The 455,211-nt window shown below is 65.9% G+C and carries 397 protein-coding genes, 2 tRNA genes, 2 other RNA genes, 2 pseudogenes and 2 riboswitches (1 of these 405 only partly in view); of the genes and pseudogenes, 255 read left to right on the top strand and 148 right to left on the bottom strand.

Annotation, left to right across the window (positions count from 1 at the left end):
* Both DVU99_RS04395 and DVU99_RS04390 read left to right on the top strand, forming a co-directional pair.
* Positions 1-57 carry the final stretch of a haloacid dehalogenase-like hydrolase gene (locus tag DVU99_RS04395; protein ID WP_114238966.1) on the top strand. The gene continues 645 nt to the left of window position 1, outside the view, so only the last 57 of its 702 coding nucleotides appear in the window; its start codon lies off the left edge, out of view; its stop codon occupies positions 55-57.
* Between the two features lie 250 nt (positions 58-307).
* A complete protein-coding gene (locus DVU99_RS04390; protein ID WP_114238965.1) occupies positions 308-1,297 on the top strand; it encodes a helix-turn-helix domain-containing GNAT family N-acetyltransferase in 990 nt (329 codons plus the stop codon).
* Positions 1,298-1,384: 87 nt separating this feature from the next.
* On the opposite strand, the gene crp is transcribed toward DVU99_RS04390, so the two are convergent.
* Entirely contained in the window at positions 1,385-2,080 is a 696-nt protein-coding gene (crp, locus tag DVU99_RS04385; RefSeq protein WP_114238964.1) for a cAMP-activated global transcriptional regulator CRP, read from the bottom strand.
* Between the two features lie 279 nt (positions 2,081-2,359).
* Between crp and speD the strand changes: the two genes are divergently transcribed.
* On the top strand, positions 2,360-3,145 hold the full coding sequence (speD, locus tag DVU99_RS04380) for an adenosylmethionine decarboxylase (RefSeq protein ID WP_019465856.1): 786 nt from the start codon (positions 2,360-2,362) through the stop codon (positions 3,143-3,145).
* A gap of 154 nt (positions 3,146-3,299) precedes the next feature.
* Here speD and coq7 read toward each other — a convergent pair whose 3' ends face one another.
* The gene (gene coq7 / locus DVU99_RS04375) at positions 3,300-3,941 is read right to left on the bottom strand and encodes a 2-polyprenyl-3-methyl-6-methoxy-1,4-benzoquinone monooxygenase (protein WP_114238963.1); all 642 of its coding nucleotides are present in this window, start codon (positions 3,939-3,941) and stop codon (positions 3,300-3,302) included.
* Positions 3,938-5,146: a (Fe-S)-binding protein gene (locus tag DVU99_RS04370; RefSeq protein WP_232823441.1), complete on the bottom strand. Its 1,209-nt coding sequence runs from the start codon at positions 5,144-5,146 to the stop codon at positions 3,938-3,940. Before DVU99_RS04370 ends, coq7 begins: the two co-directional genes overlap by 4 nt.
* Positions 5,147-5,286: 140 nt before the next feature.
* On the opposite strand from DVU99_RS04370, the gene rplM reads away from it, so the two are divergent.
* The 5 genes from rplM to DVU99_RS19665 all read left to right on the top strand — a co-directional run bounded on the left by rplM (position 5,287) and on the right by DVU99_RS19665 (position 7,599).
* Entirely contained in the window at positions 5,287-5,715 is a 429-nt protein-coding gene (gene rplM / locus DVU99_RS04365; protein WP_114238961.1) for a 50S ribosomal protein L13, read from the top strand.
* A gap of 9 nt (positions 5,716-5,724) precedes the next feature.
* Positions 5,725-6,117: a 30S ribosomal protein S9 gene (gene rpsI, locus DVU99_RS04360; protein ID WP_074546260.1), complete on the top strand. Its 393-nt coding sequence runs from the start codon at positions 5,725-5,727 to the stop codon at positions 6,115-6,117.
* Positions 6,118-6,171: 54 nt separating this feature from the next.
* Positions 6,172-6,245: transfer RNA gene (locus tag DVU99_RS04355), tRNA-Gln, on the top strand.
* A gap of 352 nt (positions 6,246-6,597) precedes the next feature.
* Positions 6,598-7,335, top strand: a complete 738-nt coding sequence (locus tag DVU99_RS04350; RefSeq protein WP_114238960.1) for a polysaccharide lyase family 7 protein — start codon at positions 6,598-6,600, stop codon at positions 7,333-7,335.
* Between the two features lie 117 nt (positions 7,336-7,452).
* On the top strand, positions 7,453-7,599 hold the full coding sequence (locus DVU99_RS19665) for a hypothetical protein (protein ID WP_157971346.1): 147 nt from the start codon (positions 7,453-7,455) through the stop codon (positions 7,597-7,599).
* A gap of 81 nt (positions 7,600-7,680) precedes the next feature.
* On the opposite strand, the gene DVU99_RS04345 is transcribed toward DVU99_RS19665, so the two are convergent.
* A complete protein-coding gene (locus DVU99_RS04345) occupies positions 7,681-8,415 on the bottom strand; it encodes a hypothetical protein (protein WP_157971345.1) in 735 nt (244 codons plus the stop codon).
* 178 nt (positions 8,416-8,593) lie between these two features.
* Here DVU99_RS04345 and DVU99_RS04340 point away from each other — a divergent pair, with 178 nt between their 5' ends.
* Positions 8,594-10,255: an MFS transporter gene (locus DVU99_RS04340; protein WP_114238958.1), complete on the top strand. Its 1,662-nt coding sequence runs from the start codon at positions 8,594-8,596 to the stop codon at positions 10,253-10,255.
* A gap of 325 nt (positions 10,256-10,580) precedes the next feature.
* Positions 10,581-12,722, top strand: a complete 2,142-nt coding sequence (locus DVU99_RS04335) for a protease pro-enzyme activation domain-containing protein (protein WP_157971344.1) — start codon at positions 10,581-10,583, stop codon at positions 12,720-12,722.
* Between the two features lie 143 nt (positions 12,723-12,865).
* Here the strand turns inward: DVU99_RS04335 and rpiA are convergent, their stop codons facing one another.
* From rpiA to DVU99_RS04305, 6 genes are all read right to left on the bottom strand, one after another.
* On the bottom strand, positions 12,866-13,507 hold the full coding sequence (rpiA, locus tag DVU99_RS04330) for a ribose-5-phosphate isomerase RpiA (protein ID WP_114238956.1): 642 nt from the start codon (positions 13,505-13,507) through the stop codon (positions 12,866-12,868).
* A gap of 25 nt (positions 13,508-13,532) precedes the next feature.
* The gene (locus DVU99_RS04325; RefSeq protein WP_114238955.1) at positions 13,533-13,991 is read right to left on the bottom strand and encodes an EVE domain-containing protein; all 459 of its coding nucleotides are present in this window, start codon (positions 13,989-13,991) and stop codon (positions 13,533-13,535) included.
* On the bottom strand, positions 13,988-14,608 hold the full coding sequence (locus DVU99_RS04320) for a 5-formyltetrahydrofolate cyclo-ligase (protein WP_114238954.1): 621 nt from the start codon (positions 14,606-14,608) through the stop codon (positions 13,988-13,990). Before DVU99_RS04320 ends, DVU99_RS04325 begins: the two co-directional genes overlap by 4 nt.
* A 94-nt stretch (positions 14,609-14,702) precedes the next feature.
* Positions 14,703-14,889: non-coding RNA, 6S RNA (gene ssrS, locus DVU99_RS04315), on the bottom strand.
* 7 nt (positions 14,890-14,896) lie between these two features.
* A complete protein-coding gene (locus DVU99_RS04310) occupies positions 14,897-15,220 on the bottom strand; it encodes a cell division protein ZapA (protein WP_114238953.1) in 324 nt (107 codons plus the stop codon).
* A complete protein-coding gene (locus tag DVU99_RS04305; protein WP_114238952.1) occupies positions 15,213-15,452 on the bottom strand; it encodes a TIGR02449 family protein in 240 nt (79 codons plus the stop codon). Before DVU99_RS04305 ends, DVU99_RS04310 begins: the two co-directional genes overlap by 8 nt.
* Before the next feature lie 103 nt (positions 15,453-15,555).
* On the opposite strand from DVU99_RS04305, the gene DVU99_RS04300 reads away from it, so the two are divergent.
* Both DVU99_RS04300 and DVU99_RS04295 read left to right on the top strand, forming a co-directional pair.
* Positions 15,556-16,116 carry a UPF0149 family protein gene (locus DVU99_RS04300; RefSeq protein WP_114238951.1) on the top strand — a complete coding sequence of 187 codons (561 nt, stop codon included), beginning with the start codon at positions 15,556-15,558 and terminating at the stop codon, positions 16,114-16,116.
* A complete protein-coding gene (locus DVU99_RS04295) occupies positions 16,074-17,438 on the top strand; it encodes an aminopeptidase P N-terminal domain-containing protein (protein ID WP_114238950.1) in 1,365 nt (454 codons plus the stop codon). The genes DVU99_RS04300 and DVU99_RS04295 overlap by 43 nt, the downstream gene beginning before the upstream one ends.
* Positions 17,439-17,523: 85 nt before the next feature.
* On the opposite strand, the gene cydX is transcribed toward DVU99_RS04295, so the two are convergent.
* The 11 genes from cydX to rph all read right to left on the bottom strand — a co-directional run bounded on the left by cydX (position 17,524) and on the right by rph (position 27,975).
* Positions 17,524-17,658, bottom strand: coding sequence for a cytochrome bd-I oxidase subunit CydX (gene cydX / locus DVU99_RS04290; RefSeq protein ID WP_114238949.1), 135 nt, complete (start codon positions 17,656-17,658; stop codon positions 17,524-17,526).
* Between the two features lie 15 nt (positions 17,659-17,673).
* Positions 17,674-18,804: a cytochrome d ubiquinol oxidase subunit II gene (gene cydB / locus DVU99_RS04285; protein WP_114238948.1), complete on the bottom strand. Its 1,131-nt coding sequence runs from the start codon at positions 18,802-18,804 to the stop codon at positions 17,674-17,676.
* 10 nt (positions 18,805-18,814) lie between these two features.
* Positions 18,815-20,392: a cytochrome ubiquinol oxidase subunit I gene (locus tag DVU99_RS04280; RefSeq protein ID WP_232823451.1), complete on the bottom strand. Its 1,578-nt coding sequence runs from the start codon at positions 20,390-20,392 to the stop codon at positions 18,815-18,817.
* Positions 20,392-20,619 carry a cytochrome oxidase putative small subunit CydP gene (cydP, locus tag DVU99_RS04275; RefSeq protein WP_114238946.1) on the bottom strand — a complete coding sequence of 76 codons (228 nt, stop codon included), beginning with the start codon at positions 20,617-20,619 and terminating at the stop codon, positions 20,392-20,394. The genes DVU99_RS04280 and cydP overlap by 1 nt, the downstream gene beginning before the upstream one ends.
* Positions 20,620-20,809: 190 nt before the next feature.
* The gene (gene pepQ / locus DVU99_RS04270) at positions 20,810-22,132 is read right to left on the bottom strand and encodes a Xaa-Pro dipeptidase (protein WP_114238945.1); all 1,323 of its coding nucleotides are present in this window, start codon (positions 22,130-22,132) and stop codon (positions 20,810-20,812) included.
* Between the two features lie 85 nt (positions 22,133-22,217).
* A complete protein-coding gene (locus DVU99_RS04265) occupies positions 22,218-22,577 on the bottom strand; it encodes a PilZ domain-containing protein (RefSeq protein WP_114238944.1) in 360 nt (119 codons plus the stop codon).
* On the bottom strand, positions 22,574-24,871 hold the full coding sequence (locus tag DVU99_RS04260; RefSeq protein WP_114238943.1) for a DUF1631 family protein: 2,298 nt from the start codon (positions 24,869-24,871) through the stop codon (positions 22,574-22,576). Before DVU99_RS04260 ends, DVU99_RS04265 begins: the two co-directional genes overlap by 4 nt.
* A gap of 81 nt (positions 24,872-24,952) precedes the next feature.
* Complete coding sequence (gene hemW / locus DVU99_RS04255; protein WP_114238942.1) at positions 24,953-26,119, bottom strand: radical SAM family heme chaperone HemW; 1,167 nt, start codon at positions 26,117-26,119, stop codon at positions 24,953-24,955.
* 4 nt (positions 26,120-26,123) lie between these two features.
* Positions 26,124-26,723 carry an RdgB/HAM1 family non-canonical purine NTP pyrophosphatase gene (rdgB, locus tag DVU99_RS04250; RefSeq protein ID WP_114238941.1) on the bottom strand — a complete coding sequence of 200 codons (600 nt, stop codon included), beginning with the start codon at positions 26,721-26,723 and terminating at the stop codon, positions 26,124-26,126.
* A gap of 3 nt (positions 26,724-26,726) precedes the next feature.
* On the bottom strand, positions 26,727-27,239 hold the full coding sequence (locus DVU99_RS04245; protein WP_198670180.1) for a GNAT family N-acetyltransferase: 513 nt from the start codon (positions 27,237-27,239) through the stop codon (positions 26,727-26,729).
* A 4-nt stretch (positions 27,240-27,243) separates the two neighbouring features.
* Positions 27,244-27,975, bottom strand: a complete 732-nt coding sequence (gene rph / locus DVU99_RS04240) for a ribonuclease PH (RefSeq protein WP_114238940.1) — start codon at positions 27,973-27,975, stop codon at positions 27,244-27,246.
* Positions 27,976-28,055: 80 nt separating this feature from the next.
* Between rph and DVU99_RS04235 the strand changes: the two genes are divergently transcribed.
* The 7 genes from DVU99_RS04235 (at position 28,056) to DVU99_RS04205 (ending at position 33,308) form a co-directional block, all read left to right on the top strand.
* A complete protein-coding gene (locus DVU99_RS04235; RefSeq protein ID WP_114238939.1) occupies positions 28,056-28,916 on the top strand; it encodes a YicC/YloC family endoribonuclease in 861 nt (286 codons plus the stop codon).
* Positions 28,913-29,554, top strand: coding sequence for a guanylate kinase (gene gmk, locus DVU99_RS04230; protein ID WP_114238938.1), 642 nt, complete (start codon positions 28,913-28,915; stop codon positions 29,552-29,554). Before DVU99_RS04235 ends, gmk begins: the two co-directional genes overlap by 4 nt.
* A 192-nt stretch (positions 29,555-29,746) precedes the next feature.
* Positions 29,747-30,583 carry an ABC transporter ATP-binding protein gene (locus DVU99_RS04225; protein ID WP_114238937.1) on the top strand — a complete coding sequence of 279 codons (837 nt, stop codon included), beginning with the start codon at positions 29,747-29,749 and terminating at the stop codon, positions 30,581-30,583.
* Entirely contained in the window at positions 30,580-31,353 is a 774-nt protein-coding gene (gene mlaE, locus DVU99_RS04220) for a lipid asymmetry maintenance ABC transporter permease subunit MlaE (protein WP_114238936.1), read from the top strand. The genes DVU99_RS04225 and mlaE overlap by 4 nt, the downstream gene beginning before the upstream one ends.
* A gap of 52 nt (positions 31,354-31,405) precedes the next feature.
* Positions 31,406-32,275, top strand: coding sequence for an outer membrane lipid asymmetry maintenance protein MlaD (gene mlaD, locus DVU99_RS04215; RefSeq protein WP_114238935.1), 870 nt, complete (start codon positions 31,406-31,408; stop codon positions 32,273-32,275).
* A 53-nt stretch (positions 32,276-32,328) separates the two neighbouring features.
* The gene (locus DVU99_RS04210; RefSeq protein WP_114238934.1) at positions 32,329-33,003 is read left to right on the top strand and encodes a phospholipid-binding protein MlaC; all 675 of its coding nucleotides are present in this window, start codon (positions 32,329-32,331) and stop codon (positions 33,001-33,003) included.
* Entirely contained in the window at positions 33,000-33,308 is a 309-nt protein-coding gene (locus tag DVU99_RS04205) for a lipid asymmetry maintenance protein MlaB (RefSeq protein ID WP_114238933.1), read from the top strand. The genes DVU99_RS04210 and DVU99_RS04205 overlap by 4 nt, the downstream gene beginning before the upstream one ends.
* Positions 33,309-33,384: 76 nt before the next feature.
* Here DVU99_RS04205 and DVU99_RS04200 read toward each other — a convergent pair whose 3' ends face one another.
* Entirely contained in the window at positions 33,385-34,248 is an 864-nt protein-coding gene (locus DVU99_RS04200) for a VacJ family lipoprotein (protein ID WP_114238932.1), read from the bottom strand.
* Between the two features lie 198 nt (positions 34,249-34,446).
* Here DVU99_RS04200 and rpoZ point away from each other — a divergent pair, with 198 nt between their 5' ends.
* From rpoZ to DVU99_RS04165, 7 genes are all read left to right on the top strand, one after another.
* Positions 34,447-34,737, top strand: coding sequence for a DNA-directed RNA polymerase subunit omega (rpoZ, locus tag DVU99_RS04195; RefSeq protein WP_114238931.1), 291 nt, complete (start codon positions 34,447-34,449; stop codon positions 34,735-34,737).
* A gap of 130 nt (positions 34,738-34,867) precedes the next feature.
* Positions 34,868-37,033, top strand: coding sequence for a bifunctional (p)ppGpp synthetase/guanosine-3',5'-bis(diphosphate) 3'-pyrophosphohydrolase (locus DVU99_RS04190; protein WP_114238930.1), 2,166 nt, complete (start codon positions 34,868-34,870; stop codon positions 37,031-37,033).
* A gap of 110 nt (positions 37,034-37,143) precedes the next feature.
* The gene (locus tag DVU99_RS04185) at positions 37,144-37,527 is read left to right on the top strand and encodes a RidA family protein (RefSeq protein ID WP_114238929.1); all 384 of its coding nucleotides are present in this window, start codon (positions 37,144-37,146) and stop codon (positions 37,525-37,527) included.
* Between the two features lie 80 nt (positions 37,528-37,607).
* On the top strand, positions 37,608-39,725 hold the full coding sequence (recG, locus tag DVU99_RS04180) for an ATP-dependent DNA helicase RecG (RefSeq protein ID WP_114238928.1): 2,118 nt from the start codon (positions 37,608-37,610) through the stop codon (positions 39,723-39,725).
* A 205-nt stretch (positions 39,726-39,930) separates the two neighbouring features.
* The gene (locus DVU99_RS04175; protein ID WP_114238927.1) at positions 39,931-40,857 is read left to right on the top strand and encodes a nucleoside hydrolase; all 927 of its coding nucleotides are present in this window, start codon (positions 39,931-39,933) and stop codon (positions 40,855-40,857) included.
* 107 nt (positions 40,858-40,964) lie between these two features.
* The gene (locus tag DVU99_RS04170) at positions 40,965-41,210 is read left to right on the top strand and encodes a type B 50S ribosomal protein L31 (protein ID WP_019466242.1); all 246 of its coding nucleotides are present in this window, start codon (positions 40,965-40,967) and stop codon (positions 41,208-41,210) included.
* A gap of 253 nt (positions 41,211-41,463) precedes the next feature.
* Complete coding sequence (locus DVU99_RS04165) at positions 41,464-42,759, top strand: citrate synthase (protein ID WP_114238926.1); 1,296 nt, start codon at positions 41,464-41,466, stop codon at positions 42,757-42,759.
* A gap of 104 nt (positions 42,760-42,863) precedes the next feature.
* Here the strand turns inward: DVU99_RS04165 and DVU99_RS04160 are convergent, their stop codons facing one another.
* Both DVU99_RS04160 and DVU99_RS04155 read right to left on the bottom strand, forming a co-directional pair.
* On the bottom strand, positions 42,864-43,538 hold the full coding sequence (locus tag DVU99_RS04160; RefSeq protein WP_114238925.1) for a hypothetical protein: 675 nt from the start codon (positions 43,536-43,538) through the stop codon (positions 42,864-42,866).
* A 79-nt stretch (positions 43,539-43,617) separates the two neighbouring features.
* Entirely contained in the window at positions 43,618-46,149 is a 2,532-nt protein-coding gene (locus DVU99_RS04155; RefSeq protein ID WP_114238924.1) for a penicillin-binding protein 1A, read from the bottom strand.
* Between the two features lie 250 nt (positions 46,150-46,399).
* Between DVU99_RS04155 and DVU99_RS04150 the strand changes: the two genes are divergently transcribed.
* The 11 genes from DVU99_RS04150 (at position 46,400) to DVU99_RS04100 (ending at position 58,790) form a co-directional block, all read left to right on the top strand.
* On the top strand, positions 46,400-47,458 hold the full coding sequence (locus DVU99_RS04150; protein ID WP_114238923.1) for a pilus assembly protein PilM: 1,059 nt from the start codon (positions 46,400-46,402) through the stop codon (positions 47,456-47,458).
* Entirely contained in the window at positions 47,458-48,210 is a 753-nt protein-coding gene (locus DVU99_RS04145) for a PilN domain-containing protein (protein ID WP_114238922.1), read from the top strand. The genes DVU99_RS04150 and DVU99_RS04145 overlap by 1 nt, the downstream gene beginning before the upstream one ends.
* The gene (locus tag DVU99_RS04140) at positions 48,207-48,911 is read left to right on the top strand and encodes a type 4a pilus biogenesis protein PilO (RefSeq protein ID WP_114238921.1); all 705 of its coding nucleotides are present in this window, start codon (positions 48,207-48,209) and stop codon (positions 48,909-48,911) included. The genes DVU99_RS04145 and DVU99_RS04140 overlap by 4 nt, the downstream gene beginning before the upstream one ends.
* Positions 48,908-49,444: a pilus assembly protein PilP gene (locus DVU99_RS04135; RefSeq protein ID WP_114238920.1), complete on the top strand. Its 537-nt coding sequence runs from the start codon at positions 48,908-48,910 to the stop codon at positions 49,442-49,444. The genes DVU99_RS04140 and DVU99_RS04135 overlap by 4 nt, the downstream gene beginning before the upstream one ends.
* A gap of 54 nt (positions 49,445-49,498) precedes the next feature.
* Complete coding sequence (gene pilQ, locus DVU99_RS04130) at positions 49,499-51,628, top strand: type IV pilus secretin PilQ (protein ID WP_114238919.1); 2,130 nt, start codon at positions 49,499-49,501, stop codon at positions 51,626-51,628.
* A 151-nt stretch (positions 51,629-51,779) separates the two neighbouring features.
* Entirely contained in the window at positions 51,780-52,775 is a 996-nt protein-coding gene (locus DVU99_RS04125; RefSeq protein ID WP_114238918.1) for a MoxR family ATPase, read from the top strand.
* Entirely contained in the window at positions 52,772-53,704 is a 933-nt protein-coding gene (locus tag DVU99_RS04120; protein WP_114238917.1) for a DUF58 domain-containing protein, read from the top strand. Before DVU99_RS04125 ends, DVU99_RS04120 begins: the two co-directional genes overlap by 4 nt.
* Positions 53,701-54,228: a DUF4381 family protein gene (locus DVU99_RS04115; protein WP_114238916.1), complete on the top strand. Its 528-nt coding sequence runs from the start codon at positions 53,701-53,703 to the stop codon at positions 54,226-54,228. Before DVU99_RS04120 ends, DVU99_RS04115 begins: the two co-directional genes overlap by 4 nt.
* Positions 54,221-55,201, top strand: a complete 981-nt coding sequence (locus DVU99_RS04110; RefSeq protein ID WP_114238915.1) for a VWA domain-containing protein — start codon at positions 54,221-54,223, stop codon at positions 55,199-55,201. The genes DVU99_RS04115 and DVU99_RS04110 overlap by 8 nt, the downstream gene beginning before the upstream one ends.
* On the top strand, positions 55,198-57,102 hold the full coding sequence (locus tag DVU99_RS04105) for a tetratricopeptide repeat protein (protein ID WP_114239062.1): 1,905 nt from the start codon (positions 55,198-55,200) through the stop codon (positions 57,100-57,102). Before DVU99_RS04110 ends, DVU99_RS04105 begins: the two co-directional genes overlap by 4 nt.
* A complete protein-coding gene (locus DVU99_RS04100) occupies positions 57,099-58,790 on the top strand; it encodes a BatD family protein (RefSeq protein WP_232823440.1) in 1,692 nt (563 codons plus the stop codon). The genes DVU99_RS04105 and DVU99_RS04100 overlap by 4 nt, the downstream gene beginning before the upstream one ends.
* On the opposite strand, the gene DVU99_RS04095 is transcribed toward DVU99_RS04100, so the two are convergent.
* Positions 58,774-59,298 (bottom strand): O-acetyl-ADP-ribose deacetylase, encoded by a 525-nt coding sequence (locus DVU99_RS04095; RefSeq protein WP_114238914.1) that lies wholly within the window; start codon positions 59,296-59,298, stop codon positions 58,774-58,776. The genes DVU99_RS04100 and DVU99_RS04095 overlap by 17 nt on opposite strands.
* A gap of 73 nt (positions 59,299-59,371) precedes the next feature.
* Here DVU99_RS04095 and DVU99_RS04090 point away from each other — a divergent pair, with 73 nt between their 5' ends.
* The 3 genes from DVU99_RS04090 to DVU99_RS04080 all read left to right on the top strand — a co-directional run bounded on the left by DVU99_RS04090 (position 59,372) and on the right by DVU99_RS04080 (position 64,387).
* A complete protein-coding gene (locus DVU99_RS04090; protein WP_114238913.1) occupies positions 59,372-59,836 on the top strand; it encodes a MarR family winged helix-turn-helix transcriptional regulator in 465 nt (154 codons plus the stop codon).
* Between the two features lie 308 nt (positions 59,837-60,144).
* Positions 60,145-61,281, top strand: a complete 1,137-nt coding sequence (locus tag DVU99_RS04085; protein WP_114238912.1) for an efflux RND transporter periplasmic adaptor subunit — start codon at positions 60,145-60,147, stop codon at positions 61,279-61,281.
* Between the two features lies 1 nt (position 61,282).
* The gene (locus DVU99_RS04080) at positions 61,283-64,387 is read left to right on the top strand and encodes an efflux RND transporter permease subunit (RefSeq protein WP_114238911.1); all 3,105 of its coding nucleotides are present in this window, start codon (positions 61,283-61,285) and stop codon (positions 64,385-64,387) included.
* 123 nt (positions 64,388-64,510) lie between these two features.
* Here the strand turns inward: DVU99_RS04080 and DVU99_RS04075 are convergent, their stop codons facing one another.
* The 3 genes from DVU99_RS04075 to DVU99_RS04065 all read right to left on the bottom strand — a co-directional run bounded on the left by DVU99_RS04075 (position 64,511) and on the right by DVU99_RS04065 (position 67,315).
* Positions 64,511-65,950, bottom strand: a complete 1,440-nt coding sequence (locus DVU99_RS04075) for a M20/M25/M40 family metallo-hydrolase (RefSeq protein WP_114238910.1) — start codon at positions 65,948-65,950, stop codon at positions 64,511-64,513.
* 114 nt (positions 65,951-66,064) lie between these two features.
* Positions 66,065-66,481: a large-conductance mechanosensitive channel protein MscL gene (gene mscL, locus DVU99_RS04070; protein ID WP_114238909.1), complete on the bottom strand. Its 417-nt coding sequence runs from the start codon at positions 66,479-66,481 to the stop codon at positions 66,065-66,067.
* 147 nt (positions 66,482-66,628) lie between these two features.
* Positions 66,629-67,315 (bottom strand): fumarylacetoacetate hydrolase family protein, encoded by a 687-nt coding sequence (locus DVU99_RS04065; RefSeq protein WP_114238908.1) that lies wholly within the window; start codon positions 67,313-67,315, stop codon positions 66,629-66,631.
* Between the two features lie 237 nt (positions 67,316-67,552).
* Between DVU99_RS04065 and DVU99_RS04060 the strand changes: the two genes are divergently transcribed.
* The 4 genes from DVU99_RS04060 (at position 67,553) to DVU99_RS04045 (ending at position 72,068) form a co-directional block, all read left to right on the top strand.
* Positions 67,553-68,800, top strand: coding sequence for an efflux RND transporter periplasmic adaptor subunit (locus DVU99_RS04060; RefSeq protein ID WP_114238907.1), 1,248 nt, complete (start codon positions 67,553-67,555; stop codon positions 68,798-68,800).
* 77 nt (positions 68,801-68,877) lie between these two features.
* On the top strand, positions 68,878-69,564 hold the full coding sequence (locus tag DVU99_RS04055) for an ABC transporter ATP-binding protein (protein ID WP_114238906.1): 687 nt from the start codon (positions 68,878-68,880) through the stop codon (positions 69,562-69,564).
* Between the two features lie 10 nt (positions 69,565-69,574).
* Complete coding sequence (locus DVU99_RS04050; RefSeq protein ID WP_114238905.1) at positions 69,575-70,741, top strand: ABC transporter permease; 1,167 nt, start codon at positions 69,575-69,577, stop codon at positions 70,739-70,741.
* A gap of 10 nt (positions 70,742-70,751) precedes the next feature.
* Positions 70,752-72,068 carry an ABC transporter permease gene (locus DVU99_RS04045; RefSeq protein WP_114239060.1) on the top strand — a complete coding sequence of 439 codons (1,317 nt, stop codon included), beginning with the start codon at positions 70,752-70,754 and terminating at the stop codon, positions 72,066-72,068.
* A gap of 112 nt (positions 72,069-72,180) precedes the next feature.
* Here DVU99_RS04045 and DVU99_RS04040 read toward each other — a convergent pair whose 3' ends face one another.
* The 4 genes from DVU99_RS04040 to DVU99_RS04025 form a co-directional block, all read right to left on the bottom strand.
* Complete coding sequence (locus DVU99_RS04040) at positions 72,181-73,569, bottom strand: short-chain fatty acid transporter (RefSeq protein ID WP_114239059.1); 1,389 nt, start codon at positions 73,567-73,569, stop codon at positions 72,181-72,183.
* A gap of 99 nt (positions 73,570-73,668) precedes the next feature.
* Positions 73,669-74,589 carry a drug/metabolite exporter YedA gene (gene yedA / locus DVU99_RS04035; RefSeq protein ID WP_114239058.1) on the bottom strand — a complete coding sequence of 307 codons (921 nt, stop codon included), beginning with the start codon at positions 74,587-74,589 and terminating at the stop codon, positions 73,669-73,671.
* Between the two features lie 291 nt (positions 74,590-74,880).
* The gene (locus DVU99_RS04030; RefSeq protein WP_114238904.1) at positions 74,881-75,759 is read right to left on the bottom strand and encodes a methylated-DNA--[protein]-cysteine S-methyltransferase; all 879 of its coding nucleotides are present in this window, start codon (positions 75,757-75,759) and stop codon (positions 74,881-74,883) included.
* Between the two features lie 156 nt (positions 75,760-75,915).
* A complete protein-coding gene (locus tag DVU99_RS04025; protein ID WP_114238903.1) occupies positions 75,916-76,188 on the bottom strand; it encodes a hypothetical protein in 273 nt (90 codons plus the stop codon).
* A gap of 78 nt (positions 76,189-76,266) precedes the next feature.
* Between DVU99_RS04025 and DVU99_RS04020 the strand changes: the two genes are divergently transcribed.
* Entirely contained in the window at positions 76,267-76,611 is a 345-nt protein-coding gene (locus tag DVU99_RS04020; RefSeq protein ID WP_114238902.1) for a Rieske (2Fe-2S) protein, read from the top strand.
* 186 nt (positions 76,612-76,797) lie between these two features.
* Here the strand turns inward: DVU99_RS04020 and DVU99_RS04015 are convergent, their stop codons facing one another.
* The 5 genes from DVU99_RS04015 to DVU99_RS19660 form a co-directional block, all read right to left on the bottom strand.
* Positions 76,798-78,960 carry a YjbH domain-containing protein gene (locus DVU99_RS04015; protein WP_232823439.1) on the bottom strand — a complete coding sequence of 721 codons (2,163 nt, stop codon included), beginning with the start codon at positions 78,958-78,960 and terminating at the stop codon, positions 76,798-76,800.
* Positions 78,957-79,730: a capsule biosynthesis GfcC family protein gene (locus DVU99_RS04010; RefSeq protein ID WP_114238901.1), complete on the bottom strand. Its 774-nt coding sequence runs from the start codon at positions 79,728-79,730 to the stop codon at positions 78,957-78,959. Before DVU99_RS04010 ends, DVU99_RS04015 begins: the two co-directional genes overlap by 4 nt.
* Positions 79,727-80,386 carry a YjbF family lipoprotein gene (locus tag DVU99_RS04005; protein WP_114238900.1) on the bottom strand — a complete coding sequence of 220 codons (660 nt, stop codon included), beginning with the start codon at positions 80,384-80,386 and terminating at the stop codon, positions 79,727-79,729. The genes DVU99_RS04010 and DVU99_RS04005 overlap by 4 nt, the downstream gene beginning before the upstream one ends.
* A gap of 97 nt (positions 80,387-80,483) precedes the next feature.
* Entirely contained in the window at positions 80,484-81,584 is a 1,101-nt protein-coding gene (locus DVU99_RS04000; protein ID WP_232823438.1) for a polysaccharide biosynthesis/export family protein, read from the bottom strand.
* Between the two features lie 84 nt (positions 81,585-81,668).
* Positions 81,669-82,046 carry a hypothetical protein gene (locus DVU99_RS19660; protein ID WP_157971343.1) on the bottom strand — a complete coding sequence of 126 codons (378 nt, stop codon included), beginning with the start codon at positions 82,044-82,046 and terminating at the stop codon, positions 81,669-81,671.
* 332 nt (positions 82,047-82,378) lie between these two features.
* Between DVU99_RS19660 and DVU99_RS03990 the strand changes: the two genes are divergently transcribed.
* From DVU99_RS03990 to DVU99_RS03930, 13 genes are all read left to right on the top strand, one after another.
* The gene (locus tag DVU99_RS03990) at positions 82,379-82,828 is read left to right on the top strand and encodes a low molecular weight protein-tyrosine-phosphatase (protein ID WP_114238899.1); all 450 of its coding nucleotides are present in this window, start codon (positions 82,379-82,381) and stop codon (positions 82,826-82,828) included.
* A gap of 100 nt (positions 82,829-82,928) precedes the next feature.
* Positions 82,929-85,130 carry a polysaccharide biosynthesis tyrosine autokinase gene (locus DVU99_RS03985; RefSeq protein WP_114238898.1) on the top strand — a complete coding sequence of 734 codons (2,202 nt, stop codon included), beginning with the start codon at positions 82,929-82,931 and terminating at the stop codon, positions 85,128-85,130.
* A 290-nt stretch (positions 85,131-85,420) separates the two neighbouring features.
* A complete protein-coding gene (locus DVU99_RS03980) occupies positions 85,421-86,842 on the top strand; it encodes an undecaprenyl-phosphate glucose phosphotransferase (protein WP_157971342.1) in 1,422 nt (473 codons plus the stop codon).
* Between the two features lie 230 nt (positions 86,843-87,072).
* On the top strand, positions 87,073-88,224 hold the full coding sequence (locus DVU99_RS03975) for a glycosyltransferase (RefSeq protein ID WP_198670178.1): 1,152 nt from the start codon (positions 87,073-87,075) through the stop codon (positions 88,222-88,224).
* A gap of 180 nt (positions 88,225-88,404) precedes the next feature.
* A complete protein-coding gene (locus DVU99_RS03970) occupies positions 88,405-89,577 on the top strand; it encodes a glycosyltransferase family 4 protein (protein WP_114238895.1) in 1,173 nt (390 codons plus the stop codon).
* Between the two features lies 1 nt (position 89,578).
* Positions 89,579-91,069, top strand: coding sequence for a murein biosynthesis integral membrane protein MurJ (murJ, locus tag DVU99_RS03965; RefSeq protein WP_114238894.1), 1,491 nt, complete (start codon positions 89,579-89,581; stop codon positions 91,067-91,069).
* 155 nt (positions 91,070-91,224) lie between these two features.
* A complete protein-coding gene (locus DVU99_RS03960; protein ID WP_114238893.1) occupies positions 91,225-92,241 on the top strand; it encodes an acyltransferase in 1,017 nt (338 codons plus the stop codon).
* Positions 92,242-92,389: 148 nt separating this feature from the next.
* Complete coding sequence (locus tag DVU99_RS03955; RefSeq protein ID WP_114238892.1) at positions 92,390-93,547, top strand: glycosyltransferase family 4 protein; 1,158 nt, start codon at positions 92,390-92,392, stop codon at positions 93,545-93,547.
* Between the two features lie 43 nt (positions 93,548-93,590).
* Entirely contained in the window at positions 93,591-94,889 is a 1,299-nt protein-coding gene (locus DVU99_RS03950; protein ID WP_114238891.1) for an O-antigen ligase family protein, read from the top strand.
* A gap of 111 nt (positions 94,890-95,000) precedes the next feature.
* Positions 95,001-96,011 carry a cellulase family glycosylhydrolase gene (locus DVU99_RS03945; protein ID WP_157971341.1) on the top strand — a complete coding sequence of 337 codons (1,011 nt, stop codon included), beginning with the start codon at positions 95,001-95,003 and terminating at the stop codon, positions 96,009-96,011.
* 45 nt (positions 96,012-96,056) lie between these two features.
* Positions 96,057-97,253, top strand: a complete 1,197-nt coding sequence (locus DVU99_RS03940) for a glycosyltransferase (protein WP_114238889.1) — start codon at positions 96,057-96,059, stop codon at positions 97,251-97,253.
* A gap of 242 nt (positions 97,254-97,495) precedes the next feature.
* Positions 97,496-98,470: a UDP-glucose 4-epimerase GalE gene (gene galE / locus DVU99_RS03935; protein WP_114238888.1), complete on the top strand. Its 975-nt coding sequence runs from the start codon at positions 97,496-97,498 to the stop codon at positions 98,468-98,470.
* Between the two features lie 52 nt (positions 98,471-98,522).
* Positions 98,523-99,152, top strand: a complete 630-nt coding sequence (locus DVU99_RS03930; RefSeq protein WP_114238887.1) for a phosphatase PAP2 family protein — start codon at positions 98,523-98,525, stop codon at positions 99,150-99,152.
* 24 nt (positions 99,153-99,176) lie between these two features.
* On the opposite strand, the gene DVU99_RS03925 is transcribed toward DVU99_RS03930, so the two are convergent.
* The gene (locus DVU99_RS03925; RefSeq protein ID WP_114238886.1) at positions 99,177-100,994 is read right to left on the bottom strand and encodes an SLC13 family permease; all 1,818 of its coding nucleotides are present in this window, start codon (positions 100,992-100,994) and stop codon (positions 99,177-99,179) included.
* A gap of 474 nt (positions 100,995-101,468) precedes the next feature.
* On the opposite strand from DVU99_RS03925, the gene DVU99_RS03920 reads away from it, so the two are divergent.
* The 7 genes from DVU99_RS03920 (at position 101,469) to DVU99_RS03890 (ending at position 108,790) form a co-directional block, all read left to right on the top strand.
* The gene (locus DVU99_RS03920) at positions 101,469-102,071 is read left to right on the top strand and encodes a fimbrial protein (protein ID WP_114238885.1); all 603 of its coding nucleotides are present in this window, start codon (positions 101,469-101,471) and stop codon (positions 102,069-102,071) included.
* Positions 102,072-102,162: 91 nt separating this feature from the next.
* The gene (locus DVU99_RS03915) at positions 102,163-102,900 is read left to right on the top strand and encodes a molecular chaperone (protein ID WP_232823437.1); all 738 of its coding nucleotides are present in this window, start codon (positions 102,163-102,165) and stop codon (positions 102,898-102,900) included.
* Between the two features lie 197 nt (positions 102,901-103,097).
* Positions 103,098-106,001, top strand: a complete 2,904-nt coding sequence (locus tag DVU99_RS03910; protein WP_114238884.1) for a fimbria/pilus outer membrane usher protein — start codon at positions 103,098-103,100, stop codon at positions 105,999-106,001.
* Positions 106,002-106,568: 567 nt separating this feature from the next.
* On the top strand, positions 106,569-107,279 hold the full coding sequence (locus DVU99_RS19655; protein ID WP_157971340.1) for a fimbrial protein: 711 nt from the start codon (positions 106,569-106,571) through the stop codon (positions 107,277-107,279).
* A gap of 154 nt (positions 107,280-107,433) precedes the next feature.
* On the top strand, positions 107,434-107,586 hold the full coding sequence (locus tag DVU99_RS20225) for a FimD/PapC C-terminal domain-containing protein (RefSeq protein WP_255412905.1): 153 nt from the start codon (positions 107,434-107,436) through the stop codon (positions 107,584-107,586).
* Positions 107,587-107,669: 83 nt separating this feature from the next.
* On the top strand, positions 107,670-108,380 hold the full coding sequence (locus DVU99_RS03895; protein ID WP_114238881.1) for a hypothetical protein: 711 nt from the start codon (positions 107,670-107,672) through the stop codon (positions 108,378-108,380).
* Positions 108,377-108,790: a fimbrial protein gene (locus tag DVU99_RS03890; protein WP_157971339.1), complete on the top strand. Its 414-nt coding sequence runs from the start codon at positions 108,377-108,379 to the stop codon at positions 108,788-108,790. Before DVU99_RS03895 ends, DVU99_RS03890 begins: the two co-directional genes overlap by 4 nt.
* Before the next feature lie 85 nt (positions 108,791-108,875).
* Here the strand turns inward: DVU99_RS03890 and trmB are convergent, their stop codons facing one another.
* From trmB to DVU99_RS03870, 4 genes are all read right to left on the bottom strand, one after another.
* Positions 108,876-109,580, bottom strand: a complete 705-nt coding sequence (gene trmB / locus DVU99_RS03885; RefSeq protein WP_114238879.1) for a tRNA (guanosine(46)-N7)-methyltransferase TrmB — start codon at positions 109,578-109,580, stop codon at positions 108,876-108,878.
* Between the two features lie 190 nt (positions 109,581-109,770).
* Positions 109,771-110,577 carry a thiazole synthase gene (locus DVU99_RS03880; protein WP_114238878.1) on the bottom strand — a complete coding sequence of 269 codons (807 nt, stop codon included), beginning with the start codon at positions 110,575-110,577 and terminating at the stop codon, positions 109,771-109,773.
* A 54-nt stretch (positions 110,578-110,631) separates the two neighbouring features.
* On the bottom strand, positions 110,632-110,832 hold the full coding sequence (thiS, locus tag DVU99_RS03875; RefSeq protein WP_114238877.1) for a sulfur carrier protein ThiS: 201 nt from the start codon (positions 110,830-110,832) through the stop codon (positions 110,632-110,634).
* Positions 110,833-110,921: 89 nt separating this feature from the next.
* Positions 110,922-112,997 (bottom strand): FecR family protein, encoded by a 2,076-nt coding sequence (locus DVU99_RS03870; RefSeq protein WP_232823435.1) that lies wholly within the window; start codon positions 112,995-112,997, stop codon positions 110,922-110,924.
* 303 nt (positions 112,998-113,300) lie between these two features.
* Here DVU99_RS03870 and DVU99_RS03865 point away from each other — a divergent pair.
* The 7 genes from DVU99_RS03865 to DVU99_RS03835 all read left to right on the top strand — a co-directional run bounded on the left by DVU99_RS03865 (position 113,301) and on the right by DVU99_RS03835 (position 118,543).
* Positions 113,301-113,374 (top strand) — tRNA-Gly (locus tag DVU99_RS03865).
* 59 nt (positions 113,375-113,433) lie between these two features.
* Positions 113,434-113,889: a RimK/LysX family protein gene (locus tag DVU99_RS03860; protein WP_114238875.1), complete on the top strand. Its 456-nt coding sequence runs from the start codon at positions 113,434-113,436 to the stop codon at positions 113,887-113,889.
* Entirely contained in the window at positions 113,886-114,806 is a 921-nt protein-coding gene (gene rimK, locus DVU99_RS03855; RefSeq protein ID WP_114238874.1) for a 30S ribosomal protein S6--L-glutamate ligase, read from the top strand. Before DVU99_RS03860 ends, rimK begins: the two co-directional genes overlap by 4 nt.
* A 78-nt stretch (positions 114,807-114,884) precedes the next feature.
* Positions 114,885-115,397, top strand: coding sequence for a hypothetical protein (locus DVU99_RS03850; RefSeq protein ID WP_157971338.1), 513 nt, complete (start codon positions 114,885-114,887; stop codon positions 115,395-115,397).
* Positions 115,398-115,801: 404 nt separating this feature from the next.
* Positions 115,802-116,287 carry a hypothetical protein gene (locus DVU99_RS03845; RefSeq protein ID WP_114238872.1) on the top strand — a complete coding sequence of 162 codons (486 nt, stop codon included), beginning with the start codon at positions 115,802-115,804 and terminating at the stop codon, positions 116,285-116,287.
* A 302-nt stretch (positions 116,288-116,589) separates the two neighbouring features.
* The gene (locus DVU99_RS03840; protein WP_114238871.1) at positions 116,590-117,276 is read left to right on the top strand and encodes a response regulator transcription factor; all 687 of its coding nucleotides are present in this window, start codon (positions 116,590-116,592) and stop codon (positions 117,274-117,276) included.
* On the top strand, positions 117,260-118,543 hold the full coding sequence (locus tag DVU99_RS03835) for a HAMP domain-containing sensor histidine kinase (RefSeq protein WP_114238870.1): 1,284 nt from the start codon (positions 117,260-117,262) through the stop codon (positions 118,541-118,543). The genes DVU99_RS03840 and DVU99_RS03835 overlap by 17 nt, the downstream gene beginning before the upstream one ends.
* A 317-nt stretch (positions 118,544-118,860) precedes the next feature.
* Here the strand turns inward: DVU99_RS03835 and DVU99_RS03830 are convergent, their stop codons facing one another.
* From DVU99_RS03830 to metF, 3 genes are all read right to left on the bottom strand, one after another.
* Positions 118,861-119,778 (bottom strand): branched-chain amino acid transaminase, encoded by a 918-nt coding sequence (locus tag DVU99_RS03830; RefSeq protein ID WP_114238869.1) that lies wholly within the window; start codon positions 119,776-119,778, stop codon positions 118,861-118,863.
* An 81-nt stretch (positions 119,779-119,859) separates the two neighbouring features.
* Entirely contained in the window at positions 119,860-120,432 is a 573-nt protein-coding gene (locus DVU99_RS03825; protein WP_114238868.1) for a DUF4124 domain-containing protein, read from the bottom strand.
* 28 nt (positions 120,433-120,460) lie between these two features.
* On the bottom strand, positions 120,461-121,288 hold the full coding sequence (metF, locus tag DVU99_RS03820) for a methylenetetrahydrofolate reductase [NAD(P)H] (protein WP_114238867.1): 828 nt from the start codon (positions 121,286-121,288) through the stop codon (positions 120,461-120,463).
* A gap of 206 nt (positions 121,289-121,494) precedes the next feature.
* On the opposite strand from metF, the gene ccoN reads away from it, so the two are divergent.
* Genes ccoN through DVU99_RS03770 form a run of 11 tightly spaced genes read left to right on the top strand, consistent with a single transcriptional unit; the run spans position 121,495 to position 130,309 of the window.
* Positions 121,495-122,940, top strand: coding sequence for a cytochrome-c oxidase, cbb3-type subunit I (ccoN, locus tag DVU99_RS03815; protein WP_114238866.1), 1,446 nt, complete (start codon positions 121,495-121,497; stop codon positions 122,938-122,940).
* 10 nt (positions 122,941-122,950) lie between these two features.
* Positions 122,951-123,592 carry a cytochrome-c oxidase, cbb3-type subunit II gene (ccoO, locus tag DVU99_RS03810; RefSeq protein ID WP_114238865.1) on the top strand — a complete coding sequence of 214 codons (642 nt, stop codon included), beginning with the start codon at positions 122,951-122,953 and terminating at the stop codon, positions 123,590-123,592.
* Positions 123,592-123,732 (top strand): cbb3-type cytochrome c oxidase subunit 3, encoded by a 141-nt coding sequence (locus DVU99_RS03805; protein WP_114238864.1) that lies wholly within the window; start codon positions 123,592-123,594, stop codon positions 123,730-123,732. Before ccoO ends, DVU99_RS03805 begins: the two co-directional genes overlap by 1 nt.
* Positions 123,729-124,661, top strand: coding sequence for a cytochrome-c oxidase, cbb3-type subunit III (ccoP, locus tag DVU99_RS03800; RefSeq protein ID WP_114238863.1), 933 nt, complete (start codon positions 123,729-123,731; stop codon positions 124,659-124,661). The genes DVU99_RS03805 and ccoP overlap by 4 nt, the downstream gene beginning before the upstream one ends.
* Entirely contained in the window at positions 124,661-124,969 is a 309-nt protein-coding gene (locus tag DVU99_RS03795; protein WP_114238862.1) for a hypothetical protein, read from the top strand. Before ccoP ends, DVU99_RS03795 begins: the two co-directional genes overlap by 1 nt.
* Positions 124,966-125,109 (top strand): hypothetical protein, encoded by a 144-nt coding sequence (locus tag DVU99_RS20030; RefSeq protein ID WP_232823434.1) that lies wholly within the window; start codon positions 124,966-124,968, stop codon positions 125,107-125,109. Before DVU99_RS03795 ends, DVU99_RS20030 begins: the two co-directional genes overlap by 4 nt.
* A 36-nt stretch (positions 125,110-125,145) precedes the next feature.
* Positions 125,146-126,516: a 4Fe-4S dicluster domain-containing protein gene (locus tag DVU99_RS03790; RefSeq protein ID WP_232823433.1), complete on the top strand. Its 1,371-nt coding sequence runs from the start codon at positions 125,146-125,148 to the stop codon at positions 126,514-126,516.
* Positions 126,513-126,998 (top strand): hypothetical protein, encoded by a 486-nt coding sequence (locus DVU99_RS03785; protein WP_157971337.1) that lies wholly within the window; start codon positions 126,513-126,515, stop codon positions 126,996-126,998. Before DVU99_RS03790 ends, DVU99_RS03785 begins: the two co-directional genes overlap by 4 nt.
* A complete protein-coding gene (locus DVU99_RS03780) occupies positions 126,941-129,409 on the top strand; it encodes a heavy metal translocating P-type ATPase (RefSeq protein ID WP_114238860.1) in 2,469 nt (822 codons plus the stop codon). The genes DVU99_RS03785 and DVU99_RS03780 overlap by 58 nt, the downstream gene beginning before the upstream one ends.
* The gene (gene ccoS / locus DVU99_RS03775; protein ID WP_114238859.1) at positions 129,406-129,594 is read left to right on the top strand and encodes a cbb3-type cytochrome oxidase assembly protein CcoS; all 189 of its coding nucleotides are present in this window, start codon (positions 129,406-129,408) and stop codon (positions 129,592-129,594) included. Before DVU99_RS03780 ends, ccoS begins: the two co-directional genes overlap by 4 nt.
* Complete coding sequence (locus DVU99_RS03770; protein ID WP_114238858.1) at positions 129,587-130,309, top strand: sulfite exporter TauE/SafE family protein; 723 nt, start codon at positions 129,587-129,589, stop codon at positions 130,307-130,309. Before ccoS ends, DVU99_RS03770 begins: the two co-directional genes overlap by 8 nt.
* Before the next feature lie 69 nt (positions 130,310-130,378).
* Here the strand turns inward: DVU99_RS03770 and ahcY are convergent, their stop codons facing one another.
* Positions 130,379-131,812 carry an adenosylhomocysteinase gene (ahcY, locus tag DVU99_RS03765; RefSeq protein ID WP_114238857.1) on the bottom strand — a complete coding sequence of 478 codons (1,434 nt, stop codon included), beginning with the start codon at positions 131,810-131,812 and terminating at the stop codon, positions 130,379-130,381.
* Between the two features lie 39 nt (positions 131,813-131,851).
* A riboswitch (S-adenosyl-L-homocysteine riboswitch) is annotated at positions 131,852-131,939 on the bottom strand.
* A gap of 145 nt (positions 131,940-132,084) precedes the next feature.
* Between ahcY and DVU99_RS03760 the strand changes: the two genes are divergently transcribed.
* The 8 genes from DVU99_RS03760 to DVU99_RS03725 all read left to right on the top strand — a co-directional run bounded on the left by DVU99_RS03760 (position 132,085) and on the right by DVU99_RS03725 (position 147,361).
* A complete protein-coding gene (locus DVU99_RS03760; RefSeq protein WP_114238856.1) occupies positions 132,085-134,577 on the top strand; it encodes a prolyl oligopeptidase family serine peptidase in 2,493 nt (830 codons plus the stop codon).
* 210 nt (positions 134,578-134,787) lie between these two features.
* On the top strand, positions 134,788-137,493 hold the full coding sequence (ppc, locus tag DVU99_RS03755; RefSeq protein WP_114238855.1) for a phosphoenolpyruvate carboxylase: 2,706 nt from the start codon (positions 134,788-134,790) through the stop codon (positions 137,491-137,493).
* 211 nt (positions 137,494-137,704) lie between these two features.
* Positions 137,705-138,958: an efflux RND transporter periplasmic adaptor subunit gene (locus tag DVU99_RS03750; RefSeq protein ID WP_114238854.1), complete on the top strand. Its 1,254-nt coding sequence runs from the start codon at positions 137,705-137,707 to the stop codon at positions 138,956-138,958.
* Positions 138,959-138,978: 20 nt separating this feature from the next.
* A complete protein-coding gene (locus DVU99_RS03745) occupies positions 138,979-139,743 on the top strand; it encodes an ABC transporter ATP-binding protein (RefSeq protein WP_114238853.1) in 765 nt (254 codons plus the stop codon).
* Positions 139,740-142,175, top strand: a complete 2,436-nt coding sequence (locus tag DVU99_RS03740) for an ADOP family duplicated permease (protein ID WP_114238852.1) — start codon at positions 139,740-139,742, stop codon at positions 142,173-142,175. Before DVU99_RS03745 ends, DVU99_RS03740 begins: the two co-directional genes overlap by 4 nt.
* Before the next feature lie 3 nt (positions 142,176-142,178).
* Entirely contained in the window at positions 142,179-144,587 is a 2,409-nt protein-coding gene (locus DVU99_RS03735) for an ABC transporter permease (protein ID WP_114238851.1), read from the top strand.
* A 28-nt stretch (positions 144,588-144,615) separates the two neighbouring features.
* Positions 144,616-146,010, top strand: coding sequence for a sigma-54 dependent transcriptional regulator (locus DVU99_RS03730; protein ID WP_232823432.1), 1,395 nt, complete (start codon positions 144,616-144,618; stop codon positions 146,008-146,010).
* On the top strand, positions 145,991-147,361 hold the full coding sequence (locus DVU99_RS03725) for a PAS domain-containing sensor histidine kinase (RefSeq protein ID WP_114238849.1): 1,371 nt from the start codon (positions 145,991-145,993) through the stop codon (positions 147,359-147,361). Before DVU99_RS03730 ends, DVU99_RS03725 begins: the two co-directional genes overlap by 20 nt.
* Here DVU99_RS03725 and DVU99_RS03720 read toward each other — a convergent pair.
* The gene (locus tag DVU99_RS03720) at positions 147,331-149,199 is read right to left on the bottom strand and encodes an ATP-binding cassette domain-containing protein (protein WP_114238848.1); all 1,869 of its coding nucleotides are present in this window, start codon (positions 149,197-149,199) and stop codon (positions 147,331-147,333) included. The two genes, DVU99_RS03725 and DVU99_RS03720, sit on opposite strands and share 31 nt — an antisense overlap.
* Before the next feature lie 327 nt (positions 149,200-149,526).
* Between DVU99_RS03720 and DVU99_RS03715 the strand changes: the two genes are divergently transcribed.
* Entirely contained in the window at positions 149,527-150,648 is a 1,122-nt protein-coding gene (locus DVU99_RS03715) for a D-alanyl-D-alanine carboxypeptidase family protein (protein WP_114238847.1), read from the top strand.
* Between the two features lie 251 nt (positions 150,649-150,899).
* Here DVU99_RS03715 and metK read toward each other — a convergent pair whose 3' ends face one another.
* Positions 150,900-152,099 carry a methionine adenosyltransferase gene (metK, locus tag DVU99_RS03710; RefSeq protein WP_114238846.1) on the bottom strand — a complete coding sequence of 400 codons (1,200 nt, stop codon included), beginning with the start codon at positions 152,097-152,099 and terminating at the stop codon, positions 150,900-150,902.
* A 244-nt stretch (positions 152,100-152,343) separates the two neighbouring features.
* On the bottom strand, positions 152,344-154,179 hold the full coding sequence (locus DVU99_RS03705; protein ID WP_114238845.1) for an FAD-binding oxidoreductase: 1,836 nt from the start codon (positions 154,177-154,179) through the stop codon (positions 152,344-152,346).
* Positions 154,180-154,386: 207 nt separating this feature from the next.
* On the opposite strand from DVU99_RS03705, the gene DVU99_RS03700 reads away from it, so the two are divergent.
* Positions 154,387-155,088: an SGNH/GDSL hydrolase family protein gene (locus DVU99_RS03700; protein ID WP_114238844.1), complete on the top strand. Its 702-nt coding sequence runs from the start codon at positions 154,387-154,389 to the stop codon at positions 155,086-155,088.
* 12 nt (positions 155,089-155,100) lie between these two features.
* Here DVU99_RS03700 and DVU99_RS03695 read toward each other — a convergent pair whose 3' ends face one another.
* The 3 genes from DVU99_RS03695 to dusB form a co-directional block, all read right to left on the bottom strand.
* Positions 155,101-155,922 (bottom strand): class I SAM-dependent methyltransferase, encoded by an 822-nt coding sequence (locus DVU99_RS03695; protein ID WP_114239054.1) that lies wholly within the window; start codon positions 155,920-155,922, stop codon positions 155,101-155,103.
* Positions 155,923-156,007: 85 nt separating this feature from the next.
* Complete coding sequence (locus DVU99_RS03690) at positions 156,008-156,952, bottom strand: alpha/beta hydrolase (RefSeq protein ID WP_232823431.1); 945 nt, start codon at positions 156,950-156,952, stop codon at positions 156,008-156,010.
* 69 nt (positions 156,953-157,021) lie between these two features.
* The gene (dusB, locus tag DVU99_RS03685; RefSeq protein ID WP_114238843.1) at positions 157,022-158,008 is read right to left on the bottom strand and encodes a tRNA dihydrouridine synthase DusB; all 987 of its coding nucleotides are present in this window, start codon (positions 158,006-158,008) and stop codon (positions 157,022-157,024) included.
* 99 nt (positions 158,009-158,107) lie between these two features.
* Between dusB and DVU99_RS03680 the strand changes: the two genes are divergently transcribed.
* Entirely contained in the window at positions 158,108-158,698 is a 591-nt protein-coding gene (locus DVU99_RS03680) for a flagellar basal body-associated protein FliL (RefSeq protein ID WP_114238842.1), read from the top strand.
* A 2-nt stretch (positions 158,699-158,700) separates the two neighbouring features.
* Here DVU99_RS03680 and DVU99_RS03675 read toward each other — a convergent pair whose 3' ends face one another.
* The gene (locus tag DVU99_RS03675; protein WP_114238841.1) at positions 158,701-159,963 is read right to left on the bottom strand and encodes a nucleoside permease; all 1,263 of its coding nucleotides are present in this window, start codon (positions 159,961-159,963) and stop codon (positions 158,701-158,703) included.
* Between the two features lie 217 nt (positions 159,964-160,180).
* Here DVU99_RS03675 and rhtC point away from each other — a divergent pair, with 217 nt between their 5' ends.
* Positions 160,181-160,810, top strand: a complete 630-nt coding sequence (rhtC, locus tag DVU99_RS03670; RefSeq protein ID WP_232823430.1) for a threonine export protein RhtC — start codon at positions 160,181-160,183, stop codon at positions 160,808-160,810.
* 119 nt (positions 160,811-160,929) lie between these two features.
* Here the strand turns inward: rhtC and DVU99_RS03665 are convergent, their stop codons facing one another.
* From DVU99_RS03665 to DVU99_RS03645, 5 genes are all read right to left on the bottom strand, one after another.
* The gene (locus tag DVU99_RS03665; RefSeq protein WP_114238839.1) at positions 160,930-162,300 is read right to left on the bottom strand and encodes an FAD-binding oxidoreductase; all 1,371 of its coding nucleotides are present in this window, start codon (positions 162,298-162,300) and stop codon (positions 160,930-160,932) included.
* A gap of 44 nt (positions 162,301-162,344) precedes the next feature.
* Positions 162,345-163,829, bottom strand: a complete 1,485-nt coding sequence (locus DVU99_RS03660; RefSeq protein WP_114238838.1) for a carboxylesterase — start codon at positions 163,827-163,829, stop codon at positions 162,345-162,347.
* 252 nt (positions 163,830-164,081) lie between these two features.
* Entirely contained in the window at positions 164,082-166,910 is a 2,829-nt protein-coding gene (locus DVU99_RS03655) for a TonB-dependent siderophore receptor (RefSeq protein ID WP_198670185.1), read from the bottom strand.
* Positions 166,911-167,461: 551 nt separating this feature from the next.
* Positions 167,462-167,818: a YraN family protein gene (locus tag DVU99_RS03650; RefSeq protein WP_114238836.1), complete on the bottom strand. Its 357-nt coding sequence runs from the start codon at positions 167,816-167,818 to the stop codon at positions 167,462-167,464.
* On the bottom strand, positions 167,818-169,671 hold the full coding sequence (locus DVU99_RS03645) for a penicillin-binding protein activator (protein WP_114238835.1): 1,854 nt from the start codon (positions 169,669-169,671) through the stop codon (positions 167,818-167,820). The genes DVU99_RS03650 and DVU99_RS03645 overlap by 1 nt, the downstream gene beginning before the upstream one ends.
* Positions 169,672-169,764: 93 nt before the next feature.
* Here DVU99_RS03645 and rsmI point away from each other — a divergent pair, with 93 nt between their 5' ends.
* From rsmI to lpxC, 17 genes are all read left to right on the top strand, one after another.
* Positions 169,765-170,592, top strand: a complete 828-nt coding sequence (rsmI, locus tag DVU99_RS03640) for a 16S rRNA (cytidine(1402)-2'-O)-methyltransferase (protein ID WP_114238834.1) — start codon at positions 169,765-169,767, stop codon at positions 170,590-170,592.
* Between the two features lie 121 nt (positions 170,593-170,713).
* Positions 170,714-171,080: RNase P RNA component class A (gene rnpB, locus DVU99_RS03635), an RNA gene on the top strand.
* 313 nt (positions 171,081-171,393) lie between these two features.
* Positions 171,394-171,840 (top strand): division/cell wall cluster transcriptional repressor MraZ, encoded by a 447-nt coding sequence (mraZ, locus tag DVU99_RS03630; protein WP_114238833.1) that lies wholly within the window; start codon positions 171,394-171,396, stop codon positions 171,838-171,840.
* Between the two features lie 53 nt (positions 171,841-171,893).
* Complete coding sequence (rsmH, locus tag DVU99_RS03625) at positions 171,894-172,817, top strand: 16S rRNA (cytosine(1402)-N(4))-methyltransferase RsmH (RefSeq protein ID WP_114238832.1); 924 nt, start codon at positions 171,894-171,896, stop codon at positions 172,815-172,817.
* Positions 172,814-173,086, top strand: a complete 273-nt coding sequence (gene ftsL / locus DVU99_RS03620; protein ID WP_114238831.1) for a cell division protein FtsL — start codon at positions 172,814-172,816, stop codon at positions 173,084-173,086. The genes rsmH and ftsL overlap by 4 nt, the downstream gene beginning before the upstream one ends.
* Entirely contained in the window at positions 173,083-174,897 is a 1,815-nt protein-coding gene (locus DVU99_RS03615; protein WP_114238830.1) for a penicillin-binding protein 2, read from the top strand. The genes ftsL and DVU99_RS03615 overlap by 4 nt, the downstream gene beginning before the upstream one ends.
* Positions 174,894-176,366: a UDP-N-acetylmuramoyl-L-alanyl-D-glutamate--2,6-diaminopimelate ligase gene (locus DVU99_RS03610; protein ID WP_114238829.1), complete on the top strand. Its 1,473-nt coding sequence runs from the start codon at positions 174,894-174,896 to the stop codon at positions 176,364-176,366. Before DVU99_RS03615 ends, DVU99_RS03610 begins: the two co-directional genes overlap by 4 nt.
* Positions 176,363-177,736: a UDP-N-acetylmuramoyl-tripeptide--D-alanyl-D-alanine ligase gene (gene murF, locus DVU99_RS03605; protein ID WP_114238828.1), complete on the top strand. Its 1,374-nt coding sequence runs from the start codon at positions 176,363-176,365 to the stop codon at positions 177,734-177,736. The genes DVU99_RS03610 and murF overlap by 4 nt, the downstream gene beginning before the upstream one ends.
* Entirely contained in the window at positions 177,726-178,826 is a 1,101-nt protein-coding gene (gene mraY / locus DVU99_RS03600) for a phospho-N-acetylmuramoyl-pentapeptide-transferase (RefSeq protein ID WP_114238827.1), read from the top strand. Before murF ends, mraY begins: the two co-directional genes overlap by 11 nt.
* A gap of 126 nt (positions 178,827-178,952) precedes the next feature.
* Positions 178,953-180,191: a putative lipid II flippase FtsW gene (gene ftsW / locus DVU99_RS03595; RefSeq protein ID WP_114238826.1), complete on the top strand. Its 1,239-nt coding sequence runs from the start codon at positions 178,953-178,955 to the stop codon at positions 180,189-180,191.
* A complete protein-coding gene (murG, locus tag DVU99_RS03590) occupies positions 180,188-181,261 on the top strand; it encodes an undecaprenyldiphospho-muramoylpentapeptide beta-N-acetylglucosaminyltransferase (RefSeq protein ID WP_114238825.1) in 1,074 nt (357 codons plus the stop codon). The genes ftsW and murG overlap by 4 nt, the downstream gene beginning before the upstream one ends.
* The gene (murC, locus tag DVU99_RS03585) at positions 181,258-182,700 is read left to right on the top strand and encodes a UDP-N-acetylmuramate--L-alanine ligase (protein WP_114238824.1); all 1,443 of its coding nucleotides are present in this window, start codon (positions 181,258-181,260) and stop codon (positions 182,698-182,700) included. Before murG ends, murC begins: the two co-directional genes overlap by 4 nt.
* A complete protein-coding gene (locus DVU99_RS03580) occupies positions 182,697-183,632 on the top strand; it encodes a D-alanine--D-alanine ligase (RefSeq protein ID WP_114238823.1) in 936 nt (311 codons plus the stop codon). The genes murC and DVU99_RS03580 overlap by 4 nt, the downstream gene beginning before the upstream one ends.
* Positions 183,629-184,366: a cell division protein FtsQ/DivIB gene (locus DVU99_RS03575; RefSeq protein WP_114238822.1), complete on the top strand. Its 738-nt coding sequence runs from the start codon at positions 183,629-183,631 to the stop codon at positions 184,364-184,366. Before DVU99_RS03580 ends, DVU99_RS03575 begins: the two co-directional genes overlap by 4 nt.
* On the top strand, positions 184,363-185,595 hold the full coding sequence (ftsA, locus tag DVU99_RS03570; RefSeq protein ID WP_114238821.1) for a cell division protein FtsA: 1,233 nt from the start codon (positions 184,363-184,365) through the stop codon (positions 185,593-185,595). The genes DVU99_RS03575 and ftsA overlap by 4 nt, the downstream gene beginning before the upstream one ends.
* A 119-nt stretch (positions 185,596-185,714) precedes the next feature.
* Positions 185,715-186,893 carry a cell division protein FtsZ gene (gene ftsZ / locus DVU99_RS03565; RefSeq protein WP_114238820.1) on the top strand — a complete coding sequence of 393 codons (1,179 nt, stop codon included), beginning with the start codon at positions 185,715-185,717 and terminating at the stop codon, positions 186,891-186,893.
* 463 nt (positions 186,894-187,356) lie between these two features.
* The gene (lpxC, locus tag DVU99_RS03560; protein WP_114238819.1) at positions 187,357-188,271 is read left to right on the top strand and encodes a UDP-3-O-acyl-N-acetylglucosamine deacetylase; all 915 of its coding nucleotides are present in this window, start codon (positions 187,357-187,359) and stop codon (positions 188,269-188,271) included.
* A gap of 228 nt (positions 188,272-188,499) precedes the next feature.
* Here the strand turns inward: lpxC and DVU99_RS03555 are convergent, their stop codons facing one another.
* Positions 188,500-189,015, bottom strand: coding sequence for a DUF721 domain-containing protein (locus tag DVU99_RS03555; protein WP_232823429.1), 516 nt, complete (start codon positions 189,013-189,015; stop codon positions 188,500-188,502).
* Between DVU99_RS03555 and DVU99_RS03550 the strand changes: the two genes are divergently transcribed.
* Together DVU99_RS03550 and secA are read left to right on the top strand one after the other, a co-directional pair.
* On the top strand, positions 189,014-189,943 hold the full coding sequence (locus DVU99_RS03550) for a M23 family metallopeptidase (protein ID WP_114238818.1): 930 nt from the start codon (positions 189,014-189,016) through the stop codon (positions 189,941-189,943). The two genes, DVU99_RS03555 and DVU99_RS03550, sit on opposite strands and share 2 nt — an antisense overlap.
* A gap of 233 nt (positions 189,944-190,176) precedes the next feature.
* Complete coding sequence (gene secA / locus DVU99_RS03545; protein WP_114238817.1) at positions 190,177-192,912, top strand: preprotein translocase subunit SecA; 2,736 nt, start codon at positions 190,177-190,179, stop codon at positions 192,910-192,912.
* A gap of 185 nt (positions 192,913-193,097) precedes the next feature.
* Here the strand turns inward: secA and DVU99_RS03540 are convergent, their stop codons facing one another.
* The 6 genes from DVU99_RS03540 to DVU99_RS03515 all read right to left on the bottom strand — a co-directional run bounded on the left by DVU99_RS03540 (position 193,098) and on the right by DVU99_RS03515 (position 200,152).
* On the bottom strand, positions 193,098-193,946 hold the full coding sequence (locus DVU99_RS03540; protein ID WP_114238816.1) for a symmetrical bis(5'-nucleosyl)-tetraphosphatase: 849 nt from the start codon (positions 193,944-193,946) through the stop codon (positions 193,098-193,100).
* Positions 193,946-194,329, bottom strand: a complete 384-nt coding sequence (apaG, locus tag DVU99_RS03535) for a Co2+/Mg2+ efflux protein ApaG (RefSeq protein ID WP_114239051.1) — start codon at positions 194,327-194,329, stop codon at positions 193,946-193,948. Before apaG ends, DVU99_RS03540 begins: the two co-directional genes overlap by 1 nt.
* A gap of 90 nt (positions 194,330-194,419) precedes the next feature.
* Positions 194,420-195,205: a 16S rRNA (adenine(1518)-N(6)/adenine(1519)-N(6))-dimethyltransferase RsmA gene (gene rsmA, locus DVU99_RS03530; protein ID WP_114238815.1), complete on the bottom strand. Its 786-nt coding sequence runs from the start codon at positions 195,203-195,205 to the stop codon at positions 194,420-194,422.
* Positions 195,206-195,251: 46 nt separating this feature from the next.
* Entirely contained in the window at positions 195,252-196,262 is a 1,011-nt protein-coding gene (gene pdxA / locus DVU99_RS03525; RefSeq protein ID WP_114238814.1) for a 4-hydroxythreonine-4-phosphate dehydrogenase PdxA, read from the bottom strand.
* Between the two features lie 6 nt (positions 196,263-196,268).
* Positions 196,269-197,618, bottom strand: a complete 1,350-nt coding sequence (locus tag DVU99_RS03520; protein ID WP_114238813.1) for a peptidylprolyl isomerase — start codon at positions 197,616-197,618, stop codon at positions 196,269-196,271.
* A 38-nt stretch (positions 197,619-197,656) separates the two neighbouring features.
* Positions 197,657-200,152 carry an LPS-assembly protein LptD gene (locus DVU99_RS03515; RefSeq protein WP_114238812.1) on the bottom strand — a complete coding sequence of 832 codons (2,496 nt, stop codon included), beginning with the start codon at positions 200,150-200,152 and terminating at the stop codon, positions 197,657-197,659.
* Between the two features lie 90 nt (positions 200,153-200,242).
* Between DVU99_RS03515 and msrB the strand changes: the two genes are divergently transcribed.
* Positions 200,243-200,641: a peptide-methionine (R)-S-oxide reductase MsrB gene (gene msrB / locus DVU99_RS03510; protein ID WP_114238811.1), complete on the top strand. Its 399-nt coding sequence runs from the start codon at positions 200,243-200,245 to the stop codon at positions 200,639-200,641.
* A 4-nt stretch (positions 200,642-200,645) separates the two neighbouring features.
* Here the strand turns inward: msrB and DVU99_RS03505 are convergent, their stop codons facing one another.
* From DVU99_RS03505 to DVU99_RS03495, 3 genes are read right to left on the bottom strand one after another with little or no spacing between them, the layout of a single operon-like run.
* Positions 200,646-201,560 carry a histone deacetylase family protein gene (locus DVU99_RS03505; RefSeq protein WP_198670184.1) on the bottom strand — a complete coding sequence of 305 codons (915 nt, stop codon included), beginning with the start codon at positions 201,558-201,560 and terminating at the stop codon, positions 200,646-200,648.
* A gap of 13 nt (positions 201,561-201,573) precedes the next feature.
* Positions 201,574-202,137, bottom strand: coding sequence for a cob(I)yrinic acid a,c-diamide adenosyltransferase (locus DVU99_RS03500; RefSeq protein WP_114238809.1), 564 nt, complete (start codon positions 202,135-202,137; stop codon positions 201,574-201,576).
* A gap of 8 nt (positions 202,138-202,145) precedes the next feature.
* Positions 202,146-202,751, bottom strand: a complete 606-nt coding sequence (locus DVU99_RS03495) for a hypothetical protein (RefSeq protein WP_114238808.1) — start codon at positions 202,749-202,751, stop codon at positions 202,146-202,148.
* A gap of 93 nt (positions 202,752-202,844) precedes the next feature.
* Here DVU99_RS03495 and ubiH point away from each other — a divergent pair, with 93 nt between their 5' ends.
* Genes ubiH through DVU99_RS03480 form a run of 3 tightly spaced genes read left to right on the top strand, consistent with a single transcriptional unit; the run spans position 202,845 to position 206,117 of the window.
* Positions 202,845-204,080, top strand: a complete 1,236-nt coding sequence (gene ubiH / locus DVU99_RS03490; protein ID WP_232823427.1) for a 2-octaprenyl-6-methoxyphenyl hydroxylase — start codon at positions 202,845-202,847, stop codon at positions 204,078-204,080.
* The gene (locus DVU99_RS03485) at positions 204,077-205,294 is read left to right on the top strand and encodes a UbiH/UbiF/VisC/COQ6 family ubiquinone biosynthesis hydroxylase (protein ID WP_114238807.1); all 1,218 of its coding nucleotides are present in this window, start codon (positions 204,077-204,079) and stop codon (positions 205,292-205,294) included. The genes ubiH and DVU99_RS03485 overlap by 4 nt, the downstream gene beginning before the upstream one ends.
* A gap of 34 nt (positions 205,295-205,328) precedes the next feature.
* A complete protein-coding gene (locus DVU99_RS03480; RefSeq protein WP_114238806.1) occupies positions 205,329-206,117 on the top strand; it encodes a dienelactone hydrolase family protein in 789 nt (262 codons plus the stop codon).
* Positions 206,118-206,211: 94 nt separating this feature from the next.
* Here the strand turns inward: DVU99_RS03480 and DVU99_RS03475 are convergent, their stop codons facing one another.
* A complete protein-coding gene (locus DVU99_RS03475) occupies positions 206,212-207,213 on the bottom strand; it encodes a polyprenyl synthetase family protein (protein WP_114238805.1) in 1,002 nt (333 codons plus the stop codon).
* A 135-nt stretch (positions 207,214-207,348) separates the two neighbouring features.
* Here DVU99_RS03475 and DVU99_RS03470 point away from each other — a divergent pair, with 135 nt between their 5' ends.
* The 16 genes from DVU99_RS03470 (at position 207,349) to DVU99_RS03395 (ending at position 223,936) form a co-directional block, all read left to right on the top strand.
* Positions 207,349-208,563 (top strand): MFS transporter, encoded by a 1,215-nt coding sequence (locus DVU99_RS03470; RefSeq protein WP_114238804.1) that lies wholly within the window; start codon positions 207,349-207,351, stop codon positions 208,561-208,563.
* Positions 208,564-208,641: 78 nt separating this feature from the next.
* Positions 208,642-208,962 carry a gamma-glutamyltransferase gene (locus tag DVU99_RS03465; RefSeq protein WP_114238803.1) on the top strand — a complete coding sequence of 107 codons (321 nt, stop codon included), beginning with the start codon at positions 208,642-208,644 and terminating at the stop codon, positions 208,960-208,962.
* Positions 208,963-209,064: 102 nt separating this feature from the next.
* Positions 209,065-210,036, top strand: coding sequence for a VTT domain-containing protein (locus DVU99_RS03460; RefSeq protein WP_114238802.1), 972 nt, complete (start codon positions 209,065-209,067; stop codon positions 210,034-210,036).
* A gap of 551 nt (positions 210,037-210,587) precedes the next feature.
* Positions 210,588-210,680 (top strand): K(+)-transporting ATPase subunit F, encoded by a 93-nt coding sequence (kdpF, locus tag DVU99_RS03455; protein ID WP_114238801.1) that lies wholly within the window; start codon positions 210,588-210,590, stop codon positions 210,678-210,680.
* Entirely contained in the window at positions 210,677-212,479 is a 1,803-nt protein-coding gene (kdpA, locus tag DVU99_RS03450) for a potassium-transporting ATPase subunit KdpA (protein WP_114238800.1), read from the top strand. Before kdpF ends, kdpA begins: the two co-directional genes overlap by 4 nt.
* A 20-nt stretch (positions 212,480-212,499) precedes the next feature.
* Entirely contained in the window at positions 212,500-214,581 is a 2,082-nt protein-coding gene (gene kdpB, locus DVU99_RS03445) for a potassium-transporting ATPase subunit KdpB (protein ID WP_114238799.1), read from the top strand.
* A gap of 82 nt (positions 214,582-214,663) precedes the next feature.
* Complete coding sequence (locus DVU99_RS03440; protein WP_114238798.1) at positions 214,664-214,864, top strand: hypothetical protein; 201 nt, start codon at positions 214,664-214,666, stop codon at positions 214,862-214,864.
* A gap of 73 nt (positions 214,865-214,937) precedes the next feature.
* A complete protein-coding gene (locus DVU99_RS03435) occupies positions 214,938-216,434 on the top strand; it encodes an outer membrane beta-barrel protein (protein WP_114238797.1) in 1,497 nt (498 codons plus the stop codon).
* A 10-nt stretch (positions 216,435-216,444) separates the two neighbouring features.
* Positions 216,445-217,014: a potassium-transporting ATPase subunit KdpC gene (gene kdpC, locus DVU99_RS03430; protein ID WP_114239049.1), complete on the top strand. Its 570-nt coding sequence runs from the start codon at positions 216,445-216,447 to the stop codon at positions 217,012-217,014.
* A 40-nt stretch (positions 217,015-217,054) separates the two neighbouring features.
* Entirely contained in the window at positions 217,055-219,721 is a 2,667-nt protein-coding gene (locus DVU99_RS03425) for a sensor histidine kinase KdpD (protein WP_114238796.1), read from the top strand.
* Complete coding sequence (locus DVU99_RS03420; protein ID WP_114238795.1) at positions 219,718-220,410, top strand: response regulator; 693 nt, start codon at positions 219,718-219,720, stop codon at positions 220,408-220,410. The genes DVU99_RS03425 and DVU99_RS03420 overlap by 4 nt, the downstream gene beginning before the upstream one ends.
* A gap of 225 nt (positions 220,411-220,635) precedes the next feature.
* Complete coding sequence (gene ssb, locus DVU99_RS03415) at positions 220,636-221,199, top strand: single-stranded DNA-binding protein (protein WP_114238794.1); 564 nt, start codon at positions 220,636-220,638, stop codon at positions 221,197-221,199.
* Positions 221,200-221,429: 230 nt separating this feature from the next.
* Positions 221,430-221,810: a hypothetical protein gene (locus DVU99_RS03410; RefSeq protein WP_114238793.1), complete on the top strand. Its 381-nt coding sequence runs from the start codon at positions 221,430-221,432 to the stop codon at positions 221,808-221,810.
* Positions 221,811-221,896: 86 nt separating this feature from the next.
* Positions 221,897-222,370 carry a hypothetical protein gene (locus tag DVU99_RS03405; protein WP_157971336.1) on the top strand — a complete coding sequence of 158 codons (474 nt, stop codon included), beginning with the start codon at positions 221,897-221,899 and terminating at the stop codon, positions 222,368-222,370.
* 88 nt (positions 222,371-222,458) lie between these two features.
* On the top strand, positions 222,459-222,809 hold the full coding sequence (locus DVU99_RS03400; RefSeq protein ID WP_114238791.1) for a hypothetical protein: 351 nt from the start codon (positions 222,459-222,461) through the stop codon (positions 222,807-222,809).
* 191 nt (positions 222,810-223,000) lie between these two features.
* Entirely contained in the window at positions 223,001-223,936 is a 936-nt protein-coding gene (locus tag DVU99_RS03395) for a PLP-dependent cysteine synthase family protein (RefSeq protein WP_114238790.1), read from the top strand.
* A gap of 236 nt (positions 223,937-224,172) precedes the next feature.
* On the opposite strand, the gene DVU99_RS03390 is transcribed toward DVU99_RS03395, so the two are convergent.
* Both DVU99_RS03390 and DVU99_RS03385 read right to left on the bottom strand, forming a co-directional pair.
* Entirely contained in the window at positions 224,173-225,747 is a 1,575-nt protein-coding gene (locus DVU99_RS03390; RefSeq protein WP_114238789.1) for a M56 family metallopeptidase, read from the bottom strand.
* Positions 225,747-226,121: a BlaI/MecI/CopY family transcriptional regulator gene (locus DVU99_RS03385; RefSeq protein ID WP_114239048.1), complete on the bottom strand. Its 375-nt coding sequence runs from the start codon at positions 226,119-226,121 to the stop codon at positions 225,747-225,749. The genes DVU99_RS03390 and DVU99_RS03385 overlap by 1 nt, the downstream gene beginning before the upstream one ends.
* Before the next feature lie 314 nt (positions 226,122-226,435).
* On the opposite strand from DVU99_RS03385, the gene DVU99_RS03380 reads away from it, so the two are divergent.
* The gene (locus tag DVU99_RS03380) at positions 226,436-227,650 is read left to right on the top strand and encodes a PDZ domain-containing protein (RefSeq protein WP_114238788.1); all 1,215 of its coding nucleotides are present in this window, start codon (positions 226,436-226,438) and stop codon (positions 227,648-227,650) included.
* A 264-nt stretch (positions 227,651-227,914) separates the two neighbouring features.
* Here DVU99_RS03380 and DVU99_RS03375 read toward each other — a convergent pair whose 3' ends face one another.
* The gene (locus DVU99_RS03375) at positions 227,915-228,652 is read right to left on the bottom strand and encodes a 2OG-Fe dioxygenase family protein (protein WP_114238787.1); all 738 of its coding nucleotides are present in this window, start codon (positions 228,650-228,652) and stop codon (positions 227,915-227,917) included.
* A 151-nt stretch (positions 228,653-228,803) separates the two neighbouring features.
* The gene (locus tag DVU99_RS03370) at positions 228,804-229,448 is read right to left on the bottom strand and encodes a TetR family transcriptional regulator (RefSeq protein WP_114238786.1); all 645 of its coding nucleotides are present in this window, start codon (positions 229,446-229,448) and stop codon (positions 228,804-228,806) included.
* A 90-nt stretch (positions 229,449-229,538) separates the two neighbouring features.
* Here DVU99_RS03370 and DVU99_RS03365 point away from each other — a divergent pair, with 90 nt between their 5' ends.
* Positions 229,539-230,630, top strand: coding sequence for a ferredoxin reductase (locus tag DVU99_RS03365; RefSeq protein WP_232823426.1), 1,092 nt, complete (start codon positions 229,539-229,541; stop codon positions 230,628-230,630).
* 5 nt (positions 230,631-230,635) lie between these two features.
* Positions 230,636-231,760 carry an acyl-CoA desaturase gene (locus DVU99_RS03360; protein ID WP_114238784.1) on the top strand — a complete coding sequence of 375 codons (1,125 nt, stop codon included), beginning with the start codon at positions 230,636-230,638 and terminating at the stop codon, positions 231,758-231,760.
* Positions 231,761-232,069: 309 nt separating this feature from the next.
* Here DVU99_RS03360 and DVU99_RS03355 read toward each other — a convergent pair whose 3' ends face one another.
* The 3 genes from DVU99_RS03355 to DVU99_RS03345 form a co-directional block, all read right to left on the bottom strand.
* A complete protein-coding gene (locus tag DVU99_RS03355) occupies positions 232,070-233,014 on the bottom strand; it encodes an AraC family transcriptional regulator (protein ID WP_114238783.1) in 945 nt (314 codons plus the stop codon).
* Between the two features lie 203 nt (positions 233,015-233,217).
* Complete coding sequence (locus DVU99_RS03350; RefSeq protein WP_114238782.1) at positions 233,218-234,147, bottom strand: LysR family transcriptional regulator; 930 nt, start codon at positions 234,145-234,147, stop codon at positions 233,218-233,220.
* Between the two features lie 157 nt (positions 234,148-234,304).
* Positions 234,305-234,616, bottom strand: a complete 312-nt coding sequence (locus tag DVU99_RS03345; RefSeq protein ID WP_114238781.1) for a hypothetical protein — start codon at positions 234,614-234,616, stop codon at positions 234,305-234,307.
* A 224-nt stretch (positions 234,617-234,840) separates the two neighbouring features.
* Here DVU99_RS03345 and DVU99_RS03340 point away from each other — a divergent pair, with 224 nt between their 5' ends.
* The gene (locus DVU99_RS03340) at positions 234,841-235,083 is read left to right on the top strand and encodes a hypothetical protein (protein WP_114238780.1); all 243 of its coding nucleotides are present in this window, start codon (positions 234,841-234,843) and stop codon (positions 235,081-235,083) included.
* A 93-nt stretch (positions 235,084-235,176) separates the two neighbouring features.
* Here the strand turns inward: DVU99_RS03340 and DVU99_RS03335 are convergent, their stop codons facing one another.
* The gene (locus tag DVU99_RS03335) at positions 235,177-235,392 is read right to left on the bottom strand and encodes a rubredoxin (RefSeq protein ID WP_114238779.1); all 216 of its coding nucleotides are present in this window, start codon (positions 235,390-235,392) and stop codon (positions 235,177-235,179) included.
* A 266-nt stretch (positions 235,393-235,658) separates the two neighbouring features.
* On the opposite strand from DVU99_RS03335, the gene DVU99_RS03330 reads away from it, so the two are divergent.
* Together DVU99_RS03330 and DVU99_RS03325 are read left to right on the top strand one after the other, a co-directional pair.
* Positions 235,659-236,660 (top strand): alpha/beta fold hydrolase, encoded by a 1,002-nt coding sequence (locus DVU99_RS03330; RefSeq protein ID WP_157971335.1) that lies wholly within the window; start codon positions 235,659-235,661, stop codon positions 236,658-236,660.
* A 614-nt stretch (positions 236,661-237,274) separates the two neighbouring features.
* Positions 237,275-237,823, top strand: a complete 549-nt coding sequence (locus DVU99_RS03325) for a 4-oxalocrotonate tautomerase (RefSeq protein WP_114238777.1) — start codon at positions 237,275-237,277, stop codon at positions 237,821-237,823.
* A gap of 74 nt (positions 237,824-237,897) precedes the next feature.
* Here DVU99_RS03325 and DVU99_RS03320 read toward each other — a convergent pair whose 3' ends face one another.
* Positions 237,898-238,506 (bottom strand): TetR/AcrR family transcriptional regulator, encoded by a 609-nt coding sequence (locus DVU99_RS03320; RefSeq protein WP_157971334.1) that lies wholly within the window; start codon positions 238,504-238,506, stop codon positions 237,898-237,900.
* A gap of 263 nt (positions 238,507-238,769) precedes the next feature.
* On the opposite strand from DVU99_RS03320, the gene DVU99_RS19900 reads away from it, so the two are divergent.
* The 3 genes from DVU99_RS19900 to DVU99_RS03305 are packed head-to-tail and all read left to right on the top strand — an operon-like array spanning position 238,770 to position 241,469.
* Positions 238,770-239,654, top strand: a complete 885-nt coding sequence (locus DVU99_RS19900) for a helix-turn-helix domain-containing protein (RefSeq protein ID WP_198670177.1) — start codon at positions 238,770-238,772, stop codon at positions 239,652-239,654.
* Positions 239,655-239,702: 48 nt separating this feature from the next.
* Positions 239,703-240,251, top strand: coding sequence for a hypothetical protein (locus DVU99_RS03310; protein ID WP_114238775.1), 549 nt, complete (start codon positions 239,703-239,705; stop codon positions 240,249-240,251).
* Positions 240,252-240,305: 54 nt separating this feature from the next.
* Positions 240,306-241,469 carry an FAD-dependent monooxygenase gene (locus DVU99_RS03305; protein ID WP_114238774.1) on the top strand — a complete coding sequence of 388 codons (1,164 nt, stop codon included), beginning with the start codon at positions 240,306-240,308 and terminating at the stop codon, positions 241,467-241,469.
* Positions 241,470-241,592: 123 nt separating this feature from the next.
* Here the strand turns inward: DVU99_RS03305 and DVU99_RS03300 are convergent, their stop codons facing one another.
* On the bottom strand, positions 241,593-241,877 hold the full coding sequence (locus DVU99_RS03300; RefSeq protein WP_114238773.1) for a hypothetical protein: 285 nt from the start codon (positions 241,875-241,877) through the stop codon (positions 241,593-241,595).
* Between the two features lie 187 nt (positions 241,878-242,064).
* On the bottom strand, positions 242,065-242,469 hold the full coding sequence (locus DVU99_RS03295; protein WP_114238772.1) for a lysozyme inhibitor LprI family protein: 405 nt from the start codon (positions 242,467-242,469) through the stop codon (positions 242,065-242,067).
* A gap of 209 nt (positions 242,470-242,678) precedes the next feature.
* Here DVU99_RS03295 and DVU99_RS03290 point away from each other — a divergent pair, with 209 nt between their 5' ends.
* The 3 genes from DVU99_RS03290 to DVU99_RS03280 all read left to right on the top strand — a co-directional run bounded on the left by DVU99_RS03290 (position 242,679) and on the right by DVU99_RS03280 (position 245,385).
* Entirely contained in the window at positions 242,679-243,335 is a 657-nt protein-coding gene (locus tag DVU99_RS03290) for a MarC family protein (RefSeq protein WP_114239046.1), read from the top strand.
* Positions 243,336-243,442: 107 nt separating this feature from the next.
* Entirely contained in the window at positions 243,443-245,014 is a 1,572-nt protein-coding gene (locus DVU99_RS03285) for an esterase family protein (protein WP_114239045.1), read from the top strand.
* Positions 245,011-245,385 carry an MliC family protein gene (locus DVU99_RS03280; RefSeq protein WP_198670175.1) on the top strand — a complete coding sequence of 125 codons (375 nt, stop codon included), beginning with the start codon at positions 245,011-245,013 and terminating at the stop codon, positions 245,383-245,385. The genes DVU99_RS03285 and DVU99_RS03280 overlap by 4 nt, the downstream gene beginning before the upstream one ends.
* Before the next feature lie 49 nt (positions 245,386-245,434).
* Here DVU99_RS03280 and DVU99_RS03275 read toward each other — a convergent pair whose 3' ends face one another.
* Both DVU99_RS03275 and DVU99_RS03270 read right to left on the bottom strand, forming a co-directional pair.
* Positions 245,435-246,658, bottom strand: a complete 1,224-nt coding sequence (locus DVU99_RS03275; protein WP_198670174.1) for an alpha/beta fold hydrolase — start codon at positions 246,656-246,658, stop codon at positions 245,435-245,437.
* Positions 246,655-247,041 (bottom strand): hypothetical protein, encoded by a 387-nt coding sequence (locus DVU99_RS03270; RefSeq protein WP_232823425.1) that lies wholly within the window; start codon positions 247,039-247,041, stop codon positions 246,655-246,657. Before DVU99_RS03270 ends, DVU99_RS03275 begins: the two co-directional genes overlap by 4 nt.
* A gap of 225 nt (positions 247,042-247,266) precedes the next feature.
* Here DVU99_RS03270 and DVU99_RS03265 point away from each other — a divergent pair, with 225 nt between their 5' ends.
* Positions 247,267-248,658 (top strand): PLP-dependent aminotransferase family protein, encoded by a 1,392-nt coding sequence (locus DVU99_RS03265; RefSeq protein ID WP_114238770.1) that lies wholly within the window; start codon positions 247,267-247,269, stop codon positions 248,656-248,658.
* Positions 248,659-248,662: 4 nt separating this feature from the next.
* On the opposite strand, the gene DVU99_RS03260 is transcribed toward DVU99_RS03265, so the two are convergent.
* The 9 genes from DVU99_RS03260 to DVU99_RS03220 form a co-directional block, all read right to left on the bottom strand.
* The gene (locus DVU99_RS03260) at positions 248,663-249,691 is read right to left on the bottom strand and encodes a helix-turn-helix domain-containing protein (protein ID WP_114238769.1); all 1,029 of its coding nucleotides are present in this window, start codon (positions 249,689-249,691) and stop codon (positions 248,663-248,665) included.
* Positions 249,692-250,050: 359 nt separating this feature from the next.
* Positions 250,051-251,469 (bottom strand): APC family permease, encoded by a 1,419-nt coding sequence (locus DVU99_RS03255; RefSeq protein WP_157971333.1) that lies wholly within the window; start codon positions 251,467-251,469, stop codon positions 250,051-250,053.
* 94 nt (positions 251,470-251,563) lie between these two features.
* Positions 251,564-253,021 (bottom strand): sugar porter family MFS transporter, encoded by a 1,458-nt coding sequence (locus DVU99_RS03250; RefSeq protein ID WP_114238767.1) that lies wholly within the window; start codon positions 253,019-253,021, stop codon positions 251,564-251,566.
* 51 nt (positions 253,022-253,072) lie between these two features.
* A complete protein-coding gene (locus tag DVU99_RS03245) occupies positions 253,073-253,969 on the bottom strand; it encodes an SMP-30/gluconolactonase/LRE family protein (RefSeq protein ID WP_232823424.1) in 897 nt (298 codons plus the stop codon).
* A complete protein-coding gene (locus tag DVU99_RS03240) occupies positions 253,966-254,730 on the bottom strand; it encodes an SDR family NAD(P)-dependent oxidoreductase (RefSeq protein ID WP_114238766.1) in 765 nt (254 codons plus the stop codon). Before DVU99_RS03240 ends, DVU99_RS03245 begins: the two co-directional genes overlap by 4 nt.
* Before the next feature lie 40 nt (positions 254,731-254,770).
* The gene (gene dgoD, locus DVU99_RS03235; protein ID WP_114238765.1) at positions 254,771-255,919 is read right to left on the bottom strand and encodes a galactonate dehydratase; all 1,149 of its coding nucleotides are present in this window, start codon (positions 255,917-255,919) and stop codon (positions 254,771-254,773) included.
* Positions 255,916-256,560, bottom strand: a complete 645-nt coding sequence (locus DVU99_RS03230) for a 2-dehydro-3-deoxy-6-phosphogalactonate aldolase (protein WP_114238764.1) — start codon at positions 256,558-256,560, stop codon at positions 255,916-255,918. The genes dgoD and DVU99_RS03230 overlap by 4 nt, the downstream gene beginning before the upstream one ends.
* On the bottom strand, positions 256,554-257,510 hold the full coding sequence (locus DVU99_RS03225) for a 2-dehydro-3-deoxygalactonokinase (protein WP_198670173.1): 957 nt from the start codon (positions 257,508-257,510) through the stop codon (positions 256,554-256,556). Before DVU99_RS03225 ends, DVU99_RS03230 begins: the two co-directional genes overlap by 7 nt.
* Positions 257,507-259,639, bottom strand: a complete 2,133-nt coding sequence (locus tag DVU99_RS03220) for a beta-galactosidase (protein ID WP_114238763.1) — start codon at positions 259,637-259,639, stop codon at positions 257,507-257,509. Before DVU99_RS03220 ends, DVU99_RS03225 begins: the two co-directional genes overlap by 4 nt.
* 80 nt (positions 259,640-259,719) lie before the next feature.
* Between DVU99_RS03220 and DVU99_RS03215 the strand changes: the two genes are divergently transcribed.
* Entirely contained in the window at positions 259,720-260,739 is a 1,020-nt protein-coding gene (locus DVU99_RS03215; RefSeq protein ID WP_114238762.1) for a phosphotransferase, read from the top strand.
* Entirely contained in the window at positions 260,732-262,063 is a 1,332-nt protein-coding gene (locus DVU99_RS03210) for an aminotransferase class III-fold pyridoxal phosphate-dependent enzyme (RefSeq protein WP_114238761.1), read from the top strand. The genes DVU99_RS03215 and DVU99_RS03210 overlap by 8 nt, the downstream gene beginning before the upstream one ends.
* Before the next feature lie 21 nt (positions 262,064-262,084).
* On the opposite strand, the gene DVU99_RS03205 is transcribed toward DVU99_RS03210, so the two are convergent.
* Positions 262,085-262,804 carry a FadR/GntR family transcriptional regulator gene (locus DVU99_RS03205; RefSeq protein ID WP_114238760.1) on the bottom strand — a complete coding sequence of 240 codons (720 nt, stop codon included), beginning with the start codon at positions 262,802-262,804 and terminating at the stop codon, positions 262,085-262,087.
* 521 nt (positions 262,805-263,325) lie between these two features.
* Here DVU99_RS03205 and DVU99_RS03200 point away from each other — a divergent pair.
* The 5 genes from DVU99_RS03200 (at position 263,326) to DVU99_RS03180 (ending at position 271,164) form a co-directional block, all read left to right on the top strand.
* Positions 263,326-265,887, top strand: coding sequence for a TonB-dependent receptor (locus DVU99_RS03200; protein WP_114238759.1), 2,562 nt, complete (start codon positions 263,326-263,328; stop codon positions 265,885-265,887).
* Between the two features lie 143 nt (positions 265,888-266,030).
* Positions 266,031-268,052 carry a trehalase family glycosidase gene (locus tag DVU99_RS03195; RefSeq protein WP_114238758.1) on the top strand — a complete coding sequence of 674 codons (2,022 nt, stop codon included), beginning with the start codon at positions 266,031-266,033 and terminating at the stop codon, positions 268,050-268,052.
* A 159-nt stretch (positions 268,053-268,211) separates the two neighbouring features.
* Entirely contained in the window at positions 268,212-268,631 is a 420-nt protein-coding gene (locus DVU99_RS03190; protein WP_114238757.1) for a hypothetical protein, read from the top strand.
* Positions 268,632-268,909: 278 nt separating this feature from the next.
* Positions 268,910-270,397: a DUF4118 domain-containing protein gene (locus tag DVU99_RS03185; RefSeq protein ID WP_198670172.1), complete on the top strand. Its 1,488-nt coding sequence runs from the start codon at positions 268,910-268,912 to the stop codon at positions 270,395-270,397.
* Positions 270,394-271,164 (top strand): response regulator, encoded by a 771-nt coding sequence (locus DVU99_RS03180; protein ID WP_114238755.1) that lies wholly within the window; start codon positions 270,394-270,396, stop codon positions 271,162-271,164. Before DVU99_RS03185 ends, DVU99_RS03180 begins: the two co-directional genes overlap by 4 nt.
* On the opposite strand, the gene DVU99_RS03175 is transcribed toward DVU99_RS03180, so the two are convergent.
* The 3 genes from DVU99_RS03175 to DVU99_RS03165 all read right to left on the bottom strand — a co-directional run bounded on the left by DVU99_RS03175 (position 271,129) and on the right by DVU99_RS03165 (position 275,192).
* On the bottom strand, positions 271,129-271,920 hold the full coding sequence (locus DVU99_RS03175; protein ID WP_157971332.1) for a TorF family putative porin: 792 nt from the start codon (positions 271,918-271,920) through the stop codon (positions 271,129-271,131). The genes DVU99_RS03180 and DVU99_RS03175 overlap by 36 nt on opposite strands.
* A 207-nt stretch (positions 271,921-272,127) precedes the next feature.
* Complete coding sequence (locus DVU99_RS03170) at positions 272,128-274,038, bottom strand: glycosyltransferase family 39 protein (protein ID WP_157971331.1); 1,911 nt, start codon at positions 274,036-274,038, stop codon at positions 272,128-272,130.
* A complete protein-coding gene (locus DVU99_RS03165) occupies positions 274,035-275,192 on the bottom strand; it encodes a glycosyltransferase (protein WP_114238752.1) in 1,158 nt (385 codons plus the stop codon). The genes DVU99_RS03170 and DVU99_RS03165 overlap by 4 nt, the downstream gene beginning before the upstream one ends.
* A gap of 1,202 nt (positions 275,193-276,394) precedes the next feature.
* Here DVU99_RS03165 and DVU99_RS03160 point away from each other — a divergent pair.
* From DVU99_RS03160 to DVU99_RS03110, 11 genes are all read left to right on the top strand, one after another.
* Positions 276,395-277,435, top strand: a complete 1,041-nt coding sequence (locus DVU99_RS03160; RefSeq protein WP_232823423.1) for an HAD family phosphatase — start codon at positions 276,395-276,397, stop codon at positions 277,433-277,435.
* 100 nt (positions 277,436-277,535) lie between these two features.
* Positions 277,536-279,206, top strand: coding sequence for an arylsulfatase (locus DVU99_RS03155; protein ID WP_114238751.1), 1,671 nt, complete (start codon positions 277,536-277,538; stop codon positions 279,204-279,206).
* Positions 279,207-279,329: 123 nt separating this feature from the next.
* On the top strand, positions 279,330-281,861 hold the full coding sequence (locus tag DVU99_RS03150; protein WP_114238750.1) for a fused MFS/spermidine synthase: 2,532 nt from the start codon (positions 279,330-279,332) through the stop codon (positions 281,859-281,861).
* Positions 281,862-281,928: 67 nt separating this feature from the next.
* Positions 281,929-282,909, top strand: coding sequence for a MoxR family ATPase (locus DVU99_RS03145; RefSeq protein ID WP_114238749.1), 981 nt, complete (start codon positions 281,929-281,931; stop codon positions 282,907-282,909).
* 10 nt (positions 282,910-282,919) lie between these two features.
* Positions 282,920-283,870 (top strand): DUF58 domain-containing protein, encoded by a 951-nt coding sequence (locus DVU99_RS03140; RefSeq protein WP_114238748.1) that lies wholly within the window; start codon positions 282,920-282,922, stop codon positions 283,868-283,870.
* A gap of 4 nt (positions 283,871-283,874) precedes the next feature.
* On the top strand, positions 283,875-284,378 hold the full coding sequence (locus DVU99_RS03135; RefSeq protein ID WP_114238747.1) for a DUF4381 domain-containing protein: 504 nt from the start codon (positions 283,875-283,877) through the stop codon (positions 284,376-284,378).
* A complete protein-coding gene (locus DVU99_RS03130; RefSeq protein ID WP_114238746.1) occupies positions 284,365-285,387 on the top strand; it encodes a VWA domain-containing protein in 1,023 nt (340 codons plus the stop codon). Before DVU99_RS03135 ends, DVU99_RS03130 begins: the two co-directional genes overlap by 14 nt.
* Positions 285,388-285,390: 3 nt before the next feature.
* Positions 285,391-287,019, top strand: coding sequence for a VWA domain-containing protein (locus DVU99_RS03125; protein ID WP_114238745.1), 1,629 nt, complete (start codon positions 285,391-285,393; stop codon positions 287,017-287,019).
* Positions 287,016-288,368, top strand: a complete 1,353-nt coding sequence (locus DVU99_RS03120) for a BatD family protein (protein WP_157971330.1) — start codon at positions 287,016-287,018, stop codon at positions 288,366-288,368. Before DVU99_RS03125 ends, DVU99_RS03120 begins: the two co-directional genes overlap by 4 nt.
* Before the next feature lie 129 nt (positions 288,369-288,497).
* Positions 288,498-290,975: a tetratricopeptide repeat protein gene (locus DVU99_RS03115; protein WP_198670170.1), complete on the top strand. Its 2,478-nt coding sequence runs from the start codon at positions 288,498-288,500 to the stop codon at positions 290,973-290,975.
* Positions 290,976-291,057: 82 nt separating this feature from the next.
* On the top strand, positions 291,058-291,882 hold the full coding sequence (locus tag DVU99_RS03110; protein ID WP_114238742.1) for an alpha/beta hydrolase: 825 nt from the start codon (positions 291,058-291,060) through the stop codon (positions 291,880-291,882).
* A 12-nt stretch (positions 291,883-291,894) separates the two neighbouring features.
* On the opposite strand, the gene DVU99_RS03105 is transcribed toward DVU99_RS03110, so the two are convergent.
* Together DVU99_RS03105 and DVU99_RS03100 are read right to left on the bottom strand one after the other, a co-directional pair.
* Positions 291,895-292,308 (bottom strand): DoxX family protein, encoded by a 414-nt coding sequence (locus tag DVU99_RS03105; RefSeq protein WP_114238741.1) that lies wholly within the window; start codon positions 292,306-292,308, stop codon positions 291,895-291,897.
* 123 nt (positions 292,309-292,431) lie between these two features.
* The gene (locus DVU99_RS03100) at positions 292,432-293,247 is read right to left on the bottom strand and encodes an SDR family oxidoreductase (protein ID WP_114239039.1); all 816 of its coding nucleotides are present in this window, start codon (positions 293,245-293,247) and stop codon (positions 292,432-292,434) included.
* Between the two features lie 231 nt (positions 293,248-293,478).
* Between DVU99_RS03100 and DVU99_RS03095 the strand changes: the two genes are divergently transcribed.
* A complete protein-coding gene (locus DVU99_RS03095; protein ID WP_114238740.1) occupies positions 293,479-295,161 on the top strand; it encodes a mechanosensitive ion channel family protein in 1,683 nt (560 codons plus the stop codon).
* 52 nt (positions 295,162-295,213) lie between these two features.
* Positions 295,214-295,843: a hypothetical protein gene (locus tag DVU99_RS03090; RefSeq protein ID WP_114238739.1), complete on the top strand. Its 630-nt coding sequence runs from the start codon at positions 295,214-295,216 to the stop codon at positions 295,841-295,843.
* Positions 295,844-295,886: 43 nt separating this feature from the next.
* Here DVU99_RS03090 and DVU99_RS03085 read toward each other — a convergent pair whose 3' ends face one another.
* The 5 genes and pseudogenes from DVU99_RS03085 to DVU99_RS03070 form a co-directional block, all read right to left on the bottom strand.
* Positions 295,887-297,104, bottom strand: a complete 1,218-nt coding sequence (locus DVU99_RS03085; RefSeq protein WP_114238738.1) for an AGE family epimerase/isomerase — start codon at positions 297,102-297,104, stop codon at positions 295,887-295,889.
* Positions 297,101-298,078, bottom strand: a complete 978-nt coding sequence (locus tag DVU99_RS03080) for a carbohydrate kinase (protein ID WP_198670169.1) — start codon at positions 298,076-298,078, stop codon at positions 297,101-297,103. The genes DVU99_RS03085 and DVU99_RS03080 overlap by 4 nt, the downstream gene beginning before the upstream one ends.
* A gap of 10 nt (positions 298,079-298,088) precedes the next feature.
* Positions 298,089-298,838 (bottom strand): annotated as a pseudogene (gene gluP, locus DVU99_RS20320) (glucose/galactose MFS transporter); the annotation flags it as partial.
* A gap of 417 nt (positions 298,839-299,255) precedes the next feature.
* Positions 299,256-299,711: pseudogene (locus DVU99_RS20315) on the bottom strand (MFS transporter); the annotation flags it as partial.
* A 94-nt stretch (positions 299,712-299,805) separates the two neighbouring features.
* A complete protein-coding gene (locus DVU99_RS03070; protein ID WP_114238735.1) occupies positions 299,806-300,858 on the bottom strand; it encodes a LacI family DNA-binding transcriptional regulator in 1,053 nt (350 codons plus the stop codon).
* Between the two features lie 155 nt (positions 300,859-301,013).
* On the opposite strand from DVU99_RS03070, the gene DVU99_RS03065 reads away from it, so the two are divergent.
* From DVU99_RS03065 to DVU99_RS03050, 4 genes are all read left to right on the top strand, one after another.
* Complete coding sequence (locus DVU99_RS03065; protein WP_114238734.1) at positions 301,014-303,362, top strand: GH92 family glycosyl hydrolase; 2,349 nt, start codon at positions 301,014-301,016, stop codon at positions 303,360-303,362.
* Between the two features lie 133 nt (positions 303,363-303,495).
* Complete coding sequence (locus DVU99_RS03060; protein ID WP_114239038.1) at positions 303,496-305,292, top strand: ATP-binding protein; 1,797 nt, start codon at positions 303,496-303,498, stop codon at positions 305,290-305,292.
* Entirely contained in the window at positions 305,289-305,735 is a 447-nt protein-coding gene (locus DVU99_RS03055; protein ID WP_114238733.1) for a response regulator, read from the top strand. Before DVU99_RS03060 ends, DVU99_RS03055 begins: the two co-directional genes overlap by 4 nt.
* A gap of 38 nt (positions 305,736-305,773) precedes the next feature.
* The gene (locus tag DVU99_RS03050) at positions 305,774-307,360 is read left to right on the top strand and encodes a response regulator (RefSeq protein ID WP_114238732.1); all 1,587 of its coding nucleotides are present in this window, start codon (positions 305,774-305,776) and stop codon (positions 307,358-307,360) included.
* A gap of 72 nt (positions 307,361-307,432) precedes the next feature.
* On the opposite strand, the gene DVU99_RS03045 is transcribed toward DVU99_RS03050, so the two are convergent.
* The 3 genes from DVU99_RS03045 to DVU99_RS03035 form a co-directional block, all read right to left on the bottom strand.
* On the bottom strand, positions 307,433-307,936 hold the full coding sequence (locus DVU99_RS03045) for a DUF2127 domain-containing protein (protein ID WP_114238731.1): 504 nt from the start codon (positions 307,934-307,936) through the stop codon (positions 307,433-307,435).
* A gap of 129 nt (positions 307,937-308,065) precedes the next feature.
* The gene (locus tag DVU99_RS03040; RefSeq protein ID WP_114239037.1) at positions 308,066-308,260 is read right to left on the bottom strand and encodes a YbdD/YjiX family protein; all 195 of its coding nucleotides are present in this window, start codon (positions 308,258-308,260) and stop codon (positions 308,066-308,068) included.
* Between the two features lie 16 nt (positions 308,261-308,276).
* Positions 308,277-310,355 (bottom strand): carbon starvation CstA family protein, encoded by a 2,079-nt coding sequence (locus DVU99_RS03035; RefSeq protein ID WP_114238730.1) that lies wholly within the window; start codon positions 310,353-310,355, stop codon positions 308,277-308,279.
* Positions 310,356-310,559: 204 nt separating this feature from the next.
* Between DVU99_RS03035 and def the strand changes: the two genes are divergently transcribed.
* Positions 310,560-311,099, top strand: a complete 540-nt coding sequence (gene def / locus DVU99_RS03030; protein ID WP_114238729.1) for a peptide deformylase — start codon at positions 310,560-310,562, stop codon at positions 311,097-311,099.
* Positions 311,100-311,207: 108 nt separating this feature from the next.
* On the top strand, positions 311,208-312,812 hold the full coding sequence (locus tag DVU99_RS03025; RefSeq protein WP_114238728.1) for a sulfotransferase: 1,605 nt from the start codon (positions 311,208-311,210) through the stop codon (positions 312,810-312,812).
* Positions 312,813-312,904: 92 nt separating this feature from the next.
* On the opposite strand, the gene DVU99_RS03020 is transcribed toward DVU99_RS03025, so the two are convergent.
* Positions 312,905-316,000 carry a TonB-dependent receptor plug domain-containing protein gene (locus tag DVU99_RS03020; protein ID WP_232823422.1) on the bottom strand — a complete coding sequence of 1,032 codons (3,096 nt, stop codon included), beginning with the start codon at positions 315,998-316,000 and terminating at the stop codon, positions 312,905-312,907.
* 674 nt (positions 316,001-316,674) lie between these two features.
* Here DVU99_RS03020 and DVU99_RS03015 point away from each other — a divergent pair.
* The 4 genes from DVU99_RS03015 to DVU99_RS03000 all read left to right on the top strand — a co-directional run bounded on the left by DVU99_RS03015 (position 316,675) and on the right by DVU99_RS03000 (position 323,415).
* Positions 316,675-318,672: an OPT family oligopeptide transporter gene (locus DVU99_RS03015; RefSeq protein ID WP_114238726.1), complete on the top strand. Its 1,998-nt coding sequence runs from the start codon at positions 316,675-316,677 to the stop codon at positions 318,670-318,672.
* A gap of 189 nt (positions 318,673-318,861) precedes the next feature.
* The gene (mprF, locus tag DVU99_RS03010; protein WP_114238725.1) at positions 318,862-321,426 is read left to right on the top strand and encodes a bifunctional lysylphosphatidylglycerol flippase/synthetase MprF; all 2,565 of its coding nucleotides are present in this window, start codon (positions 318,862-318,864) and stop codon (positions 321,424-321,426) included.
* Positions 321,423-322,205: an AcvB/VirJ family lysyl-phosphatidylglycerol hydrolase gene (locus DVU99_RS03005; protein WP_114238724.1), complete on the top strand. Its 783-nt coding sequence runs from the start codon at positions 321,423-321,425 to the stop codon at positions 322,203-322,205. The genes mprF and DVU99_RS03005 overlap by 4 nt, the downstream gene beginning before the upstream one ends.
* Before the next feature lie 40 nt (positions 322,206-322,245).
* On the top strand, positions 322,246-323,415 hold the full coding sequence (locus tag DVU99_RS03000; protein ID WP_114238723.1) for an acyltransferase: 1,170 nt from the start codon (positions 322,246-322,248) through the stop codon (positions 323,413-323,415).
* A gap of 99 nt (positions 323,416-323,514) precedes the next feature.
* Here the strand turns inward: DVU99_RS03000 and pyrF are convergent, their stop codons facing one another.
* The 5 genes from pyrF to DVU99_RS02975 all read right to left on the bottom strand — a co-directional run bounded on the left by pyrF (position 323,515) and on the right by DVU99_RS02975 (position 329,224).
* Positions 323,515-324,327 (bottom strand): orotidine-5'-phosphate decarboxylase, encoded by an 813-nt coding sequence (gene pyrF / locus DVU99_RS02995; protein WP_114238722.1) that lies wholly within the window; start codon positions 324,325-324,327, stop codon positions 323,515-323,517.
* Between the two features lie 174 nt (positions 324,328-324,501).
* Positions 324,502-326,163, bottom strand: coding sequence for an energy-dependent translational throttle protein EttA (ettA, locus tag DVU99_RS02990; RefSeq protein ID WP_114238721.1), 1,662 nt, complete (start codon positions 326,161-326,163; stop codon positions 324,502-324,504).
* Positions 326,164-326,333: 170 nt separating this feature from the next.
* Positions 326,334-327,329, bottom strand: coding sequence for an aldo/keto reductase (locus DVU99_RS02985; protein WP_114238720.1), 996 nt, complete (start codon positions 327,327-327,329; stop codon positions 326,334-326,336).
* A 208-nt stretch (positions 327,330-327,537) separates the two neighbouring features.
* Positions 327,538-328,137: a TetR/AcrR family transcriptional regulator gene (locus DVU99_RS02980; protein ID WP_198670167.1), complete on the bottom strand. Its 600-nt coding sequence runs from the start codon at positions 328,135-328,137 to the stop codon at positions 327,538-327,540.
* A 1-nt stretch (position 328,138) separates the two neighbouring features.
* Positions 328,139-329,224 carry a hypothetical protein gene (locus tag DVU99_RS02975; protein WP_114238718.1) on the bottom strand — a complete coding sequence of 362 codons (1,086 nt, stop codon included), beginning with the start codon at positions 329,222-329,224 and terminating at the stop codon, positions 328,139-328,141.
* A gap of 141 nt (positions 329,225-329,365) precedes the next feature.
* On the opposite strand from DVU99_RS02975, the gene glyA reads away from it, so the two are divergent.
* The 14 genes from glyA to DVU99_RS02905 all read left to right on the top strand — a co-directional run bounded on the left by glyA (position 329,366) and on the right by DVU99_RS02905 (position 341,236).
* Positions 329,366-330,619, top strand: a complete 1,254-nt coding sequence (gene glyA / locus DVU99_RS02970; RefSeq protein ID WP_114238717.1) for a serine hydroxymethyltransferase — start codon at positions 329,366-329,368, stop codon at positions 330,617-330,619.
* Positions 330,620-330,727: 108 nt separating this feature from the next.
* On the top strand, positions 330,728-331,246 hold the full coding sequence (nrdR, locus tag DVU99_RS02965) for a transcriptional regulator NrdR (protein WP_114238716.1): 519 nt from the start codon (positions 330,728-330,730) through the stop codon (positions 331,244-331,246).
* Positions 331,247-331,405: 159 nt separating this feature from the next.
* Positions 331,406-332,506, top strand: coding sequence for a bifunctional diaminohydroxyphosphoribosylaminopyrimidine deaminase/5-amino-6-(5-phosphoribosylamino)uracil reductase RibD (gene ribD / locus DVU99_RS02960; RefSeq protein WP_232823421.1), 1,101 nt, complete (start codon positions 331,406-331,408; stop codon positions 332,504-332,506).
* Positions 332,507-332,542: 36 nt separating this feature from the next.
* On the top strand, positions 332,543-333,409 hold the full coding sequence (locus DVU99_RS02955; RefSeq protein WP_114238715.1) for a phytanoyl-CoA dioxygenase family protein: 867 nt from the start codon (positions 332,543-332,545) through the stop codon (positions 333,407-333,409).
* Complete coding sequence (locus tag DVU99_RS02950) at positions 333,406-334,422, top strand: Gfo/Idh/MocA family protein (protein WP_114238714.1); 1,017 nt, start codon at positions 333,406-333,408, stop codon at positions 334,420-334,422. Before DVU99_RS02955 ends, DVU99_RS02950 begins: the two co-directional genes overlap by 4 nt.
* Positions 334,423-334,573: 151 nt before the next feature.
* A riboswitch (FMN riboswitch) is annotated at positions 334,574-334,740 on the top strand.
* A 133-nt stretch (positions 334,741-334,873) separates the two neighbouring features.
* Complete coding sequence (locus tag DVU99_RS02945; protein WP_114238713.1) at positions 334,874-335,515, top strand: riboflavin synthase; 642 nt, start codon at positions 334,874-334,876, stop codon at positions 335,513-335,515.
* 116 nt (positions 335,516-335,631) lie between these two features.
* A complete protein-coding gene (gene ribBA, locus DVU99_RS02940) occupies positions 335,632-336,723 on the top strand; it encodes a bifunctional 3,4-dihydroxy-2-butanone-4-phosphate synthase/GTP cyclohydrolase II (protein ID WP_114238712.1) in 1,092 nt (363 codons plus the stop codon).
* Positions 336,724-336,821: 98 nt separating this feature from the next.
* On the top strand, positions 336,822-337,253 hold the full coding sequence (locus DVU99_RS02935; RefSeq protein WP_198670166.1) for a GNAT family N-acetyltransferase: 432 nt from the start codon (positions 336,822-336,824) through the stop codon (positions 337,251-337,253).
* A gap of 18 nt (positions 337,254-337,271) precedes the next feature.
* Positions 337,272-338,237 carry a muramoyltetrapeptide carboxypeptidase gene (gene ldcA, locus DVU99_RS02930; protein WP_114238710.1) on the top strand — a complete coding sequence of 322 codons (966 nt, stop codon included), beginning with the start codon at positions 337,272-337,274 and terminating at the stop codon, positions 338,235-338,237.
* Positions 338,238-338,278: 41 nt separating this feature from the next.
* Positions 338,279-338,746 (top strand): 6,7-dimethyl-8-ribityllumazine synthase, encoded by a 468-nt coding sequence (gene ribE, locus DVU99_RS02925; protein ID WP_304529402.1) that lies wholly within the window; start codon positions 338,279-338,281, stop codon positions 338,744-338,746.
* Positions 338,746-339,192, top strand: a complete 447-nt coding sequence (gene nusB, locus DVU99_RS02920; protein WP_114238708.1) for a transcription antitermination factor NusB — start codon at positions 338,746-338,748, stop codon at positions 339,190-339,192. The genes ribE and nusB overlap by 1 nt, the downstream gene beginning before the upstream one ends.
* Positions 339,192-339,731, top strand: coding sequence for a GNAT family N-acetyltransferase (locus DVU99_RS02915; RefSeq protein WP_114238707.1), 540 nt, complete (start codon positions 339,192-339,194; stop codon positions 339,729-339,731). The genes nusB and DVU99_RS02915 overlap by 1 nt, the downstream gene beginning before the upstream one ends.
* 30 nt (positions 339,732-339,761) lie before the next feature.
* The gene (gene thiL, locus DVU99_RS02910) at positions 339,762-340,739 is read left to right on the top strand and encodes a thiamine-phosphate kinase (protein ID WP_114238706.1); all 978 of its coding nucleotides are present in this window, start codon (positions 339,762-339,764) and stop codon (positions 340,737-340,739) included.
* On the top strand, positions 340,736-341,236 hold the full coding sequence (locus tag DVU99_RS02905; RefSeq protein WP_114238705.1) for a phosphatidylglycerophosphatase A: 501 nt from the start codon (positions 340,736-340,738) through the stop codon (positions 341,234-341,236). Before thiL ends, DVU99_RS02905 begins: the two co-directional genes overlap by 4 nt.
* A 39-nt stretch (positions 341,237-341,275) precedes the next feature.
* Here the strand turns inward: DVU99_RS02905 and DVU99_RS02900 are convergent, their stop codons facing one another.
* Positions 341,276-342,025 (bottom strand): dienelactone hydrolase family protein, encoded by a 750-nt coding sequence (locus DVU99_RS02900; RefSeq protein WP_114238704.1) that lies wholly within the window; start codon positions 342,023-342,025, stop codon positions 341,276-341,278.
* A 561-nt stretch (positions 342,026-342,586) separates the two neighbouring features.
* Between DVU99_RS02900 and DVU99_RS02895 the strand changes: the two genes are divergently transcribed.
* The gene (locus DVU99_RS02895) at positions 342,587-343,153 is read left to right on the top strand and encodes a hypothetical protein (RefSeq protein WP_157971328.1); all 567 of its coding nucleotides are present in this window, start codon (positions 342,587-342,589) and stop codon (positions 343,151-343,153) included.
* A gap of 85 nt (positions 343,154-343,238) precedes the next feature.
* On the opposite strand, the gene DVU99_RS02890 is transcribed toward DVU99_RS02895, so the two are convergent.
* On the bottom strand, positions 343,239-344,249 hold the full coding sequence (locus tag DVU99_RS02890) for an NAD(P)-dependent alcohol dehydrogenase (protein ID WP_114238702.1): 1,011 nt from the start codon (positions 344,247-344,249) through the stop codon (positions 343,239-343,241).
* A gap of 155 nt (positions 344,250-344,404) precedes the next feature.
* Between DVU99_RS02890 and DVU99_RS02885 the strand changes: the two genes are divergently transcribed.
* The 22 genes from DVU99_RS02885 to DVU99_RS02780 all read left to right on the top strand — a co-directional run bounded on the left by DVU99_RS02885 (position 344,405) and on the right by DVU99_RS02780 (position 369,067).
* On the top strand, positions 344,405-345,373 hold the full coding sequence (locus DVU99_RS02885) for an aldo/keto reductase (RefSeq protein ID WP_114238701.1): 969 nt from the start codon (positions 344,405-344,407) through the stop codon (positions 345,371-345,373).
* 152 nt (positions 345,374-345,525) lie between these two features.
* Positions 345,526-346,413, top strand: a complete 888-nt coding sequence (gene bla, locus DVU99_RS02880) for a subclass B3 metallo-beta-lactamase (RefSeq protein WP_114238700.1) — start codon at positions 345,526-345,528, stop codon at positions 346,411-346,413.
* A gap of 69 nt (positions 346,414-346,482) precedes the next feature.
* Entirely contained in the window at positions 346,483-346,701 is a 219-nt protein-coding gene (gene hemP, locus DVU99_RS02875; protein WP_114238699.1) for a hemin uptake protein HemP, read from the top strand.
* A gap of 146 nt (positions 346,702-346,847) precedes the next feature.
* The gene (locus tag DVU99_RS02870) at positions 346,848-347,435 is read left to right on the top strand and encodes a hypothetical protein (protein ID WP_114238698.1); all 588 of its coding nucleotides are present in this window, start codon (positions 346,848-346,850) and stop codon (positions 347,433-347,435) included.
* A gap of 173 nt (positions 347,436-347,608) precedes the next feature.
* Positions 347,609-348,880, top strand: a complete 1,272-nt coding sequence (locus DVU99_RS02865; protein ID WP_114238697.1) for an efflux RND transporter periplasmic adaptor subunit — start codon at positions 347,609-347,611, stop codon at positions 348,878-348,880.
* A gap of 113 nt (positions 348,881-348,993) precedes the next feature.
* On the top strand, positions 348,994-349,716 hold the full coding sequence (locus tag DVU99_RS02860; RefSeq protein ID WP_114238696.1) for an ABC transporter ATP-binding protein: 723 nt from the start codon (positions 348,994-348,996) through the stop codon (positions 349,714-349,716).
* A 62-nt stretch (positions 349,717-349,778) separates the two neighbouring features.
* The gene (locus DVU99_RS02855) at positions 349,779-351,092 is read left to right on the top strand and encodes an ABC transporter permease (protein ID WP_114238695.1); all 1,314 of its coding nucleotides are present in this window, start codon (positions 349,779-349,781) and stop codon (positions 351,090-351,092) included.
* 10 nt (positions 351,093-351,102) lie between these two features.
* Complete coding sequence (locus DVU99_RS02850) at positions 351,103-352,335, top strand: ABC transporter permease (protein ID WP_114238694.1); 1,233 nt, start codon at positions 351,103-351,105, stop codon at positions 352,333-352,335.
* A 49-nt stretch (positions 352,336-352,384) separates the two neighbouring features.
* Positions 352,385-353,698 carry an ABC transporter permease gene (locus tag DVU99_RS02845; RefSeq protein ID WP_114239035.1) on the top strand — a complete coding sequence of 438 codons (1,314 nt, stop codon included), beginning with the start codon at positions 352,385-352,387 and terminating at the stop codon, positions 353,696-353,698.
* Between the two features lie 15 nt (positions 353,699-353,713).
* Positions 353,714-354,943 (top strand): ABC transporter permease, encoded by a 1,230-nt coding sequence (locus tag DVU99_RS02840; protein ID WP_232823420.1) that lies wholly within the window; start codon positions 353,714-353,716, stop codon positions 354,941-354,943.
* 33 nt (positions 354,944-354,976) lie between these two features.
* A complete protein-coding gene (locus tag DVU99_RS02835; protein WP_114238693.1) occupies positions 354,977-356,281 on the top strand; it encodes an ABC transporter permease in 1,305 nt (434 codons plus the stop codon).
* 10 nt (positions 356,282-356,291) lie between these two features.
* Positions 356,292-357,515 carry an ABC transporter permease gene (locus DVU99_RS02830; protein ID WP_114238692.1) on the top strand — a complete coding sequence of 408 codons (1,224 nt, stop codon included), beginning with the start codon at positions 356,292-356,294 and terminating at the stop codon, positions 357,513-357,515.
* A gap of 55 nt (positions 357,516-357,570) precedes the next feature.
* The gene (locus DVU99_RS02825; RefSeq protein WP_114238691.1) at positions 357,571-358,893 is read left to right on the top strand and encodes an ABC transporter permease; all 1,323 of its coding nucleotides are present in this window, start codon (positions 357,571-357,573) and stop codon (positions 358,891-358,893) included.
* An 11-nt stretch (positions 358,894-358,904) separates the two neighbouring features.
* Entirely contained in the window at positions 358,905-360,119 is a 1,215-nt protein-coding gene (locus DVU99_RS02820) for an ABC transporter permease (RefSeq protein WP_114238690.1), read from the top strand.
* A gap of 154 nt (positions 360,120-360,273) precedes the next feature.
* Positions 360,274-362,076, top strand: coding sequence for a DUF885 family protein (locus DVU99_RS02815; protein ID WP_114238689.1), 1,803 nt, complete (start codon positions 360,274-360,276; stop codon positions 362,074-362,076).
* Between the two features lie 46 nt (positions 362,077-362,122).
* Entirely contained in the window at positions 362,123-362,890 is a 768-nt protein-coding gene (locus DVU99_RS02810; RefSeq protein WP_114238688.1) for a PDZ domain-containing protein, read from the top strand.
* A gap of 88 nt (positions 362,891-362,978) precedes the next feature.
* Positions 362,979-364,319, top strand: coding sequence for a sigma-54 dependent transcriptional regulator (locus tag DVU99_RS02805; protein WP_114238687.1), 1,341 nt, complete (start codon positions 362,979-362,981; stop codon positions 364,317-364,319).
* An 80-nt stretch (positions 364,320-364,399) separates the two neighbouring features.
* Positions 364,400-364,711, top strand: coding sequence for a hypothetical protein (locus DVU99_RS02800; RefSeq protein ID WP_157971327.1), 312 nt, complete (start codon positions 364,400-364,402; stop codon positions 364,709-364,711).
* Between the two features lie 28 nt (positions 364,712-364,739).
* Entirely contained in the window at positions 364,740-366,122 is a 1,383-nt protein-coding gene (locus DVU99_RS02795) for a PAS domain-containing sensor histidine kinase (RefSeq protein WP_114238685.1), read from the top strand.
* Between the two features lie 67 nt (positions 366,123-366,189).
* Positions 366,190-367,149, top strand: a complete 960-nt coding sequence (locus tag DVU99_RS02790; RefSeq protein WP_114238684.1) for an SPFH domain-containing protein — start codon at positions 366,190-366,192, stop codon at positions 367,147-367,149.
* Positions 367,150-367,160: 11 nt separating this feature from the next.
* Positions 367,161-367,613 (top strand): NfeD family protein, encoded by a 453-nt coding sequence (locus DVU99_RS02785; RefSeq protein WP_114238683.1) that lies wholly within the window; start codon positions 367,161-367,163, stop codon positions 367,611-367,613.
* Between the two features lie 179 nt (positions 367,614-367,792).
* Positions 367,793-369,067 (top strand): threonine/serine exporter ThrE family protein, encoded by a 1,275-nt coding sequence (locus DVU99_RS02780; RefSeq protein ID WP_114238682.1) that lies wholly within the window; start codon positions 367,793-367,795, stop codon positions 369,065-369,067.
* A gap of 70 nt (positions 369,068-369,137) precedes the next feature.
* Here the strand turns inward: DVU99_RS02780 and DVU99_RS02775 are convergent, their stop codons facing one another.
* The 3 genes from DVU99_RS02775 to DVU99_RS02765 form a co-directional block, all read right to left on the bottom strand.
* On the bottom strand, positions 369,138-369,464 hold the full coding sequence (locus tag DVU99_RS02775; RefSeq protein ID WP_114238681.1) for an H-NS family nucleoid-associated regulatory protein: 327 nt from the start codon (positions 369,462-369,464) through the stop codon (positions 369,138-369,140).
* Positions 369,465-369,730: 266 nt separating this feature from the next.
* On the bottom strand, positions 369,731-371,431 hold the full coding sequence (locus tag DVU99_RS02770; protein WP_114238680.1) for a proline--tRNA ligase: 1,701 nt from the start codon (positions 371,429-371,431) through the stop codon (positions 369,731-369,733).
* 106 nt (positions 371,432-371,537) lie between these two features.
* Complete coding sequence (locus tag DVU99_RS02765) at positions 371,538-371,969, bottom strand: DUF4124 domain-containing protein (RefSeq protein ID WP_114238679.1); 432 nt, start codon at positions 371,967-371,969, stop codon at positions 371,538-371,540.
* Between the two features lie 109 nt (positions 371,970-372,078).
* Between DVU99_RS02765 and pssA the strand changes: the two genes are divergently transcribed.
* The 3 genes from pssA to rimI are packed head-to-tail and all read left to right on the top strand — an operon-like array spanning position 372,079 to position 373,801.
* Entirely contained in the window at positions 372,079-372,852 is a 774-nt protein-coding gene (gene pssA / locus DVU99_RS02760) for a CDP-diacylglycerol--serine O-phosphatidyltransferase (protein WP_114238678.1), read from the top strand.
* 2 nt (positions 372,853-372,854) lie between these two features.
* On the top strand, positions 372,855-373,325 hold the full coding sequence (locus tag DVU99_RS02755; RefSeq protein ID WP_114239033.1) for a hypothetical protein: 471 nt from the start codon (positions 372,855-372,857) through the stop codon (positions 373,323-373,325).
* 5 nt (positions 373,326-373,330) lie between these two features.
* Positions 373,331-373,801 (top strand): ribosomal protein S18-alanine N-acetyltransferase, encoded by a 471-nt coding sequence (gene rimI, locus DVU99_RS02750; protein ID WP_114238677.1) that lies wholly within the window; start codon positions 373,331-373,333, stop codon positions 373,799-373,801.
* Positions 373,802-373,947: 146 nt separating this feature from the next.
* On the opposite strand, the gene DVU99_RS02745 is transcribed toward rimI, so the two are convergent.
* From DVU99_RS02745 to DVU99_RS02725, 5 genes are all read right to left on the bottom strand, one after another.
* Positions 373,948-376,755, bottom strand: a complete 2,808-nt coding sequence (locus tag DVU99_RS02745; RefSeq protein ID WP_114238676.1) for a valine--tRNA ligase — start codon at positions 376,753-376,755, stop codon at positions 373,948-373,950.
* 578 nt (positions 376,756-377,333) lie between these two features.
* The gene (gene hemE, locus DVU99_RS02740; protein ID WP_114238675.1) at positions 377,334-378,401 is read right to left on the bottom strand and encodes a uroporphyrinogen decarboxylase; all 1,068 of its coding nucleotides are present in this window, start codon (positions 378,399-378,401) and stop codon (positions 377,334-377,336) included.
* A gap of 1 nt (position 378,402) precedes the next feature.
* Positions 378,403-378,663, bottom strand: coding sequence for a WGR domain-containing protein (locus DVU99_RS02735; RefSeq protein WP_114238674.1), 261 nt, complete (start codon positions 378,661-378,663; stop codon positions 378,403-378,405).
* Between the two features lie 174 nt (positions 378,664-378,837).
* Positions 378,838-379,935, bottom strand: coding sequence for a 3-dehydroquinate synthase (gene aroB / locus DVU99_RS02730; protein ID WP_114238673.1), 1,098 nt, complete (start codon positions 379,933-379,935; stop codon positions 378,838-378,840).
* A complete protein-coding gene (locus DVU99_RS02725) occupies positions 379,932-380,471 on the bottom strand; it encodes a shikimate kinase (protein ID WP_114238672.1) in 540 nt (179 codons plus the stop codon). The genes aroB and DVU99_RS02725 overlap by 4 nt, the downstream gene beginning before the upstream one ends.
* Before the next feature lie 58 nt (positions 380,472-380,529).
* Here DVU99_RS02725 and DVU99_RS02720 point away from each other — a divergent pair, with 58 nt between their 5' ends.
* Positions 380,530-381,369, top strand: a complete 840-nt coding sequence (locus tag DVU99_RS02720) for an NAD-dependent epimerase/dehydratase family protein (protein ID WP_114238671.1) — start codon at positions 380,530-380,532, stop codon at positions 381,367-381,369.
* A 76-nt stretch (positions 381,370-381,445) separates the two neighbouring features.
* Positions 381,446-381,790, top strand: a complete 345-nt coding sequence (locus DVU99_RS02715; RefSeq protein WP_114238670.1) for a YbjQ family protein — start codon at positions 381,446-381,448, stop codon at positions 381,788-381,790.
* Positions 381,791-381,798: 8 nt separating this feature from the next.
* On the opposite strand, the gene DVU99_RS02710 is transcribed toward DVU99_RS02715, so the two are convergent.
* A complete protein-coding gene (locus DVU99_RS02710) occupies positions 381,799-382,629 on the bottom strand; it encodes a kinase (protein WP_114238669.1) in 831 nt (276 codons plus the stop codon).
* A gap of 41 nt (positions 382,630-382,670) precedes the next feature.
* On the opposite strand from DVU99_RS02710, the gene pdxH reads away from it, so the two are divergent.
* The 3 genes from pdxH to DVU99_RS02695 are packed head-to-tail and all read left to right on the top strand — an operon-like array spanning position 382,671 to position 384,557.
* Positions 382,671-383,258, top strand: coding sequence for a pyridoxamine 5'-phosphate oxidase (gene pdxH / locus DVU99_RS02705; protein WP_114238668.1), 588 nt, complete (start codon positions 382,671-382,673; stop codon positions 383,256-383,258).
* Between the two features lie 32 nt (positions 383,259-383,290).
* Complete coding sequence (locus DVU99_RS02700) at positions 383,291-383,728, top strand: secondary thiamine-phosphate synthase enzyme YjbQ (protein WP_114238667.1); 438 nt, start codon at positions 383,291-383,293, stop codon at positions 383,726-383,728.
* A 4-nt stretch (positions 383,729-383,732) separates the two neighbouring features.
* A complete protein-coding gene (locus DVU99_RS02695) occupies positions 383,733-384,557 on the top strand; it encodes a cobalamin-binding protein (protein ID WP_114238666.1) in 825 nt (274 codons plus the stop codon).
* A gap of 114 nt (positions 384,558-384,671) precedes the next feature.
* On the opposite strand, the gene DVU99_RS02690 is transcribed toward DVU99_RS02695, so the two are convergent.
* From DVU99_RS02690 to proC, 3 genes are read right to left on the bottom strand one after another with little or no spacing between them, the layout of a single operon-like run.
* Positions 384,672-386,726, bottom strand: a complete 2,055-nt coding sequence (locus DVU99_RS02690) for a M13 family metallopeptidase (protein WP_114238665.1) — start codon at positions 386,724-386,726, stop codon at positions 384,672-384,674.
* Between the two features lie 31 nt (positions 386,727-386,757).
* Positions 386,758-387,333, bottom strand: a complete 576-nt coding sequence (locus DVU99_RS02685; protein WP_114238664.1) for a YggT family protein — start codon at positions 387,331-387,333, stop codon at positions 386,758-386,760.
* Entirely contained in the window at positions 387,330-388,154 is an 825-nt protein-coding gene (proC, locus tag DVU99_RS02680; RefSeq protein WP_114238663.1) for a pyrroline-5-carboxylate reductase, read from the bottom strand. Before proC ends, DVU99_RS02685 begins: the two co-directional genes overlap by 4 nt.
* A 464-nt stretch (positions 388,155-388,618) precedes the next feature.
* Here proC and DVU99_RS02675 point away from each other — a divergent pair, with 464 nt between their 5' ends.
* The 3 genes from DVU99_RS02675 (at position 388,619) to DVU99_RS02665 (ending at position 394,782) form a co-directional block, all read left to right on the top strand.
* Positions 388,619-389,656, top strand: a complete 1,038-nt coding sequence (locus DVU99_RS02675; protein WP_114238662.1) for a type IV pilus twitching motility protein PilT — start codon at positions 388,619-388,621, stop codon at positions 389,654-389,656.
* 116 nt (positions 389,657-389,772) lie between these two features.
* The gene (locus tag DVU99_RS02670) at positions 389,773-390,942 is read left to right on the top strand and encodes a PilT/PilU family type 4a pilus ATPase (RefSeq protein ID WP_114238661.1); all 1,170 of its coding nucleotides are present in this window, start codon (positions 389,773-389,775) and stop codon (positions 390,940-390,942) included.
* Positions 390,943-391,737: 795 nt separating this feature from the next.
* On the top strand, positions 391,738-394,782 hold the full coding sequence (locus tag DVU99_RS02665; protein WP_114238660.1) for a TonB-dependent receptor: 3,045 nt from the start codon (positions 391,738-391,740) through the stop codon (positions 394,780-394,782).
* Between the two features lie 251 nt (positions 394,783-395,033).
* On the opposite strand, the gene DVU99_RS02660 is transcribed toward DVU99_RS02665, so the two are convergent.
* Positions 395,034-395,399 (bottom strand): BON domain-containing protein, encoded by a 366-nt coding sequence (locus DVU99_RS02660; RefSeq protein WP_114238659.1) that lies wholly within the window; start codon positions 395,397-395,399, stop codon positions 395,034-395,036.
* Between the two features lie 408 nt (positions 395,400-395,807).
* Here DVU99_RS02660 and DVU99_RS02655 point away from each other — a divergent pair, with 408 nt between their 5' ends.
* Complete coding sequence (locus DVU99_RS02655) at positions 395,808-396,566, top strand: hypothetical protein (protein WP_114238658.1); 759 nt, start codon at positions 395,808-395,810, stop codon at positions 396,564-396,566.
* Positions 396,567-396,630: 64 nt separating this feature from the next.
* Entirely contained in the window at positions 396,631-397,374 is a 744-nt protein-coding gene (locus DVU99_RS02650; protein ID WP_114238657.1) for an MHYT domain-containing protein, read from the top strand.
* Between the two features lie 154 nt (positions 397,375-397,528).
* On the opposite strand, the gene DVU99_RS02645 is transcribed toward DVU99_RS02650, so the two are convergent.
* The 6 genes from DVU99_RS02645 to gshB all read right to left on the bottom strand — a co-directional run bounded on the left by DVU99_RS02645 (position 397,529) and on the right by gshB (position 403,270).
* Entirely contained in the window at positions 397,529-399,292 is a 1,764-nt protein-coding gene (locus DVU99_RS02645; protein ID WP_114238656.1) for a hypothetical protein, read from the bottom strand.
* Positions 399,293-399,388: 96 nt separating this feature from the next.
* On the bottom strand, positions 399,389-400,315 hold the full coding sequence (locus tag DVU99_RS02640; RefSeq protein WP_114238655.1) for an aspartate carbamoyltransferase catalytic subunit: 927 nt from the start codon (positions 400,313-400,315) through the stop codon (positions 399,389-399,391).
* A gap of 27 nt (positions 400,316-400,342) precedes the next feature.
* The gene (ruvX, locus tag DVU99_RS02635; RefSeq protein ID WP_114238654.1) at positions 400,343-400,774 is read right to left on the bottom strand and encodes a Holliday junction resolvase RuvX; all 432 of its coding nucleotides are present in this window, start codon (positions 400,772-400,774) and stop codon (positions 400,343-400,345) included.
* On the bottom strand, positions 400,771-401,346 hold the full coding sequence (locus tag DVU99_RS02630) for a YqgE/AlgH family protein (protein WP_114238653.1): 576 nt from the start codon (positions 401,344-401,346) through the stop codon (positions 400,771-400,773). The genes ruvX and DVU99_RS02630 overlap by 4 nt, the downstream gene beginning before the upstream one ends.
* Positions 401,347-401,429: 83 nt before the next feature.
* The gene (locus DVU99_RS02625; RefSeq protein WP_232823419.1) at positions 401,430-402,296 is read right to left on the bottom strand and encodes an energy transducer TonB; all 867 of its coding nucleotides are present in this window, start codon (positions 402,294-402,296) and stop codon (positions 401,430-401,432) included.
* Complete coding sequence (gene gshB, locus DVU99_RS02620) at positions 402,293-403,270, bottom strand: glutathione synthase (RefSeq protein ID WP_114238651.1); 978 nt, start codon at positions 403,268-403,270, stop codon at positions 402,293-402,295. Before gshB ends, DVU99_RS02625 begins: the two co-directional genes overlap by 4 nt.
* Positions 403,271-403,666: 396 nt before the next feature.
* Between gshB and DVU99_RS02615 the strand changes: the two genes are divergently transcribed.
* From DVU99_RS02615 to DVU99_RS02585, 7 genes are all read left to right on the top strand, one after another.
* On the top strand, positions 403,667-404,068 hold the full coding sequence (locus DVU99_RS02615; RefSeq protein ID WP_304529040.1) for a PleD family two-component system response regulator: 402 nt from the start codon (positions 403,667-403,669) through the stop codon (positions 404,066-404,068).
* A gap of 31 nt (positions 404,069-404,099) precedes the next feature.
* Positions 404,100-404,471 carry a response regulator gene (locus DVU99_RS02610; RefSeq protein ID WP_114238649.1) on the top strand — a complete coding sequence of 124 codons (372 nt, stop codon included), beginning with the start codon at positions 404,100-404,102 and terminating at the stop codon, positions 404,469-404,471.
* A 7-nt stretch (positions 404,472-404,478) separates the two neighbouring features.
* Positions 404,479-405,018: a chemotaxis protein CheW gene (locus DVU99_RS02605; protein ID WP_114238648.1), complete on the top strand. Its 540-nt coding sequence runs from the start codon at positions 404,479-404,481 to the stop codon at positions 405,016-405,018.
* A 112-nt stretch (positions 405,019-405,130) separates the two neighbouring features.
* Positions 405,131-407,161: a methyl-accepting chemotaxis protein gene (locus tag DVU99_RS02600; RefSeq protein ID WP_114239032.1), complete on the top strand. Its 2,031-nt coding sequence runs from the start codon at positions 405,131-405,133 to the stop codon at positions 407,159-407,161.
* A gap of 74 nt (positions 407,162-407,235) precedes the next feature.
* A complete protein-coding gene (locus DVU99_RS02595; protein WP_114238647.1) occupies positions 407,236-413,322 on the top strand; it encodes an Hpt domain-containing protein in 6,087 nt (2,028 codons plus the stop codon).
* Positions 413,315-415,015, top strand: a complete 1,701-nt coding sequence (locus tag DVU99_RS02590; RefSeq protein ID WP_114238646.1) for a chemotaxis protein CheB — start codon at positions 413,315-413,317, stop codon at positions 415,013-415,015. The genes DVU99_RS02595 and DVU99_RS02590 overlap by 8 nt, the downstream gene beginning before the upstream one ends.
* Positions 415,012-415,488, top strand: coding sequence for a chemotaxis protein CheW (locus tag DVU99_RS02585; RefSeq protein ID WP_114238645.1), 477 nt, complete (start codon positions 415,012-415,014; stop codon positions 415,486-415,488). The genes DVU99_RS02590 and DVU99_RS02585 overlap by 4 nt, the downstream gene beginning before the upstream one ends.
* Before the next feature lie 49 nt (positions 415,489-415,537).
* Here the strand turns inward: DVU99_RS02585 and DVU99_RS02580 are convergent, their stop codons facing one another.
* Positions 415,538-416,272, bottom strand: a complete 735-nt coding sequence (locus DVU99_RS02580; RefSeq protein ID WP_114238644.1) for a 16S rRNA (uracil(1498)-N(3))-methyltransferase — start codon at positions 416,270-416,272, stop codon at positions 415,538-415,540.
* Positions 416,273-416,442: 170 nt separating this feature from the next.
* On the opposite strand from DVU99_RS02580, the gene DVU99_RS02575 reads away from it, so the two are divergent.
* Positions 416,443-416,799 (top strand): hypothetical protein, encoded by a 357-nt coding sequence (locus tag DVU99_RS02575; protein WP_114238643.1) that lies wholly within the window; start codon positions 416,443-416,445, stop codon positions 416,797-416,799.
* 11 nt (positions 416,800-416,810) lie between these two features.
* Here DVU99_RS02575 and DVU99_RS02570 read toward each other — a convergent pair whose 3' ends face one another.
* Complete coding sequence (locus DVU99_RS02570; RefSeq protein ID WP_114238642.1) at positions 416,811-418,172, bottom strand: adenosylmethionine--8-amino-7-oxononanoate transaminase; 1,362 nt, start codon at positions 418,170-418,172, stop codon at positions 416,811-416,813.
* 63 nt (positions 418,173-418,235) lie between these two features.
* Between DVU99_RS02570 and gspN the strand changes: the two genes are divergently transcribed.
* The 5 genes from gspN to mazG are packed head-to-tail and all read left to right on the top strand — an operon-like array spanning position 418,236 to position 422,009.
* Positions 418,236-419,018, top strand: coding sequence for a type II secretion system protein N (gene gspN / locus DVU99_RS02565; protein WP_114238641.1), 783 nt, complete (start codon positions 418,236-418,238; stop codon positions 419,016-419,018).
* Positions 419,018-419,806 carry an inositol monophosphatase family protein gene (locus DVU99_RS02560; protein ID WP_114238640.1) on the top strand — a complete coding sequence of 263 codons (789 nt, stop codon included), beginning with the start codon at positions 419,018-419,020 and terminating at the stop codon, positions 419,804-419,806. The genes gspN and DVU99_RS02560 overlap by 1 nt, the downstream gene beginning before the upstream one ends.
* Positions 419,807-419,815: 9 nt before the next feature.
* A complete protein-coding gene (gene nudE / locus DVU99_RS02555; RefSeq protein ID WP_114238639.1) occupies positions 419,816-420,373 on the top strand; it encodes an ADP compounds hydrolase NudE in 558 nt (185 codons plus the stop codon).
* Positions 420,370-421,197, top strand: a complete 828-nt coding sequence (gene cysQ, locus DVU99_RS02550; protein ID WP_114238638.1) for a 3'(2'),5'-bisphosphate nucleotidase CysQ — start codon at positions 420,370-420,372, stop codon at positions 421,195-421,197. The genes nudE and cysQ overlap by 4 nt, the downstream gene beginning before the upstream one ends.
* Positions 421,194-422,009, top strand: coding sequence for a nucleoside triphosphate pyrophosphohydrolase (gene mazG, locus DVU99_RS02545; RefSeq protein ID WP_114238637.1), 816 nt, complete (start codon positions 421,194-421,196; stop codon positions 422,007-422,009). Before cysQ ends, mazG begins: the two co-directional genes overlap by 4 nt.
* A gap of 80 nt (positions 422,010-422,089) precedes the next feature.
* On the opposite strand, the gene DVU99_RS19650 is transcribed toward mazG, so the two are convergent.
* Positions 422,090-422,647 (bottom strand): hypothetical protein, encoded by a 558-nt coding sequence (locus DVU99_RS19650; RefSeq protein ID WP_157971326.1) that lies wholly within the window; start codon positions 422,645-422,647, stop codon positions 422,090-422,092.
* Positions 422,648-422,792: 145 nt separating this feature from the next.
* Between DVU99_RS19650 and DVU99_RS02530 the strand changes: the two genes are divergently transcribed.
* Positions 422,793-423,572: a DUF4097 family beta strand repeat-containing protein gene (locus DVU99_RS02530; protein WP_114238635.1), complete on the top strand. Its 780-nt coding sequence runs from the start codon at positions 422,793-422,795 to the stop codon at positions 423,570-423,572.
* Between the two features lie 8 nt (positions 423,573-423,580).
* On the opposite strand, the gene DVU99_RS02525 is transcribed toward DVU99_RS02530, so the two are convergent.
* Genes DVU99_RS02525 through DVU99_RS02515 form a run of 3 tightly spaced genes read right to left on the bottom strand, consistent with a single transcriptional unit; the run spans position 423,581 to position 427,940 of the window.
* Positions 423,581-424,693: an SLC13 family permease gene (locus DVU99_RS02525; RefSeq protein ID WP_114238634.1), complete on the bottom strand. Its 1,113-nt coding sequence runs from the start codon at positions 424,691-424,693 to the stop codon at positions 423,581-423,583.
* Between the two features lie 9 nt (positions 424,694-424,702).
* Positions 424,703-427,186 carry an ABC transporter permease gene (locus DVU99_RS02520; RefSeq protein WP_114238633.1) on the bottom strand — a complete coding sequence of 828 codons (2,484 nt, stop codon included), beginning with the start codon at positions 427,184-427,186 and terminating at the stop codon, positions 424,703-424,705.
* A 28-nt stretch (positions 427,187-427,214) separates the two neighbouring features.
* On the bottom strand, positions 427,215-427,940 hold the full coding sequence (locus DVU99_RS02515; protein WP_114238632.1) for an ABC transporter ATP-binding protein: 726 nt from the start codon (positions 427,938-427,940) through the stop codon (positions 427,215-427,217).
* On the opposite strand from DVU99_RS02515, the gene DVU99_RS02510 reads away from it, so the two are divergent.
* The 3 genes from DVU99_RS02510 to DVU99_RS02500 all read left to right on the top strand — a co-directional run bounded on the left by DVU99_RS02510 (position 427,939) and on the right by DVU99_RS02500 (position 430,412).
* A complete protein-coding gene (locus tag DVU99_RS02510) occupies positions 427,939-428,565 on the top strand; it encodes an arylesterase (protein ID WP_114238631.1) in 627 nt (208 codons plus the stop codon). The two genes, DVU99_RS02515 and DVU99_RS02510, sit on opposite strands and share 2 nt — an antisense overlap.
* A gap of 110 nt (positions 428,566-428,675) precedes the next feature.
* Positions 428,676-429,407, top strand: coding sequence for a response regulator transcription factor (locus DVU99_RS02505; protein WP_114238630.1), 732 nt, complete (start codon positions 428,676-428,678; stop codon positions 429,405-429,407).
* Positions 429,408-429,428: 21 nt separating this feature from the next.
* Entirely contained in the window at positions 429,429-430,412 is a 984-nt protein-coding gene (locus DVU99_RS02500) for a HAMP domain-containing sensor histidine kinase (RefSeq protein WP_114238629.1), read from the top strand.
* A gap of 48 nt (positions 430,413-430,460) precedes the next feature.
* Here DVU99_RS02500 and DVU99_RS20270 read toward each other — a convergent pair whose 3' ends face one another.
* Positions 430,461-431,819 carry a 3-oxoacid CoA-transferase gene (locus tag DVU99_RS20270; RefSeq protein WP_114238628.1) on the bottom strand — a complete coding sequence of 453 codons (1,359 nt, stop codon included), beginning with the start codon at positions 431,817-431,819 and terminating at the stop codon, positions 430,461-430,463.
* Positions 431,820-432,025: 206 nt separating this feature from the next.
* Between DVU99_RS20270 and DVU99_RS02490 the strand changes: the two genes are divergently transcribed.
* The 3 genes from DVU99_RS02490 to DVU99_RS02480 all read left to right on the top strand — a co-directional run bounded on the left by DVU99_RS02490 (position 432,026) and on the right by DVU99_RS02480 (position 435,004).
* Positions 432,026-432,397 (top strand): BlaI/MecI/CopY family transcriptional regulator, encoded by a 372-nt coding sequence (locus tag DVU99_RS02490; protein WP_114238627.1) that lies wholly within the window; start codon positions 432,026-432,028, stop codon positions 432,395-432,397.
* A complete protein-coding gene (locus DVU99_RS02485; protein ID WP_114238626.1) occupies positions 432,384-433,922 on the top strand; it encodes a M56 family metallopeptidase in 1,539 nt (512 codons plus the stop codon). The genes DVU99_RS02490 and DVU99_RS02485 overlap by 14 nt, the downstream gene beginning before the upstream one ends.
* Positions 433,923-434,014: 92 nt before the next feature.
* Complete coding sequence (locus tag DVU99_RS02480; RefSeq protein WP_114239031.1) at positions 434,015-435,004, top strand: isoaspartyl peptidase/L-asparaginase family protein; 990 nt, start codon at positions 434,015-434,017, stop codon at positions 435,002-435,004.
* Between the two features lie 72 nt (positions 435,005-435,076).
* On the opposite strand, the gene DVU99_RS02475 is transcribed toward DVU99_RS02480, so the two are convergent.
* From DVU99_RS02475 to DVU99_RS02465, 3 genes are all read right to left on the bottom strand, one after another.
* Complete coding sequence (locus tag DVU99_RS02475) at positions 435,077-435,640, bottom strand: response regulator transcription factor (RefSeq protein ID WP_198670165.1); 564 nt, start codon at positions 435,638-435,640, stop codon at positions 435,077-435,079.
* Between the two features lie 100 nt (positions 435,641-435,740).
* Entirely contained in the window at positions 435,741-437,018 is a 1,278-nt protein-coding gene (locus tag DVU99_RS02470) for an ATP-binding protein (RefSeq protein ID WP_114238624.1), read from the bottom strand.
* 103 nt (positions 437,019-437,121) lie between these two features.
* Positions 437,122-438,654: a peptide MFS transporter gene (locus DVU99_RS02465; protein ID WP_114238623.1), complete on the bottom strand. Its 1,533-nt coding sequence runs from the start codon at positions 438,652-438,654 to the stop codon at positions 437,122-437,124.
* A gap of 228 nt (positions 438,655-438,882) precedes the next feature.
* Here DVU99_RS02465 and DVU99_RS02460 point away from each other — a divergent pair, with 228 nt between their 5' ends.
* The 4 genes from DVU99_RS02460 (at position 438,883) to DVU99_RS02445 (ending at position 441,449) form a co-directional block, all read left to right on the top strand.
* Positions 438,883-439,254, top strand: a complete 372-nt coding sequence (locus DVU99_RS02460) for a diacylglycerol kinase (RefSeq protein ID WP_114238622.1) — start codon at positions 438,883-438,885, stop codon at positions 439,252-439,254.
* A 162-nt stretch (positions 439,255-439,416) separates the two neighbouring features.
* Positions 439,417-440,037, top strand: coding sequence for a LemA family protein (locus DVU99_RS02455; protein WP_114238621.1), 621 nt, complete (start codon positions 439,417-439,419; stop codon positions 440,035-440,037).
* 4 nt (positions 440,038-440,041) lie between these two features.
* Positions 440,042-440,944 (top strand): YgcG family protein, encoded by a 903-nt coding sequence (locus DVU99_RS02450; protein WP_114239030.1) that lies wholly within the window; start codon positions 440,042-440,044, stop codon positions 440,942-440,944.
* Between the two features lies 1 nt (position 440,945).
* Positions 440,946-441,449 carry a TPM domain-containing protein gene (locus DVU99_RS02445; RefSeq protein WP_114238620.1) on the top strand — a complete coding sequence of 168 codons (504 nt, stop codon included), beginning with the start codon at positions 440,946-440,948 and terminating at the stop codon, positions 441,447-441,449.
* 161 nt (positions 441,450-441,610) lie between these two features.
* On the opposite strand, the gene DVU99_RS02440 is transcribed toward DVU99_RS02445, so the two are convergent.
* The gene (locus tag DVU99_RS02440; RefSeq protein WP_114238619.1) at positions 441,611-444,496 is read right to left on the bottom strand and encodes a TonB-dependent siderophore receptor; all 2,886 of its coding nucleotides are present in this window, start codon (positions 444,494-444,496) and stop codon (positions 441,611-441,613) included.
* Between the two features lie 296 nt (positions 444,497-444,792).
* On the bottom strand, positions 444,793-446,766 hold the full coding sequence (locus DVU99_RS02435; RefSeq protein WP_232823418.1) for a S9 family peptidase: 1,974 nt from the start codon (positions 446,764-446,766) through the stop codon (positions 444,793-444,795).
* Between the two features lie 224 nt (positions 446,767-446,990).
* Between DVU99_RS02435 and lgt the strand changes: the two genes are divergently transcribed.
* The 4 genes from lgt (at position 446,991) to DVU99_RS02415 (ending at position 450,254) form a co-directional block, all read left to right on the top strand.
* On the top strand, positions 446,991-447,884 hold the full coding sequence (gene lgt / locus DVU99_RS02430) for a prolipoprotein diacylglyceryl transferase (RefSeq protein WP_114238618.1): 894 nt from the start codon (positions 446,991-446,993) through the stop codon (positions 447,882-447,884).
* Positions 447,885-447,887: 3 nt separating this feature from the next.
* Entirely contained in the window at positions 447,888-448,682 is a 795-nt protein-coding gene (locus DVU99_RS02425) for a thymidylate synthase (RefSeq protein WP_114238617.1), read from the top strand.
* Positions 448,683-448,800: 118 nt separating this feature from the next.
* Complete coding sequence (locus tag DVU99_RS02420; RefSeq protein ID WP_114238616.1) at positions 448,801-449,289, top strand: dihydrofolate reductase; 489 nt, start codon at positions 448,801-448,803, stop codon at positions 449,287-449,289.
* 14 nt (positions 449,290-449,303) lie between these two features.
* Complete coding sequence (locus DVU99_RS02415) at positions 449,304-450,254, top strand: Nudix family hydrolase (RefSeq protein WP_304529401.1); 951 nt, start codon at positions 449,304-449,306, stop codon at positions 450,252-450,254.
* 7 nt (positions 450,255-450,261) lie between these two features.
* Here DVU99_RS02415 and coaE read toward each other — a convergent pair whose 3' ends face one another.
* The 4 genes from coaE to pilB form a co-directional block, all read right to left on the bottom strand.
* Entirely contained in the window at positions 450,262-450,882 is a 621-nt protein-coding gene (gene coaE, locus DVU99_RS02410; protein WP_114238614.1) for a dephospho-CoA kinase, read from the bottom strand.
* Positions 450,879-451,736, bottom strand: a complete 858-nt coding sequence (locus DVU99_RS02405; RefSeq protein WP_114238613.1) for an A24 family peptidase — start codon at positions 451,734-451,736, stop codon at positions 450,879-450,881. The genes coaE and DVU99_RS02405 overlap by 4 nt, the downstream gene beginning before the upstream one ends.
* A gap of 67 nt (positions 451,737-451,803) precedes the next feature.
* Positions 451,804-453,072, bottom strand: coding sequence for a type II secretion system F family protein (locus DVU99_RS02400; protein ID WP_114238612.1), 1,269 nt, complete (start codon positions 453,070-453,072; stop codon positions 451,804-451,806).
* Positions 453,073-453,238: 166 nt separating this feature from the next.
* Positions 453,239-454,960, bottom strand: coding sequence for a type IV-A pilus assembly ATPase PilB (pilB, locus tag DVU99_RS02395; protein ID WP_114238611.1), 1,722 nt, complete (start codon positions 454,958-454,960; stop codon positions 453,239-453,241).
* Positions 454,961-455,211: the final 251 nt, after the last annotated feature.

The following is a 455,211-nucleotide window of genomic DNA, read 5'->3' as shown; positions in this document are numbered from 1 at the left end:
TGCAAGAAGCTGGAGAAGGCGCTGGGGCGCACCATCACCCGCGTCGACTGGTTCTAGCCTGGCCGGGGTGTTGCTGGTCGCCGTCCCTGTCGGGGTGGCGGATCCGGCAAGCACCCGTGCGGTCTCCCGCGCAGCGGACGCGCCTTCGCCCATGGCCGACTGCACCGGCCGGGGCCGTGCTGCGTTATCGAGCCGTGAGCCACCCCGGAGGTAGGCTCGTTGTGCCGTGGCCGATCCGCTCGCCCATCCTGGCGCCCGCGGGTTCCATGGAGTCATCACTCACATCATTGGTTTTGGGGGCTCGTCGATGTACCTCCCTTCACTCGCCCAGCTGGCGCTCGGCAGCCGTCTCAAGTCGCTCAGCGATCATTTCTACGCAGCGGTGGACGAGGTCTATCGGTCCTGTGGCGCGGGCGTCGAGTCGCGCTGGTTTCCGGTGCTGCGATTCCTGTGGGAACACGGCGAAACCACGGTCAGCGACGTCGCCGTGGCCATTGGCCAGACCCACTCGGCGGTGAGCCAGCTGGCCGACAAACTGGTCGATGCCGGCCTGGTCTGCCGCAAGAAGGACGTGCTGGACGGCCGCCGCAGCCTGCTGGTGCTGACCGAGCAGGGACAGGCCGCGTTGTCGGCGTTGGGGCCGATCTGGGTGGCGGTGCGCCGCGGCATCCGCCGCTCGCTGGGCGAGGAGGGGTTGGCGACGCTGCTGGAAGCCCTTGCGGCCACCGAGCAGGCCTTGGAGGATCGCCCGGTGGTCGACGCCATGCTGGCCGAATACGCCGCCCTGACCACTGCAAAGCTGCAGATCGTGCCCTACGAGCCGGCCCTCAGGGAACACTTCTATCGCCTCAATGCGCAGTGGCTGGAGCGTCATTTCCGCATCGAGGACATCGACCGCGAGCTGCTGGGCGACCCCGAGCGGCATGTGTTGGCTCCCGGCGGCGCGATCTTCTTCGCGCGCCTGTCCGATGAGGTGATCGGCACCTGTGCGCTGCTGCAGGAGGCGCCGGGCGTATACGAGCTGTCCAAGATGGGCGTGGACGAAACCTTCCGCGGCATGGGTGCCGGTCGGGCGTTGCTGGCCGCGGCCATCGAGGAATTCCACCGCCGTGGCGGCACCGAGCTGTTCCTGGAGTCCAACAGCCGCCTGAAGACGGCGCTGCGCATGTACGAGCAGTCTGGCTTCGTGCTGCAGCCGGGGCCGCGCACGGGTTCGCACTACGAGCGTGCCGATGTCTACATGATCTACCAGCCCGAGAAGGGCCGGGCGGCATCGGTCAAGGCAGGGCGGGGCTGACGCAGGGTGCCGGGTGCCTGGCCCCGGGGCGCCGGAAGTCCCGGCGCCTGGTGGCAACGTCCCGGCCAGGGCCGGGACGGGAGAGGGTCAGCGGGTGCCGCGCACCACGATGGTCTTGCCGGCCACGTCGATCATGCCCTGTTCCTCGAGCTGCTTGAGCACGCGGCCGACCATTTCACGGGAGCAGCCCACGATGCGACTGACCTCCTGGCGCGAAATGCGGATCTGGGTGCCCTCAGGATGGGTCATCGCATCCGGCTCCTGGCACAGGTCCAGCAGGGTCTTGGAGATGCGGTTGGTGACGTCCATGAAGGCCATGCGGCTGACCTGGCGCGAAGTGCGCAGCAGGCGGTGGGTCAGCTGGGAGCCAATGGCGAACAGGATCTTCGGGCATTCCTCGCGCAGCGGGCCTTCCATCAGCTGGAACAGGCGCTCGTAGCTGATCTCGGCCATTTCGCAGGCCGTGCGGGTGCGCACCATCGACTCACGCTGGGCCTGCTCCACGAACAGGCCCATCTCCCCGATGAACTGGCCGCGGCTCAGGTAGGCCAGGATCAGTTCGCGGCCCTGCTCATCCTCCGTGCACACGGCCAGGGAGCCGTCCACGATGTAATACAAGGTGTTGGCTGGGTCGCCCGGCCGGATGATGGCCGTCTTGCCCGGGTAGCGCCGACGGTGGCAGAGCGCCAGGAAGCGCTCCATCGAGGCCGGGTCCGGGGCGAAGCTGGCTGGCGCCTGGGAACGTTCAAAAGCTTGTTGTAGCTGATATTTGAGTTGCGCCACGATGAGTCCCGTAGATTCAATTCGGGGGACGCAAGCGCCCCCCGACAGTCCAATCCTTCCCCCCTCCGGGCATTATGGCAAACTAACCTGACCTGCCGAAGGTTCAGTTTTCCCTTTTTTTGCCGCATACTTCACGGTCTTTCGGACGCGATCTCTTTGTCGCGCTCCGGTCACAAGGGTCGTGGAAGCTTCCTGCTTTCACGTCGAATTATCTAGCGGGGACCCTTGTAGCTAACCCGCCTCTACTGCTGGCCGCCGATCCGGCCATGGAGAGTCGCTGTGGTGAAACCCCTTCCGCGCCTGCGCCTGCAGGGCTTCAACAACCTGACCAAGGCACTGAGCTTCAACATCTACGACATCTGCTATGCAGTGTCCGAAGAGCAGCGCCAGCGCTACATCGAGTACATCGATGAGCAGTATGACGCCGACCGCCTCACCCAGATCCTGACGGATGTGGCCGAGATCATCGGCGCCAACATCCTCAACATTGCACGCCAGGACTACGATCCGCAAGGCGCCTCCGTCACCATCCTCATTTCCGAGGAGCCGGTGGTGGAGAAGCTCGGCCGCGACACCATCTCCGACGCAGTGGTGGCGCACCTGGACAAGAGCCACATCACCGTCCACACCTATCCGGAAACGCATCCGCACAACGGCATCGCGACCTTCCGTGCGGACATCGACGTGGCCACCTGCGGCGTGATCTCGCCGCTGAAGGCCCTGAACTACCTGATCGACAGCTTCGAGTCGGACATCGTCATCGCCGACTACCGCGTGCGCGGCTTCACCCGCGACGTGAAGGGCAAGAAGCACTTCATCGACCACAAGATCAATTCCGTGCAGGACTACCTGGCCAAGCACATTCGCCAGAAGTACGAGATGTTCGACGTGAACGTCTATCAGGAAAACATGTTCCACACCAAGATGCACATCAAGGACTTCGACCTTGATACCTATCTGTTCGAGGCGCATGCCGACGATCTTTCCTTCAAGGAGCGCCAGCGCATCGAGTCGCTGCTGCGTCGCGAGATCGAGGAGTTGTTCCACGGCCGCAACCTGATGTGATGAAAAAACCCGCCGAAAGGCGGGTTTTTTTTGCCACATCGCCGCCGCTCTCTTTTGTATTTGTAGGAGCGCACAGCGCACCCTGCGCGCGAAAAGACCTACGAAGCCCGACAGCGAACCAGCCGCGAACCCACGGCTGCTGAACCGGCCTCGCTCAAATGCGGTATGCCACCGTCTTCATCACCCATGACGTCAGGTGCATCACACCGGGGATCGGGAACGGCAGGTCCACGCCACCGCGTTCGCGTGCATCGTGGGCGTGGCGGATCTCGTCGGCCTGCATCTGCTGAAGCACGGCACGCGAGCGCTCGTCCTGTGGCGGCAGCTTGTCGAGGTGCTCTTCCAGGTGGGCTTCCACCTGGTGCTCGGTTTCCACCACGAAGCCCAGGCTGATCGGGTCGCCGGCCAGCGCGGCGAGCGCGCCAATGGCATAGCTGCCCGCGTACCACAGCGGGTTGAGCAGGCTGGGGCGACTGTCCAGCTCCTTCAGGCGGTCGGCGCACCAGGCCAGGTGGTCGGTTTCCTCGGCGGCGGCATGCAGCAGGTGCTGGCGGTTCTCTTCGCTGCGCGCGAGCGCGGCCTGGCCGTCGTAAAGCGCCTGTGCGCAGACTTCGCCGGTGTGGTTGATGCGCATGAGGCCCGCGGCGTGACGTCGCTCGGCGTCGTCCATGTCGGCCTCGTCGAAAGCCTCTGCCGGCGTGGTGCGTGCGGCTTCCGGCGCGCCTGCCACAGTCTCCAGTGCGCGTTCGAAGCCGGCCAGCAGGCGGTCGAGCGGCGAGAGCATGCGTACGTTCATGGCGAATTCTCCAGTTGCTGGGCCAGCAGGGTCAGCGGGTGCATGTGCGGCCAGTGCTGGCCGTGTTCGTCCATGCCCGCCGCCAGGTGCAGGCGACAACCGATATTGGACGACAACAGCTGCTGCGGTGCCAACGTGGCGATCTGCCCCAGCGTGGCTTCGCGCAGGCGTGCGGCGCGTTCGGGAAATTCCAGCATGTGCGAGCCGGCCGCTCCGCAACAATAAGGTGCGCGTGGCGCCACCTGCAGGTCGAGCTCCGGCACCTTGCGCAGCAGCGCCTGCAAGGCGGCCTCGCTGCGTGCCACGTTGACCTGCGTGCACGGCAGGTGCAGCGCGACACGGCGGGACAGTGGGCGAAAACGCAGGTGCTCGCTGCGCTCGGCCAGCAGGCTCACCGGGTCGCGCACCGGCACACCGGGCAGGGTACGGCGCAGGGTGCCCAGGCAGCCTGGCGTCACCGAGACCAGTTCGCTGGCGCCCGAGGCCTGCCAGGTGTCTCGCACACGTTCGGCCAGGCGGTCGGCCGTGGCCATCTCGCCACCATGCAGGTCCATGGCGCCGCAACAGAACGCAGGCAATCGCGTGACGTGGTAGCCGGCCGCGTGCAATAGCGTGATCGCGGAGGCTTCGGCCTCGGCGTCTTCCACGCTGGCCACGCAGCCTGGAAACAGCGCCACGCGTGGCGCGGCACCAGCGGGCTCCTCGCGCGCCACAGGCAACGGTTCCGGCAGGGCATCGGGGAGGGTATCCAGTGCTGCCCGCCAGGCCGAACTGGCGGGCAGTCGCGCACCCAGGCGGACCTTCCACCGCGCCAGTCCGGTAGCGCTTGCGACGCGGGCCGCCAGGCGCAGCAGCGTAGGCTGCCGCAGCAAGGCCAGCAATTGACGCGGGCGCCCGGGCAGGGGGCCGACCAGGGCACGGGTTTCCACCAGCAGTTCGTCGTATTTGACGTTGGCGGGGCATACGCGCTGGCAGTTGAGGCAGCCCAGGCAGTGGTCCAGGTGCGTGCGCAGGGCCGCCGTCGGCTCCGCATCACCCCGGGCCAGGGCGGCGGCGATGGCGATGCGGCCGCGCGGCGATTCGGCCTCGCTTCCGTCCAGCCCATAGGTGGGGCAGGTGGGCAGGCACATGCCGCATTGCACGCACTGGTCGGCGAGCGCGGCGATCTTCTGTTTTCGGGTGAGGGGGGGCTTTTCAAGCGCCATGTTGATCATGCTATCATTGCCAACTCGCATCCCACCGGTCGGTGGGCTTGCGCGATTGATGAAAACTCCGTTATCATCTCGCGCCTTTGTTCCACCGATTACGTGTACCGCCCTTGAGGCGGCAGACTAGGTATTCTGAAATGAAAACGTTCAGCGCCAAGCCGGAAAGCGTCAAGCGCGATTGGTTCGTGATTGACGCCACGGACAAGACGCTCGGTCGTCTGTCGACCGAGATCGCCCGCCGTCTGCGTGGCAAGCACAAGCCGGAATTCACCCCGCATGTCGACACCGGCGATTATATCGTCGTCGTCAACGCGCAGAAGGTGGCCGTCACGGGTGCCAAGCTGGACGACAAGATGTACCACCGCTTCACCGGTTACGTCGGCAACCTGAAGACCACCAGTCTGAAGGACCTGCTGGCCACGCACCCGGAGCGCGTCATCGAAATCGCCGTCAAGGGCATGCTGCCGAAGAATCCGCTCGGCCGCGCGATGTACCGCAAGCTCAAGGTGTACGGCGGCGCCGAACATCCGCATACCGCTCAGCAGCCGCAGGCGCTGGAAATCTAAGGAATCATCATGGCGATCCAGCAGAACTACGGCACCGGCCGCCGCAAGACCTCCGCCGCTCGCGTGTTCCTGCGCAAGGGCACCGGCGCGATCACCGTCAATGGCAAGACCCTCGACCAGTTCTTCGGTCGTGAGACCTCGCGCATGATCGTGCGTCAGCCGCTCGAGCTGATCGAGGCGACCGACAAGTTCGACGTCAACGTCACCGTTGCTGGTGGCGGCATCACCGGCCAGGCTGGTGCGATCCGTCTCGGTATCGCCCGTGCCCTGATCGAGTACGACGAAAGCCTGAAGAGCCAGCTCCGCAAGGCTGGTTTCGTGACCCGCGACGCCCGCGAGGTCGAGCGCAAGAAGGTCGGTCTGCACAAGGCCCGCCGCGCTACCCAGTTCTCGAAGCGCTAATCGCGCTTCGACTGGCCGGTGCATCAAGTCAGAGCGCGCCGCCCAGCAGGGTTTTGGGAGATCGTCTAACGGTAGGACAACGGACTCTGACTCCGTTTATCTAGGTTCGAATCCTAGTCTCCCAGCCAAAAACAAAAAGCCCGCCTTCATGGCGGGCTTTTTGTTTTTTGGTCTGGGAAACAGGGGACAAAGCACGTTCGACAAATTCGTCTGGAACGAATTTGGACAGCGCAACGCGCTGGCCCCGTAGCGCGCAGCTCGAGAGTGAGCCCCGTCGAAGAAGCGAACAATCCCGGTTCCGTACGTTGGCGAAATTCGCAATAAGAGCTGATCATCAAGGCGGGCACTTGGTTTACTCCGCAATGCGAACGAAGCTGGCTCCCCGGCAACGGCGAAGTGGCGTCCTGTCATCCACTACCCGCAGGATCGCGTTGCCGCTCGACATGAGTCGGGTTCGCCCATTGAAAAGGATGCCGCAAGATGAGCAAGAGCAAGTTCGCCTCCACCTGGAAGTGCGTCGTGGGCCTGGCCGCGTGCCTGGTTTTGCCCGGTATCGGCTTTGCGGATGACAGCTCCAGTGGCGGTGCGCCCGGCCAGCATTTTGATCTTGCCGCCTACAAGCTGCAGACGCCGCTGGCGAAGGGCGACAGCGTGAAGGAGGTGACGCAGCCGTCGCTGCGCGACTTCAGTTCGCCGTACTTCTATTACGACGCGGCCGCGAAGGCGATGGTGTTCCTCTGTCCCGACAATGGCGCGTCGACGCGTGGCTCGCATTTTCCGCGTTCTGAGCTGCGCGATACGCGGGAATGGACGTTCTCGGGCCGCCACTCCTTGAGTGCATCGTTGGCGGTGACCCGCCAGCCAGGTACCGGCAGCATCATCGTGGGCCAGATCCATGGCGACGGAAAGGGTTCGGAGGCGCTCAAGATCCGCTGGAGCCGGGGTGATGTCGTGGTGGGTATCAAGACCAATCCGGGCAGTACGGAGCAGCGCTCTACCCTGGTGCACGGGCTGAAGCTGGGCGATCGCATCGATTACCGGATCGTGCAGAAGGACAACACCGTGACCGTCACCATCAACGGTGCCACGCAATCGTTCACCTACGATCACGGCTGGGACGGCCAGTCGGTCTACTTCAAGGCGGGCAATTACCTGCAGGACAATTCCGGCTCGGGGTCGGTGGGCGTGGTGAGTTTCTACGCGTTGTCCAACGGTTAGGCACGTATCCTGCGGGCGCCTGTCGGGTGATCGGCCTGCCGTGCGATGGCGGCAGGCCGGTATTGAGGCGCATGACATGGCCGGCGGGCGCTGGCCATATGTCGCCGGGCCAACAGCGTGCTGGGCCTGGCGTATGCCGCCATCATCGTGATCTCGATGCCGGGCGCGTGGGCGTTCTATCTGTTCATGGGCGTAATCGAGGCGCTGCTTTGGGTGCTGATTGCCTGGCAGGCCTGGCGATGGCCGCGAATGGCAAGCGCCTGACTACCCTAGAGGCATCCGGCGCTGCTGTTGCGCGCTCTCCAGTCTGAGCTTGTTGGCGTGAACGAAGAACCTCGACGCCGCTCAGGCCAAGGGGCCAATGCCTCGCGCGATGGTGAGGGCGAAGGCGAGCCACGTTGCGCCGGTGAACAACAGCAACGGCAGGTTTGGACGCACCGCAGCGTCGGTCGCGGGAAGCGCGGGCATGCGCCGGATCACCAGTAGATAGCCGATCGGCGCCAGGCCAAAACTCAGCAGCCCATCGAGTGCCGAACCCAGTCGGTCACCATGCCAGAGCGCACCGAGCACCATGGCTGACATGACGGCGCCGAGATAGGGCAGCAGAAGTCGCCACGGACGACCACCCGCCAACGGGGCGGCGATACGGCCGGCGATGCGCAGAACAAGCACATACACAGCCAGGCCCATCGCGCCGACAATCGCATGCCACACACCGGGCCAGGCAAGGTCAGTGGCGACATGCCCCCAGTCATCGCTGCCGTCGATGGCTTCGGCGATGGTCTGGCCGCAAACCCACAACAGGCCGAGCGTACCCAGGGTAAACAGCCACACCCGCAAGGTGATGAGGCGCGCGGGTACGGCACGCAAGGCCAGCAGTGCCAGGCACCCCATCACGAGCGCGCCGACAGGCCCGCCACCATCAGTAAGGACGCCGGCGCCATCGCAGCGGAAGACCAGGAAGGTCAGCAGGGTGATCCTTCCCCCTTCGATCACGCAGGCCGTACCGTGCCCGAGAAGTTCGTGGGCGAGCGAGGCCATGATGGAAACCAGTACGCCCACGGCCAGCAGCGTCGGCACATCGTCCTTGATGTTCTCGTTCAAAGCATGCTCCCCGGATGGGCCACCCCCATGGCAAGGCCAAGGCTAGCAGTTCCTGGCATGCATGATTGGGTTGGAACCGGACGCGGCTGCATTCACGAACCAAGGACGTCGGTGAGTCGACGCTAGCGCCGGTTCGATGCGCCGGCAACCCAGCATGCTGCAATCCACCTCGCCCCAAGTCGACGCCGGTTCCAAGCCGGATACACCCCGCGAATGCGGCATCCTGGCGCCGATGGGCGTGACGGTGTTCCGTCGCATCTGGATCGCCAACCTGCTTGGCAACCTGGGTACCTGGGCGCAGTCGGTGGCGGTGGCGTGGGTGATCACGGCCGCGCACGCCGGGCCGATCATGGTGGCGATGGTGCAGGTGGCTTCCGCCGCGCCGCTGGTGCTGCTGTCGATCGCCACCGGCGTGCTGGCCGACAACTACGACAAGCGGAAGATCATGCTGGTGGGCCAGGTGGTGGAGATGTCCGGCGCGATCTTTCTCACCGGCCTGGCCTTCCTGGGGCATCTCGATCCCAATGCGCTGATCCTCGCCGTGCTGTGGATATCGCTGGGCAGCGCCATTACCGTGCCTGCGTGGCAATCGGCGGTGGGCGAGCAGGTGCCACATGGCATGGTCAGTTCGGCAGTGCTGCTCAATGGCGTGAACTACAACGTGGCGCGCGCCGTCGGGCCGGCGCTCGGCGGCGTGATGCTGAGCGTGATGGCGCCCAGCTGGGTGTTCCTGCTGAACACGCTGACCTACGTCGCGCTGCTCGCCGCGCTGTGGCAGTGGCAGCACGTATTGCCGGAGCGGCGCCTGCCGCCGGAAGGCATCCGTGAAGGCATGGTGGCGGCGCTGCGCTTTACCTGGAACTCCACGGTGACGCGGCTGGCGATGCTGCGCTCCTTCATGTTCGGGCTGACCGCCAGCGTGATCTGGGCACTGCTGCCGCTGGTGGCGCGCGAGCACCCCGGCGGCGATGCTGCGCTGTATGGCTACATGCTGGGCATGCTTGGGGTGGGTGCCATTCTCGGCAGCGTGCTGGTGCCGCTGTTGCGCAAGCTGCTCGGATCGAGCCGGCTGATCAGCGTGGCGGCCGGTACGCTGGCGGTCATGCTGGTGCTGATCGGTTATGGCCACAGCCTGGCGGTGATGATGCCTGCGCTCGGCGTGGCGGGTGCATGCTGGATCGCCGCGCTCACCGAATACAACGCCAACGTGCAGTTGCTGGTGCCCGACTGGGTGAAGGGCAGGGCGTTGGCGCTGTACCAGACGGCACTCTACGGCGGCCTTGCGATCGGTTCGTTCCTGTGGGGCCACCTGGCCGAGACGATGAGCGTGTCCGGCGCCATCCTGGCAGCCGCCGTCGCCATGGCCGTGTCGACCCTGCTGGCCTATCACTCGCAGTTCCCGCGCCTGGAGGCAGGCGCGATGAAGCTGGTGACGCGCAGTAAGACCATGCCGCCGCAACTGGTATTCAACCATGAGCAGGGTGACGTGGTGATGGCGATCGAGTACGTGATACCCGCCGAACGGGTCGGCGAGTTCGTCTCGCTTGCCGATGCCTTGCGGCATCTGCGGCTTCGCAACGGCGGTCGCTACTGGGGGTTGTTCCGCGACATCCGCAACGAGGAAGTGTGGCGCGAGGTGCTGCTGATCGAGAGCTGGCTGCAGCATCTGCGCATGCTCGATCGCATGACACTGGCCGACAAGGCGCTGATCGATCGCGTGAAGGCCCTGCACAAGGGGGATGATCCTCCCCGCATCACCGTCGGCGTGACCTACCAGTCGATCGACTACACGGCGCCCGTGGATGATGGTGCGTAAAGACGTCCAGACGGCCAAGTCGCGCAACATGCGCACGAACTTGCCATGAAGGAAACGTGAACTTGCGTCGTGACGGGTGTCACATTATGTGATGACTGACGCGTTTTCTTCATCACGCTGACACAGCCATGCTTTTTGAAAGATAGTCGTAAGCCAGGCGGGACTATCGGTGGAAGAGCCGTCCAGTCATGTCATGACTGCGTCGTATGGGGAGGCGGCTGGCAATTTCTTACGTGGGTACACCAGGCCAACCGCTCAGTGCGGAGGTTAGGGCGGCGTGCGTCCTGGTGACCTTTCCGAAACCTCTTTCGTGGGAGGAAGCAACGTGAGATTCAACAAGATGTGCGGTCGGATGACCGCGAAGACCCTGTTGACGCTATTGGCTACCGGTGTAGGCGCTGCCTTCGCCGGTCACGCGGAAGCGGCCACCATCGGCTTGCTGTCCGCACCGCAGGTGACCCATGCGGCCAACGACAGCGATCGCGTGGCCCTGCCGGGCAACGTGTCGCCCTTCGCCACGGCGGAGAACGACCGCGGCGCAGCTGCCGACAACCTGCCGCTGGAGCACATGCAGCTCCTGCTGAAGCGTCCGGCGGATCGCGAGGCGGCGCTGCAGCAGTTCATGCAGGAACAGCAGACCAAGGGATCCCCGAACTACCGCAAGTGGCTTACCGCGGAGCAGTTCGGCCAACAGTACGGCCCCTCGCAGCTGGACATCGATGCGGTGACCAGCTGGCTCAAGTCGCACGGCTTCACCGTCAACCAGGTGTATCCGAGCGGCACGATGATCGATTTCTCGGGTACCGCCGGCCAGGTGCGCAGCGCCTTCGGCACCGAGATCCATCACCTGAGCGTGGCCAATGCCGGTCATATCGCCAACATGACCAACCCGCAGATCCCGGCTGCGTTTGCCGGCGTGGTGCAGGGCGTGGTGTCGCTCAATGACTTCCGTCCGCATACCAACTTCAAGCCGCACGCCGATTACACCTTCACCAGCAGCGGCAGCACCTACCAGGCGGTGGTGCCGGCCGACCTCGCCACGATCTACAACTTCAACCCGCTGTTCAACGCGGGCATCACCGGTACGGGCCAGACCATCGTGCTGATCGAGGACACCAACGTGTACTCGACCTCGGACATCACGACGTTCCGCTCCACCTTCGGCCTGCCGACGGCCACCTTCAGCCAGGTGCATCCGGGTAGCTGCACCAACCCGGGCGTGGTGACGGGCAACGACGGCGAAGCCGAACTCGACGTGGAATGGGCCGGTGCCGCGGCGCCGGGTGCCACGCTCGAGCTGGCGTCGTGTGCGGATACGTCCACCACGTTCGGCGGCCTGATCGCCATCGAGAACCTCATCAACGCCTCCGGTACGCCGCCGGCGATCATGAGCGTGAGCTACGGCGAATGCGAGGCGGAGAATGGCGCCACCGCGAATGCGGCGTACATCTCCACCTACGAGCAGGCAGCCACCGAAGGTGTGTCGGTGTTCGTCTCCTCTGGCGATGAAGGCGCGGCCAGCTGCGACGCCGACGAGAGCAAGTCGACCCACGGCATCGGTGTCAGCGGCTTCGCTTCCACGCCTTACAACGTGGCGGTGGGTGGCACGGACTTCGGCGATACCTACGCCGGGACCAACAGCACGTACTGGAGCTCGACCAACAGCTCCACCTACGGCTCGGCCCTGTCGTACATCAACGAGATCCCGTGGAACGACTCCTGTGCCAGTGCGCTGATCAGCGGCAAGAGTGGCTACAGCACGCCGTATGGCAGCAGTGGCTTCTGCAACAGCGCCACCGGCAAGGAGTACTACCTGACCACGGCGTCGGGCAGTGGTGGTCCCAGCGGCTGTGCCAGCGGCTCGGCGAGCACGAGCGGCGTGGTGAGCGGCACCTGTGCGGGTACGGCCAAGCCTTCGTGGCAGTCGGGCTTCCTGGGCAACCCGGCCGACGGTGTGCGTGACATTCCGGACGTCTCGCTGTTCGCGGCCAATGGCGTGTGGGGCCACTACTACGTCTACTGCTACACCGACACCGCCGGCGGCGGCGTCGCCTGCACCGGTGCCCCGAGTGGCTGGGCTGGCGCGGGCGGCACCTCGTTTGCCTCGCCGATCATGGCTGGCATCCAGGCGCTGGTGAACCAGAAGATCGGTGCCAGCGTGGGCAACCCGAACCCGACCCTGTACTCGCTGGCGGCGACGGAATACGGCAGCAGCGGCAGCACCTCGTGCAACTCCAGCAACGGCAATGCCGTGGGCAGCGGCTGCATCTTCTATGACGTCACCCAGGGCGACATGGACGTGAACTGCACCGGTTCCCACAACTGCTATCGCCCGTCGGGCACCAACGGCGTGCTGTCCACCTCGACCTCCAGCTATGCCAAGGCCTACGGCACCGGCACGGGCTGGGATTTCGCCACCGGCATCGGCACGGTGAATGCGGCGAACCTGGTGAACAACTGGCCATGACGGCCTGACCGTCGAGTACCAGGCTTTGGAACGATGGCGCCTCCCGGGAAACCGGGAGGCGCTTTTCCATCGGGCCTGTCCAAACGAAAACGCCCCGCGCAATCCGCGGGGCGTTCGAGCAGGCAGGGTCGTGCCGCGACGGCTTAGAGCACCTTGTCGCCGACCAGTACCACGTCGGCCGCGCGACGCGCGAACAGGCCTACCGAGACAATGCCCGGGATCTGGTTGAGATCGTTCTCCAGTGCGACCGGGTCGACGATCTGCCAGCCATGCACGTCGATGATCCAGTTGCCGTTGTCGGTGACCACGCCATCGCGCCACACCGGGTTGCCGCCACGCTTGGCGATCTCGCGGCCGACCAGGCTGCGCGCCATCGGGATCACCTCGATCGGCAACGGGAACTTGCCCAGCACGTTCACCAGCTTGCTCGAGTCGATGATGCACACGAACTTTTCGCTGGCCTCGGCCACGATCTTCTCGCGGGTGAGCGCCGCGCCGCCGCCCTTGATCAGGCGCTTGTGGTGGTCGCACTCGTCGGCGCCATCCACGTAGAGGGTGAGCGGGCCGGTCGAGTTGAGGTCGAGTACCGGGATGCCCAGGCGCTTGAGGTGGGCGGTGGACTGCTCGGAGCTGGACACCGCGCCCTGGATGCGATCTTTCAGGCCGCCCAGCGCATCGATGAAGTAGGCCACGGTGGAGCCGGTGCCGACGCCGACGATGGCGCCGTCCTCGACGTAGCGGATGGCGGCTTCGCCGGCCTGGCGTTTTTCGTTGGCGTTGCTCATGGGCGTGTTCCGGTAAGGAGGGAAGTTATTCCAGCGTCAGGATGTGGCGCCACTCGGCGGCACCCACCGGCATCACCGACAGGCGGTTGCCCTTGCGCACCAGCGGCATCTCGACCAGCTTGGGATCGGCCTGCAACTGCTTGAGCGTGATGGTGTGCTCGAGCTTCTTGACGAACTTCACCTCCACCAGCGTCCAGCGCGGGTTGTTGCGCGAACTGGCGGCATCGAAGTACTTGCTCTTGGGGTCGAACTGGCTGGGGTCCGGATAGGCATCGGTGGCCACTTCGGCGATGCCGACGATGCCAGGCTCGTCGCAGTTGGAATGGTAGAAGAACACCTTGTCGCCCACCCGCATGCCGTCGCGCATGAAGTTGCGGGCCTGGTAGTTGCGCACGCCGTCCCAGGGTTCCTGGCCCTTGCGCTTGAGGTCGTCGATGGAGAACGCGTCCGGCTCGGACTTCATCAGCCAGTACTGGGTGCTCATGCGCGTGCTTCTCCATCCTCGCCGGTGGCGTGGCAGTCGATCAGTTCGTGGTCGGTGGCTATGAAGTCCAGCGGCACGTCCCAGGGTTCCTCGTCGATCTGCGGCAGCTCCTGGAAGGCATAGGCGATGCCTACCAACAGCGGCTCGGTGGGGCGCACCTGCTCGTTGAGGAAACTGAAGGCCCGGTCGTAGTAGCCGCCACCGGTGCCCAGCCGGTTGCCGCGGCGGTCGAAGGCCAGCAGCGGCACCAGCACCAGGTCCAGCTGGAACGGTTCCAGCAGCTCGGTGGGGTGGGCCGGCTCGGGAATGCCGTAGCGATTGGGCTCGATGTCCTGGCCAGCCTGCCATGGCGCGAAGCGCAGCCGATGGCCCGGGCCGATCACCGGCAGCAGGAATTGCTGGCCACGGGTGGCCAGTGGCGGGATCACCAGGTTCAGCGGCAGCTCGCCATCGCAGGCCCAGTAGCCGGCGACGCGGGCATCGGTAAGGTATTCAGGTAGTTGCTCGAGGCTGCGCCGCAAGCCCTGGGCCGCGGCAATGCGCTGCGGGGGCGTCAGTGCACGGCGCCGCCCGGCCAGTTGCCGGCGTAGTTCGCGTCGCTGGGCGGTGGCGTCCACGTGCGCGTCTCCTGCAAAGCGGGCCCGCGTACGTGCGGCGAGAGGCCCTGTGCCGCGCGGCGCCAGGAGGCGCCGCGCGGTGGGGAAAGAGGTGGCGTAAACCGCGATGCCGCTGCCCACCAAACGACCTTGATCCACGATGGATCAGGTGGGAGGGCTACATGGCCTCAAGGCTTTCCGCGCGCGGCGGACATGCACAACAGCCGATGAAAAGCCGACCCGGGGCCGTATTTAGGAACAAGGCAAATGTAAGAGTGTGCTGGCGCACACCGCAGAAAACGCCGGTGACTATTTTATGTGGGCGTCCAGTGCGGCTTCAAGCTTGCGACGCAATGCAGCCAGATCTTCAGTCACGTTCTGATCAGAGCCACTGTGCTGCTTGCGCAAGGCGAGGAACTCGTGGGTGACGCTGATGGCGGCCAGCACGGCCAGACGGTCGAAACCCGGCGCCTTGGCGTTGGCACGCAGCTCACGCATCTTGCGATCGAGGTAGGCGGCCGATTCCAGCAGGCCTTCGCGCTCTTCCGGCGCACAGGCGATCAGGAATTCGCGGTCGACCAGGCGCAAGGCGACCGGTTCGTTGGCGGTGGTGCCCACGCTGCTCTCAGCCATTGTTTTCGAGCGCCTTCAGTCGCTGGATCATCGCTTCGACGCGGCTCCGCGCCTGTTCGTTGCGAGCCATCAGCCCGGCGCGCTCATTCGCCAGCTGCTCCTGGCTGTGGCGCAGGCTGCGGTTTTCCTCGGTGAGACGGCGCACGGCGTCGAGCAACCGGTCGATCTGCTCGCCAAGAGCTGCTAGCTCCTGCTTGACGGGGTCTGGCTTGACGGTGTCGGGCGCGCTCATGGGCGGAAACTATAGCAGGAGGCCCGGCCAAAACAGCAGGCTCGGCGGCGTTTCGGGAAGCCCTGCATTAAACTTCAGGCCTGCATAGAAAGGAGTACTGCCCATGGCCGCCAACGAGCCGATTGGCTACGAAGAACTGGACGACACCGTTGTCCAACTGCAGCTGGGCGTGCCCACCAGCGACCTGCACGGATCGCTGTGCGGCTTCCTGGCCGGTGGTGGCCGGATGGGCCGGCAATCGCTGGTCGAGGCGCTGCACCTGGACTCGGACGTGCAACCGGCCGGCCGCGACAAGGCCCTGCTCGAACGCCTGGTGACGCAGACCGAAGCCGAACTGGCCGATCCCGAACTGGGTTTTGAACCGCTGCTGCCCGCCGACGACCGTCCGTTGCCGGAGCGGGCCGAGGCGCTGGTGGACTGGTGCCGGGGTTTCCTCGGCGGCTTTGGCCTGGCCGGCGCCGAGGCGCATGGCAAACTGTCCGAGGAGGCGCAGGAGATCCTGCGTGACCTGGGGACCATCGCGGCTTCCTCGTTCGACTTCGGCGACGAAGGCGAGGACGAGGACGCCCTGATCGAGGTGCACGAATTCGTGCGCATGGGGGCGATGCTGCTGTTTGCCGAATGCTCCCGCCGCGACCCCAGCCAAAGCGATACCGTGCATTGAGCATTTCGTCCGAGGAATACGCCCGTCGACGTCGCCAGCTGATGCGCATGGCGGGCGAGGATGCGGTACTGCTGGTGGCCGCCGCGCCAGAGCGTGTGCGCAACGCCGACGCCAATTGGCCGTATCGCCAGGACTCGGACCTGCACTACCTGTCGGGCTTTCCCGAACCCGATGCCGTGCTCGCTTTGCTGCCCGGCCGCAAGCACGGCGAGGCCGTGTTGTTCTGCCGCGAGCGCGACGAAGAGCACGAGCGCTGGCACGGCGAGTCGATCGGCACCGATCGGGCCGTGAGCGAGCACGGCATGGACGACGCGTTTCCCATCGATGACATCGACGACATCCTGCCCGGCATGATCGAGGGTCGGGGCAGGGTGTACTGCCATTTCGGCCGCGAGCCCGAATTCGACGCCCGCCTGCTCGGCTGGATGCGTCGCCTGCGCCAGTTGCGTGGCGGTGGCGTGGTGCCCAAGGAATTCGTGGCGCTGGGCCACCTGCTGCACGACCTGCGCCTGTACAAGTCGCGCGGCGAACTGAAGTTGATGAAAACCTCGGCATCGATCGCCGCCGATGCGCATCTGGCCGCCATGCATGCCGCCATCGCCGGTCGGCACGAGTACGAGGTGGAGGCGGAAATCCTGCGTGTCATGCGCAGCCGTGGCGCGGTGCCGGCCTTTCCGCCGATCGTCGCCAGCGGCGCCAATGCCTGCGTCATGCACTACACCGCCAACCGGGCCGGCCTGCGCGACGGCGACCTGCTATTGGTGGATGCCGGCGCGGAAATGGACTGCTATGCGTCCGACATCACCCGCACCTTCCCCATCAGCGGGCGCTACAGCCGCGAGCAGCGTGCGCTGTACGAGGTGGTGCACGCCGCGCAGTTGGCGGCGATCGACGAGGTGTTGCCCGGTCGTGCCTTCAGCGGCGCGCATGAGGCGGCCGTGCGGGTGATCAGCGAAGGCCTGTGCGCGCTGGGGCTGATCCGCAGCAGTGCCGATGAGGCGATCGCCGAGGGAAGCTACAAGCGGTTCTTCCCCGCCAAGACCGGCCACTGGCTTGGCCTGGATGTGCACGACGTGGGCGACTATCGCGTCGACGGCGAGCCGCGCCTGCTCGAGCCGGGCATGGTGGTCACGGTCGAGCCGGGCATTTACGTGCCGCCGGGTGACCTGGGCGTGGCCGAGCGCTGGCGCGGCATCGGCATCCGCATCGAGGACGATGTGGCGATTACCCGCGAGGGCAACGAGGTGTTGACCGAGGGCGTACCCAAGGACGCGGACGAGATCGAGAAGTTGTTGCAGGCGCGGGGTCGAAGCTCGACGTAGGAGCGCACCCTGAGCGCGACGGACCGAGGCGGATCGCGGTCGCGCACAGGGTGCGCTCCTACAGCAGTTGAAAGGGCGCCGGCGATCAACGCCCCGCTGGCGACCTGGGCTCCTTGCGCCGATGCGCTTCATCGTCGGCATTCACCTCGTACCACATCGCGTTGAGGATGCCGAAGGCGCAGGCCAGGCCGAGGCCGAGGATCCACGAGAAATACCACATGACGTCGCTCCTCTCTCAGTAGCCGTGGCCGGATTGGCGCACGTGGTCCAGCGTGACGCGACCGCGCACCACGCGGTACACCCAGCTGGTGTAGATGATGATGATCGGCATGAAGATCACCGCCATGGCCAGCATCAGGCCCAGCGTGCCCTGGCTGGAGGAGGCATCCCACACCGTGAGGCTGGAACGCGGATCCAGGCGCGAGGGCAGCAGGAACGGAAACAGCGCGAAGCCGGCCGACAGGATGGTGCCGGCCACCATCAGGCTGCTCCAGATGAAGCAGGCGAGGTTCTTCTTGCCCACGCTGAGCTGCACGCCGATGGCGCCGATGAAGCCGAGTACCGGCGCCGCCCAGAACCACGGGTACTGCATGTAGCTGGCGAACCAGCTGCTGCCGTGGGCCACTTCCTTGTGCAGCGGGTTGGACACGCCGTCGGTGACCACCGGGCCGACGATGGCGAAGCCGGCCACGCCGTAGGCGAGCCAGATGCCGGCCAGCACGTAGAACACCACGTAGGCCAGGGTGGTCCAGCGGGCGACACGCACGGCGCGATCGGCGACCACGTGGTCGGCCTTGTAGGCCGCCCAGCAGGCGCCGTGGGCCAGCAGCATGGACAGCGAGACCAACCCGGCCACCAGCGCGAACGGATGCAGCAATTCAAAGAAGCTGCCATCCCAGGTCATGCGCAGGTCGTCGTCGAACTTGAACGGCACGCCGAGGAACAGGTTGCCGAAGGCCACGCCCGAAATCAGCATCACCACCACGCCGGACGCGATCAGCACGTAATCCCACAGGGCTCGCCAGCGCGGGTCGTGGATCTTGCCGCGGAAGTTGAAGCCCACCGGTCGCAGGATCAGCGCCACCAGCACCAGGAAGATGGCCAGGTACATGCCGGAGAACGACACCGCGTAGAGCTGCGGCCACGCCGCGAAGGTGGCGCCGCCGGCGAGCACGAACCACACCTGGTTGCCCTCCCAGGTGGGCTCGATGGTCTCCAGCATCACCAGTCGTTCGTCCTCGGTACGCCCCAGCACGCGCAGCAGGGCCGCGATGCCGAAGTCGAAGCCATCCATGATGGCGAAGCCGATGAACAGGATGCCCAGCAGGGCCCACCAGATCAGCCGCAACGATTCATAGTCGAACATGGCGATCTCCTCAGGCGTGGGCCGGCACGGTGGTGGAGGCAGGCGCCGGCTCGGCCGGCGGCCACAGGCCAAGGCCATCCGGTCCCTTGCGGGCGTACTTCACCATCAGCACCGCGTCGATGATGGCCAGCGCGCTGTAGAACAGCACGAAGCCGCCGAGCGAGGTCAATACCTGGCCGGCCGTCACGCTGGACACGCCCAGCGCGGTGGGCAGCACGCCTTCGATCGCCCAGGGCTGGCGGCCGTATTCGGCCACCACCCAGCCCAGCTCCGCCGCCAGCCACGGCAGCGGCAGGCTCCATAGCGCGAGCTTGAGCAGCCAGCGGCGCTTTTCGAGCTGGCGCTTGCTGGATTGCCAGAAGATGAAGGCGAACAGCGCGATGAAGTAGAAGCCGCAGGCGACCATGATGCGGAACGACCAGAACAGCACCGGCACGTTCGGGATGGTGCTGTCGGCCGCCTTCTGGATATCGGCCGGCGTGGCGTGGCGCGGGTCGTCCATGAAGCGCTTGAGCAGCAGCGCGTAGCCCATGTCCTTGTCGTGCTCGGCGAGTATCGCCTTGGCCTGCGCGTTGTTCTTGTCCTGGCGCAGCACCAGCATCGCGTCATACGCCTGGATGCCGTTGTTGATGCGGCCCTTGGTGTCCTCCACCAGGTTGGCGATGCCGGGAATCGGCTTGTCGATCGAGCGGGTGCCGATCAGGCCCATCACCCAGGGGATGTGCAGGGCGTAGTGCGTGGTCTTGTTCTCCACGTCGGGGATGCCGAACAGGGTGAACGAGGCCGGCGCCGGCTCGGTTTCCCACATGGCCTCGATGGCAGCCATCTTCATCTTCTGGTTCTCGGAAACGGCATAGCCCGATTCATCGCCCAGCACCACCACCGACAACGCGGCGGCGAGGCCGAAGCTGGCGGCCACCGTCATCGAACGCTTGGCGAAATCGACGTTGCGTCCGCGCAGCAGGTACCAGGCGCTGATCGACAGCACGAACATCGAGCCGACCACGTAACCCGCGCTTACCGTGTGCACGAACTTGGCCTGTGCCACCGGGTTGAACATCACCTCGCTGAACGAGGTCACCTCCATGCGCATGGTCTCGGCATTGAAGGCCGAGCCGACCGGGTTCTGCATCCAGCCGTTGGCGATCAGGATCCACAGCGCGGAAAGGTTGGTGCCCAGCGCGAGGAACCAGGTGGTCAGCAGGTGCGCCACGCGCGACATGCGGTTCCAGCCCATGAAGAACAGGCCCACCAGCGTCGCTTCCAGGAAGAACGCCATCAGGCCCTCGATGGCCAGCGGCGTGCCGAACACGTCACCGACGTAGTGGGCGTAGTAGGCCCAGTTCATGCCGAACTGGAACTCCATGGTGACGCCGGTGGCGACGCCCATAGCGAAGTTGATGCCGAACAGCACGCCCCAGAACTGCACCATGCGCTTCCAGACTTCGCGCCCGGTCATCACATAGACACTCTCCATGATGGCGAGGATCCACACGATGCCCAGCGTGAGCGGTACAAACAGGAAGTGATAGAGCGCAGTCAGCGCGAACTGCAGACGTGAGAGCGTGACGACATCGGGGTCGATGATCATGGGCTTTCCGTTTGCGAGGTGGATGAAGCAGGCGCCGGTGCAAGCAGCTTTTGCATCGCGGCAGGTCGGGTATCGGGGCGTGCGTAGGGCGCCATGGCCACCCACCAGATCAGGGTGAGCAGCACGATCTTGGCGAGCACCAGCAGGATCAGCTCACGAGCCAGCCTGCGCAGGCGTGGCCGCGGCAATTCGACGGGTTCCGGATTGACCGGAGGCATGGACATGCGGAACGCCCCTTGCTGTACCTGGGGGCGAGCATACGCAAGGAATGTGAAGTTGTCGTGCGGAGGGTTGCCGCAGTGGCGCAAGGCCGCAGGGTCTGAAATAAACCGCGCAACCGTCGTTGTTTGTTGTAGGGGTTCACCCTGCGATACAGGGTGAACCTTCGTCGCGGCCGCTGAGGCCCGAGCCGACTCAGCTCACTGCAAAGGCATCGCGCGTGAGGTTCTCCGGTGCACCGTCGGTGCATACCACGTCGTCCTCGATGCGGATGCCGCCATAAGGACGGAAGAAGTCGATCTTCGCCCAGTGGATGTCGCTGGCCAGCGGCTGGTCGCGTAGTTCGTCCAGCAACATGTCGATGAAGTACAGGCCGGGTTCGATCGTCACTACCATGCCTGGTTCCAGCACGCGGGTCATGCGCAGGTAGGGGTGACCCTCCGGGCGAGGGATGGTGCCGCCGCGTTCACTTTGCTGGAAACCCGCCACGTCGTGCACCTGCAGGCCGATCGGATGACCGAGGCCGTGCGGGAAGAACGCGGCGGTGACGCCACCCGCCAGCGCGGCCTCGGCGCTCATGCGGATGATGCCGTGCTCGCGCAGCACGTTGGCGATCACGTGATGGGCGTGGACGTGCAAATCCGGGTAACTCTGGCCGGCACGCACCTTGGCGGCGAAGCCCTGCTGGGCGGCGTCCATGCTGTCGACCAGGGCCTGGAACTCGGTGTGTCCGTAGGCGGCATAGGTGCGGGTGATGTCGCTGGCGTAACCCGCGGCGCTGGCGCCGGCGTCGATCAGGAACGAACGGCTCTGGCCTGGCGGGCGACGGTCGAAGTGGGTGTAGTGCAGCACCGCGCCATGTTCGTTGAGGCAGACGATGTTCGAGTAGGGCAGTTCGGCGTCGTTCTGGCGGGCCGCGTCGAGGTAGGCGAGCTGGATGTCGAATTCGCTCTTGCCCTCGCGGAAGGCCTGCTCGGCGGCGCGGTGCGCGCGGGTGCCGATGCGGCTCGCCTCGCGCATCAGCTCCAGCTCGTAGGGCGTCTTGTAGGAGCGGTACCAATGCAGGAAGTCGAGCACGGCCGGTGGATTGTTGGCCTCGGCGCCGGGCAGCAGCGGGTGCTCGGGGCCGATGATGGCGCGGCGCGAGCCGGCGGCCGGCAGGTGGGCAACCGCATCGGTGGCGTTGCGCACGATGACGATGTCGAAGTGCTCCACCCAGTAGCCGCTGGGGGCGTCCGGCACCACGTGCCAGTAGTCCTTCGGCTGCAGGAACACCAGCTTGGGCTTGTGCCCCGGGGTGTACACGATCCAACTGCCCGGCGCGTCGGTCAGCGGCAGCCAGTGGCGGAAATGCGGGCTGGCGACAAAGGGATAGTCCTGGTCGTCGAGGAACTTGCGCAGCGGCATGCCCGCGGCAATCACCAGGTGGTCGAAGCCGCCCAGGGCAAGCGCCTTGTCCGCACGCTCGCGCAGGGTAGCCAGATGCTGGGGATAGAGCGGGGCGAGACGGTCGTGCATGGCTACTCCTGAGGCTTCGAACAGCGGGGAAGCCTCACATCATCGCGCGGAGGAGCCGGTGCTTCCAGCCTCGGCGGGCCGGGGCTCAGTCGCGGCCCGGCTGCTCCAGCCAGGCGTCCAGCAGCGCAGCGTCGGCCTCATCGATGGCGACGATCCGGTAGCCCGACCACACCTGCCCCGGGCTCGCAGCCTCTTCGTGCCACTGCTCCTGGATACCCACCTCGATGGTCTGCGGGGAGCTGCCCAGGCCCGGCAGGGTGAGGCTGACCTGATAGATGGCCTCGCCGCGTGGGGGATGGGGGCTGATCACCAGCATGCCGTTGGCGGAAAGGTTGCCCAGGTGCCCGATGGCCTGTCCGCTGATCACGTCGGTGACCACGGCGGCGAAGTTGGCGCGTTTGCGCTGGGCGCGACGCTGGTCGATGGAGGTGACGTTCTCGCTCACGCGGGCGTAGCTCCGGAAGAGGGGCCAGGCACGGGCGGGCGGGTCAGCTGGCGCAGATGGCTGGTCAGTGCATGCCAGGCGCGGTCGAGCAGGTTCTCCCGCATGGGGGGCATCTCGCGCACGCGCCCGCAGGCCATCTCGTGGGCCAGTTGCGGCAAGGTCATTTCCTCGCCGCGCAGGCCGCGGCGGGTCACGAACAGGCTGTTGCCCGACACCGGGGAGTACCAGGCCAGCTTGCGTTGGGTCACGCGTCCATTGGACGAGTCGATGAACTCGAACCAGGTCCCGAAGGGCAGCTGCCGCAGGCGCTGGTGAATGCGTCGTTCGGGTGACTCCGGGGCTGGTGCAGGCGGTGCCGGCATGGGCGCAGGGGGCGGCGCGTCCTGGCTGGCGTGTTCGCCCAGCCGCTGGTGCTGCTTGAGCTTGAGCGCCAGTTCGGTGGTGGTGGCCGATTCGCTGGCTGTCGGCGTGCCGGCCGGAATGCCGAGCAGGCGTTGCGCCACCTGCACCGCTTCCTCGGCATGCATGCCGATCTGCTGCAGGCCCGACTCCACTTCGCTTTGCAGCAGGTTGCGGTCGGTGACCGGCTCCTGGCCGAGCAACTGGTCGGTGATGCGCAGTCGCAGTATGAAGGCCTCGCTGTCCTCGCCATGGCGCAGCAGGGTAAGCGCCAACACGTCGGACCAGGCCCGCTCCAGCAGCGTGCGCAGCAGGCCGCGCGGATTGCAAAGCTCGAAGCGCTGGGTCATCAGCTCGTTGGCGCGATGGCGCGCCAGTTCCAGCCGCTCGCGCCCCTGCATGGCCTCGACCTGGCGGCGCTCGGCGATCTGCGCCTTGCGATTGAGCAGGCCCAGGTGATGCTCGATGTCGGCGAGCAGGCTGGTGTAGAGGCCGGTGCTGGGCGGTTCGCGGCGGGCACGGTCCACCAACTGGTTGAGTTTGGCGCCCAGGGATCGGTCGCCCTCGCCCTCGGGGCCGTCGAGCCAGTCGTTGGCGGCCTCCGTCACCATGCCCAGCAGCTTGCGCGCCGGATGCTCGCGCTGGTTGAAGAAGCCCTGGTCGGCCACCGCCATGCGCAGCAGCGGCAGTTGCAGGTCGCCCAGCAACGAGCGGGCATTGCCTTGGCCCTGCAACTGGCCACCCAACTGTTCAAACAGCATGGCCACCAGCTCCACGGTGTCGCCCTGTTCCTCGCTGAGATGGGTCTGGTGGGCGCCATCCGGCTTGCCGGCATTGAGCTGGGTGAGCAATTCATCGCGCAGCGCCTGGGCGCTGAGCAGTTCGCGGCGGGCCTGGTCGGCGACGTCGCTGACATGCAACTGCAGGGCATCCAGTGCCAGCTGCAGTTCCTCCGGCGTCGCGGCGCGACCGCCCGCCTGATAATTCAATGCGCCCTGGCCCGCCCGATGCTGGGCCAGCATCTCGCGCAGGTTGTCGAGCACGGCGATGTTGTCGCTGCGTGCGGGTGTGGCCGTGGCGGGAGCGGGGGGCGTGGCCGCGGGCGGTTCTGTCGGATGACGGGCAACCGCGGGGGCGGGCGGCTCGCCAGGGCCGCGCGACGGGCGGTCCACCTGGGTGCGCGCAGCGGTCGGGAAGGCGCGCAACTGGGGCAGGATGCCGTCGGCGCGAAGGTGTTCGTTGACGGTGTCGTACAGCGAGGCGAGCGAGTGCACCACGGCCGTGTCGAACGATTGCAGCATCAGCAGGCGATGCTCAACCGGCAATTCGAGCGGGGTTCCCGCATCGCGGAAGGCATTCGCCAGGGCCTGCGGCCCCAGCGGCAGCAGCTCGCCCTCCAGCGGCGGCTGGCCGACCAGCACGGCAAAGCGATAGCCCAGCTCGAACAGTGGCGTGCCATGACGCGCTTCGCCCCGGGCCACCAGCTTGTTGAGCGCCACGGTCTGCTCATGCTCGGTCTGGTCGAGCAGCTCCAGTGGCCGCCGCGCCAGGTCGGGTTCCTCGGGGGAAGCCACGGGGTGGCCCAGCTTGCTGAAGTGCTGGCGCACGCCATCCAGGAAGCGCCGTTCGATCGCAGCGCGCTGTTGCTGCACCATTTGCCGGCTGAACAGGCATTGCTGCTGTTCGAGGTGGTTGCGCGAACGTTCGGCCTGCGCATACAGGCGCTGCTCGATGTCACCCAGACACAGCCGCAGGGGCGCCTCCAGCCAGCTGGCGCAGAGTGCGTGCGTTTCCTCGATCAGCCGACGCGCGCGCGGCGGCCAGCCGGCATGGTCGGGACGGCTGTCCCGATCAGGTGCAAACGGCTGGCGTCGACCCTGCTGTTCGACATCCATGACTGGCCTTGTGAGTTTCCCCCCGGAATGACTGAAGTGTAAGTCGGCTCCGTCCGGCCTGCCATCGGCTGAACGGTCGATTCAGTCAAGGAAACCCGAGATCACGTCATTGAGGAAGCGCTGGCCCAGGGCGGTGGTATGTATCCGGGCGGAATCCCCGGTCAGCCAGCCGCGCTGGCGGGCGGCGGCAAGGGCAGGGGCGATGCGCTCGGCCGGAAGGCCGGTGCGCTCGGTGAAGTCGGTCAACGGCACCCCGTCGACCAGGCGCAGGGCGTTGAGCATGTACTCGAAGGGCAGCTCATCGATGGCCACCGGGTTGTCACCACCGATCCGGCCAGGGGCGCCCGGTGAGCCCAGGTAGGCCTTGGGATGGCGGGTCTTCCAGCGGCGCAGGATCTGCCCGGTGCCGGTATCGGTGAGCTTGCCGTGGGCCCCGGCGCCGATGCCCAGGTAGTCGCCGAAGCGCCAGTAGTTGAGGTTGTGCGCGCAGCGGCGCTCCGGCTGCGCGTAGGCAGAGATCTCGTACTGCCGGTAGCCGGCGTCGGCCAGCTGCTGTTCGCAGGCTTCCTGCATGGCCCAGGCGTGGTCGTCATCGGGCAGGGGCGGCGGGTTGGCGGCAAAGGCGGTATTGGGTTCCAGCGTCAGCTGGTAGTGCGAGATGTGCGTGGGTTGCAGCGCGATGGCGCGCTCGACGTCGGCCTGGGCGCCGCCCAGGCTCTGCTCGGGCAGGGCATACATCAGGTCGAGGTTGAGGTTGGCGTAGCCGGCGTCCTGCGCCGACTTCACCGCCGCCTCGGCTTCCCTGGCGGAGTGGATGCGGCCGAGGCGGCGCAGCTTGTCGTCGTCGAAGCTCTGGATGCCGAAGGACAGCCGGTTCACGCCTGCCGCCAGATAGCCGTCGAAACGTCCATGCTCGACCGTGCCCGGATTGGTTTCCAGGGTGATCTCGGTGCCCTCGGGCAGCGGCAGGCGCTCGCGCACGCCATCGAGGAAGCGGTCGATCAGCTCGGGCGCGAACAGGCTGGGCGTGCCGCCGCCAAAGAACACGCTGTGCACGCTGCGGCCTGCCGCCGCCTCGCCGAAATCGCGCAGGTCGGCGTCGAGGTCGGCCAGCAGCACGTCGACATACTCGGCGTACGGCGGCGGCTCGCCCTTGACTCCGTGCGAATTGAAGTCGCAGTAGGGGCACTTCTTCACGCACCACGGCATGTGGACGTACAGCGACAGCGGTGGCGCGATCAGGGACATGGGCTCAGGTGTGGGGTGCGTCCAGGCGGTGGCGCAGTTCTGCCAGTGCGCGGCCGCGGTGGCTGACACGGTTCTTCAGGCCGGGCGCCAGCTCGGCGGCACTGACCGTCTCGCCATCGGGAAGGAACAGGGGGTCGTAGCCGAAGCCATGGTTGCCGCGCGGTGCCTCCAGCACGCGGCCGTACCAGCGGCCTTCGGCAATCAGCGGCGCCGGGTCGTCGGCATGCTGCAGCAGCACCAGCACGCAGATGAAGAACGCGCCGCGCTGTTCAGTGGGCAGGCCATCGAGCGCGTGCAGCAGTTTGGCGTTGTTGGCGCTGCTGTCGCCATGGCCGCCGCTGTAGCGCGCGGAATACAGGCCGGGCGCGCCGCGCAGGTAGTCCACGCACAGGCCCGAGTCATCCGCCAGCGCGGGCAGGCCGCTGATGCGGGAGGCGTGGCGTGCCTTGAGCAGCGCGTTCTCGACAAAGCTCAGGCCGGTCTCGTCGGCATCGGGCACGTCGTAGGCGGACTGCGCCACGAAGCTGCGCCCGCTGTCGGCGAGCAGGTCGTTGAATTCGGCCAGTTTGCCGGGGTTGCTGCTGGCGAGGACGATGCGGGACATGGCTTATTCCGTAAGCGAGGCAAAGGCGGGAGCGTAGTCGACCTGGCCGGCGTAGCTGTCTAGCCCGCCGGGCTGCAGCGCCATCGCCATGAACGCATCGCCGCCGCCGTAGATGTCGTGCAGGCCCGCCTGGGAGGCGGGCGTGAAACCGAAGCGGGCGTAATAGGCCGGTTCGCCCAGTACCACCACAGCGCGCACCTGCTTTTCTGCGCGCAGCGCATCGAGCGATGCGCGGATCAGTGCGCTACCGACGCCACCTCGTTGCCATTCCGGCAGCACCGCCACCGGCGCCAGGCCCAGCACCTTGCCGTCGTCACCTTCGGCAATGCGCACCGGCGAAAAAGCCACGTGTGCGACGACGACACCACCGTCCTCCGCCAGCCGGTCGAAGACAAGATCGCCGTCGGCCTGCAACCGGCGCACCAGCCCGGCCTCGTCCTCGCGACCGAACGCGGCGCGATGCACGGCCAGGATGGCCTGCAGTTCATCGGGACGCGACGGGCGCATCGTGGTCATGCGCTCAGGGCAACCCGAGCGCGGCGCGCTGGGCGGCGACCAGCTCGGCGATGCCCTTTTCGGCGAGGCCAAGCAGCGCGTCCATCTCGTCGCGGCGGAAGGCGTGGCCTTCGGCGGTGCCCTGCACCTCGATGAAGCCGCCGCCGTCGTTCATCACCACGTTCATGTCGGTGTCGCAGCTGGAGTCTTCGGCGTAATCCAGGTCGAGCACCGGCACGCCCTGGTAGATGCCCACCGATACCGCGGCCACCGCGCCCACCACCGGGTTGCGGCGAAGGTTCTCGCGCTTCATCAGCAGGGTCACCGCGTCGACCAGCGCCACATAGGCGCCGGTGATCGCCGCGGTACGGGTGCCGCCGTCGGCCTGGATCACGTCGCAGTCGAGCGTGATCACGCGCTCGCCCAGGGCCTGGCGATCCACGCAGGCGCGCAGGCTGCGGCCGATCAGGCGCTGGATCTCCATGGTGCGGCCACCCTGGCCGCCGCGGGCGGCTTCGCGCTGCATGCGCGTATTGGTGGCGCGCGGCAGCATGCCGTACTCGGCCGTGATCCAGCCTTCACCCTTGCCGCGCAGCCACGGCGGCACGCGGTCCTCGATGCTGGCGGTGCACAGCACCCGGGTATCGCCAAAACTGACCAGTACCGAACCTTCGGCGTGGCGGGTGAAGTGGCGTTCGATGGTGACCGTGCGCAGCTGATCGCTGGCGCGGCCGCGGGGGCGGCTGAAAGAACTCATGGAATGCGGGCCTTAGGCATTGGGCAAGGCAGGGCGGGAAAGTTTACCATTGCGGCCTTTCCCGATACCGCAGGTTTCCGATGATTCGCAGCATGACGGCTTACGCCTCCGCCGAGACGACCGGTCCGGCCGGCACGCTCAGCTGCGAGCTGCGCACGGTCAACCACCGTTACCTGGAGCTCAGTCCGCGCCTGCCGGACGACCTGCGCCTGTTCGAGCCGGCGCTGCGCGAGCGCATCGCGGCCCGCCTGTCGCGCGGCAAGGTGGACGTCACCGTGCGCCTGCGTGGCGAGACCCGTGCCGATTCGCTGCAGGTGAACGCGGCGGCCCTGGGGCGCCTGTCCGAGCTGGCGCTGGACCTGGAGGCGCGCTTCCCGCGCATGAACATCGAATTCACCGAACTGCTGCGCTTCCCGGGCGTGTTGCAGCAGTCGGAGGTGGATCCGGAAGTGTTGCAGGCGGCACTGATCGAGGTGCTCGACCGTGCACTCGATGCGCTCACCGCCACCCGCGAGCGCGAGGGCGCCAAGCTGGCCGAGCTCCTCAAGGAGCGCCTGGACGCGATCGAGCGCATCGTCGCCGACGTGCGCAGCTTCATGCCGCAGATCCGCGAGGGCCTGCGCGCGCGCCTGGAATCACGCCTGGCCGACCTCAAGCAGCCGGCCGATCCGGGTCGCCTGGAACAGGAACTGGTGCTGCAGATCACCCGCAGCGACGTGGACGAAGAGCTCGACCGCCTCAGCACTCATATCGCCGAGACGCGCCGCGTGCTCGGTACCAAGGAACCGGTCGGCCGTCGCCTGGATTTCCTCATGCAGGAATTCAACCGCGAGGCCAACACGCTGGGCTCCAAGGCGGTGGACGTGCGCAGCACGAACGCGGCGGTGGACCTGAAGGTGCTGATCGAGCAGATGCGCGAACAGGTGCAGAACATCGAATGAGTACCGAGACCTCCCTGCTGTCGGATGCCGGGGGCACCCTGTTCGTGGTGGCCGCACCGTCGGGTGCCGGCAAGTCCACGCTGGTGAACGCGCTGCTGGAACGCGAACCGGCCATTTCGCTGTCGATTTCGCACACCACGCGTCCCCCGCGCCCGGGTGAGCAGTACGGGCGGCACTACTATTTCGTCGAGCGTCCCGAGTTCGAGCGTGAGATCGCCGAAGGCATTTTCCTTGAGCATGCCGAAGTGCACGGCAACCTCTACGGCACCTCGCGCAATACGGTGAATACCCTGCTGGAGCAGGGGCGCGACGTGCTGCTGGAAATCGACTGGCAGGGCGCGCGGCAGATCCGCAAGAGCAAGCCCGACTGCGTGAGCGTGTTCATCCTGCCGCCGTCGCGGCCCGAGCTGGAGCGCCGCCTGCGCGGCCGCGGCTCGGACAGTGCCGAGGTTATTGCCCGCCGCCTGCACAACTCGCGCGAGGAAATCGCCCACGCGCACGAGTTCGACTACATCATTGTCAACGACGACTTCGACGTCGCGTTGGGTGACCTGCAGGCCATCGTGCGCGCGGTGCGACAGCGCAGCACCCTGCAGTGGCAGCGGCATGAGGCGCTGATCGCCGAGCTGCTGGCCTGACGTGTTCGCCCCGGGGCTGGGCCGCTCACCCTGACCGGCCATCCGGCGTTTCGCAGGATGGCTGGTGGAGCGATCCGGACCCGTTCGCAAGTCCTTGTTTTGTTAGCGAAGGCTGAGTGGCCCGACGATGGGCGCATGGCCTTCGGTCCCGTCTTCCGTTACTTTGCGCCTTTCCCTCGCCTGACATACGCCATGACCGATCCCGTTAGCGCCAAGCCAGACGACAACGCCCTGGTGCGTGTCCGTGGCTTGACCACGGTGCTCAACGGCAAGAAGGTGTTCGACGCGCTGGACATGGATATCCCCCGCGGCAAGATCACCGCGATCATGGGCCCCAGCGGTACCGGCAAGACCACCTTGCTCAAGCACATCACCGGCCAGATGCGTGGCAACGCCGGCGAAGTATGGGTGGATGGCAACAACGTGCCCGCGTTGTCGCGCGAAAAGCTGTTCGAGCTGCGCGAGCGCATCGGCTACCTGTTCCAGAATTCAGCGTTGCTCACCGACTACGACGTGTTCGAGAACGTGGCGTTTCCGCTGCGCCAGCACACCGACCTGCCGGAAGTACTGATCCGCAACATCGTGCTGACCAAGCTGCAGGCCGTGGGCCTGCGCGGCGCCGCTAGCCTGATGCCGTCGGAGCTTTCTGGCGGCATGGCGCGGCGCGTGGCGCTGGCTCGCGCGATCGTGTTCGACCCGATGCTGATCCTCTACGACGAACCCTTCGTCGGCCTGGATCCGATCGCGCTGAACCAGGTGCTCAAGCTCATCCGTACGCTCAACCAGACGCTGGGCATCACCAGCGTGCTGGTGGCGCACGAGCTGGAGGCGATCAAGCAGGTGGCGGACCACATCTACCTGATCGCCAACGGCAAGGTCGTGGCGCAGGGTGATCCGCGCACCATTGCCGACGATGGCTCACCGTGGACGCGCCAGTTCTTTGGCGGCGAGGCCGACGGTCCCGTGCCGTTCCAGTATCCGGCTGGCGACTATGCCGCCTCGCTCGGCTTTCCAGGGAGTGGCGCATGAGCGCGTCGATGAGTCGTGACAACGTCGTGCTGCGCTCGCTCGAGCAGATCGGCAACTGCGGGCTGTTCCTGCTGCGCATGCTGGCGGCGGTGCCGCGCAGCCTGCGCCATCTCCGCGAGACGGTGCGCCAGCTGTGGTTCGTGGGCGCGATGAGCCTGATCATCGTGATGGTCTGCGGCCTGTTCGTCGGTATGGTGCTCGGTCTGCAGCTGTACGACGTGCTGTCGATCTTCGGCGGCACCTCGGCCACCGGCACGGTGGTGGCCATCGCCATTTACCGTGAGCTGGGGCCGGTGGTCACCGCGCTGCTGTTCGCCGGCCGCGCCGGCACCTCGGTCACCGCCGAGATCGGCCTGATGCGGGCCACCGACCAGATCGCCGCCATGGAGATGATGGCGGTGGACCCCATTGCCTACGTGGCCGTGCCGCGCTTCATCGCCGGCATCATCGCCATGCCGCTGCTGTGCTGCGTGTTCTGCGCCATGGGCATCTTCGGTGGCCACCTGGTCGGCGTGACCTGGCTGGGCATCGACAACGGCACCTTCTGGTCGAACATGACCGCCACCGTCGAGGTGGTGAAGGACGTTATCAACGGCGTGCTGTGGAAGAGCATCGTGTTCGGCACGGTGGTCTCGCTGATCGCCGTGTTCCAGGGCTACACCACGCCGCCGACCAGCGAGGGCGTGGCCTACGCCACCACCCGCACCGTGGTCGCCTCGTCCATCGCCATCCTGGCGCTCGACTTCGTGCTCACTGCCTTCCTGATGTGACCGCGAGCGCCGCCATGAACGTCAACCACCACTTTGCATTGAGGAACGTGCCGTGAGCCAGAGACCGTCCTATGCCGTCGGCACCGGCCTTTTCATCGTGCTCGGCTTTGCCGCGCTCGGTTATCTCGCCACCCAGACCACTTCGGTGGCCAACCGCAGCAGCGGCCCGAGCTACACGGTGGAGGCGCATTTCGCCAACATCGGTCAGCTCAAGGAGCGCGCGCCGGTGAAGGTGGCGGGCGTGCGTATCGGCCAGGTGCAGTCGATCGTGCTCGACCCGGGCAAGGAGACGGCCGACGTGAAGCTGGCCATCGACCAGCGCTACAGCCAGATCCCCGATGACTCGGTGGCTACCATCTTCACCAGCGGCCTGCTGGGCGACCAGTACGTGGGCATCCAGTACGGCACGTCGAAGAACGCGGTTGCCGCGGGCGGCACGCTGGCGCTGACCCGTCCGGCGCAGCAGCTGGAAGAGATGCTCGGCAAGTTCTTCGGCGCCGGCGGCGCGGCCGACAACCTGGCTGGCAGCTACCGGGTCAAGGCGCGCTTCACCAATGTCGGCGCGCTCTCGGTGGGCGCACCCGTGAAGATGGCTGGCGTAGCCATCGGCAGCGTGCAGTCGGTGAAGGCCGATCCGGTGAAGCTCGATGCCGAGGTCACCCTGGCCATCGACAAGAAGTACAACCAGATTCCCGACGATTCGGCTGGCGCAGTGTTCACCAGTGGTTTGATCGGCACGCAGTACGTTGCCATCCAGCCCGGCGGCTCGCCGGACATGCTCAAGGATGGCGACGAGCTGGTGCTGACCCAGTCGGCCATGCAGATCGAGGATCTCATCGGCAAGTTCCTGGTCAGCGGCTCGTCCTCGTCGTCGTCCACCGGCAACAAGGATGCCGGTGACAAGGCCGGCGACAAGCATTGATCCGGCCCGCTGCGACCCGATATTCCATCCAGTTACCGTCCAGGAGTTTCCCCATGTTGCGCAGTCTGGCCATCGCCACCGCCATTGCCTTCGGCAGCGTGATTGCTGCCCCCGCGTTCGCTCAGGCCGCGGCACAGGGCGCAACCACCGGGCAGACCCCGGTGCAGATCGTGCAGTCGATCTCCGATCAGCTCGGCAAGGCCATCGAGGGCCACCAGCAGGAGTTGAAGAACAACCACGACAAGCTGATCGGCGTGATCGACAGCGTGTTCCTGCCGAACTTCGACATCGACTATGCCTCGATCCTGGTGCTCGGCCAGCACGCCCGCGAGGCGACGCCTGAGCAGCGCTCCCGTTTTGCCAAGGCGTTCTACAACTCGATCACCCATCGTTATGCCGAGGGCCTGCTCGACTACACCCGCGGCCGCGTGAAGGTGCTGCCGTTCACCGGCGACCTCAACGACAAGCGCACCATCGTGCGCAGCCAGGTGATGATGGACGACGGCAAGACCGTGGCCGTTGACTACGCCTTCCGCAAGGATCGCGACGGCAACTGGAAGGCCTATGACGTGATCATCGAAGGCATTTCCTACATCACCAACTACCGCAACCAGGTCGATGCGGAGATTCGCAAGGTCGGCATCGACCAGCTGATCACCAACCTGGAAACCCAGGGCGACAAGGCGCTGGAAAGCATGGAAAAGGACACCAAGGCGCCGCAGCAGTGACGAGCCCGGCCGGTACGCCCCCGCAGATCGACGAGGCCACTCCGGGCAGCGTGCGGGTGGCTGGCACGTTGACCTTTGCCAATGCCGCGGTGGCCCTGGATGCCATCGGCAAGGCGGTCGCCCGTGATGGCCGCGGCACGCTGGATCTTTCCGGCATCACCCGCAGCGACAGCGCCGGGCTGGCCTGCGTGCTCGCCGTGCTGGCCCAGGCCGCCGAGCGTGGCCATCGGCTGACCGTGCGCAACATGCCCGAGGGCATGCATCTGCTCGCCAGCGTGTGCGAGGTCGAAGACCTGATGGTCTGAGCCCGGTCCCTGCCGCGCAACAGAAAAGGGGCCTTGCGGCCCCTTTCTTGTTTGTCGCAACCGCCGTGCAGCCGGCTTACTGCTTGTCCTGCGGCGGGTTCTGCGTCGGCTGGGACGGCGGTGCCGGCTGTTGCTGCTTGCTGTTTTCCCACTTCTGCTGCTCGTCCAGCAGCTGGTCGGGATCGAAGTTCTTGTCCTTCAGGCCCTGCATCTGGTCGATCACGTCCGACGGCGGGTTGCCATCGTAGATCTGGTAGATGCGCTGCTGGCGGTAGGCGTCGCGGATGAAGGCATACGGGTCATAGGCCGAGTTGAGGAAGCTCTCGGCGTCGATCGCGCTGGAACGCAGGGTCACGAAATACAGCACTTCGGGCAGGTACTGCTGGCCGTATTCGTAGTGGTTGTTGCGCTCGTAGTAGCCCAGTGGATCGAAGAAGTAGCCATCGACCGGCAGGCGCCACACGTCGCGTCCGGTGGTCGGGCCGAGGAAAGGCAGCATCAGGTACGGGCCGTCCGGCACGCCCCAGCGCGCCAGGGTGATGCCGAAGTCCGTCTCATTGAGCGGGATACCGAGCTGGCTGGCCGGGTCGAAGAACCCGCCGATACCCAGGGTCAGGTTCAGCACGAAGCGACCGGTGCCCTGGATGGCCTGCTTGGGACGGGCCTGCAGCAGGTCGTTGGCGATCGTGATCGGCATGTGGATGTTGGTGAAGAAGTCACTCACGCAACGCCGGATGGTCGGGTTGGTCACCTTGCGGTAACCCACGGCCACCGGGCGGACCACGGCCTTGTCGAGGCTGTTGTTGAAGGCGTAGACCTTGCGGTTCGTCTTCTCGTAGGGATCGTCGGTGCGCGGCTTGGCAATGGCGCAGCCGGCCAGCAGGGCGACGGCGACCACCGGCGCGCAGCGCCTGGCGAAGGAGAGGAGGGAGGACGGCATCGCGGCAACGGTCCTGGGCTGTAGTGAATGCAATATTGTACTTGTTGGTTTTTTATTGTGTACAGAGCCCATTAAGTCTCACGGGTGCGGGCTGCAGGCTGCCTGAACGATGCTCGCGGGCTTGTGCTGCATTGCCAGCAAAGCGCCCGCTGGCTACACTGACACGTGATAAGTCGCTTTATTCCCTAAGGATTTCAGATGGCCCGCATTACCGTCGAAGACTGCCTGCAGGTGGTCGACAACCGCTTCGAACTGGTGCTGATGGCGACCAAGCGCGCCCGCCAGCTCGCCAAGGGTGCCGAGCCGGCAGTCAATCCCGATCACGACAAGCCGACCGTGCTTGCCCTTCGCGAAATCGCCGACCGCCGCATCGACCAGGCCACCATCGACGAGATCGACAAGGCCGAGCGTGAGCGCGCCGAGCGCGAGGCGCTGGAGTGGGCTGCCGCCGAAGTCGACGACGACCTCTCCAAGGGCGGAGACGACTGATGGAAGGCGGCGGCTGTAGTCAGCAGCTCCCTGGCGCCGGCTTGTCCGGCGCTTTGCGCTGCACGCACGCCGCCACTCTCGCCGCCATCAAGCGCTGCGAGGCGGTCGCCTGAGCGGGGACCGAACATCCATGCCGGCCGTCACGGATTCCTCTCCCCTGGATTCGTCGACGCTGCCTCCGTACGTGCTGGCCCTGAAGGAGCGCGTGGCCTACCTGCCCGAGGGGCAGGTGGAACGCGTGGTGCGCGCCTACGAAGTGGGCGCACTGGCGCACCAGGGCCAGGCCCGCAAGAGCGGCGAGCCCTACATCACGCATCCCGTGGCCGTGGCCGGCATCCTGGCCGAGCTGGGGCTGGACGCCGAGACCATCATCGCGGCGATCCTGCACGACACCCTCGAAGACACCGCGTTGAGCCGCACCGAACTGGCCAGCGAGTTTGGCGAGACCGTCGCCGAACTGGTCGACGGTGTCACCAAGCTGGACAAGATGAGCTTCAGCAGCCGCCAGGAGGCGGATGCGGAAAGCTTCCGGAAGATGCTGCTGGCGATGGCGCGCGACTTGCGCGTGATCCTCATCAAGCTGTCCGACCGGCTGCATAACATGCGCACGCTGGGCGCCAAGGACCCGGCCTCGCGGCGCCGCATCGCGCGCGAAACGCTGGAGATCTACGCGCCGATTGCGCAGCGCCTGGGCATGAACAAGTTCAAGGCGGAGTTGCAGGACTTGGGCTTTCGCGCGCTGTATCCCGACCGCTATCGCGTGATCAGCGAGCGCATCCGCGCCGCGCTGGGCAATCGCCGCGAGGCCATGGGCAAGATCGAGGCCGCGCTGTCGCATCGCCTCGGCGCCGAGCACCTGTCCGCACGCGTGGTCGGGCGCATCAAGTCGCCGTGGAGCATCTATTCGAAGATGCGCAACGAGCACAAGACGTTCGCGCAGCTGATGGACGTCTACGGCTTCCGCGTGGTGGTCGACTCGGCGATGAGCTGTTACATGGCGCTGGGCGCCGTGCACAGCCTCTACAAGCCGGTGGATCGCCGCTTCAAGGATTTCATCGCCATCCCAAAGGCCAACGGCTACCAGTCGCTGCACACCGTGCTGCTGGGGCCGTTCGGCGCGCCGATCGAGGTGCAGATCCGCACCGCCGAGATGGACTCGGTGGCCGAGCGCGGCGTGGCCGCGCACTGGGCCTACAAGACCGATTCCGGCCCGGCCAACAGCGCGCAGGCGCGTGCCCGCGAATGGCTGTCCTCGCTGGCCGACAGCCAGGCCAACACGGCCTCGTCGTCGGAGTTCATCGAGAACGTCAAGATCGACCTGTTCCCGGACGAGGTCTACCTGTTCACCCCTCGCGGCGACATCCTTGCATTGCCGCGCAATGCCACGGCGCTCGATTTCGCCTATGCGGTGCATACCGACGTGGGCGACCATGCGGTGGCCGCGCGCGTCGACAAGAAGCTGGTGCCGCTGCGCACGCGGCTGGAGTCGGGCCAGCTGGTGGAAATCATCACGGCACCGTCCGCCCTGCCGAATCCGGCCTGGCTGGAATCGGTGGTCACCGGCAAGGCGCGTACCGCGATCCGCCAATACCTGAAGCACCTGCAGCACGAGGATGCGGTCGACTTCGGCCATCGCATGCTCGACCGCGCGCTGGATGCACTGGGCACCAGCCTGGATGCGATTCCGCCGGCCGTGCTCGACCGCTTCCTTGAAACCTCCAAGCTCAAGCGCCTGGAGGAACTGCTGTCCGACATCGCGCTGGGCAATCGAATGCCGCATCTGGTGGCCAGCCAGCTGGTGGCGGCGCGCGGCAAGAAGTCCACCGACGTGCAGCAGTCGCCGCACGCGGCGGAGAAGATCCGCATCACCGGTGCCGAGCGCGGCGTGCTCAGCTTCGGCAATTGCTGCCATCCGCTGCCGGGCGACGAGATCATCGGTTACCTGTCGTCGGGCAAGGGCATCGTGGTGCATCGCGTGGAATGCCCGAACGTGGTCGAGCTGCGCAAGTCGCCCGAGCGTTGCGTGGCCATCGAATGGGATCGCGATGTGCAGGGCGACTATCGCGCCGAACTGCGCATCGAAGTCATCAACCGTCCGGGCGTGCTCGCCACGGTGGCGGCGGCGATCGCGGCGGCCAATTCCAACATCGAGAACGTGGAATACGTCGAGCGTGATGCCTCCGCGGCCACGCTGCTGTTCGCGCTGGAAGTGAAGAACCGCAAGCACCTGGCCGAAGTGATCCGCCGCGTGCGGCGCACCGGCGTGGTGAGCGGCGCCTACCGCTACCCGCTGTAAGCGCAGCGCGCCCGATGGGTGCGGCGCGGTTTTCGGCGGGGTCCGTCTCTCCTCTTCAAGCGGTTCTCGCTCTAGACTGGTCGCCTGCAACATCACCACGAGGCTCATCCATGTCCCGAGAAATCATCGCCACCGACAAGGCTCCTGCCGCCATCGGCCCGTATTCGCAGGCCGTGCGCGCAGGCAACACCGTGTACTTTTCCGGCCAGATTCCGTTGAATCCGGCCACCGGCATGATGATCGAGGGCGACATCGCCACGCAGACGCGCCGCGTGTTCGACAACCTCAAGGCCGTGGCCGAAGCGGCCGGCGGCTCGCTGGACAAGATCGTGCGCGTGGGCATCTACGTCACCAATCTTGGCCACTTCGCCACTGTCAACGACGTGATGGCCGAGTATTTCCACGCACCGTATCCGGCGCGCTCCACCATCGAGGTGTCGGCGCTGCCCAAGGTGGCCGACGTCGAGGTCGATGCCATCATGGTGCTCGACTGATCGATTGCTCTTCCCTGCGCCGACAGCCTGCGGGCCACCGCCGGCTGCGCGGCCAGCCGGCACCCGGTTAGGCTTCTGCGATGCCGCCCTCCAGCGTACGCCCCGCAACCGTAATGACCGATCCTGGCGCGACGCCGGTATCGGCGCTGCCCGGTGTCGGCCCGGCGCTGGCCGAGGCCCTGGGGCGGCTGGGCCTGGAGCGCGTGCAGGACCTGTGGTTCCATCTGCCGCTGCGCTACGAAGACAAGACCCGCGTTACCGCCATCGCTGACCTGCGGCCAGGGGAGCGGGCCCAAGTCGAGGGCGTGATCGAGGCGGTCGAACGCGGCTTTCGCTACCGGCCACAGCTCAAGGTCGCCATCGGCGACGACTCGCATCAAACCCTGATGCTGCGCTTCTTCCATTTCCACCGGGCGCAGTCGGAACAGCTGCAGCCGGGCGCGCGCCTGCTGTGCTACGGCGAGGTGCGGCAGGGCGCGCAGGGGCTGGAGATGGTGCACCCCCAGTACCAGCGACTGAGCGGCGACGAGCCGGTTACGGTGGACGAGCTGCTCACCCCGGTCTATCCGACCACCGAGGGGCTGGGGCAAAAGCGCCTGGCGGGGGTGATCGCCAAGGCGCTGGCGCTATTGCCGCCAGATGCGCAACTGGAGCTGATCCCGCAGGAGCTGTGCCAGGCGCACGGCCTGACCTCGCTGCGCGAGGCCTTGCTGTACGTGCACCGTCCGCCGCCGGATGCCCATCTTGGCCAGCTCACCACCGGCCGCCATCCATCGCAGCAACGCTTGGCCTTCGAGGAACTGCTCACCCAGCACCTGAGCCTCAAGCGCATGCGCGAGGCCGTGCGCCGCCGCCATGCGCCGCGCCTGGGTGGCAATGGGGAGTTCCGCAAACGCCTGCTGGGTAGCCTGCCGTTCGGCCTCACCGGTGCTCAGCAGCGTGTCAGCGTGGAGATCGCCGGCGACATCGCGCAGCCGCAGCCGATGCTGCGGCTGGTGCAGGGCGACGTCGGCAGCGGCAAGACCATCGTGGCGGCGCTGGCGGCGCTGGCGGCGGTGGAGTCCGGTTACCAGGTGGCGCTGATGGCGCCGACCGAGCTGCTGGCCGAGCAGCACCTCAACCACTTCCGTCATTGGCTGACCCCGCTGGGCCTGGAAGTGGTGTGGCTGGCCGGCAAGGTCACCGGCAAGGCCAGGCAGCAGGCCCTGGCGCGCGTGGCGGCTGGCGCGCAGGTGGTGATCGGCACGCATGCGTTGATGCAGGAAGGCGTGGCATTCGCGCAGCTGGGCCTGGTGATCGTCGACGAGCAGCACCGCTTCGGCGTGCAGCAGCGCCTCTCCCTGCGCGACAAGGGCGCCGATCACGAGAGCGGGCTGGTGCCGCACCAGCTGGTACTCACCGCCACGCCGATTCCGCGCACGCTGGCGATGAGCGCCTACGCCGACCTCGATGTCTCGGCCATCGACGAACTGCCGCCGGGGCGCACGCCGGTGCAGACCATTGCCATCTCCAATGCACGGCGCTTCGACGTGATCGAGCGCATCCACGCCGCCTGCCTCGAGGGGCGCCAGGCTTACTGGGTGTGTACCTTGATCGAGGAATCCGAACAGTTGCGTGCGCAGGCGGCCGAGGTCGCCCACGCCGAGCTGTCCGCGGCGCTCGCCGACTGTCGCATCGGCCTTATCCATGGACGCATGAAGCCCAAGGAAAAGCAGGCGGTGATGGGCGCCTTCAAGGCGGGTGAGCTGTCCGTGCTGGTGGCCACTACGGTGATCGAGGTGGGTGTGGACGTGCCCAATGCCAGCCTGATGGTCATCGAGAACAGCGAGCGCCTCGGCCTGGCCCAGTTGCACCAGTTGCGCGGGCGGGTAGGGCGCGGCGCGATCGCTTCCAATTGCGTGCTGCTGTACCAGCCGCCGCTGGGACAGCTGGCGCGCGAGCGCCTGCAGGTGATGCGCGAGACCAATGACGGCTTCCGCATTGCCGAGAAAGACCTGGAGCTGCGTGGCCCCGGCGAGGTGCTGGGCACGCGCCAGACCGGCCAGCTCAGTTTCCGCATCGCCGATCTCGCACGCGACGCGCATCTGCTGCCGGCCGTGCAGGAGGTGGGTGCGCACCTGCTGGCCCGACACCCGCAGGCAGCGGAGCGTTTGATCACGCGGTGGATCGGCGGCGCGGCGCGGTTCGTGCACGCCTGAAAACCGGACGCTTGCGAGGGTGTTGGCGCCGGCTTTCGTCAATGCGGGAGTGCACCTTGCGCTCTCGCGACCGAGGCGGGGAGCTGTCGCGCACGGGGTGCGCTCCTGCATGAGGCTCGGTGCTGGGGCCAATCCCCATTCAAGGGGTATGCCTGCACCGCACAAACTTCTAAGCTAACCGGTTCAGACACGACGACGACATGCCATGAGCACTCCCCAGCTGCTGATCGATACCGACCCGGGTGTAGACGATGCGCTCGCCATCCTGATGGCGCACGCGCACGCCGATGTCACCGGCCTCACCATTGCGGCCGGCAACGTGGGCCTGGCGCACACCGTGCGCAACGCGCGCACGCTGGTCGATCTGGTGGGGGTGGCCACGCCGGTATACCCCGGTTGCCCGACGCCGCTGGTGCGCTTGCCGGAGGAAGACGCCGTGCACGTGCACGGTGCCGACGGCCTGGGCGACGTGGGTTACCCCGAGCCCAAGGCAGTGGCGCAGGACGAGCATGCGGTGCACGCCATCCTTCGCCTTACCCGCGAGCATCCTGGCCTCACCCTGGTCGCGCTCGGGCCGCTGACCAACCTGGCGCTGGCCGTGCGGCTGGATCCTTCGCTGCCGCAGCGGGTGAAGCGCCTGGTGATCATGGGCGGTGCGGTCACCGGACTGGGCAATACCGGCAAGATTCCCGCCGAATTCAACATCGGCTTCGATCCGGAAGCGGCGCACGTGGTGTTCGAGGCATTCCCTTCGTTCGACCTGGTCGACTGGGAAGTGGTGTTGCGGCATGCCTTCGATGACGAGGAATTCAACCGCTGGATCGCCGCGGGCGACCAGCGTGCGACGTTCTTCGACCAGGTGTTCGGCACCGCGCGCGCATTCAACGCCAAGCGCGGCCGCCACGGCGTGATTGCCGCCGATGCATTGGCGATGGCGGTGGCGATCGATCCAGGCATCGTCACGCGCATGGAAGAGCGTCATGTCGCCGTGGAAATGGATGGCCGCCTTACGCGTGGCGCCACCGTGGTGGACTGGACGGATCGCCATGGCAAGCCGGCCAATGCGCGCATCGTGATGGCTGTGGATCAGGCCCGTTTCGGAGCCATGGTGCGGCGAGCGCTGGGGGCCTGAAAGGGCCTTCGGAACGGCCCGGAAAGTCCAAGTGACTGACCGACTTGCCAAAGGCTCCGATCTGTAGTTAAAATGCCGCTCTTTTCACCCACCGCTTTGAGTCAGTCATGAAGCCCGATATCCATCCGAATTATCGCCCGGTGGTGTTCCAGGACCTGTCGTCCGACTTCGCGTTCCTGACGCGTTCGACGATCGCCACCAAGGAAACCGTCAAGTGGGAAGACGGCAACGAGTACCCGCTGATCAAGGTGGATATCTCCAGCCATTCCCATCCGTTCTACACCGGCAAGCAGAAGACGCTTGATACCGGCGGCCGCGTGGACAAGTTCCGCAAGCGCTACGCGCAGAAGTAATCGCGCGGACAAGCCTGCGCCGACGCCACGGCCACGTGGCGTCCGCATGCATATCGTACGGGGCGGGCCCAGGCTCGCCCCGTGTTTTTTTGCGCGCGCCATCCGACCATCCGCTAGGGCATGTTGACGGGTCGATATGTGATAATGGGCGGCGAGGTGTCGCAGCAGTCCCCCCACGCGACATCAACCCTACCTCGCCGGCCATCGCGAAACGCGGAACGCTGGCGAAGACATTTCGTGAAGGAGGTTTTCCGTGTCCGATTCCAAGATCGTCAAGTTGGTGGATGAGTCGACCAACCGCAGCAGCGAGCTTCCCCTGCTCAGCGGCACCCTCGGTCCCGCATGCATCGACATCGGCACGCTGTACAAGGACACGGGCCACTTCACCTACGACCCGGGTTACGGCAGCACGGCCAGCACCAAGAGCGCCATCACCTACATCGACGGTGACCAGGGCGTCCTGCTGTACCGCGGCTACCCGATCGAACAGCTGGCCGAGAAGTCCAGCTTCCTTGAAACGGCGTACCTGCTGCTCAACGGCGAACTGCCGACCAAGGACCAGTTCGCGACGTTCGAAGACAACATCACGCATCACACGATGATGCACGAGTCCCTGAAGGACTTCTTCAAGGGCTTCCACCACGACGCGCACCCGATGGCCATGCTGGCCGCCTCGGTGGCCTCGCTGTCGGCCTTCTACCACGACGACATCGACGTCGATAACGCCGAAGACCGCAAGCTGGCCGCGATCCGCCTGATCGCCAAGATGCCGACCATCGCCGCTGCCTGCTACCGCTACTCGATCGGCTGGCCGTTCCGCTATCCGCGCAACAACCTCGAGTACGTGGATCGCTTCCTGCACATGATGTTCGAAGTGCCGAGCGAGCCGCTGGAGCTGAGCCCGGTGGCCGCCAAGGCACTGGACCTGCTGTTCATCCTGCATGCCGACCACGAGCAGAACGCCTCCACCTCGACGGTGCGCCTGGTGGGCTCGACCGGTGCCAACCCGTACGCCTCGATCGCCGCGGGCATCACCGCGCTGTGGGGTCCGGCACACGGCGGCGCCAACGAAGCCGTGCTGAAGATGCTCGAAGAGATCGGTACGGCCGACAAGGTCGAGACCGCGGTCAAGCGCGCGAAGGACAAGAACGACAACTTCCGCCTGATGGGCTTCGGCCATCGCGTGTACAAGAACTTCGACCCGCGCGCGAAGATCATCCGCGAGATGACCCACAAGGTCCTCAACGAGCTGGGCATCAACGACCCGCTGCTCGACGTGGCGATGAAGCTGGAAGAGGCGGCGCTGAAGGACGACTACTTCGTCGAGCGCAAGCTGTACCCGAACGTCGACTTCTACTCGGGCATCATCTACAAGGCGCTGAACATCCCGACCGAGATGTTCACCGTGATGTTCGCCATTGCCCGTACCGCCGGCTGGATCGCCCACTGGATCGAGCAGCACGAAACCCCGGGTGCGCGCATCGGCCGTCCGCGCCAGATCTACACCGGCGCCAACGTGCGCGACTACGTGCCGACCGACAAGCGTTGATCGATGCGTTGACCGCATGAACAGAAAAGCCCCGGTTTTGCCGGGGCTTTTTTTTGTGGTGCGATGGTCGGGGCGGGGCGCGCACAGGGTGCGCGATCCCGTTCTCAGCGCAGTGCCGACGACAGCATCCGCTCGAACTCGTCGTCGTTGTCGGCCGTGGCGAGCAATTCCTCCACGGCGGCGAGCGAGGCGCGACGCATGGGCTTTTCGTCGATGCGGTCCAGTGGTGGTTGCTTGAGCGCGTCGCGCGGCATCACGGTGATGTCGAAGGGCAGGCCGTCCGCCGCGAACAGCAGCACCGGGTATTCCGCCTGCTCGTCACGCGTGGTGCGCAGGCGGCGCGTTTGCTGGGTGAGCGGCACGCCGCGCTCCTGCAGGAACAGCACGACGCTTTCCGGGGTGTCGCTGAACACGTGCAGGCAGACCGCCGAATGGGCATCAGCGGTGCCTTCCAGCACGGCACCGACCAGTCGCGGCTCGAAGCGATCGAGGAAGCGCATGGCCTCCACGGCGGCCTCGCGGCGCGCCTGCAGCAGTTGCGGCTGGGAGTCGGCGTGGAAGATGCGCTGGTGTTCCCGCAGGGCGTCTTCGATCTCGTTGTTGCGCGGCAGGGCCTGCGCGTCGAGGATGCCGAGCCGTTCGGCGGCCTTGATCTTGGCGTGGTGGAAATCGCGGATGCCGTGTTCGCTCATCAGGCGCGCCGCCTCCTGGGCGACGCGCAGACGATTGCGCTGAAGGCGATCCTGCGCGTGGATGCGGTGGTGCTGACCTCGTGCCATGCCTCATTCCTCCGGCAATCTGGCGCCCGTGATGGCGGGCGCGGGCGGCATCGCGGCTGGGGACCCGCTCTGCCGGCGACTAAAAGATGTCGTAGGCGTGCTGCTGATCCTGGTCCTCCTGCTGCTGGTTGGCCTGGTTGCGCAACCGGTCCACGTCCTCCACCTTGAAAATCTCGGGCATGCCGTTCGGATCGCCATCCCCGGCGGGCAGTCCGCTGGACCGGTCGATCTGTACCGTAGTGATACCGGGCGGCATCGGCAAGAGCGAGGAAGGCTGGTCCTTCAGGACCGAGCCCATGTAGGACATCCAGATCGGCAGCGCCGCCTTGGCGCCGAATTCGCCCTTGCCCAGCGAGCTGAAGTCGTCGAAGCCCACCCATACGGTGGTGACCAGGCTGCCGTTGAAGCCGGCGAACCAGGCGTCGCGGTGGTCGTTGGTGGAGCCGGTCTTGCCGGCCAGGTCGTCACGGCCCAGGGCCATCGCGGCCGAACCGGTGCCGCGCTTGATCACGTCCTGCATCAGCGAGGTAATCAGGTAGTCGTTGCGTACGTCGATCACCTGCGGTGCCAGCACGGGGACGTGGGTGCCGTCGCCATGGGCATCGGCCGGGAGCACGGCGTCGCCGACGCCGGCCACGCTGCCCGATATCGACGGCGAGCTGCTGCTTGCGGTCGCCACCGAGTTGGCCGGGGCGGCCGCGCTGGCGGCCGGCGGCGGACCCGGCGGGCGGGTGTCGAGCAGTCGTTCGGCGCAGGTGCGGCAGGCGCGGGCCGGATTCGCCACGTAGACCGGCTTGCCGTCGCGGTCATCGATCTCGCTGATGAAGTACGGGGTCACCAGGTAGCCGCCGTTGGCGAACACCGCATAGCCGCGGGCCATGCTCATGGGCGACACCGAGGCCGTGCCCAGGGCCATCGACAGGTTGTTGGGCAGCGAATCGAGGCTGAAGCCGAAGCGGGTCACGTAGTCGCGCGCGTAGCGCACGCCGATCGCGTCCAGCAGACGCACCGAGACCAGGTTCTTGGATTGCACCAGCGCCTCGCGCAGGCGGATCGGGCCATCGAACTTGTCGTCGTCGTTGGACGGCGTCCACAGGCCACCCGGACGTGACGGATCGGGCAGGGCGAGCGGCGCGTCATTGACGATGGAGGCCGGGGTGAAGCCGCGCTCGAAGGCCGCCGAGTAGATGAAGGGCTTGAAGCTCGAGCCCGGCTGGCGGGCCGCCATCACCGCGCGGTTGAACTTGCTGCGCAGGAAGTTGAAGCCGCCGACCAGGGCCTGCAGCGAACCGTCCTCCGGGTTGATCGAAGTTAGCGCCGCCTGTGCCGCCGGGATCTGGGTGAGCTGCCACTGGCCCTTTTCATCTCGTGCCACGCGCACGATGTCACCGCGCTTGAGCACGCTGGCCACGCTCTTGGGGGCGGGGCCGACCCGCGTATCGTCGTTGCGGGGGCGGGCCCAGCTCATGGCATCCAGTCCCAGCTTCACCTGTTCCCGGCTGGCCAGGTAGATGCTGGCCTCGCCGTTGGAGACGTCGGTGACGATGCCCGGCTGCATGCCCGAAATATCCGTATAGCCGGCCAGGGCGCGTTCGAGGTCGTCGGTGCCGGCGTCGGCGGCCAGCTCCTGGTGGGCCTCGGGGCCGCGCCAACCGTGGCGGTGGTCGTAGTCGATCAGGCCGGACCGCACGGACTCCACGGCCGCCTGCTGACGATCGCTCTGCAGCGTGGTCTTGACCACGTAGCCCTCGGTGAGGGCGTCGTTGCCCAGGCGGTCGAGCACCTGCAGGCGGACCATTTCGGCCAGGTACGGCGCGTCCACCTCGATCGCCGGTTCATGCGGTGAGGCGTTGTTGGGCTCGGCGATGGCCTGGTCGTACTCGGCCTGGGTGATGTAGTGGTTCTCCAGCATCTGCCCCAGCACCCAGTTGCGGCGGGCCAGCATGCGGCGGGGGTTGTTGAGCGGGTTCACCACCGAGGGCAGCTGGAAGGTTGAGGCGATGGTGGCGCATTCGGCCACGCTCAGCTGGTCCAGTGTCTTGCCGTAGTAGTACGAGGCGGCGGCGGCTACGCCATAGGAACGGTGGCCCAGGAACATCTTGTTGAGGTAGAGCTCCAGGATCTGGTCCTTGGTCAGCTCGCTCTCCATGCGCAGGGCGATGAAGATCTCAGTCAGCTTGCGCGAATAGAGCTTCTCGGGGCTCAGGAAGAAGTTGCGGGCCACCTGCTGGGTGATGGTGGAGCCGCCCGGGCCCTTGTCGCCGCCCGAGACAATCACGTGCCAGCCGGCGCGGGCAATGCCGTGCCAGTCCACGCCAGGGTGCTTGTAGAAGCTGGCATCCTCCGCCGCGAGCACGGCGTGCTTCAGGCGGTCCGGAACCTGGCCGATGGCGACCGGGATGCGCCGCGTCTCACCAAAGCTTGCGATCAGCTTGCCATCCGCGGAGAGCACCCGCAGCGGCACCTGCATGTGATAGTCCTTCAGCACGGCGACCGAGGGCAGGCGGGGGGAGATCAGCCAGTAGGCCACGCCGACCGCAGCGACGCCCAACAGCAAACCCGTGAAGGCCAGGACCAGGATCCAGCGCAGCAACCGCTTAAGAATTTGCATGGTTTGGGTGTTTGCGAGACGTAAGTCAAAACAACACAGAGTATAGATGTAGCAGTATCCCCGGCATGAACCGAGTGCGTCTCAGCAAAAAACAGGCCACCCGACACATTGGCTCAACCTGTGGATGGCGTCACGCGAAAGTGTCGAGAAAAGACTCGTAGGCCGTTGCCAATACATTAATTTTTGGTTTTAATGCCGACGCGCACCCCTCCCAGACAGGCGGGGGCGCCCAGGGGCAAGGGGGAAAATCGTGGGGCTCTTTACACCCAAGAAGCCGTCGCTTGTTGGCGTCGACATCAGTTCGACTGCCGTCAAGCTGCTGCAGCTCAGCCAAGCCGGCGGTCGCTATCGCGTAGAACATTACGCGGTCGAGCCACTGCCCCCGAATGCAGTGGTCGAAAAGAACATCGTCGAGGTCGAGGCGGTGGGCGAGGCCATCCGTCGCGCACTCGCGCGGTCCGGATCCAAGCTCAAACACGCCGCCGCGGCGGTGGCAGGTTCGGCCGTCATCACGCGCATCATTCCGATGCCGAGCGAGTTGTCCGAGGATGACCTCGAAGGCCAGATCCAGGTCGAGGCCAACCAGTACATCCCGTATCCGATCGAAGAAGTCAGCCTCGATTTCGAGGTGCTCGGTCCGGTGCGCGACAACCCGGAGATGAACAACGTGCTGCTGGCGGCCTCTCGTACCGAGAACGTCGACATGCGCGTTGCCGCGCTGGATCTCGGTGGCCTTGCAGCCAAGGTCGTCGACGTCGAGGCCTTCGCGATGGAGAACGCCTTCGCGATGGTGGCCGACCAGCTCAATGTCGGTCGCGACGCGCTGGTGGCCGTGGTCGACATCGGTGCCACGATGACCACGCTGTCGGTGCTGCGCAACCAGCGCACCATCTATTCGCGCGAACAGGTTTTCGGTGGCAAGCAGCTCACCGATGAGATCATGCGCCGCTATGGCCTTTCCTATGAGGAGGCCGGGCGAGCCAAGCGCAAGGGCGGCCTGCCCGACTCCTACGAGAGCGAGGCGCTGGAGCCGTTCAAGGAGTCGCTGATCCAGCAGATCAGCCGCCTGCTCCAGTTCTTCTTTGCCGGCAGCGAATACAGCAAGGTTGACCAGGTGGTGCTGGCCGGCGGCTGCGCTTCCATCGAAGGCATCGGCCCGATGCTCGAGCAGCAACTTGGCGTGCCCTGCGTGGTGGCCAACCCGCTGGCACGCATGTCGTTGTCGCCGCGCGTGCAGGCCCAGTCGCTGGCCCAGGACGCCCCCGCCTTGATGATTGCGGTGGGCCTCGCGCTGAGGAGCTTCGACTGATGGCACACATCAACCTACTTCCCTGGCGCGCCGAGCGCCGCAAGCAGCGCGAACGCGAGTTCTTCATGCAGCTCGGTGCGTCGTTCGCGGCGGCCGTGCTGGTGTTGATCGTGTGGGCCTTCTGGATGGATGAGCGCATCGACAACCAGAACGGCCGCAACGCGTATCTGCAGGGCGAGATCAAGCAGCTCGACGAACGCATCGCCAAGATCAAGGATCTGGAGAACGTCCGCAGCCGCCTGCTGGCGCGCAAGCAGATCATCGAGCAGCTGCAGGCCAATCGCTCGCAGATGGTCCACCTGTTCGACGAGCTGGTGAAGACCATTCCGGCCAGCGCGCGTCTGGGTGGCCTCAAGCAGAGCGGCGACTCCATGACCCTCGAGGGCGTTGCCCAGTCCAATGCGAGCGTGGCCGAGTACATGCGCAACATCGAAGCCTCGCCGTGGATGGGGCATGCCGACCTGCGCAAGACCGAGAACACCCACGGGGACAGCCGCCTGCCGTACTCGTTTGGCCTCGATGTGGCCTTGAGCCGACCTAAGTCGGATGAGAACGGCGACGGTTCGGATGACGACAGCAAGCCGCTTGTTCCTTCCAGCGCGCCAGCACCCGTCGTGGCGCCGGCAGCCGCTGGCTCGGCCGCCCATCCGGCTGCAGTGACCCCGCCGGCGGACAAGACGGCGCCGGCAGCCACGGCAGCCGCGGGCGACAAGGGCACCAGCCCCGCAGGCAACGGAGGAGCCAAGCAATGAAGTTCCTCAACGACCTGCAGAACCTCGATCGCAACAACATCGGTGGCTGGCCCAAGTCGATCAAGCTGTTCTTCACCGGGCTGGTGTTCGTCGTGGTGCTGCTGCTGGGCTGGTACCTCTACGTGAGTGACCAGCAGGACACGCTTGAGGGCGCCACGGCCAAGGAAGCGCAGCTCAAGACGGAGTTCTCCGAGAAACAGGCCAAGTCGGTCAATCTCGAAGCGCTGCAGCAACAGCTCGACGAAATGCAGGACATGCTGCGCCAGCTGTTGCGCCAGCTGCCCAGCAAGACCGAAATGCCCGAGCTGCTGGTGGATATCTCGCAGACCGCGCTGTCGGCAGGCCTGGAAACCGAGCTGTTCCAGCCGGGTCCGGAGTCGCCGAAGGATTTCTACGCCGAGAAGCCGATCCAGCTGCGCATGGTGGGTACCTACCACCAGTTCGGTACCTTCATCAGTGGCGTGGCCTCGCTACCCCGCGTGGTGATCCTCACCTTGCACGATGTTTCGCTGACGCCCAAGAACAAGGATGCCAAGACCGGTGTTGCCACCGGCGGCCTGCTGGTGCTGCAGGGCACGGTGAAGACCTATCGCTACCTTGAGGATGACGAAAGCCCTGAGGCCAAGGCCGCCAACGCCAAATCGGCCAGCGGCAAGCCCGGCAAGGGCAAGCCTGCGGCGAAGACTGGGGGGCAGAAATGAGCAAGTTGACGGCCTACAGGTCCGCCTACCCGGCCAAGGCGCTGCTGGTGCTGTGTGCCGCGCTCACCCTTGCCGGGTGCAGCGGGCAGGACGACCTCCACCAGTGGGTGGCCCAGGAAAAGCAGAAGAAGGGCGCGCCGATCCCGCCGCTCCCGGTGATCAAGACGTTCGAGACGTTCCAGTACAACGATCAGGACAAGCGCGACCCGTTCAGCCCGAGCACGGCCGAACTGCAGAGCAGCGCCAGCAACGGGCCACGGCCGGACGAGAACCGACCGAAGGAGCCGCTGGAGATGTTCGCGCTGGACAGCCTGAAGATGGTTGGCACGGTGGGTACCGGTGCCGGCATGGAAGTGCTGGTAAAGGATCCGGGTGGCGTCATCCACCGCGTGCATCGCAATGAATACATGGGCCAGAGCTACGGTCGGGTCACGGCGATCGCCGACGACCACATCGACCTGGTGGAACTGGTTTCCAACGGAAATGGTGGCTGGATGGAACGTCCCGCCAGCATCGCGCTCAGCGAGAAATAAGAAACAGGGGCTGATGCAATGACCAACCAAATCACTACTGTCCGGGGCCGAGTCATGCGCCAGGCAAGCCGCTACATGGTCGTGGGCCTGCTGACGCTGGGCGCCGCCTGGTCGAACGCCGCCGCCGCCGCCACCAGCACCCTGAAGGACATCAGCTACGACACGCTGCCGGGTGGCCGCATCGAGCTGCACATGAACTTCGCCCAGGGGCCGGTGCCGGAACCGAAGATCTTCACCACCGGTAATCCACCGCGCATCGCCGTGGATTTTGCCGATACGGACAACGCCGCGCCGCGTCACCTCGACATCGGCAAGGGTTCGGCCACCGGTGTCTCGGCAGTGTCTGCCGGCGGCCGCACCCGCGTGGTGGTCGAGCTGCTGCGTGACTCCACCTATCGCTCCCGCGTGGAAGGCAACAGCTTCGTGCTGGTCGTAAACAACGGCACCGATGCCAATACCACCACCACGGCGGCGACGATTGATCCGTCCAAGGCCCTGCCGTCCATGGCTACGGGCCCCTCGGTCTCCAATATCGATTTCCGACGCGGGCCGAATGGGGAAGGCCGCATCCTGATCGACTTCAGCGGCACCGGCGCCAATGCGGACATGAAGCGCCAGGGCGACAAGGTGCTGGTGGACATCGATCATGCCAACCTGCCGTCCAACCTGGCCCAGCGCCTTGACGTGCTCGACTTCGCCACGCCGGTGCAGTCCATCGTCACCAAGGCCGGCGTGCGTGGCGGCGCCCATATGGAGATCGCGGTCAAGGGCGAGGTGGATACTTCGGCCTACCAAAGCGGAAACCAGTACGTGGTCGAGGTCGCGGCCAAGAAGAAGGATCCGAAGGCGACCGATCCCAAGCTGAGTCGCGGGCAGGATCCGGTCTACAGCGGCAACCGCGTGACCTTCAACTTCCAGGACATTCCGGTGCGCTCGGCGCTGCAGTTGCTGGCCGACATCTCCGGCTTGAACCTGGTGGCGTCCGATACGGTGGGTGGCAGCGTCACGCTGCGCCTGGTCAACGTGCCCTGGGATCAGGCGCTGGACGTGGTGCTGCGGGCCAAGAGCCTGGACAAGCGCCGCAACGGCAACGTGATCTGGATTGCACCGCAGGAAGAGTTGGCCAAGTACGAGCAGAGCATCGCCGACGCCCGCATCAAGGCCGAGGACAATGCCGAGCTGGTGACCGACTACGTGCCGATCAGCTATGGCAAGGCGAAGGACATCGCCAAGCTGCTGACCTCGGGCAGCATGCAGAGCACGGGCGGTGGCCAGAGCGGGCAGCCGGGCTCCCATGGCTTCTTGTCCTCGCGCGGCAGCGTGTCCTTCGACGAGCGCACCAACACCCTGTTGATCAACGACAACCCGCAGAAGATCCATGAGCTGCGTGAGCTGATCTCGGTGCTCGACAAGCCGGTGCAGCAAGTGCTGATCGAATCGCGCATCGTCATCGCCACCGACAACTTCACCCGTGAACTCGGTGCGAAGTTCGGCCTGCAGGGCACCAAGACCAACCCGAGCGGGCAGCAGATCTCCATCGGCGGCACCGACCAGGGCAACGGCACGGCGACCGGTCTCAACGTTGACCTGCCGGCGAGCAGCCCGGCTGGCAGCTTCGGCCTGGGTATCCTTGGCAAGAACTACGCCCTGGACCTGGAGCTGTCCGCTGCACAGACCGAAGGCCGTGGCGAGGTGATCTCCAGCCCGCGTGTCATTACCGCCAACCAGCAGGAAGCGGTGATCCGCCAGGGTCAGGAAATCGGCTACGTGACCTACCAGAACAGCGCCACCGGTTCGGCTGGCAGCGGTACCGCCACCGTGCAGTTCAAGGATGCGGTGCTGGAGCTCAAGGTCACCCCGACCATCACGGCCGACAACCGCGTCTACCTGATGATCAACGTGAAGAAGGATGCGCTGAACCAGTTCATCACCGTGCCGGGCAGTGGCCAGGTACCGGAGATCGACACCCGTGAGATCAACACCTCGGTGCTGGTCGATAACGGTCAGACGGTCGTGCTGGGTGGCATCTATGAAATCACCAAGCAGAACACGGCGACCAAGGTGCCGGGTCTGGGCGATATCCCGGGTATCGGCATCCTGTTCCGCAACACCTCGCGCGAAAGCGACAAAGCGGAGCTGCTGATCTTCGTGACGCCGCGCATCCTCAGCGACAGCCTGCAGTAACCGGCGGTCACCGGCAGTACGGAAAGGGCGGCCCAGGCCGCCCTTTTTCGTGTCCGGACCACGCCGGGCGGACGGGCCAGAAGTCATGGGGAGTAAACTTCCGGCTCGCGTTAAGGTCTGTGGTAGCGCACGAACCTGAGACGGAATACCGATGGACATGCCCGAACCCGCCCCCGCATCCCGCCTGCAGCAGGCATTCCTGCAGGTGCGCAACGAACTGCAGCGCAGCGTGATCGGCCAGCCGCACCTTATCGACTGCCTGCTGGTGGCCCTGCTGGCCGATGGCCACCTGCTGGTGGAGGGCGCCCCGGGTCTGGCCAAGACCACCGTGGTCAAGGCACTCGCCGGCTGCATCGAGGCCGATTTCCACCGCGTGCAGTTCACCCCGGACCTGCTGCCGGCCGATCTCACCGGCACGGACGTGTTCCGTCCGCAGAGCGGCAGCTTTGAATTCGAACGGGGCCCCTTGTTCCACAACATCGTGCTGGCCGACGAGATCAACCGCGCGCCGGCGAAGGTGCAATCGGCGCTGCTGGAGGCGATGGCCGAGCGGCAGATCACCGTGGGGCGCAGCACATGGCGGCTGCCTGAACTGTTCATGGTGATGGCGACCCAGAACCCGATTGAGCAGGAAGGCACGTTTGCGCTGCCGGAGGCCCAGCTGGATCGCTTCGTGATGCACGTGACCATCGGCTATCCCGATGCCGCGGCTGAACTGGCGATCCTCAAGCTGGCCCGCGAGCAGGCACGCCGCAGCCTCCATCCCGTGACAGCATCGCGCCCGACGCTGAGCCAGGCCGACGTGTTCAGCGCGCGCGACGCCGTGCTCAATGTGCACATGGCATCGCCACTGGAGGAATACATCGCGCAGCTAGTGCTGGCGACGCGCGATGCCGGCGCCTACGGTTCCGAGCTGAAGCGCTGGATTTCCTGGGGTGCGAGCCCGCGCGGCACCATCGCGCTGGATCGCTGCTCACGGGCGCATGCCTGGCTGGCCGGGCGTGACTACGTGTTGCCCGAGGATGTCCACGCCATCGCCCATGAGGTGCTGCGTCATCGCGTACTGCTCAGCTACGAGGCGGAGGCCGAGGGCGTGCGAAGCGACCAGGTCATCCGCCGCGTGCTGGATCTCGTGCCGCTGCCGTGAATGCTGTGGTGAATCCTCCGGCCGAGGGTGACGGCCGCACGCAGGTCCGTCTGGCTGAGCTGGTGAGCCTGCGTGGACGGGTGGCCAAGGCAGCCTTGCCGCGGCTGGAAAGTCGGGCGATGCGCTCGGGCCAGCAATCCAGTCGGCTGTTCGGTCGCGGCATGGATTACGCCGAGTCGCGCGTCTACCAGCCCGGCGATGACGTGCGTCGCCTGGATTGGCGCCTCACGGCGCGCAGCGGCCGGCTGCACACCAAGCTCTTCCAGGAGGAGCGCGAGGGTCGCCTGCTGATCCTGCTCGATACGCACGAAAGCATGCGTTTTGGCACCCGCGTGCGCTTCAAGTCGGTGCAGGCGGCGCGTGCAGCTGCCCTTGCGGCCTGGTATGCGGTGCGTGCCGGTGAGCGCGTGGGCCTGATGGAGTTCGGCGGCAACGATCGCCTGCTGCGTCCCCTGGGCGGCGTACGGGGCGCGCTGGCGGTTTGCGGTGCCCTGGCCGAGTGGGATGCGCTGCCGCGCCGTGCGCATGGTGAGCCCTTGTCGGCGGCGCTGCTGCGCGCGGGACGACTCATGCATGGCGCGAACCGGGTGTTGCTGATCAGCGACGGCCTGTCCTGCGACGAGGCCTCGCGCAGTCGCTTGCTCGATCTGGCGCGCAAGGCCGGCGTGCGCGTGCTGGTGGTGGCCGATGCGCTTGAACTGGCCTTGCCGCCACCGGGCCGCTACCCCCTCGAACATGACGGCGAACGGCGTGAAGTGGCTTTGTTCGGCGAACGCCAGCGCCGTGAATTCCAGCGACGCCTCGGGGCGGGCCCTGCGCGTCTCAACGCGATGGCACAGGAACTGGCCTTGGCGCACACGACCATCGATACCTCGACCGATCCGCTCGACGCCGTCATGAAACTGCTGGCCCCTGGAGTACGCCGATGAGCGCGCAGTCCACGACGCCGGCGGCGCCCACGGGACCGGTGTTACGCGACATCCACCTGCCCCCATCGCCGTCGTGGTGGCCGCCAGCGCCCGGATGGTGGATGCTGGCCGGCCTGCTGCTGATCGCCCTCGCCATGCTTGCGTGGTGGTGGTATCGACGCCGACGTCGGCTGGCGCTGGAGCGCGCCTTGCTCGGCGAGCTGGATCGCCTGGTATCGGAGCGAGGCGCGCAGCCACAGCAACTCGTCGCCGGACTGCATCAGTTGTTGCGACGCGCGGCCCTGCGCTACGACGCCGGGGCTGCGCAGCGGCAAGGGGCGGCTTGGCGCGACACGCTGGCGCGGGTTGGCGTTGATGCCAGCACGCTGGACCGGCTGATGACGCTGGAGTACGCCATGTATCGGCCCGATGCGGCGATCGAGATCGCCCCGGTCGTCGACGCCGCTCGCCGCTGGTTGCTGCAGGCGTGGCGCCAGGGCGGATCGACGGCTGTTGCCAGCAAGCGGGAGCCGGCGCATGCCTGAATTGGCCTGGCCCTGGGTGTTTGCCTTGCTGCCGTTGCCGTGGCTGGTTAGGCGCTGGTTGCGCGTGGCGGCACCGGGTGTGGCGCTGCACCTGCCTCATCCTGGATTGCATCTGGACGCTGCCGAGCGCGGCCGGAGCAGTGGCTGGCGATCGTGGTTGCTCGCACTCGCCTGGTTGCTGCTGCTGGTGGCGGCCGCGCGGCCACAGTGGGTCGGGCCGCCCCAGGCCCAGCAGCATAGCGGGCGTGCACTGATGCTTGCGGTGGACTTGTCGGGCAGCATGCGCACGGACGACATGCAGCTGGCCGGTCGCCCGGTGAGCCGCTTCGGGGCGGTCGAAGCGATTGCCGGCGACTTCATTGCGCGCCGCAGTGGCGACGAGATGGGACTGATCCTGTTCGGCAGTCGCGCTTTCCTGGTGACTCCGCTCACCTATGACCTCGATGCCGTGCGAGCGCAGTTGCAGGGTGCATCCGTTGGACTGGCCGGCACCGAGACAGCCATCGGCGACGCCATTGCGGTGGCCGTCAAGCGCCTGGCTGGCTTGCCCGAGCAGGCGCGTGTCGTGGTGTTGCTTACCGATGGCGTGAACAACGCCGGCAGCATCGCGCCGCTGGATGCCGCGCATGCCGCCAAGGCTGCGGGCGTACGCATCTACACCATCGGCATCGGCGCCACCGAGATGCGCATACCCGATCTGTTCGGGTCGCATACGGTCAATCCATCGGCGGATCTCGACGAAGGCATGCTGCGTTCGATTGCCTCGCAGACGGGTGGCCATTACTTCCGCGCTACCGATTCCAGCCAGTTGGCCGATGCCTACCGGGCCATCGATGCGCTGGAGCCGATGCCCCAGCAAGGCCCTGCCTTGCGCCCGCGGCATGAGTTGTTCCGCTGGCCGCTCGCGCTGGCCGCGCTGGCATGGATGGTGGCGATGGTGCCGCGCCCGCGGCGACGGGAAGCATGGGCATGAGCGAGGCGCTGCAGCAGTTCCATTTCCTGCATCCGCAATGGCTGCTGGCCCTGCTGGCGTTGCCGTTGCTGCTGGTGCTTGCCGCGAGGCGCAGCGGCGCGCGCGAGGCACTGGCGTCCCTGGTTGATCCGGAACTGCTGCCGCACCTGCTGCAGGGGCGCGAGCGGCGGCGGCGTGTACCAGCGGGGCTGCTTGCCGTTGGCTGGATCCTGGGCTCGCTGGCCATGGCTGGTCCGACCTGGAGCCGTGTCGCGCAGCCGATGTACAGCCAGCGCGCGGCGCAGGTGGTCGCGCTCTCGCTGTCCCAGCACATGCTGGCGCGCGACGTGGCGCCCAGCCGCATCGACCGGGCGCGCTACAAGGTTCGCGACCTGCTTGCAGCCAACCACGATGGATTGAACGCCTTGGTGGCCTACGCCGGCGAAGCTTTCGTGGTGGCGCCGCTCAGCACGGATGAGGGCAGCCTGCGCGACCTGCTGGATGCGCTGGCGCCGGACACCATGCCGGTCGATGGCGACAACGCGGCACAAGCCATCGAGCGTGGCGTGGAGCTGATCCGCGGCGCCAATGTCGGCGGCGGTTCATTGGTGCTGGTCACCGACGATGCGGATGAGGCCGCCGTCACCGCGGCGCGCAAGGCACAGGCGGCTGGAGTGCGGGTATCGGTGCTGGGCGTGGGAACGCCGCAGGGCGGGCCGGTGCCGATCGCCGACGAGGGCTTCCAGCGCGATGCGCAGGGCGAGCTGAGCATGGCCCGCCGCAATGATGGCGCGTTGCGCACGCTGGCCGAGGCGGGTGGTGGCCGTTACGTGCCGATGAGTGATGGCAGCGGCGACATCGATGCGCTGCGCACGGAACTGCGCAGTGAAGGGGCTGCGCAGCTGGCGGACGGCCTGCACGGCGACGAATGGCAGGATCGCGGTCCCTGGCTGTTGCTGCCCTTGCTGCCGCTGGTCGCATTGTCGTTCCGTCGCGGTTGGTTGGCCCTGCTGCCGCTCGTGTTGCTGCCGTGCCTGGCGCAGCCGGCCCATGCCTCCGGCTGGAACGACCTGTGGCGCCGTCCCGACCAGCAGGCCGCCGCGGCCCTGCGTGACGGCAAGGCCAGGCAGGCCTTGCAACTCGCGCCCGATCCGGCCTGGCGTGGCGCGGCCGCCTATCGCGCCGGCGACTACGCGGCGGCGGCGTCCGCCCTGCGCGGGCAGGCCGGTTCCGATGCGCAATACAACCTGGGCAATGCGCTGGCCCGGCAGCAGGACTACCAGGGGGCCCTCGAAGCCTATGACCGCGCGCTCAAGGCCGATCCAGGCAACGCCGATGCCCTGGCCAACCGGAAGGCGGTCGAGGATTGGCTGAAGCGGCAGCAGCAACAGCCCCAGTCGCAGCAGGGCGCACAGGACAACAAGGGCAAGTCGGGATCGGACAAGACCACCACGCCGCCGGACAACGCGCAGGGCCAGGCCGGTCAGCAGGGCAAGCCGGACGACCAGGATTCACAAGCCGGCAAGCCGTCCAGTGACGGACACGGTGAAGCGCAAGGGGAGGGCAAGGACCGCGAGTCCAGCCAGTCCTCCTCGCAGGACCGCTCCGCCCTTTCTCCTGGCGCGCCCAAGCCCGAGACGGCGGAACAGCAGGCCGAGCAGCGCGCGCGCGAAGCGCAGGCACAGCAGGCGCTGCAAAAACAGATGGATCAGGCCCTTGGCAAGCCGGGCCAGCAAAAGCCAGGACAGCCGCATGAACTCGGCAGGATGGAGGCGGACGATGCGCAGTCGCGCCTGCCGGCCGATGTACGCCAGGCGTTGCAGCGCGTGCCGGACGATCCGGGCGCGCTGCTGCGACGCAAGTTCGATCTCGAATACCGACAGCGCCACGGCGCCGTACCGCCAGAGGATGACTCGCAGTGAAAGCGCGTCCGTTGTTTGCCCTGCTTTGGATGATGCTCGTGCTGTGGCCGCTGGCGTCGCGCGCGGCCGATGTGCAGGCCACGCTGGACCGCAACAGGGTGGAACTGGGCGAAACCGTGACCCTGAACCTCCGCGTGAACGGCGGCGGCATGGTGCCCGCGCCCGACCTCAGTGCGTTGAGCGGTGACTTCGCCGTGCTCGGCACCTCGAGCAATACCAGCATCAGCATCGTCAATGGCGCCCGCTCGGCACAGGTCACCATCGGCGTGGCGCTGCGGCCGCTGCACGTGGGCACGTTGCGCATACCGCCGTTGTCGGTGGCCGGCAGTACCACCCCGCCGGTGCTCCTGGAGGTAGTTCCACCCGATCCGACTGCGGCCAGCTCCGGCCGTAAAGACGTCTTTCTCGAAGCTGGTGTCGATCCCCAGGGCGGCTACGTGGGACAGCAGCTGGTCTACACCGTGCGCCTATTCTTCGCCACCGACCTCACCAGTGGGTCGTTGGAGGATCCGCAACTTACAGGCGTCGATGTGCACCCGCTGGGCAACGAGATCAACTACCAGGCCGAGCGGGGTGGCCGGCGCTACAACGTGATCGAGCGACGCTATGCGCTGACGCCACAGCGTCCTGGCCACCAGGAGATGCCGCCGCTGGCATTCCAGGGCGAGATGGTCGACATGGCCGATCCCAACGCGTTCTTCGGCAATGCCACGCCCGTCACTGCATCGTCCCCGACGGTGGCCTTCGACGTGCGCCCGATACCGGCGCAGGCAGGGCAGACCGCCTGGCTGCCGGCCCATGCGCTGCAATTGAGCCTGGATGGTGCACCCACGCATGGCGAGCTGCGCGTGGGCCAGCCTTTGAACCTGGTGATGAGCGTGCAGGCCACCGGGCTGTCTTACGAGGCGCTGCCGGCGCTCAGCCTGCCGGCGCTGGATGGCGCGACCGTATATCCCGACAAGCCCGTCAATGGCACCCGCACCGAAGGGCCATGGCTGGTGGGACGCCGGCAGCAGGGCTTTGCCGTGGTGCCAAGCCGCCCCGGCACGCTGACCATTCCCGAAACCACGCTGACCTGGTGGAACGTAGCGGAAGACAAGGCGGAAGTAGCGCGCATTCCGGCGCAGACCTACACCGTACTGCCCGCGGCGGGAGCGCCAGCACAACAGCCGCCCGCCACGCCCGTCGCGCCCGCGGAGCCCGTGGTGGCTTCGCAGCCCATGGCCGGCATGGCGGGCCTGCCTTGGCGCTGGATCGCGCTGGGCAGCCTGGGCCTGTGGCTGCTCAGCGTGCTGGCGTGGTGGTGGCTGCGGCGCCGGCCATCGGCGCCGGTCCGTACTCCCCCGACCCAGGGCGCTGCACCGGCGGCCGGTCCGCTTCGGGCAGCCTTCCTCACCGCGGCACGTGGCGACGACAGTGCCAGGCAGGCAGCCAGCCTGCTGGCCTGGGCGCGCGCCGAGCGACCGGCGCTGCACAATCTGGGCGAGCTCGCGCAGGCCTTGGCCTCCGAACCCCAGCGCGCGGCCATCGCCGTGCTCCAGCGCAAGCGTTACGCCGGTGGCGAAGCGCCGGGTCTCGGCGACCAGCTGGCCAAGGTATTCCGGGATGGCTTCGACTGGGGCACCAGCGATGGCAGCGACGGGGCCTCGCCGCTGCCGCCGTTGTACCCGTTCAACCTGCAGCGCTGAGCGCAGCCTGGTACACGGCTGCCATGGCATCACTGAAGCAGCACAGCAGAACGCGTACATTACCCGTCGTGACAAGCGATTCGCGCAGACTGGCCAGCGCCACAGGCGCGGCCTGTTCCGGCGGGTAGCCGTAGACGCCGCAGCTGATCGCGGGGAAGGCGATGGAGGCCAGCTCATGCTCCCGCGCCAGCCTCATGGTTTCGCGGTAGCAACTGGCCAGCTGGGAGGGTTCGCCGTGGTGGCCGCCGTGCCAGACCGGGCCGACGGTATGGATGACGTAGCATGCCTCCAGGTCGAAGCCGGGCGTGATGCGCGCCTCGCCGGTAGGGCAGCGGACACCCGGCCGCACCTCGGCGATGGCCCGGCAGGCTTCCAGCAGGCGCGGGCCTGCGGCGCGATGGATCGCACCGTCCACGCCACCGCCGCCCAAAAGGGTGCTGTTGGCGGCGTTGACGATGGCGTCGACACGCAGCCCGGTGATGTCGGCCGTGATGATCTGGATGGACATGGATGTCATTTCGTGAAATCTTGCGATGTATCCTTGAAACTAAACTTCGCTGGCCCGGACTGACTTCATATCTATGACTAAGGCGGAAGACATCTCTTTTGGCTATCTGCTCAACGATGTCACCTTGCTGATCCGCAAGCACTTCGACAGGCGTGCCGTGAAATTCGGGTTGACCCGTGCGCAATGGCGGGCAACCAAGATGCTGTACCACCGTGAGGGCATGCGCCAGACCGAACTGGCCGAGGCGCTGGAAATGGAGCCCATCGCCGTGGGGCGGGTCATCGATCGCCTGCAGGCGGCGGGCTTCGTGGAGCGGCGTCCCGATCCCAAGGACCGCCGTGCCTGGCGCCTTTATGTCACCGACCAGGCGCGTGGCGTGATTGCCGACATGGAGCTCATCGCGCGCGGCGTGCGCAAGGATGCCGCGCGGGGCATCTCCGTGCCTGAGCTGGAGCAGGCGCTGGGCGTGCTCAGCCGCATGAAGGAAAACCTGCAGGCGCTGGATGGCGGCGCCACCGAGGATGTGGACGAGCTGTAATCGCCGTGCTGTTGCCCGCGCGGCATGCGCCGACGCGCGGGCACGGCCCTCGAATGGGCCATCAGACAGGGTGTACGTCTTTCCGTCGTCATAATATTTTGCGATAGGACACATCGCATGCCGCAAGGCAGTGCGTTTGCCAAGTGCTGACGGTCGTGCAGGTCACGGAGTGCCGCTGCTTCACAATGCCCGCCGCCACGCGCCGGTGGGGAGCAGGTGCGGGCATTCCCCAGTGACACACATCGCAGCCGGTAACGCGGCCCCCCGGCGCATGGCGGGCGTGCCGCCTGCGGTCGGTTGGAGAGATCATGCAGCGTACGTCCCGCAAGAAAGTCGTCGTGCTGACGGTGGTGCTCGTTGCCATCGCGGTGGCCGTTCCGTTTTTTCGTGGCGGCGAACGCGCGGCGGCCAAGGCACCGGCGGTTCCCACCGAGGTGCCGGTGAAGGTGGCACAGGCCCATCGTGGCGACCTGGACCTCACGCTCAAGGTGATCGGTCGCGCCGAGGCCTACTCCACGGTCAACGTGCAGGCGCGCATCAGCGGACAGCTGCAGGAACTGCTGTTCACGCCGGGCGGCCAGGTGAAGTCCGGCGACACCATCATCCGCATCGACCCCAGCCTGCTGCAGGCGCAGCTCGACCAGGCGCTGGGCAACCTCGCCAAGGATCAGGCGCAGCTCGACAACGCCCAGACCGTGCTCAAGCGCTACCAGCCGTTGCTGGGCAAGGGCTATGTGGCCCAGTCCGACTACGACACCTACAAGGCGAATGAAGGCATCTATGCCGCCTCGGTGAAGGCCGACAAGGCGGCGGTGGAGCTGGCGCGCACCCAGCTTGGCTACGCGCGGATCCAGGCACCGTTCGACAGCATTGCCGGTGCGCCGCTGATCTATCCCGGCGCGCAGGTGTCGGCCAACGACACCTCCATCGTGGTGCTGAACCAGATTCGTCCCATCCGCATCACCTTCTCCATTCCGGAGACGGGGCTGGCCGGCATCAAGGAAAGCATGGCGCGCGGCGCCGTTCCGGTGAGTGCCAGCATTCCCGGCACCAAGGCCGCGCCCATGCAGGCGGAGCTGGAGTTCATCAACAACGCGGTGGACACCACCACCAGCACCATCCAGCTCAAGGCGCGCTACGCCAACGACGGTGCCGAGCTTACGCCCGGCCAGTTCGTGCAGGTGGTGCTGCCCACCACGCGCCTCGCCAACGTGGTGACGGTGCCGGTGGTGGCTCTGCAGAACTCGCCGCTGGGCAGCTTCGTGTTCGTGGCCAACGACGACGGCACGGTGCAGCAGCGCGTGGTCACGGCGGGCCCCAGCAGCGGGTCCAGGGTGGTGATCGAGAAGGGCCTCAACGGCAACGAGCGCGTGGTGACCGACGGCCAGCTGCTGCTGGTCGATGGCGCGCGCGTGCGCGTCGTGACCGACAACGGCGGGGCGTAGCATGAACCTGCCCGCACTGTGCATCCAGCGGCCGGTGACGACCACGCTGCTGATGGTCGCGTTGCTCGTGTTCGGCGTGGTCGCCTATCCCAAGCTGCCGGTCAACGAGCTGCCCAACGTCGACTTCCCCACCATCACGGTGAATGCCAGCCTGCCCGGGGCCGCACCGGAGACCATGGCGACCGCGGTGGCCACGCCGCTGGAGAACCAGCTGTCGACCATCGCCGGCATCCAGTCGATGACCTCGACCAGCGCGCTGGGCGCCACCTCGATCACGCTCACCTTCGAACTCGACCGCAACATCGACGGCGCCGCGCAGGACGTGCAGGCGGCCATCTCGGCGGCCCAGCGCCAGCTGCCGACCAACATGCCCACGCCGCCGACCTTCCGCAAGGTCAATCCGGCCGACGCGCCCATCCTGTTCCTCACCCTGCGTTCCAGCACGCAGCCGCTGTCGGTGGTCGACGACTACGCCGAAACCCAGCTGGCCCAGCGCCTGTCCATGATCGACGGCGTGGCGCAGGTGAGCGTGTATGGCTCGCAGAAGTACGCCGTGCGCATCAGCGTCGACCCGCAGAAGCTGGCGGCCAGCGGCATCGGCATCGATACGGTGCAGAACGCCGTGTCCAACGCCAACGTGAATCTCGCCACCGGCTCGCTCAACGGCAATCGCCAGTTGCTGCAGATCCGTTCGGATGGCCAGCTGCAGCGCGCCAATCTCTACAACAACATCATCGTCGCCTACCGCAATGGCGCGCCAGTACGCCTGTCCGACCTCGGCAAGGCGGAGGACAGCGTGCAGAACGACCAGGTCGCCAGCTGGTACAACGGCGAGCGCGCGATCATCCTGGCCATCCAGCGCCAGCCGGGCTCCAACACGGTGGCGACCATCGATCGCATTCGCGCCGTGTTGCCCACGTTCGAAGCCACGTTGCCGCCTTCGATCAAGATGGCGGTGCTGTACGACCGCTCCGAGTCGATCCGCGAATCCGTGTCCGACGTGCAGTTCACCCTGCTGCTGGCCGGCGTGCTGGTGGTGCTGGTGATCTACCTGTTCCTCGGCAATGCCTCGGCCACGCTGATTCCGGGTCTGGCGCTGCCGGTATCCATCGTGGGTACGTTTGGCGCGATGTTCGCGCTGGGCTACAGCCTGGATAATCTCTCGCTGCTGGCACTGACCCTGGTGGTGGGCTTCGTGGTGGACGATGCCATCGTGATGCTCGAGAACATCGTGCGCCACGTCGAAGATGGCATGGATCCGTACGAAGCCTCGCTCAAGGGGGCCAGCGAGATCGGTTTCACCATCTTCTCCATGACGCTCTCGCTGGTGGCGGTGTTCCTGCCGGTGATGTTCATGGGCGGCATCGTGGGCCGCCTGTTCCACGAGTTCGCGGTAACGCTGAGCGTGGCGATCCTGATCTCCGGCTTCGTTTCCATCACGCTCACCCCGATGCTGTGCAGCCGTTTCCTGCGTCATGCCGAGCACGAGAAGAAGGCGCGGGTGGTGCTGTGGTTCGATGCCGGCTTCGAGCGCGTGCGCCGCGCCTACGTGAGCACGCTGGGTTGGGCCGTAGGCCATCCGCGCACCGTCATGGGCGTGTTCCTGGGCAGCCTGTTGCTCACCGGCGTGCTGTTCGTGGTGGTGGACAAGGACTTCATTCCCGCCGGTGACTCGGGCCAGCTCAACGTCAACGTGGAGGGCCCCGACGACACGTCCGTCGCGGGCATGGCTGCGCGCCAGCAGGAGTTGGCGAAGATCGTGGCGGCCGATCCCAATATCGAGGGCTACATGTCTTCGGTGGGCGCCGGCGGCGCCCGTACCACCACCAACAACGGTTCGCTGCTGCTCAAGCTCAAGCCGGCCAGCGAACGCGAGCTCGACCCCAACGGCATCATCCAGGAGCTGCGCAAGAAGTTCGCGCAGGTTCCGGGCGTGCGCGCCTACATCCAGAACCCGCCGTCGATCCAGGTGGGCGGCCGCCAGTCCAAGGCGCAGTACCAGTACACGCTGCAATCGATCGACACCGCGGCGCTGTACGACTGGTCCGGCAAGGTGATCACCGCCTTCAGCAAGCTGCCCGGCTTCCAGGATGTCACCAGCGATCTCGACCTCAATGGCCCGTCCATCGTGGTCAACGTGGATCGCGACAAGCTCTCCACGCTGGGCCTGAGCATGGACCAGGTGCAGTCGGCGCTGGGCTCGGCCTTCGGCGCCAGCCAGATTTCCACCATCTACGGCTCGTCCTCGCAGTATTGGGTGATCCTGCAGGTGTACTACGCGCTGCAGAACGACCCGGAGGTGCTGTCGCAGCTGTACGTCACCTCCGATACCGGGGGGCTGGTGCCGCTCAATGCCGTGGCCACCTTCGAGCGCAAGCCGCAGGCGCTGACGGTGAACCACCAGGGGCAGATTCCCGCGGTCACCGTTTCGTTCAACCTTGCACCGGGCGTGAGCCTCAGCGAGGCGGTGACGCGCATCGACGGCGCCATGCGGCAGATGAACCTGCCGCCGTCGATCACCGGCAGCGTGCAGGGCACGGCGCAGGCCTTCCAGGATTCGATGCAGGGCATGGGCCTGCTGCTGGTGATGGCGCTGTTCGTGATCTACCTGGTGCTGGGTATCCTGTACGAGAGCTTCATCCATCCGCTCACGATTCTCTCGGGCCTGCCATCGGCGGGTGTCGGTGCGCTGCTCACGCTGATGATCTTCCGGGCCCCGTTGGACCTGTTCTCCTTCGTGGGCATCGTGATGCTCATCGGCATCGTGAAGAAGAACGCGATCATGATGATCGACTTTGCGCTGGAGAAGCAGCGCAACGAAGGCATGGCGCCGGCCTTGGCCATCGTCGAGGCCTGCCATGTACGCTTCCGGCCGATCATGATGACCACCATGGCGGCGTTCGCCGGCACCCTGCCCATCGCGCTGGGCCTGGGCGCGGGTGCGGAGACGCGACGTCCGCTGGGCCTGGCCGTGGTGGGTGGACTGCTGGTGTCGCAGGTGCTCACGCTATACCTGACACCGGTGATCTACCTGTACTTGGATCGCCTCAATGCACGTCTCTCGCGCAAGCGCCAGGTTGCGCAAGCCCAGGGAGCCCACCCGTAGGAGCGCATCCTGTGCGCGAAAAACCTGCGGGATGCCGCGCGTCGCGCACTCGGCGCGCTCCCCCGGGAAAAACAAAAGGGGCGGCCCATCGGCCGCCCCTTTTCGTAGCGAAGACGGTGGCGATCAGTCTTCCGCGCCGTCGTTGGCAAACGCACCCGGCGCCGAGCCGAAGTCGCCCTCGGCCTGGGCCGCCATGTACGAGAACGCCGCATACACCGCCACGTTCTGCGCCAGCTCCTTCGGATCGATCTTGTCGAGCGTGTCGTTGGCGGTGTGGTGATAGTCGAAGTAGTCGGTGCCGTCCTGGGTCAGCGACAGTGCCGCCATGCCCTTGGCATGCATCTGCGACAGGTCCGAGCCACCGCCGCCTGGCATCTTGGCGTCGTAGGCTACGCCGATCGGCTCGACCACTTTGGCGATCTGTTCGATCGCGCCGCGCGCTTCGGGCTTCACGCTGGCGCTCATGCGCCAGATCTTGCGCGCACCGAAGTCCGACTCCGTGCCGAGCTGGAACTTGGCCACTTCGGCCGCGTGCTTGTCGGCGTAGGCGCGGCCGCCCCACAGGCCCATCTCTTCGTTGGCGAAGGCGATCACTCGGACCGTGCGGTCCGGACGCTGCGGCAGATCGTGGATCAGCTTGCCGGCGGCCATGGCGATAGCCACGCCGGCGCCGTCGTCGATCGCGCCGGTGCCCGGATCCCACGAGTCGAGGTGGCCGCCGATCACCACCACCTGGTCGGGATGCTTGCGACCGGTGACTTCACCGATCACGTTGGCGCCCTTGTAGGTGCCGACGATGCCGCAGTCGAGGTCGAGCTTGATCGAGACGGGCTTGCCATAGGCCACCACGCGGGACAGCTGGTCGGCGTCCGGGTTGGACAGGGCGGCGGCCGGGATGGCGTCCTTGGGATCCTCGAAGCCGGTGACACCGGTGTGCGGCGTACGGCTGTGCGCGTCGGTGCCGGCCGAGCGCAGCAGGAAGGCCGCGGCGCCCATCTTGGCGGCGATCACCGGACCACGCGTGCGGATGGCGGAACCCATGCCGTAGTCATGACCGTCCTTGTAGCGCTCCATGCGTGCGTCCACGTAGACGATCTTGCCCTTCACGCTGGCCGGATCGGCCTTCTCGAGCGCATCCAGGCTTTCGAAGCGCACCACCTGCGCGGTGAGGCCACCCTTGGGCGTGCCGGCCGAGTAACCCAGCGCAATCAGGTCCAGCGGCTGCGGGAACGGCGCGATGATTTCCGCGTGCTCGCTGCGGCGCTCCCACAGCGGATAGCTCACTTCCTCGGTGTAGACCTTGTCGAAGCCCAGCGCCTTGAACTTGGCGATGGCCCACTCGCGGCCGCGCGCATCCGCCGGGCTGCCGGCCAGGCGCGGCCCCACTTCGGTGGTCAGCGACTCGACGATCTGGTAGCCCGTGTTGTCGCTCATCGCCGTGTCGCGCAGCTGTTCGGCCGTCTTTACGGCTGCAGCGGGGATGGTGGTCGGGGTGGCGGCGCTGGCCGTGCCGATGGCGAGCATCAGGCTGGTGGCAAGCAGGGAAAGAGGCAGACGGCGCATGGCGGGCTCCACAGGGGCAAACCGCGATTATGGCCTGCCCGCCGGCGGCCGCTTAGGCCAGAAGTCATGGGGTGGAAGCGGGAGGGGCGGCGATCCTCTCCCGCTACCCGGGCATTACCTGGAGTTCTGCGCCTTGAGCAGGTCGCGGATTTCGGTGAGCAGCACCACGTCCGGTGCCGGCGGCGCCGGTGCAGCCTCCTGGCGACGGGTGAGCTTGTTGATGGCCTTGACCACGAGGAAGATCGCGAAGGCGATGATGATGAACTGGATGAGCGTGTTGATGAAGGTGCCGTAGCCGATGGCCACCTCGGCGATCTTGTGCGCCGGGTCGCTGTTGTCGGCCGGCTTGAGCACCCACTTCATCTGCGAGAAATCGATGCCGCCAGTGATCAGGCCGATCGGCGGCATGATGATCTGGTCGACCAGCGAGGTGACGATCTTGCCGAACGCACCGCCGATCACCACACCGACCGCCAGGTCGATCACGTTGCCACGCATGGCGAATTCTTTGAACTCTTTGAGCATGCTCATGCTTCTCTCCCGGGGCTGGATGGCAGGGAGACTCTAGCGCAGCACGCTTTGAGACGACAGGGCGGGCCAGGATGAGGGCCCCGCTGCTGCTACCGAACTACGGACGAAAGCCCGTAGTCCGTGGCGCCAGGCGTGCCTGGCCGTGAATCAGACGACGCGGCCTTCCAGCGTGGCGATGCCATGGGCTTCGGCGTGGAAGCGGTCGCCGCGCTGGATCGCGGACACGCCGGCCGGTGTGCCGGTGAAGATCAGGTCGCCGGCCTTCAGTTCGAACAGGGCCGACAGCATCGCGATGATCTCGGGGACGCTGTACACCATGTCGCCCAGCCGGCCGTGCTGGCGCTGCTGGCCGTTGATGCTCAGTGTCAGCGTGGTGTCAGGGCCGAGTTGCACGTCGCCGGCCGGACGCAGGGCCGATACCGGCGCGGAATGATCGAACGCCTTGGCCACATCCCAGGGATGGCTCTTGGCCTTGGCAATGGCCTGGATATCTCGCCGGGTCAGGTCCAGGCCCACGCCGTAACCCCACACCAGGCCGGCCGCGCGCTCCGCCGGGATGTCCCGGCCGCCGGCACCCAGCGCTACCACCAGCTCCACCTCATGGTGAAGATCCTGGGTGGCCTGGGGATAAGGCACGTCGGCACCGTCGGTGACCACGGCATCGGCCGGCTTGCAGAAGAACAGTGGCGTTTCCTTGTCCACCGTGGCGCCCATCTCGCGGGCGTGTTCGGCGTAGTTGCGGCCGATGCAGAAGATGCGGCGGACCGGGAAGCGTTGGTCGCTGCCAATGATCGGCAGGCTGGGAATGGCGGGGGGCGTGATGGCGTAGGACATGGCCGGAAAGGTTAGCACCGGGGTGCGCCTGGCACGAGTCATTGCCATGTCAGCTTTTTTCCGCCACGGCCTGGAGTACAACCGGCGAGCCATCGAGCGGGCCACGTTCGGCGAGGGCGCAGCCTGGGCTGGATGACAGCTGTCATCGTCGATGGCTGATGGGCTGATCTGGTGGCGGGGGACTCCGGAGGGCACCGTAACCAGCATCGGACACGGTGGGGACAACAGGGAGTGACTGTGACCAACGCGGATCTGCTGAAGGAACTGCGCATCGAGAAGCACCAGCGCGAGGCCCATGGCCAGGGACCCGGTCGATGGCCTTGGATCGTAGGCATCGTGCTTGCCGTGCTGCTGCTGGGTGGGCTTGCGGCGTGGTGGCTGGCTGGCTCGCGCGCCATCGAGGTACAGACCGCGCAAGCGCAACCCGCCGCTGCGCAGGGTGCTGCCGGCGCCGTGCTGCAGGCCACCGGCTATGTCACGGCGAGGCGACAGGCTACCGTGTCGGCGCAGATCACCGGCACGCTGACCCAGGTGCTGATCGAGGAGGGTGATCACGTGAAGCAGGGCCAGATCGTGGCGCGCCTCGACGACGCCCAGTACAAGGCAGCATTGGATGCAGCGCGTACTCAGGCAGACGCGGCGCATGCGCTGGTCGCCCAATACCAGGCCCAGCTGGCGCAGAACCTGCGTGACGCGGCGCGTGCGGAAACGCTGGCGGAGAAGGGCCTGTTGTCCACGCAGGATGCCGAACAGGCGCGCACCCTGGCCGATACCACGCGGGCGCAACTCGTTTCACAGCAACGCATTGCGGCGTCGGACGACGCGCAGGTGGTGGAAGCCCAGGTCAACTTCGACTACTGCGTGATCCGCGCGCCCTTCGATGGCGTGATCACCACCAAGGACGCCCAGGTCGGCGAAATCGTTTCGCCGTTCTCCGCCGGTGGCGGCTTCACCCGCACCGGCATCGGCACCGTGGTCGACATGGATTCGCTGGAAGTGGACGTGGACGTCAACGAGGCCTACATCGGCCGCGTGAAGCCGCAGATGCCGGCCGAGGCCGTGCTCGATGCCTACCCGGACTGGCGCATCCCTGCGCATGTGATCGCCATCGTGCCCGCCGCCGATCGTGGCAAGGCCACGGTGAAGGTGCGCGTGGCGCTGGGACAGAAGGACTCGCGCATCGTGCCGGACATGGGCGTGCGCGTGTCCTTTCTCGAGCAACAGCAGGCCCGGCAGGACAGCCCTGCACCCAAGGGCGTGCTGGTGCCGGCCACGGCATTGGCCGAGCGCGACGGGCATCCGGTGGTGTTCGTGGTCGACGACGGCAAGGCACGGCAGCGCACGGTATCGGTAGCGGCGTCGAACCAGGGTGAGCTGCGCCAGGTATTCGCCGGCCTGCAGGCCGGCGAGACGGTGGTGGTGTCGCCGCCGTCGACGCTTGCAGACGGTGCACGGGTGGCGCAGGCCCCCAAGGCAAAGGAATAGGCGGGCGCAGGTCCCGCGACGCGTGATCGGGCGCATCGCTCCAAGCGATGCACGGCAAACGATGAGGGAGCACAGGCATGGGCACGTTGATCGAAACGCGCGACCTTTCCAAGGTCTATGAGCGTGGCAAGCAGAAGGTGGAAGTGCTGCACCACATCAACCTGGATATCGCCGAGGGCGATTTCCTGGCCCTGATGGGGCCGTCGGGTTCCGGCAAGACCACGCTGCTCAACCTCATTGGCGGCCTCGACACGCCCACCGGCGGCAGCATCACCGTGGCGGGACAGCGGCTGGACCAGCTCAGCGGCAGCGCGCTGGCGAAATGGCGCGCGGCGCACGTGGGCTTCGTGTTCCAGTTCTACAACCTGATGCCGATGCTGTCGGCGCAGCGCAACGTGGAACTTCCGCTGCTGCTGACCAAGCTTTCGTCGGCGCAGCGCCACAAGAATGCATCGATTGCGTTGCAGCTGGTCGGGCTGGCGGACCGCGCCTCGCACAAGCCCAGTGAACTGTCCGGCGGTCAGCAGCAGCGCGTGGCCATCGCACGCGCCATCGTGTCCGACCCCACACTGCTGGTCTGCGACGAGCCTACCGGCGACCTGGACCGCCAGTCCGCGGAGGAAGTGCTGGGCTTGCTGCGCGTGCTCAATCGCGAGCACGGCAAGACCATCGTGATGGTGACGCACGATCCCAAGGCGGCCGAGTACGCCAACCACACCCTGCATCTGGACAAGGGCACCCTGGTCGAGCAGGCGCTCGCGTGAGGATGCGGCGATGAAATATCTCCACTTGATATGGGCGGCGCTGTTCCGGCGCAAAGCCCGCACCGTGCTCACCCTGGTGTCGATCATCGCCGCTTTCCTGCTGTTCGGCATGCTCGACGCGGTGCGCACCTCGTTCAACCAGGCAGGGCAGAGCGCCAACGGCGCGCAGCGCCTGCAGACCGGTTCCCGGCTTTCCTTCATCCAGACCCTGCCGCAGTCGCTGGAGGCGCAGATCGCCCAGGTGCCCGGCGTGAAGATGGTGACCTACGCGAACTGGTTCGGCGGTGCCTACCAGGATCCGCACAACGCGGTTTTCAGCTTCGCGGTGGAACCGAACTACATCGACCTCTATCCGGAGATCGAGGTCAGTGCCGCCGAGCGCAAGGCCTTCGACGACACCCGCACGGGTGTGCTGGTGGGCGAGAAGCTGGCCAAGCGCTTCAACTGGAAGGTGGGCGACAAGATTCCGATGCAGTCGACCATCTTCCCCAATCGCCAGGGCGACAAGAACTGGACGTTCGACATCGTCGGCATCATGCACTCCAAGGACCCGAAGGCCGCCGGCTTCTACGACCAGCTGTTGCTGCTGCACTGGAAGTATTTCGACGAGACCACGCCCTTCAACCGGGGCCAGGTCGGCTGGTACGTCACCCGCGTGGCCGACGTGAACCAGGCCGATCGTGTAGCCAAGGCCATCGACGCCATCTCGGCCAACTCGGACCACGAGACGCGCACGCAGACCGAGCAGGCCGCCACCGCCAACTGGATGAAGCAGCTGGCCGACATTGGCCTGATCGTGGGTTCGATCATGGGTGCCGTGTTCTTCACCCTGCTGCTGCTCTCGGGCAACACCATGATGCAGGCCGTGCGTGAACGCACCAGCGAATTGGCGGTGCTCAAGACCATCGGCTTTTCCAACCATGCCGTGCTTGGCATCGTGCTGGCCGAATCCGTGCTGCTGCTGTTGCTGGGCGGCGTGATCGGACTGGGCCTGGCCACGTTGATCATTCCGGTGGTGAGCGCCGGCAGCGGCGGCATGCTCAACCTGCCTGGTGTGGGTACCAACAGCTGGGTGCTGGGCCTGGTGTTGATGGTCGTCATCGGCCTGCTGGTTGGCGCACTGCCAGCCGTGCGCGCCATGCGCCTGAACATCGTCGATGCACTGGCCGGGCGCTGAGGAGACCGACATGAATGTAGTGACAAACATCCTGTTGCTGCTGCTGATCGTGGCGGTGCTGGTGGTGTGGATCGCGTTGCCCTGGTACGGCGTGGTGGCGCTGGTGGTGCTGTTCGCGGGATGGATGCTTCTCACTTGGCGTGGCCGGCAGGCTGCCTCGGTCACCAGCGTGGGCATCAGCACGCTGATGCAGCGACTGGGATCGTCGGCAGTGATCGTCATCGGCATTGCCGGTGTGGTCGGCGTGCTGGTGGCACTGCTGGCCATGGCCGATGGTTACGCCGAAACGCTGCGCAAGACCGGGAGTCCCGATACCGCGATCGTGATGCGTGGCTCGTCGGCATCGGAAGTGATGTCGGTACTGGACCATGAGAGCGTGACGCTGATTCCGCAGGCGCCCGGCATCGCCAGGGACGCCAAGGGCCAGCCCATCGCCTCGCCGGAATTGGTGGTGGCGGCAAACGTGCCGCTCAAGGGCGGCGCCCCGGATGACGAAGGCAGCGTGCAGCTGCGTGGCGTGGGCGAGCAGGCCTGGGCGGTGCGTCCCAACGTGAAGATCATCCAGGGACGCAATTTCCAGCCGGGCATGCGCGAGCTGATCATCGGCAAGGGCGCGGCCAAGGAGTTCGCCGGGCTGGAGCCGGGCCAGACCATTCGCCTGGGCAACCAGCAGTGGAACGTGGTCGGCGTGTTTTCCTCTGGCGATGCGATGGATTCGGAAGTATGGGCCGACGCTGCGGTCGTGGCCGATACCTATCGTCGCGGCAGCAGCCGTGGCTCGGTGGTGGTGCGCCTTACCGATCCCAAGGCCTATGACGCGTTCAAGGCCGAACTCGACGGCAACCCGCAGCTGAAAGTGGATGTCAGTAACACGCTCGACTACTTCAGCAAGCAGTCCGAGGGCATGACCAAAGTGATCCGCATCATGGGTATCACCGTCGGCGTGATCATGGCCATCGGCGCGATGTTCGGCGCGCTCAACACCATGTTTGCGGCGGTGGCGGCCCGTGCCCGCGAAATTGCCACGCTTCGTGCGATCGGTTTTCCCGGGTTGCCGGTGGTGGTGGCGGTGATGCTTGAGCCCATGTTGCTGGCGCTGATCGGCGGCGTGCTGGGTGGTGTGTTGGCCTGGCTGATCTTCAATGGCTACAGCGCATCCACGCTTGCCACGGGTGCGGTGGGCAAGCTCAGCTTCGAATTGAAGGTATCGCCGGAGCTGCTGTGGACCGGCCTTAAGTGGGCACTGGCCATCGGCTTCATCGGTGGCCTGTTTCCCGCGGTGCGCGCCGCACGTTTGCCGGTAACGACTGCGTTGCGCGAACTCTAAACGCCAGGGGCGGGTGGCTGGTGCTGCTCGTGCTCATGCGCAGGGTGGGCTCCTACGTGTTGTTGAATTCTCGTAGGAGCGCACCCAGTTTGCGGCCGATATCATCCCGTCCCTAGGGCATTACCGGCGGTACATAGGTCAACGTGAGGCCTAGCGCCCACAGCAATCCCAGCACCAGCGGCACGTGCACCAGCAGCTGCATGAAGGTGAAGCCGACTACGTCGCGCGCCTTCAATCCCAGCACGCCGAGCAGGGGCAGCATCCAGAATGGGTTGATCAGGTTGGGCAGCGCCTCGGCCGCGTTGTACACCTGCACCGCCCAGCCCAGGTGCACGTGCAGGTCGTTGGCGGCCTGCATCACATAAGGCGCTTCCACCAGCCACTTGCCACCACCGGACGGCACGAAGAAGCCGAGGATCGCCGAGTACACGCCCATCACCAGTGAAAAGGTGTCGGTGGAGGCGATATGCACGAACAGGCCGGAAAGCCGGTGCGCCAGCGTTTCACCGCCCGCGCCCGGTGCATGCGTCAGCAAGGCGGCGATGCCGCCGTACAGCGGAAACTGGATCAGCACGCCGGCCGTGCTGGGCACCGCGCGCGACACCGCATTGAGGAAGCTGCGCGGACGCCAGTGCAGCAAGAGCCCCACGGTAAGGAACAGGAAGTTGTAGGTGTTGAGGTTGGCAATGGCGATGACCACCGGCTTGGTGGCGAACTCGTAGCCCAGCCAGCCCAGCCCGAGCAGTCCGATCAGCACCGATAGCAACGGGCTGTACTCCAGCCATTCGCCCGGCCGCTGGCGCGGCGGCAGGGCAGGCGTGGCCGTGTCGGTGACGCCGAAATCCTCGGCGGTGCGCGCGCTGTGGCCCGAGGGCGCGGTCAGCCAGCAGATCACCAGCGACACCACGATCAGCACGCTGGTCAGCAGGATCGACTGCCACAGGAAGATGGTTTCGCTGAAAGGCAGCACGCCGGTGATGTTGATCAGTCCCGGCGGCATGCTCTTGGGATTGGCCTGCAATTGCGCGGCCGAGGAAGACAGCCCCATCGCCCATACCGCGCCCAGGCCCAGATAGGCGGCGGCACCGGCGGCGCGGTAATCCATGCGCAGGTCGGGCCGGCGAGCCAGCGCACGCACCAGCAGGCCGCCGAACACCAGCGAAAAGCCCCAGGACAGTAGCGAGGCCAGCATGCTGACCAGGCCCACGTAGCAGATCGCGCCGCGTCCGCTGCGCGGTGCACGCGCCAGCCATTCGATGAAGCGAGCCACGATGGGCGCGGTGGCCACCACATAGCCGCCGATCACCACGAACGCCATCTGCATGGTGAAGGGGATCAGGCTCCAGAAACCGTCGCCGAACGCGTTGACGGTGACACCGGGGGTGGCCCCGAACGACAGCGCGGCGATCGCGACGATCACCACGCCCAGGGCCGCGAACACCCAGGCATCGGGAAACCACCGTTCCGACCACGCCGCGCTGCGCAGCGCGGCTCGTGCCATCAGACCTTCGTTCGTCGCGTTCATGGGCGTCCCCGGGCCATGGTCCGGGTCATGGTGAGCGCTGCGTGGCCGGCGAGGCAAGCCGACCTAGGTCGAAACTCAGTGGCTGCGCTTTTGCCGGGCCAGCGTGATGGCGCCGACGCCCAGCAGGATGATGGCCATGCCGGCGAGGTCGAACGGGCCCACCGTCTCGCCGGCCAGCAACACGCCGAACAGCACCGCCACCGGCGGGTTCACGTAAGCGTAGCTGGTGGCCAGCGCGGGACGCGCATGCTTGAGCACGTAGAGATAGGCGCTGAAGGCGATGATCGAACCGAATACGGCCAGGTAGACCAGCGCGGCAGTGGCGCGCACCGTGGGATGGGCCGGGAGCCGCTCGCCGGTAAGCGCGCCCACCAGCAGCATCGCCACGCTGGCACACAGCATCTGCGCGGCGGTGTTCATCGGTCCGGAGGGCATCTCCTGGCGACGGCTCCAGGCCGAGCCGAAGGCCCAGCTCATGGCCGCCACCAGCAGCGCGAAGGCGCCGATGCGCGAACCCGACAGGCTGGTGCCCAGGTTCAGCACCACCACGCCGACGAAACCGATCAGCAGGCCCACGGTCTCGCGGCGCGACGGCCACTCGCCGTACATGCCCGAGAACAGCGCCGCGAACAGCGGCATGCTGGCCACCGCCACGGCGGCAATACCCGAGCTCACGCGCTGCTCGGCAAAACACACCAGTCCGTTGCCAAAGCCCAGCAGCAGGATGCCGGTGATGGCGGCGTTGCGCCATTGGCGCGGCGTCGGCATGGCGGCACCACGGATGCGCAGGAAGGCGAACAGCGCCACGCCAGCCCCGAGAAACCGCACACCCGCAAGCAGGAACGGCGGATAGCTCTCCAGTGCATAACGGATGCCCAGGTAGGTGGAGCCCCAGATGACGTAGAGCGCAAACAGCGCCAGTGGTACCAGCACGCGTGTGTCGGTGGCAGGAGCGGGCGCCGCCGTCGCGGCGGAAGAGGTGGCGGAATCGGTCATGGGCAGGGCGCGGGGAGGCATCGCGGGTTCGATGTCCGGCATAGTTTACAAGGTGAGCTACGTTAGTCCTGCCTGGGCCGGGGCAGTAGCGAGGCTTGTACAAGGCAGTGTTGAGGTGAGCTCAAGCCACCCGAACCACGCCGCCAGGCATCCCGCTCGCCCTGGTTTGATCGTCATCCCCGCGAATGCGGGGATCCAGCAGCGTTGCCACTGGCGAAACCGTCGGGATGGCGAGTCTTCGGCTTTTGCGAAGCGCGCGCCGCTTTCGCGAGGCGGAGGGTTTGGACCGGCCTAGGCCACGCTGCGCTTCGCCCGGCCGGACGCCTCGTGACGTTCACCGGCCAGCAGCTCGCGCTTGCGCTCGACGCCCCAGCGCCAGCCACCCAACGAACCATCCTCACGCACGATGCGATGGCAGGGCACGATCAGCGCCAGGCGATTGCTTCCGCAGGCGCGACCGATCGCGCGCGCAGCCTTGGGCATGCCCAACTCGGCGGCCAGTTCGCCATAGCTCCTGGTGACGCCGCTGGGGATGCGCGTCAGTGCGTCCCATACGCGCCACTGGAACGCTGTCGCAGCCACATCGAGCGGCGGCAGGTCGGGGGCTTCGCCTTCGCTCCAACCCAGGTCATGGGCAATGCGCGCGATCACGGCGTCCAGCCATTCTTCGCGACCGGCGTCGACCCGCTGGCGCGCAGCGAGTGGAAACTCGTCGGCAAGGCGCTGGACCAGCGCTTCGTCACTATCGCCAAGGGTGACCGAGCAGATGCCACGACTGGTCGTCGCCACCAGCAGGCGTCCCAACGGCGTGCCGGTGGTCGTATAGCGGATATCCGCACCGGCGCCGCCAGCGCGGTAACTGGCGGGCGTCATGCCGAGCAGGCGGTCGCTGTGTTCATACACGCGGCTGCCGGAGCCGAACCCGGCGTCGTACACCGCATCGGTGACGGCCGCGCCGTTGCGCAGGGCCGTGCGCAACTGGCCGAAGCGGCGTGCACGGTGATACTCCGCCGGGCTCATGCCGTAGCGGCGGCGGAACGCGCGTTGCAGATACGACGGGCTCAGTCCGGCCGATTCGGCCAAGGCGGGCAGGGTAGGCGGCTCGTCCGCGCGCTCGACCAGCTGGCGAACCTTTTCCAGGGCGGCATCCGTAGCGTTGCGGGCGTTCATGGCGGTGTCCGTGATGCGATGACCACAGCCTATGGCCGGTGCACCTTCCTCACCATCCGGATCTTGCGCATGCCGGGTCGACGTCGGGTGCGGCCTTGCGCACCCAGCACGTGGCCCCGCCCCGTTTCCATGCGGGGTCCGTCATACTAAAGAGGCTTAGCGCGCGGCGTGGCGCGTCTGGTGAAGCACCACGAAATCGCCCTCGATGACTTCGGGCTGATGAGCCTTGTGGCCTGCGGCGGAGGTCGGGGCATGCCGGCGCGACCAATGGCGCAGGCCGAACACCAGCGCACCGCCCACCAGCAGGACGCCGGCCACCACCAGGCCAAACACCATCAGCACGCCCACCACGGCCAGCCCCACAAGCAGGGACAGGGCGCGGACCAACGGGTGGCGGGATCGACGTGGCATGGGCAGCGAAAAGCGCATGTGTTAAAAATCCGTGTGGTAAAATCAACGACTTACGTGCGTAACGATGGGGCCTTTGGGCCAAAGAGGCAAGTGCCGATGGATACAACCACTCCCGACCAGGCGCTGTGCCGGCTGGACGATATTCCCGATGGCGGCGCGATCGCCGTCGATGCCGTGCTTCGCGACGGCGAAGAAAGCGTGATCGTGCTGCGTCGCGACGACGCAGTGCGGGCCTATATGAACATATGTCCCCACGCGGGCCGACGCCTCGATTGGGCGCCAGGCAAGTTCCTGGTCAAGGACAACCTGCTGATCTGCGCCGCGCATGGCGCCTCGTTCCAGGACGAGGACGGCCTCTGCGTGGGCGGCCCGTGCCGTGGCGAGCACCTGCGCTCCGTGGGTATCCGCGTCGCCGATGGCGAGGTGTGGTTGGACGAATAAGGGCCATGCTGATGACACTGTTCGCCACCCCAGCGCATGCTGGGGTCCGGGGCCTCAACGGTCTGGGATTCCGACCGCCGCCGGAAGGGCGAGCTTGAGGCATGGCTGGATTTTGTTGGTATGCCCTGAGTGGGGCTCGCCCTGTGACTACCGACGAAAGATACCCTTGCGACAGAGGGGCATCAGCTACTGGGTGATCTTGTCCAGGTTGTCGTTGAAGTTGTCCAGGTCGCGATCGTTGGTGAGCGAGTACAACGTGTAGCGCCGGCTCAGCGGAGCGCCGCCATCGCGGATCAGCGGATCCCACACGAAGGTGGCACGGCTGGTCGACGAGCGTGGCAGCAACAGATCGAACGGCACCGAGACATAGATGCCCTTGTCGAAGCTGCCTTCGCCAAATTGTTGGGCCGAGACATTGGTCTTGGTCGCATAGGCACCCATGCGCACGCCGTTGCGGAACTCACGCGACACGTCGATGGTGACGCCCCAGTCCCCTGCGAGGTAACGGCCGGCACTGACGGTGAGGGTGAGATCCTTGTAGCCCATGTCGAAATAGCCGGTCAGGTGACCGGTGACCACGTGATAGCCGCGGAAAGAGAAATCCTGATCGAAGCCACGCTGCTTCACCCAGTTCAGGTCCGTACCGACGGCCCACCGTTCACCAAACGGGCGATAGAGCACTTCGCCGCCCACGCCGCCAAACATGCTCTCCAGCATGCCCGCGTAGGCCATGCCGTAGAGGTCGGAGCCCAGCTGCTGCGTGCCCGTCATCTGGAAGATCGGCATGGTGAGCCTCGAGCTGGTCACGTACTCGCGAACGTCCGTGCGGACGCGCGGCAGCTCACTGGGCGCGGTGTAGGTGAATTTGTCGTAGTTGTCGAACAGGTCCGCGGCGAACACGCCGCTCCACCACAGGTTGCGGGTGAAATAGAAATCCACGTTGTAGACCGCCGAGACCTGGTAAAGCAGGAACGCGTCGGGTCCACCCAGGCTTTGTCCGTAGGCCAGCGCGAACGAGGAATCCAGGCGCTTCAGCGGTGCCTGGTACAGCACCTCTTCGTTGCGCGCGGTGGGTGCGTTCTGCTCCACGCTGTTGCGAAACTGGCCCAGGCTGATGTCGTTGTCGAGCAGCTCCCTGTAGCGTTGGCGATCAACGCTGGTCTCGGTCGTGGAAAGCCCCTGCTGCTGCGATACCACGGTGAACCAGTCGACGCCCGGGCCAAGCTGGTTGTCGAGGATGCGCGTGGCCCGCCCCACGGCTTCGGCGGAGTAGAAGTAGTGCTTCTGCGGACCGCTCACCACCACTTCGTTGCCGCGGCGCGTGATGCTGCTGACTTCGATGCCGGCATTGTTGCGCAGGTCACGCGCGACCCCGGCCCAGTCCACCTGTTCGGGCGTCTTGGTCGACGGCGTCGCCACCGGTTTGGCAGGCGGCGGGTCGGCCTGCTTGGCTGGGCCGCTTGCCCCGGCCAGATTGCCGTGCAAGGTAAAGCCGAACATCACGGTGTTGCCGCGCTCAAGCGCGATGCTCAGGTCCAGGTTGTGATTCGGCCGGATCACGGCGCCAAAATTGATGGGCGAATCCTGCCGCTGGTTGTTGTTCTGCGGTTCGTGCTTGTAGTTGTTGCCGTCGTACTCGGCCTTGAGCACCAGCCAGTCCCAGGGCGTCTGGTAGGAAACGCCGCCGAACAGCGCCACCGGGCCACGGAAATAGTGGTTGGAGCTGAACTGGCCCGCGCCATCACTGCCGCTGGGACGCACCTTGAATTTGTCGCTGATGATGGACAGGGGATTGGTTATGTCACCGCGTCCCCCGACATATCCCCAGCCCATGCCGAGGCTGGCATCGAACGAACCAAAGCGCTTGTTCATCACGACGTACTCGCCGGAGAACAAGCCCGTGCCGCCGATGTCGCGTGCGCCGACGCTCAGATCGGGCAGCCAGTGGCTCTCGGTCCATAGCCGCACCTTTACGTCGATCGACTTGTCCTTGTAGCTCTGCGTACCGCTGAGCGACTCGGGGCCATACAGGCGATTGCTGATGGCGGTATAACGAAAAATGCCTTCCAGCCAGGGCAGCGGCTGCAGGGACACGTTATAGCGGTCGTAGGGGTGTACGTCGCTGGCGGTGAAGGCGACTTCGCCCTCGTCCGCCATGCGGGCGGTTGGCGTCTGCCACAGGCCCACGCCGCCAAAATCACTTTGCGTGGGTGCGTTGTCCGCACAGGCCACGCCCGCGAGCAGCAGGCCGGCCAGCGAAAGCACGCAGCCACAGCGCCGACGCAGGCGGCGGGTGGTGCGAAACGACGCGCGCGCGCCCGGAGCGTGGCTCTTCAAGAGCATGGTCATGGCTGGGGCGTTGTCTCGGGGAGCGGCTGTGTCGCCAGGAAATCGGCCAGCTCGGTGTTGAGATCCGGGGCGACTGAGCTCACACGGTGCTCGCTGATCGGCACTACGATGGTCGAGCCGGGCGCCAGCGGCAGCGGGGCGCTGCGATTCCATGGTGCGATGCCCTGGCGGAATACACGGCCATCCGGCTCGACCACAAAGATCCAGTCGGCATCCGCGTAGCGCGAGGCCGGGCAATCGCGCAGATAGCTTCGCGCATCCTGCAGGGCGACATGAGCCACGGTGCAAGTCCGTGCAACCGCGCCGACGATATGGATGGTGTCCGGGCGTCGTGGGTAATACAGCGTGTCACCCTCGGCGACCGGCCAGTTTTCGCTGGCCTTCACCTCGAGCGCGCGCGGATCAAGCAGCGCCACCTGCCGGCCGGTCGCTGGCATGGATTTGACCCAGGAAGAGAGTGTCGAAGCGAGCTGGGCCAGGTCATCGCGCTCCTCCTTGGTGGCCTGCCGCTGCAGGCTGTCGAGGTCGAACAGCAAGCCGGCCTTCTGGCGTTCCTGCGCCACCACCAACGACGGGCGAAGCCAAGCCGCTCCCATGAAATAGGCGTCCAAATGGACATGGGCCGCCAGCGCTGCGTCGCTGAGGCGGGCGCGTGCAGCGAGCTGCCGCGTGCCGGCGGCGTCGACAGCGCCGCGCACTTCAACCTGCGTCGCAAGGCAGGGCAGCGCTGCCCATGCCGCGAGCATGGCAAGGATGAGGCGGCGCGTCACGACCGGGTCTCCCGGTAGGGCCGCAGCTGCACCAGCTTGAGCGTCAGTCCGGGCAGGACGTGCTGTTCGCTCATCCAGATGAAGCCGTCCTGCGGATCCACCCAGTAACGATTGATGGTGCGGAATCCGGCGGCCTGGATGTTCTCCGTGACCAGCAGTACGTGGTGCTGCGTGCCGAGGATGTCGATATCGGCTTCGCCAGACGGAACCAGCTCGCCATGGGTGGCGATGCCGTAGCGGTATCCCGGTGACCAGTCGTCGTGTCGCTCGTAGGACAAGGCGCCGCGAAGGGTGTTCAGGCCGTCTGCAAACGGATCCGCCGCGGATGCCAGGCGGCTGCTGTCGAGGTTGTCGACGAATCCAAGTGTCTGAGTCACCCGCCCGTGTTCTAGTACGATCATCACGCCGCCCAGGCCGTACCAGAGCTGGCGGCTGCCATCGACATTGCCGAGGTTGAGGATGGCGTCACCCTTATCGGTGGTGACACGCATCTGGAAGAACGGCTTGGCCAGCACCTGCTCGGAAGTGATCGACAGCTTGGGCTGTCCGTGCCATGCCATCCGCACCGATTCGAGCGTGCCTCGCGAGACATCGCTGCACGCCGCGAGCAACGCAAGCGCACCGACAAGCAATGCGCGTAGCAGCCCGCGCGTCATGCGCGCGACTTCCGCTGGAGCACGCGCAGCCGCGGCGCGCGCGACGCGATCGCGCACGCCGGCAGTGGCCGGCGGGTAGACAGATGCGGCCGTGACATCAGTGGTCCAGGTTGTACTGGGCGCTGGCCGCGTTGGTGATGATGCTCGAGAGAGGCAGCAATTGCGTCAGGAAGCGGTTCCAGCGCGTGACGCCAGCGGGGCCCACGAACACCACATCGCCGGCCTTGACCTTGAACTGGTCGGCGAGGATGAAAGCGTCGGGTGATCGTGCGTCGAGCTGATAGACCGTGCCCTTCACGGTATCCGAGTCTTTGAGGCCGCGAATAACGTAGACCGATTTACCCTTTGAAGTCGTCGGGTTCAGGCCACCGGCGCGTCCGAGCGCTTGCGTGAGCGTCATGTCGGTGGTCTTGAAACTGAGAACGGACGGGCGATTCACCTCGCCGATCACGTACATCTCGTGGCGATCGTTGTACGGAAGAAACAGGTGATCGTCCGGTTTCAGATAGATGTCTTCACCTATCTTTTGGCCATTGGTCAGCGCGTCGAGGTCGATGTGGTAGTCATGGCCATCGCGGGTCAGCACCAGGCCGGACAGATCGGCGAGCGGCACGTTGACATAAGCCGAGCCCACTGCTTGGGCAAGCGTGGTGGGCACGGCTGTCATGGGTTGGGGGTCAGTCTTGACGAACGCGCCCTGGAAAGTGATGCGCTGGCTGCCATAGCCGACGATATTGACGTCTACTTGTGGCTTCTCGACGTACTTGGCCAGCTTGTCGCTGATGGCCTTGCGCAGCTCTTCGATGGTGAGGCCGGAGACCTTCAGTTCGCCCACATAGGGATAGAACAGGGTGCCGTCAGAGCGCACCAAGCGGCCGTTCGCCTGTGTCTGCTGCTGGGCGCCGGCTGGCGAGGTCAGCTCGGGGTGGTCCCACACCGTGATGTACAGCGTGTCACCCGCGCCGATGCGATAGGGCTCGGGCTTGTACGAAAGCAATTCGGGAGGCAGCGCGGCTGTGGCGGCAGCTGCTTTGTCCATGGCGATCTGCTTGGGCGTGATCGGTACGATATCGACGCGGCTGTTTTCATCGGCGGACCGCATCAGGCTGTTGGTGGACATGTGTTGTCCAGGTGCCCAGATGCATCCGTGCAGCAGAAAGGTCGCGGCGACGAGGGCCACGGCGTTGCGTACGTTCATGACTTCCACTTCGGTGACGTGCAGACGACAACAATCCGCGCTGGCCGAAGCCAGCGCGGATCAAGGACTGGCTAGCTTTTGGGCTTAGTGGGTGCCAGTGGTGCCGGTGGTGCCGGTGGTACCACCGGTGCCACCCGAGCCGCCGGTGCTCGGCGAGGAGTTCTGGTTGCCGCTGCTGCTGCCGCCACCGCTGCTTGCGGCCACGGCCGCTGCTGCGGCGGCTGCGGCGGCACCCACGGCAGCCAGCGTGCCGCCTGCGACACCCGTGCCAGCGGCACCCGCGGCGCCCGCACCTGCCGAAGTGGCCGGAGTCGTGCTGGCCGTACCCGTGCTGCCACCTGCGCCTGTGCCGGTCTGGCCGGCCGGCGACGCCGGCTGCGAGGCCGGGGCCGGGGCCGCGGTCTGTGCGAACGATTGACCGATCATGCTGGCCAGCAAAACAACCGCAATGACTTTCTTCACTAGATTCCCCTGGTTGGTGGATCGCGCCCACGACGGGCGACATGTTGCAGAAAAACGACAGTTCCCTGTCAAGGCTCGTATTCCGTGACGGCGATCGCGGTTGTGGTTATGCTTGTAAGGCAATCGCAAGTCTTGGATGTGGATTCTGTGAAAACTTGGGCTTGACTGGCAAGAGGGGTTTGCCTACTCCGCAGGGAGGGCAAACAGGTCAGGTACCAAAGCAGCTGCATCCTGGCGCGATGTGAAACAGGGGTCTGACGCAGGTCCATGGCTGCCCGGAAGGGCGGCTTTACTGTGGCAGTGGCTGAACCATCGGGAAGACATTGAACGTCGTGTTCAAACGGATATTGATCGTCTGCGTAGGCAACATCTGTCGTAGCCCGACAGCCGAGTTCCTGTTTAGTCATCATCTGGCCGGTACTGGCGCCTCACTTGAAAGCGCCGGTCTGGGCGCGCTCGTCGGCAAGCCGATGGATGCAACCGCGCTGCAAGTGCTTTCAGAACATGGTGTTGACGGCTCCGCGCATGAGGCGCAGCAACTCAATGCGGCCATGTTGCGCGATGCCGACCTGGTGTTGGCCATGGAGCGCGAGCACGTTACGCAGATGATGCGCATGGCGCCCGAAGCCAGCGGCAAAGTGATGCTGCTGGATCGCTGGGGGCAGGGCGCGGACATACCCGATCCCTATCGGCAAAGCCGCGAGGCCTTCGATCACGTCTACGGTTTGATCGATCAGGCTGTGCGCAGCTGGCTGCCACACCTGAGACCTAACCGAAACTGACATTCATGTAGGGAAAGGCCTACACAAGAGCAGGAAAATTGCTCATGCGAAAGGCCCCCTGCTTCCACCAATCTAGCCGACCTTTCTGGATCTACCGAGCATGGCAGCAACACAAACCACCGCGCAGCAGGATGACGAGATCGATCTGCGCGAGCTTCTGGGGACGTTGATCGATCACAAGTGGTTGATTGGCATCGTCACCGGTGTGTTCTTCGTGCTCAGCGTGGGCTACGCGGTGCTCGGTACGCCGGTGTATGAGGCCGATGCGCTGGTGCAGGTGGAGCAGAAGGTGCCGGACCTTCCGGGCCTGAGCGCGATCACCCAGACGCTGGGCGCTTCCAGCTCCGAAGCGACCACGGAAATTGCCCTGATCACGTCGCGCACGGTGATCGGCAAGGCCGTGGACGAGCTCAACATGCAGATCGAAGTGGCTCCGTACCACTTTCCGATTTTCGGCGGCTGGATGTCCCGTCATTTCGTGCCGGACCAGCCGGCCGATGTCGCCTCGCCCTGGCTGGGCCTTAGCCGTTACGACTGGGGCGGCTCGAAGCTCGACATCTTCCAGATGGGCGTGCCGGCGTCGATCGAAGAAAAAAAGCTGGTGCTTACGGCTGGGGAGAACGGCGCCTACACGCTGTACTACAACGGCGATGAAATGCTCAAAGGCCGCGTGGGCCAGGCGGCGAGCGGGCACGGTTTCACCATGCAGGTGCGCGAACTCCGCGCCAATCCGGGAACCCACTTCGCCGTAACGCACCATACGGCGTTGGCTGTGATCAACCAACTTCAGCTGGACATCAATGCGGCCGAGCAGGGCAAGGACTCCGGCATCATCCAGCTCACCTACGATCATGAAGACGCGGATTTGGCCGCGGCGCTTCTCGATCACGTGAGCCAGGCCTACGTCAAACAGAACGTTGAGCGCAATTCGGCAGAAGCCGCCAACAGCCTCAAGTTCGTACGCGAACAGCTGCCGCGCATTCGCCAGGACCTGGACAAGGCCCAGGATGCCCTGAACGCGTTCCAGACCAGGGCGCATTCGGTCGACATCACGCTGCAGACCAAGGGACTGCTTGATCAGACGGTAGCGATTGAAACCAGCATCCAGCAGCTGCGCCTGCAGCAGGCCGACATGGAGCGTCGCTTTACCGCCGAGCATCCCGCCTACAAGGCCCTGCTGGAGCAGATTGCCCAGTTGCAGGCGCAGAAGAATGGCATTGACAAGCAAATCGGCGGTCTGCCGGATACGCAGCAGGAACTGTTGCGCCTGACGCGCGATGCCGAAGTGTTGAATGCCACCTACACGGGATTGCTCAATCAGGCGCAGCAGTTGGATATCGCTCGGGCCGGGACGGTCGGCAACGTGCGCGTCATCGATGCAGCAGCGGTTGATATCTCCAAGCCAGCCAAGCCCAAGAAGGCGCTGGTGGTGCTCGGAGGGACCTTCCTTGGCGGCTTTTTGGCCATTGCGTTTGTCTTGATGCGCCAGATGCTCAGCCGCGGGGTGGAAGACCCTGCGGCGATCGAAGAGCTTGGTCTTCCGGTTTACGCATCCATTCCAAGCAGCGTGGCGGAAAAGCAGAGCTTCCTGCAGGGGCGTCGTGGGCGTGGCGACGGCAAGCAGAAGCTGCTGGCCATCAACGAGCCCGCGGATCTCGCAGTGGAAGCGTTGCGCAGTCTGCGAACCAGCCTGCATTTCGCTCGTATTGAGGCCAAGAACAACATCCTGATGATTTCGGGCGCGAGCCCAGGCGCAGGCAAGACCTTCATTTCGTCGAACCTGGCGGCCGTGATCGCCAAGGGTGGGCAGCGCGTGCTGCTTATCGATGGCGACATGCGCAAGGGCGCGCTACACACCGTCATCGGTGGTCGACCCGACAAGGGGCTGTCCGAACTCATCTCGGGGCAATTGCCGTTGGAAGAAGTGCTTCGGCCGGTCCAGTACGCTGAAGGCCTGACCTTCATCGCCCGCGGCAAGGTGCCGCCGAATCCGTCCGAGCTGCTCATGCACGGACGGTTCGCGGAGTTGCTCGAGCTGCTCCAGCCGCAGTACGACCTGATCATCATTGATACGCCGCCGATTCTGGCTGTGACCGACGCGGCCATCATCGGTCATCACGTAGGCACCAGCCTGTTGGTGGTCCGCTTCGGCCTGAATCAGGCGAAGGAGATCGCCCTCGCGGCGCAGCGATTCGAACAAAACGGTGTGCAGATCAAGGGTGCCGTATTCAACGCTGTTGAGCGAAGGAGTACAGGTTATTACTCCTACGGCTATTACGAGTACGGCAGTAGCACCGCATAAGCTACGAGGTAGCGGCAAGGGTCGTTGCTAACGTAGGTGGAAGGTCAGGGTGATGTTTCGGCATCACCCATGAACAGGTAGGGCTTGAGGTTTGCAGGTTGCTTGAAGTGCCATGCTTGCATGGCTGGCGACTCATTCACAGGAGGGGTGAATGAGGGGCGATGAAAGAAATGGGCAGGCCCCCAGGGACGGGGGGTGGCTGCCTGGCGCGGGGCCTCTGGCTTCAGGTCAGGACTTTCGCGTCGGCTCTAACGAGGCTATTGCGAATTAAGCAAGGACGAGGTGCGCTGATGTTGTCGATTCCAGGAGTTCCGCAGCTCAAACGGGCGGAGTCCCAGTTCCTGTCAAAATATGCAGCTCTTTTGGACGTCGCGCTACGTGTCGGCGATGTTTTTGTGATCGTCTTCACGGCGTTTGTCATTTATCGCCTGAAGTTCGGCAGCTTCCTCATGAGTACGCCATATGCAGGAGGCATGGTGCGAACCGTGCTGCTCGCCTTGGTGGTCTTTCCTGCCCTTGGCCTCTATCGCAGCTGGCGCGGCGAACGCCGCCGGCTGGAGATCGGGCGGGTCTGGCTGGCCTGGTCGGTGGTCATGGTCGTGCTCCTGATGCTCGGCTGGGCGCTCAAGACTACGGACGAATATTCGCGCGTTGGCGCCGCATCCTGGTTCGTGGCCACCGGTATGTTGCTGTCGGCGGATCGCTTGTTGCTTCGATGGCTACTTGGACATATTCGATCGACAGGTGTGGACTCGCGACGCGTGCTACTCATTGGTAGTACGCAAGCTGGGCAGCGCATTGTCGCTGCAGCCCGTAAAAGCGCGTGGGCGGGGTTGGACATCATTGGGTACGTGCGCACACCTTACGATCAAGTGGACATCGAAGGTGTGCCTTGTCTTGGCGACTTTGATGAACTTGATCGAGGCTTTGATGCCTGGTGTCCAGATCAGGTATGGGTGGCGTTGCCCATGCGAGCCGAGGCCATGATCCAGCGAGTACTGCAGGTGACTATCGACAAGCCTTCCACTATTCGTCTAGTGCCGGATTTCTTTGGTTACGAGTTGATCAATCAACACGCCGCTGTGCTTGCGGGAGTTCCTGTCATTACGCTGCGTGCGAGTCGCGTAACCGGTCATGCCCATATATTGAAGGGTGTAGTGGATCGCCTGCTCTCAGTTGCCATTTTGCTCACTATTAGCCCATTGATGTTTGCTTTGGCCGTCGGCGTCAAGATCAGCAGCAAAGGTCCGGTGTTCTATCGCCAGCGTCGCGTGGGGATGGATGGCAAAGAGTTCGATATGTTGAAATTCCGATCCATGCCCGTGGACGTCGAGGCTCAGGGTGTGCAGTGGGGCAACGCCGGAAGCAAGAAGACAACTCGATTCGGGAAATTCATTCGACGTACGAGCCTGGACGAATTGCCGCAGTTCATTAATGTGCTTCGCGGCGAGCTGTCGATTGTCGGGCCGCGGCCTGAGCGACCGATGTTTGTGCAAGAGTTCAAGCGCACCATTCCGGGCTACATGCACAAGCACTTCGTGAAGGGCGGCATCACCGGATGGGCACAGATTCATGGCCTGCGTGGCGATACCGATCTCGCCAAGCGCATCGAATACGACCTGCACTACATCAAGAACTGGTCGCTTTGGCTCGACATCAAGATCATGCTGCGCACGCCTATGGTGCTACTCAAACGCACTAATGCTGTCTAACGGTGCACAGGTGCTGATGCTAACGGTGCGAAGCAACTGTTGGACGGCCCGAAACATCTGCTTACCGTGACGGAAGGTGAGCGGCCGTGAAGGGGCTTTCAACTCAAGGACATGCGTACAGCTCGCGATAACGTTATGGCCATGTCCACAGAATGGAGCGCCAGGCAGCGCAGTCGTTCGACACGTTGGCCAATCAAACGATACCTAGCTTTCGGTTATTCAGGAACACCATGCGGTCTTCTTCTGTAGGCATCTTCCGTTTGCAGCTATTTAAGCCTTCGGAAACCTTTATTACTTCGCAGGCAGACAACTTGTCCCGGTATGAGCCTACTTACATTGGGAGAGCTCTGTTTGGGGGCGCGCTCGGAAGAAAGACGCTGGTACCAGAGAGTGCGCGCAGCAAGCTTGCAAGAGCTGGGCAGCTGGTGCGCACGGTTGGCTTGCGAGACATGTCTGAATACGTGAGTGCGCTGCGAGCTGAAGCGCCTGATTTGATTCACGCACATTTCGGCATCGACGGGGTTTACGCTGCACCGCTGGCCAAGCGACTGGGTATACCGCTCGTTACAACGCTGCACGGCTTCGATGTTACCAGAAGCGATACAGACCTTCTCCGATCTGGCAGGCCGGCATTGATCAACGGTGTGCTTTGCCGTCGCCAGTTGCAGCGCCAGGGCAGTTTATTCATATGTGTTTCCGATTTCATCAAAAGAGCCGCAGTGCAGCGTGGTTATCCCGAACACAAGCTGCGCGTGCATTACATCGGTATTGACACACATGCGCTGCAGCCGCGATACGGTACTGGTGAAGACGGTCTAATCGTGCATGTTGCTCGATTGGTGGAAAAAAAGGGCACTCGTTACCTACTTCGTGCGCTTGCCAAGCTCGTGCCAATGCATCCGATGGTGCGCTTGGTGATTCTCGGCGATGGTCCGTTGCGCGCATCGCTCGAAGCCGAGGCTTTGAGACTGGGTGTCGCAGACCGCGTCCAGTTCCTCGGCATGCGTCCCAATGCCGAAGTGCTGCAATGGGATGCCCGCGCTGCGGTGAAAGCCGTGCCCAGCGTGACCGGAGTGGACGGCGATCGCGAAGGATTGCCAACCGTGATTACTGAGACGAGCGCGCTTGGCGTGCCCGTCGTCGCCTTCGACTCTGGTGGCATCGGAGAAGCAATTGAGCACGGGGACACCGGTTTCCTGTCACCAGAAACCGACGTGGACGGCTTGGCACACCACTTATCGCTGCTGCTATCGGATGCTGAACTACGCGGAAAAATGGGCCGCGCTGCGCGACTGCGTGTGGAGGGCCTATTCGATATTCGCAAGCAAACTTCAGAGTTAGAGCACTTGTACGACGAAGCGAGAGATTTGGCCAAGCAGTAATTGGTACGAAGGGGTGTGCATTTTGAAGATCTCATCAAAGAGCAGGCCTTTTGCAAGGGGCGCCTCGTTCACTCGCCCGCTAGCGCGTTTATCTGTTATGCGCTTGGCGTCTGAGGCAGGCAAGTGCCGGTGAATCGAAATGCGCCCCGGCGTCACTAAACTCGCATCGAGTGTTTGAGCATGAAGTATAAAATTGCCATCGCTGCAAGAGATCCCATCGGAACAGGGGGCGGAACCGTCGCTCTTTCAACTGCACGCGAGATGATGGCGAAGGGGCACGAGGTCGTATTCGTCAGTGACTATACGGCTGCTTCAGAGCTGCCTGGTATCAAAAATATAGCGATGCCAGGTGGGCGGGCTCTTCGCGATTGGCGTCCCAAGAAAAAAGTCCTGGCAGTGATCAGGCACTTTGCGCAGATCGTTTCGTTTTCTGTCTTCGGTCACATCCAGCTCCGAAGGCTGAGGCAGCGCGGCTACATTGGTATCGACCATAATATCGAAGCTTTCGGGAGTGACATAGCTGTCTTGCACAATGTGTTCGTAGAGCAAGAACGAACTGACAAGAGACATTGGATAAGGCGTGTTCCGCATTGGCTCAATCCGATATTTAGCTTTCGTCTTATCCGCGAAAAGATTGTGCTTAATTCCCGTTCTCTGTCTGCGGTTGTAGCAGTCGCACCACAGTTATTGCAGGAGGCTGAGGGTCTCATGCGGCCCGGCACTGATGGTAGTGCAATTCCTAACGGGATCGATCTTGTTCGATTCGCTCCGATCTCAAAGACAGAGCGAGACTCGCTACGCCGGGAATTGAATGGAAGGGATCACTTCATCGTACTTTTTGTCGGGCATGAATACGAAAGAAAGCGATTGGATCTGGTGATGCAAGCGGTCGCCAGATTGGGCGCTCAGGTCCTACTGTGGGTTGTTGGCGGGCGCTGGTCGTCTCAACAGACCTATGAAGATCTGGCCAGAGCCCTCGGCATTCTTGATAGGACCATATTCTGGGGGACCCGCTCTGACACCGAGCGGTTCTTCTGTGCTGCTGATTGCTTCGTTCTTCCGAGCGACTACGAGGCGTGGCCACTGGTTGCTCTTGAAGCAATGGCGTGCGGAACACCAATTGTTATGACCCCCGTGGGCTGCGCGCCCTATGTTATCCGGAATGGAGATACTGGCTTCATAGCTTGCGACGCTGCGGAAATCGCTGATGCAATTAGCAAGCTCGCGGACGATCGCGACTTGTTAGACCGGATGCGTACCAATGCTCGTCGGGAGGCTGAAGAATATGGCTGGTCGTCAGTTGCCGATAAATACCTCGACGTAGTCGCTCGCGTTGCCGTGGGAAGAACCTGATATGGCGCGTGGCATTTCGGCCATTGCGATTGGCAATTTGGCTTCCAAAGGCGCTGGCTTGGTGCGGGAAATTGCCTTTGCAGGGTGGTTCGGCACATCCGGGACTGCAGCGGCTTTTCGTATTGCGCAGACGGCCTACTTGCTGCCGACTCAGGCGTTTGTTGGCGACAGCCTTGGTGCTGGTCTATTGCCGCTCTATAGGAACGTGCAGCAAGAAGGTGTTGAGCCGCCGCGGTTGTTGGTCGCGGTTGCCTCGCTGTACGCACTTGGCTTTTCCGCGGTTGTAACGACATTGCTTTATCTGTATGCGAGTGAGGTCGCAGCATTCATTGCACCGGGCGCACAGGGAAAGGTCCTGGCGCTTGCGGCACGATTGCTTAAGATTTTGTCGTTAGCAACGCCGTTCTACGTGTTGAGTGGCATGCTCAGCTATCTGGAAACGGCCTATGGCCAATACGGGGCGATTGCGTGGCGCCCAATGTTGTTGAATCTTGGCGCCCTCGGCGGCGCGGCGCTGGCCGTTTGGCTTGGCAAGGACTATTGGTTGGCGACCGGCATTTTCATCAGCCACATCGCATTCTTTGTCTGGACGCTGATTCAGTTGCAAAGACTCGGCGGCTTTTGGCTTTCGAAAAAACCCGCGCTATTTGCGCTAAAGCAAGTGTCCGCGCGATTTCTCGCTAACCTAGTTCCGCTTCTAGGGTTGCCGTTGGCGGCGCAAGTCAACGTAGTGGTTGAGCGCATTGTGTCGTCTCATCTCGGTAGTGCAGTGATTCCGAGCGTCGACTATGCGCGCTTCATTTGCGATACCTCTGTGCAGCTTGTCGCGGTACCTCTTGGCATCTTGACAATGTCGACGCACGGCGGGAGGTCAGGCGAAGCAATTCGCGCGCATGTCAGCGGCATCACTCGCGCCTTGTTAGTTCTTTCTTTTCCGATTGCGGCATTCATTGGAAGTAACGCGGAGAATATCGTACGCCTTATCTACAAGCGCGGCGTGTTCGATGCACATTCGGTGGATACGACAGCCTCAGTTTTGGTATGGATGGGGGGCGCGCTGGGGATGACCATCACTGCGTATTACCTTGTGAAGGCACTAAACGCCCAGATGAGAAACAAGGAAGCATTGCTTGCCACCCTGGTCGCTGTCGGGACTAACATGTCGGTCAATTTGTTGCTATGGCGGTGGCTGGGGGCGCCTACCATTGGCTTGGCCGTGGCCGCTTATGCTGCCGTGTTGTTGATTGCGTGCCTGACGCTGCTCAAGTTGTGGCGGGAGATGCGTTCTACATTAGCCTGGCTAATGGTTGGTTGCGCGTTACAAATCATCCCGGCATGGCTTGTCTCTGAGCAATTCGCTTATCCATTTGGTTTGGCCATGAATGTGGCAATTGCCGCACTGGTATGGTTGCCTATGATCTTTTGCGTCCGCACGTTGCGGGAGGCGGTTTTGCCCATCCTTTCGCGCGTTCCAGTGCTAAGGAAGGTCTGATTTTGTTTTCATGTCGAAGCGGAACTGCTTCCGTAGACCTCGAGTTCAGCGTGAAGAGAGATTACGGTAAGGCGACATGGTATTGGGTGCCGTTGCATCGCTGAGGTAATGCATAGAGCACATCTTTAAGAGGGTTTTCAGGGGAAGGGGCTGGCATGGATAGATCTAACGATTTTCGTATCGAGTGGATGGACGCGCTGCGCGGTGTAGCCGCACTCCTGGTTCTAGTTCACCACTATTTTTGTTTGACCTGCCAAGGCCCCCTTGCGGGATTTTTCGATCTTGGAGTGATAGGCGTCGTCGCCTTTTTCTGTATTAGCGGATACGTCATTCCGTGGTCGGTACTGCGCGCGCCAACGACGGTAAAGAAGTTCGTTCTCGCCCGCGCCTTCCGCTTGTACCCCGCCTATTGGCTATCCTTAGCCATCGCCTGCGCAGTTACCCCTGTCACGGCACATGTTCTTCTAGCGAACGTCACAATGGCCCAGCGTTTCGTAGGTATGCCAGACGTAGTTGGCGTTTATTGGACGTTGCAGGTGGAGCTCATGTTCTATGCATTGATCGCAATCTTGATTGCGTTCGGAAAAATTTATCGACCCAAAGTCATCGGATGGACGCTGGCGGGAGCGTGCGTTCTGGCACTGACTGTGTCATTGCCCCGCGCGCTATTGGACATGAAATCGCCTGTCGCGCCGGTATTTGGCCTGGTGGTCATGCTAACCAGCTTCGCTTTCTATTTACACAAGAACGGTGGGTTTCTCACTACCGGACAGATGCGTCATGTGGTTCTTGGTGTCTTCGCTCTTCTCTGTGGGTGCTTCTTCCTGGCTTACGCTAAAGACTGGGGCTACCGAGAGACACCGCTAAGATTTGTTATCAGCTATGCCATTGGGGCGCTGATCTTTTCTGGCTTCATGAAGTTCAACGTTAGCTCTTCGGTTCTTAGGTGGCTTGGTGGCATCAGCTATCCGTTGTATCTAATCCATGTGCCAGTCAGGGAGGCCGTTTCCCGAGCTATTCCAAATGAACTCCTGGCCGGGATGGTTTCGCTGCTTGCTGTGCTTCTCCTATCCGATGTCATCCATCGGACCGTGGAGCTTCCAGCCGTAAAGGCTGGAAAGGCGATAGCGTCCAGGCTACTGCCAGGCAGCCAGTACCCAGCCTCCGCCTGATCCGAATCGGGCGCCAAATCCTCCTTCGCGACGGCGATATAGCCCAGCTGTCTCACCACTTGGCGTAGCAGAGTGAAGCTAGACCCCTTCAAGCCATGTGCGACCAAAGCTACCGCACCGAATAAGTAATGTTTGCCAAGAGCCACTCATGACGCACGAGAAAATTACCGCCAAAATCGCCATCGTGCATGATTGGCTGACGACCTACGCTGGAGCGGAGCGGGTACTCGAACAACTCCTTCTGATGTACCCCGCCGCTGATCTGTACGCGGTATGCGACTTCATGCCAAGCCAGGAGCGCAACTTCCTCCATGGTCGGCCCTGTCAAACCACCTTCATCCAGCACCTACCGGGAGCGCGAAAGCACTATCGGCAATACCTGCCCCTGATGCCACTTGCGATCGAACAATTGGATTTGTCGAGCTACGACATCGTCATTTCCAGTTCTCATGCCGTGGCCAAAGGTGTGCTGACCGGCCCCGATCAGCTGCACGTCAGCTATGTTCACACCCCAATCCGTTATGCCTGGGATCTACAGCACCAGTATCTCAAGGAATCTGATCTGACCCATAACCTCAAGGGTTGGGTCGCCAGATATTTACTGCATCGCATCCGCACGTGGGACTGTCGCACAGCCAACGGCGTGGATAGCTTTGTGGTCAACTCGCAGTATATCGGCCGGCGCGTAAACAAGGTCTATCGTCGTACTGCCAAGGTGGTTTACCCGCCAGTGGATACGGACGCCTTCAAACTGGGAATCGCCAAGGATGATTTCTTCCTGACCGCATCCCGCCTTGTCCCCTATAAGCGTGTAGACCTGATCGCAGAAACATTCACCCAACTACCAGACAAGCGATTAGTCATAATCGGCGATGGTCCGGAACGCAGCAAAATTGAACGGTTTGCCAAGGGGCATGCAAACATTCAGTTTTTGGGCTATCAACCCCGCAACGTATTGATTGACTATATGCGTCGCGCGAAGGCCTTCATCTTCGCGGCCGAGGAGGATTTCGGAATTATTCCGGTGGAGGCCCAAGCCTGCGGAACTCCTGTCATTGCCTTTGGAAGGGGAGGTGCTGTGGAAACGATACGTGACATTGACACCAATCGACCAACGGGCGTGCTATTTCCTCAGCAGTCAATCAGCTCAATCAGTGCCGCCATAGCGCGGCTCGAGAATAGCCAGATTAACCCAATCGACTGCAACTGGAATGCTCAGCACTTTTCCATCCAAAATTTCCGGTCTAGCTTTGCGGAAGCGCTGAAGCAAGCCCATGCGGCACATCAAGTTTTGCACGCACCGTGAATTCCTTAGGCCTTAAATCCATCAGCCTGCTAGACGAAATTCCATGATTAACACCTCCACCTTATCTGCCGGCTCGCGCGGAAGCCGAGGATTGATTTTACTTATCCAGTTCGCGGTGGTGCTCTACTTCATTACGGAAGTGATGTCCGGGCCACTAAAGGTTCTTTTCTACGCTATCAACTTAGCTCCACTCTTTTATCTGCCGAAGGTCCTGCTTCTGTGCATGCCCTTCGCGCACATGATCGTCAATGGGCGGGTCCGAGCCAATTACATGGGATTTCTTCTAATTCTCATTGTTTCGGTAACGACAGATCTACTGATATTCAAGAATCTACAGCAATCAATTTTTGGTCTCTACATCTTTGCCCCATTGATATTTGGTTGCTACTTCGGAGATCAACTCTTCGACAAGCGTTTCGAGTGGCTGATTGAGCGTGTCTGGTGGCTAGCAATCCTCGGCGTATTCATAAATTGCTTCGTCGATTTTCCGTGGGCCACAGCGGAGCTAGACATCGACGGGCAGAAGGTCACTGCGGTTAAGGAATGGTCCACTTTCGGCTTTTCTCGAATTTCGGGCTTTTCAGGCGCATCCTATTCGGCCGCAACCCAGGTGATGATACTTTGCATATTCCTAATCACCCGCACCGAGAAAAAGTACAAAATATTCTACTTCCTTTTGTCGCTGGCAGCAGTTACGGCCACGACTACTAAGGGAGCCATCATTACGTTACTGCTGGCTGGCCTCTTTTATCTTAATCGTAAAAAGGTGCTCTACATGTCAGCCGTGGGCACACTCTGCATATTGAATATTGCGTTACCGCTAAAAGCGCTCCATGACTACAATTCGAACGTGGATATTGGATCACATTTCGAGTCCCTGTCATTCGGTTTCTTTACCGTTGAAACCATGTTTGAACGAATGCAATGGATGTGGCCGATGTCCCTGGACTTCATCAACACCCATATGATCCCGTTACTTGGCGTTGGCGTTGGCGGAATCGGCGCACCGCTGGCCAAGTTTTATGATCCGACTATAGTGTTCTCGTCAACGGACAGCCTATTCATATATATCTATGGATGTTTCGGTTTGGTTGGCGCCCTAGCCCTGATCTACTACGCACTAAAGGCTATCCGCCATGCGCGTACCACGCCCAACGGAATGTATGCCAAGCTGAGCCTTCTAAGCGTCTTTGCCTATGGCCTCACGGGTTCGCCTGTAGAGAGAGGATTGTTTCTGCTGTTCGTCGGCTTCTCGATGGCAATTCCGATTTCGGTGCGCAGCAAACAGAATTCTTCCACAGCACAAATGAATATTTGCGCGCGCCCGGCAAATTGCGAATGATCTTTTCGAAGACTTTTGCGACATACAGGCGGCGGTTCCGTCAATGTATCTAACGCCATCTACTGCATCTCTGAGCACCCTCTGGCACCGCGCGTCCCTATGGAATCCAAAATGAGATTATTCGCGACTGGCTTGCTCTTCTTGCTTTTGAATATCGGAGGCGCTGCTCGCGCAAGCGAAAGAGCCGCCCCAGATCAGGTTATGCCAATCGGTGTATGTGTTCATCTTTGGGCGGCAACCAGAGAAAATGTCGATAAAACACTTGAGGCTGCGTCGGCGGCGCATATCGCATTAATTAGGTGGGATATGCCTTGGAAGGCAGTGGAGAAGAGCCCCAAGGGTTATCAGATTCCACCAATTTGGGATTACGTCATCAATGAATCCGCGAAACGGGGTATCAAATCGCTGGTCATTCTTGACTACGGCAATGCGTTGTACGATGACGGCGACAAGCCAACTTCAGATCGGGCCATCGAAGCCTATGCCGGCTATGCCGAGTTTGTCGCCGATCATTTCAAGGGTCGCGTTCCCTACTACGAAATCTGGAATGAGTACGAACTGGACGGTGGGAATACACACCCGGGTCGTCCCACAAATTACGTGCGAATGGCTCGAGCGACCTACAAGAGGATCAAAGCCGCAGATCCCTCGACGACGGTTCTGGTCGGCGCAGTGACCGGTGGTACTTATTATAACTCCGGCATTTTCGGTAGTTATTTGAGCCAAATGCTAAAGGCCGGGGTGGCGGAATATGGGGACGGCTTTAGCATCCATCCGTATGTCTATCGGCTCAGCGACAATGGCGGCGACGCAGGGGCAAAACTCCTCACGGACATGGTCAATTTGATCCGGTCCTCTGTTGGGATGGCCGGCAAGAAAATCGTCGTTTCGGAAATCGGTTGGCCGACTGTGCCAACTGGCCAGTTCGCACTGTCTGAGCAGCTTCAACGGGACTACCTAATCAACGAAATCCAGGCAGCCAAGCGCCTGAATGTTGATGCACTCTTTATGTACGAGTTGATTGATGGCGCCGGAAACGACTCGGAGGTCGAGCGCCACTTTGGCCTACTGCGGTCTGATTGGAGCGAGAAGCCGATCTATACGTTCTTGAAGACACACTAAGTGCAAGGCGCAGCCCTTTCAATGCAAGATACGAATGCTTCATCAATGGACGTGACCCTGGTCTCCACAGCCGACTGGGACAATCCTTACTGGACTAACAAGCAGCACATGGCATTGCAATTTGCCAAGCGCGGCCAAAAGGTGCTCTACATAGAATCGCAGGGATTGCGTGCGCCAACTGCCACCAGTAAGGATTTGAAACGCATTTGGCGTAGATTGAAGCGCGGCCTGCGACCTCCGCGCAAGGTGCGAGAGAACCTGTGGATCTGGTCGCCGCTCGCGATTCCGTTTCAAAGTAACGCACTGGTGCGCAAGTTTAATCGTATTCTGTTGTCGGGCGGCGTACGCCTTTGGCACCTGGTTTATGGCATACGTCCACAATTGCTTTGGACGTACTCACCTATGACCACTGAGTTTTATGATCTAGACAGGTTTGAGTTGGTGGTCTATCACGCGGTGGACGACATCAAGACTCAGCCAGGCATGCCCTATCGCGCGATCGCGGCGGCGGAAGAAAAACTTTCGCGCCAAGTCGACGCGATCTTCGTGACTGCGCAGAATCTGCTTCAACTGCACTCACCATTCAATTGCGAGACGCATTATTTTTCCAATGTCGCGGATTTCATGCATTTCAACCGCGCGCTCGCGCCCGAAACGGCCGTGCCCGCCGATCTGCAGGTCATTTCCAGTCCACGAATCGGCTTCATTGGCGCGATTTCCAGTTACAAACTCGATTTCCACTTGATTCGAGAACTGGCAGATCGCCGCCCGCAATGGCAATTCGTATTCGTCGGAGAAATCGGTGAGGGCGACCCACTATCTGATCTCGCAATTTTTGAAGGCGCGAGCAATATTCATTTTCTTGGCGGTCGCCGCTATGAGGATTTGCCTGGATATCTAAAAGGCTTGGATGTGGTGCTCCAGCCGAACCGTATTAACGACTACACACGCTCGATGTTCCCGATGAAGTTCTTCGAATATCTTGCCGCTGGTCGACCTGTGGTTAGCGCACGCTTACCAGCGTTGTCTGAATATGATGATGTAGCGTGCTTCTGCGATACCTCCGACGAATTCCTTGCGGCGATCGAACAAGCCAGAAGTGGTGATTGTGCGTCGCTCGAGCTGCGATTGGACGCAGCACGCAAACAAACTTACGACGACCGCACCAGTCGCATGATGGAAATTGTTACTCGCGTAGCTGCGAAAAAACGTGCCACCGAGCGAGACCGAAGAGCGCTTTAGCATGTGACCTGTCCCTGTCGTCTTGGCGCAAACTCAATCCAAGCGTAATTGGTGGCCTGCGGGCAAACTGACCGAACATGGCTTTGGGCGGATTGACGCCAAAACAGCGGTTGGCTACGGCCGCATAGTTTCTACTTCTGAATCCGGGGAAAAACGGGGGGCTACCCCCTGAGTTTGAGACTCAGTCTCTAACTCTGATTGTGCCGGCATGAAGGGTTATCAGGTCTTTCGGATAGAACATAATGAAGATACTTCTTTGCGGTGGTGCGGGATATGTCGGTAGTCACATGGCCAAGTGGCTGGCGGGCCGGGGATTTGAGATCACCGTTTTGGACAACCTGTCTACAGGACACCGCGAGGCCGTTCAGTGGGGGAGCTTCGTAGAGGCGGACCTCCTTGCCACCGACAGTCTCGAAAGGGTGTTTGGCTCCCGGCGATTCGATGCGGTCATGCATTTCTGCGCGCGATCACTCGTGGGCGAGTCGGTCTCGAAGCCCTACGACTACTATCTCAATAACGTAAGCGGCACGCTGAACCTATTGCAGGCCATGCAGCGATACGGCGTCAATCGCTTGGTCTTCTCTTCCACGGCTGCGGTGTTCGGTCATCCCACATCCGCATTAATCGACGAGGGGCACCCGAAGGCTCCGATCAACCCCTACGGCATGAGCAAACTCATGGTCGAGCATATGCTCGCCGATGCTGCAGCGGCTTACGGCTTGAGGTCTGTCGCGCTCCGTTATTTCAATGCAGCTGGCGCCAGCGAGACTGCGGAAATCGGTGAGGCGCATCAACCGGAGACGCATCTGATCCCCAACGTGCTCAAGTCCGTCCTAGGCCAAGGACCGGGCCTCAAGGTTTTTGGCGACGACTACCCGACGCCAGACGGTACCTGTGTACGGGACTACGTCCATGTGGATGACCTAGCACAAGCCCATGAGCTCGCGCTCGCTTACATGGAGCAGCATGAAGGTGCTCATGCCTTCAATCTTGGGAGCGGGCAGGGCTTCTCCGTTCGGGAGGTTATTGCTGCTGCAGAGCAGGTCACCGGTCAGCGGGTGCCTTATGAGATGACACCGCGTCGAGCCGGTGATCCCGCAGTGCTCGTTGCATCCAGCGAGCGTGCCAGACGTGAGCTGGGTTGGCAGCCTAAGTACAACGATCTGCGTTCCATTATCGAAAGCGCCTGGCGATGGCATGCGAACCCGAAGTTCTGACGCGGGCGGTGCGCATGGCTGGCTCGTTCGAGTGGCTTAGTGCTCGCCGACCATGCTGACGATTCAACCCTGGACGTCGATTACTGCCTTTGGTGATTCCGCCGTGCTGCTCCCATGCGCGGCCCTCATGTTGCTGTGGTTGTGGGCGCTACCCGATTCGCGCGGGTTGGCGTGGCGCTGGGCTGCCTTGTTCGTCGCTGTCGCGGGGCTGGTCGCCGGCAGCAAGCTCGTCTTCATGGCGTGGGGATGGGGCATCCGTCGGCTCGATTTCATCGGGCTAAGCGGACATTCGGCGATGGCGGCGTTGGTGTGGCCCTCGTTGTTTGTTCTTGCGTGCGGTAGCGCGCCGCGTTTCTGGCGCGGGATGGCAACGGCAAGTGGCCTGCTTGTCGCGTTGCTCGTGGCCGTTTCACGCCTGGTGCTTCACGTACATTCCACCGCCGAAGTGGTGGCTGGGTTCGTGGTCGGCGCCACGGCGGCGCTGCTGTTCCTCTTGCGGCACGGTGAACGTTGGCAGTTGGGCCGGCAAGGATGGCTACTGGCGATTGCGGTGGCGCTGGTATTGCCTTTTGTCTACGGACATCGCTTCCCGTCGGAACGGTTGTTGCGCTTCGTTGCGCAAGGGCTCAGCCTGGACAACACGGTGTATACGCGCCGTTACTTCCGCGAACACGGCGATTGAGCTCGACTCAACCGGTGCGACCACTCACCGATACATCAAATTAATCACCACCAACGTCAACACCAGGATGATGGCCGTCAGAGGCAAGCCTACGCGCAGGAAGTCCTTCGCGCGGTAGCCACCGGGGCCGGCCACCATCATCAGTGCAGGGTGGCCTGAGCTGAGCAGGAAGGTGTTGGACGAGGAGACGGCCACGATCAGGGCGTAGGCCGAGGGGTTGCCGCCGGTGGCGACGGCTACGCTGATCGCGATGGGCACCATCATCACGGTGGCGCCGACGTTGGACATCACCTGCGAGAACAGCAGGGTGAGGATGGCCAGCGAAAGTTGCAGGATCCAGTGCGAGGTGTGGCCCAGGTGCTGCAGCACTTCCTGTGCGAGCCACGCCGCGGCGCCGGTGGCGTCCATCGACCAGCCCAAGGGAATCAGGCAGGCGGTGACGAAGATCGTTTTCCAATTGATGGCCTTGTAGGCCTCGTCCATGTTCAGCACGCCGGTCAGCAGCATGCCGATGGCGCCCGTCATCATGGCGACCGAAAGGTCGAGGTGGGTGAACAGGGCCAGGCACTTGGCCAGCAGGAAGAAGCCCACCGCCTGCCAGATCTTGCCGGGGCGCTGCTCTTCCTTGGGGATGTCGGTAACGACCACCAGGTCCTTGTCCTCGGTGGCCAGGCCCAGGTCGCGCCAGCTCGAATGCAGCACCAGGGTGTCGCCGGCCCGCAGGCTCACTGAGCGCACGTCGTCGCGGTACACCTGGTCGCCGCGGTTCACCGCCAGCACCGAGATGCCATAGCGCTTGCGTAAGCGCAGGTCACCCACGGTCTGCTTGATGAAGCGCGAACTGGGCGGAATCACCGCCTCGGAAATACCTGCCCGGGTGGGGTTGAACAGCTCGCCCAGCTGGCGCATGCGCGGGCTCAGCTTGCACAGCTGGTTATTGGCGAACTGGCTGAGCTGGTCCCGGGGACCGAGCACCCCCAGCACCGAGCCGACCCAGATCACATGGTCGGCCGGCGGAGCCATGCGGGCATCGTTGCCGCTCTTGATGGCGAGGATCAGTGGCGCACCGTACAGCTGCTCGACTTCGCCAATGCTCATGCCCACCAGCGGGCTCTCCGCGGTGACGGTCAGTTCGGCCGTCTCGCCCACGATGCCGTAGGTGTCGGCAAAGTAGCTCTCGGTACGGCCGGGGGTCACCTTCAGGCGCTCATCCTCCCGCTCGGGCAAGAGCTTCTTGCCGAAGAAGTAGAAGAAGCCCACGCCGGTGAGGGCCAGCACCAGGCCCACCGGGGTCACGCTGAACAGCCCGAACTTCGGGATGGTGTGCGCGCCCGCAGGCAGGTTGGCGTTGGCGCTGGCCACCAGATCGTTCAGCACGATCAGCGGCGAGTTGGCGATCAGCGTGGTGTTGGTGGCGGTGAGGATGCAGAACGCCATCGGCAGCAGCAGCCGGGACAGCGGCACGCCGGTACGGGCGGCAAGGCGACTGGTCACCGGGATCATCAGCGCTGCCAGCGCCTGGCTGGGAATCACCGCGCTGAACAGGCTGGTGACCAGGTTGATCACCACGCCCAACCGGGATTCCACGCCCCGGGCCATCCGCATCACGAAACTGGCCGTGAGCGTCAGTACGCCGGCCCGGTCGAGGCCGGCGCCCATGATCATGATCGCGATGATCGCGATGACGGCGTTACCGGCAAACCCGTTGAAGACCCGGTCCGAGGGGATCAGCCCGGTCAGGCCGATCACCACCACCACCAGCAGGGCCACCATGTCGGCGCGGATCCACTCCAGCACCAGCATCAGCATGGTGAAGCCCACCAGCCCGAGCACCAGGATCATTTCGGGGGTGAGTGCGAGTCCCACTAGCGGGCGTCTCCTTCGCTTGCGCCAGGCATCAGGGCCGCCGTCGGCGGGCCGGGGGGCGGGGAGAGGCGTGATGCATCACTCACGCGGGGCAACGGTTCTTATTGAGGTCTGCCGAGTATAAGCGCGAGCCGCCGCTGGGGGTGAATCTCAGCCGGATGAGGGAGCGGCGGCGGCGCCGGTCTGAGCGGGCTGTAAGAGTTTTCCGAAAAGCCGGGGATTCCAACACGCTTTTCAGATTTGTCCCAAAGATTCGTGCTGCCCCCCTGGGAACAATGGCCCTGTTTCGTGGTAGGCGCCATGAAACGGCGACGCAGCCCGCTCGGGGCCGCGAAGGATGGGAGGCATCTCCCACGTCCAGGACAAGGGCTTTGTTCTCCCGGCCATGTGGCTGGGTGCGTCGTTTGCATCCAGAGAAACACACTCATTGAGTAAAGGACTCATTTCGTTATGAAGAAGACGCTCATTTCCACCGCACTGGTCGCCGTCCTAGGCCTTGCCGGCTTGGCCCCGATGGCCGCCAGCGCCGCCGACGGCACCATCACCTTCAATGGTGAGGTCACCGACACCACCTGCACCATCACCGGCGGCGGCGCGGCCACCGGCTCGGGCAACATCACCGTGACCCTGCCGACCGTCAGTGCCTCCGCGCTGGCCTCCAACGGGCAGACCGCCGGCGATACCAACTTCTCGCTCATCCTGGGCGGTGGCACCAACTGCGCTGACGGCAAGACCGCGGCCCTGTGGATCGAAACCAGCCAGACGCCGGCCCTGGATGTGGCTACCGGCGCACTGAAGAATCAGGCTGCCAGCGGCGCAGGCAACGTGGAAGTTCGCATGGTGAATCCGGCCAACAGCCAGCCGATCAATCTGGGCATCAACGCGCAGGTCACCAGCGGTGAAACGGTCATCGCAGCCAATAACCAGCCGGCCGCGGAGATCAGCGGCAATACCGCCACGCTGAACTACATCGCCCAGTACCTGGCCAATGGTGGTAGTGCCACGCCTGGCGCGGTTACCACCTACCTGACCTACTCCATGCAGTACAACTGATCGCTCTCTGGAGCCTTCGGTGGCAAGGCCGATCCACCGGCCTTGCCCACCGCAGTGGATGAACGACCCTACTAGCTTCGAGAGCACTGTGATGAAAGCCTTCGGCCGCGCCCTGTGCGCCATGACCGCCATTGCCGCAAGCATCGGCTCTGCCTATGCCGGCATCACCATCAATGGAACGCGCGTGATCTATCCCGCCGCCCAGCGTGAGGTATCGCTGAGCATGGTCAACGATGGCAAGGACGCACGTCTCATCCAGGCCTGGGTGGATTCGGGTGACGCCAGTGAACGTGCGGAATCCAGCAAGGCTCCCTTTCTGATTACCCCGCCCATGGCACGGGTTGATCCGGGCAAGGGGCAAACCTTGCGCATCATGTTTACCGGTGCGGCCAATCTTCCACAGGACCGTGAATCGGTCTATTGGCTCAATGTGCTGGAAATTCCGCCCAAGCCCAAGGCGGGTACGGATGTCTCGGAAAACTACATGCAGCTCGCCGTGCGTTCGCGCATGAAGCTGTTCTATCGACCCAAGGGGTTGGTGGGTTCTCCTGACGCCGCACCCGATCAGTTGGTCTGGCATCTCCACGGTGATGGCAAGGGCTATTCGGTGGAGTGCATCAACGACACGCCCTTCAATGTCTCGTTCAGTGACGTGTCCTTCAAGGGGACGGCTCCACGTCAATCCGTCAGCAAGGGAGGGATGTGTCCTGCCAAGGGCAAGGGCAGTTTTCCCATCATTGGCAGCCCCGACGCCAGTGGAAAGCTCGTGGTCACCGTCATCAATGACTACGGTGGTTTCAATCCCCACGAAGCAACGTTTACGCGCTGAAGCCGGTGGCCAGGAACATGGACACCGTCGAAGCAAGGAAACCGCGGGTCTCTAACAGGAAGTGGCGTTTTAGCGGTTAGCGGTCGGTCGCTGAGCCGCCAAAGGCTTCCCTCCATTCCGGACTTCTTCTGATGTCGCCGTTGGATACGCGCGGCGCGGACGGGGGTCATTTGTCCAAAAAAAGAGTAGCGACACTCATGAATGTGAGCAGCAACAAGCGAGGTCATTCCTTGTACGCGACGCGTAGCCGCCTGCTTCATGCGCCGCGTCTGCGGCCGCTCACCTGGTCGGTGATGCTGGCCCTGGGCATGGTGCCGGCAGCGGCATTTGCACTGCCTGCCGCTGCTCCTGCGAGCCCGGTACTCGATCCGGCCGCCTCGTCGCTTGATCCCGTCAGCCCGGCGGCCGCCCCGGTTGCTACCGCCGATCCCAGCGTCGTCGAATTCAGCAGCGCATTCACGGCGTCGAGCCAGGCGGTGGACGTATCCCGTTTCGAAAAAGGCAATCCGGTACTTCCGGGAAACTACAACGTCGATATCTTCGTCAATGAAGGTCGCGTCGCGCGCAAGAACATCCAGTTCCGCGCAGTGGGGGGCAGCCCTGTCGCCCAGCCTTGCTTTGACCGTGCCACGCTGTCGCTGATGGGAGTGGACATCGGCAAGCTGGATGCTCAGGTCGCCGACACACAGAACACTTGCATCGGCATCAAGGAGGTCAGCCCTGATGCCTCGGCTACCATGGATGTGGGTGAACTTCGCCTGGATGTGTCCGTTCCCCAGGATGCCCTGCGTCGCCAGGCCCGTGGCTATGTGAGCCCTGAGCTGTGGGACCAGGGTGAAACCGCCTTCCTGCTCGGCTACAGCTTCAACGCCTACTCACTGGATCAGAGCTACAGCGGGTCGTCCACGCAGGGGGGCACGGCCATCGCCACCGATGGAAGCCCGGTGCAGGTGCAAGGCCCTCAGTACTACATGGTGGGGACGGGCGGTAACTACGTGCCAAGCAGCACGGGCAATTACATGCTTGGCCTCAATGGCCAGTATGTTCCGGTACAGAGGGGCAGCTACGTGCCGGGGCGGGTCGGCGGCTACAGCAGCAACGACGTCAGTGCTTTTCTGGGTCTCAACATGGGCGTCAACATTGCCGGCTGGCGTATCCGCAGCCAGGAAACCGCCCAATGGGACCAGCGCACGGGCCGCACGCTGTGGACCAACATCAACACCACGGCCACCCACGACATCACTCCCTGGAAGGCGCAGTTCACCATCGGTGATGGCTACACGCAGGGCGTGGTTTTCGATACCACGCCTTTCCGCGGCATCACCATGTACAGCGATGACCGCATGCTGCCCAATTCGCAGCAAGGCTATGCGCCGGTGGTTCGGGGTACGGCCAACACGCAGGCGCGTGTCGAAGTGCGACAGAACGGCAATCTGCTGTATCAGACAACGGTGGCGCCAGGTCCGTTCGTGATCGACGATCTCTATGCCACAGGCTACGGTGGCGACCTTACTGTCCTGATCTATGAGGCCGACGGGAGCATGCATAGCTTCGTCGTGCCTTACTCGGCCGTACCCATGCTGCTACGGCCAGGCATCAGTCGTTGGTCCATCACCGATGGCCAGGTCCACAACACCGCGTTGCGTAACGACAAGCCCTATTTCGTGGAGGGCACGTATCAGCGGGGCATCAATAACTGGCTGACCGCCTACGGTGGCGTGCAGTCCACTTACCGGGATCTCTATCACGCCTATCTCGGCGGCGTCGCGGTCAATACGCCGATCGGTGCTTTCGCACTGGACGTGACCAACTCGCATACCACCTTCGAAGGCGCCGACTCGCTGTCCGGTTACAGCACGCGTGTGTCGTACTCGAAGGCGATCCCCACCTCGGGCACCACGTTTGCACTGGCCTCCTACCGCTACTCCAACGGCAACTTCATGTCGTTGTCAGACGCCGTGGTGACTCAGGACCTGATGACCTCGCTGCACACCAGCAGCCCAAGCGTGGCCGGCCTGATGCGTTCGAAGCAGCGCCTCAATGTCACCATCAACCAGGACTTCGGCGGCAAATACGGTCAGCTTTACTTCAATGGGTCGCGTAACACGTACTGGAACGGCATGCCAGATGCCACTACGTATCAGCTCGGCTACAACAACCGATATCGTCGCGTGAACTTCGGCATCACGGCCAGTCGTACCTATACGGCCGGTCCGATGTACAACGGCGCACATTACGACAACCAGTTTGGCATCAACGTATCGATTCCGTTGGGCGGTCCGTCGTCACGCAACACGCCGATGGTGCAGTTCTCTTCCACGCACGACGACGTCATGGGTAGCAGTGACCGGGCCGGCATCACGGGAACCTTTGGCAAAAATAGCGAGTTCAGCTACGGCGCCAACCTCACCTACAGCGATTACAAGAACACCGATTCCACGACCGTGGGAAGTGGAACGCTGAGTTGGCAGGCGCCGTATGCCAGCCTCAATGGCAGCTATTCGTATTCGAACAACTATCAGCAGGCTTCAGTTGGTGCCACGGGTGGCGTGGTGGTTCACGGCGGCGGCATTACGCTCGCTCCCCAGCTGGATCTCAATAGCGCCATCGCCATCGTGGACGCGCCCGACGCCAAGGGTGCCCGCGTATCGAGCAGTGGCCAGACCACCGTCGACGGTCGCGGTTACGCCGTGGCCACCAGCCTGATTCCGTATCGCATGAACGATGTCACGCTCGATCCGTCGGGCACCTCAGACGATGTTGAGCTTCAGACCACGCGCTTGCAAACGGCTCCACGCGCCGGTGCAGTGATCCCACTCAAGTTCGATACGGTCAGCGGTCGCGCCGTGCTGATCAAGGCTACGCAGGCCGACGGTGAGGTCATCCCCTTTGGGGCGGAGGTCCTCGATGCCAGTGGACAGAGCATCGGAGTCGTTGGCCAAGGCGGGCAGGTGTTCGTGCGTGGCGCAGAGAATGGTGGGGTACTCACCGTTCGGTGGGGCGACACGGACAGCCAGCAGTGCCGTGTGCAGTACAGCTTGCCACCACGCGTCAAGGGCGATCAGGCGCGTATGGAATCCGTGACGTCGGTGTGTCGCTAATGAAATTTGAAATCGAGTGCGATGAAGGTGCGCACGAGAGGAGATATGAAGATGGGCTTTGTTAATGTGTTCAACCGGTGTCGCATTCCTTGGTTGCGTAGTTTGAGCTCGCGCTCAGGGTGTTCAGGCGCACGGAGGCGGGCGGTGAGTAAAGCGCGGCCACGTTGTTGTGTCGAAGCCTTGGCGGGCACTTACGCTGGGTCAGGCAGTCATGCTTTTGCGAAGGATCGTGGCGGACGGAAGCGCCTTGGCCTAAGGCTGCTTGTGGCCCTTTTTCTGCTCGTTGGCTTTCAAGCGACCTCCCATGCGGCGACGCTCTGCGCGGCTACAGCAGGACTACCTACGTCATTTTCCTACTCGCCAACCATTTTGGTATCCAGTTCATTGCAGGTGGGGGACACGATACCCGGCACGTCTCGGCCTTTCACGATTGCGGGCACGTGTGTGCTTGGGCAAGGATCGCCAAATATCATCCAGGTGGGTAGCACCATCGTGGCATGCACATTGAATGCGGGGTCGACGGAGATACAACCAGGTATCTATACGACCACGGTATCCGGCGTGGGCATGCGACTGCGCGATAGTGGCGGTAACCCCATTACTGGTGGCTCCGGCCAGGCGTGTAATTCGGTGATCGGGCACGTCGCGGCAGGGGGAGCCTATAGCTTCTCTGGCACGTACGAATTGGTGCGGGCGCCCGGAACCATACCTGCTACTGGCGGGGTGCTGTCAGGTGGCCCTACGGGCACGGGAGCCTGGGCATTCGGCGTTTACAACACCGGTATCGTGCTCAACGAGGACATGGGAAACATCTACACTGGCAGTAGCTCGATCTACCCGACGGGCGACATGGAACTCAAGAGCATTACCTGCAATATCACGTATCCCCAGACAGTAAGCTTGCCGACCGTGTCTGTGAGCAATTTGGGCAGCATCGGTGCGTATGCGGGCACCACGAGCTTCAACATCGCTCTGAACTGTGACAGCAACTCGGTGGTTGGCATCACTCTTGATGCGGCGCCGGGCATCAACCTGATCGACCAGAACAACGGAATACTGGGCCTGCAAAGTGGGGCAAGTAGTGCTTCGGGATTGGGGGTGCAGATTCTCGAGCAGAACCAGAACCCTCTGCCGTTTCGTGTGCGCAACGACTTCGGGACGATCCAGGCGAACATGACGTTCACCCACTCCTACTATGCGCGCTACACCCGTGTGGCAAACCCGTTGTCGCCGGGCGTGGTGACGAGTGCCATGACATTCACGCTGGATTATCAGTAGCCGTCGGTGTCCTTGGTTCAACGCTCGAAGGGAGCATCCGCTCCGCACGGGCTCCTGGGGGTGAGGGCTGTGCCACTCAGCACTTTCGATACAGCAAATCCCACACGGCTCCCTAGGCGCCCCCCCAAAAGGCACGCTGCCCCCTTTTTCTCCGGTGCTGATTCGTGCAACGCATTCCAACCAGGAGCCGCTTCCGTTTGGTGTCGAGGTGTTGGACATGAATGACCAGGTTGTCGGCCTGGTGGGTCAAGGACGGCAATTGTTTGTTCGCGGAGGCGAAGAGGGCGGCGATCTGCTGGTTCGTTGAGGGCGAGGAGGGCAGGACCTGCCGTATCAGTTACCAGTTGCCGGCACGTGCCAACAAGGGCGGTGCGGAGATCGAATCCATTGATGCGCTTTGCCGCTGGTCACGAGATGACGAAATCAGCACTTCAACCGAAGTGCAGCGAGGTTATGGCCATGGAGTTTTTCAGCGCCCCTGTATTGCGACGTGGCGGCATGTTCTTGCAGTTGCTGGTCGTGTTTCTATTGATGTTCACCGGTGGCGAGGTGTTGGCAAATTGCTCCGGCGTGACGTCGACTTCGCCTTTCACCCCGTCCGTTGTAAAGATCAACAAGGCTACGCCGGTGGGGCAGGTCGTCAGTTCCGCCGTCGTTACCTTGACCGTGACCTGTGATGCCACCAACGGCGTAGGCGGTGGCTGGGCCATGAATTACACCCCGCAGTCCCCTATACAGACGGGGCAAATGGTGTTGAATGCCTATGGCACGTCGATGCCCGGCCTTGGTTATCAGATGTTTGGGACGAATGGCCAGCTCATCAAGCCAACAGCCTACGGTACCAACGGCGGCGACAACTTTGGTCCGGGTGGCATGGGGCCCGGCAACATGGCGGCGCTCAGTTCGACCTCAACATATCAATTCACCTTGAACCTGGTTCGCACAAGCACCGCCCTGACCTCGGGAACCTTCTCTGATTCGCTGGTTCGGTTCGGTTATCAATTCGGCAATGCGAGCGGAAACTATTCGTGCTCCAGCGTGCTCACTACGCCACTGGGGGGTGCACTTATCAGTTCGGTGCTGAAGTCACATCGCCGGTGACGTTCGAGTTTGTGGAGCCGGCATGTTCGATCACGACGGGAACGGCCAACCAGACGGTCAATCTGCCCAAGGCTTCGGTCGCTGACTTTGCCGCGACCGGCACCACCGCCAAGCCTACGAACTTCACCATCTCCCTGGAAAATTGTGTCACCCAGACCGCGGTATCGATGCAACTGGACGGGTCAACCGTGGCGCCGACCGTGCTCTCCAGCAGCGGCAGTGCACAAGGTGTCGGCATCCAATTGGTCTGGAATGGTGCGCCGGTGACGTTGGGACAGGGCTTGGACATCGGGAACGTTGGCAGCAATACCACCATGGACATCCCCATGACGGCCCAGTATTACCGTACGGGTGCCATGACGGGCGGGACGGTCGTGTCGACGGCGACCATCACGATGAGCTACGAGTAATCATAGTGACGCTTGATTACGAATGTGGATGGCCTGCACGAGCTAACGTGAGCAAGCTTGCCCGGGTCGCGCATGACGCAGAGATTTAAGCGCGATAAAGCAGGTCCCACACGCCGTGGCCTAGCTTGAGGCCGCGGCGTTCGAAATGGGTTTCGATGCGCCAGTCGGGTTTCTCGGCGTATTGGCCGGGGCCGACGGCGTTGCGCCATGCGGGGGCGGCTTCCATCACCTCCAGCATGTGCTCGGCGTAGGGTTGCCAGTCGGTGGCCAGGTGCAGCAGGCCGTTCGGCGCCATGCGCGAGGCGAGCAAGGCAACGAACTCGGGCTGGATGATGCGGCGCTTGTTGTGGCGCTTCTTGTGCCATGGGTCAGGGAACCAGATGCGCGCTTCGGCCAGCGTTCCCTCGGGAATCTCGTTCTCCAGTACTTCAACGGCATCGTGCTTGTACAGGCGCACGTTCTGCGCGTCGCGCGCTGCCAGCGCGTTCATCAGGCGGCCGACGCCAGGGCCATGCACTTCCACGCCGATGAAGTTGCGCTCCAGGTCGTGTTCGCTGGCCCACGCCAATGCCTCGCCGTTGCCGAAGCCGATTTCCAGCACGAGCGGAGCCGTGCGACCGAAACGCTCGGCGAAGTTCTGCGGTGCGCCTGTGTAGTCGATGCCGAAGCGAGCCCAGTGCTCGTCAAACGCGCGCTGCTGCGCGGGCGTCATGCGTCCTTCGCGCAGCACGAAGCTGCGGATGCGGCGCATGTATTCGGGTTTGCTGGCGTCGTCGTGGTCGTGGGTCATACGCAGTTCGTCAACGTGACGCCCCTCGCCGAGGGGCGTGTGAGGGCAGGGCGGTGGTTCGTTCTCCCCGCGCGTCATTCCTGCGATGGCCTGAGCTGGCGGCCAGACTCGGAAAGTCGCTGGATCCCCGCTTGACCAGCCTGCGGCTGTTGAAAAGCGCCTCGCGGGGATGACGAGCGGATGGTCTTGCTCAGCCGATGGTGCCGTCGATCGGGCTCGACGCCGAGGCAAAGCGCTTGCGCGGGATGCGTCCGGCCTTGAAGGCGGCGCGACCTGCCTGAATGGCCAGCTTCATCGCATGGGCCATCAGCACCGGATCCTTGGCGCCGGCAATCGCCGTATTCATCAGCACGCCATCGCAACCCAGTTCCATCGCGATGGCAGCGTCGGACGCCGTGCCCACGCCGGCGTCGACGATGATCGGCACCTTGGCGTTCTCGATGATCTCCAGCAGGTTGTAGCGGTTCTGGATGCCCAGCCCCGAGCCGATCGGCGCGGCGAGCGGCATCACCGCCACGCAGCCTATGTCTTCCAGGCGCTTGGCCAGGATCGGGTCATCGCTGGTGTAGACCATCACGTCGAAGCCGTCGGCGACCAGCGTTTCGGCGGCCTTGAGGGTTTCCACCACGTCGGGGAAGAGGGTGCGCTGGTCGCCCAGCACTTCCAGCTTCACCAGCTTGTGCCCGTCCAGCAGCTCGCGGGCGAGCTTGCATGTGCGCACCGCGTCCACCGCGTTGTAGCAGCCGGCGGTGTTGGGCAGCAGGGTGAATTCTTCGGGCGGCAACGCATCGAGCAGGTTCGGCTGGCTGGCGTCCTGGCCGATGTTCACGCGGCGGATCGCCAGCGTGACGATCTCGGCGCCGGCGGCCTGGGTCGCGCGGCGGGTTTCGTCGAAGTCCTTGTACTTGCCGGTGCCGGTGAGCAGGCGCGAGCCATAGCTCTTGCCGGCAATGACGAGCGGATCGGCGGTGTCGAACGTCTTGGTGTTCATCGTCATGTCTTGGCTGCGGGCGCCAGCGGGTGATGACGCCGGGGGAGTGGGGGCGTGGCCTTAGCCGCCGCCGATGGCGTGCACGATCTCGACCTGGTCGCCATCGGCCAGCGCGTGGCTGACGTGCAGGCTGCGGGGAACAATCTCGTGGTTCACTTCCACGGCGACGCGGCGGGAGCCGTAACCGGCCTCCTGCAGCAACTGGGCGACGGTCGTGGCGGGGGCGCAGTCCCGTGGGCTGCCGTTGAGCGTGATATGCATCCGCCTATTGTAGCGGCTGTGGCCAAGGATGCCGCCCCGCACGAAAAAAGGCCCGGCATGTGCCGGGCCTCTCGTCATGGAACGGGACGTCAGTTGTGCTGGTCGTCCTTGCGCGGCGGCGGGTGATGCTCGTCGTGGTTGCCTTGCGGTCGACCCTGCTGGCCGTTGTTGCCCTGGGGGTGCGGCGCCTGCTCGACATGGGGCTGTTCGTAGCTGCGCTGAGGCCCCTGGTAGCCACCTTGCGGCCCCTGGTAACCCCCCTGGGGCTGGTTTCGCTGCTGAGGCTGCGCCTCATAACGAGGAGCCTGCGGTTCCTGGCGCGGCTGGTTGAAGCGCTGGGCGTTTTCCTGAGGGGCCGGCTGGGCGCGCTCGAAGTGCTGCTCGGCCGGCAGGGTGCCGGGCTGTGGCTGCATTCGAGCCGCACGGTCCTCCTCGGCACTGGGGATGTAGCTGACCCCCGGGCGCGGTTGGTTGTTGGCCGGTTGCTGGCGGTTGCCCTGGTAGGCGCGCTCTTCCCCTCCTTGCGGACGGGCGAAGCGGGCCGAGGGCAACTCGTCCGGCCGTCCGCCCGCCGCCGGGCTGCCCTGGCTCATGGGCGCACGCATGGCGGGAGCGGCCGCCGCGGCCGGCATGGCTGCGCGGTTTCCGCTTGGCGTGCTGCCCAATACCCGTACCTGGGTGGGCGACGGGGCAGGGCCGCGCGGGGTGCCGGGCGTCGGATTGGGGCGTGCCGCGAAGGCCGCGACCGGTGCATTGCGCGCCACGACCTCGCGCTGGAATCCGCCCGCCGGCAGCGAACGGGCGCTGGCGGTACGCGGCGGCGCAAAGCTGGCCTGGCTCGGCTGCAGGCCGAGGCCGCGGGCCATCACCGGCGCCGCAGCGAAGTGCTGCGGGTCGGCGGCGACCATGTTGCGCTGGACGCTGCGTGCCGCGGCGAAATCCTGGGCCTGCATGGCGGTGAAGGCCCGCGGCGCTTCACGGTTCATGAAGCGCTGGTCCGGCATCGGGCGGCCCGAGGCAAAGTAGTTGTAGTGGTTGTTGATGTTGTTGATCACCACGTTGCGGTCGTTGCGCACGTAGATGTTGGTGACGTTGACGTTGGTGTAGTAGCCGCGGCTCACGTGGTACCACGGGTTGTAGACCTCGCCCGGTCCCAGCGGGAACCAGCCCACCGGGCCACCACCACCGATGCCGATGGACACGTTGAGGCCGGGTCCGCCGACGAACGCGACCAGGGCCGGCGCATATACCGGGCGTACCGCCACCGGGCCGGGTACCCAGCCCCAGCGTCCGCGGATGAAGGCCCAGCGGCCATAGTGATAGGGCGCGAAGCCCCACGGGGCATCATCCACCCAGGTCCAGCCCCAGGGCCCCACATAGGCCCAATGGCCCGTGCGATAGGGCGCCCAGTCCACGCCGACGCTAGCCGGGTACCAGACCTGGCCGTAGTCGGAATCCGGCTGCCAGCTGCCGTATTGGTCCAGGTCCTGGGTACCGACCATGTCGTCGGAAACGTACTGGTCCGAAGCACCCTGCTGCTGGTAACGCTGGTCGCGGCTGCTGCACCAGGCGTCGAAGTCATCGCTGCCGCTGATGTCGCTGATCATCACCTCGTTGAGCGAGGAGTCCGCGAACTCGTAGGTGCGGCCGGAGGCGACCAGGCGTTGCGCGCCGCCTTCGCCATAGACCGTCGCGCGGCCGTTGAAATCGGTGATGCGGGTGGATTTGCCGTCCTCGCTGATGTCCACGCGATAGGTGCCCGGCTCGGTCACCACCAGCGCCACCGTGGGGGTGTCCACCTCGTAGCTCTGGCCTTCGTCCAGATTGCGTACGGCCAGGTTGAGTGTGCCCTGGGTCAATTCCACCTGGGTCAGCTGGGCGTTGAGGGTGAGGAAGCCGAAGTCCGAGTCGTCGGCGATACGCACGGTGCCGCCACCCAGCTCCAGCTCGGCGCGCGCGCCTTCACCCGTGGACAGGCGATCGCCGGTGGTCAGCGGACGGTTGAGGCTGGCATCGCCCCAGTTCTTTTCACCGGCCGGCAACAGGCCAACGTCGCCGGTGCGGTAGGACAGGCGGGCCACGCGGGACGGTGGATCACCCGCCGCGCCGCTGTCGGCCGGAGGTGCCTGGGTCTGGGCCTGTGCCAGGCCAGTGGCACAGATCAACAGGGCCGCCGCCAACCATCGCCAACCCCTTGGCGACGTCAGGGAAGCAGAAAGCAAACGCATCGAATTCTCCGGGGCAGGGCGCGAGTCATCGCGGGCAGGTTTACGCCATCCGTAAAAACGCACAGGCACGGGTGGACGTCGACGGCCGCATTATGCGGATGGTGGATCGGCTGTGGGCAAGAACTTCCCCCATCGGCGCCACACGTTGATTCAGCCGGCCGCCATGTCCGGTTCATCCCGGGTTTGGTCGTGGCGACGGTTCCAAAGTCCGTCGGTCCCGGGTTACCATCGCCCAGCGTTGCGGGTGTAGCTCAATGGTAGAGCTGTAGCTTCCCAAGCTACTGACGAGGGTTCGATTCCCTTCACCCGCTCCACTTGAAGCTCCCGACCCCACCGAGCTCCCTTTCAGGCAACCCTGCGGCGTACGCTGATAATGGCGGATGTGATCACCCTCGGCTGGCGGGAGCGTCTGGCGTTGCCGTTGCTCGGCATTCCCGTTCTCAAGGTCAAGCTCGACACCGGCGCGCGCAGCAGCTCGTTGCACGTGGACACGCTGGAAAGCTTCGAACGCGATGGCGACACCTGGCTGCGCTTCGCCGTGAACATCGGCGGTCGTCATCGCGTGGGCGTCACTTGCGAAACGCCCGCGCTGGACCGCCGGGCGGTCACCGATACGGGCGGGCGCCGCACCCTGCGCTGGTTCATTCGCACTGAAGTGATACTGGCTGGTGAACTTTTCGAGGTCGACATCAATCTGACCGATCGCCGCCATATGCTGTTTCCGATGTTGCTGGGTCGAACTGCGCTGCATAGCCGCTTCGCGGTGGACCCTGCCCTTTCCTACACGCAGCCGCGCCCCCTGGTGGGCAGGCCTACGGGTGTTCCATGAAGATAGCCATTCTTTCCCGCAACACCCGCCTGTACTCGACGCAGCGCCTGGTGGACGTGGCGCGCGAGCGCGGCCACGTGGTGCGTGTGCTCGACCCGTTGCGCTGCTATGTGCGCATTGCACCGGGCAACATGTCCATCCGCTACAAGGGCAAGGCGCTGCACGGTATCGATGCGGTCATCCCGCGCATCGGCGTTACCAGCACCTTCTATGGCACCGCCGTGTTGCGCCAGCTGGAAATGATGGGCGTGTACACGCCCAATTCGTCGGATGCGGTGCTGCGTGCGCGCGACAAGCTGCGTTGCCTGCAGATCCTCGCGGCGAAGGGCTTGGATATGCCGGCCACGGTGTTCGGTGACAACCCCGACGACACGGCTGATGTACTGGGGATGCTGGGTGACCCGCCCCATGTGATCAAGCTGAATGAGGGTAGCCAGGGCACTGGCGTGGTGCTGGCAGAGAAGAAGAGCGCCTCCCAGAGCGTGATCGAGGCCTTCCGCGGCCTCTACGCCAATTTCCTGGTGCAGGAGTTCATCGGCGAGGCCAAGGGCAGCGACCTTCGTTGTTTCGTGGTCGGCAAGAAGGTGGTGGCCGCCATGCAGCGAGATGCCAGCCCAGGTGAATTTCGCGCGAACCTGCATCGCGGTGGCACCGCCAGCCCGGCCACGTTGAGCCCCGAGGAGCGCCGGATTGCCGTGCAGGCCGCGGCGGCCCTGGGCCTGGGTGTGGCGGGCGTGGACATGCTGCGTTCCAAGCGCGGCCCGCTGATTCTGGAAGTGAATGCCTCGCCGGGGCTGGAAGGCATCGAGGCGGCCACCGGGGTGGATGTGGCGGGGGCCATCGTCGGCCTGCTCGAATCGGAGACGGGCAGCGCGGCGGCACCGCCAGCCCGGCGCAAGCCACAGCGCGTCGAATAAGACGGTCGGCACTTCCACCGGGACTTGGGCCGTGCCTAAGATTTGAGCGCGGGGGGCTTCTCGGGAGGTAGGTGTCTCATGCGTGCGCTATTGTGGTCGCTTGCCGCTGCGGTTCTCTTTTCGACCGCATGGGTGCCTACGGCGGGGGCGGTGCAGAACCCGCCGGATTTCGGCGTCAAGGCCGATACCAGGGACGATTTTGATACGGTCGCGGCGCGCGTCCGCGAGCAGATGTCGCCGGGCGGTCGATTCGAATTCGTCACTGTGACCGAGCACCAGACGGTCGAGAGTGACCTGACGCGGATGCAGGCGTCCTTCGATCGCTTCGGCAACGTCAGCGCCATGGATGCGCCAGCCAAAATCCAGCTCTACAACGATCAGTCGGAGATCAACGCGATCCTCACTCGCCGCGATGGCGATCGTGAGGTATGCGAGTCCGCGCTGCCCACGGGATCCAATATCCCCAGAACGACGTGTCGCAAGTACAGCGACATCGAACGCGATCGGCGCGACACGATGAAGATCAAGTACGACATGTATCAGGTGCAAAACACGTCGAACAGCATTCCCAAGCCCGGCGGTGGGCATTAGCCAGGCCTGGTGGACCCTTTCGTGAATGGCACTCGAGGTCGGTGCCTGGTGGTTGGTGCGTGCGATGGACGCCGGCTCCAGCAGGTAGTCGATGATCGTACGGGCTCGGCACGATCCTGGCGTATCGCGATGTTGGGCACGAGGCAGGTAGGCGCGGCGAATGCGAAGTCGGATAGGTTGGTGCTAACGAATCGGTGTCCGCGCACCTGCCCTCGTTCTGCGCAGCGATAGTGCGCCGGGCGATTCATGGCGCTCTCACGAAAGCTGAGATTTCCCCGGATTTGCGCGCGGTTGCCCGGCCGGCGCAAAGTTTTGACCAGAACGAATAGGGGCGCATACCATGCCCCCTGATCCGCAGAATGTGCCCCGAGGGGGGGCGCGGCGGATCTCAGGGAGGAATGGTAATGAAGCGCACGTTCTGGCTGCCCATCTCGGCAGCGATTGTGATGTTGTTGCAGGTGGCGACTGTTTTTGCCAAGGAAGCCGCGCCTGACGTCAAGGCTAATACCAAGGACGAGTTCGCCGCTGTGGCCGATCACGTCCGCCAGCAGATGGCCCCCGGTGGGCGCTTCGACATGCTGGACCAGAACCAGCAGGCGACCGTCAATCGCGACCTCGGCAACATGCAGAACCTGTACGACAAGTTCGGCACGGTCGACGCGATGGACGCTCCGTCCAAGGTCGAGCTTTTCAACAACCAGTCCGAGGTCAACGCAATCCTGACGCGCAACGACGCCGATCGCGTGATCTGCGAGCAGGTGAAGCCGATGGGTTCGAACATTCCCAAGACGATATGCAAGACCAAGCGCGAAATCGACATGGAGAACGACCAATCGCAGCGCGTGATTCAGGACTTGCACAAGGTCCAGAATCCGGTGGGTGGTCATTGATCCCTTAGCGGTTAACGCGGGGCTGAGTAGCGGTTAACCCCCATGTAACCCCACGGCACTTATAAAGCTCCCACTGCAATTTGCTTGGCACTTTCCGCAAGGTCTGGTGACAGCAGATTACGGTATCGGGGCAGTAGCTTGGGCCCAGGCGAACGACGTCAAGTCGACCCGCCTGGGCTTTTTTCTTGCCCGTTCCTGGCCCTTGTTCAGTTTAGTTGGGGGTATGAGTCCCTTTACCCCGGGCAAGCTTGTTAAGCTTGAGGCCTCGGCCGGCCCCTATGCCGGCTGCGTATGGAGGACGCATGCGCGTACTGGTGATCGAAGACAACAGCGATATCGCGACCAATATCGGCGATTATCTGGAAGATCGGGGGCACGTGGTCGACTTCGCCGGCGACGGCGTGACCGGCCTGCATCTGGCCGTGGTCCACGACTTCGACGTGATCGTGCTCGACCTTACCCTGCCGGGCATGGATGGCCTGGACGTCGCACGCAAGCTGCGCCACGAGGCACACAAGCAGACCCCGATCCTCATGCTCACGGCACGCGATGCCCTGGAGCAGAAGCTCACCGGCTTCGAGTCGGGCGCCGACGACTATATGACCAAGCCCTTCGCGCTGCAGGAGCTGTCCGCGCGCCTGGAGGTGCTGGCGCGCCGCGGCAAGGGTCCGCAGAGCCGGGTGCTCAAGGTGGGCGATCTCACCTACAACCTGGACACGCTCACCGTCACCCGCGAAGGCAAGTCGATCCAGCTCAACCCGATCGGCCTCAAGCTGCTGCAGGCACTGATGGAAGCAAGCCCTTCGGTGGTCACCCGCCAGGACCTGGAACAACGCGTGTGGGGCGAGGAGCTCCCCGACAGCGATTCGCTGCGCGTGCACATCCATGGTCTGCGCGCGGCCATCGACAAGCCGTTCGACAAGCCGCTGATCCACACGCGGCACGGCATCGGATATCGGATGGTCGAACCGGATGCGGTCCAGGCGTAAGCTCAGGTTTCGCCTGGTCGTTTCGTTCGCGCTGTTCGGCTTTGGCCTCAGCGCGCTGTTTGCGTTCGCCGCGCTGAACATTCGCAGCCGCGTCGAGGAGCAGCTCATCACGACTAGCTTGCAGGATGAGGTGGATCACCTCAACGAGCAGGTGATCGAGCATCCGGATCGCGCACCTTCGTTCGATATCGTGAAGGCGGCATCGTGGAGTGACCGCACGATCTACAAGGCGCCGCTGGCCTGGCAAACGCTGGATACGGGCGTCCACGATATCTACGAGCCTGGTCCCGATGGGCGCACTCATCATTACAAGCTAGCAGTGCGGCGGAAGGATGGTGTCATCACCTTCATGCAGTTTGACGTGTCGCGCGATGAGCTTGGTAAGCAGCAGCTGTTGTTTAGTGTGATCGGCGCTGTGTTCGTCTTCGGTTTGCTGTCGTTAGTGCTGGGACTGTGGCTCTCGCGCAAGGTGCTCAAGCCCGTCAGCGAGCTGGCGCGTCGCCTGCGTGATTTCCGCAAGACCGGCAAGGCCGAGCCGCTGGCGCCCAATTTCGCCGATGATGAAGTGGGCGAGCTGGCGCTGGCGCTGGACGAGTACTCGCAGCGGCTCACCGCCATGGTGGAGCGCGACCGTGAGTTCAATTCCGACGTGAGCCACGAGCTGCGTACGCCGCTGGCGGTGATTTCGAGCACCACCGAGTTGCTGCAGGGTTCGCCGGACCTCACCGACAAGCTGCGCGAGCGCCTCAAACGCATCGAGCGTGCCTCGCGCCAGGCGACCGAGCTGATCGAAGCCTTGTTGCTGCTTTCGCGCGCCGAACGCCGTGGCCCCACCCGTGGAGAAACCACTGACGTGGCCAAGGTGGCGAACGATGTCATCGAAAGCCAGCGTCCGCAGATGCGCGACAAGCCACTGGGTGTGGAGCTGGTGGTGAAGCAGCCGGTGAGCGTCAACGCGCCCGCCTCGGTGCTTGCGGTGGCCCTCACCAACCTGATCGGCAATGCGATCAAGTACACGCTCGAGGGCATGGTCACCGTGGAAGTGCAGGGCGACCGCATCGAGGTGATCGATACCGGTCCTGGCATCAAGCCCGAGGACGCCGAACGCCTGTTCCAGCGCGGCGTGCGGGGCGAGGGTGCGGGCGGCAGCGGTGCGGGCCTTGGCCTGGCCATCGTGCGCCGGCTGTGCGACCTCTATGGTTGGGACGTCTCGATGCGTCCGCGTACCGATACCAACGGCGCCATCGCCAGCCTCAAGTTCTCCTGAGGGCCTGCGTATCTGTAGGAGCGCACCCTGTGCGCGACCGGATCGAAGCAGGGAGGAGAGGCGAGTCGTGAGGGTGCCAAGCCCGGCAACCTGGGGCCAGCCTCTGGGCTAGGACAGAGGCGGGGGCTTGCGCCCTCGCTGTGCATCCCTCGCCTCTTGGCGTCCCGCTTCGTAGGTCTTTCGCGCACAGGGTGCGCCCCTACACGAGAGTTGCGATGTCCATGCGTCCAACCGTAGCAGCGCACCCTCTGCGCGGCCGGACCTGACGAAGGCGGCCGCGCGCGGGATGCGCCCCTTACAGGGCTGGGTGCTGGAGCTTAGAGCGGCTCCAGCCAACCCCACTGGTCGTTGGTCTTGCCGTTGAACAGGCCGAAGAACAGTTCCTGCAGGCGACGGGTGACACGACCCGCCTTGCCGCTGCCGATCTGCTTGCCATCCACCGCGCGGATCGGAGTGATCTCGGCCGCCGTGCCGCACATCAGCAGTTCATCGCAGAGGTACAGGTACTCGCGCGGAATATCACGCTCGACCACTTCGATGCCGTCCTCGCGCGCCAGGATCTTGAGCGTATCGCGGGTAATGCCGGTGAGGATGGAGGCGCTGGCCGGGGTGGTGTGCAGCACGCCGTCGAACACCAGGAACAGGTTCTCGCCGGCACCTTCGCTGAGCAGGCCGGTGGAGGCCATGGCGATGCCTTCGCCAAAGCCCAGGCGACGTGCTTCGCGCGCGATCAGCTGGCCCGAGAGGTAGTTGCCACCGGCCTTGGCACCGGCAGGAATGGTGTTGGGGGCAAAGCGCTGCCAGCTCGACACGCAGGCATCGATGCCGCTTTCCAGTGCTTCGGGGCCGAGATACGGACCCATCGGCCACGCCGCCACGGCCACGTCGATCGGGGTTTCCGCCGACAGGCCGAAACCACCCAGGCCACGATAGGCGACCGGGCGCAGGTAGGCAGCGCTCAGGCCGTTCTTGCGCACGACTTCACGGCAGGCCGCTGCCAGCTCGTCCTGCGTGTAGGGCAGGGTCATGTCGTAGATCTTGGCGGACTGGTACAGGCGCTTGAGGTGGTCGGTAAGGCGGAAGATCGCCGCACCGTCCGGGGTTGCGTAGCTGCGGATACCCTCGAAGACCGACGAGCCGTAATGCAGCGCATGCGCCATCACGTGGACGGTTGCGTCCTGCCAGGGCTTGATCGTGCCGTTCTGCCAGATCCAGTCGGGATATTGCTGCGCCATGTGGGGGTCTCCGGGGGAAAAAATCGCGCCATGATAACCCGGGCACACCGTTGTCGATTTTTGCGGAGCAACAGGCGCCCTTCAGCCTGAGCCCCGGAGCCACAGGCAGCCGGAGCGCCGGACCACGCTGAAGCGCGTTTCCCGCGGCACGCCACTGCCATCGTCGGAGGCCGTGCGCACCACCAGCTGGGTGTCTCCGTTGGTGCGCGGAGGCCCCGCTGAAGAGGTCGCGGCTGGCTCGTCCTCGTCGGCTTCGCCGATGTCGAGCAGGGGGCGTTGCATCAGCGCGCCCAGTGAGCGGATGTCGGAGACCACGGCCTCCCGGCCGTAGCCGTTCCAGATCATCAAACCGGCCAGCCGGTTCGGATCGCGGGTGGCAAACGCATCGACCATGCTCTGTCGCAGCGCAGCCACGGAGGACGCACACAGCACCGGTGGTGGCGACGCCAGGGCTGCCGCAGGCGCCACGCTCATGGCAGCGGTGCTTGCCGGCGCAGGTGTCGAGGCCACCGGGGTCGCCTGCAGTGCGGCACAGGGCTGGTCGGTGAACACCGGATTGCCGTCGGCGCCGACACAGCGGTGGATGCCGTCCTGCGCCCACGCGCCCCATGGTGACAACAGCAGCAGTAGAAGAAGCAGCCCGTAACGCGTCATCCGGCGAGCTTACGCCCGCCGGCGTGGCCTAACCGTGCAACCGGTCGAGAATCGCCCGCGTCGCGCGTGCACGGTTCAAGGTATAGAAATGCAGGCCCGGTGCGCCGCCTTCCAGCAGGCGTCGGCACAGCTGCGCTACCACGTCCGCGCCGAGTTCACGGACCGATGCCGCGTCGTCGCCATGGGCCTGCATGCGCTTGGTGATCCAGCGCGGGATCTCGGCGCCGCAGGCCTCGGAGAAGCGCCGCAACTGGGAGAAATTGGAGATCGGCATGACACCCGGCACGATCGGAATGTCCACGCCCAGGCGCCGCGCGTCGTCGACGAAGCGGAAGTACGCGTCGGCATTGAAGAAATACTGGGTGATGGCGCCGTTCGCTCCGGCGTCCACCTTGGACTTGAAGTGGCGCAGGTCCGCCAGCGCGTCGTCCGCCTGCGGATGGGTCTCGGGATACGCTGCCACCTCGATGTGGAAGTGGTCGCCGTAGTGCTCGCGGATGAAGCGCACCAGTTCGGCCGCATAACGGAAGTCACCCGGCGTGGCCATGCCGGACGGCAAGTCGCCGCGCAGCGCGACGATGCGGCGATAGCCGGACGCCCGGTAGCTGTCCAGCAACTCGGCCAGTTCCGCCCGGGTGCCGCCTACGCAGGAAAGATGTGGCGCCACGTTGAGCCCGTGCGTGCGATGCAGCCGGTGCACGGTTTCACCGGTGTAGCTGAGCGTGGAACCGCCCGCGCCGAAGGTCACCGACACGTATTCCGGCGACCAGGGCTTGAGCAACTTGGCGGCCTGGTCGAGCTGCGCGCGCTGCTCGTCGGTCTTGGGCGGAAAGAACTCAAAGCTGATGGATGGCATCGCGGCAGGTCCCTGGGAACTGGGTTTGATTATATATATCTCTGTGTCGCGATAAAGAGATATTTTACCCCGAGGTCAATTTTGATGAGGCCCGGGATGGCCGTGCTGCGACAAACCGCGCCCATTTGGGCTTGATCTGGATCAAAAGCGACTAGCTGAACGGCCACCAAACTTCCCCCGTTCAATCCAGCCTAGGAGCGGGCCTCATGGTGGGCGTCGAGGGGAGTTACAACGACAAGGTCGTGCGGCAGTTCGCCGTCATGACCGTGGTCTGGGGCGTGGTCGGCATGCTGGTGGGCGTGATCATCGCCGCCCAGCTGTACTGGCCTGGCCTCGATTTTGATCTGCCGTGGCTCAGCTACGGCCGCCTGCGGCCGCTGCACACCAATGCGGTGATTTTTGCGTTCGGCGGCTCGGCGCTGTTTGCCACCAGCCTCTACACGGTGCAGCGCACCTGCCACGTGCGATTGCTGTCGGACAAGCTGGCCGCCTTCGTGTTCTGGGGCTGGCAACTGGTCATCGTGGCCGCGGCCATCACCCTGCCGCTGGGCATCACCCAGGGCAAGGAATACGCCGAGCTCGAATGGCCGATCGACATCCTGATCACCATCGTGTGGGTGGCGTACGCGGTGCTGTTCTTCGGCACCATCGCCAAGCGCAAGGTGAAGCACATCTACGTCGCCAACTGGTTCTATGGCGCGTACATCATCACCATCGCGCTGCTGCACGTCGTCAACAACCTCGCCATCCCGGCCGGCTGGTGGAAGTCGTACTCGGTCTACTCGGGCTCGGTCGACGCGATGGTGCAGTGGTGGTACGGCCATAACGCCGTGGGCTTCTTCCTGACCACCGCCTTCCTCGGCATGATGTATTACTTCGTGCCCAAGCAGGCTGGTCGCCCGATCTACTCGTATCGCCTGTCGATTGTGCACTTCTGGGCGCTGATCGCCGTCTACATGTGGGCCGGTCCGCACCACCTGCAGTACACCGCGCTGCCGGACTGGGCGCAGTCGCTGGGCATGGTGTTCTCGCTGGTATTGCTGGCGCCGTCGTGGGGCGGCGCGATCAACGGCATCCTTACCTTGTCGGGCGTCTGGTACAAGCTGCGCACCGATCCGATCCTCAAGTTCCTCATCGTCTCGCTCTCGTTCTACATGATGAGCACGTTCGAGGGACCGATGATGTCGATCAAGACGGTCAACTCGCTCAGCCACTACACCGACTGGACCATCGGTCACGTGCACTCCGGTGCGATCGGCTGGGTCGCGATGATCTCGATCGGCTCGATCTACGCGATGCTGCCGCGCCTGCTCGGCCTGCAGAAGATGTACTCCACGCGCCTGATCGATACGCACTTCTGGATGCACACCATCGGCCTGGTCGTCTACATCGCCTCGATGTGGATCGCCGGCGTCACCCAGGGCCTCATGTGGCGCGCCACGGACCCGGAAAACGGCACCCTGGTCTATTCGTTCGTCGAAGCGCTCAACGCGACCAAGCCCTACTACCTGTTCCGCCTCGGCGGTGGCCTGATCGTGCTGGCCGGCATGCTGGTGATGGGCTGGAACGTCTTCAAGACCTTCCGCCTCGCCGGTGCGAGCACGGCGCCACAGGCGGTGCTGCCCCCCGACGTTGCAGACGCCCGTGCCTGAGGGAACAGACATGAGCCAAACACACGCAAAGATTGAAAAGAACATCGGCCTCATGGCCATCCTCGTAGCGGTCGCCGTGTCCTTCGGCGGCCTGGCCGAGATTGTGCCGCTGATGTTCCAGGCCGAGACCATCAAGCCGCTGCCCGGTATCAAGCCGTATCCCGCGCTGGAGCTGGCAGGCCGCGACGTCTACATCCGCGAGGGTTGCTACAACTGCCATTCGCAGATGGTGCGCACGCTGCGCTTTGAAACCGAGCGCTATGGCCACTATTCGCTGGCGGGTGAGTCGGTCTACGACCATCCGTTCCAGTGGGGCAGCAAGCGCACGGGTCCGGACCTTGCCCGTGTCGGCCTGCGTGGCTACTCCGACGATTGGCATCGCGCCCATCTGAACAATCCGCGCGACGTGGTGCCGGAGTCGAACATGCCGGCCTATCCGTGGCTGGCCAAGGCCAAGCTCGACGGTGCCGAGGTGGCGCAGCACATGCGCGCGCTCAAGCGCATCGGCGACCCCTATACCGATGCGGACATCGCAGGTGCCCCGGCCGCCGTGGAGGGCAAGACCGAGCTTGACGCCGTGATCGCCTACCTGCAGTCACTGGGTACCCACGTGTCGCAGGCGGACATGCAGGTTGCAGAGGGGGCCGAGTGATGGTGCCTGGCCTGATTACCGCTGCATTGCTGCTGCTGTTCGTAGGCGGCTGCATCTGGCTATGGCTTCCGGGCCATAAAGCCGCGCTGGATGCCGCAGCCCAGATGCCGCTGGATGACGACAAGGAGGAAACGGCATGACTTCCGCATGGACGTGGTACGTGGTGGCCTTGACCGTGCTGAATCTGCTCGGCTGCATCTGGCTGCTCAGGGGCAACACCCGTCGTGGCCCGAACGACCCCAAGCCGGATGAAACAGGCCATGTGTGGGACGGTGATCTCACCGAGTACAACAAGCCGCTGCCGCGGTGGTGGATCAACCTGTTCTACATCACCATCGTGTTCGCCGTGGGCTACCTGGTGTGGTACGGCGTGGGCAGCCTCAAGGGCTATGGCCATTGGAGCTCCAAGTCCGAATGGGCTATCGAGTCGGCGGCCGAGGATGCGCGCCTGGACGACACGCTGAAGCTCTACGCCGGCAAGCCGATCGACGAACTGGCCAAGGATGCCGCGGCAGTGTCGATCGGTCGCGCCATCTTCATCAACCGCTGTGCCGCCTGTCATGGTTCGAGCGGGCATGGTGCCGTGGGTTATCCCGACCTTACCGACGACATCTGGCATTGGGGTGGTACGCCGCATCGCATCCTGGAAACCATCCAGGAAGGTCGCCAGGCCGTCATGCCGGCGTGGGCCACCACGCTGACCGCCCAGGGTGGACCCACAGCCGTGGACGACACGATCGCGTACGTGCTCTCGCTGTCGCGTCCCGGTCAGCCGGCGGATGCGGTGGAGCGTGGCGGCAAGCTGTTCGCCGGCATCTGCTCGGCCTGTCATGGTCCGCAGGGCAAGGGCAACCAGGTGGTGGGTGCGCCGGACCTGACCGACAGCTACTGGTTGTATGGCAGCAGCCAGGCTTCGCTGCATCACACGCTCAATGAAGGCCGCCAAGGTGTGATGCCGGCATGGAAGCCGGTACTCGGTGATACCCGCACGCGACTGGTCGGTGCCTATGTGTGGACACTGTCGCCCCACAAGGAACCGCCGCCGGTTGGCGCCGTGGTCGCCGAATAATGTCCGGGCATGTTGCCAAACCTCCGGAACCGGTGCCGACGCCTGCTTCGTTGCAGCGCGTCGGCGCCATTTTGTGGCCAAGTTTTTTTGTTGCGGGTGTCGTGACCATGGTGTTCTTCGCCTACGTCGATCCCCAGGCCCTCAACGACATCACCTTCCCCTCGCTGAAGCTCAGCCGGACGCTCGGCTACTCCCTGGGATTCTTCCTGATCTGGTTGGCTACGGCCTGCTCCAGTTTGTTCACCTGGATCCTGCTGCGGCCTCCGGAGCAGGTGAAGCACGGCCCGGGGCACGGTAGCGCATCATGAGTCGTCGCATTCCGCTGCACGTCATTGACGACAGCACCTCCTATTACGTCAGCGAACGCAAGGTCTACCCACGCGAGGTGTCGGGCCAGTTCAACCGGCTGCGCGTAGCCGCGGTGATCTGGTTGCTGGGCATGTTCTAGCTGTTTCCCTGGCTGCGCTGGGGTGGGCGGCAGGCGGTGTTGCTGGATCTGCCGGCGCGACAGTTCCACGTGTTCGGCTGGATGTTCCTGCCCCAGGATTTCCTGTTTCTCTCCACGCTGCTGATCATCGCCGCGCTGGCGCTGTTCTTCTTCACGGCGCTGGCGGGGCGCCTGTTCTGCGGTTACGCCTGCCCGCAGACCGTGTGGACCGAAGTCTCCTTGTGGATCGAGCGCTGGTGCGAGGGTGACCGCAACAGGCGGATGAAGCTCGACGCCGGCCCCTGGAACCGGGAGAAGATCCTGCGCAAGGGCGCGCGCCACCTGCTGTGGGCGCTGTTTGCGTTGTGGACCGGCTTTACCTTTGTCGGCTTCTTCAGCCCCATTGTCGACCTGGCCAGGCGCACACCGTTCGGCTGGGGTGGCTGGGAAACGTTCTGGATCCTGTTCTATGGCTTCGCCACCTGGGGCAACGCGGGCTTCCTGCGCCAGCAGGTATGCAAGTACATGTGTCCTTATGCGCGCTTCCAGAGCGCGATGTTCGATCGCAATACGCTGATCATTGCGTATGACCCCATGCGTGGCGAGCCGCGTGGTCCGCGCAAGCGCGGGCTGCAGAGCGTGCTCGAACGGGCGCGTGGCCTGCTCGACAAGGTCACCGCCTATGACTACGTGTTCCGCGCCAGCCAGCATCCGTCGGCCGCCGACAATCGTGCCCAGGCCGGTGGCACCATCGCGCTCGCCAGCGCAGGTGCCAGTGCCGAGCCGTTGCCGAAGTTCAGCCTGGAGCAACTTGGCGACTGCGTCGACTGCACCATTTGCGTGCAGGTATGCCCCACCGGCATCGACATACGCAATGGACTGCAATACGAATGCATTGCCTGCGGTGCCTGCATCGATGCCTGCAACGGGGTGATGGACAAGGTCGGCTATCCGCGCGGCCTGATCCGTTACACCACGCAGAACCATATCGACGGCAAGCCGGCGCGCGTGTTGCGGCCGCGCATTGTCATCTATGCCTGCCTGCTGCTGGCCTTCATGGGGGGATGGATATACGGCGTGACGCATCGCCAGCCGGTCATCGCCGAGGTCTTGCGCGACCGCAATGCCATGTACAGCCAGGGCCAGGGTGGGCGCATCGAGAACAGCTACACGCTCAAGCTGGTCAACAAGGACCAGAAGGCACACCGCTTTGTCATCGACGTGGTCGCGCCCGAGATGGCGGACGTCAACCTGCGGGATAGCGCCCGGACCATCGAGGCGCAGAGTGGTGAGGTCCTGTCCGTGCCCGTCATGGTGAGCGCCTCCCCGGAAACCACGGGTCGCCATGACCTCACCTTTCAAGTACGCGGCGTCGACGTGGACGCCGCTGTCGATATCCACAGCAGCTTCTTTGGACCCTCGCCATGAACCAACCCCGTAGTGCCTGGCGCGAGCCGATGGTGTGGATGCTGGTGGGCTTGCCCATCGCATCGGTAGCGATCGGTTTTGCGCTGTTGTTCGCCGCGGTCCGCCCGGGCAGGGAGGACATGGATACGGCCATCCATGTCACCCGTGTCGGCAAACTGCTGGTGGCCGCTCGACCCAACGCGGCGGCCGTGGATATCCGGACGGCTGGCCTGGTGCTGCGCACCAAGGGCGACATGATCGAAGCTGTGCCGATGGACGGTGATTTTCCGCGCGGCGGCAAGCTCACCTTGAAGCTGTCGGTGGCCGATGCCTCCGTACCGCCGCGCACCTACGAACTGAGCCCCAGCGAGCTGGGCTGGAGAGGTGTGGGCGGGCTGGATGCTCGGCACGACTGGACCGTCGAGCTGGCACCGGAGAGTGCGGCATGGTTGCTGCACGGGCACTGGGCACGGGACGCGCGATCCATCCGCTTGATGCCTTGATCGTGGGCCGTGCCGTCGACCTCGGCGGTGCCGCCTCCGTGCGGCTCTGCTACCACTGCGGCGAGGCGCTGCCCGCGTCAGCGGTAGCGATGGATGTCGATGGCACGGCGCGTGAGTTCTGCTGCGAGGGTTGTGTCGCGGCGGCGCGATGGATCGGCGAATCCGACCTGGGAGACTACTACCGCCTGCGCAGTGCCAGCGGTGCCAGGGTGGATGCGGAGCTGCCCGACCTCAGTGGCTGGGATCGCGAGGACGTGCTGCACGAGCACGCCTTTGCCGTGCCTGGTGGACTAGAGATCACCGTGCTCACCGACGGCATGCGTTGCGCCGCCTGTGCCTGGTTGATCGACCGCGCCGTGCAACGCCTTCCCGGCGTTTTCGACAGCAGTGCCAATGCGGTCACGGGCCGTATCCGCGTCGGTTGGAATCCGGCCGAGGTGCGCCTGTCACAGGTGCTGCGCCAGTTGGCCTTGCTGGGCTACAAGCCTTATCTGGCGGCGGGAGCGGCGCAGGAGCGCGAGCGATTGTCCGAGCGGCGGCATGGCCTGATGCGGCTGGGCGTGGCCGGGCTTGGCGCCATGCAGACCATGATGCTGTCCGAGGCGTTGTTCCTGGACTTTCATCACCACATGGCCTGGGCCACGCGCGATTTCTTCCGCTGGGTGACCTTCCTGGTCTGCACGCCGGTGGTGTTCTACGCCGGCTGGCCGTTCATCGCCGGCTGTTGGCGCGAGTTGCGCCAGCGCCATCTGGGCATGGACACGCTGGTGGCCAGCTCCACCCTGTTGGCCTATCTGGCCAGCATGGTGGAGACCCTGCGCGGCGGCACCCATGTCTGGTACGACGCGGCGGCGATGTTCGTGTTCCTGCTGCTGGGCGCGCGCATGCTGGAGCAGCGCGCCCGGCGCATCGCCAGCTCACAGGTGGACACGTTGGCGCGGGCGCGACCGACCCTGGCGGTGCGCGAACTCGCGGACGGGCGTCGCGAATCGGTGCCGCTCGCCGATCTGCGGGTGGGAGATGTGGCCTGCGTGGCCGTGGGCGACGCGGTCCCGGCCGATGGCCGGCTGCTGGACGCGCACGCCATGTTCGAGGAGGCGTTGCTGACCGGCGAGTCGCGCCCCGTCGACAAGCAGCAGGGGGCGGATGTCTATGCGGGCACGCTGTGCCGCGAGACACCTGCGCGCATCGAAGTGACCCGGGTGGGGCAGGCCACGCGACTTTCGCAGCTGTCGCGCCTGGTCGAGCAGGCGCAGGCGCATCGACCGCCTTTGGCGCGCATGGCGGATCGGGTCGGCAGCGCGTTCGTGGCGAGCCTGCTGGTGGCGGCGATTGCGGTGTACCTGGGGTGGCGCATGTACGACCCTGCGCGTGCGTTCGAAGTCACCTTGTCGCTGCTGGTGATCAGCTGCCCATGCGCGCTGTCGCTGGCGGTGCCTGCTGCGCTCGCTGCCTCGCATGGCGCGCTGGCGCGTCTTGGCGTGTTGTCGCTGCGAGCGCAGGGGCTGGACAGCCTGGCGCGCGCGACGGACGTGGTGTTCGACAAGACGGGCACGCTGACGCGCGTCCAGCCCGAGCTGGTCGATGTAGAGGTCTTCGGCGGCATCACCCGGGGACAGGCGCTGGCGATCACCGCGGTGCTGGAGCGGGACAGCGGACATCCGATCGCGGCTGCATTCCCGCCGAGCGAGGCCGGCGCCACGGTGACGGCCCTGCGCGTGCATCCTGGCCAGGGCTTGAGTGGCTGCGTGGATGGCAGGACATGGCGCGTGGGGCAGGCCGCGTTTGCAGCGCGGCGGGATGACGATGGGCAGCTGTGGCTCGGCGATGGCCAGACCGCCTTTGCGCGCTTCGTGCTGCGCGAAAGCCTGAGGCCGGACGCCAAGGCGGCGCTGGATAGCCTGCGGCGGCTGGGGTTGCGCATCCATCTTGCCAGCGGCGACGCCGGCGTCGCGGTGCAGCGTCTGGCCGGTGAGCTGGACGTCGATGACGCGCATGCGCGCTGCAGTTCGGAAGACAAGCTGGCGCTGGTGCGCGGCCTGCAGTCGCAAGGACACATCGTCGCCATGGTCGGCGACGGCCTCAACGATGCGCCGGTGCTGGCCGGTGCGGATGTCTCCCTGGCCATGGGCGAGGGCGCCCCGCTGGCGCAGCGCGCCGCCGACATGGTGCTCACCGCGCCGTCGCTGCTGCGACTGCCGGCGGCGGTGTCGCTGGCGCGCCGCACGCGGCAGATCATCCGGCAGAACTTCGCCTGGGCCATCGGCTACAACCTGCTGGCCTTGCCGCTTGCCATCCTGGGACAGGTCACGCCGTCGTTGGCGGCGCTGGGCATGGCCTTGTCATCGCTGATCGTTACCACCAACGCGCTGCGTCTGATGCGCGCATCGAAGGCCGAGGCCGCGCCATGATCATCCTGCTGATGTTGATACCGCTGAGCCTCATGCTGCTGGGCGTCGCCATCGGTGCCTTCGTGTGGGCCGTGCGGCGTGGGCAGTTCGACGACATGGATACGCCGCCGCTGGACATCCTGCGGGACGAGCCGCTGCCCACGCGACCTGTATCACCGGGCGCGGAAACGGGCCGCCATGATTAACGGCCTGGCCTTGTCGGCGGTGCTGCTTACCGGCGTGCTGGGCGGTGTGCATTGCACCGCGATGTGCGGCGGCATCGCCACCGGATTCTCGGTATGGTCGCCGAAGGCCGGCTGGTGGCCGGCATTGCAGCTCAACCTCGGACGGGTGCTGGGCTATACGCTCGCAGGCGCGCTGGTGGGCGGCATCGGTGACGGTGTGCTGCGCCTGTTCGAGCTGACGGCGCTGGCGGCGGCGATGCGCGTGACGGTAGGTGTGATCCTGGTGATCGCCGCGTTGCGCTTGCTCGATCGTGGTGGGCGACTTGGTTTCCTGGCTCGTCCCGGCGCGCGCCTGTGGCGCTGGCTGGCGCCATGGCAGCGACGGCTGTTGCCGGCGCATACGCCATGGCGGCGGCTCGCGGCAGGCATGCTGTGGGGATGGATGCCATGCGGACTCAGCACCACCGTGCTGGCGGCGGCGTGGCTGCAGGCGAGCGCCGTGGGCGGTGCCTTGACCATGGCGGCGTTCGGCCTGGGCACGTTGCCGCTGATGTTGCCGTTGACCTGGTCGGGCGCGCGGGTAGGGCGCTGGCTGCAGCGCCCCGGTCCGCGTCGCGGTGCCGCGATGTTCATCCTCGCGGCCGGCGTGTTGACGTTGTCGGCGCCATGGCTGATGCACGTGCCGGCCCTGCACGGCGTGCTGGGCCTGCTGGGCTGCGGGCCCGGCGCGCAGTAGTCGGCACACGCACGCAAAGAAAAAGGCCGCCCGAGGGCGGCCTTCTTGTGCGGGCCGGATGGCCAGCGATCAGTAGCGGTAATGGTCCGGCTTGTACGGGCCATCCACCGGCACGCCGATGTAGGCGGCCTGTTCCGGGGTCAGCCTGGTCAGCTTCACGCCGATCTGCTCCAGGTGCAGGCGGGCGACTTCCTCGTCCAGCTTCTTCGGCAGGCGGTAGACCTTCTTGTCGTAGAAGTCCTTGTTCGCCCACAGGTCGAGCTGGGCCAGCGTCTGGTTGGAGAAGCTGTTGGACATCACGAAGCTCGGGTGGCCGTGGGCGCAGCCCAGGTTCACCAGGCGGCCTTCGGCAAGCATGTAGATGCTGCGGCCGGTCTGCTCGAAGGTGTAGCGATCCACCTGCGGCTTGATGGTCTCGCGCGTCACGCCCTTGGCGGCGTTGAGGCGATCCATCTGGATCTCATTGTCGAAGTGGCCGATGTTGCACACCAGGGCGTTGTTCTTCATCGCCGCCATGTGCTCCAGCGTGATGATGTCCTTGTTGCCGGTGGTGGTGACGTAGATGTCGCCCAGGCCCAGGGTCTCTTCGATGGTGGTGACCTGGAAGCCTTCCATCGCCGCCTGCAGGGCGTTGATGGGATCGATCTCGGTGACGATCACGCGGGCGCCGAAGCCCTTGAGCGAATGGGCGCAGCCCTTGCCCACGTCACCGTAGCCGCACACCACGGCGACCTTGCCGGCCACCATCAGGTCGGTGGCGCGCTTGATGCCGTCGGCCAGCGACTCGCGGCAGCCGTACAGGTTGTCGAACTTGGACTTGGTCACCGAGTCGTTGACGTTGATCGCCGGCACCAGCAGCTTGCCGGCCTCGGCCAACTGGTATAGGCGGTGCACGCCGGTGGTGGTTTCCTCGGAGACGCCCTTCCACTCGGCGGCGATCTTCTTGAACCAGCCCGGACGCTCGCTGGCGGTGCGCTTGACCAGGTCCTTGATGACCTGCTCTTCGTGGTTGCTGCTGGGCGTGTTGACCCAGTCGCTGCCGTCTTCCAGCTCCACGCCCTTGTGGATGAACAAGGTGGCGTCGCCGCCGTCGTCCACGATCAGCTGGGGACCCAGTTCGCCCGGGTGGGTCAGCATGTCCAGCGTGCACTGCCAGTATTCCTCCAGCGTCTCGCCCTTCCAGGCAAACACCGGCATGCCGCCTGCCGCCAGCGCGGCGGCGACGTCGTCCTGGGTCGAGAAGATGTTGCACGAAGCCCAGCGCACCGAGGCGCCCAGCTCACGCAGGGTCTCGGCCAGCACGGCGGTTTCCTTGGTGCAGTGCAGGGAGCCGGACAGGCGCACGCCCTTCAGCGGCTTGTCCTTGGCGTAGCGGGCGCGGATCTGCATCAGGCCCGGCATTTCCTCTTCCGCCATGCGGATGCGGCGGCGGCCGAGGTCGGCCTGGGACATGTCACGGACCTTGAAATCCTGCGGGGCGGAATCTTGGGTAACTGCATTCATGGCTTAGCTCCGGGTGTTGCGACCTGGGGAGGCCGCATCGTGATCCGGGCGCCGTTACAAAGGAAATCCGTCGAGCCTGGCCGGTGCCGTGGTGTCACGGTTGCCGGTCGCAGCGCCCCTCGACGGGACTCTGGAGTATAGCGGCAGGCCCAGGGCCTTTTCCCGTCGGCGCATTCAGTTTGGCGCCGTGCCAGGCCCATGACTGATGGCGCAGGCCGAGGTGCCGGCGGGCCGTTAATGTCGCAAGTTCCTGCGACAACGGTACCTCGACCATGGATTTCTCGCTCCGGCGCCTTGCCCTCATCGGCTTCCTGCTTGCCGTTCCCCCGCTGGCCGTCCAGGCCCAGCTGGCCCCGCCTGCTGCCAGTGCATCTGCGACGGGCTATGTACTGCCGCCTGCACCGTTGCAGGCGCTGGTGGACGCGCCGCGTCCGCCACAGTTGCTGATCAGTCCGCATCGTGACCTGCTGGCGCTGGTGCAGTCGCCGGCATTGCCGGGGATCGACGTGGTGGCGCAGCCGGAGCTGAAGCTGGCCGGCCTGCGCATCAATCCGCGTACCTTCGCGCAGAGCCGTTTCATCTTCGGCAGCGACCTGTGGCTGCTCGACGTGGCCAGCGGCAAGGAGATCCGCCTGCAGGGCCTGCCGTCGCCGATGGCGATCGCCAGTCCGTTGTGGTCGCCCGACCAGCGCTACCTGGCCTTCAACCAGGTGGACGCACGACAGGGGCGCAACGAGTTGTGGCTGGTCGACATCGCCGCGCACACCGCGCGCCGGCTCACCACGCTGCCACTGAACACCGTCGCGGGTCGCGGCTATCGCTGGATGCCCGACAGCAAGCAGCTGCTGGTGCAACTGCAACCCGAGGGCCAGGGCAGTGCACCGGTGGCCAGCGGCATCCCGACCGGCCCCAGCACCCAGCAGACCCTGGCGGGCGGTGGCGTGAAGTCGATCCGCACCTATCCGGATCTGTTGCGCAACGAGGACGATGCGCGTCTGTTCGAGTACTACCTGCGTTCGCAGAGCGCCTTGGTGGATCTCGACGGCAAGGTCACGCCGATCGGCGAGCCTGCGCTGACGCTGTCGATCAGTGCGTCGCCCGATGGCCGCTACCTGTTGCGCGAGCGGGTGGAGCGGCCGTTCTCCTACCTTGTGCCGGTGGACAGTTTCCCGCAGCGCATCGAAGTGCTTGATCGCACCGGCAAGCTGGTGAAGGAGATCGCCCGCCTGCCGCTGGTGGAAGGCCTGCCGACCGGCAACGACGCCGTGCCCACCGGTGTGCGCAGCATCGACTGGCGCGCCGATGCGCCGGCCACCCTGGTGTGGGCCGAGGCACAGGACGGCGGCGATCCCGCGCGTGCGGCCGAGGTGCGCGACCTGGTGCGCATGCAGGCGGCGCCGTTCGAGCAGTCGCCAGTGACGCTGGCAAGGCTGGGCGGACGTTATGCCGGAGCCTACTGGGGCAATGGCAGGCTCGCCCTGATCGACGAGTTCTGGTGGAAGACGCGCAAGGTCAAGGAATGGCGCGTGGCGCCTGACCAGCCGGCTCAGGCGCCCGCGCTGGTGCGCGAAGGTTCGTCGGAAGACCGTTACCGCAACCCCGGCACGCCGGCCAGCGCACCCGATGAACATGGCGAGTCGCGCCTGCTGGTGGCTGCGGATGGCGAGAGCATTTTTCGCCTGGGTGACGGCGCATCGCCGGAAGGCGACCGTCCCTTCATCGACAAGGTGAACCTGCGCACCGGCCAGAGCACGCGCCTGTTCCACTCGCAGGCCCCGTACTACGAGGCCCCGCAGGCGCTGCTGGACAACGAAGGCAAGCGCGCGCTGATCTCGCGCGAATCGCCCGAGGAGCCCACCAATTACTACGTCAGCCAGCTGGGCACGTCGGCCGCGCCGCAGGCGTTGACCCGCTTCCCGCATCCGCTGCCGCAGCTCAAGGGCGTGAAGAAGGAGCAGGTCCGCTACAAGCGCAAGGACGGCGTGGAACTCAGCGCCACGCTGTACCTGCCGCCCAACTATGACCCGAAGAAGGACGGCCCGCGCCCGATGCTGATGTGGGCCTATCCGGCCGAGTTCAAATCGGCGGATGCAGCAGGGCAGGTCACCGACTCGCCCTACCGTTTCAACCGCATCAGTTTCTGGGGCGCGCAGGCGTTCCTGGCCATGGGCTACACGGTGCTGGACAACTTCTCGGTGCCGATCGTGGGTGAGGGCAGCAAGGAGCCCAACGACACCTATATCCCGCAGCTGGTGGCCAGTGCCGAGGCGGCGGTGGACGAAGTGGTGCGTCGTGGCGTGGCCGACCGCAATCGCATCGCGGTCGGCGGGCATTCCTACGGCGCCTTCATGACCGCCAACCTGCTCGCCCACACGCGCCTGTTCAAGGCCGGCATTGCGCGCAGCGGCGCCTACAACCGCACGCTCACCCCGTTCGGCTTCCAGTCCGAGGAACGCAACTACTGGCAGGCGCAGGACGTGTACCAGGCGATGTCGCCGTTCAACTACGCCAACGACATCAAGGATGCATTGCTGATGATCCACGGCGAGCAGGACAACAACTCCGGCACCTTCCCGATCCAGAGCGAGCGCCTGTACGCCGCGGTGAAGGGCCTTGGCGGCACCGCGCGACTGGTGATGCTGCCGAACGAGGCGCATGCGTACCGTGCACGCGAATCGATCATGCAGATGCTGGCCGAGATGAACGCATGGCTGGAGAAGTACGTCGGCAAGGCACCGGCGCCGGCGGCTGACGTGAAGAAGTGAGGGATGAGTCGACAGGGCGCCGGGCCCTGTCGACCCGTTGGTCGGTATCTTCGCTGTAGGAGCGCACCCTGTGCGCGATCGATCGGGGCGAGCGTCGGTCGCGCACAGGGTGCGCTCCTGCAAGAAGAGCCGCGGGCCACATGTGGCAGTGCACAAATCCGCTCCGCTTCAGGTAGTCTTGGACGTCCAGACATCTGCAACGTGGCATCGATGAACCAGCACCGCAGTCCTGAGTTCGCCCCGCACGACGCCCCCCTGCGCGAAGACGTCCGCCGCCTCGGCACCCTGGTCGGCAACATGCTGGCCGAGCAGATTTCCCCCGCATTCCTTGACGAAGTCGAGCGCATCCGCATGGCGGCGATCGCCCGGCGACAGGAGAACGCGCCGCTGGAGGAGCTTTCCGGGCTGCTGACCCACGTGGCTACCGACCACGCCGAGGCGCTGGCCCGTGCGTTTGCCACCTACTTCCAGGCGGTGAACATCGCCGAGCGCATCCACCGTATCCGCCGTCGTCGCGACTACCAGCGCGAGGGCGGGGCGCCGCAGCCCGAGTCGCTGCTCGACGTGTTGATGCGCCTGAAGGCGCAGGGCGTGGATGCCGGCGAGCTGATCGAGTGGCTGGAACGGTTGCAGGTGGAACCAGTTTTCACCGCGCATCCCACCGAAGCCGTGCGCCGTTCCTTGCTGGAGAAGGAGCAATCCATCGTGCGCGCACTGGTCGACAACTTCGATCCCACCCGCACGCCGCAGGAGCGCAAGGAAGACGACGACCGCATCTACATGGCCCTGAGCGCGGGCTGGCAGACGGCGGAGGCTTCGCCGGTCAGTCCCACCGTGCAGGACGAGCACCATCACGTGGGCTTCTACCTGGCCAACCCGATCTACCGCATCGTGCCGGCCCTGTACGAGTCGCTGGCCGATGCGCTGCAGGCGGTGTATGGCGTGGCCGTGCCGATTCCGCGCCTGCTCAGCTTCGCCACCTGGGTGGGTGGTGACATGGACGGCAACCCCAATGTGGGCGCGGCCACCATCGCCAACAGCCTGTCGACCCAGCGCGCGCACGTGCTGGAGCACTACATCGAGGATCTCTCCGGTCTCGCGCGCCTGCTCAGCCAGACCGAGGATCGCGTGGACGTGGACAGCGCGCTGGCCCGTCGCCTGTTCGACTATCGCGTGCGTTACCCGCAGGCCGCGGCGAAGATCCGGCCGCGTCATGCGGACATGCCGTACCGCAGCCTGCTTACCATCGTCGGCGCGCGCCTCGAGGCTACCCACGACGATGGGCACGAAGAGGCCTATGGCTCGGTGCAGGAACTGCTGGACGACCTGCATCTCATCGCTGCAAGCCTGATCGATCATCGCGGGCTGCATGCGGGCGCCTATGCGGTGCGCCGCCTGATCTGGCGCGTGCGTACCTTCGGCTTCCACCTCGCGCGGCTGGACGTGCGGCAGGATTCGCGGGTCCATGACGACGCGCTGGCGATTTTGCTGGAAGACGCGGACTGGGCCGGCCGCGAGGCGGCGGACAAGGCGGCGCGCCTGCGCCCGTACGCGGGCGGCGAACAGCCGTTGCATGCCAGCGAGGAAACCTCGGTGGTGGCGTTGCAGGACGTTTTTTCCACCTTGCACGAGTCGCGGGGCCGTTACGGCACCGAGGCGATCGGCCTGTACATCATCAGCATGGCGCGCTCGGCCGCCGACGTGCTGGCGGTACTCGCGCTGGCGCGTCATGGCGGGTTGGTGGAGGCGGGGCGTGTGCCCCTGGACATCGCGCCGCTGTTCGAAACGGTGGACGACCTCACCAACGCGCCTGCCACCTTGCGGGCGCTGCTGGACGACCCGGTCTACCGCGATCACCTGGCCTCCCGTGGTGGCCGGCAGTGGGTGATGCTGGGCTATTCCGACAGTGGCAAGGACGGCGGCACGCTGGCCTCGCGCTGGGGGCTGCAGCGGGCGCAGGTGGAGCTGCTTGAGGTAGCCGCGGAGTTCGACGTGCGACTGTCGTTCTTCCACGGCCGTGGCGGCTCGGCCAGCCGCGGTGGTTCGCGCATCGCGCCGGCCTTGATGTCGTCGCCGCGCGGCTCGGTGGCCGGCGTGCTGCGCGTCACCGAACAGGGCGAGGTGATCCATCGCAAGTACGGCATCCGCGCGCTGGCGCTACGCAACCTGGAGCAGACTGTCGGTGCCGTGCTGCGCGCCTCGCTGCGCCCGCGCACACAGGAGGCGCGCGAGGACGCATGGCGCGACCGCATGGGCCAGCTGGCCGCACGCAGCCGCCAGCACTACCGCGCCTTCGTCGATCGCGAGGGCTTCGTGGACTACTTCCGCGCCGCCACGCCGATCGACGTGATCGAACGCATGACACTGGGCTCGCGTCCGTCGCGTCGCCGCAGCATGCGGGGCGTGCAGGATCTGCGCGCGATTCCCTGGGTGTTTGCGTGGACGCAGTGCAGGTCCATCCTGCCTGGCTGGTACGGCCTGGGCAGCGCGCTGGAATTCGGCGCCAACGAGTACGGCGAGGCGGCGATGGCCGAGATGGCCAGCGACTGGCCGTTCTTCGCCAACCTGCTCAACGACGTGTCGATGGTGCTGGCCAAGTGCGACCTGGGCATCGCCGAGGCGTTCTCGCGACTCGCCGGTCCGCTGCACGAGCCGTTCTTCGGGCTGATCCGCGAGGAATTCGAGCGCACGCGCAGGTGGTTGCTGCGGCTGCGGCGCAGCGACAGCCTGCTGGAGAACGAACCACGCCTGGCGGTATCGATCGACCTGCGCAATCCGTACATCGATCCCATGAGCCTGCTGCAGGTGGATCTGCTGCAACGCTGGCGTGCCGGTGGCGAGAGTGACGATGCGTTGCTCACCGCGCTGGTGGCCTGCGTCAACGGCGTGTCGCAGGGGTTGCAGAACACCGGTTGAATGGGTGGCGGGGTGGGTCGCGCACAGGGATCGCTCCTACATGGGTCGTTCCTCGGGCATAGATCCCCGGGGCCTGCTGCCGGCTGTACGGGAGCGGACAGCGGCGTCCGCTTTCGGATGGGGCGCGGGCCCATCCGAAAGCCATCGCGGGCCTAAGTGATTGATGCCACTTGGATGGCGCGGTTGGCATGGGGATTGCGATAACCCGTGCATGGATATCGCCAACCCTCAACTCAAACTGCGTCGTCGACGCCGCCTCTGGTGGCTGGCCGGCGGTGCGCTCGCGACCACGCTGTTGGCGGCGCTGGCACTGGCGCGGCTGGGGCCCGCGCTTCCCGAGGCGGAGCGCGGCAGCCTGTGGATCGATACGGTGCAGCGCGGCCCCATGCTGCGCGAAGTGCGCGCGACCGGCGTGCTGGTGCCTCGCCAATTCCGTTGGCTGGCGGCGAGCACCGCGGCCCAGGTCGAGCACATCCTGGTCTGGCCGGGTGCGCAGGTGCAGCCGGACACCGTGCTGATGGAACTGTCCAACCCCAGCGTCGAAGACGCGCTGCGCAATGCGCAGGCACAGGTGACGGCGGCCGAGGCCGACGTGCAGGCCAAGCGCGCGGAACTGCAGTCGCAGTGGCTGGACCAGAAGGCCCAGCTGGCGCAGGCGCAGTCCGAGTATGCGGCGGCCGAGGTCAAGGCGGTGGCCGACGGCAAGGCGGATGCCCAGCACCTGATTCCCCACGTGCTGTACGAGCAAGGCCAGATCGCGCTGGTGCAACTCAAATACCGGGTGGAGATCAACCAGCAGCGCGTGGCCGCCTTCGAAGCGAGCATGCACGCGCAGCAATCCGCGGTGGACGCACGCCTGCAGCAGCAGCGCAGCAACCTGGAACTACGCCAGCGCCAGGCCGACAACCTCAAGGTGTGTGCGGGAGTGGCCGGCGTGCTGCAGGAAGTGGCGGTGCAGGAAGGCGCGCAGGTGGCTGAAGGCGCGAGCCTGGCCCGTGTGGCCAAGCCCGAGCTGTTGCTGGCCCGCCTGCGCGTGCCCGAAGTTCAGGCCAAGGACGTCGCTATCGGCATGCCGGTAAACGTGGACACGCACAACGGCGTGGTGAACGGACGGGTCGAGCGCATCGATCCGTCCGTGCGCGACGGCAGCGTGCAGGTGGATGTGGGCCTGCAGGGCGCGTTGCCTTCCGGTGCGCGGCCTGATCTTTCGGTCGATGGACGCATCCTGCTGGCGCGCCTCAACGATGCCTTGTCGGTGGGCCGGCCGGCGCAGGCGCAGGGCGACAGCGCGGTGTCGCTGTTCCGTCTCGATCCGGCCAGTGGCGTGGCCGTACGCGTGCCGGTACAGGTGGGCGTGGCCTCCGTCGACCGCATCCAGGTGTTGCGCGGACTCGCGGCCGGCGACCAGGTGATCCTGTCGGACACCTCGGCATGGGATAAATACGACCGCATCCGGGTGCGGTGACCCTTACAAGGAGCTTCAACGTGGCAGCAGCAGACAACGTGATCACCCTCACCGGCATCCGCAAGGTATTCCAGACCGACGAAGTGGAGACGCATGCGCTCAGCGAGGTGCACCTGGCCGTCGCGCGTGGCGAGTACGTGTCGATCTCCGGGCCCTCGGGTTGTGGCAAGACCACCCTGCTGTCGATCCTCGGCCTGCTCGATACTGCCAGCGCGGGCAGTTATGTGCTCAACGGCCATGACGTCGCCGGGCTGGGCGCGGCGCACCGCGCGCGCATCCGCAATGCGGAGATCGGCTTCATCTTCCAGGCCTTCAACCTGATCGGTGACCTCAGCGTGCAGGAGAACGTGGAATTGCCGCTGACCTATCGCGGTGGGCTAGGCAAGGCGGAGCGCCAGCAGCGGGTGCAGGAGTCGCTGGAGCGCGTGGGCATGGCCCATCGCATGCGCCACTACCCGGCCCAGCTGTCAGGTGGCCAGCAGCAGCGCGTGGCGGTGGCCCGAGCACTGGTCGGGCGGCCGGCGATCCTGCTGGCCGACGAACCCACCGGCAACCTCGATTCCCGCAACGGCGAGGCCGTGATGGCCTTGCTGGACGAACTGCATCGCGGCGGCGCCACCATCTGCATGGTCACCCATGATGCGCGCTACGCCGAGCTGGCCCAGCGCAAGGTGCGGCTGTTCGATGGCCGCGTGGTCGACGAGGAGACCTTCGACCGGTTGCGGCGCGAGGATGAGCAGCGGCTGGATGCGTTGATCGGCAGGTCCGTCGAGGTTGGCGCATGAACGTGTGGCTGGCCGAGATCTGGCGTGCCTGGCGCGCCAGTCTGCGTCGCCCGGGTTTTCTGTTGCTGGCCACGGGCGTGCTGGCGCTGGGCATCGGTGCCAGCGTGGCAGTGTTCGCGTTGATCGACAACACCTTGTTGAAGCCGTTGCCCGCACCCAAGCCGCAGCAACTGGTGGTGCTGGGCCGGATCTGGAACGGCGAGGTCGGCGGGATCTCGCCACACGAATTCCAATACCTGCGTGGGCTCGATGGCGTGAGCTCGCAGGGACTGGAGCGCGCGGGTTCGGTGGTGAACATCGCCGGGGGCGGCACGCCGGAACAGCTGCCGGCGATCTACATCGATCGGCAGCTGTTGCCCACCCTGGGCCTGCAGCCGGTGCTGGGCCGCAACTTCAACGAGCAGGAGGATCATCCCGGGGGCCCGAAGGCCGTCCTGCTGGGACACGATCTGTGGCAGCGCCGTTACGGTGGCGATGCCGGCGTGATCGGCCGCTCCATGCAGGTCGAAGGCAGCACGTATGCCATCGTCGGCGTATTGCCGGCGAGCTTCAACGGCGTGGTCGGCGCGGGTGACGTCGTGCTTCCACTGGCCTTGCCGGAGGTCAGTCGCGACTACAGCCACAACGGCCACATGGCGATTGCGCGTCTTGCCGATGGCGCCAGCCTTGGCGCGGTGGCGGCCCAGGTCGATGGGCGCGAGCGTGCGATGTACCGGGAGATGGCCATGGGCGGCGACTGGACGCGTCCCTGGTTCGGCGCCGTGGAGCTGGCCTCGGTACAGCATCGCGGGTCGCGTCCCATGATGCTGTTGTTCCTCGCCAGCGCGCTGCTGGTGCTGCTGATCGCGCTGGTCAACCTCACCAACCTGATGCTGCTGCGCGCCCTGTCGCGCAACCATGATGTCGCCGTGCGCAGTGCACTGGGTGCGCCACTGTTGCGGCTGATGTTGCCCGCCTTGGGCGAAGGCCTGTTGGTGGGAGGCGGCGGTGCCTTGCTGGGCAAGGCGCTCGCCGTGACGGGGCTGGCCGCGCTACAGACATTCATTCCCGTGGAGTGGCTGCGGGGCGAGCCCTTGCGTATGGGAGCGGCGGCCTGGGTGCTGGCCTTTGCCATCGGCTTGGCGGGCGCCGTGCTGGCGGCGTTGCTCAGCCTGTGGCGCAGTCGCAGCGGGACGACGGTCGATGAGCTGCGCGAAGGCGGGCGCAGCAGCATGGGCGTGCTCACCGGCCGATTCGGCCGCGTGCTGGTGGTAGCGCAGGTGGCGCTGGCAACGATCCTGCTGTGCGCCGCCGGCGTGTTCATGCACGCCTTGTATGACGCCTCGGAGCTCCGGCTTGGTTTCGCGGTCGACAACATCCTTACCTTCGAATTGGCGCCGGTGAAGGCGACCTATCCCGATGCCGCCTCGGTGCAAAACCTGGCGCTGCGGCTGGTGGAGCGCATGCGCGAGATACCTGGCGTCACCGATGTGGCGGTGACCACCAATCTCCCGGTCAGCGCCGACACATTCGAGCAGTTCAACACCACGGATCGCACGCCGGAAGGCAAGGAATTCCAGGCGCAGTACCACGGCGTGGGTGCCGACTTCTTCCAGCTGTTCGCCATCGCCCTGAAGGAAGGGCGGGTCATCACGCGCGAGGACGTGCGCGGCGGCGAGCCGGTGGCCGTGGTCAGCCAGGATCTGGCCGACACCTACTATGGCGGCCATGCGCTCGGCAGGACGATCGCGCTGGCAGGCGATGACGATGTGGCGTGGCAGGCGCGCATCGTGGGCGTGGTCGGCCAGACCTATCAGAAGGGCCCGTTGCAGCCGCGCGAAATGATGGTTTACGCGCCGCTGGCCCAGGTACCCGAAGCGGTCTTGGCGATCTTCCGCGAACTGGAGCCCTTGCGTTTCGCCTTGCGTGGCCACGGCCTTCCGGCCGACTGGCGCGGAGAGCTGCGCAAGGCCGTGGCCGATATTGCGCCCGAGCAGCCGGTGGCACATGTGCGCAGCATGCGCAGTATCGTCGAGCAGACGACGGCCAGTGCGCGGCTCGGCATGCTGCTGACCGGCATCTTCGCCACGCTTGCACTGCTGCTCGCGGTGGCGGGCCTCTATGCGGTGATGGCAGTGGCGGTGGCGGCGCGCGAGCGCGAGTTTGGCGTACGGGCCGCGCTGGGGGCGCATCCTTCGCGATTGGTGCGGTTGGTGTTGCGCACGGGCCTGATCCAGGTGGGCGTGGGCCTGGTGCTAGGCGTGGGCGTCATGTTGGCCGCGTCACGCTCGCTGTCGATGCTGCTGGTCCTGCTGGGACGAAGCAGCAGCTTCGATCCACTGGTGGTAGCGGGCGTGTGCGCGGTGCTGTCTGCCACCGGCTTGCTGGCCTGTTTTCTACCGGCGATGCGTGCTGGCCGCGTGCAGCCGATGCGCGCACTGCGGGGGGAGTGAGCGATGATCCTGCATGAATGTCTTGGTGCATGGCGCCGGCTGGTGCGGCGCCCCGGTTATGCCGCGCTGTCGGTGTCGGTTCTGGGCGTGGGCCTGGGCGTGGTGGTATTCCTGTTCAGCCTGGTGCACACGCTGGTGCTGGAGCCGCTGCCGTTTCCCCAGGGAGACCGGCTGGTGGCGATCGGACAGGTGGCGGACAACGGCATCGGCAGCATCGACAGCGACCAGTACCTGCGCCTGCAGGATGGGCTGGGTCAGCTCGATGGCCTGGGCGCGTACGCGTCCTCCGGCGTCAGTGTGCTGGGTGATGGCGGGGCCATCTATGTGAATGCGGCCGAGCTCAGCGCATCCCTGCTGGACCTGCTCGCGGTGAAGCCGCTGCTGGGTCGTCCGTTGGTCGCGGCCGACCAGGACGCCAGTACCGGACGGGTGGCTTTGCTCGGCGAGAGCCTGTGGCGCCGCGCGTTCCAGGCCGATCCGCATGTGGTCGGGCGTGCCGTGCGCATCGATGGCGCGTGGGTCACGGTGGTGGGCGTGATGCCGACATCGTTCGGCTTTCCCAGCGAGGTCGAGCTGTGGATGCCGTTGCGCCTGTTGCCTGGCGAGCACCGCGAGCTGTCGGGGGTGGGCAGGCTGCGTGCGCCGGAAGGTTTGGCGGCGGCGCGCGCCGAGCTCGCGGCGCGCAACGACGAACTGCGGCAGCTGTTGCCATCGGCGTGGCATGTGCAGGCATTGACGGTGAAGCCGCTGGCGTTGAGTTTCGTGCCCGAGGACATGCGCCGCTGGGTGTGGCTCATGTTCGGCGCAGGCAGCCTGGTGCTGTTGCTGGCCTGCCTCAACGTGGCCAACCTGCAACTGGTGCAGAGCCTGCAACGCAGCCGGGAACTGGCCTTGCGCAGCGCGCTGGGCAGCACGCGCGCACGCCTCGTGCTGCGTGCTCTGATGGAGGCGGCGTTGCTCAGCCTGGCCGCGCTGGCCGTGGCGCTGCCCATCGTGCTCGCCGGTCAGCGCTGGATCGTGTCGATGTATTTCGAGAACGCGCCGGGTTCCGCGCACCTGCATCAGTTCGGCATCGATGGCGGCGTGCTCGCGTTTGCGCTGGCCATGGCCTTGGCCTGCACGGCGCTGGCCGGCGGCATTCCCGCCTGGCGCGCCACCGGCGACGACCTGCAGGCCAATCTGCGCGAGGGCACGCGTGGCAGCGGCGGCGGCTTCGCCCGCTTCGCCCGCGTGATGGTGGTGGCCGAGGTGGCGCTGACCGTGGTGCTGCTGGTCGGTGCAGGCACCTTCGTGCGAGCGCTCGATGCCCTGCTGGTGCAGCCGCCGGTGGGTGCAAGCCATGCCAGCCAGGTGTTGACCGCGCAGGTGGCGCTACCGCCGGGCCTGTACACGAGCGACGAACAGCGCATCCAGTTCTTCGAAACCCTGGTCGAACGGCTGCGCGTGGAGGCAGGCGTGACCGAGGCGACGGCATCCAATACCGTGCCCAGCGCGGTGCTCGGCAGCCACGAGTACGTGGCCTTGCCGGGCCAGCCGCACCCGAACACGGGCTGGCCAAGGGCGCAGATGGGTATCGTGGACGGGCATTTCCTCTCCACCTATGGCGTGCGCCTGCTGGCCGGGCGCTTCATCGATGCGCGCGATCGCGCCGATACCGCGGCGGTAGTGGTGATCGACCGCAAGATGGCGCAGGCCTTCTGGCCCGGGGCCGAGGCGGTGGGGCAGTCGCTGGTGCTGTATCCGGGTAACGCGTGGGCACGCACGGTCACCGTGGTCGGCGTGATCGAACCCCTGCAACTGGATGGCATGCTGGAGCGTCCCTTGCCGGGCCTGCTGATGCCGCTGGCGCAATCGGCAAAGCAGTCGCCGCTGGCCAGCGTAGGCGTGGCGATACGCACGCCCATCGATGCGCAGGTATTCGCACGACGCCTGATCGGGGTGGTGCGCAGTATCGATCCGCAGGCAGCGGTGCACGGCACGCTGAGCCAGGCACGCAGCATGGCGAAGAGCCGCGTGGGGCTGGCCGTGCTGACCCAGGTATTCGCCACGCTGGGCCTGGTGGCGCTGCTGCTGGCGGCGGCAGGGTTGTACGGCGTGCTCGCGTTCTCCGTGGCGCAGCGCACGCGCGAGATCGGTATCCGTCGCGCCATTGGTGCCGGTCACGCGGCGATCCTGCGCGATGCGGGACGCCAGCTGGCCTGGCAGCTCGGCATCGGCCTGTCGCTGGGCGTGCTGCTGGCCTTGCCGTGGTCGGGCGTGCTCGCCGATCCGGTCCTGCGCACGCGGGCGCATGACCCGGCCGTATTCGTCCCGGTGGCCGTGCTGGTGATCCTGGTGTCGGCGCTGGCGGCGTTGCAGCCACTGCGCCGGGCGCTGCGGGTTGATCCGGCCATCGCGTTGCGTGATGAGTGACCGCTACACTCGCCGGATGGAACCGCCGATGGCACGCGAAACCGCTCCGATCATCCTGCTGGCCGACGACCAGGCCGATGTGCGCGAGGCGCTGCGCCTGTTGCTCAAGTCCGAAGGCCTGGCCAGCGTGGGCGTCGCCGATCCCGATGCGGCGGTGGACGCCGTACGGCGCCAGGATTTTGCCTGTGCGCTGATCGACTGCAATTACCAGCGCGACACCACCTCCGGCGAAGAGGGGCTGCTGTTGCTCGAACGCCTGCGCCAGCAGGCACCGGAGCTGCCGGTGGTGGTGATGACGGCGTGGGGCAATGTGCCGTTGACGGTGGAAGCCATGCGTCGCGGCGCCGCCGATTTCGTGGAGAAGCCGTGGGACAACGCGCGCCTGCTGGCGGTGTTGCGCGCCCAGGTCGCGCTACGCGACGGCGCGCGTCGCCAACGCCGGCTGGAGGCGGAAAACGCCTTGCTTCGGGGCGAGCAGGGCGATGGTTTCATCGCCGAGTCGCCCGCGATGCGTCGCGTGGCATCGCTGGTGGATCGCGTGGCGCCGAGCGACGCCAACGTGCTGGTGCTCGGCGAGAACGGTACCGGCAAGGGCGTTGTCGCCCAGCGCATTCACCGGCTGTCCGCGCGTGCACAGCGTTCGCTGGTCAAGGTGAACATGGGCGGCATTGCCGAGAGCGTGTTCGAGTCGGAGATGTTCGGCCACGTGCGTGGCGCCTATACCGACGCCAAGGGCGAGCGCATCGGGCGCTTCGAGCTGGCCGATGGCGGTACGTTGTTCCTGGACGAGGTGGGCAACGTGCCTGCCTCGCAGCAGCCCAAATTGCTGCGTGTGCTGGAGGATGGCGAGTTCGAGCGGCTTGGTTCCTCGCGCACCCAGCGCGTGGATGTGCGGCTGGTCTCGGCCACCAACGCCGACCTGTCGGCCGAGGTCGCGGCCGGGCGCTTCCGCAAGGATCTGCTCTACCGCCTCAACACGCTGGAAATCCATTTGCCGCCGTTGCGCGAGCGTGGTGAGGACATCCTGCCGCTGGCTCGCCAGTTCCTCGCGCGCAGCGCCCAGCGCTATGGACGCGCGACGCTGCGGCTGGCGCCGTCGGCGGAGCGCTCCCTGCTGGCGTGGGCGTGGCCGGGCAACGTGCGCGAGTTGCAGCACTTGATGGAGCGCGCCGCGCTGCTGGCCGACAGCGACCAGGTGAGTGCCTCCGCGCTGGCCTTCGGCACGGCGCCGGAGTCCGCGCCGGATGTCGGCGGCATGACCCTGGAGCAGGCCGAAGGCTGGCTGGTCAGGCGCGCGCTGCAACGCCACCAGGGCAACCTGCAGCGCGCCGCCGATGCGTTGGGCATCACGCGCCAGTCGTTGTACCGGCGCCTGGAAAAACACGATCTTCGTGATGCGGTCGATGAGTCCGGGCTCGACTGATCCAGCGCGCAGCGCGCGCCTGCCGCGATTCGAGCGGCGCGTCGGCTGGGGCAGCCTGCTGGTGGCGTTGCCTGCGTGGTTGGCGCTGGGCCTGATGCTGGGCATCCCGCTTACCGGAATGCAGTCGCGGCTGGCCCTGTGGGGCGCAGCGCTGTTGCTCACCGTATTGCTGGCGCGATGGCAGGTGCGGCGCGTCAGCTATCCGCTGTACACGCTATCGGGTTTGCTGGAGGCCTTGCGCGAGGGCGACTACAGCCTGCGTGGGGTGCAGGGCGGCGTGCTGGGCGATGTGATCTACGACATCAACGCGCTGGCCGAACGACTGCAGCACGAGCGCCTCGCCTTCGAGGAATCCTCGCACCTGCTGGGCAAGACCTTGGCGGCGCTGGACAGCGCCGTGTTCGCGTTCGACGGGGCAGGCAGGTTGCGCCTGGTGAATCCGGCCGGCCAGCGACTGCTGGGGCGTGCACGCGATGACTTGTTCGGTCGCGGCGCAGAAGCACTCGGGTTGGGCGAATGGCTGGCACCGCCCACCCTGCGCGTCATCAACCACCGCTTTGCCGGAGGTGCAGGCCGCTACGAAGTGCGCCATGCGCCGCTGCGCAGCGGCGGTCGCGGCGGGCAGCTGCTGGTGATCAACGACCTGGGTCGCGTCCTGCGCGAGGAAGAACGCCAGGCCTGGCAGCGCCTGCTGCGCGTGCTCGGCCACGAATTGAACAACTCGCTGGCGCCGATCCGTTCGATGGCGGGCACGCTGGCCTCGCTCCTGGCGCGTGATCCCATGCCCGACGATTGGCGCGTGGATTTCCAGGGGGGTGTGGAGCTCATCGCACATCGCGCCGATTCGCTGGGTCGCTTCCTGGCCAGCTACAGCCGGCTGGCGCGACTGCCCGCGCCGCAGCTGCGGCCGGTCGAGCTGGGTGAACTCGTGCGCAAGGCCGCGCGGCTGGAACAACGGCTTGCGCTGCAGGTGGAGCAGGGCGAGGTGCTGTGGACGCAGGCCGACCCGGATCAGCTCGAACAGGCCTTGATCAACCTGATGCGCAACGCGGTGGAGGCCGCGCCAGCGGGCTCGGTGTACGTGCGCTGGCGACGCGAGGGCAGCCAGGCAGTGATCGAGGTGGAGGACGATGGCCCGGGGTTGCCGACCAGTGACAACCTGTTCGTGCCGTTCTTCACCACCAAGCCGGGCGGTTCCGGTATCGGGCTGGCGCTGACCCGGCAGATTGCCGAAGCCCACGAAGGTGGGGTGACACTGGGCTCGCGAGCACACGGCAGCGGCGCGCTGGCGCGCCTGTGGCTGCCGTGCACGGTCAACGATCAGCCGTCCAGTTCGGACCAGCGGGCGTAGGCCGAATCCAGTTCCGTCTGCAGCTTGGCCAGCGCCTCGTTCGCCTTCATCACGGCGGCGTTGTCCTGGCGGAAGAAGTCCGGATCGTTCATCGCCTCGGTGCGCGCGGCGATGTCCGCTTCCAGCGCTTCGATGCGCGCGGGCAGCTGTTCGAGTTCGCGTGCATCCTTGTAGCTCAGCTTCTTCTTTGCTTCGACCGGTGCGGCGACTGCCGGCGCCGCGGTGGGCTTCGCCTCCTGGGGCTTGGCGGCAGCCGCGTTGGGGGCAGGGCGCTGGCGCAGCCAGTCGCTGTAGCCGCCCACGTATTCACCGACCTTGCCGTCGCCTTCCAGCACCAGCGTGCTGGACACCACGTTGTCGAGGAAGGCGCGATCGTGCGAAACCAGCAGCAGGGTGCCCTGGTATTCGGTGAGCAGTTCTTCCAGCAGCTCCAGCGTCTCCACGTCCAGGTCGTTGGTGGGTTCGTCCATCACCAGCAGGTTGGACGGCTGCGCGAACAGCTTGGCCAGCAGCAGGCGGTTGCGTTCACCGCCGGACAGCCGCGTGATCGGTGCGCGGGCGCGCTCCGGCGAGAACAGGAAGTCCTGCAGGTAGCCGATGATGTGCTTGCGACTGCCGTTGAGCTCGATGTATTCGCGGCCTTCGGCCACGTTGTCCAACGCGTTGAGCTCGTCGTTGAGCTGCACGCGATGCTGGTCGAAGTAGGCGATCTGGATGCCGGTGCCCAGCGTGGCGTGGCCGCGCTCGGGCTTGAGTTCGCCCAGCATGATCTTCAGCAGGGTGCTCTTCCCGGCACCGTTGGGGCCGATGATGCCGACACGGTCGCCGCGCATGAGGGCGGTGCTGAGGTTGTCGATCAGCACGCGCCCGCCATAGCCCTGGTGCACGTGCTCGAGATCGATCACCTTCTTTCCCGACGCCTGCGCGTTGGCCAGCGTCATCTTCACGTTGCCCGAAAGTTCGCGGCGCTGCGCGCGCTCCACGCGCAAGGCTTTCAAGGCGCGCACGCGGCCTTCGTTGCGCGTGCGGCGGGCCTTGATGCCCTGGCGGATCCACACTTCTTCCTGTGCCAGCTTCTTGTCGAACAGCGCGTTGGCCTGTGCTTCGGCATGCAGGCGCTCTTCGCGGCGACGCAGGTAGTTGTCGTAGTCGCCCGGCCAGTCGGTGAGCTGGCCGCGGTCGATTTCCACGATGCGCGTGGCGAGTGCGCGCAGGAAGCTTCGATCGTGGGTGACGAACACGATGCTGCCTTCGAACTGGCGCAGGAAGGATTCGAGCCAGCCGATCGCCTCGATGTCCAGATGGTTGGTGGGCTCGTCCAGCAACAGCACGTCGGGCTTGCGCACCAGCGCCTGCGCCAGCAGCACGCGGCGCTTCATGCCGCCCGACAGCGCGGCGAAGTCGGTGTCGGCGGGCAATTCCAGTCGCTCGATCACGTCGCTTACGCGGCGGTCTAGATCCCAGCCGTGGCGTGCCTCGATCTGCGACTGCACCTCGCCCAGCGCGTCGAGATCGCCTTCGCCGAGCAGATGGTGATAGCGCGCAAGCAACTGGCCGAGGTCGCCGAGGCCTTCGGCGACCACGTCGAAGACGCTACCCGCGGTGCCCTGCGGCACTTCCTGCGCCATGCGCGCAACGACCACGCCGTTCTGCACGCGCACTTCGCCATCGTCGGGCTTCAACTCGCCGGCGATCAGCTTCATCAGGGTGGATTTGCCTTCGCCGTTGCGACCGACGATGCACACGCGCTCGTTCGCCTCGATGGAGAGGTCGACATGTTCGAGCAGGAGGGGGCCGCCGATGCTGAAGTCGACGCGCTGGAGTTGGATCAGGGACATCCAGCCATTGTAGGCGAAGGGCTGGTCAGGCCGCTGCGCCCCCGGCAGGCGCAGGCTTTTCTTGAGGGCAAAAAGTTGTTGTTCCGACTGGACAAAACTCTTCCACCTTCAGCAATTTGCGGGCACACTGCCTTGCATCGTAGACAAAACCTTCACGGTGAAATTTACGTAAAAACGGCGCCCTGGGCGCCGTTGGTATTTTATCGTCCATAAAAACATGGACTTATCTTGGCTAATTCAAGTATTGTCTATGCCCGCTACAGGTGGGTTGCACTAGAGGTTGGTGCAACGCGGTATTGAGCGGCGAGCCGGAAGCGAGGAAACGGGGTGGCCATCAAGTCCAAATCACCGGGCCGGGGTGCAATCTGGCGTCGAAGCCTGCTTGCAGTGCTGGCACTTTGCGGCCTGGGCAGCACCATCGACGTGGCCCACGCGGGCTACGCGGCCATCGTGATCAACGAGGCCGACGGCCAGGTGATCACCGCGGTCAATCCGGACGAGCAGAACCATCCGGCCTCGCTGGCCAAGATGATGACCCTGTACCTGGCCTTCCAGGCGCTGCAGGGCGGCAAGCTCAAGCTCGAGCAGGAGCTGCCGGTGTCGGCATGGGCCGCCGCCAAGGCGCCCACCAAGCTCGACCTGCGCAAGGGCCAGACCATCACCGTCGAGGACTGCATCCTCGGCATGATCACCAAGTCAGCCAACGACGCCGCCACCGTGATGGCCGAAGGCCTGGGTGGCAGCGAGGGCGAATTCGTCGAGGCGATGAATGCACAGGCGCTGCGCCTGGGCATGACCAACACGCACTTCGCCAACGCCTCTGGCCTGCCGGACCCCAACGACACCACCACCGCGCGCGACATGTCCAAGCTGGCCATGGCGCTGTATCACGACTACCCGCAGTACGCGCACTACTTCTCCACCAAGGAATTCATGTTCCGCGGTCGCCTGGTGCGCGGGCACAACAACCTGATGGACAAGTACCCGGGCATGGATGGCCTGAAGACCGGCTTCACCAACGCCTCGGGCTTCAACCTCGCGTCCACCGCCGTGCGTGATGGCCAGCGCCTCTTCAGCGTGGTGCTGGGCGGTCGCACCGCCGCCTCACGCGATCGCCTGATGGCGCGCCTGCTGGACGATGGTTTCGAGGACCAGGAGACCCCGGCGGCCCTGGTGGCCCAGGCGGCCGGCGTGCCGGCCGGCGGCGGCGCGACCCAGCGCGTGCTGTCGGCGCTGTCGCCGATCAGCACGGCCGAGGCGGAGACCGTTCCGGCCTCGCGTCGCCATCATCGTCGCGGCAAGGTAGGCACCGTCGCCACCAATGCCTCGTGCACACCGCGCAAGGGCACCAAGTGCCCGGCTGCGCCGGCCAAGCGTTCCAGCAACAGCAGCGCCGCCAAGAAGACCACCACGGCGCGCGCCAACACGGTGCCGCCGAAGCAGCCCTGAGCGCTTCGCGTCGCCTGCAGCGAAGCCTCGTCCTGTCATGGGACGGGGCTTTTTTCATGCCGGACGGTTGATCACTTTGCCCGGTGACGCGGAGCCAATGATGCGTTCGCGAGGCGGTGAGGCCGCCTTGTGCCCGGCGAGTGGGGCGTGGATGTCACCCGTGGATACCCATGCCGGTGTCAGGCCCGCATCCAGCCAAAAAAAACGGGCCGCGTGAGCGGCCCGTTCTTCGTGCTGGGCAAGCGGGTCGCTTACTTCAGCTTGGCATCGGCGCGCAGCGCCTCGGCCTTGTCGGTCTTTTCCCACGAGAACGTGGTGTAGGTCTTGCCGTCCGGACCCTTCACTTCCTGCGGGGTGCGGCCGAAGTGACCGTAGCTGGCGGTCTGCTGGTACATCGGGTGTACCAGGTCGAGCATCTTGATGATGCCGTACGGGCGCAGGTCGAAGTGCTTGCGGATCAGCTTCTCGATCTTCTCGTCGGCGATCTTGCCGGTGCCGAAGGTGGTGACCGAGATGGAGGTCGGCTCGGCCACGCCGATGGCGTAGCTCACCTGCACTTCGCAGCGGTCGGCGATGCCGGCGGCCACGATGTTCTTGGCCACGTAGCGGGCGGCGTAGGCGGCCGAACGGTCCACCTTGGACGGATCCTTGCCCGAGAACGCGCCACCACCGTGGCGGGCCCAGCCGCCGTAGGTGTCGACGATGATCTTGCGGCCGGTCAGGCCGCAGTCGCCCACCGGGCCGCCGATCACGAACTTGCCGGTCGGGTTGATGTGGAACTTGGTGCCCTTGTGCAGCAGCTTGGCCGGCAGCACCGGCTTGAGGATGTGCTCGCGCACGGCCTCGATGAGGTCCTTCTGCTTCACGCTCGGGTCGTGCTGGGTCGACAGCACCACGGCGTCGATGGCGGTGGCCACGCCGTCTTCATAGCGCAGGGTGACCTGGCTCTTGGCGTCCGGACGCAGCCACGGCAGCGGCGAGTTCTTCTTCTTGCGGACCTTGGCCTGCTGCTCCACCAGACGGTGCGAGTAGTAGATCGCCGCCGGCATGTAGTCCTTCGTCTCGTTGGTGGCGTAGCCGAACATCAGGCCCTGGTCGCCAGCGCCCTGTTCTTCCGGCTTCTTGCGGTCCACGCCCTGGTTGATGTCGGGCGACTGCTTACCGATCAGGTTCAGCACGCCGCAGGTCTCGCCGTCGAAGCCGACGTCCGAGGAGTCGTAGCCGATGTCGGTGATGACCTTGCGGGTCAGCGCTTCCAGATCGATCCAGGCGCTGGTGGTGATTTCACCGGCGACGATCGCCACGCCCGTCTTCACCATCGTTTCGCAGGCCACGCGCGCACGCGGATCCTGCGCGATGATCGCATCGAGGACGGCATCGGAGATCTGGTCGGCGACTTTGTCCGGATGGCCTTCGGAGACCGACTCGGAGGTGAAGAGGAAGTTGCTCATCGCGGGTTATATCCTTCCTTACGGATAGAAAGATGAAAGGGGGTGGCGCATGATACACGCCCCACCCCCGCTTTGCAGCCTCAGCATGGGGGCCGGACATGACGATTTCATCCCGATTCAGCCGTTTGGGTGGCTTTGCGGGCCCCTGAAAAGGGCGGCCACGGGCTGATTTCCGGCGACCTCGAGGTCGCCAGCGCGGGCGGAGCATAGCGCAGTCGGGTCGCAGTGGCCCGCGGCGGGCCGGTCAGCCGGCCCGGGTGATGCGGGTGAAACCATCCTCGCTCCAGTCCTCGCTGCCCACGCCGTGGCGCACGAAGAACAGGCCGTCCCGGTCGTAGCGGCGCTTGGCGGCGGCGAGGCGGGGGTAGTTCGTGCCCCAGAACGAGCGCTGCCAGTCCCGCTCGAAATAATTGCTCTCCGAGACGTAGGAGCCTGCGTCGGGAGCCACCTTCAGCAGTGCCTCCATCGATTGGTCGATGCGCGCGGCCTCGTCACGGGCCTGGGCCAGGTCGGGGCCGGGCCCGGGCATGCCGGGGAAGGCCGGATCGCCCTCGCCGCCGATGATCACCAGCGCGAACGCATCCAGCACACCCGGATGGGTGGCGGTATCGCGGGATCGGGCCAACGCTTCGGGTGGCGCTCCGGCCAATCCCTTGTTGAAGTGCAGCGACAGCCCCCAGTGGCGGGTGGCGGCGAACAGGGCGTCGGCCAGGTCGTTTAGGCGAGCCGGGTCCAACAGCGATTGCGGCAGCCAGCCCGAACGGTAGCCGTGGATGAACTGCCCGACCTGGCCCTGATCGCCAGCCCACAGCACGTGGTTGCGCGGAGCATGAGGACGGCCGTCGGCCACGATGAGCTGGGGGGCGTGCTGGCGGAAGAAATCCGCGTCCCAGAAATGGCGCGCAGGCAGGGCGATCACCCGGGGTTCTTCCTTGAAATGGCAGTCCTTGCGGGCGCGCACCCAGTCGAGGAAGGGCGCCCAGGTGTGCTCCGCGGTGGCCTGGTCCAGCCCCTGGAACACCATCGACAGGCGCAGCGTGTTGTCGCCGCGGAACACCAGTTGCTCGCCCCAGTGCGGGTTGAACAACGCCTCGCGATAGAAGCGCATGGCCTGGACGATCAGGGCGCGGTAGGCCTCGTCGGTATTGGCGTGGATGGCGCCGAACACCGCGCCAAAGGTGGCGGGCAGTTCATGGGTGCGCAGGGTCAGTCGCGTCACTACGCCCAGGCTGCCGCCTCCGCCGCCCTTGAGGGCCCAGAACAGCTCCGGCTCCTGCCGCGGATTGACCACGCGGACACGGCCGTCGGCGGTCACCACTTCCGCTTCCAGCAGGTTGCTGCTGACGCTGCCGAAATTCTTGGAAAAGCTGCCGAAGCCGCCGCTCTGCACCAGGCCAGCGACACCGACGGTGGTGCAGCCGCCGCCTTGCACATAACGCCCGGCGCGGGTGGTCACGGCATCATAGGCGTCGATCCACATCGCGCCGGCCTGCACGGAAACCGCCGGCAGTGGCGCCTGCACGCCCTCGCAACCCTGGGCCACAAAGGCGTCATGCAGGGTGATCGCATTCATGTGGCGGGTCCACACCAGCAGCGAATCGGGCGCGTCGGAGGTGCCCTGGTAGCTGTGTCCGCCGCCTTTCACCACCAGGCGCAGGTGATGCTGGCGGGCGAAGTTCACGGCGGCCACCACGTCACTGCTGTTCTCCGCGGCGACCGCGTAGACACTGGGCCGCGAGGTCCAGGCATCGACCCAGCCGCTGGTCTGGGTCAGGGCCGGCTGGTCGCCCAGGTAATAGGGATTCTTGATCTGCGCGAGGGCCTCCTCGCAGGCGGCATCGTGGCTGGCGCAGCCCTCGAAGGGGGAGCGCAGGCGCTGCAGCCGGCCGCCGACGGCCTGTGCCAGGCGCTGCCATTCGGCGTCGCTGGGCCAGCCTGGATCGCCCGGGCGCACCCGCGCATGGCCGAGGCGAATCGCGCTGCCGGGGGCGCGTGCGGCCAGCGCCTGCAGGGGAGCGCTGGCCAGCCAGGGCAGCAGGGGCATGGCCATGGCGGCCTTGAGCAATTGGCGACGACGCATGCGAGCTGTCCTCTGTCCTTGAATGAGAGGTGGCAGTCTGCGCCCATGCCCCGTCGAGGCAAGGCGATGGTGACGAACGGCGGGCCTGCCGGGATGAGTCGCCTGCAAGCAGTGACGGCCGCCATCCGGCTTCCCACCCTTTGGTCATGCCTGCCATGGCAGACATAATCCGGACTCCCCTCTGGCGGATGTCGAGGTATGACCGGGATGAAACACCTGAACTGGCGGGCCCTGGCCACCATGTTGTTGCTGGGCGCGTTGTCGTTCGGCGCCCGCGCGGACGGCGGCCCCGCCCACTGGCAACCGTCCATCGATGCCTTCGTCACCGCCGACCGGACGCACCCGCCCGCGCCGGGCGGCGTGCTGTTCATCGGCAGCTCGTCGATCAACTTCTGGAAGTCGCTGGCCCAGGATTTCCCGGGCATCCCGGTGATCAACCGCGGCTTTGGCGGTTCGGACCTCACCGACTCCACCTATTTCGCCGATCGCATCGTGTGGCCGTACAAGCCGCGGCTGATCGTGATGTACGCCGGTGAGAACGACATCAACGAAGGGGCCGGCGCGGACCAGGTACTGGCCGCGTTCCAGGCGTTCATCGCGCGCGCCCGCCAAGGCGTGCCCGGCGTGCCCATCGTCTACATCTCGATCAAGCCGAGCATCGCGCGCCTGTCCCTGTGGCCCACCATGCAGCAGGCCAACGAGAGGATCCGTGCCTGGGCCGCCACCCAGAAGAACGTGGGTTTCGTCGACGTCACGCCGCCGATGCTCGATGCGAACGGCAAGCCGCGCCCGGAACTGTTCCGGGCCGACGGACTGCACATGACGCCTGCCGGTTATGCGCTGTGGATCGCTGCGCTGACGCCGGTGCTGGCCGCGCATGGTTTCGTGGCGGATTCGCCGGCGCAGTAAACGGCCAGGCTTTCAGTAAACCGTGGCCCGCGCCTGCACGAAGGCGAAGAAGAACACCGCATTCGGATCGTTGCGCACGGCCTGCAGCTCATGGCGCATGCCTTCGACCGTGGCGGTGTCCACTGCGCCCGTGGCGACCAGCTGGTCGGCGGCCGAAAGCAGCAGTTCCTCCCAGAACTCGATCATCTGCTTGCGCTTGCCGGGCTGGCGGTTGTCGAGGTGGAAGCTCTTCACCTCGGTCTGCACGTCGCGGTAACCACCGGCCAGCAGCAGGTTGCCCAGCTTGGCACCAATGAAAGGGTCGCCGCCGCTGTCGTACTGGTGATCGTTGAAGGCCATCCAATAGCGCAGCAGGTGGGGCGAGTACGGGTCGAGGAAGAACGAGGCATTGAGCACCTCGGTCACGTAGACCACCGCGCCGGGACTCAGCACGCGACGCAGCTCGCTCAGCACCCGCGCCGGGCTGGGCATGTGCTCCAGCACCCAGCACAGGTAGGCTGCATCGAAGCTGCGATCGGCGAACGGCAGGTCGGTGGCGTCGGCCTGTTGCAAGGTGTAGCGCGCGCTGCACCAGGCCGTTTCGGCCAGATTCTGCTCGGCGGCTGAGAGCTGCGCGGTCGAGCGATCCACCCCGGTGACGTGCAGGTTGGGAAAGCGCCGCAGCAGGATCTCGGTCTGTGCGCCCACGCCACAGCCCACTTCGAGCAGGCGCGTCGCCTCGCTGTAGTCGATGCGGCTGAACAGCTTGGTTTCGAACATGCGCGCCTGGCGCATCAGCCGAGACTGCTCCTCGGAGGAGAAGCCGTGGATGTAAGGGAACTCGCCGGTGACGATGCTGTTCACATGCCGTGCGCTGCCTTTCGCTTGCGAAACCCAGCAGCTACACGATACGCCGGACTACGTCGATGGAAAGTCGCGATCAGGGTGCCGGTGCGTGCTGCTGCACGAGCGGCCGGGCGGCCGGATGGTCCTGGATGAAATCGAGCACGTCCAGCAGCGTGGGCGCATCGCCGCGCAGCGGGCGCGAGAAGCCGAACAGCAGCGATTCGTGCCCCAGGCCGGGATACAGCCGCAGCGTCACGTCCTCGCCGTGGGAGCGTAGCGCCTGGTCGAGAGCGATCGCGTTGGAAGGCGGCACCTCGTCGTCGTCGATACCGTGTAGCAACAGCATCGGCGGCTCGGCGCCGCGCACATGGGAGACCGGTTCCGCGCGACGCTGCTGGGCGACGCTGTTGCCGAAGGCGTCGCGCATGTCCTGGTCGCGGGCATCGGTGATGGGCACGAAGGCATAGCAGCCGGCCAGGCCGATGAAGCCGGCGAGTTCAGCCGGGCGCAGGCCGTGCAACCCCAGCCAGCTGGGGTCGGTGGCGAGCAGGGCGGCGATCTGGCCGCCAGCGGAGTGTCCCATCACGAACACGTCGTCAGGGGCGCCGCCGAGTTCGGCGGCGTGATCGTGCGCCCAGGCCACCGCACTGGCGGCGTCCTGCATGAAGCCGTCGAGGCGCACCCCGGGCACCTTGCGATAGTCGGGAATCACCACCACCACACCGCGCGCCGCCAGCGCGGTGCCGACGAAGCGGTACCAGGCGCGCTCGCCGTGCGTCCAGCTGCCGCCGTAGAAGAACACCACCACCGGGGCATGCTCGGCATGCGCGGGTGCGTAGGTGTCCAGCGCCAGATCGTGCTGCGGATCGAACACGATGCCGTGCTGCTGGGTAATGTTGTGGTGCTGGTCGGTGGCGTTGAGGCCGGCGAACAGCGTGGCCTGGCAACCGGCCAGCAGCAGTGTCGAAGCAAGCAACGCCATGCCGCCGAGGCGAACCAGCCAGCGATGCAGGTGATGCGTGGTGCGGCGACGGAGCATGACATCAGCGGCGGACAGCGGAGCCACGATGATGCCGCAGAGCGCCGCGCAAGGGCTTGCGACGCGGGTTCAGGCGGCGAGGCGGGCGTCGTCCGCAAGCGCGGCGAAGTACTCGCGGGTCAGCTGCAACTGCTCGACCGGGCTTTCCGCGCGATTGACCACGTGGCGGAACGCGGCATTCTCCGCGCGATCCTTGGCGTACCAGCCCAGGTGCTTGCGCGCGATGCGCACGCCCTGCAGCTCGCCGTAGAATGCGTAGAGCTGCTCCAGGTGATGCACCAGGATCTCGCATACTTCGGCGGGCGTGGGCTCGGCCAGGGTTTCGCCGGTGGCGAGGTAGTGCGCGATCTCGCGGAAGATCCACGGCCGCCCCTGCGCGCCGCGTCCGACCATCACCGCATCGGCACCCGTCGCCTCAAGCACATGCCTGGCCTGCTGCGGCGTCAGCACGTCGCCGTTGGCGAGCACGGGAATCGTGATCGAGGCCTTCACCGCGGCGATGGTTTCGTACTCCGCCTGACCCTCGTACTTGTCCGCACGCGTACGGCCATGCACGGCCAGCGCGGCGATGCCGGCATCCTCGGCGATCCTGGCGATGTTCAGGGCGTTCTTGTTGGCCCGGTCCCAGCCCGTGCGGATCTTCAGCGTCACCGGCACGTCCACCGCATCGACCACCGCCTTCACGATGCGTGCGACCAGCGGCTCGTCCTGCAGCAGCGCGGAACCCGACCACACGTTGCAGACCTTCTTGGCCGGACAACCCATGTTGATGTCGATGATCTGCGCGCCGTTGTCGGCGTTGTAGCGCGCCGCCTCAGCAAGCATGGCCGGGTCGTAGCCGGCAATCTGCACGCTGACCGGCTCGGGTTCGCCCTGATGGTCCATGCGGCGCAGCGACTTGCGGGTGTTCCACAGGCGGGGATCGGCGTTGGTCATCTCCGACACCGCCAAGCCGGCACCCAGCCGTTTGCACAGCAGGCGAAAAGGCTTGTCGGTGACGCCGGCCATCGGGGCAAGCACCACCGGCGGGTCGATGAGGTAAGGGCCGATCTTCATCCGATCATTGTAGCGGGCTGCTGCAGGCCGACGTTCCGTTCACCTGGCCGCCAGTAAGGAGTCGCTAGTGTCCGGGCATCTTGAGACGGGGCTATCCGCATGTTTATACGACGGTTTTTGCTGGTTCTGTGCTGCTGCCTGCCGGCGCTGGCGCTGGCGCATCACGACGACAAGGGCGACAAGGGCTTGCGCGACGCCACCGTGCTGATCGTGCGCCATGCCGAGAAGCCTGACTCGGGCAGTGGGCTCAGTGCGCGCGGCGAACAGCGCGCGCAGGCCTACGCCAGTTATTTTGACCCGTGGCGCGATGGCGGCGACAGCCTGTTGCCCGAACGCCTGATCGCCACCCGCGACAGCAAGGAGAGCGTGCGCCCGCGCCTGACGCTGACCCCGCTTTCCCAGCGCCTGGGCCTGCCGATCGAGCAGCCCTATGCGGATGACCAGGTGGATGCGCTGGCCGACGCGCTGCGCAAGGACAACCACGCCAACGTGGTGTTGATCGCCTGGCACCACGGCCACATCGACAAGCTGATCGATGCACTCGGCGGCAAGGCCAGCGCCATCACCGGCCGCAAGTCGTGGCCGGAGGACGTCTACAACTGGGTGGTGGTGCTGCACTTCGACCACCACGGTGATCTCGACCCGTCACGCAGCCGGGTGGTGGTGGAGCACCTGCTTCCGGGCGACTGAGCTCAGTGGGCGACGGCCGCGCCCTCGAGGGCGGCGCGGTCGTGCTTGTGCTTGAACAGCAGCATGAACAGCACCGCCACCACCAGCGAATAGGTAGCGAAGGTGATCCAGATGCCGTGCCAGTCCTTGCTCTGGTCCGGATGGGTGAAGAACGCCTCGATCACCAGGCCGCTGATGGAGCTGCCCAGCACCGCGCCGATGCCGTTGGTCATCAGCATGAACAGGCCCTGCGCACTGGCGCGGATCGACGGGTCGCTCTGGCCTTCCACGAACAAGGAGCCTGAGATGTTGAAGAAGTCGAAGGCCATGCCGTAGACGATGCACGACAGCACGATCATCCACAGGCCCGGGCCCGGGTCGCCATAGGCGAACAGGCCAAAGCGCAGCGTCCACGCCAGCATGCTGATCAGCATCACCGTCTTGATGCCGAAGCGACGCAGGAAGAACGGGATGGCCAGGATGAACAGCGTTTCGGAGATCTGCGAGATGGACATGATGATGGCGGGGTAGCGCACCGCGATCAGGTCCTTGTACGTGTCCATCCTGGCGAAGTCGTGCAGGAAGGTGTCGCCGTAGGCGTTGGTCAGCTGCAGCGCTGCGCCCAGCAGCATGGCGAAGATGAAGAACACCGCCATGCGCGCGTCACGGAACAGCTTGAACGAGGTCAGGCCAAAGGTGTCCAGCCACGACTGGTTCGCCTTGCGCTCGAAGCGAGGCGGGCAGGGTGGCAGGGTGAACGCGTACAGGCCCAGCAGCAGCGCCGCGCCCGAGGCCACGTAGAACTGGCCGGACGAGGTTTCCAGGTGCATCAGGCTCACCGTCCACAGGGCGGCGATGAAACCCACCGTGCCCCACACGCGGATCGGCGGGTAGTCCTTGATGATGTCCTTGCCCTCGCTCTTGAGCGCGTTGTACGCCACCGCGATGGAAAGCGAGATGGTCGGCATGTAGAACATCATGTTGAGCAACATCACCCAGAACATCATGCCGGGCGACTGGATCATCGGCACGCAAAACAGGATCACCGCACCGCACAGGTGGAAGATGCCGTAGAGCTTTTCGGCGTGGATGTACTTGTCCGCGATGACGCCGGCGATCGAGGGCATGAACAGCGAAGCGATGCCCATCGTGGAAAAGATCGCGCCGAACTGGGCGCCCGACCAGTGCTTGGTCTGGAACCAGTAGGCACCGATGGTGAGCAGCCACGACCCCCATACGAAGAATTGCAGGAAGTTCATTGCAATCAGGCGAAGTCGGAGGCTCATCAGCGTCTTTCTGTGGTTCTGGCGGTGGAAGGAGACATGCACGCGCTAGGCGTCAGACCGGGCGGTGGCCGGGCCTGTCCCGCAAGCCGTGGATCCCCTGGCGGCCGGGAAAGGGTCCCCGGACGTGTCAAAATAGCGGCAGCCTAGAGGAACCAGCGTGGTGGCGACAAGCTGCGCCGCCGCGAAAACCTGCGCTTCCATGGCCTTGGAGATCTTTGTGAGCCTGTTCCTGACCATTGCCGTGGTGCACCTGGTGGCCTTGCTGAGCCCCGGTCCCGACTTCTTCTTCGTGTCGCAGACCGCCGTGAGCCGCACGCGCAGGCAGGCCCTGTTCGGCGTGGTCGGCATCACCCTGGGCGTGGTGGTGTGGTCGGCGCTGGCGCTGGCCGGGCTGCAACTGCTGCTGCAGCGGTTGGCCTGGCTGGAGCGGCTGATCTCGATCGCTGGTGGTCTCTACCTTGCCTGGATGGGCGTGAAGATGCTGCGCGGCGCTCTGCGTGCGCCGGCCGCCACGGCGGGCGAGCCGCGCGCGGTGCTGCAGCAGAGCGACTGGGCCACCCTGCGTGCAGGCCTGCTCACCAACCTTTCCAATCCCAAGGTGGTGATCTATTTCGGCAGTGTGTTCTCCGCCTTCCTTGGCGACCGCGTCAGCACCGGTGCCCGCTGGGGCCTGTGGGCCTTGGTGATCGCCGAGACCTTGCTGTGGTTCACCCTGGTCGCGGGTGTGTTCGCGTTGCCGGCGATGCGCCGTGGTTATCTGAAGCTCTCGCGCTGGATCGACGGCCTGGCCGGCGCCGTGTTTGTGGCCTTCGGCCTGCACCTGATTTTCGCCCGCCGCGCCGTGTAAGCGGCATTCGGCATCATCCGGCTCTCACTGCAGGAGCGCACCCTGCGCGCGATCGCAGGCCTCGTGGAGCCACGCGCCGCTGGCTTTCGCGCACAGGGTGCGCTCCTGCAGGAAATCCCTCAGGGCAGCAGCTTGCCGGGGTTGAGGATGCCTTCGGGATCGAAGGCCACCTTCACGTTGCGCATCAGGTGCAGCGTGGTCGGTTGCAGGGCCAGCGGCATGAATTCCCGTTTTACCAGGCCAATGCCGTGTTCGCCCGACAGGGTGCCGTCCAGTGAGATGACCAGCGCGAACACTTCGGCCAGGCAGGCGTGCGCCCGCTCGCGCTCGGCCTCGTCGCGAGGCAGCAGGTTCACGTGCAGGTTGCCATTGCCGGCGTGGCCGAAGCTCACGATCAGCACGTCGTGCTTCTTCGCCAGCAACTTGATGCCATCGACCAGTTCGGGCAGGCGGCTCACCGGCACCACCACATCCTCGTTGATCTTGTTGGGCGAGATGGTGCGTTGCGCGGGCGACAGCGCCTTGCGCGCCGACCACAGCGCCTGGGTTTCCTCGGCGGTCTGGGCGATCTTGAGGTCTTCCAACCCCTCGCCGCGTGCCGCACGCGAAACCGCTTCCACCGCGCTGGGCAGCGTGTCGGGTTCGCCGTCCACTTCGATCATCAGCATGGCGCCGGCCACCGGCACGCTGTCGCCGCCGTGGTCGCGCGCAAGCTTGAGCGCCACGTCGTCGATGAACTCCAGCGCGCACGGCGTCACCGGCTGCGCCATGATGCGCGCCACGGCGCGCGCGGCAGCGCTCACGTCACGATAGGTGGCGCGCATGGTGCGCAGGCCGGATGGCTTGGGCGTGAGCTTCAGCGTGGCCTCGGTGATCAGCGCCAGCGTACCTTCCGAGCCGATCAGCAGCCGGGTCAGGTCGTAGCCCGTGGCGCCCTTGCTGGTATACGTGCCGCAACGGAAGCCTTCGCCGGTACCGGCGACGGCGCGCAGGCCCAGCGTGTTCTCGCGCGGGCTGCCGTATTTCACCGTGCGCGGGCCGGCCGAGTTGCAGGCCAGGTTGCCGCCGATGCTGCACCAGGGCGACGAGGTGGGATCGGGCGGCCAGAAGAAGCCGTGCGGTTTCAGCGCCTGCTGTAGATCGCCATTGAGCACGCCGGGCTCGACCACGGCCAGGCGGTTTTCCGGATCGATCCGCACGATGCGGTTCATGCGCTCGAAGCTCACCACCACGCCGCCATCCACCGGCACCGTGGCACCGGTGGTGTTGGTGCCGCGGCCCCGGCCGATCACCGGCACGCGATGCTCGCGACAGGCCTGCACCAGCGCTTCCACCTGTGCATGCGTGGTGGGAAACACCACGGCGTCGGGCAGCGCGTTGCGGCGCGAGTTGTCGTACGCATAGGCAAGGCGCTCGGCCATCCCGGTGGCCAGCGTGTCTTCCGGGAAGTGCTGGCGTAGCGTCGAAAGCAGGGCATCAGGGAGATTCATGCGCGCCAGTATCCCACCGACGGTCGCCTGCGCACACGGGCCGGTCAGCGCCCGGCGCTGCTGGCCGTGGCTTGCGGCGCGGCGGGAATGACCTCCTCGATGCGGTCATGCACGTAGGGGTAGAACGGGTTGGAGCTGATGCGCAGCACTGCGTCGAGGTTGAGCACCAGCGCGCCCCGCTCGCCCCGCGGCGCCTGGGTGCCCAGGTGCACGCCGAAATTCTCCGAGCCGTCCGGCTGCGTGCCGTACAGCGGGTCGTTGGGTGGGAACGGCAGGGCGATGTGCGACAAGGAAAAGATGTCGTCCGGATAGTCGATCGCCAGCGGCGTCACCGTGATCGTGTCCCGGTCGGCCGGTGTCGTGCGCGCCACCGTATGGCTGTCGTTCTCCGCCGCATTGGTGATCACCGTGGTGCGGTAGTGCCGAGGTGCCGGCGGCAACAGGCTTTGCACCGCGCGGCGCGAACTGGCCCGCAGCAGGGTGTCGAAACGGTGGTTGCGATTGACGTCGAACAGCACGATCTCGCTGCCGTTGTCCGGCAGATTGGCGTAGAGCATGCGCATCACCGCCACCGCGCTTACCGTGTCGTCTACTACCGACTGGAAGGTAAGGATGGGTGGCATCTTGTCCAGCTTGCCGTCGCGCGCGAGGCGTTGCAGCTCGCCGTGGATCACGTCCGTCAGCAGGTAGGTCTGCCTGGCGGCATTGACGGGAAACGAGTTGTACTTGAACGGGTTGTACTCGGGCAGCAGGTCGAGCCAGGCCGCCTTGGCGAAGCGCGGCAACATGGCGGGCAAGCCGGCGATGCCGGCGAAGCGCGCGAAGGCGGTCACGCCGATCATCGGCGACAACAGCACCAGCCGCGAAGGCATCGGCGGGCCGGGATGCTCGATCCCATCGAGCGTGTACTTCACCGCCAGTGCTCCACCGTTGGAGTAGCCGACCATGTGGATGGGCAGGTCGGGGCCGACACGACGGCGCGCTTCGCGCATGGCCAGGCGGGTGGCCGCCAGCCAGGTCGGCCACTGCGCTTCCGTGAGTGCGCCGGGCACCGTGCCATGCCCGGGAACGCGCAGTCCAATGGCCACGAAACCGCGGTCGCGATAGAGCTCGGCAATGTCGCGCAAGCTGTAGGGCGAGTCGGTAAGGCCGTGGATCAGCACCACGGCCCCGACCGGTTTGCCGATGGGTTCCAGCACGAAGGAGCGGTTCCAGTCGTGGGCGAAATGCCCGGGATACATCGGTGCACCCTCGAAGTATCGGTTGGTGACCACCTGCTCCGCGGGCTCCAGCTTGTCGCTGACCTGGGTGCGCACCTCATCGAACACGCGTTGCTCGGCGGCCAGATAACCCGCCCAGTCGGTGGCGTCGATCTCGTCGGCGGTCAGCTCGTGCGGCACGAAGGTCTGCCACGGCGCCAACGGATCACCTTGCTGCGAGTCCCAGGCGCGTATGCCCAGTACGGACAGCAGGACGATCAGCACGATCAGCCCGGTCCATTTGCCGAGCTTGAGCAGCAGGCGAAGCATGGTGTCCCCTCGGCTGGCCACGACAGGGTGGAGTACCCGGTCAGTGTGCACGGTCGCTTGTGTGAAAGCCGTTGAGGCGGGGATGGGGCTGCGGTGGGATGGGGCGAGCCGTCGTCGTCAAGACGGCAACTGCGCCCTCGGGCCGGCAGCCGCGTGCCGTGTCGGGTTGCGGGGGCGTTCGCCCATGGCAAAAAAAGCCGGAGCACCTTGCGGTGCTCCGGCAATGACTACCGGGAGTTGTGTTGCGAGGTCTTAGAACTGCTGGTTGTACTGCAGGTAGATGTAGCGACCCAGGTCCAGCGTCGGATCGATCGAGCCCGACGAGTTGTAGCCACCCGTGTAGGCGCTGATCGTGTTCGGCGGCTTCTTGTTGAAGATGTCGCGCATGCCGAACGAGACCTGGGCCTTCCACGGCAGCTGGTAACGGACCTGCGCATCGTTGAACACGATGGCGCCGTTGCGGTTGGCACCCGTGCCGTAACCCCAGTTCACGCTGGTGTAGTTGGGCATGTTGCAGTGGGTGGTCTCGTCCCAGCACTGGTCGAGGAACGCGCCGTAGTAGCGGATGCCCCAGGTGGCGCCCCACTTGCCCAGCGTCCAGTCCAGGCCCAGGTTGGCGCGCCAGTGCGGCAGGCCGTACTGACCGGCGTAGTTGATGGCCGGGGCGCCGTCGGTGCTGGCCTGGTTCCAGTCGTCGAGGTAGTTCACGTTCATGTTGAACACGAACTTGCCGAACGAGAAGGCAGGCAGGCGGTAGTTCACGCCCAGGTTGTAGCCGGTGGTTTCGAGCCAGCCCAGGTTAGCGTTGCCGCGGTGCAGGTTCACCACCTGGCCGTTGGCATCACGCTGGAACGCCGAGCAGAATTCCTGCACCGAGTACTGGTAGCACTGGTCCAGCACGTAGTTGGCGTCGATCGCCGTGATCACGTTGGTGATCTTGATGTCGTAGTAGTCCAGCGTCATGTCGAGACCGTCGACATAATGCGGGCTGTACACCAGGCCGAGCGTACGCGTGGTGCTGTGCTCCGGCTGCAGGTACTGGTTGCCGGCGCCGGTGACGAACGGCGTGGTGCTCTGCTGGTTCGGGCCCTGGACTGCGTTGCCGGCGGTATCGGTCTGGCGGAAGTTCGCCGGCAGGCCAGCCGCCGCGCAGTTCTTGGCCACGGTCGGGTTGCTGAGCGAACCGTACTTGGCGTCGCAGGGATCGGTGTAGTTGTCGAAGGTCTGCGAGCCGCCACCGAACAGGTCACCCAGGGTCGGCGCACGGAAGCCCTTGGCGAAGGTGCCGCGGAGCATCAGGTCTTCGATCGGCGAGTAGGTGAAGCTGTACTTGTTGTTGGTGGTGCTACCGAAGTTGCTGTAGTGCGAGTAGCGGCTGGCCACGTCCAGGTCCAGCGACTTGGCGCCCGGCAGATCCTTCAGCAGCGGGGCATTGAGCTCCACGTACGCTTCGTTGGTGGTGTACGAACCCACGGTTGCACCGGCGGCAAGGTCGGTGGTGTAGCCGGCGCTGGCCAGCTCATCCGGCGTGTCGTAGCCATTGGCGTTGCGGTGCTCGACGCCTGCCGCGAAGCTGAAGGTGCCCGCAGGCAGTTCGAACAGCCCGCCGGTGATGTTGGCGCTGAAGTCCTTGCTGATGCTCTGCGACGTGGACTGCTCGCGCGCCATGATGTAGTTCAGTGCCGCCTTGGTCGACGCGCTCGGGCCGCCCAGGATGTTGAACGGCACGCACTGGCTCAGCGCGATCGGGTTGGCAGCGGTGCCGCACTGAACGACGCCCTGGCTGTTGAGGAACGACGGGCCCAGCGCCTTCTGCAGGTTCAGCAGGTTGATGTTGCCCGTGCCGGTGCTGTCGACGTCGTACTTGTTGTAGTCGAAGCCGGCATCCCAGTTCCACGGATGGTCGAGGAATTCGAAGTCGCCTTCAAAACCGGCATCGAAATGCAGCGACTTGGCGCTTTCGCTGGTCACGCGCGGCAGCTCGGTGATACGGCGCACGAACGACAGGTCGGTGCCCGGCACCGGGTTGTAGTAGCTCTGGCCGCTGATGTACACCGGGAAGTTGGGCTGGCTGGTGCTCTTGAGCGGGTAGCCGGCGACCTGGGTCGACGAGTCGCGCTCGGCATACATGCCGTTGGCCTTGAACGTCACGTTGTCGCTGAGCTTGTAGCTGCCCTCGGTGAAGATGGACTTCAGCTCGGTCGGGAGCTGCTCCATCATCTGGTTCGTGGCGTTGAAGTAGTCGTTCGGCTGCACGCCGACGTGGTAGTTGCTCAGCTGGGTCGCATCCGCGCCGACGCCGATGTTGTTCGGATCGCCCGTGTGGTTGAGCACATAGGTCTTGCCGTTGTAGGTGAAGCGGCCCCAGGGACCCGTACCGCTGTAGCCGGCGCTTTCTTCGTACGGACCATAGGTGTAGCGGGTGATGTCACGATCCTTCGCCCACACCGTGCTGGTCTTGTTGTAGGTCGCGGCGAACACCAGCGAGGACTTTTCCGTGGTGTTGCCCACGGTGAACGAGTACGCCTGCTGGGTGCCGTCGCCGCCCTGGTTCTGGCCGATCGAGCCGCTCACCGAGGCGCCGTTGACGTGATCCTTGAGGATGATGTTGACCACGCCGGCCACTGCATCGGAACCGTAGATCGAGGATGCACCGTCCTTGAGGATCTCGATGCGGTCGATCAGGGCGGCCGGAATGGTGGATACGTCGGTGTAACCGTTGAGGCTGGTCATCCAGCGCTTGCCGTTCACCAGCACCAGGGTGCGGTTTTCACCCAGGTTGTAGAGGTTGACGTACTGGCCGCCTTCCTCGGTGTTGCTGGTCAGCACGGCGGCCTTGCTGAAGGTCGGCTGGCCGGTGATGGTCAGGTTCTGCAGGATGTCGCCGACGTTGGTCAGGCCGGTCTTCTGGATATCGGCCTGCGACAGGCTGATGACGGGCTGGGCCGTTTCCACGTCCACACTGCGGATGCGCGAACCGGTGACGGTGATGGTTTCCAGCTTCTTGGCGGAATCCTGGCTGGGCTGGTCGCTACCCGCGTCCTGTGCGTATACCGCACCCGCGATGGTGAGCGCGCCCATGGCGAGGCCAAGGCGAATGGCTGTCGACAGCTTGCTATTACCGAGATGTTTCACGTTTTGACTCCCCAAACGACGTTATCGAGTGAAAAAAGCCAGGCGTCGTCCCGGCTTTTTTTGAGCGCACCAGTCCCCGCGGCGCTGTCTTCAGATGACGGCGCCGTTTCCTCTAGTGATGTAAGAAATTGCGATTCCCCCCGCAACCCTTAACCGAAATTAGACGTCTGCATCGCAAAAAGTCAACGCTTTTTGCCCTGCTTTCGTAAGTTGTGCATCCATCAACGATTTACATCGCAATGACGCGTCGCATGAGTTTGTTCTTGCCGTTTCAAAGTGCGCGAGCGGTGACGATCTTGCGCGGAAATGAGCGAAAGAAATTACGATACTGGCTCGAATGGACGGCCACATGCAGTCCCGCGGATCTGTCGTGCGAGTGTTCGTGAAGGCTTGGGGTTGTCTGGCGCGAACGCACCGCCGGGTGTGTTGCGCGGTGCACGGTCGCCGCAGGCGGCCACGCGGCAGGAATACACGCACGGGCTTGCCCGTGCGGTGCTTCAGGTCACCTCGAATGCCGCCCGCAGCCAATTCGCGCGGGCGCCATCGGTCGGGCCGTCATAACTCATGACGTCGAAGCGACAGGGGCGATTGGCGTGCTGCGGGTGCTGGGCGAGCCATAGTTCAGCGGTGCGGGCCAGCTTGGCCTGCTTGGTGGGTGTGACGCTGGCAGCAGCGTCGCCGTGGCCCGCCGTCACTCGATGGCGGACCTCGACGAAGACGACCGTGTCCCGGTCCAGCATGACCAGGTCCAGTTCGCCGTAGCGAGTGGTGTAGTTGCGCGCCAGCAGCTTCAGGCCGGCGCGCTGCAGTTCCTCGCAGGCGCGTTGTTCGAAGACAGCGCCTGCGGCTCGCATCAATGGCCGGCGGGCTGGGTGTCGCTGGAGGGCGGCGTGGTGCCGTTGTCGACCGGCGGAGCGAGTGCGGGCGCGCTGTCCATCTGCAGGCTGCCATTGAGCGGACGGGCCAGGCCATCCTGGAACTTGGCCCACACCAGCACGCGGCGGATGCGGCCGAACTGGTCGGCGGTGAGCTGGCCGCTGGCGCCCGGCAGGTAGCTGCCCGGATGCGCGCGCAGCCAGTCGAGGTAGGGAGCCAGGTTCCACGCGTCCATGCCAAAGGCGAACAGACGCGCCGAAGTGCCACGCGCGGAAGGCAGTTGCGCGGCGATGTCGCCATGGTTCGGCAGGCCGGGCTGCACGTCGAACAGCCACGGCGCGTCGCAGAACTCCACGCCTTCGAGGTCGCGATTGGCGCCCGCGTCATCCACGCCGGCGTAGATATGCGAGGTGCCGTACACCGGCAGGTTCACGCGTGCGAGCTTCAGCTGCGGCAGCAGCAGGCGCGCCTGTTGGGGGCGCATGCTGATGAAGATGCCGCTGGTGCTCGGCGTGCTGGTGTCGCCCGAGTCGGTGGGCATGCCCAGGCCGCTGATGGCGCTGGCGTAGTTGACGCCGCTGCCGGCAAGGTTGCCCATGCCTGCCACCTTGCCGCCGCGTGCTTCCATTTCGGCCTTGAACGCCTTGCCGGCGCGCTGCGCGAAATCATCGTTGCTGAGCAGCACGTAGGCGGTAAGGATGCCGTTCTCGGCGAGGTGGTCGGCCGCCTGTGCGCCTTCGGTTTCCGGCAGCAGGCCGAACTCGCTCACGCCATTGGCCGGCAGGCTCTTGTCGTCGGGATGGTTCAGCGCCAGCAGGGCCACCGGCAACTGCGGCAGTCCGAACAGCGCCGAGACTTCACCGCGCGTCAGCGGTCCGATCACCAGCTGCGCGCCGTCGTTCACTGCCTGCTGGTAGGCCTTGATCGCGCCGGCCGGCGTGCCGCCGCTGTCGTACACGCGCACCGGCGGACGCGGCACATGATTGCGTGCCGAGTCTGCATAGGCGGCGAAGAAGCCTTCGGTGATTGCCGTGCTGGCCGCGGCGAGGTTGCCGCTGGCAGGCACGATCAGGGCGACGCGTGAAGGCATCTTGAAGCCTTCGCGCACGTTCGCGCCTTCGCCGGGAATCATGGTGCCCACTTCCTGCTCCAGCGTTGGGGCGGGGTGGGCCACGGCAACGCCGAGCTGGCCCAGGGCCTCATTGACCCACGGCAGCATGCGGTCGCCCTGCTGCATGGCGGCGGCGCGCTGCTTGAGCGGGTCGGCGCCCAGCTTGGCCAGGAGGTTGACGATCTCCTTGCGGTTCTGTGCCTGGTCGAGCCCGCTGAGCTGGCTGTCCATTTCCACGCGCGAGCGGGCCGCGCCCCACAGGTCGCCGGTCTGCTGCATGGCCTGCGAGCGCAGCTCGAGCAGGCGCAGCTGCAGGTTGGCCGGTACGCTGATGTTGGGCTGCGTGGTGAGCTGCAACGCGCGTGGTGCATTGTTGTGCTTGAGCGCCAGCTCGGCCTGCAGCAGGTCAAGGCGGGAGGGCTCGTCGCCGCTCAGCTTCTGGCGGCGGATGCTGTCGAGGAAGGGCGAGGCGCGATCCAGCTGGCCTTCCTGCCGATAGGCCTCGGCGGCGAGCAACTGGTAGTGGTCGCGGTTACTGCCGGTTTGCGCCAGCGCGAGATAAGCCTGCGCCGCGTCGTCGAACTTGCCTTGCTGGGCCAGGCTGTCGGCCTGCTGGCTGGCGGCGATCTCGGCGGGCGACCGCTCGACGGTCTGCGGTACGCAAGCACTGAGTGCCAGTGAAATCAGCAGGGCGATGCCTGCAGCGCGGGTCAAGCGCATGGCCAAATCCCTTCGAGCTTTTTGACGACATGGTCGGCGGATGGGCGATGATAGCCCATTGGGTCGCCGCCTCGCGGCGCAGGAAGCAGCAAGATGTCACAGATTCAGCCCGGCCTGCTATGGGTGGTCGCCACCCCCATTGGTCATCGCGACGACTTTTCCGCACGCGCCATCGAAACCTTGCGCTCGGTGGCGGTGATCGCGGCCGAAGATACGCGGCACAGCCGGCCATTGCTGATGCATTACAACATCGGCACGCCATTGGTGGCCTTGCACGAGCACAACGAGCGGGACGTGGTGGATGCCATCGTGCGCCGGCTGCTTGGCGGTGAATCGGTGGCGCTGATTTCCGACGCGGGCACGCCGCTGATCAGCGACCCGGGTTTCCGCCTCGTCCGTGCGGCGCGCGCGGCGGGTATTCGCTGTGCACCGGTACCCGGTGCGTGCGCGGCGATCGCTGCGCTGTCGGTAGCCGGCCTGCCCAGCGATCGCTTCGTGTTCGAGGGCTTTCTTCCGCCCAAGGCCGCGGCAAGGCGTTCGCGCTTGCAGGAACTTGCGGGCGATGCGCGCACGCTCATCTTCTATGAGTCCTCGCATCGCGTGGCCGAGAGCCTGGCCGACATGCGCGACGTGTTTGGCGAGGCGCGCGAAGGCGTGCTGGCGCGCGAACTGACCAAACTGTTCGAGACGGTGATCGGCGAGCCGCTGGGCGAATTGGCGGCCCGCGTGGCCAACGACCCTGACCAGCAGCGCGGCGAGTGCGTGATCCTGGTGGCTGGCCGTGGCGAGGAGGCCGACGCGCGCGAGGCGGAAGGCCGTCGGGTGTTTGCCATCCTGCGCGAGGAGCTGCCGCCGGCGAAGGCGGCCAAGCTGGCCGCGGCGATCACCGGGGCACCGCGAAAACTGCTGTACGAAGGCTGAAATCCGCCGCGCCCGGGTAGGCGGAGGCGCCCTATGCGCGACCGCTGCGCTCTAGCGCCTTTCGCGCCGCGCACAGGGTGCGCTCCTACAGTTGGCGCCGCATTCCATTACAATAGGCATCGGAGTCGGCCGGACAGTCGCGTCGCGCGCGAGCGCATCGAGGAAAGTCCGGGCTCCATAGGGCAAGGTGCCAGGTAACGCCTGGGCAGCGCGAGCTGACGGCCAGTGCAACAGAGAGCAGACCGCCGAACGGCACCCTCGGGTGTGCGTGGTAAGGGTGAAAGGGTGCGGTAAGAGCGCACCGCGTGCGGGGCTAACGCCGCATGGCACGGTAAACCCCACCTGGAGCAAGACCGAATAGGGGAACGATAACGCGGCCCGCGTTGTTCCCGGGTAGGTTGCTGGAGCCTGGCGGTGACGCCAGGCCGAGAGGAATGACTGTCGCGCCGCAAGGCGTACAGAACCCGGCTTACAGGCCGACTCCACCTCCTTCACTGCCGCCGTCATCGCCATGTCGCAAGTGGACATGGCGATGACGGCTGTCCGAAGGCCGGCATGAACAGTGGGTTCATGTCCGTGGCCTGGGGCAGGCGGGCAAGGGGTGCCAAATGGCCTATGGGATTTCCAAAAAATCCCAATCATTCAAGCACCTTCCGATGGTTCCTCACAAAAGGCTGGAATTACTGCCAGATCACCGCCTTTCTCATTGATTCACAAGCAAAATTCCCTTGACAGTCTCAGGGGTCGAGACTATCGTGGGTTCCTGTGTGATATCGTGGGAATTCGTGGAGTCCAACGGCCGTGTTCCAGGGCGAAACCGCCATCACTGTTGACGACAAGGGCCGGCTGGCCATTCCGACCGCGTACCGCGAGTTGGTGGCCGACGCCTGCGCCAATCGTCTGGTGATCACCTACAACCCCTTCGAGTCGGGATGCCTGTGGCTGTTCCCGCATGCCGAGTGGGAAAAGGTGCGCGACCAGGTGAACGCGCTGCCCAAGGTGAAGGCCGCTCATCGCGACATGCAGATGAAGCTGGTGGGTGCTGCGGCGGTGGTCGAGCCGGACAGCGCGGCCCGCCTGCTGCTGCCGGCCAGCCAGCGCGCGACCACGGGCATCGAGAAGAAGGCGGTTCTGCTGGGCATGGGCAACAAGTTCGAGCTTTGGAGCGAGCAGGCCCACCTGGCCAAGATCCGCCAGACCATCGGCGAAGACGAGATCACTGACGAGATGGCGGAGCTGCAGCTGTAACCGGCGACGGTGACGGCGCGGCGGAATTAACGGGACGGGAGCGGGAGTGCGGCATGGCCGAGCAGTTGCGGCACATCCCGGTGATGCTGGGTGAAGCAGTGGAGGGACTCGCCGTGCAGGCAGGCGGGCGGTATCTCGATGGCACCTTCGGACGCGGCGGTCACGCCCGCGCCGTGCTGTCGCGCCTGGGGCCCGACGGCCGCCTGCTGCTGATGGACCGTGATCCGCAGGCGATCGCCACCGCCCAGGCCGAATTCGCCAGCGACCCGCGCGTCTCCATCCGCCACGCCAACTTCTCGACCATGGCCGAGTGGGACGAAACCGCCGGTGGCCTCGATGGCATCCTGCTCGACCTCGGCGTGTCCTCGCCCCAGCTCGACGAGGCCGCGCGTGGCTTCAGCTTCATGGCCGATGCGCCGCTGGACATGCGCATGGACACCACCCAGGGCGAGAGCGCGGCCGACTTCCTCGCGCACGCCTCGGAAAAAGAGATCGCCGACGTGTTGTGGGTCTACGGCGAGGAGCGCTTCAGCCGCAAGATCGCCCGCGCCATCGTCGAGGATCGCACCACCACCCCGATCACCCGTACCAGCCAGCTGGCATCGCTGATCGAGCGCGTGGTGGGGCGCCGCGAGCCCGGCAAGCATCCGGCCACCCGCAGCTTCCAGGCCTTGCGCATCCGCGTGAACGGCGAGCTGGACGCGCTGGCCCAGGGGCTGGAGTCCGCGCTGTCGCTGCTCAAGGTCGGCGGGCGCCTGTCCATCATCAGCTTCCATTCGCTGGAGGACCGTGCGGTCAAGCTGTTCATCCGCGACCACTCTGGACGCGTGCAGGGCAGTCGTCGCGGTCCGCCGGTGGTTGCGGCGCCGGCACGCCTGGCCGCGGTGGGCAAGGCGCAGTTCCCGTCCGACGAGGAACTGTCCGTCAATCCGCGCGCCCGCTCGGCGGTGTTGCGCGTGGCGGAGAAGCTCGCATGAAGGTCCTCGGCGGCATCTTCATGCTGATCCTGATCGCGGCGGTGCTCACCAGCGCCATTGCCGTGGTGTGGACGCGTCATGAGAGCCGCGTGCTGTTCGTCGAGCTGACCCGACTGCAGAACCTGCGCGACGACCTCAACATCGAGTACGGCAAGCTGGAACTGGAACAGGCCACCTGGGCCGAGCCGCGTCGCGTGGACGACGAGGCGCGGCAGCAACTGGGCATGGTCAATCCCAAGCCGCAAGACATCCAGCTGGTGCGTCGATGAAGCCGCGCCCGCGCACGACGGCCCATCCCAGCCGACGCCGCAACGCGGCCCCCAGTATCCGCCGCCGCATGGTGGTGGTGGCCGCCGTGCTCGGTGCGGCTTCGCTGGGCCTGGTGGCGCGTGCCTTCGACATGCAGGTGGTGCGCAAGGGCTTCTACCAGAACCAGGCCGACGCCCGCATCCTGCGCGAAGTGCCGATCGCGGTGTCGCGCGGCACCATCTTCGACCGCAATGGCGAGCCGCTGGCGGTGTCGACGCCGGTGGTGTCGATCTGGGCCAATCCCTCTGAGGTGCTGGACAACGAGGACAAGCTGCCGGCGCTGGCCAAGGCCATCGGCATGGACGCGGACTCCCTCAAGCAGTACCTGTCGCAGCGTTCGGAGCGCGAGTTCGTCTACCTGCGCCGCCAGATGTCGCCGGATGCGGCCCAGGTGGTGCTCGACCTCGGCGTGCCGGGCGTGAACGGCCAGCGCGAATTCCGCCGTTTCTATCCGTCCGGGCCGGTGATGGCCCACGTGCTGGGCTTCACCAACATCGACGACCACGGCCAGGAAGGCCTTGAGCTGGCCTTCGACGACTGGCTGGCCGGCAAGCCGGGTGCCAAGCGGGTGATCCGCGATCGCATGGGCCACGTGGTGGAGGATCTCGACCTGGTACGCGCGCCGCAGCCGGGTCGCGACATCACGCTCAGCATCGATCGCCGCATCCAGTTCCTGGCCTACAACGAACTGAAGAACACCATCGAGCAGTCCGATGCGGACTCCGGTTCGATGGTGATCATCGACGTGCGTACCGGCGAGGTGCTGGCCATGGTGAACTGGCCCACCTACAACCCGAATGCGCTGCGTGGCAGCAACCCGTCGAGCCGTCGCAACCGCGCGATGACCGACGTGGTGGAGCCGGGTTCCACCATCAAGCCGTTCCTGATGGCGGCGGCGTTGTCCAGTGGCAAGTACACGCCGACCGGTCCGCTGGTCGATACCGGCAACGGCCACTTCTTCTATATCCGCAAGGACATCCGCGACACGCATTCCAACGGCATGCTGTCGCCCACCGGCATCATCGCCAAGTCGAGCAATATCGGCGCTGCCAAGGTGGCGCTGACGCTCGACACCGAGCTGATGTACAACACCTATCGCGCGTTCGGCTTCGGCAACAGCACCAACAGCGGCTTTCCGGGCGAGGCGTCGGGCTACCTCAAGCCTGGCAAGAGCTGGGGCATGCTGGAGAAGGCCATCCTGGCCTATGGCTACGGCCTCAACGTGACGCCGCTGCAGCTGGCCAACGGTTACGCCACCATCGCCGACAACGGCGTGATGCACCTGCCCACCTTCGTGAAAGGCTCGGACAGCGAAGCCAAGCAGATCATCGACTCCAGTGTCGCCAAGCAATTGGTGCAGATGATGGTGGCGGTGACGCAGCCGGGCGGCACCGGCGCGCCGTACGCTTGGATTGCCAATTACGGCGTGGCCGGCAAGTCCGGCACGGCGCACAAGGCAACGGCCGGCGGCTATTCCAACAGCAACTACAGTTCCGCCTTTGCCGGCGTGGTACCCGCATCCAATCCGCGGTTGGCGGCGGTGGTGATCGTCGACAACCCGAAGAAGGGCAGCTATTACGGCGCCCTGGTTTCCGGCCCGGTGTTTTCCAAGGTCCTGGATGGCGCGCTGCGCCTGTTGGACGTGCCGCCGGACAACATTGGCCGCTGGTATGTCGGCGGTCCCTTGCAGGGTCAGAACGGCCTGACCGGAAGCAAGCCGCCCGCGGTCGAAACCGTGGATGACGCACCGGTCGATGAGGCCCCCCAATGACCGCGCGCCTTGACCAGCTGCTCAAGGGTATCGCCGACACTCCGGGTGTGGGCGATATCGTCGTTTCCGGCCTCGCGCTGGACTCGCGCCAGGTGCGCCCGGGCGATGCTTTCTTCGCGCTGCGCGGAACGCGCGAGCACGGCATCGCCTTCGCACCGGCCGCGGTGGCGCGTGGTGCCCGCGTGGTGCTGGCCGAGGCGCCGGCTGCCGATGCCGCCGATGTCGACGTGCCGGTGCTGTGGGTCGATGGCCTGCACGGCCAGGTGGGCGAGATCGCCGCGCGCTTTTTCGGCCGCCCGTCGGAATCGCTCACGGTGATCGGCGTCACCGGCACCAACGGCAAGACCTCCACCGTGCAGCTGCTGGCACAGGCGCTGGAGCAGCTCGGCCATCGGGCGGCCACCATCGGCACGCTGGGCGCCGGCCTGCATGGCCAGATCAGCGAAGGCGAGCGCACCACGCCGGACGCCATCAACGTGCAGGGCCTGCTGGCCTCGTTCCGCGACGACGGCGCCACCCATGTGGCGATGGAAGTCTCCTCGCACGCGCTGGAGCAGGGCCGCGTGGCGGCGGTGGCCTTCGACGTGGCCGCCTTCACCAACCTCACGCGCGACCATCTGGATTACCACGGCAGCATGGAGGCCTACGGCGAAGCCAAGGCCAAGCTGTTCGGCTGGCCGACGCTGCAGGCGGCCGCCATCAATATCGATGACGCATTCGGTCGCACGCTCGCTGCCCACCTGGCGCGTGGCGTGCAGGCGCTGCGCCTTAGCGCGGAGGGCGACGAAGCCGCCGATGTGCGCGCCACCGACGTGGTCACCTCGGCGGAGGGGCTGGCCTTCACGCTGCATACCCCGTGGGGCTCGCAGGCCGTGCGCAGCCCGCTGCTGGGTCGTTTCAACGTGGCCAACCTGCTGGCCGTGGTGGCTTGCCTGGGCGCCCTCGGCGAGTCGTTCGAGCGGGTGGTGCAGGCCGTGCAAACGCTGCAGCCGATCAACGGCCGCATGAACCGCCTTGGCGGCCACGCAGGCAGCCCGCTGGTGGTGGTCGACTACGCGCACACGCCGGACGCGCTGGAGCAGGCGCTTGCCGCGCTGCGCGCACACTGCGAAGGCCGCCTGATCTGCGTGTTCGGCTGCGGCGGCGACCGCGATGCCGGCAAGCGTCCGCAGATGGGCGCGATCGCCGAGCGCCTGGCCGATCGCATCATCATCACCGACGACAACCCCCGCAGCGAAGACGGCGACCACATCGTGGCGCAGATCGTCGCCGGCCTGGACCATCCGGCCCAGGCCACGGTGGAACGCGACCGTGCCGCCGCCATCGAACTCGCCCTGGGCATGGCCCTGGACGGCGACGTGGTGCTGGTGGCGGGCAAGGGTCATGAGACTTACCAGGAGGGCCCTGCCGGCAAGCGTCCGTTCGACGACCTGCAGGTGGCCCGCCATGCATTGGAGACACGCGCATGATGCGTTTGAGCGCCATCGCGCTGTGGACTCGCGGACACCTGCTGGGTGCCGACGTGGATGTGACCGGCGTTGCCATCGATACCCGCAAGCTGCAGCCGGGCAACCTGTTCGTGGCGATCAAGGGTGAACGCGTGGACGGCCATGATTACCTGGCCGAGGCACGCGAGAAGGGCGCCGTGGCGGCGCTGGTGACGCGCAAGGTCGACACCGACCTGCCGCAGGTGCTGGTGGACGATACCGCGCTGGCGCTGGGCGACCTGGCCAGCGCCGTGCGCGCGCAGAGCAACGTGCGCGTGATCGGCATCACCGGTTCCAACGGCAAGACCACGGTGAAGACGCTTGCCGCGTCGATCCTGTCGCGCCATGGCCGTACCCACGTCAACGCCGGCAACTACAACAACGAGCTCGGCTTGCCGCTGACCCTGCTGGCGATGCCGCAGGACACGCAATTCGCCGTGCTGGAGATGGGGGCCGGCAAGCCGGGCGACATCGCCTACCTCGCCGCCATCGCACGGCCCGATATCGGCCTCGTCAATACCATCGCGCCGGCGCACCTTGAACGCATGGGTAGCGTGGAAGGCGTGGCCGAGACCAAGGGCGCGCTGTACCAGTCGCTGCCGGTCGACGGCGTGGCCATCATCAATGCAGACGAGGCGTTCGCCAGCTTCTTCAGCGGGCTGGCCGGCACGCGCCGGCAGATCCGTTTCGCGCTCAACCACAAGGCCGATGTCGGCGCCGACATCCTCGATCAGCGCGTGGACGGCTCGCACTTCCTGCTGAGCACGCCGGTAGGCGATGCCGAAGTGCAGCTGCCGCTGGCCGGGCATCACAACATCGCCAATGCGCTGGCCGCGGCCTCGATCGCGCTGGCACTGGACGTGCCGCTGGACACCATCGTGGAAGGCCTCGAGCAGGTGCCGGGCGTGGCCGGGCGGCTGCAGTTCGAGCGCATGGCCGGTGGCTGGACCCTGATCGACGACAGCTACAACGCCAACCCGGGTTCGGTCGGTGCCGCCATCGATACGCTGACCCTGGCCGAAGGCGAACGCTGGCTGGTGCTGGGCGACATGGCCGAACTGGGCGAGAACGCCGCGACCCTGCATGCCGGCATCGGCGAGCGCGCACGCCAGCGCGGCATCGACCGCCTGTTCGCGGTGGGGGCGTTGAGTGCATCGGCGGTCAAGGCGTTCGGCGATCGTGGCGAGCATTTCGCCGACAAGGCGGCGCTCATCGCGGCACTCAAGCAACACCTGCATGGCGGCGTCACCTGCCTGGTCAAGGGCTCGCGCTCGTCGGGCATGGACCAGGTGGTCGCCGCGCTCCGCAACAACACGAAGGGAAATGGGGAGGGCGCATCCGATGCTGCTTGAACTCGCAGACTGGATGGCACGGCACTTCACCGCCCTGCACCTGTTCCAGTACATCACGTTCCGCACCATCATGGCCGCACTCACCGCGCTGGCCATGTCGCTGCTGTTCGGCCCGGCGCTGATCCGCAAGCTGGCCGAGCTGAAGGCCGGGCAGGTGGTGCGCAAGGATGGCCCGCAGACGCACCTCTCCAAGGCCGGCACGCCGACCATGGGCGGTGTGATGATCCTGCTGGCGGTCACGCTGTCCACCATCCTGTGGACCGACCTGCACAACCGCTACGTGTGGCTGGTGCTGGCCGTGCTGCTCTGCTTCGGCGTGATCGGCTTCTACGACGACTACAAGAAGCTGGTGCTGAAGGACAGCCGTGGCCTGGCCTCGCGCTGGAAGTACTTCTGGCAGTCGGTGTTCGGCCTCGCCGCCGCATTGTTCCTGTATTACACCGCGCCGCAGGCCACCGGCTCACTGCCGGTGGCGGAGACCGCGCTGTACGTGCCGCTGTTCAAGCAGGTGGCGCTGCCGCTGGGCTTCCTGTTCGTGGTGGTCGCCTACTTCATGATCGTGGGCTTCTCCAACGCGGTGAACCTCACCGATGGCCTCGACGGCCTCGCCATCATGCCGACCGTGCTGGTATCCGGTGCGCTGGGTGTGTTCGCCTACCTCGCCGGCAATCGCGTGTTCTCCGAATACCTGGGCATCCCGTCGATTCCGGGTGCGGGCGAGCTCGCGATCTTCTGCGGCGCGCTGTCCGGTGCGGGCCTGGGCTTCCTGTGGTTCAACACCTATCCCGCGCAGGTCTTCATGGGTGACGTCGGCGCGCTGGCCATCGGCGCGGCGCTGGCGGCCATCGCGGTGATCGTGCGCCAGGAGATCGTGCTGCTGGTGATGGGCGGCGTGTTCGTGATGGAAACCGCCTCGGTGATGATCCAGGTCGCCAGCTTCAAGATGACCGGCAAGCGCGTATTCCGCATGGCGCCGATCCATCACCATTTCGAACTGAAGGGCTGGCCCGAGCCACGCGTGATCGTGCGTTTCTGGATCATCAGCGTCGTGCTGGTGCTGATCGGCCTCGCCACGTTGAAGGTGCGCTGATGAGAGCCGTGAATAGGGAATTGGGAATAGTGAATAGGAAGAGCGGACCCGCGCTGCGCCTCGGCGCGCCCGCCTTGTTCTACTCCCTATTCTCTATTCCCTATTCCCTGCGAGGGAACCGAGCAAATGTTTGACGCCACCCAGGCCAAGCGACGACAAGGACCCCGCGGCAGCTTCGACATGCCGCTGGTGATCGGTCTCGTCGGTCTGGCGTGCGTCGGCGTGGTGATGGTGGCTTCCAGCTCCATCGCGGTGGCGGAAAGTCAGCACATCGGGGCGTTCTACTTCCTCAAGCGCCACCTGCTGTTCCTTGGCATCGGCTTGGTGCTGGCGGGTATCGCCATGCGCACCGAGCTGAAGCTGATGGAGAAGAACGCCTACCTGCTGCTGGGCGGCGCCGTGCTGCTGTTGCTGATGGTGTTCGTGCCCGGCATCGGCATGCGCATCAACGGCGCGCGCCGATGGCTCAACTTCCTTATCACCAGCTTCCAGCCGGTCGAGGCCGTGAAGTTGATCCTGGTGGTCTACACGGCCAGCTACCTGGTGCGTCACCGCGAGAGCGTGGAGACCAGCTTCTGGGGCCTGTTCAAGCCGATCGTGGTGGCGGGCGGCTTCGTCGTGCTGTTGCTGCTCCAGCCCGACTTCGGTTCGGCCACGCTGATGATCGCGGTGACCATCGGCATGATCTGGCTGGGCGGCGCCAAGCCGGTGTACCTCGGTGGCATGGGTCTGCCGGTGGTGGCGCTGCTGTGGTTCGTGGCCAAGTTCGAGCCCTACCGCATGCGTCGCCTCACCTCGTTCATCGACCCGTGGGCCGATCCGTTCAACGACGGCTTCCAGCTCACCCAGTCGCTGATGGCGAGCGGGCGCGGCGAATGGACCGGCGTGGGCCTGGGTTCGAGCGTGCTCAAGCTGTCCTACCTGCCCGAAGCGCACACCGACTTCATCTTCGCGGTGATCTCCGAGGAACTGGGCCTGGCGGGCATCCTGTTCGTGATGGGCCTGTTCGCGCTGGCCGTGGGCCGTGGCCTGTACATGGGCATGAAGGGCCTGGAGATGGGCCAGCGCTTCGCCGGCTTCGTGGCCTGCGGCATCTCGCTGTTGCTGGGCGCGCAGACCATGGTGTCGATCGGCGTGAACCTGGGGGCGCTGCCCACCAAGGGCCTGACCCTGCCGCTGATCAGCTACGGCGGCTCGTCCATCGTGCTCACCTGCGCGATGGCCGGCGTGCTGTTGCGTACCACCTATGAGATCAACCGGGCGATCGACGCGCGCCAGATGGCCGCGCGCATCCCCGCCAACGCCGTGCCGGATGCCAACCCGGCGGTGGCCGGTGCGCCTTCGCGCGAGGCGGCGACCGCATGAGCGCCGCCGCTCCCGTGCTGATCATGGCCGGCGGCACCGGCGGCCACATCTTCCCCGGCCTCGCGGTCGCCGAGGCGCTGCGCGCACAGGGCGTGCCGGTGGTGTGGCTGGGCGCCGAGGGCGGCATGGAGACCAAGGTGGTGCCGGCGCACGGCATCGACCTGGTCACCGTGCCGGTGGGCGGCCTGCGCGGCAAGGGTCTCAAGACCCGCCTGCTTGCGCCGCTGATGCTGGCGCGCGCCTTGCTCGCCTCGTTGTCCGCGCTGCGCAGGATCAAGCCGCGCAGCGTGCTGTCGATGGGCGGCTACGTGGCTGGCCCCGGCGGCGTGGCGGCGCGCCTTACCGGTTGCCCGTTGCTGGTGCACGAACAGAACCGCGTCGCCGGCTTCACCAATCGCAAGCTCGCCACGCATGCCCAGCGCGTGCTGGCCGGTTTCAGCGGCGCGCTTCCTGGAGCGGAGTGGGTGGGCAATCCGGTGCGAGGCGCCATTGCCGCGCTGCCGCCGCCGCGCGAGCGCATGGCCACGCATCATGGCCGCCCGCGCCTGCTGGTGCTTGGGGGCAGCCTGGGCGCGCGTGCATTGAATCTTGCGTTGCCGCAGGCGCTGGCACTGATCTCGCCGGCCTCGCGTCCGGAAGTGCTGCACCAGTGCGGCAACCGTGGCATCGACGAGGCACGCGCGGCCTATGCCAAGGCCGGCGTCGAAGCGCAGATCGTGCCTTTCATCGAGGACATGGCCGGCACCTATGCCTGGGCCGACCTCGCGGTGTGCCGTGCCGGCGCACTCACCCTGGCCGAACTCACCGCCGCCGGTCTCGGCGCGGTGCTCGTGCCGTTCCCGTATGCGGTGGATGACCACCAGACCCGCAATGCCGAGGCGCTGGTCGCCGCGCATGCGGCCGAATTGATTCAGGAGAAGGATCTGGACGTACAGCAGTTGGCGCAGCGCCTCGAAGCGTTGCTGGATGACCGCGAGCGCCTGGTGGCGATGGGCGAAGCCGCCCGTTCGCTGGCCAAGCCCGATGCGGCCGCGGTGATCGCCCGCGCCTGCCTGGAGGTGGCCGCATGACGCCGCGTCGCCTGCTCGCCCACGAGGATTTGATGACCACCTTCCGCCGCGTGCATTTCATCGGCATCGGTGGCGTGGGCATGAGCGGCATCGCCGAGGTGCTGCACAACCTGGGCTATGCCGTCTCCGGTTCCGATCGCTCCAACTCGCCGACCGCACAGCGGCTGGCGGCGCTGGGCATCGAGGTGCACGTCGGCCACGCTGCCGAAAACATCGGCGACGCCGACGTCGTGGTGACCTCCAGCGCGATCCACGCCGACAATCCGGAGCTGGTCGCCGCTCGCGCCGCGCGCATCCCGGTGGTGCCGCGCGCCGAGATGCTCGGTGAGCTGATGCGCTTCCGCCGGGGCATCGCCATCGCCGGCACGCACGGCAAGACCACCACCACCAGCCTGGTCGCCAGTGTGCTGGCCGAGGCCAACTACGACCCGACCTTCGTGATCGGCGGCCAGCTCAACGCGGCCGGCGCCAATGCCCGCCTGGGTACCGGCCAGTACATCGTCGCCGAGGCGGACGAATCGGACGGCTCGTTCCTGATGCTGTCGCCGGTGATCGCCGTGGTTACCAATATCGACGCGGATCACCTGGAGAACTACCAGGGCGACTTCGCGCTGGTGAAGAAGGCCTTCGGCGATTTCCTGCACCGCCTGCCGTTCTACGGCCTGGCCGTGTTGTGCGTGGACGATCCGGAAGTGGCCGAGCTGGCCAGGTCCACCACGCGCCGCGTGATGACCTACGGCATCGATACGCCGGACGCCGACGTGCGCGCGAACAATCTTTCGCAGCATGGCTTTGAGATGCATTTCGACCTGTGGCTGCCGGGCCGCAGCGAGGCGCTGCACGTCAAGCTCAACCTGCCGGGCCGCCACAACGTGCTCAACGCACTGGCCGCCGCCACCATCGGTTGGCAGCTGGGCGTCGAGGCCGAAGCGATTGCCCATGCGCTGCAGGGCTTCCAGGGCGTGGGTCGCCGCTTCCATCGGCGCGGCGAGATCGCGCTCGACCATGGCACGGCGCTGCTGGTGGACGATTACGGCCATCACCCGCGCGAGCTCGCTGCCGTGTTTGCCGCGGCGCGCGGCGGCTGGCCGGATCGCCGCCTGGTGGTCGGCTTCCAGCCGCATCGCTACAGCCGTACGCGTGACTTGCTGGACGACTTCGCCAACGTGCTGGCCGAAGCCGACGTGCTGGTGCTGACGGACGTCTATCCAGCCGGCGAAGCACCGATCGCCGGTGCCGACGGACGTGCGCTGGCGCGCGCCGTGCGTGCGCGCGGCAAGGTCGACCCGGTGCTGATCGAGCATCCCCGTGAACTTAAGGACACGCTGCCCGCGCTGCTGCGCGACGGCGATCTGTTGCTGCTGCTGGGCGCCGGCGACATTGGCGCGGCGGCGGTGGAACTGGCCCAGGCCGGTCAACTGAAGACGAGCAAAGCATGAGCAAGACGATTACCGATCCCGCACAGTTTGGCCGCGTCGCCGTGGTGATGGGCGGCAGTTCGGCCGAGCGCGAGGTGTCACTCGACTCGGGCCGCAACGTGCTTGCCGCGCTGCAGGCGCGCGGCGTGGACGCGCATGCCATCGACGGCATCCCGGCCCTGCTGGACGCCGTGCGCGCCGGCCATTTTGCCCGCGTGTTCAACATCCTGCACGGCGGCGGCGGCGAGAACGGCGAGCTGCAGGGAGCGCTGCAGTCGCTGCGCGTGCCGTTCACCGGCTCGGGCGTGCTGGGTTCGGCGCTGTCGCTGGACAAGATCCGCGCCAAGCTGGTGTGGCAGGCGCTGGGCCTGCCCACGCCCAAGTTCAAGGCGCTGCCGCGCGGTGCCGACGTGCACGCCGCCGCCCGCGAGATCGGCTTTCCGCTGATCGTGAAGCCGGCCTGGGAAGGTTCCAGCGTGGGCGTCACCCGCGTGTTCAAGGAAGAAGACCTGGACGCCGCCGTGGCGCTCGCCCAGAGCTATCCGGGCGACATGCTGATGGAGACCCTGATCGAGGGCGGCGAATACACCGTCGGCATCCTCGACCGCCAGGTGCTGGCCACCATCAACATCGTGCCCAAGGGCGAGTACTACGACTACAACGCCAAGTACATCGCCGAAGACACGCAGTACATCTGCCCGGGCCTGCACGGCGACGACGAGCGCGAGATGCAGGCGCTGGCCCTGCGCGCGTTCGATGCGCTGGCCTGCTCCGGCTGGGGCCGCGTCGACATCATGCGCGACAAGCAAGGCCGCAACTGGCTGCTGGAAGTCAATACCGCGCCGGGCATGACCTCGCATTCGCTGGTGCCCAAGGCCGCGGCGGTGGCGGGCATTGATTACCAGACCCTGTGCTGGCGCGTGCTGGAAACGAGCTTCCGGGAGGACGTGTGAGGGGAACCATCCGCCTCGTTGCCTGGGTTCTGGCCATCGCGCTCGTGGCGCTGCCGATCGTCGGCGTGCTGCGCGGATGGTTTGCGGCCAATCGCTGGCCGGTGACCCAGTTGACGGTGCAGGCCGAGTTCAAGCATGTGACGGAGGACGAGCTCCGTGCCGTCGTCATGCCGCGCCTCGGCAAGGGGTTCTTCGCGCTCGACCTCGATGGCGTGCAGAAGGCCGTGGCTGCATTGCCGTGGGTGGAGTCGGTGGAGGCGCGCAAGCGCTGGCCGGACACCCTGGTGCTGCGCATCTACGAGCGACAGCCGTTTGCGCGTTGGAACGAGAAGCAGCTGATCAGCCGCCAGGGTCTCGTGTTCGAGGTGCCCGACCTGTCGACCAGCGGTGACCTGCCGGACCTGCGTGGTCCCGATTCGCGCCTGGCCGAAGTCGTGAGCTTCTATGCCGAGACGCAGAAGGCATTCACCAATACGCACCTGAAAATCACCGGCGTCTCGCTCACCGAGCGTGGCAGCTGGAGCCTTACCACCAGCAACGGCGCGCAGATCATCCTGGGCGATCGCGAGCAGGCCGGTCGCCGCCTGCGCCGTTTCCTGGATGTCTATCCGCAGCTGATGGCGGGCCACACTGATGGCTTCGCCTATGCCGATCTTCGTTACACCAATGGATTTGCCGTTCGATGGCCGCCCCAGGCGAATACCGTGAACGCTGGAGGCTCACCCCGCACATGAAGACCAAGAACGACAAGCAACTGGTGGTAGGCCTGGATATCGGCACCTCGAAAGTGGTGGCGATCGTAGGCGAGTACGAGCCGGGTGAGCCGATCGAAGTGATCGGTATCGGCACACACGTCTCGCGCGGCATGAAGCGCGGCTCGGTAGTGGACATCGAGTCCACCGTGCACTCCATCCAGCGCGCCGTCGAAGAGGCCGAGCTGATGGCCGGCTGCGACATCCGCTCGGTCTATGCCTCGATCTCCGGCAGCCACCTGGAGACCAAGAACTCGCATGGCACCGCGGCCATCCGTGACCGCGAAGTGACCCCGGGCGACCTCGACCAGGTGCTGGAAGCCGCCAGTGCCGTGGCGATCCCGGCCGACCGCAAGGTGCTCTACAAGGAGTCGCAGGAGTACCGCATCGACGGCCAGGACGGCATCCGCTCGCCGGTGGGCATGAGCGGCGTGCGCCTGGAGGCGAGCGTGCACCTGGTGACTGGCGCCGCAGCAGCCGTGCAGAACATCTCCAAGTGCATCCAGCGCTGCGGTCTCACCGTGGATGAGCTGGTGCCGTCGGCCGTGGCCAGCGCCAAGTCGGTGCTGACCGATGACGAGCGTGAGCTGGGCGTGTGCCTGGTCGACATCGGCGCCGGCACCACCGACATCTCCATCTATACGCAGGGTGCGATCCGCTACACCAAGTCGCTGCCGGTGGGTGGCGACCAGGTGACCAACGACATTGCCTACGGCGTGCATACGCCGACCGCGCATGCCGAGGAAATCAAGATCAAGTACGCCTGCGCGCTGGCACAGCTGGCCCATGCCGAGGAAACCATCCAGGTGCCGAGCGTGGGCGATCGCCCGCCGCGCCGCCTGGCGCGCCAGTCGCTGGCGCAGTCGGTGCAGGCGCGCTACGAGGAAATCTTCGAGATGGTGCAGGACGAGCTGCGCCGCTCCGGCTACGAGAGCCTGGTGGCGGCCGGCGTGGTGCTCACCGGTGGTGCCTCGCGCATGGAAGGCGCGCTGGAACTGGCCGAGGAGATCTTCCACAAGATGGTACGCATCGGCGTGCCGCAGCACGTCTCGGGCCTGGGCGAGGTCGTCTCCAATCCGCTGCATTCCACCGGCGTGGGCCTGCTGCTGCATGGCTCGCGCACCGGCGGCATGCGCGTGAGCGGCCCCTCCGGCGGCAGCGTGGGCGGCCTGGTCGACAAACTGCGCGGCTGGATCACCAAGAACTTCTGATTTTGGGTGGGGCAGGAGGCCCCGCCATGGACGAATGGATGTTCGTCCGCCACCAAGGGGCGACTGGAACGTCGACACCCGCGGATACAACGACAACGATGCTCTACGGAGGACGGGAAATGTTTGAACTGATCGAAAAACTCGCACCGAATGCAGTAATCAAGGTCATCGGCGTGGGCGGTGGCGGCGGCAACGCCGTGGCGCACATGCTTAATGCAAACATCGAAGGCGTCGAATTCGTCGTCGCCAACACCGACTCGCAGGCCATGAAGAGCTGCGGTTCGCGTACGCACCTGCAGCTGGGTGCCAACGTGACCAAGGGCCTGGGCGCCGGTGCAAACCCCGAAGTGGGCCGCCAGGCCGCGCTGGAAGACCGCGAGCGCATCGAAGAGATGCTCGAGGGCGCAGACATGGTGTTCATCACCGCCGGCATGGGCGGTGGCACCGGTACGGGCGCCGCTCCCGTGGTGGCCCAGCTGGCCAAGGAAAAGGGCATCCTCACCGTGGCGGTGGTCACCAAGCCGTTCCCGTTCGAGGGCCGTCGCCGCATGCAGGTGGCGATGAAGGGTATCGAGGACCTCTCCCAGCACGTCGACTCCCTGATCACCGTGCCGAACGAGAAGCTGCTGTCGGTGCTCGGCCGCGAAGTGACCTTGCTCAACGCCTTCAAGGCTGCCAATGACGTGCTGCAGGGCGCCGTGCAGGGCATTGCCGACCTGATCACCGCCCCCGGCCTGATCAACGTCGACTTCGCCGACGTGCGCACCGTGATGTCCGAGATGGGCATGGCGATGATGGGCTCGGGCACCGCCCGTGGCGACGACCGTGCCCAGGCCGCCGCCGAGGCTGCCATCAACAACCCGCTGCTGGAAGACGTCAACCTGAACGGCGCCTGCGGCATCCTGGTCAACGTCACCGCCGGTCCGAACCTGACCATGCGCGAATTTGACGAGATCGGTCGCATCATCCATGACTTCGCCAGTGAAGATGCAACCGTGGTAATGGGCACCTCGCTCGACCCGGAAATGCAGGATGACGTTCGCGTCACCGTCGTGGCCACCGGCCTGAACCGTGCGGCGGCCCGCCAGCCGGTGCGTCCGGTCGTCACCCAGCAGGTGGAAATGCGCCAGCGTCCGCGCCCCGTTGTGCTTCGCACGGGCACCGGCAATGAAGTGGTCGACTACGCCCAGCCGGAGTCTGTCACCAGCCGCGTCGAGGCCAGCAGCACGGCCAAGAGTGCCGATCCCAGCTTCGACTATCTCGACATTCCGGCCTTCCTGCGTCGCCAGGCCGACTGAGATTGCTGACAGGACAAATAATTTGAAGAAAAATTGAACAAAACGCCGGTTTCACTTGTCAGTGACAAATCGCGCACGAATCCGCCCTGGCGGAGGTGCACCGATGGGCCTCACCGCCGTTGGGTGGAAGGGTCAGGCTGACGCCGACCGGCGTTCGTTCTTGAGTACGTACAGGGCTTCAACGACGTGCCTCAGGGATGACGCATGACTGGCCGGAAGAGAATCTGGCCTGTCCGGCGTTCCGCTACCGGAATCCCGTCCCGGTGGCGGGACGCCGAGTCTGCGTTAAATTGTTGAAGTAATTAGGAAAATTTCTGTATACCCATGAATGGAACGCATTCATGAATGAAAGGAACATGAAAGGGTATGCAGGGTGTGTGGAACGGTTTGCCTTTTCACAGGTTAAGACTGTGTTAGCATCCGTCCCCTAATTTGGCTGCTGCCCCTTACAGGTACCAAAAAAATGATCAAGCAGCGTACGCTCAAGAACATCATTCGCGCCACGGGCGTCGGTCTGCATACCGGCGACAAGGTGTACATGACGCTTCGCCCCGCTGCCCCGAATACGGGCATCGTGTTCCGCCGTACCGATCTCAACCCGCCGGTCGACATTCCGGCTCGCCCCGACAACGTCGGCGACACGCGTCTCTCCACCACGCTGGTGAACGGTGACGTGCGAGTCTCCACGGTGGAGCATCTGCTCTCCGCGATGGCGGGCCTGGGCATCGACAACGCCTATGTCGACCTCTCCGCGCCCGAAGTGCCGATCATGGACGGCAGCGCGGGCCCGTTCGTGTTCCTGCTGCAGTCTGCAGGCATCGAGGAACAGAACGTCGCCAAGCGCTTCATCCGCATCAAGAAGCCGATCAAGGTGCAGGAAGGCGATAAGTGGGCCAGCTTTGAGCCGTTCGAAGGCTTCAAGGTCGGCTTCTCGATCGAGTTCAACCATCCGATCATCAGCAAGCGCACCTCGAAGGCGGAGATCGACTTCTCCACCACCTCGTTCGTGAAGGAAGTGAGCCGCGCGCGTACCTTCGGCTTCATGCGCGACATCGAGATGCTGCGCGAGCACAACCTGGCCCTCGGCGGCTCGATGGACAACGCCGTGGTGCTCGACGACTACCGCGTGCTCAACGAAGACGGCCTCCGTTACGAGGACGAGTTCGTCAAGCACAAGATCCTCGACGCGATCGGCGACCTCTACCTGCTGGGCCACAGCCTGATCGGCGCCTACTACGCGCACAAGTCGGGCCACGAGCTCAACAACAAGCTGCTGCGCACCCTGATGGCCGACGCCACCGCCTGGGAAGAAGTCAGCTTCGCCGACGATCCGGCCACCGCCCCGATCTCCTACGCCCACCCGGCTCAGGCGATCTGAGATAGACCAGGTCGGCTAAGCCCGCATCCTGCCTGAACAAACTGAACGGCCGCGTCCTGGCGACGCGGCCGTTCTTTTTGTGATATACCTCGCGCCTTCCATCGGCAGCTGTTCACGTACTGATGACATCAGCGTCTGTCAGGGTCGTGGGGGCATGGTATAAACCCATGAGCGCCGTCCTCCGGGACGGTGTGGGGGAAGTACCGCGGTGGGGGCAGGCGACTGGCGTCAGTCGGTTTCGTCGGCCCGGGAATCAGAAACTTCGGCGACGGACGCCAGCTCAAGGAACAGTTCCCGCAATTCGGGGTCTGTGGTTGAGGCCGCGGCGACTCTCAGGTGAGAGGCGGCGGCTTTCGAAAGCGGTTTGGACCGATCCGGCACGGTTTCTGTCGGTGAAGGGGGGGCCACTTTCACGGTGACTGAACTGGCGTACGTGCCAATGGCGCGTGCGGTCGTGAGGATTTGCGTCTGGAGAAGACGCAGCCTGGCGGCCAAGGCCGGCGAAGGAGCCAGAAATACAAGGCGGCCGTCTTGCAGGTTGGCGAAGCGAACCTGCTCGCGGAGTGGTGACGGTAACGTCTGGCGCAGTGCGCGATCCAACGCTTCCAGCTCACGGGCTTTACGGGCCAGTGAGGCAATGGGGCCGAATTCGGTGATGGCCTTGAGTCCGGAACCGGTGCGGCGAGAGGGTGGTGGAGCGTCGCGCTGCATGGATGCCGACATCTTCTGACGTAATAAAGACATGCAAATCATACTTGTGTCCCGCACCAAAAAGGTGCCGAAAACCCTGAATCTCGCCGACCCGCGACTTCGCGCGCGTCTGTTCGGCCTGGCGGCGGCTGCGGTACTTGGCTGTGCAGGACTCGGGGGTGCCGTGGCCATGGTGGTGGCCAGCCCGCACGACCGGGCGCTGAGCGAAATCAAACGCCTGCGGGAGCAGGTGCAGGTGCAGGACCAGCAGCTGGCCGGCGTGCGCAAGGACGCCCAGCGTGACATCGACGCCCTGGCCGTGAAGCTTGGCCAACTGCAGGCACAATCGACCCGGCTCAATGCGCTCGGCGAGCGCCTCACCCAGGTCGGCAAGCTGGACGATGGCGAGTTCAATTTCGACGAGCCGCCGGCAGTCGGTGGTGTGGAAGCGGGTTCCGATGGCGGCTACGCGCTGCCGCAGACCCTGGACAGCAGCATCAACCAGCTGGCCAACCAGTTCGACAGCCAGCAGGCCCAGCTCTCGGCGCTGCAGAGCCTGTTGCTGGATGCCAAGATCGAATCCAATCTCAAGCCCACCGGGATGCCGGTGGACGGCTACATCTCCTCGTATTTCGGTGGTCGCCCCGATCCGTTCAGTGGGCATAGCGCCTATCACACCGGCCTGGACATCTCCGCGCCCAAGGGCACGCCGGTGCATGCCGTGGCCGAGGGCATGGTCACCTACGCCGGCGAGCGCAGCGGTTATGGCGAGGTCATCGAGATCGACCATGGCAACGGCTACATGACCCGCTACGCCCACAACAGCAAGCTGGAGGTTCGTCCGGGCCAGCGGGTGCACGTGGGTGACGTGATTTCCGAGGCCGGCTCCACCGGCCGGTCCACTGGCTCGCACGTGCACTTCGAGGTCTGGTACCTGGGCCGCGTGGTCAATCCGCTGGCCTTCGTCAAGAACCACCGCTGATCGGCGGGCCGAGGCCACCCTTGAAAGGCTTGCCGCGCGCCGCCACACCTTGCCCGGGACGATGATCCGGGGGGATCAGCCGTGGCGGCCCATGCCGGCAGGGCGTGCCAGGAGGCTAAATGACCTGGCGCCGCAGCGTTTGGGATAGCCCGCCGACCCTAGTATCATCAATCCTTTCGTCCTGCCCGGATTTCCCGGGTGGGCGGCTCATGAATCCCTGATCCGGAAGATCGATGCTCAACCGTGCCCTGACGAGCCTTTTCGGTAGCCGCAACGAACGCGTGCTGCGCCAGCTCTCCAAGAATGTCGCGCGCATCAATGCGCTGGAACCCGAGTTCGAGAAGCTGAGCGACGAGGCGCTGCGCGCCAAGACCGACGAGTTCAAGCAGCGCATCGCCGGTGGCGAAACGCTGGACAAGCTGCTGCCGGAGGCCTTCGCGGTCGTGCGCGAAGGCGCCAAGCGCGTGCTCGGCATGCGCCATTACGACGTGCAGATGATCGGCGGCATGGTGTTGCATTCGGGGCGCATCGCCGAAATGCGCACGGGCGAAGGCAAGACCCTGGTCGGTACGCTGCCGGTCTACCTCAATGCGCTGGAAGGCAAGGGCGTCCACGTCGTGACGGTCAACGATTACCTTGCCCGACGCGACTCCGCGCAAATGGGCAAGCTCTACGGCTTCCTGGGCCTGACCACCGGTGTGGTCTGGCCGGGCATGGACCACTCGGAGAAGCATGCCGCCTACGCCGCGGACATCACCTACGGCACCAACAACGAATTCGGCTTCGACTACCTGCGCGACAACATGGCGCTCAGCAAGGACCAGCGCTACCAGCGCGGCCTGCACTACGCCATCGTCGACGAAGTGGACTCCATCCTCATCGATGAGGCCCGTACGCCGCTCATCATTTCCGGTCCGGCGGAAGACTCCCCGCAGCTCTACATCGCGGTGAACAAGATCGTCCCGAAGATGATCCGCCAGGAGAAGGAAGACTCCGCCGGCGATTACTTCGTCGACGAGAAGCAGAAGCAGGTGCACCTCTCCGAAGAGGGCATGTCGCACGCCGACGAACTGCTGCGCCAGGCCGGCGTGATCGACGCCGACAGTGGCCTGTACGACTCCAAGAACCTGGCCGTGGTGCATCACCTCAATGCCGCGCTGCGTGCCAACGCGATCTATCACCGCGACGTGGACTACATCGTCCGCGACGGCGAGGTGGTGATCGTCGACGAATTCACCGGTCGTACGCTGGCGGGCCGCCGCTGGTCGGATGGCCTGCACCAGGCGGTGGAAGCGAAGGAAGGCGTGCCGATCCAGCGCGAGAACCAGACGCTGGCCACGATCACCTTCCAGAACCTGTTCCGCATGTACAAGAAGCTGGCCGGCATGACCGGTACGGCCGACACGGAAGCGTACGAGTTCCAGCAGATCTACGGCCTGGAAGTGGTGGTGATCCCCACCCACAAGCCGATGATCCGCCAGGACAACCCCGACATGGTCTTCCTTGGCCAGCAGGCCAAGTACCGCGCCGTGATCGAGGACATCAAGGACTGCAACAAGCGTGGCCAGCCGGTGCTGGTGGGTACCACCTCGATCGAGGTGTCCGAGCTGCTGTCAGGCCTGCTGCGCAAGGAAAAGATCGCGCATGAGGTGCTCAACGCCAAGCAGCACGAGCGCGAGGCGCATATCGTCGCCCAGGCGGGCGCGCCCGGTTCGGTGACCATCGCCACCAACATGGCCGGCCGCGGTACCGACATCGTGCTGGGCGGCAGCCTGGAGGCAGCACTCGCCGCGCTGCCGGAAGGCAGCAGCGATGCCGATCGCGCCAAGGTCAAGGCCGACTGGAAGAAGCGCCACGAGCAGGTGCTCTCCTCGGGTGGCCTGCACATCGTGGGCACCGAACGCCATGAGTCGCGCCGTATCGACAACCAGCTGCGCGGTCGCTCCGGTCGTCAGGGTGACCCGGGTTCCTCGCGTTTCTACCTCTCGCTCGAAGACAACCTGTTGCGCATCTTTGCTGGCGACTGGGTTGGCCGCTGGATGCGCATGTTCGGCATGAAGGAAGAGGACGCGCTGGAAGACCGCATGGTCAGCCGCCAGATCGAGAAGGCGCAGCGCAAGGTCGAGCAGCACAACTTCGATATCCGCAAGCACTTGCTGGAGTTCGACGACGTCGCCAACGACCAGCGCAAGGTGATCTACAGCCAGCGTGATGAGCTGCTGGAAGTGGACGACGTCTCGGAGACCATCGCCGACATCCGCGACGACGTGGTTACCGAAGTGGTGCGTCGCCACGTGCCTGCCGACAGCGTCGACGAGCAGTGGGACATCGCCGGCCTCGATCGCGAGCTGGAAAGCGAGTTCGGCCTGTCGCTGGAGCTGAAGCATTGGATCGAGCAGCAGAGCGAGATCGACGACAAGGCGATCCTCGAGCACGTGCGCGAGGCGGTCGAGCAGCTGTTCAAGGCCAAGGAACAGCAGATGGGCCCCGAGACCATGCGCCAGCTCGAGAAGCACATCACGCTGAGCGTGGTGGACAACGCCTGGAAGGAGCACCTGGCTAGCATGGATTACCTGCGCCAGGGCATCTACCTGCGCGGCTATGCCCAGAAGCAGCCCAAGCAGGAGTTCAAGCGCGAGTCGTTCGAACTGTTCTCGAGCATGCTCGAGCGCATCAAGACCGAGGTCGTGCAGATGCTGGCTCGCGTGCGCGTGCGCAGCGAGGAAGAAGTCGCTGCGATGGAAGCCGAACAGCAGCGCCTCGCCGAACGCCTGCAGCGCCAGATGCTGGCCAGCGGTGGCGGCGCGCCGGTGGCGGCGCTGGGTGCGGACGCCGAGGCCGTGGCCGCCAGCAGCATGGCTGCGCCGCTGCCGTCCAGCTCCAACGAGGGGCCGCGCGTTGGCCGCAACGATCCCTGCCCGTGCGGCTCTGGGAAGAAGTACAAGCACTGCCACGGTCAGTTGAGCTGATCACCCAAAAGAAAACCCCGCCTTGGCGGGGTTTTTTTTGATCGTCGCTACTCATTGTAGAGGCGCACCCTGTACGCGACCGGAGTTGTCGTCAGCGCGCGGCGCGTGGGCATCTCCCCGGCATGTTCTGCAAACAAGCGAGCACGATCCGCGCGAAGCGGATCGCGCATAGGTGGGGCGAGGCTTCAGTCGCCGCCGGGTACGCGCTTGCGGTAGGGCTCTGCGTCGACCGTGATGTACTGCGGCTCTTCGCAGTCCAGGCGCAGCGCGGTGAGCTGGCCGCCCCACACGCAACCGGTGTCGATGGCGTACACGCCCATGCCGGCGAAACGGCCCAGGGCCGACCAGTGGCCGCATACGATGCGCGTTTCGCGCCGACGCATGCCGGGCACTTCGAACCAGGGGTACATGCCCGGCTTCTGCGTGCCGGGGATGCCCTTGCTCTCGAAATCGATGCGGCCCTGCACGTCGCAGTAGCGCATGCGCGTCAGCGTGTTGATCGAGGCGCGCATGCGCTCGATGCCCTGCAGCCGGCTGTTCCATGCGGCCGGGCGGTTGCCGAACAGGTTCTTCAGCAGGCGCGGGTGCCGCGGACTGCCCAGTTCGCGCTCGATCTCCTGCGCCGAGCGCTGGGCCTGGCGCAGCGTCCACGAGGGGGCCAGGCCGGCATGCACCATGGTCCAGTTGAGCTGCTCGTCGTGGTGTAGCAGCTTCTGCGAGCGCAACCATTCGAGCAGTACCGGCGCGTCGTCCGCGAACAGTACTTCGCGCAGCTCGGGGTTCACCTTGGACTGTGCTTCCGGCCGCCGCTGGGCGATCGCCAGCAGGCTCAGGTCGTGGTTGCCGAGGGTGACGATCGAGTACTCACGCAGGCTGTGGATCAGGCGCAGCGTATCGAGCGACTTGCCGCCGCGATTGACCAGGTCGCCACAGAACCACAGGCGGTCGCTGGCGGGATCGAAGCGGAGCTTGTCGAGCAGGCGTTGGAGTTCGGGATGGCAGCCCTGCACATCGCCGATTGCATACGTAGCCATCAGTGCAGCGTACGCGGAATGGATAGCGTGAAGGGCGGAATCGGCGCCTCGAAGTGGGTGCCGTCGTCGGCCAGCATCTGGTAGCTGCCCTGCATCACGCCCACCGAGGTCTCCAGTACCGCACCGGAGGTGTATTCGTATTCATCGCCGGGACGGATCCACGGCTGCTCACCGACGACGCCTTCGCCAGTCACTTCCTCCACCTTGCCGTTGGCGTCGGTGATGATCCAATGGCGGGTCAGCAGGCGTGCGGGAACATCTCCTGCGTTATGCAGGGTGATCGTGTAGGCGAAAACGTAGCGGTTGTCGCCGGGACGGGATTGGTCGGGGACAAAGCGGGGTTCGACCTGCACGTCGATCGTGTAGGAAGATCTTTCGTTCATGCCCCGATTGTACGGGTTGTCGCGCCGCATGGGGGAAGCTTGCGTGCCATGTCCTGAATCAAGCCCGGCCGCGAAAACGCCGCTGACGCGTCACTCGGCGGTGACGCTGGCGAGACGCACGTAGTCCTGGGGCGAGAGTGTTTCGGCGCGTGCCTTGGGATCCACGTCGGCAGCGAGGATCGCCTCGGTGCTCATCACGTGTTTCAGTGCATTGCCCAGCGTCTTGCGGCGCTGCGCGAAGGCGGCCTTCACGATGGTGTGGATGCGATCCGGATCAGCCTTCGGCAACTGTTCCGGCCCCAGCGGAACCAGGCGCACCACGGCCGAATCCACCTTCGGCGGCGGACGGAAGGCACCGGGCGGCACCACGAACAGGGGCTCCACACGGCAGGCCAGTTGCAGCATCACCGACAGCCGTCCATACACCTTGCTGCCGGGTTCGGCCGCCATGCGGTCGACCACTTCCTTCTGCAGCATGAAGTGCATGTCCTGGATTGCGTGGGCATGCTCGACGCAATGAAACAGGATGGGACTGGAGATGTAGTACGGCAGGTTGCCCGCGATGCGCAGGCGCTCCACGCCGTGACGATGAGCCAGTGCGGTGAAGTCCACCTTGAGCACATCGGAGTGGATGATGCTGAGCTCTCCGACGCTGGCCGCCCGGGCTTGCAGGCCCGGGATCAGGTCGGTGTCCAGCTCGATCGCGGTGAGCTTGCCGGCCGCAGCGAGCAGCGGCAGGGTCAGTGCTCCCTCGCCGGGACCGATCTCGACCACGAAATCGTCCGGGCGCGGTGAAATCGCGCTGACGATGCGCTCGATGTAGCGCTTTTCATGCAGGAAGTGCTGGCCGAAGCTTTTCTTGGGGCGGGCAGTCATGGTGTAGACACGGCAAAAGAGAGTGGATGCGTGAAGGGGCGCGCCATCAGGCGGCGCCGGGTCCTGCGAGCGCACGGCGACCGATCAGGTCAAGCGCCATGCGGGCCGCGGCGAGCAGACTGGACGGATCGCCGCGGCCGGTCCCGGCCAGATCCAGCGCAGTGCCATGATCGACCGAGGTGCGGATGAAGGGCAGGCCCAGGGTGAGGTTGACGGTGCGGTCGAAGGCCTCGCTCTTGAGCACGGGCAGGGCCTGGTCGTGGTACATGGCGAGCACGGCGTCGTAGCGCTCGCGCTGGCCGGGCACGAAGGCGGTGTCGGCAGGTAGCGGGCCCAGCAGCTGCATGCCCTCGGCGCGCAGCGTGTCGAGCAGCGGAATGATGGTGTCGAGCTCTTCGCGGCCGAGGTGGCCGCCCTCGCCGGCGTGCGGGTTGAGCCCGAGCACGGCAATGCGGGGCCGGGCCAGGCCGAACTTGGCGCGCAGTTCGTCGTGGACGATGCGCAGCACGCGTTCGAGGCTCTCGCGCTGGATGGCGGCGGGTACGGCCGAGAGCGGTAGGTGGGTGGTGGCCAGCGCCACCCGCAGTTCCGGGCTGGCCAGCATCATCACCACGTCGGCACGGGCCCGCTCGGCGAAGAACTCGGTGTGGCCGCTGAAGGGGATGCCGGCTTCGTTGATCGAGGCCTTCTGCAACGGGGCGGTGACCACCGCGTCATAGCGGCCGGCCAGGCAGCCGTCGGCGGCCTCGGCCAGGGTTGCCAGTACGTGCCCCGCGTTGCGGGGGTCAGGTTGGCCAGGCTGCTCCGGCACGGCCAGCGGGATATGGTGGATCCGCAATTGGCCGGGCGCACGCTGCATCAGCGGGCGGCCGTCATCGTCGATCAGCTCGATTGGCTGGCCACAGCGACGGGCGGCGCGTTGCAACAGGTCGCGATCGGTCAGCGCAATGAAATTGGCCGCCAGGGGACTGGCGGCCAATCGGATCAGCAACTCGGGGCCGATCCCCGCCGGCTCACCTGCGGTGACAGCCAGACGGGGTAGGGCGTGGGCGTTCACGCGGCCTCAGGAGGACTTGTTGCCCTGCTGCTGCTCGTTGGGATCGCGCAGCTCAGGCACCAGGATGTTCACATAGGCGCTGGAGCGCATTTCGCGCAGGTAGTCCTCGTATGCCTGCTCGGCCTTGCGGTTGCCGATGGCCTGGCGGGCCTGGTTGCGCTCCATTTCATCCGTGCGGTCGCTCTGGCGGGTGCCAAGGCGTTGCAGGATGTGCCAGCCCACCTCGCTCTGGAACGGCTGTGAGACCTGGTCGTCCTTCAGCTCGGCCAGATGCTGGGAGATGGTGGTGCCCCAGTCGTTCTGCTGGAACCAGCCCATGTCGCCACCGTTGTTGGCGGTGGTGTCGTCCTTGGAGTTTTCCTTGGCCAGGGCGGCAAAGTCCTCATGCTTGTTAACGATGCGGTTGTACAGGTCCTCGGCCTTCTGGTGGGCCTGCTCCTGCGTCAACAGCTCGCTCGGCCGGATCAGGATCTGGCGGGCATGGAATTCCTGCACCACCTGGCGGCTCGGCGCGCGCTGCTCGATCAGCTTGAGGATGTGGAAGCCGGTGGGACCGCGCATCGCCGGGGTGACGTCGCCCGGCTTCATGCCGCCCACCGCATCGGCGAAGGCCGGGGGGATCTCGTCCATGCGGCGCCAGCCCAGGTCGCCGCCGTCCAGGGCGTCCTGGGCGTCGGAGTAGCGAATGGCTGCGGCGTGGAAGTCCATGCCGCCCTTGATGGCGTCCATGGCCTGGGTGGCCTTGTCCTGGGCCGCCTTGATGTCGCCGGCGTTGGCGCCGCTGGGCAGACTGATCTGGATGTGGGCCAGGTGCACCTCACCCGCCTTGTAGGACGGGCTGTTCAGCATGTTGTTGATTTCGCTGTCAGTAATGGTGACCTGATCGTGCACCACGCTGTCGTGCAGGCGCTGCACCACCAACTGGTCGGACAGCTGGCGGCGGAACGCGACAAAGCTCGAACCGCTCTGTTCCACGGCGGCGCGCAGCTGGTCCGGGGTCATGTGGTTCTGCTGGGCAACCGCATTCACGGCCTGGTCGACGTCGGCGTCGGAAACGCGGATACCTTGGTCATCGGCACGCTGCACCTGCAGCTTCATCAGGATCAGGCGGTCCAGCACCTGGCGGCGCAGCACGTCCAGGGGCGGCAGCTGGCCGGGGTTGCTGGCGTACTGCTGCTGGACCGAGCGCACGGCGTCGTCCAGTTCGCTCTGCAGGATCACCCCCTCGTCCACCACCGCCACGATGCGGTCAAGCGACTGATTCCCCTGGGCCGCGGGAGACAGCAGCTGGGCATGGGTGGGAAGGGCGGTCGCTGCGGCAATCGCGAGCAGGAACAGGGAAAAAGGCTGCTTCATCAGACAGGGGCCTTGAATCGCCAAGGGCGACAGGGAAGTTATTGAAATCCAAGAATACCATTGCGGATGGCGTTTTCCGACTGACCGCTGAACCCGCCCATGCCCTTGAACTCGACCTCGAGCATCACGGCGGTGTTGGCCGAGCCCAGCTGGGTGGTGTAGTCGTAGGTGTTCACGTAGTGCCGCCCGACCAGGCGCAGCGCCACGCAGCAGCTGTCGTACTCCACGCCCGCCAGGGCCTCCACGGTCTTCTTGTCGAGCACCGAATAGGCCCAGCGGCCGATCAGGCGCCAGCGGTCAGAGATCGGGTAGACCACCGAAGTGTCGTATTGGTTCAGCAAGGCCGTGGTGCTGCCCGGGGTGCGGCGGTAACGGTAGGAGAAATTGATGATGCCGTCGCCGAAGAAGCGCTTCTGGATCGAGATCGCCCCGAGATCGGTCAGCTTGGTGTTGGGGTTCCACTGGTACTGAGTGGTGAGGCGCCAGTCGTCGTTCAGCTGGGTGGTCATGTCCAGCGCGTAGTCCGAGCCGGACCAGTCGGTCGGCGCTGGCACGGTGTTGTTGCTGTTGGGAACCTGCACCATCTGCTGGTTGAAGTAGCGGATCTGGCCCAGGCTGGCGGTGAAGCGCTCCACGCCGTTGTCGTCCAGCAGGCGGGTGGTCAACATCGCGCTCAGGTTGTTGGCGTTGATCTGGCGGTCAGCACCGGAATAGGTGTTGGTGGTGAACAGCTGCCAGGTGTCGAACGACATCAGGTTGGTGTCGAACAGCGGCAGGTCGTTCTGGTTGCGGTAGGGCACATACAGGTAATACAGGCGCGGTTCGAGCGTCTGCGTGTACGAGGTGCCGAACAGCGAGGTGCTGCGGTCGAAGATCAGGCCGCTGTCCACGTCGACCACCGGCAGCGAGCGGCTCGGCGAGTTGCTGGTGAATGGCGAGGTCTGGCCACTAGCCAGCAGGCCCTGGTAGCCGTATTGCTGGTAATTGTCGATCAGGTCATAGGCGGTGTAGCGATATGCCACCTTGGGACGCACGAACCAGGCGGCGCCCTCGAAGTCCGCCGAAATGTACGGATAGAGGTCCAGGCGGTTGCCTTCGACCACGTTTTCCTTGCGGAAGGCCACGGCTTCATCGTTCGAGCCCACCTCCAGCCAGCTGTTGATCGGGTAGCTCACGTTGAACAGCGCGCGCGGCCAGCGCTTGTACTGCACCACGGTGTCGGGCAGCGAGGGGTCGACGTTTTGATAGTAATCGGCGCCGAACGCCGTGTACCAATACGCCTTGCCCCACTTGCCGCCGGCCTGGATGTAGGCGCTGGAACTGAGCTGTCCGATCGAAGCGGTGTAAAGATCGTTGCCGAAGTCACGCAGATAATTGCGGTCTGAGGCGAGATTAATCGAGGTGTTGAACACCCATGGGCCGTAGATGGTCGTGCGGTCGTTGAGCTTGAACAGGTAACGGTCCTTGCCGTCGGTGTCCTCAGTGCTGTCCGGGTCGCTGGTGCCGTGGTCGTTCGGCAGGAATTCGAAGTTCACCTGGCCGGTGCTGTTGGGCACGACATAGCGGAACTCGCTGGCCAGCATCACGCCACGGTCGCTGTAGATGCGCGGATCCAGCGTGGCGTCATAGTTGGGCGCCAGGTTCAGGTAGTACGGCGCGCTGACGATGAAGCCCGATACGCTGGAGTTGCCGACCGACGGCGTGAGGAAGCCGGTCTTGCGATCGTCGTTGATCGGGAAGGTGAAGGTCGGCAGCCAGAAGAACGGCACGTTGTAGAGGTACATCGTGGCGTCCTTGGCCACGCCCTCGCCGGTCTCCTTGTCCATGCGGATGTCCTTGGCATGGATCTCCCACACGTGGTTGCCCACATCGCAGGTGGAGTAGGTGGCGTTGAAGTAACGGCTGCGCTGGTCGTCCAGCATCTGGCCTTGCGTGGCGACACCGTTGCCCCGGTTGGTGAGCATCTGGTACGCGACGTTGTCGGCGATGCCGGTACTGGCGTCCTGGTTGCCGCGCATATGGTCGGCGGAGACCAGCTGCCCGACTTCCTGGTAGCGCACGTTGCCGCGCACGTCGTAGTCGGTGGTGTCGTCGTTGTAGTCGCCCACTTCCGCCTGCATGCGCTGGTCGGCACGGTCGATCTTCACGTTGCCTTCCAGGTGGTAGACGCTCTGGTTGGAGCTGTCCACGCGCTCGGCGACTACATAGGTGTTGGACGTCTCGCGGACCGAGCTGTCCTTGCTCATGGTCGGGTCGTAGAAGTCCAGCATCGCGTTCGGCCGACACATCGAGTAGTTCATCGGCCTGGGCGCACAGCGGTACGAGCCCAGCGGGCAGTAGGGTGTCGGCGGCCGCGTGTTGTTGGTCGGGTTCGATGGGTTCGAGGGGCCAGAGGCCGTCGGCGGCAGCGCCTCCGTGTTCAACTGGTCGCTGGCCGACTGGGCTTCAACCGGGCCGCCGAACAGGGCAAGTGCGGCAGCGACCGCCAGCAGGCGGCGCGGGGGCAGGTGGCGCGAAGTCGGCTTGGGCGTCACGATGGCAGTCTGTCGGCTGGGAGGCTCGTAAAACTATCAGAAAGCCCCCATGGACGGCAGTTGGATGGACCCAAACGAGGAGGATTCGGCGTGACCGATCAAAAAAACGGCAAGACCGACGAGCAGTGGCGGGCCGAACTTACGCCCGAGCAGTACGCCGTATGCCGCTGCTCGGCCACCGAGCCACCGTTCAGCGGCAAGTGGTATCGCCACAAGGCCGCAGGTACCTACGTCTGTGCGGCCTGCCGGACGCGGCTGTTCGCCTCGGAAGCCAAGTACGACTCCGGCTCGGGCTGGCCCAGTTTCTTCCAGCCGACGGCGCGTACCGCGATCAGCCTGCATCGGGACGAGAGCCATGGCATGCACCGCACCGAAGTGCGCTGTGCGGCCTGCGATTCGCACCTGGGGCACGTATTCCCCGACGGCCCCAAGCCCACCGGTTTGCGCTACTGCATCAATTCGGTAGCGCTGGATTTCATGCCGGGCTAGCCCGTCAATCCATCAGCGCACTGACATGGGCGGCCACGCTGGTGGCCAGCGCGAGCAGGTTGTAGCCCCCTTCCAGGGTCGATACCACGCGTCCGTGGGCATGGGCCTCGGCGATGTCGCGCAGCCGCTCGGTGATCCAGGCGTAGTCCTCGCTGCCGAGCCGCAGGTCGGCCAGCGGGTCGTTCCGGTGCGCGTCGAAGCCGGCCGACACCAGCAGCAGCTGCGGCTTGAATGCATGCAGCCGTGGCAGCAGCGCGCCGTCCCACAGTTCGCGGAATTCGTAGGAGCCGTCGCCCGGCGACAGGGGCGCATTGACGATATTGCCCACGCCACGCTCATCCTCCCGCCCGCTGTCGGGGTAGAGCGGCATCTGGTGGCTGGAGATGAACAGCACGCGGGACTCCCTGGCGAAGATGTCCTGGGTGCCGTTGCCGTGGTGCACGTCGAAATCGGCGATGGCCACGCGCTTGAGGCCGTGTTCGGCGATCGCGTGGGCAGCGGCCACGGCCACGTTGTTGAACAGGCAGAAGCCCATTGCCTTGTCGTGCGTGGCGTGGTGTCCGGGCGGGCGCACGGCGCAGAACGCCTTGCCGCCCTGGCCCATCACGGCGTCGACCGCAGCCACTGCCGCGCCGGCCGCCCGCAAAGCGGCCTCGGCCGAGCCGTGCGACATCACGGTGTCCTCGTCGAGGCGGACGGTGCCGCTATCGGGAACGGTGGCGAGGATGCGGTCCACATGGGCCGGCGTGTGCACCCGCAGCAAGTGCTCACGGGTGGCCCGCGGGGCCTCGATGCGGTCCAGTGTCGCGAAGCGGTCGTGGTCCAGTGCCTGCAGTACGGCGCGCAGTCGGGCGGGGGATTCGGGTTGGTCGGGGCCTGGTTCGTGCTGCAGGCAACTGGCGTGGGTATAGAGGCGCAGCACGTGGCGATGCTCAGCTCGACTTGCGGCGGCGCTCGTGCTGCCACAGTACTTCGCCGTGGCCGCTGGTCCGGGCCAGCACGCGTGCGATCACGAACAGCAGGTCGGACAGGCGATTGAGATAGCGTTGTGCCTGTGGGCGGATGTCCTCGGCGCGGCCCAGTGCGATGACCTCGCGCTCTGCCCGGCGGCAGACCGTGCGGGCCAGGTGGCAGCACGAGGCGGCCATGCCGCCACCGGGCAGGATGAAGTCCTTCAAGGGCGGCAGCGGGTCGTTGAAGGCATCGAGCACCTGTTCCAGCCGCTCGATGTCCTTGTCTTCGACCATCGCCATGCCCGGGATGCACAGTTCGCCACCGAGGTCGAACAGGTCGTGCTGCACCTGGGTCAGCGTTTCCCGCACCTCGTCGCTCACGCCGTCCGAAGCGAGCACCATGCCGACCACGCTGTTGAGCTCGTCCACGGTGCCGTAGGCGGACACGCGCAGCGAGTCCTTGGCCACGCGCGAGCCGTCGCCCAGGCCGGTGCTGCCGTCGTCGCCGGTGCGGGTGTAGATCTTCGAGAGGCGATTACCCACGCGCCGGCTCAGTGCGTCAGCTTGGAGTGGTCGGCGTGGCCCAGCGTGCGCGAGAGCTGCACGGCCAGCGCATGAACCACCAGGCCGAGCACGATGTAGAGCACGGTGGCCTCAAGGAAGAACAGGTACCAGTCCCCCATGTTGGCAACCCAGGCGCCCACGCTGCGCGGCTGCGGCACGCTGTTGCTAAGCCAGTAGAAGCTGCCGTTGGAGATCACGTAGCAGGCCGCCCAGCTGGCCAGCACCGCGCCGGCCGCAAGGACCGCACCGCGCAGATTGAGGCCGGGCTTGCGGCCGGCGAGCCAGCTGCCACCCAGCCACAGGCTGAGGTACGACGGCACCAGGAACCAGTAGGCCGCCGACACGCAGTAGTGCTCCCAGAAATTGATGCCCTGGCTGCTGATCACCACGAAGTCGACCAGCACAGCCTCGGCCATCAGCAGCGGGAACGCCCAGCGGGCGGATCCGCGCAGCCAGAAGCCGGCCAGGAAGAAGATCGCCCAGGAGGCATCCCAGACGTCATGGTGGAACAGCGACAGATGGATGCGTGTGGCCGCCATCACCAGCGCAAGCGCCAGGAAGATGCCGATCCGCTGGTTTCGTGTCGTAGCCATGAGAAGCTCCAAGGGGGTTGCGCCAAGTGCAGACCTGAAGTCTAGCCCAACTGGCTGGGGCCTGGCCTCTGACAGCGCGTATCATGCGGCCCCATGATGACCTCAAGTCTTTCCGCCGGCGGCCCTCCTCGTCAGCCGGTGATGATCATTGGTGGCGGCCTGGTCGGCGCCAGCCTGGCCATTGCGCTCGACGCTGCCGGCATCGATGCCGTGATGGTCGAGGCGGCGCCGCCTCGCGTGGGCGACCAGCCGAGCTACGACGAACGCAACCTGGCGCTGGCGCGTGCCACCGTCAACGGGCTCGACGCGATCGGCGTGTGGAAGCATGCGGCGGCGCAGGCCACGCCGATTCGTCACATCCACGTCACGCGCGCCGGCGAGTTCGGCAGCGTGCAACTCGATGCCCGGCGGCATGGCGTGGATGCGCTGGGTTGGACCTTGCCGGCACGCGAGCTGGGCGCGGCCCTGCTACGCCGCCTGGATGAATGCACGCGCCTGCGCCGGCTCGCGCCGGCCCGCCTGACGCGGCTGGAACCGCTGGCCGCAGGTTGGAGGGCCCATGTCGAGACCGTCGATGGCCCGCTCAGCATCGATACCCCGTTGCTGGTTGGTGCCGATGGCACCACCTCGTTCGTGCGTGAGCAGTTGGGCATCGCCAACGAGCGCTACGACTACGGGCAAACCCTGTTCGTGTGCACGGTGACGCCGGAGCGCGATCACGCCGGCCGCGCTTATGAGCGCTTTGCCGACAGCGGGCCGGTGGCGGTTTTGCCGCTGGCCGGCCGTCGCTGCGGCTTGGTGCTCACCGTGCCGCGCGAGGAGGCCGATGCCGTGGCTGCGCTCGACGATGCGGCGTTCATCACGATGGCGCAGGAACGCTTCGGCTGGCGCCTCGGTCGCCTGAGTCGTCCGGGCAAGCGGCATCCGTATCCGATCCAGCGCGTGGCCGCCGAGGCGCTGGTGGCCGCGCGTGCCGTACTGGTGGGCAACGCGGCGCAAACCATCCACCCGATTGGCGCCCAGGGCTTCAACCTGGGCTTGCGCGATGCGCTGACCCTGGCCGAACTCGCGGCCGAGACCGCGGACCCGGGCGATGAAGCCATGCTGGCGCGCTACGCTGAGCGTCGCGCCGCCGATCGTGAAGGCACCATGGCGATGAGCCACGGGCTGATCCAGCTGGCCTGCCTGCCGCAGCCGCTGCTGGCGCCGCTGCGCTCGCTGGCCATGCTGGCGTTTGATCGCGTGCCGCCATTGCAGCGCCTGCTGGCACGGCGCGGCATGGGTTTTCGCGGCGAGCCGCCGCGCGCCGTGCTGGAGCGCCTGCCATGAACAGCACGCTGCCGAGTCGTAGCGAAGCTAGTCGCCGTCGCGGTCCCGCGCTGGATGTCGCGGTGGTGGGGGGCGGCATGGTCGGCGCAGCCACGGCGCTGACGCTGGCCAGGGCCGGTTTTGCCACGGCGCTGATCGAGGCGCGCGAGCCGGCGCGCTGGTCCGTGGACAGCGAGGTCGATCTTCGCGTGGTAGGCCTGGCGCCTTCTTCGATCGCCCTGCTGCACGAGCTGGGCGTGTGGGCGTCCATTCGCGATTCGCGCGCGGGGCCGTACGCGCACATGCATGTGTGGGATGCCGCCACCGGTGCCACCATCCATTTCGATGCAGCCACCGAGGGGCGCGACCTGCTCGGCTACATCGTGGAGAACAGCCTGGTGCAGTGGCGCCTGTGGGAGGCGCTCGACGGTGCCGGCGTGCGCCGTATCTGCCCGGCGCAGGTGGAAGGTTATGAGGTGCTGGACGATCGCGTGCAGCTGACGCTGGCGGGTGCGGACGCGCTGTCCGCACGCCTGCTGGTGGCGGCCGACGGTGCCGGATCGCCGTTGCGGGCCCGCGCCGGCATCGACACGCGTGGCCGCGATTACGCGCAGCGTGGCGTGGTGGCGCATGTCAGCACGGAGCGGCCGCACCAGGGCACGGCGTGGCAGCGATTTCTTGACACCGGTCCGCTGGCCCTGCTGCCGCTGGCGGACGGGCGCAGCTCCATCGTGTGGTCGTTGCCGGAGGATGAAGCACAACGCGTGCTCTCGCTCGACGAGCGGTCGTTCCTCAACGAACTGGGTGTCGCCAGCGATTTCCGCCTCGGTTGCATCACCGGCACCACGGCGCGCGCGGCGTTCCCGCTCAGGCTGCAACTGGCCGAGGCCTATCAGGCAGAGCGCTTCGTGTTGCTGGGCGATGCCGCGCACACGGTGCACCCGCTGGCGGGGCAAGGCGTGAACCTGGGTCTGCGCGACGTGACCGAGCTGCGCGATACCCTGGTCGCTGCCCGCGAAGCCGGGCACGACCTGGCTGCGCCGCATGTGCTGCGCCGCTATGCGCGCCGCCGTCGCAGCGCCGATTCGCTGGATGCATTGGGCTTCGATGCACTGGCGCGCATCTACGGTTGGCGCGCTGCGCCGCTGGTGGCGGCGCGCGGCCTGGGCGTGCGCCTCATCGATCGCCTGTCACCGATCAAGCGCAAGCTGGCCGAGCACGCTGCCGGCTTGTGAGCCCGCCATCCCCATCGTCCAAGGAGTGAAGGTCATGCGTATCGCCCGACTTTGTACTGCGCTGTTGCTGTTCGGAGCCGCCTTCGCTGCCCAGGCGAAGATGGTGCACAAGCCGGTGGAGTGGACCCAGGACGGCACCACCTTCCACAGTGTGCTGGTGTACGACGACGCCGTCGCGACCAAGCGGCCGGGCCTGGTGATGGTGCCCAACTGGTATGGCGTCAACGACACGGCCATCAAGAAGGCCGAGGGCATCGCCGGCAAGGACTACGTGATCCTGGTCACCGACATGTACGGCACCAAGGTGCGACCGACCAGCGACGACCAGGCCATGGCGGCGGTGAAGCCGTTGTACGGCGATCGTGCCTTGATGCGCAAGCGCATCAATCTGGCGTTGGATCAGCTCAAGGCGCAGGCCAAGGATGCGCCGATCGACCTCGGCAAGCTGGCCGCGATCGGCTTCTGCTTCGGCGGTTCAGCCGTGCTCGACCTGGCCCGCAGCGGCGCGGACGTGGCTGCGGTGGTGTCTTTCCACGGCGCCTTGCAGACCGACGACCCTTCATTGGCCAGGCAGATCAAGGCACGCGTGCTGGTCATGAACGGTGCCGATGACAAGGGCACCATGCCCGACGCCGACAAGTTCATGGACGAGATGCGTGGCAGCAAGGCCGACTGGGAATTCCTGGTGTTCGGCAACACGGTGCATTGCTTCACCGAAACCGACCAGCACAAGGAAGGCTGCATGTACGACGAGCGTTCGGCGCAGCGCAGCTACCGCCTGATGCACGACTGGTTGCGTGGGGCGTTCTCGGGCACGCCTTGAGCTAGCGGCGGGCTGGGTCGCGCACAGGGTGCGCTCCTACAAAGCGTTAGTCATGTAGGAGCGCACCCTGTGCGCGACCCGATCTGGCGGAAAGTCAGAAGCTGCGCTGCACCGAATAATCCGCCAAGGTTTCCATCGCCTCGCGCCACGGCGAGGCCGGCAGCATGCGCAGCGCGTCACGTGCCGCGGTGGCGTGGCGCACGGCGCGCTCATGCGTGCGTTCAAGCGCACCGGAATCGCGGATGGCGGCGATGATGCGGTCCAGCGAATCCAGCCCGCCATGCTCGATGGCGTGGCGCAGCGACTGCTTCTGGTCCGCGTCCACGGTCTGCAGCGCGTAGATCAGCGGCAGGGTGGGCTTGCCCTCGGCCAGGTCGTCGCCGATGTTCTTGCCCAGGGTGCCGGCGTCGCTGACGTAGTCCAGCAGGTCGTCGGCGATCTGGAAGGCGTAGCCCAGTTCCATGCCGTAGCGGCGCAGGGCAGCGATCTGTTCGGCCGGCAACCCGCCCAGCAGGCCACCCAGTTCGGTGGCGGCGGCGAACAGCACGGCGGTCTTGCGCTCGATCACTGCCAGGTAGGCAGCTTCATCCACGTCGGCATTGCCGATGTTGAGCAGCTGCAGCACCTCGCCCTCGGCGATGGTGTTGGTGGTGTCGGCGAGGATGCGCATGATGCGCATGTCGTCCACCTCGACCATCATCTGGAACGAACGGGAGTACAGGAAGTCGCCCACCAGCACGCTGGCGGCGTTGCCCCACAGCGCGTTGGCGGTCTTGCGGCCGCGCCGCAGGTCCGACTCGTCCACCACGTCATCGTGCAGCAGGGTGGAGGTGTGGATGAACTCGATCACCGCGGCCAGCTTGATGTGGTGCTCGCCGTGGTAGCCGGCCGCATTGGCCGCCAGCACGTGCAGCATCGGGCGCAGGCGCTTGCCGCCGCCGGCGATGATGTGGTCGGCGATCTGGTTGATCAGCACCACGTTGGAAGACAGGCGGGTGCGGATCAGGGCGTCGACCCGCTGCATGTCACCGGCGGCAAGCTGCTTGACGGCGGCAAAGTCGGCGGTACGGCGGGTGTCGGCGTGAGTCGTGGTCATGGGGCGGTCGTGGCGTCGTATCCGGGGATTATAGAGAGAGAATGGCGCAAGAATCCGCCGCGACACGGCACCGCGGCAGGTTTTGTGGGGTGAAACGTATAATCCGGGTCTGGTCGCCCTAACTGAACCCTTCCGTTGAGCAAACTATCCCCACTCGAGCGGCGCAGTGCGCTGACCCTCGCCTGCGTGATCAGCCTGCGGTTGTTTGGCCTGTTCCTGATCATGCCGGTGTTCTCGCTATATGCGCAGCAGATGCCGGATGCCACTCCGCTGCTGATCGGGCTTGCCCTGGGCGTCTACGGGCTTGGGCAGGTGCTCCTGCAGATTCCGCTGGGCCTGTTGTCCGACCGTATCGGGCGCAAGCCGGCGATCACCCTGGGCTTGCTGGTATTCGCGGCGGGCGGCCTGGTGGCGGCGTGCTCGCACAGCCTGCTGGGCATCGTGATCGGCCGCGCGCTGCAGGGCATGGGGGCGGTGGCGGGCGCGGGTACGGCGCTGGCTGCAGACCTCACCCGCGAGGAGAACCGCAGCAAGGTGATGGGCATCATCGGCGTGTCCATCGGCGTGGCCTTCCTGCTGGCGCTGATCCTGGGGCCGCCGCTGGAGGCGGTGGGCGGGCTCTCGGGCCTGTTCGGCGCCACCTCGCTGCTGGCGCTGGGCGCCCTGGTGTTGCTGTGGCTGATCGTGCCCACGCCGGAGCGGCAGAAGGCACCGGCCGCCGCTGCATTCGGCAGCGTACTGTCCATGTTGCGTGACGGGCGCCTGCTGGTGCTCAACGGCTCGGTGTTCTTCCTTCATATGTTGCTGACGGCCAGCTTCGTCGGCCTGCCGCTTCTGTTGGCCGATCGGCTGCACCTGCCGGTGAACCGGCACTGGGAGCTGTACCTGCCGGTGATGGCCATTGCCGCCTTCGTGATGGGCGCCTGCCTGCATCGCATGCGCGACGTGGCGCAAAGCTTGCGCATCGTGGCGGTCTGCGTGGTGGCGATTGGCCTGGGCCTGCTGGGATTCGCCCTGTCCGGGGATCGCCTGGTTTTGCTGGGGATCGCGGCGGCCGTGTTCTTCTCGGCCTTCAACCTGCTGGAGGCAGCCCTGCCCAGCCTGGTCTCACAGCTGGCGCCAGCGTCGTTGCGGGGTGCTGCGATGGGCGCCTATTCCACCAGCCAGTTCATGGGTGCCTTCGTGGGTGGTGCGGTGGGCGGCATCGCGCTGGGGCGCTTGGGCACCAGTGGCGTATTCCTGTGTTCGGCCGCCCTGACCCTGCTGTGGCTGCCGCTGGTGATGGTGGGGGCGCGGCGTATCCGGGGCCGCAGGGCCAACTCTGCTGCGGCGGTGGAAGCCACCTCCTGACCTGCGATCGGTCCGCCCGGCGGGTTGGGGCCAGCCACGGCCTCGGTGTATGACGGGGTGCCGCAGGCATGCGGGTTCATGCAGCCGCAGGCGCACATCCAGGTGCTGACCAACATCATCGATTTCGGCATGAACGTGCAGGATGCCGGCGACGCCGCGCGCTGGCGCCATTACGGCAACGCCGAGCCCACCGGCGAACGCTCGCAGGGTATCGGTACGGTGGAGATGGAGGCGGGCTTCGATCCGGCGGTAAAGGCGGAGCTGGCGCGGCGCGGCTACAAGATCGCTCCCGGCACCGGCAATTTCGGCGGCTACGAGGCCATCCTGTTCGACCCCAGGCAGCACGTGTACTGGGGTGCCACCGAGATGCGCAAGGACGGCGAAGTCGCCGGCTACTGAGACGTCACGGCAGGGGTGGCACCATGCCCCTGGCCGATTGCGTTCGGGCCCGGTTGCCCCAATGATGCTGGAGCTCCCCAAACCTTGCCGGTCGAGGTTTCGATGTCACACCACATCATCGAGTTGATCGCGCAATACGGCGTGCTGCTGGTGTTCCTGAACGTGCTGGTCGAGCAGGCCGGCGCGCCGGTGCCGGCGGTACCCACCATGCTGGTCGCCGGTGCCCTGGCGGCCGCCGGCAGGCTGCCGCTGGCCGTGGTGGTGGCGGTGGCCGTGGTGGCCTGCCTGGTGGCCGACTTCGCCTGGTATGCCGCCGGGCGCTACTTCGGTGGCGGCGTGATGCGCACGCTGTGCCGCATCTCCTTGTCGCCCGATTCCTGCGTCAAGCAGTCGGAGCTGCGTTTCCAGCGCTGGCGCGGCAGCATCCTGCTGCTGGCCAAGTTCGTGCCTGGCCTGTCCACTGTGGCGCCGCCGCTGGTGGGTGCGATGGGCTTGCGGGCAGGGCCGTTCGCCTTGTTCGACGGGCTGGGCTCGCTGTTGTGGGTGGGCGTGGCGGTCAGCCTTGGCTACGTGTTCTCCAGCCAGATCGACCACGTGCTCGAACTGCTGGCCAACGCCGGCAGCGTGGCGCTGATGCTGCTGGGTTGTTTGCTGGCGATCTACGTCATCGCCAAGTGGTGGCAGCGCCATCGCCTGATCAGGACGCTGCGCATGGCGCGCATCACGGTGCAGGAGCTCAACGACGCGATGAACCAGGGGCGCACCCTGGCCATCGTCGACGTGCGCTCGGATGCGGTTCGCACCCTCGACACGCGGGTGATCCCGGGCGCGCTGCTGGCCGACGTGAACAGCGTGGACCGCATCACCGGCGAGGTGCCGGTGGACGCAGAGGTGGTGATCTATTGCAGCTGCCCCAACGAGTATTCCGCCGCGCTGGTGGCCAAGGCGCTGATGTCGCTGGGCTACAAGCGTGTACGCCCCTTGCTGGGCGGGCTGGACGCCTGGGATGCGGCCGGGTTCCCGCTGAACCGGTTGCCGCTGGTGGAAGACATCGCCATCTCCACGGCGGCATAGACCCGCTCTTTCCTTTTTCTCCTGCAGGGGAAATAGGCGCCGGGGCTGAATCGAGAGCGTGCTTCGTCCACGCCGTCTTGAGAGCACCCGCTCCTCATCCCCAACCCCTCTCTCCAAAGGGGGAGGGGAGCATTGATGGGCACACGATGTTTTCCCTCTCCCATCTGGGGAGAGGGCAGGGTGAGGGGGCTATCCCCCGCCCGGGGTCGAACCGACGCGCGCTTCATACGCACTCGCTCCTCACCCCGGCGCCTCTCGCCCGGGGCGCCGGTTTCGTTCCGTCTGAGGCGAGAAAAAAATTACGCGTTCTTTACGCCCCCTGGCGGATTCGCTACCCCTTTCTTATGCCCCGGTTCCGACAATTTGCACCGTTGCAAAACACGGTGAGCCGGTACCCATGGATGTCCTCTATCTCTTGTTCTCGTTCGTGCTGTTCGCGGCGTCGATCGGCTTCCTGCTGATCTGCGATCGCCTGGGCCGCCGCCCCTGACGCACTGCCGCCCGGCGTGGCGGCCTGTTCCCTGCTCACGCATTCCGCGGGAGATCTACCCATGAATGTCATCTATGCCGTGGCTGCCGTCATCGCGGTGGCCCTGACGGGCTACCTGTGCGTGGCCCTGCTCAAGCCGGAGTGGTTCGAATGACCACCAATGATTTCCTCCAGATCGGGGTGTACCTGGTCGTGCTGCTGCTGCTCATCAAGCCGGTGGGCAGTTACATGGCGATGGTCTTTGCCGACTCGCCCAATGGCGTGCTCCGCGCGGGTTCGCCGGTCGAGAAGCTGCTTTATCGCCTCAGCGGCGTGCGCGTCGACGAGCAGATGGGCTGGCGCCGCTACGCCATCGCCATGCTGGTGTTCAACATGGCCGGCATGGTCGTGGTGTACGCCCTGCAGCGCCTGCAGCAATGGCTGCCGCTCAACCCCCAGCACTTTGGCGCGGTAACGCCCGACTCGGCGATCAACACCGCCATCAGCTTTATCTCCAACACCAACTGGCAGGGCTACTCGGGCGAAAGCACGATGAGCTACCTGACCCAGATGCTGGGCCTGGCCGTGCAGAACTTCCTGTCGGCGGCGACCGGCATTGCGGTGCTGGTCGCGGTGGTGCGCGGCTTCACCCGTCGCAGTGCCGACAGCATCGGCAATTTCTGGGTCGACATGACCCGCAGCACGCTCTACATCCTGCTGCCGTTCTCGCTGCTGTTCGCGCTGCTGCTGGCATCGCAGGGCGTGGTGCAGAACTTCCGCTCCTACGTGGACGTGCCGCTGGTGGAACACACAGTGGCGGTGGAGACCGTCAAGGATGATGCCGGCAATACCGTGAAGGATGCCGCGGGCAAGGATGTCTCCAAGGAAACGCCGGTGAGCACGCAGACCCTGCCGATGGGACCGGCTGCCTCGCAGATCGCGATCAAGCAGCTGGGCACCAATGGCGGCGGCTTCTTCAATGCCAACTCGGCGCATCCGTACGAGAACCCGACGCCGTTCAGCAATTTCCTCGAGATGCTGGCGATCTTCCTGATCCCCGGCGGCCTTTGCTACACGTTTGGCTGCATGGTCGGCGACCGCCGCCAGGGCTGGGCGATCCTTGCCACCATGTTGCTGATCTTCGTGCCGCTGGCGATTGGCGCCGTGGCGGCCGAGCAGGCCGGCAACCCCGCCCTGCATGGACTGGCGGTGGACCAGCAGGCCTCGGCGCTGCAGTCCGGCGGCAACATGGAAGGCAAGGAAACCCGCTTCGGCATCGCCGCCTCGGGCCTGTTCAGCGCCATCACCACGGCCGCTTCCTGCGGCGCGGTGAACAACATGCACGACTCGCTGACCCCGCTGGGCGGCCTGGTGCCGATGTGGCTGATGCAGCTGGGCGAGGTGATCTTCGGCGGCGTGGGCTCGGGCCTGTACGGCATGCTGGCCTTCGCCGTGGTCGCGGTGTTCATCGCCGGCCTGATGGTGGGCCGCACGCCGGAATACCTCGGCAAGAAGATCGAGGCCCACGAAATGAAGATGGCCAGCCTCGCGGTGCTGGTGCCCTGCGCCCTGGTGGTGATCTGCACGGCCATCGCGGTGATGAGCCCGGCGGGCGTGGCGGGCATTGCCAACCCCGGCGCGCATGGCTTCAGCGAAGTGCTCTACGCGGTGTCCTCGGCCTCCAATAACAACGGCAGTGCGTTTGGCGGACTTTCGGCCAACACCCCGTTCTGGAACGTGCTGCTGAGCGTGTGCATGTACTTCTCCCGCTTCCTGCTGGCGATCGCCATGCTCGCCATGGCCGGCTCGCTTGCCGCCAAGCGCCATGTGCCGCCTTCGGCGGGCACGCTGCCTACCCATACGCCGCTGTTCGTCACGCTGCTGGCCTGCGTGGTGATCGTGGTCGGCGCGCTGACTTTCCTTCCGGCGCTCGCGCTGGGGCCGATTGCCGAATTCCTGATGTCGGCCCATTGATGTTCAAGGAACTGTGATCCATGACGACGACCCATACCCACGTGCACGGCGTGCGCAGCTTCGACCGGGAGTTGATCCTCAAGGCCGTGGCGGATTCCTTCCGCAAGCTGTCCCCGCGCCTGCAGTTCCGCAACCCGGTGATGTTCGTGGTGTTCGTGTGCAGCGTGCTGACCACCCTGTTGTGGGTGCAGGCGCTGACCGGGCACGGCGAGGCGCCGACAGCCTTCATCTTCTGGGTGACGATCTGGCTGTGGTTCACCCTGCTGTTCGCCAACTTCGCCGAGGCGCTCGCTGAAGGCCGCGGCAAGGCCCAGGCCGCCGCGCTGCGCAGCTCGCGCCGCGACGTCGTGGCCAAGAAGCTGGCCAGCCCGCATCAGCAGGCGGCCATTACCTTCACTCCCTCGACCGAGCTGCGCGTGGGTCACCACGTGCTGGTCGAAGCCGGCGACCTGATGCCGGGCGATGGCGAAGTGGTGATGGGCGCAGCCAGCGTGGACGAGAGCGCGATCACCGGCGAATCCGCACCGGTGATCCGCGAGTCCGGCGGTGACCGCAGCGCGGTGACCGGTGGCACCCGAGTGCTGTCCGACTGGCTGGTGGTGCGCATCACCAGCAACCCGGGCGAGAGCTTCCTGGACCGCATGATCGCCATGGTCGAGGGCGCCTCGCGCCGCAAGACGCCCAACGAGATCGCGCTGACCATCCTGCTGGCCAAGTTCACCCTGATCTTCCTGCTGGCCTGCGCTACGCTGCTGCCGTACTCGATCTACAGCGTGCAGGCGACCGGTTCGGGCAACCCGATCACCATCACCGTGCTGGTCGCGCTGCTGGTGTGCCTGATCCCCACCACCATCGGTGCGCTGCTTTCGGCCATTGGCATTGCCGGCATGGACCGCATGATCCGCGCCAACGTGATCGCCACCTCCGGTCGTGCGGTCGAGGCTGCGGGTGACGTGGACGTGCTGTTGCTGGACAAGACCGGCACCATCACCCTGGGCAATCGCCAGGCCGTGGCCTTCCTGCCGGCACCCGGCGTGGAAGAAGCCCGCCTGGCCGATGCGGCCCAGCTGGCCTCGCTGGCCGATGAAACCCCCGAAGGCCGCAGCATCGTGGTGCTGGCCAAGGAACGCTTCAATATCCGCGAGCGCCAGCTGGAAGAGGGGCATGCCGAGTTCGTGCCGTTCACCGCACAGACCCGCATGAGTGGCGTGAACATCGGCGAACGCCAGATCCGCAAGGGCGCGCTGGATGCGGTGGAACGCCATCTGGAAGCCAACGGCAGCCATCTGCCGCCGCTGGTCAAGCACATGGCCGAGGACATCGCGCGCCGTGGCGCCACGCCGCTGATCGTCACCGAAGGCGCCACCGCGCTGGGCGTGATCGAGCTCAAGGACATCGTGAAGGGCGGCATCCGCGAGCGCTTCGCCGAAATGCGCCGGATGGGCATCAAGACCATCATGATCACCGGCGACAATCCGCTGACCGCAGCGGCGATCGCTGCCGAGGCCGGTGTCGACGACTTCCTCGCCGAAGCCACGCCGGAAGCCAAGCTCAAGCTGATCCGCAAGATCCAGGCCGAAAACCGGCTGGTGGCGATGTGCGGCGACGGCACCAACGATGCCCCGGCGCTGGCCCAGGCCGACGTGGCGGTGGCGATGAACACCGGCACGCAGGCGGCCAAGGAAGCCGGCAACATGGTCGACCTGGACTCCAACCCGACCAAGCTGATCGAGGTGGTAGAGATCGGCAAGCAGATGCTGATCACCCGCGGTGCGCTGACCACGTTCTCCATTGCCAACGACGTGGCCAAGTACTTCGCGATCATCCCGGCGGCCTTCGCCACCACCTACCCGGCGCTCAACTCGCTCAACGTGATGCACCTGGCGACGCCGCAGAGCGCCATCCTGTCGGCGGTGATCTTCAATGCGCTGATCATCATCTTTCTCATTCCCTTGGCATTGAAGGGCGTGAAGTACCGGGCGCTGGGTGCCGGCGCGCTGCTTCGCCGCAACCTGCTGGTCTACGGCCTGGGCGGCATCGTGGTGCCGTTCCTGGGGATCAAGGTGATCGACATGCTGCTGGTGCTGTGCGGCCTGGCGTGACCCTCATGCCCGTCATCCCGGCGCGAGTCGGGGGACGGGCAGGGAAGCCCTCCCGTCGCCATCCACTTCCGGAGTCCTAGTCATGCAGACACTCAAGCTTTCGGTTTCGCTGCCCGACGATACCCACCCAGACCTGGAGCTTCGCCTTTCCGCGAACGATTCCGCCTGTGACGTGGTGATCGCGCTGCCGATGTCGGGCCGGCCGCGCACGGCGTCGCACGATGCCGAGGCACCGCACAGCGAACAGGACGACTACGTGCTCGGCGGTTACGCCGGCATCTGATGGCGGTGCCCGGAGGCACCGCTCGCTCAACCACCAAAAAAGGACGGCCTTCGGGCCGGTTTTCAGGTTCATCATGAATTCCAAGAAGGTTCTTTCGCTCGCCCTGCTCATCGCGCTGGCCCCGTTCGGCCAGGCGATGGCGTCCACGGGCGATGCGGCAACGAGCGTCGACGTCTCCCCGGCGAACGACCTCGATCCGGCGACGCATTCCGTGCAGACGCCGTCCAGCACCGATTGCTCGCAGGGTTTTCTTTCGCGCTTCGCCGCCGCCTATCGCGAGGATGCGCAGCCGGCCGATCCGAACGCGCAGGCACCGGCGCGCCGTGCGATGGACGCGCCGCTCGATTCACCGCCGTTCCCGAATTCCGAGTGGCAGCTGGGCGGCGTGCCCGCGCCGATCGGCGTGCCGGTGGCCTATGGCCAGTACCCGCTGCAGAAGGCGTTGTCCTGCACCAAGCTGGGAAGCTGGATGCAGCGCAATCGCATCGAGATCAACGGTTGGGTCAACCCCTCGGCCAACGTCAGCTCGTCCAGCTTCACCAACTTCCCGCTGTCGTACGCGACGCGGCCCAACCGGGTGGAGTTCGACCAGTTGGTGACCAACATCACGCGTGTCGAGGACACGGTGCAGACGGACCATGTCGACTGGGGTTTCAACATCTCCAACCTGTATGGATACGACTACCACTACACGACCATGAAGGGCGTTTTCAGCAACCAGCTGCTGAACAACCCCGCGCCGAGCCAGCCGCTCAACGGCAAGATCTACGGCGACGACCCCATGCTGTTCTACTTCGACCTGTACATCCCGTCGGTAGCCGAGGGCATGGTGGTGCGCGTGGGCCGCTGGCTGTCGCTGCCTGACATCGAGGCACAGTTCTCGCCGCAGAACTACCTGGTGACCCACTCCATCCTGTACACGGTCGATCCGTATACCCAGATGGGCGTGATGACCACCACGCGCCTCAACAGCCAGTGGACGCTGCAAGTCGGCATCAATGGCAGCAATGACACGGCGGTGTGGAACTCGGCGGCGCGTCCTACCCTGCAGGCCTGCGTGCGCTGGGTGTCGGCCGACAACAACGACATGCTTTATCCCTGTGTCAACAACGTCAACAAGTCCGACTACAACTACAACAACGTGCAGATGTACGTGATGACCTGGGGCCATCGCTTCAGCCAGAGCGTGCACATGCAGACCGAGGCTTATCGCATGTACGGCCGCAACATCCCCGGCTATGGCCCGGGCGGCACGCCGGGCGTGGCGGGCTCCTCGGCGCTGCCGGGCGAGGCGGGCGAGTTCGGCATCGTGAACTACCTCAACTTCGAGTTGAATTCGAGCAACATGCTGACCTTCCGCAACGAGTTCTACAACGACGAGAAGGGCCAGCGCACGGGGTACGCCACGCGCTATAGCAGCCACACGCTGGGCATGACGCACTGGGTGTCGACGGATCTGGAGATTCGCCCGGAGATCCGTTACGAACATTCCTATGACGTCAACGCCTATGACGCGGGCAAGAAGAACTACCAGGCGGTCGCGTTGATCGACGCGATCCTCCACTACTGAGGTGATGACCATGGGCAGGCTGATCCGCAGCGCCGTCATGATGCTGCTACTGATGACCGTGTTGACCGGTGTGTTCTATCCGCTGCTGACCACCGGGCTGGCGCAGCTGTTGTTCCCTTCGCAGGCGAACGGCAGCCTGATCGAGAAGGACGGCAAGCCGGTCGGCTCCACGCTGATCGGGCAGGCCTTCACCGATCCCAAGTACTTCTGGGGTCGTCCGTCGGCCACCACGCCGCAGCCGAACAACGGTACGGCGTCGGGCGGCTCCAACCTGGGGCCGACCAACCCGGCGCTGACCGACGCGGTGAAGCAGCGCATCGACGCGCTGCATGCGGCCGACCCGGCCAACACCGCGGCGGTACCGGTGGATCTGGTCACCGCTTCGGGCAGCGGCCTGGATCCGGAGATCTCGCCGGCCGCGGCGGCCTACCAGGTGCCGCGCGTGGCGCGGGTGCGAGGCCTCAGCGTGGCTCAGGTGCAGGCCATGGTGGAGGCGGCCACTAGCGGTCGCCAACTCGGCGTGCTGGGCGAGCCGCGGGTGAACGTGCTCAAGCTCAATATGGCGCTCGATGGCCATTGAGGCATAACGTAGCCACTGTTCACTCCAGCCAAGGGAATGCATGTCCGGATCCTCCCGTGAAGCACGCGCCGACGCACTGCTCGATTCAGTGCAGGAAGAGCGCAGCCGGCGCCTGAAGATTTTCCTCGGCGCCGCCCCCGGCGTGGGCAAGACCTACGCCATGCTGTCGGCTGCGCGTGAACTGAAACGGCAGGGCGTGGATGTCGTGGTGGGCCTGGTCGAGACCCATGGCCGCCCGGAAACGCAGGCGCTGCTCGAAGGACTCGAGCAGTTGCCGCGGCGCAAGGTGGAGTACAAGGGGCGCGACTTCACCGAGTTCGACCTGGACGCCGCCCTGCAGCGGCGCCCCGAGGTGCTGCTGGTCGACGAACTGGCACATCGCAACCTGCCGGGCGGCCGCCACGAGCGTCGCTGGCAGGACATCGCCGAGCTGCTCGATGCCGGCATCGAGGTATACACGGCGCTGAACGTGCAGCACCTGGAGAGCCTCAACGACCAGGTGCGGCGCATCACCAATGTCACCGTGCGCGAAACGGTGCCCGATGCGTTCCTCGATCGTGCCCGCGATATCGTGCTGGTGGACCTGCCGCCGCGCGAGCTGATCCAACGCCTCAAGCAGGGCAAGGTCTACGTGCCCGAGACCGCGGCGGCGGCGCTGGATGCGTTCTTCTCGCCCACCAACCTGGTCGCGCTGCGCGAGCTGGCGGTGGAAACCGTGGCCGGCCATGTGGACAGCGACCTGCGCGAGCACATGCTGGCGCGTGGCGGCGCCATGCCGGTGCGGCGGCGCGTGCTTGCGGCCATCGACGGCCATTCGCAGAGCGAGTACCTGGTGCGCATCGCCCGCCGCATCGCCGAGCGGCGAGGCGCGCCGTGGAGCGTGGCCTTCGTCGACACCGGTGCTCCGCTCGACAAGGCGCGTCGCGAGCGGCTGGATGCCGCCATGGGCCTGGCGCGGCGGCTGGGTGGCGATACCGTGGTGCTGCGTGGACACGCCATTGCCGACGAACTGATCGCCCACGCCGATCGCGAGGGCATCGGCCAGATCATCCTGGGGCGCACCCGCGAGCGCCCGCTGGCACGCATGCTGGGGCGCTCGCTCACCCAATTGCTGCTGCGGCGTGGCGCGCATCTCGAACTGACCATCATCGCCACGCCGGCCGAGCGCGCGAAGTCGCGCCTGCGCCTGCGCATGCCGGGTGGTCGTGGCCGGCGCGACGAGTACATCTACGCGACGCTGGCGACGCTGGTGGCCTTCGTGCTGGCGTTCATCGCCGACCGTTATCTTTCGGTGGCCAACCTCTCGCTGATCTTCCTCACCGCCGTGCTGGTGGTGGCGGTGCGCACGCGCATGGCGGTGGCGGTATACACCGCGATCCTGTGTTTCCTCGGTTACAACTTCTTCTTCGCGCCACCGCGCTACACGCTGGCCATCGCCAACTTCGACGACGTGCTGGCGGTGTGCCTGTTCCTGGTGGCGGCGCTGGTGTGCAGCCGGCTGGCGACGCGCCTGGCCAGCCAGGTGGAATCGTTGCGCGCCGCGCACGCGCATGCGCGGTCGCTGCTGGCACTGGGCCAGCGCCTTGCCACCAGCACCGATGCGGACGGCATCCGCAAGGTGGGGGTGGATGGGCTGGCCCATGCATTGCGCTGCGACGCGGCAATCCTGGCGCGCGACGCCAGCCAGGTGCTGCGTGGGGTGGCGTTCTCTCCACGCGATTTCCCATTGGCGGCGCAGGACCTGGCGGCCGCGGCCTGGAGCGAGCAGCACGCCGAGCAGGCCGGCCGCTACACCGACACGCTGCATGCGGCACCGTGCTGGATGCTGCCGCTGGGCAGCGAGGAGAACAAGCTGGGCGTGGCGGCGCTGCGCTTCGCTCCCGAGCAGGGCGAACCCTCGCCGGACCAGCGCAGCCTGGCCCTGGCGATGGTGCAGGACATCGGGCAGGCGCTGGAGCGCGCGCGCCTTGCCGACGAGCTGGAGGGCGCGCGCGTGCAGGGCGAGACCGAGCGCCTGCGCAACGCCTTGCTGTCGTCGGTATCGCACGACCTGCGCTCGCCGCTGGCTTCGATGATCGGTGCGGCGGGCACGCTGTCCAGTTATGGCGAGCAGTTGCCGGCCGAGGAGCGCAGCGAGCTGCTCGAAGCCATCCTGGGTGAGGGCCAGCGCCTGGACCGCTACATCCAGAACCTGCTCGACATGACGCGGCTGGGGCATGGCACGCTCAAGCTCAATCGCGACTGGACCGACGTGGCCGAGATCGTCGCCGCCTCCACCACGCGGCTGCGCAAGCTGTTCCCCGACCTCAAGCTGGACATCGTGCTGCCGCATGGCACCGTGCTGCTGTATGTGCACCCGGCATTGATCGAGCAGGCCTTGTTCAACATCCTGGAGAATGCCGCGCGCTTCTCGCCCGTGGGCGAGCCGGTGCGCGTCGTGGTGCGCCCCAAGGGCGAGCAGGTGCAGGTCGACGTCACCGATCGCGGTCCCGGCATTCCCGAGGATGAGCGGGCGCGCATCTTCGACATGTTCTATTCCGTGTCGCGCGGTGACCGCGCGCCGCAGGGCACGGGCCTGGGCCTGGCCATCTGCCGCGGCATGATCGGCGCGCACGGCGGCAGCGTGGAAGCCTTGCCCGGCGACGGCGTTGGCACCACCATTCGCATTACCTTGCCGTTGCCGGCGCCGCCCGAAAGCCCTGCATGAGTGCCGCCAGTCCCTGCGTCCTGGTCATTGACGACGAGGCGCAGATCCGCAAATTCCTCGACATCGGCCTGCGCGCCGAGGGTTATGAGGTGCTGCTGGCCGCCAATGGCACCGAGGGCCTGGCGCTGGCCGCCACCCGCTCGCCGGACCTGGTGATCCTGGATATCGGCCTGCCCGACCGCGAAGGCCACGACGTGCTGGCCGAACTGCGCCAATGGAGCCACGTGCCCGTGGTGATGCTGTCGGTGCGCGATGCCGAAAGCGAAAAGGTGAAGGCGCTGGACGCCGGTGCCAACGACTACGTGACCAAGCCCTTCGGCATCCAGGAGCTGATGGCCCGGCTGCGTGCCCTGCTGCGCAGCCGCCCGGGCGAGCCCGAAGCGCCGCAGCGCTACGACGACGGCCGCCTGGCGATCGACCTGGCGCGCCGCGAAGTGGTGCTGGACGGCGAGCCCCTTTCGCTGACCCGCAAAGAGTACGCCGTGCTGGCCATGCTGTTGCGCCACGCCGGTCGCGTGGTCACCCAGCAGCAGTTGCTGCGCGACATCTGGGGCGCTACGCATACCCACGACAGCCATTACCTGCGCATCGTGGTGGGCAAGCTCCGCCAGAAACTGGGCGACGACCCCGCGGCGCCCCGCTGGCTCAAGACCGAGCCCGGGGTGGGTTACCGCTTCCTGGCGGGCTGAAACGGGTGTCGCAGCCGCTGAGAGCCGGCTGCGGTCCCATGGCCGGATCGCCTTTCGCCTGCCCGTACAGCCGGCTGGGGCGGTGGCTGGCCAGTTTCACGGCCCCGGGCCCCAGGTCAATCCTGTTTCGGCCCGGGGCCCCCGGTTATGATGGCCGCCGGTATCAACCATCCCGGTGCTGACTGCCCCAGAACGCAGCGCCGGCTCACAGAGGACATGCATTCCATGGCACGTGGCGTCAACAAAGTCATCATCGTCGGCAATCTCGGCGCGGATCCGGAAACCCGTTACACCGGCAATGGCACGGCCATCACCAGCCTGCGCATCGCCACCTCCGAGAACTGGACCGACAAGCAGAGCGGTGAAAAGCAGGAGCGCACCGAGTGGCACCGCGTGAAGCTGTTCGGCCGCCTCGCTGAAATTGCCGGCGAGTACCTGAAGAAGGGCCGCCAGGTCTATATCGAAGGCTCGCTGCGCCCCGACAAGTACACCGACAAGGACGGCGTGGAGCGCTTCAGCACCGACATCATCGCCAACGAAATGCAGATGCTCGGCGGCGGTTCCGAGGGTGGCGCCGGTGGTGGTGGCGGTGGTTTCCAGCGTTCGCAGGGTGGCGGCCAGCAGCGCCAGGGCGGTGGTGGTGGCTACGGCGGTGGCGGCGGTGGCCAGTCCCGCGGCGGTGGCGACAACTACGGTTCGCGCGGCGGCGACAACTCCGGCAGCCAACAGCGCCAGTCCGCGCCGCCGGTGCAGAACAACAGCTTCGACGACGACGACATTCCGTTCTAAGGCGCACCCCTGGCCGGTTCGGCCGGCCCGATCCTCCAAACCCCCGGTTATCCCGGGGGTTTTTGGTTTGCGGCAGCGGAAACTGCCGTGCCGCTCGTGAGGCACTGGGCGAGCTTGGCAGGCGTTATGTAAGAGACGTCACGGGGGGCTTCGTCAGCGCCACACGACGGATCTGAGGCAGACTATGGTCTCTGGCCCAAGACGGGCCTGACGCTGGCAAGGCGAGCCCCATGCGGATCAACGAAGGTCAAATGGACCGGCAGGCCCTGGCTCGCTTCGGCGAGGAGGCCATCGCGCTGTTGAAGGCCGGCGATTTTGTCGCACTGGCCGCGCGTTTTGGTTATGCATTGGCTTATGGGCGGGAGCCGGCAAAGGCCATGGAGTCGGACCTGATCGCGTGCCTTTCCGAAGACGAAGGGAGTCCCGGCCCGATGAATCCATCCATCGCGATCAAGTACTACGACGCCCAGGCCGTGGAAAGCATCGGCGTGTCGGCAGCCATCGAGTGCACAACGAGGCTGGCACACAATTCGGCGATTTTGCTCGCATTGGTTGTCACCGGTAGTGGCGAGGAGCATCACGTAAGCCTGGAGGGCTTTAGCCGGGTCTAGCTGTGCCGCAGCGACGTACGCTCCCGATCCCTGGTGAACATACGGCTGAGCGAAAGGGATGCCCAACAGTCAACGAGGCAGCTTTAGTGAAACAGGGGAAATGCGTTCTTTTCTTTGCGGCGAGCCTATGGCTCACCTGCGGCAGCGCAGCTGCGGTCTGCGTCGACCTTCGCGGCAAGGAAATCGTTCCCCGGCATCCATCTGTTTCCGAGGAATATGCGGCCGCCCCATGGGTGTTGATCGGTCGCGTCACCGCGACCAGGGACGTGGAAAGCCCGGATGATCCCGGGTTTTATGGCTGGACCATCTATGACGTCGAAGTAGTTGAGACCTTGAAGGGCCTGCCGCCGCACAGGATCAAGCTGCAGTCGGAGAACACCAGCGCGAGGTTTCCGATGGACAACGGGAAGCAGTATCTGCTGTTTGTCCGCTTCCATACCGAGGAAACGGCAGGTGGCGAAAGGCTTCCGCAAAACTACATCGACAACTGTGGAAACTCCGGAGCGGTTGAGGAAGTCGATGCGGCGATCAGGAAGGCCAGGGGAATGACCGGTCGTTGACGATCGCCGTTTTCGATCCGGAGCAGCATTTGTCCCGGCGGAGAGTTGATTCAATCATTCGATCCAGGTGACTCAAAGGGAGCGGGCTATGAGGCTGCAGCTAACGGCGATACTCGTGTCGTTCTGTTTCATGCCATGCACGTGGGCGGCCGAAGCGGGAAGCGGGAATCTGGCGTCAGATGCAGGGCTTCTCGTCTTTCTGCAGCGGAGCGACGTGGTGATGTCGCGCGTTCTGGATACCTGCAAGGATGTTTCGGTCACAAGGTCCAGCGAGAAAGGCGTGAAGCTCTTCCGCCTCAGGGCGACATGCGCCATCAAGGCGAACCCCGAAGAAGACCTCGACTGTCCCGACTACCGGATGGATGCGTCGGGCACCATCGACAATGCGATACAAGCCACCGTGCGCAGCATGAAGATGACGCTGGTGTGTACTGCCTGAGGTCCATGGCGTTGGTGCGGATGCGATCCTTGGCTCCGAGGCTGCGTGGACATTGGTCCGGACAAAAACGGCTCGACAACAGTGTTGATACGATGGCCACAGGCTCGAAAAAACGGCGGTGTTGGTTGCGAGGCGTGCAACTGTATCGGTACCGTGTATTACCTTGTCATCAGGTATGAACGGATCACACGATGAGCCAGGACATCCTCAAGCAGATCGGTCATACGCCATTGGTGCGCCTGAGACGGGTCGGGAGCCATTTGCCCCGCGAGATCTGGGTGAAGTGCGAGCATCTGAACCCGGGGGGCTCGATCAAGGATCGCATTGCGCTGGCCATCATCGATGACGCGGAAGCCCGCGGAATATTGCGCCCGGGCATGACGTTGATCGAGGCCACAGCCGGCAATACCGGCGTTGGCCTCGCATTGGTCGCCGCCGCCCGCGATTACAGGCTTGTTTGCGTCATGCCCGAAAAAATGTCGTTCGACAAACGCAGTGCACTCACGACGCTTGGCGCAAAAGTCATCATTACGCCAAACGCGCCGCCATCGAGCGACGAGAATTTCCGCAATGTCGCCGAGCGTCTTTCGCGCGAAAACGGCTGGTTTCTCTCGGACCAGTTTCGCAATCCAGCGAATGTTCGCGTCCACGAAGAAACGACGGCCAAGGAAATCATCGATCAGACGGGTGGAAGCATCGGTGCCTTCGTTGCGGGTGCTGGCACCGGCGGTACGATTTCCGGCGTGGGCAGACGACTCAAGGCCCACCGCAAAGGTGTCATGGTGGTCCTGGCTGATCCCGTGGGGTCCGGTCTTGCGCATTGGATCGAAACAGGCACGCCTGGGCCCGATGGATCGTATGCCGTGGAAGGCATCGGCGCCGCCGAGCCACCGGCAAACTTGCATCGCGACGTCATCGACAGCGTGGAAAGCATCTCCGATGACGAGAGTTTTGACGTGGCTAGACGCTTGATTCGTGAAGAGGGCCTTCTTGTTGGCGGATCGTCGGGTGCAAACGTGGCGGCGGCCATGCGCGTGGCCGCCCGCGGCCAGACGGACGGCCCTATTGTCACGGTCCTTCCGGATGGTTGGGACCGATACCGATCGAAGCCGTGGCTGCAGGTTTGATGGCGGGTCCGCCATGTAAAGGACCTGCTCCGACGAGGCCAGGCACGGAGGGCACGCGTCATCGATGGCGCGGCCCTTGAGCTATAGGGGCGTGACTACGCTTCGAGTTGCTGCCTGGGCATGGTGGCGTGGGGCGGTCCTTGGCAATGTCTGCCTTCGACTCGAGGTGGTCCCCTTGTTCACAGGCGAATCCGGTCTGTTTCCGGTACATGCCTGCTGTCATGCGAAGCCGTCGCTCAGCCACTTGCCGGATGACGGTAGGCGCTGACGATCAGTCCGCCGGTATCGACAAGTAGATAGACGGTTTCCGCTCCATTGCGACGCTCGACGATATAGCGGTCCCAGCCGAAATCGGTGACCCCGTCGAACTTGTAGGATGTCACGGGGCCGAGTTTGGCCAGGTATGCTTCCCGATCTGCTTTTTGTTCCTGCCTGACTTTCGCGAGTTCCGGGCTGATGCCTGCACTGTCATCGGGATCGCGCAGCAGGAGTTGCAGGGCCTTTTCGCTGCCGCCAAACGGCCTCTGGTCGGCAATCCGCCTGGCCAGCGCCCTGTTGATCTCGCCGGCTGCCGCCTCGTTCACGCGATTGGCCCTGACCGCGACATGTCCTTCAACGCTCCCCACCAAGGCCTTCGTGTCACCCTGCACGTCGCGGAGAAAATCGACGGTGGCGTCCATGCCCGGGATGAAGAACTGCATGTTGCTGCGGGGGTAGAGGTCCATGGGACCCTTGAAGGCGACCTGGCCGCTTATGCGAAGCACCAGGTGACGGTCGCTGCGCGTCACCTGGATGACCGAGAGGTCGCTGACCCTGTAGTAACCCACGTAGCGGTCCAATACATCCGGGGTCAAGGTCACCGGCTTCTCGGCGGTCTTTGTGTTCGCATCGGGCGGTGTGACCTGGGCGGCGATGGCAGCCATGCCGAGCGAAAGACAGGCAAGGCCGATAGCCGATACGCGAGTCCACTTCTTGGGTGTCAGCAGCATAAGCTTGATCCTCTGTTCGAGAAACGACACGGATTCCGACATGCCAGCGGCCACGCCAATGGTTGTCGAGCGGTACTGGCCTACTTCAATCAAGGTTTCGCAGTATTCGTGCAGGTCGCCGCCGTCCCGAAGGACGCGGGCATCGCAATCCACCTCGATCGCGCGTCGCAGTCGGTGCAGCTGCCACCACAGTGCAAGGTTCCACGGCATGAGCACGATCAGCGTGAGCGCCAGTGCAAGCAGCTGTGGATCGTGGGCTCTCAGATGCGAACGTTCATGCGCGATGACATGACGCTGCTGCGCGTCCGTAGCTTCGGCAAGCCATGCCGGAACGACAATCCTGGGTTGAAGGATACCGATCACGGCCGGGCCGACGCTGGGCGAGAGCAGAACCCGGGTCTGGCACAGGGTTCCTTCTATCCAATGCCGCTTTTGCCGGTGCAGCGATGCGGTGGCGATGGCGAACATGCCCAGCAGGCACAATGACACGGCCAGCCAGAGACAGCCGATGGCCATGTCGACGAGGTGCTCGGTTGACACGCGGTGTTCCGTGACATCCCAGTCGAACATGCCGGCGGGCATGGGTATCGATGTCGCTTCACGCAGCGTGAGCGTGGTCCCCGGGGCGGCAGGGCGGAAGGTCGCCGGGATCCGGATGGGCGCGAAGGCGATGATCATGGGGAGCAGCAGCGAAAGCAGCATGGCCACCAGCCAGATTCCGCGTGTTGTCCGTTGGCGCTGCCTTGCCGCTCTCTCACTGAGCCATGCGGCTACGCTGAGAAACACGGCGACCAGCGCCGCGTAGACCATCCAGGGAAGCATCAGGGCTTCTCCTTGCCCAGCCTCTCCGCCAGCAATGTCCGCATGCGCGCCATTTGCTCCGGGCTGAGCTTCTGCTCGGACACCAGGTGAGTCAGCAGGAGCTCGGCGGAGCCGTTGAAGAACTTGTTGGTCAGGTGTTGCAGTGCGCTCTTTCGGGCCGTCTGCTGCTTGATGGTGGCGAAGTAGCGGTGCCCCCGGCCTTCTTCGTCATGATTGACGTAGTCCTTGGCCTCAAGGGTGCGGAGCACGGTGAGTACGGTCGTGTACGCCAGCTCATCCGCCAGACGCCCGCGAACCTCCGACACCAGCGATGGCCCGTGATCCCACAGCACCTGAATGACGTCGGCTTCCCGGTCCGTCAGCGAGATCTTCATGCGCATACCTGCCCATCTACTAATCTTATAGTTATTAAGACCCCCGCGAGGCGGAGTTGTCAACTATATATTTAGTAGGTCGTGCGGCCGATGAGACAGGGGGCACCGCGTTGAGCGACGAAATGCTTCGACTCCTGCTCCTCGGGATGTCACGCGCTTGCTGGTGAATGGACGATGCCGGCTCGCTGGGTCCGTCGCTTCGGCCCATGGGCGGGAATCGCCAAGCGCGTGTGGACGCGCGCGATTCGACGCTCTAGTGTTGCCGGATCAGTCACTGTCATACCCGGCGCCTCCCGGCCGGTCGGAGGCGCAGCATGTCATTCCCATGGCCGTCGCGGCGAACGCCCAAAACCGTCGCTGGCGCGGTGTTCGGCCTTTGCGTCGTCACCTTGTCCACCTGCTCGGTCGCGTCAGACGTGTCCATTCCTTTCCGCTTCGAGGATCTCCGGGTCTACGTGGACGCGACGAGCGGCGCGCAGCGTGGCGAGTGCGTGCTCGATACGGGCGCCGACGACGTGATGATCGATACGGCAGCGGCTGGTGCCCTGGGGATGCGCGCGACCTCCGTGCATGCCGAGCACGGCGCGGGACGTGGCAGCATGGCGACCGGCAACGGTGGCGGCGTATCCATGACGGTCGGCGGGGTGCCGCTGGAGGTCGAGTCCGCTGATGTCGCGCCGATCAACCGGGTTCTGAGGCCTTACAACGGGCTGGATATCAAGGGCGTCATCGGCGCGCCGTTCTTCATGGCGCATGTAGTCGAGATCGATTTCACCACGCGTGCACTCGTCTTGCACGACCCCTCGATATTCGCCTACCACGGTCAGGGTGCGCGGCTCCCGTTCCAGTTCGTGGATGGGGACCCGGTGGTGCAGGGCGAACTCGCGCTTGCGGACGGGGCCCGCCTGCCGCTGCGGTTGCTGATCGACCTGGGGGCCAAGGCCGATCTGCTGGTCGCCGAGCCCTTCGTCAGGGAGCACAGGCTTCTGGCCCGCGTGGGGCCGACCGTGGTCGAACCGCTGGGTGCCGGCGTGGGTGGGGAAACCCGCTATGCCTTCACCAGACTGGCCGGGCTGAAGGTGGGCAACGGCGTGGAGGGTACCGACTTGATTGCGGGGCTCTCGGTGAATGGCACCCTGCGTGGCGGCGGCTACGACGCGTTGTTGGGTGCGGGATTTCTGCAGCGCTATCGCGTCATCGTCGACTACCCGCACCGGACGATCGTCCTGGAGCCACGCGAGCCGGCGCCGGTCGAGGGGTTTGACCGTAGCGGCGCCTTCCTTGTTGCGAACGGCGAGGGACTCCAGAACATCGTGGTCCACGAAGTGGTGGCCGGGTCTCCGGCGGACCGGGCGGGTGTCCGCAAGGGTGATGTCATCGAGGCCGTGGATGGCCGCGATGTGCGTGACCTCAGGATCTGGGGCGCCCGCAAGGCGCTTTCGGTGTCGGGCGACACGGTCGTGGTGCTCACGCTACGCAGGCATGGACGTGACCTCTCAGCGGCCATCCGCTTGAGGGATCTGATCTAAGGACAAGCCTGCGGGTCTGCGTGCTGCGGATGCACGTCAAGTCGGAGCTGTCGGGATTCGCCATGGATTCGCGGCGACCTCAGGCTCAAGACCGCCCAAGGTCCGGCATTTCTACGGAAATGCAGACCTGCGGCGGCAGCGTGTTGCGGCGCTGCCGCTGGATGGTGGCATCTGGCGGCGATTTCACCGACCGAACAACGCGCGATGACACTGCGGAAGCGTTGTGATCCGGTGGCATTTCGTGGCGCCGGCTGTGTGCCCTGGCTAGCGCGCTGTCGCCTTGAACGTCACCACCAGCACATCGCGAAACGCGGGTTCATCCGCCGCGAATGGGCGCACCGCGGTCACGCCGTGATAGACGCGGTGATCGTCGATCAGTGCGGCGTCCAGTGGGTGGGTCAGGGTGAAGTCGCCGAGCAGTCGTCCGTCGGGTGAGTGGATGGTGGTCGTGCCGCTGGCGATGTTTTGGCGATTCACCAGGAGCACCAGCACGTAATCCACGCCATCGCGGTGGCTTCCCTCCGGCGTCGGCTCTCCGGCGGTGTCTGCCGTGGCTTCGATGCGGAACTGATGCACTTCGATATGCCAGCGCAGGGGCGGCGGCGCCACCTTGCCGAAGAACTCATGGCAGAACTGCAGGATGCTGCGCATGGTGGCGCCGTTGGCGATGGATGCGTCGATGGGCTCGAACCAGCGCTGGATATCGCCCTGCAGCGCGTTGTACTGCAGGCTTTGGAAGTGCGCCTGATGCGGCTGTGGCTCAATCGCGCCATCGGAACCGGCGGAAAACGTCGCGTGGCGCCTGCGGCGGAACCGGCCCTTGGCCGCCAGGTATTCATCGGGCCCCAGGTGGTTCCAGCTTTCTGCAAAGGCCGACCAGTCCGTCAGTTCGCCGGCCGAGGCGAGCAACTGCCGCATGCGCTCGCCCTCCACGAAAGCGAATCCGGACGAAGTCACCTGCTCAATCGGCGTTGAAACGAGCGAGTCTGCTTGGTTGTGCATGTTTCCATTATCGGTGGTCGCGGGCTTCGAAGTCGCATGGTGGACTCCCATACCCGCGCCAAGCTTTCAAACGGCAGGCCGGGGGCAGGCAGCGCGCCCGTTGGAATCGCCTCACGCATGCTTCCGCGCCCGGCTTGCCCGCGAACACAGTTCAGCCCGCGCGTGCTCGAAGGTGGCGTGAACCGAGCAATATCATCGTCACCATCTGCGTCATCTGGTGGATCAGTTGCGCGTCATCTTCCGGCGGCTGGTCCAGCGCATGCGCGCCCATCGCAAAGATCAGGCGCGTGATGGCCTTGGCGGCCAGCGCCGGGTCGTGCAGGGGTTGGTCGGCGGCTTCGGTCAGGCGCACCAGTTCGACCCGCAGCTCCTCCTCGAAGAAATCGAGCTGTCGATCGACTGCGCGCTTGAAGGCGTCTGAGCCGGCGCTGCCTTCACGCAGCAGCACCTGCAGCAGCCCGTCCGGTGAACGCAGCTGCGACACGAACGCTTCGACCGAGCCGCGCACCACGGCGGTGCCGCTCACCGTGTTCATGCGCGCCTGGTCGACCACCTTGCGCAAGGCCTCGCCGGACAGCTCGATAAGGGCGACGGCCAGGTCGTCGATGTCGCGGAAATGGCGATAGAAGCTGTTGGGGGCGATGTCGGCTTCGCGCGCCACCTCGCGCAAGCCAAGGCTGGACACGCTGCGGTGCGGTCCAAGCAGCCGCAGGGCCGCCATCAGCAGGTCATCGCGGCTGATCTGGTGCTTGCGCCCGCTCTCGGGGGCATCGAGGGTCGTGGTGGTCTGGGTCATGGCGCCGGCGAAATCAGCTGAACAGAGGGTAGCAGACACGCGTCTATACGATCGTATATACACATGTATATACAAGCGTATAATCGGCCGATGGAAACCGCCATCCCCCAACGCACCCTGCTGTCCCGCCTGAACGCGGTGTGGGCACCTCCTGCCGTACTCGACTTCTGGCTGTCCCGCCTGAATCCGCTGTGGTCCTGGGATCAGGCGAGGGCACGGGTGGTGGAACGCCGTATCGAGGCCGAGGGCGTCACCACGCTGGTGCTCAAGCCGAACCGCCATTTCCGTGGCTTCCGGGCGGGGCAGCACGTGAATGTCGGGGTGGAGATCGAGGGCGTGCGTTACACCCGCTCCTACAGCGCGTCGGATAGGCCGAATGCGGATGGCCGCCTGCGGATCACCGTCAAAGCAGTGCAAGGTGGCAAGGTCAGCCAGCACCTGCAGGCCATCCCGGTGGGCAGCGTGTTGTCGCTGGGCCAGGCATTCGGCGAGCTGGCCGTGCCGAACGATGCGGCGCCTTGCCTGCTGCTGGCCGCGGGCAGCGGCATCACGCCCATGTTGGCCCTGGTCAACGCGCAGGCGGAGAACGGGTTTGCGCAGCCGGTGCGGCTGGCCTGCTGGGCCCGGGCGCGCGCCGAGCTGGTGCAGGCTGCGGCCTTGCGGGCCCTGGCGGCGTCCCACCCAAACTTCAGCGTGCACTTCATGCTGACCGGAGAGGCCGCGCGGGCCGCCGATGAGCGGGAGGGCCGGATCGAACCGGGTCACCTGGCCGCGCTGCTGCCTGGCGACGAGCAGGCCCATGTGCTGGCCTGCGGTCCCCACGGCTTCGTCGAACGTGCCCGCGAGCTGCTTGGCGAGCGTTGCCTGTCGTTCCAGGCGGAAGCCTTCAGCCCCCCGCCGCGCCTGGTGGATGCAAGCGACCAGGGCCGCGTGCGCGTGACCCTGCTGCGAAGCGGCCGAACACTGGACATCGCACGGAACAAATCGCTGCTCGAAGCGCTGGAGGAGCAGGGCGTCACGCCGCGGCACGGTTGCCGCATGGGCATCTGCAACACCTGTGCCTGCGTCAAGCCGGAGGGCGCCACGCGCCACCTGCACGACCGCGGCATCCAGCACGAACCCACCCAGGCTTTGCGACTGTGCATGCATGCGGCGCAAAGCGATCTTTCCCTGGAACTTTAAAAGCCATGTCCAAGATCAATAGCCGTCCCCTGAGCGTGGACGAACTGAACCGTTTCGGCGAGGAACTGGACGCCCTGCGCGCCCGCACGCTGGCGTCACTCGGCCAGCGCGATGCCGACTACATCCGCCGGATCGTCGCCGGCGTGCGCTGGCTGGGGCTGGGCGGCCGCGTGACGCTGATGGCGGGCGCGGTGCTGGGCTGCACCGTGCTGCCGCAGCTGCTGTGGCCGCTGTGCATCGTGGGAACGGTGCTGCTCGGGTTGTCCAAGATCCTGGAGAACATGGAGCTTGGCCACAACGTGATGCATGGCCAGTACGACTGGATGGGCGACCCGTCGTTGCACGGGCTCAGCTATGAATGGGACATCGTCGGCACCAGCGACAACTGGCGCAAGACGCACAACTACAGCCACCACACCTGGACCAATGTGCGGGGAATGGACGACGACATTGGCTACGGCCTGTTGCGCATCTTTCCCGAGCAGCGCTGGAAGCCGTTCTACCTGTTGCAGCCGCTCGTGGCGGTGGTGTTCGCGCTGCTGTTCGAGTGGGGCGTTGCCATGCAGGACCTGCGCATCGGTCGCTGGCTGGCGGGGCGGATGGAAGGGCGCGAACTGTGGAAGATGACCACCCCGGTGGCTAGGAAGGTCGGCAAGCAGCTGCTCAAGGATTACGTCTTTTTCCCGCTGCTGGCGGGGCCGTACTTCCTGCCGGTGTTGCTGGGCAACGTCGTGGCCAACCTGATCCGCAATGTGTGGACCTACGTGATCATCTTCTGTGGCCACTTCACCGCCGATGCGGAAGTGTTTCCGAAGGAATGCGTGCAGAACGAAACCCGGGGGCACTGGTATCTGCGCCAGCTGCGCGGCTCGTCCAACCTCACCGGCGGGCGACTGATGAACCTGTGGAGCGGCAACCTCAGCCACCAGATCGAGCACCATTTCTATCCGGATGTCCCGGCGAACCGCTACGCTGCGATGGCGGTGGAAGTCCGCGAGATCTGCGCACGCTATGGCCAGCACTACAACTCGGGTTCGCTGGCCAGGCAGTTCGGCACGGTCGTGTGGCGGATCCTGCGCCATGCATTTCCCAGCAAACCCGGCCCGGCGCGGCCATTGACGGTGGGCTAGCTCGCGCCGCGTCGTTATCACGCTTGAGCGTTCGCTGCGATGCTCGCGCTGGGCCATGGCTGGTTTACTGTGACCGGCGGTGGCCCTGCTGCTTGCATGGCATGGCGTACGCGGCATCGTCGAGCGCGCGATACGCGTCAGCTTTCCCTTGTCCCCTGCGAGGGGAATGAGGAATGAGGCATGAGGCAAGAGTCGCTCACGCGGCTCCTGTCGCACGGGCCAGTGCCGGATGCTTGCTACGTTGTGCTTTTGCCGGGTGCTTCGCGGCAAACACGCCTTCCGCGAAGCGGTGTTCCACGGAGGGAGTGCTCAGCACTGGCGGGTCGAAATCACCTCGCCACGCCATTGACGGGGTGTCTTGCCGGTGAGGCGCTTGAACACCGTGGTGAAGTGCGACTGGGTCTGGAAGCCCACCTCCAGCGCGATGTCGAGCATGGAGCGCGGCACTTCCGCCATCAGCTGCTTGGCGTGCTCCATCCGGCACAACAACAGGTAGTGATGCGGTCGGTAACCGGTGGTGGCGCGAAATTGCGCGGCAAAGTGCATCGGCGAGAGCCCCGCCGCGCTGGCCATGTCGTTGAGCGTGACGTGTTCGGACAGGTGCGCGTGGACATATTCGTCGACACGTTGCAGGCGCCAATTTGGCAGCGTGGTCTTGCGGGTGGCCGTGGCCTTGGGAGCCGCGGCGGCACGCAGGTGGCGCAGCCGGTCGAGGAACAGGTCCATGAGCTGCGCGCTCAGATGCGTCGCGCCGGCCTTGCCCTGCATCTCCAGCAGGGTGCGCGCCAGTTGCAGCAGCAACATATCTTGCGCGGGGCCCATCGAGAAGCACAGGCGCCCGGCATCGTCGCCGGACCACAACAGCTGCACCGGAATGCTCACGTGCAGGGCGCGGCAGCGGCCGGTGCTGTGGGCGAAGACGTGCTCGCCGGGGCGGCTCACGTAGTACGAACCGGCCTCGCAGAGGCGCTCTTCCAGATGGTGCGCATCGCTGTGCAGCGACAGGCGGGCCGGTTCGAGCAACAGCAGCACGGTATAGGCGGTGAGCGGCGTGGTGGCGTCCCAATCGATCGTCGAGGCCTCGTCGTGGGTCCATAGCGAGGCCCTGGCCTGCACGGCGGGCTGGTCGGCCAGCAGGTCGTGCGTGCGCCAGTCGGCGTTGCCGGCGCAACGCTGGAGCAGGGCATGCGTGGCCAGCTGGGCCTTGGTGGCGATGTCCTTGTGGTTCGAGCGTGAATGCGTAGCGAGAGACATGACTTCTCCGTTCCCGCCCGTTCAGGGCAGGTCCGAGCGATAAGGTGGTGTGGGCCAGTCGCCGGCACGGCCACTGGCTGGAAAACCCAGGTTCTGCGGTTCGTACGGCTAGGCGCGGGGCCTGTCTTGTGCGATGCAGCGCAGTTTGGGCAAAACCGAAGGCGAAGGAAAATACTGTTTGGCTATGCAGCCATAACTGCCAGCTATGGCTCGGCGTCCACCCACTCCACGCCCTTGAACGCCGATTCGCCGACCTGGCTGCGGATAAAGCTGGTCAGTTGCGATTCCACGGCGGCGGCTGCGCGGGTCAACGGCTTGTCGCGCGCGCTGATGATGCAGGCCGTGAGGTAGATCGGCGGCTCGATCGGAACCGTCACGATGTCCTTGTGCGCCGGCATGTCCGAGAAGTCCGCCTTGGGCAGCACGGCGTGGCCGAGGCCGGTTTCCACCGCCGAGAGCACCACGTCGAACAGGTCCGACTCCGCAATCGGCTCGGCCTGCAGCCCGACCGCGGCAAGCTCCCGGTCCAGGGCCCGGCGCAGCACATTGGTTGGCGTGGGCAACATCAGGGGAAGGCGGTTGATTTCCGCCAGCGAGGTGGACTTGGCGCTCTTGCCCTGCTTGCGGCTGGCCAGGTACAGGCGCTGGCGAAACAGCACCTCGCGGGTGAAGCCGGTCTCCGGCGTGTTCTCGAACACGATCGCCAGGTCGATGGTCCGCGCCGCCACCTTCTCACGCAGTGTCTGGCTGTCTCCCGTGACGAAGCGCAGGGTTACCTTGGGCAGCGTGCTCTTGCAGATCTCCATCATCTTGCCGGTGAGCGCGGGTGCCATGGTCGAGGCCATGCCGAAGCACACCACTCCCTGGATATCGCCCTGAGAGGAGCGCACGATGCCGGGCAGGTCATCCACCTGGCGGATCAGCTTGATCGCCTCGTGGTAGAGCACATCCCCGGCCGCCGTGGGCGTCACGCCGCGCGCGCTGCGATGGAGCAGGGTGACGCCAAACTCGTCCTCGAGTTCGGCGATCTGCTTGCTCAGGGCAGGCTGGGCGATATGGATCAGTGCCGCGGCGCGGGAAAAGCTGCCGGCCTCGACGATCTTCACGAAGTAGCGTAAATGCCGGAACTGCAAGGCAGCACTCCTGACGAATCGGTGGCGATATACCCCAGGTGCGGCGCCCGGGGCGCCAGCGGGGAATTATCGGTCGGTCACCCGGGGCGCGCCACATGCCGGCGGCGCGGCCGTCGTGCGTTTACGAAACGGTGGCGGCGAATGGGAAACCGGGCCGTCAGCTGCAGGGAAAAAGCCGGTGGAACGCCGGCTCGACAATGCCGAAGACGGCGATTTCGATGCCCTCGCCGTGATCGGTGTAGTCGGCCAGATGCACGGCATGGGCCTGCAGCTCGCCCTCGTGGCCGACCACATGCAGGCCCAGCAGGATCTGGTCATCCTCGCGCCGGGCGATGAAATCGGCTTGCACATCGTCATACGACGACGAGGCGACGAAGCGACCATAAGCTGTCGCCTTGCCACGATCACCGGCTTCAAGCATGGACCAACCGATCAACAGATCGCCGCTGTAAACCATGTACCAGGACATACGCCATCCTCACGCACTGTTACGGGTGGTGCGTTGGCGTGATGTTGGTCCCGCGCGCCGCCGGCCATTTGCCATTTAGCCGCGGAACTTTCCCAAAGCCACGCCGTGATGGAAGCACGCCACGATGGCGTCGTCGTGGCAATCGACAAATCGCCTTGCATTTGGAAAGTACCGGCGGGAGGTGACGCCTAGCCTGCGGAGGTCCATTCCGACGGAGTACCCCGGTGACACGCCTGATCGATATTCCCCTGTGCCAGCTTTCGCCCTTCGGTGAGCTGGACGAAACGCTGACCCGCCTGCAGGAAGAGGGGGCTGAACCTGCGGAGCTCTGGCAGGCGTTCAATGCCTTGTCGTTGATGCCGGTACTCGCCGACGGCGACGTGGACCGACGCTGCTGGTGGCAGCACCTCTACGCCATCCTTGAGCGCCACGGATTGGCGGTGCCGCGAAGCGCGCCGCTGGACTGAGCTCGATGGCATCGGGCGTCGCGGGATTTCTGCGGCGTCCAACGAAACGGCGCTGCGCTCCGAGGGCGCCGCGTCGTCGTTTCCGAAGGATCCTCACCAGTCGCAGATCACCGCGAACGCCCGCTGGTAGACCAGCTCGAACGGTTCGAAGCAGCCCTTGGACGCACCGCAGTCCGGGCAGCGCCATTCCTGCGGCACCTCCTCCCAGCGCGTGCCTGCGGCGACACCGGTGGACGGGCAGCCCTTGGATTCGTCGTAGCCGCGCCCGCAATGCGAGCACAGCAGGTAATCGATCAGTTGAGCTTCCATGGGTGGCCCTCCGCGATGGGGCGATGACGTGGGCCGGGATTCTGTGCAGCGACGCACCCGCGGACTTTCCGATTCGCACGTCTGTTGCCGAATCGCCGTATGGGCGCGTGACCTGGGAATGGCGGCGCGCGGCTCCCTGGGTGCTGGTTGCGGCGGTCGTTCGTTTTGGCAAGAAACCGGCGAAACGGGAAGAGGGGCGGGCGGCTTGCCTGCACCATCCACCGCTTTGCCGCGGCCTCTGGCGAGGCACGACGAGGTGCAGTGTCATGGCGGGAACATTCCTGGGAAGCGGGTATCCACGGCAACGCAGACAGCTGGCGCGTGAGCGGCTGCTGGTGGCGCCGCTGTTTGGATTGGCGGTCTTGCTCGCGTGGAGCGGCAGCCGCGCCGATACCGTCCCTCCGGCGAGTGATTGTCCAGGCACCTCGGCGGTCGACGCGCAGGCCAGGCAAGGCGTGGCCGCTACGCGGGCAGGGCCCATCGGCTACTACCGCTTCGGCCACGGCGAACCGTTGCTGCTGGTTACGGGCTACCGCGCCACGGTGTCCGAGTGGAACCGTGCCTTTCTTGCCGCGCTGGCGGCGCATCGCGACGTGATCGTGATGGACAACCCGGGCGTGGGACTTTCCCGTTTCGATCACGCGCCCGAGACGATGGAAGGCATGGCCGATGTCGTCAGTGGCTTCATCGAAGCTCTGCATCTGCGCAAGGTGGACGTCGTGGGTTGGTCGATGGGCGGCATGATCGCCCAGCAGCTCGCGCTGGATCATCCCTACCAGGTGAAATCGCTGGTATTGATGAGCACCACGCCACCGGGCGCTGCGGCAGCGCCGGTGTCGGCGCATGTCCATGCGGTACTTTCAGGGCAGTCCGTGTCGCCGTTCGAAGCCATCATGGGCGTGCTGTTTCCGCCCGATGCGCAGGCACAGGCCATTCGCTGCTTCCGCGCCGAGATGTTCGCTCCGCCGGGTTACCACCGCAGCAGCGTTGATGCGCGGGTGGCTCATGCGCAGTCGCTGGCCATGGCCGAGTGGTGGCGCGACAACGCGGCGTACACGTCCTTGCATCGGATGGCGGTGCCGGCGCTGGTGCTGGTGGGCGACCAGGACGAGGTGCTCTCGCCGCGCAACGCCGACGCGTTGGCCAGGCAGCTGCCGAAAGCCAGTCTGAAGGTGTTCGCCGATGGCGGTCACGCGCTGATGTACCAGCAGCCACGGGGCGTGGCCGAGGCGATCGTTGATTTCCTCGATGCGCAGGCGCGCCGCTAGGCGATGACCGTTCTTTTGGAAAGCCGGTCGTGTGAATCGAAAAGACCGGGACGCGCGTCGATAGCACCATGATCCCGCACCCACCGCATTCCTGCGCGCAGGTGCCTGCAGGGACAGGCTCGACGGATCGGCCCGTCGTGGCCAATCGCCCGTCGTGGACCCAACCGGGATATCACCCCGCTCCCGATCCCACGACCCGCTCGCCGTTGCAGGCACCCTGCGTTCGGGCCACGCGTGACGCGTCTCCCCTGCGTCGCCACGCCTCGCGCATGCACGTTGGAACATCCATCGCTGCTCTCCCTGATGTTCGGGCATGTGCGCAGGAATGCGGCTGGGCGCCCTTGCCCGGGCGGGTGGCATCCGGCGCGCGCATTCCACGCGCTCCGTTCGAAATGGAAAGCATCGGCGCGTACGTGAAAAACAGCGGTTGCGTGCTTTGTTCCAATGCATCCAAGCGATGCGAATGGATGACCATGCGCGTTGCATGCCGACAGGCGATGCGCGTACCCGGGGCGCTGCGCCGCAGGCAGGGAAACCAGTGGGCACGCCGTGAGGCCCGCCGATCCTGTTGCGCCCCGTTCCCCGTCAACGCGTCACGGCGCGAGAGAAACACCATGCCCATCATCCATGTCTTCTATCCCAAGGGAATGCTCGACACCAACCGCAAGGCGCTGCTGGCCGAGCAACTCAGCGCCATCATGCTGGCCATGGAGGGTGGCTTCGGTACGCGTGCCGGTTATGGCCTGGCGACGGTGCTGATGACCGAGGTGCCGTCCACCGACTGGTGGGTGGGCGGCCTGACGGACGACACGTTCGTGGCGGCACCGGGCAAGCTGATCGCACGTGTGTCGATTCCCGAGGGCTACATGAGCCAGCCGCACAAGAGCTGGGTGCACTACGAAGTGCATGCCGCCGTGCTGGCCACGATCGCCGATCCGGATGGCGAGCCGCAAGGCGGCAGCATCCAGGTGATCATCGAGGAGATCAAGGAAGGGCAGTGGGGCGCCAATGGCCAGACCATCAGCCTGGCCGACATGGCCGATGCGGTGGGTCTGAAGAAGGACGGCGACCGCTACCGCTGGGTGGAGTCGTACTTCTCCGCCAAAAAAGCGCTACTCGAAAAGGCAGGTTTTCCACGCGATGTGGGTGGCGTGTTGCCTTAGCGCTGGCCGACGCGTCCTGCGTGACCGCGAACGGACCGGCTTGCCGCTCCGTCCGTGTCTGGCGCCGGGTTCGATCATGCCGGCTCTGGTGGGTGCAGCAGCCCTTTCTCGGCGGAGGCCAGCATGGCTTCGAACAAGTCATCGACCGTGGTGCCCGGGGGGGCGGCGGCAAGCAGGATCGAGACGCGGCCATTGAGCAGCAGCATGGCGAAGCCATGGGCCAGCGACCAGCCGCCGGTGATGTGGCCCAGGTCGTCGAGTGACGGGTGGGGGCTGTCGATGCCGCGGGTTCGCGCCAACTGGAGAAAAGCCCCCCTGCGCGCTTCCTCGAAGGAGGGGCGAGTCACGTCGAGCCGGTCCGATTGGAACATCAATTGGAAGATCGCCGGGTTGGCACGCGCGAAGCGTACGTAAGCCCTCGCTGCATCCCAGACGCGGCGGTCGGGCGATGCCTTGATATCGCGCATCTCCGCAGTCAGCCGTTGCATTCCTGACACCGCCAGTTCGGTCAGCAGGCCGGTCAGGTCGCCGAAGTGATACGCCGGCGCGGCGTGGGATACGCCGGCCTCGCGAGCGGTGGCCCGCAGGGTCAGGGCCTGCAGGCCATCGCGGCGGAGGATGGTCTCGGCGGCGCTGAGCAGGGCTTCGCGCAGGGCGCCGTGGTGATACGGGGTGGTTTTCATGAATGCCATCTTACCACTGTAAAGATTTTACTTGACAAGGGGTTTGCTTGCGCCCAGTCTAATTTAGACAGTGTAAAGATCGAAGGCCGGCCGGCAGCCTAGCGCTTCGGAAGCGGCCTGGACCCAACCCTCTCGCAAAGGCGGCACGCGAAACCACCCGTGACATCACCGGCGCCGCCAGGCGGCCCGGTGGGAGACCCGACATGTACAGCCCGTTGCCATCACGTTCGTCCACCTCAGGCTTTCCCCGTATCGCGATGACGATGACCACATCCGGGCACGCCGGTAACGATGACCTGACCGCCGGCATGCACGGCGTGGCGGTCATGGGGGCCGGTGGCGTGTCGGCCCTGGTCGAGCGCTTTGAAGCGGGCCAGCGGGTGCAGCTTGTGCAGACGCCCGCCGATACGGTGGTGATTCGCCTGATGATGGGTTCGTGCCTGTTGTCGGTGGGCGTGGGCACGCAATGGAGCCATCCCGGCGAGTTGGGTGAAGGCATGTTGCACGTGAGTCCCGCCCATCAATGGGTGCGTTCGCAATGGCTCGGTGGTGGCGAGATGCTGCTGCTGTGCGTGCCCGTACAGCATTGGCGCATGCATGTCGCCGCGGCGATGGGGGATGCATCGCCCGCCGATGGCCTACGGGTCCGTACGGATGCCACCTTGCTGCCATTGGCCAAGATGCTGGCCAATGCCGCGCTGGACGGTGCCGACCAGGCCTTCCTGCGCCATATGCTGGACGCGGTAATGGCCTGCATGCTGGCGACCATGGCAAGCGCCGGCGACGCGCAGCGGTCCATGCCTCGTCTCTCGATGCCGCGTTGGCGCCTGCAGCGCGTCGCGCAGCTCGTACAGCAGCGCCTGGCCGAAACCATCACGCTCGCGGACATGGCGTCGGCCGCCGGCATGTCGCCCATGCACTTCGCCGCGCGGTTCCGCGCCGCCACCGGACAGCGCCCGCACCACTACCTGCTGCAGTGTCGCGTGCAGCAAGCCAAGTCGCTGCTGGCAGATACCGCGCATCCGCTGGTCGATATCGCGCTCAGCGTGGGTTTTCGCACTCAGGCGCACTTCTGCACGGTGTTCAAGAACTTCGAACACATGACGCCCATGCAATGGCGTCGCAGCCGCCTGCAACGCGCCGCCTGACCCTTTCCATTCGCCCCTGTCGCCGCGCCCCGCGCGGAGGAGACCGCCATGACCCTGCTGCTTGGATTCCTTCCGTTTCTCGTCTTCGCCGTTGTCAGCTCGCTGGGCTATCCGACGCCGGCGCTGCTCGCCGGTGCCGCGGTATCCGCGGTGTGGCTGCTGCGCGATGCACTGTTGCATCGCCAGCCACCGAAGTGGCTGGAGCTCGGCACTTTCATCCTGTTCAGCGCGCTGGCCCTGTATGGCTACGTGGTGCATATGACGTGGAGCATCATCGGTGCCCGCATCGTGGTGGACAGCGGACTGCTGGTGATCATCCTGCTGTCGATGGCCTTTGGACGGCCATTCACCTTGCAATACGCCCGGGCGCACGTGGCGCCGGAGCGCTGGCAGCAGCCTGAGTTCCTGCGCAGCAACCAGGTGATCAGCGCGGCGTGGGCCGCAGCCTTCGCCGTGCTGGTGGCCGCCGATGTAGCGCTGTGGCGAAACCTGCTTCCCCAGCGCGCCGCCGTGCTGGTCATGGTCGGCGCGCTGTACGCCGCGCTGCGCTTCACCCGGGCGTATCCGCGCCGTGGCAAGCACCCGGCGCAGAGTTGAAGCCTCTTCCTCCTTCGTTTCCCCCCAACGACATATGCCAGTGAGTATCCATCCATGAGCCATGCCAGCATCCATCATCCGATCCCCTCCACTGCACGCACCGTGCTTATTTCCGGCGGCGGCGTCGCTGGTCTTGCGCTGGCCTACTGGCTCGATCGGGCCGGCTTCAATTGCACGGTGGTGGAGCGTTCACCGGAGTTGCGTAGCGGTGGCCAGGCGGTGGATATCCGCGGCGTGGCGCTCGACGTGATCCACACGATGGGCCTGTACGAAGAAGTGTGCGCCATGCGTACCCGCCTGCGGGGCATGTCCACTCTGGACATCCATGGCCAGGAAGTCGAGCGCACCGAGGAGCGCACCTTCAGTGCCGGCCGCCTGGACAGCGACGACATCGAGATCTTTCGCGACGACCTGTGCCGGCTGCTGCAGGACAAGGCGGGCGAGCGGGTAAGCAGCCTTTATGGCGACAGCGTCCAGTCCATCACGCAGGACGAGCATGGCGTGTCCGTTGCGTTCCAGGGCGGTGAGCAGCGCCGCTTCGACCTGGTGATTGGCGCCGACGGCATCTACTCGAACGTCCGTGGCTTGTGCTTCGGCGACGAGGCGTCGTTCCTGCGGCCGCTCGAGTGCGTGATGGCGCTGTTCAGCGTGCCCAACCTGATCGATCTCAGTGATTGGCAGTTGATGTACCGCGACCGTGACATGGGCTATGTGATCTACCCCAGCCGAGACCAGCACGAGTTGCGCGTGTGCGTGGGTTTCGGCGTGGAGGGCTCCCCGGTATCGCGGCGCGACGTGAGGGCGCAGAAGGCGCGCGTCGCCGAGCGATGCGCGGCACTGGGTGGGGCCTTTCCCAGGTTCCTTGCCGCGATGCACGAGAGCCCGCAGTTCTATTACGGCGAGCTGGCCCAGGTTCGCATGCCCCGCTGGTCCGACCGCCGCGTGGTGCTGCTGGGCGATGCGGCGCACTGTGCATCACCATTCTCCGGACAAGGGACCAGCCTGGCCCTGGTCGGCAGCTTTGTCCTGGGCCGCGAACTGGCCCGTACGCCGGATGACCCGGCCCGAGCGTTCGCGGCGTACGAGGCGCGCATGCGACCCTACGTCGATCTTAACCAGGGGCTGGTCGACCTCAGTCGCGAAGGCCACGTGCCGGACGAGCTGATGACGCGCGCGAAGCATGGCATCGATCTCGGTGACCTGTTGCAGGCAGCGTAACCTGGATGTCTCCCCGGGAGTCGCGAGTGACAACGGCTCCCGTCTCGGCGAATGCAACCGAAACGACAACGCCCGCCCCATGTCGCCATGGGCCGGGCGTTGAGGGGCTCTCGGGTATCGTTATCAGTAACCGTGCTCGTTGGCCACGTCGGCCGCCAGGCGCAGTTCCTCATTGGCCTCGCTGAGCAGCTCCTTGGCGCGAGCCGCATGGCCGCCCAGCCGCGAGTCGTTGTCGACCTGGGCATCGCCGACCAGGTGCCAGGCCTGCACGATGTGCTCCTGCGCATCGCGCAGGTTGCCATGGCGCGCGCCGATGTCGACATAGGGGCTGGCCTGCTGGGCCATGGTGGCGCAGCCGAAGGTGCTGGCGGCGCCCAGGACAACGCCGAGGATGAGTGCTTTGTTCATGGTGATGGACCTCAAGGTTGATCTAGTGGAGTTCGGATGGGAGGCAGTCCGTGGGGCACATGGCTCGACGCGCGATTTGCGGCGTCGTCGTTGCACCGATGGCCTGGGATCACATGCTAGGAAAGGTCCAGTCGACCGGTTTTCCGGAGTGCACTCGCTTTTTCCGAATCACACGGAGCCCATGGCATCAAGGATCCAGCGAACGTCCGAAGGTGAGCGCGGCATTTGCATCCAGCGACGTTCGCAATGCGTCCAGCCGTTCGTCATAGGCGCGCTGAAGGCACGCAAGCTCCGCGCCACACGCATCGCGCTGTCCTTGCAGCCACTCGCGCTGGCCGTCGCGGATGGTGTCGTCGAACTCCCGGTAGGCCATGCCGGAAGCGCCGGGCTTCAGCCGAAGCAACACTTCGTAGTAGGTGGCGACGGCGATGTCCTTGCGGCCAAGGGCGGGCGTGGCGCACACCGTGCGCTCGGCCAGCGTGGTGGCCTTGCGGCAGTCGAAGCTGGCTACCTGGGCGTGGACGGCCAGCCCGGGCGTCATGAGAAAGCCGGCAAGCAGCAGGCGCGGAAGCCCTTGATGACGGTGCGGCATGAGACTTCTCCAATGGATGGGTGCGAGGAAGATTGTCCGTGTGCCGCGCGCGCGCGTTGCCCGAACGCATGGGTTTTGCCTAAAAGCCCGGATGGCTGCGCGGGGTGGTCGGGTCATCGTTCGAATTGGAAATCGTGCGTGGCATGCGGAAATCCGGCCATGCCGATGACTAAGAGCATGGGCGACCATTCCATGCGATGGACGCCGCCGTGTTCCACGAGTTCATCAAGACGTCGTTACTGATCGTCGCCAGCCTGTTTCCCATCATCAACCCGCCGGCGGTGGGCTTCATCGTGCTTGGCATGATGCCGCAGGCCAGTGAACGCGAGCGCGCGGACCTGGCGCGGTGCATCACCGTCAACAGCGTGGTTCTATTGGCCGCATCGCTGTTGCTGGGTGCTTACGTGCTCAAGTTCTTCGGCATCTCGGTGGCGGTGCTGCGCGTGGCAGGTGGCCTGATCGTGGCCATGGCCGGTTGGCGACTGCTGCAATCGGTCGAAGGGGTGGCTGCGGTCGAACGTGAGGGGTTGGATGTGCACGCGTTGCGCATCCGTGCGTTCTACCCCTTGACCCTGCCCATGACGGTGGGGCCCGGCGCGATCGCGGTGGCGATTGCGCTGGGAACCAGTTCACCGGAGCAGGGCCCCCTGCCGGTGCATCTGGCCGGCGTGGGCGCCGGGCTGTTGCTGCTCAGTGTGTGCATCTACCTGTGCGTGCGTTACGCATGCCGTGCACAGCGCGTGCTCGGCGAAGTAGGTACGCAGGTGGTGATGCGACTGTTCGCCTTCGTCATCTTCTGCATCGGCGTGCAGATCCTGTGGGCCGGCATCAGCGGCCTGCTGGGGCCGATGCATCTGGTCGATTAGCCATGATCGTGCTTCGTCGCCCCGTTCGCTCTTCGCCGTTGCCAGTGGGCAAGCTGCTGGTCATCAGCGCCTTGCTGCTGGTGCTGGTTGTCGCCGTGGCCGTACGCATGGCCTTGCTGTGGCAGGCGGAACGCAAGCCGCCGATCTTCCAGGTGCAGCTGGGTGGGGCGGCCACGCGGCCGGTATCCGGGCGACTGCTGCTGTTTGCGACGTTGGCGGGTCCGGCGCGCGCCGCCGCGAAAGGCGCAGTGGTCACCGAGGTGGACGCCGATGCCTGGCATCCCGACAAGGCCGCCGTCGCCGCCCGCGAGATAGCACGGCTGGCGCCGGGGCAGACGGTGGAGATCGACACCGATGCGCTGGCCTTTCCCACCGGCTTCTCGCATCTGCCCCCCGGCGAGTACCTGGTGCAGGCGGTGCTGGACCAGGACCACAATTACAACTATAGCGGCCGCGACACCGGCGACCTGATGAGCCGCGTGGTGAGCGTGACCCTGCCGGCGATCACGCCGCCAGTGCTCAAGCTGGACGCAGTGCGCTCCAACCCGGAGCCGTGGTCGTTGCCGTGGGAGCGTCCCGAGGTTCGCGCGGATGCCGCGCTGGCGCGACACGACGCGGTGAAGCTGGATTACACCAGCCCGCGGCTGTCCGCGTTCTGGGGACGCTCCACGGTCATGCGGGGCTGGGTGCTGTTGCCGCCGGGCTATGGCCACGATCCCGGCCGTCGCTATCCCACCGTGTATTTCACGCATGGATATGGCGGCGATGAAAACACCCTGGTGGATGACGTGGTCAACGTGCACCTGGCGATGAAGCAGGGCAGCATGCCGCCGATGATCTGGGTGTTCCTGGATCAGTCCGGTCCCACCGGTACCCAGGAGTTCGCCGACTCGGTCAACAACGGGCCGTGGGGCAGCGCACTCACCGGCGAGCTGATTCCCTGGCTGGAGGCGCGCTATCGCATGGATGGCCAGGCCAGCGGGCGGTTCCTCACCGGGCACTCGTCCGGCGGCTGGGCCACGCTGTGGCTGCAGACGCATTACCCGAAAATGTTCGGCGGCACCTGGTCCACCTCGCCCGATCCGGTGGACTTCCACGATTTCTCCGGTGTCGACCTGTACGCACCGAAGGTGAACCTGTATCGCCGCGCCGACGGTACGCCGTGGCCGATCGACCGCGTGCATTTCCACGCCGAAGGTTCGTTTGCGGATGCCGCGCAACTGGAGCGCGTGCTCGGGCCCTGCGGCGGCCAGCTGTCCTCCTACGAGTGGGTGTTCTCGCCGCGCGGCGTGGACGGCGCGCCCATGCCGTTGTTCGATCGCGCCACCGGCGATATCGATCCGCAGGTGCGCGACTACTGGGTCGAGCATTACGACATCGCGCGCTACGTGCGGCAGCACTGGCCGGCGCTGAAGGCCGACCTCGACGGCAAGATCCACATTGCCGTGGGTACGGACGACACTTGGTATCTCGACGGCGCCGTGCATCGCTTCAAGGACGTGCTGGACACCCTGCATGCTCGTACCGACATCCGCTTTCTCCCCAACAAGGCCCACATGGACCTTTACGCCCAGGGCAGCGACCCGAACGCACTGCTCAAGCAAATGGCCTGGCAGATGTACGCGGTCGCCCGCCCGGGCGAAGCCACCCCCAATCCCTCCGAGGTCGCCGTTCGATGAATCTGAAATGTCTCCTTGCCCGTCGCCGCCGAATGTTGCTGGCGGTTGCTTCCCTCGCTACCAGCGTGCAGGCCTGGGCCGCTCCGCTGGTGGTGCCGCAGATACAGATCGACCGCGCGATCGACGCGGTCTACCGCTGCCCCGGCGGAAAAAGCCTCAAGGTGACCTACTTCAACGGCAACAACGGGCAGAGCTTTGCGTTGATGTCGCTGCAGGGCGTGCCGACGCTGATGGTCAACACCATGTCGGCCGATGGCGTGCGCTACCAGGCCGGTTTCATGACATGGTGGAACAAGGGCCGTGGCGGCGACTTGTACGACGCACGTGTGGATCCCAACCGCCCCGTACTGCGTGGCTGCATCGCCAAGTAATGCGAAGGGCGCCCCGGGAGGGCGCCCTTTCAAGTGATGGGATGGAAGTTCAGTGCGACGGTGCGGGGCAATTGTCCGGTGCCGCTTTGCCGTTGAAGCGATCGCTCATCCAGTTGACTGCCTGCACGGCACTGTCGCTGCCGATGAATCCGTGATGCACGCCAGGCATTTCAACATACTGCACGTGGCTCCCCGCATCGCACAGACGCTGCACGTAGTTTCGCGTGACCTGCGGCAGCACAAGGCGATCGGCCGCGCCTTGGGTAATCAGCACCGGAACGTTACCGGGCAGGGTGCTGGCGACATTCGCCGCCAGCAGGGACTTCCACGGCTCGATGCGGGTGATGTCCGGCACGGACAGAAACTGCTTCTGCAGCGGCTGCTGCGAGTAGTGGCGTTCCACCATGTCCTTGACCGATTCGATGCATTCGCTGGAGAGCGCGTCGACGGCGGGCATGGCCGCCGGCTGTACCACGCCGTCGATGGGCGTGCCGAACACGCGCTGCCATGACCATAGCGTCATGGCGGTGACATTGCGGCCTCCATCGGTATCGGCATCGTCGCGCAGCAGCGCCGTCAGGTCGGTAGCGGGTGCGGCGGCGGCCACGCCCAGCAGATGCAGCTCCGGCGCGTAGCTGCCTGAGAGGATGCCGGTGAACAGCGCGGCCTGGCCACCCTGCGAGTGGCCCCACACGGCGTAGCGGTTTCCTGCCTGCGCGTCGGGCAACTGCCTGGCGGCACGCACGGCGTCGATCACGGCGTGTGCCTCGCTGGCCCCCACCAGGTAGGGATGCGGCCCGGCGGTGCCGAGGCCCGGGTAATCGGTGGCCGCCACGATGTAACCATGCCGCACCATGTCGCGCAGGCCCATCATGGTCTGGAACACGAAGTGCGCCTCGGATGGCGCACAGCGCGACGCCACCCCGGTCGTCGGGTGCGCCCATGCCACGATCGGACGGCCACCGGCTGGCGCCAGTCCCGCCGGTATCACCACCACGCCGGACACGGCGATGGGTTCGCCGTGCACGCCAGTGGATCGATAGAGCACGCGATAAGCGGTGGCGCCCAGCGGCGCCCCGGCCATGGATTCGATGCGGATCAGCGAGCCGGGCGGCCCTTTGGCCTGATCGGGCTGGTAGCTGTAGAACGCGCCCTCGGCGCGTACATCGTTGCCGAGCTGGGGGCAGCCGGTCAGGGAGATGCCGGTCATGCCGAGCACCGATGCCGCGATGGCGGCGACAAGCAGGCGACGCAGGCGAACCATACGGATCATCCAATCGCCATGGCCCAGGTGATGAAACCCGTATTGATCACCGTGAAGATCATGCCGGCGATGAAAACCAGGTCGGCGGCGTATTCCAGCCGGTGATTGCGCCGGTGACTGCGCGTGCGCAGGCCAGCGTAGGAGAGCAGCGCCGCCGCCAGGTACACCATCGCGTTCACGGCCAGCAGGTCGTCACCGATGACGTTTTCGCTGCGCAGCGCAATCACCACGCGCAAGATGCCCACCACGGTGAGGCACACGCCCACCATCACCGAGGACGAGGTGAAGATATGCACGCAGATGTCGTCGTCGAGGGTGCGGGGACCTGGCACGCGGGTGCGGACGGGCAGCGGGGTGACGGAGGCGGGGTACAGCCGGCGGGATGTGCTCATGGTCGGGTTCGGTATCGGTGTCGTGGGAGGTCAGCCTTGTCTCCCGGGTCATCGGGAGAGCGGTCGTTGATGGGGTGGCATTGTGCGCAGCGCGTGCCTGCGCGTATTTCACGAATGCAGGCGCGGTTTTCAAAACGAACGGCGCTCGTGCCAGCGCTCTGTTTGACTGGACTTGGCCGATGTGGTGCATACAATGCAACACATGATCCATACACTGGATGCGTGATGGCCAAGCTTCGCCAACTGAGCTGGACGCCGCGGCTGCCCGCCAACTGCGGCCCGATGTACCTGGCTATCGCCAATGCGATCGGCGAGGACATCCAGGCGGGGCGCCTTTCGCCTGGCGACCGCCTGCCGCCGATGCGCGCCCTGGCCGACTGGCTGGGCATCGACTTCACCACGGTGACGCGTGCCTACACCGAGGCGGCACGACGCGAACTGGTGGACACGGAGGTGGGGCGGGGCACGTTCGTGCGCCGACGGCCGCTGCCGCCGCCGCGCACGGTCACCGTGGGTGGGGTGGAGATGAGCATGAACCCCCCGCCCGCGTTCCAGGACGAGGCCCTGCTCGGGCGCATGTGGCGGAGCATGCGCGAGGTGGAAGCGCGTGGCATGGAGCTGCTGATGCGTTACCAGCCTCCCGGCGGCGTGCCCTATGACCGCGATGTGGGCGCGCGCTGGCTGGCGCAGCGCATTCCCAATGCAACGCCCGACCGGGTGCTGGTGGGGGCGGGCTCGCAGGGCAGCCTGCACGCGGTGATGAGCATGCTGCTCTCGCCGGGCGACACCCTTGCGGTGGAATCGCTGACCCATCCTGGCGTGCGTGCGCTGGCGGCCTTGCTGCGGATCCGCCTGGTGCCGGTGGCGATGGACGAACAGGGCGTGGATCCCGATGCGCTCGATGCAGTGTGCCAGTCCGAACACCCCAAGGCGTTCTACTGCATGTCCACGCTGCACAACCCCACCGCCATCACCATGTCGCTGGCACGCCGCGAGGAGGTGGTGGCCGTAGCCCAGCGCCACAATCTCACCATCATCGAGGACGACGACTACGGCTCGTTGCCGGAGAACGTCCCGCCGCCGCTGGCGGCGTTGGCGCCGGGCCTCACCTACCACATCGCCGGCCTGGCCAAATGCCTGTCGGCGGGGCTGGTGGTGTCCTACCTGCTGACGCCCGACGCCTGGTCGGCGGCGCGACTCACCTCGGTGATGAGGGCCACGTCCGGCACGGTGTCGGCGCTCAGTGCTGCAGTGGGTTCGTGCTGGATCGAGGACGGCACCGCGCGACAGGTGCTTCGGGCCATTCGCGCGGAGGCTGCCGAGCGGCGGGCGATGGCGGCTCGGCTGTTGCCCGCGTCGCAGCTGCTGATGCCGGGCGAGGGCTTCCATGTGTGGCTGCGCCTGCCTGAGCCGTGGACCAGCGGCGAGTTCGTGGGTGGGTTGCGCAACGCCGGCCTGGGCGTGGTTGGCCGCGAAGCCTTCAGCGTGGGGCCGGGCCCGGAAGGCGTGCGCCTGGCGCTGGGTGTGCCGGAGACGCGCGAACAGCTCAGCCATGGCCTCGGCATGGTGTCCGAGCTGCTCACCCAATGGCCGACGATGTCGTCGACCGGCTTCTGAGTCCTCAGGCCTGCCGGGCCGGACGCAGTGAGTGGATCGTTGCGCTCGCGGCCGTCGCTTCGGCCGGCGTGCCATGGTAGTTGCGGCGGCGCCACAGGTGCGGCGTGGTACCGGTGAAGCGCTTGAACACCGTGGTGAAATGCGCCTGCGTGCAGAAGCCCACTTCCAGCGTCACGTCGATCAGCGATCGATCGGTCGTGGCCAGCAAGGTCTTGGCCCGATCCACCCGGCATTGCAGCAGGTAGTCATGCGGACGCTGTCCTGTCGCCACGCGAAACTGCGCCGCAAAGTGCATGGGTGAAAGGCCGGCCGCGGTGGCCATGTCCGACAAGGTCACCGGTCCGCCGAGGTGCTGCTCCACGTGGGCGTGGACGCGCTGCAGGCGCCAGCGCGGAAGCGCAATGCGCCGCGGTTCCGCCGCCTGCAGATGCGCCTGGCCGAGCAGGTGGAAATATCGGGTGATGATGGGCGCTGCGACGCGCTCTGCGTACTGCCAGCCGCACATCTTGTCGTCGGCGGCCAGCAGGGCGCGCCCCAGTTGCTCGATCACGCCATCGTGCGTGGGTGCGGCCTCTCCCATCACGCCCAGCAAATGCAATGCATCCGCGGCGATGGCCATGCGGCGCACGAAGGTCTCGGTCAGATGCAGGTGAAGGATCTCGCACGGGGCCTCGAAGCGCGCGCATACGCGCTGGCCCGGCGCACTCACATGGAAACTGCCCGCACGCAGCTCGCCACGATGCACTTCGTGGGCGTCGGCGCTCAGCGACAGCTGGGTCGAGCGCATGTACAGGCTGGCCACGTAATAGCCACGCGCACCTTGCGCCGTATGTTCGCGCGGTTGCGTGCCGTGCTCCAGCCAGTGCGAGGCGATCACCGCGCGGTCAGCCCGCTCGATGTCTACATCCGGCTGCCGCCACGCGCGTTCCGCGTGGACGGCGTTGGCATGGGGCGTCATGGGCGCCGGAATGGGGTGCTGGGTGCGATGCCGGGCGGCATGGGGGCGACCCGCATGAGCGTAGATCTGATGCATCTGTCCTTTCCTCCCGGCGGACAAGCCATCCGAATCCTGCTATTGATGGTAGTTGTGTTGCGGTAAGTCGCGGATAGTATGCATACAATTTTGGGGTGTCAATAGATTTTTAGTGCTAGGCCGGGCCGCCTCCGGGGTCGTTCACTTGCCGATTTTTCACTTTTAAAACGGTGTTTTGTATTCGTTTTGCGGCCGCACGGGCACTGCGGCCGCACATTGGTTTTGTATGGATTCAAGGGTGGCTGCCGGTGGCGACCGCAGTGGCGGCGTCCGTCGGCCATGGCCGGCCGGGATGGATCGTGCGATTTGGAAAAAGCGCCTGCGCGGCAGGGCCATCGCCCGCCGGACGAACCGGGCGCTCAGGCCCGGGATGGGGCCGGGTTGGCGGGCTGGCGCCTGTGCAGGGCGCGATGATGCCGGTAGAACATCAGGCCGATGGCGATCAGCAGGGCGGAGCCGCCCACCACCTTGGCCAGGAACAGCGCAGGCGTGCTGCCGGCCGGCGGGATCATCGAGGTCACCACGGCCAGGACGACGAAGCCAAAGCCGCTCAGGCCGGCCAGCCATGCGACGAGCATGCGGCCATCGAGCGTCGCCTCGCCGCGCTGGCGCCGGGCGCGACGGCGCAGCAGCGGGTAGGCCAGCAGGATGTACGCCAGTGGCAGCAGGGACATGATGGCCGTCATGTCGATCAGGATGATGTACGCATCGTGGATGCTGGATCCGGACAGCGCGGCCAGCAGCATCAGCGAGGTCAGCATGCCCTGCACCAGCAGGGCCACGTGCGGCGTGCCGAAGCGGGGATGCAGGCGGCCGAGCACGGCGGGCAGGTAGCGGTCCAGGCCGACCACGAACGGCAGGCGCGCGGTGGCGGTGATCCACGCCGTGACGCCGCCCACCGTGCCGATGGTAACCAGTGCCGCCGTCAGTGAGCCGAACCACGGCAGGTGCACGCGCTGGCCAATTGCGGACAGCGCCTGCGGGATGCCGCTGATGATGTCGATGGTGGAGGCCGGCAGCGCCACCAGCAGCGACGCGGTGCCCGCGATATAGATGGCCGCGATCACCACGCAGGAGCTGAGTGTGGCGCGGGGAATCTGCTTCGCCGGGTCGCGGATTTCGCCGCCCATGATGGGTCCCAGTTCCAGTCCCTGGAAGGCCAGCGCGATGGTCGCCAGGCTGGCCAGCGTCGACAGCTTGCCGAAGTCCGGCCATAGCTGCGCCGTGGTGAACGCGGTGGCGCTGCCGAACCGCAGGGCTGCCAGCACGCCGCCGGCCAGGATCAGTGCCGCCGCGCACCAGGTGGCGATGCCGCCCAGGTTCTGCAGCCACTTGGCGCGCTCCATCCCCAGGATGCCCAGCCCGGTGGCCAGCCACAGCACGGCCAGGCAATAACCCAGGTTATAGCCGGCGTCATTGGCGTGGCTTTGCCAATGCGCGTCGCCGATGTGCAAGAAGATGCCGGCGCTGAACAGCAGCGCGGTCGGGAAATAGGTGAGGTTGGAGACCCAGTAGGTCCAGCCCGCGATGAAGCCGTGGATGTCGCCAAAGGCGGCCTTGGTCCACAGGTACAGGCCGCCTTCGCCCGGGATGCGCGCGCTGAGGTCGAGCACCGCCAGCGCCAGCGGAACGAAGAAGCCGACCAGCCCGAGTAGCCACAACGCGAGGCTCGACGGCCCCACTTGCGCCGCCACCGACAGCCAGCGCAGCGCCACGATGGCCACGATGTTGAACAGGATCAAGTCCCACGTGCCGAGTACACGGCGAAGGCTCGGCACTGCGGATTCCATCGTTGCGGCCATGGTGCGCGTTTCCCCGGCGTGGTGGGCGGATGCTGCAACGGCTGGTGGCGGGAAGGCTAGGTTCGGTGCATCAAACGCGCTCGCCTTGCAGACTGCCCACGGGCATGTCGCGCGTCATCGGCGCCGGGTCGGCGACCGAAGGCGTGCCGATGCGGCGCAATGGCAGGCCGGCCATCAGGTTGCGTTCGATCTGCTCCAGCGTCACGCCCTTGGTCTCGGGCACCAGCCACAAGGTCAGGGCGATGAAGCACAGGTTCAGTCCGCCGTAGAGCCAGAACGTCGCGGCGTTGCCGATGCCGTTGAGCAGCGAGAGGAAGGTGGCGCCGACGATCATGTTGGCGATCCAGTTGGTGAAGGTGGAGCAGCCGATGCCGAAATCGCGCCCCTTCAGCGGCTGCACCTCCGAGCACAGCGTCCAGATCAGTGGGCCGGCCGACATCGCAAAACCCACGATGAAGACCAGCAGCATGGTCACCGTGAACAGCTGCTGCGCATGCGTGGCGATGCCGTTGTGCATCATGGTGCCGACCACGCCCAGCCCCAGCGCCATCACGGTGAAGCCGACATAGAGGATGGGCTTGCGGCCCAGCTTGTCGACCAGGCCGATGGCGATGAAGGTGGCCAGCACGTTGGTCAGGCCCACGATGGCGGTGAACCACAGCTGGGCATGCTGGTCGTAGCCCATGTTCTGGAAGATGCGCGGGGCGTAGTACATCACCACGTTCATGCCGGTGAACTGCTGCATGAGCTGCAAGAGCACGCCCAGGCCGACCGAGCGGCGGAAGTTGGCGTTCTCCAGGAACAGGTGCCAGCCGCGCTGCGGCGTGCTGAGCTGTTCGGCGATGTCGGCCAGTTCGCGCTGCGCCACGGCCTCGTCGCCACGCAGGCGCTGCAGCACCTCGCGGGCATGCTGCGTGCGTCCCCGCATCATCAGCCAGCGCGGGCTGTCGGGAAGCAGCAACAGGCCAAGCAGGAACAGCGCGCCAGGAATGGCGATCACGCCCAGCATCCAGCGCCAGTTGCCGGTGTAGCTGAAGGCGGTGTCGGAGAGAAACGCCACCAGGATGCCGATGGTGATCATCAGCTGGTACAGCGAAATCATCGCGCCGCGGATGCGTTCGGGTGCCACCTCGGCAAGGTAGAGCGGCGCGGTGAAGGTGGCGATGCCGATGGCCAGGCCCAGCACGAAGCGGGCCGCCACCAGCATCTGTGCCGACGCGGCGCCGCCGCAGAGCAGGGAGCCCAGCACGAACAGCACCGCGCCGAGGATCAGCGAGCGCTTGCGGCCCAGCATGGCCGACATCCACGAGGCACCGAGCGCGCCGATGGCTGCGCCCAGCATCATCGAGCTGACGATCCATTCGATCGTGTGGTCGGAGACCTGGAACTCCTTCTGGATGAAGGGCGTGGCGCCGGAGATCACACCGATATCCAGGCCGAACATCAGCCCGGCGAGCGCCGCGAGGATGCAGGTGAATACGGCAGCGGTACGAGCGAATCGGATCGAGGGTGTCGCGACGGCATTCATCAGTGCTGGGTCCTGCGGACGGTGGATGGCGGCGTGGATGTGTGGTGTCTGTCAGCCGGGCGGGCCGGCGAAACGCGGTTCGGGCAGTCCGCGTATGGCAACGCGGCATTGAAACAGCGCACCGGCGGGTGAATCGGCGGTGGTCTCTTCGATGGCCAGGCCGGCTCGGGCACTGGTGACGTACAAGGTGTCCAGCCGTGGTCCACCCAGGACGGGCCGGGTGGGCTGGCGCGTGGGTACCGCCAGCACCTGCTGCACCGAGCCGTCGGGCGCGTAGCGCACCAGGCGCGACAAACCCCACTGCGCGTTCCACAGCGAGCCCTCGGCATCGACGCAGGAGCCATCCGGCTCGCCGGCCGGATCGTCCAGTTCGGCGAAGACCTGTGTGCCGGTGGCGTCGTCGCCGTAGTCGCAGCGCTGGATACGCCCGGCAAGCGAATCGCAGTAGTACATGGTGTCGCCGAGGGGGCTGAAAGCGATGCTGTTGCTGATCGCCACCGGCGGCAGTGCGAGGCATTGCAGGCTCAGGTCGGCGTTGAGGCGCCAGAAGTGGCCCAGGCGCTGTCGCGCGCCCGTGCCGGGCTCGTGCATGGTGCCAAACACAAAGCGGCCCTGGCGATCGCAGGCGCCATCATTGCAGCGCGTGGGCAGGCCTGGTTCGACGTCGTGCAGCGTGTGCAGCGTGCCATCGGCCAGGTGGAAGAAGGCCAGGCGCGAGGCGAGCGCCAGCAGCAGCCAGCCCTCGGCCTCGCACAGCGCGAACGAGGCGAGGCGCTCGGGCATGGACCAGTGCTGGCAGTGGCCGCTGTCGGGATGCAGGCGGTACAGCGTGGCGCGCGGAATATCGGTCCAGTACAGCGCCTGTTCCCTTTCGCACCACAGCACGCCTTCGCCCAGCTCGTTGCCGGCGTGGAAGGCGATGTCCATGGTGGCCGGGGCAGCCGTCATACCCAGCCGCCGTCGACGATGAAATCCTGGCCGGTGCACATGCGGCTGTCGTCGGCGGCGAGGAACAGCGCGGCGCGCGCCAGGTCGTCGGCCTGCAGGTAGCCAGGCATGCACTGCATCTGCGCGATCTCCTCGCGGCCGGCGTCGTCCAGCCACAGCCGGGCCTGCTTCTCGGTGATCACCCAGCCCGGCACCAGGGCATTGATGCGGATATGGTGGCGCCCAAGTTCGCGCGCCATGCCGTTGACGAAGCCGTGCACGGCCGCCTTGGCCATGGCGTAGAGTGGATAGCCGCCGTTCTTCTTCATCCAGCCGGTGGAACCCAGGCAGATGATGGAGCCTCCGCCCAGCTGGCACATGTCCGCCACCACCGCCTGCGTGGCGAACACCTGGTGGCGCAGGTTCACCGCCACGTTGCGCTCGAAGCTGGCGGCATCGACATCGGCCAGCGCGTGGCGCACGTCATTGGCGGCGTTGTTGACCAGCACCGCGATGGGGCCAACCAGCTCGCGCGCCCGGGCGAGGGCAGCGTCCAGCGCCTGGAGATCGGTCAGGTCACAGTGCAGGTAATGCGGGGGATGCAGGACATGGCCGAGCGCGCCGAGCAGCGCCTCGGCACCCGCATCATCGATGTCCAGGAACACCACGCGCGCGCCCTGGCATGCGAAGTGCTGCACGTAGGCGGCGCCGATACCCGTGGCGCCGCCAGTGACCAGCACGCTGCGGCCGGCGAGGCTGGGATAGATGGCGAAGGTGCTCATGCTCGTACTCCTGCCGCGCGATGCGTCGGGTGGGTGGCGCTTACCATTCGGCGACGCTGCCGTCGTCGTGGCGCCACAGCGGATTGCGCCAGCGGTGGCCGACCTTGGCGCGCTCGGCCACGTAGTCCTCGTTGATCTCGATGCCCAGGCCGGGGCCGTTCGGAATGGCGACATAGCCATCCTCGTAGGCGAACACGTCGCGACGGGCCACGTAGTCGAGCAGGTCGTTGGACGTGTTGTAGTGGATGCCCAGGCCCTGTTCCTGGATGAAGGCGTTGTGGCACACCGCATCCAGCTGCAGGTTGGCGGCCAGCGCGATGGGGCCCAGCGGGCAGTGCAGGGCGAGCGCGACGTCATAGGCCTCGGCCATCGCGGCGATCTTGCGTGTTTCGGTGATGCCGCCAGCATGCGAAGGGTCGGGCTGGATGATGTCGACGCCGCCGGTCTCCAGCACGCGCTTGAAGTCGTAGCGCGTGTACATGCGCTCGCCCAGCGCGATCGGCGCGGGCGCGATGCTGGCCAGTTCCGGAATCGCGTCCAGGTGTTCGGACAGCACGGGCTCCTCGATGAACATCAGCTTGTACGGTGCGAGTTCGCGCATCAGCACCTTGGCCATCGGCTTGTGCACGCGGCCGTGGAAGTCCACGCCAAGGCCGATGTTGGGGCCGACGGCGTCACGCACGGCCTGCACGTTCTCTAGCACGCGCTCCACCTTGGCGTGGCTGTCGACGAAATGCATTTCCTCGGTGCCGTTCATCTTCACGGCGGTGAAGCCGCGCTCGACGGCCGCCCTGGCGGCACGCGCCGTATCGGCCGGCCGATCGCCGCCGATCCATGAATACACGCGGATGCGCTGGCGCACCGGGCCGCCCAGCAGCTCGTGTACGGGCACGCCCAGGTGCTTGCCCTTGATGTCCCACAGCGCCTGGTCGATGCCGGCGATGGCGCTCATCAGGATAGGGCCGCCGCGGTAGAAGCCGCCGCGGTACATCACGTTCCACAGGTCCTCGATGTGGCGCGGATCCTTGCCCACCAGGTAGTCGGACAGTTCGTCCACCGCTGCGGCCACGGTATGCGCACGGCCTTCGACGATGGGCTCGCCCCAGCCGGTGATGCCGGCATCGGTGTCGATGCGCAGGAATAGCCAGCGCGGCGGCACCAGGAAGGTGGTGAGGCGGGTGATCTTCATGCGCGGTGTTCCTTGGAATGAGTGGCGAGTGCGGCCCATGCGCGCGCAAACGACTGCGCGCGGCGAGCGATCTCGTCGATGTCGCTGCCGGGGACGTAGAGCGAGGTGCCGATGCCGAAACCCTGTGCACCGGCGGCCAGCCAGGGCGCCATGGTGTCGGGCGTGATGCCGCCAACGGGCAGCACCGGCAATTCGCGGGGCAGTACCGCGCGCCAGGCCTTCAGGCCCTCCGGCGTCACCTGGTTGGAGGGAAACAGCTTGAGGCCGTCGGCGCCCGCGGACAGTGCCGCAAAGGCTTCGGTGGGAGTCGCGACACCCGGCACGCAGAACAGTCCCGCGCGCTTGGCGGCCCGGATGATGGCGGTGTCGGCGTGCGGCATCACCACCAGTCTTCCACCGGCAGCAGCGACGTCTTCGACCTGGGCTTCCGTCATCACCGTGCCGGCGCCGACGAGATGGTCATCGCCCAACGCATGGCTCAGCAGGCGGATGCTGTCCAGCGGCCGCGGCGAATTGAGCGGAACTTCGAGTACGCGGAAGCCGGCGGCCGAGAGCGTGCGACCCACCGGCAGCGCTTCGTCGGGGTGGAGGCCGCGCAGGATGGCGACCAGCGGAAAGGCAGCGAGCCAGTGGTTCAGCACGAGAGTGAATCCTTGGTGGCGGCCTGGGGAACGAGCCCGATGCGCATGGCCAGTTGCCACAGCCCGTGGGCGGCGGCATCGGCGATGGGGTCAGGCAGCTCGATGTCGAAGTGACGTGCGGCGCGGCGATAGCGCTCGCATAGCGGGACGTCGCCAATCAGCTGGAATGGCGTATCCGCCGGGAACCGCCGTGCCGACAACGAGCTGCGGAATTCCTCGCCGATCAGCAGGCCGGAAAGGTAGTCGGCGACGCCGGCTGCTTCGAGCCGCCCCTCCAGCATCAGCGCGCGTGCCGAGAACAGGCGGCTCAGCGCACCCTGTTCACCGCTGTCGCGCGCGGCGAGTACGCCGCGGTCGAAAGCCTGGGCGTCCATGTTGCCGGCATGCGCGCCGGTGCCGAGGATCGAGTGCCGCCACAGCAGGCCGAACAGCTCCCCGGTCATCAGCGTGCAGAAGTCGACCACGACACCGTTCACAACGCGGGCCCACTTGCTGTGCGTACCGGGCAGGATCCAATTCGAGCGCTCGCCCAGTTCGGGGTGCAGGGCCAGGGCGCCGATGATCTGGGTTTCCTCGCCGCGCATCACGTCCGGTCCGTGGCCCTGGCGCAGGCCTGGCACGATATGGACGTCCAAGCCATCAGCGGCGCGCAAGCGCTGCACGCCGGCAGCAAGGTGGATGGCGCCGGCGGGCACCTCCACGTAGGGAGCTTCCATCCAGCCATTGCGGCTGCCCACCATGCCGCAGGCCACGCGCGGCAGCTGCGGCCATCCGTCGGTGATGCCGGCGAGCGCGCCGTCGAAGCTGCCGTCGGGCAGATGGCGCACGCCCCATGGCCGCGAGCGTTGTTCGCGCACGCCGCCGGAGGCGTCGAGCCGATAGGCACGCAGCTGGCTGGTGCCCCAGTCCAGGGCGATCAGGCTGTCTTCGCGCTCTGCGGGGTGGCTCACGGCGCCGTGTCCTTCCACACCAGTACCTGTGCGGGAGCCAGTGGCAACCGGCCATGCACGACCTGCGCTCCCTGGGGCAGGGTGGCCTGGTAGGGCTGCGGGTTGTAGTTCACCAGGAAGGAATAGCCGCCGCGCCATTCGTGGAACACGCCCGTGGGCAGGTCCTCGATCGCAATGCCAGCCCGCTGGTACACGCTGCGCACGATGTCGCGCTCCAGCACGCCGTCGTCGGTGGATACGCCGATCATGGTGACGCTGCCCTTGCCAAGGCGACGCGTAGTGACCGCGGCCTTGCCGGCGTAGTAGTGATCGCTGTAGGTGGCCAGCACTTCCGTGCCCGGGCGCGGCGACAGGATGTCCGCCCAGCGATGCCATGCATGCGTGCTGCCGCCGCTGCTCACCGTGCCGTTGGCACTGGCCGGCAGCATGTCGAAGCCTTCGACATCGTCGCCGATCAGGTCGAGGATGGGTTGTGCCCACGGCCCCTCATGGAACTGGGCCGCTTCGTTCTTCTGGCCGGTCCGGCTGGTCAGGATGAGATGGCCACCCTGCTCCACGTAGCGGCGCCACTTCTCCGCGAGTGCCTTGCTCACCATCTGGTAGGCGGGGGCGATCAGGAACGGGTAGCGGCTGAAATCGTCCTGCTCGCCCACGAAATCCATGGGAGCGCCGGTGCTCTTTACCGCGAGGGTGTAGCCGTTGCGGTAGGCCCAGCTGTTCCACAGTGTGGTCTGCGGCTGGATCTCCAGGTCCCAGAACACGTCCTGGCTCCACAGGTAGCCGGTGTAGCGCGCGGCCATGGTCGAGGGCAGTCGCGCACGAGCGTCCAGCTTCGGTTCCAGCGCACCGATTTCGTGCACGGCGTCGACGAACTCATGGCCGGTGCGCGACAGCGTCACGCCATCGGTGCCCATGATGCCCTCGTGGTACATCTCGCTGCCACGCAGCGGATGACGATAGCGATAGGTGCTGATCAGCGAAGCGCCCGAGGCGAAGGCGTGCCACATCCACATGCTCACAGCGCCGGGCATCGGCTGCGGATTGATCTCGCCCCAGTTCACCTGTCCCGGCTGCAGTTCCATCACGCCGAAGGTGCCGGTGATGGGGCGGAAATACGCCGCCGCTTCCATCAGGTTGGCCGGCTTGCCGATGGCGTAGCTGTCGCCGCCGAGGATATTGGCGCCAGCCACCGGGTACAGCGTGAAGGTGGTGAAGTCCATGCCGTGGCTGCGGCGCGGGTCGGTGGCCGTGCTCACATTGGTGTAGTTGGTGGTCACCCACTGCGCGGGCGCTGCGTACTTCTTGATGATGGCGGCCTGGGCATCAAGGAAGCTGGCGGTGGTGTCGGCCTGGAAGCGGGCGAGGTCGAGCAGCGCGTTGGGGCTCAGCTTGTCTTCGGCGGCCAGCGTTGCATTGGGCAACAGCACCTGCTCGAAGCTGGTGTAGCGCGTGCTCCAGAACGAGCCGCCCCAGGCGGTGTTCATGGCGTCGATGGTGCCGTAGCGGGCGCGCAGCCAGCGCTGGAAGGCCTGCCGCGCGCTGTCGCTGAAGTCGGCAAAGCTGCTCGGCTCGTTGTCGACCTGCCAGCCCCAAACGCGTGGGTCGTGTCCGTAATGTTCGGCCATCGCCGTGACCAGCCGCGTGACGAACGCCTGGTACTTCGCGTTGCTCAGCGATACCTCGGCGCGGATACCGTGTTCGTGGCGCTGGCCGTGCTCGTCGACGCGATATACCTCGGGATAATGCTCGCCCATCCATGCCGGTGGCGCTCCCGTCGGCGTGCCGAGGATGACGCGCAGTCCTGCCTTGCTGGCCATCTCGATGGCCGCGTCCAGCCACTTGAAGTCGAACTGGCCCTCTTGCGGCTCAAGGTAGGTCCAGCTGAACTCGGCCATGTGCGTGAAGCTGAAACCGAGCTTGGCCATGCCGTTGAAATCGCGTTGCCACTGCTCGCGTGGCCACTGCTCCGGGTAATAGAACACGCCGAAGCTCATCGGCTCGCGTTGGTGCAGCAAGGCCGCGCCCTGTGGCCTGGATGCGTCGGCGGCCGCGTGGGTTGCGGGGCTGGCGACGATGCCGGCGATCATCATGGCGGTGGTCAGGGCCGAGGCGAGCAAGGGCCGGAGCATGGAGTCATCCGTTAGCCGTATTCAATTGTCAAATTATACTACTATTAGGTCGCCTGCAATGTTTGGTGACGATCTAGCGCATGGATATCCTGACCCCCGACGCGGCGCTGAAACTGGCGGAACACCACTGGCACATCCATGGTGAGGTGAGCGCCCTGCCATCCTACGCGGACCAGAATTTCCGCATACGTGACGGAGGTGCGGGCTACGTGCTCAAGGTGGCGCACCCGTCGTGGGCATGGCAGGACATCGAGCTGGAAAACCGCGCCATGATGACCCTGGCCGAACGTGAGCCTGCGCTCGGTGTTCCACGGGTGCAACTGGCGGCCAGTGGCGAGCACCTGTTGTCGCTGTCGGTGGCCGGCCGCACCTGCCTGGTGCGCGTGTTGAGCTATGTGCCGGGCTCCACCTATGCCGAGGCCATCGCCGGGTTGGCACCGGGGGTTCGCGCGCCCTTGCACGAAAGCCTGGGTCGGGCCGTGGGGCGCCTCACGCGCGGGCTGAAGGACTTCCATCATCCGGCGGCGGATCGCCAGCACGACTGGAACCTGATGCGCCTGCCGGCGTTGATGGATCAGCTGCCGCATATTGCCGACGCCGAATTGCGTGATGCGGTGCAGCGGCACGCCGGGGGCTTCTGCGCGTCGCTGCCGCATTGGCGCAGCGAGCTTCCCGTGACCGTGTTGCACAACGATGCCAACGACCTCAATGTCATCGCGGGCGAGGAGGGCGGACGCAAGGTGGTCAGCGCCGTGATTGACTTCGGCGACATGTGCACGAGCTTCCGCCTGGCCGACCTCGCCATTGCCTGCACTTATGCCATGCAACACGAGAACAACCCGGTGGCGTGCGCACAGCGCATCGTCGGCGGCTATCTGGCCGAGCATCCGCTGTTGCCGCGCGAACTGGAGTATCTGCATGCCTTCATCCTGGCGCGGCTATGCCACAGCATCCTGATGGCGACCCGCAGCCAGCGCGAGCAACCGGACAATCCCTTCGTGATGGTGTCCCAGCAGGGCGTGCGGCGGTTGTTGCTGCAACTGGCCTGCGTCGAGGCCGATGCCATCGTGCGCCCCTTCATGGAATCCCGTCATGACTGACAGCAAGCCCGACGTTTCGCCCCTCAGCGTGCCGGTACGCAGCCAGGAGGAGATCCTGCGACTGCGCCGGCAGCACCTGAACCCCACGCTCAGTGTTTCCTATCGCGAGCCGCTGAAGATCGTGCGCGGGGAGGGTGCGTGGTTGTACGACCAGGATGGCCAGGCCTACCTGGACATGGTCAACAACGTCTGCCACGTCGGGCACTGCCACCCGCGCGTAGTGGCGGCAGGGCAGGCGCAGATGGCGCGGCTCAACACCAATACGCGCTACCTGCATGACAACATCGTCGAGTATGCGCTGCGCCTCAACTCGACGCTGCCGGCGCCACTGTCGGTGGTGTTCCTCACCAACTCTGGCACCGAGGCCAACGATCTCGCCTTGCGACTGGCGCGTGCGCATACCTGCGCGCAGGGCGTACTGGTGCTGGACCACGCCTATCACGGTCACTCGCCATCGATGATCGAACTGAGTCCCTACAAGTTCAATGGCAAGGGTGGTGCGGGGCGCAGTCCGCACGTTCGCGTGCTGCCCATGCCCGATACCTATCGCGGTCTGTACGGTCCGTCCGGGGACGCGGGGCAGCGCTACGGCGCGCATGCCTGGTCGGCGGTCGAATCGCTGCAGGCCGAAAGCATGGCGCCGGCAGTGTTCTACGCGGAATCGCTATTGGGCTGCGGCGGACAGATCGTGTTGCCGCCCGGTTATCTGGCTGAGGCCTACGAGGCCGTGCGCGCGGCCGGTGGCGTCTGCCTGGCGGACGAGGTGCAGGTGGGCTTCGGGCGTGTCGGCAACCATCTCTGGGCATTCGAGGAGCAGGGCGTGGTGCCGGATATCGTCACGCTGGGCAAGCCCATCGGCAACGGCCATCCCATGGGCGCGGTGGTGACGACGCCCGAGATCGCCGCCAGCTTCGTCACCGGCATGGAGTACTTCAACACGTTCGCCGGGAACCCTGTGTCCTGCGCGATCGCGCTGGCCGTGCTGGACGTGATCGAGGAAGAGCAGTTGCAAGCCCATGCCTTGCGCGTGGGCCAGTTCCTGCTGGATGGGTTGCGCGGGTTGCAACAGCGCTTCGACGTCATCGGCGACGTGCGCGGACGCGGCCTGTTCATCGGTGCCGAATTCGTCAGTGACCGCGACACACGGACGCCTGATCCGCAGCGCGCCCGCGCCGTGGTGGAGGCCATGAAGGCGCGTCACATCTTGCTGTCCACCGATGGCCCCGACGACAACGTGCTCAAGATCAAGCCGCCGATCGTATTCAGCCAGGCCAACGCCGAGCGCTTCCTGGATCAGCTGGACGAGGTGCTTCGCATCCTGTGATGGCGAAGCGCGAGGTGGGGGTCAGGAGGCTTTCCTGACGCCCTTCTTGCGCCGCTTTTCGAGGTTGGCGCGGGAGTCGGTGATCATCGCCTGCATGGCCTTGCGCGCCACCTCGGGCTGGTTGCGGCGAATGGCATCCAGCACCTTGTGGTGGTGCGGCAGCGAGTACTTGAAGTCGCCTGCCGTCTGCGCCGACAGCACGAAGAACATGCCCAGCACGCTTTCGATCACCGTAAACAGCGAGATCATCATTTCGTTGCCGGTGGCCTGCAGCACGGCATTGTGGAAACTCAGGTCAGCCACGGCCCACTCGCTGGTGTCGCGCGCGGCTTCCATCTGGCGGTAGGCCGTGTCGATCCGCGCGAGCTGTGTCTGGGTGCGCCGGCGGGCCGCGGCGGCCGCGGCGGCCGGCTCGATGATTTCGCGCATCTCCCCCAGTTTCTCGATGAAGTCATCGGTGGGCATGGTGGCGCAGCGCCAGGACAGCACGTCGGCGTCGAGCTGGTTCCAGGCGTCCCTGGGGCGGATACGGGTGCCGGTCTTGGGGCGGGCTTCGATCAGGCCCTTGGCGGAAAGCACCTTCAAGGCCTCGCGCAGCGCATTGCGGCTTACCTGCATGCTTTCGGCCAGCGCATCCTCGCGCGGCAGCACGTCGCCCGGCTTGAGTTCACCGGAGACGATCCGGGTACCCAGCTCGCGAACGACCTGGCCGTGGAGACTGCGTGCATCCGTCGCTTTCATGTTCAGTCTTTCTCCGCAGCTTGGGCGCTCGCCGGTGGTCATGCGTGCACTGCGTGACCTGCGTTGAGTCATGGGGTTTCGATGCCACCGCTTGCTGCGGTGCAACGTCCAGCAAAATTTATCATACAAAGGCATCGAGCGATGCCTGCTTGCCCATGCTATCGCGACTCACGGGTGTGTACGGCAACGCTTGTCCGCCATGTGCATCCGTATCGATCGACGCTGCTTGTGCAGCGCACCCACGGGCATCCCTTCTCGCAAACGACGGCGCCGCCATGGCGCCTGCAGCCGTGCCGCGCGCCCGAAACGATCATGACTTTTGACGTATCGTACTATGGTAGGACAAATAGGAAAATATGAGATAGGATCCACGCCAGCGTCGCGCCGGGGGCAGGGGCAAGTGCCTTGGGCGGCGGCTGCAGCAGTGGCTGTCACTCACATCGCGAAGGTCGGCGCGCTACCGCGATCGGCCCGACAAGAACAGAACGCAACGTTCCAATGTTCCGGGGAGGAGCAATCGAATGAAAGCTAGGATGAAGATCGATCGGCGCGCGTTGGCAGTGGCCATCGGCACCGTGCTGATGGCCGGCGCGTTGCATGCGCAGGACGCCTCCACGCAGGGCCAGGCGGCACAGGCCGCGCCGGCGCCGGCCAAGCCGGCCGCCGATCAGCGCCAGGCGCCGTCGTCCGCCAACAAGACCGTGCAGAGTCTCGACCAGGTGGTGGTCACCGGCAACTCGACCGCCGGCGGCATCAAGAAGATCGACGCCAGCTATTCGATCACCACGGCGACGCTGCAGCAGATCAAGGAGCTCAACCCGGTCAGCGTGGCTGACCTGCTCAAGATTTCCCCGGGCGTGTATCCGGAATCGTCCGGCGGCCAGACCGGTGCCAACATCGAGGTCGCCGGCTTTCCCTCCGACAGTGGTGCGCCGTTCGTCACCTTCCAGATGAACGGCTCGCCGCTGTTTCCCAAGTGGGACTACTTCACCGATGCGATGATGCGCCTGGACGACACCGTCGATCGCCTCGAGGCGGTGCAGGGCGGTACTTCGGTGCTGTACGGCAACGGCCAGCCTGGCCTGATCGCCAACTTCATCCTGCGCGAAGGCAGCAGCACGCCCACCGGTGACGTGGGCATCACCTATGGATCCGAAGGCATGGTGCGCCTGGACGGGTTCTACGGGTTCCCGATCGGCAAGGACAGCGGCTGGTATGGCAGCATCGGCGGCTTCTGGCGCAAGTCCGACGGCGTGCGTGATCCGCAGTTCGCCGCCGACAAGGGGGGGCAGCTCACGGCCACGCTCAGCCATGACCTAGAGCACGGCTCCATCATGTTCTATGCGCGCGACCTGAAGGACAAGAACCAGTTCGTCACCGATACGCCCATCCTCAATCCGGCCTCGGGCAAGTTCTCGGATTACCCGGGCTTCAGCCCGCTGACCGGCACGTTCGGCAGCAACGCCGATCGCTACCAGTTCTTTCAGTTGAACCCCTGCTACACCGCAGGTTGTACGCCGACCGGCCAGAACATCGACATGGCCAACGGACAGGGCGGCGACGTGCACATGCTGGGTGCCAACCTGGACCTGGACTTCGACAACGGCTGGTCGCTGTCGGACAAGCTGCTGTTCGTGGGCGGCAACATGGACACCACAGCGTTCTTCAGCACGGGTGACAACCCGCAGACGCTGTCCAGCTTCATCACCGATTCGGAGGCAGCCTTTGGCCTGCCGTCCAACCTCACGGCGACGGCGACGTACCGCAACGGCCAGCCGGCCGACATGAACCAGAACGTCACGGTCCAGAATCCCGAATACATCCACAAGAAGATCTCCTCGATCAGCAACGAGTTCCGCGTGAGCAAGGAATTGTTCGAAGGCAATACGCTGACCCTCGGCAACTACACGGCGGTGTACTCCGAGCGCCATGTCGAGGAAGACGGCCTGAACATGCTGCTGCAGGCCAAGAACAATCCGAACCCCATCGTGGTGAACCTCTCCGATGGCGTGAACAACTATGCGCTGACCGACAACCAGGGGCTGTTCTGGAATAACCAGCCGCAGTCGTGGATGGCCTACAACGAAAAATGGCATGCCACCACCACGGCGTTCTACCTGGCCGATGAGTGGAACATCGATAACTGGCGACTGGATGGTGGCGTACGCTGGCAGCACGATGATATCGGCGGCTGGTTCCAGAACACCGGCTCGGGCGACCTCGACAACAATCCGTACACCGTCTACAACAACAACGCCGAATACCTGATCAACAGCTACCAGCATCCGACGAGTTCGCGCAGCGCACCGTCCTGGACGCTGGGCGCCAACTACACGATCAACCCGAATATGAGCGCGTACGCGCGCGTCAACGACGGCGTGTTCCTGCCCGGCTTCGACGACGTGGTGAACCTGCAGGACCCGCCGATCGAGAAGATCCACAATATGGAAGTGGGCTTCAAATACCAGGCACCGTGGATCTTCGCCGACATCAGTGCCTACCGCCGGTTGTTCCACGGCGTGCCTTATTCGATCCAGCTGGAATCGGGCCAGGTCAACCTGGTCTACGGCTCGGTGACCAAGGGGCTCAACGCGGCCGTGACCGTGAAGCCGTTCGAGAACTTCTCGATCGCGCTGAGCGGCAACTACATGAATGGCCACTATTCCGACTACCAGGGCTGCGTGCCCTACGTGGCCCAGGATGGCAGCAACCAGTGCAGCAGCATCAGCGGCATGCAGATCGATCGCCAGCCAAAGGTGCAGTACCGCCTGACGCCTGGTTACGTTATTCCCACCAGCTGGGGCAGCATGAAGTTCTGGGTGACCTACGAGTACGTGGGCAACCGTTACGGCGACCAGCTGCAGCAGCAGCCGCTGGGAAGCTATTACGACCTGGCCGTCGGCGCGATCGCCACCATCGGCAAGAACTGGGTGCTCACCCTGCGCGGTACCAACGTCACCAACCAGATCGGCATCACCGAAGGCAATGCGCGCCTGTTCGGTTTCGCCAGCGAAGGCGGTGTGATTCTCGCCCGTTCGATTGAAGGTCGCGAGTTCAATTTCCAGGTGAAGTACCAGTTCTGATCGTACGCCTGGAGACGATGCCCGCCTTTGGGTAGTCTGCGTGGTGCCGGCGGCAAGAGCGCTGGCACCACGCGGCCACGTCGTGGACCGCGGTGACTGGCGGTCCGTGTCCATGGACGCCACCGCAGCATGCAGGAGCACCCGTGAATCGCTTGTCCCTTACCCGGTCTGCCATCGCGACCCTGGTCTTGCTGTCGACCCTGCAAGGGTCGCCCGCGCACGCCACGCCCGCCGACCGAACGGAGTCGCCGGACGCGGCCTATCTCGACGTGCTTGATCTGCACGGCTCACCCGCCAATGCCACTGATCGCAGCTTCAACATGTTCTTTGATGCGGGCGCCTGGCAGGGGTACAGCCTTCCTCCCGTGCACGACGCGGGCAGTGGTTTCGTCGGGCCGTTTGCACACAGCCTGGCGGGCGGGCAGTGGATCGGCAAGCGCTTCGCGCAACTGGCGCTGTCCGATGCGGGCACCGGTCAGCCCATGGCGCTCACGCCGACCAGCGCGCACAGCGGCCCGGGTTACCTGTTGCGGGAGTTCACGGCGCCCGGAGTCACGGTACGCCAGACTCTGTACTTCACCGATGCCTGGCATGCCGTAGTGAAGGTGGACATCACCGCCACCACGGATCGCACGCTCTCGCTTGCGGTGGAAGGTACGGTCATGAAGCCGGCCGACGCCCGCATCGCCGTGACCGGCGGCGAGGTGGTGCAGACCTTCGGCTCCGCGCCATCGCGCCTAGCCACGCGCCTGCAGGCCCAAGGACAGGCGGGTTCGAGCGCGGCCATGCACGGTGACGACTACCGCGTGACGCTCGATCATCCCCTGTCGTTGAAGGCTGGTGTGGCGACAAGCGTGTTCGTCGAGCAGGAATGGCGGGTCGATGCGCGGGCCGAGATGCCGCCAGCGCTGGACGACGGCATCGCCTGGCAGCACAACCGCGAGCGTTGGGCGGGCTACCTCAAGACGCTGTCCAGCAGCCATCTCGATGGCGTCGACGATGCGATGGCGCGCCGGGTGGCCTTCAAGGCCATCATCACGCTGCTGGGCAACTGGCGTGCCGCACGCGGCGACCTGCATCACGATGGCGTGGTGCCGTCCTATTCCAACCCCGACTTCAATGGTTTCTGGGCCTGGGACTCGTGGAAGCACGCGGTCGCGCTGGCGCATTTCGCGCCGCAGTTGGCCGAGGACCAGATGCGCGCGATGTTCGATTTCCAGGCCGCCGACGGCATGGTCCCCGATTGCGTCTACCTGGACAAGGCGGAGAACAACTGGCGCGATACCAAACCGCCGCTGGCCACCTGGGCCACGCGGGAGATCTATCGCCAGAGTGGCGATCGCGCCTTCGTCGCGGAGATGTACGACAAGCTGGTGCGCTACCACCGCTGGTGGTTCAAGGCCCGCGACCACGATCACAACGGCCTGGCGGAATTCGGGTCTACCGATGGCACGCGCATCGCAGCGGCGTGGGAAAGCGGCATGGACAACGCCGTGCGCTTCGATCATGCCCGCATGGTGAAGAACGGCGACGGCGCCTGGTCGCTGGACCAGGAGTCGGTGGACCTCAACGCTTACCTGTATCGTGAAAAGCTCGATCTTGCCGCTTTGGCGGAGGTACTGGGCAAGGGCGACGATCACGCGATGTGGTTGCGCGAGGCCGAGGCGATGAAGGGAGCCATCCAGCAGCGCATGTACGACCGTGCGGCCGGCTATTTCTTTGATGTGCGGCTTGGCAGCGATGAACGGGTGCGCGTGTACGGCTCGGAAGGCTGGATGCCGTTGTGGGCCGGCGTGGCGAGCGCCGAGCAGGCGGCAGCGGTCAGCCGCGTGATGCTGGACCCGCGCAAGTTCGCCACCTACATGCCACTGCCCACCCTGGCCAGGGATGACACCCACTTCTCGCCGGTGAAAGGCTATTGGCGCGGGCCGGTGTGGCTCGACCAGGCTTACTTCGGCGTGGAGGCGCTACGTCGCTATGGCTATGGCAACGAGGCGAACACGGTGGCGCGCCAGTTGGTGCTGCACGCGCAGGGGCTGACCGGGCAGTCTCCCATGTACGAAAACTACGATCCGCTTACCGGGCACGGCTACCAGTCGCCCAACTTCAGCTGGGCCGCAGCCAGCTACCTGCTGCTGTTGCAGCCGGGCGATGCGGCGCCCTAGGGGCGCTGCGGTCCTTCACCCGCTGCGTGGGTGTGCGGCCACGCCGGCTGCAGTAAAAATTGCGGAGAATTTACGCGTCGCCCTCCTGCTGATGTGGCGCCTTTACCCGCCGCACGCGCAGCATGCGTCATCGCCCACGGGCCATGACGGGTACACAAGGTGACCATTCTGATCGTGCAGGGGCCGCATGCCGGCCACCGGCCGCTGGGCGAGGAGATCGCTGGCGGGCTCCGGCAACTGGCACGCAAGGCAGGACACGCCTTGGCGATAAGCCGGTGCGAGGGATTGCGCGAATTGGTGGGCTCCATCCGTGCGGCGCGACAGCGCCATGCCGAATTCATGTTGATCGACCCGGGTACGCTGGCCGAGGAGGCGCGCGCGCACCCGGAAGAAGGACTGCAGGAAGCCCTCGCCGAGCTGGATTCGCCGTATATCGACGTGCACGACGACACCGATACCGCACTCCATGTGGCGCCCCCGCAACATGGCGCGCCCATCGCCACCATCGTGATCAATGGCGATCTCGCGACCAGTTACCGCATTGCGCTGGGCATCGCGCTGCGCCGCCTTGCCGCCTGATTCCGCAAGGACGGCATGCCTGCATGTCGTGCCAAGTCCTGTGCTTTACGACAACTATACGTTGCACGCGCTCGTGGTTACCGCATCTTTATAGGCGTCACCGGCACAATGCGGGCATGAAGCCGATCCTTCCAAACGCATCATCGTCCAGGCCGTGCAGGGGCGCCGGCGCGTGCGTGGTCCCGCACATCGGACGGTAAGCGGCAATGCATGCAAAGCACGAGGCGCAGGAGCGGCCGGCTGGGGGGTTTCTGGGTGCACGCCTCGGACAGCGCCTGATGCGCGCCACCCCGTCGAGGGTGCTGTTGCCTGCCTTGCTGGTCTGCGGGTTGACGACGAGGCTGGCCGGCTGGTTGCTGCGCGTATTCGATCTCGCCAACGTGGTGATCCTGTTCGTGTTCGCCGTGGTGCTGGTGGCATTGCGTTGGGGAAGCGCTGCGGGCGCCTTGTCCGCCTTGCTCGGCGTGGTGAGCTTCGACTTCTTCTTCGTGCCGCCGGTCTATTCGTTCCACCTGTCGGATACGCAGTACCTGTTTACCCTGGTGCTCACCCTGGTGGTGGCAGTGGTTACCGGCCAGCTCGCGGCCAGGCTGCGTGAGCAGACCGCGTCTGCCCAGGCGGGGGAACGGCATGCGTCGGCGTTGGCCACTGTTGCAGGGGAACTCTCGGCGGCCCACACGACCGTGCAGGTCGGTGTCGTATGCGCGCGTACCGTGGGCGCGCTGTTCGGTGGCGAGGGAGTGTTGTTGCTGCCGGATCGCGCCGGGCATATCGGCGTCGGTGCGCATGGCATCGACCGCGAGGTCGCGCAATGGGTACATGAACGTTGCCGGCCTGCAGCGGCCATGGATGTCCTCGCCGGCGTGCCCTGGCATTGCCTGCCCCTGATGGCCGCGCACACCTCGCGTGGCGTGCTGGCCCTGCGCGGCGATCGTCTTTCGACAGCGGAAATCGAACCTCGGTCCTTGCTGGACGCCTGCGCTGCACTGATCGGCCAGGCGCTGGACCGCATTCATTTCGCCGATCTGGCTCGCGAGGCCGAAGTGCGCATGCAGGGCGAGCGCCTGCGGCACGCCCTGCTCGCGGCGGTCTCGCATGATCTGCGAACGCCGCTGACGGCGATTCGGGGGATGGCCGAGACGCTCGACTCGCCGCGAGCCTTGCAGGCGGATGTGGCGGCCGGCGTGATCCGTTCCATTCGCCAGCAGGCAGTGGCCTTGCATCACCTGGTGACGAACCTGCTGGACCTGGCACGCATGCAGGACCGGGGCGTGCACCTGCAGCGGGACTGGCATGCCCTCGACGAAGTGATCGAAGCAGCGCTGTCGGGTGCGATGTCCTCGCTGGGCACGCGGCGGGTGGAAGTCCAGGTAGAGGCGGGCTTGCCATTGGTCGAGCTTGATGCCTGCCTGTTCGAGCGGGTGTTGGCGAATCTGTTGGACAATGCGGCGAAATACACGCCACCGGACACCCGGATCTGGATCAGCGCCGGGCAACGCGCCGGTGTATTGCAACTGCGGGTGGAGGACGACGGCCCAGGCCTGCCTCGCGAGATTCCCTGCGAGGCGTGGTTCACGCCGTTCACGCGTGGTGCGCGCGAATCCCCGATCAGCGGCGCAGGTCTGGGCCTGGCGCTGTGCCACACCATCGTCGAGGCCCACGGTGGCCGCATCGCCGTGGTGCCTCGTGCTTCCGGTGGCGCATGCTTCGAGCTGCGCCTGCCCCAGCGTGCGGCTCCCGTGGTCGAGAAGGAGGGCATTGCGTGAATCGTCCACGTGTACTGGTGGTGGAGGACGAACCCGACATCCGGCATTTTGTTCGACTCTCGCTGGAGCGCGAAGGCATGCTGGTGTCCGAGGCCGGCAGCGCCCTCGATGGCCGCATTGCCGCGGCCTGCAGGCAGCCGGAGCTGGTGATACTCGACCTGGGCTTGCCCGACGGTGACGGCAAGACGTTCATTCGCGATCTGCGCAGCTGGTCCCAGGTGCCGGTGCTGGTGCTGTCGGCACGCGAGCGTGAGGATGAAAAGGTGGCTGCCCTGGAGGCGGGGGCGGACGATTATCTGGTCAAGCCCTTCGGCGTGCCCGAGCTTATCGCACGCGTCCGTGCACAACTTCGGCGAGCCCACCTGGGTGGCGCGGATGGCGCGGCGCCTTCGATCTTCGTGTTTGGCGAAGTACGGGTGAACCTCGCCACCTACGAGGTCAGCCGATGCCACCGTGCCGTGCACCTGACGCCGATCGAGTTCCGCCTGCTCGCGGCGTTGATCCGTGGCCACGGCAAGGTGCTTACCTATCGCCAGCTACTGCTCGATGTGTGGGGGCCGGGCTACGCCAACCGGCCCCATTACGTGCGTGTCTACATGAACAACCTGCGGCAGAAGCTCGAGCCCGAACCGGCTCGGCCCCGGCATCTGGTCACCGAGTTGCAGGTGGGTTACCGGCTTGCCGGCATCGAGCGTGGCAAGGAACTGGCACGCTCGATGCCGGCAAGCGTGTCAGAAGGTCGCCTTCACGCCCATCACCAGGCGTGAACGGTATATCGATCCGGTATCGTGGGTGTTGGTGTCCCAGTAGCGAAGATCAAGCGACGTATGGTCGTTGATGGCCCAGGTCGCACCCACGTTCCAGGTGTTGTACGCAAAGCGCGCCAGGCTGCCGTCATTGCGCGTGGCTCCGTCGGCGATGCTCTGGCGACCGACCGCTGCCGACGCTGACCACGTCGCGTTGAACGCGTGGGTGAGATTCACCTCTCCGTACAGCGCATGGCTGGAGCTGCCGGGAAAGTTCGGCGAGTAATACGCCGCGGCGCCAAGCGACGTTGCGCCGAAGGCATGGCTGCCACGCAGGTACGTTTCCGCGTAGGACTCGCGCAGATGGCTGGGTTGATGCAGATAGTCGTAGTAGATGTAACCCAGGTCGAGATTGACGCCGGCAAGGGTGGGGCGCCAGCCGCCGTAGAGGTCAATTTCCTGCCGCGTACGGGTGTCGCCCGAGGGTGAGAAGTCGACGTTCGAGGTCCAGGTGCCGGCGTACCACGCGCCATCCCAGCTCAGGTCGAGGCCAGCGAAACCCGAGGGCCGATGGTTGGTCTGGCTGATCCCGCGAAACAGGTAGTCCGACTGTGCGCCCGCGTTGAACGCCATCTGCCAGCCGCCGGGTGTGCTGGCCGGAGTGGCCATCGGTGGGGTGCCGCCATCGGCAGGGGTATCCGTGCCGTCGCCGGCAAGGGCGCAGGTGGCGAAACCTAGCGGCAGCGCCGCCAGGCAGGCGAGGGTAAGCATATGCATGTTGGTCATCCACAAGAGGGATGCGCGGCGTAGGCGCCGCGCATGGGCAAGAGCCGATGCGGATGCTAGGAATGGCCGTCTAAAGACGGTGCTGAGTTTTGCGTGCGCTTATCAACGCCGTATCAAGGCGCGAATCCGGCGGCCGTGGCCACGATGGCCGCGACCGGAAGTGACAAGCCCCCGGGCATGCGGGGGCTTGGTGAAGGTTCAAAGTGGCTTGCTGGAAAGATAGGGCGGGGGGCGATTGGAGCAGCCGGGATAGCTGGGATCGGGCCACACCTCGATACGCGTGGCGACGACCGGTGCGTTGCAGGTCAGCCGCTGCACGGTGACGAAATCCTCGGTGTGACCCTTGGGTGTCCACTGCTGCACCGAGTAGGTATCCAGCTGGTACGCCCCGCCTGCCGTGCCTGCGTATTCCGTGAGGTAATCCACCACGATGCGGTTGCTCAGCATCGCCGCGTCCGCGTGCGAGAGGCGAACATCGGGCGATGGTGGCGGAAGCACGCGTGGGCCGGGCGGTGCGGGGGGGATGGCGATGAAAAGGTAGGCCGTTGGGGCAGGGCGCCAGCTGAGGCGCTTGATGTGGTAGCTCTGGAACTCCTGGATGAGTATGCGTCGCGGCGCCACGCCGGGTTGACGCGCCAGGTCCATGGCGACCTTGATGGCGGCCGTTTCGTCCAGGTCATGCACGCCCCAGGCGAGCAGCGCGCACGCGTTGGTGCCCGCGTTCGCCGCGCGGGCCGCCAGCAACTCGCCGAGGCCTGCGGCCTGGCTGCGCCCCCCGAACTCGGCGGGCGTGTAGGCGTGTACGGCGGTGGATGCCGGCAGGTAGTGTCCGTAGAAGTCGTGCTCGGCAAGCGTGCGGAAGAACGGCGTGGCGTGCCCGAAACGGTACGGAAGGATCACGGGCAGAACCTGGTCGCCGCAACCGGGAAGCTGCTGCACATAACGGGCGGACGCGCGCCAATCCTCCGTGCGGGGCAACAGGCGGCCGCGCAGCGGAACCAGATAGGAGCCAACCAGCAGCACGGTCAGTACGGCGAAGATCACGCTTGCGCGTCCGCGTCCGCGCGGACCGGCCACGTCGAAAAGGCGTCCCAGCAGGAACCACGCAAAAGGCGCGCAGGTCAGCAGGTTGCGGTCGGAGAAGGACGGTGCGACCAGCAAGGATACGCTGATGCCGCAGGCGATCACGCCGAGCAGCACGAAGGTTGCCAGGGCGGTGGTCCAGCGCGTGTCGTGCATGTCCCGCGTGAATAACGCCTGGCGCGAGATCAGCCGCTGGCAGGCCACCAGCAGCATGACAACCACGGCTACCAGCACCTGGCGTCCCAGCAGGGCACCAAAGGCGTGTTGGATTTCGCGGGAGAAGAACGCCGCGCTGTTGCTGAACCACAGGTTGTGCAGGTCCTGCTGCGAGGACTGCGTCATCAACTTGTAGTAGCCGGCGTTGATCGCCAGCACCAGCAGGCCGGTGACCACGATGCTGGCACGCAGTCGCCAGGACGACGTGCCCAGCAGCAGGAAGCACAGCACCATGCCGGAGGCGAGCAACAGATAGGCATGGGTGAGGCTGGCGACCAGCGTCAGCAGGCCGAGCGCCACCGAATGCGCGAGCGGAAAGTCCGCCCGCGTGCGAATCCGCTGGCGCAGCGACAGGGCGCACCAGAGCAGCAAGGCCGCAAGCATCATGCACAGGGCATAGCTGCGCGTGTTCTGCGACTGGTCGAACCAGAACGTGGACAGCGAACCCACGGCGCAGGCGAAACCGATGGCCGCCGGGCTGAGCACTCGCCGCGTGCCTGCGGCAAAGAACACGACGGCCAGCACGGCGAATACGGCACTGGGAACGCGCAGCGCCCAGTCGCTCAACCCGGCCAGCTGGGTCCAGCTGTAGAGCACGAAGTAGTAGAGCGGTGGATGCGTATCGGTGAGCGCGCGCCGCAGCACCTCAGCCAGTCCATCGTGGTGATTGATCAGGTGTACGGTGAACAGCTCATCGATCCACAGGCTGCTCGCCGACAGTCCGATGAAAGCGGCGATGCAGGCGATCAGTGCGATCAATCCATAGATCACTCCCTGCCATCGGGCGGGAGCCTGGGTGGTATCCGTCACGTATGTTGTTCCGTGCTGCCGACAAGGTCGTAACGCGATTCTGCCAGCAGCACGCCAACCAGTATGGCGACGGGCGCAGGGCAGCTGAGCAGGCAGAGCGCCATGCCCGCGCCGGCATTGAGTGGAAGATCACTCCAGCGGCCCCGGTAGAAGCGCAGCCAGCGGCCCAGCGCCTCGCGGGCGTTGCGCGGGCGCAGCGCCTTTGGCGTCAGCGCGTACCTGACCAGGAGATGGCCGGTCAGTCCGACCATGACGGAAATCAGCAGTGAGGCCCAAAGCGGGCAGCCCGCGGCAAGCAAGGCGACCAGCGAGGCCCACTGTGCAAGCAGCGTTCCGAGCAGGACGATGCCGCGCACCATGGTCTTTGCGGTCAGGCGGCCGCGCGTGCGCTTTTCGACCAGCAGCATGATCAGGTCGAGCACCACGCGCGTATCCATCTTCGACTCGCCGCCGATACGGGTGCGCAGCAGGGTGGGCACCTGCGCGGTACGCGGACGTTCGGTGCCGGAGGCCACTACGTCGATGAGGATCTTGAAACCCAGCCCGGACAATTGGCTGCGTACCTTCTGGTACCACTCGCGGGTCATTGCAAAGCAGCCACTGAGCGGGTCGGCCAGGCGCACGCCAAGCAAGCTGTCGGTGAGCAGCACGCCCGCACGGCTCATGCCATGACGCACGCGCCCCAGGCCCGAGCGTGAATCCTCAAGGTAGCGGCTGGCCACGGCGACATCGACGTTCGGGTCATCCAGCTTGTCCAGCAGGGCGGTGATCATGGCGGGGTCGTGTTGGCCATCGCCATCCATGATGGCCAGGTAACGTCCATTGGCGATGTCCCAACCTGCGATGGCTGCCGACGACAGCCCGCTGCCGCCCTGCCGGCGCAGCAGGCGGACCGTGGGAACGTCGCGTCCGTACATGCGGACCACGTCGGCGGTGCGCTCGTCAGTGGAGTCATCGACCACGATGATCTCGTGGTGCATACCCTCGAGCTGCACGCTGAGTTCGCGCAGCACGTCCCCGATCGCCTCATGCTCGTTGAGCGTGCAGATCACGAGCGACAGGTACGGTCGCCCGCTGGCGAGTCCCTGCTCGGTCCGGGCGTAAGGTTTTGCCGCGCGCGCCAACGGGGGCGCAGGTACTTGGATAGCATTCACTGGTGCTACGCCGTGAAGTGTAAGTAGTCATAGTGTGAACGCGTAAATGGCAACTATGTTGACTTTTCTTTGACACTTACATGGGGCTGACAATGGGGTGGCCGGTCGGTGCACGTCCGTAGCGCGGTCCGGGGTCCGGCTCCATCCGCCTGATGCGCCAAACATGGCTAAGTACAAGGCGTTGGCCCGTTGCGGTCGGCTTGCGTACTAGGCAGATGCTGCTGCGGCAGCATCTGCCTTATAAGTAGTTTCTTTCCTGTGACGGGGAATGATCGGGTCACCGCAAGGATGAGGTTCCCTGCCGTCGTTGATGGGCCTCGCGAATACCTGCCATGTCGAAGGATGCGAGTGCGGGGCAGCCATCCGTTTCCTCAGCGGGGCGGTTGATCAGAACTCGCCGTGGCCGATAAGGCGCTTGCCGCGCTTGGCCTTTGGGGTAATGCGTGGGTCTGCGCGGCTCTGCCCAGCGCGCCCGGACGCGGCTCTGCCAGGTGCCGGCCGAGATGCCGCCGAATGTGGCGCGGGATGGCTAATAGTTCTTTATGGAAGGATGGGTCGTTGTGCTGGGAGAGATGCAGGCCGATTGGCTCGATACGCGCAGCTGACTCAGTGGGCCAATGAACCGAGGAACGAGCCTGTATGGCTTAGCGGAATGGGTGCTGCGCTGCAGGTGGGATCTGGAAGGTCTGTGCAGCGATAAGAACAAGGATGGCTGTGGTTCGTTTCATGATGCCAGTACCTCTTCTTGTTGTAGCAGGTTAAAAGCCACCCGAAGGAATTCCGATGGCGGTCCGCTTGCGCGCCAAGCAGACAGCGTGACCTGCGTTGTGTCGGCCTGCAGCGCCGAGCGGACCCGCATCACATGTGGGGTCGCGTAGATGGCAGTTCGCCTGGTTGGCGGCTGTATCCCTCTACTGGCGCCGGGAAGTGTGGAAGGAATCGACTAGCTCCATTCCCTTCACTCAATCGTCACTTTCCTGGCTGGATTCCCGATGTTTGGCGCCTCTGACTCGGCGAAAGGCGGCCTTCCCTCGGTAATTTTTCTTACGGCCGATAGGTAGAGTTCCCAATTGTCCAAGCGCCCTTAATACGCGACTGTCTGGGAACGGCGTTTGATGCCCAGCCCGTGTCGGTACGCTTCTTGGGGCGGCAGCATCACTTGCGCTGGTTTCGTCATGTCGAAACGACCATGAGGACGACCCATGCGTTCCGAGACGGCGATGCCCAAGGGCATGAATGACAGGCCCAAGGCCTGGAAGCGCCATACAGCCGTGCTGTTGCTCGTCGCCATGCTCTGGTGGGCCGGCGCCTGCATGGCCGCGCAGGATCCGCTGCCGTCGTGGAACGACGGTGCGACCAAGCAGCAGATCGAGAACTTCGTCAAGAAGACCACCACGGCAGGCTCGCCCGACTTCGTGCCTCCCGAGCAGCGCATTGCCGTGTTCGACAACGACGGCACGCTGTGGGCGGAGCAGCCGGTGTACTTCCAGGTGTTCTTCGCGCTGGACCAGGTCAAGGCGCAATCGCCGCAGCATCCGGAGTGGCAGACCACCGAGCCGTTCAAGTCCGCGCTGGCTGGCGACCTGAAGGGCGTGGCCGCGTCCGGGGAAAAAGGCGCGGCCGAACTGGTGGCCGCCACCCATTCGGGCATGACCACTGACGAATTCGCGCGCAACGTCAACCAGTGGGTGTCCACCGCGCGCCATCCCAAGACTCATCGTGTCTTCACCGAAATGGTCTACCAGCCGATGCTGGAGCTGCTGCACTTCCTGCGCGACAACGGCTACAAGACCTATATCGTCTCCGGCGGCGGACAGGATTTCATGCGTGCCTGGGCGACTGCCGTGTACGGCATTCCGCCCGAGCAGATCATCGGCAGCCAGGGCGAGCTCAAGTTCGAGCTGCGCGACGGCAAGCCGGTGCTGGTCAAGCAGCCCAAGGTGGCCCTGGTGGACGATGGCCCGGGCAAACCGGTGGGCATTGAACGTTTCATCGGTCGCAAGCCGATCTTTGCCTTTGGCAACTCCGATGGCGACCAGCAGATGCTGGAGTGGACCACCTCTGGCGATGGCCCGCGCTTCGCCGGCCTGGTGCACCACACCGATGCGGCACGCGAGTGGGCGTACGACCGCGATTCCAAGGTCGGCAAGCTTGACAAGGCGTTGGACGAAGCCACGGCGAAGGGATGGACCGTGGTGGACATGAAAAACGACTGGAAGCAGATCTTCCCGCCGGAGAAGTAGCGACGCGAGGTGGCGACGCCCCTCGCGGGCACCGCCTTCGATTCACCTGTGTTTCCACTGCTGGACGCTCGAGCAGTCAAGCCAACCAGGAGGTGCCTCCATGTTTCGCCCGTGGCAGCGCAGTACCTTATTGAAATCACTCACTACGGTGGTCGCGACGGCACTGCTCGTCGTGGGTGCCGTCACCCTGCAACCTACGGCCGTGCGCGCACAGCCGCCCGCCCAGGACCAACAATCATCCGAACAGGACAACGGCAAGCCGAACATCCTGGTGATCTTCGGTGACGACGTCGGCCAGTCCAACATCAGCGCCTACTCGATGGGCCTGGTGGGCTATCGCACGCCCAATATCGATCAGATCGCCCGCGACGGCATGATCTTCACCGACTACTACGCCGAGAACAGCTGTACGGCAGGCCGTTCCACCTTCATCACGGGCCAGACTGTGCTGCGCACGGGTTTGTCCAAGGTGGGCATGCCGGGTGCCAAGGCGGGCCTGCAGGATCGCGACATCACAATCGCCCAGGCGCTCAAGGGCATGGGTTATGCCACGGGCCAGTTCGGCAAGAACCACCTGGGCGATCGCGACGAGTTCCTGCCGACCAAGCACGGCTTCGACGAATACTTCGGCAACCTGTATCACTTGAATGCCGAGGAAGAGCCGGAGCGTCCGTATTGGCCCTCGAACGACCCCAACTTCCTCAAGGCGTACAACCCGCGCGGCGTGATCCACAGCTTCGCCGACGGCAAGATCGAGGATACCGGTCCGCTCAACGTCAAGCGCATGCAGACCATCGATGACGAGACCACCGGTGCGGCGATTTCGTACATCCAGAAGCAGGCGCAAGCCAAGCAGCCGTTCTTCGTGTGGATGAACTTCACGCGCATGCACATGTTTACCCATATCAAGCCCGAGGATATCGGCAAGGCGGGCCTGGGCAAGGGTCACGAGTATGCCGACGGCATGTGGGAGATGGACCAGCATGTCGGCCAGATACTCAAGGCGCTGGATGATGCGGGTATCACCAAGAACACCATCGTCATCTTCACCACCGACAACGGCCCGAACTTCTTCAGCTGGCCGGACGCCGCCAATTCGCCGTTCCGCAGCGAGAAGGACTCCAACTGGGAAGGCGCGTTCCGCGTGCCGGCGATGATTCGTTGGCCGGGGCATATTCGCCCCAATACCGTGAGCAACGCGCTGATCTCCGGCCTCGACTGGTTCCCGACCCTGGTGGCCGCGGCCGGCGATTCGGACATCACCAACAAGCTGCTGAAGGGCACCAGCGTGGGCGGAAAGACGTTCAAGGTGCACCTGGACGGCTACAACTTCCTGCCATACCTGACCGGCAAGACCAATACGTCACCGCGCGAAGAGTTCTTCTACTTCAACGATGATGCGGAACTCGTAGCCGTGCGATGGGATCCCATCGAGCCGGGTGGTCAAAGGCCAGACGCGTGGAAGGACGTGTTCTGCGAACAGCGGGCGCCGGGTAGCTTGCAGATCTGGTCGGAGCCCTTCACCTGCCTGCGTCTTCCCAAGCTTTTCAACCTGCGCATGGACCCCTACGAGCGGGCTGACATTGGCCAGACCAACGGTTACTACGAATGGATGACCGAGAACGCCTATGTGGCCATCGAGGGCAACATGCGCGCTGCGCGGTTCCTCGCCACGTTCAAGGACTATCCGCCGAGCCAGACGCCTGACTCGTTCACCATCGACAAGGCCGTGCAGCAGTTGAAGATGGAACTGCAGAAGGAAGGCAAGTAATCGCCTGACGATGCCGGCGACAGGGAGGTCGCCGCATCCTTCTTTCGATATCGCCGGCCGCTCTTGTACGGGTGGCCGGCGATTGCTCCATACTCATAGGGAGTGCAGCCTCGCGTGAGTTCCATGCCCAGTGCCGTGCAGCATCGACGCGTCGGACCGCTTGCTCCCTCGCGCACTCGCGTCGTACCCGCCACGGCCCTCTGGCCGGCCTTGCTGCTATTCGGCTCCGGCACCGCGTCGCTGGTCTATCAACTACTCTGGATCAAGCAGCTTTCGCTGGTGGTGGGCGTGGAGGTCTACGCGGTGACCATCGCCGTGAGCGCCTTCTTCGCGGGGCTGGCCGTCGGTGGCGCCTGGCTGGGACGCGTGGCTGATCGGCTGGAACGCCCATTGAGGCTTTACGCTTGGCTGGAGTGCGCAGTGGCGGTGCTGGCCGTGCTGGCCACCGTGCTGCTCGCGCATGCCGCGCCTGCCTTCGCCGTGCTGGAAAACCATGTCGGATGGCTCGCGTGGCTGCTGCCGTTCGCACTGGTCGGCGTGCCCGCGGTGGCCATGGGGGGCACCTTGCCGGTGCTGGTGAGGGCGAGCACGCATGACAGCGTGGCCCGCACCGGGGGCCGGCTGTACGCAGCGAATACGGCAGGCGCCATCGCCGGCGTGCTGCTGGCGCCGTTTGCGTTGATTCCCGCACTGGGCGTGCAGGGCGCGGCATGGGCGGCCGCGTCGCTCAATCTGCTGGCCGCGGCGGTGGCGTGGTCGCTCGAGCGATACCGGCCATCGGCGGCACGGCAGGTGTCCGGGAGCGGCGAGACTGCGACACCGCCCTCGGCTCGACTGGCGCTGGTGCTCTACGCCATCGCCGGCGGCGTGGCCCTCGGTTACGAAGTGGTGTGGTCGCAGACCGTGGTGCAGTTCATGAGCACGCGGGCGTTTGCCTTCGCCATGATGCTGGCCGTATACCTGCTGGGCCTGATGCTGGGCAGCGCGATCTATGCGCGCTTCGCTGAGCGGGTGCGCGATGGCTGGACCGCCTTTGGCGTACTGATCGCCCTGGCGGGGCTGGTGGCGCTGTTGCAGGTGAGCTGGCTGGGCACGTGGGTGGGCGAGGCGCAGGCGGCGCTTTCGGCCTGGGTCGCGGCGGGCACTGACAACCGTTTGATGGCGATGTGCGTGCGCTTTGCGTTCGCCGCGGCGGCCTTGGTGCTGGCGCCTACCTTGTTGCTGGGTGCCGCGTTCCCGGCCGTGCTGCGCCTGTGCGCGCAGCACGGTCAGAGCGGGCGCGGCGTGGGCATGGCGGTGGCGCTCAACACGCTGGGCGGCATTGCCGGCACCCTCGTCACCGGCTTCGTGCTGGTGCCGGTGTTCGGGCTGGTGCGCACGCTGGCGCTGCTGGCGCTGGCGGCGGCGGTGATCGGGCTGATCGCCGTGTTCGTGGGTGCTGGCTTGCGCCATCGTGGTCGCTGGGCGGTGATAGCGGTGGCGCTGTGCTCACTCGCGCTGGCGATGCTCACGCCGGCCAACAAGCTGGCCACCCTGCTGACCCAGGCGCGCGGCGGCGAGCTCAGCTACTACGAGGAGAGCCGTGGCGGCACAGTTGCCGTGCTGGCGCAGGGACAGACGGCCAACCGCTTCCATCGGCTGTATATCCAGGGCGTATCCAACTCCGGCGATACCTTGCCTTCGCAGCGCTATATGCGATTGCAGGCGTTGCTGCCGCTGATCATCCATCGCGGCGAGCCGCATTCGGCGCTGGTGATCGGTTTCGGTACCGGCATCACGGCCGGCGCGCTGTCGCAGTATCCGGGGCTGACCACGCGGGTATGCGCCGAGCTGTTGCCCGCGGTGGTGCGCGCGGCCTCGCAGTTCCATGGCAACTACGGGGCGGGCACCACCGATGCGGGCCTGCAGGTGCGCCTGCGCGACGGCCGGCGCGAGCTGCTGCGCAGCGACGAGAGCTACGACATGATCACCCTGGAGCCGCCGCCGCCTTCGGCTGCCGGCGTGGTGAATCTCTACTCGCGTGATTTCTACCAGCTGGCCGCCTCGCGGCTGGCGCCCGACGGCATCCTGGCCCAGTGGTGGCCGATCGCCACCCAGAACGACGAGGACTCGCGTGCCATGGTGCGCGCCTTCCTCGACGCGTTTCCCTATGTGACGCTGTGGACCACCGAGATGCACGAGATGCTGCTGGTGGGTTCGCGTTCGCCCATCGAGCTGGACGCGGCGCAGATCGAGCGGCGCTTCAACCAGCCCAGCGTGTCGGCGGCATTGCGCGAGGTGGGCGTGGCATCGCCTGCCGCGCTGCTGGCGACCTGGGTGACCGACCGGGCCGCGCTGGAGCGCTACGCCGGTGATACGCCGGCGGTCACCGACGATCGTCCCAGCATCGAGTACGCCAGCTGGGTGCGCCGCAACGAAATCCTGCGCGTGCTGCCCGAACTGGTGTCGCTGCAGACCCGTCCGCCGGTGCGTGGCGCCAGCGCGGAGCTGATAGCAGACACCGAACGCCAGCGCGACGTGCTGTTTACCTTCTACGCCTCAGGCTTGGCGGCGTACCAGGGCGACCGTGACCAGTGGGCCACGTCCCTGGACTTGGTCATGCAAGCCGATGGCAACAACCCCTACTACCGCTGGATCGCCGAAGGCGCGCCTTGAGGCGTGGCGCCCTGGCCGGCAACGGGTTCGGCGGGAGCGGGTGGGGCACGGAACGGAGCGAGGACGCATGAACGCACGTGAAGCCATCGCAACACTGCAGACAGAGATGGAGCAATCCATCATCGGCCAGCGCGACCTGATCCGGCAGATGATCGTGGGCCTGCTGGCCAACGGGCATCTGCTGCTGGAGAGCCTGCCCGGCATGGCCAAGACGCGTGCCGTGAAAAGCATGGCCAAGCATCTGGACGCGCAGATGCGGCGCATCCAGTTCACCCCGGACCTGCTGCCGTCGGACATCACCGGCGCCGAAGTACTGCACCAGCAGGGTGGCCAGAACGTGTTCCAGTTCCAGCCCGGCCCGATCTTCGGCAACGTGATCCTGGCCGACGAGATCAACCGCGCCCCGGCCAAGGTGCAGGCGGCGCTGCTGGAGGCGATGGAAGAACGGCAGATCACCGTGGCCGGCACCACGCACAAGATGCCGGAGCTGTTCATCGTGATGGCCACGCAGAACCCGATCGAGCAGGAAGGCACTTATCCGCTGCCGGAAGCGCAGCTCGACCGTTTCCTGATGAAGGTACTGATCGACTATCCGGACAAGGCGAGCGAGATCAGCGTGCTCGAGCTGGTGCGCAGCGAGGAGGTACCGTCGGACGTCGGCGACGGCAGCGCATCGGTGGTGCGCATCGACCCGGCCCAGGTGTTCGACGCGCGCAAGGAGATCCACGGCATCCACGTGGCGCCGGCGGTGGAGCAATACGTGATGGCGCTGATCGACGCCACGCGTCACGCCGATCGTTACGACAAGACGCTGGCCAGCTGGATCCAGGTGGGTGCGAGCCCGCGCGGCGGCATCGCGCTGGAGCGCACCTCACGCGTCAATGCCTGGCTGGAAGGGCGCACGCATGTGACGCCGGACGATGTGCGGTCGATGGCCCATGGCACGCTGCGCCATCGCATCATCCTTACCTACGACGCCAGCGCCGAGGGCATCCACGCCGATCAGGTGATCGACAAGATCCTGGAGCTGGTCGCGGTACCGGCCTGAGGGCAGGGCGATGGCAGCCGCAGCGCCCGACGACATCGGCACGGTCTACGTCACTCCCGCCTACCTGGCGCGGATGGAGATGGATGCGCGCCGGCTCAGCGTGATGCCGCACCGGCCGCATCACAGCATTCTCAGCGGGCGACACGCATCGCGCCTGCGCGGGCGCGGCCTCAACTTCGAGGAAATCCGTGCCTATGTGCCGGGCGACGACCTGCGCCATCTCGACTGGAAGGCATCGTCACGCGTGGGCCACGCGCTGGTGCGCTCGTACACGGAGGAGCGCGACCGCCCCGCGCTGTTCGTGGTGGACCAGCGCATCTCCATGTTCTACGGCACGCGCCGCGCCATGAAATCGGTGGTGGCCGCCGAGATCGCCGCGCTGGGCGCGTGGATGTCGTTCCAGATGGGCGACCGCGCCGGCCTGGTGGTATTCGACGACAGCCACGTGCACAGCGTGCGGCCGCACCGCAGCCGCTCGCGCGTGCAGGCCATCCTGGGCACGCTGGCGCGCTGCAACCAGGCCCTGCGCGCGGACAGCCCGGTGCGTACCAACCCCGCGCAGCTGGATGCCGCGCTGCGCTCGGCGTTGCACCTGGCCACGCACGATTACCTGGTCTGCGTGATCAGCGACTTCCTGGGGGCCGACGAAGCCACCATGCAGCTGATGCGCGAGCTGGCCACGCACAACGACGTGGTGGCGGCGATGGTGTTCGACCCCTCGGCGCGTGCCATCCCCGATCGCGGCAAGATCGTGGTGACCGAGGGCGAACTGCAGCTCGAGCTGGATTTCGACCGCAAGACCGTCCGCGAGCCGCTCGGCAACATGTTCGACACGCGGTTGGCGCAGACCGTGGACGTGTTGCAGCGCTGCGGCGTGCCGCTGCTGGCGGTGGATACCGAACAGCCCACGCTGCTGCAGGTGGCGCGGCTGCTCGGCCATTTCGCGCAGCGCCGGAGCTAGACGCATGTTCCCGGCAAGCACCCAGCCACCGCCGGCATCCATCGCCGACCTCAAGGAGATCCCCGATCCGGCGCCGGTGTCCTGGATGCCGCAGGCCACGGGTTGGTGGGTGCTGTTGGCGATCGTGTTGCTCGGCCTGGCATGGTTCGCGGTTCGGCGCTGGCTGCGCTGGCGGCGCAACCGCTATCGCCGCGAGGCGCAGACCGAGCTGACGTCGCTGGAGCAGGCGTTGCACGATCCTGCGCAACGCGCGAAGGCATTAGTGGCGGTGCCGGCGCTGGTCAAGCGCGCCGTGCTCGCCTGGGCGCCGCGCGAGCAGGTGGCACCGATGACCGGGGAGGCGTGGCTGGCCTACCTGGATCGCACCTATCCCGGCGGGCAGTTCACCCGCGGACCGGGCCGGCAGCTGGAAACCCTGGCCTATGGCGATGGCCGCATCGGCAACGACGACCTCACCGCGTTGTTGTCGCTGCTGCACCGATGGATCGACGACCATGTTCCAGCTTGAGCATCCCTGGCTGCTGCTGGTGTTGCCCTTGCCGCTGCTGGTGTGGTGGCTGGCGCCGCCGTATGGCGAGCGCACGCGGGCGGTGCGCGGGCCGTTCTTCGATGATCTCTCCCGCCTCACCGGCCAGACGCCCGCGCGCGGTGCGGTCATTCTTCGCGGTAACTGGCTGCGCCGCATCCTCGCCCCGATCTGCTGGGTGCTGGTGGTACTGGCGCTGGCGAGTCCGCAATGGCTGGAGCCACCGGTGGAACGCACCGAGTCGGCGCGCGACCTGCTGCTGGCGATCGACCTGTCCGGCTCCATGGCCACGCAGGACTTCATCGATCCCCAGGGCCAGCGCACGGATCGGCTGACCGCGGTGAAGGGCGTGGTGGATGAGTTCATCCAGCATCGCACCACCGATCGCATCGGCCTGATCGTGTTCGGCACCAATGCCTTTCCGCAGGCGCCGCTCACCCTGGACCACGTGGCCGTGCGTGAACTGCTGGACGAATTGCGGGTGAACATGGCCGGGCCGCAGACCGCCATCGGCGACGCCATCGGCATGGCGGTGAAGATGACCGAGCATTCGCAGCAGCGCGACCGCGTGCTGATCCTGCTCACCGACGGCAACGACACCGCCAGCCGCCTGCCGGCGGACAAGGCCGCCGCCATCGCCAAGGCGCATCGCATCGTCATCCACACCATCGGCATCGGCGACCCGCATGCCACCGGCGAGGATCGCGTGGACCTGGAGGCGCTCAAGCGCATCGCCAGCGTCACCGGCGGCCAGAGCTACCGTGGCGAGAACCGCGAGCAGCTCGCCGGCATCTATGCGCTGCTCGATCGCATGACGCCCAGCAAGGTGAAGCATTCGGTCTACCGGCCCAAGGTGAAGTTGTACTACTACCCGCTGGGCGTGGCCCTGCTGCTGATGCTGGGCTACCACTTGTTCATGCTGGGCGTATTGGCGCCGTTGGCGCGTCGTCGCGCGGCGGCCGATGTCGTGTCCGAGCCGGTGGGAGGCTGAGTGATGGATCAGGGCTTCCACTTCATCCGTCCGCTGTGGCTGCTACTGGTGCCGGCGGGGCCGCTGCTGCTGTGGTGGTGGCAGCGGCGCAACGATCCGCTGCAGCGCTGGAAAGGCATGATCGCGCCGCATCTGCTCAAGCACCTGGTGGTCGGTGATCGCGATGGCTGGCGCCTGAAACCGATCCATCTCGTCTGCGCGGTGCTGGTGCTGGGCGCCATCGCCTGCGCCGGGCCGACCTGGGAGCTCGATCCGCCACCGTTCGCGGAAGATCGCGCGCCAATGGTGGTGGCGCTGGACCTGTCGCCCGCGATGAACGCGATCGACGTACCGCCGACGCGACTGGAGCGCGCCAAGCAGAAGATCCGCGACCTGGTGGCGCTGCGTGCCGGCGGGCGCACCGGACTGATCGTCTACACCAACAGCGCGCACATGGTGTTGCCACCGACCGACGATCCCGCGCTGATGGAATTGTTCCTTTCGGCGATCACCACCGACCTGCTGCCGCCCAAGGGACAGAACGCCAGCGCCGCGCTGGCCATGGCCGATCGCCTGCTGGATGCCGAGAACGACCCGGGCACCATCGTGTTCTTCACCAGTGGCTTCGATGACAGCCAGATTCCCGCGTTCCAGGCACATCGCCAGCATTCGCGCCTGCAGGTGCTGATGCTGGCGGTGGGCACCACCAAGGGTGGCCCGCTGCGTGGACCCAACGGTTCGCTGAGTACCAACGCGCAGGGCGCCACGGTGGATTCGCGCCTGGACGATGCTGCCCTGCAGCGGCTTTCCTCGCAGGCGCATGTGCCGCTGGCCAGCGTGACCACGGACGATGCCGACATGCGCTGGGTGCAACGCGAGGCGCTGCATCACCTGGCCATCGTGCACGATCCCACCTCCACCATCCGCTGGAAGGAATACGGCTACTACCTGTGCTATCCGCTGGTGTTGCTGGCCCTGCTTTGGTTCCGTCGCGGCTGGATGGTGCGCTGGGTGTTCGTGCTGGGCGCGCTGGGCCTGGGCGCGATGCCTGCGCCGGCCAGCGCGGCCGGCTGGAGCGTGGCCGGCTGGTTCTTCACCCCCGACCAGCAGGGGCGCTGGTACTACGAGCACCGCGATTTCGCCAAGGCCGCGGAGCATTTCCAGGATCCCTACTGGAAAGGGCTGGCGCTGTACCAGCACGGGCGCTACGACGACGCACGCAAGCAGTTCGAGACCTTGCCCGGCGCCGACGCGCAGCTCTTGACCGGCAACTGCTACGCGCGCGTCAACGAATACGAGGAAGCCAAGGACGCCTACAACCAGGCGCTGCGCATGCGGCACCCGTTCCCCGAGGCGCAGGCCAATCTCGCGCTGATGACCCGGTTGATCAAAATCAAGGAGTCGGCGCCGCCGGAGGACGAGGACGACGAGTACAAGCCGGACCAGGTGAAGATGGACAAGGATGCCAAGCACGCCAAGGCCACCTCCAAGATCATGGGCACCAAGCCCACCGAGCTGCCGGCCGATGTATGGATGCGCAACCTCAGCGTGTCGCCGGCCGAGTTCCTGCGCACCAAGTTCAACATCGAGAACCAGGGCCCGGCGCCCGTGGCGACGGTACCCGCGCCTGCCAGCAGCGGAGCGCGCCCATGAAGGCATGGATGATGGCCGCGATGTTGCTGTTGGCCGGCGGGGCGCACGCCCAGCAGCCCGCACCCGCAACGACGGCGGCGGCACCTGCACCCGTGCCGCTGGTGGTTCGCGTGCACCAGGTGCCGCCCGGACAGGTATTGCAGGGTGGTACCACGGTGATCAAGGTGGACATGCTCACGCCGGACTTCTTCACCGAAGCGCCGGCGTTGCCGGAGCTGCACGTGGACGGTGCCTATCTGTCGCTTTCGGACGAGACGCCGGGGCATCTGGTGGAAACCATCGATGGCGCCACCTGGTCCGGCGTATCGCGCACCTACCTGTTCACGCCGCTAGTGTCGGGCAAGGTGGAGATTCCCTCCTTCGACATCACCGCGCATGTTGGCGCGCAGCGCACGGCGGTCACCGCGCAGACCACGCCGTTGACGGTGGACGTGGCGCCGCTGGTCCTGCCGCCCGGTGTGAACGAGGCGCTGATCGCCAGCTCGCTCAAGCTCACCCAGACGGTGACGCCGCAGGACAGTGGCCTGCATGTGGGTGATAGCGTCACCCGCCGCATCGAAATCAGCGCCGAAGGTGCGCCATCGATGATGCTGCCGCCGGTCGAATTCAAGCCGGTGAGCGGGTTGCAGCTGTATCCCTCGCCACCGATCGCGCGCGACGTGGTGGGCAACCAGGGTGGCTTCGTTGGCGGCAGCCGCGTCGACGAGGCGAGTTACGTGATCCAGCGACGCGGTCACTACAGCCTGCCGCCGGTGACCGTGCGCTGGATGGACAGCCGCACCCACGCGTGGCGCGAGAGCCGCGTGCCCGGCGTGAGCTTCCACGCGTGGTGGGGCGCGCCCGCCAAGCCGCGCTTTGCCCTGCCGCAGCAGGGCTTCATGCCACGCCTGATCGGCTGGTTCACCAGCGACGAAGGCATTGCCGTGCTGGTGCTCGCGGTGCTGGCCTGGGCGGCCTGGTGGTGTCGCGACCGGCTCGCGCGCGCCTGGGCTTGGTGGAAGGGCTGGCGTGAACGCCGTCGCCATAGCGAGCCCAAGGTGTTCGCCGCACTGAAGAGTCAGCGCAACACCGGTTCGGCGAGCGAACTCGCCGTGGCCGTGGACGACTGGGTGCGCCGCGCTGCTCAGGACGGGGCACCTGCCACGATGGCGGCCTGGTGCACGCGCTATGGCGACGACGCGCTGCGCGCAGCGTGGACGTCATGGCAGAACGCCATGTATGGCGCGTCCTCGTCGGATTGGTCGGCCTCGTCGCTGGTGCAGGGCATCGAGGCGGCCAGGAAGCGCTGGAAGCTCAGCCGGCGTCGACAGCACCATCAGGCGGCGTTGCCGCCGTTGAACCCCGTGTAGGCCGTGGCCGCCACCGGCGTTCACGGAGTCATCGCATGGCGCCGCTAAGATCGATGTCCGAAGACGGATCCGGCAGCGCACCCGCCAGAGGTGCGCGTGACTCACACGATGGCCTCGGGGGAGCAGGGGATGGGACGTTCCAAGCGTAGCCACGGCAAGCGCACGCCCAAGACGTCTTCGCCCCGTACCACGCCGCCGGCCGCATCGGCTCCCGCCGCTCCACAGGGCCGCGCCTTGTGGTGGATACCACTCGGCGTAGCCCTGCTGGTGCTGATCGCGCTGGGCGCGTGGTGGCTGCGCGAGCCCTCCGGCAGTGCCGAGCATGCCGCCACGGCGGCGGTGTCCTCGCCTGCGCCGCCGCCGGCCGTCACCGCCGCACCCGCAATGCCGCCGGCGCACTACGTCGGCACCGCGTCCTGTGCGGGCTGCCACCAGGCCGAAGCCCAGGCGTGGCGGCAATCGCATCATGCGCAGGCCATGCAGGTGGCCGGCGCCGGTACGGTACTGGGTCGCTTCGACGGCGGTTCGCTGAAAAAGGATGGCAGCACAGCCAGCTTCCTCAAGCGCGGCGACACCTACGTAGTGAAGACCGACGGACCCGACGGCAAGCCGGGTGAGTTCGAGGTGAAGTACACCTTTGGCGTGTATCCCCTGCAGCAGTACCTGGTGGCGTTTCCCGACGGGCGCCTGCAGGCCCTGCGAACCGCGTGGGATGCCCGGCCCGCCGCGGAGGGCGGGCAGCACTGGTTCAACATCTACCCCGGCGAGCATATCGACGCGCACGACACGCTGCACTGGACGCGGTTGAACCAGAACTGGAACTACATGTGCGCCGACTGTCATTCGACCAACGTGCAGCGTAATTACGACGCGGTGGCCAATACTTTCAAGACCAGCTGGAACGAGCTCAACGTGGCCTGCGAGGCCTGCCACGGACCTGGCTCGCGCCATGTGGCCTGGGTCAACGGCGATGCCACCCAGCGCAAGGCCGATCCTTCGCAGGGGCTCACCATCGCGCTCAACGAGCGCCAGGGCATACACTGGATTCCCAACCCCGTCACGGGCAACCCCGCGCGCAGCGCGCCGCTGGCCAGCCATCGCGAGGTGGAAACCTGCGCGGTCTGCCACTCGCGACGCAACATCATCGCGCGCGACACCGCACCCACCGGCCGCCTGATGGACACGCACGATCCCACCCTGCTGGTCGAGGGGCGCTATCACGCCGACGGCCAGCAACTGGACGAGGTGTATGTGTACGCCTCGTTCCTGCAGAGCCGCATGTACGCCAAGGGCGTCACCTGCAGCGACTGCCACGACCCGCATACCGGCAAGACGCGGGCCGAGGGCAATGCGCTTTGCGAAAGCTGCCACACGCCCAAGGTCTACGACACCGCCGCGCACACCATGCACAGGGAGGGCACGCCCGGCTCGCAATGCGTGGCCTGCCACATGCCCGCGAAAAACTACATGGTGATCAACGCACGGCCGGATCATTCCATCCGCGTGCCGCGTCCCGATCTCACGGTGAAGTACGGCGTGCCCAACGCCTGTGCCAACTGCCATGCTGACAAGGGTGCGCAGTGGGCGGCCGACGCCATCGAGAAGGCGCACGGCCCCGAGCGCAAGGGCTACCAGCACTTCGTGGAGGCCCTGGATGCGGGGCGCCAAGGCAAGCCCGGTGCGGCCGACCTGCTCTTTGCGCTGGCCGCCGACAGCACCTCGCCGGTGATCGCCCGCGCCACGGCGGTCAACGCGCTGCAGCACTACCCGAGCCAGGCCGCGGTGCCGACACTGCAGGCAGCATTGGGTGATGCCGATCCGTTGATGCGCGCCGCCGCGCTGGATGCGCTGGCCGCGTTCCCGACGCGCGTGCGCGGCCCGCTGGCGGCGCCACTGGCCGACGATCCGGTGCTGGACGTGCGCATCAAGGCCGGGCGCGCGCTCGCCGCCGTGCCGGATACCGAGCTCGACCCTGGCCAGCGGGCGGCGCGCGACCGCGCATTCGCGGCCTACGTGCAGGCCCAGCAGGCTATCGCCGACCGGCCTGAATCGCACTACGACCTTGGCGTGGTCTACGTGGAGCGCGGCGACACGGCGGATGCCGAGCAGGCGTTCCGCCACGCGTTGCGGCTGCAACCGGACTTCGTGCCGGCGTATGTGAACCTGGCCGACATGTACCGTGGCATGGGGCGTGAGGATGACGCTGCCAGGGTCATCGACGAGGGCCTGGCGGCGGTCCCGGGCAATGCCAGTCTATTGCACGCGAAGGGCCTGTCGCTGGTGCGCCAGAACCGCCCGGCCGACGCGCTGGAGTGGTTGCGTCGTGCCTGCGAAGCGCAGCCCGACAACGCGCGTTTTGCCTATGTGTACGGCGTGGCGCTCCATACCTCCGGGCAGGATGCGCAGGCGCGCAAGGTGCTGGAAACCGCCTTGCAGCACGCGCCCTACGATCCCTCGTTGCTCTACACGCTGGCCGGCATGGCGCATGATGCCGGCGACACGGAGAAGGCCCGCGAATACGCGCAGCGGCTGGTGGCGGTGGCGCCGCGCTCGCCCGATGCGCAGCAGTTGTTGCAGAGCCTGGGCGGCGAGAGCGGTGTCCGCTGAACGGGCCGGTGTCACATCGGCCCGGCAGGAGGAACGTGTCGAACGCGGCGTGATCGCCGGGGCAGCGTGGCGGGAGGGGAACATGGGGAAGTGGCGTGGCGTGTGCATGCTTGCGTTGCTGCTGGCCTGTGCCACCGCGACGCAGGCCATGACGGTACTGCACGACCTGGCGTACGGCAGCGCGCCGGCGCAACGGCTGGACGTGTATCGCCCGGCGGCGGCGCAGCATGCCCCGCTTATCCTGATGGTGCATGGCGGCGCCTGGATGCTCGGCGACAAGGGCAGTCGCGCCGTGGTCGAGCCCAAGGCCAGCCACTGGACCGATGCCGGCTATGTGTTCGTGTCGGTGAATTACCGGTTGTGGCCGCAGGCGAGTCCGGCGGAACAGGCCAACGACGTGGCCGACGCTCTGGTCTACGTGCAGCGGCACGCCGCCGAGTGGGGCGCTGACCCGACCCGGGTGGTGCTGATGGGGCATTCGGCCGGGGCGCATCTGGTGGCGCTGCTGTCGGCTTCACCATCGCTGGCCATGCGTCGCGGTGCGCAGCGCTGGGTGGCCACGGTGTCGCTCGACAGCGGTGCCATCGACGTGCCGGCGGTGATGCAGGCGCCGCATGCGCGCTTCTACGACCGCGTGTTCGGCAACGATCCGGGGTTCTGGCGAAGCGTGTCGCCGCTGGCGCAACTGGAGCGCGATGCGCCGCCGATGCTGCTGGTGTGTTCCAGCCGTCGTGCGGACTCCTGTCCGCACAACCAGGTGTTCGCGGCGCGTGCCAGGGCGCTGGGCGTAAGGGCGAGCGTGCTGCCCGAGCCGCTTTCGCACGAGCAGATCAACGCAACCCTCGGCGGGCCCGGAGGCTATACCGGCGCCGTGGACGCGTTCCTGCGCAGCCTCGGGCTTCCGTGACGGTGCGGACGTCTATTTGCCGTCGAGCGAGTACCGCCCCGGGCCCGTCAGCGTCAACAGCAACAGTCCACCGGCGATGCTCACGTTCTTGTAGAAGTTGATCATCGCGTTGGCCCGATCCGGATCATCCATGTTCCAGAAGGCGTGGCCGATGAGTGCTGCGGCGAGCGTGTACAGGCCCAGCAGCAGGGCCAGCGGCCGGGTATAGAAGCCGAGCGCGATGGCGAGGCCCACGAAGAACTCCATGATCACCGCCACTGCCGCCGACAGGGTCGGCATGGGTACGCCTTCGGCGGTCATGTAGGTCACTGTGGCGGTGAAGCCCAGCAGCTTTTCCCAGCCGAAGACCAGGAACAGGATCACCAGCAGCAGACGCGAAAACAGGATCAGACCGTCCTTGTCGCGTTCCATGAACAGGTATCGCATGGCCGTGCTCCCACAAAGGTTGAGGCCCGCGCGGGCACGTGCCCGCAACGACGGCGTCATGCGCAAACGGCGCCGTCGGTGACACTATAGTCCGCGGCGGCGACGTGGTGGAGATGTCGCCCTTCAGGCGTCTTCGGGGATGTCGCTCTTGTAGCGGTCGGCGGCGTGGTCGCGCGAGAGCAGTGGCAGCAGGCGTCGTCGCGCCGCTTCGTAGCGCTCCCAGTCGTCGCCGTCCGGCAGCGAGGGCAGGGTGACGATTTCGCCCTGGTCATAGCCGGCCAGCGCGGCATCCACCATTTCGTCCACTTCCATCACCATGCCCGCGGGGAAAGCTGCCGGGTCGCTGTCGGCATGCGTCCAGATGTCGGTGCGCGTCATGCCGGGAAGCACTGCCTGCATGCGGACGCCGTGCGCCGCGGCTTCCTGTTGCAGGCCGAGGGTGAAGTTGAGCAGGTAGCCCTTGCTCGCCGCGTAGGCGCCGCCAAAGCGCTCCGGCGCGAGCGCGAGCACCGAGGCGATGTTGATCACGCTGCCCCGGCCGCGGGCGATCAACCGGGGCAGGATCGCTCCCGTGAGCCGGGTGGGCGCGGTGACGTTGAGTGCAATCATCGCTTCGATATCGTCCAGCGCCATGGCCGTCATCGGCCCACCGCCCGCGCGGCCGGCGTTGTTGACCAGGATGCCGATGGCGTCGTCTTCGCGCAGCCGTTGTTCCACCACCGATCGCTGGTCGGGTGCCGTGAGGTCGGCCACGAGCGCGTCGACGCGCACGCCATGCAGGCGCGCCAGCTCCTCGGCCAGCGCCTCCAGCCGTGCGCGGCTGCGTGCCACCAGCACCAGGTCGTGGCCGCGCCGGGCCAGGCGGTCGGCGTAGGCCGCGCCGATGCCGGACGAGGCGCCGGTGACCAGGGCGGTGTCGAGCGGTTCCGTAAGTTCCATGGCAGGCTCCGGCAGGGCAGGGCGAACGGGCGCGCTGATCGGCACGCGCATGTTCCTTGCACGCTACGACGCGGCATCCCCGAATGTCACGCCCAGGAGGGGGTGAACCGCCCATATCAGTAAAATTACGTAGCCAGACCGGGTGGTTTTACGCTCGTTGCCCAGCGCGTCCTGACCGAACATGTCGGCATGGAGAGCTTGCGTTTTCAGGCAGTGACGCGGTTCCGCGGGATGCCCAGCGCATGGCGCCGTGTGGCGCCGTGGCGGTGGTTGCTCGCGCTTTTGCTGGCGTTGGCGAGCTGCGTCGCCTGGGCCACGCCGCAGGACGCACCGGCCAGCGCATCCTCGTCGCTGGAGGCGGACACCAACGGCGCGCCGGTGGTGGTGTGGGACCGCACCATCATCGTGCTGTACGCGCCATTCGGCGGGGAAGACGCCACCGAACGCGCCGCTGCGGCCGGCGAGCGCATCAGTACCATGCTGGACAAGCTGCGCCCGCAGGACCTCTCCAGTGTCTGGATCGAGTCGGGCAGCGAGAAGGGCGTGATGGTCCGGGCCGGCAACTTCGCGCTGTTCAGCGTGCTGCCCGGCGATGTCGGCAATGGCGATCGCGCAGCCGTGGAACAGGCGGGACGCGACGCTGTGGAGGTATTGCGCCAGGTGATGCGCGAACGCGCCGACGCCTTGCGCCCGCAGGTGCTGCTGAGTGGCCTGCTCTACAGCGCGGCGGCCACGGCACTGCTGGCGCTGCTGGTGTGGCTGCTGGTGTGGTTCAACCGCGTCGCGCAGCGGCGGCTGGCGGCCATCACCAAGCTGCGCTTGCAGCTGGACATCGCGGGTTTCGACATGCGGCCGGTGATCTGGAACCTGCTGCGTCGCCTGATCGGATTGCTGCAAATCCTGGTGATCCTGTTCGTCGGCTATCTCTGGCTGAGCTTCGTGCTGCGGCAGTTTCCATACAGCCGGCCGTGGGGATTGCGGCTGGGCCAGTACCTGATCGACCTGGGCCTGGGCGTGTTGATGGCGGTGGTGCACCAGATCCCCAACCTGCTGATGCTGGTGGTGATCTTCCTGGTCACGCGCGCGGTGGTGCGCCTGGTGAGCGCCTGGTTCCATGCGGTGGAGCGCGGCGCGGCGCACGTCGGCTGGCTGGAGGCGCCCACCGCCGCGGTGACGCGGCGGCTCGTGTCGGTGGCTATCTGGCTGTTCGCCCTGATCATTGCCTACCCGCACATCCCGGGCGCCGGCAGCTACGCGTTCAAGGGCGTGAGCGTGTTCGTGGGCGTGATGGTGTCGCTGGGCTCCACCGGCATCGTCAACCAGGTGATGAGCGGGCTGGTGGTGCTCTACTCGCGCGCCGTGCGCGTGGGCGATTACGTGTTCGTCGGCGAACACGAGGGCACCGTGGTGGAAATGGGCGCATTGTCGATCAGGCTGGTCACGCGCACGCGCGAAGAGGTGACGGTGCCCAATGCGGTGCTGTCGTCCACGCCCATGCGCAACCTCAATCGGCGCGTGGGCACGGACGGCCTGCTGCTAACCACCACGGTGACCGTGGGCTACGACACGCCCTGGCGGCAGGCGGTGGCGCTGCTGGAACTGGCGGCGTTGCGCACGCCCGGCGTGCTGGCCGAACCGCGGCCCTTCGTACTGCACACCGCGTTGTCGGATTTCTATATCGACTACCAGCTCAACGTCGCCACGGTCAGCCCGGCGATCTACATGGACACGCTGTCGGACCTGCGCCGCAACATCCTCGATGCCTTCAACGAATACGGCGTGCAGGTGATGTCGCCGCACTACCGCAAATACAACGACCAGAAAGTGCTGGTGCCGGCCGAGCACTGGTACGACGCACCGGCCAGCCCGCCTCGCGATGCCCCTTCCGATCCAGGTGGGAATGTCCCTGCCTGACCCATCCGACCCGGCAGGTGCCGGGACCTGCCATCCCCGAAGGAGAACGACCATGAGCAAGCCGCAATTGTTCAAACCCCACCTGCTTGGCGTGGCCCTGGCCCTCGCCGTGGCCGCACCGGCGGCCGTGCTCGCGCAGGACCTGGCCCATTCGGGCACGGTAAGCAGCACCGCCGGCGAACTGGCGCGCGAGGATCACACCATCACGGCTACCGTGGTGTCGGTGGATCCGCAGACGCGCTTCGTGACGCTGAAAGGGCCCAAGGGCAAGGAAGTCACGGTGGAAGCCGGCGCCGAGGTAGAGAACCTCGACCAGCTGAAGCCGGGCGACCAGGTCACGGCGCACTATCAGGCCGCGCTCGCCCTGCAGATTCTGCCGGCGGGCAGCGGCGCGCAGCTCGGCACCGAGGTGCAGGGCGGTACGGCCACCGGCGCACCGGGCGACAAGCCGGGCCTGCTCACCGGTCATTCGGTCACGGTGACCGCCAAGCTCACCGGCCTGGACCTGAAGAACCACACGGTGACCCTGACCGGTGCCGACGGCAAGGAGCGCGTGATCGAGGTGAAGGATCCCGCGCGCCAGGCGCAGATGAGCAAGCTCAAGGTGGGCGACACCGTCGTCATCACCTATGTGGAAGCGCTTGCCGTCACGGTGACGCCCAAGGCCAAGCCGAAGGGCTGAAGCTGGGGCGGGGAGGCCGGAGTCCGGCCTCCCCGCCATGCACTCAGGGCACACCGCCCTCGCGGACCAGCTCCATCACTTCGTAGCACGCGCCCATGGTGTGGTAGTCGGTCTTGCCGGCGGGGCTTTTCTCGTCGTCGATCTTGCGGTTGTCGCGGGTAAGGATGCGATACCAGGCGCCGTACCGGTGGTCGATGAAGTGCTGCCAGGCGTAGTTCCACAGCTTTTCGTACCACTGGTCGTACTCGGCCAGCCCGGTGCGTGCATGCAGCAGTGCCGCCGCCGCCATCGATTCGGCCTGCACCCAGAAATACTTGTCGTCGTCGCACACGCTGCCATCCGGCGCGAAGCCGTAGCAGATGCCAGCGTGCTGCGCGTCCCACGCCCGCGCCAGCGCGGTGTCGAACAGATGCTTGGCGGTAGGCACCAGCCAGTTCTCCTCACGGCCGCGTTCGAGCAGCAACGGTTCCATGATCAGCAGCAGCTTGGCCCACTCGGTCTGGTGGCCGGGCTGGAAACCCCAGGGGCGGAACAGGTGCTTGGGGTCGTCACGGTGGTAATCCCAATCGACATTCCACTGCGCGTCATAGTGTTCCCACACCAGCCCGTCGGCCTTGGCCGCCTGCCGGCGCGTCATGTGGTCGGCAAGGACGAGGGCGCGTTCGAGGTAGCGTGGCTCGTCGCAGGCCTGGTAGGCCGCCAGCATCGCCTCGCACATGTGCATGTTGGCGTTCTGGCCGCGGTAGCCGCTGAAATTCCACTGCGCATCGGCTTCGTCGCGATACAGGCCGGCCTCGGCGTCCCAGTAGCGCTGTTCCAGCAGCACCCAGGTTTCGTCCATCCAGGCATCCGCCTCGCGCACGCCGGCCTTGCGCGCGCTGGCGTAGGCCAGCAGCACGAAGGCGACGCCATAGGCGTGGTTGGTGCGGTCTTCCGGCTGGCCGTCGCGGATGGTCCAGGCGTAGCCGCCGGTGGCGGCGTCGCGGTGCACCTCGCGCAGGTAACGCAGGCCGTGGTGGACCGCCTCGAGGTACTCGGGGTTGCCGAACTCGCGATAGGCCATCGCGTAGTTGAAGACGAAGCGCGTGCTGCTCACCAGGTGGCGGGGGCGGCGGTCGTAGATGGTGCCATCGTCCTTGTAGTAGTGGAAAAAGCCACCGGCAGGATCGATCGCGCGCGGGTGGTAGAACGCCATGGTCTGCGCGACATGGCTGCGCAGGAAGGCCTCGCTGCGGAAATCGGGCCGGGCGGGCGTGGTCATGCGTAGGTCTCCATGAAGCTGAGTACTTCGGCTTCGTCCGGCATCGCCGAGAACGAACCCTGGCGGGTGACGGTGAGCGCGCCACAGGCGGCCGCGAAACGCAGCATCGCGTGCAGTCGCGGGAGTTCGGTCACCAGGTGATCGAGGCGATCCGGGGCGGCTTGGAGCCTCGCCAGCCCGCACAGCAGGCCGCCGACAAAGGCATCGCCGGCAGCCGTGGTGTCCACGGCGTTCACTGCGTAGACCGGCAGCTCGCCTTCCGCATCCGGATGGAACCAGCGCAGCGAGCGTTCGCCGTCAGTCACCACCAGCAGGCGCGTGCGGCCCTGCCACAGGCGCTCGAGCACGGCTTCCTCGCCGTCGACGGCAAGCCAGGCGAACTCCTCGCCGCTCAGCTTCACCACATCGGCCAGTTCGAGCGCAGGCCACACCTGCGGGCGCGGGTCGACGCCAGGGTTCCACAAGGCAGGCCGCAGGTTGAGATCGAAGCTCACCAGGGCGCCGGCCGCGTGGGCGCGGCGCATGCCTTCGCGGGTGGTTTCGGCCATCGCCTCGTCGGTCATGCTGTTGGAGCAGACGTGGAACACGGCCACGCCGTCGAAGCGTGCCTCGCCGAAATGCTCGGGCCGGAACAGCAGGTCGGCCGACGGCGGGCGATAGAAGCTGAAGCTGCGTTCGCCCCTGGCGTCGAGCGCAACGAAGGCCAGCGCGGTGTTGGCCGCGCCGGTACGGGTGACACCGGCGGTATCCACGCCGGCATGCTGCAGGCTGTGCAGCAGGAAATCGCCGAACAGGTCGTTGCCGAGCATGCCGGCGAATGCCGCGCCGCCGCCGAGGCGGGCCACCGCCACCGCCACGTTGGCCGGCGCGCCGCCAGCGTAGGGGACAAAGCCGCGGGGAAAGCCAAAGGCGTCGCCGCCTTCGCTGTGGAAGTCGATCAGCGCTTCGCCGAAACAGAGGATGGTGCGAGACATCAGGTCCTACTCAGGATGAAGCGGCCGACGGGGTTTCGCTGCGAATCAGCGAGCCGCGCAGGCCGTAGAAGACGATGTAGCCGTAGCAAAGCAGCGGCAGCACGAACGCATGCTGCACGCCCACGCTGTCGGCCAGGAAACCTTGCGCCCACGGCAGCAGCGCGCCGCCGACGATGGCCATGATCAGCAGGCTCGAAGCCTTGCCGGTGAGCGGCCCCATGCGCTCGATGCCGAGCGCGAAGATGGTGGGGAACATGATGGAGTTGAACAGGCCGATGGCGATCACGCTGCCCATCGCCAGCTCGCCACGGGTGAGCATGGTGGTGAGCACCAGCAGTCCGGCGACGCCCGCAAACACGGCCAGCAGGCGGCGTGGATTGAGCTTGGCCAGCATCACCGAGCCAGCCAGCCGGCCGACCATCGCGCCGCCCCAGTACAGCGACACGTAGTGCGAGGCCTGCTGCTCGCTCATGTGGCCGATTTCCGGCAACGACAGGTAGTTCACCAGGAAGCTGCCGATGGATACCTCGGCGCCCACGTAGAAGAAGATCGCCAGCACGCCGAACCGCACGTGCGGGTGGCGCAGCGCATCGAGCAGACTGTGGTGCTGCGTGTCCGCCTGCTCGGTGGATTCGGTCAGCGCCGGCAGCTTGAACAGGCCCACGCCGGCGGCAAGCACCAGCAAGGCGAAGCCAAGGCCGAGATACGGCGTTTGCACCAGCTGCGCCTGCTTCTGGCGATACGCCTGCAACTGGGCCTGCGTCTCCTGGCCAAGGCCTGCGCGCACGGTGCCGAACTTGGCCGACTGCACGGCATCAAGGCGCGACGCCTGCAGCTTGTCGAGTGCGCCGGCCAGGCGGTCGACAGGCAGTGCGGCCAGGTCCTGCGGCGGACGGGCGGCGAGCGTGTCGAGCAAGGCATCGCCCGGCAGGTGGTCGAGCACGTCGGCCAGTTCGCCTGGCGCGAGATGGCCGAGGCTGGCGGCGACCTGGTCCGGCGGCAGGCGATCCAGCGCCGAAGCCGCTGCATCGCCGATCGCGGCGACCAGTCGCGGTGCCGGTGCCTGGGTCATGGCGTCGATGGCCAGGGCCGGCGCGCCGCTGTTGAGCGTCTGTACCAGCTGCACGGTTTCCGGCGCCTTGCGCACGCTGTCGGGGATGGCACCGGTGGAAACCGCCGAGAGAATCAGCAGGCCGCCGAACCACGGCCCCAGGGTAGTGCCCAGCGAGTTCATCGCCTGTGCCAGGGTGAGCCGGCTGGAGCTGGTGCGCTCGGGTCCAAGCAGCGCCACGTATGGATTGGCCGCCACCTGCAGCACGGTGATGCCGGTGGCCAGCACGAACAGCGCGCCGAGGAAGGCGGCATAGGAGTGCTGCGTCGCCGCCGGCCAGAAGCCGAACGCCCCCAGCGCGGCGATGCCCAGCCCGGCGATGATGCCCTTCTTGTAACCCAGCATCGCCACCAGGCGGCCGGCCGGCAGCGACATCAGGAAATACGCCCCGAAGAAGGTGAACTGCACCAGCATCGCGCGGGCGTAGTTCAGCTCGAACACCGACTTGAGGTGCGGGATCAGGATGTCGTTGAGGACGGTGAGGAATCCCCACATGAAGAAGATGGTGGTGAGCACCGCCATCGCCAGCGGGTAGTCGGTGTAGCGCGTCGAGCCGGAAGCCGGCGAACGGGCCGCCGACTGGGAGGGTGGGGCTGCAAAGGCCATGGACGTTCCGTCAGGGTTGGATGGGTGGACAGCTGCTTTCGCGCACCACCAGTTCGACCGGGGCGATCACGGCGCGCGATTCGGACTGCGGCTCGCGCAGCCGCGCGAGGATCAGCTCGGCAGCCTGGCGGCCCCGTGCGCGCGGGGCGGTGGAGAGCGTGGTGAGCGTCGGCGTGCTCATGGCCGCTTCGGCCACGTCGTCGAAGCCGGTGATGGCCACGTCGCGTCCCGGCTGCAGGCCGCGCTGGTTCAATGCCAGCATCAGGCCGAAGGCGACCGCGTCGTTGTAGCAAACCACCGCAGTCGGGGCATCGCCCAGGGCGAACAGGCCGGCTGCGGCATGTGCCGCGTCCAGCCGGGTGGGCTTGCTCTCCACCCGCCAGTGCGGCTGCACCTCGATGCCGGCGGCCTGCATGGCCTCCAGGTAACCGGCGTGGCGTTCGCGGCAGGAACTGGCGTGGTCGTGGCCGCCGAACATGGCGATGCGGCGATGTCCCTGCCGGATCAGGTGCTCGGTGGCCAGGCGTGCGCCGCGCTGGTTGTCCAGCATCAGGCGATCCCAGCGCACGTGGCCGGGCAGCGGGCCACCCGGTTCGCGATTGAACAGCACCACCGGTGTGTGTGCGCCGATCGCGGCCAGCACCTCCTCGGTGCTGCTGCCCTCGGCCGGCGACAGGATGATGCCGCCCGGGCCATGCTCGATCAGCGATCCGAGCACCGCCTGCTGGCGCGTGCTCGACTCGCCGGTGCTGCCCAGCAGGGTGACGAAGCCAGCCTCGCCCAGGGTCTCGTCCACCCCGGCGGCGAATTCGGCGAAGAACGGGTTGGCCAGCTCGTTGAGCACCAGCGCGATGCTCGAGGACGTGCGCCGGCGCAGGTTGGCCGCGGCGCGGTTGTACACATAGCCCTGGCGGCGCAGTTCCTCCTCTACGCGGGCCCGGGTGGCCTTGTTGACCAGCGGGCTGCCCCGCAGCACCAGCGATACCGTGGCACGCGACACGCCGCATCCGGCTGCAATGTCATTGAGGGTGATCTTGCGACCAACAGGGGTCTGGCTTTCCATCGCAGGCCTGGGTGATTGGAACGATCCAAAGGTAACCCGCCGATGCCGGCTAACGGAACCAGAATCGATGGCGCGGCGCAGCATGCATTGCCCTTCGCGGCAATGCTAGCTTCCGCTCACTTAGAACGATTCAAATTCATTGCCGGGGGAGATTCATGTCGCGTCCGTCTTTCCGTGCCTGCCTGCCGGGCTTGCTCGTCGTCGCCATTGCCCTGGCGCTGTCCGGCCCCGGCCATGCGGCCGACCACGCGGCCGATGTCGACCCCCGCATCGGCACCGGTGGCGATGGCCACACCTTCCCCGGCGCCACGGTGCCGTTCGGCATGATCCAGCTGTCGCCGGATACGGCGATGCCGGACTTCAAGCACGCCTACAAGTGGGCGGCCGGCTACCAGTACGGCGACAGCAGCCTGCTGGGTTTCTCCCACACGCACTTCTCCGGATCCGGACATTCGGACCTTGGCGATGTGCTGGTGATGCCGATTGCCGGCGACGTGCGGCTGGAGCCAGGCGATCCGGCCAAGCCGGGCAGTGGCTACCGTTCCCGCTATAGCCACGACACCGAGCAGGTCGAGGCCGGCTATTACGCCGTGACGCTCGCCGATTACGACGTACGCGCCGAGCTGACCGCCGGGCGTCGTATCGGCTGGCATCGCTATACCTTCCCGGCCGGCAAGCCGGCCCACCTGCTGCTGGACTTGCGTCCCAGCATCTACGACTACCCGGGCAAGGTGCTGTGGTCGAGCCTGCGCGTGCACGAGGACGGCACCGTCACCGGCTGTCGCACCACTCGCGGCTGGGCGCCGGGCCGCGAGCTGTGCTTCGCCATGCGCTTCTCTCAGCCGATGGTGTCGCGCACCCTGTACAACCGCGAGACCGACGTGGTCTACAAGGGCTTCAAGGGCCCGGGCAACCAGCCGGAGGACCATGACGCGCAAGCCGGTCGCGCGCTCGAGGGCGTGTTCGATTTCGGCACCCTCAAGCAGCCGCTGGGCGTGAAGGTGGCGATTTCCTCGGTGAGCGAGGACAACGCCGTGGCCAACCTGGACGCCGAAGGCCAGGGTTGGGATTTCGATGCGCGTCGCGCCGAGGCCCGTGCCGACTGGAACAAGGCGTTGGCAGCCATCGACGTGGAGGGCACCAGGGACCAGCGCGTGGGCTTCTACACCTCGCTGTACCATGCCCTGCTGTCGCCGACGCTCAGCATGGACGTCAACGGCCAGTTCCGCGGTCCGGATGGCGCGGTACACCAGGCCGTCGACAAGAACGGCAAGTTCGAATTCCACTCCACCTGGTCGCTGTGGGACGTGTATCGGGCCCAGCAGCCGTTGATGGCGCTGTTGATGCCCCATCGCAGCACCGACTTCGTGCGCTCGCTGATCGCGTCCCGCGAGGCCAGCCCGTTCGGCATCCTGCCGGTGTGGGCGTACCAGGGCATGGAGACCTGGTGCATGATCGGCTATCACGCGGTGCCGGTGATCGCCGACGCCTACATCAAGGGCGTGCGCGGCTTCGACGCCGACGCCGCACTCAAGGCGATGGTGGCCTCGGCCACCTACGCCCCGTACGGTGGCCTGGGCGACTACATGAAGCTCGGCTACGTGCCGATCGACAAGGAGCCGGAAGCCGCCTCCAAGACCCTGGAGTACGCCTACGACGACTGGTCGCTGGCGCAGATGGCCAAGGCCATGGGCCGCCAGGACGTCGCTGCCACCTTCGACAAGCGTGCCGGCAACTGGCGCAATGCCTACGACCCCAAGACCGGCTTCATGCGCGCCCGCAAGAGCGACGGCCAGTTCCGCGAGCCGTTCAACCCGGACGTCGCCGGCTATGGCAGCGACTACACCGAGGGCAACGCCTGGCAATACTCCTGGTACGTGCCGCAGGACGTGGCGGCCCTGGTCAAGGCGATGGGCGGCGATGCGCGTTTCGTGGCCAAGCTCGACAGCGTGTTCGATGCCAAGGTCGATCCCTCGCACTTCGCCAACGTGGAGGACATCACCGGCCTGATCGGCTGGTATGCCCACGGCAACGAGCCCAGCCACCACCTGGCCTACCTGTACGACTATGCCGGCGCGCCCTGGCAGACCCAGAAGCGCCTCAAGCAGATCATGGACAGCCAGTACGCCACCCGTCCCGACGGCCTGGCCGGCAACGACGACCTCGGCCAGATGTCAGCCTGGTACATCTTCACGGCGCTGGGTTTCTACCCGGTGACGCCGGCCAGCGACGAATACGCCATCGGCCGGCCGTTCGTTGAGCGGGCGACCCTGCACCTGCCCCATGGCAAGACCTTCACGGTCAGCGCCGCCCCGTTCGACGATGCCCACCCCTACGTGGGCAGCGTCACGCTGGATGGCAAGCCGCTGGATCGCGTGTTCCTGCGCCACGGCGAGATCCTGGCCGGTGGCGAGCTGCACTTCACCATGCAGGCCGAGCCCAATCACGGCTGGGCGCAGCAGCCCGGATCCCGTCCGACCTCGATGAGTACGGCTTCGCCCTAATGCGTAAGAGATCACCTACTAAAGGCTTATCAAAAAGCCTGCAGTAGGAGGTGGCAATCGTTAGGGTGATTCTGCAACCATGCCCTACATGCTGCGCTCATCCTGGAAATTGGCGTCGACGCTGCGCCCGGCCATGGGGGACCGCGTGGCCCTGCGCTGGCGGCTGGGCGGCCTGCTGGCCGCCGTGCTCGTCATCGTCGCCTTGCCCTACATGGTCACCCGCAGTGGTTCCAGCGAGGCCATCGAGGCCAGCGAGCGGGTCACCCACTCCTCGGAGGTGAAGTCGCTCACCTATCGCATTGCCTACGTCATCAGCGACAGCGAGGCGGCGATCTACCGGTTGATCCATGGGGACTACGATCCGCAGGTGCGCATGCGGGCCGATCGGGCTGCCCACGATGTGCCGAGCCTGCTGTCCCAGTTGCGCGAGATGACGCGGGACAGCCCCGACCAGCAGGCGCTGATCGGATCGCTGAGCTCTACCGTGAACGGCCGCCTTGCACTCAGCGGCCAGGCCATCCTGCGCCACGAGCACGGGGACCAGGAAGGCGCGGCTGATGCCATGCGCGACGCTGGCACGTTGTTCAAGATGGACGACCTGATCGACGGCATCGTGCGCAACGAGAACAACGAGCTGCTCAACCGGCGCGCCGAGGCCCAGCGCGAATCGTTCAACAGCAGCCTGGCGCTGCTGATCACGGCGATCGCCCAGGTGGTGCTGCTGACCATTGTGGTGATCGTGTCCGAGCGCCAGATCAGCCGCCGCCTGCGTGCCGAGGTGCGCGAGGGCCAGGCGGTGCAGCGTTCGCAGCTGATCGTGCAGGCGGTGCGCGAGCCGATCGCGCTGCTCGACGCCAGCCTGGGCACCTTGCTGGTCAATGCGGCCTTCGGCGAGCTGTATGGCCTGCCACCGGATTTCCGCCAGTCGATGCCGCTTACCGAAATCGGCGATGGCGCCTGGTCCGATAGCGCGCTGCTGCAACGACTGAACGACGTGCTGCTGCTGGACCGCGAACTGTGGGACTACGAGCTGGTGCAGCGCACGGTGGATGGCGTGGACCGCCACGTGGTGATCAATGCCCGGCGCCTGGAGCCCGATGGTGGCGGCGATCCGGTGCTGCTGCTGACGCTCAGCGATGTCACCGCGCGAGCGCTGGTGGAGCAGCAGGTGAAGGAACTGAACCGGCAGCTTGAGGGCAAGATCGAGCAGGTATCCGACGTCAACCGCGAGCTGGAGGCCTTCAGCTATTCGGTATCGCACGACCTGCGCGCGCCGCTGCGCCACATCAGCGGATTCGCCGGCAAGCTGCAGCAACACCTGGGCGAGGCCGCGGACGAGCGTTCGCGGCACTACATCGAGGTGATCAACGATGCCTCCCGGCGCATGGCACTGCTGATCGAAGATCTGCTGGTGTTCTCGCGCCTGGGACGCGGTGCGCTGCGCCTGCAGCCGGTGGACATGCAGTCGCTGGCCGACGAGGCCCGCGCACTGGCCGAGACCGACGCGCATGGGCGCCATATCGTCTGGTCGATCGCGCCGCTGCCCATCGTGATCGGCGACGAGAACATGCTGCGCACGGTGTGGCAGAACCTGCTGGGCAATGCGGTGAAGTACACCGGCAAGTGCGAGGTGGCGCGCATCGACGTCGACGTGCAGCGCAATCGCGACGGCAGCTATGAATTCGTGGTCAGCGACAACGGCGCGGGCTTCGACATGCAGTACGCCGGCAAGCTGTTCGGCGTATTCCAGCGCCTGCACCGCGCCTCGGAATTCCCGGGCAACGGCATTGGCCTGGCCAATGTGCGACGCATCGTTTCGCGTCACGGCGGACGCGTGTGGGCCGACGCCCAGCCAGGACAGGGAGCCCGGTTCCATTTCACTCTGCCATCGTCCGACCTGGCGGAGAGCTTTGCGCAGAGGCGGCCATGAACCATCGCGACATTCGAACCATCCTGCTCGTCGAGGACAGCCTCGCCGACGCTGAAATGGCCATGGATGCGCTCGCCGAGGCGAACCTGGCCAATCCCGTGGTCCACCTGGAGGACGGCGTGGACTGCCTGGATTACCTGTATTGCCGGGGCGAGTGGGCCGGGCGCGAACCGCTCGATCCGGCCGTGGTGCTGCTGGACATCAAGATGCCGCGGATGAGCGGCCTGGAAGTGCTCACCCAGTTGCGCGCAGACGAGCGCTTTCGCCGCGTGCCGGTGGTGATCCTGTCGTCCTCGCGCGAGGAAAGCGACCTGGCGCGCAGCTGGGACATCGGCGCGAACGCCTATGTGATCAAACCGGTCGACGTGGACCAGTTCTTCGAGGCGGTACGCACGGTCGGGCAGTTCTGGGCAGTGCTCAACCAAGGCCCTGAACACACCTGAGTACGATCGGGGCAGGATGCCCCACGACGGAGTCATCGATGGCGGACAGGCAACACTGGGCACTACCCCGAATCCGGGTCCTGCAGATCGAGGATAGCCAGCTCGATGCCGAACTGGTGCTGTCCGAGCTCGACGCCGACCATATCGAATATGACGTGCAGCTGGTCGATGCCGAGCGCGAATACCTGGCGGCGCTGGAGGAGTTCCACCCGCACATCGTGCTGTCGGACCTGAGCATGCCGGGCTTTTCCGGCCAGCGCGCGCTGGACCTGTTGCGCGAGCGCGACCAGGACCTGCCCTTCATCTTCGTCTCGGCCACGCTCGGCGAGGAGGCCGCGATCGAGGCTTTGCGCAATGGCGCGACCGATTACATCCTCAAGCAGAACCCGGCGCGGCTGGCTTCGGCAGTGCGCCGGGCCCTGCGCGAGGCCGAGGCCCAGCGCGCGAGGCGGCGCGCCGAAACCGAACTGATCCGCGCGCAGCGCTTCGAGAGCCTGGCCATGCTGGCCGGCGGCCTCAGCCACGACCTGCGCAACCTGCTGCAACCCCTGTTGCTGGCTGGCGACAGCCTGCAGGACTACCAGGAAGATCCGCGCCTGGCGCGGCTCGGCCGCCTGGTGCGCGATTGCGGCAAGCGCGGCCTGGACATGGTGCAGTCGATGCTTTCCTTTGCGCGTGGCGCCCGCCGCGCGGAGCAGGTGCGGGTGGGGGCGTTGCTCGAGGCGCTGGGCCTGCTGCTGCAGGGGAGCGTGCCGCGTTTCGTGGTGCTGGACATGAACGCGGAGGATCCCGAACTCACCTTCGACGGCAACCACACCGAGTTGCAGCAGTGCCTGCTCAACCTCAGCCTCAATGCGATCCAGGCCATGCCCGAGGGCGGCAACCTGCGCATCGGAACCGCGGTGGCCCATCTGCCCGATGCCTTCTTCCTGCCCGAGGAAGAGGCCAACGAGGGCAGTTATCTTTGCTTGAGCGTGGCCGACAGCGGCACCGGCATGGACGAGCAGGCGCGGCAGCACCTGTTCGAACCGTTCTACACCACCAAGGACACCGGCACCGGCCTGGGACTGGTGTCATGCAAGCGCATTGTTACCGCGCATGGCGGCGTGATCCGGGTGGAAAGCGAGCCAGGGCAGGGCACCTGCTTCCAGATCTATATTCCGTTGACGGCGCAGCGTGGCGACGCGCTCGAACTCGAAGAGGACATCAACCTGCAGGGCGAGGCCGAGCGCGTGTTGGTGGTGGTGGAAGAAGCCGGCCAGCTCTCGCTGTTGGTCGACACCCTCGATTCGTGGGGCTACCAGGCGCATGCCAGCCAGAGCGGTACCGCGGCGCTGCAGTGGATCGAGGCGCAAGGCGTACCCGACCTGGTGGTACTCGATGCGGACATGAACCTGTTCACCGGCGTGCGCACGCTGGCGGCACTGTTCGACCACGGCTACCGTCGCGCGGTCCTGCTGCTGGCCCGTCCCGATGCGCCGCCCGACATGGACGAGCTGCCGGTGATGGAGCATCTGTACCTGGTGGACAAGCCCATCTCGACCCAGAAGCTGCTGCGCACCGTGCGCGAGGCACTGGAAGCGAGCGCGGCCACCCAGCTCCCGGACGGCACCCCTTCGTTGTAGGAGCGCACCCCGTGCGCGATCTGACCTTGCGGTGTCACCGCCTTGCGGGTGTTACGTGCACAGGGTGCGGGCTTACTTGGCCTTGGGTGGGCGGGGCTGCATGGCGATGCGTACCAGGTAGACCACGATCGCTATGTTGGCGAGCAGGGCCCCCAGCTTCAGCCAGGTGAAGCGGTGCAGGGTCTCGTAGAACTCCAGCGGAATCAGTGAGCCGGTGGCGATCACCGTGAACCATTCGGCCCAGTGCTTGCGCAGCCACAGGCCGGTGCCCTCGGTGGCGAAGATCGCCGCATAGGCCAGCGCCACCAGACCGATCGCCACGAACTTGCTGGGTCCCATCTCCTGCAGCAGTTCGACCAGGCGCCAGCGCAGCCCGTTGCTGTCGGTCAGCGACAGGTGTTCCAGCCAGTGCACCAGCTTCTCGAAATTCTGCTCGCGGTCCAGGTGGAAGGCGAAGATCGCCACCAGGATCAGGCACACGGTCTTGACCGCCTTGTAGATGGCGATGATGCGCAGGCCGAGGCTGTGCTGCGACTCGATCTCGGAGGTCGGCTTGGTGAGGTGGTGTTCGGTCATGGTCAATCGGGTGGGGTGGACCGGCATGATCCCTGCGCGATGATGAAGGGAAAGCCACCGAAAGCCCAGTCTCACGGGCACGAAAAAGGCCATGCCCCAGGCGGGGCATGGCCTTCCAGGCACTTGCGTTCAGCAGCAGCGGCCGCCGGTGCCCTTGTAGCGTGCGATCTGGCGCTCGCGGAAGAACTCCGCATAGGTGGGCACGCTGCGCTCCGGGTGATGCTCGCGCAGGTGCTTCACGTACACGTCGTAGTCAGGAACGCCGCAGCACAGCCGGGCGGTTTGCACCGCCCATTTCCGGAAAGCCTGCAGGTTCGCTTTCATGGTCATGGCCTGGCCCTCAGTGGGAGGTGGACACGCTCGCCAGTGCGACGTAGGGCTCCTCGTGTGCGGTCGGGTGGTTGATGCCCCACGCCTTGACGATCGAGCGGATGGCAAAGCCGAGCATGGTGAGGATCAGCAGCATGAAGATGCCGGTCAGCGCGGCGTCGACGTAGTTGTTGGTGACGATGCGCTGCATTTCCTCCACCGTCTTGGCCGGCGCCAGCAGCTTGCCGTCGGCCGCGGCTTGCGCGTACTTCTGTGCGGCGGCGGTGAAGCTGATCGGGCCGCTGAGCTTTTCCCAGCCGGCGGTCAGCGTGCACACCACCAGCCAGATCGCGGGAATGCCCGGCACCAGCACATAGCGCTCGCGCTTGAGCTTCACCGTCACCACCGTCGCCAGCATCAGCGCCACCGCGGCAAGCATCTGGTTGGCGATGCCGAACAGCGGCCACAGCGTATTGATGCCGCCCAGCGGATCCACCGCGCCCTGGTACAGGAAGTAGCCCCACAGGCCTACGCAGATGGCCGTGGCCAGCAGATTGCCGGTCCACGACTCGGTGTGTTGCAGCGGCTTGTGCACCAGGCCGGCGATCTCCTGGATCATGAAGCGGCCCACGCGGGTACCGGCATCCACCGTGGTGAGGATGAACAGCGCCTCGAACAGGATCGCGTAGTGGTACCAGAAGGCCATCATGCCTTCGCCCGGGATGATGCCGTGCAGCAGCTGGGCCATGCCCACCGCCAGGGTCGGGGCACCGCCGGCGCGGCTGAGCACGCTGGACTCGCCGATGTTCTTGGCCGTGTTGAGCAACTCGTCCGGCGTCACCACGAAGCCCCACTGGCTGATGGTGGTGGCGGCCTGCTGGGCGGTGGTGCCGATCAGCGCCGAGGGCGAGTTCATGGCGAAGTACACGCCCGGATGCAGCGAGGCGGCGGCCACCAGCGCCATGATGGCGACGAAGGCCTCCATCAGCATGCCGCCGTAGCCGACCATGCGTGCCTCACCCTCGCTGGCCAGCAGCTTGGGCGTGGTACCCGAGGCGATGATCGAATGCCAGCCCGACACCGCGCCGCAGGCGATGGTGATGAACAGGAACGGGAACAGGTTGCCCTGGAACACCGGGCCGGTGCCGTCGATGAACTTGGTCACCGCCGGCATCTGCAAGGTGGGCGCGGCGAGGAAGATGGCCAGCGCCAGCAGCAGGATGGTGCCGATCTTGAGGAAGGTGCTGAGGTAATCGCGCGGCGCCAGCAGCAGCCATACCGGCAGCACCGAGGCGCAGAAACCATAGGCGATCAGCAGCCAGGCCAGCGACTTGGCATCGAAGTCGAACACCGCCGACCAGGTCGGCGAGGCCGCCACGTGCGAGCCGAACCAGATCGAGGCAAGCAGCAGCACCAGGCCGATGATCGACACCTCGAGGATCTTGCCCGGGCGCAGCCAGCGCAGGTACACGCCCATCAACAGGGCGATCGGGATGGTGGCGGCCACGGTGAAGGTGCCCCACGGGCTGTGGGTGAGCGCCTTGACCACCACCAGCGCCAGCACCGCCAGCACGATCATCATCAGCACCAGCACGCCGAACATGGCGACCACGCCGGCCACCGGCCCCAGTTCGTCACGCAGCATGTTGCCCAGCGAGCGGCCGTCGCGGCGCACCGACAGGCCCAGGATCATGAAGTCCTGCACGGCGCCGGCGAACACCACGCCGAACAGGATCCACAAGGTGCCGGGCAGGTAACCCATCTGGGCGGCCAGCACCGGGCCCACCAGCGGGCCGGCGCCGGCGATGGCGGCGAAATGGTGGCCGAACACCACCCACTTGTCGGTGGGCACGTAGTCCAGGCCGTCATTGCGCAACACGGCGGGCGTGGCCCGCGTGGGGTCCATGCACAACACCTTGTCGTTGATGAACTTGCCGTAGAAGCGGTAGCCGATCACGAACACGGCGATGGCGGCGGCCACCAGCCAGATCGCATTGATCGGTTCGCCCCGTCGCAAGGCGACTACACCCAGGCACCAGGCGCCGACGATGGCGATGGCGGCCCATAGGATCTTTCCTGCCGGACTTGGTTTGACGGCAATGGCTGACATACGCATCGGCTCCTGGACAGTCCTTCGCAAGGGTCGTTCCGGTGGCTCCGGTGGTCAATGCCATTATGCGCCCGCAAATATTAGCCTTTGGTCGAATGGGTGGAGCCGGGCGGGACACGCCAGTGGCGTGCCCAGCGCGTACACTGGCGGTCTCGCCGGCGTCGCATCCGGCGCCGGTAACCGCATGACCAGGCGAGGTTTTCCATGATCCGCGAGATTCTTAAGATGGGCGATCCACGGCTGCTCCGCGTGGCACCGCCGGTTCCCGACGCCATGATCGGCAGCGCCGGCCTGGAGGCGCTCATCGCCGACATGTTCGACACCATGCATGACGCGGGCGGGGTCGGCCTGGCGGCGCCCCAGATCGGCGTGGACCTGCAGCTGGTCATTTTCGGGTTCGACCGTTCCGAGCGGTACCCGGACGCCCCGGCCGTGCCGCGCACCATCCTGCTCAATCCCGTGATCACCCCGCTCTCGCAGGACATGGAAGAGGGCTGGGAGGGATGCCTGTCGGTGCCCGGCCTGCGCGGTGCGGTGAACCGCTACACGCTGATCCGTTACCAGGGGCTGGACCCCGCCGGCGCCCGGATCGACCGCACCGCCGACGGCTTTCACGCACGGGTGGTGCAGCACGAGTGTGACCACCTGATCGGCCGGCTGTATCCCTCGCGCATCACCGACTTCAGCAAGTTCGGCTATACCGAGGTGTTGTTCCCCGGGATGGATCCGGGCGTGGACGAATAGCGGCCCGTGCCCGGCCCTGAACCGATGAGGGGCGGGCTCGGCAGGCCTGCCCGCGGCTGGCCTCGCTATAGTTCCGTCCTCTGAACGCTTACTCCAAAGGCACGCAACATGACGGCAAACCAGGCCTCCACGCCGGCTGATCGCGCGGCAGGTTTGTCGCCGGCCGCGCTTCGCTTCCTGCAGGAGGCGGGCAATGCGCTCGCGCATGGTCGGCCGGAGCCCGCCGAGCGCGCCCTGATGAGCCTTCTGGCGCTGGCGCCGAAAAGCGCCGAGGGGCATATGTTGCTGGGTGTGGTGTCGCAGATGCGGGGGAACCATGCCGCGGCGATCCGGGGTTTCGACGAATCGCTGCGACTTCGTCCCGACGACGCGCCCACCCTGATGTATCTGGGCATCTCGCAGTTCGAGCACGGCGATGTGGCACTGGCGCTGGCCTCGTTACATCGCGCGTGCGAACGGGCGCCCGGCATGACGCCGGCCTGGTTCAACCTGGGCAAGGCACTCAAGGTGCACATGCGCAGGGAGGAAGCCTGCCGGGCATTCGAGCGCGTGCTGCAACTCGATGCCAGGCACGTCATGGCGCGCAATAGTCTTGCCGACACGCAGGTCAGCTTGGGTGACATCCGTGCCGCGGTGGCGAACTACCGGGAGGTGCTGCGCCACCAGCCGGCCAATCACCTGGCCTGGCACGCACTGGCCAACCTCAAGACCGAACCCTTCAATGATGCCGACCGGGCGCAGTTGCAGCAGCTGTTCCGCAAGCCTGACCTGGCCGCCGATGCGCGCATTGCCATCGGCTTTGCGCTGGCGAAGGCGCTGGAGGATGGTTCGGCCTACGCGCCTGCCTTTGAAGTGCTGCGTGAGGCGAATGCGCTCAAGCGGCGACAGCTACGTTGGGACGCCGCAGCGGAACGCCGCCAGGTCGACGCCATCATGGCGGCGTTCGCGCACCCGGGCCCCGAACCGGTGGATGCCTTGTTGGGGCAGGAGGTCATCTTCATCGTCAGCCTGCCGCGATCGGGCTCCACGCTGACCGAGCAGATCCTCGCGTCGCATCCGCTGGTGGAGGGCGCCGACGAAATCACCGACCTGCCGCAGGTCATCGAAGAGGAGTCCAGGCGGCGCGGCGTGGCCTTTCCGCAATGGGCGCCTGCCGCCACCGCTGCCGACTGGGCGCGCCTGGGGCGCGAATACCTGGCGCGCACCGCACGCTGGCGCCAGCAGCGGCCCCGCTTCACCGACAAGAACATGCTCAACTGGCAATACCTCGGCGCGGCGCTGGCGATGCTGCCTGGCGCACGCGTGGTCAATGGCCACCGGGATGCCGTGGAAACCTGTTTCGCGTGCTATCGCCAGCTCTTCAGCGTGGGCTCGCATTTCAGCTACGACCTCGACGAGATGGCGAGCCATTACGAAGAGCATGTGCGCCTGTGCCGTTTCTGGCAGCAGCGCTTCCCGGGGCGGGTACTGGACCATTCGTATGAAGCCCTGGTGGCTGAGCCAGAGGCACGCATTCGACGCCTGCTCGATTTTTGCGGGCTCGCTTTCGATCCGGCCTGCCTCGAGTTCCATGCCACCTCGCGCACCGTGCTCAGTACGGCGAGCGCAGCCCAGGTGCGCCAGCCGCTTCAGAAGAACACCTCACGGCTGGGGCACTACGAGGCACAGCTGTCATCGCTGCGCGAACGGCTCGGCAATGCCGGCCCGGTTTGAACGGCGTTGAAAACAAGAAAGCCGCCGTGTGACCGGCGGCTTCTGTTTGTCCGGGGTGGCCCGACCGCGGCCACCCCGTATCACACCATCACTTACCAGTCGTAGGTGACGCCGAGCTGGACGACGCGCGGGGTTTCCATGGTCGTGTAACCGCCCACGTACGGTGCGCCATAGGACGGGTTCGGGCTGCTCGTGGAGCCGTAGAACGCATAGGCCTGCGTTTCCTTCTGCTCGTTGAACACGTTGCGCACCTGCAGCTGGAACGCCAGCTTCTTGGCCGCCCACTCCGGGCGGTATTCCAGCGCCAGGTCCAGCGTGTGCAGCCACGGCGTGTAGCCCGTGGTGCCAATCGGCGCCGGCTGACCACCGCACCAGTGGTAGGAGTCGCCGTAGCCGACCGGGTCCTGCTGGTCCGGACCATACAGGCCAAGACAGGTCTTGGGCGTGCCCGCCGCCAGCGTCACCACGCCGCTGAGCGACCACTCGGGCAGGAACTGGTAGGTGCCGTACGCCTTGAACACGTGCTTGCGGGAGTTGGACTGCACGCTGTTGGCGTAGGACATCAGCTGGCCGAAGTCCCACTGCTCGGTGGCGGACTGCGAAGTGGAGGCCTGGCCGATGTTCGACTGTACCGGACCCTCGGTGGTGCCGTAGCTCTTGGAGAACACGTAGTCGAACTTGGCGCGCCACTTGCCGTCCCACACGTGCTCCAGGTACATCTCGAGCGAGTAGTAGTGGCGGTAGGCCGGCGGGAAGCCCATGGTGCTCGGATCGACCGAGGCATAGGCGTAGCCGCCATTGACGTTGGCAATCTTGTAGATGTTGGTCTTGCCCGGATTGATCAGGATGCTGCCGTTGACGTTGAGCACGTTGCCGCAATTCACGTTCTCGGCGGCGGCGGCGCTCCCCGGCTGCTGATTGGCCAGGCCCGGGTTCTGCGCCAGGGCTGCCGAGCAGATGGTGGTCAGACCTTCGGCGGTGTCGTCGATGATGTTGTTCATCTTCGACCAGGTCGCCGTGACACCGTACGTCCAGTACTGGCTGATCTGCTGCTGGAAGCCCAGCACGTAGGAGTCCTGATAGGACGCCTTCAGGTTCGTCGACGAAACGGTGCTCGGATCTAGCGGTTGGCCGTACTCGTTGTTGCCCGACACCGGCACGCCCGCGCCCTGGGTCTGGCCATATGACTGGATCGGGGTCAGGCCGGTGGGGATGCCGTTCGCATCAATGCCGGTGTAGGTGTAGTACTGGCCCGTGTACGTGGAAGCGGAAGCCTCACGCAGCGCCACACCAGTCGGTAGCGCCAGGTAGTAGCGGCCGGCATTGCCGAACAGCTTCATGCTGGAATCGCCCATGATGTCCCAGCTGAAGCCCAGGCGCGGTGCCCACTGCGGCTTGGTCAGGCGCACATAGGGTTCGCTGTCGGGGTTGTAGTTGGTGAACTGGTCGTTGCGCAGGCCAAGCTTCAACAGCAGGTTGGGCGTGACCTGCCAGTCGTCGCTGATGTACTGCGCGCGCTGCTTCACCTGCACCGTGGCACTGGTCAGGTAGACGCCCTGCTGCACGTAGTAGCCATTGGGCGAGGCCGCCACGTAGGGGCTCACGCCCGGGGTGCCAAGGATCGGGTTGGACGGATCCATGTAACCGTAATCCCAGTAGTAGCCCGGACCACTGGTAACGGTGCCATCCTCGATGTCCTTCGAGGTCTGGTTGTCGATACCCGCCTTCAGCGTGTGGTCGCCCAGCTTGTAGGTCAGGCTGAGGCGCAGGTTGGTTTCTTCGGTCTTGTGGTTCGGGTTGTCGAGATAGGTGGTGGTCTGGCCGCTGGTGCAGTTGGCACTCGGGCAGTACGCCGGATTCTGGAAGTCTGAATCGAGGATGGCAGGCTCGGATGACGCGCCCGGCAGTTCGGAGTAGTACGTGCCCTTCATCTTGCCGTACATCGCGTTCAACGTGAGGTCGTCGGTGATGTACGAGGTGAAGTTGGCGACGCCCAGCTTGAAGGAGTTCTTGTACGACTGCTGGTAGCTGTTGAAGTCGCCAGCCTGCTTGGTGCTGTAGTCGTAGCTGTAGGTGTCGCCGTTGAAGGCGTGGGTATTCTTCACGCCAGTGAACGACAGGATATTGCTGTCAGTGATGTTCCAGTCGATTTTTCCGTAGTACTTCGGATCCTTGAAGTTGTTGTGGTACTCGTACGGCGTGCCGACATCGCGGCTCACGGTCTGCGTGGCGCTGCGCGAGGCTTCGGCGGCCAGGAAGAAGAACAGCTTGTCCTTGATCAGCGGACCGCCGATGTAGGCGTCATACACCTGGTTCCACGACGTGTTGTCGTTGCGGTAGTCGTACAGGCTGCCCGGTGTCTTGCCGGCGTAGGCCGAGTTAGACGCGGCCAGCGCCGGCGTGACCGCCGGGTTGCTGTAGTACGTGTTGCCTGGAGTGCCCTGCCAGTCTTCCGGCTGCAGGAACACCGCGCCACCGAAGTGCCAGGTATTGGTGCCGCTGGCGCCTACCTGGCTGATCACGCCGCCGGTGGAGCGGCCGTATTCCGGGCCGTAACCGTTGGTGAGCGTTTCCTGCTGGGCAATCGCGCCATAGGGCAGGGTGATGCCGCCCGAATTGGAAATCGGATCGGAGGTATTGAAACCGTTGATGTAGTAGGCGTTTTCCACCACGGTCGAGCCGCCGAAGGACACCAGCGGTTCGCCGGTGGGGCCTGCGCCGTCGGCGGTTGCGCCCGGCACCACACCCGGAGCCAGCAAGGCGATGGCCGCGCTGTTGCGCGCCAGCGGCAACTGCCTGAGCTGTTCCTGGGTGATGACGGTGCTTTGCGTCGTGGACGCAACGTCGATGGCCGGAATGGCGTTGGCGATTACGGTCACGCCCGACAGGCTCTTGGCGTTGGCGGCGGTGCTTTCGCCGGTGCCGAAGTCCACGGTCACCGCACTGGCGGCCAGCGCGGTCACGCCCTGCATGGTCTGGATGGTCTGGCCATCGCGCACCAGCGATACGTCGTATTTGCCGATCGGCAGCGTGATGGTGTAGCGGCCGGACTGGTCGACCGGCACGGTGCGGTCAAAGCCCGAACCACCCACGATGTGCACTGACTCACCCGCGGCTACTGGTACCTGGCCTGAGATCGTGCCGGTGGTCGCCTGCGCCTGCACTTGCCCCGAAAAACCGAAACCCATGGCGATAGCCGCGGCCAAAGCCGTCCGCACCGGCATCCTGAATGCCGGCGATAATTTGTTCGCAGTCACGTAGTACCTCTCCCCCGTTAGCAGAAAAATGCGGTCGCGTAGACCGCAGCCCCTCACGAGATGGCTTGTTCTTGCATCGGTCCCCTAGACCCGAAAGCCATCTACAGCCTGAACATAAAAGTCATGTGATAGAAATGTAAATAGCAATAACTTGCTGAAATAGAAATAAATTGCGATTTACAAGGGGCTTTTGTAGCGCTTCCAATGCCAATATTCATTAATATGTTGTTTTTAAATAAAATATAGGCCATTGCCTTTCGTATTTTTATACGAAGCTTGTCCTGACTGTGACGGAGATGGACGACATATTTTTCGGTTTTCGTTATCCCTGACTGGGTCAAGATGGAGGCTAAGCGCGTCACTGCTACCTCCGTTTGGGCGCGACGGTCTGATCGTGGCGAGGCGAGCGTCTGTCTCGTCAGGTGGTTTGCGTGGGCAACAGACATGAGCGACAGAGGGCAGCTGGCCCTTTCGTCAACCCGTTGCGAATCCCCTCAAATCCGGCAACCCTACGCGCTGGCCCGCCGCCGGCGGGGCCTTCGTAGCCATGCCGCCTCCCGGGCGGTACTCCAGGGGAGACCACCAGACATGACGGGCAAGAACTCGTGAGCGGCAACCATCCCGGCGCCGAGGCGCGCAAAGAGCTGACCATCCGCGGCCTGATCCTGGGCGTGGTGATCACGGTGGTGTTCACCGCCGCCAACGTCTTCTTCGGCCTCAAGGCCGGCCTGACCTTCGCCACCTCGATCCCCGCGGCGGTGATCTCGATGGCCCTGCTGCGTGGGTTCAAGGACTCCACCATCCAGGAAAACAACGTCGTGCAGACCATCGCCTCGGCGGCGGGCACGCTGTCGTCGATCATCTTCGTGCTGCCCGGCATGATCATGATCGGCTGGTGGTCGGACTTCCCGTTCTGGACCTCGTTTGCGGTGTGCGCACTGGGTGGCGTGCTCGGCGTGATGTATTCGATCCCGCTGCGCCGCGCGCTGGTGACCAACTCCGACCTGCCGTATCCGGAAGGGCTGGCCTGCGCCGAGGTGCTGAAGGTCGGCAGCGGTGACGAAGCCGACGCCGGCAGCGTGGAAGAGGGGCGCTCCGGCCTGCTGGCCGTGCTGTGGGGCTCCATCGTGTCGGCGGTGTTCGCCGTGGTGGTGGCCACCCAGGTGTTCGCCAGCGACGTGGTGCAGTACTTCCGCGTGGGCAACAAGGGCGCGGTGACCGGTTTTGATTTCAACCTCTCCTTCGCGCTGTTCGCCATCGGCCACCTGGTGGGCCTGTCGGTGGGTATCGCCATGCTGGTCGGCGCGCTGATCGGCTGGGGCTGGGGCGTGCCGCACTACTCGCTGCTGGGCGACATGGGCGCCTCGGTGGCGGACCTGGCGCAGGGCACCTGGAGCCACAAGGTGCGCATCATCGGCGCTGGCGCCATCGGCGTCTCGGCGATCTGGACGCTGGCCAAGCTGGTCAAGCCGGTGATCAGCGGCCTGGCCGGCGCCATGGCCGCCGCGCGCGTGCGCAAGGCCGGCAAGGCCGACTCGCTGCCGCGCACCGAGCGTGACATCCCGATCGGCATCGTGGGCCTGGTCACGCTGGCCTGCTTCATTCCTATCGCCTGGCTGCTCGGCTACTTCGGCACGAGCGCCGGCCTGGGCGACCACGTGGCGGTGCTCGCCATTGGTGGCGTGGCCTTCGTGGTGCTGATGGGCTTCTTCGTCTCCACCGTGTGCGGCTACATGGCCGGCCTGATCGGTTCCTCCAACAGCCCGCTGTCGGGCGTGGGCATCCTGGTGGTAATCGCCGCCGCCCTGCTGCTGGTGGCTTTCGTGAAGCCGCACGTGGGTCCGGAAGAGGGCAAGGCGCTGGTGGCGTTCGCGCTGTTCATCACCTCGGTGGTGTTCACCGTGGCCGCCATTGCCAACAACAACCTGCAGGACCTCAAGACCGGCCAGCTGGTGGACGCCACGCCGTGGCGCCAGCAGGTGGCGCTGGTGATCGGCGTGGTCGCGGGTGCCGCGGTGATTCCGCCGGTGCTGGACCTGCTCAACAAGGCCTATGGCTTCGTGGGCGTGGCCGGCGCGGGCGCGCATGCGCTGCCGGCGCCGCAGGCCGGCCTGATCTCGGCGCTGGCGCAGGGCGTGATCACCAACAACATCGACTGGAGCCTGATCATCACCGGCATCTGGATCGGCGTGGCCATCATCATCGTCGACGAAGTGCTGCGTCGTACCACCAAGCACCTGAGCATGCCGCCGCTGGCGGTGGGCCTGGGCATCTACCTGCCCACGGTCAGCACGCTGATGGTGGTGGTCGGTTCGGTGGTCGGCTGGTATTTCGACCGTCGCGCGGACCGCTCGGCCAAGCCCGAGAGCACCAAGCAGCTGGGTGTGCTGCTGGCCTCCGGCCTGATCGTGGGCGAGAGCGTGATCGGCGTGGTGATTGCCTTCATCGTCGGCTTGTCGGGCAAGGGTGCCCCGCTGGCCCTGGTCGGCGACAGCTTCGCCGGTGCCGCGCAGTGGATCGGCGGCATCGCCTTCGCGGCAGTCGTCTTCGTCCTGTACCGCTGGGTGGCCCGCATGGCCAACAAGCTGCCGAACAAGGCCTGATCGACCCGGTCGCGGCCGCGCCTCAAGCGGCCGCGACCAAATGTCATTCCCGCATGCCACGATCGAACAGGAAAATGCCCCGACCGGCTATCCTAGACGGTCGCAGCCTGGATTCTGCGCGCTGGTCGATGTGGAGGCGGTAAACGCGTGGTGGAGCAGACAGGGGCCGAGGCCCCGCAACCCGGTGAGATGCTCGCGCGTCCTGGCTTGATGGTCAGGCTGCGCCGGCTCGCCGGTCCGCTGCTTTCGGTGGCCATGCTGTGCCTGGCGCTGTGGGCGCTGCGCCGCCTGGCCAGCGAAGTGAGCTACCGGGAGGTGGCTCGCTATGTCCACGGCCTGGAGAACTACCGCATTGCGCTGGCCGTGCTGCTCACGGCCGGCAGCTATGGCGTGATGATCCTCTACGACTGGTTCGGGCTGGCCTATATCGGCAAGCGCCTGCCGGGCGCCCAGGTCAGCCTGATCTCCTTCATCAGCTATGCGTTCAGCAATGCGCTGGGCATGGCGCTGCTGATTTCCGGCTCCATCCGCTACCGCTTCTACATCCAGGCCGGGCTGTCCACCGCCGAGGTGGCGAGGGTAGTGGTCTATTGCACCCTGAGCTTCTGGCTAGGCCTGTGCGCGCTGACCGGCGTCACCCTGTTGCTGGTGCCGGTGCCGCCGTCGCTGCCGCTGGCGTCCTGGCGCATTCCGGTCGCCTGCGTGCTGACCCTGGTGCCCTTGCTATGGCTGGTCGGCAACCGCCTGCTGCGCCGACCGCTGCGCGTGTGGCGCTGGCGGCTGAGCTTGCCGTCCACCCTGGTGGCCGCGCGCCAGATCCTGGTGGGTGCGGTGGACTGGGGACTGGCCGCCTACGTGCTATACCTGCTGATGCCCAACCAGGTGGACACCGGCTTCGCGCACTTCCTGGCGATTTTCGTGCTGGCGCAGATCGCCGGGCTGGTCAGCCACGTGCCCGGCGGCCTGGGCGTATTCGAGGCAGTGATGCTGGCCGGCTTCGGCGCGGAGGGCAACCAGGGCCTGGAGGCGCCGATCCTCGGTGCGCTGGCGGCCTACCGCCTGATCTACTACTTCCTGCCGTTGTTCGCCGCCACCGTGGTGGTGCTGTTGCGCGAGGCGCGTGGCCTGCGCCAGAAGGCGCTGCTGGCGCCCTGGTTCACCGGCCTGCTGCCGCCGTTCTTCGCCGGGCTGACCATGGTGTCCGGCGCGGTACTGCTGTTCTCCGGCGCGACCTCGGCGCTGCCCGCGCGCATGGCGATCCTGCGCGACGTGCTGCCGCTGGCGGTGCTGGAGGTGTCGCACTTCCTGTCCAGCGTGGTGGGCATGATGCTGCTGATCCTCGCGCGCGGCCTGCAGCGACGCCTGGATGCGGCCTACGTGCTGACCCTGGTGCTGCTGGTGCTGGGCGCGGTGCTGTCGCTGCTCAAGGGCATCGACTACGAGGAAGCGACCCTGCTGTCCCTGCTGGCGCTGGCGCTGGCGCCGGCCCACAAGTTGTTCTATCGCCGTGCCTCGCTGTTCAGCGCGAGCTTCTCGTGGGGCTGGATCATCGCCATCGTCGCCGTGTTCGTCTGTGCCGGCTGGCTGGTCGGTTTCAGCTACAAGCACGTGGAATACAGCAACAACCTGTGGTGGGAGTTCAGCTTCTACCACGGCGGCGCGCCGCGCGCGCTGCGCGCACTGGTGGGTGCAGCGGCAGCTGGCCTGCTGTTTGCGCTGGCCAACCTGATTCGCCCCGCGGCGCCCCACCTGCAGCTGCCCGGCGAGCCGGAGCTGCAGAAGGCGCTGCCGCTGATCAAGAACTACACGTCCGCGCAGGCCCATCTCGCCCTGATGGGCGACAAGACGCTGCTGTTCGACCCCGCCGACAAGGCCTTCATCATGTACGACGTGGAAGGCCGCAGCTGGGTGGCGATGGGAGATCCGGTCGGCGAGGACGAGGATGCCCGGCGCGAACTGGTGTGGGCCTTCCGTGACCAGTGCGAGCGCGCCGGTGGCTGGCCGCTGTTCTACCAGGTGCGTCCGGAAGACCTCGACCTGTACCTCGAGACCGGCATGAACCTGCTCAAGATCGGCGAGGAAGCGCGCGTCCAGCTGGATGGCTTCAACCTCGACGGCAAGTCCAAGAAGGTGCTGCGCAACACCATCAACAAGCTCACCCGCGAAGGCCTGCGGCTGGAGATCATTCCGGCCGAGGCGGTGGGCGCCATGCTGCCGCGGCTCAAGCCGATCTCCGATGCGTGGATGCGCGACAAGGGCGTGCGCGAGAAGGGCTTCTCGCTGGGCACCTTCGAGCAGCGCTACCTGGAGCGCACGCCGATGGCCCTGGTGTGGCAGGGCGAGACGTTGGTGGCGTTCGCCAACCTGTTCCTCACCGACAGCAAGGAAGAGGCCTCGCTGGACCTGATGCGTCACCTGCCGGACAGCCCCTCCGGCGTCATGGACTTCCTGTTCGTCGAATTGATGCAGTGGGCCAGGGCCGAGGGTTACCGCTGGTTCAACCTGGGCATGGCACCGTTCTCGGGCCTGCAGAGCCGGCGCAACGCGCCGCTGTGGAGCCGCCTCGGCGCGATGCTGTTCGGTCGTGGCGAGCGCTTCTACAACTTCCAGGGCCTTCACAAGTACAAGGACAAATTCGATCCCGTGTGGGAACCTCGGTATCTGGCGGTGCCCAACGGGATAGCCTTGCCGCTGGTGTTCGCCAACCTGGCGAGCCTCATCTCGGGTGGACTTTCGGGCATGGTGCGCCGTTGAAACGAATCTTGAAGTGGGTTGGGCTGGTTGTCGTGCTTGCCGCCGCCGTGGGCCTCTGGCTCTGGCAGCCGTGGCATCACGCCACCATGGACGAGTCGATCGTGATGGTGCCGGCCAAGCCCGGCGTCATACCGCTGGCCGGTCGCGAGGACGTGGTCACCATCTTCTACTCGGGCGACGGCGGCTGGCGCGACCTTGACCAGTCACTGGGCAAGATCATCGCTTCGCATGGCATCCCGGTGGTGGGCGTGAGCCTGCTGCAGTACTACTGGCGCGAACGCAGCGCGGCCGATTCGGCGGCCGACCTCGAGGCGCTGATCAACCGCGTCACCGCCCAGGACGGCAAGAAGCGCGTGTGGCTGATCGGCTTCTCGTTCGGCGCCGACGTGCTGCCCTCGATCATCGGCCAGCTCAGCCCCGAGGCACGTTCGCGCATCGCGCAGGTGGTGATGCTCTCGCCCAGCAAGGACGTGAACTTCGAGATCGAGATGGAAGGCTACATGAAGGAGGGCTGGTGGAAGACCCACACCCAGGACTTCTTCCAGTGGATCAACCCTGTCCGGCACTACGACGCGATGCCGCCGCTGGCTGCGCTCAATGGCCAGCCACCGGTGGTGTGCTACTACGGCCTCAAGGACAAGGAAGGCACCATCTGCTCCGATCCCAAGCTGCCTTCATGGGTGAAGGTCTACGTGAAGACCGGTGACCACCACTTCGACTACAACTACGAAGGGCTGGCGCAGCAGATGATCCACGACCTGCCGGCCGCCACTCACTGACATACGCGCATAGCCGCAACTTGCCGGGGAGGGCGAGTCGATGGGAACGTCGGGCATAGGCAAGGATGATCTACAGCGCAATACGGGCATCGACCTGCTGCGCGGCGTGTCGATCCTGCTGGTGGTGTTGCATCACATCGGTTTGCGCATTCCGCTGAAGAAGGGCGTGCTGGCCGCGTTCGTGCCCAAGGCGGTGCTCAGCGGGCTCAACTACAACGGCTACGAAGCCGTGTTCATCTTCTTCGTGATTTCCGGCTTCCTGATCGCCGGCAATGTGCTGCGCCGCTATGGCGTGCTGGCGCGGGTCGATCTTCGCGCGTTCTACGCGCGGCGTTTCTCGCGCATCGTGCCCTGCCTGCTGGTGTTGGTGGCCGTGCTCAGCGTGTTGCATCTGTTTGGGGTGCAGGATTACGTGGTCCATCGCGAGGGACAGAGCCTGCCGCGCGCGATCGTCGCGGCGCTGGGTTTCCACCTCAACTGGTACGAAGGCATGACCGGCTACCTGCCCGGTGGCTGGGATGTGTTGTGGTCGCTGTCCATCGAAGAGGTGTTCTACCTGGGCTTCCCCCTGGTGTGCCTGCTGGTCCGGCGCAACGTGGTGCTGGTGCCGCTGCTGGTGCTGCTGGCGTTGTCGCTGCCGATCACGCGCGCAGCGCTCGAGGGCAACGAGATCTGGCAGGAGAAGGCCTATCTGCCCGGCATGGCGGCGATCGCCACCGGCGTGCTCGGCGCCTTGCTGGTCGCGCGCTATCCGCAGGTGCCCGCGCGCACCGCACGCCTGCTGGTCTGGCTAGGCTTGCTGGCGATGGGCTGGGTGATGTTCGACGGCGTGGCGATCTGGGGCCTGCTGCGCAATGGCTACATGCTGGTGCTGACCGGCGCAGCGCTCTGCCTGGTGCTGGCCAGCAGCTGGCTTCGCAGTGGGACGCCGTTGCGCGGCTTCGGCTGGCTGCGTTCGTGGGGACGCCTCAGTTACGAGATCTACCTGACCCATATGTTCGTGGTGACCGCGCTGGTGCGCCTGTACAAGGCGGCTGGGAGCCACGTGGCCTGGGGCTTCCTCTGGTACCTGCCGGCCCTGCCGCTGTGCTGGCTGCTCGGGCATCTGGTCGAGCGCTTCCTCTCGACGCCGGCGGAGCGCTGGCTGCGGGCGCGCATGTTGCCGAAGGCGCCGCTGTCGTCGCCGATCGCCGAGGCGGCTTCCTTGTAGGAGCGCACCCTGTGCGCGACGGGCCTACGGAGCGTGCGTTACGACAGCCTCGGGTCGCGCACAGGGTGCGCTCCTGCAAAAGGGGGCGGGTATCGCGACTCAGCGATAGCGGTTGATGGTGTCGCGCAGCTCGATGGCCGCGGCGCGCGCGGCCTGCGCGAAATCCTCGCCGTTGCCCGCGTAGAGGATGGCGCGCGAGGAGGAGATCATCAGGCCGGTGCCATCGGCGCTGCGGCCATGCTTGAGCACTGCTTCCACATCGCCGCCCTGCGCGCCGATGCCCGGCACCAGCAACGGCATGTCGCCGACGATGGCACGCACCTTGCCCAGTTCTTCCGGCCAGGTGGCACCGGTGACCAGGGCGCAGTTGCCGTTGGCGTTCCAGTCGCGGGCGATGGTTTCGGCCACGCGCAGGTACAGCGGCTGGCCGCCGCAGTCGAGGGCCTGGAAATCCGCGCCGCCCGGATTGGAGGTGCGGCACAGCAGGATCACGCCCTTGTCGGCGCGATCAAGGAAGGGCTGCGCGGAATCGCGGCCCATGTAGGGGTTCAACGTGACGGCATCGGCCTTGTAGCGATCAAACGCTTCGGCCGCATAGTGCTGCGCCGTGCTGCCGATGTCGCCGCGCTTGGCATCGAGGATCACCGGCACGCCGGGGTGCTTGGCGTGGATGTGCGCGATCAGGCGTTCCAGCGCGTCTTCCGCACGCAGCGCGGCGAAGTGGGCGATCTGCGGCTTGTAGGTGCACACGAGATCCGCCGTGGCGTCGACGATATCGCGGCAGAACTCGAACACGGCATCGGCGCGGCCCTTCAGGTGCGCCGGGAATTTCGCGGGTTCCGGATCGAGGCCGACGCAGACGAGGGAGTTGTGGCGGGCCCATGCCTGTTGCAGGGATTGCATGAAGTGCATCGGGATCTCCTCGTTGCCGCCTTTTAATCCCTCTCCCCTCCGGGGAGAGGGCAGGGTGAGGGGCCAATCTTGCGATGTTGCCGGATCGTGGTGTGGTTCTTTTGAGGACAGGGGCCAGAGGTGGCCCCTCACCCCAGCCCTCTCCCCGCAGGGGAGAGGGGGCAGAGCGTGGCTTTAGGCCAGCTTCTTGTACTTCACGCGATGCGGCTTCGCAGCCTCGTCGCCGAGACGACGCTTCTTGTCCGCCTCGTACTCGTTGTAGTTGCCCGGGAAGAACTCCACGTGCGAATCGCCTTCGAACGCGATGATATGCGTGGCGATGCGGTCGAGGAACCAGCGGTCATGCGAGATGACCACGGCGCAGCCCGGGAACTCCAGCAGCGCATCTTCCAGCGCACGCAGGGTTTCCACGTCCAGGTCGTTCGACGGTTCGTCGAGCAGCAGCACGTTGCCGCCCTGCAGCAGGGTCTTGGCCATGTGCAGGCGACCGCGCTCGCCACCGGACAGCTGGCCGACGATCTTCTGCTGGTCGGTGCCCTTGAAGTTGAAGCGGCCGATGTAGGCGCGCGACTGGATCTCGAAGTTGCCGATGGTGAGGATGTCCGAACCCCCGGACACTTCCTGCCACACGTTGTTCTTCGGATCGAGCGCATCGCGCGACTGGTCGACGTAGGCCAGCTTGACCGTGTGGCCCAGCTTCACTTCGCCGGAATCGGGCTGCTCCTTGCCCATGATCATCTTCATGAACGTGGATTTGCCGGCGCCGTTCGGGCCGATCACGCCGACGATGGCGCCCGGCGGGATCTTGAACGACAGGTCTTCGATCAGCACGCGGTCGCCGAACGCCTTGTTGACGTTCTTGAACTCGATCACTTCCTGGCCCAGGCGCTCGCCCGGCGGAATGAAGATTTCATTGGTTTCGTTGCGGCGCTGGTACTCGACCGAGTTCAGTTCTTCGAAGCGGTTCAAGCGCGCCTTGCCCTTGGACTGGCGACCCTTGGCGGCCGAACGCACCCACTCCAGTTCCTTCTCGATCGCCTTCTGGCGCGACTTTTCCTGCGAGGCTTCCTGCTTGAGGCGGGCGTCCTTCTGCTCCAGCCATTCGGTGTAGTTGCCCTTCCACGGAATGCCACGGCCGCGATCGAGTTCGAGGATCCATTCGGCGGCGTTGTCGAGGAAGTAGCGGTCATGGGTGACGGCCACCACGGTGCCCTGGTAGTTCTGCAGGAACTGCTCCAGCCAGTCCACCGACTCGGCGTCCAGGTGGTTGGTGGGCTCGTCGAGCAGCAGCATGTCCGGCTTGGACAGCAGCAGGCGGCACAGCGCCACGCGGCGCTTTTCACCGCCCGAGAGCGGGCCGATCTTGGCGTCCCACGGCGGCAGGCGCAGCGCGTCGGCAGCCACTTCCAGCTGGCGCTCCAGCGCGTGGGCGTCGTTCACCGCCAGGATGTTCTCCAGCTCCTGCTGCTCGGCTGCGAGCTTGTCGAAATCGGCACCTTCCTCGGCGTAGGCCGCGTAGACCTCTTCGAGGCGCTTCTGCGCATCGAGGACGACGGACACGCCTTCCTCAACCGCTTCGCGCACGGTCTTCTCGGGGTCGAGCTGCGGCTCCTGCGCCAGATAACCGACCTTGATGCCCGGCTGGGGACGGGCTTCACCCTGGAAGTCCTTGTCCACGCCGGCCATGATCCGCAGCACCGTCGACTTGCCCGCGCCGTTCACGCCCAGCAGGCCGATCTTGGCGCCGGGGAAGAAGCTCAGCGAGATGTCCTTGATGATGTGGCGCTTCGGGGGAACGATCTTGCTGACCCCGTTCATGGTGTAGATGTACTGCATGGAGCCTCCGGCGGCGTGCACGACACCGGCCGGCTAGGCTGGCGGGTGCGTCAGAGTGGGTAACAAACCCTGCATTATAGCGGGTCCTGGGGACGTCCCGGTGACTGCCGGGACGTTCGTTGGCGGCGGTTGGGCTGGAGGGCTCGCTTTCTGCAGGGGCGGCGCCGGGTTCAGCGCTCGCTGTCCAGCGAGGCCATGCCGTGGGTGTTGTAGCGGTCACCCGCCGCCGCACCGGGCGGGAAGGCGCGTTCGAGCGTGGCCAGATCCTCCGCCGTGAGCCTGACCTGCAGCGCCCCCAGGGCCTCGTCCAGGCGTTCGCGGGTGCGCGCACCCACCAGCGGCACGATGTCCTCGCCGCGGGCCAGCACCCAGGCAATGGCCAGTTGGGCCACGCTGCAGCCCTTGGCGTGGGCCAGCTGGCGCAGGGCCTCGACCAGCCCGAGGTTGTGGGCCAGGTTGTCGCCCTGGAAGCGCGGGCTGTGGGTGCGGAAGTCACGGGCGTCGGTGGCGCGGTTGGTCGCCCAGTGACCGCTGATCAGGCCGCGCGAGAGCACGCCGTAGGCGGTGATGCCGATGCCCAGCTCGCGGCAGGTGGGCAGGATGGTCGGCTCGATGCCGCGTGAGACCAGCGAATATTCGATCTGCAGGTCCGCCACCGGCAGCACGGCGTTGGCGCGGCGGATGGTGTCAGCGCCCATCTCCGACAGGCCCAGGTGGCGCACGTAGCCGGCCTTCACCAGGTCGGCGATGGCGCCCACGGTGTCCTCGATGGGCACGTTGGGGTCCAGTCGGGCGGGGCGGTAGATGTCGATGTGATCCACGCGCAGCCGTTGCAGGGTGTAGGCGAGGGCGGTTTTCACCGCGGCCGGCCGGGCGTCGTAGCCCAGCCAGTCGCCGCCTGGCCCGCGCTGGGCGCCGAACTTCACGCTGAGTTGGTAGCTGTCGCGCGGGCGGCCGATCAGTGCATCGCCGATCAGCATCTCGTTGTGGCCCATGCCGTAGAAATCACCCGTGTCGAGCAGGCTGATGCCTGCATCGAGTGCGGCGTGGATGGTGGCGATGCTTTCCGATCGGTCGCTGGCGCCATACATGCCCGACATGCCCATGCAGCCGAGGCCGAGTGCGGAGACGTGGGGGCCGTGCTTGCCGAGGGTGCGTTGTTGCATCGGAAGTCTCCGTGGGAGGTAGCGGCTTATCGTGCGCTTGGCCTGCATGGTTGCCATGTGGCGCAGCGCTTTTTCCCTCTCCCCACTGGGGAGAGGGTAGGGTGAGGGGCGATTCTTGCGGGATAGCCAGGCCGAAGCTTGCTCTGTAGCCACGTTGCGGCGAGCACCCGCCCTTCTCCCCAGCCCTCTCCCCATCGGGGAGAGGGCGCTAGCGCTTCGGCCTCGCCATCTCGAATACCGCGCTCACCGTGCGCGTATGCAGTGACGCCGCGTCATAGCCCTCGGGCAACATGCCGACGATTTCCAGCATCACCGCGCCGTGCAGCGAGGCCCAGATCTGATGGCCGAGGATGGCCGGATCGCCCTCCACCACGCCCTCGGCGATCATCACCTCCACGTGCGCGGCGATGTTGCGCCACATGCGCTGGTGCGCCTCCCTATAGGCAGGGTCGTCGCGGTTGGCCTCGGGGTATTCGAACATCAGCCGGTAGGCGGCCGTGTTGGCGCGGGCGAAGGCGATGTAGGCGTCGCGCACGGCGCGGCTGCGGGTGCGGCCGTCGCCTGGGGAGTCCAGCGCGTGTTCCATCGCATGGCACAGGCGGTTGAGCCCGCGCGTGCGCACCGCGGTGATGATGGCTTCCTTGTTGTCGAAGTAGCGATAGGGCGTCATCGTGCCCACGCCCATCTCGGTGGCGAGCCGGCGCATGGTGACGGCGCCCGGTCCCTCGTCCACGTACAGCCGCGCCGCCGTCTCGCACAGGCGCTCGCGGAAGGCCTCGGTTTCCTGTTCGCTGAGGGCGCGTGGCATGTCAGTCGGCCGGCAGTTGGAAGGCCTTGCGGAAGAAGGCCAGTGCATCGGTGTCGATCTGCGCGTGCACCTGCTGGCGATCCACCCCTGGCGGGTCGCTGCACAGTTCGCCGATCTGCTTGGCCAGTGACGGCGCGCAGGGGGCGAGGAACACCCAGTGGTCGGCCTTCGGCACCTCGGTGACCCCGGCCAGGGTATGGATCAGCGGCTGGATATGGCGGGCGTTGGCGTCCGGGCGCAGCACGTGGTCGTTCTGGCCGTAGTACAGGTAGATCGGCGCCTTCACCGTGTCGAAGCTGTGCGCATCGAAGACCAGGCTGAGCGGCGCCATCACGAAGGCGGCCTTCACGCGCGGGTCGGCAGTGTCGCCGTAGCGGCCGAGCTGGCCTTGCGTCTGCTCCATCAGCTGGCGCAGGGTCAGGCCGGATTTCGCCGCCTCCACCTTGAACTGGGCGAGCTTGCCGCAGACGTTCTCGTCATTCGGATACTGCTCGCAGAAATCCACGAAGCGGGTGAACTGGGGCCGGGCACCGGCCACCATCAGGCTGGTGTAGCCACCGGCCGAGAACCCGGCTACGCCGATGCGCGCGGGGTCGATCAAGGTTTTCCAGTGCGGATCGGCCAGCAGGGTCGAGATGGTCGATTTCACTTGCACCGGCCGGCCGGCCAGCACTTCGATATGGCCGACCCCGCTGGTGTCCTCGAAGTCGTCCTTGGGATGGTTGAGCGTGGCCACGATGAAGCCGTGGCTGGCCAGGTAGGTGGCCAGGTCGTGGTGACCCAGGCGCGAACCGCCGTTGCCGTGCGAGATCACCACCAGGGGCTTGGCGCCAGGCACGGCTGGCGCGCCGGGACGGGCCGCCACTTGGTAGGGGCCCAGCGTCACGGTGCCCGGGGTGGGCTCGGTCGAGGGATAGAACACGAAACCGTCGGTCTGGCCGCCGCTGACCGGGTCCGGAATATGGATCGGCGCGATGCCGACGCCTGAAACGGCAGGCGCCGCGAGCGCCAGCGGGGCCAGCAGGCATAGAACGGAGCCAAGCCAGAGCAGCCGGCGTGGCGTGGTACGCAAAGGCGCGATCGACATCGGACAGTCCCTCGGAAAGGTTGCGTGCAATGTACGGTACATTGTACGCAATGCTGGTGCAAGCGCCCAAAGGTGGCCGCCATAACACATGGCGGCTACAATTTCCCGTTCTAACCCTGCAGCCACCCCAACGAGGTCAGGATGTTCCCGAAGCACGACACGATTGCCGGTTATGACAATGAACTGGCCCAGGCCATGGCCGACGAAGCCCGTCGCCAGGAAGACCACGTCGAGCTGATCGCTTCGGAGAACTACGCCAGCCCGCGCGTGATGGAAGCGCAGGGCAGCGTGCTCACCAACAAGTACGCCGAAGGCTACCCGGGCAAGCGCTACTACGGCGGCTGCGAATACGTGGACATCGCCGAGAAGCTGGCGATCGATCGTCTCAAGCAGCTGTTCGGCGCCACCTACGCCAACGTGCAGCCGCACTCCGGCTCGCAGGCCAACCAGGCGGTGTACCTGGCGCTGCTCAACCCCGGCGACACCATCCTGGGCATGAGCCTGGCGCACGGCGGCCACCTCACCCACGGCGCCAAGGTCAACGTGTCGGGCAAGCTGTTCAACGCCGTGCAGTACGGCGTGAACGAGCAGGGCCTGGTGGATTACGACGAAGTCGAGCGCCTGGCCATTGAGCACAAGCCGAAGATGATCGTCGCCGGCTTCAGTGCCTACTCGCAGGTGATGGACTGGGCGCGCTTCCGCGCCATCGCCGACAAGGTCGGCGCCTACCTGTTCGTGGACATGGCCCACGTCGCCGGCCTGATCGCCGCTGGCGTGTACCCGAGCCCGGTGCCGCATGCCCACGTGGTCACCTCCACCACCCACAAGACCCTGCGCGGCCCGCGCGGCGGCATCATCGTGGCCAAGGACGCTGGCGAAGAGATCGAGAAGAAGCTGCAGTCGATCGTGTTCCCTGGCATCCAGGGCGGTCCGCTGATGCACGTCATCGCCGCCAAGGCGGTGGCTTTCAAGGAGGCGCTGGAGCCGGAGTTCAAGACCTACCAGGCGCAGGTGGTGAAGAACGCCCAGGCCATGGCCAAGACCTTCATCGAGCGCGGTTACAAGATCGTGTCCGGCGGCACCGAGAACCACCTGATGCTGGTGGACCTGATCGGCCGCGACGTCACCGGCAAGGATGCGGAAGAGGCACTGGGCAAGGCGCACATCACGGTCAACAAGAACGCCGTGCCGAACGACCCCCGCAAGCCCTTCGTCACCTCGGGCCTGCGCGTGGGCACGCCGGCCGTCACCACCCGCGGCTACCAGGAAGCGGACGTGGTCGAGCTGACCCACTGGATCTGCGACGTGCTGGACGCGCCCAACGATGACGCCGTCATCGCCACGGTGCGCGAGAAGGTCACCGCGCAGTGTCACAAGTTCCCGGTGTATGGCTGAGAAGCCGGGAATGGGGAATGGGGAATCGGGAAGAGTGAAGGCCCGGTTCCTGCCACATACTGGCTCTTATCTATTCTCTATTTCCCCTTCTCTATTCCCTGCCTTCTGATGCATTGCCCGTTCTGCCAGCACGAAGACACCCGCGTGATCGATTCGCGGCTCACCGAGGACGGCGCCACCGTGCGTCGCCGTCGTGAGTGCCCGCAGTGCAGCGAGCGCTTCAACACGTTCGAGACCGCTGAGCTCAAGCTGCCCACCATCGTCAAGAGCGGTGAGCGGCGCGAGCCCTTCGACGAGCACAAGCTGCGTGTGAGCTTCGAGCGTGCGCTGCAGAAGCGCCCGGTGCCCACCCACTCGGTCGATTCGGCCGTGCGCGAGATCGTCAACGACCTGCGCCGTTGTGGCGAACGTGAAGTGCCTTCGCGCCAGCTAGGCGAGCTGGTGATGCGCGAGTTGAAGAAGCTCGACCAGGTGGCCTATGTGCGTTTCGCCTCGGTCTACCGCAAGTTCGAAGACGTGCAGGCCTTCCGCGAAGAGATCGAGAAGCTCGAGCGCGACCTGCCGGAGCTGGAAGCGCTGCAGCTGTCGCTGCTGGGCGAGAGCGTGGCGCGGCGCAAGAAGTCCTAGCGTGCTGCTTTTCCCTCTCCCCGTCGGGGAGAGGGCAGGGTGAGGGGCCAGTCTTGCGATGAAGCCACGTCAACGCCGGCTGTTTTGATAGCCTGCCCGCCAGCACCCGCCCCTCACCTCAGTCCTCTCTCCGGAGGGGAGAGGAAGCCAGACCCAGCCATGTCCGACGCCTTCAGTGCCCTCGACCACGCCCACATGGCCCATGCCCTGCGCCTGGCCGAGCGTGGCCTCTACACCACGCATCCCAACCCGCGCGTAGGCTGCGTGATCGCGCATGGCGAGCGAGTGGTGGGCTCGGGTTATCACCAGCGCGCCGGCGAGCCGCACGCGGAAGTGTTCGCGCTGCGTGAGGCCGGCGAACAGGCGCGTGGTGCCACCGCCTATGTGACGCTGGAACCCTGCGCCCACCACGGCCGCACGCCGCCCTGCGCCGACGCGTTGATCGCGGCGGGCGTATCGCGCGTGGTGATCGCCGCCGAGGATCCGTTCCCGCAGGTGGACGGCCGCGGCATAGGCAAGCTTCGCGACGCCGGCATCGTGGTGGACGTCGGGCTGATGCACGAGGCCGCGCGCGAGCTCAACATCGGGTTCTTCAGCCGCATCGAGCGCGGGCGGCCGTGGGTTCGCGTGAAGCTGGCCATGAGCCTGGACGGACGTACGGCGCTGGCCAACGGCGAGTCCAAGTGGATCACCGGCGAGGCTGCCCGCGCCGACGTGCAGCGCTGGCGCGCGCGCAGCTCGGCCATCCTCACCGGTTCCGGCACCGTGCTGGCGGACAATCCCCGCCTCACCGCACGGCTGCCCGAGGGCGAGCCGCTGACGCCGCCGTGGCGCGTGGTGCTCGACAACCGCCTGCGCACGCCCCCGGGCAGCCACGTGCTGGATGGCACGGCGCCCACGCTGGTGTTGCACAACGAACAGTACGCACCGGTGGATCCGCGCTTCCAGGCGGCGGAGCTGGCGGTGGTGGCGGAGCAGGGCGGGGCGATGGACCTGCATGCCGCGATGGACGCGCTGGCACACCGCCACATCAACGAGGTGCACGTGGAAGCCGGCCCCAGCCTGTGCGGCTCGCTGTTCGCGGCGGGGCTGGTGGACGAGCTGCTGCTTTACATCGCGCCGGTGCTGCTTGGCGACAACGCGCGCCCGCTGCTGGGATTGCCGTCACTGAACGACATGGCCGCGCGCTGGAAACTGCGCACCCTCGATCGCCGCGTACTTGGCGACGACCTGCGCCTGCAGCTGCGCCCCGTGGCCTGAGCGCACCGTTACAAACCAGATACCAGGAAGCAAGCCATGACGCAGTTCCCGCCGAGCGCCGGCACATTGAGCGACGAGGAACGTCGCCACTTCCGCGAGCAGGGTTACCTGGTGCGCCGCATCCTCGACGAGGCCGGCGTGGCCCGCTATGTCGCGGCGGTGGAGGAGGCGCGCCGCGAGCGCGCCGATACGCAGCGCATGAGCAACCTGCAGTTCCTGCAGCCAGGCAAGGCGATCCGGAGCATCCAGGACGTCATCTGCAACGAGGACATCCTCGCCGTATGCCGCGGCTTGCTGGGCGAGGGCATCATCGTCGACGGTGCCTCGCTGTTCCACGCCGAGGCAGGCGTGGACTATCGCCAGGGCTGGCACCGCGACGTGCTGCAGGTGCCCGACGACCAGGTGGACCCGAACTGGTTCAGCGAGCACTACCACTACAACTACGTGCAGATGAACCTGCCGCTCACGGTGGACGGCTGCCTGTGGATCGTGCCGGGCAGCCACCGTCGCCCCCTGAATGCCGCGGAGCGCGCGGTCTTCGGCAACACCGAGAAGATGGCGCCGGTGAACGCGGCCGAGCTGGACGAGGGCGTCCAACTGGTGCTGCAGCCCGGTGAGGCGGTGTTCTACAACAACTACGCGGTGCACCGCGGCTACGGTGGCGTGCTCAAGGACAGGCGGATCACCATCCACCTGGGCTTTCACTCCACCGAGCATGACCCGACCTGCCATTTCGGCGTGCTCGACCACACCGAATACACGCTCGAATACCTGTCCTCGCTGCAGCCCTGTGTACGCGAAGCCTTGCGCGCGCACCTGGTGGAGCGCGCGCGCCATCCGGAAGTGAACGTGTTCCACGCCTATCACCAGCAGTTCCTGAAAGGGGAGTTCAAGACCACATGACGACGGCAGCGATACGCTGGGGCATCATCGGTTGCGGCAACGTCACCGAGGTGAAGAGCGGCCCGGGCTTCAGCAAGACACCCAATTCCGCGCTGGTGGCGGTGATGCGCCGCGATGGCGACAAGGCGCGTGATTACGCGCAGCGCCACGGCGTGCCGCGCTGGTACGACGACGCGGCCGCGCTGATCGCCGATCCCGAGGTCAATGCCGTCTACGTGGCCACGCCGCCGTCCACGCACAAGCAGTACGCGCTGATGTGCATCGCGGCGGGCAAGCCGGTGTACGTGGAAAAGCCGATGGCGCTGGACTACGCCGAGTGCGAGGCGATCATCGATGCTGGCAGGAAGGCCGGCGTGCCGGTGTTCGTGGCCTACTACCGTCGCGCGCTGCCGCGCTTTGGCAAGGTGCGCGAGCTGATCTTCGACGAGCAGGCGATCGGCACGCCGCGCATCGTCAACGTGGTGCTGCACGAACCGCACCATCCGCGCTACCACGACCCGAAGAACCTGCCCTGGCACGTGCGCCCCGAGATCTCCGGCGGCGGCATCTTCATGGACATCGGCTGCCATACGCTGGACATCCTGGACTGGCTGTTCGGCCCCATCGTCTCGGCCAGTGGCCAGGCCAGCAACCAGCTGGGCGCCTATCCGGTGGAGGACACCGTGGCCATGTCGTTCGCCTTCGGCAACGGCATGCTGGGCACCGGCCTGTGGAACTTCGACAGCTACAAGTACCATGACGAGATCGAGGTGGTCGGCGACCAGGGGCGCATCAGCTTCGCCACCTTTGGCGATGGCCCGATCCGCGTGGAGAACGCCGCCGGCGTGGTGGAGCACAAAGTGGCCAACCCCACGCATATCCAGCAGCCGCTGATCGAAACCATCGTGGCCGAGCTGACCGGCCATGCGGGCGCCTCTCCGTCCACGCCCGAAAGCGGGGCACGTACCAGCTGGGTGATGGATCAGGTGCTGCGGGATTATCGGCGCCTGACCGGGCAGCCGCCGGGGATGTGATGGTTGGTCGCGCACAGGGTGCGCTCCTACGGGGGCGGCACCGTGTGTGCGGCCGCGGCGACACATCGTTCCGCTCCACGCACGATCCTTCCACGGCCGTCCCGCTGGAAGGTGCTAAACTCGCCTGGCCGGTTCGCCGGCAAAACCACAACGACGTCTTCAGGGCGGGGTGCGATTCCCCACCGGCGGTAGGTCCCCAGGGGCGAGCCCGCGAGCGCTTCCGGAACATCGGAAGGTCAGCAGATCCGGTCCAATGCCGGAGCCGACGGTTGGCAACCAGCGATGGTGGCCAGAAAGTCCGGATGAGAGAAGACGGTACGGTGCATGCCTTCGCGGGCGTGCGCCTGCCAGACGCCTTGGGGCGTTTTTCGCATGCTTTTCAACGCGGGAAACGTTTCATGTCCAAGCATCGTTCCGATCATTTCGCCGCCTCCTTGCAGGAGGTGCGCTGATGTTCACCGGCATCATCCAGAGCGTGGGCCGCATCGCGCGGCTCGAGCCCCGTGGCGGTGACGTGCGCCTGCATGTCGATACCGCCGACCTCGACCTCTCCGACGTGCAACTGGGCGACAGCATCGCCGTGTCCGGCGTGTGCCTGACCGCGGTGACGCTGGAGCCGCGCGGCTTCAGCGCGGACGTCTCCAACGAGACGCTGTCGCTCACCACGCTGGGCAAGCACAAGGCCGGCGATCCGGTGAACCTGGAGAAGGCGCTGCGCCTCGCCGACCGCCTCGGTGGCCATCTGGTTTCCGGCCACGTCGATGGCGTGGGCAAGGTGGTGTCGATCACGCCCGATGGCCGCTCGCTGCGCTGGGTGTTCGAAGTGCCGGCGAACCTGTCGCGCTACATCGCGGCCAAGGGTTCGATCTGCATCGACGGCACCAGCCTCACCGTGAACGAGGTCAACGGCCATCGCTTCGGCGTGAACCTTATTCCACATACGGTGGAACACACGGCGTTCCATGCGAGAAAGGCGGGCGATGCAGTGAACATCGAGGTGGACGTGGTGGCGCGTTACATCGAGCGGCTGATCGCCGGTGGCGAAGCGCCGAAGCTCGATGCAGCGTTCCTCAAGCAGCACGGTTTCGCGTAATGCCTGTCATCCCAGCGAAAGCTGGGATCCAGTGTCTTTCGCACACATTCAAGTCGCTGGATCCCAGCTTCCGCTGGGATGACGGCAATGACAAAACGCTTTCGGATCGAATACCCATGAGCTTCAACACCATCCCCGAAATCCTCGAAGACATCCGCGCCGGCCGCATGGTCGTGATCCTCGACGACGAGGACCGCGAGAACGAAGGCGACCTGATCATGGCCGCGCAGATGGTGCGGCCCGAAGACATCAACTTCATGGTGCGCGAGGCGCGCGGCCTGGTCTGCCTCACCCTGACCGAACAGCGCACGCGCCAGCTGGGCTTGAAGCCGATGGTGGTGGACAACACCTCGCCGTACCAGACCAACTTCACCGTTTCGATCGAGGCGGCCGAAGGCGTCACCACGGGCATCTCCGCGCATGACCGCGCGCGCACCATCCAGGTGGCTGTGAAGTCGGACGCCAAGCCACAGGACCTCTCGCAGCCGGGTCATATCTTTCCGCTCACCGCGCAGCCCGGCGGTGTGCTCACCCGCGCCGGCCACACCGAGGCGGGCTGCGATCTGGCCGCCTTGGCGGGGTTGGAGCCTTCGGCCGTGCTGATCGAGATCCTGCACGAAGACGGCTCGATGGCCCGTCGCCCGGAGCTTGAAGTGTTCGCCAGGAAGCATGGCCTGAAGATCGGGACCATCGCCGACCTGATCCGCTACCGCCTGGAAACCGAGAAGACGGTGCAGCGCGTGTACGAGGAAGACGTGCAGACCGAGTTCGGCCCGTTCCGCCTGGTGGCTTATCGCGACGCCATCCGCCAGGGCCTGCATTTCGCGCTGTTGCGCGGCACCGTGCACGACGGCGAGCCGGTGCTCACCCGCGTGCACGTGCGCAACACGCTGTCCGATGTGCTGCACCTGCAGCGCGACGACCTCGGCCTTACCGTGACTGCCGCGCTTCGCCGCATCGCCGACGAAGGCCGCGGCGCGCTGCTGGTGCTGTCCGGCGAGGACACCGCCGATGCGCTGCTGCGTCGCCTCAACCGCCAGCCGCTGGCGCAGGCGCCGGAAGAGGCGCAGCAGCAGGAGTGGCGCCAGCTCGGCCTGGGCGCGCAGATCCTGGCCGACCTGGGCATCCGCCAGCTTCGCGTGCTGGGCACGCCGCGCAAGATGGTGGGCCTGGGCGGCTTCGGCCTGGAAGTGGTCGAACACGTCTGATGTGCACCCGCGCCGCCAAAACGCCCGGCGTGGCCATGCCGCCGCCACGCCGCTTTCTGCATACTGCCTTCGTGTACTGAGCCAAGGAAGCGATGACGATGCAGGTGCGTGCCGCCACGCCGGATGACGCCGAACGCCTGGCCGCCCTGGTGGGCGAGCTGGGCTATCCGACCACGGGCGAGGCCATGCGCGAGCGGCTGGCGACCATGTCCCATCCCGCCAGCGATGCCGTGCTGGTCGCCGAAGAGGGCGGCGTGGTGCTTGGCTGCATCAGCCTGCACCTGTCGCCGATGCTCCACGTGGAAGGCCGGGTCGGGCGCATCACCACGCTCGTGGTGGACGAGCACCAGCGTGGCCAGGGCATCGGCCGCGTATTGCTGGATGCAGCGCATGCCTGGTTCGCCCGGCACGGCTGCCGCACGGTGGAGCTGACCAGCGGCATCCGCCGCGAGCGCGCGCATCGCTTCTACGAGTCCAACGGCTATACGCGGCGCAGCGTGCGTTTCGTGCGCCAGATCGACGCGAGCTGACCGCCACAGGAGCCCTGGATGACCGCCCCCCGTATCCGCCTGATCGCACCTTCGGGCTACCCGCACGACCGCGACGCCATGCAGCGCGGCGTGGCCCGCCTGCAGGCCGCCGGTTGCACGGTGGAAGGCCTCGACGTGCTCGATCGCGTCGAACACCGTTTCGCCGGCAGCGACGCCGAGCGCGTGGCCGACCTCAACCGGCTGGCCATCCATCCGGCCCTGCCCGACATCGCGCTGGCCATTCGTGGCGGCTACGGCGCCACGCGCCTGCTCGAGCACATCCACTACGGCGCGCTGCGCGAGCGGCTGGCGGGCACGTCCACCCTGCTGGTGGGCCACAGCGATTTCACCGCGATCCAGATGGCGCTGTACGCGAAGTGCGGCCTGGTCACCTTCGGCGGCCCCATGCTGGGGCCCGATTTCGGTGCGCCGCAGCTCAATGGGCTGATGTGGGAGCACTTCTGGCGTGCCATCAGCGAGCCCGAGCCGGTGGCGCGCTGGCAGACGCCGTCGACGCAGGAGCTGGAGCTGGAAGGCCCGCTGTGGGGCGGCAACCTGGCCATGCTGTGCAGCCTGCTCGGCACCCCTTATTTCCCCCGGATCGACGGCGGCATCCTGTTCGTGGAGGACGTGGGCGAGCCGCCGTTCCGCATCGAGCGGCTGCTGTACCAGCTGCACCTGGCTGGCGTGCTGGATCGCCAGCGCGCCCTGGTGCTGGGCCATTTCACCCATTGCCGGCCCCACGACTACGACAACGGCTACGACGTGGCCGCCGCGCTGGCGCAAATCGGCGCCGTGGCGCGCATCCCGGTGGTGGCAGGCATGCCGTTCGGCCACGAGGCCGACAAGTTCACCCTGCCGTTCGGCGTGCCGGCCCGCCTGCAGGTGGTGCAGGGCCAGGCCAGCCTGTGCTTCCGGGGCCATCCGCGGCTGGCCGCGACGGTTTCCCCGCCCGACCCGGGCACGCTGCCCCAAATCCCGTAAAATAGTCCGCCCCCCGGGGCGATCAGCTCCTCAGGAAACGCATACCCATGAAGATCATCGAAGGCGATTTCGCCACGCCCAAAGGCCGCTTTGCCATCGTCGCCGGCCGTTTCAACGGTTTCGTCGTCGAGCCCCTGGTGGCCGGCGCGCGTGATGTGCTGGTGCGCCACGGCGTGAAGGACGACGCGATCGAGCTGATCCGCGTGCCGGGCGCCTGGGAGATCGCGCTGGCCGCGCACAAGGTGGCCAACTCCGGCAAGTACGCCGCGGTGATCGCGCTGGGCGCGGTGATCCGTGGTTCCACCCCGCATTTCGATTACGTGGCCGGCGAGTGCGCCAAGGGCCTGGCCCAGGCCGCCTACGCCTCCGGCGTGCCGGTGGCGTTCGGCGTGCTGACCACCGACAACATCGAGCAGGCCATCGAGCGCTCCGGCACCAAGGCCGGCAACAAGGGCGCCGATGCCGCGCTGGCCGCGCTGGAAATGGTCAACCTGTACGGAAAGCTGTGATGAACCAGCGTCCCGAAGGCATCGACCTGGCTGCACGCTCGCGCGCACGTCGCCGTGCGCTGCAGGCCGTGTACGCCTGGCAGATCAGCGGCAGCCGCATGAACGCGGTGATCGAGCAGTTCCGCCACGAGCAGGACATGGAAGTGGCCGACCTGGAGTACTTCGAGGATCTGCTGCACGGCGTGGAGCGCCACGTCGAGGCCATCGACGACAGCCTCAAGCCCTACGTGGATCGCGAAGTGGGCCAGATCGACCCGATCGAGCGCGCCGCGCTGCGCCTGGCCGCGTACGAGCTGAAGTACCGCCCGGACGTGCCCTACCGCGTGATCATCAACGAGGCCATCGAGGTCACCAAGCGCTTCGGCGCCGACCATGGCCACAGCTATGTCAACGGCGTGCTGGACAAGCTGGCCGCCTCGCTGCGCAGTACCGAAAAGCGCGGCTGATGGACGGCGCGCTGGAGCGGCCGTCGCTGGTTCCGGTGCTCGAGACCGAGCGGTTGCGCCTGCGTGCGCACCGCCCGGACGACCACGCTGCCTGTGCGGCGCTGTGGTCCGATGCCGAAGTCACCCGCTACATCGGCGGCCGCCCGTTCAGCACCGAGGAAGTGTGGCGTCGCCTGCTGCAGTACGCCGGCCTGTGGAGCCTGCTGGGCTACGGCTACTGGGCGGTCGAGGACAAGGCCAGTGGCCGCTACATCGGCGACATCGGCTTTGCCGACTTCCGCCGCGAGATGCAGCCCTCGTTGCTGGGCATGCTGGAGTTTGGCTGGGTGCTGGCGCCGGCCGTGCACGGCAAGGGCTACGCGAGCGAAGCCGTCGCTGCCGTCATGGCCTGGGCCGTGCAGCATCGCCCGGAGCTGCAGCCGGTGTGCATCATCGATCCGGCCAACCTGCCGTCGATCCGCGTGGCCGAGAAGGCCGGCTTCACGCGCTGGCAGGAAACCACTTATCACGGCGCGCCCACGCTCGTGTTCCGACGCTAGCCGTCGTCTTTCAGCCAGGGGTGGCGCGCCATGGAATTTCGCCTCATCGACCGCATCCGCGAACGCACCGCGCAGGGGCGCGAGGACGTGCGCCTGGGCATCGGTGACGACGCGGCGCTGGTGGCCCCGCCGGCAGGGCAGGAGCTGGCCATCGCCATCGACACCCTGGTCGAAGGCGTGCATTTCCCCGCGGGCACCGATCCGGCCGACATCGGCTGGAAGTCGCTGGCGGTCAATCTTTCCGACCTCGCCTCGATGGGGGCGAGTCCGGCCTGGGCGCTGCTGGCGCTGACCCTGCCGCGCCAGCCGGCCGAGCACGTGCAGGCCTTCATCGACGGCTTTGCCGAGGGCTTCGCGCAGCTGGCGCAGCCGCATCGGCTGGCCCTGATCGGCGGCGACACCACCCGTGGCGGCCTGAGCGTCAGCGTGGCGGTGCATGGTTTCGTGCCGCCGGGGGAGGCGCTCACCCGCGCCGGCGCGCGTGCCGGCGACGTGGTGCTGGTTACCGGCACGCTGGGCGATGCCGCCGCCGGCCTGCAGTTGCTGCAGCGGGGGGCGCGTGTCGACGAGGGCGATGGTCGCGCTGCCTTCCTGATCGAACGCCTGAACCGGCCCACGCCGCGGCTCGCGGCGGGGCTGGCGCTGCGCGGTCGGGCCACGGCGTGCATCGATGTCTCCGACGGTCTTCTCGCCGACCTCGGCCACATCTGCGAGGAAAGCAGCCTGGGCGCCGAGATCGAGGCACCGCTGCTGCCGCGCTCGCCGATGCTGCTGGGCGCCTTCGACGAGCGCAGCGCGCGCGATTTGGCGCTGGCCGGCGGTGACGACTACGAGCTGTGTTTCACCGTGCCCCCGGCCCTGGTGGCGGAGGTGCAGGGCGATCTCGCCCGCCTGGGATGCGGCGCCACGCGCATCGGCCGCATGGTCGAGGGCTATGGCGTGCGCGTGCGCGACGAACAGGGCCATTGGCTGGAAGCCACTCACCGCGGCTGGGACCATTTCGCATGAGCGACAAGACCATCCTCACTCCCGAACAACGCCGCTTGCTGCTGGCCACGCCCGCGGGCTGGCTGGCCTGCGGCTTTGGCTCAGGCCTGGCGCCAGTGGCGCAGGGCACCTTTGGTTCACTGGCCGCACTGCTGCCTTGGCTGTTGCTGCGCAGCTTGCCGCTGCAGCTCTACGTGTTCGCGGTGGCAGTGGCCTTCGTCATCGGTGTATGGGCCTGCGGCATCGCCGGGCGCGTGCTTGGCGTGGACGATCACCGCAGCATCGTCTGGGACGAATTCGTGGGCCTGTGGATCGCCCTGCTGCCGGTGCTGGCGGGGCCGTGGTGGGGTGTGGTGCTGGGCTTCGCGCTGTTCCGCCTGTTCGACGTGTGGAAGCCGTGGCCGATTCGCCAGCTGGACCGTCGCCTCAAGGGCGGCGTGGGCGTGATGGTGGATGACGTGGTGGCCGGCGTGTTTGCGGCCGTCGTGCTGGAGCTGGTGCTGGTCTCGTTGCGCTGAGCGGGCGGGCATCGTCGCCGATGCCCGCCGCGCGTTCGATCAGTGCGAGGCGAGCTTGCGGCCGAACAGGTCAGCCAGTGCCTGCCAGTGGCGCTCGTACGCCGCCGCGTTGAAGGCCGGGTGGTCCGGCACCGCAAAGCCGTGATGGGCGCCGGCATAGATCAGCACGGTGTGCGCCACGCCGGCTTCGGCCAGCGCCTGCTCCAGCTGGGCCTTCTGTTCCAGCGTGAAATGCACATCCTCGTCGGCGCCGGCAACGTAGACCTCGCCGGTGATGCCCTTCACATGGCGGTGCGGGCTGTCCGGCTGGTCGGTGGCCAGGCCGCCGCCGTGGAACGACGCGATGGCGGCGAGGCGAGTGGGGAAGGCGCCAGCGGCGGTCAGCGCGATGTTGCCGCCCATGCAGTAACCCGTGGCGCCCAGCGGGCGACCCTTCACTTCCGGGCGCTCGGCCAGGTAGTCCATGAAGTCGGAGGCGTCGTTGACCTTGCGCTCACGGGTCAGCGTGCCAAGCATGCGCATCAGGTTGTCCTTCAGCGCGGCATCGCTGAACACCTGGGACGGCACCATCGGCTCGTACGGCCCCTCGCGGTAGAACAGGTCCGGCAGCAGTACGGCATAGCCGTCATCGGCCAGGCGCTGGGCCATCTCGTTCAGCGTGGGACGAACGCCCACTGCGTCCATGAAGAACACCACGCCCGGCCAGGGACCGTTGCCGTGGGCGGGCGTGAACAGCGAGGCAGGACAGTGGCCGTCGCGGGTGGGAATGGTGACGTCGATGCGTGGCATGGGGAAGATCCCGGCTGGTGGGGGTAAGCAGCCATTATAGATATATGAGGGTATCCTCATAATGAAAAACATTTCATGCAGCCGTTTGGAAGGAGCGTGGCTGCATCGCGAGTTCTTGCGCATGCCTGCGCGCGTTGTAGCGACGGCGGTTGTCGCCCTGGGGGCGTGGGGGGCTTGCCTCCGGGCCTGGCCCCCACTGCAGGTTGTCCCTCCGGCAGGGTCTGGACGTCCGTTTGAATGAGGGTGGCACCCATGCTGCTGCTGCCGCATGAAGGTGAAAGCGGCACCGTAAATTCCGCCCATTCGGTGTGTGCGGGCGCAGCACATACGCACAATTCCTATGGTGCGGGCCGCAAAGCTGGGGCATCGTTCGCTTCGACCGTCGCCGTGGACAGCGACAGGTTGGCGAGTCATCGACAGGGGATGCCCAGCGTTGTCTTCTCGTGGGACGGCCCTCCGTCAGGCCGCCGGTGCGTGGTACGACCGGGTTGGCCCGGTCTCTGCATGATCGGAGTGGAAGGGGTTTCACGGTAACGTTCGAGTCAGGGGGTTCCTATGCGCATGCTTCTCAAGATTGCATGTCTGGTGGCGCTGCTGTGTGCGCCGCTGATCGCCGCGGCGGCGGGCGCCGTGCCATCCGGGCCGTGCAGGTTGATTGATCCGACCACCTGCTCGACGACCAGCGACCTTGCGCGCGCCTCGGGCTTCACCGAGGCATTGGGGCATTTCGCCTCGGGCACCAAGGCCAGCTACTTTCGCTCCAACCGCTCGTTGAGCGAGCAGCTATTGTCCGGATTGGGTGGCGCGGCCGAGTCGGTGCAGGCACTGCCGGACAAGAACTACCTGTTTGCCGGCTGCCTGTCGCGCGATTGCGGCGGCATTGCCTCGGCGGTGATCGTCAACGAGTACGGCCAGATCCTGGCCATCGGCTTTTCCAGTTTCCACTGCGATTCGATCTGCGACGACCAACGCTACCTGGATTTCTATTTCCGCAAGGACACCCAGGACGATGCCCTGGTCGCTGCGCTGAAGTCATGGGGCACCAGCGACAAGCTGCACAAATCGCTGATTCATCCCGAGGCCGATGACAATATCGAAAAGCGTATAGACGTCCATATCATTCCATGAGCCGAGGGCGGCGTTCGCCCCGCGGCAGCGGCACAACAGGCTCGAATGCAGTGCGGGCCTGTTGTGCTGCAATGGCCAGGGGCGCCTAGGCCTCCAGCACGATGCGATAGCGCGCCTTGCCCTCGGCGAGATGTTTGAGCGCCTCGTTGACGCTCCCCATCGGGAACATCTCCACTTGTGGACGGATATCGTGGCGGGTGGCGAAGTCCAGCATGGTGGCGATGTCGATCGGTGATCCGGTGGGCGAGCTGGAAACTTCGCGTTCGCCCAGCATCAGGGTGAACACCGAGACGGGAATGGGCTCCATCACCGCTCCCACCACGTGCATGCGCCCCAGCGGCGCCAGCGTGCCCATCAAGGCCGCCCAATCCAGCGGCACGTTCACCGTCGCCAGCAGCAGGTCGAGCGTGCCGGCCATCCCCCTGATGGCCTTGGGGTCGCGGCTGTCGACCACATGATGCGCGCCGAACGCGCGGGCCTCGCCGGCCTTGGCCGCGTTGGAGGTGAAGGCAGTGACTTCGCAGCCCCAGGCCTTGGCGAACTTGAGCGCCATGTGGCCCAGCCCGCCGATGCCGACCACGCCGACACGGGCAGTGGGGCTGATCTCGTAGGCCAGGAACGGGCGCAGCACGGTGATGCCGCCACACAGCAGCGGGCCGGCGCTGGCCAGGTCGATGCCATCGGGCAACGGCACGGCCCAGGCCCAGTGCGAGCGCACCTTGTCCGCAAAGCCACCCTGGTGGCCGCCGCCGATGGTAGGCAGCAGTTGCGCGCACAGGTTCTGGTGGCCTGAAAGACACTGGTGGCAGTGCATGCAGGTGGCCGCGGTCCAGCCGACGCCCACGCGCTGGCCGATCTTGAGTCCCTTCGCCTGCGCCCCGAGCGCGCTGACTCGGCCGATGACCTCGTGACCGGGCACGAACGGAAAGCTGGCCGTGCCCCATTCGTTGTTGATCATGGAAAGGTCGGAGTGGCAGATGCCACAGTAGTCCACCGCGACCTCCACTTCCTCCGCCCCCAGCGGTCCCAGGTCAAATGCCGTGAGTACCAGCGGTTGCCCCGCCTGTTGAACCGCCCAACCCTGCATGTGCGACATGACCTGGCTCCGAGAGTGGAAGTGACCTGCGTGTCGAACGCTTGAGCGTAGTGCCCGTGTCGTCGCCACGGCGTATAGATGCACATGTAGATGCGCATGGACGCCGACGGCGTAATCTTGGCATCCTGATCGATCCCCGTTACCGGAGCATTCCCGTGCAATATCGACGTCTAGGCACATCCGGCCTGCAGCTGTCGGCGCTTTCGTTCGGCGCCTGGGTGACCTTTGGCAAGCAGGTGGGCCGCGCGCTGGCGCGCGACCTGCTGGCGATGGCGCATGATCGCGGCATCAACTTCTTCGACAACGCCGAGACGTACAACCACGGCGTCGCCGAGACGCTGATGGGTGACGTGCTGGCCGACCTGCGGTTCCCGCGTGACAGTTACTGCGTGTCGAGCAAGGTGTTTTTCGGCGCGGTGGACAACCCGCTGCCGACGCAGCGCGGGCTTTCGCGCAAGCACGTGATCGAGGCCTGCCACCAGGCCCTGCAACGCCTGCGCGTGGAGCACCTGGACCTGTACTTCTGTCACCGCCCCGACCCGGACACGCCGATCGCCGAGACGGTGGCCGCGATGGATACCCTGGTGCGCCAGGGCAAGGTGCTCTACTGGGGCACCAGCGAGTGGCCGGCGGAGGCGATCATCGAGGCCCATCGCGTGGCGCGCGACCATCACATGTATGCACCGGTGATGGAACAGCCGCAGTACAACCTGCTGCACCGCGAGCGCGTCGAGCAGGAATACGCCCCGCTGTACGACAGCTACGGCATGGGCACCACCATCTGGTCGCCGCTGGCCTCGGGCCTGCTCACCGGCAAGTACAACGACGGCGTGCCCGATGACGCGCGACTGGCCCAGCCCGGCTATGAATGGCTGCGCGAGGCGATTCTCGACCATGGTGGCGAAAGCCTCGCCAAGGTGCGCCGGCTCGCGCCGATCGCCAGCGAGCTGGGCGTGTCGATGGCGCAGCTCGCCATTGCCTGGTGCCTGGTCAATCCGCACGTGTCCACGGTGATGCTCGGCGCCAGCAAGCTGGAACAGCTGGAGCACAACCTGGACGCGCTGGAGCTGGTACCGCGGCTGGACGCCGACGTGCTCAAGCGCATCGGGCAGGCGGTGGCCTGAAGCGAGGTCCTCACGGGAGAGCATGGCCGGTGACGGGACACCGGCTTTGCCCCCGGCTTGCCAGACTTCGCCCCTGCTTCGCCTGACCACGGTACTGGTCGTTCGCAGGCATCCGTCACCATGGGTGAGCCCTCCACAAGGAACGACACCGCATGAAGCCCCTACGCCACGCACTGTTCGGCTGCCTCGCCCTGGTCGCTGTTGCATCGGCCCATGCCGACCACCCCGAATGGACACGGCCGCGAAAGCCCTTTCGCATCTACGGCAACACGTATTACGTCGGCACTGAGGGACTCTCGGCCATCCTGCTCAAATCGGCGGATGGCCTGGTGCTGATCGACGGCACGCTGCCGGAGAACGCGGCGCAAGTGGAAGCCAATATCAGGACGCTGGGCTTCCAGTTGAAGGACGTGAAGCTGATCCTCAACACGCATGCGCATGCCGATCACGGCGGAGCCATCGCCGCCATTGCACGCGACAGCGGCGCGCGCGTGGTAGCCAGTGCAGTGGGTGCCAGGGAGTTGATGCTGGGTGGGCACTATCCGGACGATCCGCAGTTCGGCGAGGCGCCGGAGTATCCGCCCGTTCCGCATGTCGATGTGGTTGCGGACAATGGCGTTGTGCGTCTGGGGGACGTGGTGGTTACCGCGCACTACACGCCCGGGCATACGCCCGGCAGCACCAGCTGGACCTGGGAGTCGTGCGAAAACGACCGCTGCCTGCACATGGTGTATGCCGACAGCCTGGGCGCCTTCACCGCCGACGGTTCCGGCTATCGCTACAGCGACCCGGCGCATCCGGAGCGCGTGGCTGACTATCGGCGCAGCATCGCCATGGTGGCGGCGCTGCCCTGCGACATCCTGATGTCACCGCACCCGGGCCAGAGCGATTTCCTGGAGCGCGTGGCTCGCCGCGATGCCGGCGAGAAGCCCAATCCGCTGATCGACACCGGGGCCTGCCGTGCCTATGCAGCCGAAGGCAGCCGTATGCTCGACGCCAAGCTGGCGAAGGAGCAGGCGGGGCAGGGTGCCGCACCGTGAATCAGGGAGTTGACACTCAAATGAGAATTATTATCATCTGAGCGTCACCCCCGACCGCGGAGCACACCCATGACCACGACGGTTCTGTCTCTCCCCCAGGGCGCCGAAGCGCTGTCACGCCCGTTCCGCCTGCTCAGCCTCAAGGCGCCACTGGAATCTGCCGGCCCGGCTCGGCGAATTTCCAGCCAGTCCCTGCTCAAGGGCGAGCGCGAGCTGGTCATCCAGCATCAGGGCAACGAGTACCACCTGCGGCTCACCCGCAACGACAAGCTGATCCTGACCAAGTAACGCCGTCCCCCGATGGAGTACTTCATGGGGCAAGGATGCCCAACTCCTCCGTTCCGGCCTGCATGCCGGAACAGTCACGCCCAGGCCTATCGCCACGCGCTCCCTCGGGAGCGCCAGCCGGGTCGCCTCCATCAAGGAGAATGACGATGCTCGGCTGGCTCGCCCACGCCTTTGCCACGATCCGTCCGTCCAGCCACGCCGCGGCCTGCACGATCAGCCGTTGTGCGGTGCCGATGACCGGCGCCGCACTGGCGTCGCGGCTGCCCCTGCTGGGCGGCGTACTCTATCTGCCCGCGCGTTGCGCAGTGAGTGCCAGTGATGCGGCCTTGCCGCCTGGCTGGCTCGCTGCACGGCGTGAACTTTCCCCGCTGCTGGAAACCCAGGAGCTGGTCGTGTCTAGCATGATCGGTGCGGATGGTCCGCGCGAATGGATCGACTGCGTCGACGCCGCCGGCCACCCGTGCGCGCGCCTGCATCTGCTGCCCGATACCGACTACCTCGCGTGGGATGCGCTGCTCAGCAAGTCGCGCCCGTTGCCACCCGTGCCGCTGGGGCCCGAGCAGGTCAGCTGCCGCGCCAGCCACGCGGAGCTGGTGTGCTTCCGCGTGCGTCGCCTGGGCGCGCTGGATGTACTGGAGACGCTGCCCTCCGGCCCCCTGTCCGCCCTGGGGCATCACCTCGCCCAGGAGATCGCCCGCGCCGCGGCGGTCGAGCTGGAGCCCGCACGCGACTAGCCGTCCGCGGACGCTTGTCCGCCTGTCCGTGCCAGTGTCCGCGGACAGCGCGTCCTGGTGGTGGTGTGCTCACAAGTCATTGAAATAGCGTCGATAAAACGCGAATTTCCGCTTGGCACGGGGATTGCTGAGTAGGGTCAGGGGCCGCATTGTCCGCGGCCAGGGACCCATCGATGATTCGCGATACCTCCGCTCAAGACCGTCTGGTCGAGGTCAAACCCAATCGCAAGCGCCGGGCGCTGTGGATAGGCACCGGCGTCGTCGCGCTGGTGCTGCTGGCGCTGGCCGGGCCGCGCATAGGTCGGCTGTTTTCCGCCGATGCCTCGGTGAGCAGCTCCCGTCTTGCCTTCGCCACCGTGTCACGCGGCCCGTTCGTGCGCGACATCGCCGCCGAGGGCAAGGTGGTGGCGGCGGTCAGCCCCACCTTGTACGCCGTCTACGGCGGCGCGGTGACACTGAAGGTGCACGCCGGCGACGCAGTGAAGAAGGGCCAGGTGCTGGCGGTCATCGACAGCCCCGAGCTCACCAACAAGCTCGCCCAGGAAATGAGCGCCGCCGACGCCATGCAGGTCGATTACCTGCGCGCCCAGATCGATGCGCGCAAGACGCGCGGCGAGCTGCAGAAGGCCTACGACAACGCCCAGATCGACGAGCAGGGCGCGCAGCGCGACCTGGCCCGCTACCAGAAGGCCTTTGCGCAGGGTGCCGTGCCCAGCATGAATGTGGACAAGTCCAAGGATGAGCTGGAGAAGGCCCGCATCACCCTGGAACACGCCAAGACCGACCTGGCCACCAACACCGACAGCCTCAACTTCGACATCCAGTCCAAGAAGCTCGCGCACGATCGCCAGTTGCTGCTGGTGAAGGACCTGCAGCGCCAGGTCGACGACCTCAACGTGAAGTCGCCGGTGGACGGCCAGGTCGGCCAGCTGTTCATCGCCGAGCGCGCCACCGTGGCCAAGGACGCCCAGCTGCTCAGCGTGATCGACCTATCCGCGCTGGAGGTGGAAATGAAGGTGCCGGAGAGCTTCGCCCGCGATCTCGGCATCGGCATGTCCGGCGAGATCAGTGGCAACGGCACCACCTGGAAGGGCCTGGTCAGCGCGATCTCGCCCGAGGTGGTGAACGGTGAGGTGGCCGCCCGCCTGCGCTTCGAGGGCTCCACGCCCAAGCAGTTGCGCCAGAGCCAGCGCCTTTCGGTGCGCATCCTGCTCGACAAGCGCGACAACGTGCTCACCGTGCAGCGCGGCTCGTTCGTCGACGAATCCGGTGGCAGCTACGCGTACATCGTGCACGACGGCGTGGCGGAGAAGCACAACATCCGGGTCGGCGCCAGCAGCATCGACAAGGTGGAGATCCTGGATGGCCTGAAGGAAGGCGACAACATCGTGATTTCCGGTACCGACAGCTTCAAGGGCGCCCAGCGCGTCGTGATAAGCAACTGAGTTGCGGGAATGGGGAGTCGGGAATAGGGAATAGTGAAGAGCACAAGCTCGCCGCACCCTTGACCGATTCTCTATTCCCGATTCCCTATTCCCTGGCGACGAAGGAGCCAACCATGCTCAAGATGACTCATCTGTCCAAGGTCTACCGCACCGAAGTGGTGGAGACCTACGCGCTGCGCGATTTCAACATCAACGTGAACGAGGGAGAGTTCGTGGCCGTGACCGGTCCGTCCGGCTCGGGCAAGACCACCTTCCTCACCATCGCCGGCTTGCTGGAAACCTTCACCGGCGGCCAGTACCACCTGGACGGCGTGGAAGTGAGCAACCTCAACGACAACGAGCGCTCGCGCATCCGCAACGAAAAGATCGGCTTCATCTTCCAGGCGTTCAACCTGATTCCCGACCTCAACGTGTTCGACAACGTCGAGGTGCCGCTGCGCTATCGCGGCATGAAGGCCCCCGAGCGCAAGGAGCGCATCATGAACGCGCTCGATCGCGTGGGCCTGGCCTCGCGCGCCAAGCACTATCCGGCCGAACTGTCCGGCGGCCAGCAGCAGCGCGTGGCGATCGCCCGTGCGCTGGCCGGCTCGCCGCGCCTGCTGTTGGCGGACGAACCGACCGGCAACCTGGACACGCAGATGGCCCGTGGCGTGATGGAGCTGCTGGAGGAGATCCACCGCGAGGGCGCCACCATCGTGATGGTGACCCACGATCCGGAGCTGGCCGCCCGCGCGCAGCGCAACGTGCACATCATCGACGGCCAGGTGGTCGACCTCGCCGAGGACCCGCGCTTCCATCACGCGGTGCACCAGGCGCGCGCCAACTCGCCGGCCTGACACCACGGAACAGGATGCCTCCCGCCCGGCGGGAGGCCGACATCGCCCCGGAGCGGACGCCCATGTTTGCCTATTACCTTCAGCTTGGCCTGCGCAGCCTGCGCAAAAATCCGCTACTGACCGCGCTGATGGTGATGGCGATCGGTTGTGGCGTGGCCGCGTCGATGACCACCTATTCGGTGTTCCGCGCGACCTCCAACAACCCGATCCCGCAGAAATCGTCGGTGCTCTACGTCCCGCAGATCGACAACTGGGGGCCTGAGGATGCGGCCGACAACAAGGGCGAGCCACCGCCGGCGATGACCTACACGGACGCGATGAACCTGATCCGCGACCATCGCGCACGGCACCAGACCGTGCTGTATCCCGCCGACCTCTCGGTGGTGCCGAACGATCCCAGCATGCTGCCGTTCCGCGAGAACAGCTACGCCTGGTATACCGACGCCTTCGCGATGTTCGACATCCCGTTCCTGTACGGCTCGGCCTGGACGCAGGACGACGACAATGCCCACGCGGACGTCGCGGTGATCGGGCGCGAGCTCAACGACAAGCTGTTCCACGGCGCCAACAGCGTCGGGCGCGACATCAGCCTCAACGGCCGCCAATATCGCATCACCGGCGTGATCGACACCTGGAACCCGTCGCCGCTGTTCTTCGACGTGGTCAACACCAACGGTTTCGACGATGCGAGCGAGGTGTTCATCCCGTTCACCCGCGCCGTCGACCTGAAGATTCCCACCAACGGCAACAACAACTGCAACAAGGATCCGGGCCCGGGCTGGGACAGCTGGATCCACTCCGAATGCATCTGGCTGGCGTACTGGGCCGAGCTGCCCAGCACGGCCGACGCGGACAGCTATCGCCAGTACCTCACTGGCTATTCCGCCGAACAGCAGCGTTCGGGCCGCTTCCACTGGGCGCCGAACACGCGGCTGCGCAACGTCACCGAGTGGCTGGATTACCAGAAGGTGGTGCCGCAGGAGGCCAAGGTCTCGCTGCTGGTGTCGCTGGGCTTCCTGCTGATCTGCCTGGTCAACACGGTGGGCCTGCTGCTCGCCAAGTTCATGAAGCGTGCACCGGAAATCGGCGTGCGCCGCGCGCTGGGCGCCTCGCGCAAGGAGATCTACGCGCAGTTCCTGATCGAGGCCGGAGCGATTGGCCTGGCCGGCGGCCTGATCGGGCTGTTGCTGACGGGTCTTGGCGTGCTGGGCGTGACCCTGGTGTTCGAGCCGGACATCGCCAAGCTGGCCACGCTGGACGTGAAGCTGGTGCTGCTCACCCTGCTGGTGGCCGTGATGGCGACCGTGCTGGCAGCGTTCTATCCCACCTGGCGGGCGGCGCAGGTGCAGCCGGCCTGGCAGCTGAAGTCCAACTGAGGCGACGACCATGATGCAAATCAAACCGATCCTGGCGGCCCTCAAGCGTCACAAGGCCGGCACCATCCTGATCGCGCTGCAGATCGCGCTGACCTTGGCGATCGTGTGCAACGCCCTGTTCATCATCCATCAACGCCTCGACCGCGTGGCGCGACCCACGGGCCTGGACGAAAGCAACCTGATGGCGATCTCCACCCGCTACGTCGGCATGGATGACAAGGACACCGGCGCCGCGATCCGTGGCGACCTGGCGGCCTTGCGCCAGCTTCCCGGCGTCGAGGACGTGGTGTCCATCAACTCCTATCCGCTGCGTGGCGGTGGCTGGTCCACCGGCGTGCGCGTGAACGTGGACGACAAGAAGCCCAAGGGCCACACCACGCTTTACTTCAGCGACGAGCACACGCTGGCCACCTTCGGCACCAGGCTGGTCGCCGGGCGCAATTTCCAGGCTGACGAGATCGGCGAGGCCGATCCCAAGTCGGTGGGCGATCCGGCCGTGGTCATCATCAGCAAGGCGCTGGCCGACAAGCTGTACCCCGATGGCACGGCGCTGGGCAAGCCCATCTACATCGGCGACACCAAGAAGCCGAGCACCGTGGTGGGTATCGTCGAGCGCCTGCAGGTGCCGTGGAACGGCAACTGGTCCGACACGTTCTTCGAGAACGCGATCATCGAACCGTTCCGCCTCACCGGCTCCTTCACCAATTACCTGATCCGCAGCAAGCCCGGACAGCTCGATGCGCTGCTCAAGGCCGCGCCGGCCGCGCTGTACAAGGTCAACCGCATGCGGGTGATTCCGTCCGACCGCGGTGTGCGCACCTTTGCCCAGGTCCGCGAGCGTGCCTATCGCGCCGACCGCGGCATGGCCATCCTGATGGGCGTGGTGTGCCTGGTGCTGCTGGCCATCACCGCCGCCGGCATCGTGGGGCTGACCAGCTTCTGGGTGGGGCAGCGCCGCAAGCAGATCGGCGTGCGCCGCGCGCTGGGCGCCACCCAGCACGACATCCTCAGCTACTTCCTCACCGAGAACCTGTTGATCGGCGTGGGCGGCGTGGTGGTTGGCGCCGTGCTCGCCATCGGCATGAACCTGTGGCTGGTGACCCAGTTCGAGATGGCCCGCCTGTCCGTGCTCTACGTGCTGGTCGGCGTGGTGGCGTTGTTGCTGCTGGGGCAGGGCGCGGTGCTGGCGCCGGCGCTGCGCGCATCGCGCGTGTCGCCGGTCGAGGCGACGCGTTCGGTGTGAGCACGGATGACCAGCGGATCAAGGGCACACTGAGGCATACATGAGCGGCATGTTTTTCCATAACCTGCGACTGGGCGCGACAAGTCTGCGGCGCAACCCGCTGCTGACGGCGCTGATGATCATGTCGATCGGGTTCGGCGTGGCGGCCTCCATGGTCACCTACGCCGTGTTCCGTGCGGTGTCGGGGGACCCGATCCCGCAGAAGTCCGCTCAACTGTTCGTGCCGCAGATCGACAACCGCGGCCCACAATACAACCGCCACGGCGAGCCGCCCGACGCGCTCAACTACACCGATGCCATGGCGCTGATGCGGGCGCACAAGGCACCCCGGCAGACGCTGCTGTTCCAGGTGGGGCTGTCGGTCATGCCCGATGACGCCCAGCGCATGCCGTTCAAGGCCGTTGGCTATGCCACTTTCAGCGACTTCTTCAACATGTTCGACGTGCCATTCCAGTACGGTCAGGGCTGGGGCCCCGGACAGGACGAGTCGCGCGAGCCGGTGGTGGTCATCAGCCGCGCGCTGAACCAGAAGCTGTTCGGCGGCGCCAACAGCGTCGGGCGCGAAATCACCATGGACGATCGGCACTATCGCATCGTGGGAGTCACCGAGAACTGGGATCCCAAGCCGCGCTTCTTCGACATGTTCAGCGGCAATGCGTATGCCATGCCGGCGCAGGTCTATATACCGTTCAATTATGCGGTGGCGCAGCGATTCGATACCTACGGCAACAACAATTGCGGCAGTGACGGCAAGCGTGGCGACGACTGGGGCAGCTGGTTGCACGGCGAGTGCGTGTGGGTCAGCGCCTGGGTCGAGCTGGACACCGCCGCGCAGGCGGAGGCCTACCGGCAGTACCTGGATGGCTATGCACGTGAACAGCGCGCGGCAGGCCGCTTCAACTGGCCGCCCAACAACCGCCTGCGCGACGTCGCTGCCTGGCTGGACTATGAGCACGCCGTGCCGCCGGAGAGCCGGATCTCGCTGTCGTTGGCGCTGGGCTTCCTGGTGATATGCCTGGTCAACACGATCGGCCTGTTGCTGGCCAAGTTCATGCGTCGCGCGCCCGAGATCGGCGTTCGTCGGGCGCTGGGCGCCTCGCGTGCGGACATCTATCGCCAGTTCCTGGCGGAAGCGGGCATGGTCGGCCTTGCCGGTGGCGTGCTCGGGCTGGTGCTCACCGGACTGGGCATGTTCGGCATCGGGCTGGTGTTCGAGCCGCAGATCGCCCAGCTGGCCCGCATGGACGTCTCGCTGGTGCTGCTGACGCTGGTGGTGGCCATTGCCGCCACGGTGCTGGCCGCTTTCTATCCCACCTGGCGGGCGGCGCAAGTGCAGCCCGCCTGGCAGCTGAAATCCAACTGAGGCGAGGCGCGCATCGTGCAGATCAAGCCGATACTTTCCGCGCTGCGCCGGCACAAGGCCGGCACCTTCCTCATCGCGATGCAGATCGCGCTGACGTTGGCCATCGTGTGCAACGCATTGTTCATCATCCAGCAACGGCTGGCCCACTTGTCGGAACCGACCGGTGTGGACGAGCAGAACATCCTGGTGATCCAGAACGAATGGGTCGGCAGCTCTACGCCGGCGCAGGCGGATGCGCGCATCCGCGAGGACCTGCGCGTGCTGCGCGAGCTGCCAGGTGTGGCCGACGCAACGGCGAGCAACTCCTACCCGTTGCGTGGCAGTGGCTGGGACGACGGCGTCAAGCTGAAGGCGGACCAGCTGCAGGACAGCTCCGGCGCCACCATCTACTTCGGTGACGAACGTTTCCTCGGCACGCTGGGCCTGAAGCTGGCCGCCGGGCGCAACTTTCGCGCCGAGGAAATCACTGGCATGGACGTGCGCGACCGGCTGGCGCCGCCAGTGGTGATGGTGACCCGGGCCCTGGCCGACAAACTGTTCCCTGGCAGCGATGCGGTGGGCCAGACGATCTATCTCGCCGGCAGCCCGACCACCATCGTCGGCGTGGTGGATCTGCTGCAGGCGCAGAGCGTGGATCGCTGGGCGTCGGCATTCGCCTATCGCTCGGTGATCGTGCCGAGGCGATTGGGGATCTCGCTTGGCGGTTTCTATATTGTGCGGGCCATGCCGGGCCAGCTGCAGGACGTGATGCGCGCCGCGCCCAAGGCCTTGTTTGCGAACAACCCGCGTCGCGTCATCAACGACGAGGATGGCGTGCTCAGCTTCAAGGAGGTGCGTGCACGTGCCTACGAGCGCGACCGGGGCATGGCGATACTGATGGGCGTGATCTGCCTGGTGCTGCTGGCGATCACGGCGGCCGGCATCGTGGGCCTGACCAGTTTCTGGGTCGGCCAGCGCCGCAAGCAGATCGGCGTGCGGCGCGCACTGGGCGCGACGCGCCAGGACATCCTGCATTACTTCATGACCGAGAACCTCCTGATCAGCGTGGGCGGGGTCCTGGCAGGCATGCTGCTCGCGGTGGCGATCAACCTCTGGCTGGTGACCCGCTTCGAGATGCAGCGGCTGTCCTTGCTGTATTTGCTGGGGGGCGTGGTGATCTTGCTGTTGCTGGGCCAGGGCGCCGTGCTGGCGCCGGCGATGCGCGCGTCGCGCGTACCGCCGGTGGAAGCCCCGCGGTCGGTGTAACGGCACGGAATACGAAAGGGGAGAAAGGCAGATATGTTCGGCTATTACCTGGATCTGGCTCTACGCAGCCTGCGTCGCAACCGCATGCTCACGGCGCTGATGGTGCTGGCCATCGCGCTGGGCATCGGCGCCAGCATGACCACGCTGACGGTGTTGCACGTGCTGTCGGGCGACCCGCTGCCCGGCGCCAGCAGCACGCTGTTCTACCCGCAGATCGATCCGCGCGACATGGATGGCTACGAGGAGGGCAAGAAGCCGCCGGACCAGGTCACCTGGATCGACGGCATGAACCTGCTGCATGCCAAGCGCGCGGCACACCAGGCCTTGATGACAGGCGGCGCGGTACCGGTGCAGCCTGCGCAGTCGTCGATCGATCCGTTCTACAGCGACGCCCGCTTCACCAGTGCGGATTTCTTCCCGATGTTCCAGGTGCCGTTCCTGTACGGTCATGCCTGGGGCGAGTCCGACGACGATGCCAAGGCGCGCGTGGTGGTGATCAGTCGCGCGCTCAACGACAAACTGTTCGGCGGCAAGGACAGTACCGGCCAGACCTTGCGCGTGAAGGACACCGCGTTCCGCATCGTGGGCGTGATCGACAGCTGGCGCCCGAATCCGCACTTCTACGACATCAACATGGGCAATTACTCGGGGCTGGAGGATGTGTTCGTGCCGTTGACCACCTCGGGCGACGTGCGCCTGGACCACAACGGCTCGATGGATTGCTGGGGCACCGGCAGTGGCGATGATGATCACATGGAGACGCAGCCGTGCGTGTGGCTGCAGTTCTGGGTGCAGCTCGATGGCGCGGACCAGGTGAAGGCCTATCGCGACTACCTGGTGCATTACTCGCAGGAGCAGAAGTCGCTGGGGCGGTTCGAGCGTCCGGTCAACGTGGCCCTGCCGGGCCTGATGGAGTGGCTGGACATCAACAAGGTGGTGCCGGGCGACGTGCGCCTGCAGACCTGGCTGGCCTTCGGCTTCCTGCTGGTGTGCCTGGTCAATACGGTGGGGCTGATGCTGGCGAAGTTCCTGCGCCGGTCCGGTGAGCTGGGCGTGCGGCGCGCGCTGGGCGCATCCAAGCGCGAGGTATTCGCCCAGCTGCTGGTGGAATCCGGCGTGATCGGATTGGCGGGAGGCGTGGGCGGCCTGTTGCTGGCTTTCCTTGGCCTGTGGCTGGTGCGCCGCCAGCCCTCCGACTATGCGGCGCTGGCACATCTGGACCTCTCGATGCTGAGCATTACCTTCCTGCTGGCCGTGGGCTCCAGCCTGCTGGCCGGCCTGCTGCCCGCGTGGCGCGCATGCCAGATCGCGCCTGCCCTGCAACTGAAGAGCCAGTGAGGACACGCGCATGGAAATCCTTCCCATACTTTCGACCCTGCGCCGCCACAAGATCACCGCATTCCTGGTGATCATCGAGATCGCGCTGACCTGCGCAATCGTGTGCAACGCGGTCTTCATCATCAACCAGCGGCTGGACCGCATGGCCATGCAAAGCGGGATCGATGAGCATCGCCTGCTGCATATCGCCGTGGCGGACATCGGTGCCAGCCAGGACAAGAAGGCGCACATGCAGGAGGATCTGGCCGCACTGCGGCAGGTTCCGGGGGTGACTGACGTGGCCTCGGTCAATCAGGTGCCGTTCGGCAACTCCTCATGGAACAGCGGCATCAAGCTCGATCCCAAGCAGCGCATCTCCACGCTCAACGCGACCAATTATTACGGCGAGAACATCGCGCAGACGCTGGGCACGCAGTTGATCGCTGGCCGTCATCTGCAGGACACCGACTATATGGACATGGACGACGTAATGCGCGCGGCGGCGGCCAAGGACGCCAAGGCCATACCCCATGCCGTGGTGATCACCCAGAAGCTTGCCGAACGCCTGTGGCCTGGCCAGCCGCCGCTCGGCAAGCAGCTCTACCTGGCGGACTACCCCATCACCGTGGTGGGCGTGGTCAAGGAGCTGGTACGGCCGTCGATCTTGGACGACTCGGCCAGGAGCTACAGCATGATCCTGCCCATACGCATGGCCGTGGGTGAGTACATCATTCGCGTGGCGTCGCCGAACGACCGCGATCGCGTGCTTGCTGCTGCCGTCGCCAAGCTCAAGCAGATCAACCCCCACCGGGTCGTGTTGAAGAAGCATGTGATGGACGACATGCGCCACGACTTCTTCCGGAACGATCGCGCCATGGCCGGCCTGCTGGTGGGCGTGTGCGTGGCCCTGCTGGTGGTCACCGCACTGGGCATCGTCGGCCTTGGCAGTTTCTGGGTGGCGCAGCGGCGTCGGCAGATCGGCGTTCGCCGGGCGCTGGGCGCTACCCGGCGCAACATCCTGCATTACTTCCAGACCGAGAACTTCGTGCTGGCCACCATCGGCATCGCATTGGGCATGGTGCTGGCCTATGCCATCAACCTCCTGCTGATGACCCACTACGAGCTGCCTCGACTACCGGCCATCTACTTCCCGGTGGGCGCACTGGCCCTGTGGGTGATTGGCCAGTTGGCGGTATTGGGCCCGGCGATGCGCGCGGCGGCGGTACCGCCGGTGGTGGCGACACGGTCGGTGTGATCTTTGCGCCATCTCTTGCGCGGCAGGAGATGGCGCAACACAAAGGGCTACGGACATGTTCGGGTACTACCTCGATCTGGCCATACGCAGTCTCAGGCGCAACAGGGTGCTTACCGCGCTGATGGTGGTGGCGATCGCCGCCGGTATCGGGGCAAGCATGACCACGCTTACGGTGATGCACCTGTTGTCCGGCGACCCGGTGCCCACGCGCAGCAATACGCTGTTTTATCCACAGGTTGACCCGGATACGTCATTGACCGAACACGGGGAGCCAGCGGATGTCATGGATTACCACTCGGCAGTGGACCTGTGGCGATCGCATCGAGCCGATCGAGAGACCTTGGTGGCCACGGCCGGGGCCAAGCTGCGTGCCATTGATGTGAGGCAGCCCTCGTTGATGATCCGGGTGCTGGCGACCACGGCGGATTTCTTTCCCATGTTCGACGTGCCGTTCCAGTACGGCGGCGGTTGGCAGGCGGCCGATGACGAGTCGCGCGCACGCGTGGCGGTGATCTCGGCCCAGCTCAACGACAAGCTCTTCGGCGGCGCCAACAGCGTGGGGCGTAGCGTGCGCGTGCGCGGCAGTGAAGTGCGCATCGTCGGTGTGCTCAGGCCGTGGCGACCCTCGCCGCAGTTTTACGAGGTGGCGGGCGGCCGTTTCAGCAGCGGCAATACCGCCGGCTACTACGCGAGGCCGGAGGACGTGATGCTGCCGTTCTTCACGGGTGTCGAAGTGGCCGGTGACACGTTCGACGTGTTCAATTGTTGGCGCGTGCCTGACAACTTCATGCATCTGCCGGAGTCGCCCTGCTCCTGGGTTGCCATGTGGGTACAGCTGGGCAGCCCGGCCAAGGTGAGCGGTTATGCCCGTTTTCTGGCTGGCTATGCCGTGCAGCAGAAGCGACTGGGGCGTTTTACGCATGCAGACAACACGCGCCTGCGTGGCTTGATGCAGTGGTTGGATTACAACCGCGTGGTGCCCAGCGATGTCCGCCTTCAGGCCTGGCTGGCGTTCGCTTTCCTGGCCGTGTGCCTGTTCAACACCATTGGCTTGCTGTTGGCGAAGTTCCTCCGCCGCTCGGGTGAGATTGGTGTGCGTCGCGCGCTCGGGGCCAGTCGTCGCGCGGTGTTTGCGCAATGCCTGGTGGAGGCGGGATTGATCGGTCTCCTGGGTGGCATGGGCGGTTGGCTGCTGACCTTGCTTGGACTCTGGCTGGTGCGACGTCAGCCGGCGGCTTACGCGGATCTGGTGCATCTTGATCCGCTGATGTTTCTCACCACCTTCGCGTTGGCCATTGCAGCGAGCCTGTTGGCCGGCTTGCTGCCGGCCTTCCGTGCCAGTCGGGTCGCGCCCGGATTGCAGCTGAAGACGTTGTGAGGAGCCGAGTCATGCAGATTCGTCCGATACTCGCCGCCCTGCGTCGCCATCGTCTGGCTACCATGCTCATTGCGCTTGAAATCGCCCTGGCTTGCGCAGTGCTGTGCAATGCCTCCTTTCTCATATCGGGACGACTAAGCGCCATGCACGTCAACAGTGGCGTTGACGAAGCTTCGCTCGCGCTGATCAAGCTCACTGGTTTCGATGACGCCGAGGCCGTCGACCTCAATGCCCGCGTGCAGTCTGGGCTGACCGGCATTGCCGGCATGCAGTCGGTAACCGTCACCAATACCGCGCCCTTCGCAGACAAGGTAGGCACCGCCGGTGTCACCACGTCGCAGGAGCCGGGCCATCCCCGTGCCATCGTCGACTACTACATCGGCGGCCCGGGTACGTTCGAGGCGATGGGTTTGCGAGTGGTGGCTGGTCGGGGGCCTCAAGCGGACGACTATCACTCTTTCATCGGCTTCGTGCCGGATAACGCGCCGGTGCTGGTAACGCGCGCACTAGCCGAGCACCTGTGGCCGGGGACCGATCCGTTAGGGAAGGAGCTTTGGTGCGACCGCCTGCACTTCCGCGTGGTGGGCGTGCTGGAACACCTGGTGCGGCCCGACCCGGCCTCGTTCGCCCCGAATACGGCGGAATGGACAGTATTTGCCCCTGGTTTGCCGGGAACCAAGCTGGCCGGCACCTATCTGCTCAAGGCGGACCCGGCCCAATTGCCACGCGTGTTGCGGGAGGCGCGTGCGGCCATGGCCAGGCTCGCGCCGGATGCCGTGGTGGATGACGAGTTCAGTCGTCCGTTGAGCGAGATGCGCGAAGCCCGCTTTCGCCAGGACCGTGCCATGGCTGGCATGTTGGTGGGCGTCATCTGTGCGCTGCTGCTAGTGACTGCATTGGGCATCGTCGGTCTCGCCAGCTTCTGGGTGCAGCAGCGGCGCAAGCAGATCGGCATTCGTCGCGCGATCGGCGCCACGCGGCGGGACATCCTGCGCTACTTCCAGACCGAGAACTTCCTGATCGTCAGCGCGGGTATTGCGTTGGGGATGGTGATGGCCTTTGGCCTCAACCTGGTTCTGATGAAGTACTACGAACTGCCGCGCCTGCCGTGGACGTATTTTCCTGTCGGCGCATTGGCGCTTTGGGTACTGGGGCAGTTGGCGGTACTCGGCCCCGCCATGCGTGCGGCCTCGGTGCCGCCAGTGGTGGCGACACGCTCCGTATGATGGTTGATGCGGGCGTCTTGGCGTGGGATCTTGCGATGGCCCGCCGGGCTTGCGCGCAGGGCCGGGGGCGCAGGGCCGGTTCGTGCGCTTCGGCACGGGTAGGGCAGGCCTTTCATGTGGAGAATAGGGCTCATTTCAATCGGAGGGGTGTTCCATGAAGATTGGTCCGCGCATGGTGTTGGCGGGTTTGTTGATGTCGGCGGCGACGGCCGCCTCGGTACACGCCGCCACGGCGGATGTTCCCACCCGGGTGAAGGCGCTCAATGCGCTGCTGGCCGAGCAATGGCAGTACACGCTCGAGACCCAGCCTGAATTTGCCACCATCCTCGGCGACCTGCGCTACAACAGCCGCTGGAGCGACGCGTCGCCCGCGCAGGCGCAGGCGCAGTACCTGAAGAACAAGGATTTCCTGAGCCGTTTCGAAGCCATCGACACCACCGGCTTCTCCGACGACGACAAGCTCAACCAGCAGCTGATGGTGCGCCAGCTCAAGGACGCGCTCACCGCGCACGAGCTGAAGATCGACGAGATGCCGCTGGACCAGATGGGCGGCGCTCACCTGCGCCTGGCCGGCTTCATCAGCTCGATTCCGTTCGACAACACCAAGGAATACGACGACTACCTGGCGCGCCTGAAGGCGGTGCCGGCGCTGATGGACCAGGTGATCGAACTGTCCCGCCAGGGCATGAAGGACGGCATGATGCCGCCGAAGTACCTGCTGGAGAAGGTGGTCACCCAGATCGACAGCATCGGCCAGCCGGCCGGCATGGACAGCGTGTTCGCCGAGCCGCTGAAGCATTTCCCCAAGACGGTGTCGGCCGCCGACCAGAAGCGCCTGCATGATGCCATCCTGGCCGCGATCGACCAGCAGGTGCGCCCGGCGTACACCAAGCTCAGCCAGTTCGTGGCCAAGGACTATGCGCCGCACGGCCGCACCGAGCCGGGCGTGTGGCAGTTGCCCAACGGCGAGGCGATCTACCGCTTCGACGTGGAGCAGATGACCACCACCCAGGAAACCCCGGAGCGCATCCACGCGCTGGGCCTGTCCGAGGTGAAGCGCATCGAGGGCGAGATGACGGTGATCGCCAAGTCGCAGGGCTACGCCGACCTGGCCAGCTTCCGTGCGGCGCTCAAGAGCAACCCGAAGACCCACGCCACCTCGCGCGAGGACATTCTCAACCGCTACCGCACCTACATCGCCGGCATGCAGCCGGAGCTGCCCAAGCTGTTCGGCCTGTTGCCCAAGACCAAGGTGGAGGTGGTGCCGGTGGAGGCCTTCCGCGAGAAGGAAGCCGCCGCCGCCGAATACCAGCAGGGCACGCCGGATGGTTCGCGTCCAGGCAAGGTGTTCGTCAACACGGGTGATTACGCCAACCGCAGCGTGCTGACCATCGAGTCGACCGCGTACCACGAAGGCATCCCGGGCCATCACATGCAGATCTCGATCGCGCAGACCCTGCCCGAGCTGCCGCCGTTCCGCCAGCAGGCGGGCTACACCGCCTACATCGAGGGCTGGGCGCTGTATGCCGAGCGCCTGGGCAAGGACATCGGCTTCTACAAGGATCCGCTGTCCGACTACGGCCGCCTGTCGGACGAGCTGCTGCGCGCCGACCGCCTGGTGCTCGACACCGGTGTTCACTACAAGCACTGGACGCGCCAGCAGATGGTGGACTTCTTCCACCAGCACTCCAGCGAGGACGAGCCGGACGTGCAGGCCGAGACCGACCGCTACATCACCTGGCCGGGCCAGGCGCTGGCCTACAAGATGGGCCAGCTGAAGATCCTGGAGCTGCGTGAGCGCGCCAGGAAGGAACTGGGCGACAAGTTCGACATCCGCGCCTTCCACGACGAGATCCTCGGTGGCGGCGCGCTGCCGCTGGACGTGCTGGAAGCCCGCACGGACGCCTGGATCGCGTCGGTGAAGGCCGGCAAGGCGCCGGCGCATCCCAAGTCCTGAGTCACCGCGCGCCGCCTCCGGGCGGCGCGCTCTTGCGGAGGCAAGCATGAGAGGAACGACAAGGACACTGCTGCTGTTGGCGATGCTCGCATCGCCCGCGGTCGTGCTGGCGGGGCACCTGGCCTACCAGTCCGACAGCACGCTGCGCTGGCACGACAACGGCCGCTATCTGCACCTGGCGGCCGACAGGCAGGGTGGTGTGGATGTCCTTGGCGTTACCCCGGCCAGCCTGTGGGGCCTGGCCGAGGGCGACATCATCGTGCAGGCGGATGGGCATCCGGTGGACAACGTGGCCAACCTGCTGGCGGCACTGCAGGCGCACGGGGATGCGCCGATGCCGCTCAGGCTGCGCCGCGGGGGTGTGGAGCGTGACGTGACGCTGGCGGTGGAGGCGAGGGCACTGCTGGCCAGGCCACCCGCCCCTGCGTCGTCCTCCGCCGCGGCGGGAAGCACGGCCGCGGCCACTCCGCATCGGCTGGTGTTCCAGAGCGACAACAGCTTGCGCTGGCGCAGCGAGGGGCGCCGCTTGCACCTCGTCACCAGCAGGGGCAAGGATGGTGTCGACGTGATTTCGGTGGTGCCGGCGGCGTTGTGGGGGTTCACCAAGGGCGATGAGATCCTCGCCGCCAATGGCAAGCCGGTCCGCAGCGTGTCCGAGCTGCTGGTCCAGTTGCACGGGGCGGATGCGGCACCCGTTGCGCTGACGGTTCGCCGCGCGGGCGTCGAGCAGACGGTGCAACTGGCCGAAGGGGCCCGCGAACTGGCGGCGGCCACCGCGCCACCCGCCGCGGCGGCTTCTGCTCCGGGCGGTTGAGCCTATTGGGGGGTCCGCGACGAATGTCGCCGACCATGGCAACCTTTTGGCGTGGAGATGCATCCACGTCCATATGTGCAAGCGACGAATGCGAACTGTACTGATCATCGACGACAACCCGGCCGTGGGCGAGGCGCTCTCGCTCGCGCTATCCCTGCATGAGATCCGCCCGCTGATCGCACTCACCCCGGAGCAGGGGTTGGCGCTGCTGGAGAGCGAGCGGATCGACGTGGTGATCCAGGATATGAATTTCACCGCGGACACCACCTCGGGCGAGGAGGGTATCGCGCTGTTTCGTGCCATCCGCCAGCGGCACACCGACCTGCCGGTGATCCTGCTGACCGCGTGGACGCACCTGGAAACGGCGGTGGAGCTGGTCAAGGCGGGTGCCGCCGACTATCTCGCCAAGCCGTGGGACGATGCCAAGCTGCTGGCCACGGTGGAAAACCTGCTGGAGCTGTCCGAATCCACGCGAGAGGTGGCGCGCGCGCGCAACGAGCGCCGCCGTCGCCGCGAGGACCTGCAGCGCCGCTACGAACTGGACAGCCTGGTGTTCGCCTCCGAGGCCATGGCACGCACGCTGGAGCTGGCCTGCCAGGTGGCGCGCTCCGACGTGCCTGTGCTGATCACCGGTCCCAACGGCGCCGGCAAGGAGCGCATCGCCGCCATCGTGCATGCCAACTCGGGTGTCCGGCGCGGCCCGTTCATTGCGGTGAACTGCGGCGCATTGCCGGGTGAGCTGATCGAGGCGGAGTTGTTCGGCGCGGAGGCCGGTGCCTACACGGGCGCCAACAAGGCGCGCGAAGGGCGCTTCGAGCTGGCGGACGGCGGCACGCTGTTCCTCGACGAGATCGGCAACCTGCCGTTGTCGGGCCAGGTGAAGCTGCTACGCGTACTGGAAACCGGCCAGTTCGAGCGACTGGGCTCCGGCCGCACGCGCCACGTGAAGGTGCGCGTGCTGAGCGCGACCAATGCTGACCTGAAGGCGATGATTCGCGCCGGCACGTTCCGCGAAGACCTCTACTACCGCCTCAACGTGATCGAGGTGAACCTGCCGCCGCTGTCCGAGCGCGTCGACGACATCCTGCCGCTGGCCGAGTATTTCCTCGGCGGCCGCGCCGAACTCACGGACGCTGCGCGAGATGCGCTGCTGTCCTACCCGTGGCCTGGCAACGTGCGCGAGCTGAAGAACGCGATCGAGCGCGCGGCCCTGCTGGCTGCGGATGGACGCATCGCGCCCGAGCAGCTCAACCTGCCCCAGGTCGCCGCGTCGGCCGTGCGCAACCTCGACGAGCCCAGCCGCGAGACGGTAGAAGCGGCCCTGGACAAGGCCGGTGGCGTGGTCAGCCGGGCCGCCACGGCGCTGGGCCTGTCCCGCCAGGCGCTGTATCGACGCATGGAGCGCTATGGCCTGGCTCAGGCCAACTGAGCGGCGCTGGTCCCGGTGCGCGGCGATTGCCGGCGGTGCCGTGGGCGAGGATGATGTGGCAGGTGCCGTTGGAGTATCCGATGCGCTGTCGCCACCTGCTGCTCGCCGCCAGCCTGCTGTGCACCTGCGCCGTGGCGCAGGGCGTAGTGCAACCCGGCGTGCCGCCACCGGGCGGCATCTGGGCGTTGCCGGCGCCGGCGTCGAGCAGTCACGAGGGTTACCGCGACGCACTGAGCACGGCGGCAGACAATGCCAAGCGATTCAATTTCAGCGGGCAGGCGCCCAGCGACAACGCGCCGCCCGACCAGACGCCGATCCGCGTGATCATCAACAACGGCCACGGCCCTCATGTGAACTGCGTGCCGATGGGGCCGGCCAGCGGGTGCCATTGAAACGGATGTCCACAGGGGAGATGCCGCCATGCTGCGTGGCCTGACTTCGCTCGAGGCGCGCATGGTGCTGTTGCTGGGCCTGGCCGGCCTGGCCGGCGCGCTGATCTATGCCGGCGTCACGCAATGGCCGTTGCCGCAGTTGCTGGTATGGATGCGGCACGATCTCAGCCTGGACCTCGGTGCCCCTGCGCACTTCAGTTTCTACGGCGGCCTGCTGATCTCGGTGGCCTTCCTGTTGCCGTTGTCGCTGTGGCTGGGACATCGCGTGATGTCGCCGATCACCAAGCTGCTGCGCGCGCAGGAAGGCGCGGTGGCCAGCTATCGCGACGGGGACTTCAGTTTCTCCATTGCGGCGACCCGCAGCGACGAGCTGGGCCAGTTGATCCGCATGCACAACGCCCTGGGCCAGACCCTGCGCGAACAGCGGCAGAACCTGGCACAGCGCGAGCTGCTGCTCGATACGGTGGTGCAGAACACCCCGGTGGCGCTGGTGCTTACCGATGCCTCGGGCCGCGTCACCTACGCCAACATCGCCGCGCGGCACCTGTTCAACGAAGGCCGCTCGCTGCATGGCCTGGAATTCGCCGAGCTGATCAACGACAGCCCCGAGGCGTTGCGCCGCGCCGTGCAGGGCGGCGAGGACGCGCTGCTCACGGTGGAGATGGATGGCGGCGAGGAAACCTTCCACCTGTCGCAGCGCAGCTTCCGCCTGCAGGGACGGCCGCATCGACTGCAGCTGTTCCGCCGCATGACGCGTGAGCTGTCGCGCCAGGAAGTGGCGACGTGGAAGCGGGTGATACGCGTGATCAGCCACGAGTTGAACAATTCGCTGGCGCCGATCTCCTCACTCGCGCATTCCGGCGCGGAGCTTGCGCGCCGCGGCGATGCCAACCGGTTGCCAGGCGTATTCGCCACCATCGGCGAGCGTGCGCGCCACCTGCACGGCTTCATTGCCGGCTACGCGAGCTTCGCCAAGCTGCCCGCGCCGCAGCCGGTGTCGATCGAGTGGAAGCCGTTCCTCGACAGCCTGTCGCTGCACTGCCAGTTCCAGCTGCGTGGCTCGCTGCCCGAGCAACCTGGCTGGTTCGACGCCGCGCAGATCGAGCAGGTGTTGATCAACCTGGTGAAGAACGCGCACGAATCGGGCAGCGCCGATGACGAGGTGACGCTGTCGTTGGCCGTGATCGGCCGTGACCTGCGTATCGAGGTGGCCGATCATGGCCCGGGCATGAGCGAGACCGTGCTGGCCCAGGCCCTGCTGCCGTTCTATTCCACCAAGCGTTCCGGCACCGGCCTGGGGCTTGCGCTGGCGCGTGAGATCGTCGAGGCCCATGGCGGCCGCATCGGGCTGGCCAACCGCGAGGAAGGCGGCCTGCGCGTGAGCCTGTTGCTGCCGCTGGGGGCGAAATAGGCCGACGCACGCCGGCCGGGACGCTCGCCTATACTCCAGGCAACTTTCATGGATGCAGGGGACGGCAATGGGGCAGCTGTTTGCGTTGGTCGTGGTCGCGGTGGTGGTGATCGTGCTCGCCAAGCTGGTGCGCATCGTGCCGCAGGGCTACGAGTGGACGGTGGAGCGCTTTGGTCGTTACACGCGCACCCTCACGCCGGGCCTGCATTTCCTGGTGCCCTTCATCTACGGCATCGGCCGCAGGATGAACATGATGGAGCAGGTGCTGGACGTGCCCTCGCAGGACGTCATCACCAAGGACAACGCCGTGGTGCGGGTGGATGGCGTGGTGTTCTATCAGGTACTGGACGCCGCCAAGGCCGCCTACGAGGTGGCCAATCTCGAGCAGGCGGCGCTGGCGCTGGTGATGACCAATATCCGCACCGTGCTCGGCTCGATGGACCTGGACGAATCGCTGAGCCAGCGCGACGCCATCAACGCCAAGCTGCTGACCGTGGTGGACGAGGCCACCCATCCGTGGGGCGTCAAGGTCAACCGCATCGAGATCAAGGACATCGCGCCGCCGCGCGACCTGGTCGATTCGATGGCGCGCCAGATGAAGGCCGAGCGCGAAAAGCGCGCCAACATCCTGGAGGCCGAAGGCCAGCGCCAGGCCGCCGTGCTCAAGGCGGACGGTGAAAAGCAGTCGGCGATCCTGCAGGCCGAGGGCAAGAAGGAGGCCGCCTTCCGCGAGGCCGAGGCACGCATCCGCCTCGCCGAGGCCGAGGCGCAGGCGACCAAGATGGTGTCCGAGGCGATCGCCAACGGCAACGTCAACGCGCTGAACTATTTCGTGGCCAACAAGTACGTCGAGGCGCTGAAGGAAATGGCCCACTCGCCCAACCAGAAGATGGTGCTGCTGCCAATGGAGGCCACCGGCATCCTGGGCTCGCTGTCGGGTATCGCCGAGCTCGCCAAGGAATCGTTCGCCCAGCAACAGGGGCCGTCCGGCAACACCGGTCGCCGCGTACCGCCGCCGGTCGGTTGAGCGGAGGCGCCATGGAAGCCTTTGCGCTGCACTACTGGTGGTGGATCCTCGCCCTGGTACTGATCGCCATCGAGGTGATCCTGCCCGGCTACTTTATGCTCTGGATCGGCATCGCCGCCGGCCTCACCGGGCTGGTGGTGCTGGTCGCCCCAGGTCTTTCGCTGCTCGCGCAGGCGCTGGTGTTCGCTGCACTGGCCTTTCTGTCCTGCGCCGCCTACTGGTACGGCCTGCGCCCGCGCCTGATGCGCAACGAACCGGGCGACGCCACGCTCAATCGTCGCGGCGAACAGAAGATCGGGCAACGCTATGTACTGGCCGAGCCCATCATCAACGGCCGCGGCAAGGCCAAGGTCGGCGACAGCCTGTGGCTGGTGCGCGGGCCCGACCTGCCGGTGGGGAGCATGGTGGAGGTGGTTGGCGTGGATGGCACGACCCTGCTGGTGAAGGCGGTGGTGCCGGGCTGACGGCCCGGCGTGTAGCGCCGCCCCTGTAGGAGCGCACCGGGCACGAGGGTTCAGCAAATACCGGAGCCTTCCTCGCTACCCCTGCCATCAGCCATCCAAATCAGTTCTACTAGTGGCCATACAGACGGCCACTTCGTTTTTCCCGCCATGAACCCGATTTCCCCGTGAGCGCGTATGCGATGAATCACCCCGTGGTCCTCACGCCACTGGCGGCGGCACCGCTCAACACGCGCATCGCCTTCCTGCTTGAGCTTGCCCGTCGCCTGCACCAGTACGGCACGGCGGCGCCGCGCCTGGAGGGAGCGATCGCGGGTTCTGCGCAACGCCTGGGCCTGCAGGCGGACGTGTGGTCCAGCCCCACGGCCATCATCATTTCGTTTACCGACCTCACCCAGGGCGAGGACGAGGTGGCGCAAGTCACCCAGGTGATGCGCCTGGCGCCGGGCGACGTGAATCTGGCGAGGTTGAGCGAGGCCGATGCCATCGCGGACAAGGTGATTGCCGGCGACATCGAGTTGCGCGAAGGCTTTCGCCTGCTGCGCGAACTGGGACGACCGGATACGCGCCGGGCGCAGGCCGGGGTGATCGGCAGCTACGGGCTGGCCGCGGCCAGCGTGGTGGCGCTGCTGTTGCACAGTTCCTGGGCCGACCTGATCACGGCGGCGCTGATCGGCCTGATCATCGGCACCATCACCGTGCTGTCGGCCACGCGGCCGCGCCTGGCGGTGGCCAGTGAGGCGATCAGCGCGCTGGTGGCCACCATCATCGCCATCGTGGTCAGCCAGTTCGTGGTGCCGCTGGCGATCAAGTCGGTGATCCTGGCCGGGCTGATCGTGCTGATGCCTGGCATGGCGTTGACCACGGCGGTGCGCGAGATCTCCAGCCAGCATCTGGTGGCCGGGGTGGCGCGCATGGGCGGGGCGATCGCCACCCTGATCAAGTTGACCTTCGGCGCGGTGGCGGCCACCCAGCTGTGCAACGCGCTGGGCATCGAGGGGCGCGACTACGCGCTGCCGCCGCTGCCGCAATGGACCGATTATCCGGCGCTGCTGGTGGGTGCCTTTGCCTTCGCCGTGTCATTCCGCGCGGCACGCCGCGACTGGCTGGTGGTGATGGCGGCGGTGGTGCTGGGCTACCTGGCCACGCGCTGGGGCGGCGCGCTCGCCGGCAAGTTGCCGGCGGCGCCGTTCGGTGTGTTCCTGGGTGGCCTGGTGCTGGGCAGCCTGGCCAATGTGTACGCGCGCTTCGTGCATCGACCGGGAGCGATCATCCGCGAACCGGGCATCATCCTGTTGGTGCCCGGCAGCGTAGGCTTCCGCAGCGTGTCCTATCTGCTGGAACGGGACACTACCCTGGGCATGGATACCATGCTGCTGCTGATCACCCTGTTGATCGCGCTGGTGGCCGGCCTGTTGTTTGGCGACCTGCTGGTGGCGCCGCGTCGCTCGCTGTAAATACCCGCAATTGAAAACAAAAAACGCCGGCCAGGGGCCGGCGTTTTTCAGGGTGATAATGGCCGGGCGATCAGATCGCCAGGTCTTTTTCCTTCTTGCCTGCCTTGAGCGCATCGTTGAACCAGCGCGGGCGCTTGCCGCGACCGGACCAGGTCTGTTCCGGGTCGGCCGGATTGCGGTATTTCGGGGCCACGGTGCCACCGCTGCGGCGGGTCTTGCCGGCCCGGCCATGCCCGAAAATATCCTCGAACGTATATCCCTCGGCCTTGATCAGCGCGTGGATCTTTTCACGCAGCTTGCCGACTTTTTCCTTGCGCAGTTCGCCCTGGCGCTGCTGAGCCTTGTTGATCAGGTCGTTGAGCTGGTTGTGATTGAGGTTCTTGATATCGACTGCCATGAGCAACTCCGGGGGTGAGCATTGGCTAATGGACGGATATGGCAGATGGGCCATGCGTCCAGAGGGATCATTCGATTCTTACCGATATAAACGCGTAATGCAAAGCGTAATGTCGATTTCCATCCATCCTAAATGGCATTAATGGCAGAACGATTATCCCCGGCCATTTTCGGAAATCGTTTCATTTGAAAAGTTCCCGGCCTGGCCATTGCAAAAGAAAACGGCCGCTTGCGCGGCCGTTTCGGGGTTGTTGGCGAGGGGAGCGATCAGCCCAGCAGGGCGAATAGCTCGTCCTGGCTGATGGCGCGGGCCTCCGCCTCGTGCCGGGCACGGTATTCCAGCGTGCCGGCGGCGAGCCCACGTTCGCTGACCACCACGCGGTGCGGGATGCCGATCAGCTCCATGTCGGCAAACATGGCGCCCGGGCGCAGGCCGCGGTCATCCAGCGCGACGTCGATGCCGCGCTGCTGCAGTTCGCGGTAGAGCTTGTCGGCGGCCTGGGCGATTTCCGGCGAGTTCTTCGGGTTGATCACGCAGACCACCACGCGCCAAGGCGCCATCGGCTCCGGCCAGATGATGCCGGCGTCATCGTGGCGCTGCTCGATGGCGGCGGCCACGATGCGGCTGACGCCGACGCCGTAGCAGCCCATCAGCATCACCTGGGCCTTGCCGTTCTCGTCCAGCACGGTGGCCTTGAGCGCCTCGGCATACTTGGGGCCGAGCTGGAACACGTGGCCTACCTCGATGCCGCGCGCGATCTGCAGGGTGCCCTTGCCGTCCGGCGAGGGATCGCCGGCGACTACCTTGCGGATGTCCTCCACGCGGGCGACGCGGGCATCGCGCTCCCAGTTGGCGCCGGTGTAATGGGTGCCGTCCTGGTTGCCGCCGCAGACGAAGTCGGCCAGCACGGCCGCGCTGCGGTCGACGATCACCGGGATCTCCGCCGGCAGGCCCACCGGGCCGATGAAGCCGGGGCGCGTACCGGTGACGGCGAGGATCTCTTCCTCGCTGGCCAGCACGGACTCGCCGCCCGGCAGCTCGGCCAGCTTGCCGGCCTTCACTTCGTTGACCTCGTGGTCACCGCGCACGCACAGCGCCACCAGGCCCTCGGTGCCGCGCACGATGATGGTCTTGATGCACTGCTCGGGGCTGACCTTGAGGAAGGCCGCAACGTCCTCGATGGTCTTCTGCGTGGGCGTGTCCACGCGCTTGAGCTCGGCCGACGGGGCAGGGCGTGCGGTGGTCGGTGCCAGTGCTTCGGCCTTCTCGATGTTGGCCGCATAGTCCGAGCCGTCGGAGAAGATCAGCGCGTCCTCGCCCGAATCGGCCAGCACCTGGAATTCGTGGCTGGCGTTGCCGCCGATGGCGCCGGTGTCGGCCTGCACCGCGCGGAACTTCAGGCCCAGGCGGGTGAAGATGCTGGAGTACGCGCCGTACATGGCGTCATAGGTCTGCTGCAGCGATTCCTGGCTGAGATGAAAGGAATAGGCATCCTTCATCAGGAACTCGCGCGCGCGCATCACGCCGAAGCGCGGGCGGATCTCGTCGCGGAACTTGGTCTGGATCTGGTAGAAGTTCACCGGCAGCTGCTTGTAGCTCTTGAGCTCGTTGCGCGCGTAGTCGGTGATCACTTCCTCGGCGGTGGGCGCGTAGCAGAACTCCTGCTCCTTGCGATCCTTGATCTTCAGCAGCTGCGGGCCGAACTTCGCCCAGCGGCCGCTTTCCTCCCACAGTTCCTTGGGCTGGATGGTCGGCATCAGCAGTTCGATGGCGCCGGCGCGGTCCATTTCCTCGCGCACGACGTTTTCCACCTTGCGCAGCACGCGCAGGCCCAGCGGCGACCAGGTGTACAGGCCGGCAGCAAGCTTGCGGATCATGCCGGCGCGCAGCATCAGCTGATGGCTGGCGATTTCGGCGTCGGCGGGAACTTCCTTGACGGTGGCCAGGTGGAATTGGCTGAGGCGCATGGGTGACGGATCCGGCGGGTGAAAGACGTCGATTATAGCGATCCGCAGCGCCGGGTCCGCAGCACGGCCCGCCGGATGTGCGGCAGGCCGTTGCATGCCCGGGGACTTAGCCGCCCGGGCAGAACTGCTTGACCTGGCCTTCGGCGGCAGCCTGCTGCTGCTGGCGCTGGTCGGCGGTCAACACCTTCTGCTGGCCGTCCTGCTCCATCACCACCGGGCCGGAGCCCTTGAGCGTGTCGATATTGCTCTTCAGGCTGGCGCAGTACTTGGCCCGGTTCTCGGGTGTATCGGCCATGGGCTGGGCCGGCTGGCTGGGCTTGGCGGCGCTGCTGTCGCTGCTGTCGCCCGAGCTGCTGGGGGCGGGCGCGGCCAGCGGTTCCACCGTGCCGGTAGTGGTCACCTTGTTGTACTTGGTGCCCTGCGGCGGCGGCGAATCGGAGTAGTGCACCGTGCCATTGGCATCGGTCCACTTGTAGGTCTGGGCGGCGACCAGGGGCGCGGCAAGCAGCAGCGCGGTGGCAATCAGCAAGCGGCGCATCGGGCATTCTCCGGGGCGTGAGACAGGGTGCGCATTTGTTAACACCCCGCCCGGCCGGACTCAAGCAGGGGATGGTTTACACTGCGCGTATTCCGTCACGGATTGATTCATGACCGACAGTACTCCCGTCCGCCCGCCGCGCCATCGGGGCATTTACCTGCTGCCCAACCTGGTCACGACCGGCGCGATGTTCGCCGGGTTCTACGCCATCGTGGTGAGCATCGGCGGCGACTACAGCTCGGCGGCGATCGCGGTTTTCGTGGCTGCCCTGCTGGACGGCATGGACGGTCGCGTGGCCCGGCTCACCGGTACCCAGAGCGAATTTGGTGTGCAGTACGACTCGCTGTCCGACCTGGTCAGTTTCGGCCTGGCGCCCTCGCTGGTGATGTACACCTGGTCGCTGTCCACCCTTAAGGACTATGGTCCCACCTGGGGCAAGATCGGTTGGGCCGCCGCCTTCATCTACGCCGCATGCGCCGCCCTGCGCCTGGCGCGCTTCAACACCCAGGTCGGGGTGATCGACAAGCGCTACTTCCAGGGGCTGGCCAGCCCGGCCGCGGCCGCGGTGTGCATGTCCTTCGTATGGAGCATGGACAAGTTCGGCATCATCGGCGAAGAGGTCTGCTTCATCACGCCGGTGATGGCCGTGGTGGTGGGCCTGCTGATGGTCAGCCGCTTCCGCTACTACAGCTTCAAGTCGCTGCCGATGAGCGAGGGGCGCGTGCCGTTCCTGTGGATCATCGTCGCCGTGCTGGTGCTGGTGCCGTTCTTCATCGACCCGCCGCGCGTACTGTTCGTGGTGTTCACCCTTTACCTGCTGTCGGGCCCGGTGATGACCCTGTGGGGGCGCGCCACCCGCCGCCGCCGCCGGAGCGTGGCCTGACCATGGCCGCCCTGGCGCATCGTGACCGCGTGCTGCGCGCCCTGGGGGTGGTCCCCTGGGTACGCCGTGACGCCGCGCCTGCTGCAGTCGCGGTGGACGAACTCGTGGCGGCAGCGCCGGCCGGCATGTCGGCCGGGGATTGCGTGGTGCTGATTCCCGCCGGCTGCTCGCCGCGCGAGCTGGACCTGCTGGGGCGGGCGCTGCTCACCAGTGGGCCTGCCGTGGCCCGTGCGCCGCGCATCGAGGTGGCCGGCGGACAGCTGCCCTCTGCGCCGCTGGCGCGGGCCTATCTGGTGTTCGGAGAGGCGCAGGCGCATGCGCTGGGACGTGAGCTGCCCGCATCGGCGCTCGCCCAGGCACACATCGTGCTGGCCGACGAGCCGGCCAGCGTGCTGGCGTCGGGTGCCAGCAAGCGTCGCCTGTGGAATGCGCTGCGCAGCCTGCGCCGCGCCCTGGCCCAAGTGCAGGAGTAGCCGGCATGGTGGCCGTCGCCCGACCTCACGCCGAGATCCGCGCGATGCGTCGGGACGACGTGCCGCTGGTCGCCCAGATGGAAGCGGCGTCCTATGAATTTCCGTGGACGGCGGGCATCTTCAGCGACTGCCTGAAGGCCGGCCATCCCTCCTGGGTGATGTGGGTCGAGGGTGAAATGGCCGGTTACGGCGTGCTCTCGGTGGCGGCCGGCGAGGCGCACGTGCTCAACGTCTGCATCGGGCCGGCCCATCGCGGCCTAGGCCTGGGGCGCCTGCTGATGCGTCGCCTGCTCGACATCGCGCGCTGGAACGGCGCCGGCCGCGTGTTCCTGGAAGTACGCCCGTCCAATCCGGTGGCACAGAGCCTCTATCGCTCGATGGGTTTCGAGGAGATTGGCCGCCGGCCGAAGTACTACCCGGCCCGCGAAGGGCGCGAGGACGCCATCGTGATGGCGAAGGACCTGCTGCCGTCCTAGCGTTGCTTTCGGCTCCTTCACCGGCGGGGATGAGGAGCGAGTGCTCGCAGAAGAGCGTGATCGGAGCCCGCTTGGAAACAGCATTGCCGCAAGATTGACCCCTCACCCCAACCCTCTCCCCGGAGGGGAGAGGGAGGCAGTGCGGGTTATCCCAGCTTCTGCGCCTGCTCGCGCAGCGCGTTGGCCTGCGTGGTCCAGTCGGTGATGCGCTGGCGTTCCTGTGCGACCACTTCCGCTGGTGCATTGGCCACGAAGTTGGCGTTGCCCAGCTTGCCTTCGCACTTCTTGATCTCGCCCTCGATGCGGGCGATTTCCTTGGAGAGACGAGCCTTTTCCGCACCCAGGTCGATCAGGCCGGCGAGCGGGATCAGCACGCGCAGCGAACCCACCACCGCGGCGGCGGCGGCCGGTTCGTCCGCGCCCGATTCGATCCACTGCGGGGCTTCCACGCGGGCGAGGAAGCTGATCTGTGCGGCGAACTTGGCGGCGCGCGCGCGATCCGTCGCGTCGCCGTCGGCGAGCAGCAGCGGGATGGTCTTGCCCGGCGCGATGTTCATTTCCGCGCGGATGCGGCGGATGCCGCTCAGCACGTTCTTGAACCACTCGATCTCGGCGGTGGCGGCGTCGTCGGCGACGATGTCGTCGGCCTTCGGCCAGGGGCGCTCCAGCAGGAACTTCGCATCGAGGCCGAGCTTCGGTGCCACCGAATGCCAGATCTCCTCGCTGATGAACGGCACGATCGGATGCAGTGCGCGCAGGATGGTTTCCAGCACCACCACCAACGTGTGGCGCGTGGAAGCCGCGGCGGCAGCATCGTCGCCGTTCAAGGCGGGCTTGGACAGCTCCAGGAACCAGTCGCAGAACTCGTTCCAGGTGAACTCATAGAGTTCCTGGGCGAGCAGGTCGAAGCGGTAGCTGGCGAAGTGCTGTTCGACGTCGTTGAGCGTCTGCTTCAGGCGCGTGAGGATCCAGCGCTCGGCTTCCGTCACCGGGCCGTTGGCCGGCGCGGCAAGCTCGCCTTCCGGCAGGTTCATCAGCACGAAGCGCGCCGCGTTCCACAGCTTGTTGCAGAACGCCTTGTAGCCTTCGGCGCGCTTGATGTCGAAATTGATGGTGCGGCTGTAGCTGGCCAGCGCGGCGAAGGTGAAGCGCAGCGCGTCGGTGCCGATGGCCGGGATGCCGGTTGGGTAGTCCTTGCGGATGCGCTTTTCGACCTTCTCGCGCACCTGCGGGATCAGCAGCGACTTGGTGGACTTGGCCACCAGCGGCTCCAGCTCGATGCCGTCGATCAGGTCGAGCGGGTCCAGCGTGTTGCCCTTGGACTTGGACATCTTCTGGCCTTCCGCATCACGCACGATGGCGTTGATGTAGACATGGCGGAACGGCACGCGACCGGTGAAGTACTTGGTCGCCATCACCATGCGGGCGACCCAGAAGAAGATGATGTCGAAGCCGGTGACCAGCACGGCGCTGGGCAGGAAGATCTGGTCGTTCTCCCAGTTGGCCACCACGTTGCCGTGCTCGTCCTTCACCGGGCCGTCCATCGGCCAGCCGAGGGTGGAGAACGGCCACAGCGCGGAGCTGAACCAGGTGTCGAGCACGTCCTCGTCCTGGCGCAGCGCGCCGACCGGCGGCACGCTGGCGTGCGCACGCGCGTCGGCTTCGTCTTCGCCGACGAAGATGTTGCCGGCTTCGTCGTAGAACGCCGGAATGCGATGGCCCCACCACAGCTGGCGGCTGATGCACCAGTCCTGGATGTTGTCCAGCCACTGCGTGTAGGTCGTGCTCCAGTTCTCGGGCACGAACTTGATCTCGCCGCCGCGCACGGCCTCGAGCGCCGGCTCGGTGATTTCCTTGCGGCCCTTCTCGCTGGTCAGGTCGAGGAACCACTGGTCGGTGAGCATCGGCTCGATCACCGCGTCCGAACGCTGGCTCACCGGCACCTGCAGCTTGTGCGGCTTGGTCTCCACCAGCAGGCCTTCGGCCTCCAGGTCCGCCAGCACGGCCTTGCGCGCCTCGTAGCGGTCCATGCCGCGGTACTTCTCCGGCGCGTTCTCGTTGACCTTGGCGTCGAGCGTGAAGATGTTGATCGGTGCCAGGTTGTGGCGCTGGCCGATGGCGTAGTCGTTGAAGTCGTGCGCCGGAGTGATCTTCACGAAGCCGGTGCCGAATTCACGATCGACGTAATCGTCGGCGATCACCGGAATCTCGCGGCCCGACAGCGGCAGGCGCAGCTTCTGGCCGATCAGGCGCGCATGGCGCTCGTCTTCCGGATGCACGGCCACGGCGACGTCGCCCAGCATGGTTTCCGGACGCGTGGTGGCCACCACGACGCTGTCCTTGCCATCGACGGTGAAATAGCGGATCGACCACAGGTGGCCGTCGCGCTCGACGTTGTTCACTTCAAGGTCGGAGACCGCCGTGCCCAGCGCCGGGTCCCAGTTCACCAGGCGGTTGCCGCGGTAGATCAGGCCCGCGCGGTACCAGTCGACGAACACCTTGCGCACCGCGGCCGACAGGCCCGGATCCATGGTGAAGCGCTCGCGCGACCAGTCGGCGGCGACGCCCAGCCGGCGCATCTGGTTGGTGATGGTGGAGCCCGATTCTTCCTTCCACTGCCAAACGCGCTCGATGAAGGCTTCGCGGCCCAGGTCGTGGCGGGTCTTGTTCTCCACCGCGAGCTGGTTCTCCACGATCTTCTGCGTGGCGATGCCGGCGTGGTCGGTGCCCACCTGCCACAGCGTGTTCATGCCGCGCATGCGCTGGTAGCGGATCAGCATGTCCATCACGGTCTGCTGGAACGCATGGCCCATGTGCAGGGTGCCGGTGACGTTCGGCGGCGGCAGCAGGATGCAGTACGGCTCGCCATGGCCGGTCGGCTTGAAGTCGCCGCTGGCTTCCCAGGCGGCATACCACTTCGATTCGATCTGGCCGGGCTCGAAACTCTTTTCCATCAGGGGCTCGCGATTGCGCGCCGGGGCTGGCGCGTGGGGATTGACGGTAAAGGGTCGATTGTACGGGTGGGGGCGCTGGGGTGCCATTTTTGGCTGCCCGCCGGGCTTACGCCTCCGCCTTTGCTCCCTCTCCCCTCCGGGGAGAGGGTTGGGGTGAGGGGCGGGTGCTCGCCCCAACATTTCATTCTTTAGCCGTCACCCCGGCACAGGCCGGGGTCCAGAGCCTCGATATTTGGTTGTCGCGCTACAGCGACCTGGCCGCCTACGCGGCGGGCGTTCCGACCTCCTGCCGGAGGCCGGGTCACTTTCTCTTGCTTGCCCAAGAGAAAGTAACCAAAGAGAAGGGCACCCCCATCGCGGCGCTGTCCGGCTACGCCGGCCAGTCCGTGAGGGTCGGCCGGGCTTTTCGACGGGGCTCCTGCCCCGACGAAAAGTGCCGGGCGTCCTGCCCGGCACCCCTGCGGGGCCTGATCGTCCGCCCCTCACCGCCGCTCAAGGGGGCATGAAGGTCAAAAGCTCAAAGCACTGAAGGCTCGTGCAGCTTCGCTGCACATCGCTTCTGGAGGAGCCGGCGCGGCTCAGCCCCGCAACTGCCGCCCATACGAGTGAACCTCATCCACCAGCACCTTCACGTGCTCCGGATTCACCTCCGGGGTGATCCCGTGGCCTAGGTTGAACACGTGGCCGGGGTGGTTGCCGTAGCTGTCCAGCACGCGGCGCACCTCGCGGCGGATCACCTCGGGACTGGCCAGCAGGACCGACGGGTCCAGGTTGCCCTGCAGGGCGGCACGGCCGGCCACCGCCTGGCGGGCGTCGGCCAGGTCGATGGTCCAGTCCACGCCCAGGCCCGCGCAGCCGGTGTCGGCCATGGCGGACAGGTGCTGGCCGGCCCCCTTGGAGAACAGGATCACCGGCAGCTCGCGGCTGGCCGGATGGGCTTTCAGGGCATCCACCACCTGGGCCATGGTGCGCAAGGAGAACTCGCGGAACGAGGCCGGTCCGAGCAGGCCGCCCCAGGTGTCGAACACCATCAACGCCTGCGCGCCGGCTTCGGCCTGGGCGATCAGGTAGGCCGCCACCGCACGGGCCAGGGTATCGAGCAGGCGGTGTGCGAGCTCCGGCTCGTTCCAGCACATGGCCTTGAGATGGCCGAAATCGCGCGAACCGTGGCCTTCCACCATGTAGCAGGCCAGCGTCCACGGGCTGCCGGAGAAGCCGATCAGGGGAACCCGGCCGTGCAGCTCGCGGCGGATCAGGCGCACCGCGTCCATCACATAGCGCAGCTCGCCCTCCATGTCGGGCACGCCCAGGCGCAGCACGTCGGCCTTGCTGCGCACCGGATGGGCGAACTGCGGGCCCTCGCCCTGGGCAAAACTCAGGCCCAGGCCCATCGCATCGGGGATGGTGAGGATGTCGGAGAACAGGATGGCCGCGTCCAGCTCGAAGCGTTCGAGCGGCTGCAGGGTGACCTCGCAGGCCAGTTCCGGGTTCTGCGCCAGGGCCATGAAGCTGCCGGCGCGGGCGCGGGTGGCGCGGTACTCGGGCAGGTAGCGACCGGCCTGGCGCATGACCCAGACGGGCGTGGTATCGGTAGCCTCGCGGCGCAAGGCACGCAGGAAGCGGTCGTTCTTCAGGGTATCGCTCATGTCAGGATCCGTAAGGGCCATCCACGCCCTGGCTGAACATCACGCGGAAGCCGCGCTTGATCTGCGCGTCGCGTGCTTTTTCGAAGGCGGCGAGCGCATCGTCGCGCTCGAGGAACTGCTCGCGCTTCAAGGTGGCCTTGCCACCCTGCACGCCTGTCTCGCGGTACAGCGTCCAGCCGCCCAGCAGATCCTGCTCCAGCGCGATCTGGACATAACGCGGCGCCTCGGCAGTAGCGGTGATGGCTTGCAGGTAGAGGCGCATGCAGGTCGGATTCGGAAAACGGCAGCAGGCCGAGAAGCCCGCATTCTAGAAGGCTTGGCACGCAGGAGCGAGCGCGACGATCCGCCGCGCCCGGCACTGTGCCTTCTGTAGAAGCGCACCCTGTGCGCGACAAACCTGCGTGGCGGTCACGCACAGGGGCGCTCCTGCAAGGCGTCAGCGGGTAGCCGCTTCCAGCACCGCCAACACCTGGGCTTCATCCACGCCGCCCACGATCTCGGCGCGGCCAATGCCGCGCCACAGGATCAGTCGCAGCGTGCCAGCCAGGTTCTTCTTGTCCAGCCGCATCAGCGCCAGCAACTGCTCGGGCTGCATGCCCTGCGGAATGGCGGTTGGCAAGCCCACCGTCTCCAGCAGGCGATGTAGGCGGGTGGTGTCGGCCGGCTCGCTCATGCCCAGTCGCTCGGACAGCTTGGCGGCCAGCAGCATGCCCACCGCGACGCCTTCACCGTGCAGCAGCACCTGGTACTTGCCGGCGGTTTCCAGCGCGTGGCCGAAGGTATGGCCGAGGTTGAGCAGGGCACGTTCGCCCTGTTCGGTTTCGTCGCGCGCCACCACGCCGGCCTTGTAGACCACCTTGCGTGCGATGGCCTCGATCAGCGGCGCGACATCGCGTGCCTTCAGCGCGTCGGCATGCTGTTCCAGCCAGGCGAAGAAGGCGGGGTCGCCGATCGCCGCGCCCTTGATCACTTCGGCCAGTCCCGCGCGGTATTCGCGCTCGGGCAGGCTGGCCAGGGTGTCGATGTCGGCCACCACCGCGCGTGGCTGGTGGAAGGCACCGACCAGGTTCTTGCCGGCGGGCAGGTTCACCCCGGTCTTGCCGCCGACGGAGGAGTCCACCATCGACAACAGCGTGGTTGGCATCTGGATGAAGTCGATGCCGCGCATCCAGCAGGCCGCGCTGAAGCCGGCCAGGTCGCCCACCACGCCGCCGCCCAGCGCCACCACGCAGGCGTCGCGGGTGGCGCTCAGCTGGGCCAGGGCTTCCAGCGCACGGCCGACGTTGGCGAAGGTCTTGTGCGCCTCGCCGTCGTCCAGCAGGAACGAGGACCAGTGCAGGCCTTCCAGCCCCGCCGCCACGCGATCCAGGTACAGCGGCGCCACCGTGGTGTTGCTGATCACCAGCGCATGGCGACCGCGCAGCATGGCGCGCCAGCGCGCGTGGTCGGCGAGCAGGCCCGGGCCGATCCATACCGGATAGCTGCGGGTGCCGAGGGCAACATCGATGGTGCGTAGCTGGGATTCAGTGGTCATGCGGCGTGCTGGCGCTGCCAGTGCAGGTCGATCAAAAGAATGCTGCGAGCACTGGCAGCAGGGACGTGTTCGTGGGCGCCGGGAATCACCAGGTCGGCGATCTCCTGATAGAACGGCGTGCGTGCCTGCGTCATGGAGGCGAGGCGCTCGGCGCGATCTGCGCCGGCGAGCAGAGGGCGCTGGCGGTCGTTGGCCAGTCGCTCGAGCTGCTGTTCCACCGTGGCCTGCAGCCACAGCACGTAGCCGCGCTCGGCCAGCACGCGCCGGTTGGCCGGGTCGAGCACGGCGCCGGCGCCGGTGGCCAGCACCACGCCGCTGCGGCGGCTGCATTCGTCGAGCAACTGGGTTTCGCGCTGGCGAAAGCCGGCTTCGCCCTCGATCTCGAATACGGTGGTCACCGGCACACCGCACACCCGCTCGATCTCCTGGTCGAGATCGACGAAGCTCAGCCCATAATGCTCGGCGAGCCGACGTCCGACGGACGTCTTACCGGCGCCGGTGGGGCCGACGATGAACAGGTTGCACGATGGATTCATGGGTGAATGCTAGCAGGCGGGCCTGTCCCGCGCGGCGCCGCACGACGGAAACCGGGGCATGAGCCGCCGTGTATTGATCGCCGGTTGCGGCGATGTCGGCCGCCGCGTGGCGCAGCGGTTGCTGGCCCAGGGCGACGAGGTGTGGGCGTTGCGGCGCAGCCCCGGTGTCGATGACGGCAGCGGCATTCGCTGGCTGCGTGGCGACCTGGGTGATCCGTCCAGCCTGGACGCGCTGCCCGACCGGCTGGACCATCTGGTCTACCTGCCTGCGCCCGACGCTCGGGATGAGGCGGCCTATCGCAGCGTGTTCGTCGATGGCCCGCGCCACCTGCTGGCCGCGCTGGAGGCGGCATCGTTGCGACGCGTTCTGCTGGTGTCATCCAGTGCCGTATACGGCGAGCATGGCGATGCCTGGGTGGATGAGTGCACCGCGCCCGACCCGCCGGGCTTCAACGGCCGCATCTTGCTGGAGGCCGAGCAGTGGCTCGCCCGGCAGCCGGTGCCCTTGACCGTGCTGCGCCTCGCCGGCCTGTATGGCCCCGGGCGGCTGCAACTGCTCGAACGGCTGCGCACGGGGCAGGCAAGGGTGCCGCGGAAGGGGCCGCACTGGGCCAACCGCATCCATGTCGATGACGCCGCGGCCGCCATCGTGCACTTGCTGGGGCTGGATGAACCCCTGTCTCTGTGCCTGGGCGTGGACAACACGCCGCTACCGCTGGACGTGCTGTATGACGAGCTGGCCCGCCTGCTCGGGGTGCCGCCACCGGCCGATGGCGCGGCCCCGCCAGGGGTGGGCAGCAAGCGGCTGAGCAATGCGCGGTTGCGCGCCAGTGGTTTCGTTCCGCGCTGGCCGGACGCGCGCGAGGGCTATGCCGCCTTGCTGGCGGGAGCAGGGTGAGGAACGGCACTGGATCGCTTGCTGCGGGGAGATGACGATCTGCATCCAAGCAGTCTTCATGCCTCGGAGTTCTGTCATGCCCGCCAATCTTCCGCTTCACATGGTCAGCACCAGCCACGAGCTGCCCGGTTACCGCATTGTGCGGCCCATGGGCATCGTGCGCGGCATCACGGTGCGTTCACGCAGCGTGGTCGGCAACCTGGGCGCTGCCCTGCAGACCCTGGTGGGTGGCAACATCACCATCTACACCGAGCTGTGCGAGCACGCGCGCGAAGAGGCGTTCGAACTGATGCTGCGCCACGCCGCGGAGCGTGGCGCCAATGCGGTGATCGCCATGCGTTACGACGCCAACGACGTGGCCGAAGGCGTCACCGAGGTGCTGGCCTACGGCACGGCCGTGGTGGTCGAGCCCAACGCCTGAGCCTTCGCTCAGCTGTGATTGAGGGCGATCACGTGGCGCTGGTCGTTGTATTCGACCGTGGTGTCGGCCTGCTCGGGCAGGCTGGCCAGCGCGTGCCGGCTCAGGCGCTCGAAGTGCGCCAGGAAGCGCACCATGGTGTCGGCATCCATGGCCAGCGGGGCATGGCGTGCGAGGAGTTCTTCCTCCTGCTCGCTGCGCCACTTGCGCACCACCTCCCAGTTGGGCGCCTGCAGCACGATCAGCGCGTCGAGCTTGCGCCATAGCGGCTGGTAGCCGCGCAGCTGCTTGTTGACCCAGTGGCGCCAGGTGCCTTCAGGATCCTCCTCGCGCTCCAGGTCGTTGACCGGCTCGTCCAGCGCGGCCAGGGTCTGGGGGCGCACGCCCAGTGCCCAGCCCTCCAGGATCACCAGCTTCGGCGGCCGGGTGACCTTGGGCCACTTGGAAGGCGCCATGCGGGTGTCACGACCCTTGTCGAAGCGCGGGTAGCTGACCGGCAGTTTGTCGGACGCCTGCGGCAACGCAGCCAGCACCGACATCAGCAGTTCGATCTCGTGCGTACCGGGCACCCCGCGGGTACGTAGCAGGGGATGGATCTGCTGGGCCAGCACCTCGCGCTCGCTGCGCGAGTAATAAAAGTCATCCAGGGCAAGCACTTCGGTGGGCCAGCCACGGCTTTCGGCCTGGGTCTTCATCTCCCTGGCCAGGGTGCTCTTGCCGCTGCCCTGCAGGCCGGACAGGCCCAGCAGGTAAGGGCGCCGGGAGCGCGCAATGCGCCCCGCGAACTGGTCGAGCAGGTGCCCGGCCAGGGTCGAATTCTGCGTGCTAGCATCTGGAGACATTTCGCCATGATGGCGCGCGGCGGCCACGATTCAAGACCCCCATGCTGAAACCAGAGATCCTCGACACCTTCCTGCAACTGTTGGACGAAGCCACGGCGGCTGGCGAGCCTGAGCCCACGGCCATGAACCTGGCCACGGTCGATGCAGCTGGCCGGGTCAGCTCGCGCATCGTGCTGCTCAAGGGCGCCGACGAGCGCGGCTTCCGCTTCTACACCAATTACGAAAGCGACAAGGGCAGCCAGCTCGACGCCCATGCGCAGGTGGCCCTGTGCTTCCACTGGAAGCAGCTGCGCGAAGGCGTGCAGGTGCGTGTCGAAGGCGTGGCGCGCAAGCTGCTGCCGGAAGAGTCCGATGCGTATTTCGCCAGCCGTCCGCGCGCCAGCCAGATCGGCGCCTGGGCCTCGCTGCAGTCGCAGACCCTGCCTGACCGCGATACCTTCGAGCAGCGCTTCGCGCGCTACGAGAAGGAGTTCGAAGGCCGTGATGTGGCGCGTCCCCCGCACTGGGGCGGCTACGTGATCGAGCCGGACATGGTGGAGTTCTGGTACGGCGCCCAGTTCCGCCTGCACGAGCGCGTGCGCTGGAGTCGCCACGGCCAGACCTGGACCAACCGCCTGCTCTATCCTTGATTGCCTGACCCCGCCATTCGGAGGCACGAAGCATGCGCGCAGCGCCCGCCGATCACGTTGCCCAGAATGGCTTTGTCGTGCACACGCGCGGCCGCGGCTTCACCGAGATCACCGACAAGGTGGGCGAGGTGGTGGCGGCCAGCGGCGTGCATACCGGCATGGCCAATATCTTCAGCCTGCACACCAGTTGCTCGCTGCTGATCAGCGAAAACGCCGATCCCACCGTGCGTGATGACCTGGAACGCTGGTTCGCCCGCGCCGTGCCCGATGGCGATGCGATCTTCCGGCACGACGAGGAGGGCCCGGACGACATGCCTGCGCACGTGCGAGCCATCCTCACTGGCGTCAGCCTGGTGGTGCCGGTGCATGCGGGCCGCGTGCAGCTGGGCACCTGGCAGGGCATCTATCTATGGGAACACCGCCTCGATCCGCACCAGCGCAAGATCACGGTGACCGTGCTGGGGCATTGAAGGCGTGAGCGAACAGGCGCACAAGGCCGACGGCTATCCGCAACGCATCGTCTGCCTCACCGAAGAACCCACCGAAGTGCTGTATGCGCTGGGCGAGCAGCACCGCATCGTCGGCATCTCCGGCTTCACCGTGCGTCCGTCGCGGGCGCGCAAGGAAAAGCCCAAGGTCTCCGCCTTCACCAGCGCGAAGATCGACGAAATCCTCAAGCTCGAGCCGGACTTCGTGATCGGCTTTTCCGATATCCAGGCGGATATCGCCCGCGAGCTGATCAAGGCCGGTGTAGAGGTGTGGATCAGCAACCATCGCAGCGTCGAGGGCATCCTGGCCTACGTGCGCCGCCTGGGCGCCATGGTAGGTGCTGGCGATAAAGCCGAGGCTTATGCACAGGCACTCGAGCAGCACATCGCCAGGGTGCAGTCCTCGGCGGCACGCTTCAGCCGGCGGCCCCGCGTGTATTTCGAGGAATGGGACGAGCCGTTGATCACCGGCATTCGCTGGGTGGCGGAGCTGATCCGCATGGCCGGTGGCGACGACGTGTTTCCTCAGATGGCGAGCGAATCGCTGGCCCGGCATCGCATCCTGGCCGATGGCAGCGCGGTGGTGGCGAAGGCGCCGGACATCATCCTCGGCTCATGGTGCGGCAAGCGCTTCCGGCCGGAGAAGGTGGTGGCACGCGAAGGCTGGGATGCGATTCCCGCCGTGCGTGCCGGTGAGCTCCATGAGATCAAGTCGCCGATCATCCTGCAGCCGGGGCCGGCGGCGTTGACCGATGGACTGGACGCGTTGCACGCGATTTTCGCGGCGTGGGAGAGGCGACAGCCGGTATAAGTACGGCCTGTGCCTGTAGGAGCGCACCCTATGCGCGACCGCCGTTCGCTTCGGCTGATCGCGCACAGGGTGCGCTCCTACACCATCAAAGGCGGCGCCTCACAGCGCGTGGCCTTACCAGATCTTCACGCGCTGGTTCTCGGGCCGCCACATCGGCTGGCCCGGCTTCACGCCGAACGCGTCGTAGAAATCCGGGATGTTCGACAGCGGGCCGTTCACACGCCACTTCGCCGGTGCATGCACGTCGCTGAGCAGGGCATTGCGCAGCAGCTCCTCGCGCTGCTGCGACAGCCAGCCCAGTGCATAGCCGAGGAAGAATCGCTGCAACGGCGTGTAGCCGGCGATCTTTTCGCCCTTCTTGTATTGCTCGGTCTTCTTGAACGCGTCCAGGCCGATCATCAGGCCGCCGAAGTCGGCGATGTTCTCGCCCAGGCTGGCCTCGCCGTTGATGTGCAGGCCAGGCAGCGGCTCGTAGGCGTTGAACTGCTTCACCATCACGTTGGCGCGCTGCTGGAATTTGGCTGCATCCTGCTTGGTCCACCAGTCGGTGAGGTTGCCCTTGGCGTCGAACTGGCGCCCCTGGTCGTCGAAGCCATGGGTGATTTCGTGCCCGATGGTGGACGCCGCGACGTAGCCATACACCACGGCATCATCGATCTCGTTGTCGTTGTAGCCGGGGATCATGAACTGCGCCGCAGGCAGCACGATCTCGTTGTTGGACGGGTTGTAGTAGGCGTTGTAGGTCTGCGGGGTCATCTCCCATTCGGTGCGGTCGACCGGCTTGCCGAACTTCGACACCATGTCGTTGAAGGCCCAGTGCTGCGCGTTCATCATGTTCTGCGCATACGACGCGCGACCGATGGTCAGCGCGGAGTAGTCCTTCCACTTGTCCGGGTAACCTACCTTCTTGGTCACCGCGGCGAGCTTGGCCTGGGCCTTGGCCTTGGTGGCCGGGCTCATCCAGTCGAGCCTGTCGATGCGCTCGCTGTAGGCGGTACGCACCGCTTCCACCATGGCGTTGTAGCGCTGCTTGCTGGCCTCGGAGAAGTAGTCCTTTACGTAGATGCGGCCGAGGATCATGCCCAGTGCATCGTTCTCGGCGCGCAGCACGCGCTTCCAGCGCGGCTTCTGCTGGCTCTGCCCGGACAGCACGTGGCCGTAGAAGTCGAAGTGCTCGTTGTTGAAGTCGTCGCTGAGGTAGGCCGCATAGGCGTCGGCCAGGTGCACGCGCAGGTAGTCGCGCAGCACCGGCAACGGCGTCCTGGCGAGCAACGCCTGCAGGCCGCTGAAGAATTCCGGCTGGCCGACGATCACGCTGGTGGCATTGAGCTTCCACGTGCCCAGGCGGGTGTTCCAGGCAATGGCCGGCGTGTACTTCGCGCTCAGCTGGTCAGGCGCCATCTTGTTGTAGTTCTTCAACGGATCGCGCAGGTCGGCCAGCGGGCGCGACACCTTGGCCAGCGCGGTCTCGAAAGCCATCACCTGGCTGGCGCTGGCCTTGGCGCTGGCGTCGTCCGCGCCGAGCAGGCGGAACATGCGATGCAGGTGCTCGACGTAGGCCGTGCGTGCCTTCACCACGCCCTTCTCGGTGTTGAAGTAGTAGTCGCGGTCGGGCAGACCCAGCCCGCCCTGGGCCAGGTGCACGGCCATCACGTCGCTGGCTTTCTCGTCCTGCGCCACGGCGAAGTCGAAGAACGCATCCACGCCTAGCGGTTGCAGCGCAAACGCCTCGTCGAGCACGCCGTTGAGGTCCCTGGCGGCATCGATGCGCGCCAGCTCGTCCTTCAGCGGGCTGATGCCCAGGCGATTGGCCAGGGCTTCGTCCATGCCGATGGACCAGAAGTCGCCCACCTTCTGCTCGTCACTGCCCTGCGAGGCGTTCTGCTTGGCCGCGTTTTCGCTGATGGTGCGCAGCTTGGCGTAGAGCTCGTCCTGCACGACCTGGCCAATGCCCCACGAGGCCTCTTCCGGCGGAATCGGGTGGCTCTTGAGCCACGCGCCGTTGGCGTAGTCGAAGAAGTCGTCACCCGGGTTCACTGAGGTATCGATATGCGAGGCCACCACGTCGGGCTTGGCGGCAGGCGCGGCGGCAAAGGCACAGCCGGTGGCCGCGGCGGCGAGGGCAAAGGCGAGCAGGCGGCGGCGCAGGCGATGCGAGGTCGCAATCATGGGATGTCCGGGGAAGGGGGAGGGGAGGGTTTTACAGGCCCAGGGCCAGGCGGGCGCCCAGGTCGGTCAGCGGCGAAACCACCAGCAGGCGCGCGAGGAGCAGCACGATCATGACCACCCACGGCGCGAAGTCCAGGCCGCCGGCCACCAGCCGTCCGCGCAGCGGGCGCAGCAGCGGGTCGACCAGGGCGCCGGCCAGGCGATAGACCGGATGGTAGTGCTCCACCTGGAACAGGCTCATCAGCGACCAGATGAAGATCAGCACCACATAGAACATGGCGATGAAGTCCAGCGTGTCGGCGATCGAGAGCAACACCAGCCCGAGCACGTGCGGAAACACACCGAGCAGGGCGAACAGCACCACGCGCTTGATCAGCATCAGCAGCCACACCAGCAGCAGGGCGGCCATGTTGATGCGCCGCCAGTTCGGCAGCACGCGCCGAATCGGCGCCAGGATCGGGTTGGTGGTGCGATAGACGAACTGGCTCAGCGGATTGTGGAAGTCCGCACGGCTGGCCTCCGCCAGCAGGCGCAAGATAAACAGCGCGGCCACGGCGCCGAAGGCCAGCTCGAGCAGAAAGGAGAGGGCGTTGACGAGGTAGCTCACGGGGTATCGTCCAGGGCTGCGGCCAGTTCACCGCCGCGGCGCGTGGCGGCGGCCACGGCACGTGCGACGACCTGGTGGAAGTGGTCGGCGGCAAAGCTTTCCAGTGCGGCCTGCGTGGTACCGTTGGGGGAGGTGACGCGCTGGCGCAATACGCCGGGGTCCTCGCCACTCTCGGCCAGCATGCGGCCTGCGCCCAGGCAGGCCTGGGCCGCGAGGGCGCGGGCTGTCTCGCGCGGCATGCCCTGGGCGAAGGCGGCGTCCTCCAGTGCTTCGACCATGGCGAAGAAATAGGCAGGGCTGGAGCCGGCGATGGCGGTCACGGTATCCATCAGCGCTTCGTCGTCCAGCCAGCGGGTGAGGCCCACCGCATCCATGATGTGCTGGGCCTGCGCGCGCTGTTCCGGACTCACCCGGCGGTTGGCGCAAAGGCCGGTGGCGCCCGCGCCGATGAGTGCCGGGGTGTTGGGCATGCAACGCACGATCGCCAGGGCGTGGCCGAACCAGCGCTCGAGCTGGTCGATGCGCACGCCCGCGGCGATGGAGATCAGCAGGGGGCGCTGACGGGCCAGGGTGTCCCTCAGTTCGGCATGGATCGCCGGCATGATCTGCGGCTTGACCGCCAGCACCAGCACATCGGCTTCGGCGGCGGCGAGGCGGTTTTCCGCGTAGCAGGCCACACCGAATTCGCGGCCCAACTCCTGGCGGGCATCGGCTCGGGGCTCGGCCACGCTGATGGCGGAGGTGGCGACGCCGGTCCTGAGCAGGCCGCCGATCAGGCTGCGCGCCATGTTGCCGCCACCGATGAATGCAATACGTGTCATGCAGGTTCCTCGCTTTTACGAGCGCTACCTTACCGGACCCCGGGGCAGCCGTCCCGTGGCCGGGGCGTCACGGGTCAAGTCTCGCCGTCGTCCGCCGGCCGGTGTAACTGCCGATGGTTGGGGCGCTGGCGAAGGCCTGGCTGGTCGGTTGGGCAGGCGGCGCAGCCATCCGGGGAATCGGGTGTACAGACGATGGCGAGCCTTGATCGGCCTCGCCCTCACGTGTGGGGTTACAGGGGGCTTGCGGGCGCAACTTCGAACCTGGTCCGCACTTTGGGTGCTAGGGCTTAGGAAAGACTGGTCGCCTGGGCCTTGCCGCGAGTAGTATCGGCCCGCTGCATGGGGAACCGGGTTTGGACCGTTCAGACGGCATCGGCGCAACGGCGCCGCGATGTCGTGTCCTTGGGTTGCCGCCCTCCCATGCAGGTTGCCATCCAGTTGATCGGCCTGAGGGGGAATGCCAGATGGATATCGCCGAACTGCTTGCCTTCTCGGTGAAGAACAAGGCCTCGGACTTGCACCTGTCCGCTGGCTTGCCACCGATGATCCGCGTCGACGGCGACGTTCGCCGCATCAACATCCCGGCGCTCGAGCACAAGCAGGTGCACTCGCTGATCTACGACATCATGTCGGACAAGCAGCGCCGCGATTACGAAGAATTCCTCGAGGTCGACTTCTCGTTCGAGATTCCCGGCCTGGCCCGTTTCCGCGTCAACGCGTTCAACCAGAACCGCGGCGCCGGTGCGGTGTTCCGTACCATTCCGTCCGAAGTGCTCACTCTCGACGACCTGGCCGCGCCCGCGGTGTTCCGTGAGCTGATCGAGCAGCCGCAGGGCTTGATCCTGGTCACCGGTCCCACCGGTTCGGGCAAGTCGACCACGCTGGCGGCGATGGTCGACCACATCAACAAGAACGAATACGGCCACATCCTCACCATCGAGGACCCAATCGAATTCGTGCACACCTCGCAGAAGTGCCTGGTCAACCAGCGCGAAGTGCATCGCGACACCCACGGCTTCAACGAGGCGCTGCGCTCGGCGCTGCGTGAAGACCCGGACTACGTGCTGGTGGGCGAGTTGCGCGACCTGGAAACCATCCGCCTGGCGCTGACCGCCGCGGAAACGGGCCACCTGGTGTTCGGCACCCTGCATACCAGCTCGGCCGCCAAGACCATCGACCGCATCATCGACGTGTTCCCCGCCGGCGAAAAGCCGATGGTGCGCTCGATGCTGTCCGAATCCTTGCGCGCGGTGATCTCGCAGTCGCTGCTGAAAAAGGTGGGTGGTGGCCGTATTGCTGCGCACGAGATCATGGTGGGCATCCCGGCGATCCGTAACCTGATCCGCGAGGACAAGGTGGCGCAGATGTATTCGTCGATCCAGACCGGCCAGCAGTACGGCATGCAGACGCTCGACCAGAACCTGCAGGACCTGGTCAAGCGTGGCCTGGTGACGCGCCAGCAGGCCGCGGGTTATGCCCGCAACAAGGACATTTTCAAGTGATGGAAGGGAATAGGGAGTAGGGAATAGAAAAGCCTGCGGCGTCACGCGGGCGGCATGGTTTCCCGCTCTTCCTATTCCCGATTCCCCATTCTCGATTCCCCGTTCCGGAGGAACCCATGAGCGATTTCGATTTCACCTCGTTCCTCAAGCTGATGGTGCACAAGAAGGCATCGGACCTGTTCATCACGGCCGGCGTCGCGCCCTCGATGAAGGTACAGGGCCGCATCGTGCCGATCACGCAGAGCCCGTTGTCGGCGCAGCAGGCGCGCGACATGGTGCTCAACGTGATGACGCCCTCGCAGCGTGAGGAGTTCGAAAAGACTCACGAGTGCCAGTTCGCCATTTCCGCGCAGGGCGTAGGCCGCTTCCGCGTGTCGTGTTTCTACCAGCGCAACTGCGTGGGCATGGTGCTGCGCCGCATCGAGTCGAAGATCCCGACCATCGAGGAGCTGAGCCTGCCGCCGGTGATCAAGCAGCTGGCGATGACCAAGCGAGGCATCAGCATCTTCGTCGGCGGCACGGGTACCGGTAAGTCCACCTCGCTGGCTTCGATGATCGGCTACCGCAACGCCAATTCGACCGGGCACATCATCACCATCGAGGACCCGATCGAATACGTGCACAAGCATGAGGGCTGCATCATCACCCAGCGCGAGATCGGTATCGACACGGACAGCTGGGAAAATGCGCTGAAGAACACGCTGCGCCAGGCGCCCGACGTCATCATGATCGGCGAAGTGCGTACGCGCGAGACGATGGAGCATGCGATCAACTTCGCGGAAACGGGCCACCTGTGCCTGTGCACGCTGCACGCCAACAACGCCAACCAGGCGATGGACCGCATCCTTCACTTCTTCCCGGAAGACCGCCGCTCCCAGCTGTTCATGGACCTGTCGCTGAACCTCAAGGGCGTGGTGGCGCAGCAGCTGATTCCCACGCCCGACGGCAAGGCGCGCCGCGTGGCGGTGGAGGTGCTGCTGGGTACGCCGCTGGTGCAGGACTACATCCGCCAGGGCGAGATCCACAAGCTCAAGGAAGTGATGAAGGAATCGACCAACCTCGGCATGAAGACCTTCGACCAGAGCCTGGTCGAGCTCTACCACGCCGGTGAGATCTCCTACGAAGACGCCCTGCGCCACGCCGACAGCTCCAACGAAGTGCGCCTGCGCATCAAGCTTGCCCAGGGTGGCGACGCCCACACGCTTTCGCAGGGCCTGGACGGCGTGGAGCTGGAAGAAACGCGCGACCAGCAGAACTTCGGCGGCAGCGGTCTGTTGCGGCGTTAAGTGCTGCCTCTCTGCACATGAAGAAGGAGCCCTGGGGCTCCTTCTTTGTTTCCGCTACCGCTTGTTGCCGTGCGCATGAGCGTATGGCGCGGTATCGATGAGACTCGGGCCTCGGCCATCGACGTTGCCCGCTGGCACGGGATTATTTGAAATTCGCTCAACTCGCGCGGGCAACCCGCGCGACGATGTCAGCGGCTGGCAGGGTGAGCTCCACCAGAGGCGGCCGGCCACGATGCGCTGGCTGCTAGGCAACGGTGTAGGTGCAGGCGGCGGCAGGGGACGTTTTCCCGTGCTCAGGCCCTTGTGCCACAGCCTTTCGCTATCCCCGGCCAGGTTTGGGCGGACCCCTTGTTGCGCGGTCGCGCCCGCCCTGGCCCATGGGCGTATTACGGCGTCGTTCTCGCAAAATATTGCGAACTAGAGGTGTGGTTAATTAATCAAATAGACACATCGACTTAAGTGGTTTTGGCCGCGCCGGGCGGCTGTCGCATGTGACGAAATTGGTGATAAAAAGTTACGAATCTGTTGTGAATCGTAAATACATGCGATATACAGCGGACTGCTCGTTGATGCCGGACAACGACGGAGGGGAGGGCTTCGGAAGCCCGCAGACGCCGTTTTCCGTTCAACACACCGTTGATTTTCTCTGAGCAGGGTCTCCAGGGCCCGTAGAACCCACATCCATCATTCGCAATAACTTGCGAATGATGCGATTACAAACAGTTGATGGGAGTACAACTCGTGAGTCATTTCGCTGCTTTTTCCAAGCGGCCGGGGGGCTGTTCGCCCTTGGCCATGGCCGTTGCGCTTGCGCTCGCAAGCACCGGCGCCCTCGCTCAATCAAACATCACCGGCGCCATTTTCGGCCAGGTGGCAGCCCAGTCCGGCAACACGGTCGAGATCAAGAGCCTCGACACCGGCCTGACCCGCTCCACCAATGTCGACAAGGATGGCCGCTATCGCTTTTCCTCGCTGCCGACGGGCCGTTACCAGGTCACCCTGAAGAACAACGGCTCCGATGTCAGCACGCGTGACAATGTCGAGCTGAGCATCGCTGGCGGTACCGAAGTCTCATTCGGCGCGGCAACTCAGGCTGGGGAAGCCAAGAATCTGGATGGTGTTTCCGTGGTGGCTTCGGCCCTGCCGGCGATCGACGTGTCGTCGGTCGATACCCGCACCGTATTCACCTCGGAGCAATTGGCCAAGCTGCCGATCGATCGCGAAATCTCCGCTGCTGCGATGCTCGCGCCGAGCGTGGTCGCCAACTCGAGTTACGGCGTGCCCAGCTTTGGTGGTGCGGCATCGTCCGAGAATGCCTACTTCATCAACGGCTATGCGGTGACCAATCCGCTGACATCCATCGGCTTCACCAAGCTGCCGTTCGACGCGATCGACCAGGAGCAGGTGCTGACGGGCGGTTATGGCGCCGAGTTTGGCCGCTCCACCGGCGGTGTGATCAATATCGTCACCAAGCGCGGCAGCAACAAGTTCAAGGGCGGCGTCTATACGAGCTGGGAGCCGGAAGCGCACCGCGCCGATCCGCGCAACAACTACTTCCCGAAGACCGGCGCGGCCAGCAACGCCAAGACCGACGGCACGCTGTATCAGTACCGCAACAAGAACCAGTACTGGAAGTCCACCGTAGGTGCCTACATCAGCGGCGCGTTGATCAAGGACCGCCTGTTCTACTACCTCGATGCCGAAGTGAATCGCCAGGAAGGTCGTAGCGTGCTGTCGTACTCGAACTCTTCGGGTGCCGCCTCGCGCATCGGCAACAGCGATTACAACTACAAGATCCCCCGCTGGACCGGCAAGATCGACTGGAACATCACCGATAACCATATCCTCGAGTTCACCGGGGTGTCGGACAAGACCCAGTACACCTCGAGCCGTTCGAGCTTCGACTACAAGACGCTGAGCCAGGGCAATACCAAGACCGGCGGTGTCTACACCAAGGACGGCGGCGACCTGTACATCGGCAAGTACACCGGTTATCTCACCGACGACCTCACGGTGTCGGCGCTGTACGGTACGCAGACGATCAACCACGTCCAGACCAACGACGGCTACGACCCGAACTGCCCGTACATCTCGCTGGGCGCGAGCGCGGCCGCCCCAGGCCAGGTCTACAACACCTGCCAGACGGCCGTGACCTCGACGATTCCGCTCGAGGGTGCCAATGACAAGACCAAGGGCTGGCGCCTGGATATCGAGTATCGCCTCGGTGACCACGATCTGCGTTTCGGCTATGACGCGCAGAACGCCAAGTCGTTCACCGGCAAGAAGTACGCGGGCGACTACGCCTGGGTGTACGGCAAGCAGACCAACCCCAATGCGCCCATCGACAGCAGCCTCGGCGTGATCGGCTCCCCCGCGTCGGCTGGCGGCTTCGGCACGCAGGGCTACTACGTCTACAAGTACTACAACACCCAGAGCGCGGGTGTCGAAACGGACCAGGCAGCCCAGTTCATCGAAGACCGCTGGCAGATCAACGACCGCTGGTTGCTCACGGTCGGCCTGCGTAATGAGCAGTTCACCAATTACAACAAGAATGGCGAGGCGTACATCAAGCAGCGTCACCAGCTGGCTCCGCGCATTGGTGCCTCGTGGGACGTCTATGGCGACTCGAGCCTGAAGGTGTTCGCCAATGCCGGTCGTTACCACCTGGCCGTTCCCAACAATGCGGCTGTGCGCAGCGTGTCCGGCTCGCTGATCAGCAGCCAGTATTTCACCTATACCGGCGTCGACCCGAAGACCGGCGTGCCGATCGGGCTCAACCCGATCGCGGTCGATCCGACCAGCAAGTACATCTGCCCGAACACCGGTGGCGTTTCCTCCAACCTGGAGTGCGGCCAGGCGCCGGACCCGCGCACCGTCGCGGCGAAGAACATCCGTTCGCATTACCAGGATGAGTACATCCTTGGCATGGAACAGCAGATCAACCCGAGCTACAACTGGGGTGCCAAGCTGACCTACCGCAAGCTGATGAGCGCGATTGACGACACCTGCACGCCGGTGCTCGGCGGGCGCTGCCTTACCTTCAACCCGGGTACGGGCAACACCTTCGACTTCCTGCAGCCCGACGGCAGCATCGTCACCAAGCATTTCAGCAAGGAAGAGCTGGGCCTGCCGGACCTCAAGCGCAAGTACTACGCGCTTGACCTCTACCTGGAGCACCCGTTTGCCGACAAGTGGTACGGCAAGCTGTCGTATACCTTCTCGCGCAACTACGGCAACACCGAAGGTCAGCTGGCCTCCGATCTGGATACCGGCGCCGGCGGCCAGACCGACGTGTCGCGTACGCAGGACTGGGATCTGCCGCAGCTGATGATCGGCTCCAATGGCCTGCTGCCGAACAACCGCACGCACCAGATCAAGGCATTCGGCTACTACCAGCTGAGCAACCAGTGGCGCTTTGGCGCGACCCTGATTGCGGCTTCGGGTCGCCCGAAGAATTGCACGAGCTATTACCCGACGGCGGACGCGGGCCTGTACAACGGCTCGTACTACTACTACTGCGGCCTGGCTGGTTCGGGTACCGCACCGGGTTCGGCGGGCTATGTGGCGCCGTCTGCAGACTACACGTTCTCGCCGCGCGGTTCGCATGGCAACACGCCGTGGACCTATCAGCTGAACCTCAACGTGGCCTACACGCCGGGCTGGGTCGACAACAAGCTGACGTTCCAGATCGACGTCATCAACGCGCTCAACCGCCAGACCCCGACGATGTACAACTATCGTTACTCGTCCAACCGGACCACGGTCAACCCGCTGTACGGCCGCGAGTTGAACTACACGGATCCGCGTTACTTCCGTTTCACCGCCCGCTACGACTTCTAAGCGGGAAGAACCTGTCGGGACCGCAGGGTGCCGAGCATGTTCCCAAAACCACCGGCATATGCCGGTGGTTTTTTTTCGTAGTCATTGTGTATCGAACACGAGCGGAGCCTGCGTCGAGTGGGGCAGTTTGTGCTTGTCGCTTGCAGTGACAGCGTAATGACTGTTGCGATGTACTTTTCGCCGCCTCAAGGGAAAGAAGGAGCCCATCGGGCTCCTTCTTTCAGCTACCGCCAGTTTCGGCGTGCAGGTGCTTATTTCGCGGTATCGCTGACGGTCAGGCCGCTGGCATCAACGCTCTTTACGCCCTTCACGCCCTTGGCGACCTGCTCGACCTTGTTCTTTTCGGTTGCACTGGCCGTCGTGCCGGTCAGCGAGACCACGCCATCCATGGTCGAGACCGAGATATCCGTGCTCTTGATGCCCTTGGTGGTGGCCAACTCCGATTTCACCTTGGTGGTGATCCAGGCATCGGCCGTCTTGTCGGGCACGGTCTGGTTATCCGATGGTTTCTGCATCGCGGCGTCCTGGGCTGCAACCTGCGCGAGCGGCACGACCGAGAAGGCGGCGGCCAGGCCAGCGGCGATCAGCGTCTTGCGGAACAGGTCGTGGGTGCGCATGGGAAATCTCCTGTAGTGGGGAAGCGCTGTCCATCGGACAGACGGTTGCCGCGGAGGCGGAAGCCGTGGGGACATCCAAGCAGCCTGAAGATGAATCGAAGATGGCTGCATGCGTGTTTCGTTCAGCGCACTTTTGCGCTTGCGAAGATCATGTCGTCGCAATGTCCTGGAATCGTTCGCGTGGATAAGATCGTGTCAATTGTGATGCACATCACATGGTGCGTCGCAGGTCGCGTGGCTGGACAAAAGCGGTGCGACAGGTTCCTGCGAATGTCTGTGGCGTAGCTGTCGTCGCTTTTCGCGAGGCGCCCGCCTGTCTCGCGAAGCGGCTTGTGAAACGGACATCCATACGGCACATTTGTCCGCGCTTCGGCGCATATGCGCGCTGGCTTGATTTCGGGGGGAATCATGGCCGAACTGGAAGTGCGGGTCGTTTCTGCGCGGCGTGAAGGCCTGCTCATCGAGCTGGGACGAGTGATCAACGAATACGGCCACGTGCTGGTTCGTCAACGCCTGGTTCCGGATGTGCAGGGTGCGTGCCTGACCCTGGTGCTGCGAGGGCCGGACGAACGCCAGCTGGCGTTGGAGGCGGCACTGGGTTCGCATCCACGGGTGATCAGCTTCGAATGCATGCGCACTCCGGGTGGCGCCATGCCGTCATCGACGGCCGCTCCGGTGGCGGAGCTTGCGCCGCTGATCCAGCCGGAGCTCTCTTTGGCGGTGGGTGCTGACGCCGCGCGGGTGGAGCGCATGCTGCCGAACCTCGCCAAGGATTACCCTCGGATATTTCCTTGGTTGATCAATCTCGAGTACGCCGTCGCGGCCGAGGCCCGCGACGCATCGCTGCACCTGGCTGGACGACGTACCGGGGCATGGGTGTACAAGCGGGACTTCGCCTTCGGCGCACGACTCGCGCTGAACGATGCGATCAAGCGAATCGCCTTGCCTGCACTGCGCGTGCTGGTGTCGGTCGAACAGCACGGGGACCAGTTGCACGTGCGCGGCTGTCCGCTGTGCCAGCCTGGCTCGCTGTCCGGGGGGCGTTTTTTCTGCGGTTTCATCGAGGGCGTGCTCGCCGAATCGGTCGATGCTGTCACGCTGTCTGTGCGGGAAAGCAGCTGTCACAGCCAGGGCGCACCCACGTGCGTGTTCGATATCACCCACTGACCGCCTTGCGTTGGCGCGAAGGCCGTCACCGGGTCACCGAGGCCATCAACTCCAGGGGATCTACATGCAGGAGATGCATCAGCACTACAACATGCTGCTGGTTGTCTTGTCGTACCTCGTATCCGTGCTCGGCTCGTTCACCGCGTTGCAGATTGCGCTGGGCATTCCGCTCGCGCGATCCGGCAAGCAACGCTTGACGTCAATCGTGGCCGCAGGGGCTGCGATGGGAGGCGGTGCCATCTGGGCGATGCACTTCATTGCCATGCTCGCCTGCAACCTGGGCGTGCAGGTCACTTACGACATGGTGCTGACCGGCGTGTCGGCCCTGCTGGCGATCGTGGCCTGCTCACTCGGCCTGGCCATCGTGGGCTCGGGAACGTTCCGCTTCGTCAACCTGCTGTTCGCCGGGGTGCTGATGGGGCTCGGCGTGGCCGGCATGCACTACCTCGGCATGATGGCGATGCTGACCTCCGCGCAGGTCTCCTATGACGGTGGCGTGGTGGTGTTGTCGGTGGCCATTGCGGTGATCGCTTCGATGGCGGCGCTGTGGCTGGCATTCAACCTTCGCGGCCGCTGGCAGATGCTGGGTAGCGCATTGGTGATGGGAGTGGCCGTGTGCGGCATGCACTACACCGGCATGGGCGCGCTGCAACTGAGCGAAGGCGACACGTTGCCAGCGGGCTTCGACCAGGGGTTGCGCGGCGAGTACCTGGGCCTGGTGATCTTCGGCCTGGTGGCGCTGATGCTCGTACTGTCTCTGGGCATCAGCCTGGTGCGCCAGCAGCGGCGGGCGGGGCTCAGCATCTAACCGGTCGCTGGCCATCGCCAGGGGCAAGTGACCTTGGTGCGGATTCAGGTTGTCGCGCCGGGCTGCGTGGGTTGATGGTGGCTTGGTTGGCCGTTATCAGCAAAAAAGCGGGGCGCCTTGGCGCCCCGTTTTCCTGTTTCACGCTGAAGAAGGCTTACTTCAGCTCGGTCTGGCTGGTGATCACCAGGCCGTCGCGTTCCATGTGCATCTCGCCACTGAGCGACTTGATGCGCTCGGCCTGGGCCTGCATCGACTCGAACTGCGCGCGGGTGCGCTCGATGTTCGCCTTGGCCGTGGCGGCGGCATCGGGATCGTCCGTTTCCGTCGAGGCGGTGAGCTCGGCGATGTGTTCGGCCTTGGCCGCCATCGCCTTCACCCATGCCTGGTACATCTCGCCGCTGAGGTTCAGGCGGCCGAGGCGGCCGGCATCGCCGGTCGGTGCCTTGAGCAGGTCGCCGAGCTTGGCGTCTTCGCCCGGGCCGATCGCCAGGGCCAGTGCCTTCGGGCTCATCGCGGCCCACACCGGCGTGCCGAACGGAGCGGTGACCTCCGGCGGCAGCGGTACCACCTTGCCGTCGTTGCTGAGCTTGAGCTGCGACAGGCCAGAGGCAGCCATCTGCGCCATGGCCACGAGGCCGGCCGGATTGGAGGTGGCTACCAGCACGCGGCCGCTGAACTTGGGCATGGAGTCGTTGCTGCCGGGCTCGAAGCTATCCAGCGCCACGCGCAGGCCCAGCAGGTCGCCTACCGGAGGCACCGCCGCCTGCTGCGACATCATGCCGATCTTGGCGAAACCTTCGTTGAGGTCGGCGAGTGCCGGGCAGGTGAACGGCTTGGCGGCCACGGCATCGGCCTGGGCGCTCCAGAACGGCCGCAGCTGGGCCACCGGCACGGCAAGGCTGATGTCGAACGGGGCGGTGCCGTCGGCGCCGAGGCCCGGCAGTTCCACCTTGAGGCTGGCAAAGGCCTTGGTGATGTCATCGGCCAGCGCCACGTCCCAGCGCAGGTTCTGGTGCTTTTCATCGAGCTTGCTATAGCCGAAGCTCAGCGAGGGCACGCGTGAGGCGATGCGGGTGGCTTCACCCTCGCAGCTGGGCGCGATCTGCAGCTGGTTGGCCACCGGCTCGCCGGTCTTGGCCGACTCGGCCTCGGCGCGCGTCTTGCGCAGTGCATTGAACATCGGATCCTTGCCGCTGGCTGCCAGTGGCAGCAAGCGGGTCAGGTCGACCTGGCCAATCGCCCACGGCTGGTAACCCTTGGCCTTGGCCAGCTTTTCCAGGCGATCGTCGTCCTGGATGCTCTTGGACGGACGGTCCAGACCCAGCGCGAGGCGCAGGGTGGATTCGGGCGCATCGGTGGGCAGCAGGGCGGCGACGGCCTGCTTGCCGACCGTGGCCAGCACTACCTGCACGCCGACGTCGGCGGCGACATGACGGCGATAGTTGAGGTTGCCCAGCGTGGCCTTTTCGAAGGGCTTGCCGTAGGCGGCCTCCAGGCGGCCCACGAACGCTTCGAAGGCATTGGGGTCGACCAGCTCGAAACGCACCACCGGCGACAGGCCCAGGCCGTAGAAGGCGGAGTGGCCCTTGATGTTGAGGCCGGCGTTCTGTGCGAACGACTCGATGGTCTTGCCATCCAGTTCGGCGATCAGCGCCTTGAGCAGGCGCGAGGCGTCCGGATCCTTTTCAGCCAGGTCGTCGGCGGTGGCGCGCAGTTGGGTCAGTTCCGACGGCAGCTGGGCGTCGGCCTGGGCCAACAGGGCCTTGCGGGTGTCGTCGTCGAGCACGTCCAGATTGGCTACCACGTAGGGCGTGTCCGCCGGTACGAAGGCGAGCGGAGCGTCCTTGTCCTTGTGGTGGCATGCAGCCAGCAGCACGCCGGCGAGGCCCAGCGCAACGATGCGCGTCGTCGATCGCATGTCTATTCCCTTGAAGAAGTGGGTATTGCGGCGCGCATTATGCCCGGATTCGCAACATGCCGCGGTGCGTCAGGCGCGCGCCGGAGGGGGCGGGGTTCAGCGCCCCAGCACTTCGGCCAGCACCGCCATGCGCACGAACACGCCGTTGCCGACCTGCTCGAGGATGCGCGACTGCGGGCCGTCGGCCACCTCGGAGGCAATCTCGATGCCCCGGTTGAGCGGGCCCGGGTGCATCACCAGGGCTCCCCGGGCAGCGCGTTCCAGGCGGCGGTTGTCCAGGCCATAGCGTTCGTAATAGGCGGCCTCGTCGGGGAGGTCGGTGGCAGCCATGCGCTCCTTCTGCAGGCGCAGCATGATCACCACGTCCGCGCCCTCGACCGCGGCGTCGAAGTCGTCTGTCAGCACGCATTGCGGAAACTCTGCCGGGTCCGGCATCAATCCGCGCGGCGAGCACAGGCGGATCTCCTTCACGCCCAGCGCGGCCAGCGCATGCACGTCCGAGCGCGCCACGCGCGAGTGCTTGACGTCGCCGCAGATCACCACGGTGAGCTTGCTGAAGTCCGGCCGGTGCTGGCGGATGGTCAGCATGTCCAGCAGGCCCTGGGTCGGATGCGCCCGGTTGCCGTCGCCGGCATTGATCACCGACACGCCGCTCATGGCGTGGCGCACCAGTTCCTCCGGCGTGCCGGAGACCTTGTGGCGCACCACGATGGCGTCCAGGTGCATCGCTTCGAGCGTATGCAGCGTGTCGAACAGCGCCTCGCCCTTGCTGGTGGAGGAAAAGCCGATGTCGAAGTTGATCACGTCCGCGCCAAGGCGCCGGGCCGCCAGTTCGAACGACGTGCGTGTGCGCGTGGACGGCTCGAAGAACAGGTTGAGGATGGTGCGGCCGGCCAGCAGGTCCATCTTGCGCGTGCCATGTGCGCAGCCGTCGCGCATCGCCTCCGCGCGATCGAGCAGGCGCTCGATGGTGTCGCGGGAGAGGTGTTCGAGCGTGGTGAGATGGCGCAGGCGTTGGCTCATGGCAGGCAGGGAGTCCGGTGGCAAGGGTCAGTGGGTGGGTTCGGCGCTCGCCAGCCAGCGTTCGAGGATGACGGCGGCGGCCTCGGCGTCGATGGTGGCCGCATCACTGCGCCTCTTCAGGCCGGCCGCGCGCGCGCCGGCAAAGCGCTCGGCGGCTTCGCGCGAGCTGTGTCGTTCGTCGGTAAGCGCCACCGGCAGGCCGTAGCGCTGGCCCAGCTTCTCGGCGAAGCGACGCGCTCCGCGGCTGGCGCGTTGTTCTTCGCCGTCCAGGGTCAGCGGCAGGCCCACGACCAGGGACTCGGGCTGCCACTCCTTGCGCAGGGCGTCGAGCCGGTTCCAGTCGGGTTCGCCATCCTTCACCGGGATTGCGGCCAGCCCGCGCGCGCTGCCGGTGATGCGATTGCCGACCGCGACACCGAGCAGGCGGCTGCCGTAGTCGAAGCCAAGCACACAGCTCATGCGTGGCCCGCGTAGCCAGGCAGTTGCAGCGGGTCCACGCCGACCAGGCCGGCAGCGGCGCTCCAGCGCTCCTCAAGCGGCGTATGGAACACCACGCGCTCGCTCGCCTCGGCGGTGAGCCAGGTGTTGTCCTTCAGTTCCTGCTCAAGCTGGCCCGCGCTCCAGCCGGCGTAGCCGAGCGCCATCACGGCCAGGCGCGGGCCCTCGCCGTGGGCCATGGCCACCAGGATGTCGCGCGAGGTGGTGACCGACCAGTCGGCGTTGATGCGGTAGCTGGATTCCCAGTGCCCGGGCTCGCGGTGCAGCACGAAGCCGCGTTCCTGCTGCACCGGGCCGCCGATCAGCACGGGCGCGTCAGCCAGTTCCGGGTCGCTGCACTCCAGCTTCATCTGGGCCAGCACGTCGCTGAGGCGGTATTCGGACAGCTGGTTGACCAGCAGACCCACGGCGCCGTCTTCATCGTGCTGGCAGATGAAGGCCACGCCGCGGGAGAAGGGCGGCTCGGCCAGGCTGGGCATGGCGATCAGGAACTGGCCGGCGAGGGACTGGGACTGGGGTCGGGAAGCAGGCATGGGGGCATTGTAAGCCCTGTGGCCGGAGCGTGCGTGTTGCGGTGACCGCCACGTGAAATCGTGGGGTGCGACGCCTGCAGCGCTCAGCGGCTGCGCAGCACGTCGTTGGGCATGAATTGCCAGGTCCGGGTGATGTTCAGCTCGTCGATGCGGTCCTTGTCCTCGGGGATCGCCGGGAACGGCGCGGCCAGCCGCACGATGCGCTGAGCGGCGGCATCGAGCAGCGGCTGGCCCGAGCTTTGCACCACCTCGATGCCCTTCACCGAGCCATCGCGGTTGAGTGTCACCGTCATCAGCACGTCCCCGTGCAGGCCGCGGCGACGCGCCTCGTTGGGGTAATTGAGGTTGCCCACCCGCTCCACCCGGTCGACCCAGCCACGCATGTAGGCGGCATAGGCGTATTCCTTGGTGTTGGAGGAGATGAATTTCTTCTTCGGGCGCTTGGCGTAGTTCTCGATGCTGTTGCGCCGCTCCGCGGCCAGCTGGGCCATTTCCTGCTGGCGCTTCACGTCGCTGGGCGATTCGGGCAGGTCCTGCGGGGTCTGCTCCAGCTTGGCGGTATCGGTGCTGACGCTGTAATGGCTGTTGCCGGTGGTGGTGAGCAGCTTGTCGTCCGTAGCTTCCTGCGGGCGCGGTGCGCTGGCCTGGACCGGCTGGGGTGCGACGCCCGGGGTGGGCGTGGGCAGCAGTCCCGACACCGGCTGCGACGGGCGGGCGGCCTTGTCGCTTTCGCCGCCGCCGCTGTTGTTGGCCTGGGCCAGGAAGTCGGCCTTGTCGGGCGCCTCGCGGTTGGCCACGTCGACCAGGGTCACGTCCAGCGTCGGCAGGCTGGGCCTGGACTTCACGTAACTGAAGCCGATGCCGAGGATCAGCACGCCGTGCAGCAGGAGCGAGAAAAGCATCGTGGCGCCGATCATGTCGGCGCCGGTGCGGACAGCTGGTTGGCTCACGCGGCGCGGGTTCCGGTTCGGTTCTGTTCGATGACGTCGAACAACTGGCCGGCAATATTAAGCCCGAACTGGGCATCGAGTTCGCGGGCACAGGTTGGCGATGTGACGTTGATCTCGGTGAGATAGTCGCCGATCACGTCCAGGCCCACGAACCACAGGCCGCGCCGGCGCAGTTCCGGTGCCACCTGGGACACGATCCAGCGATCGCGCTCGCTCAGCGGCACGCCCACGCCGCGGCCGCCGGCGGCCAGGTTGCCGCGGAACTCGTTGCCCTGGGGGATGCGGGCCAGGGCATAAGGCACCGGTTCGCCGTCGATGACCAGGATGCGCTTGTCGCCCTGGGTGATCTGGGGGATGTACTTCTGGGCCATGGTGAACTGGCGGTGCTCGCCATGCGGACCCGCGGCGATCAGCGTCTCCAGCATGGAGTTGAGGTTGGTGTCGCCGGCGCTGACCCGGAAGATGCCGCGCCCGCCCATGCCGTCCAGCGGCTTGAGCACCACCTCGCCGTGGCTGGCCACGAAGGCCCGCAGCTCGGCGGCGTCGCGGGACACCAGGGTGGGCGCCATGCATTGCGGGAAGTGCATGGCGAACAGCTTCTCGTTGCAGTCGCGCAGGGCCTGGGGCCGGTTGACCACGGTGACGCCCCTGCGCTCGGCCAGCTCGGCCACCATGGTGTCGTAGACGAACTGGGCGTCGACCGGGGGATCCTTGCGCATCAGCAGCACGTCGATGTCCCCCAGGTCGCGCCACTCGGGCACCCCCAGCACATACCAGCCGGCCGGGTCATCCCGTACCGACAGCGGGGCCAGCCGCCCCCAGGCTTCGCCGCCGCGGATGGCCAGGTCGCCCTGTTCGAGGTAGAACAGCGCATGCCCACGCCGCTGGGCCTCCAGCAGCATGGCGAAGGTGGTGTCCTTGGCAATCTTGATCGATCCGATCGGATCCATCAGCACGGCGACCGAGAGGGTCATCGTCATTCTCCGGTAGTAGAGCCTGTTCACTATGCGCCCCGCCCAGGACCGGGCGGGGACGGGGAGTGTATGTTGTCCGTCGCCGCCACGGACGCCTTTTCCGGGTCATCGCCGTCCCCGGGACGGCGATGGTCAGGGCGCCCCGGTCGGCCCCACGATCGAGGTGATTCCCGGGACGGGTACTCAATTCAATGACGTAGGACGCTTCACGTGAGATTTCAGCTTGACGTCACGTCGGGCAGGCGGTAAACAGCAACGCACGAGTGCCTGCCGGCTGAATGGATGTCGTACGTCGTAGGAAACTTTGCCAGTTTTTCTTCTCCACAAGAGGCAGCCGGCCTGTGGCCGGTACTTGCACGATTTACCTGAGCCTGGGGCGGGTCGCAGGGGGGTGTTGTGAACTTGAACATAAGTGGAAATGGCCTGGCCGGCCTCAAGGTCATGGTTATCGATGACTCGAAGACCATTCGTCGAACCGCCGAAACCTTGCTGAAAAAAGAAGGTTGCGACGTGCTTACGGCGGTGGACGGATTCGAGGCACTGGCCAAGATCTCCGACCAGAAACCCGCCATCATCTTCGTCGACATCATGATGCCGCGACTCGACGGCTATCAGACCTGCGCGCTGATCAAGAACAATCCGCAGTTCCGCGGCACGCCGGTCATCATGCTCAGCTCGAAGGACGGCCTGTTCGACAAGGCCCGCGGCCGCATCGTCGGCGCCGAGCAATACCTGACCAAGCCGTTCACCCGAGACGAGCTGCTTGGTGCCATCCATCGTCATGTCAGCACGGTGTAATACCGGCGACTACAGGGTCTGAGGGGGGCCTGTGGCCAATATTCTCATTATCGACGACTCGCCGACCGACGTGCGCGTGTTCACCACGCTGCTCGAGCGCGCGGGTTACCAGGTTGATTCCATCGGCAATGCCGAGGAAGGCATCGAGCGCGTGCGCGCGCTGAAACCCGACCTGGTCATCATGGACGTCATCATGCCTGGCATGAATGGCTTCCAGGCCACGCGTACGCTCACGCGTGACCCGATGACGTCCAGTATTCCGATCGTGATGATCACCACCAAGTCGATGGAGACCGACCGCGTGTGGGGCCTGCGCCAGGGTGCGCGTGCCTTCATCACCAAGCCGGTCAACGAAAAAGACCTGCTGGCGTGCATCAACGACCTGCTGCCGAGCGCGGCCTGAGGCAATGATGAGCCAGACCGCAGCGTTCTCGCCCTTCGAAATACTGGCACGTTACGAACGACTGTCGCTGGCGCACGCCTCGGACACGCCGGAAAAGCTCGAGGCTCCCGGCCTCTGGCGTGGCATCGGCTATCGCGCCGGCAGCCGCCTGTTCGTCAGCGGCATTGACGAGATCAGCGAACTGCTGGCCGTGCCCTCGCTGACCCCCGTGCCTGGCACCCAGGCCTGGTTGCTGGGCGTGGCCAACGTGCGCGGCAACCTGGTGCCGGTGATCGACCTGGCCCGCTTCCTGTTCGGCGAACGTACCCAGCACACCGAGCGCACCCGCCTGCTGGTGGTGCGCCAGGGTGGCGGCAGCGTCGCGCTGATGGTCGACGAGGTGTTCGGCCAGCGTACCGTGGACACCGAGCAGCGCCGCAACGCGGAACAGGAAGACGATCCGCGGCTGGCACGATTTGTGGGTGAACGCGTGGGTGAGCCCCGGCTGGCGGTGTTCAGCATGGGCAAGCTGGTGCGTGCGCCGGACTTCCGCCAGGCCGCGGCCTGACGGACAAGATTGGACAAGTAGGACCGGCGCCTTTCGAGGCCGGAATCAGGGCGATGTTCCGACGCTTTCGCCGGCATAGGGCGGCGAGACGTAGACGGGCGAGGTGAGCGAAATGAGCACTACAGGGGGCGTAGGCAAGGAGCGGGGCTATACAGGCCTCATCATTGCACTGGTCATCGCGTTCGGTTTCACAGGTGTCGACTTCGCCATGCTCACGGTGCGGGGCGGCGAAGACAGCAAGGCGGTGGCCCAGACCACCCAGATCCAGGTGCTTTCGCAGCAGACCGCGAAGTACGCACTGGAGGCGGCCGACGGTAACGTCGACTCCTTCAAGGAGCTGGAAACCAACCGCAACGCCATCGACTCGGCCGTCCAGCGCCTGAACAAGGGCGACGAGAAGGAAGGCATGCGGCCCTATGCCGACAACAACGCAACGCCCGCCGGCCGTGCCGTCGCCGCGCTGACCAATGCATGGGGCCAGCTCGACGCCGACATCGGCAAGATCCTTTCGAACAAGGCGCTGGTGGTCGACTCGGCCCAGCGCGCCGCGACCCTGTCGCGCGACCTCCCCGTGCTCAACTCGAGCATGGAGCAGGTGGTGAACATCCTGCAGCAGCGCGGCGGCAGTGCGGAACAGACCTATACCTCCGCGCGCCAGATGCTGCTGGCCGACCGCATGATCCGCCGAGTGCAGGAAGTGCTGCAGGGTGGCGAAGCCTCCCAGCCTGCCGCCGACGGCCTGGCCCGCGACGGCCAGTTGTACGGCTCGGTGCTCAAGGGCCTGCTCGAAGGCAATACCGAAGTGGGCGTGCGCCCGATGGCCGATGCCAACGCGCGCAAGATCCTCACAGACATGCAGTCGCAGTGGGACAACCTGCAGGACCCGGTCGGCAAGCTGGTCGGCGCCGCAGGCAATCTCAGCGACGTGAAGCGCGCCGGCAACCAGGCCTCACTGGACTCGCAGAACGTGCTGCTGCGCGCGAACGAGCTGGCCGACCAGATCGGCAAGCTGCCGACCCGCCGCCTGTTCCCGAACCTGTGGTGGGGCGTGCTGGGTGCCATCGGTGCGGCAGCCTTCCTGATCGTGCTGGTGGTCCAGCTGATCGCCGACCAACGCCGCCGCTTCCAGGAGTCGACCGAGCTCAACCAGCGCAACCAGGAGGCGATCATGCGCCTGCTGGATGAAATGGGTTCGCTCGCCGAAGGTGACCTGACCGTCAAGACCACGGTGACCGAGGACATCACGGGCGCCATCGCCGACTCGGTGAACTACGCCATCGACGAGCTGCGCACCCTGGTGACCACCATCAACGAGACCTCCGAGCAGGTGTCGTCCTCGGCCCAGGAAACCCAGACCACCGCCCGCCAGCTGGCCGAGTCGGCCCAGCACCAGGCGCAGCGGATCAGCACGGCGACCACCGCGATCAACCAGATCGCGAGCCTGATGGATACCGTGTCCAAGGACTCCGCCGAGTCGGCCGACGTGGCCGAGCGCTCGGTGAAGATCGCCTCCCGCGGCGCCGAAGTGGTGCGCGAGACGATCTCCGGCATGGACTCGATCCGCGACCAGATCCAGGAAACCTCAAAGCGTATCAAGCGCCTGGGTGAGTCCTCGCAGGAAATCGGCTCCATCGTGGAACTGATCAACGACATTGCCGAGCAGACCAACATCCTCGCCTTGAACGCGGCCATCCAGGCGGCCTCGGCCGGTGAGGCGGGTCGAGGCTTCGCGGTGGTGGCGGACGAAGTGCAGCGCCTCGCGGAACGCTCCGCGAGCGCGACCAAGCGAATCGAAACGCTGGTGCAGACCATTCAGTCCGACACCAACGAAGCGGTGAACTCGATGGAACAGACCACCGCCGAAGTGGTGGCCGGTGCACGCCTCGCGGAGGACGCGGGTAGCGCACTGGGGGACATCGAGCGCGTGTCGCACGACCTTTCCGCGCTGATTCAGAACATCTCCACCCAGGCACGTCAGCAGTCCACCGCGGCGACTGACATCTCGGTGTCGATGAACGCGATCCAGGAAATCACCTCGCAGACTTCGCAGGGCGCAAGCCAGACGGCCGACTCGATCGGTTACCTGGCCCAGCTGGCGAGTGACCTGCGGCGTTCGGTGGCCCACTTCAAGCTGCCGGGCTGACACAAAACGATTTTCACAGGGGGCAACCTCGACGGTTGCGTGACAAACCGTTACGTGGCCGCTGAGAGGGGCGCATGAGACTTCAAGACCACATCGATTTCACCACCCTGCAGTGGGTCAAGCCCGAGCTCGACGAGACGCTCGCCCTTGCCCGCGAGGCATTGGAGTCCTACGTCGACAACCCGGGCAACCGGGATGCCATGCGCTCCTGCGCGGACAGCCTGCACCAGGTGCAGGGCACCCTGCGCATGGTCGAGCTGTACGGCGCGGCCATGGTTACCGAAGAGATGGAGACGCTGGCCATCTCGCTGCTGGAAGACCATGTCGCCAATCGCGAGGACGCCTACGCCGCGCTGATGCGGGGCCTGATGCAGCTGCCCGACTATCTCGAGCGCCTGTCCGGCGGTCATCGTGACGTGCCGGTGGTGCTGCTGCCGCTGCTCAACGATCTGCGTTCCAGCCGTGGCCAGCAGGCCCTGCACGAGTCGGCGCTGTTCACGCCCAATCTCGACGTGGCGCTGCCGCCGCAGGCGCCCGCGGTGCTGCACGACGTCAGCCCCGAGCGGCTGCGCAACGACGTGGCCACGCTGCGACTGCGTTTCCAGCAGCAGCTCTTGCTGTGGTTCCGTGGCCAGGGCAATGACCAGCAGCTGGCCGGCATGATCCAGACCCTGGACGCGATCACCGCGCGCTGCCACACCGTGGCGGGCCGTCGCCTGTGGTGGATCGCTGCGGGCGTGCTCGAAGGCATGCAGCAGGGCCCCTTGAAGAACCAGTCGGGCGAAGTGCGCCAGTTGATCGGCAAGGTCGATCGCAGCATCCGCCAACTGGTCGAGCACGGCGAAGCCAGCCTGCGCGGCGGCGATGCCGACGAACTGGCGCGCAAGCTGCTGTACGTGGTGGGCCAGGTCCGCCAGGGCAGCCCGCGCATGGAACTGCTGCGGCAGACCTACGCCCTTGATGCGCTGCTGCCCGAAGCCAGCGAGATCGAACACGCGCGCGGCTCCATGGCCGGTCACAACCGTGCCCTGCTGGACTCCGTGGCGAAGGCCTTGAAGGACGACCTGCTCCGCGTGAAGGAGTCGCTGGACCTGTTCCTGCGCCAGACCGACGCCGATCCGGCCCAGCTGGCCAGCCAGACCGAAGTGCTCGAGCGCGTCGGTGACACCCTGGGCATGCTCGCGCTCGGCGTGCCACGCCGCGTGGTCAACGAACAGCGCCGCGTGCTGGAAGAGATCGCCAGTCGCGTGCGCGCACCGGACGAAGAGCTGCTGCTCGACGTGGCCGGCGCGTTGCTCTACGTGGAAGCCTCGCTGGACGATCACATCGACAGCCTCGGCGCCGACGAGGAAATGCCTGTCGAAAGCGCGACCAGCATGCTGCCGCGCAGTGAGGCTCGCCACATCCTGGCCACGCTGATGCACGAGGCGACGGCTAACACCGGCAAGGTGAAGGAAGCCATCGTTGCCTACGTCGAATCGGGCTGGCAGCCGCAGCAGCTGGCCGACGTCAGTGCGCTGATGGACGAGGTCGCCGGTGCCATGCGCATGCTGTCGGCGCCGCGCCCGGCCGAACTGGCCGAGGGCATAGGCCGCTTCGTGGGCAACGAGTTGCTGGCGGACCGTCGCGTGCCCAGCAGCGTGCAGATGGATCATCTCGCCGATGCGCTGGCCGCATTGGAGTACTACCTCGAGGCCGCGCGCGAGCACCGCGGTGGCCTGGAACACATTCTCGACGTCGCCGAACACAGCCTCAGCACGCTGGGTTACTGGCCGCCGCCGGCCGCGCGGGTGGTCGAGGCGGACGAGCTTGACGAAGCCCCTGCGCATATCGCCAAGGTGGCCGATGCCGCCCTGGCCGCCGCGCTCGCCAGCCAGCCGGAGCTCAACGAGAGCGTCAGCGTGGCTCCGGGCGACGACCTGTCCGGCCTGATCGTCGGCAGCAGCGAGACGCCGCAGCCGGAAGCGCAGGAGATCACCGGCCTGCGCCTTGCCGACACCGTGCATGTCACGCCACAGGAGCCGGTGCAGGGCGACGGTTCCGACGCCGATTGGATCGAGATCGAGGAAGAAGTGTTCGAGCAGGTGCCGGTGGCCGGCAGCACGCCCGACGCCAGCTTCCAGAGCAGCACGGCCGGCATCGATGACGACATCCGCGACATCTTCCTGGAGGAGATGCAGGAGGAGATCGACAACCTGCACGCCGCCCGCCAGACCTGGCTGGCCGATCCGTTGCAGCTGGACGCTCTCACGCCGATCCGCCGCTCCTTCCACACCCTGAAGGGATCCGGCCGCCTGGTCGGCGCGAGCCTGCTGGGCGAGTTCTCCTGGAAGGTGGAGAACATGCTCAACCGCGTGCTCGACCAGTCGATCGCGCCCCACGAGGGCGTGCGCGAGCTGGTGGTCGCCGCGATCGATGCGCTGCCGCAGCTGCGCGCCGCGCTGACCGGCGATGGTGCGGTAACCGCGCCTGTCATGGCGATCATGGATACCGCCGAGCGGCTTGCCGCTGGTCAGGAAAGCGCACGCCTGAGCGACGTGGCTCCCGCCGCGACCGAGACGGTTCGCCGAGTCGTGCGTCGCCGCGTGCCGCGCGTGGACGTCGCTGCCGCATCGATCCCTGCGGCCAGCCTGGCCGAAATCGAAGCCACGCCCAGCGCGCCTGATGCGCCGGCCGACGAGGTGATCGAAGCGCCGGTCATGCCGCCGATCGACCCGGTGCTGCTGGAGATCCTGCGCAGCGAAGTGGCCCAGTACCTGGCCACCATCCGCACCGCGATCAATCGCGTCGACGGCGAACTGCGCGTCGACGACAGCCTGCTGCGCGCCGTGCACACGCTGCATGGGGCCATTGCGATGGTCGACATCCCGTTGCTGACCCAGTTGCTGTCGCCGCTGGAGAGCCTGCTCAAGCGGCTGCGCGCCGTGGGCCTGCCGCTGTCGGCCGAAGGCGTGCATCTGCTCAGCCAGAGCGCCGATGCAGTCGATTACGTGATGGGCCAGTTCGACGCACCGTCGCCGAAGTTGCCCGATCTCGACCACCTGATCCAGCAGCTCACCGAACTGCGCGATGCGCAGCCCGAGCCGCAGGTCGCACACGTGTTGTTCGAGCCGCACGCAGAAGACCTGGCCGAGGCCGTTGCCCCGGCCAGCCAGGACGGCGAGCGCGAGCAGGCGCTTGGCGCCTCGCTCGACGAGGCGCTGTCCGAAGCCGCCGGCAACGAAACCGCCGCAGCGACGCCCGGCGGCCTGGGCGACGTGGGCATGGACGACTACGCCGACGAACTGCTCGCGGCGCTGGGCGAGTTCGACCTGGATGCGCACCTGCCGTCCGGTGAACAGCTGCAGGAGGCGAGTACCGCCTCCGGGCCGGCGGCGTCCGAGCTCACCGAGGTTGACGATTTTGCGGCCGCCTACGCGGACTTGCTCGACGAAGCCGAGGCGTTCGACGCCGAGGCGGGCGAGGCCGCGCCGGTCGAGTCTTCGGTGGTCCACGAGATCACCGTGGACGAGCCGGCGGCCACCGAGCCGTTGGTTGCGCTCGACGAGCCGTTGCTGGACGACGAACACGTGGCGGCCGACGAGCCGTCCGTGGCAGAGGCCGTGGCCGAGCCGCAGGAGACCCTCGAAGAGCCGGTCGTCCATGAGCCGGCGCTGACGGTGGCCGAGCAGGCTGCCGAGGAAACGATCGAGGCGGCGGCAACCGAGGCACCGGTCGAAACGACGACGGCCACGGTCCAGGAGCCCCCGGCGGAAGCCGAGGTCACGGACGAACTGTACGTGCCGACGTCGGAGATCGATCCCGACCTGCTGGAAATCTTCGTCGAAGAAGCGCGCGAGATCCTCGACCACTCCGATGGCGTGCTGGCGCAGTGGCGCGGCGAGCCGTCGGCAGTGGAGCACGTCGCCGAACTGCAGCGTGACCTGCATACGCTCAAGGGCGGCGCGCGCATCGCCGGCATGGTGCCGGTGGGCGATCTTACGCACGCCATCGAAACGGCACTGGAAAAGCCGCTGCACGCCGAATCGGCACAGGTCGCCAGCCTGATTGCCGCGCTCGAGGCGGGCTTCGACACGCTGCATGGCTTGGTCCAGCGCATTGCCCAGGGCCAGCCGGTGGCCTACCCGCAGGCGATGATCAATCGCTTCATCGCGATGGCGGGTGGCGTCGAGGCCGAAGCCCCGGCGGGTGCCGCCAAGCCGATCGAGGCGGCCGCGCCGCCGTCGGCGACGGTGGTGCCGTTCCCCGAGCGCGTGAAGCTCCCCGAACTGCTGCCGGAAGAACGCGAAGAGGCCAGCAGCGCATCGCAGGAACAGATCCGCGTCCGCGCCGAGCTGCTCGACACGTTGGTTAACCATGCGGGCGAGGTGGCGATCTACCGCTCGCGCCTCGAGCAGCAGGTGGCCGGCTACCGCTTCAACCTGGTCGAACTCGACCAGACGGTGCAGCGTCTGCGCAGCCAGCTGCGCATGCTGGAAATCGAAACGGAAGCGCAGATCATTGCGCGCTTCCAGCGCGAGCATCGCGAGGCCGGCATCGCGGCGTTCGACCCGCTCGAGCTCGACCGTTTCTCGCAGTTGCAGCAGTATTCGCGAGCACTGGCCGAATCGGTGTCCGACCTTGTGTCCATCCAGGGCATGCTCGACGAGCTGACCCGCCAGGCGGAAACGTTGCTGATCCAGCAGTCGCGGGTGTCGTCCGAACTGCAGGAAGGCCTGCTGCGCACCCGCATGCTGCCGTTCGACGTGATGGTGCCGAACCTGCGCCGCACGCTGCGCCAGTCAGCCCAGGAAGAAGGCAAGAACGCCCAGCTGTACGTGGAGGGCGCGCACGGCGAAATGGACCGCAACCTGCTCGATCGCATCAAGGCGCCGTTCGAGCACATGCTGCGCAACGCGGTGGCGCACGGCATCGAGTCGCCGGCCGACCGCCGCAAGGCGGGCAAGCCGGCCGAGGGCAGCGTACGCATCCGGGTGACCCGCGAGGCTACCGAGGTGGTGGTGCGCGTGACCGACGACGGCCGGGGCCTGGACCGCGAGGCGATCCGCAAGCGCGGCATCGAGCGTGGCCTGGTACGTGCGGATGCACGCCTGAGCGACGACCAGGTGCTGGCGCTGATCACCCAGCCGGGCTTCTCCACCGCCAGCACGGTGACCCAGCTCGCCGGCCGTGGCGTGGGCATGGACGTGGTGGCCAACGAGATCAAGCAGCTTGGCGGCGCCTTGTCGATCGAATCGCGGGCGGGCGAAGGCACTACTTTCGTGCTGCGCCTGCCGTTCACCCTCGCCGTGACCCAGGCAATCCTGGTGCGCATCGGCGAGTCCGCGTTCGCCATTCCGATGACCTCAGTGCAGGGCGTGGCCCGTATCAGCCCGGCCGAACTGGCCGAGCGCCTTGCCGAGTCCGAACCGACCTTCGCCTACGGTGGCGAGGACTACAGCATCCACGACCTGTCCGAGCTGCTTGGCATCGCGGCAAGCCACGCCGGTGACGAAGAGCAGGTGCCGCTGCTGCTTACCCGCTCGGGCGACCTGCGTGCGGCGATTCGCATCGACGCGGTGATCGGCTCGCGCGAAATCGTGGTCAAGTCGGTGGGCCCGCAGATCAGCTCGGTGCCGGGCATCCTCGGTGCCACCATCATGGGTGATGGCTCGGTGCTGATCATTCTCGACCTGGCCCCGCTGGTACGCCACGGCGTCGCCCGTCGCCAGCAGCGCCTGGAGGAAGGCCTCAGCGCAGTGCCGACGCCGGTGGCGGAAGAGCCGCGCGTGCGCCCGCTGGTGATGGTGGTCGACGACTCCATCACCATGCGCAAGGTTACCGGTCGCGTGCTGGAGCGCCACGAATACGAGGTGAGCACGGCGAAGGACGGTGTCGACGCCCTGGAAAAACTCCACGAGCGCGTGCCCGACCTGATGCTGCTCGACATCGAGATGCCGCGCATGGACGGCTACGAGCTGGCCACGGCGATGAAGGCGGACCCGCGCCTGCGCGAGGTGCCGATCATCATGATCACCTCGCGTACCGGCGATAAGCATCGCCAGCGCGCGTTCGACATCGGCGTGGATCGTTACCTCGGCAAGCCCTACCAGGAAGCGGAGCTGCTGACGCAGATCGGTGAAGTGCTCGAACAGCGCGCCCTGGAGTCGCTCAATGGCTGAGTCGGTGACCGCAGTTGCCCTGCTGTTCGACGATGTGGAACTGGGAGGCCAGCTGCGTGAAGCCTTGCTCGAGCGCGGTGCGCGCATCGTGCACGAGGGCGCGCTGTCTACCCTGAGCCGGCGCATGCTCGACAACACCGGTGCCGAAGTGCTGGTGGTGAACCTGGACGATGATGCCGACGACGACCTCGACCGCCTTTACGAGGTGATCGATGGCGACCGCCCGCGCGTGGTTTTCAATGACGCGCAGGCGAGCCGCGAGCTGGATGGCTGGGACCGTGCCCGCTGGGCGCGCCACCTCGCCGTGAAGGTGATGGCGGAGGGCGATCTCGATCCGCCTCGCCCGCAGCACGCGGTGGCAGTGACCGTGGCGATGCCTGAACCGGTAGCCGCAGCGTCCGTATTCGAGCCGGCCCTGCCGGCGTTCGCGGAGGTCTCGGCCGAGCCGCTGGCTTTGGACGAGGACGCCTTCGTCGAGCTTCCGGAAATGCTGGAGCTGGATGACGAATTGCGCGCCGACCCGGTGGTTGACCACGAAGTGGAGTTGTCCGCGGAGTCCGAATCGCTGGAAGCCGAGCTGGAGGCGCTGCTCGCTGCCGATGAACCGGCGGCGGCCGACCATGAATTCGGCGCGGGCCTCAAGTTCGACCTGGAGGATGAACTGCCGGTGCTGCATGACGGCCAGTTCGGCATGGATATGCCGGCCACGCAGGGCCCGGCCCCGTTCGACGTGGCGCCGGCCGACGAGCCGGCGGTGCGTCCGATGCCGTCCTTCCAGCTCGACCATCTCGCGCTGACGCCGCTGGACGATTCGTTCATGCCGGCCCCCGCGGCGGAGTCGAAGAGCCAGGGTTCTTCGTCCCTGCTCGGTGCCGCCTCCAGCTGGTCGCTGGTGGACGACGAGGTTGCCGCGGCCGCGGCCGCGGCGCCCAAGTCTTCCGAGTTCGGCATCGAAAAGCTCAGTGCCGCTGACTTCCTGGCACCCGAGGGTGGCTCGGATGACGAGGACGGTATCGAACCTGGCCTGAGCCTGGAACTCGTATCGATCGAAGAAGCGATCGCCCCGAAGGAGTACGAGGGCGGCCACGAGATGATGCTGGCGGACCTCGATTCGGCCATCGGCCGGGTGCTGGTGCTCGGCGCTGCCAGCGACAGCGTGGATGCCGTCTGCGCGTTCCTGTCCCAGTTGCCGGCAGAGCTTGGCGCCGCCGTGCTGCATGTCCAGCACCTGGACGGCAAGTCGGCGCAGTCGCTGGCCAGGCTGCTGTCCGCCCACAGCGAGCTGCCGGTGCGCGTCGCCGAGCATGGCGCGCGTGTTCGCACTGGCGAAGTACTGGTGGTGCCGGATGGCCAGCAGGCAAGGCTGCATCGTGATGGCCGCATCGAACTGCAGTCGCTGGAAGGGCAGGGCCTGCAGAGTTCGCCGATCGACGCCAGCTTCACCATGGCGGCCAATGTATTCGGCCGCAACGCGCAGGCCATCGTGTTTGCCGGTCATGCGAATGATGCCCTCGGTGGCTGCCAGGCCATCCATGACCGAGGTGGCCAGGTGTGGGTGGAGGCATCGCCCGAAGGGCACTTCGCCGATATGGTGCACGGCATCGAAGCCGAGCGTCTCAACAGTTATTCCGGCACGCCCGCCCAGCTGGCGGCGCGCCTGGTCGAGGAAATGTCGATGGAGGGCCGGCGATGAGCGAGCTTCCACTGCCACGTGAAATCCGTTGCGTGCTGGTGCCCGTGGGCAACCTGCGCCTGCTGCTGCCCAATGCGACGGTGGCCGAAGTAATCACCCTGCCTACGCCTGAGCCGGTCGAGGGAGCGCCTTCCTGGCTGCTTGGCCGTATCGCCTGGCGTGGCTGGCGCGTGCCGCTGTTGTCGTTCAGCACGCTAGCCGGCGCGGGAGAGGGTGACGGCGAGCAGGCCGTGCGCGTTGCGGTGCTCAAGGCCTTGAGCGGACATGCCGAACTGCCGTTCGTTGCGGTGATCACCCAGGGATTCCCCCGCCTGACCACGCTCAACGCCGAGCTGATCATTCCCACCCACGACGGGGCGCCGTTGCCGCCGGGCGTGCGCGCCGAGGTGCTGGTGCGCGACGACGTGGCCGTCATCCCCGATCTGGAAGGCATCGAAGCCGAACTGGTGCAACTGCTCGACCTGGCGAGCTGATCGCCAGGCATGGCGGGAGCGCCTTCGGGGCGCTCTCCTGCCGACGGATTCAGACGTCGCCGTGAAGGGCTTGCAGCGCGGCCAGGGCCGCCAACCCGGCCGTTTCCGTGCGCAGGATGCGCGGGCCGAGCTTGAGACCCTGGAAGCCGGCATCGGCCAGGGCGGTGGTGTCGCGAACGCCCAGGCCGCCTTCCGGGCCGACCACCAGTACGCCACCCGTGGCGGGGAAACGCAGTTCACCGGCCTTGCGCGTGCCCTCGGGCAGCAGGGCCAGGCGTAGCGCCCCGTCGTCGGCCAGCTCCCGCAGCCAGGCATCCAGCGATACCGCAGGCATCACCTCCGGCACGCGGGCGCGTCCACTCTGTTCACAGGCGCTGGCCACCACGGCGCGCCAGTGAGCCAGCCGCTTCTCCGCACGGGCCGCTTCCAGCTTCACTTCGGAGCGCTCGGTAAGTAGCGGCACGATGCGGGCCACGCCCAGTTCGGTGGCTTTCTGCACGATAAGATCCATCTTCTCGCCACGGGCTACGCCCTGGGCCAGGGTCAGGCGCAGCGGAGATTCGTTGTCCACCCTCTCGGCGGCCAGCACGCAAACCACCACTTCGCGCTTTCCCACCGCGTCGATCGTGGCCGGGTAATCCTGGCCATCGCCGTTGAACAGCGTGACCGGGTCGCCGGCGGTCAGTCGCAGCACGCGCGCCACGTGTTCGCCAGCCTGGGCGGGCAGCGTCAGTGTCGCACCGGCGGCGAGCGGTGCGTCCACGTGTATGCGGATGGTGCGCATGGGACGTTGGATACCTGTGAAAACGGAAAGCATAGCGGACCGGCGGTGCCTCGTCGCACGGCTGGGGAGGCGAAGCTGAACGGCCGGGAGACGACCAGACCGTTGTATTTGCCTGCCGGCGTAAGCCGGCGCAGCATGTAGGTAAGCATCACTACCCACGGAGGTGGATCATGTCCAAGCCCACCCATACCGCACTATTCGTCCTGCTCGCGGCGCTGGGAGCCAGTGCCGCGGCGATGGCGCAAAGCGGTGCCCCGGCCGGAAGCAGCGCCGCCACCACGGCGCAGGCCACCAGCCAGCCCCAGGGCGGTTCCGGCACCGGCCAGGCCGATAGCCAACGCTCGCCGCGCCCGGGCGACCGCGATTGCATCCAGAGTACCGGCAGCCTGATTCCGGCCAAGCCTGGCTCTTGCCTGCCCGTACCGGGGCGCAGCTACAGCCGCGACGACCTGCTGAAGACCGGTCAGCCGAACTTGGGCCCGGCGCTGCGCGACCTGGATCCCAGCATCAGCTACGGCGGCCGCTGAGGCCGCACGTATCAGGCATGGACGGCGCGTTCGATCCCTTCGATCGCGGTATCGACCAGTTGGTCGATATCGGCAGTGCTGACCACGTACGGAGGCATGAAATAGATGATGTTGCCCAGTGGTCGGAGCAGTGCGCCGTGCTCGAGGCCGTGCAGGTAGACCTTCAGCCCGCGCCGTTCGGCGGCGGGAAACGGGCGCCGGGAGGCCTTGTCGGCCACCAGCTCCACCGCGGCGATCATGCCGGTCTGGCGCACGTCGGCCACGTGGGGATGGTCGCGCAGGGGGGCGAGGCGCGCGGCCAGATGTGCGGCCAGCGTGCGGTTGCGCTCCAGCACGGGTTCGTCCCTGAAGATCGCCAGGGTCTCCAGCGCCACCCGGCAGGCCAGCGGATTGCCCGTATAGCTGTGTGAGTGCAGGAAGGCCTTGCCTGCGCTGTATTCGGCGTAGAACGCCTCATACACGGAGGTGCGGGTGAGTACGGCGGAAAGCGGCAGGAAGCCGCCGGTAAGTCCCTTGGACAGGCACATGAAGTCGGGCGACACGCTGGCCTGTTCGCAGGCGAACAGCGTTCCGGTGCGTCCGAAGCCCACGGCGATCTCGTCGGCGATGAAGTGCACCTGGTATTCGTCGCACAGCGTACGCAGGCCCGCCAGGTAGTCGGGATGGTACATGCGCATGCCGCCGGCGCATTGCACCAACGGCTCCACGATCACCGCGCAAACCTCATGCGCATGCTGTTCGAGCAGCTCGCGCAGCGTGGCCAGGCGCCGCTGCGCGACTTGCGCGGCACCCTCGCCGGGCTCGGCCTCGTAGGCATCAGGCGAGGGAGCGAGGAACGGCGTGAGCAGCAGGGGCGCGTAGGTCTTGCGGTACAGGGCCACGTCGCTGACCGACAGTGCACCGAGGGTCTCGCCGTGGTAGCTGCCGGTCAGCGCGATGAAGCGGGTCTTCTCGCCATGGCCCTGGTTGAGCCAGTAGTGGAAGCTCATCTTCAGCGCCACTTCGATCGCCGCCGAACCGTTGTCGGCATAGAACACGCGGTCCAGCCCGGCCGGGGTTATCCGCACCAGTTCCTCGGCCAGCGCCACGGCCGGTTCATGCGTGAAGCCCGCGAAGATCACGTGTTCGAGCGTACGCGCCTGCTCCGCCAATGCCGCGGCGATGCGCGGATTGGCATGACCGAACAGGTTGGTCCACCACGAGCTGATGCCGTCGAGGTAGCGCCGGCCGTCGGTGCCGATCAGCCAGGGCCCTTCGCCGCGTGCGATGGGCACCATCGGCACCGTCTGGTGATCATGCATCTGCGTGCAGGGATGCCACAGCAGGCCAAGGTCCCGACGCACCAGCGCGTCGGCAGCGGGAAAGGCGTTCATCAGGCTATGATCGGTGTTTCGAGCATGCCCGCTCAAGTCTTGCAACCATCGTAGGGAGCTGGTTTGAAGCATTGGCGTACAGCGCTGGCCGGCCTGCTGGCACTGCTGGCGACCGGATTCGCACTGGTCTGGTTCCTCCCGGCGCGCTGGGCGCTGCCGCTGTTCTCGTCGCGGCTCAATGGTGTGCGCCTGGAGCAGGTAAGCGGCCTTTTGTGGGACGGCCGGGCCGGACGGGTGATCTCGGCCCGCGGCGAACCGCTGGGCGAGGCCAGCTGGCGCCTGTCGCGCCGCGCCCTGCTGGGAGACAACCGCCTGCAACTGGCGCTGCATGGCCCGCAGCTGGATTTCTCCGGGCACATGCGTGGGCGCTCGGCTGCTGCGGCCGAATGGACCCAGGTCAGCCTGCGCACCGATCTCGGCCTGTTTGCGCCGTTGGTGACGCTGCCGGTGGGACAGCCGCGCGGCCAGCTGCGCTTCGATGCCCGCCGCGTGCAACTGCGCGGCGGCTGGCCGATGGCGCTGGACGGCCAATTGCTGTGGCGGGACGCTACGCTGCTGACCGCGCGCAACGGCACGCTGCCATTGGGCAACCTGCGCATGACGGTGCAGGCGAGCAACGGCGTGCTCGATGGACACTTGCAGGACGACGGCGAGGGTCCGTTGCGCATCGACGGACGCCTGCAGCTCAGCCCGCTGGCGCGTCGTTTCACCGCCGACGCGGCTGCGCGCGATCCGGCGTCACCGCTGCAGCGGTGGCTGTCGGGGCTGGGCGATACCGATGAGCATGGCGTCACGCACATCAACTACAGCGGCGGCCTTGCTGCGGCCATGAATGGGGGAAGGTGATGAGTGAACTGGATCTGCAGCACGCCCTGAAGGCCGCGCGTGACGCGGCACAGGCCGCCGCCGAAGTGCTGCGCTACTACTGGCGCCAGGGCGTGGAGGTCGAGCTCAAGAGCGACGACACGCCGGTCACCGTCGCGGACCGCGAAGCGGAACTGGCGATCCGCGAGATCCTGCAGAAGGCGTTGCCCGACGCATCCATCTATGGCGAGGAATTCGGCCGCGACGAAAAAGACCATGAGCTGTTGTGGTTGGTCGATCCACTCGACGGCACCAAGAGCTTCGTGCGCCGCACGCCATTCTTCTCCACCCAGGTTGCCTTGATGCATCGCGGCGAGCTGGTGTTGGGCGTGTCGAGCGCACCGGTTTACGGCGAGACCATGTGGGCCAGCGCCGGCGGTGGCTGCTGGTACGAAGGCGAGCGCGTGAAGGTAGCCGATACCCGCGAGCTGGCCAGGGCGTCGCTGTCGGCGGGCAACATCAAGTCACTGACCGCCGATGCGCGCTGGAACGCCTGGGGCGCGCTGATCCGGGACAGCAACCGCATTCGTGGCTACGGCGATTTCTGCCACTACCACCTGCTGGCGCGCGGCAGCCTCGACCTGGTGCTGGAGTCGGACGTGAACATCCTCGATATCGCGGCGCTCGCCGTGATCGTGCGTGAGGCAGGGGGCATCTTCACCGATCTCGACGGCCAGCCGCTCACTCTCGACAGCCACAGCGTGCTGGCGGGCACGCCGGCCCTGCACGCGGTCGCGCTGGCGCGGCTGCAGGCTGCCCTGAAGGGATAGAATGCACCGATGCACAAGCCACCGATCATCCATGCGACCCGCGACGTGCACGACAGCAGCTTCCTGCATGTCGAGCAGCTCGACCTGGAGTTCTCCAACGGCGAACGCCGCATCTACGAGCGCCTGAAAGGCAGCGGCCTTGGCGCCGTGATCATCGTGCCGATGATCGACGACGAAACCGTGTTGCTGGTGCGCGAATACGGCGCCGGCGTGGGTCGTTACGAACTGGGCTTGCCCAAGGGACGGCTGGACCGTGACGAGACGGTCGAGCAGGGCGCCGATCGCGAGTTGAAGGAAGAGATCGGCTATGGCGCGCGACGACTGAAGATCCTGCACAACCTCTCGCTTTCGCCCTCGTACATGACCCACATGGCGCACGTGGTGCTCGCACAGGACCTCTATCCCGAGCGACTGGAAGGCGACGAGCCGGAAGAACTTGAGGTCGTGCCCTGGAAGCTCTCCGACCTGCACACGCTGGTCGCCCGCGATGACGTTACCGAAGGGCGCTCCATCGCCGCCCTCTTCATGGCTCGCGAATACCTCGCCGGCCGGTTCATACCGACATGACGCATGCTCCCTTTTCCCCCTTGCTGCAGCAGGTTGCCGCGATCGCGCGCGACGCCGGCGAGGCCATCCTGGTGGTTTATGGCGAGGACTTCGAGGTCCAGCGCAAGGACGATCACTCTCCCGTGACGGCGGCTGACCTGGCCGCGCAGCGCGTGATTACCGCTGGCCTCGCCCAACTGGAGCCGGTGTTGCCGGTGATTTCCGAGGAAGCACGCACGGCACCCTGGTCGCAGCGGCGCGAATGGGACCGCTATTGGCTGGTGGATCCCCTCGACGGGACCCGTGAGTTCGTCAAGCGCAACGGCGAGTTCACCGTGAACATCGCACTGATCGAGCACCATCAGCCGGTGCTCGGCGTGGTGCTGGCGCCGGTCACCGGCGAGCTGTATGCCGCCGCACGTGGGCAGGGTGCCTGGATGCAGGCAAAGGTGGGGGCGGCCTGGCAGCGCATCGATACGCGTCGCCTGAACGTACCTGCGGCGGTGGCGGGCAGCCGCTCGCATGGCGGCGCCGGCACGGCCTTGCTGCAACAGCTGATCGGCGATGATTACCAGTCGATGCCGCTGGGTTCCTCGCTGAAGTTCTGCCTGGTGGCGCGTGGTGCGGCGGACGTCTATTTGCGCCGGGGAGCCACCAGCGAATGGGATACCGCGGCGGCGCAAAGCGTGCTCGAGGAAGCCGGCGGCGCGGTGCTCGACCTCGCCGGCGAACCACTTCGCTACAACCGTGGCGACTCGCTGATCAATCCGGAATTCATCGCCGTCGGCGACGTGTCGGTCGACTGGAAGGCGCGCCTGCAGGCGGCCGACCTGGAAGCCTCATGAGCGACACCGCGCGACACAGCCTCGACGACCTGCTGGCGATCATGGCTCGTCTGCGCGATCCACAGAATGGTTGCCCGTGGGACGTGCAGCAGAACTTCGCCACCATCGCGCCTTATACCATCGAGGAAGCCTACGAGGTGGCCGACGCGATCGACCGCCAGGATTGGCCTGAACTGCGCGACGAACTGGGCGACCTGCTGCTGCAGGTGGTGTTCCACTCGCAGATGGCCAGCGAGGCGGGCCTGTTCGGGTTCGCCGACGTGGCGCATGCGATCAGCGACAAGATGCTTCGCCGTCATCCGCATGTGTTCGGCGAGGAGCGTTACGAGGATCTGGACGCACAGAAGCAGGCGTGGGAAGACATCAAGGCGGCCGAGCGCGCGTCTCGCGGCGAGCAGCACGATGCCAGCGCCCTGGCTGGCGTGTCGCGCGGGCTGCCGGAATGGACGCGCGCCGTGAAGCTGCAGGAGCGTGCCGCACGCGTGGGTTTCGACTGGCCCGACGAGCAGCCCGTGCTGGACAAGCTGCTGGAAGAGGTGGGCGAAGTGCGCGCCGAGCTGGCCAACGGCCGGGATCCGCAGCGGCTCCAGGACGAAATCGGCGACGTACTGTTCGTGGTGGCCAACCTGGCCCGCCATGCCGGCGTGGATTTCTCGCAGGCGTTGCGCCATGCCAATGCCAAGTTCGAGCGGCGCTTTCGCCACATGGAGCAATTGGCGCAGGACGAGGGCAGGCCACTGGCCGAGCGTGATCTCGGCGCGCAGGAAGCGCTGTGGCAAAGGGCCAAGCAGGCCGAGCGCGGGCAAGGCTGAAAAAAGAGGCACGGGCTCTGGGGTTCCCGTGCCTCAGGTCTTGGCGCCACCGCATCGGTGGCGCCGGTTTCTTCTTGTGGTTATGGCTGGGCGGCGGGGGCGGCGGGCTTGCCGCCTGCGGCGCGACGCTGCTCCCATTCGCTGCGCATCTTCTCGAAGTCGGCGCGACGTTTCGCCTCGTTGGCCAGGTTCTCGTCGAGGCTCTTGCGCAGGGTGGCGATGGCCTGGTCCGGGTTGGCCGGCAGCGACTGCGCGCGCGCGAGCTGGTGATACACGTAGGTGCGGACCTGCGGATCCTGTGACTTGCCGAGCACTTCGTTGTACAGGGCGGGCAGTTCCTTGGCGCGACCGCTTTCGACGTACAGGCGCTCAAGCGAACGCAGGTCGGAGATGACCGGCGAGCCTGGACCACCAAAGCCAGGGCCACCGAAACCGCGACCACCAAAGCCGGGGCCGCCAAAACCGGGGCCCCCGAAGCCGGGACCATCGCCACGTGGCCCCGTGGCGGCCGGGGTGCCTGGGGCGGCCTTGGCAGCCGGCGCCGGCGGGGCGGGCGGATTGCTTTGGGCCAGCGCGAACGAAGCCGAGCCGGCGACGAACAGGGCGAGCGTGGTGGCGAGCAGTGTCTTGCGTTGCATATGGGAACGTCTCCACGTTGGTCGTGGTGTCTCAAACGCCGCTTGACGGTGAAGGTTGACCGTAACGAAAGTGATGGACGGCCGCTTTCAACCTTTTTGCCGGGCAGATCATCCCACTGACATCCGTTGACCCGAGGAAGCCCCCATGCGCCGCCTGTTGCTCGCTGCACTACTGCTCGCCCCGCTGGCCTCATACGCCGATGAATGCAAATACGAGGCACCACGCAACCTCACGCTCGACCTCGCCGGCGTGCGCACCGTGCAGGTGGACCTGCACAGCCACGACCTGCACCTCGTCGGTAGCGACAGCGCCAAGGGGGGGGCGATCACCGGTCGTGCCTGCGCATCCGACCCGAGGCTGCTGGACGATCTGGTGATCACCCCGCGTCGCGAAGGTGATCGGTTGATCATCGATGTAGGCGCCAACCGCAATCACGTGAGCGTCAACTTCTTCGGCCAGACCTATGCCGACCTGCAGATCAACCTGCAGCTGCCCGCTCAGCTTGCGGTGGAACTCAATGTCGGCTCCGGCGACGCGTGGATATCGAGCCTGCACAGCCTGCAGGCGAAGGTGGGCTCCGGTGATGTCCATATCACGCGCATCAGTGGCCCGGTCGGCCTCAGCATGAATTCGGGCGATGTCGACGTAAACGACGTCGGCAGCCTCAACCTGGGCTCCATCGGTTCGGGTGACCTCAAGGTGCGTGGCGTCACCGGTGATGTGCGCATCGGCAGCATGGGCTCCGGCGACGTCACCCTCGGCGATGTGGGCGGCAGCGTGCGCGTGGATACGCTCAGCTCGGGTGACCTGCGCGTGCGCGACGTGAACGGCGACTTCAGTGTCGGTGCCAAGGGCAGTGGCGACATCAGCCACTCCGGCGTGCGCGGCAAGGTCAGCGTGCCGCACGACCGCGACGACGACTGATCCCGGGCTCAGCCGAGCCAGCGCCACACGAGATAGACCAGCGGCGCACAGACCAGCAGGAACGGCACCGAGACCATGTGCAGCAGCCGCGCACCGCGCGGCTGCCGGGCCAGGCGCAGCGCGATCAGGTTCGCCAGCGAACCGATGGCCACGCCGAAACCACCCACGTTCACCGCCACGGCCAGCGCAGTGGCATCTGGTGCATGGCGCAGCAGCAATACCGTGGCCGGCACGTTGCTGATCAGCTGGGAAGCAACGATGCCGCTCACGAACAGGGTCAGCGGGTTGTCCAGGTCCAGGCTGTCCAGCGCGTGCTGCACTGGCGTGAGTTCCGCGAAATGGCCCAGGCCGAGGAAGATCGCGGCGAAGGTGGCCAGCAGCAGCCAGTCCACGCGTGCCAGCGTGCTGCGCTCGAGCAGCAGGAACGGTACCAGCAGCAGGCCGGCGCCCAGTACGGCGTGGCCGTGCTCCATCATCACCACCATGCTGGCCAGCGCGGCGATCGACAGCACCGCCTGCGGTACCGAGACTGGATGGCCGTCGATGTCCTCGGCGTGCAGTACCACGCGTCCGCGTGGCATCCAGGCCAGGGTGAGCAGCGCGACCAGCACGAACATGGTGGCGAATACAGGAAGCATGGCGTGCACGAAGTCCAGGAAGGGCAGGTGGGCGTACTGCCACAGCAGCAGGTTCTGCGGATTGCCGATCGGGCTGAGCGTGGAACCTGCATTCACCGCGAGCGCTTCCAGCACCACCATGCGCATCACCGGCAGGTTGGAGATCTGGCCGATCGCCACGGTGAGTGGCACCAGCAGGAACAGGCTGACATCGTTGGTGAGCACCATCGAGAGCAGCGCGGTGGCGCAGACCAGCAGCAGGCCCAGCCCGCGCAGGCTGTGCACGCGCTCCACCAGCGCGGCGGCCAGCCGTTGCACCAGGCCGCTCTCGCGGATGCCCTGGATGCAGATCATCAGGCCCAGCAAGCCACCCAGCGTGGGCAGTTGCAGCCAGCGCTGGTAGTCGGCCAGCGGGTGCGGGTCGGCCACCGCCAGGACGATGGCGAGCAGGCCGAAACCGCTGAGCAGGCGCTCGTTGGCCAGGCGCTTGAACCACGGCGTCATGTTCAAGGCTCAGCCTTCGCGCAGCAGGCGCATGGGCGAGGTGCGGCTGACGCGGCGCGTGCCAGCCAGCCCGAGCAGCATCACTACCACCGCGGCGCCGAGTGCGGCCACCAGCAGGGGTAGCATCGGCGGCACGAAGCCCTCGATGTGGAACACGCTGTGGCCCAGCCACACGCCGGTGCCCGCGGCGCCGAACGCGGCGGTGAGGCCGGCAACCAGGCCCAGCAAGGCGAATTCGCAGGCGGCCGCCGCGCGCAGCTGGCTGCGACGTGCGCCCAGCGTACGCAGCAGCGCGGCCTCATGGCGCCGTTCCTGCGCACTGGCCGCCAGCGCCGCGGCCAGCACCAGGGCGCCGGCCATCAGGCTGAAGCCGAGCACCCAGCGCACCGCGCCGCTGACCTGGTCGACCAGTTCATGCACGCGATCGAGCATGGCATCGACGTCGATCAGGCTGAGGTTGCTGAAATTGCGCGAGAGCTGGGCCAGGTCCTCGGCGTGGCCACGCGGCAGGTAGAAGCTGGCGATCCAGGTGTGCGGCAGCTGGCTGGCATGCGCCGGGTCGAACACCAGGAAGAAATTGACGCGGAACGAGGTCCAGTCCACCCGCCGGATGCTGCCCACGCGGGCGTCGATGTGGCCTTCGCCGACATCGAAGCTCATGGTGTCGCCCACCTTGAGGTTGAACATGTCGCGCCACATCACATCCACCGATACCTCGGCCTGCGGCGGGTTCGGGCCTGGCCACTGCCCCGCGATCACCTGGTTGCGCGGCGGCAGTTCGTCGGACCAGGACAGTCGCAGCTGGCGGTCGGCCCATTCCTTGGCGCGCTCGTCCTTGAACTGCAACGGGTCGATCGGGTGGCCGTTGATGGCGGTGAGCTTGCCCACCGCCAGCGGCGCCATGTTTAGCCTGGTGCCGCCGATGCGGGCCAGGGTCTGCTCGAAGTCGGGACGCTGGTCGTCCTGCAGGTTGAGCACGAACCAGTTGGGCGTGTCGGCCGGCAGCTCGCGCCGCCAGCCTTCCAGCAGGGCCGGCGCCACGATCGCCAGCAACAGCAGGGCCACCAGCCCCAGGCTGAGCGCGGTGGCCTGGATCAGGCTCATGCCGCGACGACGGGCCAGCGCGGCCAGTCCCAGCCGCAGCGCCGGATGGGCACCGGGTGCCACGCGCCGCGCAATCCACAGCAACAGGGCCGAGAGCAGGGCGGCCACCACGGCCACGCCGAGCAGGCTGACCGCGAGCACGCCGGCCAGCTTGGCCGAGCCGCTCTGGCTCCAGATCAGCAGCAGGGCGACCAGCGCAGGCACCAGGTAGAGCGCATCGAAGCGACGCACACGCCGCGCCGCGCTCTCGCGGAACACGGCGACCGGCGGCACCTCGGCCAGCCGTGCCAGCGGCGGCAGGGCGAAACCGGCCAGCACCGCCAGCCCCATCACCGCCGAGGCGATGGCCGGTCCTATCGGAAGCGTGGTGGGTACCGCCGAGAACAGCTGGCTGGCGAAGCTCCAGGTGAACTGGGCCAGGCTCAGCGCAAGCGCGGCGCCCACGACCACGGCCGGCACCGCCAGGAGCCCCAGCGTGCCCACCAGCAACCCCAGTACGCGCCGCCGCGGCGTGCCTAGCGCGCGCAGCAGGGCCACCTCGTTGGTCTTGCGCCGCGCGTAGCGTTGCGACGCCAAGGCGATGGCCACGCCGGCCAGCAAGGCCGAGAGCAGGGCGGTGAGGCGCAGGAACGAACTGGCGCGGTCGAACGCGCTGCGCATGCGCTCCTGGGTCTGCTCGGGCGTAATCATCTCCGCGCCCTGCGGCAAGGCCTGGGTGGCGACCCAGTCGCGCCAGGCCTGCACCGGGCCGGGCTGGCCGGCCACCAGCAGGCGGTGGCGGGCGCGGCTGCCCACGCCCAGCAGGCCGGCCTGCTCGGCATCGCCGATGTTCATCAGCGCACGGGGCGCCATAGCCACCAACTCGCCGCCATCGGGCTGGCGTATCAGCTCGGCGCCGATGCGCAGGTCACGGCCGCCGAGTTGCACCGTGTCACCCAGGCGCAGCCCCAACGCGACCAGCGCGCGGTGATCGACATAGACGGTGCCCGGCGGCGGCCCATGGCCTACCAGGCTGTGGCCCTGCGCGTCGCGCAACTCCAGCGTGCCGCGCAGGGGATAACTGCCATCGGTGGCCAGCATATCGAGCAGCTGGCTCTGCTGGTGCGCGAATGCCACGCTGGGAAAGCCGGCGCCCCGGGTGACCTGCAGATCCAGCCTGGCCGCTTCGCTGGCGAAAGCCGGCGGCAGGCCCTGCGGCGAACTGATGCCGGCGTCGCCGCCGATCAGCTCGGCGGCGCTGGCCAACACGCCTCGCTCCATGCGTGCGGCCAGCGTGGCGACCACGCCCAGGGCCACCACGGCCAGCACCAGCGAGGCGCCGAGCGTGCGCAGCTCCGGCAGGTGCCATTCACGGCGCAGGCTGCGCCAGGACAAGCGCAGCAGCTTCATCGGCGCCCCTCGCCGTGGCCGCCGCGGCTCAAGGCGACACCGCCGCGGCAGGGCGCGTACCGCTCACCACGCGTCCGTTGTCGAGCTCCACCTGGCGCGTGCAGCGCGCGGCGAGCCGCTGGTCGTGGGTGACCAGCACGAGGGTGGTGCGATGGTCGTGGTTGAGCGCGAACATCAGGTCGCTGATGTGATGGCCGGTACGCTGGTCGAGGTTGCCGGTGGGCTCGTCGGCAAACAACAGGCGCGGCCCGTGGACGAACGCTCGTGCGATCGCCACGCGTTGCTGCTCGCCGCCGGACAGCTGCGCCGGGTAGTGGCGACGGCGCCCGCCCAGTTCCACGGCTTCCAGCGCTTCGCGGGCGCGGGCGCGGGCATCGTCGCGGCCTTCCAGCTCCAGCGGCAGCATCACGTTTTCCTCGGCGGTGAGCGCCGGCAGCAGGTGGAACGACTGGAACACGAAGCCGACCAGTCGCCGGCGCAGGTCGGCACGCGCCTCCTCGTCGAGGCGTTCAAGGGCGTGGCCATCCAGCACGATGTGCCCGCTGCTGGGCGTGTCCAGACCCGCCAGCAGGCCGAGCAGGGTGGTCTTGCCCGAGCCCGATGCGCCCACGATGGCAAAGCTTTCGCCCTCGCGAACCTGCAGCGACACGCCGGTGAGGATATCCAGCCGGCCTTCGGGCCCCTGCACCGACTTGCTAACATCGGCCGCGTCCAGAAGGACACCGTTGGATAAAGCGGAGGCACTGCCACTCATGCGTCGTTTCCTTTACTGGCCGGCTTGGTTGGGGCTGATCCTGCTGGGGGCCGTCGGCACCGCCCTCGCGGCCCCGCCGAAAACCGTGCTGGTGCTGGGCGACTCGCTGTCCGCCGCGCACAACATTCCGGTCGAGTCCGGCTGGGTGCATCTGCTGGGCGACCGTCTCACCAAGATGGAGCCGGGTTGGACCGTGGTCAATGCCAGCATCAGCGGCGAAACCTCGCTCAGCGGTCGCAACCGCCTGCCGGCGCTGCTCGCAGAGTATCGCCCGAGCGTGCTGGTGATCGAACTGGGCGCGAACGATGGCTTGCGCGGGCTGCCGCTCGGTCCGCTGCGCGACAACCTGGCGGCGATGATCGATGCCGGCCAGCAGGCCAAGGCGCGCGTGCTGTTGCTGGGCATCGAGCTTCCGGTGAATTACGGACCGCAGTATCGCGACGGCCTGCGCGCCGTGTATGCGGGCCTCGCCAAGGATAGGCATGCGTCGCTGGTGCCGTTCCTGCTGGACGGTGTCGCGCTCAAGCCGGAGCTCATGCAGGAGGACGGTTTGCACCCCGTGGCCAGCGCGCAACCGCTGGTGCTCGACAACGTGTGGCGAGCATTGCAACCGCTGTTGCGCTAACGTGAATACCGTCACAACCCAGCGTGAACCGGTCAGGTGGATTTCACGTGGCCCTCACGATGCGGATCGTTAGCTGTTCACCTTTGTGAAGTCAGCTTCAGGAGGTAGGGATGAGCTCACGCGACGAACAATCAGGATTGATTCTTCTGGTCGAGGACAACCGCCAGATTGCGGAAATGGTCGGCGAGTTCCTCGAGCGACGGGGGTATTCGGTGGACTATGCCGCCGACGGCGTCAGTGGCCTGCACCTGGCCGTCTCCAACAGCTACGACGTGGTGGTGCTCGACCTCATGCTGCCGGGCATGGACGGGCTGGATGTCTGCCGCAAGCTTCGCCGCGATGCGAAGAAGTCCACGCCGGTATTGATGCTCACCGCGCGCGACACGCTGGAAGACAAGCTGGTGGGCCTGGAAGCGGGCGCCGACGATTACCTGGTGAAGCCGTTCGAGGTGCGCGAGCTGGAAGCGCGACTGCGTGCGCTGATCCGCCGTGATCGTCGCCAGGTGTCCACCGAGATCCTCACCGTGGGCGACATGACGCTCGACACGGCCACGCTGCGCCTCGTGCGTGGCGGGCAGGAACTCACCGTGTCGCCGATCGGGCTCAAGCTGCTGGCCATCCTGATGCGCGAGTCACCGCGCGTGGTCAGTCGCCGGGACATCGAGCGCGAGATCTGGGGCGACACCTTGCCCGATTCGGACACCTTGCGTTCGCACCTGTACAACCTGCGACGGGTGATCGACAAACCGTTCGACCGTCCGCTGCTGCACACCATCCATTCCGCTGGTTATCGCCTTGCCGATCTCGAATCGGAGGTGGCCTCCGCCTCGCAGCCGGCATGATCGCGTTCGTTCCCGTTTCCTATGGCCAGTAGGGGTAGCGCGCAGTCCGTGAAAGCCTCACAGCGCGGACTGTTCCATCGTCGCCTCGCCATCATCTTCGGCCTGCAGATGCTGGCTGTGGTGATCGTGTGCCTGATGGGTCTGTACGACGTCGCCCCGGTGGGCGCGGTGGTCGTGCTGATCGTGATCATCAGCGTGCTGTCGTGGCTGGCGGCGCGGCGGCAGTGGGCGCCGGTGAGCAAGCTGGCGCAGGCCGTCAGCGACTGGGACGAACAGTCGCTGGACCTCGACGGCTGGCGGCCCGACCAACTGCCGCGGCGCACGGATGCCGACGTGGCGACGCTGGCCACCAGCCTGTACGGCTTTGCCAACCGCATTGCCGGCTACAACCAGCGCGAGCGCAACTTCACGCGCGATGCCAGCCATGAGCTGCGCAGCCCGCTCACCGTGATCAAGATGTCGGCCGACATGCTGGCCGACGACCTGTCGCTGGGCGAGTTCGGCCAACGCTCGGTGCAGCGGATCAAGCGCTCGACCCGCGAAATGGAGGCGCTCGTCGAGGCGCTGCTCATCCTGGCGCGCGAATCGGACAACGGGCTCACCGAGGAAGACTTCGTGGTCAACGACGTGATCCGCCACGAGTTGCCCGACGTGCTGGACATGCTGGAAGGCAGGCCGATCACGCTGGAACTGGAAGAGCCCGCGCGCTTCGCCCTGCATGGTTCGCCACGCGTGTTCGCGGTGCTGTGCTGGCAGTTGATCCGCAATGCGTGCCAGCAGGCGGAGGGGGGCACCGTGGTGGTGACGGTGTTGCCCGGCGTGGTGACGGTCACGCATCGCGGCGAACCGTTGGCGCCTTCCGGCGCGAATCGTCACGGTTTCGAGCTGGCCATCGCGCAACGCATCAGCGAGCGCTTCCATTGGCCGCTGGAGCTGCAGACGCGCGAGGGCCGCCGGCACATCGCACGCATTCGTTTTCCCGATTCGTCCCTGGTTCCGGTTTAGCCGTGCGCGGCACTGGATCCGGCAGGATCCAGCGCCGCCGTCGGACGATTACTGCTTCAGTGCGCTGGACACTTCGAACGGGCAGCCCGTCTTGGCCTTGACGTCGTCGACGGTGATGCCGTCGTTGAGCTCGATCAGCGTGAGGCCCTTGCCCTTCTCGACCGAGAACACGCACAGGTCGGTGATGATGAGATCCACGCATGCCTTGCCGGTGACGGGCAGGTCGCACTCGTTCTTGATCTTCGGCGAGCCATCCTTCGCGGTGTGCTCCATCAGCACCACCACGCGCTTGACGCCGCTGACCAGGTCCATCGCGCCGCCCGGGCCCTTCACCATCTTGCCCGGCACCATCCAGTTGGCGAGGTCGCCGGTGCAGGACACTTCCAGGCCGCCGAGGATCGACAGGTCGACATGGCCGCCGCGGATCATGGCGAACGACTCGGCGCTGGAGAAGAAGCTCGAGCCGGGCAGGGTGGTGATGGTCTGCTTGCCGGCGTTGATCAGGTCCGGATCCACGTGCGCGTCGTCCGGGAACGGGCCGATGCCGAGCAGGCCGTTTTCCGACTGCAGGGTGACGTCCATGCCCGGCGGGATGTAGTTGGCCACCAGGGTCGGGATGCCGATGCCCAGGTTCACGTAGAAGCCGTCCTGCAGCTCCTTGGCGGCGCGCTGTGCCATCGCGGTGCGCACCGGGCTTTCCTTGCCGGTGTTGGCGCCAGCGATGGTGCGGAATTCGATGCGCTTCTCGTACGACGGGCCCTGGATGATGCGGTCGACGTAGATGCCCGGCACGTGGATGTTGTCCGGGTCCAGTTCGCCCACCTCGACCAGTTCCTCCACCTCGGCCACGCAGACCTTGCCGCAGGTGGCGATCATCGGGTTGAAGTTGCGCGCGGTCTTGCGAAACACCAGGTTGCCCAGGCGGTCTCCCTTCCAGGCCTTCACGATCGACACGTCGGCGTGGATGGCTTCCTCCAGCACGTACTCCTTGCCGTCGAACACCTTGGTTTCCTTGCCCTCGGCCAGCTTGGTGCCGAAGGCCGTGCGGGTATAGAAGCCCGGGATGCCCGCGCCGCCGGCGCGCAGCTTCTCGGCCAGCGTGCCCTGCGGCACCAGGTGCAGCTCCAGTTCGCCGGCCAGCACCTGGCGCTCGAACTCCTTGTTCTCGCCCACGTAGGAGGCGTACACGCGCTTCACCTGGCGCGTCTTGAGCAGCGGGCCCATGCCGAAATCGTCCACGCCGGCGTTGTTGCCGACGATGGTGAGGCCCTTGGTGCCGGCCTTCAGCAGCGCCGCGATCAGGTTCTCGGGAATGCCGCACAGGCCGAAGCCGCCGGCGGCGATGGTCATGTCGTCGAACAGCAGCCCGTCGAGAGCCTGCGTCGCGCTTGCATACACCTTGTCCATTGCGATGCCTTCTGAAGGGGGGGGAGAGCCAGCTGCCAAGGATACGACGGATTGGTGACCGCTCATGCTGTACGAAGGTCGCAAAGGTTCAGGAGCCACGCCTGGGCATCCTCCCTGCGGGCCGGCGGGGCAGGCGGGCGGCCCTTGACGGTATTCGTTTACGCGTGTAAACATTAATTTCGCTTACACATGTAAACGGTGAGTCCATGGCCATCAGCGAAGCCGAAGCGATCATCATGGAGGTGCTCTGGCGCTCGTCGCCGCGCAGCGCCGAGGAGATCCTGGCGGAAGTCGGACCGCAGCAGGGCTGGCAGGAGGGCACGGTCAAATCCCTGCTGAACCGGCTGCTCAAGAAGAAGGCGGTCAAGGCCGAGCGCGATGGCCGCCGCTACCTGTACGCCCCGCGCCTGCCTCGCGAGCAGTACGTGTCGCAGGAGAGCAAGGGCCTGCTCGACCGCCTGTTCGGTGGTCGGGTAGCGCCACTGGTGGCGCACTTTTCCGAGCAGCGCAAACTGTCGAAGAAGGACATCGCCGAGCTCAAGAAGCTGTTGCAGGAGCTTGACGATGAGCAGCCTTGAGGCATGGGCGGTCAGCGCCAGCGCATGCCTGGGCATGCTGCTGCTGGTGTTCACCCTCGGCAGTGCGCTGGTGCTGCTGCTGCGCTCGCCGGTCCGGCGCCTGCTTGGCGCTGAGCGTGCCGCGCAGCTCTGGTGGCTACCGCTGGTGGCCATGCTCGCCTGCCAACTGCCCCATCCGGCATCGGTCATGGTTGACGCTGGCAAGTTGCCACGCATGGTGGTGATGATCCAGACAGCCACTGATGCTTGGTCCCATGGTGGCGGCTCTTGGACCGACGTGCCATGGCAGGCGACGGTGGTGCTGTTGTGGCTGGCCGGTGGTGTGAGCTTGCTGTTGTACGCAGGCGTGGCCCAGCGGCGCTATCGCCAGCGCCTGCGTACGGCGACGCCGGTGGCGGGATGGGGCGTGCGTTGGCCAGTCAGGCGGGCTGCCGATGACCACACCGGACCGGCGCTGGTCGGTGCGTGGCGGGTCTGCATCGTGCTGCCGGCGGATTTCGAACGCCGCTACGCAGAGGACGAGCAGGCACTGGTAGTCGCCCACGAAAGTATGCACGCGCAGCGACGTGATGGCTGCTGGTGTCTGTTGGCAGGCCTTGTGCTCGCCTTGTTTTGGTTTAACCCCCTGGCCTGGTGGTGCTGGCGCGCCTTGCGCCAGGACCTGGAATTGGCTTGCGACGCCGCCGTATTGCGGAAGACGAGCGTCACGCGTCGGCGCTACGCCGATGCCTTGTTGAAGACACAGCCGGCGGCGTGGGCGCTGCCGGTGGGTTGCAGTTGGTCATCACGACATCCACTGATGGAGCGTATCGCCATGTTGAAACTGCCTACACCGGGTCGCCGGCAACATCGCCTGGGCGCCACCATTGGCATCCTGTGCCTCATCACCGCTGCCGGATGCGTCTATGCCGCCAGCACGCCTCCGGCAGCGCCCGCGCCGGGATCGTCGACACCGCATGAGTATCAGCTCGACTTGAAACTCGAGTTCAGCACGGACGATGGCCAGCGTCGCCATACCGAGCGTTCGACGCTGGCCTTGTGCATGGCCGATGGCCAGTCCGGCGAATTGCGTGTGGCGGATTGGACGGTGAAGGCGGCGACCACGCCGGCCGGCCATGACCAGGTCGTCGTTGACTTGGTCATGCTGCGCGCAGGTGCAGTGCAAGCCCAGCAGCAGCTAAAGGGCTCGTTGAACCAATCGATGCATGCCGTGCACGACGAGGGCAAGGCTGGCGACAGCTATGTGTTCGACGTAGTGCCCAGGGATGGTTGTCCTGCTCGTGCCACGGCCGATGCGGCGCTGTTGATCGATGAGCATGTCGATCGCGGCCAGGTGCGCGACGTGGCGCAATCGGTGGCGGTGAAGGCCGGATGGACGCTGGCCAATGTCGATACGCTGGGGAATGGTGTCATCAGCCTGAATTTCGAAGGCGTGCCTGCCCGCGAGGCCATGCGACTGGTGGCTGCGACGGTGAACATGCAGCCGGTATTCGACGGCCGGCAGGTGCGCTTCGTGGCGAAGTAGGGCGGATATACTGCGCGCATCGCCTAGTAGGGAACCGCGCTGTGAAGTCCTGCCGTATCGTCGCCGCCGTCGCGGCGCTGGGGATTGCCACCATGAGTCATGCCGCCTCGCCCGTGCTGGTGATCCATGGTGGCGCGGGTGTGATCAAGCGCGAGATGAGCCCGGCCAAGGAGAAGGCCGTACGCGCGGCGCTTACGCAGGCCTTGCAGAACGGCTATGCGCAGCTCAAGGCTGGCAAGAGCGCCGTGGATGCGGTGTCGGCGGCGATTACCGTGCTGGAGGACGACCCGAACTTCAACGCGGGGCGTGGCTCGGTGTTCACCCACGACGGCAAGAACGAAATGGATGCGGCCATCATGGATGGCGCCACGCTGGATGCGGGCGCCATTGCCGGCGTGCATCGCGTAAAGAACCCGATCCTGCTTGCCCGCGCCGTGATGGAGAAATCGCAGCACGTGATGCTGGTGGGCGATGGCGCGGAGGAATTCGCCAAGACGGTGGGCATCGAACTGGTCGATCCGTCGTACTTCCGCACCGAGGAGCGCTGGCAGCAATTGCAGAAGGCGTTGAAGGAAGATGCCGATCACGCCAAGCACTCCGACATGGAGACCGCCAAGCATTTCGGCACGGTCGGCGCGGTGGCGCTGGATGCCCAGGGGCACCTCGCCGCGGGTACGTCCACCGGCGGCATGACCGACAAGCGCTGGGGACGTGTCGGCGATTCTCCGATCATCGGCGCCGGCACCTATGCCAACTCAGGCTGCGCCGTGTCGGGCACCGGCTGGGGCGAGTACTACATCCGCACGGTGGCGGCGCATGAGATCTGCATGCGCGTGACGCAGATGCGCGTGCCGCTGCGTCGTGCCGCGGCCGAGGTGATCAACCAGGAAATTCCGTCGATGGGTGGCAATGGCGGCGCGATTGCGATCGATGCCGACGGCACCATCGCCATGCCTTTCAACACCGATGGCATGTATCGCGGCTGGATTGGTGCGGACGGCGTGCCGCACGTGGCCATCTACGGGGACGAGAGCGACGGCACGGCGGAACCGCTGCCGTCGGAATCCAGCACGGTGGATTGAGTCGCAGGAAGGGGCAGCGAGCGCAAGGCGGGGATGTTTGCCGTTGCCGCGCTCGCTGCGTGCAGCGAAGCGTCAGTCGTCGTTGTCGGGACGCTCGCGTACCGGATGCTTGCTGAGCTTGCGCTGCAAGGTACGGCGATGCATGCCCAGGCGGCGCGCGGTTTCGGAGATGTTGCCATCGCACTCGGTCAGCACGCGCTGGATGTGTTCCCACTCCAGCCGGCGCAGGGCCAGCGGCGCTTCCGGCGCATCCAGCACTTCGTCATCGCCGGTGCTGCTGTCGCCGTCGAGCAGGGCGCGAACCACGGCGTCCGCGTCCACCGGCTTGGCGAGGTAGTCGTGGGCGCCGCGCTTGATCGCTTCCACGGCGGTGGCGATCGAGGCATAGCCGGTCAAGAGCAGTACGCGAATTTCCGGCACCAGCGCCTGCAGTTCAGGGATAAGGCGCAGCCCGTTCTCCTCGCCCAGCTTGAGGTCGAGCACGCAATAGCGGGGCTGGTGGCGACGGGTCAGTGCACGCGCCTCGTCGGCATTGCTGGCCGTGATGACTTCGAAACCGCGTGAACTGAGGGCGCGGGCCAGGACACGTGCAAAAGTAGCGTCGTCGTCGATGATCAGGAGTTGCTGTTCACTCATGGGGCTCTCCATCGGCACAGGGCCGAGTTGGCCTATTTTCGCCGGATGCGACAACGCATGCACATGTGGCCATGTGCCTCTGTGGCTATCTGCCGCAGTTTTACGGGGCTCCGATCACGGCAAGTGGAAGGCGCAGCATCATCAAGGCGCCATTGTCGGTGTTGTCTGTCGTCAATTCGCCCTCGAGGCGTTCAGCAGTTGCCTCGGCCAAGGCCAGGCCAATGCCTAGCCCAGTCTGCTTGTGGGATTGGCCGAGTACCGCCGGCTCGCCGGTGGGCGTGAAGCCCGGACCGTAGTCGCGCACGATCAGCTCCAGCCAGCCGTGGTCGCAGCGGGCGGTGAGCGCGACGGCCTGGGAGCCATTGAGGGCGGAGGCATCCGCCGCGTTGTTCAGCAGGTTGATCAGGGCGTGGCGCAGTCCACGCGGCGTGCGCAGCTGGGTGCGTGCGTCGTGCTCGTCCATCTTTAGCTCCAGGTCGGCCTCGGGACGCAGCAACTGGAAGCGTTCCAGGCAGCTGTGGATGAAGCTGGCCAGGGTGATCTGCTCGGGCACCTGGGACAGCTGCGCCTTGCCGAAGGCGACCATCTCGCGAAGGATGGTGCGACAGCGGTCCACCTGGCCTTCGAGCAGGGCCAGGTCGTCGCTCAAGACGGCGTCGCTCGCGTGTTCGCGGCGTATCTCCGGCAGCAGCGTGCGCATGGTCGACAGCGGGGTGTTGAGTTCGTGCGCCGCGCCAGCGGCCTGCGTGGCGATGGCCAGGATGCCTTCGTCGCGCAGGGCACGCTCGCGCACGCGCTGTATCTCCAGTTGCTGCAGGCGTACGGCGCGGGCCAGGCGGTTGATGAAGAAGCCCAGCAGCAGCGCCATGATCAGGAAGTTCACGCCCATGCCCAGCACGTGCAGCGAGAAGCCGCTGCTGGTGGCCCCGCCAATGGGGGCGGGCAGCGGCACATACCAGAACAGCAGCACCAGGTAGGCGACGCCCACGAGGGCAGCCACCGCAAGCACCGCGCTGACGGGCAACGCCGCGGCGCTCAATGCGATGGGAATCAGCAGCAGGGTGATGAACGGGTTACTGGCGCCGCCGGTGAAATGCAGCAGGTAGCCCAGCACCAGCGTGTCCACGCCCACGTGCAGGATCGTTTCCCACTGCTTGATCGGCCACGGCTGGGTGAGGCGCCATGCCGCGAACACCGCGAACACCGCCAGGATGCCGATGCCGACGAGCAGCGGAAGCAGCGGTATGTCCAGCTGCATCCACAGTGCGCACACCAGCACGGCGGTGCTTTGTCCGGCAATGGCGCAGATGCGCAGCCAGGCCAGGCTGCGGAAGAGGGTGCGCGGGCCGACGCGCTCGCGGGTGGTGGGGCGTTTCATGCGGCGATACTAGCCGGTTTCGCCGCGAGGGCCGCGGTGTCGAATCGGCGCGTGGCCATCCCGGTGCGTGCCGGGATGGCCACCAAGGTCAAGGCGTTGCGCCTCAGACCTCTTCGCTGTGCACCGCCGGCAGCGGCGTGTGCGCGTCGGCGTGGCTGCGCGACAGCTTGTTCATAAGCGGCAGCATGACCACGGCGATGACGGTGCAGCCGATGCCCACGAAGCCGAGCTTGTTGAACAGGCCCACGTAGATGTTGAGCGATTCGACCGGGCTGGAGATGTTCTCCGGCATGGCGGCCAGGTTGGCCACCACGCTGCCCAGGTACTGCGAGATGCCCACGGCCACGTAGTAGGCGCCCATCATGAAGCCACCCATGCGGGCGGGCACGTAGCGGGCGATCATCGCCAGGCCCAGGCCGCTCACCAGCAGCTCGCCCAGCGAGTAAAAGCCGTAGCCCCACACCATGGTCCAGGAGGACACCTGGCCATCGACCGCGCTCATCGCGCCGAAGCCATACATGAAGAAGCCCAGCGCCACCGCGGCAAAGCCGAGGGCGAACTTGGCCGCCACCGAGGGATCCTTGCCGACGCGACCGAGCGTGTTGTAGATGATCACCAGCACCGGGCTCAGGATCACGATCCAGATCGCATTGAGGTTCTGGTACTGCTCGGGAATCCAGTTGAACAGGTGGACGCCGAACACGTCGAACGACAGGTTCACGTTCTTCTGCGCGAACAGGTTCAGCGAGGTGGCCATCTGCGCATAGAAGATGAAGAAGAAGATGGTCTGCACCGTGAGCACCAGCGCGGCGATCAGGCCGGAGCGCTCGCTCTTCTCGGCATTGCGGATCAGGTGCGCGAAGATGCACAGGATCACCAGGCCTGCGAGATAGACGCAGATCTTGGCGGCCAGCAGGCTCTGCAGGATGAAGGCCGCCACCACCACCAGTACCAGCGAGGCGCCGACGAGGGCCAGCACGCGGCTGGCCGCCACCGGCTGCTCATCGGCGGGCGAGCCGATGTGGGCCAGCGTGCGGCGCATGAAGGAGTAGTTGATCAGGCCGAGCACCAGGCCCACGGCGCAGGCGCCGAATGCGGTATGCCAACCCATGGCGTCGCCGTAGTGCTGGCCCACGTAGTCGCGGATCCACGGCGTGGCCGTCATCGAGACCATCGAGCCGACATTCACCGCCATGTAGTAGATGGTGAATGCGCTGTCGATGCGCACGTCGTCGCCTTCGTAGATCTTGCGCACTAGGTTGCCGGCGTTGGGCTTGAAGAAGCCGTTGCCGACGATGATCACGCCCAGCGCGGAGTACAGCAGCGTGGGGTTGTTGGACGGGATCCACAGCATGGTGTAGCCCAGCGCGAGCACCACGGCGCCGGTGAGCATGGTGCGGCGGGTACCGATCAGCTTGTCGCCGACCCAGCCACCGATGGCGGGCGTGGCGTAGATCAGCGCGGCCGCGGCGCCCCAGACCAGGTTGGCCTTGGTGTCGATGAAGCCCAGCTTCTTCATCATGTAGGTGACCATGAGCACCTGCATGCCGTAGAAGCCGAAGCGCTCCCACATCTCGATCAGGAAGACCGTGTAGAACGACCTGGTCTGGGAGACCGGTGGATTCTGGATTGCCATTCGATTGTCCGTACTGCGGTTCAAACAACGGCCGCTGGCGCGGCCGGCTCGCGTAACCCGGAGCCGGGTCACAAAGGGCGCAAGGGTAACCCATTCGTCATTCAGGTGACGTTGCGGTGCCGCACGCAGGAATCTGCGCTCGGCGGGAAGGGGGCGCTGTGGCATCATTACGGCCTTGTGTCCGCCGTTTGCGGGCACCGCTGCGCCGTTCGCCGACGAGGAAGACACATGGCCGCCACCGGATTCCGCGGGCCTCGCCAAATCTGGAACGCCTTCAAGTGGTCCATGAAGGGGCTGCGGGCGGGTTGGCGCCACGAGGCCTCGTTCAGGCTGGAAGTATGCCTGGCCGTGGTGCTGGTGCCACTGGGCCTGTGGCTGGGCAACGGGGCCCTTGAAAAGATCGCCCTGATCGTGCCCCCGGTGCTGGTGCTTTCGGCCGAACTGCTCAATTCGGCGGTGGAGGCGGTGGTGGACAAGGTGAGCCCCGAGTTCAGCGAACTGGCGGGGCGCGCCAAGGACATGGGCTCGGCGGCGGTGTTCCTCCTGCTGATGCTGACCGCGCTGAGCTGGGTCCTGATCCTGTGGCCCCACTGGGCCTGATTCGCCCCCTGTTTCTAGGAGCGCACCCTGTGCGCGATTCCGGCCCGGTGGCTCCATAGGCTTGTCGCCCGCGGGATGGGCTTTCGCGGTTCGGCGATCGCAAGATTGCGCCGGTCACGGGGGAATGCTGCAATGGTGTCTCCATAGGATTGGAGCACCCCCATGAAACTTCTTCGTGTCCTTGCATTGCTGCTGGTGGTCGCCGGCCTCTCGGGCTGCGGTTACAACGCCATCCAGCGCCAGGACGAGGCGGTCAAGGCGGCCTGGTCCGAAGTGCTCAACCAGTATCAGCGGCGCGCCGACCTGGTGCCCAACCTGGTCAATACGGTGAAGGGCTATGCCCAGCACGAGGAAAAGGTGCTGACCGAGGTGACCAATGCCCGTGCCCGCGTGGGCAGCGTGAAGCTCAGCACGGACGACCTCAATGATGCCCAGAAGCTGCAGCAGTTCCAGGCGGCGCAGGGCGAGCTGTCCAGCGCGCTCTCGCGGCTGATGGTGGTGAGCGAGAACTATCCCCAGCTGAAGGCCGACGGCCTGTTCCAGAACCTGCAGGCGCAGCTGGAGGGCACCGAGAACCGCATCACCGTGGCGCGCAACCGCTACGTGCAGGCGGTACAGCAGTACAACACGCTGATCCGAAGCTTCCCCAACAACCTCACGGCCAAGATGTTCGGCTACCAGGTGAAGCCGAACTTCTCGGTCGAGAACGAGAAGGCGATCTCCACGGCGCCGACGGTGGACTTCGGCACCGGTGCGCCTGCTCCCTCAGCCTCGGCACACTAAGGTGATGCGGCGCTTGTCGCGCCTGCTGCTGGTGCTGGTGGCAGCCTTGCTGCCGCTGGCCCTGCTGCACGCCCAGGATGCGGGCACGCCCGCCGTGCCGCAGCTGACACGCCACGTCACCGACCTGACCGGTACGCTGACCCCGCAGCAGGTCGACCAGCTCGATGCCCAGCTCACGGGGCTGGAGAAGAGCAAGGGCGCGCAGTTGGTGGTGCTGATGGTGCCGACCACCCAGCCCGAAGACATCGCGGAATATTCGCTGGCCGTGGCCGAAGCCAACAAGATCGGCCGCAAGGGCACCGACGATGGCCTGCTGTTGCTGGTGGCCAAGAATGACCGCCGCGTGCGTATCGAAGTGGGCTATGGCCTTGAAGGCGCCGTGCCCGACGCCGCCACGGCGCGCATCATCCGCGAGTACATCGCGCCCAAGTTCCGTACCAATGATTACTTCGGCGGCATCAGCGATGCGGTGGGCGCGCTTACCCAGCTGGTGAATGGCGAAGCATTGCCTCCGCCGGTGGAGAGTGGCAACCCCGAACGGCAGGGCACGGATTTCGGCCACATGTTGTTGATCGGCGTGTTCGTGGCGTTCTTCCTGCGCGGCATCTTCGGCCGCTCCGCCGTGTGGCTGCGTACGCCCCTGGGTGCGGCGATCACCGGCGGGCTGTTGTGGCTGCTGGCGGCCTCGATCGGCGCCGGCATCGCCGGTGCCTTGATCGGAGGCCTGTTGATGCTGCTGCCGTCCGGCGCAGGCCGTTCCATCGGCGGCGGCGGCTGGGGTGGTGGCGGTTTTGGTGGCTGGGGCGGCGGCGGCTTCGGCGGCCGCGGTGGCGGCGGGTTTGGTGGTGGCGGCTTCAGCGGCGGCGGTGGCAGTTTTGGTGGCGGTGGTTCATCAGGGAGTTGGTGACATGGCGCGCATGCAACGGCTGTTGATGAACCTGTTCGATGGCTGGTTCCAACTGCGTCGCCGCTTTCCTTCCAGCCTGCTCGACGAGATGACGACGGCGATTGCCCGTGGCGAGCGTGAGCACCGGGGCGAGATCTGTTTCGCCATCGAGTCGCGCTTGTCGCCCGGTGCAGTACTGGATGGCCTCGATGCCCGTCGCCGCGCCCAGCACGTGTTTGCCCAGCTCCACGTCTGGGATACCCAGCACAACAGCGGCGTGCTGTTCTACGTGCTGATGGCCGAGCACCGCGTGGTGATCATCGCCGACCGCGGCATCGCCGCTGCGGTGACCCAGGACGAATGGGACGCGATCCGCGACCACATGCTGGTCCGTTTCGGGCAAGGGGAGTGGCGCGACGGCTGCCTGGAGGGCATCGCCGAAGCGCACGCCTTGCTCAAGCGGCACTTCCCCGGCAACGACAAGGCGCAGCCGGACGAGCTGCCGGATCGGCCGGTGCTGCTTTAAGGTCGGTGCTGGCGTTCTGGCTGGGGTGGAGTGGGTCGCGCACGGCGTGCGCTCCTACGGGGCATGTCGGCGTGTGAGCAGACCTTGCGCGTCGTGGCGGATGCACAAAAAAAGAGCGGGCCCGAAGGCCCGCTCCATCCATCGTTCAAACTCTCGCGAGCTTAGAACTTCTGGTTGTACGACACGTACCAGTAACGGTCGATGTCGAACGCCGGGTTGTACGGCGAGCTGCCGGTACCCGAGGTGGTCACCGAGTAGTAGTACGGACCCTTCTTGTTGAAGATGTTGTTCACGCCAACGGTGAACACGCCCTTCCACGGAGCCGTGTAGCGGAACTGCGCGTCGTTGAACGCCACCGAGCCCTTCTGGCTCATGCCAAAGGTGCCCCACCAGGGGTTGGTGTAGTTCGGCGACGAGCACTCGACGTAGTTGCCCGGGGTGTTGTCGTAGCAGATGTCCTTCAGGCCGGCGTAGTAACGCACCGTCCAGCTGGCACCAAACTGCTTGTAATCCCAGTCCACCTGCAGGTTCGAACGCAGACGGTACATGCCGTCTTCGCCATTCATGAAGCCCACGGTGTCTTCAGCAACGGCGCCTGGGCCGCTGACCGTCTCGTACTTGGTCAGGTAGGTGCTGTCCGAGGCGATGCGGAAGCGGCCGAACGAGGTTTCCGGCAGGCGGTAGTGGATACCGATGTCGTAGCCTTCGGTCTTCAGCGTGCCCAGGTTGGCCAGGCTCTCGTTGAGGTTGTTGACCGAGCCGGCCACCACGCCCGTGGTCGGGTCAGCAGCGGCAGCGCGGGTGAAGCGGTTGCAGAAGGTCGGATCGTTCTGCACGTAGCAGTAGTTCAGGATGTCCTGAGCATCGACCGACGAAATGATGTTCTTGATGTAGATGTTGTAGTAGTCGAGCGTGAAGTCCAGGCCGTCGATCTGGTGCGGGCTGTAGACCAGGCCCAGCGTACGGGTGATCGACTGCTCCGGCTGCAGGTTCGGGTTGGAGCCCGAGATGAAGGCGACCGGGGTCTGGCTGCCGTTGCTGCTGGTGATCGGTGCACCGGAGGTGCCCTGCACCTGACGGTAGCCGGCCGGCACGCCGGCAGCGGCGCAGCGCTGGGCCACGGACGTGCTGGTCGCGGCGGCGCCGTACTTGCTGTCGCACGGATCCAGGAAGGTCTCAAAGCTCTGGCCCGGGCCACCGTACAGGTCGCTGATGGTCGGTGCGCGGAAGCCCTGAGCCCAGGTGCCGCGGACCAGCAGGTCAGCGAACGGACGCCAGCGGAAGCTGTACTTGTTGTTGGTGGTGCTGCCGAAGTTGCTGTAGTGCGAGTAGCGGCTGGCAATGTTCAGGCCGAACTCCTGGGCGCCCGGAAGGTCACGCAGCAGCGGCACGTCCAGCTCGGCGTACGCTTCGTTGGTGTTGTACGCACCGCTGGTCGGCTGTGCCGCCAGATCGGTGGTCAGGCCAGCGGCGACCATGGCGTCCGGGCGATAGTTGCCCTTTTCGCCGCGGTGCTCCACGCCCACGGCCAGGTTGACCGTGCCGGCCGGCAGATCGAACAGGCCGCCGGACACGTTGGCGGTGTAGTCGTCGGTCGAACTGGTCTGGCGGTTGGTTTCGATGTAGTTGACGTAGTTCAGCACCTGCTGCGAGGCAGCACCCGGGCCGGCCAGGATGTTCCACGGCACGCAACCCGCGGCGCGCGCGGCAGCGTTGGCGCACACGACCTGACCATTGATGGTTTCCGTCGGGCCAAGGGCGTTCTGCAGGTTGACCAGGTTCAGGTTGCCCGAACCGATCTGGCGGATCTTGTTCTGCGAGTAGGTGTAGTTCGCATCCCAGCTCCAGTCGTGGCCGAGGAACTGGAAGTAGCCCTCTGCACCCACGTCGATGTGAGCCAGCTTGGAGTTGCCCCAGGTGATACGCGGCAGCTCGGTCGTGCGGCGGTAGAACGCGACGTCCTGACCCGGGAACGGGTTGTAGGCGTTGTCGCCGCTGATTTCCACGCCGGTGCCACCGGTGGACAGCGGGTAGCCTGCCAGCTGCGACGAGGTGTCACGCGTGCTGTAGCTGGCCATGCCGTGCAGGGTGATGTTGTCGGTCAGCTTGTAGCGATCCTGCAGGAACAGGTTCTTCAGCTTCGAGCCGGCGCGGAACGTCATGTCGTTCTGCGTGTTGTACTTGTCGGCGTTGCTGGTGCCGTCGTACAGGTGGTAGTTGGCCAGGTTCGACGTATCGGTCGAGCCGTGGTTGATCACGTACTGCGCGCCGGTGGTCGGGTCGATCACGCGGCCGTAGGGGCCGGTGCCGCTCCAGCCATCGGTCGGATGGCGCGGGCCGTTCGCGTAGTCGGTTTCGCTACGCTCGCTGTTCCACATCGGGTCGGTGTTCTGGTACGACGCGCCGACGATGATCGAGTTCTTCTCGGTGCTGTGGCCCCAAGTGAAGTCGTAGTTCGTGGTCGTGCCGTCGCCCTTGCCGTTCTGGCCGTAGTAGACGTTGGCTTCGGCGCCGTCGAACTTTTCCTTGGTGATGATGTTGACCACGCCGCCGATGGCGTCGGAGCCGTAGATGGACGAGGCGCCGTCCTTGAGGACGTCGATGCGCTCGATCATCGAGACCGGGATGGTCGACAGGTCGGTCAGGCCCGTGAGGCTGGTGCTCCAGCGACGGCCGTTGACGAGGACGAGCGTACGTGCCGAGCCCAGGTTGCGGATGTTGACGTAGCGGCCGCCGACGTCAGCGCCCGAGGACAGCGTGTCCTGCGGGGTGATGTCCGGAGTACCGGCCGACGGCATACGCGCGATGATGTCATTGACGTTGGTCAGACCGGTCGCCTGGATCGCGGCGCGATCCATGGTGAACACGGGCTGCGAGGTTTCCACGTCCACGCTGCGAATGCGCGAACCGGTCACCGTAACGGTTTCGAGGCTCTTGGCCGAGGACTGATCAGCCTGAGCGGGGGCAGCATCCTGTGCGGCCACCGACCACGTCTGCAGCACGAGCGCTGCGGCAATGGCAGTCGCCAGCAGTGTCTTTTGCTTCATTGTTGGAACTCCGAACAAAAAATAGCCAGCAGCCAGCGCGCAAGGGCTGGTCATCTGGATATGGGGAAGGCACGCCAGACCCTGGGGAGGGGACTGAATGCCGCGGCATCGCCAGGCTTGGGGGACAGGCGATGTAACCCCGAAGTTAAAACAAAGTGACGGGTGCGTGCAACCTGGTTGCCACGTTCAGGTGATAAGTAGGGAATTCGCGCACACGCGTGAGAATGCCGGGCGTTGTCTCGCGTGCGGGTGGGGGAAATCGCCCGCGCGTTGTGAGCGCGGGCTTGTGGGCGAAGTCAAGGCGCCGCGGGCGATGGTGTGGAGCTGCCACCGATGTATTTGTCGAGGAAGTCGGCCAGCGTGTTGTAGAACGCCGCCACGTTCCTCTCGCTGTAGAAGCCGTGGCCTTCGCCCGGCCTGGACATCCATTCGTAGGGTCGGTGGGCCGCATCCAGCGCGGCGCGCATGGCCTTGGCCTGGGCGAAGGGCGCGCGTTGGTCGTCTTCGCCGTGCACCAGCAATACCGGCACGCCGATCTTGCCGGCCAGCTTGGTCGGGGAATTCGCTGCCAGGTCGGCCGCATCCTTGCCGATCACGGTTTTCAGATAGCTGCGGCCGGATTTCTGTTCACCCGTGTCACCCTTGTCGTACATCATCGCCAGGTCGTAGACGCCGGCGTAACCGGCGGCACACTTGAACAGGCCCGGTGCGCGGATGGTGGTCATCATCGCCGAATAGCCACCAAAACTGGCGCCATATACGCAAATGCGCCCTGGATTGGCATATTGCTGGTCGATCGCCCAGTGCACGCCATCGATCAGGTCCTGCTGGATGCGCTTGCCCCATTCCAGGTAGCCCGCCTCGGTGAATTCCCGGCCGCGGCCGGACGAGCCGCGATAGTTGACTTGGAGCACCAGGTAGCCCCGGTTGGCGAGGAACTGCGCATCATCGTCATAGAACCATTCGTCCTGGACGAAGTGCGGGCCGCCGTGCGGCAGCAGCACCATGGGCAGGTTGGTTTCGTTGCCGCCGGGTGGCAGGGTCAGGATGGCCTCCAGTTCGGTGCCGTCGCTGGCCTTGAAGCGCACGGGACGGCGCTCGGCCATCCGCGCCGGATCGATCCAGGGGGCCGCCGCGAACAGCTTCCGCAGTTTGTACTGGTGGGTGTCGATCAGGTAGTAGGTGCCGGGGTCACGGTCGCTGGAAACGGAGAACAGCAGGACGCTGCCGTCATTGCTGAAGCTCAGGAAGTTGACGTAGCTGCCGGGAAACTTCTGGCTCAGCGCCATGTGCAGCTTGGCGGCCGGCAGGTCGGGATTGATGTAGGTGACCTTCGGCTGGCCGGTAGCGGGTATCGTGGCGAACGGCTGGCTGGGTGGCGCCGTCCACTGGATGTCGCCGACGCTGCCAAAATCGGCCTTGGCCAGCACGATGCGGTTGCCGCCGGCCTCGTCTTGCTCCACCAGCGCGCTCGGGCCGTTGCCTGCGTTGTAGTAGGCGTAGATGCGCTGCTTGTCGGGCGTGTAGGAGATGGGGACAAAGCTGTGGCCGATCTGCTGGGGAGAGAGTTTGGCCCAGCCGTTGCCCTCGCGATGGAACACCAGGTAGTCGTAGTTGTCGTTGCTGCCATAGGCAAAATGCGGCAGCCCATCGGCGCCTATCATGAAATCCATGCCCGATTCGCTGATGTCGCCGATCAGCCGGCGGGTGTTCTTCACCGCATCGACGTCGTACAGCGAGTACTTGCCGCGGCTGTCCCACGATTCGGCGCTCATGTAGAAGTGGCCGTTGGCCAGCTCGGGCTTGCCAACTACATAGCCCCAACCCTTGTCCGTGCTGCGGGTGGCCGAGCGCGTGCCGGCCACGTCATAGCCGTACAGGTAATCCTGATGCTTGCCGTCCACGTCGGTGGCCAGCAGCTCGCCATAGAAGGCCGGTGTATCGAGCGTGCCGTGCTGCTGCCCCTTGGCTACCACGAGCCGGGTCGGTGATACCCAGGTGATGCCCAGCGGCAGATCGTACTTGGGCATGCGGAGCATGCTGACAGGCGTCTCCATGTCGTTCGTGGCATAGATCACCAGCGCGTGGGTCTTGGCCTCGTTGTCGTCCACGCGCACGGCCAGGTACTTGCCGTCGGGCGAAAGGCTCGGATGAGAGGTCGTGGCGTGCCTGGCAAAGTCCTCGACCGGGATGAGGTCGGTGGCCAGTGCTGCCATGGGTAGCACGAGGCAGGCTGCGGGCAGCAGGGCCCGTATCATGCGGTTGGACATTGGTTCTCCCCTGTGCGCCCCGGCCCAGAAACATTGGCCAGTTCGGGGCTCGACTGGCCGATTGCGGAGGAGTCGCGCAGGCTGCGTGGCCCCTCGGCTGGCCCCCCGGCCAGCATTCGCAAGAACTTGCAGTCTAGTCGCCGGCGCGGCGGACGGTAAGGGGGCAACCGCCGCGCAGGGAGTCAAGCCGGCTAAACTGCGCCTTTGTCGCCAGCTCTCGCCCCATGACGCAGCCTTTTACTGTTGCTTTTGATCCCGTCGCCTTCCGGCTTGGGCCGCTACAGATCCACTGGTATGGACTGATGTACCTGGGAGGGTTCCTGGGCGCATGGCTGCTGGCCGAGTATCGCCGCCAGCGCGGGCGGTTACCGGTGACGCGCGATGCGTTGGGCGACCTTGCCTTCTACGTGATGATGGGTGTGATCATCGGTGGCCGTGTGGGTTACATGCTGTTCTATGCCGACATCCACTGGATCTGGCAGGACCCGCTGGCGCTGTTCCGGGTATGGGACGGCGGCATGAGCTTCCACGGCGGCCTGCTGGGCGTGCTGGTAGCGGGCCTTTGGTGGTCGCGCAGGCACCAGCTCCACTTCTTCGACACGGTGGATTTCGTGGCACCGCTGGTGCCGATCGGGCTGGGGCTTGGCCGCCTGGGCAACTTCATCAACGGCGAGCTGTGGGGCAAGCCCAGCGACGTGCCCTGGGCGATGATTTTCCCGAATGCGCACGCGTTCGATGTGGACTGGGCTGCCGCGCATCCGCAGTGGCAGGCCACGCTGGCGCAGTTCGGCGCGCTGCCGCGGCATCCCTCGCAGCTGTACGAAATGGCGCTGGAGGGCGTGACCATGTTCACCGTGCTGTGGCTGGTGTCGCTCAAACCGCGTCCCCGCTACCTGATCTCGGGCCTGTTCGCGCTGATGTACGGTTGCTTCCGCTTCGCCGTGGAATTCGTGCGCCTGCCGGATTTCCCGCGGCCGGGCTACATTGCCTGGGGCTGGCTGACGATGGGGCAGATCCTGTCGCTGCCGCTGATCATCATCGGCGTGGTGCTGCTGCTGATGTCGCGCAAGGCGCCGACGCTGCGGCTGTACACCGTCGCGCTGCCTGCCAAGGAGTAAGCCATGCGGCAATACCTCGACCTGCTGCAGCATGTGCTCGAGCACGGAGCTGAGAAATCGGACCGTACCGGCACCGGCACGCGCAGCGTGTTCGGCTGGCAGATGCGCTTCGACCTGGCCGAGGGGTTCCCGCTGGTCACCACCAAGAAGCTGCACCTGAAGTCGATCATCCACGAGCTGATCTGGTTCCTGCAGGGCGACACCAACATTGCCTATCTCAAGGAACACGGCGTCAGCATCTGGGACGAGTGGGCCGATGAAAACGGCGAACTGGGCCCGGTCTATGGCCGCCAGTGGCGTGCGTGGCCGACGATCGATGGCGGCGCGGTTGACCAGATTCGCTGGGTGGTGGACGAGATCCGTCGCAACCCGGATTCGCGCCGCCTGGTGGTGAGCGCCTGGAACGTGGGCGAGTTGCCGAAGATGGCGCTGATGCCCTGCCACGCGCTGTTCCAGTTCTACGTGGCCGACGGCAAGCTGAGCTGCCAGCTGTACCAGCGTTCGGCGGATATCTTCCTGGGCGTGCCGTTCAACATCGCCAGCTACGCGCTGCTGACCCATATGATCGCGCAGGTATGCGGGCTCGGCGTGGGTGATTTCGTGCACACGCTGGGCGATGCCCACCTCTACAGCAATCACCTGGAGCAGGCACGCCTGCAGCTCACCCGTGAGCCGCGACCACTGCCGCGGTTGGTGCTCAATCAGGACGTGCGCTCGCTGTTCGATTTTCGCTACGAGGACATCGCCATCACCGGCTATGAGCCGCACCCGGCGATCAAGGCACCGGTCGCGGTCTAGGGCCGCCCTGGCGTGAATGGGCCGTGGATGCGTCGTCGCATCCTGCTAAGATCTGCCCCCGCGGAGCCATCGGCCGGGCGACGCAGGCCGCCCAACTGACGATGACCCAAGGATTTCCATGGCTATTTCGCTGATCGCCGCGCTGGATGAGAACTTCGCCATCGGCCGCAAGGGGCAGCTGCCCTGGCATCTGCCCGATGACCTGCGCTGGTTCAAGGAGCTGACCCTCGGCAAGTACGTGCTGATGGGCTACAACACGGCCGTGGCGATCGGCCGCGCCCTGCCTGACCGCACCAACCTGGTGCTGACGCGCAAGCACGAGGCCCCGTTCCCGGGGCAGGTGACCGTGCGCTCGCTGGCCGAAGGCCTCGCCCGTGCCGGAGGTACCGGCCTGATGGTGATCGGTGGCGGCGCGGTCTACTCCGAAGCTCTGTCGCAGGCCAAGCGCCTGTACCTCACCTGGGTCAATGCCGCGGTGGAAGGGGCCGATACCTTTTTCCCCGGCGTGCATTTCAGCGACTGGACCGAGGTATCGCGCGTGCACCACAAGAAGGATGCCGAGCATGCCTATGACTTCGACATGGTCGAGTACATCCGCAACGATTGAACGGGCGGACTGCATTGTCCGCCACTGATGCGCCCGCCATGCACGTCATGGCCGGCGTGATGATCGATCGGCAGGGGCGCGTGCTGCTGGCTCAGCGGCCACCGGGCAAGCACCTGGCTGGCCTGTGGGAATTTCCCGGCGGCAAGCTGGAGCCCGGCGAATCGCCGATGGACGGCCTGGTGCGTGAGTTGCGCGAGGAGCTGGGCGTCGAGGCCGTCTCGGCCGAACCCTTGATCCGCGTTCCCTGGCGTTACGGTGAGCGCGACCTGCTGCTCGATGCGTGGACGATTCGCGGCTGGCAAGGACTGCCGACGTCCCTGGAGGGGCAGGCGCTGCAGTGGACCGATCCGGCGCAGGTGGACCTGTCCATCCTGGCTCCGGCCGATCGGCCGATCCTGCGGGCCTTGCAGCTACCACGGCGATATCCAATCACCCCTGGCGATGTGCCTGCCGCGGCTTTCGAAGCGTGGCGTGCGCGCCTGGAGGCGGCGCTGGAGGCAGGGGAGCGGCTGATCATGTTGCGATTCCCGCTGTGGCCCGAGACCCGGATACGCGCGCTGGCCGCGGCCTTGTTGCCTTCGGCGCACCGACATGGCGCCGCCTTGCTGCTCAGTGGAGACCTGGTCGGCGCACGCGAGCTGGGCATCGGCGTGCAACTGAAGGCACACCAGTTACGCGAACTCAGCGAGCGTCCACTGCCGCCCAGTCAGTGGGTAGGTGCGAGCTGCCACGACGCGGCCGAACTGGCATTGGCGGCGGCACTGGCCGACTTCGCTACCTTGTCGCCGGTGGCTCCCACCGCCTCGCATCCCGGCGCGCCCGCGCTGGGCTGGCCGGTGTTCCAGTCGCTGGTGGCCTCGGCCTCGTTGCCGGTCTACGCCCTGGGTGGCATGGGGCTGACGGACGAGTCCGCGGCGCGTGCGGCCGGCGGCCAGGGCGTGGCCGGCATCGGTGGCTTCTGGTGAGATGTGTTCAGCGCGCCCGTGCGGCGAGCTGCAGGTAACTTTCGTGCAGGCGAGTCACCGCCGCGTCCAGCTCGGCCTCGTCGCCATGGTTCTCGATGACGTCATGGGCAAGCGCAAGCCGTTCGGCGCGACTGGCCTGTCGTTCGATCATCCTGCGGGCCAGTGCTTCGTCGATGTCGTCGCGGCGCATCAGGCGATCGAGCTGCAGCGCCTCGGACGCATCGACCACGAGCACGCGATCCACCCAGCCGTAATGCGCAAGGTTTTCCGCCAGTAACGGGATGGCGAGCAGGCAATAGGGGCCGCGGTCGGCGAGCGCGTGCTCATGCATCCAGGCGCGTACGCGGGGATGGATGATGGCCTCGAGCGCGCGCCTGGCTTCGTCGTCGCCGAACACGCGTCGCCGCATGGCCGCCCGGTCGAGCGTGCCATCCGCTGCTAGCACCTCGCCGCCGAAATGCGCCACGACTGCCTGCAGGCCGTCGCTGCCGCGGGCGATCACCTCGCGTGCGGCGACGTCGGCGTCGTAGACCTGGACGCCCAGTGCCTCGAAGCGCCGCGATACGGCGCTCTTGCCCGAGGCGATGCCCCCGGTGAGGGCGACCACATAGCTGCGCGCGTGCGTCATTGCATGCCGGAGAGCTGCGCGTAGTGCAGCCACAGCCAGTCACCGGCGATGAACCACACCCATCCGGCGGCGGCGATGAAGGGGCCGAACGGCATCGGCACGTCCCGGCCGTGCTTGCGCAGCAGGATCAGGGTGCCACCGAGCAGGGCGCCGATGAACGAAGACAGCAGGATCACCGGCAGCAGTGCACCGGGACCCATCCAGGCACCCAGGGCGGCCAGCAGCTTGAAGTCGCCGTAACCCATGCCTTCCTTGCCGGTGAGCAGCTTGAACAGCCAGTACACGCTCCACAGGCTGAGGTAGCCGATGGCGGCGCCCAGGATCGCCGATGCGGGCAGCACGAACATCGGCAGCAGGCTCAGCAGCAGGCCCAGCCAAAGCAGCGGATAGTTGAGCTGGTCCGGCAGGTATTGCGTGCGAAAGTCGATGCCGGACAAGGCGAGCAGCATCCAGGTGAACACGAGGCCGGCGAGGGCAGGCAGGCCGGGGCCGAATTTCCAGACCACGGCAGCACTGAGCATGCCGCACAGCAGTTCGACCAGCGGGTACTGGATCGATATCGGCGCCTTGCAGTAGCGGCATTTGCCCTGGAGCAGCAGCCAGCCGAACACCGGGATGTTGTCGCGGGCCGCCAACGGGTGCCGGCAATGCGGGCAATGGGACGGTTCGCGGACGATGCCGGGCGGCATCGGCTGGCCGTCGGGCTCCATCTCCAGCGTGTCGAATGCATCGAGCCGCCACTCGGCCTTGATCCGTTCCGGCAGGCGCAGGATCACCACATTGAGGAAGCTGCCGACCAGCAGGCCGAGCACGGCGGCGGCGAGGGTCCAGGCCCAGAGCGGGAGTTCGAGCATGCTTCGGTTCCGAAAACTATAAAAAAGGCCCCCCTCCCGGAGGGAGAGGGGCCTGGATGCGGCGAGCTTACACGGTGCTTGCCATCTTGAAGATGGGCAGGTACAGCGCGATCACCATGCCACCCACGAGCACGCCCAGGATCACCATGATCAGCGGCTCGAGCAGGCTGGAAAGCGTATCGACGGCGTTGTTCACTTCTTCTTCGTAGAACTCGGCCACCTTGAACAGCATGTGGTCCAGCGCACCGGATTCTTCACCGATGCCGACCATCTGCACCATCATGTTGGGGAACAGGCCGGTCTGTCGCATCGACAACTGCAACTGGTGGCCGACTGCCACGTCCTCGCGCATCTGCTTCACCGCCTCGCCGTACACGATGCTGCCGGTTGCACCGGCCACGGCGTCCATGGCCTCCACCAGCGGCACACCGGCGCGGAAGGTGACGCCCAGGGTGCGGGCGAAGCGAGCCAGCGCCGAATTGCGAAGGATGGCACCGATCACCGGGAACTTCAGCATCAGGCGATCGAGGAAGTGGGCGAATTTCTCGGAGCGCTTCTTGGCCATCACCAGCGCCGTAATGCCGCCCACGGTGCCGCCCAGCACCAGCCACCAATAGGACTTCATGAACTCGGACATCTTCACCACCACCAGGGTGGGGGCTGGTAGCTCGGTGCCGGCATCCTTGAAGGTCTGGGCGAATACGGGCACCACGAACAGCAGCATGATGAGGCAGACCAGGAATGCCACGGCCAGCACCATCACCGGATAGAACAGGGCCTTCTTGATCTTGGCCTTGATGCTTTCGGTGCGCTCCTTGTAGGTCGCGACCGTATCCAGCACGGTGTCGAGCACACCCGCCGATTCGCCTGCGTGCACCAGGTTGCGGTACAGCTCGTCGAACTGCACGGGGTATTTGGCCAGGGCCTCGTGGAGCGCGGAGCCGCCCTCGATGCTCTGCTTCACATCCGTCAGCATGTTCTTGAAACGGATGTTCTTCTGGCCATCGGCGATGATGTCGAACGACTGCACCATCGGCACGCCCGAAGCCATCATGGTGGCGATCTGGCGGCTGAAGATGGCCACGTCACGCGGCTTCACCGCGCTGCCCGTGGCGCCAAAAAGAGGCTTGCTGCGCTCGCGCACCTGCTGCGGATTCATGCCCTGCTTGCGCAGCTCGGCCTTGACGAGCGAGGCGTTCTTGGCCGCCATCTCGCCCTTCATGCGCTTGCCGCGCTTGTCCAGGGCCACCCAGTCATAGGTGGTCATCTTGCTGATTTCCGCGCGCTGGGAAGCGAGCGTGCTGGTGTTCTTAGCGGTGGCGGTGGCCGTGGCCATTGCGATTCCCCCTGCTGGTTCGGTCAGGTCGCCTCAGGATGGCGACCGCCTTGATTTCTTTGAGCTTAAGCCATTCCCCCAAGGCAATTCGTGCCACCCCGCGCAACTTTGGTGTGACGAACAGCCCTTTCCGGCGAACCGGGGCACGGGGCCCCGGGCGCAGGCTTCAATCCTTGGTGACGCGGTCGATCTCGGCCAGGCTGGTGACGCCCTTTTTCACCTTCAGCAGGGCCGATGCTCGCAGGTCGTTGACGCCGGCCTTGCGGGCCACTTCGGCGATCTGCAGTGCGTTGCCACCCTGCAGCACGATCTTCTGGATGTCCTCCAGCATGGGCATCACCTGGTAGATGCCCACGCGGCCCTTGTAGCCTTCGTTGCAGCTGTCGCAACCCACTGGCTCGTAGATGGTCAGGCCGGCGTCGATGTCTTCCTGGGTGAAGCCCGCGGCCAGCAGCGTCTGTGGCGGCAGCTCCATGGGCTTCTTGCAATCGTGCAGGCGGCGCGCCAGTCGCTGGGCGATCACCAGGGTGACCGAGGAGGTGATGTTGTAGGGCGCGATGCCCATGTTCATCAGGCGCGAGATGGTCTGCGGCGCGTCGTTGGTATGCAGCGTTGACAGCACCATGTGGCCGGTCTGCGCCGCCTTGACCGCGATTTCTGCGGTCTCCAGGTCGCGGATTTCGCCCACCATGATCACGTCCGGGTCCTGGCGCAGGAACGAGCGCAGCGCGGCGGCGAAGGTCATGCCGCGCTTGGTGTTCTGCTGGACCTGGTTGATGCCCTCGACGCGGATTTCCACCGGGTCTTCGACTGTGGAGATATTGCGCTCGGCGGTATTGAGGATGTTGAGCGCGGTGTACAGCGACACCGTCTTGCCCGAACCGGTGGGGCCGGTTACCAGCACCATCCCGTAGGGCTTGTGGATGGCATCGAGATAGAGCTGCTTCTGGACGTCCTCGTAGCCCAGCACGTCGATGCCCAGCTTGGCGGCCGAGCCGTCAAGGATACGCAGCACGATCTTTTCGCCGAACAGCGTGGGCAGGGTGCTGACGCGGAAGTCCACGGCGCGGCTCTTGGACAGGTTGAGCTTGATGCGTCCGTCCTGCGGCACGCGGCGCTCGGCGATGTCCAGGCCGGACATGACCTTGATGCGTGACGAGATGCGCGAGGCCAGCTTCATCGGCGGGCTGGCCACGGCGCGCAGCATGCCGTCCATGCGCAGGCGCACGCGGTACTGGGTCTCGAATGGTTCGAAATGGATGTCGGAGGCGCCACGCTTGATGGCGTCCACCAAAATCTTGTTGACGAATTTCACCACCGGGGCATCGTCGTTGGCGTTGGCGTCGATGCCGGTGGTTTCAGCTTCGTCGTCGCCGCCTTCCAGCGCCAGGTCGTCGAATTCGCCGCCGCCGAGGTCGGGCACGGCGTTGCTCATCGCGGTGAGCGCCTGCTCGATGCTGCGCAGCAGCTGGTTACGCTCCACCAGGATCGGTTCCACCATGCAATTGGAGTGGAACTTGATCTCGTCCAGCGCGTGCGACTGCATCGGGTCGGCGATGCCGACGAACAGGCGCTTGCCGCGCTTGAACAGCGGCAGGGCGTGGTGCTTGTTGATCAGCGCTTCGCTGATCAGGTTGATCGGCATGGTGCCCGGCGTCAGGGCCGACACATCCATCATCGGCATGCCGAACTCGTCGGAAGCGATGCGGGTGAGTCGCGCGCTGTCGACCAGGTTATGGTCCAGCAGCCAAGCGGCCAGCGTGGTCTTGTGCTGGGTCGAGTCGGCGACCGCCTTGCGGACGTCTGCCTCCGGCAGCACGTCTTCGGACACCAGCCTGCGCGCCATGCCCGACAGGCCCGCGAGCGAGGGTTGCAATAGCGTTGACATAGCTTTACTGACTCAGCCCCCTGATTGAATGGGAATTTACCCCAGTTGCGCGATCCGGTCATCCCGCTGGCTCAAGAAACGGCCGCCAGGGTGACCGGGAGCACAGATCCGCCGGTCATGCACGGCAAAGACATGCAACAGATATGCCTCCGGCCATGGACGCCGGGGAGGCCCTGGGGTAGAAATGCCGTTTTCCGTAGAATCCCGGCCGTGTCCTCCAGCCCACCCCAGCCCCTGTGTCGTATACACAG

The organism is Dyella sp. C9, assembly GCF_003332825.1.
Lineage (GTDB): Bacteria > Pseudomonadota > Gammaproteobacteria > Xanthomonadales > Rhodanobacteraceae > Dyella.
Note: the sequence above shows the minus strand (reverse complement) of the source record. Positions and strands in the feature narration are given on the sequence as shown.

Excerpts from the sequence above, each read along its gene's own strand:
- DVU99_RS02845 (WP_114239035.1), top strand. The coding sequence starts at position 352,385 with ATGTTTTTCCATAACCTGCGACTGGGCGCGACAAGTCTGCGGCGCAAC.
- DVU99_RS04115 (WP_114238916.1), top strand. The coding sequence starts at position 53,701 with ATGAGCGCGCAGTCCACGACGCCGGCGGCGCCCACGGGACCGGTGTTA.
- DVU99_RS03410 (WP_114238793.1), top strand. The coding sequence starts at position 221,430 with ATGCGGATCAACGAAGGTCAAATGGACCGGCAGGCCCTGGCTCGCTTC.
- DVU99_RS03420 (WP_114238795.1), top strand. The coding sequence starts at position 219,718 with ATGAGTGCCGCCAGTCCCTGCGTCCTGGTCATTGACGACGAGGCGCAG.
- murC (WP_114238824.1), top strand. The coding sequence starts at position 181,258 with ATGACGCCGCGTCGCCTGCTCGCCCACGAGGATTTGATGACCACCTTC.
- DVU99_RS04015 (WP_232823439.1), bottom strand. The coding sequence starts at position 78,960 with ATGACCATGCTCTTGAAGAGCCACGCTCCGGGCGCGCGCGCGTCGTTT.
- DVU99_RS03365 (WP_232823426.1), top strand. The coding sequence starts at position 229,539 with ATGGAAACCGCCATCCCCCAACGCACCCTGCTGTCCCGCCTGAACGCG.
- thiS (WP_114238877.1), bottom strand. The coding sequence starts at position 110,832 with ATGCATATCACGCTCAACGGCAGCCCACGGGACTGCGCCCCCGCCACG.
- DVU99_RS03295 (WP_114238772.1), bottom strand. The coding sequence starts at position 242,469 with ATGCCGCACCGTCATCAAGGGCTTCCGCGCCTGCTGCTTGCCGGCTTT.
- coaE (WP_114238614.1), bottom strand. The coding sequence starts at position 450,882 with ATGACGCACGCGCGCAGCTATGTGGTCGCCCTCACCGGGGGCATCGCC.
- DVU99_RS03970 (WP_114238895.1), top strand. The coding sequence starts at position 88,405 with ATGAAGTATAAAATTGCCATCGCTGCAAGAGATCCCATCGGAACAGGG.
- DVU99_RS04305 (WP_114238952.1), bottom strand. The coding sequence starts at position 15,452 with ATGAGCGCGCCCGACACCGTCAAGCCAGACCCCGTCAAGCAGGAGCTA.
- DVU99_RS03960 (WP_114238893.1), top strand. The coding sequence starts at position 91,225 with ATGGATAGATCTAACGATTTTCGTATCGAGTGGATGGACGCGCTGCGC.
- DVU99_RS03265 (WP_114238770.1), top strand. The coding sequence starts at position 247,267 with ATGGCCAAGCTTCGCCAACTGAGCTGGACGCCGCGGCTGCCCGCCAAC.
- DVU99_RS03955 (WP_114238892.1), top strand. The coding sequence starts at position 92,390 with ATGACGCACGAGAAAATTACCGCCAAAATCGCCATCGTGCATGATTGG.
- DVU99_RS02895 (WP_157971328.1), top strand. The coding sequence starts at position 342,587 with ATGCTTCTCAAGATTGCATGTCTGGTGGCGCTGCTGTGTGCGCCGCTG.
- DVU99_RS03730 (WP_232823432.1), top strand. The coding sequence starts at position 144,616 with ATGGCACGCGAAACCGCTCCGATCATCCTGCTGGCCGACGACCAGGCC.
- DVU99_RS02725 (WP_114238672.1), bottom strand. The coding sequence starts at position 380,471 with ATGAATCCATCGTGCAACCTGTTCATCGTCGGCCCCACCGGCGCCGGT.
- DVU99_RS02850 (WP_114238694.1), top strand. The coding sequence starts at position 351,103 with ATGATGCAAATCAAACCGATCCTGGCGGCCCTCAAGCGTCACAAGGCC.
- DVU99_RS03910 (WP_114238884.1), top strand. The coding sequence starts at position 103,098 with ATGAATGTGAGCAGCAACAAGCGAGGTCATTCCTTGTACGCGACGCGT.
- rdgB (WP_114238941.1), bottom strand. The coding sequence starts at position 26,723 with ATGTCCCGCATCGTCCTCGCCAGCAGCAACCCCGGCAAACTGGCCGAA.
- DVU99_RS03310 (WP_114238775.1), top strand. The coding sequence starts at position 239,703 with ATGACCCTGCTGCTTGGATTCCTTCCGTTTCTCGTCTTCGCCGTTGTC.
- DVU99_RS02870 (WP_114238698.1), top strand. The coding sequence starts at position 346,848 with ATGCTCGGCTGGCTCGCCCACGCCTTTGCCACGATCCGTCCGTCCAGC.
- DVU99_RS02590 (WP_114238646.1), top strand. The coding sequence starts at position 413,315 with ATGGCTGAGTCGGTGACCGCAGTTGCCCTGCTGTTCGACGATGTGGAA.
- mazG (WP_114238637.1), top strand. The coding sequence starts at position 421,194 with ATGAGCGACACCGCGCGACACAGCCTCGACGACCTGCTGGCGATCATG.
- DVU99_RS04245 (WP_198670180.1), bottom strand. The coding sequence starts at position 27,239 with ATGACCACGATGCGCCCGTCGCGTCCCGATGAACTGCAGGCCATCCTG.
- rimI (WP_114238677.1), top strand. The coding sequence starts at position 373,331 with ATGGTGGCCGTCGCCCGACCTCACGCCGAGATCCGCGCGATGCGTCGG.
- pilQ (WP_114238919.1), top strand. The coding sequence starts at position 49,499 with ATGCGCCAGGCAAGCCGCTACATGGTCGTGGGCCTGCTGACGCTGGGC.
- DVU99_RS20030 (WP_232823434.1), top strand. The coding sequence starts at position 124,966 with ATGAGTCGTCGCATTCCGCTGCACGTCATTGACGACAGCACCTCCTAT.
- DVU99_RS04135 (WP_114238920.1), top strand. The coding sequence starts at position 48,908 with ATGAGCAAGTTGACGGCCTACAGGTCCGCCTACCCGGCCAAGGCGCTG.
- DVU99_RS02770 (WP_114238680.1), bottom strand. The coding sequence starts at position 371,431 with ATGCGCCTCAGCCAATTCCACCTGGCCACCGTCAAGGAAGTTCCCGCC.
- DVU99_RS03275 (WP_198670174.1), bottom strand. The coding sequence starts at position 246,658 with ATGATCCGTATGGTTCGCCTGCGTCGCCTGCTTGTCGCCGCCATCGCG.
- coq7 (WP_114238963.1), bottom strand. The coding sequence starts at position 3,941 with ATGAACGTACGCATGCTCTCGCCGCTCGACCGCCTGCTGGCCGGCTTC.
- DVU99_RS04390 (WP_114238965.1), top strand. The coding sequence starts at position 308 with ATGTACCTCCCTTCACTCGCCCAGCTGGCGCTCGGCAGCCGTCTCAAG.
- DVU99_RS03645 (WP_114238835.1), bottom strand. The coding sequence starts at position 169,671 with ATGCGCTTGACCCGCGCTGCAGGCATCGCCCTGCTGATTTCACTGGCA.
- DVU99_RS03650 (WP_114238836.1), bottom strand. The coding sequence starts at position 167,818 with ATGCGAGCCGCAGGCGCTGTCTTCGAACAACGCGCCTGCGAGGAACTG.
- cydB (WP_114238948.1), bottom strand. The coding sequence starts at position 18,804 with ATGTTCGACTATGAATCGTTGCGGCTGATCTGGTGGGCCCTGCTGGGC.
- gshB (WP_114238651.1), bottom strand. The coding sequence starts at position 403,270 with ATGACCCTCTCGGTCGCCGTGCTGATGGATCCGATCGGATCGATCAAG.
- DVU99_RS03060 (WP_114239038.1), top strand. The coding sequence starts at position 303,496 with ATGGGGGACCGCGTGGCCCTGCGCTGGCGGCTGGGCGGCCTGCTGGCC.
- DVU99_RS03055 (WP_114238733.1), top strand. The coding sequence starts at position 305,289 with ATGAACCATCGCGACATTCGAACCATCCTGCTCGTCGAGGACAGCCTC.
- DVU99_RS04210 (WP_114238934.1), top strand. The coding sequence starts at position 32,329 with ATGTTGCGCAGTCTGGCCATCGCCACCGCCATTGCCTTCGGCAGCGTG.
- DVU99_RS02800 (WP_157971327.1), top strand. The coding sequence starts at position 364,400 with ATGCGCTGTCGCCACCTGCTGCTCGCCGCCAGCCTGCTGTGCACCTGC.
- pilB (WP_114238611.1), bottom strand. The coding sequence starts at position 454,960 with ATGTCAACGCTATTGCAACCCTCGCTCGCGGGCCTGTCGGGCATGGCG.
- DVU99_RS04145 (WP_114238922.1), top strand. The coding sequence starts at position 47,458 with ATGGCACACATCAACCTACTTCCCTGGCGCGCCGAGCGCCGCAAGCAG.
- DVU99_RS03980 (WP_157971342.1), top strand. The coding sequence starts at position 85,421 with ATGTTGTCGATTCCAGGAGTTCCGCAGCTCAAACGGGCGGAGTCCCAG.
- DVU99_RS02585 (WP_114238645.1), top strand. The coding sequence starts at position 415,012 with ATGAGCGAGCTTCCACTGCCACGTGAAATCCGTTGCGTGCTGGTGCCC.
- DVU99_RS04050 (WP_114238905.1), top strand. The coding sequence starts at position 69,575 with ATGAAATATCTCCACTTGATATGGGCGGCGCTGTTCCGGCGCAAAGCC.
- DVU99_RS02580 (WP_114238644.1), bottom strand. The coding sequence starts at position 416,272 with ATGCGCACCATCCGCATACACGTGGACGCACCGCTCGCCGCCGGTGCG.
- DVU99_RS04175 (WP_114238927.1), top strand. The coding sequence starts at position 39,931 with ATGAGCACTCCCCAGCTGCTGATCGATACCGACCCGGGTGTAGACGAT.
- ccoS (WP_114238859.1), top strand. The coding sequence starts at position 129,406 with ATGATCATCCTGCTGATGTTGATACCGCTGAGCCTCATGCTGCTGGGC.
- DVU99_RS04260 (WP_114238943.1), bottom strand. The coding sequence starts at position 24,871 with ATGGATGTCGAACAGCAGGGTCGACGCCAGCCGTTTGCACCTGATCGG.
- DVU99_RS03065 (WP_114238734.1), top strand. The coding sequence starts at position 301,014 with ATGTCGCGTCCGTCTTTCCGTGCCTGCCTGCCGGGCTTGCTCGTCGTC.
- DVU99_RS03105 (WP_114238741.1), bottom strand. The coding sequence starts at position 292,308 with ATGCGATACCTGTTCATGGAACGCGACAAGGACGGTCTGATCCTGTTT.
- DVU99_RS04170 (WP_019466242.1), top strand. The coding sequence starts at position 40,965 with ATGAAGCCCGATATCCATCCGAATTATCGCCCGGTGGTGTTCCAGGAC.
- DVU99_RS03390 (WP_114238789.1), bottom strand. The coding sequence starts at position 225,747 with ATGCTTCCCTGGATGGTCTACGCGGCGCTGGTCGCCGTGTTTCTCAGC.
- DVU99_RS03705 (WP_114238845.1), bottom strand. The coding sequence starts at position 154,179 with ATGCGTCGTCGCCAATTGCTCAAGGCCGCCATGGCCATGCCCCTGCTG.
- DVU99_RS03440 (WP_114238798.1), top strand. The coding sequence starts at position 214,664 with ATGCAGACACTCAAGCTTTCGGTTTCGCTGCCCGACGATACCCACCCA.
- DVU99_RS03940 (WP_114238889.1), top strand. The coding sequence starts at position 96,057 with ATGGACGTGACCCTGGTCTCCACAGCCGACTGGGACAATCCTTACTGG.
- apaG (WP_114239051.1), bottom strand. The coding sequence starts at position 194,329 with ATGAACGAAAGATCTTCCTACACGATCGACGTGCAGGTCGAACCCCGC.
- DVU99_RS04340 (WP_114238958.1), top strand. The coding sequence starts at position 8,594 with ATGCTGCAATCCACCTCGCCCCAAGTCGACGCCGGTTCCAAGCCGGAT.
- galE (WP_114238888.1), top strand. The coding sequence starts at position 97,496 with ATGAAGATACTTCTTTGCGGTGGTGCGGGATATGTCGGTAGTCACATG.
- DVU99_RS03370 (WP_114238786.1), bottom strand. The coding sequence starts at position 229,448 with ATGACCCAGACCACCACGACCCTCGATGCCCCCGAGAGCGGGCGCAAG.
- DVU99_RS02630 (WP_114238653.1), bottom strand. The coding sequence starts at position 401,346 with ATGCCTGCTTCCCGACCCCAGTCCCAGTCCCTCGCCGGCCAGTTCCTG.
- DVU99_RS02955 (WP_114238715.1), top strand. The coding sequence starts at position 332,543 with ATGACGCAGTTCCCGCCGAGCGCCGGCACATTGAGCGACGAGGAACGT.
- DVU99_RS04125 (WP_114238918.1), top strand. The coding sequence starts at position 51,780 with ATGGACATGCCCGAACCCGCCCCCGCATCCCGCCTGCAGCAGGCATTC.
- DVU99_RS04110 (WP_114238915.1), top strand. The coding sequence starts at position 54,221 with ATGCCTGAATTGGCCTGGCCCTGGGTGTTTGCCTTGCTGCCGTTGCCG.
- DVU99_RS03150 (WP_114238750.1), top strand. The coding sequence starts at position 279,330 with ATGCCCAGTGCCGTGCAGCATCGACGCGTCGGACCGCTTGCTCCCTCG.
- DVU99_RS04030 (WP_114238904.1), bottom strand. The coding sequence starts at position 75,759 with ATGAACGCCCGCAACGCTACGGATGCCGCCCTGGAAAAGGTTCGCCAG.
- DVU99_RS02665 (WP_114238660.1), top strand. The coding sequence starts at position 391,738 with ATGGCCGTTGCGCTTGCGCTCGCAAGCACCGGCGCCCTCGCTCAATCA.
- DVU99_RS03205 (WP_114238760.1), bottom strand. The coding sequence starts at position 262,804 with ATGAAAGCGACGGATGCACGCAGTCTCCACGGCCAGGTCGTTCGCGAG.
- DVU99_RS02905 (WP_114238705.1), top strand. The coding sequence starts at position 340,736 with ATGAGCGACAAGACCATCCTCACTCCCGAACAACGCCGCTTGCTGCTG.
- DVU99_RS03360 (WP_114238784.1), top strand. The coding sequence starts at position 230,636 with ATGTCCAAGATCAATAGCCGTCCCCTGAGCGTGGACGAACTGAACCGT.
- DVU99_RS19655 (WP_157971340.1), top strand. The coding sequence starts at position 106,569 with ATGCGACTGCGCGATAGTGGCGGTAACCCCATTACTGGTGGCTCCGGC.
- DVU99_RS03260 (WP_114238769.1), bottom strand. The coding sequence starts at position 249,691 with ATGCATCAGATCTACGCTCATGCGGGTCGCCCCCATGCCGCCCGGCAT.
- rsmI (WP_114238834.1), top strand. The coding sequence starts at position 169,765 with ATGTCACAGATTCAGCCCGGCCTGCTATGGGTGGTCGCCACCCCCATT.
- DVU99_RS03780 (WP_114238860.1), top strand. The coding sequence starts at position 126,941 with ATGGTTGCTGCACGGGCACTGGGCACGGGACGCGCGATCCATCCGCTT.
- DVU99_RS02890 (WP_114238702.1), bottom strand. The coding sequence starts at position 344,249 with ATGTCGCACATGCAGGGTTGGGCGGTTCAACAGGCGGGGCAACCGCTG.
- DVU99_RS04235 (WP_114238939.1), top strand. The coding sequence starts at position 28,056 with ATGATTCGCAGCATGACGGCTTACGCCTCCGCCGAGACGACCGGTCCG.
- DVU99_RS02640 (WP_114238655.1), bottom strand. The coding sequence starts at position 400,315 with ATGAGCCAACGCCTGCGCCATCTCACCACGCTCGAACACCTCTCCCGC.
- ssb (WP_114238794.1), top strand. The coding sequence starts at position 220,636 with ATGGCACGTGGCGTCAACAAAGTCATCATCGTCGGCAATCTCGGCGCG.
- DVU99_RS02560 (WP_114238640.1), top strand. The coding sequence starts at position 419,018 with ATGAGTGAACTGGATCTGCAGCACGCCCTGAAGGCCGCGCGTGACGCG.
- DVU99_RS03425 (WP_114238796.1), top strand. The coding sequence starts at position 217,055 with ATGTCCGGATCCTCCCGTGAAGCACGCGCCGACGCACTGCTCGATTCA.
- DVU99_RS02795 (WP_114238685.1), top strand. The coding sequence starts at position 364,740 with ATGCTGCGTGGCCTGACTTCGCTCGAGGCGCGCATGGTGCTGTTGCTG.
- DVU99_RS03665 (WP_114238839.1), bottom strand. The coding sequence starts at position 162,300 with ATGAATCTCCCTGATGCCCTGCTTTCGACGCTACGCCAGCACTTCCCG.
- DVU99_RS04350 (WP_114238960.1), top strand. The coding sequence starts at position 6,598 with ATGAGCAAGAGCAAGTTCGCCTCCACCTGGAAGTGCGTCGTGGGCCTG.
- DVU99_RS03895 (WP_114238881.1), top strand. The coding sequence starts at position 107,670 with ATGCGCTTTGCCGCTGGTCACGAGATGACGAAATCAGCACTTCAACCG.
- DVU99_RS02775 (WP_114238681.1), bottom strand. The coding sequence starts at position 369,464 with ATGGCAGTCGATATCAAGAACCTCAATCACAACCAGCTCAACGACCTG.
- hemW (WP_114238942.1), bottom strand. The coding sequence starts at position 26,119 with ATGTCCCTGATCGCGCCACCGCTGTCGCTGTACGTCCACATGCCGTGG.
- DVU99_RS04140 (WP_114238921.1), top strand. The coding sequence starts at position 48,207 with ATGAAGTTCCTCAACGACCTGCAGAACCTCGATCGCAACAACATCGGT.
- lpxC (WP_114238819.1), top strand. The coding sequence starts at position 187,357 with ATGATCAAGCAGCGTACGCTCAAGAACATCATTCGCGCCACGGGCGTC.
- ettA (WP_114238721.1), bottom strand. The coding sequence starts at position 326,163 with ATGCAGTACATCTACACCATGAACGGGGTCAGCAAGATCGTTCCCCCG.
- ftsL (WP_114238831.1), top strand. The coding sequence starts at position 172,814 with ATGAAGGTCCTCGGCGGCATCTTCATGCTGATCCTGATCGCGGCGGTG.
- DVU99_RS02755 (WP_114239033.1), top strand. The coding sequence starts at position 372,855 with ATGGCCGCCCTGGCGCATCGTGACCGCGTGCTGCGCGCCCTGGGGGTG.
- DVU99_RS02575 (WP_114238643.1), top strand. The coding sequence starts at position 416,443 with ATGTCCAAGCCCACCCATACCGCACTATTCGTCCTGCTCGCGGCGCTG.
- DVU99_RS03375 (WP_114238787.1), bottom strand. The coding sequence starts at position 228,652 with ATGCACAACCAAGCAGACTCGCTCGTTTCAACGCCGATTGAGCAGGTG.
- ccoP (WP_114238863.1), top strand. The coding sequence starts at position 123,729 with ATGACTTCCGCATGGACGTGGTACGTGGTGGCCTTGACCGTGCTGAAT.
- DVU99_RS03655 (WP_198670185.1), bottom strand. The coding sequence starts at position 166,910 with ATGGGCGCGCTCACCATCGCGGGTGCGGTATACGCACAGGACGCGGGT.
- DVU99_RS03280 (WP_198670175.1), top strand. The coding sequence starts at position 245,011 with ATGAATCTGAAATGTCTCCTTGCCCGTCGCCGCCGAATGTTGCTGGCG.
- DVU99_RS03945 (WP_157971341.1), top strand. The coding sequence starts at position 95,001 with ATGAGATTATTCGCGACTGGCTTGCTCTTCTTGCTTTTGAATATCGGA.
- DVU99_RS03305 (WP_114238774.1), top strand. The coding sequence starts at position 240,306 with ATGAGCCATGCCAGCATCCATCATCCGATCCCCTCCACTGCACGCACC.
- DVU99_RS02825 (WP_114238691.1), top strand. The coding sequence starts at position 357,571 with ATGTTCGGGTACTACCTCGATCTGGCCATACGCAGTCTCAGGCGCAAC.
- DVU99_RS02660 (WP_114238659.1), bottom strand. The coding sequence starts at position 395,399 with ATGCGCACCCACGACCTGTTCCGCAAGACGCTGATCGCCGCTGGCCTG.
- DVU99_RS03175 (WP_157971332.1), bottom strand. The coding sequence starts at position 271,920 with ATGCATATGCTTACCCTCGCCTGCCTGGCGGCGCTGCCGCTAGGTTTC.
- DVU99_RS03615 (WP_114238830.1), top strand. The coding sequence starts at position 173,083 with ATGAAGCCGCGCCCGCGCACGACGGCCCATCCCAGCCGACGCCGCAAC.
- rsmH (WP_114238832.1), top strand. The coding sequence starts at position 171,894 with ATGGCCGAGCAGTTGCGGCACATCCCGGTGATGCTGGGTGAAGCAGTG.
- murJ (WP_114238894.1), top strand. The coding sequence starts at position 89,579 with ATGGCGCGTGGCATTTCGGCCATTGCGATTGGCAATTTGGCTTCCAAA.
- DVU99_RS02855 (WP_114238695.1), top strand. The coding sequence starts at position 349,779 with ATGTTTGCCTATTACCTTCAGCTTGGCCTGCGCAGCCTGCGCAAAAAT.
- rsmA (WP_114238815.1), bottom strand. The coding sequence starts at position 195,205 with ATGACTGCCCGCCCCAAGAAAAGCTTCGGCCAGCACTTCCTGCATGAA.
- DVU99_RS03850 (WP_157971338.1), top strand. The coding sequence starts at position 114,885 with ATGCGTGCGCTATTGTGGTCGCTTGCCGCTGCGGTTCTCTTTTCGACC.
- DVU99_RS04055 (WP_114238906.1), top strand. The coding sequence starts at position 68,878 with ATGGGCACGTTGATCGAAACGCGCGACCTTTCCAAGGTCTATGAGCGT.
- DVU99_RS02425 (WP_114238617.1), top strand. The coding sequence starts at position 447,888 with ATGCGGCAATACCTCGACCTGCTGCAGCATGTGCTCGAGCACGGAGCT.
- DVU99_RS02790 (WP_114238684.1), top strand. The coding sequence starts at position 366,190 with ATGGGGCAGCTGTTTGCGTTGGTCGTGGTCGCGGTGGTGGTGATCGTG.
- DVU99_RS02720 (WP_114238671.1), top strand. The coding sequence starts at position 380,530 with ATGAGCCGCCGTGTATTGATCGCCGGTTGCGGCGATGTCGGCCGCCGC.
- DVU99_RS03610 (WP_114238829.1), top strand. The coding sequence starts at position 174,894 with ATGACCGCGCGCCTTGACCAGCTGCTCAAGGGTATCGCCGACACTCCG.
- ftsZ (WP_114238820.1), top strand. The coding sequence starts at position 185,715 with ATGTTTGAACTGATCGAAAAACTCGCACCGAATGCAGTAATCAAGGTC.
- ribBA (WP_114238712.1), top strand. The coding sequence starts at position 335,632 with ATGAGCTTCAACACCATCCCCGAAATCCTCGAAGACATCCGCGCCGGC.
- DVU99_RS03985 (WP_114238898.1), top strand. The coding sequence starts at position 82,929 with ATGGCAGCAACACAAACCACCGCGCAGCAGGATGACGAGATCGATCTG.
- DVU99_RS03690 (WP_232823431.1), bottom strand. The coding sequence starts at position 156,952 with ATGCTCCGTCGCCGCACCACGCATCACCTGCATCGCTGGCTGGTTCGC.
- kdpB (WP_114238799.1), top strand. The coding sequence starts at position 212,500 with ATGACGACGACCCATACCCACGTGCACGGCGTGCGCAGCTTCGACCGG.
- ppc (WP_114238855.1), top strand. The coding sequence starts at position 134,788 with ATGAACCAGCACCGCAGTCCTGAGTTCGCCCCGCACGACGCCCCCCTG.
- DVU99_RS02515 (WP_114238632.1), bottom strand. The coding sequence starts at position 427,940 with ATGAGTGGCAGTGCCTCCGCTTTATCCAACGGTGTCCTTCTGGACGCG.
- bla (WP_114238700.1), top strand. The coding sequence starts at position 345,526 with ATGAAGCCCCTACGCCACGCACTGTTCGGCTGCCTCGCCCTGGTCGCT.
- recG (WP_114238928.1), top strand. The coding sequence starts at position 37,608 with ATGCCGCCCTCCAGCGTACGCCCCGCAACCGTAATGACCGATCCTGGC.
- DVU99_RS03830 (WP_114238869.1), bottom strand. The coding sequence starts at position 119,778 with ATGGCGCAGCAATATCCCGACTGGATCTGGCAGAACGGCACGATCAAG.
- DVU99_RS03675 (WP_114238841.1), bottom strand. The coding sequence starts at position 159,963 with ATGAGCCTCCGACTTCGCCTGATTGCAATGAACTTCCTGCAATTCTTC.
- DVU99_RS02985 (WP_114238720.1), bottom strand. The coding sequence starts at position 327,329 with ATGCAACAACGCACCCTCGGCAAGCACGGCCCCCACGTCTCCGCACTC.
- ruvX (WP_114238654.1), bottom strand. The coding sequence starts at position 400,774 with ATGAGCTGTGTGCTTGGCTTCGACTACGGCAGCCGCCTGCTCGGTGTC.
- DVU99_RS02785 (WP_114238683.1), top strand. The coding sequence starts at position 367,161 with ATGGAAGCCTTTGCGCTGCACTACTGGTGGTGGATCCTCGCCCTGGTA.
- DVU99_RS02440 (WP_114238619.1), bottom strand. The coding sequence starts at position 444,496 with ATGAAGCAAAAGACACTGCTGGCGACTGCCATTGCCGCAGCGCTCGTG.
- DVU99_RS03140 (WP_114238748.1), top strand. The coding sequence starts at position 282,920 with ATGGCAGCCGCAGCGCCCGACGACATCGGCACGGTCTACGTCACTCCC.
- DVU99_RS03660 (WP_114238838.1), bottom strand. The coding sequence starts at position 163,829 with ATGCTTCGCCTGCTGCTCAAGCTCGGCAAATGGACCGGGCTGATCGTG.
- DVU99_RS03320 (WP_157971334.1), bottom strand. The coding sequence starts at position 238,506 with ATGAAAACCACCCCGTATCACCACGGCGCCCTGCGCGAAGCCCTGCTC.
- mscL (WP_114238909.1), bottom strand. The coding sequence starts at position 66,481 with ATGAGCATGCTCAAAGAGTTCAAAGAATTCGCCATGCGTGGCAACGTG.
- DVU99_RS03805 (WP_114238864.1), top strand. The coding sequence starts at position 123,592 with ATGGTGCCTGGCCTGATTACCGCTGCATTGCTGCTGCTGTTCGTAGGC.
- ldcA (WP_114238710.1), top strand. The coding sequence starts at position 337,272 with ATGACCGCCCCCCGTATCCGCCTGATCGCACCTTCGGGCTACCCGCAC.
- DVU99_RS04025 (WP_114238903.1), bottom strand. The coding sequence starts at position 76,188 with ATGCGCTTTTCGCTGCCCATGCCACGTCGATCCCGCCACCCGTTGGTC.
- DVU99_RS03070 (WP_114238735.1), bottom strand. The coding sequence starts at position 300,858 with ATGGAAAGCCAGACCCCTGTTGGTCGCAAGATCACCCTCAATGACATT.
- nrdR (WP_114238716.1), top strand. The coding sequence starts at position 330,728 with ATGCATTGCCCGTTCTGCCAGCACGAAGACACCCGCGTGATCGATTCG.
- DVU99_RS04090 (WP_114238913.1), top strand. The coding sequence starts at position 59,372 with ATGACTAAGGCGGAAGACATCTCTTTTGGCTATCTGCTCAACGATGTC.
- rpoZ (WP_114238931.1), top strand. The coding sequence starts at position 34,447 with ATGGCCCGCATTACCGTCGAAGACTGCCTGCAGGTGGTCGACAACCGC.
- DVU99_RS03120 (WP_157971330.1), top strand. The coding sequence starts at position 287,016 with ATGAAGGCATGGATGATGGCCGCGATGTTGCTGTTGGCCGGCGGGGCG.
- cydX (WP_114238949.1), bottom strand. The coding sequence starts at position 17,658 with ATGTGGTATTTCTCGTGGATCCTCGGCCTCGGCCTGGCCTGCGCCTTC.
- DVU99_RS03930 (WP_114238887.1), top strand. The coding sequence starts at position 98,523 with ATGCTGACGATTCAACCCTGGACGTCGATTACTGCCTTTGGTGATTCC.
- DVU99_RS04185 (WP_114238929.1), top strand. The coding sequence starts at position 37,144 with ATGTCCCGAGAAATCATCGCCACCGACAAGGCTCCTGCCGCCATCGGC.
- DVU99_RS02420 (WP_114238616.1), top strand. The coding sequence starts at position 448,801 with ATGGCTATTTCGCTGATCGCCGCGCTGGATGAGAACTTCGCCATCGGC.
- DVU99_RS03860 (WP_114238875.1), top strand. The coding sequence starts at position 113,434 with ATGGCGGATGTGATCACCCTCGGCTGGCGGGAGCGTCTGGCGTTGCCG.
- DVU99_RS02805 (WP_114238687.1), top strand. The coding sequence starts at position 362,979 with ATGCGAACTGTACTGATCATCGACGACAACCCGGCCGTGGGCGAGGCG.
- DVU99_RS04190 (WP_114238930.1), top strand. The coding sequence starts at position 34,868 with ATGCCGGCCGTCACGGATTCCTCTCCCCTGGATTCGTCGACGCTGCCT.
- yedA (WP_114239058.1), bottom strand. The coding sequence starts at position 74,589 with ATGACCGATTCCGCCACCTCTTCCGCCGCGACGGCGGCGCCCGCTCCT.
- DVU99_RS04045 (WP_114239060.1), top strand. The coding sequence starts at position 70,752 with ATGAATGTAGTGACAAACATCCTGTTGCTGCTGCTGATCGTGGCGGTG.
- ftsW (WP_114238826.1), top strand. The coding sequence starts at position 178,953 with ATGTTTGACGCCACCCAGGCCAAGCGACGACAAGGACCCCGCGGCAGC.
- DVU99_RS03250 (WP_114238767.1), bottom strand. The coding sequence starts at position 253,021 with ATGAATGCCGTCGCGACACCCTCGATCCGATTCGCTCGTACCGCTGCC.
- DVU99_RS03025 (WP_114238728.1), top strand. The coding sequence starts at position 311,208 with ATGACGGCAAACCAGGCCTCCACGCCGGCTGATCGCGCGGCAGGTTTG.
- def (WP_114238729.1), top strand. The coding sequence starts at position 310,560 with ATGATCCGCGAGATTCTTAAGATGGGCGATCCACGGCTGCTCCGCGTG.
- kdpC (WP_114239049.1), top strand. The coding sequence starts at position 216,445 with ATGGGCAGGCTGATCCGCAGCGCCGTCATGATGCTGCTACTGATGACC.
- DVU99_RS02835 (WP_114238693.1), top strand. The coding sequence starts at position 354,977 with ATGTTCGGCTATTACCTGGATCTGGCTCTACGCAGCCTGCGTCGCAAC.
- DVU99_RS03925 (WP_114238886.1), bottom strand. The coding sequence starts at position 100,994 with ATGATCCTGGTGCTCGGGCTGGTGGGCTTCACCATGCTGATGCTGGTG.
- pyrF (WP_114238722.1), bottom strand. The coding sequence starts at position 324,327 with ATGCACTTCATGCAATCCCTGCAACAGGCATGGGCCCGCCACAACTCC.
- DVU99_RS02765 (WP_114238679.1), bottom strand. The coding sequence starts at position 371,969 with ATGCGCCGCTTGCTGATTGCCACCGCGCTGCTGCTTGCCGCGCCCCTG.
- DVU99_RS02480 (WP_114239031.1), top strand. The coding sequence starts at position 434,015 with ATGAGTCATGCCGCCTCGCCCGTGCTGGTGATCCATGGTGGCGCGGGT.
- DVU99_RS04225 (WP_114238937.1), top strand. The coding sequence starts at position 29,747 with ATGACCGATCCCGTTAGCGCCAAGCCAGACGACAACGCCCTGGTGCGT.
- DVU99_RS03435 (WP_114238797.1), top strand. The coding sequence starts at position 214,938 with ATGAATTCCAAGAAGGTTCTTTCGCTCGCCCTGCTCATCGCGCTGGCC.
- DVU99_RS02690 (WP_114238665.1), bottom strand. The coding sequence starts at position 386,726 with ATGATTGCGACCTCGCATCGCCTGCGCCGCCGCCTGCTCGCCTTTGCC.
- DVU99_RS03040 (WP_114239037.1), bottom strand. The coding sequence starts at position 308,260 with ATGAAAGCGAACCTGCAGGCTTTCCGGAAATGGGCGGTGCAAACCGCC.
- DVU99_RS02530 (WP_114238635.1), top strand. The coding sequence starts at position 422,793 with ATGCGCCGCCTGTTGCTCGCTGCACTACTGCTCGCCCCGCTGGCCTCA.
- DVU99_RS03760 (WP_114238856.1), top strand. The coding sequence starts at position 132,085 with ATGGATTTCTCGCTCCGGCGCCTTGCCCTCATCGGCTTCCTGCTTGCC.
- DVU99_RS03245 (WP_232823424.1), bottom strand. The coding sequence starts at position 253,969 with ATGACGGCTGCCCCGGCCACCATGGACATCGCCTTCCACGCCGGCAAC.
- DVU99_RS02445 (WP_114238620.1), top strand. The coding sequence starts at position 440,946 with ATGGCGCGCATGCAACGGCTGTTGATGAACCTGTTCGATGGCTGGTTC.
- DVU99_RS02455 (WP_114238621.1), top strand. The coding sequence starts at position 439,417 with ATGAAACTTCTTCGTGTCCTTGCATTGCTGCTGGTGGTCGCCGGCCTC.
- DVU99_RS02500 (WP_114238629.1), top strand. The coding sequence starts at position 429,429 with ATGGCCAGTAGGGGTAGCGCGCAGTCCGTGAAAGCCTCACAGCGCGGA.
- kdpF (WP_114238801.1), top strand. The coding sequence starts at position 210,588 with ATGAATGTCATCTATGCCGTGGCTGCCGTCATCGCGGTGGCCCTGACG.
- DVU99_RS02595 (WP_114238647.1), top strand. The coding sequence starts at position 407,236 with ATGAGACTTCAAGACCACATCGATTTCACCACCCTGCAGTGGGTCAAG.
- DVU99_RS03345 (WP_114238781.1), bottom strand. The coding sequence starts at position 234,616 with ATGTCCTGGTACATGGTTTACAGCGGCGATCTGTTGATCGGTTGGTCC.
- DVU99_RS02460 (WP_114238622.1), top strand. The coding sequence starts at position 438,883 with ATGGCCGCCACCGGATTCCGCGGGCCTCGCCAAATCTGGAACGCCTTC.
- DVU99_RS03915 (WP_232823437.1), top strand. The coding sequence starts at position 102,163 with ATGAAAGCCTTCGGCCGCGCCCTGTGCGCCATGACCGCCATTGCCGCA.
- DVU99_RS03725 (WP_114238849.1), top strand. The coding sequence starts at position 145,991 with ATGAGTCCGGGCTCGACTGATCCAGCGCGCAGCGCGCGCCTGCCGCGA.
- DVU99_RS02605 (WP_114238648.1), top strand. The coding sequence starts at position 404,479 with ATGAGCCAGACCGCAGCGTTCTCGCCCTTCGAAATACTGGCACGTTAC.
- DVU99_RS03840 (WP_114238871.1), top strand. The coding sequence starts at position 116,590 with ATGCGCGTACTGGTGATCGAAGACAACAGCGATATCGCGACCAATATC.
- DVU99_RS03050 (WP_114238732.1), top strand. The coding sequence starts at position 305,774 with ATGGCGGACAGGCAACACTGGGCACTACCCCGAATCCGGGTCCTGCAG.
- DVU99_RS03000 (WP_114238723.1), top strand. The coding sequence starts at position 322,246 with ATGGGAACGTCGGGCATAGGCAAGGATGATCTACAGCGCAATACGGGC.
- DVU99_RS03330 (WP_157971335.1), top strand. The coding sequence starts at position 235,659 with ATGGCGGGAACATTCCTGGGAAGCGGGTATCCACGGCAACGCAGACAG.
- DVU99_RS02465 (WP_114238623.1), bottom strand. The coding sequence starts at position 438,654 with ATGGCAATCCAGAATCCACCGGTCTCCCAGACCAGGTCGTTCTACACG.
- DVU99_RS04105 (WP_114239062.1), top strand. The coding sequence starts at position 55,198 with ATGAGCGAGGCGCTGCAGCAGTTCCATTTCCTGCATCCGCAATGGCTG.
- DVU99_RS02815 (WP_114238689.1), top strand. The coding sequence starts at position 360,274 with ATGAAGATTGGTCCGCGCATGGTGTTGGCGGGTTTGTTGATGTCGGCG.
- DVU99_RS03130 (WP_114238746.1), top strand. The coding sequence starts at position 284,365 with ATGTTCCAGCTTGAGCATCCCTGGCTGCTGCTGGTGTTGCCCTTGCCG.
- nusB (WP_114238708.1), top strand. The coding sequence starts at position 338,746 with ATGAACCAGCGTCCCGAAGGCATCGACCTGGCTGCACGCTCGCGCGCA.
- DVU99_RS03095 (WP_114238740.1), top strand. The coding sequence starts at position 293,479 with ATGCCCAGCGCATGGCGCCGTGTGGCGCCGTGGCGGTGGTTGCTCGCG.
- DVU99_RS03460 (WP_114238802.1), top strand. The coding sequence starts at position 209,065 with ATGTCACACCACATCATCGAGTTGATCGCGCAATACGGCGTGCTGCTG.
- cydP (WP_114238946.1), bottom strand. The coding sequence starts at position 20,619 with ATGTCCATGCCTCCGGTCAATCCGGAACCCGTCGAATTGCCGCGGCCA.
- DVU99_RS02520 (WP_114238633.1), bottom strand. The coding sequence starts at position 427,186 with ATGAAGCTGCTGCGCTTGTCCTGGCGCAGCCTGCGCCGTGAATGGCAC.
- DVU99_RS03485 (WP_114238807.1), top strand. The coding sequence starts at position 204,077 with ATGAACAGCACGCTGCCGAGTCGTAGCGAAGCTAGTCGCCGTCGCGGT.
- DVU99_RS04300 (WP_114238951.1), top strand. The coding sequence starts at position 15,556 with ATGGCCGCCAACGAGCCGATTGGCTACGAAGAACTGGACGACACCGTT.
- DVU99_RS02980 (WP_198670167.1), bottom strand. The coding sequence starts at position 328,137 with ATGCCACGCGCCCTCAGCGAACAGGAAACCGAGGCCTTCCGCGAGCGC.
- DVU99_RS02645 (WP_114238656.1), bottom strand. The coding sequence starts at position 399,292 with ATGCGATCGACGACGCGCATCGTTGCGCTGGGCCTCGCCGGCGTGCTG.
- pepQ (WP_114238945.1), bottom strand. The coding sequence starts at position 22,132 with ATGCACGACCGTCTCGCCCCGCTCTATCCCCAGCATCTGGCTACCCTG.
- DVU99_RS02670 (WP_114238661.1), top strand. The coding sequence starts at position 389,773 with ATGAGCGATTTCGATTTCACCTCGTTCCTCAAGCTGATGGTGCACAAG.
- DVU99_RS02485 (WP_114238626.1), top strand. The coding sequence starts at position 432,384 with ATGAGCAGCCTTGAGGCATGGGCGGTCAGCGCCAGCGCATGCCTGGGC.
- DVU99_RS02505 (WP_114238630.1), top strand. The coding sequence starts at position 428,676 with ATGAGCTCACGCGACGAACAATCAGGATTGATTCTTCTGGTCGAGGAC.
- DVU99_RS03020 (WP_232823422.1), bottom strand. The coding sequence starts at position 316,000 with ATGGGTTTCGGTTTTTCGGGGCAAGTGCAGGCGCAGGCGACCACCGGC.
- DVU99_RS02865 (WP_114238697.1), top strand. The coding sequence starts at position 347,609 with ATGATTCGCGATACCTCCGCTCAAGACCGTCTGGTCGAGGTCAAACCC.
- rplM (WP_114238961.1), top strand. The coding sequence starts at position 5,287 with ATGAAAACGTTCAGCGCCAAGCCGGAAAGCGTCAAGCGCGATTGGTTC.
- DVU99_RS04080 (WP_114238911.1), top strand. The coding sequence starts at position 61,283 with ATGAACCTGCCCGCACTGTGCATCCAGCGGCCGGTGACGACCACGCTG.
- DVU99_RS03080 (WP_198670169.1), bottom strand. The coding sequence starts at position 298,078 with ATGTCTCGCACCATCCTCTGTTTCGGCGAAGCGCTGATCGACTTCCAC.
- DVU99_RS03385 (WP_114239048.1), bottom strand. The coding sequence starts at position 226,121 with ATGAAGATCTCGCTGACGGACCGGGAAGCCGACGTCATTCAGGTGCTG.
- DVU99_RS03355 (WP_114238783.1), bottom strand. The coding sequence starts at position 233,014 with ATGTCTCTCGCTACGCATTCACGCTCGAACCACAAGGACATCGCCACC.
- DVU99_RS02475 (WP_198670165.1), bottom strand. The coding sequence starts at position 435,640 with ATGAGTGAACAGCAACTCCTGATCATCGACGACGACGCTACTTTTGCA.
- DVU99_RS02650 (WP_114238657.1), top strand. The coding sequence starts at position 396,631 with ATGCAGGAGATGCATCAGCACTACAACATGCTGCTGGTTGTCTTGTCG.
- DVU99_RS03300 (WP_114238773.1), bottom strand. The coding sequence starts at position 241,877 with ATGAACAAAGCACTCATCCTCGGCGTTGTCCTGGGCGCCGCCAGCACC.
- DVU99_RS03920 (WP_114238885.1), top strand. The coding sequence starts at position 101,469 with ATGAAGAAGACGCTCATTTCCACCGCACTGGTCGCCGTCCTAGGCCTT.
- trmB (WP_114238879.1), bottom strand. The coding sequence starts at position 109,580 with ATGACCCACGACCACGACGACGCCAGCAAACCCGAATACATGCGCCGC.
- DVU99_RS02675 (WP_114238662.1), top strand. The coding sequence starts at position 388,619 with ATGGATATCGCCGAACTGCTTGCCTTCTCGGTGAAGAACAAGGCCTCG.
- DVU99_RS04020 (WP_114238902.1), top strand. The coding sequence starts at position 76,267 with ATGGATACAACCACTCCCGACCAGGCGCTGTGCCGGCTGGACGATATT.
- DVU99_RS02830 (WP_114238692.1), top strand. The coding sequence starts at position 356,292 with ATGGAAATCCTTCCCATACTTTCGACCCTGCGCCGCCACAAGATCACC.
- DVU99_RS03090 (WP_114238739.1), top strand. The coding sequence starts at position 295,214 with ATGAGCAAGCCGCAATTGTTCAAACCCCACCTGCTTGGCGTGGCCCTG.
- DVU99_RS02405 (WP_114238613.1), bottom strand. The coding sequence starts at position 451,736 with ATGCTCGAACTCCCGCTCTGGGCCTGGACCCTCGCCGCCGCCGTGCTC.
- rimK (WP_114238874.1), top strand. The coding sequence starts at position 113,886 with ATGAAGATAGCCATTCTTTCCCGCAACACCCGCCTGTACTCGACGCAG.
- ubiH (WP_232823427.1), top strand. The coding sequence starts at position 202,845 with ATGATGACCTCAAGTCTTTCCGCCGGCGGCCCTCCTCGTCAGCCGGTG.
- DVU99_RS04040 (WP_114239059.1), bottom strand. The coding sequence starts at position 73,569 with ATGGCACGAGCCGCGCTGCGCAGCGCGGCGTGGTCGGAACGGTGGTTT.
- DVU99_RS03145 (WP_114238749.1), top strand. The coding sequence starts at position 281,929 with ATGAACGCACGTGAAGCCATCGCAACACTGCAGACAGAGATGGAGCAA.
- dusB (WP_114238843.1), bottom strand. The coding sequence starts at position 158,008 with ATGAAGATCGGCCCTTACCTCATCGACCCGCCGGTGGTGCTTGCCCCG.
- DVU99_RS04200 (WP_114238932.1), bottom strand. The coding sequence starts at position 34,248 with ATGCCGTCCTCCCTCCTCTCCTTCGCCAGGCGCTGCGCGCCGGTGGTC.
- glyA (WP_114238717.1), top strand. The coding sequence starts at position 329,366 with ATGTTCCCGAAGCACGACACGATTGCCGGTTATGACAATGAACTGGCC.
- DVU99_RS03465 (WP_114238803.1), top strand. The coding sequence starts at position 208,642 with ATGCAGCCGCAGGCGCACATCCAGGTGCTGACCAACATCATCGATTTC.
- DVU99_RS02525 (WP_114238634.1), bottom strand. The coding sequence starts at position 424,693 with ATGACGCCGTGGTTCAAGCGCCTGGCCAACGAGCGCCTGCTCAGCGGT.
- kdpA (WP_114238800.1), top strand. The coding sequence starts at position 210,677 with ATGACCACCAATGATTTCCTCCAGATCGGGGTGTACCTGGTCGTGCTG.
- DVU99_RS19900 (WP_198670177.1), top strand. The coding sequence starts at position 238,770 with ATGACCACATCCGGGCACGCCGGTAACGATGACCTGACCGCCGGCATG.
- DVU99_RS02860 (WP_114238696.1), top strand. The coding sequence starts at position 348,994 with ATGCTCAAGATGACTCATCTGTCCAAGGTCTACCGCACCGAAGTGGTG.
- DVU99_RS20270 (WP_114238628.1), bottom strand. The coding sequence starts at position 431,819 with ATGGACAAGGTGTATGCAAGCGCGACGCAGGCTCTCGACGGGCTGCTG.
- DVU99_RS03325 (WP_114238777.1), top strand. The coding sequence starts at position 237,275 with ATGCCCATCATCCATGTCTTCTATCCCAAGGGAATGCTCGACACCAAC.
- secA (WP_114238817.1), top strand. The coding sequence starts at position 190,177 with ATGCTCAACCGTGCCCTGACGAGCCTTTTCGGTAGCCGCAACGAACGC.
- DVU99_RS03220 (WP_114238763.1), bottom strand. The coding sequence starts at position 259,639 with ATGCTCCGGCCCTTGCTCGCCTCGGCCCTGACCACCGCCATGATGATC.
- DVU99_RS03550 (WP_114238818.1), top strand. The coding sequence starts at position 189,014 with ATGCAAATCATACTTGTGTCCCGCACCAAAAAGGTGCCGAAAACCCTG.
- ccoN (WP_114238866.1), top strand. The coding sequence starts at position 121,495 with ATGGTGGGCGTCGAGGGGAGTTACAACGACAAGGTCGTGCGGCAGTTC.
- DVU99_RS03835 (WP_114238870.1), top strand. The coding sequence starts at position 117,260 with ATGCGGTCCAGGCGTAAGCTCAGGTTTCGCCTGGTCGTTTCGTTCGCG.
- DVU99_RS02900 (WP_114238704.1), bottom strand. The coding sequence starts at position 342,025 with ATGCCACGCATCGACGTCACCATTCCCACCCGCGACGGCCACTGTCCT.
- hemE (WP_114238675.1), bottom strand. The coding sequence starts at position 378,401 with ATGAGCGATACCCTGAAGAACGACCGCTTCCTGCGTGCCTTGCGCCGC.
- proC (WP_114238663.1), bottom strand. The coding sequence starts at position 388,154 with ATGACACGTATTGCATTCATCGGTGGCGGCAACATGGCGCGCAGCCTG.
- DVU99_RS03335 (WP_114238779.1), bottom strand. The coding sequence starts at position 235,392 with ATGGAAGCTCAACTGATCGATTACCTGCTGTGCTCGCATTGCGGGCGC.
- DVU99_RS03825 (WP_114238868.1), bottom strand. The coding sequence starts at position 120,432 with ATGACGCGTTACGGGCTGCTTCTTCTACTGCTGCTGTTGTCACCATGG.
- rph (WP_114238940.1), bottom strand. The coding sequence starts at position 27,975 with ATGAGTTCTTTCAGCCGCCCCCGCGGCCGCGCCAGCGATCAGCTGCGC.
- DVU99_RS02400 (WP_114238612.1), bottom strand. The coding sequence starts at position 453,072 with ATGGCCACGGCCACCGCCACCGCTAAGAACACCAGCACGCTCGCTTCC.
- DVU99_RS02450 (WP_114239030.1), top strand. The coding sequence starts at position 440,042 with ATGCGGCGCTTGTCGCGCCTGCTGCTGGTGCTGGTGGCAGCCTTGCTG.
- DVU99_RS03045 (WP_114238731.1), bottom strand. The coding sequence starts at position 307,936 with ATGACCGAACACCACCTCACCAAGCCGACCTCCGAGATCGAGTCGCAG.
- DVU99_RS03135 (WP_114238747.1), top strand. The coding sequence starts at position 283,875 with ATGTTCCCGGCAAGCACCCAGCCACCGCCGGCATCCATCGCCGACCTC.
- DVU99_RS02950 (WP_114238714.1), top strand. The coding sequence starts at position 333,406 with ATGACGACGGCAGCGATACGCTGGGGCATCATCGGTTGCGGCAACGTC.
- DVU99_RS04155 (WP_114238924.1), bottom strand. The coding sequence starts at position 46,149 with ATGCAAATTCTTAAGCGGTTGCTGCGCTGGATCCTGGTCCTGGCCTTC.
- DVU99_RS02700 (WP_114238667.1), top strand. The coding sequence starts at position 383,291 with ATGCGCGCAGCGCCCGCCGATCACGTTGCCCAGAATGGCTTTGTCGTG.
- DVU99_RS02510 (WP_114238631.1), top strand. The coding sequence starts at position 427,939 with ATGCGTCGTTTCCTTTACTGGCCGGCTTGGTTGGGGCTGATCCTGCTG.
- DVU99_RS04085 (WP_114238912.1), top strand. The coding sequence starts at position 60,145 with ATGCAGCGTACGTCCCGCAAGAAAGTCGTCGTGCTGACGGTGGTGCTC.
- rpsI (WP_074546260.1), top strand. The coding sequence starts at position 5,725 with ATGGCGATCCAGCAGAACTACGGCACCGGCCGCCGCAAGACCTCCGCC.
- lgt (WP_114238618.1), top strand. The coding sequence starts at position 446,991 with ATGACGCAGCCTTTTACTGTTGCTTTTGATCCCGTCGCCTTCCGGCTT.
- DVU99_RS03400 (WP_114238791.1), top strand. The coding sequence starts at position 222,459 with ATGAGGCTGCAGCTAACGGCGATACTCGTGTCGTTCTGTTTCATGCCA.
- DVU99_RS03395 (WP_114238790.1), top strand. The coding sequence starts at position 223,001 with ATGAGCCAGGACATCCTCAAGCAGATCGGTCATACGCCATTGGTGCGC.
- gmk (WP_114238938.1), top strand. The coding sequence starts at position 28,913 with ATGAGTACCGAGACCTCCCTGCTGTCGGATGCCGGGGGCACCCTGTTC.
- DVU99_RS03285 (WP_114239045.1), top strand. The coding sequence starts at position 243,443 with ATGGCCTTGCTGTGGCAGGCGGAACGCAAGCCGCCGATCTTCCAGGTG.
- DVU99_RS02490 (WP_114238627.1), top strand. The coding sequence starts at position 432,026 with ATGGCCATCAGCGAAGCCGAAGCGATCATCATGGAGGTGCTCTGGCGC.
- DVU99_RS02945 (WP_114238713.1), top strand. The coding sequence starts at position 334,874 with ATGTTCACCGGCATCATCCAGAGCGTGGGCCGCATCGCGCGGCTCGAG.
- mprF (WP_114238725.1), top strand. The coding sequence starts at position 318,862 with ATGCTCGCGCGTCCTGGCTTGATGGTCAGGCTGCGCCGGCTCGCCGGT.
- DVU99_RS03215 (WP_114238762.1), top strand. The coding sequence starts at position 259,720 with ATGGATATCCTGACCCCCGACGCGGCGCTGAAACTGGCGGAACACCAC.
- mraY (WP_114238827.1), top strand. The coding sequence starts at position 177,726 with ATGCTGCTTGAACTCGCAGACTGGATGGCACGGCACTTCACCGCCCTG.
- DVU99_RS04295 (WP_114238950.1), top strand. The coding sequence starts at position 16,074 with ATGCTCCCGCCGCGACCCCAGCCAAAGCGATACCGTGCATTGAGCATT.
- DVU99_RS03950 (WP_114238891.1), top strand. The coding sequence starts at position 93,591 with ATGATTAACACCTCCACCTTATCTGCCGGCTCGCGCGGAAGCCGAGGA.
- mlaE (WP_114238936.1), top strand. The coding sequence starts at position 30,580 with ATGAGCGCGTCGATGAGTCGTGACAACGTCGTGCTGCGCTCGCTCGAG.
- ribD (WP_232823421.1), top strand. The coding sequence starts at position 331,406 with ATGTCCGACGCCTTCAGTGCCCTCGACCACGCCCACATGGCCCATGCC.
- DVU99_RS04065 (WP_114238908.1), bottom strand. The coding sequence starts at position 67,315 with ATGTCCTACGCCATCACGCCCCCCGCCATTCCCAGCCTGCCGATCATT.
- pssA (WP_114238678.1), top strand. The coding sequence starts at position 372,079 with ATGACCGACAGTACTCCCGTCCGCCCGCCGCGCCATCGGGGCATTTAC.
- DVU99_RS04325 (WP_114238955.1), bottom strand. The coding sequence starts at position 13,991 with ATGAGCACCCAGTACTGGCTGATGAAGTCCGAGCCGGACGCGTTCTCC.
- DVU99_RS03845 (WP_114238872.1), top strand. The coding sequence starts at position 115,802 with ATGAAGCGCACGTTCTGGCTGCCCATCTCGGCAGCGATTGTGATGTTG.
- DVU99_RS02735 (WP_114238674.1), bottom strand. The coding sequence starts at position 378,663 with ATGCGCCTCTACCTGCAAGCCATCACCGCTACTGCCGAGGCGCCGCGT.
- DVU99_RS03580 (WP_114238823.1), top strand. The coding sequence starts at position 182,697 with ATGAGCAAGACGATTACCGATCCCGCACAGTTTGGCCGCGTCGCCGTG.
- murF (WP_114238828.1), top strand. The coding sequence starts at position 176,363 with ATGATGCGTTTGAGCGCCATCGCGCTGTGGACTCGCGGACACCTGCTG.
- DVU99_RS03240 (WP_114238766.1), bottom strand. The coding sequence starts at position 254,730 with ATGAGCACCTTCGCCATCTATCCCAGCCTCGCCGGCCGCAGCGTGCTG.
- hemP (WP_114238699.1), top strand. The coding sequence starts at position 346,483 with ATGACCACGACGGTTCTGTCTCTCCCCCAGGGCGCCGAAGCGCTGTCA.
- DVU99_RS03125 (WP_114238745.1), top strand. The coding sequence starts at position 285,391 with ATGGATCAGGGCTTCCACTTCATCCGTCCGCTGTGGCTGCTACTGGTG.
- DVU99_RS02710 (WP_114238669.1), bottom strand. The coding sequence starts at position 382,629 with ATGTCTCCAGATGCTAGCACGCAGAATTCGACCCTGGCCGGGCACCTG.
- DVU99_RS03475 (WP_114238805.1), bottom strand. The coding sequence starts at position 207,213 with ATGACCACGACTCACGCCGACACCCGCCGTACCGCCGACTTTGCCGCC.
- DVU99_RS03520 (WP_114238813.1), bottom strand. The coding sequence starts at position 197,618 with ATGAAGCAGCCTTTTTCCCTGTTCCTGCTCGCGATTGCCGCAGCGACC.
- DVU99_RS03185 (WP_198670172.1), top strand. The coding sequence starts at position 268,910 with ATGCGCGCCACCCCGTCGAGGGTGCTGTTGCCTGCCTTGCTGGTCTGC.
- aroB (WP_114238673.1), bottom strand. The coding sequence starts at position 379,935 with ATGACCACTGAATCCCAGCTACGCACCATCGATGTTGCCCTCGGCACC.
- ftsA (WP_114238821.1), top strand. The coding sequence starts at position 184,363 with ATGAAGACCAAGAACGACAAGCAACTGGTGGTAGGCCTGGATATCGGC.
- murG (WP_114238825.1), top strand. The coding sequence starts at position 180,188 with ATGAGCGCCGCCGCTCCCGTGCTGATCATGGCCGGCGGCACCGGCGGC.
- DVU99_RS03720 (WP_114238848.1), bottom strand. The coding sequence starts at position 149,199 with ATGTCCCTGATCCAACTCCAGCGCGTCGACTTCAGCATCGGCGGCCCC.
- cysQ (WP_114238638.1), top strand. The coding sequence starts at position 420,370 with ATGACGCATGCTCCCTTTTCCCCCTTGCTGCAGCAGGTTGCCGCGATC.
- DVU99_RS04370 (WP_232823441.1), bottom strand. The coding sequence starts at position 5,146 with ATGGCGCTTGAAAAGCCCCCCCTCACCCGAAAACAGAAGATCGCCGCG.
- DVU99_RS03700 (WP_114238844.1), top strand. The coding sequence starts at position 154,387 with ATGAAACACCTGAACTGGCGGGCCCTGGCCACCATGTTGTTGCTGGGC.
- metF (WP_114238867.1), bottom strand. The coding sequence starts at position 121,288 with ATGCCATCCATCAGCTTTGAGTTCTTTCCGCCCAAGACCGACGAGCAG.
- DVU99_RS03555 (WP_232823429.1), bottom strand. The coding sequence starts at position 189,015 with ATGTCTTTATTACGTCAGAAGATGTCGGCATCCATGCAGCGCGACGCT.
- DVU99_RS03380 (WP_114238788.1), top strand. The coding sequence starts at position 226,436 with ATGTCATTCCCATGGCCGTCGCGGCGAACGCCCAAAACCGTCGCTGGC.
- DVU99_RS02935 (WP_198670166.1), top strand. The coding sequence starts at position 336,822 with ATGCAGGTGCGTGCCGCCACGCCGGATGACGCCGAACGCCTGGCCGCC.
- dgoD (WP_114238765.1), bottom strand. The coding sequence starts at position 255,919 with ATGAAGATCACCCGCCTCACCACCTTCCTGGTGCCGCCGCGCTGGCTA.
- DVU99_RS03680 (WP_114238842.1), top strand. The coding sequence starts at position 158,108 with ATGTTTATACGACGGTTTTTGCTGGTTCTGTGCTGCTGCCTGCCGGCG.
- DVU99_RS03110 (WP_114238742.1), top strand. The coding sequence starts at position 291,058 with ATGGGGAAGTGGCGTGGCGTGTGCATGCTTGCGTTGCTGCTGGCCTGT.
- DVU99_RS03085 (WP_114238738.1), bottom strand. The coding sequence starts at position 297,104 with ATGACCACGCCCGCCCGGCCCGATTTCCGCAGCGAGGCCTTCCTGCGC.
- DVU99_RS04310 (WP_114238953.1), bottom strand. The coding sequence starts at position 15,220 with ATGGCTGAGAGCAGCGTGGGCACCACCGCCAACGAACCGGTCGCCTTG.
- DVU99_RS03035 (WP_114238730.1), bottom strand. The coding sequence starts at position 310,355 with ATGTCAGCCATTGCCGTCAAACCAAGTCCGGCAGGAAAGATCCTATGG.
- ccoO (WP_114238865.1), top strand. The coding sequence starts at position 122,951 with ATGAGCCAAACACACGCAAAGATTGAAAAGAACATCGGCCTCATGGCC.
- DVU99_RS03270 (WP_232823425.1), bottom strand. The coding sequence starts at position 247,041 with ATGAGCACATCCCGCCGGCTGTACCCCGCCTCCGTCACCCCGCTGCCC.
- DVU99_RS04160 (WP_114238925.1), bottom strand. The coding sequence starts at position 43,538 with ATGGCACGAGGTCAGCACCACCGCATCCACGCGCAGGATCGCCTTCAG.
- DVU99_RS03975 (WP_198670178.1), top strand. The coding sequence starts at position 87,073 with ATGCGGTCTTCTTCTGTAGGCATCTTCCGTTTGCAGCTATTTAAGCCT.
- DVU99_RS03200 (WP_114238759.1), top strand. The coding sequence starts at position 263,326 with ATGAAAGCTAGGATGAAGATCGATCGGCGCGCGTTGGCAGTGGCCATC.
- pdxH (WP_114238668.1), top strand. The coding sequence starts at position 382,671 with ATGCTGAAACCAGAGATCCTCGACACCTTCCTGCAACTGTTGGACGAA.
- DVU99_RS03115 (WP_198670170.1), top strand. The coding sequence starts at position 288,498 with ATGGGACGTTCCAAGCGTAGCCACGGCAAGCGCACGCCCAAGACGTCT.
- DVU99_RS03795 (WP_114238862.1), top strand. The coding sequence starts at position 124,661 with ATGTCCGGGCATGTTGCCAAACCTCCGGAACCGGTGCCGACGCCTGCT.
- DVU99_RS02655 (WP_114238658.1), top strand. The coding sequence starts at position 395,808 with ATGGCCGAACTGGAAGTGCGGGTCGTTTCTGCGCGGCGTGAAGGCCTG.
- DVU99_RS03210 (WP_114238761.1), top strand. The coding sequence starts at position 260,732 with ATGACTGACAGCAAGCCCGACGTTTCGCCCCTCAGCGTGCCGGTACGC.
- DVU99_RS03155 (WP_114238751.1), top strand. The coding sequence starts at position 277,536 with ATGTTTCGCCCGTGGCAGCGCAGTACCTTATTGAAATCACTCACTACG.
- DVU99_RS02600 (WP_114239032.1), top strand. The coding sequence starts at position 405,131 with ATGAGCACTACAGGGGGCGTAGGCAAGGAGCGGGGCTATACAGGCCTC.
- DVU99_RS02435 (WP_232823418.1), bottom strand. The coding sequence starts at position 446,766 with ATGTCCAACCGCATGATACGGGCCCTGCTGCCCGCAGCCTGCCTCGTG.
- DVU99_RS04000 (WP_232823438.1), bottom strand. The coding sequence starts at position 81,584 with ATGAACGTACGCAACGCCGTGGCCCTCGTCGCCGCGACCTTTCTGCTG.
- DVU99_RS03540 (WP_114238816.1), bottom strand. The coding sequence starts at position 193,946 with ATGGCTACGTATGCAATCGGCGATGTGCAGGGCTGCCATCCCGAACTC.
- DVU99_RS02975 (WP_114238718.1), bottom strand. The coding sequence starts at position 329,224 with ATGTCGATCGCGCCTTTGCGTACCACGCCACGCCGGCTGCTCTGGCTT.
- DVU99_RS02780 (WP_114238682.1), top strand. The coding sequence starts at position 367,793 with ATGAATCACCCCGTGGTCCTCACGCCACTGGCGGCGGCACCGCTCAAC.
- DVU99_RS03750 (WP_114238854.1), top strand. The coding sequence starts at position 137,705 with ATGGATATCGCCAACCCTCAACTCAAACTGCGTCGTCGACGCCGCCTC.
- metK (WP_114238846.1), bottom strand. The coding sequence starts at position 152,099 with ATGAGCAACTTCCTCTTCACCTCCGAGTCGGTCTCCGAAGGCCATCCG.
- DVU99_RS03880 (WP_114238878.1), bottom strand. The coding sequence starts at position 110,577 with ATGACGATGAACACCAAGACGTTCGACACCGCCGATCCGCTCGTCATT.
- DVU99_RS02915 (WP_114238707.1), top strand. The coding sequence starts at position 339,192 with ATGGACGGCGCGCTGGAGCGGCCGTCGCTGGTTCCGGTGCTCGAGACC.
- DVU99_RS02570 (WP_114238642.1), bottom strand. The coding sequence starts at position 418,172 with ATGAACGCCTTTCCCGCTGCCGACGCGCTGGTGCGTCGGGACCTTGGC.
- nudE (WP_114238639.1), top strand. The coding sequence starts at position 419,816 with ATGCACAAGCCACCGATCATCCATGCGACCCGCGACGTGCACGACAGC.
- DVU99_RS02745 (WP_114238676.1), bottom strand. The coding sequence starts at position 376,755 with ATGGAAAAGAGTTTCGAGCCCGGCCAGATCGAATCGAAGTGGTATGCC.
- DVU99_RS03740 (WP_114238852.1), top strand. The coding sequence starts at position 139,740 with ATGAACGTGTGGCTGGCCGAGATCTGGCGTGCCTGGCGCGCCAGTCTG.
- DVU99_RS03100 (WP_114239039.1), bottom strand. The coding sequence starts at position 293,247 with ATGGAACTTACGGAACCGCTCGACACCGCCCTGGTCACCGGCGCCTCG.
- DVU99_RS03785 (WP_157971337.1), top strand. The coding sequence starts at position 126,513 with ATGAACCAACCCCGTAGTGCCTGGCGCGAGCCGATGGTGTGGATGCTG.
- DVU99_RS04075 (WP_114238910.1), bottom strand. The coding sequence starts at position 65,950 with ATGCGCCGTCTGCCTCTTTCCCTGCTTGCCACCAGCCTGATGCTCGCC.
- ahcY (WP_114238857.1), bottom strand. The coding sequence starts at position 131,812 with ATGAATGCAGTTACCCAAGATTCCGCCCCGCAGGATTTCAAGGTCCGT.
- DVU99_RS03160 (WP_232823423.1), top strand. The coding sequence starts at position 276,395 with ATGCGTTCCGAGACGGCGATGCCCAAGGGCATGAATGACAGGCCCAAG.
- DVU99_RS02820 (WP_114238690.1), top strand. The coding sequence starts at position 358,905 with ATGCAGATTCGTCCGATACTCGCCGCCCTGCGTCGCCATCGTCTGGCT.
- DVU99_RS04005 (WP_114238900.1), bottom strand. The coding sequence starts at position 80,386 with ATGACGCGCGGGCTGCTACGCGCATTGCTTGTCGGTGCGCTTGCGTTG.
- DVU99_RS19650 (WP_157971326.1), bottom strand. The coding sequence starts at position 422,647 with ATGCAACGCAAGACACTGCTCGCCACCACGCTCGCCCTGTTCGTCGCC.
- DVU99_RS03495 (WP_114238808.1), bottom strand. The coding sequence starts at position 202,751 with ATGGCTACGACACGAAACCAGCGGATCGGCATCTTCCTGGCGCTTGCG.
- rpiA (WP_114238956.1), bottom strand. The coding sequence starts at position 13,507 with ATGAGCAACGCCAACGAAAAACGCCAGGCCGGCGAAGCCGCCATCCGC.
- DVU99_RS04095 (WP_114238914.1), bottom strand. The coding sequence starts at position 59,298 with ATGTCCATCCAGATCATCACGGCCGACATCACCGGGCTGCGTGTCGAC.
- DVU99_RS02470 (WP_114238624.1), bottom strand. The coding sequence starts at position 437,018 with ATGAAACGCCCCACCACCCGCGAGCGCGTCGGCCCGCGCACCCTCTTC.
- thiL (WP_114238706.1), top strand. The coding sequence starts at position 339,762 with ATGGAATTTCGCCTCATCGACCGCATCCGCGAACGCACCGCGCAGGGG.
- DVU99_RS03735 (WP_114238851.1), top strand. The coding sequence starts at position 142,179 with ATGATCCTGCATGAATGTCTTGGTGCATGGCGCCGGCTGGTGCGGCGC.
- DVU99_RS03480 (WP_114238806.1), top strand. The coding sequence starts at position 205,329 with ATGCGTATCGCCCGACTTTGTACTGCGCTGTTGCTGTTCGGAGCCGCC.
- DVU99_RS02810 (WP_114238688.1), top strand. The coding sequence starts at position 362,123 with ATGAGAGGAACGACAAGGACACTGCTGCTGTTGGCGATGCTCGCATCG.
- DVU99_RS03770 (WP_114238858.1), top strand. The coding sequence starts at position 129,587 with ATGATTAACGGCCTGGCCTTGTCGGCGGTGCTGCTTACCGGCGTGCTG.
- DVU99_RS02715 (WP_114238670.1), top strand. The coding sequence starts at position 381,446 with ATGCCCGCCAATCTTCCGCTTCACATGGTCAGCACCAGCCACGAGCTG.